415 protein-coding genes, 14 tRNA genes and 1 other RNA gene (1 of these 430 cut by a window edge) are annotated in these 459514 nt (G+C 66.5%); 164 read left to right on the top strand and 266 right to left on the bottom strand.

The window, feature by feature from the left end; translation table 11 throughout:
* The 4 genes from C0R07_RS06435 to C0R07_RS06420 all read right to left on the bottom strand — a co-directional run.
* On the bottom strand, nt 1-92 hold the beginning of the coding sequence (locus tag C0R07_RS06435; protein WP_102788446.1) for a carbohydrate porin. It extends 1204 nt beyond the left edge of the window; only the first 92 of its 1296 coding nucleotides appear in the window; it begins with the start codon at nt 90-92; its stop codon lies off the left edge, out of view.
* A gap of 76 nt (nt 93-168) precedes the next feature.
* Nucleotides 169-1482, bottom strand: a complete 1314-nt coding sequence (gene dctA, locus C0R07_RS06430; protein ID WP_102788445.1) for a C4-dicarboxylate transporter DctA — start codon at nt 1480-1482, stop codon at nt 169-171.
* Nucleotides 1483-1524: 42 nt separating this feature from the next.
* Entirely contained in the window at nt 1525-2580 is a 1056-nt protein-coding gene (locus C0R07_RS06425; RefSeq protein ID WP_102788444.1) for a 4-oxalomesaconate tautomerase, read from the bottom strand.
* The gene (locus C0R07_RS06420; protein ID WP_070472842.1) at nt 2573-3244 is read right to left on the bottom strand and encodes a 4-carboxy-4-hydroxy-2-oxoadipate aldolase/oxaloacetate decarboxylase; all 672 of its coding nucleotides are present in this window, start codon (nt 3242-3244) and stop codon (nt 2573-2575) included. Before C0R07_RS06420 ends, C0R07_RS06425 begins: the two co-directional genes overlap by 8 nt.
* A 101-nt stretch (nt 3245-3345) precedes the next feature.
* Between C0R07_RS06420 and C0R07_RS06415 the strand changes: the two genes are divergently transcribed.
* Nucleotides 3346-4599: a LysR family transcriptional regulator gene (locus C0R07_RS06415; protein ID WP_019182934.1), complete on the top strand. Its 1254-nt coding sequence runs from the start codon at nt 3346-3348 to the stop codon at nt 4597-4599.
* Between the two features lie 104 nt (nt 4600-4703).
* Here C0R07_RS06415 and acnB read toward each other — a convergent pair whose 3' ends face one another.
* From acnB to C0R07_RS06400, 3 genes are read right to left on the bottom strand one after another with little or no spacing between them, the layout of a single operon-like run.
* The gene (acnB, locus tag C0R07_RS06410; protein WP_102788443.1) at nt 4704-7289 is read right to left on the bottom strand and encodes a bifunctional aconitate hydratase 2/2-methylisocitrate dehydratase; all 2586 of its coding nucleotides are present in this window, start codon (nt 7287-7289) and stop codon (nt 4704-4706) included.
* Between the two features lie 49 nt (nt 7290-7338).
* On the bottom strand, nt 7339-7737 hold the full coding sequence (locus tag C0R07_RS06405; protein ID WP_019182936.1) for a type II toxin-antitoxin system VapC family toxin: 399 nt from the start codon (nt 7735-7737) through the stop codon (nt 7339-7341).
* Nucleotides 7738-7744: 7 nt separating this feature from the next.
* A complete protein-coding gene (locus tag C0R07_RS06400) occupies nt 7745-7969 on the bottom strand; it encodes an AbrB/MazE/SpoVT family DNA-binding domain-containing protein (RefSeq protein WP_019182937.1) in 225 nt (74 codons plus the stop codon).
* A gap of 284 nt (nt 7970-8253) precedes the next feature.
* Here C0R07_RS06400 and acnA point away from each other — a divergent pair, with 284 nt between their 5' ends.
* The 5 genes from acnA to C0R07_RS06375 all read left to right on the top strand — a co-directional run bounded on the left by acnA (nt 8254) and on the right by C0R07_RS06375 (nt 15187).
* Nucleotides 8254-11010 (top strand): aconitate hydratase AcnA, encoded by a 2757-nt coding sequence (gene acnA / locus C0R07_RS06395; protein WP_102788442.1) that lies wholly within the window; start codon nt 8254-8256, stop codon nt 11008-11010.
* Nucleotides 11011-11246: 236 nt separating this feature from the next.
* Nucleotides 11247-11618, top strand: coding sequence for a type II toxin-antitoxin system prevent-host-death family antitoxin (locus tag C0R07_RS06390; protein ID WP_070427301.1), 372 nt, complete (start codon nt 11247-11249; stop codon nt 11616-11618).
* A complete protein-coding gene (locus C0R07_RS06385) occupies nt 11618-12283 on the top strand; it encodes an AAA family ATPase (RefSeq protein WP_070472847.1) in 666 nt (221 codons plus the stop codon). Before C0R07_RS06390 ends, C0R07_RS06385 begins: the two co-directional genes overlap by 1 nt.
* A 199-nt stretch (nt 12284-12482) precedes the next feature.
* Nucleotides 12483-14159 (top strand): long-chain fatty acid--CoA ligase, encoded by a 1677-nt coding sequence (locus C0R07_RS06380; RefSeq protein WP_046273435.1) that lies wholly within the window; start codon nt 12483-12485, stop codon nt 14157-14159.
* A 158-nt stretch (nt 14160-14317) separates the two neighbouring features.
* Complete coding sequence (locus C0R07_RS06375) at nt 14318-15187, top strand: crotonase/enoyl-CoA hydratase family protein (protein ID WP_070427299.1); 870 nt, start codon at nt 14318-14320, stop codon at nt 15185-15187.
* A gap of 65 nt (nt 15188-15252) precedes the next feature.
* Here C0R07_RS06375 and C0R07_RS06370 read toward each other — a convergent pair whose 3' ends face one another.
* From C0R07_RS06370 to prfB, 4 genes are all read right to left on the bottom strand, one after another.
* Nucleotides 15253-17427, bottom strand: a complete 2175-nt coding sequence (locus C0R07_RS06370; protein ID WP_102788441.1) for an ATP-binding protein — start codon at nt 17425-17427, stop codon at nt 15253-15255.
* A gap of 1 nt (nt 17428) precedes the next feature.
* Nucleotides 17429-18568 (bottom strand): response regulator, encoded by a 1140-nt coding sequence (locus C0R07_RS06365; RefSeq protein WP_102788440.1) that lies wholly within the window; start codon nt 18566-18568, stop codon nt 17429-17431.
* Between the two features lie 202 nt (nt 18569-18770).
* Nucleotides 18771-20288: a lysine--tRNA ligase gene (gene lysS, locus C0R07_RS06360; RefSeq protein ID WP_102788439.1), complete on the bottom strand. Its 1518-nt coding sequence runs from the start codon at nt 20286-20288 to the stop codon at nt 18771-18773.
* Nucleotides 20289-20415: 127 nt separating this feature from the next.
* A protein-coding gene (gene prfB / locus C0R07_RS06355) for a peptide chain release factor 2 (RefSeq protein ID WP_102788438.1) occupies nt 20416-21541 on the bottom strand; the annotation gives its coding sequence in 2 pieces (ribosomal slippage) (nt 20416-21465 and nt 21467-21541; 1125 coding nt in all).
* Between the two features lie 203 nt (nt 21542-21744).
* Between prfB and C0R07_RS06350 the strand changes: the two genes are divergently transcribed.
* The gene (locus C0R07_RS06350) at nt 21745-22494 is read left to right on the top strand and encodes a M48 family metallopeptidase (RefSeq protein WP_102788437.1); all 750 of its coding nucleotides are present in this window, start codon (nt 21745-21747) and stop codon (nt 22492-22494) included.
* A 50-nt stretch (nt 22495-22544) separates the two neighbouring features.
* Here C0R07_RS06350 and C0R07_RS06345 read toward each other — a convergent pair whose 3' ends face one another.
* Complete coding sequence (locus tag C0R07_RS06345) at nt 22545-23414, bottom strand: LytTR family DNA-binding domain-containing protein (protein WP_102788436.1); 870 nt, start codon at nt 23412-23414, stop codon at nt 22545-22547.
* A 175-nt stretch (nt 23415-23589) separates the two neighbouring features.
* On the opposite strand from C0R07_RS06345, the gene C0R07_RS06340 reads away from it, so the two are divergent.
* On the top strand, nt 23590-24795 hold the full coding sequence (locus C0R07_RS06340; RefSeq protein WP_070472867.1) for an acyltransferase family protein: 1206 nt from the start codon (nt 23590-23592) through the stop codon (nt 24793-24795).
* A 9-nt stretch (nt 24796-24804) separates the two neighbouring features.
* Nucleotides 24805-25797 (top strand): phosphatase PAP2 family protein, encoded by a 993-nt coding sequence (locus C0R07_RS06335; RefSeq protein ID WP_102788435.1) that lies wholly within the window; start codon nt 24805-24807, stop codon nt 25795-25797.
* Between the two features lie 35 nt (nt 25798-25832).
* Here the strand turns inward: C0R07_RS06335 and C0R07_RS06330 are convergent, their stop codons facing one another.
* Nucleotides 25833-28712 carry a VIT domain-containing protein gene (locus C0R07_RS06330; protein WP_102788434.1) on the bottom strand — a complete coding sequence of 960 codons (2880 nt, stop codon included), beginning with the start codon at nt 28710-28712 and terminating at the stop codon, nt 25833-25835.
* Nucleotides 28713-28860: 148 nt separating this feature from the next.
* On the opposite strand from C0R07_RS06330, the gene C0R07_RS06325 reads away from it, so the two are divergent.
* Nucleotides 28861-29910 carry a DUF1176 domain-containing protein gene (locus tag C0R07_RS06325; RefSeq protein WP_070472877.1) on the top strand — a complete coding sequence of 350 codons (1050 nt, stop codon included), beginning with the start codon at nt 28861-28863 and terminating at the stop codon, nt 29908-29910.
* An 18-nt stretch (nt 29911-29928) separates the two neighbouring features.
* Here C0R07_RS06325 and recJ read toward each other — a convergent pair whose 3' ends face one another.
* The 10 genes from recJ to C0R07_RS06275 all read right to left on the bottom strand — a co-directional run bounded on the left by recJ (nt 29929) and on the right by C0R07_RS06275 (nt 41621).
* Nucleotides 29929-31662 (bottom strand): single-stranded-DNA-specific exonuclease RecJ, encoded by a 1734-nt coding sequence (recJ, locus tag C0R07_RS06320; protein ID WP_102788433.1) that lies wholly within the window; start codon nt 31660-31662, stop codon nt 29929-29931.
* A gap of 162 nt (nt 31663-31824) precedes the next feature.
* Complete coding sequence (locus C0R07_RS06315) at nt 31825-32745, bottom strand: phosphoglycerate mutase (RefSeq protein ID WP_102788432.1); 921 nt, start codon at nt 32743-32745, stop codon at nt 31825-31827.
* A gap of 5 nt (nt 32746-32750) precedes the next feature.
* Complete coding sequence (gene greA / locus C0R07_RS06310) at nt 32751-33215, bottom strand: transcription elongation factor GreA (RefSeq protein WP_026069738.1); 465 nt, start codon at nt 33213-33215, stop codon at nt 32751-32753.
* 8 nt (nt 33216-33223) lie between these two features.
* Complete coding sequence (gene carB, locus C0R07_RS06305; protein WP_070472886.1) at nt 33224-36466, bottom strand: carbamoyl-phosphate synthase large subunit; 3243 nt, start codon at nt 36464-36466, stop codon at nt 33224-33226.
* A gap of 54 nt (nt 36467-36520) precedes the next feature.
* On the bottom strand, nt 36521-37075 hold the full coding sequence (locus tag C0R07_RS06300) for a hypothetical protein (RefSeq protein ID WP_019182958.1): 555 nt from the start codon (nt 37073-37075) through the stop codon (nt 36521-36523).
* Nucleotides 37075-38205: a glutamine-hydrolyzing carbamoyl-phosphate synthase small subunit gene (gene carA, locus C0R07_RS06295; RefSeq protein WP_019182959.1), complete on the bottom strand. Its 1131-nt coding sequence runs from the start codon at nt 38203-38205 to the stop codon at nt 37075-37077. The genes C0R07_RS06300 and carA overlap by 1 nt, the downstream gene beginning before the upstream one ends.
* A gap of 241 nt (nt 38206-38446) precedes the next feature.
* On the bottom strand, nt 38447-39187 hold the full coding sequence (dapB, locus tag C0R07_RS06290) for a 4-hydroxy-tetrahydrodipicolinate reductase (protein ID WP_083279902.1): 741 nt from the start codon (nt 39185-39187) through the stop codon (nt 38447-38449).
* A 66-nt stretch (nt 39188-39253) separates the two neighbouring features.
* The gene (locus C0R07_RS06285) at nt 39254-39508 is read right to left on the bottom strand and encodes a DUF6587 family protein (RefSeq protein WP_070427290.1); all 255 of its coding nucleotides are present in this window, start codon (nt 39506-39508) and stop codon (nt 39254-39256) included.
* Nucleotides 39508-41367, bottom strand: coding sequence for a ferrous iron transporter B (gene feoB / locus C0R07_RS06280; protein WP_070472889.1), 1860 nt, complete (start codon nt 41365-41367; stop codon nt 39508-39510). Before feoB ends, C0R07_RS06285 begins: the two co-directional genes overlap by 1 nt.
* Nucleotides 41364-41621 (bottom strand): FeoA family protein, encoded by a 258-nt coding sequence (locus C0R07_RS06275; RefSeq protein WP_019182966.1) that lies wholly within the window; start codon nt 41619-41621, stop codon nt 41364-41366. Before C0R07_RS06275 ends, feoB begins: the two co-directional genes overlap by 4 nt.
* Before the next feature lie 113 nt (nt 41622-41734).
* Between C0R07_RS06275 and C0R07_RS06270 the strand changes: the two genes are divergently transcribed.
* The 7 genes from C0R07_RS06270 to C0R07_RS06240 all read left to right on the top strand — a co-directional run bounded on the left by C0R07_RS06270 (nt 41735) and on the right by C0R07_RS06240 (nt 48481).
* Nucleotides 41735-42523 carry an enoyl-CoA hydratase-related protein gene (locus C0R07_RS06270; protein WP_019182967.1) on the top strand — a complete coding sequence of 263 codons (789 nt, stop codon included), beginning with the start codon at nt 41735-41737 and terminating at the stop codon, nt 42521-42523.
* Nucleotides 42524-42533: 10 nt separating this feature from the next.
* Nucleotides 42534-42920 carry a VOC family protein gene (locus C0R07_RS06265; protein ID WP_102788431.1) on the top strand — a complete coding sequence of 129 codons (387 nt, stop codon included), beginning with the start codon at nt 42534-42536 and terminating at the stop codon, nt 42918-42920.
* Nucleotides 42921-43087: 167 nt separating this feature from the next.
* Nucleotides 43088-43981, top strand: coding sequence for a hydroxymethylglutaryl-CoA lyase (locus tag C0R07_RS06260; protein ID WP_102788430.1), 894 nt, complete (start codon nt 43088-43090; stop codon nt 43979-43981).
* On the top strand, nt 43978-46566 hold the full coding sequence (locus tag C0R07_RS06255) for a sensor domain-containing protein (protein ID WP_102788429.1): 2589 nt from the start codon (nt 43978-43980) through the stop codon (nt 46564-46566). The genes C0R07_RS06260 and C0R07_RS06255 overlap by 4 nt, the downstream gene beginning before the upstream one ends.
* A 52-nt stretch (nt 46567-46618) precedes the next feature.
* On the top strand, nt 46619-47389 hold the full coding sequence (locus C0R07_RS06250) for an SDR family NAD(P)-dependent oxidoreductase (protein ID WP_102788428.1): 771 nt from the start codon (nt 46619-46621) through the stop codon (nt 47387-47389).
* Nucleotides 47390-47457: 68 nt separating this feature from the next.
* On the top strand, nt 47458-48024 hold the full coding sequence (gene yeiP / locus C0R07_RS06245; RefSeq protein WP_019182972.1) for an elongation factor P-like protein YeiP: 567 nt from the start codon (nt 47458-47460) through the stop codon (nt 48022-48024).
* The gene (locus C0R07_RS06240; RefSeq protein WP_070473205.1) at nt 48014-48481 is read left to right on the top strand and encodes a hypothetical protein; all 468 of its coding nucleotides are present in this window, start codon (nt 48014-48016) and stop codon (nt 48479-48481) included. Before yeiP ends, C0R07_RS06240 begins: the two co-directional genes overlap by 11 nt.
* A gap of 46 nt (nt 48482-48527) precedes the next feature.
* Here the strand turns inward: C0R07_RS06240 and C0R07_RS06235 are convergent, their stop codons facing one another.
* Together C0R07_RS06235 and C0R07_RS06230 are read right to left on the bottom strand one after the other, a co-directional pair.
* Nucleotides 48528-49277 (bottom strand): MliC family protein, encoded by a 750-nt coding sequence (locus tag C0R07_RS06235; RefSeq protein WP_102788427.1) that lies wholly within the window; start codon nt 49275-49277, stop codon nt 48528-48530.
* Between the two features lie 103 nt (nt 49278-49380).
* Nucleotides 49381-49776, bottom strand: a complete 396-nt coding sequence (locus tag C0R07_RS06230; RefSeq protein ID WP_157266876.1) for a nuclear transport factor 2 family protein — start codon at nt 49774-49776, stop codon at nt 49381-49383.
* A 219-nt stretch (nt 49777-49995) separates the two neighbouring features.
* Here C0R07_RS06230 and C0R07_RS06225 point away from each other — a divergent pair, with 219 nt between their 5' ends.
* A complete protein-coding gene (locus C0R07_RS06225; protein WP_102788426.1) occupies nt 49996-50745 on the top strand; it encodes a response regulator in 750 nt (249 codons plus the stop codon).
* Nucleotides 50745-51812, top strand: coding sequence for an ATP-binding protein (locus C0R07_RS06220; protein WP_102788425.1), 1068 nt, complete (start codon nt 50745-50747; stop codon nt 51810-51812). The genes C0R07_RS06225 and C0R07_RS06220 overlap by 1 nt, the downstream gene beginning before the upstream one ends.
* Here C0R07_RS06220 and C0R07_RS06215 read toward each other — a convergent pair.
* The 3 genes from C0R07_RS06215 to C0R07_RS06205 form a co-directional block, all read right to left on the bottom strand.
* A complete protein-coding gene (locus C0R07_RS06215) occupies nt 51790-53607 on the bottom strand; it encodes a DUF4105 domain-containing protein (RefSeq protein ID WP_102788424.1) in 1818 nt (605 codons plus the stop codon). The two genes, C0R07_RS06220 and C0R07_RS06215, sit on opposite strands and share 23 nt — an antisense overlap.
* Complete coding sequence (locus C0R07_RS06210; RefSeq protein WP_102788511.1) at nt 53607-53903, bottom strand: DUF2388 domain-containing protein; 297 nt, start codon at nt 53901-53903, stop codon at nt 53607-53609. The genes C0R07_RS06215 and C0R07_RS06210 overlap by 1 nt, the downstream gene beginning before the upstream one ends.
* Before the next feature lie 61 nt (nt 53904-53964).
* A complete protein-coding gene (locus C0R07_RS06205; RefSeq protein WP_102788423.1) occupies nt 53965-55353 on the bottom strand; it encodes an FAD-binding oxidoreductase in 1389 nt (462 codons plus the stop codon).
* Between the two features lie 220 nt (nt 55354-55573).
* Here C0R07_RS06205 and serA point away from each other — a divergent pair, with 220 nt between their 5' ends.
* Entirely contained in the window at nt 55574-56815 is a 1242-nt protein-coding gene (serA, locus tag C0R07_RS06200; protein WP_046273456.1) for a phosphoglycerate dehydrogenase, read from the top strand.
* On the opposite strand, the gene C0R07_RS06195 is transcribed toward serA, so the two are convergent.
* Nucleotides 56809-57393 carry an NUDIX hydrolase gene (locus C0R07_RS06195; RefSeq protein WP_102788422.1) on the bottom strand — a complete coding sequence of 195 codons (585 nt, stop codon included), beginning with the start codon at nt 57391-57393 and terminating at the stop codon, nt 56809-56811. The two genes, serA and C0R07_RS06195, sit on opposite strands and share 7 nt — an antisense overlap.
* A gap of 185 nt (nt 57394-57578) precedes the next feature.
* Between C0R07_RS06195 and C0R07_RS06190 the strand changes: the two genes are divergently transcribed.
* The 5 genes from C0R07_RS06190 (at nt 57579) to mtnC (ending at nt 62827) form a co-directional block, all read left to right on the top strand.
* The gene (locus tag C0R07_RS06190; protein WP_102788421.1) at nt 57579-59057 is read left to right on the top strand and encodes an amino acid permease; all 1479 of its coding nucleotides are present in this window, start codon (nt 57579-57581) and stop codon (nt 59055-59057) included.
* A 68-nt stretch (nt 59058-59125) separates the two neighbouring features.
* Complete coding sequence (locus tag C0R07_RS06185; protein ID WP_019182984.1) at nt 59126-60553, top strand: amino acid permease; 1428 nt, start codon at nt 59126-59128, stop codon at nt 60551-60553.
* 249 nt (nt 60554-60802) lie between these two features.
* Nucleotides 60803-61444, top strand: a complete 642-nt coding sequence (locus C0R07_RS06180) for a methylthioribulose 1-phosphate dehydratase (protein ID WP_026069746.1) — start codon at nt 60803-60805, stop codon at nt 61442-61444.
* A 117-nt stretch (nt 61445-61561) separates the two neighbouring features.
* The gene (locus C0R07_RS06175) at nt 61562-62125 is read left to right on the top strand and encodes a 1,2-dihydroxy-3-keto-5-methylthiopentene dioxygenase (protein ID WP_102788420.1); all 564 of its coding nucleotides are present in this window, start codon (nt 61562-61564) and stop codon (nt 62123-62125) included.
* A 3-nt stretch (nt 62126-62128) separates the two neighbouring features.
* A complete protein-coding gene (mtnC, locus tag C0R07_RS06170; RefSeq protein ID WP_102788419.1) occupies nt 62129-62827 on the top strand; it encodes an acireductone synthase in 699 nt (232 codons plus the stop codon).
* Between the two features lie 154 nt (nt 62828-62981).
* On the opposite strand, the gene C0R07_RS06165 is transcribed toward mtnC, so the two are convergent.
* The 6 genes from C0R07_RS06165 to C0R07_RS06140 all read right to left on the bottom strand — a co-directional run bounded on the left by C0R07_RS06165 (nt 62982) and on the right by C0R07_RS06140 (nt 72936).
* Nucleotides 62982-65645, bottom strand: a complete 2664-nt coding sequence (locus C0R07_RS06165) for a beta-mannosidase (RefSeq protein WP_102788418.1) — start codon at nt 65643-65645, stop codon at nt 62982-62984.
* Nucleotides 65646-65729: 84 nt separating this feature from the next.
* Nucleotides 65730-66923 (bottom strand): AGE family epimerase/isomerase, encoded by a 1194-nt coding sequence (locus tag C0R07_RS06160; protein ID WP_102788417.1) that lies wholly within the window; start codon nt 66921-66923, stop codon nt 65730-65732.
* Nucleotides 66920-67915 (bottom strand): carbohydrate kinase family protein, encoded by a 996-nt coding sequence (locus C0R07_RS06155; protein ID WP_102788416.1) that lies wholly within the window; start codon nt 67913-67915, stop codon nt 66920-66922. Before C0R07_RS06155 ends, C0R07_RS06160 begins: the two co-directional genes overlap by 4 nt.
* A 7-nt stretch (nt 67916-67922) precedes the next feature.
* Nucleotides 67923-69233, bottom strand: a complete 1311-nt coding sequence (gene fucP / locus C0R07_RS06150) for an L-fucose:H+ symporter permease (RefSeq protein ID WP_102788415.1) — start codon at nt 69231-69233, stop codon at nt 67923-67925.
* Between the two features lie 44 nt (nt 69234-69277).
* Nucleotides 69278-70321, bottom strand: coding sequence for a LacI family DNA-binding transcriptional regulator (locus C0R07_RS06145; RefSeq protein WP_019182992.1), 1044 nt, complete (start codon nt 70319-70321; stop codon nt 69278-69280).
* Nucleotides 70322-70440: 119 nt separating this feature from the next.
* The gene (locus C0R07_RS06140; RefSeq protein WP_102788414.1) at nt 70441-72936 is read right to left on the bottom strand and encodes a GH92 family glycosyl hydrolase; all 2496 of its coding nucleotides are present in this window, start codon (nt 72934-72936) and stop codon (nt 70441-70443) included.
* 569 nt (nt 72937-73505) lie between these two features.
* Between C0R07_RS06140 and C0R07_RS06135 the strand changes: the two genes are divergently transcribed.
* Nucleotides 73506-76589, top strand: a complete 3084-nt coding sequence (locus C0R07_RS06135; RefSeq protein WP_102788413.1) for a TonB-dependent receptor — start codon at nt 73506-73508, stop codon at nt 76587-76589.
* Between the two features lie 78 nt (nt 76590-76667).
* On the opposite strand, the gene C0R07_RS06130 is transcribed toward C0R07_RS06135, so the two are convergent.
* From C0R07_RS06130 to hisS, 15 genes are all read right to left on the bottom strand, one after another.
* The gene (locus C0R07_RS06130) at nt 76668-77399 is read right to left on the bottom strand and encodes a copper homeostasis protein CutC (RefSeq protein ID WP_070472944.1); all 732 of its coding nucleotides are present in this window, start codon (nt 77397-77399) and stop codon (nt 76668-76670) included.
* Nucleotides 77396-78394 (bottom strand): N(4)-(beta-N-acetylglucosaminyl)-L-asparaginase, encoded by a 999-nt coding sequence (locus C0R07_RS06125; RefSeq protein WP_019182996.1) that lies wholly within the window; start codon nt 78392-78394, stop codon nt 77396-77398. Before C0R07_RS06125 ends, C0R07_RS06130 begins: the two co-directional genes overlap by 4 nt.
* Nucleotides 78395-78427: 33 nt before the next feature.
* Complete coding sequence (locus C0R07_RS06120; RefSeq protein ID WP_070472950.1) at nt 78428-79429, bottom strand: glucokinase; 1002 nt, start codon at nt 79427-79429, stop codon at nt 78428-78430.
* 145 nt (nt 79430-79574) lie between these two features.
* A complete protein-coding gene (locus C0R07_RS06115) occupies nt 79575-81173 on the bottom strand; it encodes a calcineurin-like phosphoesterase C-terminal domain-containing protein (RefSeq protein WP_102788412.1) in 1599 nt (532 codons plus the stop codon).
* 93 nt (nt 81174-81266) lie between these two features.
* Nucleotides 81267-81905: a bifunctional phosphoribosyl-AMP cyclohydrolase/phosphoribosyl-ATP diphosphatase HisIE gene (gene hisIE, locus C0R07_RS06110; protein WP_070427271.1), complete on the bottom strand. Its 639-nt coding sequence runs from the start codon at nt 81903-81905 to the stop codon at nt 81267-81269.
* On the bottom strand, nt 81895-82671 hold the full coding sequence (hisF, locus tag C0R07_RS06105) for an imidazole glycerol phosphate synthase subunit HisF (RefSeq protein WP_070472955.1): 777 nt from the start codon (nt 82669-82671) through the stop codon (nt 81895-81897). Before hisF ends, hisIE begins: the two co-directional genes overlap by 11 nt.
* Nucleotides 82665-83399: a 1-(5-phosphoribosyl)-5-[(5-phosphoribosylamino)methylideneamino]imidazole-4-carboxamide isomerase gene (gene hisA / locus C0R07_RS06100; protein WP_070472959.1), complete on the bottom strand. Its 735-nt coding sequence runs from the start codon at nt 83397-83399 to the stop codon at nt 82665-82667. Before hisA ends, hisF begins: the two co-directional genes overlap by 7 nt.
* Nucleotides 83396-83998, bottom strand: a complete 603-nt coding sequence (hisH, locus tag C0R07_RS06095; RefSeq protein WP_019183003.1) for an imidazole glycerol phosphate synthase subunit HisH — start codon at nt 83996-83998, stop codon at nt 83396-83398. Before hisH ends, hisA begins: the two co-directional genes overlap by 4 nt.
* On the bottom strand, nt 83995-85068 hold the full coding sequence (hisB, locus tag C0R07_RS06090; RefSeq protein ID WP_070472965.1) for a bifunctional histidinol-phosphatase/imidazoleglycerol-phosphate dehydratase HisB: 1074 nt from the start codon (nt 85066-85068) through the stop codon (nt 83995-83997). Before hisB ends, hisH begins: the two co-directional genes overlap by 4 nt.
* Nucleotides 85065-86153 carry a histidinol-phosphate transaminase gene (gene hisC / locus C0R07_RS06085; protein ID WP_102788411.1) on the bottom strand — a complete coding sequence of 363 codons (1089 nt, stop codon included), beginning with the start codon at nt 86151-86153 and terminating at the stop codon, nt 85065-85067. Before hisC ends, hisB begins: the two co-directional genes overlap by 4 nt.
* Nucleotides 86150-87445: a histidinol dehydrogenase gene (gene hisD / locus C0R07_RS06080; RefSeq protein WP_102788410.1), complete on the bottom strand. Its 1296-nt coding sequence runs from the start codon at nt 87443-87445 to the stop codon at nt 86150-86152. Before hisD ends, hisC begins: the two co-directional genes overlap by 4 nt.
* Complete coding sequence (gene hisG, locus C0R07_RS06075) at nt 87442-88353, bottom strand: ATP phosphoribosyltransferase (protein ID WP_102788409.1); 912 nt, start codon at nt 88351-88353, stop codon at nt 87442-87444. The genes hisD and hisG overlap by 4 nt, the downstream gene beginning before the upstream one ends.
* A gap of 10 nt (nt 88354-88363) precedes the next feature.
* A complete protein-coding gene (locus C0R07_RS06070) occupies nt 88364-88684 on the bottom strand; it encodes a YerC/YecD family TrpR-related protein (protein ID WP_070472979.1) in 321 nt (106 codons plus the stop codon).
* Nucleotides 88685-88854: 170 nt separating this feature from the next.
* Complete coding sequence (locus tag C0R07_RS06065) at nt 88855-89133, bottom strand: hypothetical protein (protein WP_254427787.1); 279 nt, start codon at nt 89131-89133, stop codon at nt 88855-88857.
* An 11-nt stretch (nt 89134-89144) separates the two neighbouring features.
* Nucleotides 89145-90542, bottom strand: a complete 1398-nt coding sequence (hisS, locus tag C0R07_RS06060) for a histidine--tRNA ligase (protein WP_070472985.1) — start codon at nt 90540-90542, stop codon at nt 89145-89147.
* Between the two features lie 141 nt (nt 90543-90683).
* Here hisS and C0R07_RS06055 point away from each other — a divergent pair, with 141 nt between their 5' ends.
* Nucleotides 90684-91445, top strand: a complete 762-nt coding sequence (locus tag C0R07_RS06055) for a Crp/Fnr family transcriptional regulator (RefSeq protein WP_070472989.1) — start codon at nt 90684-90686, stop codon at nt 91443-91445.
* Between the two features lie 7 nt (nt 91446-91452).
* On the opposite strand, the gene thrC is transcribed toward C0R07_RS06055, so the two are convergent.
* The 5 genes from thrC to C0R07_RS06030 form a co-directional block, all read right to left on the bottom strand.
* Complete coding sequence (thrC, locus tag C0R07_RS06050; protein WP_102788408.1) at nt 91453-92745, bottom strand: threonine synthase; 1293 nt, start codon at nt 92743-92745, stop codon at nt 91453-91455.
* Nucleotides 92746-92776: 31 nt separating this feature from the next.
* Nucleotides 92777-93709 carry a homoserine kinase gene (locus C0R07_RS06045; RefSeq protein WP_102788407.1) on the bottom strand — a complete coding sequence of 311 codons (933 nt, stop codon included), beginning with the start codon at nt 93707-93709 and terminating at the stop codon, nt 92777-92779.
* Nucleotides 93706-96228: a bifunctional aspartate kinase/homoserine dehydrogenase I gene (gene thrA, locus C0R07_RS06040; RefSeq protein ID WP_167390327.1), complete on the bottom strand. Its 2523-nt coding sequence runs from the start codon at nt 96226-96228 to the stop codon at nt 93706-93708. Before thrA ends, C0R07_RS06045 begins: the two co-directional genes overlap by 4 nt.
* A 347-nt stretch (nt 96229-96575) precedes the next feature.
* Nucleotides 96576-97523: a DMT family transporter gene (locus C0R07_RS06035; protein WP_102788405.1), complete on the bottom strand. Its 948-nt coding sequence runs from the start codon at nt 97521-97523 to the stop codon at nt 96576-96578.
* Between the two features lie 66 nt (nt 97524-97589).
* Complete coding sequence (locus tag C0R07_RS06030; RefSeq protein WP_102788404.1) at nt 97590-98279, bottom strand: helix-turn-helix domain-containing protein; 690 nt, start codon at nt 98277-98279, stop codon at nt 97590-97592.
* A gap of 90 nt (nt 98280-98369) precedes the next feature.
* Here C0R07_RS06030 and C0R07_RS06025 point away from each other — a divergent pair, with 90 nt between their 5' ends.
* Nucleotides 98370-98858 carry a GNAT family N-acetyltransferase gene (locus tag C0R07_RS06025; protein ID WP_070427258.1) on the top strand — a complete coding sequence of 163 codons (489 nt, stop codon included), beginning with the start codon at nt 98370-98372 and terminating at the stop codon, nt 98856-98858.
* A gap of 57 nt (nt 98859-98915) precedes the next feature.
* Here C0R07_RS06025 and C0R07_RS06020 read toward each other — a convergent pair whose 3' ends face one another.
* The 10 genes from C0R07_RS06020 to C0R07_RS05975 form a co-directional block, all read right to left on the bottom strand.
* On the bottom strand, nt 98916-99203 hold the full coding sequence (locus C0R07_RS06020) for a hypothetical protein (protein WP_046272599.1): 288 nt from the start codon (nt 99201-99203) through the stop codon (nt 98916-98918).
* Between the two features lie 200 nt (nt 99204-99403).
* Nucleotides 99404-99853 carry a PA2169 family four-helix-bundle protein gene (locus C0R07_RS06015; RefSeq protein WP_102788403.1) on the bottom strand — a complete coding sequence of 150 codons (450 nt, stop codon included), beginning with the start codon at nt 99851-99853 and terminating at the stop codon, nt 99404-99406.
* Between the two features lie 169 nt (nt 99854-100022).
* On the bottom strand, nt 100023-100292 hold the full coding sequence (locus tag C0R07_RS06010; protein ID WP_019183021.1) for a PQ-loop domain-containing transporter: 270 nt from the start codon (nt 100290-100292) through the stop codon (nt 100023-100025).
* Complete coding sequence (locus C0R07_RS06005) at nt 100292-101008, bottom strand: glycosyltransferase (protein ID WP_019183022.1); 717 nt, start codon at nt 101006-101008, stop codon at nt 100292-100294. Before C0R07_RS06005 ends, C0R07_RS06010 begins: the two co-directional genes overlap by 1 nt.
* Nucleotides 101005-101592 (bottom strand): class I SAM-dependent DNA methyltransferase, encoded by a 588-nt coding sequence (locus tag C0R07_RS06000; protein WP_070473012.1) that lies wholly within the window; start codon nt 101590-101592, stop codon nt 101005-101007. Before C0R07_RS06000 ends, C0R07_RS06005 begins: the two co-directional genes overlap by 4 nt.
* Complete coding sequence (locus tag C0R07_RS05995) at nt 101589-102338, bottom strand: PIG-L deacetylase family protein (protein ID WP_102788402.1); 750 nt, start codon at nt 102336-102338, stop codon at nt 101589-101591. Before C0R07_RS05995 ends, C0R07_RS06000 begins: the two co-directional genes overlap by 4 nt.
* A complete protein-coding gene (locus C0R07_RS05990) occupies nt 102335-103327 on the bottom strand; it encodes an acyl-CoA/acyl-ACP dehydrogenase (RefSeq protein ID WP_102788401.1) in 993 nt (330 codons plus the stop codon). Before C0R07_RS05990 ends, C0R07_RS05995 begins: the two co-directional genes overlap by 4 nt.
* 1 nt (nt 103328) lies before the next feature.
* The gene (locus C0R07_RS05985; protein WP_102788400.1) at nt 103329-104492 is read right to left on the bottom strand and encodes a zinc-dependent alcohol dehydrogenase; all 1164 of its coding nucleotides are present in this window, start codon (nt 104490-104492) and stop codon (nt 103329-103331) included.
* Between the two features lie 192 nt (nt 104493-104684).
* The gene (locus C0R07_RS05980) at nt 104685-104924 is read right to left on the bottom strand and encodes a hypothetical protein (RefSeq protein WP_102788399.1); all 240 of its coding nucleotides are present in this window, start codon (nt 104922-104924) and stop codon (nt 104685-104687) included.
* Between the two features lie 91 nt (nt 104925-105015).
* On the bottom strand, nt 105016-105504 hold the full coding sequence (locus tag C0R07_RS05975; protein WP_102788398.1) for a DUF421 domain-containing protein: 489 nt from the start codon (nt 105502-105504) through the stop codon (nt 105016-105018).
* Nucleotides 105505-105660: 156 nt separating this feature from the next.
* Between C0R07_RS05975 and C0R07_RS05970 the strand changes: the two genes are divergently transcribed.
* Together C0R07_RS05970 and C0R07_RS19870 are read left to right on the top strand one after the other, a co-directional pair.
* Entirely contained in the window at nt 105661-106032 is a 372-nt protein-coding gene (locus tag C0R07_RS05970; protein ID WP_102788397.1) for a hypothetical protein, read from the top strand.
* A gap of 17 nt (nt 106033-106049) precedes the next feature.
* On the top strand, nt 106050-106214 hold the full coding sequence (locus C0R07_RS19870) for a hypothetical protein (RefSeq protein ID WP_167390326.1): 165 nt from the start codon (nt 106050-106052) through the stop codon (nt 106212-106214).
* An 84-nt stretch (nt 106215-106298) separates the two neighbouring features.
* Here C0R07_RS19870 and C0R07_RS05965 read toward each other — a convergent pair.
* Nucleotides 106299-106375: transfer RNA gene (locus tag C0R07_RS05965), tRNA-Arg, on the bottom strand.
* Between the two features lie 124 nt (nt 106376-106499).
* On the opposite strand from C0R07_RS05965, the gene C0R07_RS05960 reads away from it, so the two are divergent.
* The 6 genes from C0R07_RS05960 to C0R07_RS05935 all read left to right on the top strand — a co-directional run bounded on the left by C0R07_RS05960 (nt 106500) and on the right by C0R07_RS05935 (nt 112389).
* Nucleotides 106500-107102 carry a phosphatase PAP2 family protein gene (locus C0R07_RS05960; protein ID WP_102788396.1) on the top strand — a complete coding sequence of 201 codons (603 nt, stop codon included), beginning with the start codon at nt 106500-106502 and terminating at the stop codon, nt 107100-107102.
* A 117-nt stretch (nt 107103-107219) separates the two neighbouring features.
* Nucleotides 107220-107564 carry a hypothetical protein gene (locus C0R07_RS05955; RefSeq protein ID WP_102788395.1) on the top strand — a complete coding sequence of 115 codons (345 nt, stop codon included), beginning with the start codon at nt 107220-107222 and terminating at the stop codon, nt 107562-107564.
* Between the two features lie 92 nt (nt 107565-107656).
* Nucleotides 107657-108763 carry a polysaccharide biosynthesis/export family protein gene (locus C0R07_RS05950; RefSeq protein WP_102788394.1) on the top strand — a complete coding sequence of 369 codons (1107 nt, stop codon included), beginning with the start codon at nt 107657-107659 and terminating at the stop codon, nt 108761-108763.
* A gap of 13 nt (nt 108764-108776) precedes the next feature.
* The gene (locus C0R07_RS05945) at nt 108777-109466 is read left to right on the top strand and encodes a YjbF family lipoprotein (RefSeq protein WP_254427786.1); all 690 of its coding nucleotides are present in this window, start codon (nt 108777-108779) and stop codon (nt 109464-109466) included.
* Nucleotides 109463-110242, top strand: a complete 780-nt coding sequence (locus C0R07_RS05940) for a capsule biosynthesis GfcC family protein (protein WP_167390325.1) — start codon at nt 109463-109465, stop codon at nt 110240-110242. The genes C0R07_RS05945 and C0R07_RS05940 overlap by 4 nt, the downstream gene beginning before the upstream one ends.
* A complete protein-coding gene (locus C0R07_RS05935) occupies nt 110239-112389 on the top strand; it encodes a YjbH domain-containing protein (RefSeq protein ID WP_102788392.1) in 2151 nt (716 codons plus the stop codon). The genes C0R07_RS05940 and C0R07_RS05935 overlap by 4 nt, the downstream gene beginning before the upstream one ends.
* Nucleotides 112390-112522: 133 nt before the next feature.
* On the opposite strand, the gene C0R07_RS05930 is transcribed toward C0R07_RS05935, so the two are convergent.
* Together C0R07_RS05930 and C0R07_RS05925 are read right to left on the bottom strand one after the other, a co-directional pair.
* Entirely contained in the window at nt 112523-114760 is a 2238-nt protein-coding gene (locus C0R07_RS05930) for a polysaccharide biosynthesis tyrosine autokinase (protein ID WP_254427785.1), read from the bottom strand.
* Between the two features lie 32 nt (nt 114761-114792).
* Nucleotides 114793-115254 carry a low molecular weight protein-tyrosine-phosphatase gene (locus C0R07_RS05925; protein WP_343125360.1) on the bottom strand — a complete coding sequence of 154 codons (462 nt, stop codon included), beginning with the start codon at nt 115252-115254 and terminating at the stop codon, nt 114793-114795.
* Nucleotides 115255-115661: 407 nt separating this feature from the next.
* Between C0R07_RS05925 and C0R07_RS05920 the strand changes: the two genes are divergently transcribed.
* The 22 genes from C0R07_RS05920 (at nt 115662) to C0R07_RS05815 (ending at nt 139629) form a co-directional block, all read left to right on the top strand.
* Entirely contained in the window at nt 115662-117008 is a 1347-nt protein-coding gene (locus C0R07_RS05920; protein ID WP_254427784.1) for an undecaprenyl-phosphate glucose phosphotransferase, read from the top strand.
* Between the two features lie 42 nt (nt 117009-117050).
* The gene (locus C0R07_RS05915; protein WP_102788390.1) at nt 117051-118187 is read left to right on the top strand and encodes a glycosyltransferase; all 1137 of its coding nucleotides are present in this window, start codon (nt 117051-117053) and stop codon (nt 118185-118187) included.
* A gap of 87 nt (nt 118188-118274) precedes the next feature.
* The gene (gene rfbF / locus C0R07_RS05910) at nt 118275-119051 is read left to right on the top strand and encodes a glucose-1-phosphate cytidylyltransferase (protein ID WP_102788389.1); all 777 of its coding nucleotides are present in this window, start codon (nt 118275-118277) and stop codon (nt 119049-119051) included.
* A 4-nt stretch (nt 119052-119055) separates the two neighbouring features.
* The gene (rfbG, locus tag C0R07_RS05905; RefSeq protein ID WP_102788388.1) at nt 119056-120123 is read left to right on the top strand and encodes a CDP-glucose 4,6-dehydratase; all 1068 of its coding nucleotides are present in this window, start codon (nt 119056-119058) and stop codon (nt 120121-120123) included.
* 27 nt (nt 120124-120150) lie between these two features.
* Nucleotides 120151-120729 carry a dTDP-4-dehydrorhamnose 3,5-epimerase gene (gene rfbC, locus C0R07_RS05900; protein WP_102788387.1) on the top strand — a complete coding sequence of 193 codons (579 nt, stop codon included), beginning with the start codon at nt 120151-120153 and terminating at the stop codon, nt 120727-120729.
* Between the two features lies 1 nt (nt 120730).
* Nucleotides 120731-121630 (top strand): NAD-dependent epimerase/dehydratase family protein, encoded by a 900-nt coding sequence (locus C0R07_RS05895; protein ID WP_102788386.1) that lies wholly within the window; start codon nt 120731-120733, stop codon nt 121628-121630.
* Nucleotides 121627-122523: a glycosyltransferase family 2 protein gene (locus C0R07_RS05890; protein WP_102788385.1), complete on the top strand. Its 897-nt coding sequence runs from the start codon at nt 121627-121629 to the stop codon at nt 122521-122523. The genes C0R07_RS05895 and C0R07_RS05890 overlap by 4 nt, the downstream gene beginning before the upstream one ends.
* The gene (locus C0R07_RS05885; RefSeq protein ID WP_102788384.1) at nt 122523-123710 is read left to right on the top strand and encodes an acyltransferase family protein; all 1188 of its coding nucleotides are present in this window, start codon (nt 122523-122525) and stop codon (nt 123708-123710) included. Before C0R07_RS05890 ends, C0R07_RS05885 begins: the two co-directional genes overlap by 1 nt.
* A 109-nt stretch (nt 123711-123819) precedes the next feature.
* Nucleotides 123820-125175, top strand: a complete 1356-nt coding sequence (locus C0R07_RS05880) for an oligosaccharide flippase family protein (RefSeq protein ID WP_254427782.1) — start codon at nt 123820-123822, stop codon at nt 125173-125175.
* On the top strand, nt 125172-126536 hold the full coding sequence (locus tag C0R07_RS05875) for a hypothetical protein (RefSeq protein ID WP_102788382.1): 1365 nt from the start codon (nt 125172-125174) through the stop codon (nt 126534-126536). Before C0R07_RS05880 ends, C0R07_RS05875 begins: the two co-directional genes overlap by 4 nt.
* Nucleotides 126526-127401, top strand: a complete 876-nt coding sequence (locus C0R07_RS05870) for an aldo/keto reductase (protein WP_167390324.1) — start codon at nt 126526-126528, stop codon at nt 127399-127401. Before C0R07_RS05875 ends, C0R07_RS05870 begins: the two co-directional genes overlap by 11 nt.
* Nucleotides 127402-127404: 3 nt before the next feature.
* Nucleotides 127405-128694, top strand: a complete 1290-nt coding sequence (locus tag C0R07_RS05865; RefSeq protein ID WP_102788380.1) for a Gfo/Idh/MocA family protein — start codon at nt 127405-127407, stop codon at nt 128692-128694.
* The gene (locus C0R07_RS05860) at nt 128681-130519 is read left to right on the top strand and encodes a heparinase II/III family protein (protein WP_146027581.1); all 1839 of its coding nucleotides are present in this window, start codon (nt 128681-128683) and stop codon (nt 130517-130519) included. Before C0R07_RS05865 ends, C0R07_RS05860 begins: the two co-directional genes overlap by 14 nt.
* Nucleotides 130500-131702 carry a glycosyltransferase gene (locus tag C0R07_RS05855; RefSeq protein WP_102788378.1) on the top strand — a complete coding sequence of 401 codons (1203 nt, stop codon included), beginning with the start codon at nt 130500-130502 and terminating at the stop codon, nt 131700-131702. Before C0R07_RS05860 ends, C0R07_RS05855 begins: the two co-directional genes overlap by 20 nt.
* 198 nt (nt 131703-131900) lie before the next feature.
* The gene (galE, locus tag C0R07_RS05850) at nt 131901-132941 is read left to right on the top strand and encodes a UDP-glucose 4-epimerase GalE (protein ID WP_102788377.1); all 1041 of its coding nucleotides are present in this window, start codon (nt 131901-131903) and stop codon (nt 132939-132941) included.
* A gap of 226 nt (nt 132942-133167) precedes the next feature.
* Nucleotides 133168-134700 carry an L-piperidine-6-carboxylate dehydrogenase gene (amaB, locus tag C0R07_RS05845; protein WP_046273729.1) on the top strand — a complete coding sequence of 511 codons (1533 nt, stop codon included), beginning with the start codon at nt 133168-133170 and terminating at the stop codon, nt 134698-134700.
* Nucleotides 134700-135485 (top strand): SDR family NAD(P)-dependent oxidoreductase, encoded by a 786-nt coding sequence (locus tag C0R07_RS05840; protein WP_102788376.1) that lies wholly within the window; start codon nt 134700-134702, stop codon nt 135483-135485. Before amaB ends, C0R07_RS05840 begins: the two co-directional genes overlap by 1 nt.
* Nucleotides 135486-135535: 50 nt before the next feature.
* Nucleotides 135536-135820 carry a DUF4190 domain-containing protein gene (locus C0R07_RS05835; RefSeq protein ID WP_019183054.1) on the top strand — a complete coding sequence of 95 codons (285 nt, stop codon included), beginning with the start codon at nt 135536-135538 and terminating at the stop codon, nt 135818-135820.
* A gap of 7 nt (nt 135821-135827) precedes the next feature.
* Entirely contained in the window at nt 135828-136598 is a 771-nt protein-coding gene (locus C0R07_RS05830) for a class I SAM-dependent methyltransferase (RefSeq protein ID WP_102788375.1), read from the top strand.
* 9 nt (nt 136599-136607) lie between these two features.
* Nucleotides 136608-137663, top strand: a complete 1056-nt coding sequence (locus C0R07_RS05825; RefSeq protein WP_019183056.1) for a quinone-dependent dihydroorotate dehydrogenase — start codon at nt 136608-136610, stop codon at nt 137661-137663.
* The gene (gene murB, locus C0R07_RS05820; RefSeq protein WP_102788374.1) at nt 137660-138709 is read left to right on the top strand and encodes a UDP-N-acetylmuramate dehydrogenase; all 1050 of its coding nucleotides are present in this window, start codon (nt 137660-137662) and stop codon (nt 138707-138709) included. The genes C0R07_RS05825 and murB overlap by 4 nt, the downstream gene beginning before the upstream one ends.
* 32 nt (nt 138710-138741) lie before the next feature.
* Complete coding sequence (locus C0R07_RS05815; RefSeq protein ID WP_102788507.1) at nt 138742-139629, top strand: DMT family transporter; 888 nt, start codon at nt 138742-138744, stop codon at nt 139627-139629.
* 114 nt (nt 139630-139743) lie between these two features.
* Here the strand turns inward: C0R07_RS05815 and C0R07_RS05810 are convergent, their stop codons facing one another.
* The gene (locus C0R07_RS05810) at nt 139744-140910 is read right to left on the bottom strand and encodes a nucleotide sugar dehydrogenase (protein WP_102788373.1); all 1167 of its coding nucleotides are present in this window, start codon (nt 140908-140910) and stop codon (nt 139744-139746) included.
* 330 nt (nt 140911-141240) lie between these two features.
* Here C0R07_RS05810 and C0R07_RS05805 point away from each other — a divergent pair, with 330 nt between their 5' ends.
* Both C0R07_RS05805 and C0R07_RS05800 read left to right on the top strand, forming a co-directional pair.
* Nucleotides 141241-141591, top strand: a complete 351-nt coding sequence (locus tag C0R07_RS05805) for a helix-turn-helix domain-containing protein (RefSeq protein WP_070473076.1) — start codon at nt 141241-141243, stop codon at nt 141589-141591.
* Nucleotides 141588-142895: a type II toxin-antitoxin system HipA family toxin gene (locus C0R07_RS05800; protein ID WP_102788372.1), complete on the top strand. Its 1308-nt coding sequence runs from the start codon at nt 141588-141590 to the stop codon at nt 142893-142895. The genes C0R07_RS05805 and C0R07_RS05800 overlap by 4 nt, the downstream gene beginning before the upstream one ends.
* Before the next feature lie 9 nt (nt 142896-142904).
* Here C0R07_RS05800 and C0R07_RS05795 read toward each other — a convergent pair whose 3' ends face one another.
* A complete protein-coding gene (locus tag C0R07_RS05795; protein ID WP_102788371.1) occupies nt 142905-143933 on the bottom strand; it encodes a phosphotransferase enzyme family protein in 1029 nt (342 codons plus the stop codon).
* 268 nt (nt 143934-144201) lie between these two features.
* Here C0R07_RS05795 and C0R07_RS05790 point away from each other — a divergent pair, with 268 nt between their 5' ends.
* On the top strand, nt 144202-147321 hold the full coding sequence (locus C0R07_RS05790) for a discoidin domain-containing protein (RefSeq protein WP_102788370.1): 3120 nt from the start codon (nt 144202-144204) through the stop codon (nt 147319-147321).
* A 13-nt stretch (nt 147322-147334) separates the two neighbouring features.
* Here the strand turns inward: C0R07_RS05790 and C0R07_RS05785 are convergent, their stop codons facing one another.
* Complete coding sequence (locus tag C0R07_RS05785) at nt 147335-147970, bottom strand: helix-turn-helix domain-containing protein (protein ID WP_019183064.1); 636 nt, start codon at nt 147968-147970, stop codon at nt 147335-147337.
* A gap of 324 nt (nt 147971-148294) precedes the next feature.
* Between C0R07_RS05785 and C0R07_RS05780 the strand changes: the two genes are divergently transcribed.
* From C0R07_RS05780 to C0R07_RS05745, 8 genes are all read left to right on the top strand, one after another.
* Entirely contained in the window at nt 148295-150277 is a 1983-nt protein-coding gene (locus C0R07_RS05780) for a serine hydrolase domain-containing protein (RefSeq protein ID WP_102788369.1), read from the top strand.
* Nucleotides 150278-150311: 34 nt separating this feature from the next.
* Complete coding sequence (locus tag C0R07_RS05775) at nt 150312-151310, top strand: dipeptide epimerase (RefSeq protein WP_019183066.1); 999 nt, start codon at nt 150312-150314, stop codon at nt 151308-151310.
* Nucleotides 151307-153331 carry a serine hydrolase domain-containing protein gene (locus C0R07_RS05770; RefSeq protein WP_167390323.1) on the top strand — a complete coding sequence of 675 codons (2025 nt, stop codon included), beginning with the start codon at nt 151307-151309 and terminating at the stop codon, nt 153329-153331. The genes C0R07_RS05775 and C0R07_RS05770 overlap by 4 nt, the downstream gene beginning before the upstream one ends.
* Before the next feature lie 19 nt (nt 153332-153350).
* Nucleotides 153351-154655, top strand: a complete 1305-nt coding sequence (locus C0R07_RS05765; protein WP_102788367.1) for a peptide MFS transporter — start codon at nt 153351-153353, stop codon at nt 154653-154655.
* A gap of 79 nt (nt 154656-154734) precedes the next feature.
* On the top strand, nt 154735-156942 hold the full coding sequence (locus C0R07_RS05760; RefSeq protein ID WP_102788366.1) for a TonB-dependent receptor: 2208 nt from the start codon (nt 154735-154737) through the stop codon (nt 156940-156942).
* A 190-nt stretch (nt 156943-157132) separates the two neighbouring features.
* Nucleotides 157133-158176 (top strand): DUF1611 domain-containing protein, encoded by a 1044-nt coding sequence (locus C0R07_RS05755; protein WP_019183070.1) that lies wholly within the window; start codon nt 157133-157135, stop codon nt 158174-158176.
* Nucleotides 158173-159177, top strand: coding sequence for a class A beta-lactamase (gene bla, locus C0R07_RS05750; protein WP_019183071.1), 1005 nt, complete (start codon nt 158173-158175; stop codon nt 159175-159177). The genes C0R07_RS05755 and bla overlap by 4 nt, the downstream gene beginning before the upstream one ends.
* Nucleotides 159174-160370 carry a YkvI family membrane protein gene (locus C0R07_RS05745; protein WP_102788365.1) on the top strand — a complete coding sequence of 399 codons (1197 nt, stop codon included), beginning with the start codon at nt 159174-159176 and terminating at the stop codon, nt 160368-160370. Before bla ends, C0R07_RS05745 begins: the two co-directional genes overlap by 4 nt.
* On the opposite strand, the gene C0R07_RS05740 is transcribed toward C0R07_RS05745, so the two are convergent.
* Nucleotides 160340-161251 (bottom strand): LysR substrate-binding domain-containing protein, encoded by a 912-nt coding sequence (locus C0R07_RS05740; RefSeq protein WP_088434372.1) that lies wholly within the window; start codon nt 161249-161251, stop codon nt 160340-160342. The two genes, C0R07_RS05745 and C0R07_RS05740, sit on opposite strands and share 31 nt — an antisense overlap.
* Nucleotides 161252-161513: 262 nt before the next feature.
* Here C0R07_RS05740 and C0R07_RS05735 point away from each other — a divergent pair, with 262 nt between their 5' ends.
* Genes C0R07_RS05735 through lpdA form a run of 4 tightly spaced genes read left to right on the top strand, consistent with a single transcriptional unit; the run spans nt 161514 to nt 166563 of the window.
* Nucleotides 161514-162764: a 3-methyl-2-oxobutanoate dehydrogenase (2-methylpropanoyl-transferring) subunit alpha gene (locus C0R07_RS05735; RefSeq protein WP_102788364.1), complete on the top strand. Its 1251-nt coding sequence runs from the start codon at nt 161514-161516 to the stop codon at nt 162762-162764.
* Between the two features lie 4 nt (nt 162765-162768).
* Nucleotides 162769-163812 (top strand): alpha-ketoacid dehydrogenase subunit beta, encoded by a 1044-nt coding sequence (locus C0R07_RS05730; protein WP_102788363.1) that lies wholly within the window; start codon nt 162769-162771, stop codon nt 163810-163812.
* Between the two features lie 3 nt (nt 163813-163815).
* Nucleotides 163816-165153: a dihydrolipoamide acetyltransferase family protein gene (locus C0R07_RS05725; RefSeq protein ID WP_102788362.1), complete on the top strand. Its 1338-nt coding sequence runs from the start codon at nt 163816-163818 to the stop codon at nt 165151-165153.
* A gap of 3 nt (nt 165154-165156) precedes the next feature.
* The gene (lpdA, locus tag C0R07_RS05720; protein ID WP_102788361.1) at nt 165157-166563 is read left to right on the top strand and encodes a dihydrolipoyl dehydrogenase; all 1407 of its coding nucleotides are present in this window, start codon (nt 165157-165159) and stop codon (nt 166561-166563) included.
* A 296-nt stretch (nt 166564-166859) separates the two neighbouring features.
* On the opposite strand, the gene C0R07_RS05715 is transcribed toward lpdA, so the two are convergent.
* From C0R07_RS05715 to ndk, 13 genes are all read right to left on the bottom strand, one after another.
* Nucleotides 166860-167546, bottom strand: coding sequence for a hypothetical protein (locus C0R07_RS05715; RefSeq protein WP_019183078.1), 687 nt, complete (start codon nt 167544-167546; stop codon nt 166860-166862).
* Nucleotides 167547-167850: 304 nt separating this feature from the next.
* A complete protein-coding gene (gene guaA, locus C0R07_RS05710) occupies nt 167851-169416 on the bottom strand; it encodes a glutamine-hydrolyzing GMP synthase (protein WP_102788360.1) in 1566 nt (521 codons plus the stop codon).
* 111 nt (nt 169417-169527) lie between these two features.
* The gene (gene guaB / locus C0R07_RS05705; RefSeq protein WP_046273777.1) at nt 169528-170985 is read right to left on the bottom strand and encodes an IMP dehydrogenase; all 1458 of its coding nucleotides are present in this window, start codon (nt 170983-170985) and stop codon (nt 169528-169530) included.
* 229 nt (nt 170986-171214) lie between these two features.
* On the bottom strand, nt 171215-172114 hold the full coding sequence (gene folD, locus C0R07_RS05700) for a bifunctional methylenetetrahydrofolate dehydrogenase/methenyltetrahydrofolate cyclohydrolase FolD (RefSeq protein ID WP_102788359.1): 900 nt from the start codon (nt 172112-172114) through the stop codon (nt 171215-171217).
* Nucleotides 172115-172193: 79 nt separating this feature from the next.
* Entirely contained in the window at nt 172194-174020 is a 1827-nt protein-coding gene (locus tag C0R07_RS05695; protein ID WP_102788358.1) for a monovalent cation:proton antiporter-2 (CPA2) family protein, read from the bottom strand.
* A 263-nt stretch (nt 174021-174283) separates the two neighbouring features.
* Complete coding sequence (moeB, locus tag C0R07_RS05690) at nt 174284-175432, bottom strand: molybdopterin-synthase adenylyltransferase MoeB (RefSeq protein WP_102788357.1); 1149 nt, start codon at nt 175430-175432, stop codon at nt 174284-174286.
* A 73-nt stretch (nt 175433-175505) separates the two neighbouring features.
* A complete protein-coding gene (der, locus tag C0R07_RS05685) occupies nt 175506-176897 on the bottom strand; it encodes a ribosome biogenesis GTPase Der (RefSeq protein WP_019183084.1) in 1392 nt (463 codons plus the stop codon).
* A gap of 12 nt (nt 176898-176909) precedes the next feature.
* The gene (bamB, locus tag C0R07_RS05680; protein ID WP_102788356.1) at nt 176910-178118 is read right to left on the bottom strand and encodes an outer membrane protein assembly factor BamB; all 1209 of its coding nucleotides are present in this window, start codon (nt 178116-178118) and stop codon (nt 176910-176912) included.
* Complete coding sequence (locus C0R07_RS05675) at nt 178118-178756, bottom strand: YfgM family protein (protein WP_019183086.1); 639 nt, start codon at nt 178754-178756, stop codon at nt 178118-178120. The genes bamB and C0R07_RS05675 overlap by 1 nt, the downstream gene beginning before the upstream one ends.
* A gap of 59 nt (nt 178757-178815) precedes the next feature.
* On the bottom strand, nt 178816-179679 hold the full coding sequence (locus C0R07_RS05670) for a helix-turn-helix domain-containing protein (RefSeq protein ID WP_019183087.1): 864 nt from the start codon (nt 179677-179679) through the stop codon (nt 178816-178818).
* A 6-nt stretch (nt 179680-179685) separates the two neighbouring features.
* A complete protein-coding gene (pilW, locus tag C0R07_RS05665; RefSeq protein WP_102788355.1) occupies nt 179686-180486 on the bottom strand; it encodes a type IV pilus biogenesis/stability protein PilW in 801 nt (266 codons plus the stop codon).
* Nucleotides 180473-181678: a 23S rRNA (adenine(2503)-C(2))-methyltransferase RlmN gene (gene rlmN / locus C0R07_RS05660; RefSeq protein WP_019183089.1), complete on the bottom strand. Its 1206-nt coding sequence runs from the start codon at nt 181676-181678 to the stop codon at nt 180473-180475. Before rlmN ends, pilW begins: the two co-directional genes overlap by 14 nt.
* 10 nt (nt 181679-181688) lie before the next feature.
* Nucleotides 181689-182114, bottom strand: coding sequence for a nucleoside-diphosphate kinase (ndk, locus tag C0R07_RS05655; RefSeq protein ID WP_008265389.1), 426 nt, complete (start codon nt 182112-182114; stop codon nt 181689-181691).
* Nucleotides 182115-182435: 321 nt separating this feature from the next.
* Here ndk and C0R07_RS05650 point away from each other — a divergent pair, with 321 nt between their 5' ends.
* The 3 genes from C0R07_RS05650 (at nt 182436) to C0R07_RS05640 (ending at nt 186792) form a co-directional block, all read left to right on the top strand.
* Complete coding sequence (locus tag C0R07_RS05650) at nt 182436-183098, top strand: TetR/AcrR family transcriptional regulator (protein WP_019183090.1); 663 nt, start codon at nt 182436-182438, stop codon at nt 183096-183098.
* Nucleotides 183099-183141: 43 nt separating this feature from the next.
* Complete coding sequence (locus C0R07_RS05645; protein WP_102788354.1) at nt 183142-185514, top strand: 3-hydroxyacyl-CoA dehydrogenase/enoyl-CoA hydratase family protein; 2373 nt, start codon at nt 183142-183144, stop codon at nt 185512-185514.
* A gap of 69 nt (nt 185515-185583) precedes the next feature.
* On the top strand, nt 185584-186792 hold the full coding sequence (locus tag C0R07_RS05640) for an acetyl-CoA C-acyltransferase (protein WP_019183092.1): 1209 nt from the start codon (nt 185584-185586) through the stop codon (nt 186790-186792).
* A gap of 249 nt (nt 186793-187041) precedes the next feature.
* Here C0R07_RS05640 and galU read toward each other — a convergent pair whose 3' ends face one another.
* The 8 genes from galU to cmk all read right to left on the bottom strand — a co-directional run bounded on the left by galU (nt 187042) and on the right by cmk (nt 195351).
* Nucleotides 187042-187923 carry a UTP--glucose-1-phosphate uridylyltransferase GalU gene (gene galU, locus C0R07_RS05635; protein ID WP_019183093.1) on the bottom strand — a complete coding sequence of 294 codons (882 nt, stop codon included), beginning with the start codon at nt 187921-187923 and terminating at the stop codon, nt 187042-187044.
* Complete coding sequence (locus C0R07_RS05630) at nt 187923-189830, bottom strand: polysaccharide biosynthesis protein (protein ID WP_046273767.1); 1908 nt, start codon at nt 189828-189830, stop codon at nt 187923-187925. Before C0R07_RS05630 ends, galU begins: the two co-directional genes overlap by 1 nt.
* Nucleotides 189831-189846: 16 nt before the next feature.
* Nucleotides 189847-190815 (bottom strand): MraY family glycosyltransferase, encoded by a 969-nt coding sequence (locus C0R07_RS05625; RefSeq protein ID WP_428991897.1) that lies wholly within the window; start codon nt 190813-190815, stop codon nt 189847-189849.
* 9 nt (nt 190816-190824) lie between these two features.
* The gene (gene lapB, locus C0R07_RS05620; RefSeq protein WP_019183096.1) at nt 190825-192003 is read right to left on the bottom strand and encodes a lipopolysaccharide assembly protein LapB; all 1179 of its coding nucleotides are present in this window, start codon (nt 192001-192003) and stop codon (nt 190825-190827) included.
* Between the two features lie 6 nt (nt 192004-192009).
* Nucleotides 192010-192294, bottom strand: a complete 285-nt coding sequence (locus C0R07_RS05615; RefSeq protein WP_019183097.1) for a LapA family protein — start codon at nt 192292-192294, stop codon at nt 192010-192012.
* Between the two features lie 103 nt (nt 192295-192397).
* Entirely contained in the window at nt 192398-192703 is a 306-nt protein-coding gene (locus C0R07_RS05610) for an integration host factor subunit beta (protein ID WP_019183098.1), read from the bottom strand.
* Between the two features lie 87 nt (nt 192704-192790).
* Nucleotides 192791-194476 carry a 30S ribosomal protein S1 gene (gene rpsA / locus C0R07_RS05605; RefSeq protein ID WP_019183099.1) on the bottom strand — a complete coding sequence of 562 codons (1686 nt, stop codon included), beginning with the start codon at nt 194474-194476 and terminating at the stop codon, nt 192791-192793.
* Nucleotides 194477-194670: 194 nt separating this feature from the next.
* A complete protein-coding gene (cmk, locus tag C0R07_RS05600) occupies nt 194671-195351 on the bottom strand; it encodes a (d)CMP kinase (RefSeq protein WP_046273768.1) in 681 nt (226 codons plus the stop codon).
* Nucleotides 195352-195545: 194 nt separating this feature from the next.
* Between cmk and ykgO the strand changes: the two genes are divergently transcribed.
* The 6 genes from ykgO (at nt 195546) to C0R07_RS05570 (ending at nt 200250) form a co-directional block, all read left to right on the top strand.
* The gene (gene ykgO / locus C0R07_RS05595; protein ID WP_017355593.1) at nt 195546-195671 is read left to right on the top strand and encodes a type B 50S ribosomal protein L36; all 126 of its coding nucleotides are present in this window, start codon (nt 195546-195548) and stop codon (nt 195669-195671) included.
* 179 nt (nt 195672-195850) lie between these two features.
* Nucleotides 195851-196177, top strand: a complete 327-nt coding sequence (locus C0R07_RS05590; protein ID WP_046273769.1) for a hypothetical protein — start codon at nt 195851-195853, stop codon at nt 196175-196177.
* A 46-nt stretch (nt 196178-196223) separates the two neighbouring features.
* Complete coding sequence (locus C0R07_RS05585) at nt 196224-197258, top strand: agmatine deiminase family protein (protein ID WP_102788352.1); 1035 nt, start codon at nt 196224-196226, stop codon at nt 197256-197258.
* A 329-nt stretch (nt 197259-197587) separates the two neighbouring features.
* Entirely contained in the window at nt 197588-198475 is an 888-nt protein-coding gene (locus tag C0R07_RS05580) for a carbon-nitrogen hydrolase (protein ID WP_070473150.1), read from the top strand.
* Nucleotides 198476-198494: 19 nt separating this feature from the next.
* Nucleotides 198495-199025: a GNAT family N-acetyltransferase gene (locus C0R07_RS05575; RefSeq protein WP_019183104.1), complete on the top strand. Its 531-nt coding sequence runs from the start codon at nt 198495-198497 to the stop codon at nt 199023-199025.
* A complete protein-coding gene (locus C0R07_RS05570) occupies nt 199018-200250 on the top strand; it encodes a TraB/GumN family protein (RefSeq protein ID WP_070427196.1) in 1233 nt (410 codons plus the stop codon). The genes C0R07_RS05575 and C0R07_RS05570 overlap by 8 nt, the downstream gene beginning before the upstream one ends.
* A gap of 187 nt (nt 200251-200437) precedes the next feature.
* Here the strand turns inward: C0R07_RS05570 and C0R07_RS05565 are convergent, their stop codons facing one another.
* Genes C0R07_RS05565 through C0R07_RS05555 form a run of 3 tightly spaced genes read right to left on the bottom strand, consistent with a single transcriptional unit; the run spans nt 200438 to nt 208181 of the window.
* On the bottom strand, nt 200438-203533 hold the full coding sequence (locus tag C0R07_RS05565) for an efflux RND transporter permease subunit (RefSeq protein WP_102788350.1): 3096 nt from the start codon (nt 203531-203533) through the stop codon (nt 200438-200440).
* Nucleotides 203530-207039 (bottom strand): efflux RND transporter permease subunit, encoded by a 3510-nt coding sequence (locus tag C0R07_RS05560; RefSeq protein ID WP_102788349.1) that lies wholly within the window; start codon nt 207037-207039, stop codon nt 203530-203532. The genes C0R07_RS05565 and C0R07_RS05560 overlap by 4 nt, the downstream gene beginning before the upstream one ends.
* Nucleotides 207036-208181, bottom strand: coding sequence for an efflux RND transporter periplasmic adaptor subunit (locus C0R07_RS05555; protein WP_046273773.1), 1146 nt, complete (start codon nt 208179-208181; stop codon nt 207036-207038). The genes C0R07_RS05560 and C0R07_RS05555 overlap by 4 nt, the downstream gene beginning before the upstream one ends.
* Before the next feature lie 205 nt (nt 208182-208386).
* Here C0R07_RS05555 and C0R07_RS05550 point away from each other — a divergent pair, with 205 nt between their 5' ends.
* Together C0R07_RS05550 and C0R07_RS05545 are read left to right on the top strand one after the other, a co-directional pair.
* Nucleotides 208387-208779: a c-type cytochrome gene (locus C0R07_RS05550; RefSeq protein ID WP_019183109.1), complete on the top strand. Its 393-nt coding sequence runs from the start codon at nt 208387-208389 to the stop codon at nt 208777-208779.
* 8 nt (nt 208780-208787) lie between these two features.
* Nucleotides 208788-209249, top strand: coding sequence for a c-type cytochrome (locus tag C0R07_RS05545; RefSeq protein ID WP_019183110.1), 462 nt, complete (start codon nt 208788-208790; stop codon nt 209247-209249).
* A gap of 249 nt (nt 209250-209498) precedes the next feature.
* On the opposite strand, the gene C0R07_RS05540 is transcribed toward C0R07_RS05545, so the two are convergent.
* Together C0R07_RS05540 and C0R07_RS05535 are read right to left on the bottom strand one after the other, a co-directional pair.
* Complete coding sequence (locus C0R07_RS05540; RefSeq protein WP_070473161.1) at nt 209499-211382, bottom strand: ATP-binding cassette domain-containing protein; 1884 nt, start codon at nt 211380-211382, stop codon at nt 209499-209501.
* A gap of 36 nt (nt 211383-211418) precedes the next feature.
* Nucleotides 211419-212315: a LysR family transcriptional regulator gene (locus C0R07_RS05535; RefSeq protein WP_102788505.1), complete on the bottom strand. Its 897-nt coding sequence runs from the start codon at nt 212313-212315 to the stop codon at nt 211419-211421.
* 104 nt (nt 212316-212419) lie between these two features.
* Here C0R07_RS05535 and C0R07_RS05530 point away from each other — a divergent pair, with 104 nt between their 5' ends.
* Nucleotides 212420-213496: a YeiH family protein gene (locus C0R07_RS05530; protein ID WP_102788348.1), complete on the top strand. Its 1077-nt coding sequence runs from the start codon at nt 212420-212422 to the stop codon at nt 213494-213496.
* Nucleotides 213497-213529: 33 nt separating this feature from the next.
* On the top strand, nt 213530-214912 hold the full coding sequence (gene dbpA / locus C0R07_RS05525) for an ATP-dependent RNA helicase DbpA (protein WP_102788347.1): 1383 nt from the start codon (nt 213530-213532) through the stop codon (nt 214910-214912).
* Between the two features lie 104 nt (nt 214913-215016).
* Here the strand turns inward: dbpA and C0R07_RS05520 are convergent, their stop codons facing one another.
* The 4 genes from C0R07_RS05520 to C0R07_RS05505 form a co-directional block, all read right to left on the bottom strand.
* Entirely contained in the window at nt 215017-215553 is a 537-nt protein-coding gene (locus C0R07_RS05520; RefSeq protein ID WP_026069768.1) for an adenine phosphoribosyltransferase, read from the bottom strand.
* Nucleotides 215554-215595: 42 nt separating this feature from the next.
* A complete protein-coding gene (locus C0R07_RS05515; protein ID WP_102788346.1) occupies nt 215596-217161 on the bottom strand; it encodes a protein adenylyltransferase SelO in 1566 nt (521 codons plus the stop codon).
* Between the two features lie 37 nt (nt 217162-217198).
* Complete coding sequence (locus C0R07_RS05510; RefSeq protein ID WP_019183132.1) at nt 217199-217891, bottom strand: glutathione S-transferase family protein; 693 nt, start codon at nt 217889-217891, stop codon at nt 217199-217201.
* A gap of 161 nt (nt 217892-218052) precedes the next feature.
* On the bottom strand, nt 218053-218262 hold the full coding sequence (locus C0R07_RS05505; RefSeq protein ID WP_017356920.1) for a cold-shock protein: 210 nt from the start codon (nt 218260-218262) through the stop codon (nt 218053-218055).
* Nucleotides 218263-218563: 301 nt separating this feature from the next.
* Here C0R07_RS05505 and C0R07_RS05500 point away from each other — a divergent pair, with 301 nt between their 5' ends.
* On the top strand, nt 218564-219037 hold the full coding sequence (locus C0R07_RS05500; RefSeq protein ID WP_102788345.1) for a YaiI/YqxD family protein: 474 nt from the start codon (nt 218564-218566) through the stop codon (nt 219035-219037).
* Nucleotides 219038-219173: 136 nt separating this feature from the next.
* Here C0R07_RS05500 and C0R07_RS05495 read toward each other — a convergent pair whose 3' ends face one another.
* Nucleotides 219174-220058, bottom strand: a complete 885-nt coding sequence (locus C0R07_RS05495; RefSeq protein ID WP_102788344.1) for a pseudouridine synthase — start codon at nt 220056-220058, stop codon at nt 219174-219176.
* A gap of 41 nt (nt 220059-220099) precedes the next feature.
* Here C0R07_RS05495 and C0R07_RS05490 point away from each other — a divergent pair, with 41 nt between their 5' ends.
* From C0R07_RS05490 to C0R07_RS05480, 3 genes are all read left to right on the top strand, one after another.
* A complete protein-coding gene (locus tag C0R07_RS05490) occupies nt 220100-220651 on the top strand; it encodes a YaeQ family protein (RefSeq protein ID WP_102788343.1) in 552 nt (183 codons plus the stop codon).
* A gap of 10 nt (nt 220652-220661) precedes the next feature.
* A complete protein-coding gene (locus C0R07_RS05485) occupies nt 220662-221846 on the top strand; it encodes an NAD(P)/FAD-dependent oxidoreductase (protein ID WP_070427179.1) in 1185 nt (394 codons plus the stop codon).
* Between the two features lie 92 nt (nt 221847-221938).
* Nucleotides 221939-224008, top strand: coding sequence for an EAL domain-containing response regulator (locus C0R07_RS05480; RefSeq protein ID WP_019183137.1), 2070 nt, complete (start codon nt 221939-221941; stop codon nt 224006-224008).
* 167 nt (nt 224009-224175) lie between these two features.
* On the opposite strand, the gene fabV is transcribed toward C0R07_RS05480, so the two are convergent.
* From fabV to queA, 6 genes are all read right to left on the bottom strand, one after another.
* Nucleotides 224176-225435, bottom strand: coding sequence for an enoyl-ACP reductase FabV (fabV, locus tag C0R07_RS05475; protein WP_070473193.1), 1260 nt, complete (start codon nt 225433-225435; stop codon nt 224176-224178).
* Nucleotides 225436-225666: 231 nt separating this feature from the next.
* Nucleotides 225667-226641: a protein translocase subunit SecF gene (gene secF / locus C0R07_RS05470; protein WP_019183139.1), complete on the bottom strand. Its 975-nt coding sequence runs from the start codon at nt 226639-226641 to the stop codon at nt 225667-225669.
* Nucleotides 226642-226660: 19 nt separating this feature from the next.
* Nucleotides 226661-228514: a protein translocase subunit SecD gene (secD, locus tag C0R07_RS05465; RefSeq protein WP_102788342.1), complete on the bottom strand. Its 1854-nt coding sequence runs from the start codon at nt 228512-228514 to the stop codon at nt 226661-226663.
* Nucleotides 228515-228572: 58 nt separating this feature from the next.
* Nucleotides 228573-228917, bottom strand: a complete 345-nt coding sequence (gene yajC / locus C0R07_RS05460; protein ID WP_019183141.1) for a preprotein translocase subunit YajC — start codon at nt 228915-228917, stop codon at nt 228573-228575.
* 155 nt (nt 228918-229072) lie between these two features.
* Nucleotides 229073-230203: a tRNA guanosine(34) transglycosylase Tgt gene (gene tgt / locus C0R07_RS05455; protein WP_102788341.1), complete on the bottom strand. Its 1131-nt coding sequence runs from the start codon at nt 230201-230203 to the stop codon at nt 229073-229075.
* Between the two features lie 66 nt (nt 230204-230269).
* Nucleotides 230270-231301 carry a tRNA preQ1(34) S-adenosylmethionine ribosyltransferase-isomerase QueA gene (gene queA, locus C0R07_RS05450; protein ID WP_102788504.1) on the bottom strand — a complete coding sequence of 344 codons (1032 nt, stop codon included), beginning with the start codon at nt 231299-231301 and terminating at the stop codon, nt 230270-230272.
* 247 nt (nt 231302-231548) lie between these two features.
* On the opposite strand from queA, the gene C0R07_RS05445 reads away from it, so the two are divergent.
* The gene (locus tag C0R07_RS05445) at nt 231549-233045 is read left to right on the top strand and encodes an aminotransferase class III-fold pyridoxal phosphate-dependent enzyme (RefSeq protein ID WP_102788340.1); all 1497 of its coding nucleotides are present in this window, start codon (nt 231549-231551) and stop codon (nt 233043-233045) included.
* A gap of 230 nt (nt 233046-233275) precedes the next feature.
* On the top strand, nt 233276-233869 hold the full coding sequence (locus tag C0R07_RS05440) for a TIGR00730 family Rossman fold protein (RefSeq protein ID WP_019183145.1): 594 nt from the start codon (nt 233276-233278) through the stop codon (nt 233867-233869).
* A 21-nt stretch (nt 233870-233890) separates the two neighbouring features.
* Here C0R07_RS05440 and C0R07_RS05435 read toward each other — a convergent pair whose 3' ends face one another.
* Nucleotides 233891-236773: an EAL domain-containing protein gene (locus C0R07_RS05435; protein WP_070471774.1), complete on the bottom strand. Its 2883-nt coding sequence runs from the start codon at nt 236771-236773 to the stop codon at nt 233891-233893.
* A gap of 203 nt (nt 236774-236976) precedes the next feature.
* Here C0R07_RS05435 and C0R07_RS05430 point away from each other — a divergent pair, with 203 nt between their 5' ends.
* The 5 genes from C0R07_RS05430 to C0R07_RS05410 all read left to right on the top strand — a co-directional run bounded on the left by C0R07_RS05430 (nt 236977) and on the right by C0R07_RS05410 (nt 241191).
* The gene (locus C0R07_RS05430; protein WP_102788503.1) at nt 236977-237531 is read left to right on the top strand and encodes an RNA polymerase sigma factor; all 555 of its coding nucleotides are present in this window, start codon (nt 236977-236979) and stop codon (nt 237529-237531) included.
* On the top strand, nt 237528-238517 hold the full coding sequence (locus C0R07_RS05425; RefSeq protein WP_102788339.1) for a hypothetical protein: 990 nt from the start codon (nt 237528-237530) through the stop codon (nt 238515-238517). Before C0R07_RS05430 ends, C0R07_RS05425 begins: the two co-directional genes overlap by 4 nt.
* 44 nt (nt 238518-238561) lie before the next feature.
* Complete coding sequence (locus C0R07_RS05420; RefSeq protein ID WP_019183149.1) at nt 238562-239170, top strand: IMPACT family protein; 609 nt, start codon at nt 238562-238564, stop codon at nt 239168-239170.
* Nucleotides 239163-240929 carry an ABC transporter transmembrane domain-containing protein gene (locus C0R07_RS05415; RefSeq protein WP_102788338.1) on the top strand — a complete coding sequence of 589 codons (1767 nt, stop codon included), beginning with the start codon at nt 239163-239165 and terminating at the stop codon, nt 240927-240929. The genes C0R07_RS05420 and C0R07_RS05415 overlap by 8 nt, the downstream gene beginning before the upstream one ends.
* Nucleotides 240930-240996: 67 nt before the next feature.
* Nucleotides 240997-241191, top strand: a complete 195-nt coding sequence (locus C0R07_RS05410) for a hypothetical protein (RefSeq protein WP_070427170.1) — start codon at nt 240997-240999, stop codon at nt 241189-241191.
* A gap of 147 nt (nt 241192-241338) precedes the next feature.
* On the opposite strand, the gene C0R07_RS05405 is transcribed toward C0R07_RS05410, so the two are convergent.
* From C0R07_RS05405 to hrcA, 6 genes are all read right to left on the bottom strand, one after another.
* Complete coding sequence (locus C0R07_RS05405) at nt 241339-242451, bottom strand: prephenate dehydrogenase (protein ID WP_102788337.1); 1113 nt, start codon at nt 242449-242451, stop codon at nt 241339-241341.
* Nucleotides 242448-243356, bottom strand: coding sequence for a pyridoxal kinase (gene pdxY, locus C0R07_RS05400; RefSeq protein ID WP_019183153.1), 909 nt, complete (start codon nt 243354-243356; stop codon nt 242448-242450). The genes C0R07_RS05405 and pdxY overlap by 4 nt, the downstream gene beginning before the upstream one ends.
* Before the next feature lie 204 nt (nt 243357-243560).
* A complete protein-coding gene (gene dnaJ, locus C0R07_RS05395; RefSeq protein ID WP_102788336.1) occupies nt 243561-244694 on the bottom strand; it encodes a molecular chaperone DnaJ in 1134 nt (377 codons plus the stop codon).
* Between the two features lie 164 nt (nt 244695-244858).
* Entirely contained in the window at nt 244859-246787 is a 1929-nt protein-coding gene (dnaK, locus tag C0R07_RS05390; protein ID WP_019183156.1) for a molecular chaperone DnaK, read from the bottom strand.
* Between the two features lie 175 nt (nt 246788-246962).
* A complete protein-coding gene (gene grpE / locus C0R07_RS05385) occupies nt 246963-247478 on the bottom strand; it encodes a nucleotide exchange factor GrpE (RefSeq protein ID WP_019183157.1) in 516 nt (171 codons plus the stop codon).
* Between the two features lie 82 nt (nt 247479-247560).
* Nucleotides 247561-248628 carry a heat-inducible transcriptional repressor HrcA gene (gene hrcA / locus C0R07_RS05380; protein ID WP_019183158.1) on the bottom strand — a complete coding sequence of 356 codons (1068 nt, stop codon included), beginning with the start codon at nt 248626-248628 and terminating at the stop codon, nt 247561-247563.
* A 125-nt stretch (nt 248629-248753) separates the two neighbouring features.
* Here hrcA and recN point away from each other — a divergent pair, with 125 nt between their 5' ends.
* Nucleotides 248754-250415 carry a DNA repair protein RecN gene (gene recN, locus C0R07_RS05375; RefSeq protein WP_070470224.1) on the top strand — a complete coding sequence of 554 codons (1662 nt, stop codon included), beginning with the start codon at nt 248754-248756 and terminating at the stop codon, nt 250413-250415.
* A 125-nt stretch (nt 250416-250540) separates the two neighbouring features.
* On the opposite strand, the gene fur is transcribed toward recN, so the two are convergent.
* A complete protein-coding gene (gene fur / locus C0R07_RS05370) occupies nt 250541-250948 on the bottom strand; it encodes a ferric iron uptake transcriptional regulator (RefSeq protein WP_070470227.1) in 408 nt (135 codons plus the stop codon).
* Nucleotides 250949-251052: 104 nt separating this feature from the next.
* Here fur and C0R07_RS05365 point away from each other — a divergent pair, with 104 nt between their 5' ends.
* On the top strand, nt 251053-251445 hold the full coding sequence (locus tag C0R07_RS05365; RefSeq protein ID WP_019183163.1) for an outer membrane protein assembly factor BamE: 393 nt from the start codon (nt 251053-251055) through the stop codon (nt 251443-251445).
* A gap of 16 nt (nt 251446-251461) precedes the next feature.
* On the opposite strand, the gene C0R07_RS05360 is transcribed toward C0R07_RS05365, so the two are convergent.
* Nucleotides 251462-251722 carry an RnfH family protein gene (locus C0R07_RS05360; protein ID WP_070470230.1) on the bottom strand — a complete coding sequence of 87 codons (261 nt, stop codon included), beginning with the start codon at nt 251720-251722 and terminating at the stop codon, nt 251462-251464.
* A gap of 3 nt (nt 251723-251725) precedes the next feature.
* The gene (locus C0R07_RS05355) at nt 251726-252154 is read right to left on the bottom strand and encodes a type II toxin-antitoxin system RatA family toxin (RefSeq protein ID WP_026069778.1); all 429 of its coding nucleotides are present in this window, start codon (nt 252152-252154) and stop codon (nt 251726-251728) included.
* A 57-nt stretch (nt 252155-252211) separates the two neighbouring features.
* Between C0R07_RS05355 and smpB the strand changes: the two genes are divergently transcribed.
* From smpB to ssrA, 4 genes are all read left to right on the top strand, one after another.
* Entirely contained in the window at nt 252212-252715 is a 504-nt protein-coding gene (gene smpB, locus C0R07_RS05350) for an SsrA-binding protein SmpB (protein ID WP_102788335.1), read from the top strand.
* Nucleotides 252715-253143: a GNAT family N-acetyltransferase gene (locus C0R07_RS05345; protein WP_102788334.1), complete on the top strand. Its 429-nt coding sequence runs from the start codon at nt 252715-252717 to the stop codon at nt 253141-253143. Before smpB ends, C0R07_RS05345 begins: the two co-directional genes overlap by 1 nt.
* Before the next feature lie 137 nt (nt 253144-253280).
* Nucleotides 253281-253634 (top strand): hypothetical protein, encoded by a 354-nt coding sequence (locus tag C0R07_RS05340; protein WP_019183168.1) that lies wholly within the window; start codon nt 253281-253283, stop codon nt 253632-253634.
* 107 nt (nt 253635-253741) lie between these two features.
* Nucleotides 253742-254144: a transfer-messenger RNA gene (ssrA, locus tag C0R07_RS05335) on the top strand.
* A 277-nt stretch (nt 254145-254421) separates the two neighbouring features.
* On the opposite strand, the gene C0R07_RS19690 is transcribed toward ssrA, so the two are convergent.
* Genes C0R07_RS19690 through C0R07_RS05315 form a run of 4 tightly spaced genes read right to left on the bottom strand, consistent with a single transcriptional unit; the run spans nt 254422 to nt 257414 of the window.
* Entirely contained in the window at nt 254422-254961 is a 540-nt protein-coding gene (locus tag C0R07_RS19690; protein WP_139146271.1) for a hypothetical protein, read from the bottom strand.
* Nucleotides 254962-254985: 24 nt separating this feature from the next.
* Nucleotides 254986-255297 (bottom strand): hypothetical protein, encoded by a 312-nt coding sequence (locus tag C0R07_RS05325; RefSeq protein ID WP_046272942.1) that lies wholly within the window; start codon nt 255295-255297, stop codon nt 254986-254988.
* 55 nt (nt 255298-255352) lie between these two features.
* Complete coding sequence (locus tag C0R07_RS05320; protein ID WP_019183212.1) at nt 255353-255904, bottom strand: TetR/AcrR family transcriptional regulator; 552 nt, start codon at nt 255902-255904, stop codon at nt 255353-255355.
* Between the two features lie 4 nt (nt 255905-255908).
* Entirely contained in the window at nt 255909-257414 is a 1506-nt protein-coding gene (locus C0R07_RS05315; RefSeq protein ID WP_070470238.1) for an MFS transporter, read from the bottom strand.
* Nucleotides 257415-257624: 210 nt separating this feature from the next.
* On the opposite strand from C0R07_RS05315, the gene C0R07_RS05310 reads away from it, so the two are divergent.
* Entirely contained in the window at nt 257625-257894 is a 270-nt protein-coding gene (locus C0R07_RS05310) for a hypothetical protein (protein WP_070470240.1), read from the top strand.
* Between the two features lie 17 nt (nt 257895-257911).
* On the opposite strand, the gene C0R07_RS05305 is transcribed toward C0R07_RS05310, so the two are convergent.
* Together C0R07_RS05305 and C0R07_RS19865 are read right to left on the bottom strand one after the other, a co-directional pair.
* Nucleotides 257912-258247, bottom strand: coding sequence for a hypothetical protein (locus tag C0R07_RS05305; protein WP_070470243.1), 336 nt, complete (start codon nt 258245-258247; stop codon nt 257912-257914).
* Between the two features lie 129 nt (nt 258248-258376).
* On the bottom strand, nt 258377-258547 hold the full coding sequence (locus C0R07_RS19865) for a hypothetical protein (RefSeq protein WP_019183216.1): 171 nt from the start codon (nt 258545-258547) through the stop codon (nt 258377-258379).
* Nucleotides 258548-258819: 272 nt separating this feature from the next.
* Here C0R07_RS19865 and C0R07_RS05300 point away from each other — a divergent pair, with 272 nt between their 5' ends.
* The 3 genes from C0R07_RS05300 to C0R07_RS05290 all read left to right on the top strand — a co-directional run bounded on the left by C0R07_RS05300 (nt 258820) and on the right by C0R07_RS05290 (nt 260927).
* Nucleotides 258820-259230 (top strand): g-type lysozyme inhibitor, encoded by a 411-nt coding sequence (locus tag C0R07_RS05300; protein WP_102788333.1) that lies wholly within the window; start codon nt 258820-258822, stop codon nt 259228-259230.
* 55 nt (nt 259231-259285) lie between these two features.
* Entirely contained in the window at nt 259286-259954 is a 669-nt protein-coding gene (locus C0R07_RS05295) for a hypothetical protein (protein ID WP_102788332.1), read from the top strand.
* A gap of 100 nt (nt 259955-260054) precedes the next feature.
* Nucleotides 260055-260927, top strand: a complete 873-nt coding sequence (locus tag C0R07_RS05290) for an endonuclease/exonuclease/phosphatase family protein (protein ID WP_070470248.1) — start codon at nt 260055-260057, stop codon at nt 260925-260927.
* Between the two features lie 82 nt (nt 260928-261009).
* Here the strand turns inward: C0R07_RS05290 and C0R07_RS05285 are convergent, their stop codons facing one another.
* From C0R07_RS05285 to C0R07_RS05260, 6 genes are all read right to left on the bottom strand, one after another.
* Entirely contained in the window at nt 261010-261231 is a 222-nt protein-coding gene (locus tag C0R07_RS05285) for a membrane protein (RefSeq protein ID WP_019183220.1), read from the bottom strand.
* Between the two features lie 208 nt (nt 261232-261439).
* Nucleotides 261440-262870, bottom strand: coding sequence for an efflux transporter outer membrane subunit (locus C0R07_RS05280; protein ID WP_070470253.1), 1431 nt, complete (start codon nt 262868-262870; stop codon nt 261440-261442).
* The gene (locus tag C0R07_RS05275) at nt 262864-263601 is read right to left on the bottom strand and encodes an SDR family oxidoreductase (protein WP_102788331.1); all 738 of its coding nucleotides are present in this window, start codon (nt 263599-263601) and stop codon (nt 262864-262866) included. The genes C0R07_RS05280 and C0R07_RS05275 overlap by 7 nt, the downstream gene beginning before the upstream one ends.
* A 25-nt stretch (nt 263602-263626) precedes the next feature.
* Entirely contained in the window at nt 263627-266797 is a 3171-nt protein-coding gene (locus C0R07_RS05270; protein WP_070470259.1) for an efflux RND transporter permease subunit, read from the bottom strand.
* A gap of 160 nt (nt 266798-266957) precedes the next feature.
* A complete protein-coding gene (locus tag C0R07_RS05265; protein ID WP_102788330.1) occupies nt 266958-268169 on the bottom strand; it encodes an efflux RND transporter periplasmic adaptor subunit in 1212 nt (403 codons plus the stop codon).
* A 90-nt stretch (nt 268170-268259) separates the two neighbouring features.
* On the bottom strand, nt 268260-269033 hold the full coding sequence (locus tag C0R07_RS05260; protein ID WP_019183225.1) for an SDR family NAD(P)-dependent oxidoreductase: 774 nt from the start codon (nt 269031-269033) through the stop codon (nt 268260-268262).
* Nucleotides 269034-269400: 367 nt separating this feature from the next.
* On the opposite strand from C0R07_RS05260, the gene C0R07_RS05250 reads away from it, so the two are divergent.
* The 3 genes from C0R07_RS05250 (at nt 269401) to C0R07_RS05245 (ending at nt 271422) form a co-directional block, all read left to right on the top strand.
* The gene (locus C0R07_RS05250; protein ID WP_019183226.1) at nt 269401-270423 is read left to right on the top strand and encodes a LysR family transcriptional regulator; all 1023 of its coding nucleotides are present in this window, start codon (nt 269401-269403) and stop codon (nt 270421-270423) included.
* Nucleotides 270424-270532: 109 nt separating this feature from the next.
* On the top strand, nt 270533-271165 hold the full coding sequence (locus tag C0R07_RS19685) for a hypothetical protein (protein ID WP_139146272.1): 633 nt from the start codon (nt 270533-270535) through the stop codon (nt 271163-271165).
* Nucleotides 271162-271422, top strand: coding sequence for a hypothetical protein (locus tag C0R07_RS05245; protein WP_146027580.1), 261 nt, complete (start codon nt 271162-271164; stop codon nt 271420-271422). Before C0R07_RS19685 ends, C0R07_RS05245 begins: the two co-directional genes overlap by 4 nt.
* 244 nt (nt 271423-271666) lie before the next feature.
* Here the strand turns inward: C0R07_RS05245 and C0R07_RS05240 are convergent, their stop codons facing one another.
* Nucleotides 271667-272362: an OmpA family protein gene (locus tag C0R07_RS05240; RefSeq protein ID WP_019183227.1), complete on the bottom strand. Its 696-nt coding sequence runs from the start codon at nt 272360-272362 to the stop codon at nt 271667-271669.
* 151 nt (nt 272363-272513) lie between these two features.
* Nucleotides 272514-273929 (bottom strand): cryptochrome/photolyase family protein, encoded by a 1416-nt coding sequence (locus C0R07_RS05235; RefSeq protein WP_102788328.1) that lies wholly within the window; start codon nt 273927-273929, stop codon nt 272514-272516.
* 219 nt (nt 273930-274148) lie between these two features.
* On the opposite strand from C0R07_RS05235, the gene C0R07_RS05230 reads away from it, so the two are divergent.
* Both C0R07_RS05230 and C0R07_RS05225 read left to right on the top strand, forming a co-directional pair.
* Nucleotides 274149-274778 carry a superoxide dismutase gene (locus C0R07_RS05230; RefSeq protein ID WP_070470273.1) on the top strand — a complete coding sequence of 210 codons (630 nt, stop codon included), beginning with the start codon at nt 274149-274151 and terminating at the stop codon, nt 274776-274778.
* Between the two features lie 112 nt (nt 274779-274890).
* Nucleotides 274891-275217, top strand: coding sequence for a tetratricopeptide repeat protein (locus tag C0R07_RS05225; RefSeq protein WP_070470274.1), 327 nt, complete (start codon nt 274891-274893; stop codon nt 275215-275217).
* A 13-nt stretch (nt 275218-275230) separates the two neighbouring features.
* Here C0R07_RS05225 and C0R07_RS05220 read toward each other — a convergent pair whose 3' ends face one another.
* From C0R07_RS05220 to C0R07_RS05200, 5 genes are all read right to left on the bottom strand, one after another.
* Entirely contained in the window at nt 275231-275470 is a 240-nt protein-coding gene (locus tag C0R07_RS05220) for a hypothetical protein (protein ID WP_070470277.1), read from the bottom strand.
* A gap of 138 nt (nt 275471-275608) precedes the next feature.
* On the bottom strand, nt 275609-276244 hold the full coding sequence (locus C0R07_RS05215) for an inorganic diphosphatase (RefSeq protein ID WP_102788327.1): 636 nt from the start codon (nt 276242-276244) through the stop codon (nt 275609-275611).
* A 49-nt stretch (nt 276245-276293) separates the two neighbouring features.
* Complete coding sequence (locus C0R07_RS05210; RefSeq protein ID WP_070470300.1) at nt 276294-277643, bottom strand: purple acid phosphatase family protein; 1350 nt, start codon at nt 277641-277643, stop codon at nt 276294-276296.
* A 32-nt stretch (nt 277644-277675) separates the two neighbouring features.
* A complete protein-coding gene (locus C0R07_RS05205; protein WP_070470284.1) occupies nt 277676-278809 on the bottom strand; it encodes a phytase in 1134 nt (377 codons plus the stop codon).
* Nucleotides 278809-281379, bottom strand: a complete 2571-nt coding sequence (locus C0R07_RS05200) for a TonB-dependent receptor (protein WP_102788325.1) — start codon at nt 281377-281379, stop codon at nt 278809-278811. The genes C0R07_RS05205 and C0R07_RS05200 overlap by 1 nt, the downstream gene beginning before the upstream one ends.
* Nucleotides 281380-281653: 274 nt before the next feature.
* Here C0R07_RS05200 and upp point away from each other — a divergent pair, with 274 nt between their 5' ends.
* Entirely contained in the window at nt 281654-282289 is a 636-nt protein-coding gene (gene upp / locus C0R07_RS05195; protein ID WP_070470290.1) for a uracil phosphoribosyltransferase, read from the top strand.
* A 108-nt stretch (nt 282290-282397) separates the two neighbouring features.
* Entirely contained in the window at nt 282398-282682 is a 285-nt protein-coding gene (locus C0R07_RS05190) for a PsiF family protein (protein ID WP_046272929.1), read from the top strand.
* Nucleotides 282683-282751: 69 nt separating this feature from the next.
* Here the strand turns inward: C0R07_RS05190 and C0R07_RS05185 are convergent, their stop codons facing one another.
* The 6 genes from C0R07_RS05185 to rsmD form a co-directional block, all read right to left on the bottom strand.
* Entirely contained in the window at nt 282752-283639 is an 888-nt protein-coding gene (locus C0R07_RS05185) for an MBL fold metallo-hydrolase (RefSeq protein WP_019183237.1), read from the bottom strand.
* A 97-nt stretch (nt 283640-283736) separates the two neighbouring features.
* Nucleotides 283737-285473 (bottom strand): gamma-glutamyltransferase, encoded by a 1737-nt coding sequence (gene ggt, locus C0R07_RS05180; RefSeq protein ID WP_102788324.1) that lies wholly within the window; start codon nt 285471-285473, stop codon nt 283737-283739.
* Nucleotides 285470-285754, bottom strand: a complete 285-nt coding sequence (locus C0R07_RS05175) for a YfhL family 4Fe-4S dicluster ferredoxin (RefSeq protein ID WP_070427136.1) — start codon at nt 285752-285754, stop codon at nt 285470-285472. The genes ggt and C0R07_RS05175 overlap by 4 nt, the downstream gene beginning before the upstream one ends.
* A 125-nt stretch (nt 285755-285879) precedes the next feature.
* A complete protein-coding gene (locus C0R07_RS05170; protein WP_019183240.1) occupies nt 285880-286371 on the bottom strand; it encodes a hypothetical protein in 492 nt (163 codons plus the stop codon).
* A gap of 47 nt (nt 286372-286418) precedes the next feature.
* Nucleotides 286419-286928 carry a pantetheine-phosphate adenylyltransferase gene (gene coaD / locus C0R07_RS05165; RefSeq protein ID WP_019183241.1) on the bottom strand — a complete coding sequence of 170 codons (510 nt, stop codon included), beginning with the start codon at nt 286926-286928 and terminating at the stop codon, nt 286419-286421.
* A gap of 7 nt (nt 286929-286935) precedes the next feature.
* Nucleotides 286936-287538 carry a 16S rRNA (guanine(966)-N(2))-methyltransferase RsmD gene (rsmD, locus tag C0R07_RS05160; RefSeq protein WP_070470295.1) on the bottom strand — a complete coding sequence of 201 codons (603 nt, stop codon included), beginning with the start codon at nt 287536-287538 and terminating at the stop codon, nt 286936-286938.
* Nucleotides 287539-287865: 327 nt separating this feature from the next.
* On the opposite strand from rsmD, the gene htpG reads away from it, so the two are divergent.
* A complete protein-coding gene (gene htpG / locus C0R07_RS05155; RefSeq protein WP_019183243.1) occupies nt 287866-289764 on the top strand; it encodes a molecular chaperone HtpG in 1899 nt (632 codons plus the stop codon).
* A gap of 91 nt (nt 289765-289855) precedes the next feature.
* Here the strand turns inward: htpG and C0R07_RS05150 are convergent, their stop codons facing one another.
* A complete protein-coding gene (locus C0R07_RS05150) occupies nt 289856-290152 on the bottom strand; it encodes a hypothetical protein (protein ID WP_070470297.1) in 297 nt (98 codons plus the stop codon).
* Between the two features lie 167 nt (nt 290153-290319).
* On the opposite strand from C0R07_RS05150, the gene ftsY reads away from it, so the two are divergent.
* The 3 genes from ftsY to C0R07_RS05135 all read left to right on the top strand — a co-directional run bounded on the left by ftsY (nt 290320) and on the right by C0R07_RS05135 (nt 293425).
* Nucleotides 290320-291879, top strand: a complete 1560-nt coding sequence (ftsY, locus tag C0R07_RS05145) for a signal recognition particle-docking protein FtsY (RefSeq protein WP_102788323.1) — start codon at nt 290320-290322, stop codon at nt 291877-291879.
* Nucleotides 291880-292011: 132 nt separating this feature from the next.
* A complete protein-coding gene (gene mutY / locus C0R07_RS05140) occupies nt 292012-293151 on the top strand; it encodes an A/G-specific adenine glycosylase (protein ID WP_070470568.1) in 1140 nt (379 codons plus the stop codon).
* 4 nt (nt 293152-293155) lie between these two features.
* Nucleotides 293156-293425 (top strand): oxidative damage protection protein, encoded by a 270-nt coding sequence (locus C0R07_RS05135; protein WP_019183247.1) that lies wholly within the window; start codon nt 293156-293158, stop codon nt 293423-293425.
* Nucleotides 293426-293596: 171 nt separating this feature from the next.
* On the opposite strand, the gene C0R07_RS05130 is transcribed toward C0R07_RS05135, so the two are convergent.
* The 10 genes from C0R07_RS05130 to C0R07_RS05085 all read right to left on the bottom strand — a co-directional run bounded on the left by C0R07_RS05130 (nt 293597) and on the right by C0R07_RS05085 (nt 300756).
* Complete coding sequence (locus tag C0R07_RS05130; RefSeq protein WP_019183248.1) at nt 293597-294061, bottom strand: DUF6491 family protein; 465 nt, start codon at nt 294059-294061, stop codon at nt 293597-293599.
* A gap of 105 nt (nt 294062-294166) precedes the next feature.
* On the bottom strand, nt 294167-294880 hold the full coding sequence (gene lolD, locus C0R07_RS05125) for a lipoprotein-releasing ABC transporter ATP-binding protein LolD (protein ID WP_019183249.1): 714 nt from the start codon (nt 294878-294880) through the stop codon (nt 294167-294169).
* Nucleotides 294873-296114 carry a lipoprotein-releasing ABC transporter permease subunit gene (locus C0R07_RS05120; RefSeq protein ID WP_019183250.1) on the bottom strand — a complete coding sequence of 414 codons (1242 nt, stop codon included), beginning with the start codon at nt 296112-296114 and terminating at the stop codon, nt 294873-294875. Before C0R07_RS05120 ends, lolD begins: the two co-directional genes overlap by 8 nt.
* Before the next feature lie 23 nt (nt 296115-296137).
* Complete coding sequence (locus tag C0R07_RS05115) at nt 296138-296587, bottom strand: hypothetical protein (RefSeq protein ID WP_146027579.1); 450 nt, start codon at nt 296585-296587, stop codon at nt 296138-296140.
* Entirely contained in the window at nt 296538-296786 is a 249-nt protein-coding gene (locus tag C0R07_RS05110) for a succinate dehydrogenase assembly factor 2 (protein ID WP_070470574.1), read from the bottom strand. The genes C0R07_RS05115 and C0R07_RS05110 overlap by 50 nt, the downstream gene beginning before the upstream one ends.
* Before the next feature lie 193 nt (nt 296787-296979).
* Nucleotides 296980-297765 carry a succinate dehydrogenase iron-sulfur subunit gene (locus tag C0R07_RS05105; protein WP_019183253.1) on the bottom strand — a complete coding sequence of 262 codons (786 nt, stop codon included), beginning with the start codon at nt 297763-297765 and terminating at the stop codon, nt 296980-296982.
* Between the two features lie 163 nt (nt 297766-297928).
* Nucleotides 297929-299719, bottom strand: a complete 1791-nt coding sequence (gene sdhA, locus C0R07_RS05100; protein ID WP_019183254.1) for a succinate dehydrogenase flavoprotein subunit — start codon at nt 299717-299719, stop codon at nt 297929-297931.
* Nucleotides 299720-299750: 31 nt separating this feature from the next.
* On the bottom strand, nt 299751-300137 hold the full coding sequence (sdhD, locus tag C0R07_RS05095; RefSeq protein ID WP_019183255.1) for a succinate dehydrogenase, hydrophobic membrane anchor protein: 387 nt from the start codon (nt 300135-300137) through the stop codon (nt 299751-299753).
* Nucleotides 300134-300526, bottom strand: a complete 393-nt coding sequence (gene sdhC, locus C0R07_RS05090) for a succinate dehydrogenase, cytochrome b556 subunit (protein ID WP_102788322.1) — start codon at nt 300524-300526, stop codon at nt 300134-300136. Before sdhC ends, sdhD begins: the two co-directional genes overlap by 4 nt.
* A 56-nt stretch (nt 300527-300582) precedes the next feature.
* The gene (locus C0R07_RS05085) at nt 300583-300756 is read right to left on the bottom strand and encodes a DUF1674 domain-containing protein (protein WP_102788321.1); all 174 of its coding nucleotides are present in this window, start codon (nt 300754-300756) and stop codon (nt 300583-300585) included.
* 39 nt (nt 300757-300795) lie between these two features.
* On the opposite strand from C0R07_RS05085, the gene C0R07_RS05080 reads away from it, so the two are divergent.
* Complete coding sequence (locus tag C0R07_RS05080) at nt 300796-301665, top strand: YgfZ/GcvT domain-containing protein (protein ID WP_102788320.1); 870 nt, start codon at nt 300796-300798, stop codon at nt 301663-301665.
* Nucleotides 301666-301844: 179 nt separating this feature from the next.
* Here the strand turns inward: C0R07_RS05080 and C0R07_RS05075 are convergent, their stop codons facing one another.
* The gene (locus C0R07_RS05075; RefSeq protein WP_070427124.1) at nt 301845-302936 is read right to left on the bottom strand and encodes an ABC transporter ATP-binding protein; all 1092 of its coding nucleotides are present in this window, start codon (nt 302934-302936) and stop codon (nt 301845-301847) included.
* Nucleotides 302937-303290: 354 nt separating this feature from the next.
* Here C0R07_RS05075 and zwf point away from each other — a divergent pair, with 354 nt between their 5' ends.
* The 5 genes from zwf to C0R07_RS05050 all read left to right on the top strand — a co-directional run bounded on the left by zwf (nt 303291) and on the right by C0R07_RS05050 (nt 309268).
* Complete coding sequence (gene zwf, locus C0R07_RS05070; RefSeq protein ID WP_019183260.1) at nt 303291-304730, top strand: glucose-6-phosphate dehydrogenase; 1440 nt, start codon at nt 303291-303293, stop codon at nt 304728-304730.
* Nucleotides 304727-305734 (top strand): glucokinase, encoded by a 1008-nt coding sequence (glk, locus tag C0R07_RS05065; protein WP_019183261.1) that lies wholly within the window; start codon nt 304727-304729, stop codon nt 305732-305734. Before zwf ends, glk begins: the two co-directional genes overlap by 4 nt.
* Nucleotides 305731-306453 (top strand): 6-phosphogluconolactonase, encoded by a 723-nt coding sequence (pgl, locus tag C0R07_RS05060; RefSeq protein WP_019183262.1) that lies wholly within the window; start codon nt 305731-305733, stop codon nt 306451-306453. Before glk ends, pgl begins: the two co-directional genes overlap by 4 nt.
* A 45-nt stretch (nt 306454-306498) precedes the next feature.
* Entirely contained in the window at nt 306499-308415 is a 1917-nt protein-coding gene (gene edd / locus C0R07_RS05055; RefSeq protein ID WP_019183263.1) for a phosphogluconate dehydratase, read from the top strand.
* 193 nt (nt 308416-308608) lie between these two features.
* Nucleotides 308609-309268, top strand: a complete 660-nt coding sequence (locus C0R07_RS05050) for a bifunctional 4-hydroxy-2-oxoglutarate aldolase/2-dehydro-3-deoxy-phosphogluconate aldolase (protein WP_019183264.1) — start codon at nt 308609-308611, stop codon at nt 309266-309268.
* A 54-nt stretch (nt 309269-309322) separates the two neighbouring features.
* On the opposite strand, the gene C0R07_RS05045 is transcribed toward C0R07_RS05050, so the two are convergent.
* The 3 genes from C0R07_RS05045 to ispG form a co-directional block, all read right to left on the bottom strand.
* Nucleotides 309323-309970, bottom strand: coding sequence for a response regulator (locus C0R07_RS05045; RefSeq protein WP_019183265.1), 648 nt, complete (start codon nt 309968-309970; stop codon nt 309323-309325).
* Nucleotides 309971-310170: 200 nt separating this feature from the next.
* The gene (locus tag C0R07_RS05040; RefSeq protein ID WP_102788319.1) at nt 310171-310899 is read right to left on the bottom strand and encodes a phosphatase PAP2 family protein; all 729 of its coding nucleotides are present in this window, start codon (nt 310897-310899) and stop codon (nt 310171-310173) included.
* A complete protein-coding gene (ispG, locus tag C0R07_RS05035) occupies nt 310880-312145 on the bottom strand; it encodes a flavodoxin-dependent (E)-4-hydroxy-3-methylbut-2-enyl-diphosphate synthase (RefSeq protein ID WP_019183267.1) in 1266 nt (421 codons plus the stop codon). The genes C0R07_RS05040 and ispG overlap by 20 nt, the downstream gene beginning before the upstream one ends.
* Nucleotides 312146-312289: 144 nt before the next feature.
* Between ispG and C0R07_RS05030 the strand changes: the two genes are divergently transcribed.
* Nucleotides 312290-313516, top strand: a complete 1227-nt coding sequence (locus tag C0R07_RS05030) for an ATP-binding protein (RefSeq protein ID WP_102788318.1) — start codon at nt 312290-312292, stop codon at nt 313514-313516.
* The gene (locus C0R07_RS05025; protein WP_019183269.1) at nt 313513-314097 is read left to right on the top strand and encodes a response regulator transcription factor; all 585 of its coding nucleotides are present in this window, start codon (nt 313513-313515) and stop codon (nt 314095-314097) included. The genes C0R07_RS05030 and C0R07_RS05025 overlap by 4 nt, the downstream gene beginning before the upstream one ends.
* Nucleotides 314098-314181: 84 nt before the next feature.
* Here the strand turns inward: C0R07_RS05025 and C0R07_RS05020 are convergent, their stop codons facing one another.
* The 9 genes from C0R07_RS05020 to pcnB form a co-directional block, all read right to left on the bottom strand.
* The gene (locus C0R07_RS05020; RefSeq protein ID WP_102788317.1) at nt 314182-315744 is read right to left on the bottom strand and encodes a sodium/sugar symporter; all 1563 of its coding nucleotides are present in this window, start codon (nt 315742-315744) and stop codon (nt 314182-314184) included.
* A gap of 96 nt (nt 315745-315840) precedes the next feature.
* Nucleotides 315841-318441 (bottom strand): glycoside hydrolase family 3 protein, encoded by a 2601-nt coding sequence (locus C0R07_RS05015; RefSeq protein WP_102788316.1) that lies wholly within the window; start codon nt 318439-318441, stop codon nt 315841-315843.
* Between the two features lie 336 nt (nt 318442-318777).
* The gene (gene pgi / locus C0R07_RS05010) at nt 318778-320292 is read right to left on the bottom strand and encodes a glucose-6-phosphate isomerase (RefSeq protein ID WP_102788315.1); all 1515 of its coding nucleotides are present in this window, start codon (nt 320290-320292) and stop codon (nt 318778-318780) included.
* Nucleotides 320289-320669, bottom strand: a complete 381-nt coding sequence (gene panD / locus C0R07_RS05005; protein ID WP_019183273.1) for an aspartate 1-decarboxylase — start codon at nt 320667-320669, stop codon at nt 320289-320291. Before panD ends, pgi begins: the two co-directional genes overlap by 4 nt.
* 97 nt (nt 320670-320766) lie before the next feature.
* The gene (locus tag C0R07_RS05000) at nt 320767-321195 is read right to left on the bottom strand and encodes a hypothetical protein (protein ID WP_254427781.1); all 429 of its coding nucleotides are present in this window, start codon (nt 321193-321195) and stop codon (nt 320767-320769) included.
* 194 nt (nt 321196-321389) lie between these two features.
* Nucleotides 321390-322232, bottom strand: a complete 843-nt coding sequence (gene panC, locus C0R07_RS04995; RefSeq protein ID WP_019183274.1) for a pantoate--beta-alanine ligase — start codon at nt 322230-322232, stop codon at nt 321390-321392.
* The gene (gene panB / locus C0R07_RS04990; RefSeq protein ID WP_019183275.1) at nt 322229-323044 is read right to left on the bottom strand and encodes a 3-methyl-2-oxobutanoate hydroxymethyltransferase; all 816 of its coding nucleotides are present in this window, start codon (nt 323042-323044) and stop codon (nt 322229-322231) included. The genes panC and panB overlap by 4 nt, the downstream gene beginning before the upstream one ends.
* A gap of 31 nt (nt 323045-323075) precedes the next feature.
* Nucleotides 323076-323564, bottom strand: a complete 489-nt coding sequence (folK, locus tag C0R07_RS04985; RefSeq protein WP_070470601.1) for a 2-amino-4-hydroxy-6-hydroxymethyldihydropteridine diphosphokinase — start codon at nt 323562-323564, stop codon at nt 323076-323078.
* A gap of 3 nt (nt 323565-323567) precedes the next feature.
* Nucleotides 323568-324935 (bottom strand): polynucleotide adenylyltransferase PcnB, encoded by a 1368-nt coding sequence (pcnB, locus tag C0R07_RS04980; RefSeq protein WP_070470603.1) that lies wholly within the window; start codon nt 324933-324935, stop codon nt 323568-323570.
* A 50-nt stretch (nt 324936-324985) separates the two neighbouring features.
* Between pcnB and C0R07_RS04975 the strand changes: the two genes are divergently transcribed.
* Nucleotides 324986-325060: transfer RNA gene (locus C0R07_RS04975), tRNA-Glu, on the top strand.
* A 148-nt stretch (nt 325061-325208) separates the two neighbouring features.
* On the opposite strand, the gene C0R07_RS04970 is transcribed toward C0R07_RS04975, so the two are convergent.
* The 10 genes from C0R07_RS04970 to C0R07_RS04925 form a co-directional block, all read right to left on the bottom strand.
* Nucleotides 325209-326639, bottom strand: coding sequence for a sugar porter family MFS transporter (locus C0R07_RS04970; RefSeq protein WP_019183278.1), 1431 nt, complete (start codon nt 326637-326639; stop codon nt 325209-325211).
* Between the two features lie 31 nt (nt 326640-326670).
* Entirely contained in the window at nt 326671-328011 is a 1341-nt protein-coding gene (gene xylA / locus C0R07_RS04965) for a xylose isomerase (RefSeq protein WP_102788313.1), read from the bottom strand.
* Complete coding sequence (xylB, locus tag C0R07_RS04960; protein ID WP_102788312.1) at nt 328008-329531, bottom strand: xylulokinase; 1524 nt, start codon at nt 329529-329531, stop codon at nt 328008-328010. The genes xylA and xylB overlap by 4 nt, the downstream gene beginning before the upstream one ends.
* Nucleotides 329528-331906 (bottom strand): glycoside hydrolase family 95 protein, encoded by a 2379-nt coding sequence (locus C0R07_RS04955; protein ID WP_102788311.1) that lies wholly within the window; start codon nt 331904-331906, stop codon nt 329528-329530. Before C0R07_RS04955 ends, xylB begins: the two co-directional genes overlap by 4 nt.
* Nucleotides 331907-332007: 101 nt before the next feature.
* Nucleotides 332008-334854: a TIM-barrel domain-containing protein gene (locus tag C0R07_RS04950; RefSeq protein WP_102788310.1), complete on the bottom strand. Its 2847-nt coding sequence runs from the start codon at nt 334852-334854 to the stop codon at nt 332008-332010.
* A 46-nt stretch (nt 334855-334900) separates the two neighbouring features.
* A complete protein-coding gene (locus tag C0R07_RS04945) occupies nt 334901-336610 on the bottom strand; it encodes a DUF5597 domain-containing protein (RefSeq protein ID WP_102788309.1) in 1710 nt (569 codons plus the stop codon).
* 17 nt (nt 336611-336627) lie between these two features.
* Nucleotides 336628-338535 (bottom strand): sialate O-acetylesterase, encoded by a 1908-nt coding sequence (locus tag C0R07_RS04940; protein WP_167390322.1) that lies wholly within the window; start codon nt 338533-338535, stop codon nt 336628-336630.
* Complete coding sequence (locus C0R07_RS04935; RefSeq protein WP_102788308.1) at nt 338532-340769, bottom strand: cellulase; 2238 nt, start codon at nt 340767-340769, stop codon at nt 338532-338534. The genes C0R07_RS04940 and C0R07_RS04935 overlap by 4 nt, the downstream gene beginning before the upstream one ends.
* Nucleotides 340770-340894: 125 nt before the next feature.
* On the bottom strand, nt 340895-343597 hold the full coding sequence (locus C0R07_RS04930; RefSeq protein WP_428991895.1) for a TonB-dependent receptor: 2703 nt from the start codon (nt 343595-343597) through the stop codon (nt 340895-340897).
* Between the two features lie 260 nt (nt 343598-343857).
* Nucleotides 343858-344820: a LysR substrate-binding domain-containing protein gene (locus C0R07_RS04925; RefSeq protein WP_026069792.1), complete on the bottom strand. Its 963-nt coding sequence runs from the start codon at nt 344818-344820 to the stop codon at nt 343858-343860.
* A gap of 238 nt (nt 344821-345058) precedes the next feature.
* Here C0R07_RS04925 and C0R07_RS04920 point away from each other — a divergent pair, with 238 nt between their 5' ends.
* From C0R07_RS04920 to fdxA, 6 genes are all read left to right on the top strand, one after another.
* Nucleotides 345059-345808, top strand: a complete 750-nt coding sequence (locus C0R07_RS04920) for an SDR family oxidoreductase (RefSeq protein ID WP_102788307.1) — start codon at nt 345059-345061, stop codon at nt 345806-345808.
* Nucleotides 345809-345810: 2 nt separating this feature from the next.
* Nucleotides 345811-346431, top strand: a complete 621-nt coding sequence (locus C0R07_RS04915; protein WP_102788306.1) for a 2-dehydro-3-deoxy-6-phosphogalactonate aldolase — start codon at nt 345811-345813, stop codon at nt 346429-346431.
* Nucleotides 346428-347576, top strand: coding sequence for a galactonate dehydratase (gene dgoD / locus C0R07_RS04910; protein WP_019183290.1), 1149 nt, complete (start codon nt 346428-346430; stop codon nt 347574-347576). Before C0R07_RS04915 ends, dgoD begins: the two co-directional genes overlap by 4 nt.
* Nucleotides 347577-347582: 6 nt before the next feature.
* Nucleotides 347583-348488, top strand: a complete 906-nt coding sequence (locus C0R07_RS04905; protein WP_019183291.1) for an SMP-30/gluconolactonase/LRE family protein — start codon at nt 347583-347585, stop codon at nt 348486-348488.
* Nucleotides 348485-349363 carry a 2-dehydro-3-deoxygalactonokinase gene (locus tag C0R07_RS04900; RefSeq protein ID WP_070470627.1) on the top strand — a complete coding sequence of 293 codons (879 nt, stop codon included), beginning with the start codon at nt 348485-348487 and terminating at the stop codon, nt 349361-349363. Before C0R07_RS04905 ends, C0R07_RS04900 begins: the two co-directional genes overlap by 4 nt.
* A gap of 66 nt (nt 349364-349429) precedes the next feature.
* The gene (fdxA, locus tag C0R07_RS04895; protein WP_019183294.1) at nt 349430-349753 is read left to right on the top strand and encodes a ferredoxin FdxA; all 324 of its coding nucleotides are present in this window, start codon (nt 349430-349432) and stop codon (nt 349751-349753) included.
* A gap of 93 nt (nt 349754-349846) precedes the next feature.
* Here the strand turns inward: fdxA and C0R07_RS04890 are convergent, their stop codons facing one another.
* Both C0R07_RS04890 and dapA read right to left on the bottom strand, forming a co-directional pair.
* Nucleotides 349847-350371, bottom strand: coding sequence for a hypothetical protein (locus C0R07_RS04890; RefSeq protein WP_019183295.1), 525 nt, complete (start codon nt 350369-350371; stop codon nt 349847-349849).
* A 26-nt stretch (nt 350372-350397) separates the two neighbouring features.
* A complete protein-coding gene (gene dapA, locus C0R07_RS04885) occupies nt 350398-351291 on the bottom strand; it encodes a 4-hydroxy-tetrahydrodipicolinate synthase (protein WP_026069793.1) in 894 nt (297 codons plus the stop codon).
* Nucleotides 351292-351455: 164 nt separating this feature from the next.
* On the opposite strand from dapA, the gene C0R07_RS04880 reads away from it, so the two are divergent.
* The 11 genes from C0R07_RS04880 (at nt 351456) to C0R07_RS04830 (ending at nt 357507) form a co-directional block, all read left to right on the top strand.
* Nucleotides 351456-352016, top strand: a complete 561-nt coding sequence (locus C0R07_RS04880) for a glycine cleavage system protein R (RefSeq protein ID WP_019183297.1) — start codon at nt 351456-351458, stop codon at nt 352014-352016.
* A 78-nt stretch (nt 352017-352094) separates the two neighbouring features.
* Complete coding sequence (locus tag C0R07_RS04875) at nt 352095-352574, top strand: peroxiredoxin (RefSeq protein WP_102788305.1); 480 nt, start codon at nt 352095-352097, stop codon at nt 352572-352574.
* 81 nt (nt 352575-352655) lie between these two features.
* Complete coding sequence (locus C0R07_RS04870; protein WP_070470631.1) at nt 352656-354053, top strand: PhoH family protein; 1398 nt, start codon at nt 352656-352658, stop codon at nt 354051-354053.
* Nucleotides 354050-354556, top strand: a complete 507-nt coding sequence (locus tag C0R07_RS04865) for a hypothetical protein (RefSeq protein ID WP_019183300.1) — start codon at nt 354050-354052, stop codon at nt 354554-354556. The genes C0R07_RS04870 and C0R07_RS04865 overlap by 4 nt, the downstream gene beginning before the upstream one ends.
* A gap of 30 nt (nt 354557-354586) precedes the next feature.
* On the top strand, nt 354587-355258 hold the full coding sequence (locus C0R07_RS04860; RefSeq protein ID WP_019183301.1) for a YoaK family protein: 672 nt from the start codon (nt 354587-354589) through the stop codon (nt 355256-355258).
* A 43-nt stretch (nt 355259-355301) separates the two neighbouring features.
* Complete coding sequence (gene thiD / locus C0R07_RS04855; protein ID WP_070470633.1) at nt 355302-356111, top strand: bifunctional hydroxymethylpyrimidine kinase/phosphomethylpyrimidine kinase; 810 nt, start codon at nt 355302-355304, stop codon at nt 356109-356111.
* Nucleotides 356108-356947 carry an alpha/beta hydrolase family protein gene (locus C0R07_RS04850; protein ID WP_102788304.1) on the top strand — a complete coding sequence of 280 codons (840 nt, stop codon included), beginning with the start codon at nt 356108-356110 and terminating at the stop codon, nt 356945-356947. Before thiD ends, C0R07_RS04850 begins: the two co-directional genes overlap by 4 nt.
* Nucleotides 356948-357009: 62 nt before the next feature.
* Nucleotides 357010-357086 (top strand) — tRNA-Arg (locus C0R07_RS04845).
* Between the two features lie 54 nt (nt 357087-357140).
* A tRNA-Arg gene (locus C0R07_RS04840) sits at nt 357141-357217 on the top strand.
* Nucleotides 357218-357271: 54 nt separating this feature from the next.
* A tRNA-Arg gene (locus C0R07_RS04835) sits at nt 357272-357348 on the top strand.
* Between the two features lie 82 nt (nt 357349-357430).
* Nucleotides 357431-357507: transfer RNA gene (locus tag C0R07_RS04830), tRNA-Arg, on the top strand.
* Between the two features lie 59 nt (nt 357508-357566).
* Here C0R07_RS04830 and C0R07_RS04825 read toward each other — a convergent pair.
* Nucleotides 357567-358715 carry an alpha/beta fold hydrolase gene (locus C0R07_RS04825; RefSeq protein WP_070427101.1) on the bottom strand — a complete coding sequence of 383 codons (1149 nt, stop codon included), beginning with the start codon at nt 358713-358715 and terminating at the stop codon, nt 357567-357569.
* A 155-nt stretch (nt 358716-358870) separates the two neighbouring features.
* Nucleotides 358871-359797: a LysR family transcriptional regulator gene (locus C0R07_RS04820; RefSeq protein ID WP_070470637.1), complete on the bottom strand. Its 927-nt coding sequence runs from the start codon at nt 359795-359797 to the stop codon at nt 358871-358873.
* A gap of 140 nt (nt 359798-359937) precedes the next feature.
* On the opposite strand from C0R07_RS04820, the gene C0R07_RS04815 reads away from it, so the two are divergent.
* Nucleotides 359938-360639: a pirin family protein gene (locus tag C0R07_RS04815; protein ID WP_070470639.1), complete on the top strand. Its 702-nt coding sequence runs from the start codon at nt 359938-359940 to the stop codon at nt 360637-360639.
* A 58-nt stretch (nt 360640-360697) separates the two neighbouring features.
* Here the strand turns inward: C0R07_RS04815 and C0R07_RS04810 are convergent, their stop codons facing one another.
* From C0R07_RS04810 to rlmE, 18 genes are all read right to left on the bottom strand, one after another.
* Complete coding sequence (locus C0R07_RS04810) at nt 360698-362836, bottom strand: TonB-dependent siderophore receptor (protein ID WP_102788303.1); 2139 nt, start codon at nt 362834-362836, stop codon at nt 360698-360700.
* Between the two features lie 282 nt (nt 362837-363118).
* Complete coding sequence (locus tag C0R07_RS04805; RefSeq protein ID WP_046273628.1) at nt 363119-364267, bottom strand: aldo/keto reductase; 1149 nt, start codon at nt 364265-364267, stop codon at nt 363119-363121.
* Between the two features lie 115 nt (nt 364268-364382).
* Nucleotides 364383-365063 carry an ankyrin repeat domain-containing protein gene (locus C0R07_RS04800; protein WP_046273629.1) on the bottom strand — a complete coding sequence of 227 codons (681 nt, stop codon included), beginning with the start codon at nt 365061-365063 and terminating at the stop codon, nt 364383-364385.
* Nucleotides 365064-365351: 288 nt separating this feature from the next.
* Nucleotides 365352-365444, bottom strand: a tRNA-Ser gene (locus C0R07_RS04795).
* A gap of 81 nt (nt 365445-365525) precedes the next feature.
* Nucleotides 365526-365729 (bottom strand): carbon storage regulator CsrA, encoded by a 204-nt coding sequence (csrA, locus tag C0R07_RS04790; protein ID WP_019183311.1) that lies wholly within the window; start codon nt 365727-365729, stop codon nt 365526-365528.
* A 144-nt stretch (nt 365730-365873) separates the two neighbouring features.
* A complete protein-coding gene (gene alaS, locus C0R07_RS04785) occupies nt 365874-368522 on the bottom strand; it encodes an alanine--tRNA ligase (protein ID WP_102788302.1) in 2649 nt (882 codons plus the stop codon).
* Between the two features lie 107 nt (nt 368523-368629).
* The gene (recX, locus tag C0R07_RS04780) at nt 368630-369121 is read right to left on the bottom strand and encodes a recombination regulator RecX (protein WP_019183313.1); all 492 of its coding nucleotides are present in this window, start codon (nt 369119-369121) and stop codon (nt 368630-368632) included.
* A 110-nt stretch (nt 369122-369231) separates the two neighbouring features.
* Entirely contained in the window at nt 369232-370272 is a 1041-nt protein-coding gene (gene recA / locus C0R07_RS04775) for a recombinase RecA (protein ID WP_026069798.1), read from the bottom strand.
* Nucleotides 370273-370475: 203 nt separating this feature from the next.
* Complete coding sequence (gene lexA / locus C0R07_RS04770; RefSeq protein ID WP_102788301.1) at nt 370476-371126, bottom strand: transcriptional repressor LexA; 651 nt, start codon at nt 371124-371126, stop codon at nt 370476-370478.
* A 391-nt stretch (nt 371127-371517) separates the two neighbouring features.
* Nucleotides 371518-373197, bottom strand: coding sequence for a 2-polyprenylphenol 6-hydroxylase (gene ubiB, locus C0R07_RS04765; protein WP_102788300.1), 1680 nt, complete (start codon nt 373195-373197; stop codon nt 371518-371520).
* A gap of 36 nt (nt 373198-373233) precedes the next feature.
* Nucleotides 373234-373728 (bottom strand): CinA family protein, encoded by a 495-nt coding sequence (locus C0R07_RS04760; protein WP_019183317.1) that lies wholly within the window; start codon nt 373726-373728, stop codon nt 373234-373236.
* Between the two features lie 138 nt (nt 373729-373866).
* The gene (gene hflX, locus C0R07_RS04755) at nt 373867-375177 is read right to left on the bottom strand and encodes a ribosome rescue GTPase HflX (protein WP_070427094.1); all 1311 of its coding nucleotides are present in this window, start codon (nt 375175-375177) and stop codon (nt 373867-373869) included.
* 26 nt (nt 375178-375203) lie between these two features.
* Nucleotides 375204-375485 (bottom strand): RNA chaperone Hfq, encoded by a 282-nt coding sequence (gene hfq / locus C0R07_RS04750; protein ID WP_019183319.1) that lies wholly within the window; start codon nt 375483-375485, stop codon nt 375204-375206.
* Between the two features lie 107 nt (nt 375486-375592).
* Complete coding sequence (gene miaA / locus C0R07_RS04745) at nt 375593-376546, bottom strand: tRNA (adenosine(37)-N6)-dimethylallyltransferase MiaA (RefSeq protein ID WP_102788499.1); 954 nt, start codon at nt 376544-376546, stop codon at nt 375593-375595.
* On the bottom strand, nt 376546-377445 hold the full coding sequence (gene folP / locus C0R07_RS04740) for a dihydropteroate synthase (protein WP_102788299.1): 900 nt from the start codon (nt 377443-377445) through the stop codon (nt 376546-376548). The genes miaA and folP overlap by 1 nt, the downstream gene beginning before the upstream one ends.
* 82 nt (nt 377446-377527) lie before the next feature.
* The gene (locus tag C0R07_RS04735) at nt 377528-377713 is read right to left on the bottom strand and encodes a hypothetical protein (RefSeq protein WP_019183322.1); all 186 of its coding nucleotides are present in this window, start codon (nt 377711-377713) and stop codon (nt 377528-377530) included.
* Between the two features lie 99 nt (nt 377714-377812).
* A complete protein-coding gene (gene ftsH, locus C0R07_RS04730; protein ID WP_019183323.1) occupies nt 377813-379753 on the bottom strand; it encodes an ATP-dependent zinc metalloprotease FtsH in 1941 nt (646 codons plus the stop codon).
* Between the two features lie 53 nt (nt 379754-379806).
* On the bottom strand, nt 379807-380439 hold the full coding sequence (gene rlmE / locus C0R07_RS04725) for a 23S rRNA (uridine(2552)-2'-O)-methyltransferase RlmE (protein WP_019183324.1): 633 nt from the start codon (nt 380437-380439) through the stop codon (nt 379807-379809).
* Nucleotides 380440-380504: 65 nt separating this feature from the next.
* On the opposite strand from rlmE, the gene yhbY reads away from it, so the two are divergent.
* Complete coding sequence (gene yhbY / locus C0R07_RS04720) at nt 380505-380810, top strand: ribosome assembly RNA-binding protein YhbY (protein WP_019183325.1); 306 nt, start codon at nt 380505-380507, stop codon at nt 380808-380810.
* A gap of 13 nt (nt 380811-380823) precedes the next feature.
* A complete protein-coding gene (locus C0R07_RS04715) occupies nt 380824-381198 on the top strand; it encodes an Mth938-like domain-containing protein (protein WP_019183326.1) in 375 nt (124 codons plus the stop codon).
* 144 nt (nt 381199-381342) lie between these two features.
* Here C0R07_RS04715 and C0R07_RS04710 read toward each other — a convergent pair whose 3' ends face one another.
* From C0R07_RS04710 to surE, 4 genes are read right to left on the bottom strand one after another with little or no spacing between them, the layout of a single operon-like run.
* The gene (locus C0R07_RS04710) at nt 381343-382122 is read right to left on the bottom strand and encodes a peptidoglycan DD-metalloendopeptidase family protein (protein WP_070427090.1); all 780 of its coding nucleotides are present in this window, start codon (nt 382120-382122) and stop codon (nt 381343-381345) included.
* Nucleotides 382119-382733: a YqaA family protein gene (locus tag C0R07_RS04705; RefSeq protein WP_019183328.1), complete on the bottom strand. Its 615-nt coding sequence runs from the start codon at nt 382731-382733 to the stop codon at nt 382119-382121. Before C0R07_RS04705 ends, C0R07_RS04710 begins: the two co-directional genes overlap by 4 nt.
* A gap of 19 nt (nt 382734-382752) precedes the next feature.
* Complete coding sequence (locus tag C0R07_RS04700) at nt 382753-383430, bottom strand: protein-L-isoaspartate(D-aspartate) O-methyltransferase (protein WP_070427088.1); 678 nt, start codon at nt 383428-383430, stop codon at nt 382753-382755.
* A complete protein-coding gene (gene surE, locus C0R07_RS04695; RefSeq protein ID WP_102788298.1) occupies nt 383427-384206 on the bottom strand; it encodes a 5'/3'-nucleotidase SurE in 780 nt (259 codons plus the stop codon). The genes C0R07_RS04700 and surE overlap by 4 nt, the downstream gene beginning before the upstream one ends.
* 186 nt (nt 384207-384392) lie before the next feature.
* Here surE and C0R07_RS04690 point away from each other — a divergent pair, with 186 nt between their 5' ends.
* Complete coding sequence (locus C0R07_RS04690) at nt 384393-384932, top strand: Smr/MutS family protein (RefSeq protein WP_070427087.1); 540 nt, start codon at nt 384393-384395, stop codon at nt 384930-384932.
* Between the two features lie 77 nt (nt 384933-385009).
* Here C0R07_RS04690 and truD read toward each other — a convergent pair whose 3' ends face one another.
* From truD to C0R07_RS04640, 10 genes are all read right to left on the bottom strand, one after another.
* Nucleotides 385010-386044 carry a tRNA pseudouridine(13) synthase TruD gene (gene truD / locus C0R07_RS04685; protein ID WP_070470648.1) on the bottom strand — a complete coding sequence of 345 codons (1035 nt, stop codon included), beginning with the start codon at nt 386042-386044 and terminating at the stop codon, nt 385010-385012.
* The gene (gene ispF, locus C0R07_RS04680; RefSeq protein ID WP_019183333.1) at nt 386041-386538 is read right to left on the bottom strand and encodes a 2-C-methyl-D-erythritol 2,4-cyclodiphosphate synthase; all 498 of its coding nucleotides are present in this window, start codon (nt 386536-386538) and stop codon (nt 386041-386043) included. Before ispF ends, truD begins: the two co-directional genes overlap by 4 nt.
* A 37-nt stretch (nt 386539-386575) precedes the next feature.
* A complete protein-coding gene (gene ispD, locus C0R07_RS04675) occupies nt 386576-387274 on the bottom strand; it encodes a 2-C-methyl-D-erythritol 4-phosphate cytidylyltransferase (protein ID WP_026069800.1) in 699 nt (232 codons plus the stop codon).
* Nucleotides 387271-387621: a cell division protein FtsB gene (gene ftsB / locus C0R07_RS04670; RefSeq protein ID WP_019183335.1), complete on the bottom strand. Its 351-nt coding sequence runs from the start codon at nt 387619-387621 to the stop codon at nt 387271-387273. Before ftsB ends, ispD begins: the two co-directional genes overlap by 4 nt.
* 4 nt (nt 387622-387625) lie before the next feature.
* On the bottom strand, nt 387626-388912 hold the full coding sequence (gene eno / locus C0R07_RS04665) for a phosphopyruvate hydratase (protein WP_019183336.1): 1287 nt from the start codon (nt 388910-388912) through the stop codon (nt 387626-387628).
* A 69-nt stretch (nt 388913-388981) separates the two neighbouring features.
* On the bottom strand, nt 388982-389395 hold the full coding sequence (locus tag C0R07_RS04660) for a hypothetical protein (RefSeq protein ID WP_019183337.1): 414 nt from the start codon (nt 389393-389395) through the stop codon (nt 388982-388984).
* Nucleotides 389395-390225 carry a 3-deoxy-8-phosphooctulonate synthase gene (kdsA, locus tag C0R07_RS04655; protein ID WP_019183338.1) on the bottom strand — a complete coding sequence of 277 codons (831 nt, stop codon included), beginning with the start codon at nt 390223-390225 and terminating at the stop codon, nt 389395-389397. Before kdsA ends, C0R07_RS04660 begins: the two co-directional genes overlap by 1 nt.
* 105 nt (nt 390226-390330) lie before the next feature.
* On the bottom strand, nt 390331-391995 hold the full coding sequence (locus C0R07_RS04650) for a CTP synthase (RefSeq protein ID WP_070427084.1): 1665 nt from the start codon (nt 391993-391995) through the stop codon (nt 390331-390333).
* Nucleotides 391992-392252 carry a hypothetical protein gene (locus C0R07_RS04645; protein WP_070470650.1) on the bottom strand — a complete coding sequence of 87 codons (261 nt, stop codon included), beginning with the start codon at nt 392250-392252 and terminating at the stop codon, nt 391992-391994. Before C0R07_RS04645 ends, C0R07_RS04650 begins: the two co-directional genes overlap by 4 nt.
* Nucleotides 392253-392513: 261 nt before the next feature.
* On the bottom strand, nt 392514-392753 hold the full coding sequence (locus C0R07_RS04640) for a hypothetical protein (protein ID WP_070427082.1): 240 nt from the start codon (nt 392751-392753) through the stop codon (nt 392514-392516).
* 163 nt (nt 392754-392916) lie between these two features.
* Between C0R07_RS04640 and parE the strand changes: the two genes are divergently transcribed.
* A complete protein-coding gene (parE, locus tag C0R07_RS04635) occupies nt 392917-394806 on the top strand; it encodes a DNA topoisomerase IV subunit B (protein WP_102788297.1) in 1890 nt (629 codons plus the stop codon).
* Between the two features lie 123 nt (nt 394807-394929).
* Nucleotides 394930-395502, top strand: coding sequence for a GNAT family N-acetyltransferase (locus C0R07_RS04630; protein ID WP_102788296.1), 573 nt, complete (start codon nt 394930-394932; stop codon nt 395500-395502).
* A 116-nt stretch (nt 395503-395618) separates the two neighbouring features.
* On the opposite strand, the gene C0R07_RS04625 is transcribed toward C0R07_RS04630, so the two are convergent.
* Nucleotides 395619-396740: an inorganic phosphate transporter gene (locus C0R07_RS04625; RefSeq protein ID WP_019183344.1), complete on the bottom strand. Its 1122-nt coding sequence runs from the start codon at nt 396738-396740 to the stop codon at nt 395619-395621.
* Nucleotides 396741-396753: 13 nt separating this feature from the next.
* Nucleotides 396754-397380 (bottom strand): DUF47 domain-containing protein, encoded by a 627-nt coding sequence (locus C0R07_RS04620; protein WP_019183345.1) that lies wholly within the window; start codon nt 397378-397380, stop codon nt 396754-396756.
* A 282-nt stretch (nt 397381-397662) separates the two neighbouring features.
* Between C0R07_RS04620 and C0R07_RS04610 the strand changes: the two genes are divergently transcribed.
* Nucleotides 397663-398973: a hemolysin family protein gene (locus tag C0R07_RS04610; RefSeq protein WP_070470699.1), complete on the top strand. Its 1311-nt coding sequence runs from the start codon at nt 397663-397665 to the stop codon at nt 398971-398973.
* Entirely contained in the window at nt 398957-399616 is a 660-nt protein-coding gene (locus tag C0R07_RS04605; RefSeq protein WP_019183347.1) for an exopolysaccharide biosynthesis protein, read from the top strand. Before C0R07_RS04610 ends, C0R07_RS04605 begins: the two co-directional genes overlap by 17 nt.
* Before the next feature lie 100 nt (nt 399617-399716).
* Here C0R07_RS04605 and C0R07_RS04600 read toward each other — a convergent pair whose 3' ends face one another.
* The 4 genes from C0R07_RS04600 to C0R07_RS04585 all read right to left on the bottom strand — a co-directional run bounded on the left by C0R07_RS04600 (nt 399717) and on the right by C0R07_RS04585 (nt 402622).
* The gene (locus C0R07_RS04600; protein ID WP_070470652.1) at nt 399717-400226 is read right to left on the bottom strand and encodes a pyridoxamine 5'-phosphate oxidase family protein; all 510 of its coding nucleotides are present in this window, start codon (nt 400224-400226) and stop codon (nt 399717-399719) included.
* Between the two features lie 97 nt (nt 400227-400323).
* A complete protein-coding gene (locus C0R07_RS04595) occupies nt 400324-401316 on the bottom strand; it encodes an LLM class flavin-dependent oxidoreductase (protein ID WP_102788295.1) in 993 nt (330 codons plus the stop codon).
* A 138-nt stretch (nt 401317-401454) separates the two neighbouring features.
* Nucleotides 401455-402207, bottom strand: a complete 753-nt coding sequence (locus C0R07_RS04590) for a sulfurtransferase (RefSeq protein ID WP_102788294.1) — start codon at nt 402205-402207, stop codon at nt 401455-401457.
* A 49-nt stretch (nt 402208-402256) separates the two neighbouring features.
* On the bottom strand, nt 402257-402622 hold the full coding sequence (locus tag C0R07_RS04585; protein WP_070470656.1) for a DUF6164 family protein: 366 nt from the start codon (nt 402620-402622) through the stop codon (nt 402257-402259).
* 67 nt (nt 402623-402689) lie between these two features.
* On the opposite strand from C0R07_RS04585, the gene C0R07_RS04580 reads away from it, so the two are divergent.
* Nucleotides 402690-403130 (top strand): FKBP-type peptidyl-prolyl cis-trans isomerase, encoded by a 441-nt coding sequence (locus C0R07_RS04580; protein WP_019183352.1) that lies wholly within the window; start codon nt 402690-402692, stop codon nt 403128-403130.
* Between the two features lie 10 nt (nt 403131-403140).
* A complete protein-coding gene (locus tag C0R07_RS04575) occupies nt 403141-404388 on the top strand; it encodes a TIGR03862 family flavoprotein (protein WP_070470658.1) in 1248 nt (415 codons plus the stop codon).
* A gap of 104 nt (nt 404389-404492) precedes the next feature.
* Here the strand turns inward: C0R07_RS04575 and C0R07_RS04570 are convergent, their stop codons facing one another.
* The 8 genes from C0R07_RS04570 to C0R07_RS04535 all read right to left on the bottom strand — a co-directional run bounded on the left by C0R07_RS04570 (nt 404493) and on the right by C0R07_RS04535 (nt 412068).
* Nucleotides 404493-404954, bottom strand: a complete 462-nt coding sequence (locus C0R07_RS04570; RefSeq protein WP_070470700.1) for a GNAT family N-acetyltransferase — start codon at nt 404952-404954, stop codon at nt 404493-404495.
* A 14-nt stretch (nt 404955-404968) separates the two neighbouring features.
* Complete coding sequence (locus tag C0R07_RS04565; protein ID WP_070470659.1) at nt 404969-406591, bottom strand: FMN-binding glutamate synthase family protein; 1623 nt, start codon at nt 406589-406591, stop codon at nt 404969-404971.
* Between the two features lie 31 nt (nt 406592-406622).
* Nucleotides 406623-407909, bottom strand: a complete 1287-nt coding sequence (locus C0R07_RS04560; RefSeq protein ID WP_102788292.1) for a nucleotide sugar dehydrogenase — start codon at nt 407907-407909, stop codon at nt 406623-406625.
* Nucleotides 407910-408212: 303 nt separating this feature from the next.
* A complete protein-coding gene (locus C0R07_RS04555; RefSeq protein WP_102788291.1) occupies nt 408213-408668 on the bottom strand; it encodes a BLUF domain-containing protein in 456 nt (151 codons plus the stop codon).
* Nucleotides 408669-408777: 109 nt separating this feature from the next.
* Nucleotides 408778-409833, bottom strand: a complete 1056-nt coding sequence (locus tag C0R07_RS04550) for a TraB/GumN family protein (RefSeq protein ID WP_254427780.1) — start codon at nt 409831-409833, stop codon at nt 408778-408780.
* A 184-nt stretch (nt 409834-410017) separates the two neighbouring features.
* Nucleotides 410018-410104: transfer RNA gene (locus C0R07_RS04545), tRNA-Leu, on the bottom strand.
* Between the two features lie 66 nt (nt 410105-410170).
* Nucleotides 410171-411580 carry an oxygen-independent coproporphyrinogen III oxidase gene (hemN, locus tag C0R07_RS04540; RefSeq protein ID WP_102788289.1) on the bottom strand — a complete coding sequence of 470 codons (1410 nt, stop codon included), beginning with the start codon at nt 411578-411580 and terminating at the stop codon, nt 410171-410173.
* 44 nt (nt 411581-411624) lie between these two features.
* Complete coding sequence (locus C0R07_RS04535; protein ID WP_019183360.1) at nt 411625-412068, bottom strand: group III truncated hemoglobin; 444 nt, start codon at nt 412066-412068, stop codon at nt 411625-411627.
* Nucleotides 412069-412250: 182 nt separating this feature from the next.
* Here C0R07_RS04535 and C0R07_RS04530 point away from each other — a divergent pair, with 182 nt between their 5' ends.
* On the top strand, nt 412251-412544 hold the full coding sequence (locus tag C0R07_RS04530) for a hypothetical protein (RefSeq protein ID WP_102788288.1): 294 nt from the start codon (nt 412251-412253) through the stop codon (nt 412542-412544).
* 2 nt (nt 412545-412546) lie between these two features.
* Nucleotides 412547-413632 carry a 4Fe-4S dicluster domain-containing protein gene (locus C0R07_RS04525; RefSeq protein WP_254427779.1) on the top strand — a complete coding sequence of 362 codons (1086 nt, stop codon included), beginning with the start codon at nt 412547-412549 and terminating at the stop codon, nt 413630-413632.
* A 54-nt stretch (nt 413633-413686) separates the two neighbouring features.
* Here C0R07_RS04525 and C0R07_RS04520 read toward each other — a convergent pair whose 3' ends face one another.
* The 7 genes from C0R07_RS04520 to C0R07_RS04490 all read right to left on the bottom strand — a co-directional run bounded on the left by C0R07_RS04520 (nt 413687) and on the right by C0R07_RS04490 (nt 418954).
* Nucleotides 413687-413935, bottom strand: coding sequence for a hypothetical protein (locus C0R07_RS04520; protein ID WP_019183363.1), 249 nt, complete (start codon nt 413933-413935; stop codon nt 413687-413689).
* A 280-nt stretch (nt 413936-414215) separates the two neighbouring features.
* Nucleotides 414216-414677 carry a BLUF domain-containing protein gene (locus C0R07_RS04515; RefSeq protein WP_102788287.1) on the bottom strand — a complete coding sequence of 154 codons (462 nt, stop codon included), beginning with the start codon at nt 414675-414677 and terminating at the stop codon, nt 414216-414218.
* Between the two features lie 151 nt (nt 414678-414828).
* Nucleotides 414829-416883 carry a hybrid sensor histidine kinase/response regulator gene (locus C0R07_RS04510; RefSeq protein ID WP_254427778.1) on the bottom strand — a complete coding sequence of 685 codons (2055 nt, stop codon included), beginning with the start codon at nt 416881-416883 and terminating at the stop codon, nt 414829-414831.
* Entirely contained in the window at nt 416873-418372 is a 1500-nt protein-coding gene (locus C0R07_RS04505; RefSeq protein WP_102788285.1) for an ATPase domain-containing protein, read from the bottom strand. Before C0R07_RS04505 ends, C0R07_RS04510 begins: the two co-directional genes overlap by 11 nt.
* A gap of 132 nt (nt 418373-418504) precedes the next feature.
* Nucleotides 418505-418578 (bottom strand) — tRNA-Cys (locus C0R07_RS04500).
* A 77-nt stretch (nt 418579-418655) separates the two neighbouring features.
* A tRNA-Gly gene (locus C0R07_RS04495) sits at nt 418656-418731 on the bottom strand.
* 147 nt (nt 418732-418878) lie between these two features.
* A tRNA-Gly gene (locus C0R07_RS04490) sits at nt 418879-418954 on the bottom strand.
* A gap of 207 nt (nt 418955-419161) precedes the next feature.
* Between C0R07_RS04490 and C0R07_RS04485 the strand changes: the two genes are divergently transcribed.
* Entirely contained in the window at nt 419162-419506 is a 345-nt protein-coding gene (locus C0R07_RS04485; RefSeq protein WP_102788284.1) for a hypothetical protein, read from the top strand.
* An 89-nt stretch (nt 419507-419595) separates the two neighbouring features.
* Here C0R07_RS04485 and C0R07_RS04480 read toward each other — a convergent pair.
* The 10 genes from C0R07_RS04480 to C0R07_RS04435 form a co-directional block, all read right to left on the bottom strand.
* Nucleotides 419596-419671: transfer RNA gene (locus C0R07_RS04480), tRNA-Gly, on the bottom strand.
* 46 nt (nt 419672-419717) lie between these two features.
* Nucleotides 419718-420341 (bottom strand): CDP-diacylglycerol--glycerol-3-phosphate 3-phosphatidyltransferase, encoded by a 624-nt coding sequence (gene pgsA / locus C0R07_RS04475; RefSeq protein WP_019183370.1) that lies wholly within the window; start codon nt 420339-420341, stop codon nt 419718-419720.
* Between the two features lie 9 nt (nt 420342-420350).
* A complete protein-coding gene (gene uvrC / locus C0R07_RS04470) occupies nt 420351-422198 on the bottom strand; it encodes an excinuclease ABC subunit UvrC (protein WP_102788283.1) in 1848 nt (615 codons plus the stop codon).
* Nucleotides 422195-423610, bottom strand: coding sequence for a hypothetical protein (locus C0R07_RS04465; RefSeq protein WP_070470669.1), 1416 nt, complete (start codon nt 423608-423610; stop codon nt 422195-422197). The genes uvrC and C0R07_RS04465 overlap by 4 nt, the downstream gene beginning before the upstream one ends.
* A 46-nt stretch (nt 423611-423656) precedes the next feature.
* Complete coding sequence (gene kdsB / locus C0R07_RS04460) at nt 423657-424430, bottom strand: 3-deoxy-manno-octulosonate cytidylyltransferase (RefSeq protein ID WP_102788282.1); 774 nt, start codon at nt 424428-424430, stop codon at nt 423657-423659.
* 66 nt (nt 424431-424496) lie between these two features.
* Nucleotides 424497-425519 carry a tetraacyldisaccharide 4'-kinase gene (gene lpxK, locus C0R07_RS04455; protein WP_019183374.1) on the bottom strand — a complete coding sequence of 341 codons (1023 nt, stop codon included), beginning with the start codon at nt 425517-425519 and terminating at the stop codon, nt 424497-424499.
* Nucleotides 425519-427267 (bottom strand): lipid A export permease/ATP-binding protein MsbA, encoded by a 1749-nt coding sequence (gene msbA, locus C0R07_RS04450; protein ID WP_070470672.1) that lies wholly within the window; start codon nt 427265-427267, stop codon nt 425519-425521. Before msbA ends, lpxK begins: the two co-directional genes overlap by 1 nt.
* Nucleotides 427264-427686: an ExbD/TolR family protein gene (locus tag C0R07_RS04445; RefSeq protein ID WP_019183376.1), complete on the bottom strand. Its 423-nt coding sequence runs from the start codon at nt 427684-427686 to the stop codon at nt 427264-427266. The genes msbA and C0R07_RS04445 overlap by 4 nt, the downstream gene beginning before the upstream one ends.
* 3 nt (nt 427687-427689) lie before the next feature.
* A complete protein-coding gene (locus tag C0R07_RS04440) occupies nt 427690-428364 on the bottom strand; it encodes a MotA/TolQ/ExbB proton channel family protein (RefSeq protein ID WP_102788281.1) in 675 nt (224 codons plus the stop codon).
* Between the two features lie 3 nt (nt 428365-428367).
* Entirely contained in the window at nt 428368-430776 is a 2409-nt protein-coding gene (locus C0R07_RS04435) for a DNA internalization-related competence protein ComEC/Rec2 (protein ID WP_254427777.1), read from the bottom strand.
* A gap of 225 nt (nt 430777-431001) precedes the next feature.
* Here C0R07_RS04435 and C0R07_RS04430 point away from each other — a divergent pair, with 225 nt between their 5' ends.
* Entirely contained in the window at nt 431002-432465 is a 1464-nt protein-coding gene (locus tag C0R07_RS04430; RefSeq protein ID WP_167390321.1) for an MASE1 domain-containing protein, read from the top strand.
* Between the two features lie 84 nt (nt 432466-432549).
* Here C0R07_RS04430 and C0R07_RS04425 read toward each other — a convergent pair.
* Nucleotides 432550-432624 (bottom strand) — tRNA-Val (locus tag C0R07_RS04425).
* 107 nt (nt 432625-432731) lie between these two features.
* Nucleotides 432732-434762 (bottom strand): excinuclease ABC subunit UvrB, encoded by a 2031-nt coding sequence (uvrB, locus tag C0R07_RS04420; RefSeq protein WP_019183381.1) that lies wholly within the window; start codon nt 434760-434762, stop codon nt 432732-432734.
* Between the two features lie 142 nt (nt 434763-434904).
* On the opposite strand from uvrB, the gene C0R07_RS04415 reads away from it, so the two are divergent.
* Nucleotides 434905-435447, top strand: a complete 543-nt coding sequence (locus C0R07_RS04415) for a GspH/FimT family pseudopilin (RefSeq protein WP_026069809.1) — start codon at nt 434905-434907, stop codon at nt 435445-435447.
* Nucleotides 435448-435516: 69 nt separating this feature from the next.
* Here the strand turns inward: C0R07_RS04415 and C0R07_RS04410 are convergent.
* The 11 genes from C0R07_RS04410 to grxD all read right to left on the bottom strand — a co-directional run bounded on the left by C0R07_RS04410 (nt 435517) and on the right by grxD (nt 449114).
* Nucleotides 435517-435593 (bottom strand) — tRNA-Asn (locus tag C0R07_RS04410).
* A gap of 68 nt (nt 435594-435661) precedes the next feature.
* A complete protein-coding gene (locus C0R07_RS04405) occupies nt 435662-436117 on the bottom strand; it encodes a type IV pilin protein (RefSeq protein ID WP_390328094.1) in 456 nt (151 codons plus the stop codon).
* On the bottom strand, nt 436114-439929 hold the full coding sequence (locus C0R07_RS04400) for a pilus assembly protein (protein WP_102788279.1): 3816 nt from the start codon (nt 439927-439929) through the stop codon (nt 436114-436116). Before C0R07_RS04400 ends, C0R07_RS04405 begins: the two co-directional genes overlap by 4 nt.
* Before the next feature lie 10 nt (nt 439930-439939).
* Complete coding sequence (locus tag C0R07_RS04395) at nt 439940-440458, bottom strand: pilus assembly PilX family protein (protein WP_070427006.1); 519 nt, start codon at nt 440456-440458, stop codon at nt 439940-439942.
* Between the two features lies 1 nt (nt 440459).
* The gene (locus tag C0R07_RS04390) at nt 440460-441629 is read right to left on the bottom strand and encodes a PilW family protein (RefSeq protein WP_070427005.1); all 1170 of its coding nucleotides are present in this window, start codon (nt 441627-441629) and stop codon (nt 440460-440462) included.
* Entirely contained in the window at nt 441626-442108 is a 483-nt protein-coding gene (gene pilV, locus C0R07_RS04385) for a type IV pilus modification protein PilV (RefSeq protein WP_070427004.1), read from the bottom strand. Before pilV ends, C0R07_RS04390 begins: the two co-directional genes overlap by 4 nt.
* Nucleotides 442105-442620, bottom strand: coding sequence for a GspH/FimT family pseudopilin (locus C0R07_RS04380; RefSeq protein WP_167390320.1), 516 nt, complete (start codon nt 442618-442620; stop codon nt 442105-442107). Before C0R07_RS04380 ends, pilV begins: the two co-directional genes overlap by 4 nt.
* Before the next feature lie 161 nt (nt 442621-442781).
* Nucleotides 442782-444170: a nucleotide 5'-monophosphate nucleosidase PpnN gene (gene ppnN, locus C0R07_RS04375; protein WP_102788496.1), complete on the bottom strand. Its 1389-nt coding sequence runs from the start codon at nt 444168-444170 to the stop codon at nt 442782-442784.
* A 297-nt stretch (nt 444171-444467) separates the two neighbouring features.
* Nucleotides 444468-447650, bottom strand: coding sequence for a TonB-dependent receptor (locus tag C0R07_RS04370; RefSeq protein WP_174704345.1), 3183 nt, complete (start codon nt 447648-447650; stop codon nt 444468-444470).
* Nucleotides 447651-448056: 406 nt separating this feature from the next.
* On the bottom strand, nt 448057-448797 hold the full coding sequence (locus tag C0R07_RS04365) for an SDR family NAD(P)-dependent oxidoreductase (protein WP_070470683.1): 741 nt from the start codon (nt 448795-448797) through the stop codon (nt 448057-448059).
* Nucleotides 448794-449114, bottom strand: coding sequence for a Grx4 family monothiol glutaredoxin (gene grxD / locus C0R07_RS04360; protein WP_019186185.1), 321 nt, complete (start codon nt 449112-449114; stop codon nt 448794-448796). Before grxD ends, C0R07_RS04365 begins: the two co-directional genes overlap by 4 nt.
* Nucleotides 449115-449276: 162 nt before the next feature.
* On the opposite strand from grxD, the gene C0R07_RS04355 reads away from it, so the two are divergent.
* Complete coding sequence (locus C0R07_RS04355) at nt 449277-449858, top strand: superoxide dismutase (RefSeq protein ID WP_102788276.1); 582 nt, start codon at nt 449277-449279, stop codon at nt 449856-449858.
* A gap of 129 nt (nt 449859-449987) precedes the next feature.
* On the opposite strand, the gene C0R07_RS04350 is transcribed toward C0R07_RS04355, so the two are convergent.
* On the bottom strand, nt 449988-451136 hold the full coding sequence (locus C0R07_RS04350) for a 5-(carboxyamino)imidazole ribonucleotide synthase (RefSeq protein WP_070470687.1): 1149 nt from the start codon (nt 451134-451136) through the stop codon (nt 449988-449990).
* Nucleotides 451133-451636 carry a 5-(carboxyamino)imidazole ribonucleotide mutase gene (gene purE / locus C0R07_RS04345; protein WP_019186188.1) on the bottom strand — a complete coding sequence of 168 codons (504 nt, stop codon included), beginning with the start codon at nt 451634-451636 and terminating at the stop codon, nt 451133-451135. The genes C0R07_RS04350 and purE overlap by 4 nt, the downstream gene beginning before the upstream one ends.
* A 59-nt stretch (nt 451637-451695) precedes the next feature.
* Between purE and C0R07_RS04340 the strand changes: the two genes are divergently transcribed.
* The 4 genes from C0R07_RS04340 (at nt 451696) to C0R07_RS04325 (ending at nt 454403) form a co-directional block, all read left to right on the top strand.
* Nucleotides 451696-451965: a Trm112 family protein gene (locus C0R07_RS04340; protein WP_019186189.1), complete on the top strand. Its 270-nt coding sequence runs from the start codon at nt 451696-451698 to the stop codon at nt 451963-451965.
* Nucleotides 451962-452819 carry a carboxylating nicotinate-nucleotide diphosphorylase gene (nadC, locus tag C0R07_RS04335; protein WP_102788275.1) on the top strand — a complete coding sequence of 286 codons (858 nt, stop codon included), beginning with the start codon at nt 451962-451964 and terminating at the stop codon, nt 452817-452819. The genes C0R07_RS04340 and nadC overlap by 4 nt, the downstream gene beginning before the upstream one ends.
* Before the next feature lie 95 nt (nt 452820-452914).
* A complete protein-coding gene (locus tag C0R07_RS04330; RefSeq protein ID WP_070470690.1) occupies nt 452915-453964 on the top strand; it encodes a DUF2272 domain-containing protein in 1050 nt (349 codons plus the stop codon).
* Between the two features lie 82 nt (nt 453965-454046).
* Nucleotides 454047-454403, top strand: coding sequence for a DUF3301 domain-containing protein (locus C0R07_RS04325; RefSeq protein WP_019186192.1), 357 nt, complete (start codon nt 454047-454049; stop codon nt 454401-454403).
* Between the two features lie 178 nt (nt 454404-454581).
* On the opposite strand, the gene C0R07_RS04320 is transcribed toward C0R07_RS04325, so the two are convergent.
* From C0R07_RS04320 to C0R07_RS04295, 6 genes are all read right to left on the bottom strand, one after another.
* Nucleotides 454582-455025 carry a ClpXP protease specificity-enhancing factor gene (locus C0R07_RS04320; RefSeq protein WP_019186263.1) on the bottom strand — a complete coding sequence of 148 codons (444 nt, stop codon included), beginning with the start codon at nt 455023-455025 and terminating at the stop codon, nt 454582-454584.
* A 152-nt stretch (nt 455026-455177) separates the two neighbouring features.
* Nucleotides 455178-455813 carry a glutathione S-transferase N-terminal domain-containing protein gene (locus tag C0R07_RS04315; protein WP_019186262.1) on the bottom strand — a complete coding sequence of 212 codons (636 nt, stop codon included), beginning with the start codon at nt 455811-455813 and terminating at the stop codon, nt 455178-455180.
* A gap of 160 nt (nt 455814-455973) precedes the next feature.
* A complete protein-coding gene (locus C0R07_RS04310) occupies nt 455974-456675 on the bottom strand; it encodes a cytochrome c1 (protein WP_390328394.1) in 702 nt (233 codons plus the stop codon).
* 37 nt (nt 456676-456712) lie between these two features.
* Nucleotides 456713-457972, bottom strand: coding sequence for a cytochrome b (locus C0R07_RS04305; RefSeq protein WP_019186260.1), 1260 nt, complete (start codon nt 457970-457972; stop codon nt 456713-456715).
* Nucleotides 457973-457974: 2 nt separating this feature from the next.
* Nucleotides 457975-458595: a ubiquinol-cytochrome c reductase iron-sulfur subunit gene (gene petA / locus C0R07_RS04300; protein WP_019186259.1), complete on the bottom strand. Its 621-nt coding sequence runs from the start codon at nt 458593-458595 to the stop codon at nt 457975-457977.
* Between the two features lie 171 nt (nt 458596-458766).
* Nucleotides 458767-459514 (bottom strand): lytic transglycosylase domain-containing protein (locus tag C0R07_RS04295; protein WP_102788274.1); only part of this gene is annotated, 748 nt, incomplete at its 5' end.

Here is a 459514-nt window from a genome sequence, read left to right as displayed (position 1 = left end):
CCGCCCTGGGTTGCAGAGGACGCGGCGAACGCCGGCGCCGCCAGGCTGGCAGCCACCAGCAGGGAAAGAGTGTTGCGGGAGAAACGGGACACAAGCGCCTCCTGTGCGCGGCCGGAGCCGCGCAACGGATGGATGTCGGGAGGCCGCGGCAGCGCCGCGGCGGGAGGATCAGACCGTGGCGGCGGTCAGCACGCGGCGGCGCAGGCGGCGGGTGCCGATCTGCTCGGCCAGCACCTTCTCATCCAGCTTGCCTTCCCACTTGGCGATGACCAGCACCGCGATCGCATTGCCGATCAGGTTCACGAAGGTCAGCCCCTCGGCCAGGATCCGGTGGATGCCCAGGATCAACGCGATGCTCGCCACCGGAATGGTGCCGGTCGTGCCCAGCGTCGCCGCGAGCACCACGAATGCCGCACCGGCCACGCCAGCCGCCCCTTTGGAGGTCAGCAGCAGCACCGCGATCAGGCCCAGCTGGTGCCACACGGTCAGTTCGGTGTTGGTCGCCTGGGCCAGGAACAGCGCCACGGTGGTCAGGTACAGGCAGGTGCCATCCAGGTTGAACGAGTAACCGGCGGGGATCACGAAACCGACCACGCCTTCCTCGCAGCCCAGCTTCTTCATCTTCTCGATCAGGCGCGGCAGCACCGTTTCGGTGGAGGTGGTCGCCGCGACGATCACGATCTCATCGCGCAGATAGCCCAGCAGCCGCCACAGGCTGGCGCCGGTCCACCAGCACACGCTGCCCAGCACCAGCACGGTGAACAGCCCGCAGACCACGAAGAACTCGATGATCAGCTCGCCCAGCGACAGCAGCGAGCCCGCGCCGAACTGGCCGACGGTGAAGGCGATCGCACCAAACGCACCGATCGGGGCGAAGTACATGATGTAGCCGATGATCTTGAACAGCGCGCCCGAGGTCGACTCGATCACCTTCATCACCGGCGCGCCGCGCTCGCCGATCGAGGCCAGCGCCACGCCGAACAGCACCGCCACGAACAGCACCTGCAGTACATGCGCTTCGGTGAAGGCGCTGACCAGCGTATTGGGGATGATCGCCATGACGTAGGACACGATCGACTGGTCGTGCGCACTGTGCACGTAGCCCTGGATGCTGGCCATGTCGATCGTGGCCGGGTCGATGTTCATGCCGGCGCCGGGCTTCCAGACATCGACCACGACCAGGCCCACGATCAGCGCCAGGATGGTGATGACTTCGAAGTAGATCAGCGACTTCAAGGCCAGGCGGCCCACGCTGCGCATGTCGCGCATGCCGGCGATGCCATGCACCACCGTGACGAAGATGATCGGACCGATCATCATCCGGATCAGCTTGATGAAGGCGTCGCCGAAGGGTTTCATCGCCGAGCCGATGTCTGGCTGCAGCCACCCCAACAACACACCGATCAGCGTACCGGCCAGCACCTGGAACCAGAGCTGGCCAACAATGCCGAAGCGGCTCGGCCGCTTCTCTACAACGGTCATATCAACCCTCCCAGGTCACAAGAATAAGGACGTCGTACGTATTCAGTCGAACAGCACGCCGTCGAAGAGCTTCCGCGCAGTGCGCAGTACGGCGGCGCGGGACACCTGCCCGGCCGTATCCAGATCAAGCACGGCCGCGGTGCTGCCGCTGGGATGTTCGATCTCCAGCGTCTGGTGCAGGCCGCCGGGCAGCACCGCCAGGGGGTGCGCGGGTGAGTCCGGCAGCAGGCAGGCGGTGGCGACCGTCACTGCCCCGAGCACGCCGATGGAGGCGTGGCAGCGGTGCGGAATGAAGGAACGGACGCTGATCGCCCCGCCCGCGCGCGGCGCGGCCACCAGCATGATCTTGGGCACCGACTGGGCACGGACATCGCCGAGCCGCATCAGCGGGCCGGCCTGCAGGCGGATGGCCTCCAACCGTGCCTTGAGCGCCTCGTCCGCATCCAGCGTGGCGCGGTCCTCATGCCCGCTGATCCCGACATCGCCGGCACGCAGCACCACGCACGGCATGCCGTTGTCGATCAGCGTCACCTGCACGCCGTCGATGACATCCACGGCCTGGCCGGTCGGCAGCAGGGCACCACAGCTGGAGCCGGCAACATCGGCGAACGCCAGCGGCACCGGCGCGGCGCTGCCAGGGACACCATCGATGCGCGCCTCACCGTCGTAGGCCACCTTGCCCTGCGGCGTCTGTACGCTGGCCACGGCGAGCGTACCGGTGTTGCACATGAAGATGCGCACCTCGGTCTGATCCGTGGTGGCGGCAACCAGCCCGCGCTCGATCGCGAACGGGCCGACCGCGGCCAGCATGTTGCCGCAGTTCTGCGCATCGCTCACCACGGCCTGGTCCACGAAGACCTGCAGGAACAGGTACTCCACGTCGGCATCGGCGCGACTGGAAGGCGCCACGACGGCGACCTTGGAGGTCAACGGATCGCCGCCGCCCATGCCATCGATCTGGCGCGGATCGGGCGAACCGAACGCACGCAGCAGGAAGGCATCACGCGCGGCCGGCGCGGCGGGCAGCTCCGACGCGAGGAAGAGCCCGCCCTTGGAGGTGCCACCGCGCATCCACATCGCGCGCACGCCCTTACTCATAGCGCAGGCCCTTGGCCGCCAGGCGCTCACGCATCTGGTAGATGTCCAGGCCGAGCTCGCCCTTGGCCAGGCGTTCGCGCTTGTCGGCCTCGCGCGCCTCGCGCGCCCGTGCGTCGGCGGCTACCCGGTCTGCATCGGCACGCGGCACGATGCAGACGCCGTCATCGTCTGCGATCACCACGTCGCCCGGCTGGACCAGCGCCCCGCCGCAGGCCACCGGCACATTCACCGAACCCAGCGTTTCCTTGACCGTACCCTGTGCGTGGACAGCGCGGCTCCAGACCGGAAAGCCCATCGCGGTGAGGTCACGCACGTCGCGCACGCCGGCGTCGATCACCAGCCCGCGGCAGCCGCGCACCTGGGCCGAGGTCGCCAGCAGATCGCCGAAGTAGCCGTCCGTGCAATCACTGGTGGGCGCGACCACCAGTACATCGCCCTCGCGCAGCTGTTCGATCGCCACGTGCATCATCCAGTTGTCGCCCGGCGGCACCGATACAGTGACCGCGCTGCCGGCGATGCGGACGCCGCTGTAGATCGGGCGCAGCCGTGGATGCAGCAGGCCGCTGCGGCCCTGCGCTTCGTGCGCGGTGGCGACACCGGCCTCTGCCAGCACCTGGATCGCCGCCGGAGCAGCGCGTTCGATAGAAGAAACTACCCGGGACATCCATCCATCCTTCGTTGACGATGACGCAGTCTGTCGTTGCCCGGCCTGCCCCCTCAAGATCGTTTTTCGAAACAGCCATTGGGTTTGGTTATAGTTGATGCATGAGCAGCCCTCTGGATCTGAACCTCAAGCATCTGCACGCCCTTGCCGCCGTCTACCACCACGGCGGCATCAGCGCCGCCGCTCCGCACGTGAACCTGTCCCAGCCGGCCCTGACCCAGGCCATCGCGCGGCTGGAGAAACAGTTGGACGCGCCGCTCTTCGACCGGCAGCCCGGTGGCATGTCGCCCACCGAGGCGGCCGACCTGCTGGTCCCCCGCATCGAACGCGCGCTGGACTACATCACGCACGGTGTCCGCGTGGCCCGTCGCGCGCAGCGGCTGCCGGCGATGCCGGCTGTCGAACGCCGCGTCACCCTGGGCCAGCTGCGCGCCCTGGCGGCGGTGGATACGGCCGGCAGCTTCACCCTGGCTGCCAGTCGCGCGGGCGTGTCGCAGCCCGCGATCTACCGTGCGGTGCACGAGCTGTCCGAGGTGATCGAAACACCGCTGACCGTGCGCCGAGGCAAGACCGTGCAACCGACGCCGGCGGCGACGCGCATGCTGCGCCTGGTCCGGCTGGCCCTGTCCGAACTCGGCGCCGGCATCGATGAACTCGCCTCGCTGCGCTCGCAGCAGGGCGGCCGGGTTTCGCTGGGGGTCATGCCGCTCGCGCGGGCGATCCTGCTGCCCCAGGTACTGGCACGCTTCGCGCGGGCCTATCCGGGCGCCACCGTGAACGTGATCGAAGGCCCCTACGCCGAACTGCTGGGCGATCTGCGCGAGGGCAGCCTGGACCTGTTGATCGGCGCGATGCGCGACAGGCTGCCGGTGCGCGACATCGCCCAGGAAGGGCTGTTCGACGACGACCCGGTCATTGTCGCGCGCAGCGGTCATCCCCTGGCCGCGACCAAGGGCTTCGGCTTTGCCCGGCTGCTGGACTACCCGTGGGTGATCGCCGCGACCGGCGCACCGGTGCGGGCGCGCTGGGAACACATGTTCCGGCAGCACGGCCACGAACCGCCGCGGCTGCGCATCGAGTGTGGTTCGGTGCTGATCACGCGCGGCCTGCTGCTCGAAGATGATTGGCTCACCTTGATGTCGCGCGATCAGTTCGTGTTCGAACGCCGCGCCGGCCTGCTCTGCGAGGTAGGCCGGGCCGGCGATGACCTGCGCCGCCGCATCGGACTGACGACCCGCGCTGACTGGCACCCTACCCGGCTGCAGCAGGCGTTCGTGGAAACCTTCCGCCAAGTCTGCGCCGAGCGCAACGAGGTGACCGACGACGCCTGGCCGTTCCGGTTTCCGGCGACCTGATCGTGCACATGAAAAAACACCCGGCTCGCGCCGGGTGTTTTCGTGTTTCATCCATCGGCCAGTGACCGATGGGTTACCGAAGCCGGGCAGCGCCCGGCATCGGATCAGGCAGCAACCGTACCGGCCACGTCCTGATAGTCCTCGATCTGGTCGAAGTTCATGTAGCGGTAGATGTCCTTGCTGCTGGCATCCAGCACGCCGATGTCGGCCATGTACTCTTCCTTGGTCGGGATGCGACCCAGGCGCGAGCAGATCGCGGCCAGCTCGGCCGAACCCAGGTACACGTTGGAGTTGCGGCCCAGGCGGTTCGGGAAGTTGCGGGTCGAGGTGGAGAACACCGTCGCGCCCTCACGCACCTGCGCCTGGTTGCCCATGCACAGCGAGCAGCCCGGCATTTCCATGCGGGCACCGGCGGTGCCGAAGGTGCCGTAATGCCCTTCCTTGGTCAGCTCCGAAGCATCCATCTTGGTCGGCGGGGCGACCCACAGCTTGGTCGGGATGTCGCGCTTGCCTTCCAGCAGCTTGGCCGCCGCACGGAAGTGACCGATGTTGGTCATGCACGACCCGATGAACACCTCGTCGATCGCCGCACCGGCGACGTCGGACAGCGTCTTGACGTCGTCCGGATCGTTCGGGCAGGCCACGATCGGCTCGTGGATGTCGGCCAGGTCGATCTCGATGACGGCGGCGTACTCGGCGTCGGCATCCGGCTCCAGCAGCTCCGGGTTGGCCAGCCAGGCTTCCATCTTCTCGATGCGGCGCGCCAGCGAACGGGCGTCCTGGTAACCCTCGGCAATCATCCACTTCAGCAGCGTGATGTTGCTGGTGAGGTACTCGATGATCGGCTCCTTGTTCAGGTGCACCGAGCAACCGGCCGCCGAACGCTCGGCCGAGGCATCGGAGAGTTCGAACGCCTGCTCGACCTTCAGATCCGGCAGACCCTCGATTTCCAGGATGCGACCGGAGAAGATGTTCTTCTTGCCGGCCTTGGCCACGGTCAGCAGGCCGGACTTGATCGCGTACAGCGGGATCGCGTTGACCAGGTCACGCAGGGTCACGCCCGGCTGCATCGTGCCCTTGAAGCGGACCAGCACCGATTCGGGCATGTCCAGCGGCATCACGCCGGTGGCGGCCGCGAAGGCGACCAGGCCCGAGCCGGCCGGGAACGAAATGCCCACCGGGAAACGGGTGTGCGAGTCGCCGCCGGTGCCGACGGTGTCGGGCAGCAGCATGCGGTTGAGCCAGCTGTGGATCACGCCATCGCCCGGACGCAGCGAGATGCCGCCACGGGTGGAGATGAACTCCGGCAGAGTGTGGTGGGTCTTGACGTCCACCGGCTTCGGGTACGCGGCGGTGTGGCAGAACGACTGCATCACCAGGTCGGCCGAGAAGCCCAGGCAGGCCAGGTCCTTCAGCTCGTCGCGGGTCATCGGGCCGGTGGTGTCCTGCGAGCCCACCGAGGTCATCTTCGGTTCGCAGTAGGTGCCCGGGCGCATGCCCTGGCCTTCCGGCAGGCCACAGGCGCGGCCAACCATCTTCTGCGCCAGCGAGAAGCCCTTGCCGGTATCCGGCGGGTCCATCGGCAGGCGGAACAGATCGGTCGGAGCCAGGCCCAACGCTTCGCGCGCCTTGGCGGTCAGGCCACGGCCGATGATCAGCGGAATGCGGCCACCGGCGCGCACTTCGTCGAACAGCACGTCGGACTTGACCTTGAACTCGGCGATCACCGCGCCGTCCTTCAGCGCCTTGCCGTCGTACGGGCGCAGCTCGATCACATCGCCCATGTTCATCTGCGACACGTCGAGTTCGATCGGCAGCGCGCCGGCGTCTTCCATCGTGTTGTAGAAGATCGGGGCGATCTTCGAACCCAGGCACACACCGCCGAAGCGCTTGTTCGGAATGAACGGAATATCTTCGCCGGTGAACCACAGCACCGAGTTGGTGGCCGACTTGCGGCTCGAACCGGTACCGACCACGTCGCCCACGTAGGCGACCAGGTGGCCCTTGTCCTTCAGCGATTCGATGAACTTGACCGGGCCGCGCTTGCCGTCTTCTTCCGGCTCGATGCCATCACGCTTGTTCTTCAGCATCGCCAGGGCGTGCAGCGGGATGTCCGGGCGGGTGGTGGCGTCCGGGGCCGGCGACAGGTCATCGGTGTTGGTTTCGCCGGTCACCTTGAGCACGGTGATGGTCAGGCTCTGGGGCACCTGCGGGCGGCTGGTGAACCACTCCGCATCGGCCCAGCTCTGCAGCACGCCCTGGGCGTTCGCGTTGCCGGCCTTGGCCTTTTCCTGCACATCGTGGAAGGCATCGAACACCAGCAGGGTGTTCTTCAGCGCATCGGCGGCGATCGCGCCGACGGTGGCGTCGTCCAGCAGCTGCACCAGCGGGGCGACGTTGTAACCACCGAGCATGGTGCCCAGCAGTTCGGTGGCGCGCTCGCGCGTGATCAGCGGATTGACTTCGCTGCCCAGCGCGATCGCGGCCAGGTACGAGGCTTTGACCTTGGCGGCGTCATCCACGCCGGCCGGCACGCGGTGGGTCAGCAGTTCCAGCAGGAACTCGGCTTCGCCCGCCGGCGGGTTCTTCAGCAGCTCGATGACGTCGGCCGTCTGCTGGGCGCTCAGCGGCAGCGGCGGGATGCCAAGCGCGGCGCGCTCGGCTACGTGGTGGCGGTAGGCTTCCAACATGACAACTCCCGGGTGATTCTTTGAAAGAATGCGGTTTAAAAGTATGGGCTCAGGCGTGCGGCACGATCAGCTTCAGGCCCTTGAAGTAGTCGCGGTAAAACGTGTCGTTCCAGGTGATCAGGCCATCGCACTGCAGGAGTGCGTGCGACCCGACCATGAATTCGTCCAGCCCGCGTGGCTTGGCGCCCCGCTGCCGGTGCCGGCGGTGCATCTCACCGGCGCGCAATGCGGATTTGGCCTCCAGCGGACTGAAATGGACGCCCATTTCCTCCAGCGCCTCCTGCACTTCGGCGCCGCCGCGCAGCGACGCGCAGATCTCGGCGAGGGTCACCCCGCAGATCACCACGCGCCCGCCGACCAGGCTCTGGCGCAGGCCCGCTTCGACCGCGTCGGCCTGCGGGCCATTGCTGAGCAGCTCGATCAGCACCGGTGAATCGACGGCGATCATCACGCGCTCATTCCTCGTCGCGGACCGCGCGCACGGCTGCTTCGGCCGAATCGAAACCATCCAGCGCGAACTTGCCGCGGGCACGGGAGATCGCATCGTCCACGCTCTTGCGCAGGATGATGCGGCTGCCCTCGAGCTCCACCTTCAGCTGGGTGCCCTTGGTCAGGCCAAGCGCATCACGGACCGCCTTGGGCAAGGTGATCTGCCCGCGTTCTGCAACGGTAGCTTCCATCGGTACGCCCTCCAAAGTATGCACAAATTATACATACTTCCGGGGGCATACTTCCACTGGAGTACTGATCTGGCCGCCAGGACCCTTGGCACAGAAAGGATCTGTCTCATCCGTGACATGAGGGATACATATCTCCATGTAGCCTGAGACCAACTGCCGCAGGTGGTCACTGCCCTGAATCGTTCATACTCAGGACGATCGCGGGCCCACCGGTCAGCGGCGAACGCAAGCAGGTCTGCCTCGGGCGGGCCAACGCAAGCCATCCGCAAGAGGAGTCATCTGCAATGAGCGATTCGTTCTCCACCCGCAGCCAGCTGGACGTCGGCGGCACCACCTACGACTACTTCAGCCTGCCCAAGCTCGGACAGACGTTCGACATCTCCCACCTGCCCTACTCGATGAAGATCCTGCTGGAGAACCTGCTCCGGCACGAGGATGGCGGCGTGACCGTCGGCAAGGACCACATCCAGGCCGTCGCCCAGTGGGATCCCAAGGCCGAACCGGACATCGAGATCGCGTTCATGCCCGCGCGCGTGGTGCTGCAGGATTTCACCGGCGTGCCCTGCGTGGTCGATCTGGCCGCGATGCGTGATGCCGTGGTCAAGCTCGGCGGACGCCCGGAGCAGATCAACCCGCAAATCCCCTCCGAGCTGGTGATCGATCACTCGGTGCAGGTCGATGTGTTCGGCACCCCCGACGCGCTGGATCTCAACGGCAAGATCGAATTCCAGCGCAATCAGGAACGCTATGGCTTCCTGCGCTGGGGCCAGAAGGCCTTCGATGATTTCAAGGTGGTGCCGCCCAACACCGGCATCGTCCACCAGGTGAACCTGGAAAACCTGGCCCGCGTCGTCATGACTGCGGACAAGGATGGCAAGGCGGTGGCGTACCCGGACACCGTGTTCGGGACCGACAGCCACACCACCATGATCAATGGCATCGGCGTGCTCGGCTGGGGCGTGGGCGGCATCGAAGCGGAAGCGGCGATGCTGGGCCAGCCGTCGTCGATGCTGATCCCGCAGGTGGTCGGCTTCAAGCTGACCGGCCGCATGCCCGAAGGCGCCACCGCCACCGATCTGGTGCTGACCGTCACCCAGATGCTGCGCAAGCACGGCGTGGTCGGCAAGTTCGTGGAGTTCTTCGGCGAAGGCCTGCAGCACCTGCCACTGGCCGACCGTGCCACGATCGGCAACATGGCCCCGGAGTACGGCGCCACCTGCGGCATCTTCCCGATCGATGAAGAGTCACTGACCTACCTGCGCCTGTCCGGCCGCAGCGAGGAGCAGATCGCGCTGGTGGAAGCCTATGCCAAGGCCCAGGGCCTGTGGCATGACGCCAACACCGCGCACGCCAGCTACAGCGCCACGCTGGAACTGGACATGGGCCAGGTCAAGCCGTCGCTGGCCGGCCCCAAGCGCCCGCAGGACCGCGTGCTGCTGGAAGACGTCAAGCAGAACTACCGCGAGAACCTCGTCGGCCTGACCACCAACCGCGACAAGCGCAACGATGATGTCGCCAAGTTCGTCAACGAAGGTGGCGGCGCGGCGGTCGGCAACGAACAGCTGGCCAAGGGTTACAGCGATGTCGAACTGGATGGCCAGAAATTCCGGCTGAAGGATGGCGCGGTGGTCATCGCGGCGATCACCTCGTGCACCAACACCTCCAACCCGGCGGTGATGATCGGTGCCGGCCTGCTCGCCCGCAACGCGGCGGCCAAGGGCCTGGACCGCAAGCCGTGGGTCAAGACCTCGCTCGGCCCAGGCTCGCGCGTGGTCACCGATTACCTGGAAAAAGCCGGTGTGCTGACCGAGCTGGAGAAGGTTGGCTTCTACGTGGTCGGCTACGGCTGTACCACCTGCATCGGCAACTCCGGCCCCCTGCCGACCGAAGTCAGTGCCGGCATCGCCGCCGGTGACCTGGTGGTGGCCTCGGTGCTGTCGGGCAACCGCAACTTCGAAGGCCGCGTGCACCCGGAAGTCAAAATGAACTACCTGGCCAGCCCGCCGCTGGTCGTTGCCTATGCCATCGCCGGCACCACCGACATCGACCTGACCACCGAGCCGCTGGGCACGGGCAGCGATGGGCAGCCGGTGTACCTGCGCGATATCTGGCCGAGCAACAAGGAAATCGGCGATGTGATTGCCGCGACCATCGGGCCGGAGATGTTCAAGAAGAACTATGCCGACGTGTTCAAGGGCGACACCCGCTGGAACACCATCAAGTCGCCCGATGGCGATCTGTATGAGTGGGACGGCAGCTCGACCTACATCAAGAACCCGCCCTACTTCGAGGGCATGACCATGGACGTCGGCCACATCGAAGATGTGCATGGCGCCCGCGTGATGGGCCTGTTCGGCGATTCGATCACCACCGATCACATCTCCCCGGCCGGCAACATCAAGAAGGATTCCCCGGCGGGCCGCTTCCTGCAGGAGCGCGGCGTGCAGCCGGCCGACTTCAACAGCTACGGCAGCCGCCGCGGCAACGATGACGTCATGGTGCGCGGCACCTTCGCCAACATCCGCATCAAGAACCTGATGTTCGGCGGCGAAGAAGGCGGCAACACCCTGTACTTCCCGAAGGATGGCGGCGAGCCGCAGAAGCTGGCGATCTACGATGCGGCCGTCAAGTACAAGGCCGAGGGCGTTCCGCTGGTCGTCTTTGCCGGCAAGGAATACGGCACCGGCTCCTCGCGTGACTGGGCCGCCAAGGGCACCAACCTGCTGGGCGTCAAGGCGGTCATCGCCGAGAGCTTCGAGCGCATCCACCGCTCCAACCTGGTCGGCATGGGCGTGCTGCCGCTGCAGTTCAAGAACGGCGACAACGCGCAGAGCCTGGGCCTGGACGGTTCGGAAGTGATCGACATCACCGGCCTGGAGGATGGTGCCAGCAAGACGGCCACCCTCACCGCGACCAAGGCCGATGGCACGAAGAAGACCTTCGAGGCCCATGTGATGCTGCTGACCCCGAAGGAAGTGGAGTACTTCAAGCACGGCGGCCTGCTGCAGTACGTGCTGCGTCAGCTGGCGGGGAAGAAGTAAGCGCCTGGCACGGCGCCAATTACGCCCTCTCCGGTAGAGGGATCGCACGACAGCAAGGGGGCACACGCCCCCTTGCTGCTGTTTGGCGTTCCCGCCGCACCCTGCGCCGCAGGGCGGACGAGGGATAGCCGGCGCAGCCACCAGTCCTCATTTTCATAAATTTCATAAATCCCATATTTCTCACAATTCGTACGGATCGGGCTACACTGGGCGCCATCCGCCAGGGAGCCGCCGCCATGCTGCACGCGCTCAAGTTCGACCCGATCACCGAGCTGACCCGCACGACCGCCTCGACGGTGAAGGAGCACTGGCGCAAGGTGATGCAGGACGTCCGCGAACAGCAGGCCGTACTGGTCACCAATCACAACGAGCCGCAGGCCGTCATTCTGTCCGCCCAGCAGTACCAGGCCATGCAGGCCGAGGTCGTGTCGTTGCAGCGGGACCTCGCGTCCCTGCGCGAACAGGCCCCGGCCCTGCAGCAGCTCCGTCAGCGCTTCGATGATCGCCTTGCCGTGCTGGACAGCGCCGCGGCCGCCAACAAGGCGCGCGCGCTGCTGCGCAAGCCGGCACGCCTCAAGGGCAAGGTGGCCGCAGGCAGCGGTTACTGATGCCTGCACGGCCCTTCCTGTTCGTGCTGGCAGGGGTCAACGGCGCAGGCAAGAGCTCCATTGGGGGTCATCTGCTCCGCCAAGCGGGTCTGGACTGGTTCAATCCCGACGACTGGGCCCGCCAGCTGTGCCGCGAATTCGGCATGAATCAGCGCGAGGCCAATGGCCGGGCGTGGACGGAAGGCTTCAGCCGGCTGCGCTCTGCCATCGCCGAACGCCGCAACCACGCCTTCGAAACCACCTTGGGCGGGCAGTCGATCGCCGCGACCCTGGCCGAGGCCTGCGCCACGCATGACGTACTGGTCTGGTACTGCGGCCTGGCCTCGCCCCAGCAGCACATCGCACGGGTGCGCGCACGCGTTGCGGCCGGTGGCCACCCGATCAGCGATGCGGACATCCACCGCCGCTACCCGTTGGCGCTGCAGAACCTGATCGCCCTGCTGCCAGCGCTTGCACAGCTGCAGGTGTACGACAACAGTGTAGAGGCCGGTCCTGGCCAACCGGTTGCCGATCCACAGCTTGTGCTGCAGATGGACGGTGGCCGTTTGACCTGGCCTGCGGCCGATGACGTCGCCCAACTGCGGCAGACACCCGACTGGGCCGTGCCGGTGCTGGAAGCTGCACTGCAGTGCCACGACACCTGCGCTGACGAGCCACCGCGATGAGCAGGGATGGACGGATGAGCGAACACATGCGGCTGCAAACGTCATTTATCGCCGGCGCCACCCTGCCCCGCCGCCCCGCTGCCGCCGTTGTTCACCGGCCCTTCGCGTTTTCCATTCGGGACGGTATGCTGCCGAGGCATGAAACGACGGATACTCTCCGTCATCGCTTTACATCATCCACGTTTCCTGGAGGGGGAATATGAGTCTGGAACGACCCTGGCTGCAGAGCTATCCCAAAGGCGTACCCGCCGAGATCGACGTCAACGAGTTCCATTCGGTCTCGGCCGTCTTCGACACTTCGGTGGCCAAGTTCCGCGACCGCCCCGCCTACTCCAGTTTCGGCAAGGTCCTGACCTACGGGGAAACGGACGCACTGGTCGAACAGTTCGCCGCCTATCTGCTGGGTGAGCTGCAGCTCAAGAAGGGCGACCGCGTTGCCCTGATGATGCCCAACTGCCTGCAGTACCCGATCGCCACGTTCGGCGTGCTGCGTGCCGGCCTGACCGTGGTCAACGTCAACCCGCTGTACACCGCCCGCGAGCTCAAGCACCAGCTGGTGGATTCCGGCGCGGCCGTGCTGGTGGTCGTGGACAACTTCTGCGACACCGTGCAGCAGGTCATTGCCGACACCCCGATCAAGCAGGTGGTGACCACCGGCCTGGGCGACATGCTCGGCGCCAAGGGCATCGTGGTGAACTTCGTCCTGAAGTACATCAAGAAGATGGTGCCCAACTACAGCCTGCGCGGCGCGATCCGCTTCAACCAGGCGCTCAAGCTGGGCAGCCGCCACACCCTGCCCAAGGTCGAGATCGACCACGACGATGTCGCCTTCCTGCAGTACACCGGCGGCACCACCGGCGTGGCCAAGGGCGCGATGCTGACCAACCGCAACCTGGTCGCCAACATGCAGCAGGCCTCGGCCTGGATCTCCGCCTCGGGGATCGAGATGGGCAAGGAGGTGATCATCACCGCCCTGCCGCTGTACCACATCTTCGCGTTGACGGCGAACGGGCTGGTCTTCATGAAGTTCGGTGGCTGCAACTACCTGATCACCAACCCGCGCGACATGAAGGGCTTCGTCAAGGAGCTCAAGGCGACCCGCTTCACCGCGATCACCGGCGTCAACACGCTGTTCAACGGCCTGCTCAACACCCCGGGCTTCGACGAGGTCGATTTCTCCTCGCTGAAGGTCACCCTGGGCGGCGGCATGGCGGTGCAGCGCGCCGTCGCCGAGCGTTGGAAGAAGGTCACCGGCGTCACCCTGGTCGAGGCCTATGGCCTGACCGAGACCTCGCCGGCCGCCTGCATCAACCCGCTCGACCTGGCCGAGTACAACGGTGCGATCGGCCTGCCGATCCCGTCCACCGATGCCTGCGTCAAGGATGACGCCGGCAAGACGCTGGCCGTCGGCGAAGTCGGCGAGCTGTGCATCAAGGGACCGCAGGTCATGAAGGGCTACTGGCAGCGCCCGGAAGATACCGCGCAGGCGGTGGACGCCGAGGGCTGGCTGCACACCGGCGACATGGCACGGATGGACGAACAGGGCTTCTTCTACATCGTGGACCGCAAGAAGGACATGATCCTGGTGTCCGGCTTCAACGTGTACCCCAATGAGGTCGAAGACGTCATCGCGATGATGCCCGGCGTGCTCGAAGTCGCGGCGGTGGGCGTGCCCGATGAGAAGTCCGGTGAAGTGGTCAAGGTGGTCATCGTCAAGAAGGACCCCAACCTCACCGCCGAGATGGTCAAGGAACATGCACGCGCGAACCTGACCGGCTACAAGCACCCGCGGATCGTGGAGTTCCGCAAGGAACTGCCCAAGACCAACGTCGGCAAGATCCTGCGCCGCGAACTGCGCGATACCCCTGCGCCGTAACGGTTCCCCAACGGCTGCATCTTCACAGGGCCCCTGCCGGCAACGGCGGGGGCCTTTTGCATTGCGTGAGATGCCGGGGGTGTAGGATCGCGGCGTGTGGACCCGTCAGGCCCGCCGCCCACCGTCCTCCCAGCGGGCCAGCCTCCGAGGAAATCGCCATGAGCACCATTGAAAAGCTGCCCGTCAACCACCGCTACGCCACCATCCGCACGGAAACCACCGGCAACGACGATGCCCATTGGCTGTTCATGCATGCCGATGCCGCCAGCGGCATCCGCCCGTGCTGCCGCAAGGACATGCTCGATGAAATGTGGAACTTCATGAGCGCGATCACCCGCAGCCCGGCCGAGCGCAACAGCGGCAAGCTGCGCCATTTCGTGCTCGCGTCCGATGCCAATGCCTACAACCTGGGCGGCGATCTGGACCTGTTCACCCGCCTGATCCGCGAGGGCAACCGCGACCGCCTGCTGACCTATGCGCAGCGTTGCGTGGAAGGCGTGCACCACCTGCACACCGGCTTCGGTGGCGACGTGCGCTCGATCGCGCTGATCCAGGGCGATGCCCTCGGCGGCGGCCTGGAGATGGCGCTGGCCTGCCACACCATCGTGGCCGAGGAAGGCTGCGGCATGGGCCTGCCGGAAGTGCTGTTCGGGCTGTTCCCGGGCATGGGCGCCTATTCCTTCCTGTGCAAGCGCGTGGCCCCGCAGCTGGCCGAGAAGATCATCCTCGACGGCCGCGTGTATTCCTCCGAAGAGATGCATGCCATGGGCGTGGTCGATGTGCTGGTGCCCAAGGGCCAGGGCGTCAAGGCCGTGGAAGATCTGATCCGCCAGCACCAGCGCATTCCGCATTCGTATCTGGCGATGAACGCCGCGCGCAACCTGGCCCAGGCCGTGCGCTATGACGAACTGCTGGAAATCACCAAGGTCTGGGTGGACTCCGCCCTTGCGCTGGGCGACAAGTCGCTGCGCACCATGGACCGCCTGATCAAGGCCCAGACCCGCCGCGCCACCCTCGACGTCGCCTGAGCCATCCCCTCCCCTGTGTTATTCAAGCCCGGCTGCCGCCGGGCTTTTTTTTATTGCAGCCCCACTCAGCGCATGTCGCCGCCGTCGTCGGCCTGCCCCTGCGCCTTGCGCTGCGCACGCGCATCCAGCGCCTGCCGGCCTTCCTTGATGCCCGTCTGCAGCAGGGTCACGCGCTGCCGCCATTCGCTCTTGAGCTGCCAGTCGGCCATGCGCATCAGATCCCCGGCGCGGTTGGCGACGCGGACCAGGCCCAGATTGCTGGCCACGCCCTTGATCGCGTGCGCCTGCTCGCGGAAATGGACCCAGTCGCTGCGCTCACCGTCAGCCAGCGCCACGCCGATGCACTGGTCGGCATCGGCCAGGCATTGGCGGATGAACTCGCGTTCGAAACCGTCGCCCATGCCGAGCGAGGCCAGCTCGTCGAGCACGCCCGGGTCCAGTACACCATCCAGCGCGGTAGCGGTACGCACGATCGGTGCGCTGGCCTTGAGCTGGCCGTTGGAGGCGATATCGGCAAGCACATCCAGCAGCCGCACCGCGACCACGGGCTTGGCCAGGAACGTATGCGCGCCGGCCTGCGTGCAGCGTTGGATGGCCTCGGGCGTGACGTCGGCGCTGAGCACCAGCACCGGTGTGCGCGGACCGCCACCGGCCTGCATCACGCGCAGTTCCTTGAGCATGTCCAGGCCGCTCATGCCGGGCATGTGCAGATCCACGATGGCCGCATCGAAATCACTCTCGGCCATCGCATCAAGCACCGCTTCACCGCCGTTGACGCACAGCACCTTGTGGCCGGCTTTCTGCAGCAGGCGCTGCAGCACCATCCGGTTGGCCTCGTGATCGTCAGCGACCAGGATGTGCATGCTGCGCACGCGCGCGCGGTGGCGCAGGAACGGGTCGGCGAACGCAATGACATTGCCGTTGCGGTCCGGCAGCCCGTCGCCGACCAGCGCCGGGGTGACCGTGCCCAGCGGCACGCGCGGCGGCGCGAACGGCAGCTCGAACCAGAAATGGCTGCCCTGCGGCGGGTTCTCTTCGTAGCCGATGTCCCCGCCCATCGCCTCGACCAGGCCCTTGGCGATGGTCGTGCCCAGGCCGGTGCCTTCGTGGCGGCGCGCCATGCTGACGTCGGCCTGCTCGAACGCTTCGAACAGGCGCGGGCGCATCTCCGGGGCGACACCGATGCCGGTATCGAGGATGTCGAACCGCAGGCGCACTCCGCCGTTGGATTCGGCATCGAGCACGGCCACGCGGATTTCGACACGGCCGTGGTCGGTGAACTTGACCGCGTTGCCGGCGATGTTGAGCAGGATCTGCCGCAGGTGGCCCAGGTCACCGCGCAGCAGCGGCGGCACGGTATCGGCCACCTTGACCCGGTAATCCAGCCGCTTGGCCTTGGCCTGCGGCAGCAGGATCAACCCGATGGCCTGGATCACATCGGCCAGCGCGAAGTCCTCGGCGGTCACGCGCAGCTTGCCTGCTTCGATCGCGGAGATATCGAGCACTTCCTCCACCAGCGCCAGCAGGCTGCGCGAGGACGCCTGGATGGTGTTCACACACTCGCGCTGCTCGTCATCGAGCTTGGTGGTGGCCAACAGCTCGGTCATGCCCGACAGGCCGTTGAGCGGCGTGCGGAACTCGTGGCTCATGTTGGCCAGGAAACGGCTCTTGGCCTCGCTCGCGCGGCGCGCCTCCGCCATCGCACGGGTGAGCTGGCGCAGCAGCGTGGAGAAATACAGCGGCACTGCCGCCAGGCCCAGCCACAGGCCGAATGCCAGCCGCGCGTTCTGATGCCAGTACGGGGTCAGCAGTGCGGTGCTGCCGAAGCTGACCATCGCCATCGCCACCGCGACGTACAGATAGTTGTTGCCGTAGCGCATGCCGTTGCCGACCGTCACCCACATCACCACGATGTAGACCCAGGCCAGTGGCTCGCCCATCTGCACCATGCCGGCGGCGATCAGCCCGTAATCGGCGAGCATGCCGGCCACGCGGCGCGGGTCCGAGCGCCCCGGCCGCCACAGCAGCCAGCCGAACAGCCCCAGCGAGAGGGTCAGGCCGGTCAGCACGATCGCCAGCACCCCGTGGTACTGCGCCGGGGGCAGGTCGTGACGCGGCCCCGGCATGAGCACATACAGCAGGATCAGGGTGATCAGCACGATGCGCACGATCGCCTGGCCGTGTTCGGTATCCGGGCGCTGCGCCAGGCGGTGCTTCAGGCGCGGGTACAGACGACGCATATCACATCCCCGGGCGGGATGACGCGGTGGAGTGCTGTGCGCAGATCTCATCAAGCTGGAGGCGGCCGCGCAGCAGGGCATCGACGCAGCGCGGATCGAACAACCGGCCCCGCTGGGCATACAGATACGCCAGCGTGGCTTCCATGGTCCATGCTTCCTTGTACGGACGCGGTGAGATCAGCGCGTCGAACACATCGGCCACCGCCACGATCCGCGCTTCCAGCGGAATCGCATCGCCGACCAGCCCATCCGGGTAGCCGCTGCCGTCGTAGCGCTCATGGTGGCGCAGCGCGATCAGGGCCCCGACCTGGATGAAACGGTTCTGGCTGCCACTCAGCAGCTCGTAGCCGATCCGCGGGTGCCGACGCATGATCGCCTGCTCCTCATCGCTCAGCTTGCCCTGTTTGAGCAGGACCGCATCGGGAATGGCGATCTTGCCCATGTCGTGCAGGGGCGCGGCCATCTCGATCAGCTTGACCTCTTCTTCCGGCAGCCCGAGCTGCTCGGCGATCAGCCCGGCGACATGGGCCATGCGCTCCAGGTAGGCACTGGTGCCGGCATCACGGAATTCGATCGCCCGCGCCAGCCGCGACAGTGTTTCGCGCTCGCGCTCCTCCACCTCGTGCATGCTGGCCAGCAGGCGCTGCTCCAGCGACAGCGCGCGCTGCTTGACGTTCTCCGACTGCTGGCGCAGCTGCAACAGGTTGTAGCAGCGCGCGCGCAGTTCGCGCGGGCGGACGGGCTTGACCAGGAAATCGATCACCCCGGCCTCCAGCGCGGCCTGGCGGATCGGCTCGTCGCCGACCACGGTGATCAGGATCACGGGGATGTCGCGGTGCTTGGGCAGGCGGCGGAAACGGCGGGCGAACTCCAGCCCGTCCATCTCCGGCATGCGGTAATCGAGCAACAGCAGATCCACGGCGTGCGACTCGCACCAGGCAAGCGCCGTCAGCGGATCGCCGAAGTCGTGCACGGACAGTTCCGGCGCGATGTCCTCGATGACATGGCGCAGCATGGTACGCGCGGACGTCTGATCGTCAACGATGACAATATTCAAGGCTGCTTCTGCCTTCTTCCTTGACCACACTGGAACATGCTGCGAAGAGGATACTCCGCCGCTCTGCACACTGGCACCTTGCATCGGTCCGCCTCCCGTCATGAACACCCCAGTTCATGATCGTCGTCACAGTGTGACGCCGGTGTCGGCGTCTCCCTGCAACCCGTCATGGTCTGTGGCCATCACGCCATAGCGCCTGTTAAGGCCACGCAGAAACCATACCCGCGCGGCCACGGCAGCGGAACCCCCGCGCCGGACGTGCCCCAAGCACGCCCGGACCCAGGTCTCAGTTTTCCGGACGCATGTACGGGAAGAGCAGCACGTCGCGGATCGAACTGCTGCCGGTCAACAGCATCACCAGACGGTCGATGCCGATGCCCAGGCCGCCGGTCGGGGCCATGCCGTACTCCAGCGCGCGGATGTAATCGGCGTCGTAGTGCATGGCCTCGTCATCGCCGCCTTCCTTGGCCGTGACCTGGGCCTGAAATCGGGCCGCCTGGTCTTCCGGGTCGTTCAGCTCGGAGAAGCCGTTGGCCAGCTCCTTGCCGTTGATGAATAGCTCGAAGCGGTCGGTGTAGCCGGGCTGGTCATCGTTGGCGCGGGCCAGCGGCGAGACCTCGACCGGGTGGTCGGTGATGAAGGTCGGCTGGATCAGGGTGTGCTCGACGGTGGCCTCGAAGATCTCCAGCAGCAGCTTGCCCCAGCCGTAGGACGGCTTGATGCGGATCTTCAGGCGCTCGCAGTGGGCGGCCAGCGCATCGCGGTCGGTGCAGTCGGCGGCGCTGATCTCCGGGTTGTGGTGGCGCACCGCCTCGTCCATGCGCCAGCGGCGGAACGCCGGGGCCAGGTCGATCGTGGCACCGTCCCACTCCACCGTGGTGGTGCCCAGCACCTTGCTGGCCACGTCACGGATCACGCCTTCGGTCAGGTCCATCACTTCGGTGTACGTGGCGTAGGCCTCGTACAGCTCCATCATGGTGAATTCCGGGTTGTGGCGGGTGCTCACGCCCTCATTGCGGAAGTTGCGGTTGATCTCGTACACGCGCTCCAGGCCACCCACGACCAGGCGCTTGAGGTACAGCTCCGGGGCCACGCGCAGGTACAGGTCCAGGTCCAGCGCGTTGTGGTGGGTGGTGAACGGCTTGGCCGTGGCGCCGCCGGGGATGTAATGCATCATCGGCGTTTCGACTTCCAGGAAATCGCGGTTGTCCAGCCACGCGCGCATGGCGCGGATGATCCGCGAGCGCTTGATGAACACCTCGCGCGACTCCGGGGTCACGATCAGGTCGACATAGCGCTGGCGGTAGCGCTGCTCCACGTCGGCCAGGCCGTGCCACTTGTCCGGCAGCGGGCGCAGCGACTTGGTCAGCAGGCGGATGCTGGTGGCCTTGACCGACAGCTCACCGGTCTTGGTCCGGGTCAGCCCGCCCTCCACGGCGATGATGTCGCCCACGTCCCAGCCCTTGAAGGCGGTGTAGGCATCGCCCAGCGTGCTGCCCTGCAGGAACAGCTGGATGCGGCCGGACTCGTCCTGGATCTGGGCGAAGCTGGCCTTGCCCATCACGCGCTTGGCCATCAGGCGGCCGGCCATCTTGACCTGGCGGTCGCTGGCCTCCAGCGCTTCGGCGGTCCACTGCTCTGCATCGGCGAACTCGGCCTGCAGGGTGCCGGCGAAGTGCTCGCGGCGGAAATCGTTCGGGTAGGCAATGCCCTGCCCGCGCAGGGCGGTCAGTTTCGCGCGGCGCTCGGCGATGAGGCTGTTCTCGTCGACGGGGGGCTGCGGCGCGGCGGTCTGATCGTTCATGGCGTGGGTCTATGTATGTCGGGGGGGAGGTACGGTCCCCGCCATCATGCCGATGGTCGGGGCGGATTGCGAAACCGGGCGCGGCCCGGGCACAACGGATCGGGGCCGCGCGTGGCGGCCCCGACGGTCAGGCGTCGGTGCGTTTGGCACCCACGGCCAGGCCGGACTTCAGGCTGGCTTCGACGAATTCGTCGAGGTCGCCGTCCAGCACCTTCTGCGTATCGGAGCGTTCGATGCCGGTGCGCAGGTCCTTGATGCGGCTCTGGTCGAGCACGTAGTTGCGGATCTGGCTGCCCCAGCCGATGTCGGACTTGGTGGCTTCCACCGCGTCACGCTCGGCATTGCGCTTCTGGATCTCCAGCTCATACAGCTTGGCGGCCAGCATCTTCATCGCGTTGTCGCGGTTCTGGTGCTGGCTACGGCCGGTCTGGCAGGCCACGACCGTATTGGTCGGGATGTGCGTGATACGCACCGCCGACTCGGTCTTGTTGACGTGCTGGCCACCGGCGCCGGAGGAGCGGTACACGTCGGTACGCAGGTCGGCGGGGTTGATGTCGATCTCGATGTTGTCATCGACTTCCGGCGACACGAACACCGAGGTGAAGCTGGTGTGGCGGCGGTTGTCCGAATCGAACGGCGACTTGCGCACCAGGCGGTGCACGCCGGTTTCGGTCTTCAACCAGCCGTAGGCGTAATCGCCTTCCACGCGCAGGGTGGCCGACTTGATGCCGGCGACGTCGCCACCGGACACTTCCATCAGCTCGGTCTTCCAGCCGCGCGATTCGCACCAGCGCAGGTACATGCGCAGCAGGATCTCGGCCCAGTCCTGGGCTTCGGTACCACCGGCACCGGCCTGGATATCGACGAACGCCGCGGCGTTGTCCATCTGCCCGGAGAACATGCGCTGGAACTCCAGCTGCTCCACGTGCTTCTGGTACTTGTCCAGGTCACTGACCACGGCCAGGGCGGTTTCTTCGTCCTGTTCGCTTTCGGCCAGTTCCAGCAGTTCGCCCGACTCGGTCAGGCCGTCGAGGATCGTGGCGATGCCGCCGACGGTCTTGTCCAGGTTGGCGCGTTCGCGGCCAAGGTTCTGGGCGTACTCGGCGTTGTTCCAGATATCAGGATTTTCCAGTTCCCGGGTTACTTCTTCCAGACGCTCTTTCTTGGCGTCGTAGTCAAAGATACCCCCTGAGCGAGAGCACGCGATCGGTGAGATCGGTAATGCGCTGGCGGACAGGATTGAGCTCGATCATGTCGGCGATTAATGCGTGCGAAAAGACTGTCCATCATAGCCTATCCGGGCCTTTCCGGCGGTGGCCGGGGCGGCAGGTACCCGCCGGCGGGCAGGAAAGCGAGATCGCTGAACACGGGCGCCCGGCCAGACGGTAGACTTCGGCCCCGCCGCGCGGCCCCCGCCCGCGGCGTCCCCCAACGCACTACATGGAGCACCACCCCGATGAGGACGTCATCCTCCGCCCTGCTGCTGGCCTTCGCCTGCCTGACCGCCTCCACCGCCGCTTCGGCCCTGGACCTCAAGCAGCTGACCAGCACCGGCCTGAAGGCCGGCCAGGCGTTCACCCTGTCCGACCAGGACGTGGCCAAGGCCGCCGACGAAGCCTGCGTCTACATGGACCAGCAGAACAAGGTCGCCCCCGCCAACTCGCCCTACGCCCAGCGCCTGGCCAGGATCACCCAGGGCCTGGCCAACGAAGACGGCATGAACCTCAACTTCAAGGTCTACCTGACCGACGACGTCAATGCCTGGGCCATGGCCAACGGCTGCGTGCGCGTGTACTCGGGCCTGATGGACATGGCCTCGGACGACGAAGTGCGCGGCGTGATCGGCCACGAGATCGGCCACGTCAAACTGGGCCACTCCAAGACCAAGATGCGTACCGCACTGCTGGCCTCGGCCGGTCGCGACACGCTGGCCGCCTCGGGCAATGCCAATATCGCCACCCTGACTCAGGGCCAGCTCGGCGAACTGGCCGAGGGCTTCGTCAACGCGCAGTTCTCGCAGAAGGAAGAAAGCGCTGCCGACGAATACGGCTACCGCTTCATGAAGCGCCACCAGTACGACCCGGCCGCCCTGGCCAGCATGTTCCGCAAGCTGTCCAGCAAGGGCGGCCTGATGTCCTCCCACCCGGGCTCGGAAGCCCGCGCCGGGCGCATCGACGCGATGATCAAGAAAGACAGCAAGCGCTGAGTTCTCTGCCGGCACCCTGCTCCGCCAGGGTGCCGGTCAGCCAGGCCGGGTCAGGCCGTTGCCTGCACCGCCAGCGCCTGCCGGAACGAGGGCAGCTGCCGGCGACTGCACGGTACACGCCCACCATCGTCCATGTGCAGCAAGGCTTCGCCCCCGTCCAGCGGCTCGATCGAGACCAGGTGCCGCACGTTCACCAGCCAGCTGCGGTGGGCGCGCACGAACACGGCCGGATCCAACCGTTCTTCCAGTGCCGCCATGGTGCTGCGCAGCGGGTAGTCGTGCCCGCGCACCCGCAGATTGACGTAGTTGCCGGCCGCCTGGGCGTACTCGATATCACCGGTGGCGACCAGGAAGTCGCGCCCCAGCTTGCGCACCAGGAACCGTTCCGGACGCTCCACGGCGTCCACCGGCGGAGCATCGTCCGGCGCGGCCAGCAGATGCGCCTCGCCCTGCCGGCGCCGCCCGAACCAGCTGAAGAAGTGCTCGATCGCCACGAAGGTGAAGAAGGCACGGACATCCTTGAGGTACTCGTACATCAGGCGCACCGGCCAGGTGGCATCGTCCTGGTAGTGGTAGCCGAGCGCGGCATAGGCGAGATGGCGCAGCCCCATCATGCCGGTGACATGCACCAGCGACCACGCCACGCTGGCCAGCAGGTACAGCGGCAGCCGCCGCTTCCAGGTATCGGCGTGCAGCGGCCAACGCTGGCAGCCCCACCACAGGACCGGCAGCGTCAGCAGGATCATCGTGACGCTGCTCAGCTCCCAGATCATCGGCTGCCACAGGCCCAGGTCTTCGCCACGGCGCCCCGCATCCATCACTTCCACCAGCGCATTGGCCACCGCGGTGGTCAGCAGGATCACCGACCACACCAGCATCCGCGCACCCGGCTGCCACCGCGCGGCACGTCCGTTCGCCATTGAATCGTCCATTCGCAAAAGGTCGTCAGCCTGACTCATCACGCCATGGTAGTGCGCCCCGCCCATCCCTTGGCCACCGCCATTGGTCACTTGGCACCCACGGCAGAGCCCTTTGGCGTGGCCGAACCCCCTGCCAGTGCGCACCGTGGAGGCTCCTGCCCTCCCTGCCCCGTCCATGCCACGCCGCCACGACATCGACGCCCTGCGCGTACTCGCCTTCGCCCTGCTCATCCTGTATCACACCGCCATGGCCTACGTGGACGGCTGGGGGTTCCATCTCAAGAGCGACCACACCGCCGAGTGGCTGCAATGGCCGATGCTGCTGGTCAACCGCTGGCGGATGCAGCTGTTGTTTCTGCTCTCGGGCATCGCCATCGCCTTGATGCGGCCGGAGACACGCATCGTGCGCTTTGCCGTGCTGCGCTCGTGGCGGTTGCTGGTGCCGCTGGTGTTCGGGATGTGGGTGGTGGTGCCGATCCAACCCTACTGCGAGGCAGTGACCAACGGCCGCATCGAGCCCGGCTTCGGCGCGTTCCTGCTGCGCTACTGGCAGATGCCGGCCTGGCCGCAGGACAGCTTTGCCGGCTGGCAGCTGCGCATCACCTGGAACCACCTGTGGTACCTGGCCTACCTGTGGGTCTACACGCTGATGCTGGCCTTGCTGATGCCCGTCCTGGATACCGCTGCCGTGCATCGCGCCGTGGAGCGCTTCGCCCGTGCGCCGGCGCCGCTGCTGATCGGGGTGCCCAGCCTGCTCTCCTTCGGCTGGGTGGCCTGGCTCGATCCCCGGTTCCCGTCCACCAACCTGCTGTTCGGCGATTGGTACCAGCACGCCAAGTACGGCACGGTATTCCTCGCCGGCTACCTGCTTGCCCGCGCCACCCCGTTCTGGGCGCGCGTGGTCGAGCTGCGCAGGAGCACCCTGTGGGTGGCAGCCGTTGCGGCGAGCTGGTACTTCGGCATCCGCCTCCTGGGGCGGGTGTTGCCGGCCGATTCGGTGCTGCGGCAGTGGCCGGACAGTGTCTGGACGCTGCAGGTGATGGCCAGCCAGTCGCTGTACCTGTGGGCCGTGCTGCTGACCCTGCTCGGCTGGGCCAAGGTGTATCTGGATCGCCCGTTCCGCTGGCTGCCGTACTGCACCGAGGCGGTGTATCCCTGGTACATCCTGCACCAGAGCCTGATCATCGCGCTGCTGTTCTGGCTCAAACCGCTGCACCTGGGGCCATGGTGGGAGCCACTGCTGGTCCTGGCCGGAACCGTGGCGGGTTGCCTGGTGCTGCACGAAGGGCTGATCCGGCGCATCGCCTGGCTGCGTCCTCTTTTCGGACTGCGCCGGGAGCCGCTATCGTTGCCGGTCACGCGGGCGGTGGCCCGGCACTGAGGAATACGGATGTTCCAGACCCATTGGCATGTGTGGCTGCAGTCCTTCTTCGATGCAGCGTGGATGTTGCCGCTGATGAACTTCGTCAGCGCGCTGGGCTACGAATGGGCGTACGTGCTGTTGATCGTGGTCTGCAGCTTCGGGGTGCGTCTGCGCGCGGGGCTGGGCATCATGCTGGCGGTACTGCTGATGTCGATGGCCACGCACGCGATCAAGGAGGGTGCCGCCCTGCCCCGCCCCAGCGATGTCGACATCCACGTGCTGGACAAGGGCCGGCCGAGCCACGCGCTGGTCGCCGATGGCGCTGCCGGATCGTTCTGGACGCTGCCGACCGATGAAGCGATTGCCGCCCTGCGTGCGCAGCCGGATCCGGACTACGGATTCATCAGCGGTCATGTGGGGGTGGCGACGGCTGCCATGACGGCCGGGGTGCTGTGCTTCGGTATCCGCAGTGCTGGCTGGCGAATCGCGCTGCTGATCGGCTGGCCATTGCTGATGGCGCTGTCTCGGATGTACCTGGGGCGGCATTTCCTGTCCGATGTGCTGGGCGGCTGGCTGGTCGGGATGGCCTTGGGCTGGCTTGCCTGGCAGTGCCTGCCAGCGCCCGCGCGCCGTAATCGAACCCGCCACCTCATCCTCGCCACCCTCGGCGTCGGCGTGACGGCAGCGGCGCTGACGACCGCGTTCGTCCCGGCAGACAGCGCGGGGCGGTATCTGGGGCTGCTGCTGGTGTTCGCCTTCCTGCACTGGCGCGGCTGGCCGCTGGATCCGTACACACCGTGGCAGCGGATCGGGCGCGTCATGGCCGTCATCGGGCTGTATCTCGTCATCAGCCCCGTGCTGGAGGCAGTCGCCGTCGCACTGGCACTCCCTGACGCAGCGGTGGTGGAGGTGGTGTTCGATGCCATCGGCAACGCGGCGATCTTCATGGGCGGCATTGCCCTGGCGGGGTACTGGCCGCTGGCGGCGCGCAGCCTGCCTCGGGCCACCGCCGTCAAATAAACGGCGGCGGCCTCACGGATTCCGCTTGCGGGGGCTCACTTCACCTCGAACTCCCCGACCAGCACCGTTTCCGCACGGTCCTTCAACCGCAGCGTGACCTGCTGGTCGCGCTGGTCGCGGCTGCCCCATCGGGTGCTCAGGCGCAGCATCAAGGTGGTGGCGCCGGTGACCAGCTGCTCGCGGCTGCCGAAGTAGTTCGCTTCGATCCGGTAGATGCCCGGCTTGGCATCGCGCAACGAGAACTGCTCCGGGCCATAGCCGCCGGTGAAGTCCTGCGACATCTGCCCGCCCTGGTAGGTCAGCCGGTTGCCGTAGTAGGCGCGCTCGCCATTGGGATCGGTGACCCACAGGTCCATGTCGCTGTTGTCGCTGTCCCAGCTCAGCACCACGCGCAGGTCCAGCGGCATCGCACGGCGCAGGCGTGGATCGATGGCCGAGGCGTCCACACGCTCGCGCGCGATCAGCCGGGTCAGTTCGTCCAGCGCGATCAGCGAGATGCCGTCGAACCGCCCATCCCACGGGCGCACCACCACTTCATACAGCGATGCCACCGCCGCCTGGTGCTGCCCGGCCGCTTCCAGGGCCAGGCCCAGGTCACGGAAACTCTGCGGCTCTTCCTCGCCCATCGCCAGCACCTGGCGGAACACCGGCACCGCCAGCGCGGGCGCCTTGGCCTGCATAAGGCGATAGCCGAGCACGCGCAGCACGTGGCGGTTTTCCAGTTCCATCTCGGCGAGGTTGGAGAGCACGCGCAGGGCCAGCTCCCGCTGTCCGCTGGCCAGCAGCAGATCGGCCACGTCCAGATAGAACGCGCTGCTGCCGGCGTGCTGTTCGCGCTCCTGCAGGTACAGCGGATACAGCTGCGCCGGCGTGGCATCGCGCAGGCGGCGCGCATAGGCCGAATCCGGTGCCCACGGTGCCAGCGTCAGTGTGATCTGGCCGCTGTTGGCCCTGGGTGCCGATTTGGGGCGACGCTCGGAGGTGGCCTCCGCCTCATCGGCCGCCGCCGAGGCGGTCAGCTCGACACGGTCCAGCGCCATCGGCGCTGCAGGTGCCGGCGGTGGCGCGGCCATCGCCATGGCCACCGACGCGGCGACGGATCGGGATTCCTGCTTGGGCTGCGGCGGCGTATCTTTTGGCCAGCGGGTATTCCACCACTGTTCGCGCTCGGCGAACTGGCCGGCGATGCCATCCAGGCGGCGCTTCCGCTCGGTTGCCACGTCGGCCACCGTCAACGCATGGCGCTGGTCGTAGGCCGCGCGCAGCGGGGCCGGCGGGCGGATGCCATAGCGCAGATAGTCCTCCAGCGTCTCCAGGACCAGCAGCGACGTATCGGCCGTCACGATCCCGAACTGCCGGGCCAGTGCTTTGGCGGCCGGCGCCCCGGCGGAGTCCGCCGCCAGTGCTGCCAACCGGTCATTCGCCCACGCGTGAGCGACCAGGCCGCCGTCGACCGCACGCGCGTTCGCGACGTTGAGCGTGACCGGCTGCGGATCGCTGTCGCCACCACGCAGGGACAGCAGCACCGTCGCATCGGGACGCAGCACGCGGCCGGTGACGCGAATCCAGCCCTGCGCAGCCCGCGAGGCATCCACGCTCACGTCCTCCACGCCACGTGCCAGCACATCGGTCACTTCGGCGGGCTGCCGCAGCAGCAGCGGCATTACCGTCTCCACCTCCGCCTCGTCGCGCAGCTGCAGCAGCTGACCATGATGGGCGCTGGTCCACGCACGAAGGCGCGGCGCGTCGGTCTTCGCACCGGCGCTGCTCAATGCATACAGGCGCTGATCGGGCGACAGGGTGGGCAACGTCTGGCGGCCATAGTTGGCCAGGCCATCGCTGACCAGCAGGTACTCGCCGATCGTGCGGTTCGGCGTCCAGTCGCCCAGCGCACTGGCGCCATCATGAGGCAGCGCCAGCAGGTACTCGCGCAGCGCCGACCAGTTGCCCCGGGTGATCGGGAACTCGCGCGGCGCTTCGCTGCGGTCACGCAGCACCGTCAGCTGGACCTGGCCCGTGCCGAACGCCTGGAAATAGCGGTCCAGCACGGCCAGTTCAGCCGCACGGTTACGCGTACCGGCCGAACCGGAGGCATCCCAGAGCAGACCTATGCGCGCAGGCAGGACGCGCGCGGCGGTCGGGGGGCGGACCGGCACGCTGGCCAGCAGATAGCGCTGCCCATCCTGCAGCCCGGTGACCACGTCAGTGCTGCGCGCGAGCGGCAGGCTCCATTGCAGTTGGGCAGGCAGGTCCGCGCCCCGCCCCTGCCACTGCGCCGCGTAGGCATCGGTCTTCAACGTAAACCCGAGAGGATGGACGCCCACGCCGACCGGCTTGCCGGTCCCACTGGTCTCCAACCGCAGCGTCAGTTGCTCGGCCTGGTGTGCGAAGGACACCGGCAGTGACCAGTGCAGACCCTGCGGCACGGGCGGCAGGCTGTCACGCAGCACCAGCCGCACACGCCGCTCGCCACGCGCCGGGATCGGATACATGCGCAGCCGGAACTGGTTGCCGGCGGTCTGTTCCAGCAGACCCGGATCGACCTGGCGGCGTTCGATCGCCTCGAAGACCTGGCGTCCCTGCGCCTTGGGTACCGGCACCGCATCGCGAAGCGTGCCATCGATATCCAGTGCGAAACCGGCCACCTGCTGGCCGTAGGCCAACGGGAATTCCAGCTGCCCTTCCAGCACGCGCGCATTGGGATTGTGGAAGGTCAATTCGATCGTGGTTTCGCCGAGCCCTGCCACGACGCGGCTGTCGATGTGGGCCTCGGTCAACCGCACCGGCACCTCGGCACCGGCGACCTGCAGGATGGGTGGGCGTGGCGAGGGAAAACGCCGTGGCTGTGCGTGGGCGCTGGGCAGCTGCCAGCACAGCAGCGCGAGCAGACCGATACTGCGCAGTGCGAGTCCCATGTGACGCTCCTGATCCGTTGACCCTCCATTGAACGCACCGCGATCCACAACGGGGTTGAGCGGTGGCAATCGCCTGTTCCGGTCATGGACGCCTCATCCGCGCTGGGCCAAGATCGCTCTCCACGGATTGATGGACCAAGGATGCCGCATGCGCCTGTTGTTGACCGCCCCGCTGTTGTTGGGGCTCGCCCTGCCCGGTAACGCCGCCGCCCCCATCGAGGGCGTGACGTTCACCCACCACGACTGGACGCTGGCCTGCGACAACACCCGCACCTGCCGCGCCGCCGGTTATCAGGCCGATGACAATGGCGGCGACCCGGTCTCGATCCTGCTCACCCGCGCGGGCGGGCCGGATCAACCGGTCCACGCGGAACTGATGCTCGGCCAGTACGACGACAACACGGCCACCAAGCGGCTCAGCCTGAGTATCAATGGCACCTCGCTGGGCCCGATGCAGTTCGATGCCGCCGAGGGCACCGCCAACTTTTCCGCGAAGCAACTCGCTGCCCTGCTCGCTTCGCTGGCACGCAACAGCCGCATCGAGCTTATGGGCGACGATGGCGCGCGCTGGACGGTTTCCGATCAGGGCGCCTCGGCCGTGCTGTTGAAGATGGATGCGTTCCAGGGCCGCCTGGGCACACCCGGTGCGCTGATGCGCAAGGGCACGCTGGCCGAGTCCTCGGTGCCGCCCGCACTGCCGGTGCCGGTCGTGCAGCTGGGCAAGCCGGTGGCCACCCGCCCGGCGGATACGGCGCTCGCCGCGTCGCCCGCGCTGCGCGCCGCGCTGGCCGCGGTGACGTCGGCCGACGACTGCGAAGCGTTGGGCGCCGGCGGCAGCCTGTCACCGGACGGCGAACCCGAAGCGCTGACCGTACAGCGGCTCAGTGCCGACAAGCTGTTGGTGTCGCTGAGTTGCTGGCGCGGGGCCTACAACACCGGCGACGGCTACTGGGTGATCAACGACCGCGCGCCGTACCAGCCGCGGCTGGTCACCACGGCAGCCGTGGGGGATGAGGTGCGCACCATCCAGGAGGCGCAGAAGGGCCGTGGCCTCGGCGACTGCTGGTCCACCACCACGTGGGGCTGGACCGGCTCGCAGTTCGTGAAGACGGCCGATTCCAGCACCGGGTTGTGCCGCCTGGTTGCCGCCGGTGGCGCCTGGGAAATGCCGACGCTGGTGACGCAGGTACGCGAGTAAGCCGCATCCGCGCCGCCGTCACGCGTCGGCGCAGTGCTCCACAATCAACTGGATCGCGCCGCCGCCCCGGTAATCATCGCTGACCAGCCGGTAGGCGATATGCACCTGGTTGGCCGGTGCATTGCCGGTCCAGCCGCTGAAGTGGATGGCGCTGATCGGCTCGGCACGGCCGGGCACGCGCAGGCTCAGCTTGAGGTGTTTCTCTTTGAGCACCTGCCAGCGGGCTACCTGGAAGTGACCATCGAACAACGGCTCCGGGAAACCCTGCCCCCACGGCCCGGCCAGGCGCAGCGCCTCGGCATGGGCGAAATCCAGTTCCTGCGGCAGCAGCTCGCCATCGGTCAGCAGCAGCTGCTGTAGCGAGAGCGGGTCCAGCGTACGTTCCACCACCTCCACGAAGGCCTGCTCGAAGGCGGCCAGCTGCGCGTGCGGCAGACTGAGGCCGGCGGCCATGGCGTGGCCACCGAACTTGTCGATCATGCCCGGGTGCGCGGCGTTGACCAAGGCCAGCGCGTCACGGATATGGAAGCCAGGGATCGAGCGCGCCGAGCCACGCAGCGAATCGCCACCTGGCTCTGAAGGCGCAAACGCAATCACCGGCCGATGCAGGCGATCTTTCATCTTCGACGCCACCAGCCCCACCACCCCCGGATGCCACTCGGCATCGAACAGGCAGGCCGCAACCGGGCGCACGCCCTCGGCACTGAGCACCGCACGGGACACGGCCAGCTCGGCGTCGTCGGTCATCAACTGCTGCACCGCACGGCGCTCGGTGTTGATCGACTCCAGCGTCGTGGCGATCTCACGCGCATGTGCGCGGTCTTCGGTGAGCAGCAGTTCGATGCCCAGCGCCATGTCTTCCAGCCGGCCGGCCGCATTCAAACGTGGGCCCAGCGCGAAACCGATGTCGCTGCCGGTCAGCCGCGAGGCATCGCGCCCGCTGGCTTCGATCAGCGCCTGCAGCCCGACGCAGCCCTTGCCGCTGCGCAGGCGGCGCAGGCCAGCCGAGACCAGGGCGCGGTTGTTGTCATCCAGCGCCACCAGATCGGCGACGGTACCGACCGCGACCAGGTCGAGCAGGGTCAGCAGGTCCGGCTCCGGGGCCGTGGCGTACGCGCCCTGCTCGCGCAGGTGGCGGCGCAGCGCCATCAACACGTAGAAGATCACCCCGACGCCGGCCAGCGCCTTGCTGGGGAACGCATCGCCGCTGATGTTGGGGTCGACGATGGCATCGGCCGGCGGCAGGTGCTCGCCCGGCAGATGATGATCGGTGACCAGTACTTTCCAGCCCAGCGCCTTGGCGGCGTTGACGCCGGCGTGGCAGGCGATGCCATGGTCGACCGTGACCAGCAGCCCGGGGTTGAGTGGGGCCAGTTCGGCCACCAGTGACGGCGACAGCCCATAGCCGTGCAGCATGCGGTTGGGCACGGCATGCACAACATCGCGCGCGCCGAGCATGCGCAGGCCGCGCACGCCAACCGCACAGGCCGTGGCGCCGTCGCAGTCGAAATCACCGACGATCAGGATGCGTTCGTTGTTGGCGATCGCATCGGCCAGCAGTGTCACCGCAGCCTGCATGCTGCCGAGCAGCTCAGGCGCAAGCAGCTGGGCCAGTTTCGGCTGGGCCTGTGCGGCATCCGTGACGCCGCGGGCGGCATACAGGCGCTGCAGCAACGGCAACATGGACGAGGGCCACTCGCTGGCGGCGGCGGCAGGACGGCGCTGGATACGGGGTGCTTCAGACTGGGTCAAAACGGGCTCGATCGATGACGTGCGCGACCATGATACTGCCCGGGGAACGCATCCACGCATGGCGTGGATCTACCCCGGAATACCGGCAGTAAAACGGTAGATCCACGCCATGCGTGGATGGCGCGCCGGAGACGGCCACTGTCCCGCGGTTCTTCGACGGACTCAGAGCTCGTGCAGTTGCACCGGCTTCTTCCAGAACCGCCAGCGCTGGGCCTTGTCGATCTCCACGCGGGTGCCGTCCTCGAAATCCAGCACCAGCCGCTTCAACTCCCCGCGTGCGATCGCCGCCAGCAACGGGCGGATCGCATCGTTGCCCAGCTGTTCCAGCGAACGCAGCTGGCGCAGGTCCACCAGGGCATCCACGGTCTGCTCGCCATCGGCCTGCAGACCCGCGGCCTTGGCCAGCGCCTGCAGCAGCGCATCGCGGCTGCGGACCTGGGCATGCGCGGTGGTCACACGTTCGGGCAGCTCACCGCCACCCCAGAACCACAGCGAATTGATCGCGCGCTTGCCCTCGCTCACGCGCTGCTGGTTCCACGCATGCTGGTGCAGCACCACCTGCGCTTCGGTCAGCAGGGCGCGCCAGCGGCGGCCGGCATCGCCTTCGGGCAGATGGGCGAACAGATCATCGCCGAGCACTTCATCCGGCTCGGCAAAGGCTGGCAGGGCCGTGCCCGGCGGAAGACGCAGGTACCAGCGCGACGGCACCGGGGCATCCAGCACGAAACCGAACCCGGCAAACAACGGCTGCAACGCCGGCAGCAGGTGCATGACATCGGCCAGATCGGGACGCAGGGTATCCCCGTGCCCCATCAGGCGGGCGCCATGCATGTCCGGCACCACGTTCGCCGGATCGGCCCGCAGCCAGGCCGCGCCATCGGCATCGCCAACATCGAGCTGGCGGGTCAGGGCTGCGGCCGACCACGCGTCCGGCTGCGTCTGGAAATGCCGACGCAGCTGGGCGCGCTCGCCCGCATCGGCACTGCGGCGTTCGGCACGCCCCAGCGCCTTGGCGACGTCATCGGGCAGCGGCGCCGCCGGAAACCGGCTGCGCGCCGGCAGCAACAACGTCGCCGTGGCCATCGCGGTCAGTCCAGGTACTGGACGCTGACGATTTCGTACTCGCGCTGGCCGGCCGGCGCGTCGATGGTGACCGCATCGCCTTCCAGCTTGCCGATCAGGGCGCGCGCCAGCGGCGAGGAGATCGCGATCAGGCCCAGCTTGATGTCCGCTTCCAGGTCGCCAACGATCTGGTAGCGCTTTTCTTCATCACTCTCCACGTCCGACAACTCGACCGTGGCGCCGAACACCACCTTGCTGCCGGCGTTGAGCTTGGTGATGTCGATGATCTCGGCATGCGACAGCTCGCCTTCCAGCTGCTTGATGCGGCCTTCGATGAAGCCCTGCTCTTCGCGCGCGGCGTGGTACTCGGCGTTCTCCTTGAGATCGCCGTGCTCACGGGCCTCGGCGATCGCCGCGATGACCTTCGGGCGCTTGACCGACTTCAGGTGGTCAAGCTCTTCGCGCAGACGCTGCGCGCCCTTCAGGGTGATCGGTGCTCTCATGCGTTCAACTCCTTGTGCAGTTCCTGCAGCGACCAGACCGGGCCGGTCCCGCGGAATTCCAGTGATTGCACCAGCGCCTTGGCGCCGGCAATGGTGGTCGAATAGGTGACCCGATGCTGCAGCGCCTCGCGACGGATCGAGAACGAGTCGTTGATCGCCGCGCGACCTTCGGTCGTGTTGACGATGTAGACGATCTCGCCGTTCTTGATCGAATCGACGATGTGCGGACGGCCTTCGACGACCTTGTTGACGATCTCGCAGTCCATGCCGTGCTGCTGCAGCCACGCCGCGGTGCCACGGGTGGCGACCAGGGTGTAGCCACGCTCGAGCAGGGCCTGGGCCACCGGCAGGACGCGCTTCTTGTCCGGATCACGGACCGAGACGAAGGCCTTGCCCAGCGGCGGGGCCTTGATGCCACCGGCTTCCTGCGCACGCGCGAAGGCGGCGCTGAAGCTGCGGCCCACGCCCATCACCTCACCGGTGGAGCGCATCTCCGGCCCGAGGATCGGGTCGACGCCCTGGAACTTGGCGAACGGGAAGATCGCTTCCTTGACCGAGTAGTAGCCCGGCACGATTTCCTTGGTGGCGCCCTGCTCGGCCAGCGTCTTGCCGGCCATGCAGCGCGCGGCGATCTTGGCCAGCGGCATGCCGGTGGCCTTGGAGACGAACGGCACGGTGCGCGAGGCACGCGGGTTCACTTCCAGCAGGTAGACGATGTCTTCGCCGTTCTCGCCGGCCTGGATCGCGAACTGGGTGTTCATCAGGCCGACCACGTTCAGGGCCTTGGCCAGCTCCACCACCTGGCGACGCAGCTCGGCCTGGGTTTCAGCGGACAGCGAGTACGGCGGCAGCGAGCAGGACGAATCGCCCGAATGCACGCCGGCTTCTTCGATGTGCTCCATCACGCCGCCGATCAGTACGTTGCCGTCCTTGTCGGCAATGATGTCCACGTCCACTTCCACGGCATTGTCCAGGAAGCGGTCCAGCAGCACGGGCGAATCGTTGGACACCTTCACCGCGTCACGCACGTAGCGGGCCAGGTCGGATTCGCCGTACACGATTTCCATCGCGCGGCCGCCCAGCACGTAGCTCGGGCGCACCACCAGCGGGTAGCCGATCTCGCGCGCCAGCAGCAGGGCTTCCTGGTCGTTGCGGGCGATGCGGTTCGGCGGCTGCTTCAGGCCGAGCTTGTCCACCAGCTGCTGGAAACGCTCGCGGTCTTCGGCCAGATCGATGGAGTCCGGCGAGGTGCCGATCACCGGCACGCCGTTGGCTTCCAGCGCGCGCGCCAGCTTCAGCGGGGTCTGGCCGCCGTACTGCACGATCACGCCCTTGGGCTGTTCCAGCTCGACGATCTCCAGCACGTCTTCCAGCGTCAGCGGCTCGAAGTACAGGCGGTCGGAGGTGTCGTAATCAGTGGAGACGGTTTCCGGGTTGCAGTTGACCATGATGGTTTCAAAGCCATCATCGCGCAGCGCCAGCGCGGCGTGCACGCAGCAGTAGTCGAACTCGATGCCCTGGCCGATGCGGTTCGGACCGCCGCCCAGGATCATGATCTTGTCGCGGTTGCTCGGGGCCGCTTCGCACTCGTCCTCGTAGGTCGAGTACAGGTAGGCGGTGCTGGTGGCGAACTCGGCGGCGCACGAATCCACGCGCTTGTACACCGGGCGTACCTTGTGGGCACGACGCAGCGCGCGCACGGCCGCTTCGTTGGTGCCGGTCAGTTCGGCCAGGCGGGCGTCGGAGAAACCGGCGCGCTTGAGCTTGCGCAGGCGTGCGGCGTCCAGTGCATCGATGCCGTCGGCGGCCACCTCGGCCTCGGCCTGGATGATCTCTTCGATCTGGTCCAGGAACCACGGGTCGATGTGCGACAGCGCGAAGACCTCTTCCACGCTGAAGCCGGCGCGGAACGCATCACCCACGAAGAACAGGCGCTCCGGGCCCGGGGCCTTGAGCTCGCGCTTGAGGGTGGTGATGTCGTCTTCGTTGGCCAGGTCCAGGCCGGTCGGGTCCAGCCCGATCTTGCCGGTTTCCAGGCCACGCAGGGCCTTCTGCAGCGACTCCTGGAAGGTGCGGCCCATCGCCATCACCTCGCCCACCGACTTCATCTGGGTGGTCAGGCGTGCGTCGGCGGCCGGGAACTTCTCGAAGGCGAAGCGCGGGATCTTGGTGACGACATAGTCGATCGACGGCTCGAACGAGGCCGGGGTCAGGCCACCGGTGATCTCGTTCTTCAATTCGTCCAGGGTGTAACCCACGGCCAGCTTGGCCGCGACCTTGGCGATCGGGAAGCCGGTGGCCTTGGAGGCCAGCGCCGAGGAGCGCGACACGCGCGGGTTCATTTCGATCACCACCACGCGGCCGGTGGTCGGGCTGATGCCGAACTGCACGTTCGAGCCGCCGGTGTCCACACCGATCTTGCGCAGCACGGCGATGGAGGCATCGCGCAGGCGCTGGTATTCCTTGTCGGTCAGGGTCTGGGCCGGGGCCACGGTGATCGAGTCACCGGTGTGCACGCCCATCGGGTCCAGGTTTTCGATCGAGCAGACGATGATGCAGTTGTCGGCGGTGTCGCGCACCACCTCCATCTCGAATTCCTTCCAGCCCAGCACCGACTCTTCCACCAGCACTTCGGTGGTCGGCGACAGCTCCAGGCCGCGGGTCACGATATCGACCAGCTCTTCGCGGTTGTAGGCGATGCCGCCACCGCTGCCGCCCAGGGTGAAGCTGGGGCGGATGATGGTCGGGTAGCCGACGCGGGTCTGGATCTCGATCGCTTCTTCCAGCGTGTGCGCCACCGCGGCGGACGGGCACTCCAGGCCGATCTCACCCATCGCCACGCGGAACAGCTCGCGGTCTTCGGCCATGCGGATGGCGTCGCGCTTGGCGCCGATCAGCTCGACGTTGTACTTCTCCAGCACGCCGTTGTCGGCCAGGTCCAGCGCGCAGTTCAGCGCGGTCTGGCCACCCATGGTCGGCAGCAGCGCGTCGGGCTTTTCCTTGGCGATGATCTTCTCGACCGTCTGCCAGTTGATCGGCTCGATGTAGACGGCGTCGGCCATCTCCGGGTCGGTCATGATCGTGGCCGGATTGCTGTTGACCAGCACCACGCGGTAACCCTCGTCGCGCAGTGCCTTGCAGGCCTGCGCGCCAGAGTAGTCGAACTCACAGGCCTGGCCGATGACGATCGGGCCAGCACCGATGATGAGGATGGTTTTAAGGTCAGTGCGCTTGGGCATTGTCTTCTCTAAGTCTGGACAGCGAGGCAGATGGGGGTGATCGCACGCTGTCGATCAGGAAATATCGTCGGGGTTCAGCGCGATCCGGCACTGGTCCTGCAGTCCTTTGGCCAGCTGCACGCCGATGTCGTCGGGCAGCTCCGATTCGATGTCGAGCGTGGCGATGAAGCGGGTGTAGGCCGGGCTGGCCAGGAACGCAGCCACTTCGGCGCGCTCGGCTTCACTCAGATCCACGTTGGACTTTTCGGCGATCGTCGATGGATTCGCAGCGGCGAAGGCCGAGGAGAGGCTCTTGCCCCCGGGGGTGCCCAGGAAGCGCGACCACTCCGCGATCACCTCGTCGCCGTCGTTGCCGAGGCCGGAGATCACCGAACGACGGAACTGTGCGTCGAGCAGACTCTTGATCGGCGCATGCGCGCACTGGCGATCGGTCTCGGGCAGCGCATTGAGCGCGGGCACGTTGTCGACCATCAGCTTGGCCATGTCCGTGCCCAGCGTGCCCAGGCCCAGCGACTGGACCACCGCCCGCACCTCCGCATCCGTGGCCGGTGCGGCCTGGGCCACACCGGTGAAGCACAACAGCGACAGCAGCAGCACGGGGCTGCGCATCACGCCTTGGCCTCGGCCATCAGGGTCACGAAGCGGTCGAACAGCGGACCGACGTCATGCGGGCCCGGCGAGGCTTCCGGATGGCCCTGGAACGAGAACGCCGGCACGTCGGTGCGGGCGATGCCCTGGTTGGTGCCGTCGAACAGCGAGCGGTGGGTCACGCGCAGGGTGGCCGGCAGCGAGGCTTCATCCACCGCGAAGCCATGGTTCTGCGAGGTGATCATCACGCGGCCACCGTCCAGGTCCTGGACCGGGTGGTTGGCGCCGTGATGGCCGTGGCCCATCTTGACCGTCTTCGCACCGGAGGCCAGCGCCAGCAGCTGATGACCCAGGCAGATGCCGAAGGTCGGCACCTTCTTCTCGAGGAAGGTCTTGATGGCGGCGATCGCGTAATCGCACGGTTCCGGGTCGCCCGGGCCGTTGGAGAGGAACACGCCGTCCGGGTTCATCGCCAGCACTTCGGCGGCCGGGGTCTGCGCCGGCACCACGGTCAGCTCGCAGCCGCGTTCGGCCAGCATGCGCAGGATGTTGAGCTTGGCGCCGAAGTCATAGGCCACCACCTTGAAACGCGGTGCGGCGTTGACGAAGGCGTTGCTGTCCAGATCCAGCTGGCCCTCGGTCCAGGTGTAGCGCTTGTCGGTGCTGACCACTTTGGCCAGATCCATGCCCTTCAGGCCGGGGAACGTGCGGGCCGCTTCCAGCGCCGTTTCCACGCTCAGCCCTTCGCCGGCCATCAGCGCACCGTTCTGGGCGCCGCGCTCGCGCAGGATGCGCGTCAGCTTGCGGGTATCGATCCCGGAAATGGCGACTACGCCGCGCTGGATCAGCCAATCCTGCAGCGACACCTGGCTGCGCCAGTTGCTCGGGCGGCGCGGCACATCGCGCACGATCAGGCCGGCCGACCACACCTTGGCCGCTTCGTCGTCCTGGTCGGTCATGCCGGTATTGCCGATATGCGGGTAGGTCAGCGTGACCATCTGCCGGGCGTAGGAAGGATCGGTCAACACTTCCTGATAGCCGGTCATGGCGGTGTTGAACACCACCTCACCAACGGACAGGCCGGGCGCGCCTACGGATTCGCCCTCGAATACGGTGCCGTCTTCGAGGACGAGGATTGCGGCTTGGGTCACGGAAATCTCACTTTGGCTACCGAGGGGTCGCCGAAGTCACGCCTGCGCTTCACGAAAAAGCGGCTGCAAAAAAGCGCGGACTGCGGTTCTGGACCGGTCCGGCTGTCGTGATTCGGCGAGCGGGAATTGTAAAGGGAAGCCGGGTTCGACGCCAGTATCCGCGTGCAATTGCCCTATTCAGCCCGACAGAGGGCATGGCGCCGGTTCAGGCGCCTGCCCCAGCGGGCCGCGCGGGCCCCATTCAGACGGCGGGCGGCGGGCTGGCGCCATCCAGCAGGTCGCGGACCCGATAGCTGCCCGGGGCGCGGCCCGGCAGTTGGGCCGCGGCAAACAGCGCGCCACGGGCGAAGATGTCGCGGTTGGTGGCGCGGTGGGTCAGCTCGATGCGCTCGCCCAGCCCGGTGAACTGCACCAGGTGCTCGCCCACGATGTCCCCGGCACGCAGGCTGGCGTAGTGCGGGTGCGCCCCGCCCTTCTCCGCCGCGGCGCCCAGGGTCAGGGCGGTACCGGAAGGCGCATCCTTCTTCTGGGTGTGGTGGGATTCGACGATATCGCAGTCCCAGCCGGCCAGCGCCGCTGCGGCCCGCTCCACCAGTTCATCCAGCACCGCCACGCCCAGGCTGAAGTTCGAGGCCCAGACCAGTGGAATCCGGCCCGCCGCCTGGATCAGTGCCTGGCGCTGCGTCTCGCTGATGCCGGTGGTGCCGGACACGAAGCCCGCACCGCGCTCCACGCACAGCGCCAGCACCGGATCAAAGCCCTCGGGCAGGCTGAAATCGATGGCGACATCGAACTGGGGCGCGCCGGCCAGCTCGCTGCTGGCGAAATGCGGCACGCCGTCCACCACACGCTGGGCAGGCGAGCGGCGGGTGACCGCGGCCACGACCTGCAGGGCGGGATTGTCGGCGGCAAGACGGAGCAGCGCCTGGCCCATGCGGCCGGAGGCACCGTGGATGAGCAAACGTAGGGGAGTGGTAGTCATGCACGCAGGCTAGCGGGTGGTGGTGAGGCTGCACAAGAGGTTTTGGCGCAGCCCTGCCCTGGCGGCTCAGTGCTGCTTCGGGGGCGTCGGCCCACAACTGTCGCAGCCGCCACACGCACCACCGCCACCCGTGGCAGGTGGTGCGATCTTCCGGCCCAGCGCCTGCAGCCAGGCGGCGCGCTGCGGCTTCACCAGCCCCAGCGCGATCGCCCCGCGCGCCTTGCGCACGGTGCCGGGGAACTGCTTCTTCATCACCACCCACGCGCTGACCAGCACGGCCAGCGCGATCACGGCGTACTGCAGCAGCAGGCCGGTCTCCATCAGCCGCCACCCAAGGCCACGGTCACCTGGTAGGTGATCAGCGAGGCGATGTACGCGGCCGCGAACAGGTAGAAGGTGGCAAAGCCCATCTGCTTCCACGAGTTGGTTTCGCGCTTGATCGTGGCCAGCGTCGAAATGCACATCGGCGCGTAGATGTACCAGACCAGCAGCGACAGCGCGGTGGCCAGCGACCAGCCATCGCTGATCAGCGGGGTCAGCGCCTGGCTGGCGGCATCGTCATCGGCGGCCGACAGTGCGTAGACCGTGGCCAGCGAGGCAACCGCGACTTCACGCGCGGCCAGGCCCGGAATCAGCGCGATGCAGATCTGCCAGTTGAAGCCCAGCGGCGCGAAGAACACCGCCATGGCGTGGCCGATCTGACCGGCGAAGCTGTAGTCGATCGCCGGCATGGTCGCGTTCTCCGGCGCGCCCGGGAAGGACAGCAGGAACCACAGCAGGATGGTCAGCGCCAGGATGATGCCGCCCACGCGCTTGAGGAAGATCATGCCGCGCTCGTACAGGCCCACCGCCAGATCACGCGGGTGCGGGATGCGGTAGGACGGCAGTTCCAGCATCAACGGATGCTCGCTCTTGTCGCGGCGCCACTTCTTCATGGTCCAGGACATCAGCAGCGCGCTGAGAATGCCGGCCGCATACAACCCGAACAGCACCAGGCCCTGCTGGTTGAACACGCCCCAGATCTGCTTCTGCGGGATGAAGGCGCCGATCAGCAGCGCATACACCGGCAGGCGCGCCGAACAGGTCATCAGCGGCGCGACCAGGATCGTGGCCAGCCGGTCGCGCGGGTCCTGGATGCTGCGGGTGGACATGATGCCCGGCACCGCGCAGGCGAAGCTGGACAGCAACGGGATGAACGAACGGCCGGACAGGCCGGCCGCGGCCATCATGCGATCCAGCAGGAAAGCCGCGCGCGGCAGGTAACCGGATTCTTCCAACGCCAGGATGAAGGCGAACAGGATCAGGATCTGCGGCAGGAACACGATCACGCCCCCCACGCCGGCAATGATGCCGTCGGTAAGCAGGCTGTTGAGCGGGCCCTCGGGGAGCGCGCCGCCGATCCAGCCCCCCAGCGCGGCCGTGCCGGCCTCGATCAGGTCCATCACCGGCGTGGCCCAGGCATACACCGCCTGGAAGATCAGGAACATCACCACCGCCAGGGTCAGCAGCCCGAACACCGGGTGCAGCAGCCAGCGGTCAAGCGCGTCGTCGATCTTCGCCGTCCGCGTCGGCATGCTGACCGAGGCGGCGAGGATGTCACGCACCTGGGCGTGGTAGTCGGCCTGCGCCGCGGGCACCGCCACCGGGGCCTGCAGGTGCGGCACCATCGCATCCAGGCGCTCCACCAGCCTGGCCGCGCCGTTGCGGCGCACCGCCACGGTCTCGACCACCGGCACGCCCAGCGCCTGTTCCAGCGCCTGGACGTCGATCTTGATGCCACGCCGCTCGGCCGCATCGACCATGTTCAGCGCCACGATCATCGGCTTGCCCAGCTCGCGCAGTTCCAGCGCGAAGCGCAGGTGCAGGCGCAGGTTGGTGGCATCGATCACGCACAGCAGCACGTCCGGGGGGGCCTCGCCCGGGTAGAAGCCCCGGCACAGGTCCCGGGTGATCGCCTCGTCCAGGCTGGCCGGCTGCAGGCTGTAGGCGCCCGGCAGATCGAGGACGGCGAATTCGCGGCCGGACGGCGCGCGCAGGCGGCCTTCCTTGCGCTCCACGGTTACGCCGGTGTAATTGGCTACTTTCTGGCGGCTGCCGGTCAGCTGGTTGAACAGCGCGGTCTTGCCGCTGTTCGGATTACCGACCAGGGCGATGCGCAGGGCGTTGGCGGCAGCGCTCATGCGCGGGCCTCCTGGCCCTGCAGCGCGGTGACCACGATGCGGGCGGCCTCACTGCGGCGCAGGGCGAAGCGCGTGAACCCGACCTGCACCAGCAGCGGCTCGGCGCCGACCGGACCACGGGCTACCAGACGGACCTCTTCCCCTTTGACGAAGCCAAGCTCCTTCAGGCGGCGGGCGATCGCATCGTTTGCGTGTAGTTCCTGCACGGACTCCACCAGGGCGGAGCTGTACAGCGCCAGATCGGACAACGTCACGGAGCGCCTTCTCGATGATAGGAATGGTTATCAATTCTACCATCGCCGCGCCGCGTCATTGTCCGTGACCAACGGCCCGCTATGATCTGTACATGTATGGAGTAAACCCGCCCATGAGTGACGCATTACGGATTGAACGCAGCGCCTCGGTGCTGACCCTGTGGCTGAACCGCCCGACCCTGCACAATGCCTTCGACGCCTCGTTGATCGCCCAGCTGACCGCCGCACTGGAGGCCGCCGGACGCGACGACCATGTCCGCGCGGTGGTGCTGGCCGGGGAAGGCGCCTCCTTCTCGGCAGGTGCGGACATGCAGTGGATGCGTGGCATGGCCGCCGCCAGCGAGGAGGACAACCGCCAGGATTCGCTTGCCCTGGCCCGCCTGATGCGGACCCTGGACGAGCTGCCCAAGCCGACCATCGCCCGCGTGCAGGGTGCCGCCTTCGGTGGCGGGGTCGGCCTGGTGGCCTGCTGCGATATCGCCATCGCCAGCACCAGCGCCCGCTTCGGCCTGACCGAAAGCCGCCTGGGCCTGCTGCCGGCGGTGATCTCGCCCTATGTCATTGACGCGATCGGCCCGCGCCAGGCCCGCCGCTGGTTTGCCACCGGCGAGCATTTCGACGCCGAAACCGCCCTGCGCATCGGCCTGGTGCACCAGCTGATCGAGCCGGAACGGATCGACGAGGCCGTCCAGCGCCAGCTCGGCCTGCTCGACAAGGCCGGCCCGGTGGCCTCGGCCTCGGCCAAGGACCTGGTCCGGCGCGTGGCGCTGGGCCGCGACCGGGACGCCACCGACCGCGACAACGCGGCTCTGATCGCCCGCCTGCGGGTCTCGGCCGAAGGCCAGGAAGGCCTCGGGGCCTTCCTCGACAAGCGTTCCCCGCATTGGGTCACCCAGGACTGAGGACAGCGTCATGCTCGACCATGTAGGTATCCGCTGCGCCGACTTCGGGCGCAGCCTGGCGTTCTTCCAGCAGGCCCTGGCGCCGCTGGGCATCACCGTGGTGATGCAGGTCTCGGCCGCCCAGACCGGCGAGCATGACCACGCCGGCTTCGGGAGTAGCGGCAAACCGGACTTCTGGATCAGCAACGCCCCCGGCGCCCACGGCGGCGTGCACCTGGCCTTCAGCGCGACCCGGCGGGCCGACGTGGACGCCTTCCACCGTGCGGCACTGGCGGCCGGTGGCACCGACAATGGCGGCCCGGGCATCCGCGAGCATTACCACCCCGATTATTACGGGGCGTTCGTGCTCGATCCGGACGGCAACAACATCGAAGCGGTCTGCCACCACCCCGGCTGACCGCGTACGCCGGCGGGATGGCCGCTTTGTCGCCCATCCCGCGTATCCCCTTTTCGTGGCCCGCCGGGGAACGTGGGCCGCCATTCGCCTGACAGGAATCTCCGTGACCTCTACCCCACCCCGCCCCCTGCTGGTCGTCCGTCGCTCCGTTCGCGGAGGGCCGGCACATGGATGACTTCGTCCGCATCGTCGAGGTCGGCCCGCGCGACGGGCTGCAGAACGAAGCCCAGCCGGTGGCCACCGCCGACAAGATCGAACTGATCCGCCAGCTCTCGCTGACCGGGCTGCGCACCATCGAGGCGACCAGTTTCGTCAGCCCGCGCTGGGTCCCGCAACTGGCCGACGCCGCCGAGGTGTACACCGGCATCGAGCGCCGCCCGGGCATCGATTACCCGGTGCTGGTCCCCAACGAACAGGGCTATGACCGTGCACGCGCGGTGGGCGTGCAGGAAGTGGCGGTGTTCACGGCCGCCTCGGAAACCTTCAACCGCACCAACACCAATGCCGGCATCGACGAATCGCTGGCCCGTTTCGCACCGATCCTGGAGCGGGCCAAGGCCGACGGGGTCAAGGTGCGTGGCTACGTCTCCACCGTGCTCGGTTGCCCCTACCAGGGCGAGGTCGCGGTGAGCGAGGTGGTGCGCGTCGCGCGCGCGCTGTACGAGATGGGCTGTTACGAAATCTCGCTCGGCGACACCATCGGCGTCGGCACGCCGCGCAAGGCCCGCGCGATGCTCAGGGCGGTCGCCGGCGAACTGCCGATGCCCGCGCTGGCGGTGCACTTCCATGACACCTATGGCCAGGCCCTGGCCAACATCGATGCCTGCCTGGAAGAAGGTGTGCGCGTGGTCGATTCGGCGGTCTCCGGTGCGGGCGGCTGCCCGTATGCCAAGGGCGCCAGCGGCAACGTCGCCAGCGAAGACGTGGTCTACATGCTGCATGGCATCGGCATGCGCACGGGCATCGATCTGCCGGCGCTGGCCGCCACCGGGCGCTGGCTGGCCGCACGGCTGGGGCGCGAGACCGGCAGCAAGACCGGTAGGGCGCTGGCGGCGACATGAAAAGCGGCGGCCCGCGCAAGGACGCTGCGGTAGGTGATCATCTCACCGCCCACGTCCACGCGCTGGCCGCCCTGCAACGCGCCCTGGCACAGTCGCCGGGCGATCTGCGCGGCCTGCTGGAGGAAGTGCAGCAGGCCCTGCAGGAAGCCATGGACGAGCGCCAGCTGGCGCTGCGTCGCTATGCCGCGCTGTTCGATGCGGTCCCGGACCCGGTCAGCATCCTCAGCGAACGCGGCGTGGTGCTGGACCTCAACAAGGCTGGCGTGCGCGCCTATGGCCGTCCCCGCGAGGAAATCGTCGGACAACCGATCGAGCTGCTGAACCCGGACCTGCCGGGCGACCACCTCGATCCGGTCTGGGAGGCGCTGCACCGGGGCGAGACCTATGTCATCGAGGTCACCAACATGCGCGGCGATGGCAGCCGCTTCCCGGTGGAGGTGCATTCGGCCGGCTTCGAGCACCAGGGCGAGCACTGCATCGTGGCGGTGGCGCGCGACCTGAGCAGCCGCTGGCAGGCCGAATCGCGCTACCGGCTGCTGATGGAATCCATCGACAAGGGCGTGATCCTGTTCGATCGCCAGTTGCGGGTGGTCTCGGCCAACCCGGCCGCGCATCGCATTCTCGGCACCGCCGGCACTGGCGGCAGCCTGCAGGCAATGCTTGCCCCGGAAGACTGGATCAGCGTGGACGAGCACGGCCACCCGCTCACCCGCGAGCAATGGCCGGCCAGCGTCTCGCTGCACAGTGGGCGCATCGTGCGCAGCACCATCGTCGGCCTGTACCACCGCCCGCGCGGCCGGATGATCTGGATCTCCACCACCAACGTGCCGGTGTACGGCAACGGGCGCGATGCGCCGGACCATGTGTTCGGCCTGTTCAGCGACATCACCGAACTCAAACGCAACAACACGCTGTTCGACCGCGCGCAGTCGCTGGCGCACATCGGCGGCTGGGAGTGGGACCGCGGCCTGCAGCGGCTGTACCTGACCGACGAGGCGACCCGCATCCTCGGCCAGGAGCTGCCGATGCGCGACATGGCCGAACTGCTGGAATGCCTGCGCGTGGACGACCGCGCGCAGCTGCAGCAGGCGCTGCTGGAGGTGGTCGACCGCCAAGTCTCGTTCGAACTGGAGCTGCAGGGCCAGCGCAGCGATGGGCATTCGTTCTGGGTGCGGATGATCGGCGAGGCCGAGGCCGGGGATGTCGATGCCGCGCGCATCGCCGGCACCGTGCAGGACATCACCGCGCGCAAGCAGGCCGAGGAGACGCTGCGGATCCAGGCGCGCACCGATCCGCTCACCGGGATCATGAATCGCGATGCGGTGCTCAACGACCTGGCCATGCGCATGGCCAACCCGACCCACTGCCGGGTCGCGGTGCTGTACATCGACCTGGACCGGTTCAAGACCGTCAACGACCTGCTGGGCCACAACGCCGGTGACGAACTGCTGATCGACGCCACCCGCCGCATCGCCACCGCGATCGGCACCGAAGGCCTGCTGGCCCGGTTCGGCGGCGATGAGTTCCTGGTGATCTGCGATACCCGCGACCAGGCCGATCAACCCGAGCGGCTGGCCGATGCGATCACCCGTGCGTTCAGCACCCCGTTCCGCTTCGGTGCCGACGAATTCCCGGTGACCACCAGCATCGGCATCGCGCGTGCGCCTCAGGATGGGCTGCGCCCGCAACAGCTGATCCAGAACGCGGACATCGCCATGTACGACTGCAAGCGGCGCACCCGCAACGGCTGGCAGGTGTTCTCGCCCGAGCTGGCCCAGCGCCAGCATGACCGCCTGCAGATCGAGAGCCGGCTGCACCGGGCGCTGGACGACGACGAGTTCCATCTGGTCTACCAGCCGCAGGTCAACCTGCACAGCGGCCAGCTGATCGCGGCCGAAGCGCTGATCCGCTGGCGCAATACCCAGCTCGGCGAGCTGCGCCCGGACATCTTCATCGGCCATGCCGAGAGCACCGGTGACATCGTCCGGATCGGCCTGTGGGTGCTGCGCGAAGCCTGCCGGCAGGTCCGCCAGTGGCAGGATGATGGGCTGGGCATCGTGCGGGTGGCGGTCAATGTGTCCTACCGGCAGTTCGTGGGCGAGGACCTGGCCCGGCATGTCCGCGCGGTGCTCGACGAGTTCCATCTGCCCGGCAGCGCGCTGGAACTGGAATTCACCGAACGGGTGCTGATCGAAGATGCCCCGGACACCCTGCGCACCTTCGCGCAGCTTCGCGAGATGGGCGTGCTGCTGACCATCGACGACTTCGGCGAGGGCTACAGCGCGCTGAACTATCTGCGCCGGCTGCCGATCCATGGCCTCAAGCTGAGCCAGCTGTTCGTGGAGGGGGTGCCGGGCAACCGCTCGGACGTAGCGGTCTGCGAGGCCGTCTGCGGGATCGCCCGCAGCCTCGGGCTGGGGCTGGTCGCCGAGGGCGTGGAATCAGAGGCACAGCGCCAGTTCCTGACCTCTTTGGGGGTCTCGGTCGGCCAAGGCTTCCTGTTCGCGCCCGGGCTGGCGCCGGACGAGTTCGCGCGGCGCCTGGCGCTGCGAGCCCGGGTCGCGGTGGGCAGTGCACAACGGTGATGGCGGCCGCTTCCGCTAGAATCAGCGGTTCTTGAACCAGCGGGATCGTGCAATGCAGCTGTCTTCTGTCCGCGCCGTCATCACCGGCGGTGTTTCCGGCCTTGGCCTGTCCGTGGCCCAGCACCTGGTCGCCCACGGCGCCAAGGTGGCCCTGTTCGATCTCAATGACGACAAGGGCGCGGCCGCCGTGGCCGCGCTTGGCGAGTCCAACGCGCGCTACTACAGCACCAATGTCAGCGACGAAGCCGCCGTGGCCGCGCAGATCGATGCCGCCTGCGACTTCCTGGGCGGGCTGAACACCGCGATCAACTGCGCCGGCATCCTGGGCGCAGGCCGCGTGCTTGGCAAGGAAGCGCCGATGCCGCTGGCCAACTTCCAGGGCACGGTGATGGTCAACCTGGTCGGCAGCTTCAACGTCGCCAAGGCCGCCGCCAACCGCATGCAGCACAACACCCCGGGCGAGGATGGCGAGCGCGGCGTGATCATCAACACCGCCAGCGTGGCGGCCTATGAAGGCCAGATCGGCCAGGCCGCCTATGCCGCCTCCAAGGGCGGTGTGGTCAGCATGACCCTGCCGATGGCCCGCGAACTGTCGCGGTTCGGCATCCGCGTGATGACCATCGCCCCGGGCATCTTCTGGACCCCGATGGTCGATGGCATGCCGCCGGCCGTGCAGGAATCGCTGGCCGCCTCCATCCCGTTCCCGCCGCGCCTGGGCAAGCCGGAAGACTTTGCCGGGCTGGTTGCCTACATTCTGGGCAACACCTATCTCAACGGCGAGACCATCCGCCTTGACGGCGCCGTGCGTCTGGCGCCGAAGTAAGCGAGCACGCAACCCGCAGGGTGCCCGGTTCCGGCACCCGCCACCTCCACGAACCGACCTTCATTCCCATGAAAGCCAGCGACATCAAGAAAGGCAACGTCGTCGAATTCAACAACGGCGTCTACCAGATCCGCGACATCGAACGCAGCTCCCCGCAGGGCCGCGGCGGCAATGTCCGCTTCCGTTTCATCATGTACAGCGTGCCGGGCGGCAACAAGCTCGATTCCAGCTTCGACGCCGACGACAACCTGCCGGAAGTCGAACTGCTGCGCCGCCAGGCGACCTACTCCTACATGGATGGCGATGCCTTCGTCTTCCTGGATGACGAGGACTACACCCCGTACATGGTCGATGCCGATGTGCTCGGCGATGACGCCGGCTACATCACCGACGGCCTGACCGGCATCTACGTGCAGGTGATCGACGAGACCCCGGTGGGCGTGCAGCTGCCGACCAGCGTGGTGCTGGAAGTGGTCGAGACCCCGCCGGAACTCAAGGGTGGCACGGCCACCAAGCGCCCGAAGCCGGCCAAGCTCAACACCGGCATCGAAATCATGGTGCCGGAGTACATCGCCAACGGCGAACGCGTACTGGTCAACACCACCACCGGTGAATTCGCCGGCCGTGCCGACTAAGCGCGCCGCACCGACCGTCCTGCTCCTGCTGCTCGCGGCGTGTTCGCCGCGGGCAGTGGAGAGCGAGACGCTGGCGCCCGTGCCTTCGGCGACGGGCACAGCGCCGGCGGGTAACACCGCTGATGCGCGCTGCGAAGTGCCTGCAGAGATCTTCGTGGCCGAGGACATCCGCATGTACTGCGCGATGCCGGGCGACGTGCAGGCGTTTCTGACGCGCGAAAGCGCCTGCCAGCACTTCGCTGGCGAAGAAGCCTATGACGAGGACCGCGCCCGCGAACTGGCGTATGCGATCCACGAAACCTGCGACGACCGGGCTGCGCTGTTCAATCAGCTGCTGCAGCGCCACGCCGACAACTGCCTGGTGCACACCGAGCTGATGCTGCTGGGCACGCGTAACGAGCTCGCGCTGGATGCGGACAGCCGGGCGCAACCCAACCCCTGCCCACGCGGCTTGTGACCCTGCACCGGACGCGCAGGTGCGCAATCCGGTGCGTTCCCTTCGATCAGGGCTTGGCAGCCAACGACGGCGCACCGGCGAAATCGCCGCAGCCGTGGTACTGGCGCGCGCCGACGGTAAGCATGGCCGTGGCGCCGAAGGCCTGGCCACTCATGTTGTCCTGGCACACGGTGCGCTGGAAGGTGAGCTTCACCGGGGTGCCGTCAGCAGCGGTACCGGACCAGCCATCACGGCCCTGGGTGGGGCTGGCGATCTCGAGCTTGCGCTCGCCGTAATCCATCTCGATGTGCAGCGCCGGGGTGGCCCCCGCGCCGACCTGGGCCAGCCAGCCGGGCTCATTGCCGGTCGCGCGGAACCCGGCGGCTGCATCGGCGCCGGCTTCAGTATCGGCCTTGGCGGCCGCATTGGCCGGCGGCGCTTCGCCGCCCTGCTCGCCGGTACCGGTGCAGGTGCGATCGGGCTCGCCCTTGAGGATCAGGATCCCGTCAGTGGTGCCCTTGGTCCAGAATTCGTTGCCCTGCCCGTCTCCGTATTTCGCGCCGGAGGCGGCCGGCTGCGAGGACATGGCAAACGTGCGATCGGCAACCACCACCGTGGCCGAATCCTGGCCGCGATACGTGGCATGCACTTCCAGCTCGCCACAGCGGAACGCGTAACTGCGCTCATCGGTGGTGGAGGCATCCATCGGTGGGGGCGCTTCGCTGCCATCGCCGGCAGGGCGGCTCTCGGTGGCCGGTTGGCAGGCGGCGAGTGCGCCGGTAATGGCCAGGCTCAACAGCCAGGGAGATGCGCGCATGAGGAACTCCTTGCGATAACGTCGACAACACTTGATCGTACCTGCCGCGCCGTGAGAGCGGGTGAAGCGAGGCTGACCCCGGCCGCAGGCCTGAACACGCGGTTCAGTGCGCACGCGGCGCGGCCGGCAGCACGCACAGCGAAAGCAGATGCACGCCGGGTGCGCCCGTGCAGCGCGCCCAGACCCGCAGCAGCCGCATCGCATGCAGCTGCCGACCGTGCTCGCCGTCGAGATGGAGGCGCATCTCGCCGGTGACCAGCACCATGGCGCCGCAGGCGAGCTGCTCGGTCTGCTGCCGCTCGATGGCAACGATGCGGATGCGCCGCGCATTCCAGCCCGCCAGCAACGCCGAGGCATCCTGCCGCTGGCCATCGTGGTCGGTCAGGAACAGCGCTGGCGAGAGCAGTGCGTTCACCTGCTGCGGCTGCCATTGGATCAGCGCGTCCCACAGCCGCGCCTCGGCCGCCTCCACGTGCGCCGGTTGCAGTATCGCGCTCATGGGCGCACCGGACATCGTCGTCGCGGCCCACTGGCGTGCACGCCCAGCGTCTGGATTGCCGCCACCAGGGCGGCATGCGTCTTCCTGCTCTTCATCTGCACAGCTGCCGGAACACCGGCCGAAATCACGATGGCGGCAGTCTGCGCGGCCTCGGTGGGGTTTCGATGGAGGAAGTGTGGAGATACGATGGAGCCCAAGCACCTTCCGGCTTTGCCCTGCATGCCCGCCTCCGATCTACCCGGCGCCCCGACCGCGCGCTGGGATCATTCGCTCAATGCCCTGGTCCTGATCGTCGAGGACGAACCCGAGATCGCCGACATCGTCGCGGCCTACCTGGCCCGCGAAGGCCTGCGCACACTGCGCGCGCAGGATGGCCACACTGCCCTTTCCCTGCACCGCAGCGCACGCCCGGACCTGGTCCTGCTCGACGTGCAGATGCCGGGCATGGATGGCTGGACCGTGCTCAACACCCTGCGCCAGCGCGGCGACACGCCGGTGATCATGTTGACCGCGCTGGACCAGGACCTGGACAAGCTCACCGCGCTGCGGATGGGCGCGGACGATTACGTGGTCAAGCCGTTCAACCCGGCCGAGGTGGCCGCGCGGGTGCGCGCGGTCCTGCGGCGCACCTTGAACGCCGCGCGCCAGAGTGCGCCGGAGATCCTGCGCGTGGGCAGCCTGGTGATCGATCCGGAGCACCACACGGTGCATGTCGAAGGCGACGGCTACAGCCACGAGCTGCTGCTGACCCTGACCGAATTCAAGCTACTGCACTGCATGGCGCTGGCACCGATGCGCATTTTCAGCCGCAGCGAACTCATGCATGAGTGCCTACCGGAAAGCGAAGCGCTGGAGCGCACCGTGGACAGCCACGTCAGCAAGCTGCGCCGCAAGCTTGACGATGTCGGCCTGGCGAACGTGCCGGCCAGCGTGCGCGGCGTCGGGTACCGGCTGGCGGCGGACCACTGATGCGCCGCTCGGGCCTGAGCCGGCACATCGTGGTGTCGATGTCGATGATGGTGCTGGCGGTCATCGTGATGGTGATCCTCAGCTCCTACCTGCTCTATGCGGTGCTGGTGGCGTTTTACCCCGGCGGCGTGGACGAACCGGTCAGCTGGGTGCCCAGTGGCCCGGAACTGGTCTGGATGAGGGGCGTGACCCTGATCGGGTTGACGCTGGCGGTCGCCGCTTCAGTGCGCCTGTCCCAGCGCATCCTGACCCCGCTCAACGCGGTGGTGGACAGCATCGGGCGGCTGGCCGATGGCGACCTGGGTGCACGCGCGGCAGTGAGTGACCGCTCGCTGGGCGAAGTGGCGCTGCTGGTGGACGACTTCAACGCCATGGCGCGCCGGCTGCAGAACATCGAGGCCGACCGGGTGATGTGGCACGCGGCGATCGCGCATGAACTGCGCACGCCGGTCACCATCCTGCGCGGCCGCCTGCAGGGCCTGGCCGAAGGGGTATTCGCCCCGGACGAAGGCCAGTTCCGCAGCCTGCTGGCGCAGGTGGAGGGGCTGTCGCGGCTGATCGAAGACCTGCGTGTGCTCAGCCTGGCCGACAGCGCCCGCCTGGACGTGCGCCGCGCCCGCAACGATGTGGTGCAGGAAGTGCACACGGTGACGACCCTGGTGGATCCGGGTTTCCGCAGCAGCGGCTTCGTGCTGGAACTGGAGACCTCACGCGAGGAGCATCCCGCGCATTGTGACCCGACCCGCGTGCGGCAGGCATTGATGGCACTGCTGGAGAATGCGCGCCGCTATGCGACGCCGGGCCGGGTGCGCATCGCCGTGCACGACACCGCTTCCCACGTGCAGATCGCCATCGATGACGAAGGCCCGGGCATCGATGCAGCGCTGCGCGAGCAGATCTTCGATCCCTTCCTGCGCGGCGATGGTTCGCGCTCGCGTCAGCGCGGCGGCAGTGGGCTGGGCTTGGCAGTGGTCAAGGCGATCGCCGATGCGCATGGCGGCCAGGTCGCCTGCAGCGCCAGCACCCTGGGCGGCGCACGCTTCGTCATCGAGCTGCCGCGGCAGTAGCAGCATCCTGGAGGGCCAGCTCGCGCATCCGCGTGCCGAGCCGGGCCAGATTGCGATCGATCATGGCCAGTTCGCGTTGCTGCGCGGCCGGCAGGCGCTGCTTCAACTGCGCCTGCAGCGCCTTCCAGGCCGGGACGCCCTGGGCGCTCAGCTGCGCCGCCGCCGCCGCAGCCTGCACGCGCTCCCCGGCCAATGGCAGCCCGTAGCCGCCACGGCTCACCAAGGCGGCCGGACTGACCAGCTGCCCGGTGTCCTCGAGCAGCGCGCGCAGCGTGTCGCGCGCCGCGGCATCGCCAGGGCGCGGATGGCCGAGCAGCCGTTTCAGGGCATCGCGCGCGCGCAGCTCCTCACGGTGCAGCGCCGCCTGCTCCAGCAGCAGCAAGGCGGAGGTGGCGCGCAGGTCGCCCTGCTCCACCCAGCGTGACCGGGCGCTGGCAGGCTGCCGCAACCAGTCGCCTACCGTTGTCGTGCCCAGCGGCAGCTGCCACCGGGCGACATCGAACAGCTGCTGGTAATGGTCTGCGGCCGAGGCGAAGTAGTAACCCTGGCGCGTCGCCTGCGCGCGATCGGCCAGCACGCTGGCATCAGCCACGCCCTGGCGCTCCAGCCGGGTCAGCAATCCGCGCGGGGTGATCCGGTTCAACCCGGGCGACGCGAGGCGTGGCACGCCTTCCTGCAGCAGCTTGCCGGTCTCCACCGCGCAGTTGTTGCTGACGAACAGATACCGACCGTCATAGCTCCAGTGCACCTGCGCGACACGCTCGAGCAGGCCGGCGATGTCCTGGTCATCCAGCGCCAGCGGCACCGAAGACAGGCCGCGCAGCTCGAGCTGGGTGTACTCGTTGATGACCTGGTTGAGCGGCAGCACGAACAAGCGCGAGGGATAGGAACCGGTCAGCCCGCGCCAGCTGGATATCTGCACATCGCCAACGAAGGCGCGGTAGGACAGCACGCGGTGATGGGACAGGTCCATCCGGCACGCCGGCCCGCGCGGCCGGCCCGGTGCGCAGATCACCAGCCGCAGCATGCTGTGGCCCCAGCGGCTCATCAGCTGCTCGTTGCCTTCGGCGAGCAGGTAGTCGATGGCGTAGATCCGGGCCGGGTCCAGTTCCAGCAGGCTCGCCGCGCCTGCGTCTTCCTCGGCCTGCATCAACGGCAGGCGGCTGTCGCAGGCCACGGTGTGCTCGATCGGCCCGAGGTGCTCGGTGAACCACGCGGCCACCGCCGGCCGACGGCAGGCGTAATCGGGATCGAGCAGCAGGTGCTCGGCATTCACCGCCAGGAATTCCGCGGGGCGTGCGCGCTCATAGTCGTCGGGGCTGCGCCCGCTGAAGGCGTTGGCGGTACGGCCAAGTTTCCACGGTCGCCGCTGCCACCCGGCCAGATCGCGCAGCCGCGCATCGCGCGACCAACCGCCCTGCGACGAACGGTCCAGTACGTGGGTCAGTTCATGGATCAGCGCGGCCTCGAGCGCGCGCGGCAGCGGTTGATCGTCTTTCACGGTGTCGAGCAAGGCGCGCTGTAGGGTGATCGCCCCGTTGCGGGCGCGGCCATGCACGTGCGCGGGGAGCGTGTCCGACCAGCGCACCTGCACCGGGTGCTGGAACCGTGCCTGCCACTGCGGCGGCAAGCGGCCGCGCACCTGCTGCAGGGTACGCTCGGCCGCGACGATCTGCGCCGGATCCAGTCCCTGCGGCTGCAGCTCCAACGTGAGTGCCGCGTGCGCCCATGGCGCGGCAAGCCATGCGACCAGGACCGCCCAGCGCCAGCGGCGGACCTGACCGGACGGGTGCATCAGCGGGCCAGCAGCGTCCTGGCCAGTGCCATGTCACTGGCCTGCTGCTGCGCGACACTCTGCTCGCGCAGGTGCAGCAGCGCAGCTTCCAGGCGTGCACCGCGGATGGCGCCATCGCTGGCCACGAAGGCAGCCGCGTCGTCGCGGGCTTCGATCACGATCTTGTCGTCGCCGGAGCTGGACGAACCGGCCGACGACGCGCCGGAGGCGGAACCGGCGGAGCTGCCGGCAAAACTGGAAGCCATCGCCGACAACGGCAGGGCGAGCACGGCAAGGAGCAGGATCGGACGCATCATCGGGGTGTCGTTCGCGGTGGAAAACACAGAGCGTATAGGCTGCGTGAAATCCTGTCTTGCCTCAGAGGTCGAAAACCTTGCCCGGATTCAGCAGCGCTTGGGGATCAAACGCGCGTTTGACCGCCTTCATCAGGGCGATTTCCGGCGCACTGCGCGTGCTGTCCAGGTAGCCCTTCTTGACCAGGCCGATGCCGTGCTCGGCCGAGATGCTGCCATCGAAACGGCTCAGCACACCGGCGAGCAGTTTGGTGACGTGCTCGCACTGGGTCAGGAACTCCGTATCGGCGGTATCGTCAGGCTTGAGCACATTGATGTGCAGGTTGCCGTCGCCGATGTGCCCGAACCAGACCACCTCGAACTGCGGGTACGCCTGCCCGATCAGCGCCTGGGTTTCGGCGAGGAAGGCCGGCATGGCCGAGATGCGCACCGAGACATCGTTCTTGTAGGGCTTGTAGCGCGCCACCGCCTCGGTGATGCCCTCGCGCAGGCGCCACAGCTGCGCGGCCTGCGCATCGCTCTGGCTGACCACGCCATCGCTGACCCAGCCATGCTCCATGCAGTCTTCGAACGCCGCCATGGCCGCCGCTTCCTGGACCTCATCGCCGGCCGCGAACTCAGTGACCACGTAATACGGGTAGACCTCGGCGAACGGTGCCTGCGCCCCATGCGCCAGCACATGCTCGAGCGCGCGGTCGGTGAAGAACTCGAACGCCTGCAACTGCAGCCGCTCGCGGAACGCGGCGAACACCTGCATCAGCACCTCGAACGAGGGCAGCGCCAGCAGCATCACGTTGCTGGCCGGCGGCGGATCGGTGAGCTTCAGGGTGGCTTCGACGATCACGCCGAGCGTGCCTTCCGAGCCGATCAGCAGCTGACGGAAATCGTAGCCGCTGGAATTCTTGATCAGGCCCTTGTTGAGCTCCACCAGCTCACCGGCCATGGTCACCACCTTCAGCCCGGCGATCCACTCGCGCGTGTTGCCATAGCGGATCACCCGGATGCCGCCGGCATTGGTGGCGATGTTGCCACCGATCGAGCAGGAACCGCGCGCAGCGAAATCCACCGGGTAGATCAGCCCGTGTTCGAGCGCGGCGTTGTGCACCGCCTCCAGCGCCATGCCGGCCTGCACGGTCAAGGTGCGATCGACCGCATCGAAGGCCAGCGGCTTGTTCATGCGCTCCAGGCTGAGCACCAGCTCGCCGTGCGCCGCCACCGCGCCACCGGACAGGCCGGTACGGCCGCCGGAGGGCACCACGGCCACGTGTTGGGCGCTCGCCCAGCGCAGGATCGCCTGCACCTCTTCGACCGTTCCCGGCAGTGCGATCGCCAGCGGTGCCGGCACCCAGCGCCGGGTCCAGTCGCGGCCGTAGTGCTCCAGATCGGCCGGGTCGGTCTTCAGGCGCAGCCCGGGGCAGTCGTGCAGGAGCGAATCAATGCGCGGATCGGTCATGGGGCGTCTGGCGGTGCCGGGGGAGCCCGCAAGCCTGCCAGCCACCACGGGCCGCGTCCAGTAGCGGAGCCCCGCGCGCCGCAGCCTGTGGCGATCCCCAGGGCGCACACCGGAAATAGGTGCATCTGAAACCGTTTTGCCACCGATTGGCGCACCGCACCATCGCCGCCCGCTTCTGGCATAGTTGAGGGCTCCCGCCGCCACACGTCGCACGCCGCCCATGTCGCCGAAAAAGACCTCGTTCCCGAAGCAGGATATCCGCGTACTGTTGCTCGAGGGGGTCAGCCAGACCGCGATCGACGTGTTCACCGCGGCCGGCTATTCGCAGATCGAACTGCACAGCAAGGCGCTGCCCGAAGACGAGCTCAAGGCACGCATCGCCGAGGCCCACATCGTCGGCATCCGCTCGCGCACGCAGCTCAGCGCGGACGTCCTGGTACATGCCAAGCGCCTGATGGCGGTCGGCTGTTTCTGCATCGGCACCAACCAGGTGGACCTGGAGGCGGCAGAACTGGCCGGCATCCCGGTGTTCAACGCGCCCTACTCCAACACCCGCAGCGTGGCCGAGCTGGTGATCGCCGAGGCGATCATGCTCACCCGTGGCATCCCGCAGAAGAACGCCGAATGCCATCGCGGCGGCTGGTCCAAGTCGGCCGCCGGCAGCCATGAGGTGCGCGGCAAGACGCTGGGCATCATCGGCTACGGCCATATCGGCACCCAGGTCGGCGTGATGGCCGAAGCGATGGGCATGCAGGTGATCTTCCATGATGTCGAAACCAAGCTGTCGCTGGGCAATGCCCGGGCGGCGATCAGCCTGGACGACCTGCTGGCACGTGCGGACATCGTTACCGTGCATGTGCCCGAGACCCCGGCCACCCAGTGGATGATCGGCGCCGATGAACTGGCCCGGATGCGCCCTGGCGCGCACCTGATCAATGCCGCGCGCGGCACCGTGGTCGACATCGACGCGCTGGATGCGGCGCTGCGTTCAGGCCACCTCGGCGGCGCGGCGGTGGACGTGTTCCCGGTCGAGCCCAAGGGCAACGGCGATGCCTTCGTCTCGCCGCTGACCGCGCACGACAACGTGATCCTGACCCCCCACGTGGGCGGCAGCACGCTGGAAGCGCAGGACAACATCGGCGTGGAAGTGGCGGCCAAACTGGTGCGCTACAGCGACAACGGCAGCACCCTGTCGGCGGTCAACTTCCCGGAAGTGACCCTGCCCGAGCATGCCGAGAGCCTGCGTCTGCTGCACATCCACCAGAACGTGCCGGGCGTGCTTTCCAAGGTCAACGAGATCTTCTCGCGCCACAACGTCAACATCGACGGCCAGTTCCTGCGCACCGACCCCAAGGTCGGCTACGTGGTGATCGACATCACCGCCAGCGAAGCCCAGGCCGGCGCGGTCCGCGAAGAGCTGGCCGCAATCCCGGGCACCCTGCGCACCCGCGTTCTTTATTGACGGGTCAGCCAGCGCTTGGCCATGCGCGGCAGCGAATCATCCCCATCGGGGGTCTCGATCGCCGCGTTGGCCACGTCACGTATCTCGCGCCAGGCCAGCGCCAGTGATTCTTCGCTGATCGCGAACTGCTCGCTGCCCAGCGCCCGCACCACGTAGCGGGCGTCGTAGTGCCAATGCCCCGGCACATCCTTGCGTTCCGGGATCCAGTGCTTGTCGATGTCGAACAGTTCGCCATCCTCCAGCACCAGCGCGGTCAGCCCGGATTCCTCCTCGGCCTCCTTCAGCGCCACCTGGGCCAGATCGCGCTCGCCATCGGCGTGGCCGCCCAGTTGCAGCCAGCGGTCCAGCTTGCGGTGGTGGGTCAGCAGGACCCGCTGCCCGTCGGCGCTGACCAGCCAGGCACTGCCGGTGAAGTGGCCGGCCAGCCGCTCACGCAGGAAGGGATTCAGAGGATCGTCCAGGAGTGTGCTGAATTCGTCAGCCAGTGCGGCTTGATTCGGGTGGCGGCGGGCGTAGGCATCAAGCTGACTGCGCAGTGCAGCGTCAGGAATGGCAACGGATTCGGGGTTCAGCGACATGGCAGGAGCAGGCATCGTGCGGATTTGGCCGATTATCGCTCGGCCATGCTGCATTTGTGCTTGTACAGCGGCTTCAGCTTTGGCTAAGGTACAGCGGGCCCCGCACCGCTGGGGCGCCCAGTCGCCATCAGGGCGTGCGGCAATGTACCGCGCGCCTCACCTTTGTTCTTTTAGGGAAGCACTGCATGCTGAAGTCTCTGTTGAGGGTCAAACCGGTCGCACCGGCACCGCACGTCGATGCTGGCGAGCCCATCGAAGGCAGCCTGGATGGCGAGCCCACACTGAAACGGACCCTCACAGCGAAACACCTCATCCTGCTTGGCATCGGTGCGGTGATCGGTGCCGGTATCTTCGTGCTTACCGGCCAGGCGGCGGCGAACCATGCCGGCCCGGCGGTGATGCTGTCGTTCGTATTCGCCGGCTTTGCCTGCGCGCTGGCCGGCCTGTGCTACGCCGAGTTCGCGGCGATGATGCCGGTGTCCGGCAGCGCCTACTCCTATTCGTACGCCACCCTCGGCGAAGGCATGGCCTGGTTCATCGGCTGGTGCCTGGTGCTGGAATACCTGTTTGCCTCGGCTTCGGTCGCGGTGGGCTGGTCGGCGTACCTGATCAGCTTCATCACCACCACGCTGAACATGCCATTCCCCGACGCGCTCAGCGCCGCACCAATCGCATGGACCGGCCACGAGTTCATCGCCTCGGGCAAGCTGTTCAACCTGCCGGCAGTGCTGATCGTGGCGGCCGTCTCGGGCCTGCTGTACGTCGGCGTGACCCAGTCGGCCTTCGTCAACGCGATCATCGTGGCGATCAAGGTCACCGTGATCTGCCTGTTCATCGGCTTCGGCGCCGCGCATCTGGACCCGGCCAACTGGACCCCGTTCATTCCGGAGAACACCGGCGTGCCCGGCGAGTTCGGCTGGAGCGGCGTGTTCCGCGCGGCGACCATCGTGTTCTTCGCCTACATCGGCTTCGATGCGGTCTCCACGGCCGCTGGTGAAACCAAGGACCCGCAGCGCAACATGCCGATCGGCCTGCTCGGCTCGCTGGCCGTGTGCACCATCGTGTACATCATTGTCTGCGCGGTGCTTACCGGCATGATGCCGTACCACCTGCTGGGCACGGACAAGCCGGTCGCCACCGCGCTGGAGCCCTACCCGACCCTGTCCTGGCTGAAAACCGCCGTGGAAATCGGCGCGATCGCCGGCCTCTCCTCGGTGGTGCTGGTGATGATGATGGGCCAGACCCGGATCGCCTACACGATCTCCCGCGACGGCCTGCTGCCGAAGATCTTCGGCAAGGTCCACAAGCGCTTCCGCACGCCGTACTGGAGCACGATCGTGGTCGGCGTCATCGCCGCCACGCTTGCCGGTACCGTACCGCTGAACGTGCTGGGCGAACTGGTTTCGATGGGTACCCTGCTGGCCTTTGCCACGGTCTGCATCGGCGTGCTGATCCTGCGCTACACGCGCCCGGAACTGGAGCGTCCGTTCCGCGTGCCGCTGGTGTGGGTGATCTGCCCGCTGGGTGCACTGGCCTGTCTGTTCCTGTTCTACCAGGCGTTCGTGGTGCATTGGCACCTGTTCGTGGCCTGGACCCTGCTGGGCCTGTGCATCTACTTCGGCTACGGCATCCGCCACAGCAAGCTGAACAAGAAGTCCGCCTGAGTGCTACCGGGCCGGCCCAGTGCCGGCCCGGTCGTTTGTTACATCGCGCCTGAGAAGAAATCCAAACCATGTTCAAGCAACTGTGGGCCACCAAGCATCCGCACGCCGCCCATGAAGACGCCAATGGCCTGAGCCTGCGCCGTACCCTCGGCCCGTGGGGCCTGACCGCGCTGGGCATCGGTGCGGTGATCGGCGGCGGCATCTTCGTGATCACCGGCCAGGCCGCAGCCAACCATGCCGGCCCGGCGATCATGCTGTCGTTCGTGCTGGCCGCGATCTGCTGCGCGTTCTGCGCGATGGCCTATGCCGAATTCGCGGCGATGGTGCCGGTCTCCGGCAGCGCCTACACCTATACCTATGCCACGTTCGGCGAGCTCTCGGCCTGGTTCATCGGATGGATGCTGGTGCTGGAATATGGCGTCTCCGCCTCGGCAGTGGCGGTCAGCTGGACCGGCTACTTCCTGAGCCTGCTCAGCCATTTCGATATCCATCTACCCGCCGCGCTGGTTAGCGCGCCGCTGGATGGCCAGCTGCGCCCGACCGGCGCGATCGCCAACATCCCGGCCGCCGTGCTGGTCCTGCTGCTGACCTGGCTGTGCTACGTGGGCATCAGCAAGTCCTCGGCCATGAACATGGCGATGGTGGTGCTCAAGACCGCGCTGATCCTCCTGGTGATCGTGGTGGGCTGGAAATATGTGGATCCGGCGAACTGGACCCCGTTCATTCCGGACAACGAAGGCCCGGGCAAGTACGGTTTCGACGGCGTGCTGCGCGGTGCCGCGATGGTGTTCTTCGCCTATATCGGTTTCGAGGCCGTGTCCGTAGCCGCGCAGGAATCGCACAAGCCGCAGCGCGACATGCCGATCGGCATGCTGCTCTCGCTGGTGATCTGCACCGTGCTGTACATCGCCATGGCCGCGGTGATGACCGGGCTGGTGCCGTACCAGCTGCTGGGTACCGATGAGCCGGTGGTGACCGCGGTGGCCGCACATCCGCAGCTGGGCTGGCTGCGCGTGGTCGTGGAGATCGGCGCGCTGATCGGGCTGTCCTCGGTGGTGCTGGTGATGGTGATCGCGCAGCCGCGCATCTTCATGATCATGGGCCGCGACGGGCTGCTGCCGCCGCTGTTCACCAAGATCCACCCCAAGTACCGCACGCCACACATCAACACCGTGATCACCGGCATCGGCATCGCGCTGCTGGCGGCGGTGTTCCCGCTGGACGTTCTGGGCGAGCTGACCTCGATGGGCACGCTGATCGCGTTCGCGGCGGTCTGCGCCGGCGTGCTGATCCTGCGCCGCACCCAGCCGGACCTGCCGCGTCCGTTCCGGATGCCGATGGCGTGGCTGATCTGCAGTCTGGGCGTGCTGAGCTGCATCGCGCTGCTGACCGCGATGACGGCCCACAACTGGATGCTGATGGGCTTCTGGACGCTGGGCGGTTTCGCGATCTACTTCGGTTATGGGTATCGCCATAGCCGCCTGCGCAGGAATTAAGGATCACGCCTAAGCCAACGGCCGAAGCACCGGCCGAAGCGTCAGCTCTCCTGTTTCGGTCGGTTTCGCGGGGTGGTATGGGTTCGCGGGGGACGCCGTGAATCCATCCATGGAGGCTTATTATGAGCTGCATGGATGCGGCGACATAAGCCTACAGGGACGTACTTGCGGCGTCCCCCGCAAACCCCACCCCGTCCGGCCCAGTCGACAAACCTGCTTTTAGCATTTGACCTAGCTAAAATGACCGGCATGAGCACCCCCACCTTCCCGTACGACACCGCGCGCCTGAGCGAGCTGGCCCAGCTGCTGATCGACAACGTCCGCGAGCTGGCCCACGCCGGCTGGACCCCGGCCACCAGCAGCAACTTCTCCCACCGCCTGGATGACCGCCATGCCGCGATCACCGTGTCCGGCAAGGACAAGGGCCGGCTGGTGGAGGACGACATCATGGTGGTCGATTTTGACGGCAAGGCCGTCGGCCGGCCGCTGCGCCCGTCTGCCGAGACGTTGCTGCACACCCAGCTGTATCGCCGCTTCCCGGAGATCGGCTGCGTGCTGCACACCCATTCACCGGTGCAGACCATCGCCTCGCGCCTGTATGCGCCGCAGGGCCACATCCGCCTGGAGGGCTACGAGCTGCTGAAGGCCTTCCACGGCAACAGCACGCACGAGATGGCGGTCGACGTGCCGGTGTTCGCCAATACCCAGGACATGGACGTGCTCTCGGCACAGGTCGATGCCCTGCTCGACACCCAGCCGCTGTGGGGCTATCTGATCGACGGCCACGGCCTGTACGCGTGGGGCCGCACCATGGCCGAGGCGCGCCGCCACATGGAAGCGTTCGAATTCCTGCTGCACTGTGAGCTGGAGCTGCGCAAGCTGCGTGGCTGATCGCGCTCAGATTCCTGAAGAGAATCTGTATTCCGCGCATCGGCATCAGTGCGTCGCCCCCACCCCGGCGCCGCACTGGTACCCTTTCCTTCCCCTCTTCGCCTCGATGCCGCCGCCATGAGCCGACTCCGTATCTTTGATGACACCGCCCCGGATGTCCCGCTGTTCGACAGCCGGGATGGCGAGGCGATCGCTGCCGAACTCAAGCGGATCGGCGTCACGTTCGAGCGCTGGCAGGCGGCCCATGAGGTCGCGCCGGGCGCCAGCCAGGACGAGGTCTTCGCCGCCTACAAGGTCGATATCGACCGTCTCGTCGCCACGCACGGTTTCAAGAGCGTGGATGTCGCCTCGATCGCGCCGGACAACCCCAACCGCGCCGAACTGCGCAAGAAGTTCCTGGACGAGCACTTCCACAAGGAAGATGAAGTCCGCTTCTTCGTCGCCGGCTCGGGGCTGTTCACCCTGCACGTGGATGGCAAGGTCTACGAGATCGAGTGCGTGAAGAACGATCTGATCGCCGTGCCCGATGGCATCACGCACTGGTTCGACATGGGCGAGGAGCCGAGCTTCGTGGCGATCCGCTTCTTCACCGAGCCGGATGGCTGGGTCGGCCATTTCACCGGCAGTGACATTGCCCAGACCTTCCCGCGTTACCACCCCGCACAGCACCAGGCCGACTGATCCATGCCGCATCCGACCGTCATCCTCACCGATATCGAGGGCACCACCAGCAGCATTTCGTTCGTCAAGAACGTGCTGTTCCCGTATGCGCGCAAGGCGCTGCCGGCGTTCGTCGCCGCGCATGGCCACGAGCCGCAGGTGCGCCGCTGGCTGGATGCGGTGGCGGTCGAGATCGGCGGCGCCTGCCAGGACAGCCTGATCGTGGAGACGCTGCAGGGCTGGATCGACCAGGACCGCAAGCACACCGCGCTCAAGGCGCTGCAGGGCATGATCTGGGAAGCCGGCTACCGCAACGGCGACTACAAGGCGCACTTCTATCCCGAAGTGGCCGCCGTGCTGAAGGGCTGGCATGCCGAGGGCAAGCCGCTATACGTGTATTCCTCCGGGTCGGTGCCGTCGCAGAAGCTGTTCTTCGGCTTCATCGAGGCCGGTGACCTGACCGGGCTGGTCTCGGGCTGGTTCGACACCGAGATCGGCGGCAAACGTGAGGCGGACAGCTACCGCCACATCGTCGAGGCGATCGGCGTGCCGGCCGGGCAGATCGTCTTCTTGTCTGATGTGGTCGAAGAACTGGATGCCGCGCGCGACGCCGGCCTGCAGACCCGTCTGCTGGATCGCCTGGACGACTACCCGCTGCCGCGCAGCGGTGAGGCCACCCACGGCCACGACCGCGTCGAGAATTTCCAGCAGATCACGCTGTAGAGCCGATGGGTAAACCCGACCGGTAGAGCCGACTGTTAGTCGGCTAACGCCATGCCGATCGAAGAAGAGCAGCCGACTAACAGTCGGCTCTACCTTCGGCTCTACCGGTCGCCTTTACCCCCATCGGCTGACGCCATGCCGGTCGCCCGTTGCGTTACCTTGCCTTCGTATCCGCAAGCGAGGTGAAGCGCAGCGCATCACGCAGCTTGTCCAGGTCCGCTTTACTGCGCAGCCGGATCGTCACCGCCTCGCCCGGCACCAGGTCCAGCGCGTTGTCGTCCAGGGTGGCATCCACGCCGTCGAAGGCGATCCACAGCGCACGCACCAGCTTCGGCGAGCGCAGCGTCAACACGTAGCCGTCGCCGTTGCCGTTGCCGTTGCCGTCGGCGCGCAGCTCAGCATCAATGGTCGCAGGTGACAGCGCCAACGCCTTGGCCGGGACGAAATACACCACCTGCTGCGACAACAGCGTGGCGCCATCGAACAGCTCGACTACCGCCACCGTGCGGGTGGGCTCGGCGCCCTTCAACAGGTCCGCGTCGGCGAATCGCCCCACCTCCAGCGCGGACAACGGCGGCAGTGCCACGGTTTGCCGCTGGTCACTGCGCAGCGCGCCATCGAGATCCATCACCCGCATCCGCCACGTCGCCTGCAGGCCCTGCTGACGATCGTTGAGCAGGCTCACCCGGGTCACGCCTTCGTCGCGCAATGCGGCCACCGCGTGGTCGGCGAAGAACCGTTTGGCGTGGAAGTGCAGCGCTTTCCAGCGGCCGGCGTAGTCGATGCTGGACCACGAGGCGCCCGGCCACACATCGTTGAGCTGCCAGTACAGCGAGCCCATCGTGTACGGCCTGGAGGCGCGGTGATGCAGCGCGGCGAGCTGGATACCGTCGGCCTGCATCACCTGGCTCAGATACACGAACGCCGGGAAGTCGCGCGGCGTGCCGTACTCCTCCTCGATGTACTTGAGCAGGCGCTGGTTGCCCTCGCCTGCCATGAATTTCTGGTGCGCGCGCACCGTCGGGCTGTCCACCTGCTGTTCCGCGGCGGGAATGATGCCGTCCAGCGTGCGCAGCACCGGCCAGGCCTGCAGCCCGTACTCGGACATGAAGCGCGGCGTTTCGTGCAGGTAGGCGGTGACCGGCAGGGCCGGATTGCCCCACACCTGCCAGTAGTGCTTGTCGCCGCGGGTGGAATCGTTGGCCTTCTCGTCCAGGTCGTTGCTCGGCGAGCTCGACCAGTACGGCACGCCCAGGCCCTCCTCGGCCACCACCTGGCGCAGGTCATTGCCGAACAGGTCAACGTAGCCCTGCCAGACCTTCGCGGCGAACGCGGGATCGGCAGCGGTCAGGTCGCGGCCGTGGCCCCAGTCCTTCCACGCGGTTTCTTCTTCGTTGTTGCCACACCACAGCACCACGCTGGGGTGATGTCGCAGGCGCCGCACGTTGTCGCGCGCCTCGGCGACCACGTTCGCGCGGAAGTCCGGGTCGTAGCCGGGCTGCATGCCGCCCCCGAACATGAAGTCCTGCCAGACCAGCAGACCGAGTTCGTCGGCGATGTCGAAGAACACGTCATCTTCGTAGTAGCCGCCGCCCCAGTTGCGCAGCATGTTCATGTTGGCATCGCGCGCAGCGGTCAGCTCACGCCGGATCCGCGCCGCGTCCACGCGCGCCGGGAACATGTCGAACGGGATCACGTTGGCGCCCTTGGCGAAGATCGGCACGCCGTTGATCACGAATGCGAACCCCTGCCCGCCGTTGCGGTCCACTTCCCGGCGCAGCTCGACGGTGCGAAGGCCGGTGCGCTGCTCGATGCGGGTCGCGTCCGTCGTGCCAGGGGCCAGCGTGGCGCGCACGGTGTAGCGCGCCTGCTCGCCCTGCCCGGCCGGCCACCAGCGCCGTGGCTGCGGTAGCGCGACCGGCATGACGATCCGGTTGTCACCGGCCTTGAGCAGGGCCTTGCGGTCGATGCGCGCCACGCGCTTGCCGTCCGGATCCAGCACCTCGACCTGCACCGCTGCAGTGCCGACGGCAGCACTCTCCACCTCCACCGCAACCTCAAGGTCCGCCCGCGTCGCATCCAGGGCGCGGGTCTGCACGGTCAGCGCGGTCAGGCGCTGCGCGTCCCAGCTCTCCAGTTGCACTGGGCGCCAGATGCCGGCGGTCACGTATCGCGGGCCCCAGTCCCAGCCGAAGTGGTAGCCCGGCTTGCGCACGAAATTGCCGACCATCGCGTCTTTTGGCTCATCGCCATAGGGCGAGGGATAGTTGCCGGCGATCTTGTGCGGCATCGCCTGCACGCCCGGCAGCAGGGTGCGGATCGGCGAGCGCAGCGCGATGCGCAGTTCATTGCCGCGCGCGCGCAGCTTCCCGTCGACCCGGGCCCGCCAGGTGCGATGGCTGTTGTCGGCCTGCAGCAGTGGCTGACCGTTGAGGGTGACCGTGGCGAACGTGTCGAGCCCGTCGAACGCCAGCTCGGCATGCGCACGGGCGAGCGTGCCGGCATCCACGTCGAACCGTGCGCGGTACTCCCAATCGGCCAGGCCGATCCACTGCAGCCCGGCCTCCGGGGCGCCGACGTAGGGATCCGGAATCTGCCCCTGCGCCAGCAGGTCGGTGTGCACGGCGCCGGGCACCTGCGCCGGGCGCCACTGTTGCAGGCCAGGATGCGCGGCACCGCGCGCGTCGCCGGGTAGCAGGCGGAATGACCACTCCGCCGCCAGCGGGGCGGCTGCCACGGGCAGTGCCCAGGCGGCCAGCAGGACCAGCATCAGCCAGCAGGCCGGTGCAACGACATGGAGACGGCTGTGCGTGCGCATTGGGGATCTGCCTGGCTGCGGGAGCAGCCGACCAACGGTCGGCTCTACCGGGTTGGGGTAGCCGACCGGCGGTCGGCTACCGATTCAACGCACTACGTTGAGCACTTCGTAGCACGCGCCCATGGTGTGGTAGTCGGTCTTGCCGGCCGGGCTCTTCTCATCGCTGTACTTGCGGTTGTCCGCGTCCAGGATGCGATACCAGGCGCCGTAGCGATGATCGATCATGTGCTGCCAGGCGTAGCCCCACAGTTTGTCGTACCAGTCCCAGTACACGGCGTCGCCGGTGCGCTTGGCCAGCAGCGCGGCGGTGGCCAGCGATTCGGCCTGCACCCAGAAGTACTTGTCGTCATCGCACACGCTGCCGTCCGGGGCGAACCCGTAGTACAGCCCGCCGCGTTCGGCGTCCCAGCTGCGTTCCACCGCCACATCGAACAGATGCCGCGCGGTCGGCACGAGCCAGTCGGCCTGTACGTGGCGATCCAGGATCAGCAGCAGCTTGGCCCACTCGGTCTGATGGCCCGGCTGGAAACCCCAGGGGCGGAACAGGTGCTTGGGATTGTCACGGTTGTAGTTCCAGTCGATCTGCCACTGGGTGTCGTAGTGCTCCCACACCAGCCCGTCGCCCTGCGCCGCCTGGCGGCGGGTCATGTGGTCGGCCAGCAGCAGCGCACGTTCCAGGTACCGCTCCTCGCCACTGGCCTCGAATGCAGCCAGCATCGCTTCGCACATGTGCATGTTGGCGTTCTGGCCGCGGTAATCGCTGAAGGTCCAGTCGGCGTCGGCTTCGTCCTTGTACAGGCCGAACGCCGGCTCCCAGAAGCGCGTCTCCAGCAGCTGCCAGGTCTCGTCCATCCACGCACGGGCCTCGTTGACGCCGGCCTTCAGCGCGCAGCTGTAGGCCAGCAGCACGAACGCCACGCCGTAGCAGTGGTTGGTCGCATCTTCGACCACACCATCGCGCAGCGTCCAGGCGTAACCGCCGGTCGCCGGGTTGCGATGCACCTCGCGCAGGTAGCGGAGGCCGTGTTCGACCGCGGCCAGGTCCTCCGGCTTGCCGAACTCGCGGTAAGCCATCGCGTGGTTAAACACGAACCGGGTGCTGCTGACCAGATGACGATGGCTGGCGTCGTAGACGCTGCCATCGTCACGGTAGTAATGGAAGAAACCGCCCTTGGGGTCGATTTCATGCGGCTGGTAGAACGCCATCGTCTGCGCGATATGGGCGCGCAGGAACGCGGGCGAGCGGAAATCGGGGGTCGGCGGAACCGGCGTGGTCATGCGGCGTCATCCTGTTGTTGCTGGAGCAGGTGCTGGACTTCATCACGGCTCGGCATCGCGGCGAAGGCGCCCTTGCGGGTGACCGCGAGCGCACCGACGGCCGCACCGAAGCGGATCGCCTCCACCAGCCCGGCAGGGTCCTGGCAGAAGGCGGCAAAGCCCGTCCCGTCGCCACCGCGCTCGCCGATGCCGAACAGCAGCCCGCCAACAAAGGCATCGCCCGCCGCAGTGGAATCGACCGTGGTGACGCGGAAGCCGGTGAGCACGCCGTGGGTGTGTCGGGTATGCCAGCGGATCGGCGCGGCACCGTCGGTGATCACCACCGCCTGCGCCTGCGCGGCGAGCAGGCGCTCGACCACGGCGGCGTCACCGCCCGGCACCGAGGCCGCCAGATATTCGAGTTCTTCGCGCGAGAGCTTGACCAGATCGGCCAGCGACAGCGCTTCCCACAACCGCGGCAGCGGGTCGACACCGGTCGGCCACAGCGCCGGGCGCAGGTTGAGGTCGAGGCTGACCATCGCACCGGCCTGGCGCGCGCGGCGCATGCCCTCCAATGTCGCCTCGGCGATCTCGGCCTCGGTCAGGCTGTTGGAACACACATGGAAGCTGCGCGTCCCGTCGAAGCAGTTCGGGTGGAAATGCGCACTGCGGAACAGCAGGTCCGCCGCCGGCGGGCGGTAGAAGCTGAAGCTGCGCTCGCCGCTGGCATCCAGGGCAACGAAGGCCAGCGCGGTCTTGGCCGCGTCGGTGCGTACGATGCAGTCCGTCGCCACGCCGGCACTGGCCAGGCTCTCGGCGAGGAAGTCGCCGAACATGTCCTGGCCGAGCATGCCGGCAAAATGGGTGTCCGCCCCAAGCCGCGCCGCAGCAACGGCGACGTTGGCGGGCGCACCGCCGGCATACTGCAGGAAGGCACGCGGGGTGTCCGGGGTGGCCGGTGGCTGGGCAAGTAGATCGATCAAAATCTCGCCGAAACAAACAATCTTGGACATCGTGGCCTCAAGCTCCCTGGCGGATTCCAGCGGCCGGGCGCGAGCCCCACAGGCCGTAGAAGATGATGTAGCCGTAGCACAGCAGCGGCAGGATGAAGGACGGCTGCAGGCCGATATGGTCGGCCAGCTTGCCCTGCAGGACCGGGATCAGCGCCCCGCCGACGATCGCCATGATCAGCAGGCTCGACGCCTTGGTGGTCAGCGTGCCCAGGCGTTCGATGCTCAGCGCGAAGATCGTCGGGAACATGATCGAGTTGAACAGGCCGATCGCCACCACCGAGTACAGCGCCACCTGCCCCTGGGTGAGCATGGTCAGCGCCAGCAGCGCCACGTTCATGCTGGCGAACAGGGTCAGCAGCAGGCGCGGCGAGAAGCGGGTCATGATGGCCGAACCGGCAAAGCGGCCGATCATCGCCATCGTCCAGTACGCAGAGACGTAATGCGTGGCCTGCTGTTCGCTGAAGCCGCCGATGTTCGGCAGCGACAGGTAGTTCACCAGCACGCTGCCGACCGCCACTTCCGCACCCACGTAGAAGAAGATGCCGAGCACGCCGAACCGGACGTGGCGGTGACGCAGCGCCTCCATCAGGGTGTGCTTGTCGCTGCTGTTCTGCTCGGTCGTCTCATTCAGTGCCGGCAGGCGGAACAGATAGACGAACACGGCAAGCAGGACCAGCGCGATTGCCAGGCCGACATACGGGCCCTGCACCGACTGGGCTTCCTGGGTGCGATAGGCCAGCTGTTCGGCCATCGGCAGCACATTGATCTCGTCCGCACTCTTGACGGTGTTGCCCAGGATGAGCAGGCCACCGAAGATCGGCGCGATCGCGGTCCCCAGCGAGTTCAGCGCCTGGGCCAGGGTCAGTCGGCTCGACGCCGTCTGTTCCGGACCGAGCAGCGCCACATACGGGTTGGCCGCCACCTGCAGGACAGTGATACCCGTGGCCAGCACGAACAGCGCACCCAGGAAGGCTTCATACACGCGCAGCTCGGCCGCGGGCCAGAAGCCGAGCGCGCCCACTGCGGCGATGGCAAGGCCGGCCACGATGCCGTTCTTGTAGCCCAGCCGTGCGACCAGGCGACTGGCCGGCACCGACATCAGGAAGTACGCGCCGAAGAAGGTGAACTGCACCAGCATCGCGCGGGCGTAGGTCAGATCGAACACGGCCTTCAGATGCGGGATCAGGATGTCATTGAGGCAGGTGAGGAAGCCCCACATGAAGAAGATCGTGGTCGCCACGGCCAGCGCAACGCGCGTGTTCACCACGGGCGCGGCGGAGGATGAGGATGGGAGGCGGGGCGTTGGAGAGATGGGCATTCAGGTACGCGCCTCAGTGCGCGAGCAGGTGATTGGGGGAGCCATCAGACAGTCATCGCGCCGCTGCTCTCGCGAACGCGGAGCTGGACCGGTGCAACGGTACGGGCCGGTGCGGCGTCGGGATGATCCAGACGCAGCAGCAGCAGTTCGGCTGCCTGTCGCCCGCGTTCGCGCGGGTTGACGGTCAGCGTGGTCAGCGGCGGCGATGCCACCGAGGCCTCGGAAATATCATCGAAACCGGTCACCGCGAAATCGCGGCCCGGCTGCACGCCACGCGATGCCAGGCCCAGCATCAGACCCAGCGCGACGCTGTCGTTGTAGCAGACCGCTGCGGTCGGCACGGCATCCAGCGCGAACAGCTCGCCGGTGCGCGCGGCCGCATCCAGGCGGCTGGGCGAGGTTTCGATCAGCCACTCCGGCTGCACCGGCATGCCGGCTTCCACCAGGGCCTGCGCATAGCCGGTGCGGCGCTGATGGCAGGAACTGGACACCGCATGACCGCCATAGAACGCGATGCGGCGGTGGCCCTGCTCGATCAGATGCCGCGTGGCCAGATAGGCACCCTGCTGGTTGTCCAGGGTCAGGAAGTCCCAGTCGGCACCGGGCAGCTCGCGGTTGAACAGCAGCACGTTGGCGTGCCCGAGCACCTGGCGCAGCTGCCCGGCATCGCTGCCTTCGGCGGGCGACAGGATCAGCCCGGCCGGCATGTGCTCCATCAACGTGGTCAGCACTGCCTGCTGCCGCTCCGGCGATTCACCGGTGCTGCCAAGCAGGGTCACGAAGCCCTTGCCGCCCAGCGCTTCGTCCACCCCGGAGGCGAACTCGGCGAAGAACGGGTTGGACAGGTCGTTGATGACCAGCGCCACGCTGGACGAGGTACGCCGGCGCAGATTGGCCGCGCCACGGTTGTAGACATAGCGCTGGCGCCGCAGTTCGGCCTCCACCTTGGCACGGGTGTCGACATTCACCAGCGGGCTGCCACGCAACACCAGCGAGACGGTCGCGCGCGACACGCCGATCGCTTCGGCGATGTCGGTCACGGTGACCGCGCGCGTGCCTTTGCCGGCGGGGGTGGCCTTGTCTTTCATCGGGTCGTCGGGTTCCTCAAGCAAGGTGCAAGCCTAAACGATCGCATTGACCAGCGGTCCGTGCCCCGTGCCGGCGGTCAGCCCCGATGGGCTGGCCACGGCACGGGCCGGTGCGTGGCTCATTCGAGCACCGCGCCCGGGGTGGCGCAGAACGAGGCCGGCAGCGCCTCGGCCTGGGTGCCCCAGCCGTTCTCCGGCGCGGTGCCGCCCAGCGCGAAGGCGATGGTGCCACCGCGCTGCAGCTGCGCCCAGTCCAGCCACACCGGCGCATGCGCGCGGCCATCGACCTGGACATTCTGGACGTACTGCAGCTTGCGGCCGTCGGCGCCCGGTGCCTTCAGGGTGAGCGTCCTGCCCTGGCCCAGATCGATCTCGGCGCGGGCGAAGCGCGGGGTATGCAGCAGGAACTCGCCGCTGCCCGGCACGGCCGGGTACAGGCCGAGCGCGCTGAACAGGTACCAGGCCGACATCGTGCCCAGGTCATCGTTGCCGGTGACCCCGTTGGGCGCGTTGGTGAACAGCTGCTGCGCGGCGCGCACCACGGTGGCGGTCTTCCACGGCTGGCCGATCAGCGTGTACATCCACGGCGCATGCAGGTCCGGCTCGTTGTTCGGGTTGTAGCGGTACTGGTTGTAGTAGCTGTACGGGCCAACCACCCATTCCTTGCGTGCGGCGGTCAGCGGCGAGGTCACCAGCGCGTCGTAGGCGAAGAACGTGTCCAGGCGGCGAGCGGCCTGCTCGCGGCCGTGCATGGCCTGGACCAGGCCCGGCACGTCCTGCTGCGCCAGCCACTGGTACTGCCACGCAGTGCCTTCATGGAAGCCATGGTGCGAGCGCGGGCTGTACTTGCCATCGGCCGGCAGGTACCACGCGCCATCCTCCATGCGCGGCCGCGGGAAGCCGTTGAAATCGCCCTCCTCGTCACGCACCGACGGGTCCCACACCTTGCGCCAGTTGCGGCCGCGCTCACGCAGCACGCCGGCATCGGCGGCATGGCCGAGGCCATCGGCCATCTGTGCCAGCGCGCAGTCGGCCAGTGCGTACTCCAGCGTTGCCGAGCCACCGTGGTGCGGGTCCACGTCCATGCCCTTGGAGGGGAAGGCGCGGTCGTACTGCACGTAGCCGTTGGCCAGGTAGCTGGGGTTGCCCGAACGGCCCGCATGACGCGAGTTCATCGGCGGCACTTCGAACGCGTTCTTGCGCAGCGCGGTGTAGGCCTCGCCCTCGCGGCCGGCCAGCGCGCCGAAACGCCACAGGTCGACCAGGAACGGCGTCACCGGATCACCGGTCATCACGTTGGTTTCGAAGTTGGCATAGCCCCAGCGCGGCAGCCAACCGCCCTGCGCCTCGATGGCCAGCAGCGTGCGGCCGATGTCGCGCGCGACCTCCGGCTTGGTCAGGGCCAGCCACTGGTTCTGCGCGCGGTAGGTATCCCACAGCGAGAAGTACTCGTAGTAGGTCCAGCCGTCAGCGCGATGGATGGTGTCGTCGTAGCCACGGTAACGGCCGTCGGCATCGCTGCCGGTCAGTGGCTGCAGCAGCGCGTGGTACAGCGCGGTGTAGAGCACGGTACGGTCATCGTTGCTGCCGCCCTGCACACGCACGGCCGCCAGTTCCTTGCGCCACTGCTGCTGTGCCATCTGCCGCATCTGGTCGAAAGCAAGCAGGCGGTCGCCCTGCATGCCATCGCTGCGCAGGTTGGCGCGCGCGCCTTCGGCATCCACGTGGGAGATCGCGCTGACTGCGGTCACCGCGCGGCCCTTGCCCAGGTCGAAGCTGAGCCAGGCGCCACTCGGCTTGAGCTCGCCTTCCATGCCATGGCGGGCGCCGGGCAGGCCACCGCCCTCGCCCCAGGTGCCGAACGACTTGAACGGGCGGTCGAACTCGATGCGGAACCACGTGGTGTACTGATGGCCACCGCAGAAGCTCTTGGTGACCAGCTTGCCTTCCACGGCGCGGTCGCCGACCACATCGACCACGCTGCCGATCACCGAATGGCGCTCGTTGGCCTGGCCGAGGTTCACCAGCACGTGGCCGGTGCCTGCATCGGCGGCGAAGGTGTAACGCTCGGCCGCGGCACGGGTGCGTGCGGTGGCTTCGGCATCGATGCCGCCGTAGTTGGTCAGGCGCACCTTGTAGTAGCCCGCCTGCCCGACTTCCCCGTCGTGGGTATAGCTGGAGGCGTAGCGCTTGTGATCGAAGCTCTTGGCGTCGTCGGTATTGAAGTCGCCGCCCGGGCCGATGCTGCCGGTCACCGGCAGGACCGAGACCTGGCCGCCCTGCTCCCAGCAGCCCGCACCGGAGAGGAAGGAATGCCCGAAACCCCGGATCTTCGGATCGTCGTAGCGCCACCCGGCGTAGTGCTCACCGATCGGGCTGACCTGGATCAGGCCGAACGGCGCCGAGGCACCCGGGAACGTATTGCCATCGTCCTTGCTGCCGATGAAGGTGTTGACCTCGCGCTCCAGCGCGGCGGGCGCGGCGGGCGCGGCCTGCAGCATCAGCGGCGCGCAGCTCAGCGCCAGCAGGCAGGCCAGGCCGGCGAGCGGGCGGCGGCGGGCCGGGATGGCGCCGGCGGCGGAAACGACGGAAGGACGGTGAGAAAGACGGGTCACGGACACGGACTCCTTGGCGGACGTGGCGGCAGCGCGAACCAGTGGCGGCGGGCGCCTCTAATTCCCTGGACTGGGCGACCCAATCCACACCCCGGTGAATTTAGATCGATTTAAGTAAAGCACGGGAATTTCAATCGATGCATTCTGCGCTGCAACATCGAGGACCGATCGCCAGCACCCCGCCCTGCCCGAGCCTGCGCAGTGCCTGGCAGTGCCCGGTGCCGGGGGCCGACATTCCGTCCCATCGGCCGATATAGCGGGCTGAAGCCCCGGACCCAGCAACATCGCGGGATCGGCCGGGGTCAAGCGAAAGCACGCCCCGCGTCCATATTGCGGAGCAGCATGCTTCCCTCGCGCGGTCGTGCTAAAAATCCCCCGCCAATCGTTTAGATCGATCCAACTTAAAACGGTCACGATTGCCGGAAGTGGGGAGCCGGGGGACTGCCCCACGCGATGCATGCGGGACGCGCCAGGCAACTCGACGCTCGAGATAATTTGGCTCCACCCATTAGATCGATTCAAAGAATTCGTATCGCCACCGTTTCAATCCAGGAGAGGGAGAGAGTGGAATGAAGATGTCACGCATGCACCGCCGCGTTGCGTTGTCCGCGGCCATTGCCAGCGCGTTGGCCACGGCCGTCGTGCCGGCCGCGCTCGCGCAGCAAGCCACCCCGGCCACGGGTACACCCGATGCCACCACGCTCGACAGCGTGACCGTCACCGGCTACCGCTACGCCATCGAAAAGAGTCTGCAGCAGAAGCGCGACGCCAACGCCGTGGTGGAAGTCATCACCGCCGAGGACGTGGGCAAGTTCCCCGACAAGAACGTCGCCGACGCGCTGCAGCGCGTGCCTGGCGTGGTCATCGAGCGCGGCGGTGGCGAAGGCAAGACCGTCAGTGTGCGCGGCCTCGCTCCGGACCTGACCCTGACCCAGTTGAACGGCAACTACGTGGCGACCTCGGAAACCAACAACGAGGCCACCCGTTCGTTCAACTACACGCTGCTGCCGGCCAACATGCTTTCCAGCGCCGAGCTGTTCAAATCGCCAGAGGCCCGCCTGGATGAAGGCGGCATCGGCGGCACCGTGATCCTGCACACGCGTCGCCCGCTCGACATGGAAGCCAACTCCGGCTACGTGAACCTGGAGGGCACCTCCTCGGACACCAGCCACGACGTGGATCCGCAGACGTCGGCGCTGTACTCCTGGCACAGCAAGGATGAGCGCTTCGGCGTGCTGGTCGGCGCGACCAAGCAGACCCGCACCAGCCGTACCATGCAGGCGAGCACCGAGGACTACCAGTGGTACGGCAACGGTACCGACGCGGTGGATGCCTACGGCAATCCGCAGCTGCAGGACGGTATCCACTACTGGTGGGGCCAGTCCGGCTTCAATGACCAGAGCGGGCGCAACTACAGCGAATTCTTCATGCCGACCTCGGTGAACTTCGCCGTCAAGGAAGAAAAGCGCGAGCGCACCGGTGGCCAGTTGACCTTCCAGTTCAAGCCGACCGACAACCTGACGCTGACCGCCAATTACTTCCGCTTCGAGCTGGAAGGCAATTACACCCAGAACATGTTGAAGATCCCGGAATGGAACCTCGCCCGCTTCAACGGCGACGGCAACTGGGACGGCGGCCGCCTGCTCAACGGGCTGAACTTCGACCCCTCCGGCAGCATCGTGACCGGCGCGCAGTACGAAAAGCTGGCTGGCAAGACGTATTACTGCAGCGAAGAACAGGCTGCGGCCGCCGGCATGGCGCCGGGCGGCTGGGGTCCGGACGACTGCACCATCCCCACCCCGCAGCTGACCGGTACCTACAGCAAGGAAAAGGCGCTCTCGCAGACCGGTGACCTGACCGTCGAGTGGGATATCAGCCCGCTGTGGAAGGCCTCCTTCACCGGTGGCCGCACCTGGTCCGAAGGTGGCCCGTCGATGAACTTCGGCATGTCCGCCAAGCCGCGCCGCCAGGTCGACGGTGTGTGGCAGTCCGGCAACACCTACAGCGCATGGGATCTGACCGGTACGCCGAGCGCCACCTTCTCGCCGAACCTGCAGGACCAGTTGATGGCCGGCATCGCCGAGATCGACACCGGTTCGACCGGCTCGTCGTGGATGCAGACCGAGGTCAAGCAGAACTACTTCCAGGCCGACTTCACCAAGCTGTTTGAAAGCGGCTGGCTGGACTCCATCCAGTTCGGTGCCAAGTACCGCGACGGCGATGTGCACCGCAATACCGGCAACACCTACTGGGTGTGCCAGGGCAAGGATCCGGCCGACTACGACAACAACCGTTACCAGGCCGGTTGCGATGCCACCGCCGGTGTCGCCCAGCCGGGCTTCTTCCTGTCCAACCCGATCAGCAACATCGCCGGCGGCTTCAACGCCAACGTGTTCCCGGGCATCAACTACCCGGCCTACATCAACTACCTCAACGAAAAGTACGGCGGATCGCACAGCCGCAAGGAAGAGGACTTCGTCTACAACGTCAACGAGAAGATCTACTCGGGCTACTTCCAGGCCAACTTCCGTACCGAGCGCGTGCGCGGCAACGTCGGCGTGCGCGTGGTCCGGACCAAGCAGTTCGCCGAATCCAGTGACTCGGTCGAGAAGTTCAACGACTACTTCCAGGACAACGCCGCCGGCTCGCCGATGGGCTGCAACGATCCTGCTGCCGCGCCGCTGATCGCCTCCAATACCGGCTATGTCTGCCAGAGCGGCTTCGTGCGCCTCCCGGATGGCCTGGCCCGCGAGAAAACGTACGCCTTCACCTCGATGGACAAGACCTACACGGACTTCCTGCCGAGCTTCAACATCGCCTGGGACATCACCGATACGCTGGTGCTGCGCGGTGCGGCCTCCAAGGTCATCGCACGCCCGAGCTACACCAGCATCGCTGCGCCGGGTGCGCTGAACTACATCAGCGAGGAGTACAGCAACGACCGTCGTGTCGCCGGTGGTACCGACACGCCCGGCTGGTACGGCTATGGCAGCAACAAGAACCTGGAACCGTTCGAAGCGACCCAGTTCGACGTCGGCCTGGAGTGGTACTTCAAGCCCGGCGCGGTAGCGGGCCTGGGCCTGTTCCGCAAGAACGTGGACAACTTCACGGTGCCGGTGGTCCGCGACCAGCAGATGAATGTCGGTGGCGAAACGGTCACGGTGCAGAAGTACGAGACCCAGGCCAACGGCCGCGATGGCGTCTCGCAGGGCGTGGAGCTGTACGGTCAGTACACCTTCGACACGGGCTTCGGCATCCAGGCCAACTACACCTACAACGACACCAACCTGGCCGCCATCGTGCTCGATGGCGAAGAGATCGGTTCCTCGCCGCTGGTGGGCAGCGCCAAGAACCAGGCCAACGTGACCCTCTTCTACGAGAACGAGAAGTTCCTGGCACGCGCGTCGTACAACCGCCGCGGTGAAGTCGTGGGCGGTCCGGTCAACGGCATGAGCCAGTACTCCGAACCGTACGACCAGCTGGATCTCAACGTGGCCTACAACTTCACCGAAGCGCTGACCTTCACCGCCTCGGTGCTGAACGCGACCAAGTCCGAGCAGCGCATCCATCTGGGCAACGACACCAAGGCCCGCCTGGTGTCCAACACCTACACCGGCCGCCAGCTGTACTTCGGCGTGAACTGGAAGTTCTAAGCGTTACCCGCCCCCGCCTCCGGGCGGGGCAACGGTCCTCCACGGCAGCTGCGCTTGTACAGGCGGCTGCCGTTTTTTTTAATCCAGCGCCGCGCGCAGTGCGTTGACCTGCGCCACGTCGGTGGCGGTCCAGTCCGGTGACAGTCCCATCAGGGCGGGATTGTGGTGACGCATCGCCGAGGGCTGCGTCGTCTTCGCAGAGGCGTGAAGTTCGGTGCACCCACTGCGCTCGGCGACCTCCACGGCGTTGGCCGCCGTGATTCCCGCACCAGCCATCAGTGAGATGCGGTCGCCTGCCTGCGCCACCAGGGCGGCCAGCACATCGGCACCGGCCAGCGCACTGGCCTGCCCGCCCGAACTCAGGATGCGCTGGCAGCCCAGCGTCACGATCTGCTCCAGTGCCGCCGGCAGATCACGCGCCGCATCGAAGGCACGGTGGAAGGTGATGCCGAGTGGGCCTGCTGCGGACACCAGTTCCCGGCACAACGCCATGTCGATGCCACCGTCGGCATCCAGAGCGCCGATCACCACACCGTCGCAGCCGAGCGCACGGCAGTACGCGATATCGCGCAGCATGATCTCGGCCTCCAGCGCGGTGTAGAGGAAATCGCCGGGACGCGGCCGGATCAGCACGAACAGGGGAATCTGCAGGCGCTCACGGGCGACCGCGATGCTGCCCTGCGACGGGGTCGTGCCGCCCTCGGCGAGGTTGTCGAACAGTTCGACCCGATCCGCCCCGCCGTGCTGGGCCGCCAGGGCGGAGGCCACCGAATTCGAGGCGATCTCCAGCAGCCGGCGCGGCGCGCTCACGTCTGCTCGCTCGTGTACACCGAAGCGGAATCACGCAGATCGTCCTGCCGGTCCTTGTCGCAGACCGCGTAGACGAAACCGCGGTGCAGTGCGTAGGCACCCACTTCGCCGTGCTTGTTCAAGGCGAGGAAGCAGACCTGCAGGGTCCTGCTCGCCTCGGGGCGCTTGCGCACCACCCGCGCGATCGCCTCGCGGCAGGCCTCGGCCGGCGAGCGACCCTGGCGCATCAACTCGACCACCAGGAACGAGGCCGCATTGCGGATCATTTCCTCACCCACGCCCGAAGCGGTGGCGGCACCGACCTCGTTGTCCACGTACAGGCCCGCCCCGATGATCGGGCTGTCGCCCACGCGGCCGTGCATCTTCCAGGCCATGCCACTGGTGGTGCAGGCACCGGCCAGACGCCCCTGGGCATCGATGGCGAGCATGCCCAGCGTGTCGTGGTTGCTGCTGTCACCGGGGCGGCTGCGCCGCTCGGCATTGATCTCGGGGGTGTACTGCGCGGTCTTGAGCCACTCGCGCCAGGCCTTCTCGGCTTCCGGGGTGAGCAGCTTCTTCCGCTCAAAGCCCTGCTGCACGGCGAACTGCTGCGCGCCCTCGCCGACCAGCATCACGTGCGGGGTCTGCTCCATCACCCGCCGTGCCACCGATACCGGGTGCGCGATATCACTCAGCGCCGCCACCGAACCACAGCGACCATCGCCATCCATGATGCTGGCATCCAGGCTCAGCACGCCATCACGATCGGGATTGCCGCAGCGCCCGACCGTGGGATTGCACAGATCACTCTCGGCCCAGCGCGCACCGGCTTCCACGGCATCGAGCGCCGAACCACCGGCCGACAGCGTTTTCCAGGCGACCTGGTTGGCCCCTACGCCGAAATCCCAGGTGGACACCACCCGCGCACCGGCGGCGGAACGCGCCTGCAGCGTCGGCAGTGCGAGGGCGCCAGCGGCCAGGGCACCGGCCTGGAGAAATCGCCTGCGGTCAGTCATGGGTAGGTCTCCAGCGAACGGGCAAGGAAAGAATTACACGACGATACAGCGATGTTCCGCGTGCCAGACCGCCGCGCCAAGAACGCCCAGCTCGCCGTGGTCCACCCGCCAGATCGGCACCTGGCGCAGCACCTCGTGCATCACGCCCTTGGCCAGGAAACGCGCGCGGAAACGGCCATCACGCAGGAAGCGATCCACCCGCGTGGAGATGCCGCCCGCCAGATAGACCGAGCGCGCACCAAAGGTGGTGGCCAGGTCGCCGGCCAGGCTGCCAAGCCAGGCGCAGAACACCTCCAGCGTTTCCACCGCCACCGGATCCACGCCCTCGTGCGCGGCGGCGATCAGTGCCTCGGTGCTGGTCCAGTGCGGTGTGACGCCACGGATATCGCACAGGCAGGGATACAGGTTCATCAGGCCGCCACCGGACAGCACGCGCTCGTTGTCCACGTGGTCCCAGCGCTGCAGCAGGCGCGAGAGCACCTCCAGCTCCAACGGATTGCAGGCATTCAACGCGGCATGGCCGGCTTCACTGGCCAGCACCGGCCGCTCGCCGCCTTCAAAGCGCAGTGCCGCGCCCAGCCCGGTGCCCGGCCCCAGCACCAATGCCGGGAAGCGCGGTGCCGCGCCGGGATCGCCATTGAGGGCCACCATGGACTCCGGCGCTACGTGCGGAATCGCGTAGGCCACTGCTTCGAAATCGTTGATCAGCGCCAGCGAAGCCAGCCCCGAATCATGACGGGTCTGCGCGACCGAGACCGGCCACGGCAGATTGGTGTTGACCAGGTGATCGCCGTCCAGCAGGCCGGCAATCGCCACCACCGCATTGTCCGGCGCGGCGGGCAGCGTCGCGATGAAATCGGTCAGGATCGCGGCCAGGCTGGGGTGCTCGGCACAGGCATAGCGCTGAAGACCGCTCAGCTGTGGCGCTGCACCAGCGCGCACGCTGGCCAACGCGACGCGGGCGAAGGTACCGCCGACATCGGCCACGATCAGCGTGTCAGGGAGGGAATCCCGCGGGGCCGCCGTCCGCGCCACATCAGGTTGAGCCGGAACCGGTACCGCTGCGCTCACTCGCTTGCCTTGGTTGAATCGATTGAATCCCGGCGATTCTCAGGCATCGCCGGGGGAATGCAAAGCCGCCTGCGCCATACAGCGCCGTACTGAACCCACGGCGCCGTGATCAGGGCTTGGCGGTCTGCAGGCGGTAGCTGGTGCTGGCCGTGGCCGTCGGGCCATCGCCCTGCACGGCACGCACCTCCACCTTGTGCTCGCCTACCGGCAGGTTGGTCGGCAGCGCGCCGCGCCACAGGTGCGGCGACGGCGTGGCTTCCGGCGAGCGGTCGAAACCGCGCAGGCGCTCGGCGGTATCGTCGGCGACGTTCTCCTGCAGCAGCCGCGGATCGGGCTGCTCGACACGCTTCATCGGCTGCCAGGCGCCATCGTCCACGCGGTACTCCACCAGCGAATCGGCCTGGCCCATGAACACGTTGGCGTACACGCCCCACGCCGGATACGCGCCCTGGCGCAGCACCTTCGGCGCATGCAGGGCGATCTGGTAATCGTCCGGTGCACGCGCCACGTAATAGCGCAGGCCGTAGTCGCCACCGGGCTTGACCGACAGCACCGCATAGCCGTTCGGGGTGCCATCGCTCATGGTTGCGTCGGGGATGCCGCTGCTGTCCTTCACGCCCGACCAGAATGCCCCGCAGGCCGCGCCCACGTTGTACTCGTGCAGCGGCTTGCTGCCCTGCCAGCCTTCGGCCGCGCCGTGGTAGTAGTGCTGCTGGGTGTGGCTGTGGCCGCTGAGCACCAGCACGTTCGGGAAGTCCTTCAGCAGCGCGAACAGGCGCGTGCGATCGGCATGGCGGAACGTCTCCCGGCCGGGTGCCGCATCGAACAGCGGGATGTGCATGCCGAGCACGATCAGCCGATCACGCGGCAGGCCCTTGAGGTAATTGCCGAGGAAGGTGAACTGGTCCGCGCGCAGGCCGCCCACGTAGCTCGGCTTGGCCTTGGGGTCGTAGACCACGTCATCGAGGAACACGAAACTCGCGCCCCCCTCTTCGACCGCATAGGTATCCGGGCCGTACACGGCGCGCCAGCTGTCCAGCGAGTGCGCATCGTTGCCGGCGTCCATGTCCAGGTCATGGTTGCCCGGCACGTGGAACCACGGCACCTGCAGCTGCGCGGTGACCTTGTTGGTGTCCGGGTACAGGCTCAGGTCGTCATTGACGATGTCGCCCAGGGTCGTGCCCAGTCGCGCCGGGTGTTTGCCGATGATCGGCTCGACGATGGCGCGCTGGTAGTAGCCGATGTCCTGGCGGCTGGCGGTCTGCGAATCGGTGAACACCAGCATCTCGAAACCGTTGCGTGCCGCATCGGTGCCCTTGGCCGGTTCCAGCGCGAAATCCCAGTTGCGGGTGGCGCCGCCGGTGGCGCGGATGCCGTCGTACTTCAGCTTCGGCGATCCCTGCGGCGCGTAGTGGCGCCAGTACGAGGGCAACCCGTTGGCGGCGGCCGGGAAGCGGTACTCGTCCGGCTTGATCACGAACACGGTCTGGCCCTCGCGCACCGGCAGGCTGTAGCTGCCATCGGCGGCGGTGCGCACGATCCTTTCGCCGTTGGAGACCTGCACACCGGCCAGGCCGGGATCGGTCGGGCCGCGCCCGGGCTTGCCGTCGCGCTCCTGATACACCTTGCCGGTGACGGTCGTTTCAGCAGCCCAGGCAGGCGAAGTCATCAACAGCAGGCAAGCCAGCCAGGCGGCAGTACGGGTCATCGGGGGCGGTCCGGTCGGGGGTGGGGAATTGTAGAGCCGCACATCATCGCCTGCACCGCGTTTCACCGACGTTAAACGATGTGCAGCCCGGGCTTACCCCGCGTGGCGCGCCGCCAGCACCGCGACCGCGTCGTCCAGCGACAGGCCACGCGCCCGCAGCAGCACGGTGAGGTGGAACAGCAGGTCGGCCGACTCGCCGAGCAGCGCCTCGTCATCCTGCGCCACGCCGGCCAGCGCCGTCTCCACCCCCTCCTCCCCCACTTTCTGCGCGATGCGGCGGGTACCGCCGTCGAACAGCGAGGTGGTGTAGCTGCCAGCCGGGCGCTGCTGCTCGCGCTCGCGCACCACGGTATCCAGCCGGCCCAGGAAGTTGCCCGGCGCCTGCGGGAAGCAGCTCTCGCTGCCGGTATGACAGGTGGGGCCGGCCGGGCGCGCACTGACCAGCACGGTGTCGTTGTCGCAGTCGATCCGTATGGCGGTCACCGCCAGCACGTTGCCGGAGGACTCGCCCTTGGTCCACAGCCGCTGCTTGCTGCGGCTGAAGAAGGTCATCTGCCCCGTGGCCAGGGTCTGCTCCAGGGAGGCCGCATTGGCATAGCCCAGCATCAACACGCGCAGCGTGTCCGTGTCCTGCACCACCACCGGCAGCAGGCCATCGCCCTTGCCCCAGTCCAGCTGCGCCAGCGCCTCGCGCGACGGCCGCACGTCGATGGAATTCACCTCAATAGACATCTCGAACCTCGATCTGCTGCTCGCGCAGGAACTGCTTTAGCGCGGGAATGGCGATGGCGCCACTGTGGAAGACGCTGGCAGCCAGCGCGCCATCGACGTCGGCCTGGTCGAACACATCGGCGAAGTGCTGCATCTCGCCAGCACCGCCGGAGGCGATCAGCGGCACCTGGCACAGCGCACGCGCCTGGCGCAGCTGGGCCACGTCGTAGCCGCGGCGCACGCCATCACTGTCCATGCAGTTCAGCACGATCTCGCCGGCGCCGCGGCGCTGCGCCTCCACCAGCCAGTCCAGCGTGCGTACGGCCACCGCCTGGGTCTTGTCCGGGTCGCCACTGAACCGGCGCACCCGCCATTCGCCATCCGGCTCACGTACCGAATCGATACCAACGACGACGCACTGCACACCGAACGCATCGGCCAGTTCCTCAATCAGTTCCGGCCGGCCCAGCGCCGGGGAGTTGATCGAGATCTTGTCGGCACCGGCATGCAGCACGCGCCGCGCGGTCTCCACATCGCTGATGCCGCCAGCCACGCAGAACGGAATGTCGATCAGGCGCGCGATGCGCTCGATCCAGGCCACGTCCACCGCGCGCCCTTCCGGGCTGGCGCCGATGTCGTAGAACACGAGTTCATCGGCGCCCTGGTCGCGGTAACGCATCGCCAGCTCGGCGATATCGCCCATGTCCACGTGGTCGCGGAAGCGCACGCCCTTGACCACGCGGCCATCGCGCACGTCCAGGCACGGAATCAGGCGGCGGCTCAGCATGCCAGCGCTCCTTCCAGGGTCATGCGCCCTTCCAGCAGCGCCTTGCCGAGGATCGCGCCGCCACAGCCGACGGCCTTGGCCTGGGCCACGTCCTGGGCATCGCGCACACCGCCGGAGGCCTGCACCGCCACGCCGGGCAACAGCCGCGCCAAGTGCTGGTAAAGCTCGATGTTCGGCCCGGACAGCATGCCGTCGCGCGCGATATCCGTACACAGCAGGTGCTGCATGCCGGCCTCGGCGTAGCGCTGGGCCAGCGCCTCCAGCGTGTCCTCGGCGGTCTCGGTCCAGCCATGCACCGGCAACAGCCAGCGGCCGTCCTCGGCCTGGCGGGCATCGAGTGCGATGGTCAGCCGGTCCGGACCGAACTCGCGCAGCCAGCCGATCACCGTGTCCGGCTCGCGCACCGAGACCGAGCCGACGACCACCCGGGCCGCACCGGCATCAAGAATCCGGGCGACATCATCGCGCGAGCGCACGCCGCCGCCGGTCTGCACCTTCAGGCCGGTCTGCGCCGCGATCGCAGCCAGCAGCGGCGCCAGCGTGTAACCGCCTGCCCGGGCCGCATCCAGGTCCACCAGGTGCATCCAGCTTGCGCCGGCCGCGGCAAAGGCCTGCGCGCGCGGCAGCGGGTCATCGCCGTAGGTGGTCTGCCGCGCGTAATCGCCCTGCAGCAGCCGCACTACACGGCCTTCGCGGATGTCCAGGGCGGGATAGACGATGAAACTCATGTGGGTTCGTTCTCGATGAAGTTGCGCAGGATGCGCGCGCCCGTATCGGCCGAGCGCTCCGGGTGGAACTGGGCGCCACTGTGCCGGCCGCGCTGCACGACCGCCGCGAACAGCCCGCCGTGATCGCAGGCCGCCACGGTGTCTTCGCCCAAGGGTGCCGCATAGCTGTGCACGAAGTAGGCACTGGCGCGTGCCGGCACACCGGCCAGCAACGGCGACTCGCGCAGTGGCAGCAGCCGGTTCCAGCCCATGTGCGGTACGCGGATGCCGGTGGCCGGGCGCAGGTGACGCACCACCCCGGGCAGCAGGCCCAGGCATTCGACGTGCCCCTCTTCGGAACCGTCGAACAGCAGCTGCATGCCCAGGCAGATGCCGAGCAGCGGCACCTGCAGGTTGCGCAGCGGCTCGACCAGTCCCTGCGCATGCAGGCGCGCCATGCCGTGCGGGGCGGCGCCGACGCCGGGCAGGATCACCCGGCTGACGCCCTCCAGCCCCTGCGCATCGCGCACCAGGCGCACCTGCACGCCCAGCCGCTCCAGCGCATAGCGGACCGAGCCAAGGTTGGCCCCACCCGCATCGATCAGCGCAACCTCGGTCACAGTGCCCCCTTGGTGCTCGGCAGCGCGGTGCCCTGCCGCGGCAAGGCCTGGCGCAGCGCGCGCGCCAGCGCCTTGAAGCAGGCCTCGACCTTGTGGTGGTCGTTGTCGCCGCGCACGCTCAGGTGCAGATTCAACCCAGCCGCATCACACAGCGAGCGGAAGAAGTGCGGCACCAGCTCGGTCGGCATGTCACCCACGCGCTCGCGCTTGAACTCGCCTTCGAACACGAAATACGGGCGGCCGCTGAAATCCAGCGCGGCACTGGCCAGGGTCTCGTCCATCGGCAGGGTGAAGCCGTAACGGCCGATGCCACGCTTGTCGCCGAGTGCCTCGCGCAGGGCCTGGCCCAGCGCCAGGCCGGTGTCTTCAATGGTGTGGTGCTCATCGATGTGCAGGTCGCCCTCGGCCTGCACACTCAGTGCGAAGCCGCCGTGCTTGCCGATCTGCTCCAGCATGTGATCGAAGAACGGCAGCCCGGTGTGGGTCTGCGGCTCGGCGGTGCGGTCCAGATCGACGTCAACCCGGATCTTCGTTTCTTTGGTATTGCGCTGCACGGTGGCGCGGCGCGGCGCATCGGCCAGCTCATGCGCGATCGAGGTCCAGTCCCAGTCGCCGCCAAACTGCTCGGTGCGCAGCTGGAAACCGCGGATCTTCATGTTCTCGGCGAACTGGATATCGGTCAGGCGGTCGCCCACCATCGCCGAGCGTGCCCAGTCGATGCTGCGGTCCTGCAGATACGGCAGCATCAGGCCGATGCCCGGCTTGCGGGTCGGTGCGTTGTCCTGCGGCCAGGTGCCGTCGATCAGTACGTCACGGAAGGTGATGCCCTGGCTGGCGAAGATCTGCAGCATCAGGTCGTTGGGGCCATCGAAGCTGGCCTGCGGATAGCCTTCGCTGCCCAGGCCATCCTGGTTGCTGACGATCACGAACTGATAGCCCGCATCGCGCAGCTTGAGCATCGCCGGGATCACATCGCGCACGAAGCGCAGCTTCTCGTAGGCGTCGATCTGGAAATCGGCGGGCTCTTCGATCAGGGTGCCGTCGCGGTCGACGAACAGAATCGGGGTCATGCGGCAGCCCTCCGGGCCATCAGGGCGGCGAGTACGCGGTCGTTCTGTTCCGGACTGCCGAGGGTGATGCGCAGTGCATCGCCCAGCTGCGGCGCGGCACGCTGGTCACGCACCACCACGCCGGCCGCGAGCAGCGCATCAAACGCGCCTTGGGCGTCGGCAAAACGGACCAGCAGGTAGTTGCCCTGCGAGGGATAGACACGCACCACACCGGGCAGCGCGGCCAGGCCGGACTGCAGGCGGGTACGTTCGGCTTTGATCTGCGCGATGCGCCGGGTAGTCACGGCCAGGCTCTCGGCGCCGAGACCGGCCAATGCCAACTCGGCACAGGGCGCGGGCACCGGGTATGGCGCCTGGCAGCGGCGCAGCAGCTGGATCAGCGCGGCATCGGCGATCAGGCTGCCAATGCGGGCGGCCGCCAGCGCATGCGCCTTGGACAGCGTGCGCAGCACGGCGATGTTCTCGTAACGGCTCAACAGCGTAGTTGCGGTCGGTTGCTCGGCGTACTCCCCGTAGGCCTCATCCACCACCACCAGCGCCCTGCCCTGCAATGCCGTGGCCACCCGCTCGATCTCGGCCAAGGTGATCACGCTGCCCGCGGGATTGGACGGCGAGCACAGGAACACCAGCTTGGCGTTGCCCGACAGCGCCGCGGCAATGACGGCATCGATATCGGCGACCAGCGCATCGCCCTGATCGACCAGCGGCACCTCGATCAACGGCGCGTTCTGCAGGCGCGCGCAGACGGCATACATGCCGAACACCGGCGGCGTGGTCACCACCGCATCGCGGCCCGGCTCGCACAGCGCGCGTACCAGCAGATCGATGGCCTCGTCGCTGCCGCGGCCGATCAGCAGTTGTTCGGACGAGCAGCCGTACAGCTCGGCCAGGCGATCACGCAGCGCCGCTGGCTGCGGGTCGGGATAGCGGCGCGCCCCACCGGCGGCGTCGGCCGGATTGGCCCAAGCCGATTCATTCGCGTTGAGCCAGACATCGCCGACCAGCGCACTGCTGCGCGCCGAGGAATACCCCGCAAACGCCTGCAGGTCGGCACGCACCAGGGACAGGATGGAGGCAGTGCTCATGCGGCCGCCTCCATGCGCAGCGTCACCGCGTTTTCGTGGGCGTCCAGGCCTTCGGCGCGTGCCAGCACGCGGGCACACTCGCCGATCGCTGCGATGCCAGCGGCCGTGGCCGACTGCACGCTGATCAGGTTCTGGAAGCTGGCCACGCTGACCCCGCTGTAAGCGCGGGCAGCGCCGGCGGTCGGCAGCACGTGGTTGGTGCCACTGCAGTAGTCGCCCAGCGCTTCGGGGGTGTAGTCGCCCAGGAACACAGACCCGGCCGCTTCCACCTTGTCCAACCACGCGCGTGGCTCGCGCAGCGCCAGGATCAGGTGCTCCGGCGCATACCGGTTGCTGATCGCGAAGGCGTCGTCCAGCGAATCGACCAGGATCAGGCGCGAGGACGCCAGCGCCTGCGCGGCGATTTCCGCACGCGACAGCTGCGCCAGCTGCGCTTCAACCGCCGCCTCGACCCGGTCCACCATCGCCGCGTCGTCGGTCAGCAGCAGCACCTGCGAATCCGGGCCGTGCTCGGCCTGCGATAGCAGATCGGCGGCGACGAACGCCGGCGTGGCACCCGCATCGGCAATCACCAGCACTTCGGACGGCCCGGCCGGCATGTCGATCGCCGCGGCACCGTCCTGGGCGACCTGCTGCTTGGCTTCGGTCACGTAACTGTTGCCCGGGCCATAGAGCTTGTCGCACGCCGGCACGCTGTCAGTGCCATACGCCATCGCCGCGATCGCCTGGGCACCGCCCAGCTTGAACACGCGGTGCACGCCGGTCAGGCGTGCGGCCACCAGCACGGCCGGATCGGCACTGCCGTCCTTGCGTGGCGGCGTGCACAACACGACTTCCCGGCAGCCGGCCAGCTGTGCGGGCACCCCCAGCATCAGCGCGGTGGACGGCAACGGCGCGCTGCCGGCCGGCACATACAGACCCACCCGACCGATCGGCCGCACCACGCGTTCGCAACGCACGCCGGGCGCGGTCTCGACCGCATAGCCCTGGGTCATTCCGGCCTGGTGGAAGGTACGGATGCGCGCGGCCGCATCGATCATCGCCTGGCGCAGCTCGGCCGAGACGGCCTGCTCGGCGGCGGCGAACTCCGCCTCGCTGACCTCGAAGGTCGCCGGTGCCACGCCGTCGAAGCGCAGGGTGATCTCACGCAGTGCGGCATCACCGCCCTGGCGCACTGCTGCGATCAACGCGGCAACGGACTCACGGGTGCGCGCCGCCACGGCCTGGACCGGGCGTCGCAGCGCCTGCGCCTGGGCGCCGGCATCCAATTGGGACCACGTCAAACGATTCATGCCAGCGACCGCTCCACACTCAATACCATCAAGCCCTGCGCACCCGCGCGCTCCAGGTCCTCCAACCGCTGCCAGGTCAACGCACCGTGGCACATGGTCTGCAAGCGCAGGTGGCCGCCGTCATCGGGCAACTGCACCAGCGGATCGGCGTCGGGCAGCAGGCGGGTCAACTCGGAGACCCGGTCCAGCGCGGCGCGGAACATCAGCAGCTTGCTGTCCTGCACGTTCACCACGCCATCAAGGCGACGCAGCAGCATCGCCATCAGACCGGCGCGGGCGTCATCGGGCGTGCGGACCGGGCCGGCCAGCACCGCCTCGCTTTCCAGCAGGGTTTCGACCGGCTTGAGCTGGTTGGCGGCCAGGGTGGCGCCGCTGGAGACCAGATCGCAGATCAGGTCGGCGGTGCCCAGGCGCGGGGCGATTTCGACCGAACCCGACAGCTCGACCACCTGGGCATCCACGCCGCGCGCGGCCAGCCAGTCGGCCAGGATCGCGGGGTAGCTGGTGGCGATGCGCTTGCCGGCCAGCTGCTCCACGCCCGTCCATTCCCACTCCTCCGGCACCGCCAGCATCAAGCGGCACTGCCCGAAGTTGAGCCCGCGCAGCGCCTGGTAGGCGTCCGGCAGGCCGATCCGGCGGCGCGCGGCACCCTGCTCGTCCAGCTCGTTGCGGCCGACGATGCCAAAGTCGCATACGCCATCGGCGATCAGGCCGGGGATATCGTCATCGCGGACGAGCAGCAGGTCCACCGGCAGCGATTCGCCGTAGCAGAACAGCTTGTCGCGGCTCTGCCGCCAGCTCAGCCCGCAGGCGGTCAGCAGGCTGCGCGCGGGCTCGGCCAGCCGCCCGTTCTTCTGGATGGCGATGCGCAGCCGGTCACGTGCCGGGGCGGTCTGGGTTGCACTCATGGGGAGGTCTCTACTCGGATTCGGGGGAGGACGGCGTGGCGGCAATGGCGGCGGCATAGCCGCCGTGGCCATGCTCCAGCGAACGCGCCACGCGCCCGGTGGTGGTCACGCTGACGCCGGTCAGTTCGTGGATTTCGCGATACGGCACGCCCTGCTGCAGCAGCGGCACCACCTTCCAGCGGTCCGACAGCGCCTCCAGCTCGGCCGGGGTGCACAGGTCGCGCAGGAATGCGGTGACCTGTTCGGCGCTGGACAGCGCGGCGAAGGCCGCAGCCAGGCAGGCCAGATCGGCCTGGGCATCTTTTTCTCGGGGGGCGGGGCGTAGTTTCATCGTATCAATGTAATAGCGTGCTATTACATTAGCGCAAACGAAGCTCCAGGGTCAAACCGGGTGGATGCTCGGATCAGGTTGGTTCAGGGGCGGGAACGAAAAACGCCCGCGGAGCGGGCGTTTGTTTTGGGTATCGGGCGTTCAACGGCGTACCGACCAACGGTCGGTACCTACCGGCACGTTACCTCGGCGCGGAGGGCGCCGCTGCGCAGGCACTCGCCGAACAGGCTGCCCTGGCGGCTCGGGATGGAATGGATGGTTTCCAGCTCCCCTGCCCCGTCCGGGCACTTTTTCCCGGCCAATCCGCGCAGGTCACGCTGCAGCTGCTCCCGGTCGATCACGTGGCAGCGGTCGACCGTCAGCCGGTACTGGCCCGGACCGATCCGCTGGCCATGCAGCGCAGGATCGGTCCGGCACGCGGTCAGCAGGAGCAGCAGCGTTGCCGCCACCCCCAGCCGCCTCACGGCATGACCTTGGCCTGCTCCAGTTCCACCTGCAGGGTGCTGGCCAGTTCCTCGCGCGAGACCTCGAACTGCTGCTCGCGCAGCAGATCCTTGACCGCGACCACGCCACGCGCCAGCTCGTCGTCACCGGCCAGCACGACGAAACGAATACCGGCCTTGGCCGCGTACTGGAACTGCTTGCCGATCTTCTTCGGCTCCATCTGCACTTCGGCGTTGATGCCACCGGCGCGCAGGCGGCGGGCGATATCCAGCGACTGCGGCAGGCTGGCGTCGTCCATCAGCGCCACCAGCGCGTGCACGCTGCTGTCTTCGATCCCGGCGATCAGGCCGGCTTCGCGCAGCTGCCAGAACAGACGGGTCAGGCCGATGGAAATGCCCACGCCCGGCAGCTTGGACTTGCTGTAGTGGCTGGCCAGGTCTTCGTAACGGCCACCGGAGCAGATCGAGCCGATCTGCGGGTGGTCGGTCAGGGTGGTTTCGTACACGGTGCCGGTGTAGTAATCCAGGCCGCGCGCGATGGAGAAATTCAGGCAGTACGCGGTTTCCGGCACGCCCAGCGCCTTGACCAGCTCCAGCACTTCGCGCAGTTCGGCCACGCCCACCTTCAGCGTCTCGCTGGCAGCCGGATCGGCCAGCAGCGCGTCCAGCTGGGCCAACGCGTCGGCGTGGCCGCTGGAGCGGACCGCCACGAAGGCCAGGATCCGCTCGACCTGCTCGGCCGGGATCTCAAAGCCTTCGCCCACCAGCGTCTCGCGCACGTAGTCGGGGCCGCGCTTGTCCAGCTTGTCCACTTCGCGCAGCACCGCCAGCTGGCGCTCGCCATCAGCCACGCCCAGGCTTTCAAAGAAGCCGCGCAGCAGCTTGCGGTTGTTGAGCTGGATACTAAAGGCGCCGATGCTGAGCTCGGCGAAGACCGCATGGATCACCGCCAGGACTTCGGCGTCATAGCGGATGCTCAGCGCGTCCTTGCCGATCACATCGATGTCGCACTGGTAGAACTCGCGGAAGCGACCGCGCTGGGCACGCTCGCCGCGGTACACGCGCTGCATCTGGTAACGACGGAACGGGAAGGTCAGGTCGTGCTCGTGCTCGGCCACGTAGCGGGCCAGCGGCACGGTCAGGTCGAAGCGCAGGGCCAGCTCGGGCAGCGTTTTGTCGCCGGCTTCGGCCGCGTTTGCCAATGCGCCGGTGGACTGCACGAAATACACCTGGCGCTCGGTTTCACCGCCGGACTTGGTCAACAGCACATCGGACAGCTCGAACACCGGGGTTTCCACCGGCAGGAACCCGAACCGCTCGTAGTTGCGGCGGATGACGTCCAGCATGCGCTGGAACGCGATCTGCTCGCGCGGCAGCAATTCCATGATGCCGGGCGGCGTACGGGGCTTGATCACTTGCGGGACTCCTGCGGAAACGGGGGGATGAGCGAGCGGCATATTCTAGCCGCAGCCAGCGCAACGAGCCGCATCCGGGCATCGGGACCGGGCCAATGGCGGCATGACGTATCATAGGCAGGTCCCGCTTGCTGACCTGACATGACCCGGCCCCACTCCGGTACCGCGCTTTCCGCTGTTGAAGACACCGCCGCCCCCGGTTGCTCGCCGCTGCGCGACTGCCTGCATTGCTCGGTACGGCACCTGGCGGTCTGCTCGGCGCTGTCGCCGGATGAAGTGCAGGCGCTGGAGCGGGTCACCGTGTCCCAGGCACTGCCGCTGGGGTCCACCCTGGCCCGTGCGGGTGAGCCACGCCAACATGTCTATACGATTACGGCCGGTGCGCTGCGCCTGGTCCGCACGCTGGCCGATGGCCGCCGCCAGATCAGCGGTTTCGTGCTGCCCGGCGACTTCCTGGGCTTGAGCGGCAGCGATCACCACCGCTATGACATCGAGGCCATCGCCGACAGCCGGGTCTGCCGCGTGGCCCTGCCGCAGATGAAGGACCTGCGCTCGCGCTTCCCGCACCTGGAGCGCAAGCTGCTGCAACGCGCCTGCCAGGAGCTGGATGCCGCGCAGGATGCCGCCATGGCGCTGGGCCGGCTGCAGCCGGCCGAGAAGGTCGCCGATTTCCTGCTGCGCCTGGCCGCGCGCGAAGCGCTGCTCGGTGAGCCGGGCCTGCGCGTGACCCTGCCGATGGGCCGCGGCGACATCGCCGACCATCTCGGCCTGACCATGGAAACCGTCAGCCGCACCTTCACCAAGCTGCGCCAGCAGGGCCTGATCGCCCTGCCCCATCTGAACACCGTCGAGATCCTGGACGAAGCCGGCCTGCAGAAGCTGTCGGCGGACGAGTCGTACTGACCCCGCCTCACCCGCGTAACAGCACCTCACGCAGCGCCCCATACTCCGGTGCGCACGCTTCGGCCTGCGCGGGCCGCTCCAGCAGCGCGGCCAAGGCCGGCGGCACGTCCAGCACCTGCCCGATCAACGGCTCCACCACCGATTCGAACTTGGCCGGGTGCGCAGTCGCCGCCACCGCCCAATGCCCCTGTGCGCCCGCGGCCCGCAGGTGCTCCAGGCGCGCCACCGCCGTCGCCGTATGCGGGCAGAACACCTCGCCATGCAGGTCATGGCGCCGCTTGATCACTTCGCGGATCGCCGCATCATCCACGGCCTCGGCCGTGAACGCGCCCCGCAGTGCCACGTCATCGTCGTTGTAGAGCCAGCGCAGCCGCTCGAAATTGCTGGGCGCCCCCACGTCCATCGCGTTGGCAATCGTCGCCACGCTGGTTTGTGCCTGGTAGGCCTCGCCATGGAAATAGCGCGGCAACACCTCATTGGCATTGGTCGCCAGCGCGATCTGCCCCAGCGGCAGGCCCATCGCCCGCGCCAGGATCGCCGCCATCGCATTGCCCAGGTTGCCGGTCGGAATCACCAGATTGAGCACGTGGCCGGTCTGCGCCTGATGCACCAGGGCCGCATGGGCGTAATAGCTCATCTGCGGCAGCCAGCGACCCAGGCTGATGCTGTTGGCCGAGCTCAACGGCACTGCGTTCTGCAGCTCGCGATCGCCCAGCGCCTGTTTCACCATCGCCTGGCAATCGTCGAACGACCCGGCGACGCGCAGTGTGTGGATGTTGTCGCCGAAGCACCCCAGCTGATGCGCCTGGCGCGGCGAGACGCGGCCATCCGGGTACAGCACCACGACGCGGATCCCCGGCTGCCGATGAAAGGCCGCGGCAACGGCCGCCCCGGTATCGCCCGAGGTCGCCACCACGATCGTCAGCGGACGCTCACGGCCCTGCTGCAGGCGGGCAAGACACGCCGCGAGGAAGCGCGCACCGAAATCCTTGAACGCCGCCGTCGGGCCATGGAACAACTCCAGCACATGATCATCAGCGGTCGCCAGGGGGCGCAGTGGCGCATCGAAATCGAAGGCCTGCTCGCACAGTTCGGGCAGTGCTCTCTCCAGGGCATCGTCATGGAAATACGGGGCCAGTACCGCCGCAGCGGTCTGTGCGAAGGAACCCTGCGCTGACCAGCTCTGCAGTTGCGGGCGGTGTTCGGGAACGTACAGACCACCATCCGGGGCAAGGCCGGCCGCGAGCGCCTGGCTGAGCGAGGCGGCGGGCGCGGCGTGACGCGTGGAAACGAACTTCATCGGATATCCCAAAGTAGAAAGAGTGGACGTGTCACAGCACGCGCGCGGCGGGCGCATTCAAGGGTGACACCCAGCCTTGGCTGTCGAAGCCCGCGTCCGCGAACGCCTGCTGGACTGCCGCCTGCGCGGCAAGCGCGGCATCGCGCTGCTCGAACCAGGCAAACACGCTCGGCCCCGCACCGGAGATGCTGGCGCCCATCGCCCCGGCATTCAACGCAGCATCGCGGGCCGCCGCAAACCCGGCGATCAGACCGGCCCGACGCGGCTCGACCAGCACGTCACGCAGGCCGGCACGGACCAGTGCGGCATCGGAGGTGAAGCAGCCACTGAGCACCAGTGCCAGGTTCGCGCTCTGCGCGACGAACTCGCTCAGCGCGTAGTGCCCTTGCAGTGCAGCGCGTGCGCGGCGGGTCTCCAGCACCGCATCCGGATGCACCAGCAGGCTGTGCCACGCCGCCGGGACCGGCACCGGCACCAGGCGGTCGGCCGTGCTCAGTACCAGCCCGCCCAGCAGCATCGGCCCGAGGTTGTCGCCGTGGCGGCCGCCACTGGCCACCGCCTCGCCAGTCAACGCGAACGGATACAGCGCTTCGCGCGACAACGGCTGCGGCAACAGCGCATTGGCCGCGACCAGCGCGGCCACACACGACGCAGCCGAACCGCCCATGCCCGAGCCCAGCGCGATGCCCTTGTCGATCTCCACCTCGAAGCCGAAGGGCAGATCCAGCGCGGCACGCAGCGCAATCAACGCCGCACCGGCGGTGTTGTCCTCGGCCACCCGTGGCAGATCCACCGTGGTGCCGCGGATCGCGTGGATGCGAACCCCGGGCTCGTCGATCCGGCGGACCGTGACCGTATCGCCAACGCCTTCGATCGCGTGGCCAAGAATATCGAACCCTACCCCCACGTTGCCGACCGAGGCCGGTGCGAACGCGCGGGCTTCAACGCTGCTGCCGTCACTCACAGGCGTGCTCCTTCGCCCACCGCCACGCGCAGCACATCGGCGAACACGCCCGCGGCGGTCACCTCCGGCCCGGCACCCGGGCCCTGCACCACCAGCGGGTTATCGCAGTAGCGGCGCGTGGTGAACTGCACCACGTTGTCGGTCAGGCGCAGGTTGGCGAAGGCATGCCCCGCCGGCAGCGCGACGAGTCCTACTTCAGCGCCGTCCGGGGTCAGGCGTGCCACGTAGCGCAGTACCGCGCCCCCGGCCCTGGCGACGGCCAGCCGCTCGGCAAACACCGCATCGATCTGCGGCAGGCCGGCCATGAAATCCTCCACGCTGGCCTGGCGCAGCGCTTCGGGCACCAGGCTCTCCACGCGCACCTGCTCCAGGCTGAGCTCACGGCCCGCCTCACGCGCCAGGATCACCAGCTTGCGCGCGACATCCACGCCGGAGAGATCATCGCGCGGGTCCGGTTCGGTGTAGCCCATGCCACGCGCCTGGCTGACCAGATCGGAGAATGGCACCTGGCCGTCGTATTTGTTGAACAGCCACGCCAGCGTGCCGGAGAAGATGCCGTCGATCGCCAGCACCTCATCGCCGGTATCGACCAGGTCGCGCAGCGTGGTGATGACCGGCAGCCCTGCCCCCACCGTGGCCTCGTAACGGAAGCGCGCGCCACTGCCGGCGGCCGCCTCGCGGATCGCGTGATAGCGCTCCAGCGGACCGGCGCCGGCCTGTTTGTTCGGGGTGACCACGTGGATGCCCGCGGCCAGCCAGCCGGCATAGCGGTCGGCCACATCGGCGCTGCCACTGCAATCGATGATCAGCGCGTGCGGCAGGTGGGCAGAGAGCAGATGCTCGGTGAACGCCTCCAGGTCACTCGGCTGCGCCGGGCCGGACAGCGCCGCGCGCCAGTCGCCCTTCAAGCCCCGTTCGTCCAGCACCATGCGGCTGCGCGAGGCCACCGCACGCAGGCGCAGATCCACATTCGCGCGGCCCAACAGCTGCACCTGGGCGGCCTGCAACTGATCCAGCAGGGCCGCCCCCACGTTGCCCGGGCCGATCACACCGACCGAGAACGTCTGCGGCGACAGCCAGAAGCCGGCATGCGCCGCACGCAGGGCCTTGGTCGCATGGCGGCTGTCCACCGCCACGGAGATGTTGCGCTCGGACGAGCCCTGCGCGATCGCCAGGATGTTCACCTGCGCGCGGCCCAGCGACTCGAACAGGCGCGCAGCCACGCCGGGCTGCCCGGCCATGCCGTCACCCACCGCCGCCAGCACGCTTACGTTGTCGGTCAGCTGCACGCGCTGCACCTGGCCCAGGCTCAACTCATGCGCGAACGCCTGCAGCAGCGACTCACGCGCACGTACCGCCTCGGCCTGTTTCACCACGCAGCAGATCGAATGCTCGGAGGAGCCCTGCGAGATCATCACCACCGACACATGCGCATTGCGCAGCGCCGCGAAGACGCGCTCGGCGGTGCCGGGCACGCCGATCAGGCCGGTGCCTTCCAGGTTGATCACGGCCAGGTCCGGGCTCAGGGTCAGCCCCTTGATCGGACCGGACGCGGTGCGCTCGGCGGTGATGCGCGTGCCTGGATGATCCGGGTGGAAGGTGTTGCGGATGATGATCGGCAGGCCACGCTCGATCGCCGGCGACATCGTCTGCGGGTGCACTACTTTGGCGCCGAAGTAGGCCAGCTCGCAGGCTTCGTCGTAACTCAGCGCCTCCAGCTGGACCGCCTCGGGCACCACCCGCGGGTCGGCCGAGAGCACGCCGTCCACATCGGTCCAGATGTGCAGCTCGTCGGCATTGAACAAGGCGGCGAAGATCGCGCCGGAATAGTCGCTGCCGTTGCGGCCCAGCGTGGTGATGCGGTCCTGGCGGTCGCGGGCGACGAAGCCGGTAGCCACGATGCGCGATTGCGGGTGCTGCAGCCGCCATTGCGCAAGGCGTTCAGCGCTGCGCACCCAATCCACGTCCACCCCCAGTTCGCCGCGCTCGATCACCAGCACATCGCGCGCATCCAGCACGGCGCAGTCTTCGCCAAGCGTCTGCAGGTACTTGCCCAGCAACTGAGCCGAGTACACCTCGCCTATGCCCTGCACACGGTCCAGCACTTCGGTGGGCAGGCCACCGATCACCGCCAGCGCGCCCAGCACCTCGGCCAGCTGATCGAAGCGCTGGTCCAGCCATTCCACCGTTGCCCCGGCGTGTTCGCCCAGCAACGCCACTGCGGCGCCACGGTGGCGGGCACGCAGCGCATGCCAATGCTCGCGCCAGGCCGACCCGTCTTCGGCCGCCAGCGTGGCCACGCCGATCAACGCATCGGTGACGCCCTTCATCGCCGATACCACGGTGACCTGCATCGCCTCGTCACGCGCCAGCAGCAGCTGCGCCACGTGACGATAGCGCTCGGCATCGGCGACCGAGGTGCCGCCGAACTTGTGGACGACGGTCGCCACCCCGGCACGCGAGGCGACGGAGACGGCAGGCTGGGCGGAGGGTGGAGCGGAAGCGGCGACAGAAGACATGCTGACCTCGATGCGAGGCCCCGCGGCATATCAGGCTTGAGAGTTTCCCCCGCCACCTGATCTGGGTGCGGGGCCGTGGTTTTCGGAAATTACGCGAAGACGACGGGCCGCACCGGGCGAGTGGTGGCGGTGGTAATGATGGTGGTACCGGTCGACACGGTCTGCCCGCCCGCGGAGGCGGGAAGGAGCAGCTGGACGTGGGCGGCGGTGATGACCATGGGCCAAGAAAACTACGCCGCCGCCCCGCTTGTCAAGTGCTGCGCTGCAAAAGATCGCGGCATGTAAACCGCCGCGATCGTCGGCCAAACAGTTGCGATTGTGACCATCCAGATACAGCAAGGGCTGCCCTATCCCACATGCTCGGCGACCGCGGCAGGCGGTCGATGCGCATGCGCGCACATCAGCACGCCGGTGATCAGGCAGACGATGGCCACGGTTTCCATCAGGGTCGGCCACCGCTGCTGCCAGGCAAACCCGTACAGCAGCGCGAACAGCGTTTCGAACACGATCATCTGGCCGGTCAGGGTCAGCGGAAGGTGGCGGCTGGCACGGTTCCAGCAGGCGTTGCCGAGCACCGACGCGACCACCGCCACGCCCGCACTGATCAGCCAGAAGTTCAGCCACGCGCCGGGCGCATGCACCGTGGTGCTGGTCAGGAAGGCGCTGGGCACCAGCACCAGGGCGAGGCCGCCGGTGGTGATGCCGGTCAGCAGCGACCAATCGTGCCCGGACAGGTCCGGCCGGCGCGCCAGCCAGCGGCTGTTGCCGATCGAGTACATCGCCCAGGACAGCAGCGCGCCGATCGCGCACAGCAGGCCCAGCAGGCGGCGCCCGGCAGAGCCCTGTGCATGCTCGGCCATCAAGGCCTCATAGCCCACCAGCGCCACGCCAAGCAGGCACAGCAGCAGCGCCGGCGCCAACCGCCGCAGTGGCACGGCGCCCTCCTCGCGCACGCCGGCCAGGGTCACCACCACCGGGATCAACCCCACGATCAGTGATGCGGCCGCGCCGCCGGCCCACTGCACAGCGTTGGCCAGCAGCAGGAAGTACACCAGGTTGCCGGCCAGGCTCAGCCACAGCAGGCCGCGCCACTCGGGCCAGGCCAGCCGGTCCTTGAGCTGCCGCCGACGCGGTGCCAGCAGCACCACGGCAATCAGGCCGTACACCAGGTAGCGGCCGGCCGAGAGCTGCACCGCATTGAAGCTGTGCAGCATCGCCGGGGCCAGGAACACCACGCCCCACAGCGCGCCGGCGGCGATGCCGTTGGCGATGCCCACTCCCATCGATCGATTCATTACGGCTCACGCATGTGCATTGGCCGCGCAGTGTAGAAGCCGCGCCCGGCGGCGTCTTGACCCAGGCTACTGCCGCCGGAAGGCCTGCGGGGTCAGCCCGGTCTCCCGCCGCAGGGCGCGGGTCAGCGCGCTGTGCTCGGAGTAGCCGGCATCAAGCGCGATCGTGGCGATGCTGTCGGCACTGGTCAGCAAGCGGTGCTTGGCCCAGCGCAGCCGGCAGGCACTGAGCCAGGCGTGCGGCGGCACGCCGAACTCCTGCACGAACGCTGCATGCAGGCGGCTGCCACTGATGCCGACCAGCGCGGCCATGCGGGCCACGTTCCAGTCCGCGCCAGGGTTGGCGGACAAACGCGTGCACAAGGCATGCAGACGCGCCGCGCTGCCGGCGGGGGCGTACTGCTCCAGCAGTGTGGCCAGCAGCGCATCGCTGCCCTGCGGAAGCGTGCCGGACAGCCCCTGCCGCAATCGCTTCGGCAGGGCCAGCCAACGCTGCCGGCGCAGATGTTCCAGGGTGTCGTCATCGATCAGCCCCGCCGGGCAATCGACGATCAGCATCAGATGCTCGCCATCACCGGTCTGCGCATGCCCCTCGCCGGGCGCCACGAAGGCCCCCTGCAGCACATCCAGCCGGCCGCCGAAGGCGTCGACTTCAAACTCCAGATCACCGCGCAGCGGCAGCACCCATTGCGCAAAGTCATGCCGGTCCACATCGCTGGACGTTCCGTAACACCGCAGGTGGCAGGCGCTGGCAAGCATGGCGATAGTCTGCGCGCGAGGCGAAGGGCGCTGCAAGCCACCGCATCCGCGTACCATGGCGGCCGACCCGTACAACATGGAGCGTTCACCGTGGCCTGCAGCATCGTTCCCCTGAGTGACCGCCCCGACCTGCTACCCGTGCTCGCCCAGTGGTATTTCCAGGAGTGGGGAAGCCACGTACCGGGCCTGACCCTGCTCGATGAGCAGCAGCGGCTGGAAGTCTTCCTGCAGGACGACGAATTGCCCCTGCTGCTGATCGCCCTGGACGACGGGGTCCCGGTCGCCGCGGCGCAGCTCAAGTTCCATGAACGTACCGAACGCCCCGAACGCCTGCACTGGCTGGGGGGCGTCTACGTGCATCCGGCGCACCGCGGGCGCGGCCTCGCCGAGAAGGTCATCAGGGAATTGCTGGCACGCGGCCGTGCGCTCGGGGTACGAGATGTCTACCTGCAGACCGAAGCCGATGATGGCGGGCTGTATCGCCGCTTGGGCTGGGCACCGCTGGAATCGCTGCAGCATGCCGCCGGCATGCCGGTCCGGATCATGGTGCGCAGCGTCGCCGCCGACCGCATCGACTGAACGCGCGGCTGCGGCATCCCGGTGGGGTAGTGAATCAATGCGTGGCCGATGAACGCGTCAGCGGAAGCGCACCGGCTGCGGCGCCGGACGGTCGGCCAGCGAGCCGAGCGTAAAAGTGTACCCGGCCTCCTCCAGCAGCTTGCGCATGCGCAGCTCGGCGCGCTTTGGGTAGGCGAGCGAGGTGGGGGCATGCAGCGCGTAGGAGGTCGATTTCCCGGGCAGCGTTTCGCGGGTCACCGAAGACTGATTGGTCTCGCACGCGTTGGCCCACAGGTCCATCAGCACCTTCGGGCCGATGGATTGATTGTTGCTGAGACGAAGCGTCAGCCAACGCATGTGTTCCATGACAAATCCAAGCGGCTCTTTGTCCCGAGTATGCACCAATTCCCCTGCTACCGTTCGAGGCTGTCCGGTGCGCTGGCGGCCACCGGCGGTGTCGGGCAAAAACGAACAGCCCCGGCAGGGCTGGGGCTGTTCGGGTACCGCTTCAGGAAGCGGGCCACTGGCGACCGTGGGGAATCACCAGCGCACCGCCTGCCTGAAACTCAGTGCTTCATGGCGTGCTTGCGGTCGCGCATCACGGCATGGCATTCCTGCACCTGCGGCAGCAGACGCTGGACTTCCTGGCGCGCGGCCGGCGAGGTGTCGGCGTCGGTCAGGGTGTCCTTGAACGCCTTCAGCAGGCGATCTTCGGACTCTTCCAGCTCGGCCACGTAGCCGTACTGCTTGTCGCCCAGCGTGGCGCGCACCTTGCCGTAGAACTGCTGCATGGAACCGACGACGGTGCCATGGTCGGCCGGCTTTCCGCCAGCGGCGACAACGGTGGCGCTCAGCGAGCGGACGATCTCATTCTTGACACCGGCGATACGGGTGAAGAGCGCCGCCAACTCGGCATCTTCGACCTTGCCTGCGGCCTCGGTGTAGAACTCCTGGCCATCGCGGGCGATTTCGATCAGGTCGTTCAAGTTATGCGCGGTCTTCGATTCGGTATTCACTGCGATCTACTCCTGTTGGTCCGGTTTGACCCGTGTGTTGTTGTCGGGGTGAGTCGACTTTTCCGCATTGGCCATGAAGTCGGCGTGACACTGAAATGCGAGTGTTCAGCGAGCTCAACGCACTGCGCGATGAATGTGCACGGCGCGTCGTCGAGGCGCGAAATGCGTGTTACTTCCCTGCCCGCCTGCGCTTGATCCAGGACAGACATTGCCCGGCAATGGCGGTGAGCAGAATCAGGGAATTGGTCACGACGAAGACGACCGATCCGGTTGCCGCGCTGTAGGCGATGAACAACACCGAGGCCGTAATCTGACCGACGAACAACCACGTCGATACCGCTTCGGGATCGTCGGCCGTCCACTGCTTCCAGATCTGCCGCCACAACGTGGCGATCAGCACGGCCGTCGCCGCCCAGCCGAGCAGGTCAATGGTTTCCATCAACGCGCCAGCAACGACAGCGGCGCCGCGTCGCCCACCGCAACCTCGTCCGTCGCCAGGCCCACGCGCTGTTCCAGCCGACGCAGGAACTCGCTGAAACCATGCGGTGCACGGGCATGCCGACGTGCGCTGGTCATCACCCGTGGGCTGGCCAGCCGCGCCACCTGCATGCCTGCACCGTGCATCGCCTGGATCAGCGCGACGTCCTCACCGGTCGCCAGTGGCGCAAAACCGCCGCATTGCCGATACGCCACCGCGCTGAAGCCCATGTTCGCGCCGTGGACGTGCGGATGCCCGTCCACCGCATGCTCGCCCTGCAGGAACTGCTCGCGCACGGCCTGCGGATAGTCCAGCCAGTCACCCACGGCCACCACGCCACAGAACGCGCTCGCACCGCATTGCAGCTGGCGTGCAAGCCAGTCCGGCGGGACCACGCTGTCGGCATCGGTGCAGCCGATCCAGCGGGCGCCCAAGGCCAGGGCGCGCTCGCTCGCCGCCGCGCGCGCGACGCCGACACAGCCGGCATCCACCGTGATCACCTCTACTCCAAAGCGCTCGCAGATCCACCCGGTGGCGTCGCTGCAACGATCCAGCGCCACCACGATAACCACCTGCTCGTCGCGCAGGGCGGGATGCAGCGCAGCCACCTTGAGCGACTGCAGGCAGGCTGCGATCAATTGTTCTTCGTTGTGCGCAGGAAGGGTCACCGCGATCATCGCAGGCCCTCCCGCTCCGCCACCGAGGTGGTATCGGCCGACCAGCCTTCCAGCAGCATGTCCTCGTCACGATAGGAAAACAGCCGTGGCAGGCCGTCATCCAGCTGGGCATGCACGAAGCTGGCGCTGCAGCGTGCCTGCTCGAACGGCACACGCCAATGACAGGCGATCACCACGCCCTGCGGCGTGAGTGACCGCACCACCTGCGCGGCCGTTCGCTGCATGTCCTCCGGCGACAGGTAGTAGCCCATCTCACCCAGCACAATCAGATCGAAGCACCCCGCCGGCCAGTCCTGCGGATGACGCGCCTGCTCGATGCTGACATGCGCATGGCGCCGCGTCATCGCGCGCGCGGCCAGGACCGCGCCGTCGCTCAGGTCGGTCGCGAGCAGTTGATCGCAGCGCTCGGCCAGGGCGGCGGTAAGCACTCCGTTGGAACAGCCCAGCTCCCAGCCACGGGCGAAGCGCTCCCGCGGCAGGCTGGCCAGGGTGAGCGCGCGCTTGCGCTGCTCATACCAGCGAGTGCGGTACTGGAAGGGATCGTCCTTCTCGTACAGCGCGTTGAAGTAGGCGATATCACTCATCCGATCAGTACCTCGTAGTTCCGTTCGAAGCGCTGCAGCACGGCGGCCGGCAGGATGGGGTCGCAGTCCAGCCCCTCCACCGCGCCGGTCTGGGTCACGAATTGCTGGATGGCGTCGCGCTTGCGGTCCAGCAGGGCGTCATCCAGCGCAACACGCGTGGCCGACGCCCAGGCCGTCGGCGCCGCCTGCGGGTCCAGCCAGTGCCAGCCCCACACGGGATATTCCTTCAGGTCGGCGCCGCACTCATTGCATGCCTGGAGGCACGCACGCGCCACGGCCTCATGGTCCGGATGGCCATCGAACCGCCACGGCGCCAGCACCAGATCGTCCCGCTGAAGCACGGCCGCCAACTGCGCGGCGATCCATGCCTCATTGGCCGTTACTTCGCCATCGCCGATGTGCCAGGAAATCCGCTCAGCACCTGACAAGCCCAGGCAATGGAGCGCGTCATCCAGCTCTGCCGCCCGGGCGGTTCGCAACCGCTCGGGCGACCATGCCGGTTGGTCGGGATAGCAGGCCTCGCCATCAGTCACCGAGACCACCATGACCCGCAGCCCGGACTGGTGTGCCACCGCCATCAGGCCGCCGCAGGCGAGCACTTCATCGTCCGGGTGCGGTGACACCACCACCAGGCGCTGCGCATCGCCGAACAGCGCGGTAGCGGATGCACGCGGCAGCGTCTGCAGCCAGGACGATGCCGCCCATTGGGCTTCGGTGACGCCGCCGCCTTCAATCTGTCGATTCACAGCGTCCACGTGCGTCCCTCGCGATGCATCAGGTTGCCGAGGTGCTGCCAATCGCGGTCGGCGTGGCTCTGGCGGATGAAGACCGTCAGGTCGGCCCAGCGCCGGGCGTGTGCCGGGTCCATGCACATCGGCCCTGGCCCCAGCGCCCTGCCTACACGGTCCAGAGTCAGCGAGGCAGCCCGCTCCACCGCGCTGCGTGCCCGCACGATCTCGCGCTGATGCGGCAGCCCGGGTTGTGCATCGATCAACGCGGCCAGCTCGCGCAGCAATGACGCACAGGGCGAGAGCGCCAGATCGATTTCGCCGAGCAGGCCGGATGCCGTACCCGGCTCATCGGCCCGTGCGCTGCGCAGCAATGGCTCGGCCAACGCACTGGCGCCACCGAACCAGCACGCCGCGATGCCTGCGCCGCCGTGCCAGAAACCTGGTCGCTGCAGATAGGCATCCGCCGCCCCGACCTCCACGGCTGGCACGTGGTCAAAGCGCGCCGTGCCACTGGGAACGCGCCCCATGCCCGTGGCCTGCCACGTCTGTGGCAGGAAGCTCACATTGGCGCGGCGCACGGGCACCAGGAACAGACGCGAGCGACCGTCATCGCGCACCGTCACAAGGGCATGGTCGACCCAGCCGGCGCCGGAGCACCACGGCTTGTCACCGGACAGCGTGCCGCTGGCGCGATCAAAGCGCAGGGTCGCGGCCGGCCCTTCGGCCGCCCATACCGCGCCCAGCCGATCGTGGTCCGGCATCGCGGCGCCCAGTTCTTCCAGGATCGCCTGCGCGTCATAGTGCGCTTCAAGCACTTTGGCCAGACAAATATCGCGGGCGGCGATATGCGCCAGCGCCTGCCAGCGCACCAACGTATCGCCGCTGCCGGGACGCGGCAGCGACGGCTGGTGCTCGATCCACGCGCGGGCCTGGGCCTGCAGGTCATCGCCATCGGTCACCGGTTGCGGATGCTCCGGCGGCACAAGAGAAGCCACGGCATTCATATCAGGGCGTCAGGATCACCTTGCGGCAATCCTCCTCTTTGCGGTCGAAGATCTCGTAGCCACGCACGGCGTCTTCGAGCGACAGGCGGTGGGTCACGATCACGCCCGGGTCCAGGCGGCCTTCGCCGATATGGTCGAGCAGCTCGGGCATCAACTTCTGCACATGGGTCTGGCCCATCTTGAAGGTGAGGCCCTTGTCGAACGCATCGCCAAGCAGGAAGCCGTGAATGAAGCCGGCATACACACCCGGGATGCTCACCGTGCCACCGCGACGCGTCGCCGCAATGCACTGACGGATCGCCACGCCGCTGCTGCCTTCCACCTTGAGGGTGGTCAGTGCGGATTCCAGCGCACTGCCCTCGGCTTCAAAGCCGACCGCCTCGATCGTGGCATCCACGCCGCGGCCATTGGTCTGGGTGATGATGTATTCCGCCGGGTCCTCGACCTGAGTGAAATCGATCGGGGTCACGCCGTACGTCTGCTGCGCGAAGGCCAGGCGATACGGCAGATGGTCGACCATGAAGATCGTTTCCGCCCCCAGCAGGCGGCAGCACGCCGCACTCATCAGCCCGACCGGGCCCGCACCGAAGATCGCCACCGTGGAACCGGGCTTCACCCCGGCGTTGATGGCGGCCTGGTAGCCGGTCGGCAGGATGTCGGAGAGGAACAGCACCTGCTCGTCGGCGAGCGCATCCGGAATGCGCAGCGGACCGACATTGGCCTTGGGCACACGCACGAACTCCGCCTGCCCGCCCGACACGCCGCCATACAGATGGCTGTAGCCGAACAGCGCCGCCGGGGGGCGGATGCCCCTCTGGTTCACCGCCGCGCCCTTGCCGGTGTTAGTCGTCTCGCAGGCCGCGAACTCGGCGAGACGGCAATGGAAGCATTCACCACAGGCGATCACGAACGGAATCACCACGCGATCGCCCGGGCGCAGGTCCATCACCCCGGCGCCCACCTCCTCCACCACGCCCATGAACTCATGACCCAGCACGTCGCCGGTATGCAGATCCGGGATCTTGCCGCGGTACAGATGCAGGTCCGAGCCGCAGATCGCCGTGGCGGTCACGCGCAGGATGATGTCGTCGGGGGCGGCCAGCGCCGGATCCGGCACGGTATCGACCCGTACATCCTTGCTGCCGTGGTAAGTCAGTGCGCGCATAGCAAACTCCGTTGTCCAAGTACCTATGTGGTACGTGGTACGGCGTGGCAGCGTCGTGACCGCCCCGTGTGCGGCGTGTCTACTCCGGCAGAGGCGGCGGCGGGCCAAGCCCGCTGAGCGTGGCGCATCGGACTGCGGGAGCACTGAATCATTCATGCTGACCGCGCAGCGTGTTCCAGCCGCAAGCGTCACTTACTCCAGCGAGGGCGCCGAAGGCGTCTCTGGATCGGGCGGCAGTTCCTGCGGCGGCGACGCCGGCGCAGGATCACCCTCCGGCGGGATTTCCTGCGGGGGGTCCTGTGCCGGTGGATCGCCACGGCCGGGCTCTTCCACCGGCGGCGCGGGTGGCACCGGATCCGGGGTCGGATCCGGCACCTGGGCGATCACATCATCGAATGAGGCAATCGTTTCACTGTCCAGTGTCATGTACATCGCGCGTGTTCCTGTTGAGGGACTGCGCCCGACGCTACGCGGCGTACCGTCAACATCCAGCGAGGGCTCCATTGCCCGGGAATGCTCCGGCTCAGTCATCTCCCTCGGAGCGGCTCTTGTTCACCGTGATCTCGCCGGAGGTTTCCAGCACCGCTAGGTCCACCTGCCCGAAGCCCTCGCAGCCGTTCGCGCGCATCGCCACCTCCAGATCGGCCGGGCTGACATTGCAGCGTTTCACCTGGTCCCAATAGATCGTGCCGTGCCGCGCCAGCACCACCGGCACGCCTTCCACGATCTCGTTGAGGCGCTTGCTGCGCGCCCCCAGAAAGCCGACGAACCAGTTCAGGCCGATCAGCGTCGCGGCCAGGATGAGCCCGCCGGGCAGCGAGGTGTCCTCACCGATCAGCGAGTTCTGCACGGCCGTGCCCAGCAGCACGATCACGAGGATGTCGAACGGGGTGGACTGCCCCATCGAACGCTTGCCGCTCATGCGGGTCAGCAACAGGACCACCACATACACCGCAACCGCGCGGACCACGAACTCCCACCATTCCATTCCCAGCTCGAACATCTCATGCATCGCGGCAGCCTCCGTGTGGCGAGGTCTGGACGATAGGAACTCCCGAGTGAAGCCGATGGGAGCACCCGCCCTTCACGGCACCCGCGCTCCTTCGTAACAGCGGCAGGGCTAGCGTCGAGGCATCACCGCCCTACCCGTTTGCGCAGGAGACACGCCATGCAGCACGACAAAACCCCGCCCGCCTCCACCGACGACGCCCATGCCGCGCACAACTGCCCGCCGGCGGAAGGCACGGTCGACAAGCAGCGCACCTCGGAGAACCATGACGAAGCGCTGGAAGAGACGTTCCCGGCCAGTGACCCGATTTCTCCGTTCGTTGCGGCCAAGCCGCCGAAGGATGACAAGGACGCGAAAGATCCGGATGCAGGGCGGCTGAAGACGGAGAACGAGGGCTACAACCAGCGCGGCCACGGCAAGGGTGGCAAGGCCGGTGAAGGGGAACCGGATGGCGTCCGCGAGGATGACGGCATCACCCAGCCGAACTTTGGGCAGGGTGGTACGTCTGGCAAGCAGACGTTGGATCGCTGACCAAACGAGGACCTGTCATGACTACTGCACCGCGAGCGCCCGCTACGAAAGAAGACGACCAGCAGAAGAGCCACACGCCGGACAAGCTGAGGAACGATGACGCCCGGTGGAAGGACAAGGACATGCCGGAGGCCGAGCATGGGGCGACGCCTGAGGATTATGAGCGGCCGGGGAAGGGCTGAGCGCCAGTGGCCTATCGGCTCCACCGGATTCGCACGGCTGTGGAGCAATCCGCCGCCGGCATCGCGTGTCTCAACGGAGGTGGATGGTGACCCCGGCCCGATTCGAACGGGCGACCTTCCCCTTAGGAGGGGGACGCTCTATCCAGCTGAGCTACGGGGCCACGGAGGGCGTAAAGGATACAGGCAAACCAGGGGCCTCATCCACGCCCGGCCGGTTGCCCGCCACTCATCCCCGACAGCGGCAACTGCCCTATGCTCCTCCGTCCCCTGTGATGAGTGACATGGATGCATCCTCTTTGGGCCACCCTTTCCCAACTCGGCGACAGCCGCTGGCTTTTGCCCCTGAGCCTGGTGCTGATCCTCTTCGGCCCCAAAGAGAGCCGCGCCCTTCGCATTCGCTGGGCGGCCGGCCTGGCTATCGCCGGTGGCCTAACCCTGGCCTCCAAGCTGGCCTTCCTGGGCTGGGGTATTGGTTGGGCCCGGCTGGACTTCACTGGCTTCAGTGGCCACGCGACCATGACGGCGGCGGTATATCCGGTCGCCGTGTATCTCGCCACGCATGGACGGCTCCGCCCCTCCCTGCCCTTGGCGCTTCTCGGCTCGCTCCTTGCCGCGGCGATTGCGTACTCGCGCCTGCCGCTCAACGCCCACTCGGTATCCGAAGTGGTCAGCGGATGGCTGCTGGGCACAGCGGCGACGGCCTTCGCACTGTTGGCGAGCCGCCGGGAGTGGCGCACGCCCCTACCAATCCTTGCCTTCTCGCTGGCGGTAGGCGCAGCTATACCCTTGTTGATGCCCACCGTGCGCACGCACGACATAGTAATGCGCATGGCGACCGAGCTCTCTGGCCGGGAACAGGTCTTCAACCGCCACCATTTTGTGCGATAGCCGTCAAATAATCGGCGCACAGAATCCTTCCCGCCAGCTCAAACTGGCTTGACACTGAATAGCCCTCGAAGCGATGATGACAGCGAAAATTTACCTCACGGAGTAGGAAACCCCGTTATGAAGAAGATCTTTGCCGCTCTCGCCCTCGTGGCTTTCTCCCCGATGGCTCTGGCTCAGGAAGCCCAGGTTGAGCAGGCTGCTGGTGCTGAAGGCACCAACGCTGCCACCAGCGCAGAAGTCGCCGGCACTGGCGCCGCCACCGGTGCCGCCACCGGCCCCCTCACCACGGCGGCCGTGATCGGCGCCGGCATCGCTGTCGCTGCAGTCGCATACAGCGTTGCGTCCGACAGCAGTAGCGACGACGCTGGCAACAACAATGGCGGTGGCACCACCCCGCCGCCCACCGGCACCACCGGCACCACCGGCACGACGGGCACCACCGGCACCGCCGGCACCAACTGATCCGCTAGTCGGAGTCAGGTCATTACGCCCTCGCCGGGCGCAGGTCCGGCGGGGGTTTTTGTTTTGCCCGACAGGGCCAGGAAGAATCATCGATGGACTGCAAGCGTCTCGGCGCCACTCTGGCGTTCGCCCTTACCCTGTCCGGCTGTGTCTGGGCGCCCGGTCAGCACCTGCGCTCCAGCGCCCTGGCCCGTGATGATCAGCCGGTCGGCAACGACCAGATCGAGCTGATCCTGATCACACCGAAGCTGATCGCCATGGACCGCGCCTCGCGCGATGTTCCGACGCTGCCGATCGCCCTGACAAGTTATCAGCCTGGTCCGTACCAGATTGGCGCAGGGGACATCCTATACATCACTGTGTGGGATCACCCCGAACTCACCGTGCCCGCCGGCCCACAGCAGCAGCTGAATGCAGCCGGTCGACTTGTCCAGTCCGATGGCACGCTGTTTTATCCGTACATCGGCAAGATTGCCGCTGCCGGCAAGACGCCTGGCGAGCTTCGCGATGAGATCACCTCAAAGTTGGCGCGAGTCATCGAAGCGCCCCAGGTCGATGTTTCCATGCTGACCTACGCCAGTCAGCGCGTTTGGGTCACCGGCGCGTCGCGTCAGGCAGCAACCGTACCGTTGACCGTGACCCCACTGACCCTCGGCGATGCCATCAGCCAATCCGGGCTTGATCCGGCGCAGGCAGATCTGTCGGGCGTCCGTCTCACCCGCGAAGGGGTGACCTATACCATCGACCTCGACCGGCTCGGCCGTCAGGGTGGCGGCGCTACCAACGTCTTCCTCAAGGCAAATGATCATCTCTACGTTCCGTATCTGGACCGGAAGGAGATTTTTGTCGTCGGTGAAGTGAACCAGCCCGGCGCAATGAGCTTCAAGACCAGCGACATTTCGTTGAGTCAGGCGCTTGGCCGTGCACGCGGCCTGCAGCAGTCCACGTCCAACGGAAACGCCGTCTATGTGATCCGGGGATCGAGCAATCTGCAGAGCGCGCCCTCGAGCGTGTTCCAGCTGGAAGCGAAGTCGCCTGCGGCCTTTGCCGTGGCCAGCCAATTCGAGCTCCTGCCCGGCGACGTGGTCTTCGTAGGCGCAGCTGGCGTGACCCGCTGGAGTCGCTTCGTGAATCAGCTGCTGCCGTTCACCTCGATTATCAGCAACGCCGCAAGCGCGCGTAACGATCTCGACAATTGACGGCTGGCCAATGATGAGCAGGACCGCTCTCGTTGCGCCGCAACGGAACCATGGATTGCGCGGCCTGGCCGCGCTCGTACTGATGGGCTTTGCGCTGTCAGGCTGCGGCGTGGTGGGCCGCACCAGCGTCAAGACCGTACAACTGGCAATGCAGGGCAAACCAGACGTTCAGCCCACAGCCGCTGACGTGGCAGCGAACCGCTATCCCCAGATCAAGGTCACCGGCCCGCGAGGCGGGGCGGTTCTGGTTTTGGGCAACCTCGATGGTGATCGCCAAGCCTGGTACAGCAACGATCGCAGCGTCGTCTTCCTTGAAGATGGGCTGCTGGTAGGCACGCATGGCGGCACCCCTGAGCTCCAGGGCATGCGGATCGAGGGTCAGAATCCTTTCCACGCCCTGCACCGGATCGAAGCGCCCATCACCGTCCAGCGCCAGTATGACGTCATGCCTGGCTATCGCTTCGGCATGACGGTGAGCGGCACCCTCGAACGCCTTGGCACCGAGAATGTCGAGATTCTCAATAGAACCCGTCCGTTGCTGCATGTCCGCGAACGGCTGGAAGGCCAGGACTGGAAGCGCGACAACCATTATTGGGTTGACCCGGCCAACGGGTTCATCTGGAAGAGCGTGCAGGCCATCGCACCCGATGCCAGCCTGGAAATCATCCAGCTCAAACCCTATTTGCCGGATCTGAACCGTTGATCACCTTGCGTCTGGCCGCCCTCGCCCTGGGCGTGGCCGCTTCTGTTTCCCTGCACGCCGCACCAGCCATCACCGTCGAGGTCATCGGCAGCGTCCGAAATCCCGGCGTGCTGACGCTCCCTGGAACCAGTCGATTGTCTGATGCAGCGCTCGCGGGCGCGCCGGATGATCGCAGCTACATGCTGGGAGCGGCCCTGCTCAAGCGCAGCGAACTCGTTGCGCAGACCCGTCTGAAAACAGGCCTGCTGTTCGACCTTGCGGCCATTGAAAGTCGGCAGAGCATCGACCCGGAAGGCGCCGCAGCCGCAACACGCATCGCCCGGGAAGTATCTGCGATGCCAGTCACCGGCCGCATTCGCCAAGGACTCGCCCCGCGTGTACTGGAAATGGACCTCAGCGCCAATCGACCATTGGCCGATGGTGACAGACTGTACTACCCGACACGGCCAAGCACGGTGACCGTCCTTGGCACGGTGGAGCAGCCCTGCTCGATACCGCATCATCCCTACCAGCGCCCGTTGGACTATGTGCGGCAGTGCCCTGCCCTGCTCGCTGCCAGCAAGGATGATGTGTTTGTCATTCAGCCTGACGGCGAGGTACAGAAAATTGGCGTTGCACTCTGGAACCGCAGCGGTGAGTCCACCCTCGCTCCCGGCGCCCTCATTTTTGTTCCTCTCAACGCACGAACAACGCGCGACGTGAACCCCGATTTCAACGAGGACGCCGCACGCTTCCTCGCCACCCAGGTGCTGGATGCGCCCGGAGCACCGAAGTGACTCGTTTTGCCAGATCACAGGCCGCTCGCCTGAGCCTTGCGCTGCTCACCTTGAGCATCAGCACCGCCCTCCATGCCCAGAGTGCCCCCGCTCCCACTGCAAGCGATTGGGGCGGCATTGGCCTGTTACAGACCCCCACCGCGCGCATGGCCGATGAGGGCGAACTCGCCTTCACGGCCAGTCATACCTCGCCTTACAGCCGCTACAACATGGTGCTGCAGCCGCTGCCCTGGCTGGAGGGCGCGTTTCGCTACGTTTCGGTGGCCAATCGGCGCTATGGTCCGGAATGGCTGAGCGGAACGCAGAACTACAAGGACAAGTCGATCGATCTGAAGATCCGCCTGCTTGAAGAGAGTCGCTGGGTTCCCGAAGTTGCGGCGGGCTTTCGCGATCTGGGCGGCACAGGTCTGTTCTCAAGTGAGTACCTCGTCGCCAGCAAGCGCATTGGCTCTTTCGATGCCAGCGTGGGCCTGGCCACCGGCTACATCGGTAATCGAGGTGATTTCAGGAACCCCCTGACTTCCATCGACGATAGATTCGAAACGCGCCCGCGAGCGCAAGGTACCGGCAGCCTCAATAGCGATGGGATGTTCCGCGGCCCCGTCGGCGTCTTCGGTGGCGTCGCGTACCAGACGCCGTGGGACGCGCTTCAGTTGAAGCTGGAGTACGACGGCAACGACTACAAGCACGAGCCGCAGGGGAACAACCAGCACCAGAAGAGCCCGTTCAACGTTGGCGCATCTTACGCGGTCAACAACAACGTGCATCTACACCTGGGCTGGGAGCGCGGCGACCTGGCGATGTTCGGCATCACCCTTCGGACGAACCTTGCCCAAGCCAGTTCAATGGCAAAGGTCCTGGATCCCCTGCCGATGCCACTGAAACAGCGTCCTGCGACCGCCGTGGCCGAGTCTGAGCACGACACAAATGTCGTCACTGAACTGTTCGACTGGTCAGGCGTCGCCAACCAGCTGGAGCAGAATGCAGGGCTGCGCGTTCAGAGCATCAGTCGACGTGGATCGGAACTGATCGTTACCGGAGAGCAGCGCCGCTTCTACTATCCGGCACAGGGCGTAGGCAGAATGGGGCGTATTCTCGACGGTGCGCTACCTGACGACATCACGTGGTTCACCGTGCAGAACGCCCGGTTGGGCGTACCGATCGTGGAAACCAGCATCGAGCGAAAGGCCCTCGTCGACTACATCGAACACAAGACCGACCTGAGCACTCTCGCCGGTCATATTGAGATGGCTCCTCCCGCCGCTCAGCGCCGGGAGACCCTTTACAGCGCACCGCTGCGCCGTTTCGACGGCGGGTTCAACATCGGCTATCAGCAATCGCTCGGCGGACCTGACGGCTTTGTGCTGTTCCAGGTAGCTGGCACCTACACCGCCAGCGCCTACCTCGCCCGGAATCTGTGGCTCAGCGGCACCGTCAGCTACAACGCCTACAACAACTACGACAAGTTCCGCTACGACGCTCCCAGTCGCTTGCCTCGCGTACGCACCAATATCCGCCGGTACATGACGGCGGAGGACTTGACACTACCAAATCTTCAGGTGACCGGCACCCGCCAACTTGTGCGGGATACGTATGGCATGGTCTATGCGGGCCTGCTCGAATCCATGTACGCCGGCGCCGGCGGTGAAGTGCTCTATCGCCCGCTCAATGAGCGCTGGGCAGTAGGCGTGGAGGCCAACTGGGTCAAGCAACGCGATTTCGATCAGCGTTTCAGCTTCCGTGACTACAGTGTCGCCACCGGCCATGCCAGTTTCTACTACATGTGGGGCGAAGAACGGCGCGTGGTGACTGCATTGAGTGCCGGCCGCTATCTGGCCAAGGACTGGGGTGCCACCCTGGCTGTCTCCCGCGCCTTCGACAATGGCGTGACCATGGGCGCCTACGCAACCAAGACCGACGTATCCTCCAAGGACTTCGGCGAGGGCAGCTTCGACAAGGGCATCTATGTGTCCGTCCCCTTCGACTTCCTGCTGCCGCGCTCCACGCGGGCCCGGGCTAATTTCGCCTGGAACCCGCTCTACCGGGATGGCGGCGCTCGCCTGGCGCGCAGTTATGGGCTTTACCAGATGACATCGGAGCGTGATCCGGAGTTCTTCTTCGATAACCTACAGACCATCGACGACTGATCTTCGCACTCAGCACAAGCATGGTGGAAGTAAAAAAGAAGGCCAGGAGCATGCTCCTGGCCTTTTTGGCATATCACATCATGGCTCTACAGCCCGTCAGCAGAGGGAGCGGCAAGGGCCGCCCCTCGTCGAATCACTTCTCGTTGGAAGCGTACTCGTAGTATCCATAACTGTAGTAGCCAGTTGCGCGCCTCTCAACGGCGTTGAAGATCGCGCCCTTCACTTGAACACCGTTCTGCTCGAACCGCTTCATCGAAAGCAGGATCTCCTTCGGCTGGTTTACGCCAAATCGGGTCACCATCAGCGTTGAACCAGCGTGGTGAGAGACGATCGCGGCATCGGTAACTGCAAGAATCGGAGGAGTATCCACGATGACCAGGTCGTACTCAGAAGACAGTCCTTCCAAGAGGCTGGCGAAGCGCGGGTGCATCAGGAGCTCTGAAGGATTCGGCGGAATATCGCCGCGTGTCATGTAGTGCATCTGCTCCAACCCGGGAACGGCATGAATTGCGTCGCCAACGGCCAGCTTTCCAGACAGTACATCCGACAGGCCGCTGACGTGGCTCACGCCCAACACTTTATGCAAAGTCCCCTTGCGCATATCCACGTCAATGACGAGCACCTTCTGACCTGCCTGGGCAACGACAGCACCCAGATTCGCGGAGATGAAGGTCTTGCCGACGCCAGGGCGCGGACCGGAGATTGCAATGACGTTGTTCTTCGCCTCCATCATCGCAAAATGCAGGCTTGTCCGCAGACTGCGAAGTGCCTCTACGGCCAGGTCTGCCGGCTCGGCCGCGGCCAGTAGATGCGAGCGACCATCAGCCACCACGCGGGACTTGCCTCCCCGACCCTTCTGGATCTTCAAGAGGTTACTGGAGACACTCAGCGGAATGGCGGCATATACCGGCAGACCGAGCTCTTCAATCTGCGCGGGGTCTTCCACGCCAGGATTGAGCATTCGAGCAAGGAAAGCAGCACCTGCAGACAAGAAGAGACCCAACAACGTCGAAACCAGCACGATCAGGCCTTTCTGGGGTTTGACCGGCTTGCTGATATCAACAACCGCATCATCGACGATCCGGACATTGCCGACCGTTCCCGCCCGGGCCACGTCCAGCTGCTGTGCCTGATTCAGCAGCGCCGTATAGAGCTCATTGCTCACCTGAAGATCTCGCGTGAGTCGCAGCAGCTCCTGCTGCGTGTCCGGAAGCGCATTGACCTCACGGCGGAAACCGTCTTTACGTCCCTGCAGATCGGAAAGCTGCTTAAGCAGAGCACGATAAGCAGGATGCTCGCGAGTGAAGCTCCGGTCCATCTCCGCCTGCTTCATTCGCAGTTCCTGGATACCCGTTTCAACCGCCACCTCTTGTTCCAGTAAGCCCTTCGTCTGCATGGTGATGTCAACAGAGTTGGCGCGCGACTGGTACTTCGCCATTGCCGCCTGGGCATCCTCCACCTGCTTGCGCACGGTAGGCAGCTGGTCCTTCACGAACTGCAGCTGAGAGGCCGCCTCGGCAGAGCTACGATCCACGTTCTGGCGCGCATACGCTTCGGCGACCTTCTGCACCACCATCTGCGCCAGAACTGGATCTGCATTTTCATATGCTACTCGCAGAATGCCGGACTCTTTGCCTTGCTCACCGGCCTTAATCTCTTCCTGCAGACCCGACACTACATCCAAGCGACGCAGCTTGGTGACAATAAAGCGCATACCCGGATGCGCGCGCAGGCTTTCCACTTCGATACGGAAACCGTGTGCCTCAGCTGCCACACCGGCCCTGCCCTTGACCACGAGTTCCCCGTCATCATCGATCAAATCGAATGCACCGTCGGCAGTAGTCGCCACAAGCGTTAGAGGCTCGTCAAAGTAGGCACGCGGAACCTCCAAGCGATGAATCTTCAGCGATTCACCGCCCCACCCATAACCTGACAGGCCCAACAGCGGCTCGGCGAGCTCATCGGGCGCGCGCGCTTCGGAACGACGTGCGAAGAATCCACCAAGTGCGGGGAATCGCCTGGGCTTGGCGACGATATCCAACTGCAGCTCATCCACTGCGGTCCCCACCACAGAGCGCGACGTCAACAGCGCAACCTCGGTCGTAGCAGCTGTACTGCCGCCACCCGCCAGCGAGGTCAAATCGGCCAAGCCCGGAATCGTTGGCATCTTCGACTCCACCTGCACCATTGCCTGAGCTTGGTAAACAGGCGTGGCGAACAGCGCATATGCCGTGCCAACGATTGCGAAGATCAGTGTTGTCCCAATGATCCACCATTTTCGGTCGATCAGAACCCCCAGCATCTCTCGCAGGTCAAATTCATCGTCCTCTCGGACGGCACGCGCAGGCGCTTCCTTCATCTTGGCTTCCATTTCATTCATTTCCACCGTGATCGGGCGGATCGTTACTTAACGTACTTGGACCAACGATCGACGCTTTTATCGATCAAGGCGTAAACATGCTCAAAGGCGATACGCTGCTGACGGTAGGGATCGGGCACTTCCAGCGAATCCCAACGCCCCAGCAGGAACGTCTTTCCACTTACCTCGGGTGTATCGCGCAGGATGCGCGATACATGCGCCTGCTCCATCACCAGGATCAGATCGGCCGCACATAGCACTTCAGGAGTCGCTTGCCGTGCACGATGCCCGTCCGGATCCAAGCCGTGCTCGCGCAGTATCTCGGCCGCCATAGAATCGATCGGTTTCCCAACCAAGGCCTGAAGGCCGGCCGACGAAACCTCAACCCCCACCCGGTCGCGCAGCGCGTGACGCATGAGGATCTCTGCGGTAGGGCTACGGCAAATATTTCCGACGCAGACAAGCAACAGCTTCTTGAACACATATCCCCCAAGGCATTCATCCATGAACCAGACGCACGGCCACCCTTGCCCGCGCTGAACAGCCCGACAGTCTACAGCATTGGCGCAAAAACGGAGCGGGGATTGGAGCCTAACCTCCTGATCCACCTCAAAGATCATGCGCCCAGATCGCGCTTCCGACCAGACATGGTGGCACCATGCAAATCTTGGGCCACTTGGCAACAACCCATCTACCGCTGCCTTCTGGTAGGATGCGAGCACAATTTTGACACCTCCGTCACGGAACCGGCGCCCGAACCGCATCCACCAACTTGACGCGGCCCAAGAAGAAGGCGGGCCGTAGCGCGTCGCTTTTTCAATCAAGGAAGACGAATATCATGTGGCTCTCCCCGTCCCGGCAACACTCTGGCCTTTGGACTTTATCCGCTGGGCGCTTCGGGGCAGCATTGAGCTTGGTCCTTCGTGTTGGCGACCCCGTCCTACTCATCGCAGGAGCTTTGGTCGCTTATGCATGGCGGTTCGGGGACTTGCATGTTCCGGTTGATTACTGGCGACTGGTCGCCATTACAGCCGTGTTTGCTGTCTTGGTCCTCGGCACCTCAACGCTTTACGGAAGCTGGCGAGGGCGCGGCCTGATTGCAGAGTTCGCGCAGCTCCTGCTCAAGTGGGCGCTTATCTTCTCGGCCCTCGTGGCCTACGCCACCGCAATTCAAATTACGGATGAACTCTCGAGGCTCTGGCTTGCCACATGGTTCGTCGCAAGCCTTGTCGGCGTGTTTGCCCTGCGCGTGGTGGTCCGCATCGGCTCTGCCTGGGTGCGGGCTCGCGGCATGGACCTCAGATCTGCGGTCATCGTAGGCGCCAATGCCGATGCGCAACACATTGTCGACACCCTTAAGGACAATGCTTGGACTGGAATCACTGTTAACGGGTGGTTCGCAGCCGATTCCGATCGATGCACTTTGAGCGGCGCAGCCGCCCTGGGCAACGTCGAAAGCCTGGGGAGTTTTGTAGAAGAGAATCAGATCGACCAAGTGTGGATAGCGCTACCAATGCGCGACGAGGCGCAGATCAGACTTGCGCTGGACCAGCTTCAGCACTCCACCGCGGACGTGAAATTCGTGCCGGACATGTTCGGACTTCATCTGATGAATCATTCAGTGGAGCAGGTTGCCGGCCTTCCCGTAATCAATCTGCAGCAGACTCCTCTGCACGGCGGCGCGCGACTTTTGAAGGCAAGCGAGGATCGTTTGCTGGCGGCACTCATCCTTCTGCTAATACTCCCCCTGATGCTTGCCATCGCGGTCGCCGTAAAAATCAGCTCACCCGGCCCAATCTTCTATCGTCAGGAGCGGATGAGCTGGAACAACAAGACGTTCTGGATGCTGAAGTTCCGCTCTATGCCAGTGGACGCGGAACAGTCTTCCGGCGCTGTGTGGGCAAAGTCTGGCGAGGCCCGCGCGACGCGCATTGGAGCCTTACTGCGGAAAACCAGCTTGGACGAACTTCCACAGTTCATCAACGTGCTACTCGGCGACATGTCCATCGTGGGCCCACGTCCAGAGAGGCCAGTCTTCGTTCATAAGTTCAAGAACGAGATTCCAGCCTACATGAAAAAGCACATGGTCAAGGCAGGGATTACTGGCTGGGCCCAGGTGAATGGCTGGAGAGGATCAACGGACTTGCAGAAGCGCATCGAGTGCGACCTCTTCTACATCGAGAACTGGTCGCTTTGGTTCGATCTGAAGATCATTTTTATGACGCTGTTCAAAGGGTTCGTGCACAAGAACGCCTACTAAAGCGCGCCCTTTGACCTTTCTGCTTTTCGCCTGTAGCCCTCTATGCTCATTGCCCTCCTAATTCTTGTCGCCGCCGTCTGTATTCTAGCGGTGGTCTACCCGTACCTGATCTATCCCACCCTTCTCGCTGCGACAAAGGCGCGACCGATTCAGCTTGGCGCTCCCGAGTGTGGCGATGGCGCAGATTTCACGCTCCTTTTCTCTGCGTACAACGAAGCATCGGCAATGCCCCAAAAGCTCGCTAACCTCAGGGATCTGCGGTGCAGGTATCCTGCGATGCAGTTCATGGCTTTCGATGACGGATCCAGTGATGGGACGGCAGACCTTATCGCTCGCGATGCCCCGTTCGTCCAACTCATCCGTGGCGGCGGCCGAAATGGCAAGGCGCACGGTATGAAGCTGATGGCCCGCCAAGCTTCAACGCCAGTGCTTGTCTTCACAGATGCCAATGTACTGCTGGACCTGGATGCTCCCCAAGCACTTGCCGCCTGCTATTCCGACAGCAGCGTCGGAGGCGTCTGCGGCGCACTTCATTACTTGGGTGCCGACGGGTCGTCTACGGCGGCCGTAGGCGGCCTTTATTGGCGCCTGGAGGAAAGAATCAAGGATCTGGAGTCGCGTAGCGGCAGCGTGATGGGCGCCGACGGCTCCATTTTCTCGATTCGAGCCGAACTTTATCCGGAGTTCCCTGATACTGTACTTGACGATTTCACGGTATCAATGTCAGTGGTGTTCAATGGACTTCGCCTCATCAAGAGCAACGCGGTCATCGCCTATGAGCAGCTTGTCTCCTCGCGAGGCGATGAGTTTGCCCGAAAGGTCCGCATCGCTGCTCGTGCGTATCATACGCATTCAGAGTTGACATCGAAGCGCCGGAAGCTTTCGCTGGCGAATCGCTTTAGGTACTTCTCACATAAGACCTTGCGCTGGTTCGGTGGTGCTTTTCTCCTGGCCGGGGCCGCGTCTGGAATAGCTGCTGTCAGCTTAATGTGGCCACTCGCTGGGGTGGTTGTTGGCGTCCTGATTGGCACGATGATCGTCATCGGCATCTACACACATAAGGGCCCGATATCGTCCGTTCTGGAGATCGTCTTGGCAATGCTTGCCACGCTGCAGGGCGTTGCGCGTGCAGCGCGAGGTCAGACCTTTGCGGTGTGGAATCCGGCGAAATCGCGCTAAACAACGGATCTTTGCCATAAGACCGCGTGATGAACGCAACAGTGACGCGGCATCAATGTTTTTCTCGAGAATTTTCCAGGAGACAGAATGAAAGCAGTCATCCTAGCGGGTGGATTGGGGACGCGACTGGCCGAGGAAACGGCCGTGCGCCCGAAGCCGATGGTTGAGATCGGCGGCCATCCGATCCTTTGGCACATCATGAAGATCTACTCGACCCATGGCGTCAACGAGTTTGTCGTATGCCTGGGCTACAAGGGCTATTACGTAAAGGAGTTCTTCGCGAACTACGCCCTCCATAATTCCTCGATAACGGTCGACATCGTCAACCGCTCCCTGGAGTTCAGGGGTGATTCGCAGCTTCCTCCTTGGAAAGTCCACCTGGTGGACACAGGCACCGACTCGATGACCGGCGGTCGCCTGCGGCGTGTGCGCGACTACCTGGACCACGATGAGCCGTTCTGTATGACGTATGGAGATGGTGTGGCCGACATTGACATTACGGCACTGCTAGCGTTCCACAAGAGCCATGGAAGGGACGCAACGCTGACGTCCGTACGCCCTGCTGGCCGTTTCGGCGCGACCGTAATCCAGGACGGCAAGGTCACGGAATTCACCGAAAAGCCGGCCGGTGACGGTGCGCAGATCAACGGAGGGTTCTTCGTGCTCCATCCGCGCGTAATCGACCGTATTGCTGGTGATGACACCATCTGGGAACGCGAGCCACTCGAAGGCTTGGCACACGACGGGCAGCTCGCCGCTTTCGAGCACAAGGGCTTCTGGCAGCCCATGGACACGCTCCGGGACAAACAGTCTCTGGAAGCGCTTTGGGACGCCGGCAAGGCCCCGTGGAAGATGTGGGACTAAGCATATGCCGAACCGTGATTTTTGGAGCAAGCAACGCGTATTCCTGACCGGGCACACCGGCTTCAAGGGCAGTTGGACCGCGCTCTGGTTGGCCCGCATGGGCGCGCAGGTGCACGGCTACTCGCTCGTGCCCGAGACCACCCCCAATCTGCATGACCTGATCGGCAACGCCAAGGGCATGACCTCAACCATCGGTGACATCCGCGACCCTCTCGCACTACAGCGTGCGGTAGATGCATGCGACCCTACGGTGGCGATCCATATGGCGGCCCAGCCCCTGGTCCGTCGCTCCTATCGGGAGCCGGCAGAAACCTACGACGTCAATGTCATGGGTACGCTGCACGTGCTGAACGCGCTTCGCCGCGCCCCCAATCTGCGCGCGATCCTCGTCGTCACCACGGACAAGGTCTATATGAACGACGACTCCGGCCGTCCGTTCATTGAAACCGATCCACTGGGCGGACACGACCCCTACTCCAGCTCCAAGGCGGCGTGCGAGGAACTGGTCTCCTGCTACCGGCAGAGCTACTTCGAAGAGGCCGGAATCCGCGTCGCCACGGCGCGTGCCGGCAACGTGGTAGGCGGCGGCGACTGGTCGGAGGATCGCCTGATCCCCGACATCTGGCGCGCCATGCTCGCCGGCCAGCCAGTGACCTTGCGCAACCCCAGCAGCACCCGGCCGTGGCAGCATGTCCTGGACCCGGTATCGGGCTATCTGGATTACGTCGAGGCACTGGCATCTGAGGGCGCCGTGGCGCTCCCCAATGCACTGAACCTCGCGCCCGCGACAGATTCCCCAATGAGTGTTCAGGCAGTCACTGAAACGCTCGGGCAGGCACTGGGCATGCACGAAACATGGCGTCTGGACGACGGTGACAATCCGGTAGAGATGACGATGCTGACCCTGGACGCATCGCTGGCAACCCGCGTGCTCGGCTGGCATCCACGCCTGACCGGGCGCCAAGCCGTCGAATGGTCTGCTGACTGGTACATCCGACAGCACCAAGGGCAGGATGCGACCGCGCTCACCCTTGCCCAGATCGATGAATACGAAGGACTGGCGTCGCGCTGAGCGCGCCTCCGGAAAGGAAACGACACCATGAAGTTCACCCCCGCCCCGCTGGATGGCGTGTACCTGATCGATCTGGAGCCCCGCAGCGATGATCGCGGCTTCTTCTCGCGCCTCTTCTGTCAAGACGAGTTCGCAGCACATGGACTGGAGACGAACTTTCTGCAGTTCAACACCTCGTTCACCCGAGCGCGTCACACCCTGCGCGGCCTCCACTATCAGCTCGGCGACTCTGCCGAGGTGAAAGTTGTCAAATGCACGGCCGGCAGCCTGTACGACGTCGTGCTGGACCTACGCCCGGACTCGCCCAGCTTCGGCAAGTGGTTCGGCACAGAACTGAGCGCGGAAAACCGCCGGATGATGTATGTGCCCCGCGGCTGCGCCCACGGCTTCATGTCGCTCACCGACGATGTCGAGATGCTCTATTTCGTCAGTGCGGCATACAACGGCAAGAACGAGCGCTGTGTCCGCTGGAACGACCCGCGTTTCGGGGTGGAATTCCCTCACGCGCCGCTTTCGATCTCCGAGAAGGACGCTGCCGCTCCGGACTTCGACCCAGCATGGCACCTGGACGCCGGCCTCACCAACACCCCATTCCCGCGGAGCTGAAATGCGCATTCTGCTCACTGGCGCCAGCGGTCTCATCGGACAGGCCGTGCACAGGAATCTCTCTCTGGACAACGAGGTAATCACCCTCGGCCGGAGCTCACGCGCGGACGTACGCCTCGACCTGGCTGACGTGGACGGACTGAACTCAGTGGCGCTGCCGGCGGCAGATGCCCTGGTCCACTGCGCCGGCATCGTCGACGAAGACTTCCGCGAAGATCCCGTCCGTGCGGCCAGAATGGCCATGTTCGGCGCGGGCGCGCTGGCGCGTCAGGCCGTCGCGGCGGGCGCCACGCGTCTTGCTTACATTTCCTCGGCACACGTGTACGGTCCGATGCTGGGCCACATCGACGAGCGCTCACCGCCGAACCCGGTATCGGATTATGCGATCTCGCACTACGCCACCGAACAGGTCTTCCGACGGTATGCACAGGGTGCAGTGACCGCCGCCGCATTCCGGCCGTGCGCCGTGTTCGGCAACCTAGGTGACCTTGACGCATTTCGTCGTTGGACGCTGATTCCCTTCTCCTTCCCACGCGAGGCCGTACTGGATCGTCGCATCGTCATACGCTCGACCGGACAGCAGCGACGCAACTTCGTGGGAACCGACGACGTCGCGGACAGCGTACGGCGCTGGCTGGATGCCCCATCTTCGGTCTGGCAGGTAATCAATCCCGTTGGGGCTACGTCCTGCACGGTGTTCGAGTTCGCCCAGCGGTGTGCTGCCATCTCGGATGAACTGGCCACGCGCAGCTGCGTCGTCGAGCGTCAGGAGCCAAACGGGCCGCAGGCCGGAGATGATTTTGAGTACGCATCCACCCTGCAGCCGACCACGGCTCGTCAGTCCATTGACGACTTCGCCCGCAGATTGATGAGCCAGCTTCTGCTCAAGGCCGTGCCATGACGCCGCGCTTGACCATCGGCCTTATCATCTACAACGGGGTGGACATTGCACGCCGCTGTATCGACAGCCTTATCGGGCAGACCTACACGGACTTCGTTCTGTTGATCCACGACAATGGGTCGACCGACGGCACCAGCGAGATCTGCGCCGAGTATGCGGCCCGTGACCCTCGCGTCCGACACGTGCGACACCCGCAGACCATTCCGCAAAGCGATAACTTCCGCGGCGTACTGATGTCTGCGGACAGCGAGTACTACATGTGGGCAGCGGACGACGATATCTGGTCGCCGCAGTTTGCCGAGCTGTGCATCGCCCAGCTCGACGTCAACCCCGATGCGGTGGCGTGCTGCACAGAGGTGAACTTCCGTTACCCCGATGGCGATGTTCGCCGTGCACGCGGTACGTTTCCCATCGTCGGCACGCCCGACGAGCGGGTCCGCACCTACCTGCACAATCCGCGCGACAGCGCCCGGCTTTACGGCGTGTACCGCACCAAGGCACTCCAGGCCAGCTATCCGGCCGGACTGAACATGTTTGGCTACGATTGGCTGGTGGTCTGCCTGAGCATGCTGCACGGCCACCACCTACAGGTTGACGGCGTGCAGCTTCTGCGCAGTGGGCATGCGCCAGGAAAGTACTTCGAGCGCTATGACCGTCATTTCGTACGCGATACGGGCCTAGTCGGACGTCTATCCTGGTTCCTGCCGCTATTGCCTCTGTCGCAGGCCCTGAAGGCTCACCTTCCACGCAGCGCATGGAGGGCTTCACGGCTTCGTGTTGCGCGGCTTAACATTATCCAATTTTTATTGTTGCTGAAATGGAAATGGAAGGGAGCTAGCAGCCTTTTTGCACTTGCCAAGGTGGTCGACAAGGCGATCCAGGGGGGGCGTTGATGTCTAGCTTTGAGCGTCCGCCAATCGCGCACCTTGCCTCATTGGACTCTTGGCGCGGAATATGCGCCCTACTGGTCGCAGTGCATCATTTCGTGTTGTTTTCGATTAATGAATTCAACTACCACACGATCGAATCGTTCTTCCTTTTTGTTGATTTTTTCTTCGTATTAAGCGGATTCGTAATCTCACTAAATTATTCGACGAGAATCGCAACGACTGCGGACGTCGCAGACTTCATCGTCCGCCGCTTTGCTCGGGTATGGCCTCTGCATGCACTTGTGATGGCCGGCTTCGTCTGCGTGTATCTGACGATTCGCGTGACGGGCACAGAGGCGCCATACACCATCGGTGCGAGCGGCACGACTTATATGCCGCTAAAGTTTCCTCTCGTGCTGGCACTTCTCAACTCTTTTGGCGTTTTTTCTGGAGGATGGAACCTTCCCAGCTGGAGTATCAGTGCAGAATTTTTTGCATACCTTGTATTTGCTAGCTGCATGCTTTCCAGATATCGGTACGCTTTGATCTGCGCCTTCACCCTATTAGGCGCCTATTACGTATTCGCAGTAAGCGAAACGCATATCAACTTGACCGCAAACTTTGGCGTATTCAGATGCCTCTATGGATTTGGAGTTGGCGTTGGCGCGCACCATCTCTATGCGCATATTCTGCGAAGAGGATCGCTCAACGCTGTCTCAAATACGACCACTGAAGTGATTGCACTAGTTGCACTCATCGGATTTCTTCATACATCCGTTACTTCCTCAGGAGAGGCCAAGGCCGCCTCAGCATTTGCGCCACTGCTATTTTCCGCCATCATCGTCGCATACACTGCACAGCGTGGAGCAATTGGCCGCTTCCTAAGAATGAAGCCATTCCTCAAGATCGGGCAGTGGTCCTATTCCATCTACATCACCCACTGGCTCGTATTAATCAGCATGGCCGCTGCGTCCAATGCCTTTTATCCAGCGTATAGACAGGTCGAACTCTGGGGTGGCGTCTATTGGAAATGGGACCTGTCTTCCCCCACAGCCTTTCTCACTGCCCTTGTAATCTACCTCGTGATTCTGCTGTCACTTTCGTCAATGACCTATTCCGCGATTGAAGATCCCTGCCGAAGGGTTGCATCCAATTACCTGAGAAGCAGAAAGGCAGCGAAAGGGGCGGCAAGCACTGCAGGCCAGCAGTAGACAGTGCGAGTGCACCTCATGGCTCCTGCATCAACAGCAACCTAAGTAGTCAAGCGAGCACTTTCAATTGAATCTCAGAAGAAACTCCCTCTTCTCAGCCGCAGAGGTCGTGATCGGGGGCATTGGGTTATTCCTGATCTACCGAAGCGTCGTCGCTGAGCTTGGCGTCGCCATGCTTGGCGTCTGGTCGATAGTGCTTGCCACTACCGCATTCGGACGCGTAGCCGATGTCGGCATCGCTGCTGGCCTATCCAGGTTCATTGCTGCTGCGCGTGGGCGACAAGAACATGTCCAGGTATCGCTCTACTTCTGGACAGCGCTTTCCACCATTGCCATTCTCATGGCGGTAATCGCGCTTCTCGGGTGGCTTCCATTGAATGCCGCGCTGGGCTTTGCCCTGAGCGGCGTGGAGTTGACCGCAGCCCGGCAACTGTTGCCTTGGGCGCTGTTCACTTTCTGGCTACTCAACATCAATGCGGGACTGGCAGCGACGCTGCTCGGCATTCAACGGTCGGATCTGCGCGCCCTTTCCTCCATTGGAGGCATGATCATCCAGGTAGTCGCATCCTATCTTCTAGTGAAGTCACACGGATTGCTCGGACTTGCCTGGGCACAGTCCGCGCAGTACCTTTTCACCATTGCGGCGTCAGCGATTTTTGCGCACATCTCCGGCGCCATTCTGGGCCCTCCCCGCTTCTCAAGACTGGTCTTGAAGGAGCTTTTCGGCTTTGGCGCAAAGCTTCAGATCGGTACGATCGCGAACCTCCTGTTTGAGCCTCTCTCTAAACTGGTCCTTGGAGCAGTGGCAGGTCCCGCATCTGTCGGCATCTTCGAGATGGCATATCGAATGGTGTATCAGATCCGGACAGTTGCGATCATGGCACTCCAGAACCTCGTTCCTGCCTTTGCTGAGCTCTCACAGCGCGATTCCACTGCGAGTAGCGCGCTTTTCACCAAGAGCAATCGCGTCGCCGCCCTCGCGGGGGGATCGCTCATGATCATAGCCATTGGCGTGGCGCCATTGGTGTCCGTCCTTTGGCTGCAGACGTACTCAAGCGAGTTCATGTCGCTGGTCGCGATGATTTCGGTCTGCTGGTTGGTCAACATCCTCTGTGCACCCTCCTATTTCTGGGGAATAGCGCACGGCACCATCAATGCGAACATCGGCGGCCAGCTTCTCACAGGCGTCCTGTCTCCTGCGCTGGCTTTTCTTCTTGGAAGTCAGTACGGCCCATTCGCTGCAGTGATTGGTATCCTCGCCGGCAAGGCAATCGGCGACATTCTGCCTGCCGTGTTCAATCGCCCTACCCCAGCCTGGTCCAGTGCTGGCGTTGCACAGCCGTGGAACTTACTGGCTTTGGTCACTACTCTTCTTTCAGCCACCCTTGCACATTACCTATGGGGGAGAATGGCCGGTGATTTCCTCTCATCGCACAATGCCCTCAAATTGATCACGTCATCATGAACCACGTCTACGCACAGCCCAACGCGCATGGAAGCTTCAGCCGCTCGACAGTAGGTCTGGCTCTGCTGATCGCGTTCTTCGTCGGCGCACATCTCAGACTGTCCATCTACAGCGGAGGCAGCGTACTGGTTCCCCAGTTCATCTGCCTGGCAGCCGGCGCTGCGCTTGCAGCGCTCTATCATAGGGCGCTTCTAAAGACGCTTCCGCTGATGCTTCTGCTTGCTGCGGCTCTGGTGCTTGCTCCCATTCTGAATTTCCCTTTCCTGTCCACCTCCGCGGTGTTTGAGACATACAAGGGCAGCATCCAGTTGCTGGTATCGATGACGCTCATGCTCGCTGTTGCCGCACTGGTAACCACCATTGATCCAGCACGACTCGTCAGACTTTCTACACGCCTGTGGCTGTTCTTTGTGCTGCTTGCACTTCTGGAATTCGTCGCCTTGCGCGAAGTCTTCGAGGCCATGAGTCAGGCAATCTACTCCGCATCTGGCCGTGGCATGTACACCGGCTTTGAGCGCGATCAGCTTCTGTATGGCCAGATCCGGCCCAAGGTCATGGCCACCGAACCCTCATTCCTGGCCACGACCCTACTCTGCCTGTGCACCGTGGCGATCCTTAGCATGCGCTCGGCGGGCAAGCCGCACGCGGTGAGGAATGGCCTGATCATGCTGGCAGTTACCTACCTGGTCTGTCCAAGCATGATCATCGTGTTCTACATGGCCGCCATCGCCACGTGGATGTACTGGCCGCAGACAAAGAAGGGGCGTGCATTGGTTCTGTTCCTTCTGGGCGGCGCTTTGGTTTCGACGCTGATCGCACAGACGTACATGACCCAGCTCGCCGCCCTCAGCAAGCTGGTGCTTGGTGACCATGGCGCCACCGGCAGCTTCTTTGGACGCATCGCCGTGGGACCAAGCGTCGGCATCGACGTCCTGGAGCGATATCCGTTGCTGGGGGTAGGTGTGGGTAACGCAGAGGCCGCGCGCCCGATCATCGACAGCAACTGGCTCAACAAGGGTGCTTTCGCTTTGTTTCCTTGGTTCGCAGACCCGGCTTTGCGGGCGAATGATCTGATGTCGAACGGTTTCTGGTGGCAGTGGATTTACATGGGTGCCGTCGGTGGTCTCCTGTTCGTGGCCCTGACCAAGGCATTGCTGCGCACGATGGGTGTGGCCCTCCCGTTCCGGGCGATCGTGTGTGCGTGGATTGTCTGGTACGCCGGTGCGGCTTTCGTCGATCCGATCTCCTGGTTCGCACTGGCCATTTTCTGTATTCCGCCTCGCGCGGATGCCGAACCTGAGCCCCCCGTCCCGCGCGTCGATGGCGCTGCGGTGGCGCCTGGAGCGATGCATGCGCGGTGATTCCCTCACGCCGCACGCCCACTTAGGCCTGGGATGCAGCCGACTCGGATCGGTCAATGGGGTAGCCGGTCCAGAAGCCACCCGTCTGCTTGCGGCCGCGTTGGACGAGGGCTATCGGTTCTTCGATACGTCTAACGTGTATGGCCAAGGCGATAGCGAGCGGCTGATAGGCAACGCTATCGGTAACCGCAGTGACTGCCTGGTCTGCACGAAGGGAGGCAAGTACCTGCCCTTCTCCAAGCGCATTCTGGTGCCGGTAAAAGGCCTGATCCGGCTTGTCGCGCGCGGATCCCACACGGCACGAAACGGGGTAAGCAGTCTGCGTAGTCAGCCGCTGCCCACGCGCTGGGACACCGCTTTCATTTCTGCGGCAATCGACGGCAGTCTGCGTCGACTGCAGCGTGACGCGATCGACGTCTACCTGTTGCACAGCCCGCAGGAAAGCGCGCTGCGCGATGGTGAAGCCATTCAGGCGCTGCACAACGCCCAGCAGGCCGGCAAGATTCGTGTTGTTGGCGTATCGGTCGATGACGTCGGCACGGCCATGGCGGCGCTGGCGGATCCGAGGGTAGGCGCCTTGCAGCTACCGCTCCATCCTGGTGCCAATGATTACGACCAGGTACTGGCGCAGGCCTTCCAGCAGGGCGTGAAGGTCATTGCACGTGAAGTTCTGGGTGGCCAGAGCGCGATAGCCGCCGCGCAGGATCCCTCGGCGTACGCCACCACACGCATCCAGGAGCTGCATCATGATCCCCGTATCGCCACTGTCTTGGTAGGAACCACCAAGATCTCCAATATGAAGGTCGCTGCGCGGGCCGCTGGACTGATTGCCAGCACTCCTGCCCGACCGCAACGTGGAAGCTGAATTGTGAACATTGCAATCGTGGGCTGCGGATTTGTCTTCGACATCTACATGCGGACCTTCAAGGCTCATCCAGAGCTGGCCATCGTAGGCGTCTTCGATCTCAAGTCCGATCGGATGGATCGCGTTTGTGCGTACTATGGCCTTGAACGCTATGCCTCGCTGGACGCCCTGTTGAACGACGGCCGGGTGGATATCGTAGTGAACCTGACGAATATCGGCGCGCATTTCGACGTGAGCCGCAAGGCATTGATGGCTGGAAAGCACGTCTACAGCGAGAAGCCTGTAACCCGAAATCTGCAGGAAACCCAGGAACTGTTCGCCATCGCCACGATCAACGGAGTGCGCATGTACGGTGCGCCCTGCAACATCTACAGTGACTCGGTGAGAACGCTATTCAAAGCAGTCGGCGACGGGGCTATCGGAAAACCGCTTCTGGTGTACGCCGAGCTGGATGACAACCCCATTCATCTGATGGAGTTCGAGAAGGTTCGGAGCCCGACGGGTGCCCCGTGGCCACTTGAGGAGGAGATCCTTGAAGGGTGCACCTTTGAGCACGTGGGCTACCATCTTGTCTGGATCTGTGGGCTGCTGGGACCGGCAATCGCGGTTACCGCCTACTCCAACGAGCTGATCGAGACCAAGGCAGCAGGGGTGCCCGGCCGCTCGGGGACGCCGGACTATTCGGTCGCCTGCCTGACGTTTGCCAATGGCACATCGGCCCGAATTACCTGCAGCGTGGTGGCGCCCCGCGATCATCGCATGCGCGTGATCGGCACCGATGGAGAGGTATCTACGGACAGCTACCGCCAGTACCGTTCCCCGGTCCACCTTGAGCGCTATTCCAAAGGCAGCCTGAGTGCGCGCAAGCTCCAGGTGCTGCGCAACAGCCGCTCGTTGGGCAGGCTGTTCGGTATCGGCGGGCGCCGCATGCGCCTGGTACGGAACTGGAAGTCCAACGCGGTGGAAAAGGACCAATCGGTGCGTTCTTCTCTGCGAACCCGCGTCAAGGAATGGGTCCGTCGCAAGGAGGTTTACGCGCAGGACAAGTTCGTCGGCATTGCTGAGATGGCGCGCGAGATAAGGGCCGGCGAGCCGCAGTATCTGTCACCCGACTTCATCGCCCATCTGAACGAACTGACACTACTGATCCAAGGCGCAGGTCCTGAAGGCCTGGCGACGCGCCCCACCACAACGTTCGCACCACTTGGCCCACTGCCAGGCACGCAGGACTACGGAACCGGGTATCTGGAGCGCCTCCACCCCACCCTGCTGGAGCGGATTGCCTCCCGATGAAACACGGGGCGCCGATGACATTCTATCGGCGCGCTCCAAGGACGGACGCAACTGGACGACTACTTTGGAAATCAATCTACGAACTTTGCAAGCCGCATCGCGGCTTGATGCGAAGATGCTTGGGTATCATCTCAAGCGGGTGCTTCGCAATGTCCTTGCCCGGCGGTTTCCCAATGCCTACGCACGACGCCTTGAACGACTTAGTACGCGTGTGCCAGTCATCGCCTCGCGAGGCACCGGAGCAACGGGAACGGCTGTGATGTTCGTCTCCCGATTCTATCGGGACGAGTACCTAGACGATATGGACGATGTGGCTCGTGGCCACTTCACCTTCTTCGGTCAATCCGTAGATTTCGGCAGCGTCGCAAAGATCGATTGGCACCACACCATTGCCGTCGAGAAAGACCTTCATCTCTGGCGTATGAAGCTGGCGCACCTGGGATTCATCTGCCCCATGCTGGTTTCCGGCACGACCGCGCATCACCAAGCCGTCGAAGAGATCTTGGCTCGATTCAATGCCAGCAGCAGCTTCGCGGTGGACGGGTGTTTCAGCTCCTATTGGTTCCCATACAGCGCATCGCACCGGATACTCAGCGTACTCAGCGGCTATCTTGTCGCGCGTCAGGAGCGCTCGCTCGGAACTTCACTGGTCGTCGCCATCGAGGCGTTTCTCCGACGAGATATTGCCTTCGTGCTGGACACCATCGAGCATGAGCTTAAAAACAATCACGTCGAACGCAATCTGGCGGCGCTGTGTCTTTACTACAGCCACGCAGAAGAGGTTCCGACGTCTATCGCGACGCGCCTGAACCGCGACGTGCATCAGATCATTCTGGATTGCGTCCTCGAAGACGGACTACTGTCCGAGCGCTCCGCCATGTACCAGGGGTTGACCGTCATGGCCTTGCGCGTGTTCCAGGACACCCCTTTCCTGGACGCCGCCACTCGCAAACTGGCCCGCGAGCGCCTCGCCCTAGCCGAGCATGCGTGGGCGGTGATGTCGCATCCGGATGGCGAGATTGCACTGTTCAACGACAGTTGGTTCGGAGAGGTACCTCCAGTCAGTGCACTCATGGAGCCCGCTTCAATGCAGACGCTTGAAGTGCTGCGGCATGCCGGTTATGCCCGCCTGCAGGATGAAACGTGTTTCGCCTTGTTTGATGCCGGTGCGATTGGCCCGTACTGGAATCCCGGGCACGGCCACGCCGACTTCCTGGCGGTGGAGATCGACCTGCACGGCAGAAGGTTCATCGTGGATCCGGGCACATATCAGTACTCCACAGGCGAGCGCAGACGCTTCGAACGCTCGGCTGCAAGCCACAACGGGCCAGGCTGGCGAGAGGTCGAGCCAGTCGAGTACAGCGGCTGTTTCAAAGTAGGCCGTATGAGCAAGGCGCAGCTGACCGAGTGTGGCCCGGTCGAGGGCGGATATCGCGTGTCCGGGGCGCTGAATCTCAAACGTGGCACCGCGGACCGAAGTCTAACGCTGCGGAACGGTTGCCTGCATGTGAGCGACCGCTGGTACGGGAATCTTCCCCGACCGCGCACCAACCTGCTCATCTCCGCCGATTGGAAAGTGGTCTCGTGCGAAGGGAACCATTTGCAGTTCGCACAGGACGGAATCATCGTGGATATGGTGATTCGCAAGGGGCGCGTGGCAGATCTCTGCGCGTCTTCCTGGGCAAGCCACTACTTGCAGGCTCGGCAAGGATGGCTGATCACACTGGAGCCCGGCGGCACCGCCGAGTTGGACTGGGACGTGACCAGTTCGGTTCCAGCCCCCATATGCACCAAGGAACAACACGATGTCGTCCGTTCGCCGTAAGCGCATTCTCATCCTCAGCCGCCTCTTTCCGTACGCACCGGCGCGTGGCGGCGACATGAGCTATTCCAGGGGGCTGGCCACCTCATTTGCCCACGTCGCAGACGTGACCGCAGTGGTTGCCACCAATGGCGTGCAGCCTGATGGTCCGGTCGACAAAGATGGTGTGCGCTGGATCGTCGCAGGCGCTCCGCGCAAGGGACGCATGGGATCGGTCGCCACCCGCCTGCCCAACATTGCCTGGCGCGGACAAACCACTGCTTACACTAGAGCCGTGGCACTGGTCCTTCAGGAAGAATGGGATGCGATCGTCATCGATCACATTGGCTCCTACCATGTTCTACCGCGGGTGCTGGCGTACCGCGCCGGTCGTCCCGCAACGCGCATCTCCTACATCTCCCATGAACACGAAGCCTCGGTGCGCGTTGAGAAGTACGCAGCGTATGGTGGTAATCCGCTGCTACGCCTTGCGCTGAAACTGGATGGCATCAAGGTGGGCAAGGCCGAGCTTGACCTGGTGCGATCGGTGGACCTCCTGTCACTGATCAATCCCGATGACGCCGCACTCTACAAGGCTCAGTTGCCAAGTCTGCAGTACGTCACCTTGACGCCGGGGTACCAGGGCAGCAGCACGCTTCAACGCCGGATCGATGCCTCGGTTCCTCGACGTGTCGTCGTCCTAGGCGGGCGTGAATCCCGCCAGAAGCAGGTGATTCTGGAGCGCTGGCTGGAGCATGCAGCGCCCGTCTTCCATCGATCAGGTGTCGAGATGGCCGTAGTTGGGCCGATCGATGATGCACTCGGCGACACGCTGTCCAGCCGCTACCCGACCGTGCGTTTCATGGGCTTTGTCGATGACATCGACGCGTTCCTCGCGACCTGTCGGGCAAGTGTGGTCGCGGACTTCCTCGGCGGCGGGTTTAAGGTGCGCCTGCTGACCTATGTCTTCAACCGTCTGCCGATGTTTGCTATGAAGGGCGCCGTTTCCGGCCTGGGAGTGAGCGCGCCCAGCGCATTCGCCGAGTTCAACGACTTGGCGGCGCTGGCACAGGGGGTTTGCGAACGCATTGACGATTTCGACTATCTCAACAGCCTGCAGAACCACGCTTATGAGGGTGCCGAGGGATGCTTCGATTGGACGGACCGTGGGGTGCGCTTTCTGAAGGCACTAGAGGCAGCCCAGTGACTGCACAGTTAACCACGGCGACGCAGCGTTTCGGGGGCCACCAGCGTATTGAGGTGGTACGCGTCCCGGCCGCGTTCGCGATCGTCTGGTAGCACTCGCAGGCACCGCGAAGCAAGATCAGCAGCGCTTGAAGCAACCGGCCGTCCCCTCTGTGATGCCCCCTTTACTCTGCGATGTGTCGCACTTGGAGTTTGTTCCTTGAGTACCTACAACATTCTCATCTGCGGGGGCGCCGGCTACATAGGCAGCCACATGGCCCAATGGCTTGCCGAGCGGGGTCACACGGTCACGGTGCTGGACAACCTGTCCACTGGCCATCGAGGCGCCGTCCGTTGGGGCCGCTTGATAGAGGCCGACCTGATGGACCCGGCGGGGTTGGAACACACCTTCGGCGGGCAACGCTTTGACGCCGTGATGCACTTCTGCGCGCGCTCCCTGGTCGGTGAATCCGTCGCAGAGCCTTATCCGTACTACCGCAACAACGTGACTGGCACGCTCAATTTGCTGGAAGCCATGCGTAAGCATGACGTAGGCCAGATCGTGTTCTCTTCAACCGCCGCAGTCTTTGGCAACCCAATGACCCAAGCCATCGATGAAGAACACCCCAAGTCTCCAATCAATCCGTACGGTGCCAGCAAGTTAATGGCGGAGCGTTTTCTGGCCGATGCAGCGCATGCTTACGGTCTCCGCTCTGTGACGCTGCGCTATTTCAACGCCGCAGGCGCGCTGCCCGAGCATGGCATCGGGGAAGCGCACGCGTGCGAGACCCACCTGATTCCAAATGTGCTCCGCGCAGCCTTGGGCGAGGGCCCGGCGCTGAAAGTGTTTGGAAATGACTACGACACCGCCGATGGGACCTGTGTGCGCGACTATGTCCATGTGCAGGACCTTGCTCAGGCCCATGCCCTCGCACTTGGGTTCATGGGGCGCGAAGAGGGCGCGCACACGTTCAATCTGGGCAATGCCCAAGGTTTCTCCGTGCAGGAGGTAATTGCAGCTGCGGCCTCCGTCACGGGCGTTCAGATTCCCTACGATCTCGCGCCCCGGCGTGCCGGTGACCCCGCCCATCTGGTGGCGAGCAGCGAAAAGGCACGGCGGTTGCTGGGTTGGACGCCGCAATGGACGGCGCTTGAACCGATCATCGAAAGTGCTTGGCGCTGGCATCGCGACCCGCCGTCCTGGTCGCCTCACTATCCTCATGCACATGCACATGCACATGCACTGGGCCAGATCGCCTGAACGATCCGGCATCCGCCTATCTCTCTCTTGGCTGCAACCAACCTTACTTTATTGAATTTGAAAGACTTTCCTAAGTTCTTGATGCCTCGGAAGTCAGTCTCCCCACCGGCACCCTGCTTGTGACAAGGGAAGCCCAGCTCCCCTCTGCTACCATCAGAGGTCAGCTTGCCGCCCCCCACCCTGCCAGCGGCCAGCGCCTTACAAACGCAACGCAACAGGAGTTTGCATGTCCTCTGACCTGCTCAAGGCCCTCGGCCTCGACGCGACCAACGCTGGCACCTACCTTGGCAACGGCGAGTGGTCCTCGGCCACCGATGCCGGTGTGATCACCCCGGTGAACCCGACCACCGGCGAAGCCATCGCCAAGGTCTACGCGACCACCGACGCCGACTACGAAACCATCGTGGCCCGCGCCCAGGAAGCCTTCAAGGTCTGGCGCACCACCCCGGCCCCGCGCCGCGGCGAAGCCGTGCGCCTGTGTGGCGAAGCCCTGCGCGCCAACAAGGACGCCCTGGGCTCGCTGGTCGCGCTGGAAATGGGCAAGAGCAAGCCCGAGGGCGATGGCGAAGTGCAGGAGATGATCGACATCGCCGACTTCGCCGTGGGCCAGAGCCGCATGCTCTATGGCTACACGATGCATTCCGAGCGCCCCGGCCACCGCATGTATGAGCAGTACCAGCCGCTGGGCCTGGTCGGCATCATCAGTGCGTTCAATTTCCCGGTCGCGGTGTGGGCCTGGAACTCGTTCCTGGCCACGATCTGCGGCGACATCTGCCTGTGGAAGCCCTCCAACAAGACCCCGCTGACCGCGATCGCTTCGATGCGCATCTGCAATGAAGCGCTGCGCGAAGGTGGCTTCCCGGACCTGTTCTTCCTGATCAACGATGCCGGCACCGAGCTGTCGCAGAAGATGGTGGCCGACAAGCGCGTGCCGCTGATCAGCTTCACCGGCTCCACCCAGGTCGGCCGCCAGGTCGCCGAGAAGGTCGCCCACCGCCTGGGCCGCTGCCTGCTGGAACTGGGCGGCAACAACGCGATCATCCTCGATGAAACCGCCGACCTGAAGCTGGCGATCCCGGGCATCGTGTTCGGCGCGGTCGGTACGGCGGGCCAGCGCTGCACCACCACGCGCCGCCTGATCGTGCACGAATCCATCCATGACGACGTGCTGGCCACGCTGATCAAGGCGTACAAGCAGGTGGAAGGCAAGATCGGCGATCCGACCGACCCGGCCAACCTGATGGGCCCGCTCAACAGCGACGGCGCCGTGCAGCAGTTCCTGGCTTCGATCGAGAAGGCCAAGGCCAGCGGCGGCACCGTGCAGACCGGCGGCACCCGCATCGACCGCGCCGGCAACTTCGTGCTGCCGGCCATCGTGACCGGCCTGAAGAACAGCGACGAGGTCGTCCAGCACGAGACCTTCGCCCCGATCCTGTACGTGATGAAGTACAGCACGCTGGACGAGGCGATCGACATGCAGAACGGCGTGCCGCAGGGCCTGTCGTCCTCGATCTTCACCACAAATCTGAAGACCGCCGAGCGCTTCCTCTCGGCCGCGGGTTCGGATTGCGGCATCGCCAACGTCAACATCGGCACCTCGGGTGCGGAGATCGGCGGTGCGTTCGGTGGCGAGAAGGATACCGGCGGTGGCCGCGAGTCCGGCTCGGATGCCTGGAAGGTCTACATGCGCCGCCAGACCAACACCATCAACTACTCCGACTCGCTGCCGCTGGCCCAGGGCATCAAGTTCGACCTGTGATGGATGCAGTGCCCCAGCTGCCGGCCGGCCCACGCCTGGATTTCACCGGGCGCCGGGTACTGATTGCCGGTGGCAGCAAGGGCATCGGGCGCGCCATGGCGCTGGCGTTTGCTTCGGCAGGCGCCGGCGTCTCGGTCTGCGCACGCGGCGAGGCCGGTCTGGCTGCGCTGCGTGCGGATGCCGAGGCGCTCGGCCTGGCCGTGCATACGGCCAGTGCCGACCTCTCCCGGCTGGACGACATCGGCCGCTGGCTGGACGATGCCGCTCAGGCCCTGGGCGGTATCGATGTGCTGGTCAACAATGCGACCGGTTACGGCATGGCCGACGATGAGGCGGGCTGGGAAGCCAGTTTGAACGTCGACCTGATGTCGGCGGTGCGGGCCTCGCGGCTGGCACTGCCCTGGCTGCAGCAATCCAGCGATGCCTGCATTCTCAACCTGGCCTCGATCGCGGCCCAGCAGCCGCGCCCGGGTGGCGCGCCGTATGCGGCAGCCAAGGCCGCGCTGATGCACTACACCACCTCGCAGGCCCTGGCCCTTGCGCCGCAACGGATCCGCGTCAACGCCATCGCCCCGGGCTCGATCGAGTTCGAGGATGGGCTGTGGGCGCGCCGGCGCGAACAGGACCCGGAGCTGTATCGAAACACCCTGGCGAAGATTCCGTTCGGCCGCTTCGGCGAGCCGGCCGCCATCGCCAACGCCGCGCTGTTCCTGTGCTCGCCCCTGGCGCGCTGGATCACCGGGCACACCTTGAATGTCGATGGTGGCCAGGTCCTGATGGGATAAACCCGCCGCTGGCCCTATCATCGAACCACCCCACCGCGACCAGGACCTGCATGAGCCTTCCGCCCCGACAAACGAGTGCCATGGCCGTGGTCAGCCTGATCATGGGCATCCTCGGCTGGACCGCCCTGCCCTTCATCGGCAGCGTCGCGGCCATCATCACCGGCCACCTGGCCCGCGCCGAGATCCGCCGTCGCCCGCTGGAGCTGGAAGGCGACGGCATGGCACTGGCCGGCCTGATCCTGGGCTGGATCATCGTGATCGGCAGCCTGCTCGCCCTGGTGGTGATTCTGTTGTTCTTCGGCGGACTGGCCTGGTTTGCCGCTACCCAATCGTGAGGTGCACATGAGCCGCTCGGATTCGACCGAACGCTTCAGCAGTCGGGTTGCCGACTACGTCCGCTACCGTCCCGACTATCCCCCGGCATTGCTGGACTGGCTGCACCAGGACATCGGTGTACCTGCCGAGACCCTGGTCGCCGACATCGGCGCCGGCACCGGCATTTCCACCCGGCTGTTCCTGGCCACCGGCCACCCGGTCATCGCGGTAGAGCCGAACGCGGCCATGCGCGAGGCCGCCGAACAGGTGCTTGCGCCTGACTATCTGCGCCTGAAGGTGGCCGACGGCACCGCCGAGGCCACCGGCCTGGCCGACAACAGCGTTGGCCTGGTCGCCGCCGCGCAGGCCTTCCACTGGTTCGATACCACGGCAGTGCGCCGCGAATGGGCCCGCATCCTGCAGCCCGAAGGCATGGCGCTGGTGTTCTGGAACTCGCGCCTGCTCGATGCCTCGCCCTTCCTGATCGGCTACGAGCAGCTGCTGCAGGAGTTCGGCACCGACTACGTGGAAGTGGCCGAGCGCTACCAGGACGATGACACCATGCGCGCGTGGTTCGGCGAGGGCCTGCGCGGCATGGCCCGCCTGCCGAACGTGCAGCGCATGGACTTCGATGGCCTGCGCGGGCGCCTGCTCTCTTCTTCCTATGCACCGCAGGCCGGCCACCCGCGCCACGCGCCGATGCTCGATGCGCTGCAACAGCTGTTCGACGCCCATGCGGTGGACGGCCAGATTGCCTTTGAATACCAAACCCGTGCCTTTGTCGGCACGCTGGACTGATTGAACGCCATGTACTCGCTTGCCCGCCCCTTCCTGTTCGCCCTTGATGCAGAACGCGCCCACGGCCTTGGCCTGAATGCGCTGGACCTGGCCTACCGCACCGGCACCACGCCGCTGATGGGCCGCCGCATCGACCCGCTGCCGACCACCGCGTTCGGAGTGAATTTCCCGAATCCGGTGGGCCTGGCCGCCGGCCTGGACAAGAACGGCGAGCACATCGATGCGCTGCTGGCGCTGGGCTTCGGCTTCGTGGAGATCGGCACGATCACCCCGCGGCCGCAGGCCGGCAACCCGAAGCCGCGCCTGTTCCGGCTGCCGGACCACCAGGCGATCATCAACCGCATGGGTTTCAACAACCTGGGCGTGGACGCGCTGGTGCGCAATGTGGAGCGCGCCAAGCGCCGCACCGGCCTGCTCGGCATCAACATCGGCAAGAATAAGGACACCCCCAACGAGCAGGCGTTCGACGATTACCAGCACTGCCTGGAAAAGGTGTATCCGCTGGCCGACTACATCACCGTCAACATCTCTTCGCCCAACACCGCTGGCCTGCGCGAGCTTCAGGAAGAGACCGCGCTGCGCCAGTTGATCTCGCAGCTGCGCGAGAGCCAGGAACGCCTGGCCGCCAAGCATGGCCGGCGCGTGCCGATGCTGGTCAAGGTCGCCCCGGACCTGAGCGACCGCGACATCGATGCCGCCGCGCGCGTGCTGGGCGAGCTCAAGGTGGACGGTGTGATCGCCACCAACACCACGATCGACCGCAGTGCGGTGGCCGGTGACCCGCGGGCAAACGAAGCCGGTGGCCTGTCCGGCGCGCCGCTGCTGGGCCAGTCGACCCTGGTGCTGCGCCGCCTGCGTGCGCGCCTGCCCGAGTCGATGCCGTTGATCGGCGTGGGCGGCATCCAGTCCGGTGCGGACGCGGTGGCCAAGATGGCCGCCGGCGCCGCACTGGTGCAGTGCTACAGCGGCCTGATCTTCCGTGGCCCGGAACTGGTGCACGAGTGCGTGGAGGCGATCCGCCGCCGCAGAGAGGCACCCAGCCGCGGCGCGGTGGCACCGCTATGAACGACGCGATGACGGCCTGGGCCATCACTGAAAACGCCTCGCTGAAGGCGCTCAACACCTTCCACGTCGACGCCACGGCAGCGCAGCTGCTGGAGGTGTTCGATCCCTCCGTATTGCCGGAGGTGCTGGCCCTGCCACGCGTCGCAGAGCAGCCGCTGCTGGTGCTGGGCAGCGGCAGCAATGTGCTGATCGCCGACAACGTGGAAGGCACCGTGCTGGTGTTCGCCAACCGCGGCATCGAGATCCTGGAGCACCGCGCCGACCACACCATCGTGCGCGCCGGTGCCGGCGTGAACTGGCATGGGCTGGTGATGTGGTCGCTGCAGAACGGCCTGTCCGGCCTGGAGAACCTGGCCTTGATCCCCGGCACTGCCGGCGCCTCACCGATCCAGAACATCGGCGCCTATGGCGCGCAGGTCGGCGAGTTCATCCAGGCCGTGGATGCCTGGGACCGACACGAAAACGACTGGGTGCGCTTCGATGCGGAAGGCTGCCAGTTCGCCTACCGCGACAGCATCTTCAAGCACGACCCGGACCGTTACCTGATCACCGCGATCGAACTGCGGCTGCCGCTGCTGCATGGACTGCGCCTGGGCTATGCCGGGATCGCCGAAGAAATGGAGGCGATGGGCGTTGAACTGCCGGTGGCCGCCGATGTGGCCAACGCGGTGATCAACATCCGCCGCCGCAAGCTGCCCGATCCGGACGTGCTCGGCAATGCAGGCAGCTTCTTCAAGAACCCGATCCTGCCACTGGAACAGGTGGAGGTGCTGCTGCAGCACTTCCCCGAGCTGCCGGTGTTCCCGGCCGACGACGACAGCCGCCGCAAGATCTCCGCCGCCTGGATGATCGAGAGCTGCGGCTGGAAAGGCTACCGCGATGGCGATGCCGGCGTGGCCCCCAGCCACGCACTGGTGCTGGTCAACCATGGCCAGGCCACCGGCGAAGAACTGCTCGCGCTGGCGCGACGGATTTCCGCCTCGGTCCTGGAGAAGTTCGGGGTGCCGATCGAACCGGAACCGAGGCTGATCGGCGCACAGTGGTGAATCGCGCCCCCGCCTTGCCGGTGGCCACGCCGTTGCGGGCCGCCCTGCTGATGCTCGGCAGTACGCTGGCCTTCGGCCTGATGGCGATCGCGATCCGCTACGCCACCCGCTACGTGCCGACCCAGGAAGTGGCGTTCTTCCGCAACGCCTTCGGCCTGCTGGCGCTGCTGCCGATGCTGATCCGCCCGGGCAGCGCGCCGCTGAGAACGCAGCAGCTGCCGCGCTACTTCCTGCGCAGCGCGATCGGGCTGGCCTCGATGCTGTGCGCGTTCTGGGCGATCGGGCACCTGCCGATCTCCCAGGCGATCTCGCTCTCCTACTCCACCCCGCTGTTCGTCACCATCGCCGCGGTGCTGTGGCTGGGTGAAACCGTTCGCCTGCGCCGCTGGGCGGCGGTGATCATCGGCTTCATCGGCGTGCTGATCATCGTGCGCCCCGGCTCGACCAGCTTCACCCCGGGCACTCTGGTGGCAGTAGGCGCGGCGGTACTCAGCTCGCTGGTGGCGATCCAGATCAAACAGCTGACCCGGGTGGACAGCGCCGATACGGTGGTGTTCTACACCTATGTGTTCTGGGTGCCGCTTTCGCTGGTACCCGCCTTGTTCGTGTGGGTCTGGCCGACTGGCCTGGCGTGGGTCTGGCTGGTCGCGACCGGCGTGCTCGGCACGCTGGGCCAGCTGCTGTGGACCCGTGCGCTGCGCCTGGGCGAGGTCTCCGCATTGACCCCGATCAGCTTCATGCAGCTGCCGCTGGTGAGCCTGTTGGGCTGGCTGCTGTTCAATGAAGCGCTGGACCGCTGGACCGTGATCGGCGCCGGCATCATCCTCGGCGCCAACGCCTACATCGCCCATCGCGAAGCGACGCTGGCACGGCGGGCGAAATCACAGGCAGTCACAGCGGCAGCCAAGCCGGGAGAATAGACACCGCATGGGGTGATGCGGGGCCCGGAGCAGTCGGCCACGCACGGCGTGGCCCTACCGCGACAAACGGTCGCCTTCGGGTAGATCCACGCCATGCGTGGATGCTCTCCAGGCTCAATCCGAGCCGAACAGATCGCGGGTGTAGACCTTATGCACGACGTCCGCCAGTTCCGGCGTCAGCCGGTTGGCGACGATGATGTCGGCCTCGGCAAGGAACGCCGCGAAATCGTTCACCACGCGGGAGCGATAGAACGTCGGCTCGGTCAGCACCGGCTCGTGGACGATGACCTCGATGCCCTTCGCCTTGATCCGCTTCATCACGCCCTGCACCGCCGAGGCACGGAAGTTGTCCGAGCCGGCCTTCATGACCAGCCGGTAGATGCCCACCACCTTCGGGTTGCGCACCACGATGTCATCGGCGATGAAATCCTTGCGCGTGCGATTGGACTCGACGATGGCGTGGATCAGGTTCTGCGGCACCTTGCTGTAGTTGGCCAGCAGCTGCTTCGTGTCCTTGGGCAGGCAGTAGCCGCCGTAGCCGAAGGACGGGTTGTTGTAATGGCCGCCGATGCGCGGATCCAGGCTCACCCCTTCGATCATCTGGCGCGTGTCCAGCCCGTGCGAACTGGCGTAGGTATCCAGTTCGTTGAAGTAGGCCACCCGCATCGCCAGGTACGTGTTGGAGAACAGCTTGATCGCCTCCGCCTCGGTCGCGTCGGTGAACAGGACCGGCACGTCCTTCTTGATCGCGCCTTCCTTCAGCAGCTCGGCGAACACCGCGGCGCGCTCCGAGCGCTCGCCGACGATGATCCGGCTCGGGTGCAGGTTGTCATGCAGCGCGCGTCCCTCGCGGAGGAATTCGGGCGAGAACAGGATGGTGTCGGTCCCGAACCGGGCCCGCAGCGCGTTCGTGCAGCCGACCGGCACGGTCGACTTGATGACGATGACGGCAGATGGGTTGATCCGCAGCACATCGCCGATCACCGCCTCCACGGAGGCGGTGTTGAAGTAATTCGATTTGGGATCGTAATCCGTCGGCGTGGCGACGATGACGAAATCCGCACCCTCATAGGCCTGCGCTGGATCCAGCGTCGCGGTCAGGTTCAGCGCGCGGTTGGCGAGGAAGTCTTCGATCTCGACATCTTCGATGGGCGACTGGCGGGCATTGATCATCGCCACTTTGGCCGGATCGATGTCCAGCGCCACCACCTCGTGATGCTGTGCGAGCAGCACCGCGTTTGAGAGGCCCACGTACCCGGTACCGGCGACGGCAATCTTCATTCAAGGTCCTTCTTTTGCAGCGTCCAGAGTGAACTGCGAATTTTAGCAAACGCCGTGCACTGAGCGCCGGTGCAGGTGGGCCGCATTTCGACAGGATCGCGGCGATGTTGCTGCTTGGCCGATGCTCATCGTGCCGGCCACGGATTCGGGGTCCCACTTGCGCGCGCGAATATCCCTGTCTTTAAGCGTCACTTATGGCGCGTTATGCTCATATCGTCTTATAACGCGCCATACGTGGCGCTTTATATAAAAACAATTTAAGCTCCACAAAGCGTCATACTTGACGCCGTAGCCCCAAAGAGGATGATAACGCGTCAGGAGGGTCACTTTATGACGATCACACATCTGATGACCGACGAGGCGGTGCTGCTGGAGCTTGGGCTACGCCTTGCGCGCATGCGCCTTTCGCAGGGACTCACCCAGGAACAGCTGGCGGATGCGGCCGGCGTCTCCAAACGCACCGTGCAGCGGCTCGAAGACGGTACGCCCGCGCAACTGGCCAACCTGATCCGATACCTGCGCGCCCTCGGCAGGCTGGAGGCGCTGGACGCCCTGCTGCCCAGCGACAGCCCCAATCCGATCGACCTGCTGGAACGCCGCGGCCAGCCGCGCCAGCGTGCCCGACCGGGGGTGGCCGCGTCGGCACCGGCCAAGCCGTGGACCTGGGGCGATGAGCAATGAGTACCACGGCCGAGGTGCGCTTGTGGGGCAGCCGGATCGGCGCGGTGACACTGGCCGACGGCGAGCGGATCGCGCAGTTTGCCTACGACCCGGCGTTTGCACGCTCCAGCATCGAAGTCGCCCCTCTGACCATGCCGTTGGCGGCGGAGCGGGTCTTCAGCTTCCCCTCGCTCAACCCCGCAGGCTTCCATGGCCTGCCCGGCCTGCTCGCCGATGCCTTGCCGGACAAGTACGGCAACACCCTGATCAACGCGTGGCTGGCCACGCAGGGCCGCACCCCGGACAGCTTCAACGCGGTGGAGCGGCTGTGCTACACCGGCACGCGCGGCATGGGCGCGCTGGAGTTCTCGCCCGTGCATGGTCCGCGCGTCCGCACGGCGCACAAGATCCAGATCGATGCCTTGGTCGCGCTGGCCACCGAAGTCCTGAGCAACCGCGACAATCTGCGCGCCTCCTTCGGCGATGAAGAACGCGCCGATGCGCTGCGCGACATTCTGCGCGTGGGCACCTCGGCCGGTGGCGCACGGGCCAAAGCCGTGATCGCCTGGAACGAAAGCACCGGTGAAGTCCGATCGGGCCAGGCCGCGGCCGCGCCAGGCTTCAGCTACTGGCTGCTCAAGTTCGATGGCGTACAGAACAACCGCGACAAGGAGCTGGCTGACCCCAAAGGTTACGGCGTGGTCGAGTACGCGTACGCGCTGATGGCACGGGATGCGGGCATCCAGATCAGCGAGTGCCGGCTGCTGGAGGAAGGCGGCCGCCGCCACTTCATGACCCAACGCTTCGACCGCACCGAGGCCGGTGGCAAGCACCATATGCAGTCGCTGGCGGCGATGGCTCACTTCGACTTCAACGATCCCGATGCGTACTCCTATGAGCAGGCGTTGCTGGTCATGCGCCAGCTGCGCCTGCCCATGGCGCAGCTGGAGGAACAGTTCCGGCGGATGGTGTTCAACGTGATCGCCCGCAACCAGGACGACCACGTCAAGAACATCGCCTACCTGATGGATCGGCAGGGCCAGTGGTCGCTGTCGCCTGCCTTCGACATCACCTGGGCCTACAACCCGGACGGCGACTGGACGGCCCGGCACCAGATGTCGATCAACGGCAAGCGCGAGGGTTTCGACCTGGCCGACCTGGCCGCATGTGCCGCCACCGCCTCGATCAATGCCCGCCGCGCCCGCGACATCATTGAACAGGTCCGGCACAGCGTGCTGCGTTGGCCACACTTTGCCGACGACGCCGGCGTGGCCGGGGTCTGGCGCGATCAGATCCGCGGCAGCCTGCGTACCGACATCCGCTGAGCGGCGGCCTCAGCCCTGTGTGGCCTGCCATGCACGGGCCGCGCAATCGGCGACGTTGCCGGGTGCGAACTGCTCGGCCATGTAACGCAGGGCCTGGCGTCGCTGTGCAGGTGGACGCGCCGTGGCGCCGGGCTCGAGCAGCAGGTCATGGAATTCCTGCAGGTCCTGCAGGATCCGCCAGTGGCGGTAGTAGGCCACCCGCAGCGGGTCGACCGTGACCGGACCGTAGCCCTCGACGAAGCCCGGCGGCTGTTCACGTCCCCAGCGCCCGCCCATGCCTGCGCCGATGAACATCAGATCACGCTCGCGCGGCGCCAGCACCATGTCGTCCCAGTCGATCAGAAAGACGCTGGCGCCCGGCCCTACCAGCACATTGCCCGCGTGCAGATCCGCGTGACACAGCACGCGCGGACATCGTCCCTCACCGATCCGCGCCCGCAGCTCGCCACAGCGCTGCCAGATCGCCTCGATCCGCTGGCGATGGCGGCACCACAGTGCCAGGTACTCCTCGCCCAGGGCATCGCGTACGGGTATCCGCGCATCGGCCCGCTGCAGCCACGCGCCGACGCGTTCCACCGCAGTGTCGTCGTCGAACACCGGGCGACGCAGGGAATCGGAGAGCTCGGTCGGCAGCCGCGCCTCATGCACCTGGCGCAGCACCCGTCCGAGCCGTTCCCAATGCCCCCGCGAGAGCGCCTCTTCAAAACCGGAGAACGCCTCGACATACGGAAACAGCGTCCACTGCAGCCCGGCCCAGCTCGCCGCCGCCGCACCATCGCGCGTGGGCAGCGGCGCGATCACTTCCCGAAGGCCGGCGTGCTCGCGCAGGTGGTGCAGCACGGTCCACACCACCGGGGCCACCGCATAGCGGCGGCATTTCAACCACCAGCGCGCGCCGTCCGGGCCAGCCACCTGGTACACCGTCGCCCCCGCATCCGCTCCGCCGGCGCGTTGCAGCACCGCAGTGGCACGCACGCCGAACACCTCATCCAGCACGTGGATGATCTGCGCTGCGGACAACTCTTGTGGATGAAGCATCAATCTAACGCGCGTGATTTATATGTCGCGACTATCGCAGAAGGGTCACGCATCGCCCAGCGCAGTGCATCACGAAAGCGGCAACGCATGCAGCCAGCACGAACGCGTCCACCACGATCCGGCGCGCCGGTGGCTGCGCGACCGGATCGCGACGGCGGCAGGGTGACGGCCCCGGCCATATTGCGACGCGTCATGTAAACGATTACAGGCCCTGCTAGCGTGTGCCGCACCCCGCCGTTGGCGGTCGTTTGAGATCAGGAGCGCGTTGATGGGGCTGCATGCTGACCGTTCGATTGCCGTGCACCGGCCGCGCCGCGTCATGGCCCGCGCCCTGCTCTTCGCCGCCCTCGCCCTGAGCCTGCCCGCGGCTGCCCAGCCCGTGGCGCCGCGCAGCCAGTGGCAGGCCAGCAGTTCTTCGCAGCAGGTGCCGGCGATGGCGGTCAGCCACCTGATCGATGGCGACCCGACCACGGTCACCGGCGGTGCCTTCAGCCCCGGCCACTGGTTCCAGGTGGACCTGGGCCAACCGAGCACGCTCAGCGGCGTGCAGATCACCTGGGATGTATCCAATCCCGAGGGCTACACCCTGCAGACCTCGCTGAATGGGCAGCAGTGGCAGCCGGCCTACACCATGCGCGATTCACTCGGCGGTATCGAGACGCTCTACTTCGCGCCGCGCCAGGCGCGTTACCTGCGCCTGGCCAGTCCGGAGCGCACCTCGGACTGGGGCGTGTCGATCTTCGAGCTGGAGCCGCTGGACAGCACCACCAGCGCGCGCGTGGCCGGCGTGGATGCAACGCGGGCCGCGGCGCTGTGGCAAGGCGGCAGTGCGGTGGCCGTTCCACCTGGCAAGGACGGTGCGCACGCGCTTGACATCGCATTGCCGCGTGCGGTGTCCACCACCGGCCTGGCCGTGGACTGGGCCGGGGCGCACGGCGCCGCGCGGCTGCAGGCGCGTGATGCGCAGGGGCGCTGGGTCGAGCTTGCGAAAGACCCGCAGGCCGGTACCCGGCAGCAAAGCTGGTTGGCCGCGCCGGCTGCCGTGACCGCCACGGCGCTGCGCTTGACGGTGGACGGCGGCGTGCCGCAGGTGGCCCGCCTGCGGCTGCTGGGTCCGAAGGCAGTGATGACGCCGATGAAGCGCTATCAGATCGCCGCCAGCGGCGCGCAGCGCGCGTTGTTCCCTGCGTCGCTGCACCTGCAGCAGACCTATTGGACCGCGGTCGGCATCCATGCCGGCCGGCAGAAATCGATCTTCGACGAGTACGGCAACATCGAGGCCTTCAAGGGCGCACCGCTGGTGCAGCCGATCTGGCGCAGTGCGGACGGTGTCGCCGCGGGTGCCGCCGGGGCGCCGGTGCGGCACGCGCTGCGCGATGGCTGGAAGCCGATGCCGTCGGCAACCTGGTCGCCACAACCGGGGCTTGAACTGCAGAGCGAAGCGTTCGCCGTCGAGCTCGACGGACAGCCGGTAACCTTCGTGCGCCACCGCCTGCGCAACACCGGCACTTTGCCTGTCAGCGGCACTCTGACGTTGGCGGTGCGGCCGATGCAGATGAATCCACCGTGGCAGAACGGTGGCCTGTCGGCGATCCGCGAGGTCGCCATCGAGGGTCAGCGCGTGCGCGTCAATGGCCGCGCCCTGCTGCAGTCACTGACGCCCGTTGACGTTGCCGGTGCGGCCCCGTTCGGCGCGGATGGCCGCACGGAAATCACCACAGCGATCGCCAACGGCACGCTGCCTGCCACTACGCAGGCACGCGATGCCGAGGGCCTGGCCGCCGCCGCGCTGACCTACCGCATGCAGCTGGCGCCGGGCGACAGCCGTTCGGTGGTGGTCGCGTTCCCGCTGGGCACGGCGCCTTCTGCGAAGGACGGCGCCCTGCCTGAAGCCCCGGCGCTGGATCTGGCTGCCCTTCCGCCTGCACCCGATGCCACCTACGACGCCCTGGCCAAACGTGCTTCGGATGACTGGCAGGCGCGCCTGGGCCAGGTCGGCCTGCGCCTGCCCGACCCCTCGCTGGTGGACATGCTGCGCGCGCAGGCCGCCTACATGTTGATCAACCAGACCGGCCCGGCGATGCAGCCTGGCCCGCGCAACTACAACCGCTCCTTCATCCGCGACGGCATGGCGACCTCCGCGGTGCTGCTGCGCATGGGCGAGTCCAAGGTGGCGCGCGATTACCTGGCCTGGTACAGCGAGCATGGCTTGCACGCCAACGGGCTGGTCTCGCCGATCCTCAATGACGATGGCAGCGTCAACACCGGCTTCGGTTCGGATATCGAGTACGACAGCCAGGGCCAGTACATCGCCCTGGTCGCCGACGTGGCCCGGCTCGATGGCGGCCCGGAGTCGGTACGGGCCTACCTGCCCAAGGTGAAAGCGGCGATGCGCTTCCTGCAGGAACTGCGCGAGCGCACGCTGGTGCCGGGCTACATGGCCAACCAGCCCTCGCCCGAACGCTTCGCCGGGATCCTGGCGCCGTCGATCAGCCACGAAGGCTACCCGTCGCCCACGCACAGCTACTGGGATGACTACTGGGGCCTGAAGGGTTGGCATGACGGTGCGTGGTTGGCCGAGTCGCTGGGCGATCACGAAACCGCAGCATGGGCGCGCCAGCAGTACACCGCCCTGCACGACGCACTGGCCGCGTCGATCCGCGCGACGATGGCGTGGAAGGGCATCGACTTCATTCCCTCCTCGGCCGACCTGGGTGATGGCGACCCCACCGGCGTGTCGATCGCGCTGGATCCCACCGGCGCCCAGGATGTCCTGCCGGCGGACGCACTGCGCACGACGTTCGCGCGGTATCTGCAGGACGTGCGCAAGCGCAGCGAACCGGGCGCGCTATACGCCTACACGCCGTATGAAATCCGCAACGTGCTGAGCTACGTGCACCTGGACCAGCCCGAGGCCGCCGATGAACTGCTGCAGGGGCTGCTGCACGACCGCCAGCCGCTGGAGTGGCAGGTGCTGGCCGAGGTGGTGCACTCACGGCTTCGTTTCCCGCGCTACCTCGGCGACATGCCACACACCTGGATCGGCGCCGAGTACGGCCGCACCCTGTTCGGGATGCTGATGCGCGAGGACGATGACGCGCTGTCGCTGCTGCCGGGCACCCCGCCCTCGTGGCTGGCCGGTGACGGGCTGGCCGTGGATCGGCTGCCGACCGCCCATGGCACCTTGGCCGTGCAGGCACGGCAGCACCAGGGAACGCTTCAGGTCACGCTGGGCACGGGACTGCGCAAGGACACCGCGGTGCGGGTCTGGTGGCCCAGCCGCACGCGCCCCGCCACCGTACGGGTGGATGGCCGCACGCTCACTGATTACGACGCACGCGGTGTACTGCTCAATCAGCCGTTCCGCCGCCTGGAGGCGACCTGGTGAGGCTGGGGACGGGTCAGACCCCGCCCTCCTGCTCATGCAGGGTGATCAGCGATTCCATCAGATCCTCATCCGCGCTGGCACAGACGGCCAGCAGCACCGCTTCCTCGCAGCCGGTATCAACGATGTAGGCGTGGCCCATCTGGCTGTCGATGTAGATGCCCTGCCCGGTCTCCAGCACCACTGGATCGTAGAACTCGGTGTGGACCTGGATGCGGCCTTCCATCACGTGCACGTATTCCTCGCCCGGGTGGCGGACCAGTTCGCCGAACTCGGCCGTGGTCTTGGCGCGCACCTTGGTGAGGATCGGGATCATCCGCTTGCGGCGCAGTTCCGTGCACAGATAGTAGTAATCGTAGTTGTCGGTCTGCACGCGCAGCGCCTTGTCCAGCGAGCCGAGGCTGCGGCGGGCGGTGACCGGCTTGGGCGCGCTGTCCGAATCCGGTTCGGAGAACAGCTCGGACATGCGCAGGTTCAAACGCTGCGCCAGATGCTGCAGCTTGTCGTAGGTCAACGTCAGGCGGTCGTGTTCGATCTTCGACAACGTGGACAGGGGGATTTCGGTGTGTTCGCTCATTTCCTTGAGCGTCCACCCCTGGCGCGTGCGCAGGCCGCGCAGCAGGGTTCCGAGCGTCGGGCTTTTCGGGCTCATCGACAGGACCTTTGGGCTATTGCTGGTGAAGTTGTGGATACGATACTACGTAGAGATGAATGCCATCCTGATCAGGATGGTTTCTTGTCGCGTTCGTCTCCGATCGCCGCCTCCACTGCCCTGAAAACGTTCCCAATTAGCGCGGGATAGCGCGTTCAGGACACCCAGACGTCACATTTGCCCCGTCGCGCATGATCCGGCGACGATCACGCGCATTTGACAATTCTCTAATCAGGAATATTGTTGTCTGATTGAGATGGTTTTTGGCCCTCCGATGATTCGCTCCGGGGTGCCGCGTCTTCCAGTTCCAGAGGGGATCGTCACATGCGTGCGTTGTCAGGACTTGTCGCGTTGTGCTGTGGGCTGTTGCTGTCGTTCCAGGCCGAGGCACAGCGGCCACCCTCCCCACCCCAGGACGCCCCCGCGCCCGGCGTGGATTCCGTTCCCCGGCTGACTGCCGATGATGCGACCACCTGGCTGGACGGCTTCGTGCCCTATGCCATCGCGCGTGGCGATATCGCCGGTGCCGCGGTGACGGTGGTCAAGGACGGACGGATCCTGGTCCGTCGCGGTTACGGCGTTTCCGACGTGGAGAAGCAGACCCCGGTGGATCCGGACCGCACGCTGTTCCGGATGGCATCGGTCTCCAAGCTGATGACCTGGACCGCGGTCATGCAGCTCGTGGAAGCCGGCAAGCTGGACCTGGACGCGGACATCAACCGGTACCTGGATTTCAAGGTGCCCGAACGCGGCCTGCCGATCACGCTGCGGCAGCTGATGACGCACACCGGCGGCTTCGAAGCCAACATCAAGTACATGTGGACCACCGAGGCGGTGGCCGAGGCCGGGGGCGTCGAACTGGGGCCGTATCTCAAGCGCCGCATACCGGCGCAGATCTTCGCGCCGGGCACCGTGCCGGCGTATTCGAACTACGGCACCAGCCTGGCCGGCTACATCGTCGAGCGCGTGTCCGGCCAGCCGTTCGCCGAATACGTTCAACAGCACATCTTCGCCCCGCTGCAGATGCAGCACGCCAGCTTCCGCCAGCCCCTGCCGCCGGCGCTGCGTGCGCTGGTCAGCAAGGGCTACGCACTGGGATCGGGCAAGCCGCGCGAGTTCGAAGTCACCCCGTCGGCCCCGGCCGGTGCGCTGTCGGCCACCGCCAGCGACATGGCGCGTTTCATGATCGCGCATCTGAACGCGGCGGGCGGGCACGACACGGCCATTCTGAAAGCGGCCACCAGCCAGCTGATGCTGACCCCGCAGACGCGCTTCGCACCGCCGCTGAACACCATGGCGCTCGGGTTCTACGAGATCGATGTCAACGGCCAGCGCGTGGTCTCCCATGCCGGCGACACGTACTCGTTCCACTCGCAGCTGTTCCTGTTCCGCGACCACGATGTCGGCCTGTTCATCACCCTCAACAGCGCCGGCGCCAATGGCATCACCGGCCAGATCCGGCGGGAGCTGCTGGAGAACTTCGCCGACCGTTACTTCCCGGCGCCCGCCGTGGCCGCGGCACCGGTGGTCGACGCCGCGCTCGCCAAGGACCAGGCGCGCCAGCTGGCCGGGCCGAGCTACCTCGATTCACGCCGCGCCGAAACCGGTATCGGCCGTACCGGCATCCTTACCCAGACGCGCCTGGAGGCCCTCGACGATGGCAGCCTGCGCCTGCCGCGCATGAAGCAGCCAAATGGCCAGCCCACCACCTTCAAGCCGATCGCACCGTGGCTGTGGCAGGCGAACAACAGCGAGCTGCGCCTTGCCGCCATCCTCAAGGACGGCAAGCCGGTCGGCTTCGCGGTGGACTCGTCCTCCCCGTTCAACGTATTCCTGCGCGCGGAAGGCTATCGCTCCGCGGTGTGGCTCAAGCCAGTGCTGACCGCGGCCGTCGCGGTGTTGGCACTCTCCGCGCTGGCATGGCCGATCGCCGCGTGGGTGCGGCGTCGCCATGGCCGCGGGCTGGGCTGGCCGCGCAGGACGCTGCTGGCCTACCGCCTCAGCCGCGCAGCGTGCTGGTTCATGCTGCTGGTACCCGCCGTGGCGATGGCGGTAATGGCCTGGGCCTCGGCGGATTTCGCGCGCTTGGATGATCGTCTCGATCCGGCGGTGATCGGGCTCGGCATCGCTTCGGTGATCGCGATCATTGGCGGGATCGGATCCACCGCCTGGAACCTGGTGCAGACCTTCCGCGCCGGACGCGGCTGGCTGGCGCGCCTGTGGGCGGCGCTGCTGCTGATCTCGGCCTGCGTGCTCGCCTATGCCCTGTTCCTGATGGGCCTGGCCGACTTCGCACTCAACTACTGACCCGTAGCCCCGACCACGGGGCTGGAGACATCCTGTGAAATTGACCCTGCAGATCGACTCGCTTGCGTTGCTGGCCCCGTTCCGGATCAGCGGCTACGTGTTCGAGCACGCGCCGGTACTGCGCGTGGAACTGGAAGACGGCGGCCATCGCGGCCGTGGCGAAGCCAGCGGCGTGTACTACTTCGATGACACCCCCGAGCAGATGCTGGCCACGCTGGAACTGCTGCGTGCGCGGATCGAAGCCGGCATCACCCGTGCCGAGCTGCAGCAGCTGCTGCCGCGCGGCGGCGCGCGCAATGCACTGGACTGCGCACTGTGGGACCTGGAAGCGAGCCGCACCGGCAAGCCTGCCTGGGCCCTGGCCGGTCTTTCGCAGACACGCCCGCTGCTGACCACGTGGACCCTCGGCGCCGATGACCCGGCGACGATGCAATCGATCGCCACCGGTCGCTATGCGCCCGCCAAGGCACTCAAGCTCAAGCTCAGCGGCGATCTGGATATCGATGTCGAACGCGTGCGCGCGGTACGCAAGGTGCGCCCGGATGTCTGGATGGGCGTGGATGCCAACCAGGGCTATACCGTGGATGCGCTCGATGCCCTGATCCCGGTGCTGCTGGAGAACGACATCAAGCTGCTGGAACAGCCGCTGCAGCGCGGGCGCGAGGGCGAACTCAAGGGCTTTGCACGACCGCTGCCGTTCGCGGCCGATGAAAGCGTGCAGGACGCAGCGGAGATCGAGGCGCTGGCGGGTCTGTTCGACGTGATCAACATCAAGCTCGACAAGGCCGGCGGGCTGACCGAAGGCCTGGCGATGGTCGGCAAGGCGCGCGCCCTGGGCATGCAGGTGATGGTCGGCAACATGATCGGCAGCAGCTGGGCGATGGGCCCGGCCTTCATCGTGGGCCAGCACTGCGACGTGGTCGATCTGGATGGTCCGTTGTTCCTGAGCGATGACCGGGTGCCGGGCCTGCGCTACGACGAGGGCCTGGTGCACTGCGACGACGCCGTATGGGGCAAGGGAGTGCACGCATGAACACGACATCGCATCGTCCGCGCGCGACCCAATGGCGCACGTTGATCTCCGGCATGCTGCTGGCATCGACCGCAGCGTTCTCGCCGCTGCATGCGCAGGCGCCGACGACTGCTGCTGCACCGGTGCCCGCGACCACCGAATCGCCTGACACCATCACGCCCGCGTCGGCGCCGACCGGCACGCTGGACGCGGCCCGGGTCGATACCTTCCTCGATGGCCTGGTGCCCTACCTGATGGCCCAGGGCGACCTCGCCGGCGCCGTCGTCACCGTGGTCGAGAACGGCAGGGTCGTCACCGAGCGCGGCTTCGGTTTCTCCGATGTCGAGAAGCGCACGCCGGTGGATCCCAAAACCACGTTGTTCCGCCCGGGCTCGATCTCCAAGCTGTTCGTCTGGACCTCGGTGATGCAGCTGGTCGAACAGGGCAAACTGGACCTGGATGCCGACATCAACACCTACCTGGACATCAAGGTCCCGGCCAAGGGTGAGCCGATCACGCTGCGCCAGATCATGACCCACACCAGCGGTCTGGAAGAGCGCATGCGCTACCTGATCGTGCTGGGTCCGGACCATCCGGCCAACCGCGACAACTACCTCAAGGACTGGGTGCCCAACCAGATCTCCGCACCCGGCACCACACCGGCGTACTCGAACTACGCCACGGGTATCGCCTCGTACATCGTCGAGCGCGTCAGCGGCCAGCGCTTCGAGGATTACGCCAGGCAGCACATTCTCCAGCCGCTGGACATGCAGTACGCCAGCTTCGAACAGAAGCTGCCGGCCGAGCTGCTGCCGCACGCCGCCAAGGGGTATCTGCTGGGTTCGGGCAAAACCTACCCGGCCGAGAAGAACACCGCGCCGGGCGTGGGCGGTCTGTACGCCTCCGGTTCGGCGATGTCACGTTTCATGATGGCCACGCTCAACCACGGCGAACTCGACGGCCAGCGCATCATGCGGGCCGAGACCAACGCACAGATGCTGACCCCGCAGGCCGCGATCCTGCCGCACCTGCCGCGCATGACCCTGGGCTGGATGGCCTCGGACACCGGCGGCTATGACACCCGCTCGCACGGCGGCACGATGCTGTTCTTCTACTCGTGGCTGTGGATGATTCCGGAACGCAACATCGGCGTATTCGTTTCCACCAACAGTGTGGGCCGTGATGCCGCCGGTTCTGCCCTGCGCGCCCAGGTGTGGGAGCGCTTCGTCGAGAACTTCCTGCCGACCCTGCCGATCGAACGCGCCGGCCCGGGCGTGGATGCCGCCACTGCCCGCGAGCATGCCGCTGCGCTGGCCGGGGTGAACTGGCAGAGCACGCGCCGTTCGGACAGTTCGTATCTGCGCATGCTGTCGCTGTTCGCACCGACCCGCGTGCACCTGCAGGAGGACGGCACGATCACCGTTGACGGCCAGAAGGGCCTGAACGGCCAGCTGCTGCGCTGGCGCGAGGTGTCACCGTGGCTGTGGCAGCAGGAAAACGGGCGTGGCCTGCTGGAAGTGAAGGTCAAGGATGGCCGCCCGGTGTACTTCTCCGGCGGTCCGTTCGCCTCGGTGTTCGGCTTCGAGCCGATTCCGGGCTGGCGTTCGCCGGCGTGGCTGCGCCCTGCGCTGTTCGTCGCACTGGGGTTGCTGACACTGTCGGCCGTCCTGCGCATCGGCGGCGTGTTCGTGCGCCGTTACTACCGCGCCATCGCACCGGTCGAAGGCCGTGGCCTGCGCTGGTTGCAGACGCTGGCGCTCACCACGCAGCTGGGCACCGTGATCGCCTGGGCGCTGTACGTGAAATCGATCGCTGGCCCGGGCGCGATCTCCTCCTACACCAACGGGCCGTTGATCCTGGTGCAGGCGCTGTCGTGGCTCAGCGTCATCGCCGCCATCGCACTGGTCTGGGTGGCGGTCCGCGCGCCGGCCAGCTGGCCGCGCGTGCGTCGTTACGGCGCCTGGGTGGTCGCACTGGCAGGCCTGGTGGTCGCATTCGTCGCCATCACCCAGCGCCTGATCAGTACCGGCCTGCAGCTCTGACCGCCGGACGCCCCGCCCGATGAGCCTCCAAGCACCGCGCACGGCCTGGTTCGGGCAACCGCCAGGCCTGACCATCCTGTTTCTCACCGAGATGTGGGAGAAATTCTCCTACTACGGCATGCGGGCCCTGCTGGTCTATTACATGACCAAGCAGCTGCTGTTTTCGCAGGAACAGGCCTCACTGGTCTATGGCCTGTACACCGCGCTGGCCTACCTCAGCCCGGTGTTCGGCGGCATGCTCGCCGACCGCTGGCTGGGCAAACGGCGTGCGGTGATCCTGGGCGGGGCGATCATGGCGTTCGGCCATTTCCTGATGGCCTTCGATGCACTGCTGTATCCAGCGCTGCTGGCGATCATCCTGGGCAACGGGCTGTTCCTGCCCACCCTTCCCGGCCAGGTCGGCGATCTGTACACGCGCGATGACCCGCGCCGTGGCTCGGCGTTCAACGTGTACTACGTGGGCATCAACCTCGGCGCGTTTCTGGCGCCGCTGGTCTGCGGCACGCTGGGCGAGGTGTATGGCTGGCACGTGGGCTTTTCCGCCGCCGGCATCGGCATGCTGCTCGGGCTGGTGATCTACATCACCGGCCGCCGCCACCTGCCACCGGATCCGCCGCGCAGCGAGCGCGCCACGCTGCCGTTCTCGGCGCTGTGGCAGCCGGCCTACCGGCCCTTGCTGCAGCTGATGACGATGATCGCCGGGTTGATCGTGATCTTCCGCCTGGCCTACGAGCAGATCGGCAACACGATCGCGATCTGGCTCGACACCGGGGTGGACCGCGTGCTCACCGCAGACTTCACCCTGCCAATGACCTGGTTCTTCTCGCTCAACCCGCTGCTGGTGTTTCTGATCACGCCACTGCTGGTGCGTCGCTGGACGCGCCAGGCACGCGATGGCCGCGAGCCGGCCGCACTGACCAAGATGGCCATCGGTGCCGCGGTGGTCGGCCTGTCGTTCGCGCTGGTGGCGGTGCTCGGCGGTGAACCGTCGGCCAAGGTCGGCTGGCTGTGGGCCGCGCTGTTCTTCGCGATCTTCACCTTCGGCGAGCTCTTCATCCTGCCGGTGGGACTGGGCCTGTTCGCCCGCCTGGCGCCGGTGGGCTTCGGTGCCACCATCATCGCGTTCTGGTTCCTGGCCTCGTTTGGCGGCAACCTGCTGGCCGGCGCGGTCGGCACGCTGTGGTCGACGCTTTCCAGCACGGTGTTTTTCGCGCTGATGGCGGGCACCTGCATGTTCGTTGCGTTCCTGCTGCTGCGCCTGGAGCGTCGGGCACGGCCACTGCTCGCCAACAACGCAGCCCCCACCCAATCCCCTGCGGACTGACGCCACGCGGCTATATCAGCCGTGGCTGGCGACCGTGTTTTCTGCCTGACCCCGTCCCTGATTCCGGAGAGACCGCCACATGCGCAAGCCGATCAACCGCTCGATCCTCGCCTCCACCATCACCCTGTGCTGCATGGGCCTTGCCACCACCGCGATGGCGCAGGATGCCGACGCCGATGACAGCCGCAGCACCCCCGATGTCGTGGAGCTGGATCGCGTGGTGGCCACCGCGCAGAAGCGCAGCGAGAACGTCATGGAGGTGGCGGCCGGCGTCAGCGTAATCAGCGAAGAACGCCTGGAAGCGTTCGGTGCGACCCGCTTGAACGACTTCGCCGCCTACGTGCCCGGCTTCCAGGTCGACAGTGGCGGCGCACCGGGCCAGACCACGATGGCGCTGCGCGGTGTCGCGCCCCTCGGCGGCGGCTCGATCATCGGCACCTACATCGATGACACCCCGATCGGCCCCAGCAGCAACAAGCAGCGCGCGACCACCTACGCGCTGGATCTGCTGCCGTATGACATCCAGAGCGTGGAAGTGCTGCGCGGCCCGCAGGGCACGCTGTATGGCGCCAGCTCGATGGGCGGCCTGTTCAAGTACATCACCAAGGCCGCCGATCCGGATAGCTTCGAGTTCCGCGCCGGCATGGACGTCAACGCCACCAAGGAAGCGGGCGACGTGGGCACCGGCGTGCGCACCTCGTTCAACGTGCCGCTGATCGAAGGCAAGCTGGGCCTGCGTGCCAGCCTGTCGCGCCAGGGCACGCCCGGCTATGTGGACCAGCCCGACCTCACCGGCGACGACGCCAGGGACAGCAACGGCTATTACCAGCTCGCCTCCCGGCTGGCATTGACCTGGCGCATCAGCGACACCGCCAACCTGCGCGTGCAGGCGTTGTCGCAGATCGTGAATGCCGACAACTCCAGCGCGGTGGGCCTGACCTATCCCACGCTGGAACCGATCCGCGGCCCGCTCGAAGGCATCCTGCAGCGCGCGACCCCGTACCGGATGGAGACCGACTACTACTCGGCGATCCTGGACTGGGACCTGGGCAACGTTGATTTCGTCTCCGCGACCAGCTTCTCCGAAACCCGCATGGATGAGGTGCAGGACTCCACGCTGGTCTATGGCGTGGCATGGCCGCTGCTGACGCCGTACCCGGCCGGCCAGGCGCAGTTCGATGTATTCCTCGGCACCCGCAAATGGACCCAGGAGTTCCGCCTCAGCTCCAAGGAGAGTGAGCGCTTTGAATGGTTGCTGGGCACTTTCTTCACCGGCGAGAAAAACGCCAACCGCCAGCAGGTGAGCGCCTACGATGCAAACGGCATCCCGCTGCCGTTCAATCCCGGCACCGCCAGCCTGCCCGGCACCTATGACGAGCAGGCGATCTTCGCCGATGTCACGTACAAGTTCAGCCCGCGCTTCGATGTCTCCGCCGGTGTGCGGCATGCGCGCAACCAGCAGGACTTCGAGCAGCACAGCACCGGCCTGCTCTACGGCCCGCGGCCGATCGATCTGGCCGACTCCGCCGATGACAGCGTGACCACGTGGAAGCTGGCCTCGCGCTGGCACCTCAACGACAGCGCGATGATCTACGCGCGCTACGCCACCGGCTACCGCCCGGGCGGACCGAACGTATCGACCTCCGGCGTGGTGCCGATGACCAAGGCCGACACCCTGGACAACCTGGAGCTCGGCTTCAAATCGCACTTCTGGGACCGCCGCGCGATGATCGATCTGGCGCTGTTCCGGATCGACTGGGACGACATCCAGGTGCGCGTCTCCGAGAACGGGCTGAGCTGGATGGGCAACGCCGGCAGCGCGCGCAGCCAGGGCGCGGAACTGAGCCTGATGGTGCGGCCGGCCGAGCGCCTCACACTCGGCCTCAACGCGGCCTACATCGATTCGACGATCGGCGACGTACCGCCCTCCAGCGGCCTGGTCTCGGGCAGCCGCATGCCGATGACGCCGCGGCTGAGCTGGTCGGGCACGATCGACTACGACGTCGATGTGAGCGACCAGTGGCGGGGCCGGGTCGGTGCCGGCTATCGGGTTACCGGCGAGCGCGTGGCCGGGGCGTACGACATCGACAGCTACAACGCGCTGGACCTGCATGCCGAGCTGACCAACATGACGTGGACGGTCCGCCTGTACGCGCGCAACGCCACCGACGAGCGCGCGTACGTCTCCACCGGCTCGGTGCGAGACGCGCTCAACCGCTATGTCGCGGTGACCGGCGTACCGCTGCAGCCGCGCACGATCGGCATGTCCATCGACTATCGCTACTGAGTCCAGCCACCTGCCATGGCGGCGCCCCGAGCTGCCGCCGGACCACCCGTCGGAAGAGAAGGGGAATAATCCTAATTAGGTTGCATATTCTCTGATTAGGACTTATACAGATCCAACCAGGTCAAACAACAGCGAGCCCCTCGTGAATGCTTCCCCTGCTCTCTTCTCTCCACCGACCACTGGATCCGCCATGAGCTCAACGCCCACTGCCGCCGTGCAGGCCCTTGCCGCCCTCCCCCAGCCGTACCTGCTGTTCCTGGGCGACACCACCGAAGCCGGCTTCGCCAAGACCGCGATCGGCCTGCACGACTGGGCCCCGGAAGTGTGCGTGGCCGAGTGGAGCCTGCCGGGCTGCCCGATCAGCACCGGCCTGCCGAGCATGACGCCGGCCCAGGCGCGCGCGGCCGGTGCACGTGCGATGGTGATCGGCGTGGCCAACGGCGGTGGCGTGATTCCGCCGCAGTGGCTGCCGGCCCTGGTCGATGCGTTGGAAAACGGGCTGGACCTGGTCAGCGGCATGCACCAGAAGCTGGGTGACATTCCGGAACTGGCGGCCGCAGCCGAACGCCACGGGCGCGAACTGATCAACGTGCGCGTGCCGCCGCGTGGCATTCCGGTCGGCAACGGCCGCAAGCGCACCGGCAAGCGCGTGCTGACCGTCGGCACCGACTGCGCGCTGGGCAAAAAGTACACCGCCCTGGCCCTGGCGCGTGGCCTGCGCGGCCTCGGCGTGGATGCCGACTTCCGCGCCAGCGGCCAGACCGGCATCCTGATCGCCGGCAGCGGCATTCCGATGGACGCGGTGGTGGCCGACTTCTCCGCCGGCGCCGCTGAACTGCTCAGCCCGGATGCGGCCGACGATCACTGGGATGTCATCGAAGGCCAAGGCTCGCTGTTCCATCCTGCCTACGCCGGTGTCAGCCTCGGCCTGCTGCATGGCAGCCAGCCGGACGTGTTCGTGGTCTGCCACCAGCCGGGGCGCCAGCATGTGCTCGGTTACCCCGACTACCCGCTGCCCTCCATCGAAGACGTGATCGCGTTGACCGTGCAGCTGGGCCGCCGGACCAATCCGGATATCCGCTGTGTCGGCGTCAGTCTCAATACCCATGGCATGACCGACGCCGCGGCAGCGGCCGCCTGCGCCGAAGTCAGCGCGCGTCTTGGTCTGCCGGTGGCCGATCCGATGCGGCAAGATGGGGAATTCAACCGCCTGCTGGAGGCCTGCATCGCATGAAGATGACATCCCGTACCTTGAGCCTGTGCGTGGCGGCGTTGCTCGGCCTCAGCCCGCTCGCCGCGTTCAGCGCCGGCAAGACCAGCCCGGTGGAAACCGAAGTCGCGCGGCTGGCCACCCTGATCGACGGCAAGGTCGGTGTCTCGGCGTGGCGACTGGATGGCAAGGGCGAGCAGGTCCATCTGAACCCCGATGAAGGGTTCCCGATGGCCAGCACGTTCAAGGTGGCAGTCGCGGCGGTGATCCTGACCAAGGTGGATGCCGGCGAACTGGCGTTGACCACGATGGTGCCGGTGCCGAAATCGTTCTATGTCGATTCGGAAGTGATCGCGGACCGCTTCATCCATGACGGTGTGAGCCTGTCGGTGCACAACCTGCTGGAGGTCATGCTGACCCAGAGCGACAACACCGCCACCGACGTGCTGGTGGCGCAGGCCGGCGGACCGGCCGCGGTCACCGCCTGGCTGCGCGCGCAGGGCATCGAAGGCCAGCGTCTGGATCGCAACACCCGGCAGCTGCTGAGCGATATCTTCGGCCTCGGCGATGAGCCGCTGACCAAGGAACGCGTCGCCGAGCTCACCCTCGATCCGGAGGTGGTCAAGCGCACCAAAGCCGGCAACGAAGCCTTCGACAAGGACCCGCGCGACACCTCCACGCCGCGCGCGATGTCCACCCTGTTGACCAGGCTGTTCACCGGCAAGGCCCTGAGCCCGGCCAGCACCGAGGTGCTGGTGCAGATCATGGAACGTTGCCGGACCTGCAGCGCGCGCCTGCGTGGCAGCCTGCCGCCGGGCACCAAGGTGGCCGACAAGAGCGGCACCGTGGCCGGCACCGTCAATGATGTCGGCGTGGTCACCCTGCCCGACGGCAGCCAGTTCGCGATCTCCGTGTTCGTCAAAGCCAGTAATGCCCCACGCAGCGAACGTGAGCGTGTGATCGCCGAGATCGCCCGCACCGTGCGCGACTTCTACCTGCTGCAGCCGACGGCCGCGCGCAAGTGACCGCCGCCGCCAGCCGGTTCCAGCGGTATCTGTTGCCCGGCCTGGCGTTCAAGTCCGCCGTGATCGGCGGCGGATACGCCACCGGCCGTGAGCTGGCGGAGTTTTTCCTGCCATCGGGCCCCTGGGGCGGCCTGGCCGCGATGGTGTTGTCGATGCTGATCTGGAGCGTGATCTGCATCCTGACCTTCCTGTTGGCCCGGGCGATCCGGGCCAACGATTACCGCACCTTCTTCCGGCATCTGCTGGGCCGTGGCTGGTGGACCTTCGAAGTGGCCTATCTGGCGCTGATCGTGGTGGTGCTGGCGGTATTCGGCGCGGCCGCTGGTGAACTCGCCGCGACCATGTTCGGTTGGCCGCGGATCGTCGGCACGCTGGTGCTGGTGGCGATCATCACCGGCGTAGTGCAGGCCGGGACCAACGCCGTCGAACGCATGTTCAAGCTGATGTCGGCGTTCATGTACCTGGTCTACGCCATTGCCGCGTGCCTGATCCTCTATCGCTTCGGCGGCGGCGCGATGGCGCAGCTGTCCAACACCCATGAGCTGGGCCAGGACTGGGTGCTCAACGGCGTGACCTACGCCGGCTACAACATGTTCGCGGCGGTCTCGATCCTGCTGGTGGTGCGCCACCTGCTGTGCCGGCGCGATGCGGTGATCGCCGGCGCCCTGGCCGGCCCGTTGGCGATCCTGCCGGCGATCGTGTTCTACATCTGCATGATCGCGTTCCTGCCGGACATCGCCGACGCCCCCCTGCCCTCGGACCTGATGCTCGGCCAACTGGGCCTGCCGTGGTTCCAGTGGTTGTTCCGGCTGATGATCATGGTCGCGCTGGTCGAAACCGGGGTCACGCTGATGGCCTCGGTGGACGGCCGCATCAGCGTCAACTGGAAGGAGCGAACCGGCGCCGCCCCGGGCCGCGGCATGCGGGTGGCGATCATTGCCGCCATCCTGCTGATGGCCGTGTTCCTGGCCGATGGCATCGGACTGGTCGCGCTGATCGCGAAGGGCTACCGGCTGCTGGCCTACGCCATCCTGGCTACCTATGTGGTGCCACTGCTGGCGTACTCGGCGTGGCAGATCTGGACGCGCCGTGGGCAGGCCTTCACCGCGCCCGTGGGCGAGCTGCCCGATCCGCGGCCTGCCCTGGCCGATGCACTGGGCGCTCACCCGCCACAGGCAAAGACCAGGAACTGATGCAGTGCGCGTGCCGGCGCGGACAGGTCTTCGTCCGGTCGCCAGACCAGGCCGACTTCCATCGGCGGCACCGCGTCGGTGAGGGTGCGTACGTCGATCCGGCGCCCCTCCAGCGACCACGGCCGATAGACCATGTCCGACAGGATGCTGACCCCGAAGCCATAGGCGACCATGCCGCGCAGCGCTTCCAGCGACGAGGTGCGGAACACCACATTGGGTTCGCGCCCGACCGAGCGCCAGTAGCGCATCGCCGACTCCTGCCCTTCGTCCACCATCAGCATGATGTACGGATATGGCTCCACGTCGGCCGGGCTGATCACCGGCAGCTGCAGCAGCGGGTGCGACTCGGACAGCCACAGCTGGCGGCGCGAGCGGATCAATACCTGCCGCCGCAGCACATAGGGCTCGGCCATGTTGGAAATGATGCACAGCCCGAAATCCAGGTCGCCGCTGCCGACGCCCTGCTCGATCGCAGCACGGTCCATATCGACCAGATCCACCTCCACCTGCGGATAGGAGCGCTTGAAGCGCGCCAGCAGGCTCGGCAGGAAATAGCCCAGCACCGTATAGGACGCGCCGATCCGAACCCGGCCCGGCAGGGTGTTGGCCAGGAACATCGGCTCGCTGAGGGCGTCCTGCAGCGTGTCCAGGATGTGCCGCACATGCTGGTGGAACCGATGGCCCTCGGCGGTCAGCCCGACCCCGTGCGGCATGCGGTCGAACAGCTTCAGGCCCAGCGAGGCTTCCAGCTGGGCGACCGCCGTGGTGATCACCGACTGGGAGACGTGCAGCTTGCGTGCGGCCTGTGAGAACTGCCCCAACTCGGCAGCTTCGGCAAAGTACCGCAGCTGGCGCAGGGTCATGTTGGCTGGGATTTGCATGCACGAGCTCCCGCGGAATGAAGATATCTGAATAAACAATACCTCATACGCAATTAAACAAATTTACGATAAGCCGCTGTGCCTCTAGACTTCACATCGGGTGCAATGCGCCATGGCCCCAGCCGCCTTGCAAGCGCTGGTCCTTACCCGCTTCGCGACGAGATCCTGACCGGATGTCGGCGCGCCAACATCGCCATTACCGTTGCCCCCCGCCTGCGGTATGCCTGTAGCTCCATGACCCAAGCCCAGCGAGGCCCCTGACATGTCATCACCCCAGATCCCCGCCACGAGCGAGCCGTTGCGTCTGCACGTGCCCGAGCCCAGCGCCCGTCCCGGCGAGGCCACCGACTTTTCCTATCTGAAGCTGAGCCCCGCCGGCGCGGTCGACAAGCCGCCCGTGGACGTGAGCGCCAGCCAGACCGCACCGCTGACCAGCCAGCTGATCCGCGTGCTGGACGACAACGGCGACGCCGTGGGCCCGTGGGCCGCCGATATCGACGACGCCGTGCTGCTGCGTGCCATGCACGCCATGCTCAAGACGCGCGCCTATGACGCGCGCATGCTGATCGCCCAGCGCCAGAAGAAGACCTCCTTCTACATCCAGTGCCTGGGTGAGGAAGCCATCGCCGTCGGCCAGACCCTGGCACTGCGCGATGACGACATGCAGTTCCCGACCTACCGCCAGCAGGGCATCCTGGTCACCAAGGAAGTGCCGATGGTGGACATGATGTGCCAGGTGCTGTCCAACGCGGCCGACCCGCTGAAGGGCCGCCAGCTGCCGATCATGTATTCCTACAAGGATTACGGCTTCTTCTCGATCTCCGGCAACCTGACCACCCAGTACATCCAGGCGGTGGGCTGGGCGATGGCCTCGGCGATCAAGGGCGACACCCGCATCGCCACCGCATGGGTGGGTGATGGCGCCACCGCCGAAGGCGATTTCCACGCCGCGCTGACCTTCGCGCACGTGTACCGCGCCCCGGTCGTGCTCAACGTGGTCAACAACCAGTGGGCGATCTCGACCTTCCAGGCCATCGCCGGCGGTGAGAACACCACCTTCGCCGCGCGCGGCGTGGGCTACGGCATTCCGTCGCTGCGCGTGGACGGCAACGATCTGCTGGCCGTGTACGCCGCTTCGCGCTGGGCCGCCGAACGCGCCCGCAGCAACCTGGGGCCGACCCTGATCGAGTGGGTCACCTACCGCGCCGGCCCGCATTCGACCTCGGATGATCCCTCCAAGTACCGCCCTGCCGACGATGCGCAGCAGTTCCCGCTCGGCGATCCGATCGACCGCCTGAAGCAGCACCTGATCAAGCGCGGCCTGTGGAGCGAGCAGCAGCACGACGCGCTCCGCGCCGAACTGGATGCCGAGATCCTGCGTGCCCTCAAGGAAGCCGAGACCCACGGGTTGCTCGGCAGCGACAACCGTCCCGGCGCGGCCCTCATGTTCGAAGACGTCTACAAGGACATGCCCGAACATCTCCGTCGCCAGCGTCAGCAGTTGGGAGTCTGAACACATGAGCGGGATTGAACAGAACAACACCGGCGGTACGCCGATGACCATGATCCAGGCGCTGCGCTCGGCGATGGACGTGATGCTGGAACGCGACGACAACGTGGTGATCTTCGGCCAGGACGTGGGCTACTTCGGCGGCGTGTTCCGCTGCACCGATGGCCTGCAGACCAAGTACGGCAAGCAGCGCGTGTTCGATGCGCCGATTTCCGAGAACGGCATCGCCGGCGCGGCGATCGGCATGGCCGCCTACGGCCTGCGCCCGGTCGCTGAAATCCAGTTCGCCGATTACATCTACCCGGCCTACGACCAGATCGTGTCCGAAGCGGCGCGCATGCGCTATCGCTCCGGCGGCAGCTTCACCTCCTCGCTGGTGTTCCGTACCCCGTGCGGCGGTGGCATCTACGGTGGCCAGACCCACAGCCAGAGCCCGGAAGCGATCTTCGCGCACGCCACCGGCCTGCGCACCGTCATGCCGTCCAACCCGTACGACGCCAAGGGCCTGCTGATCGCCTCGATCGAGAACGACGATCCGGTGATCTTCCTGGAGCCCAAGCGCCTGTACAACGGCCCGTTCGACGGTCACCACGACCGCCCGGTCACCGCGTGGTCCAAGTACCCGGACAACCTGGTGCCGGAGGGCTACTACAACGTGCCGCTGGACAAGGCCGCCATCGCCCGCGAAGGCAAGGCACTGACGATCATCACCTACGGCACCACCGTGTGGGTAGCCAAGGCCGCCGCCGAAGATGCCGGGATCGACGCGGAAGTGATCGACCTGCGCAGCCTGTGGCCGCTGGACCTGGACGCCATCGTCAACTCGGTCAAGAAGACCGGCCGCTGCATCGTGCTGCACGAAGCCACCCGCACCTGCGGCTTCGGCGCCGAGCTGGTCGCGCTGGTGCAGGAGCACTGCTTCTACCACCTGCAGGCCCCGGTGGAACGCGTTACCGGCTGGGACACCCCGTATCCGCACGCGCAGGAATGGGACTACTTCCCGGGTCCGTCCCGGGTCATCGATGCAATGCAGCGCGTGCTGGAGGACTGAACCATGGGACATCACGTCATCAAGATGCCGGACATCGGTGAAGGTATCGCCGAAGTCGAACTGATCACCTGGAAGGTCGAGGTCGGTGGCCCGGTCGCCGAAGACCAGGTCGTGGCCGAGGTCATGACCGACAAGGCCATGGTCGAGATCCCCTCGCCCGTCTCAGGCACGGTGGTCTCGCTGGGCGGCAAGCCCGGCCAGATGATGGCCGTCGGCAGCGAGCTGATCCGCCTGGAAGTGGACGGTGCCGGTAATGCCAGCGACGCCAGTGCGCCGGCTGCTGCCGCACCTGCCGAACCGGTTGCTGCACCCAAGGCTGCCGCGCCTGCGCCTGCGGCCGCCGCGGAGTCTGCACCGGCTGCGACGCCGGCCAAGGCTGCCGCTGCCTCCGCACCCGCCCCTGCCGCCAAGCAGGACGCGCGCGGCGCGGTCACCAACGGCGTGCTCAACGCCGGTGACGCCCCGCTGGCCTCGCCGGCCGTGCGCCGCCGCGCCTGGGACCTGGGCATCGAGCTGCGCTATGTGCCCGCCACCGGCCCGGGCGGCCGCATCCTGCAGGCCGATCTGGACGCCTACGCCGCCGCCGGTGGCAAGGCGCAGCCGGTCGGTAGCAGCGCCGGCGGCAGCAGCTACGCGCGCCGTACCGGCGAGCAGCAGGTGCCGATCATGGGCCTGCGCCGCAAGATCGCGCAGAAGATGCAGCAGTCCTGGTCGACCATTCCGCATATCACCTATGTGGAAGAAATCGACGTCACGGAAGTGGAAGCCCTGCGCGCCAAGCTCAACGAGCGCTGGGCCAAGGAGCGCGGCAAGCTGACCCTGCTGCCGCTGCTGGCACGCGCCGTGGTGCTGGCCGCACGCGACTTCCCGCAGATGAACGCCCGCTTCGATGACCAGGCCAACATCGTGACCCGCTATGAAGGCGTGCAGCTGGGCATCGCGACCCAGAGCGAGGTCGGCCTGTCGGTGCCGGTGGTCGCGCATGCCGAATCGCTGGATCTGTGGCAGACCGCCACCGAGATTGCGCGCCTGGCCAACGCCGTGCGCGTGGGCAAGGCAACGCGTGAGGAGCTGTCCGGCTCGACCATCACCATCAGCAGCCTCGGTGCGGTGGGCGGTGTGGTCTCCACGCCGATCATCAACCACCCGGAAGTGGCGATCGTCGGTGTGAACCGCATCATCGAACGCCCGATGTTCCGCGAGGGCCAGGTGGTGGCCCGCAAGCTGATGAATCTGTCGTCCTCGTTCGACCATCGCATCGTTGATGGCATGGATGCGGCCGAGTTCGTGCAGGCGATCCGTACGCGCCTGGAAACCCCGGCCCTGCTGTTCGTGGAGTAAGCGATGTCCAATACCCTTCAAACCCAGCTGCTGATCATCGGCGGCGGTCCCGGCGGTTACATCGCCGGCATCCGCGCCGGCCAGCTCGGCGTCAAGACCATCGTGGTCGAGGGCGTCAATCCGGGTGGCACCTGCCTCAACATCGGCTGCATTCCCTCCAAGGCGCTGATCCATGCCGCCGAGGAGTTCGCCAAGGTCACCGCCTATGCCGCAGGCACCTCGCCGCTGGGCATCAGCGTGCAGGCGCCGTCGCTGGACCTGGCCAAGACCGTGGCGTGGAAGGCCGGCATCGTCAAGAAGCTCACCGGTGGCGTCAGCGCGCTGCTGAAGAAGAACGGCGCGCAGCTGATCAAGGGCTGGGCCACGATCGTCGACGGCAAGACCGTCGAGATCGCCGGTGCTGCTGAAGACGGCGGCACGCTGCGCATCACCTGCGAGCACCTGCTGCTGGCCACCGGTTCGGTGCCGGTGGAACTGCCGTTCCTGCCGTTTGGTGGCAAGGTCATCTCCTCCACCGAAGCCCTCTCGCCGACCTCGCTGCCGAAGCAGTTGATCGTCGTCGGTGGCGGCTACATCGGCCTGGAGCTGGGCACGGTGTACCGCAAGCTGGGCTGCGAAGTCACCGTGGTCGAGGCCCAGGAACGCATCCTGCCGGCCTACGACGCCGAGCTGACCAAGCCGGTGGCCACGCACCTGGAGAAGTCCGGCGTGAAGCTGCTGACCGGCCACAGCGTGCTCGGCCTGGCCGACAACGGCCAGCTGCGCGTGCGTGACAAGGACGGTAACGAAATCGCGCTGGACGCCGACCAGATCCTGGTCGCGGTCGGCCGTCGCCCGAAGACCGACGGCTTCAACCTGGAATCGCTGCAGCTGGATCTGACCGGCAAGGCGATCAAGATCGACGACCAGTGCAAGACCTCGATGCGCAACGTGTGGGCCATCGGCGATGTCGCCGGTGAGCCGATGCTCGCGCACCGCGCGATGGCACAGGGCGAACTGGTGGCCGAGATCGTCAGTGGCAAGAAGCGCCACTTCGTGCCGGCCGCGATTCCGGCGGTGTGCTTCACCGACCCGGAAATCGTGGTGGTCGGGCTGTCGCCGGACGAGGCCAAGGCACAGGGCATCGAGACCAAGGTCGCGCTGTTCCCGTTCGCCGCCAATGGCCGTGCGATGTCGCTGGAATCCACCGATGGCTTCGTGCGCGTTGTCGCGCGCAGCAGCGACCACCGCATCCTCGGCTGGCAGGCCGTAGGCGTGCAGGTCTCGGAACTGTCGATCGCTTTCGTGCAGTCGATTGAGATGGGCGCCACGCTGGAGGATATCGCCGGGACGATTCACCCGCACCCGACACTGGGTGAGGCCGTGCAGGAAGCCGCGCTGCGTGCGTTGGGGCATGCGTTGCATATCTGAGGCGTCTGCACGGCGCTGCTGAGACATCGGCAGCGCTGGATGTCCAGGCAGGAATAGAAACGGCCCGCATTGCGGGCCGTTTCTGTTTGCTGCTTCCGATACGTCGCAACGGGCAGCCATGGATACTGGCCGTGGCCTATCCTCGACCAAGGCACCATTCGCCGGCCAGCGCAGCACGATTCCGCCAAGGCCATGTGTCTGCCAAAGCACGCGCGACCAACGGTCGGCCTCGTCCCGCACGGGTGCGTCGTAGCCTCACAGGTGCACGTGCAGAAATTGCATTAGTGCTGTGCCTGCTAACGCTGCACCTGCGTCGGATGGACAGTTACTTGCTTGACACCTAATTGAGTCAGCGTGTCATTTAAGCTGCGGGCAAAGCGCATGGACCCCTTCTTATATTCCAGAAGCATTAACGAGGTGTCCGCTTGGCGCCTTCTATGACTCTCGATCGCGCCAATCCAATCCGTAGAAGCCTCACCAAGTTCACCACTATCTACAATGCTCCTCTCTACAGCGGCGAACCGAATCGAAGCCTCGACGTCATCAGCCAGTGCTCTGAAGTTGTAAAGCTTCTTCCCTTCCGGATACGGACCTGAATTTGCATCCGTATCAATCTGAAGTTCGATCAATTGCCTGGCCATCGCCGTTCCGAAGTATCTCTCAACTTTGAAGTAGTGCGCGATCAATCGTTGATTCCAGCCACGATTGAAGTCCATGTAGTCGGTCCACGGGCCGAGTGAGACTTCATCCCAGCCTCTTGCATCTGCAGCTCCCTGCAGATTTTTTAGAGCCAAATAGCCTTCATCAACAATCGAAATGGTTTCGTGGAAAGTCTGCACCGCCTCTTTCGAAAATTGATCCTTCTCGCTCCACTCAGCTTCACGCGATTGCAGCGCCAACGCGCCTATCAGGGTCAGCGCTGCGCTAAGTAGCGAGGATACAACTGCAACGATGATGCTGTACTTTAGCGACGACTCGGGCATCCTTTAACTCCGTGAGAATTTCTTCTTCGCTCGAGAAAATCGAAAAATCAAGATCGCTCCAGCGGAACAGCGGATCACCGCGGCGGCGCGGCTGACGTAGCACTTGACACAGCAGTTGACTTCAACAAATAAACCAAACGTGTTGTGCAACATTATTCCAAAGGCCGCGGTCCCACTCAAACATGCAAGACATCATGTGGCAGGGCTTCCATAGTCCACGGCTTAGACCCAAGCTCATAGCAGCGTCGCTAGTTCCAACTCACCAAACAACAAGGGCGCCTCTCGGCGCCCTCGTTCTTTCAACTCACTCCCACTCAATAGTCGCTGGCGGCTTCCCCGAGATGTCATAAACAACTCGCGACACCCCCCGCAACTCATTGATGATCCGGTTACTAACCGTCCCGAGGAACTCATACGGCAGATGCGCCCAATGCGCCGTCATGAAATCGATGGTCTCAACGGCACGCAGCGCAATCACCCACTCATAAGCCCGCGCATCACCCACCACGCCCACCGACTTCACCGGCAGGAACACGGCAAACGCCTGGCTGGTCTTGTCGTACAGATCGGCCTTGCGCAGTTCGTCGATGAAGATGGCATCGGCCTTGGCCAGCAGCTCGGCGTATTCGCGCTTCACTTCGCCAAGGATGCGCACGCCCAGGCCCGGGCCCGGGAACGGGTGGCGGTAGACCATGCTGCGCGGCAGGCCGAGCTCAACGCCGAGGCGACGCACTTCGTCCTTGAACAGCTCGCGCAGCGGCTCGACCAGACCCAGCTTCATGTGTTCGGGCAGGCCGCCGACGTTGTGGTGGCTCTTGATCACATGGGCCTTGCCGGTCTTGCTGCCGGCCGACTCGATCACGTCAGGGTAGATGGTGCCCTGCGCCAGCCACTTGGCATTCTTCAGCTTGGTGGATTCCTCATCGAAGATGTCCACGAACAGGTTGCCGATGATCTTGCGCTTGGCTTCCGGGTCGCTCACGCCTTCAAGCTTGCTGAAGTAACGGTCGGCCGCGTTGACGCGGATCACCTTGACGCCCATGTGCTCGGCGAACATCGCCATCACCTGGTCGCCTTCCTGCCAGCGCAGCAGGCCGGTATCGACGAACACGCAGGTCAGCTTGTCGCCGATCGCCTTGTGCAGCAGCGCGGCCACGACGGACGAATCGACGCCGCCGGACAGGCCCAGAATCACTTCGTCATCGCCCACCAGCTCGCGCACGCGGGCGATCTGGTCGTCGATGATGTTGGCGGCGGTCCACAGGGTCTCGCAGCCGCACACGTCCACCACGAAGCGGCGCAGCAGCGCCTGGCCCTGCAGGGTGTGGGTCACTTCCGGGTGGAACTGCACGCCGTACCAGCGCTTCTCTTCGTTGGCCATCGCGGCCACCGGGATGCGATCGGTCACCGCGGTCACGGTGAAGCCCGGGGGCGCGACGGAGACGTGGTCGCCGTGGCTCATCCAGACATTCAACTTCGGCTCGCCACCATGGTCGCTCAGGCCCTTGAACAGTGCATCCGGGGCGACGACGTTGACTTCGGCGTGGCCGAACTCACGCTGGTCGGCCGCTTCGGTGGCGCCACCGAGCTGCGCGGCCAGGGTCTGCATGCCGTAGCAGATGCCGAAGATCGGCAGGCAGCTGTCGAACACTTCCTGCGGTGCGGCAGGCGCGCCCGGCAGCGTGGTCGATTCCGGGCCGCCGGACAGGATGATGCCCTTGGCGCCGAACGCGGCGATGTCAGCCGGGTTGTGGTCCCATGCCCAGATCTCGCAGTACACGCCGAGCTCGCGGATGCGGCGCGCGATCAGCTGGGTGTACTGGGCGCCGAAATCGAGGATGAGGATCTTGTCGTTATGGATGTTGGTCATGGTGCCCGGGCAATGCAGGAGTAAATACGGGAAACACAGCGTCGTTACCGGCGGCGGATAGAGAAAGAGGAACGGGAATCAGCTTCCTCGTTCCTCTTTGCTCATGCCGCATCAGGCGCGGTAGTTCGGCGGCTCTTTGGTGATCTGCACGTCGTGGACGTGGCTCTCGCGTTGGCCGGCGCCGCTGATCTTGACGAACTTCGGCTTGGTGCGCATGTCATCGACGGTGCCACAGCCCACATAGCCCATGGTGGCGCGCAGGCCGCCCATCAGCTGGTGGATGATGCCGCCGACCGGGCCGCGATACGGGACGCGGCCTTCGATACCTTCGGGCACCAGCTTGTCGGCGCTGGAGGCATCCTGGAAGTAGCGGTCCTTGGACCCCTTCTCCATCGCGGCCAGCGAGCCCATGCCGCGGTAGCTCTTGTAGGAGCGGCCCTGGAACAGTTCGGTCTCGCCGGGCGATTCCTCGGTACCGGCCAGCAGGCCACCGATCATGATGGTGGAGGCACCGGCGGCCAGCGCCTTGCCGATATCACCGGAGTAACGGATGCCACCGTCGGCGATCAGCGGGATGCGGTCCTGCAGCGCCTCGGCGACCAGGTCGATCGCAGTGATCTGCGGCACGCCGACGCCAGCGACGACGCGCGTGGTGCAGATCGAGCCCGGGCCGATGCCGACCTTGACCGCGTCCGCGCCGCTGTCCAGCAGCGCCAGTGCGGCTTCACCGGTGCAGATGTTGCCACCGACGACCTGCACCTGCGGGAAGTGCTTCTTGACCCAGCTGACGCGGTCCAGCACGCCCTGCGAGTGGCCGTGCGCGGTGTCGACCACCAGCACGTCCACCCCGGCGGCGACCAGCGCCTCGACCCGGCGGTCGGTATCGCCACCGACGCCGACGGCCGCGCCGACCAGCAGGCGGGTGGCGGTGTCCTTGGCGGCGTTCGGGTAATCGGTGTTCTTCTGGATGTCCTTGACGGTGATCAGGCCGCGCAGCGCGAAATCATCGTTGACGACCAGGATCTTCTCGATGCGGTTGCGGTGCAGCAGCTGCAGCACTTCATCGGAGGCCGCGCCTTCCTTGACCGTGATCAGGCGATCCTTCTTGGTCATGATGTGGCGGACCGGATCGTCCAGCTCGGTCTCGAAGCGCATGTCACGATGGGTGACGATGCCGACCAGCTGGCCGCCGCCGTCCACCACCGGCACGCCGGAGATGTTGCGCGCCTGGGTCAGGGCCAACACGTCGCGGATGGTGGTTTCCGGGCCGACGGTGATCGGGTCGCGGATGACGCCGGCCTCGAACTTCTTGACCTTGGCGACTTCGGCAGCCTGCTGCTCGACGCTCAGATTCTTGTGGATGATGCCCATGCCGCCGAGCTGGGCCATGGCGATCGCCAGGCGGGCTTCGGTGACGGTATCCATGGCGGCCGAGAGGATCGGAAGCTTCAGCCGCAGGTCGCGCGTCAGGCGCGTTTCCAGACTGACATCCTTGGGCAGGATGATGGAATGAGCGGGGACGAGGGAGACGTCGTCGTAGGTGAGAGCTTCAGCCTGGATGCGCAGCATCGGCATACCCGAGATGTGGGGAAGCGCGACATTTTACCCTGATTCGGGCGTCTTTGGCAGGGGGCGGATGCGACGCTGTGTCGCGTGCCCAGCCCTGCGGTTCAGCCATGGGCCGCCCGCCGTCCCGGAAGGGGGAGAGCCCCCGAAGTTCGGGGGCGGCCGCGAAGCGGCGGGGGCGTGGGTGCTGGTAAGTGGGGGCCCAAGGTTTGCGCAGCAAATCTTGGGAGCGTCAGCGCGAATGCGCGGACGCGTACCCTTCTGCCGCCTCGATGGTGTTCTGCATCAACGTGGCCACGGTCATCGGCCCTACCCCACCCGGTACAGGGGTGATCCAGCTGGCGCGCTGGGCGGCGGCCTCGAAGCCGACATCGCCGACCAGGCGGCCGTCATCCAGGCGGTTGATGCCCACGTCGATCACCACGGCGCCCGGCTTGACCCATTCACCCGGGACGATGCCCGGGCGGCCCACGGCGACCACCAGGATGTCGGCGTTGCGCACAGACTGCTCCAGCACATCCTTGGGGGTGAACTTGTGGCAGCTGGTGACGGTGCAGCCGGCAATCAGCAGCTCCAGCCCCATCGGGCGGCCGACATGGTTGCTGACACCGACGATGGTGGCGTTGCGGCCGCGCACCGGCTGGTCGGTGTGGCCCAGCAGGGTCACGATGCCGCGCGGGGTGCACGGTCGCAGGCCGAACTCACGCAGGGCCAGATGGCCGACGTTTTCCGGGTGGAAGCCGTCCACGTCCTTGCGCGGGTCGATCCGGTGGATCAGGCGGTTGGCGTCCGGGATGCCCGGCAGCGGCAGCTGGACCAGGATGCCGTGGATCTTGGGATCGGCGTTGAGCTGGTCGATCAGGGTCAGCAGTTCGGCCTCGGTGGTGCCGGCCGGCAGGTCGTAATCGAAGGCTTCGATGCCCACTTTCTCGGCCGCACGGCGCTTGTTGCGCACGTACACGGTCGAGGCCGGGTCGCCACCCACCAGCACCACGGCCAGGCCCGGACGGCTGCCACCGGCAGCCAGGCGGGCATCGACCCGGACCTTGAGGCTGTCCAGCAGGTCTTCGGCGATGCGGCGGCCGTCGAGAATGCGGGCGGAAGAGACGGTGTCGGGGGTCGGTGAGCTCATCGAGGGCGGCAGGCGTGGGGGCGACGGTCGGCTATTGTCCCTGATTCGGCCCGCCCCGCCCACCGGTAGTGCCGGCGCCTTATTCTTCTTCGGGCACCTGGTCGGCGTTGAGCGTGCGCGCTTTGCGCTTGGGCGCAGTGAACGGCGTGGGCGTCGGCACGCCCGGCAACGCGCTGCCGAACACCATGTGCGCGCCGGCGCGCAGGTCGCCGCCCGCCATCTCCAGCTCGAAGCGTTCGGCATCCCGCTCGCGGATCTGCTCGGCGATCTCGCGCGCATCATCCGGATCGGCACCCAGCTCCATCAGCGCAGCCTGGCCAAACTGCAGGGCCGATTCGAAGGTCTCGCGGATCTGGAAGTCCACGCCGGCATGGATCAGGCGCAGCGAATGTTCGCGATCGAACGAGCGCACCAGCAGCTTGGCCTGGGGGAACTCGTGGGTGACCAGTTCGACGATGCGATCGGCATCCTGGTCGTTGTTGACGCACACCGCGATCGCACGCGCTGTCCCTGCGCCAGACGCATGCAGCACATCCAGGCGGGTGCCGTCGCCGTAGTAGATCTTGAATCCGAAGCGCTCGGCGTTATGGATCATGTCCACGTCGTTGTCGATGATGGTCACATCCACATCGCGCGCCAGCAGCGACTGACTCGCCACCTGGCCGAAGCGACCGAAGCCGATCAGCAGCACGCTGCCGGACAGGCCGTCGGCTTCTTCCACGCCATCGAGCGAGACTTCGCGATCCGGCATCAGCTTGTCGTGCAGCAGCACGAACAGTGGCGTCAGCGCCATCGAGAGCACGACGATCGCGGTGAGGTTGGCGTTGACCTGCACGTCAATCACGCCGGCTACCGCCGCGGCCGAGAACAGCACGAACGCGAACTCGCCGCCCTGCGCCATCACCACGCCGCGATCCAGCGCCTGGCGATGATCACTGCCGAGGATCCGCGCGACCACGTAGATGCAGACCGCCTTGGCCAGCATCAGCGCGAACACGCCGGAGACGATCAGCGGCCAGTTGTTGGCGACCACGGTGAGGTCCAGCGCCATCCCGACGCTGAGGAAGAACAGGCCGAGCAGGATGCCGCGAAACGGCTCGATGTCCGCTTCGATCTGATGGCGGAAGGTGGACTCGCTGAGCAGCACGCCCGCGAGGAACGCGCCCATCGCCATCGACAAGCCACCCAGCTGCATCAGCAGCGCGGCGCCGAGCACAACCAGAAGCGCGGCCGCCGTCATCACTTCGCGCGCCTTGGCGGCAGCAAGGATGCGGAACAGCGGATTGAGCAGGAAGCGGCCGACCAGCACCAGGCCGACGATCGCACCGGCGGCGATACCCACGGTGACCCAGCGCGAGCTCTCGCCCGCATCGCTGTGCACCGGCGCCATGAACGCGACCACGGCCAGCAGAGGCACGATCAGCAGGTCTTCGAACAGCAGGATCGAGACGATCTTCTGGCCGGTGGGCAGCGCGATGTCGCCGCGCTCGGCGAGCAACTGCATCACTACCGCGGTGGAGGTCAACACGAAACCGGCGGCGCCGATGAAGGCCACCGGCAGCGGGAAGCCGAGCAGCATGCACACGCCGGTCAGCACCGTACCGCAGACCACGATCTGCAGCGTGCCCAGTCCGAAGATCTCGTTGCGCAGGCTCCACAGATGCGAGGGCCGCATCTCCAGGCCGATCACGAACAGGAACATCACCACGCCAAGCTCGGCGGTATGCAGGATGGCCTGCGGATCGGAGAACCACCCGAACCCGAACGGGCCGATGGCCAGCCCGGCGGCGAAATAGCCCAGCACCGAGCCCAGCCCAAGCCGGCGGAACAACGGCACCATGACCACGGCCGCCCCCAGCAGAGCGACGACTTTCACCAGTTCACTGGCACCTGCTTCCACCGCCATGCGGTTGCTTCCCCGGACTACACAAGATGGGTCAACGATAGGGCAAAGCGCGGAAGGGCAATAGCGCAGATGATGCGTTTAATCGTACTGAATTCAGAACGATATTGAACATGGATGCCAGATCGTCCCGAAATCGCGACCTAACCCAGCGGTAGCCACGCCATGCTTGGCTGCGCTGACCTGGCGGCCCCTCGCCAACGGCATCCACGCAGGGCGTGGATCTACGTGGACCCTGGCGAACCGCATCCACGCATGGCGTGGATCTACGCGGCTCCACCGCCGCTGCAGAAGGCGGCGTAATCGATGTACCCGGGGAACGCGCGCCCGGGCGCGCACAACGGGCAACCCGGGTCGGGCCGCAGCCGCGTCTCGCGGAAGCGCATGCCCAGCGCATCGAAGGTCAGCAGGCGCCCGATCAGCGGCTCGCCGATGCCGAGCAGCAGCTTGAGCACTTCGGTGGCCTGCAGCAGGCCGACCATGCCCGGCAACACGCCGAGCACGCCCGCCTCCGAGCAGTTGGGCGCAAACTCCGGCGGCGGCGGCTCGGGGAAAAGGCAGCGGTAGCACGGGGCGGTGCCACGCTGGCGGCCGGCGTCGAACACGCTGACCTGGCCGGTGAAGCGCTCCACCGCGCCATACACCAGCGGGATGCCGTGCTGCAGGCTGGCGTCGTTGAGCAGGTAGCGCAGCGGGAAATTGTCCGAACCATCCAGCACCACGTCGACCCCCTCCAGCAGCGTGTCGATGTTGTCCGAGGTGACCCGCGCCTGCACGGCCTCCACGTCCAGCGAGGGATTGAGCGCGAGCAGGCGCGCGCGCGCGGAGAGCACCTTGGGCTCGCCAACGCTGGCATCGGTGTGGATGATCTGCCGATGCAGATTGCTGCGGTCCACCACGTCGTCATCGGCGATGCGCAGGTGCCCTACCCCGGCCGCGGCCAGGTAGAAGCTCGCCGGTGCACCCAGGCCGCCCGCGCCGAGCACCAGCACGCGCGAAGCGAGCAGCGTCTTCTGGCCTTCGATACCGACCTGCGGCAACAGCAGGTGACGCGAGTAACGCTCGTTGAAGTCGCGCTCGGCATCGCTCTGCATCGGCTGCACCAGGGGCAGGCCGTCACCGCGCCAGGCGGTGGTGCCGCCGTGGACGGAGGCGACATTCGTGTAGCCCAGGTCCCACAGGAAAACCGCGGCCTCCATCGAACGCCTGCCGCTCTGACAGATCAGGACGACCTCGCCGTCGGCTGCCGGCAGGTGGGCGTCTGGCTCGGCCTGGAGATCGCCCTTGGCGATGCCGAGCGCACCTTCGGCCATGCCGGTGGCGCGTTCGTGCGCCTCGCGGATGTCGATCAGCAGCGCGCCATGGGCGAGGCGTTCGCGGGCCTGCGCCGGGGTGAGTTCGGGGATCGTGCTCATGCGGGGATTATCGCGCACGGGCGCGCCGGCCGCCCCAATGAAAAGAGCCGGCTTGCGCCGGCTCTTTTCTGCATCACTTGCCCTTGACGTGCTTGATCAAGCGGCGCTTGCGCTTGAGCTGACGTTCGGTGAGCACGTTCTTCTTGCCTTCGTACGGGTTCACACCCTCGCGGAAGATGAACTGCACGGGCGTGCCGACCAGCTTGAAGCGCTTGCGGAAGAAGTTCTCCAGATAGCGCTTGTACGACTCCGGCAGGTCTTTCAGACGGGTGCCATGGACGATGAAGGTCGGCGGGTTGGAACCGCCCGGATGCACGTAGCGCAGCTTGGACACGTGACCCCGGATCGCCGGCGGCGGGTTGGTCTCGTAGGCCGTTTCCAGCGCCTTGTTGACTTCGCTGGTGCTGAACTCATGCGTCGCCGAGGCGTGCGCAGCATGGATGCAGCGGAACAGCTCACGCAGCCCCGAGCCGTGCTTGGCCGAGATGCGCACCACTTCCGCCCACGGCACGAACCCGAGCTTGCGCGACACCAGGGCTTCAGCCTGCTCGCGCTGGTAATCGGTCAGGCCATCCCACTTGTTGATCGCCACCACCAGCGCACGGCCGGCATCGAGCACCGCGCCGAGCACGCTGGCGTCCTGATCGGTCACGCCTTCGGAGGCATCCAGCATCAGCACCGCGACCTGGCACTGCTCGATGGCCTGCAGGGTCTTGATGACGCTGAACTTCTCGACCACTTCCTCGACACGCGCCTTGCGACGCAGGCCGGCGGTATCGATCAGGCGGTACTCACGCCCGTCGCGCTCCATGTCCACCGCAATCGAATCACGGGTGGTACCGGGCACTTCGGAGGCGATCATGCGCTCCTCGCCGAGCAGACGATTGACCAGCGTCGACTTGCCCACGTTGGGGCGGCCGACGAAGGCGATGCGAATGCGGTTCGGATCGGTGTCCAGGGTCTCGGTGGTGCCCTCTTCCGGCAACCGTTCCACGACCTCGTCCAGCAGATCATCCAGGCCCTGACGGTGCGCGGCCGAGACGGTCAGCATTTCGCCGAAGCCGTAACGGGCAAATTCCGAACGCACGGTGTCTTCGTTCATGCCGTCGATCTTGTTGATCAGCAGCAGGGTCGGACGGGCCAGCTTGCGCAGCCAGGACAGGATCTCGTCGTCCATCGGGCCCTCACGGGCATCGACCACGAACAGGATCAGGTCCGCCTCGGCGGCAGCAGCGCGGGCCTGGCGGGCGGTAGCTCCGGCCAGACCTTCTTCTTCACCGGCGATACCGCCGGTATCGACCACCAGGAACGGGTGGTCTTCATCAAGACGACAAACACCGTAATTACGGTCCCGGGTCACGCCGGGCTGGTCATGGACCAGCGCGTCGCGCGTACGGGTAAACGCATTGAACAGCGTGGACTTGCCGACATTCGGCCGTCCAACCAGGGCGACCAAGGGCAGCATCGCGGTAACTCCTTATTGTGCCAACCGGAACGCGGTCAGCTTTCCATCAACGTTCTGCACCAGCAGAATCCCATCGGCAGCTACCGGCTGGGCCAGGAGGGCGTCGCCGCCACTCTTGGCGCGCGCCGCGAACTCACCGTTATCGGTCCGCAACCAGTGCAGATACCCCTTGTAATCACCGACCACAACGTAATCGCCGTGGATGACCGGACCGGTCAGCGAACGACGGGCCAGGCCCATCTGCGACCACATGGCCGAACCGCTGGCCTTGTCCAGGCCGAACACGCCGCCCTTGTTGTCGGTGACGAACACATTGCCCGAGGTCAGGGCCACGCCACCGGCGCCGCCATGATCACGTGCCCACAGCGGACGGCCGGTCGGGCCTTCGATCGCCATGGTCTGGTTCTTGAAACTGCTGACGAACAGCGTATTGCCTTCCAGCACCGGGGCGCCGTCGATATCGGCCATGCGCTCCAGCTCGGTACGGCCTTCGCCGGTGCCGACCATCTGGTCCCACAGCGTGCGGCCGTCCTGCATGGCCAGCGCGGCGATGGAGCCGTCGTCGTTGCCGATGAACAGCACGCCCGGGCCGGTGACGACCGGCGCGTTGCCACGCACGGTCAGCGCCGGCAGCTCGCGCGGGTTGAACCAGCGCTGGGTGCCGTTCTCGGCATCCAGACCGGTCACGCGACCGTCGTTGCTGCGCACGAACACCATGCCCTGGCCCACGGCCGGGGCGGAGATGACTTCACCCGGCACCTTGGCACGCCACTTTTCTGTGCCGTCGGCCGCGTTCAACGCGATGACTTCACCATCCAGGGTGCCGATGACGACCAGGCCGTCACCCACGCCCGGGCCACCGGACAGACGCAGCTTGGGCTGCTTCTTGACCTTGGCCGGTTCGTAGGTCCAGATCTTCTTGCCGGTCTGCAGGTCGATGGCATGCACGCCACCGTAGATGGCGGCCGCGTAGACGCGACCATCGGCGACCACCGGGCCCTGACGGACGCCGATGCGCTTCTCACCCTTGCCGACGTTGGCCGTCCAGATCTTGTCGACCTTGGCGGTGGCATCGAATTTCACCAGCTCGGCCGGTTCCAGTGCCTTCTTGGCCGCGGCATCTTTGCCGGCGAACCAGCCCTTCATCGTGCTGCAGCCGGTCAGGGCCATGCCCAACAGGGCAACCGTGGCAACGCGCTTGATCATGACCATCTGATTCATTACACCGACTCCGCAGGATCGGTGACGGTGCCACCGGCATCCGTCAACTTGGTTTCCAGCAGGCGCCGCTGGGGCGCTGCCACGTCCAGCGTCTTGAGCGCCTTCTCATACTGCTCGCGGGCGGCATCACGCTTGCCCTGCGCCATCAGTGCATCGCCATGGATTTCCAGGCTGGCGCTGTCGGTCGCGGTACCGAGCTGCTTGATCGCATCTTCGGTCTTGCCGGTGGCCACCAGCAGGCGCGCAACGCGCTGCTCGATCACCGGCTTGAATTCGGGGTCGGCCTTGATCGCGCGCAGGGTTGCCAGCGCGTCTTCGTTCTTGCCGGCATCGACCTGCGCCTTGGCCAGCTGCAGGGCAGCCAGATCAGCGTAGATGTTGGCCTTGCCGCTTTCCAGGTCCTTCACACCCTTGGCGGCCTGCTCCAGATCCTTTTCTTCCAGGCTCTTGAGGACGATCTGGTATTGGACGTTGGCGCCAGCCAGGCTGTTGCTGTGCCGGGTCTGCCACTCTTTCCAGCCCCAGATGCCACCGATCGCGATGGCTACGCCAGCGAGGATGCTGACACCGTTCTTCCGCAGCCAGCCGCGGACGCGTTCACTTTGTTCGTGCTCGTCGAGCAGGTCGTCGATCGCCATGCGTACTCTCGCCCCGCCCATGAGGAGGAGCTATTTGAATTGGATTGGGGAAACGCGGTTCAGTGCGAAACTGGGACCACGGAGCCGTCAGAGGATACCGTAAAGCGTGCCACGTTGGCTCGCTGGTACGGCGAAAGGTCGACGATAGTGCCGGCCTGCTGAACCTCGACCGCCGATGCATTGCCCAGCACCATGCGGGCCACCTGGCCTGGCGCGAAGCTGCGGGTCTCGCCCGACTTGATCAGGGCCTTTTCGACGGTGGTGCCGTCGGGCCCGGAAATATCCACCCAGCTGTCGCCTTTGAACTGCAGGCTCAGTGCACCAGCCGGCGCTGCCGGCGCGGCGGCCGGACGCGGGACCGGGGTCAGCGACGCCAGGTACGGCGCTGCCGGCGCAGACGGCTTGGCCGCCTCGACGGCCGCCGGTGCGGCCGCTTCCGGGGCGTCACCGCCGGCCACCGGGACCGCCGCCGGGATCACATCCAGCGACGCGGTGTTCGGGGTGGTGGCAGTGCCATCGAAATGACCCCGGGTGGCGAACCAGACCGGCACGGCCAGCACCGCGGTGATGCCGACATACAGGACGCGACGGCCCAGGCTCTCGGCAATGCGGCGCGCGCGCGGGGTATGGGTATGGCTGACCAGCTGTGGCGGCACGATCGGCCCGATATGGGCCTGCTCGAGGATGTCGTCGATGTCCACCTTCAGCAGGCGGGCATAACTGCGCAGCTGGCCACGGACGAAGACCGGCGCGCCAAGGCGCTGCCACTGCTCTTCTTCAAGGGACTTCACTACCTGGACCGGCATGCGCAGCTGCTGCCCCACGGCCTCCAGGGTCAGTCCGGCCGCTTCCCGGGCCTGGCGAAGACGAGCTCCGCAACCGGCCGCAGTATCAAAAGCGTTCACAGTCTGGTCATCAATCACAATGCTTCAACCCCGGGGATTAGGTGCCGCATCCTGCGGAAATTCGTCATGAATTCGCTGCAGATAGCGACCGGATGCCACGCTGTCGCCAAGCCGCGCCTCGATTTGAGAGGCAAGTTGTAACACGGAACGTGTGGCCGGTGCAGCCGTCAAACGCCGTTGCGAAAAGGCGCGGGCCTCGAAATAACGCCCTTCGGCGTACTCATTGCGGGCCATCGACTCCAGCGCGTAGGCATTGACGGGATCTATCTCAAGCGCCCGCCGGAGGTCCCGAACCGCCCGCGCGGGCTGGCCTGCGTCCAGTGCACAGCCCCCGGCATTGGCCAGGGCGGAGGCCGGGGTGGTATAGCCCGGGGCCTGCAGCGCCCGGTCGAACCAGGCCAGCGACTCGGCCGGCTGGCCATGAGCACATAGCCAGGCACCATAATTGTTGAGAACGTCGCCGCGCTCGGGGGCCAGCTCGGCCGCCTTGCCGTACAGGCGCCCGGCTTCGGCCTCGTTGCCGCGCTGGGTGGCAATCGCCGCCAGCAGCATGTAGGCCTCGGGGCGGCGTGCATCGATCTTCATCGCGGCCCGCACCCGCTTCTCAGCGGCATCCGGGGCGCCCGCGCGCAGCGATTCGCCAGCCAGGACCATCTGGTCCTGGTAGTTCACCCGCTTGCGGATCTCGGGGTTGTCGCGGGCCTCGTAGGTCGGCGCGACCTCGAGTGGACCGGACGGCGGCTTGATCCCCTGCTGTTTGCCACAGCCGGCCAATGCCAGCGCGAAGAAAACAACGGCTGGCAATCGGCGATCAGGCAGCGGCATCCCGGTTTTTCCCGTCCTGCAGCGTTTTGTTGAACTCGGCCTGGCGGCGCGTACGGTCCATCACCTGGCCCTTGAGCTGGCCACAGGCGGCATCGATATCGTCGCCACGGGTACGCCGCACCATCGTCAGCACCTGCGAATCGAGCAGGATCTTCTGGAAGGCGCGGATTTCGGTTTCGCCGGAACGCTCGTAACGCGTGCCCGGGAACGGATTGAAGGGGATCAGGTTGACCTTGCCCGAGTTCGAGGCCTGCACGGCGTTGTCGAACTGGCGCATCAACCGCGCCAGCTGGCGGGCGTGCTCGGGCTGGTCATTGATGCCCTTCATCAGGGTGTATTCGAAGGTGACCGATTCGCGGCGCTTGTTGGCGCGCAGGTAACGTGCGCACGAGGCCATCAGCTCGACGATCGGGTACTTCTTGTTGAGCGGGACCAGGGTCTCGCGAAGTGCATCGTTGGGCGCATGCAGCGATACCGCCAGCGACACGTCGCTCTCGGTGGACAGGCGGTCGATCTGCGGCACCAGGCCGGAGGTGGACAGCGTCACGCGCTTGTTGGCCAGGCCGTAGCCCAGATCGTCGCGCATCACGCTCATGGCGCGCACGACGTTGTCGAAATTCATCAACGGCTCGCCCATGCCCATCATCACCACGTTGGTGAGACGACGCTGCTTGTGCGGGATGTTGCCCAGATGGCGCGCCGCCACCCACACCTGGCCGATGATCTCGGCGGTGGAGAGGTTGCGGTTGAAGCCCTGGGTAGCGGTCGAACAGAACGTGCAGTTCAGCGCGCAGCCGACCTGCGAAGACACGCACAGGGTGCCGCGGTTCTTGTCCGGGATGTAGACGGCCTCGATGGCGTTCTTCCCATCGGTGCCCATCGCCAGCAGCCACTTGTGGGTGCCGTCGGCGGAGGGCTTGTCGAACACGATGTTCGGAACCAGCACCTCGGCATGCTGCTTGAGCTTGGCGCGCAGCGCCTTGCCGAGGTCGGTCATTTCATCGAAATCGGTGACGTAGTGATGGTGGATCCACTTCATCACCTGATGGGCACGGTAGCGCGCTTCGCCGAGTGTCTCGGCGAAGAAGCGCTCCAGACCCTCGCGATCGAGGTCGAGCAGGTTCTGCTTGGCCACAGCCGGGCCCGGAACGAGCACGGATGGGATGGCGGTTGGCTGTACGACCTCGTTCACGGCATCACTCTCAGCGCGAGACGACTTCAGTCGCGGCGAAGAAATAAGCGATTTCGATCGCGGCATTCTCAACCGAGTCCGAGCCGTGGGCGGCATTGGCATCGATGGATTCAGCGAAGTCGGCGCGGATGGTGCCTGCGGCGGCTTCCTTCGGGTTGGTGGCGCCCAGCAGGTCGCGGTGGGCCAGCACGGCGTTCTCGCCTTCCAGCGCCTGGATCATCACCGGGCCGGAGATCATGAACTCGACCAGCGCGTTGAAGAACGGACGCTCGCGGTGCACGGCGTAGAAGCCTTCGGCTTCACGGCGCGACAGCTGCTTGTACTTGGCGGCGACGACCTTCAGGCCGGCCTTTTCGAAGCGGGCGTAGATTTCACCGATGACGTTCTTGGCGACGGCGTCCGGCTTGATGATGGAAAGGGTGCGCTCCAGCGCCATGGGAATACTCCGTTGGGCGGGCCACTTGATCGGCCCGAGGTTAACATGAAAAAAACCCGCGTCAAAACGCGGGCTTAGCCTGATATACGTGCGCCAATTCTAACGTGTCCTCCCCATCTCCGGTAGTGCCACGCCATGCGTGGCAGGCGTGGACCGGACGGGGTAGCGCGCCCCGTTCAGGCAGTTCCGGGGCTTGGCAGCCACGGGCCGGCACGACACAGCGGCGGATGAACGAATCCCTCTTCCTGCTGCGCCGCACAATGCGGACGCGCAGCCACGGGTCTAATATCAAACAATCGTTTGATTGAACTGCCCTGCCCCATGGCCAAACCTGCCCACTTCTCCACCAAGGACCGCATTCTCGGCGCCGCCGAGGAACTGTTCGCCCTGCACGGGTTCGCGGGCACCTCGCTGCGCCAGGTCACCAGCCAGGCCGATGTGAACATCGCCGCGGTCAACTATCACTTCGGGTCCAAGGAGAACCTGGTCAACGAGGTGTTCCGTCGCCGCATGGATGAAATGACCTCGGCCCGGCTGAGCCAGCTGGACAGCGCCCGCCGCGAGCACCCCGGTGAACTGCGCCCGGTGCTGGCCGCCTTCGTGGAGCCGGCCCTGGCCATGGCCCAGGACCGCCAGACCGGCGGCGCGTTCGTGCGCGTCATCGCCCGCGCTTACGCGGAGAAGAACGACAACCTGCGCAAGTTCCTTTCCGACCATTACGGCCACGTCCTGCGCGACTTCGGCAAGGCGATCTCCGCCTGCGTGCCGGAGCTCAGCAAGGAGGAGCTGTACTGGCGCCTGGATTTCCTCGCCGGCTCGCTGACCTATGCCATGGCCGACTTCGGCCTGATCAAGCGACCCGCCGGTGTCACCGAAGCGGCGCATCGTGCCCATGCCGCCCAGGAACTGATTCATTTCGCCGAAGCCGGATTCCGCGCCAGCGCGGCCTCGAGCGCTTCGACGTCCTCCCTTTCCACCCCGTAGAGCCGGGCGCTGACCGGCTTCCAGACAACAAAGGCTTATCGACATGTCCAATTCCCTGCTAGTCCGCCGTGCCGCCGTGCTGGGTGCCGGTGTCATGGGCGCCCAGATCGCCGCCCACCTGACCAACGCCGGCGTCGACACGGTGCTGTTCGACCTGCCCGCCAAGGAAGGTCCGGCCGATGGCATCGTGCTCAAGGCGATTGCCAACCTTGGCAAGCTCAGCCCTGCCCCGCTTGCCAGCAAGTCCTACGCCGAGGCGATCACGCCGGCCAACTATGAGACCGGCCTGGAGCAGTTGAAGGACTGCGACCTGATCATCGAAGCCATCGCCGAACGGATGGACTGGAAGCAGGACCTGTACAAGAAGATCGCCCCGTTCGTGGCCGATCACGCGGTGCTGGCCTCCAACACCTCCGGCCTTGGCATCAACAAGCTCGCCGACGTGCTGCCCGAGCAGCTGCGCCACCGCTTCTGCGGCGTGCACTTCTTCAATCCGCCGCGCTACATGCACCTGGCCGAGCTGATCCCGGCCACCACCACCGACGCGGCCGTGCTGGAAGGCCTGGAAGCGTTCCTGGTCACCACCCTGGGCAAGGGCGTGGTGTATGCCAAGGACACCCCGAACTTCATCGGCAACCGCATCGGCGTGTTCTCGATCCTGTCCACCATCCACCACACGCAGGAATTCGGCCTGGGCTTCGATGAAGTGGACGGCCTGACCGGCCCGCTGGTCGGCCGCCCGAAGTCGGCGACCTACCGCACCTCCGACGTGGTCGGCCTGGACACCATGGCGCACGTGATCAAGACCATGGGCGACACCCTGCCCAACGATCCGTGGCATGAATTCTTCAAGTCGCCGAAGTGGCTGGACGCGCTGATCGCCAAGGGCGCGCTCGGCCAGAAGACCGGTGCCGGCATCTTCCGCAAGGTCGGCAAGGACATCGTGGTGCTGGATCTGGAGAAGCAGGACTACCGTCCGGCCGACCGCACCGCCGCACCGGAAGTGGTCGAGATCCTGAAGATCAAGAACCCGGCCGAGAAGTTCGCCAAGCTGCGCGAGAGCCAGCACCCGCAGGCGCAGTTCCTGTGGGCGACCTTCCGCGACCTGTTCCACTACAGCGCCTACCACCTGGCCGACATCGCCGAGACCGCGCGCGACGTCGACCTGGCCATCCGCTGGGGCTACGGCTGGTCGCTGGGCCCGTTCGAAACCTGGCAGGCCGCCGGCTGGAAGCAGGTCGCACAGTGGATCGCCGACGACATCGTCGCTGGCAAGAGCATGAGCAATGCGCCGCTGCCGGATTGGGTGTTCGATGGCCGCGATGGCGTGCACGCCGCCGAGGGCAGCTACAGCCCGTCGCGCAATGCCAAGCTGCCGCGCTCGGCGCTGCCGGTGTACCAGCGCCAGCGCTTCCCGGATCCGCTGCTGGGCGAGAACTTCAGCCCGGGCGAAACCGTGTTTGAAAACGACGGCGTGCGCATGTGGCACGACGGTGACGGCATCGCGGTGGTCAGCTTCAAAACCAAGATGAACACCGTGTCCGACCACGTGCTCAACGGCCTGCAGGAAGCGATCAAGCGCGCCGAGCAGGACTACAAGGGCCTGGTGATCTGGCAGCAGAAGGAACCCTTCTCCGCCGGTGCCGATCTGGCCGGCGCGCTCGGCCTGCTGCAGGCCGGCAAGGTCGATCAGTTCGAAGAGATGGTGCACAACTTCCAGCGCACCAGCCAGGCGATCAAGTATTCGCTGGTGCCGGTGGTGACCGCGGTGCGCGGCCTGGCCCTGGGCGGTGGCTGCGAGTTCCAGATGCACAGCGCCAAGAGCGTGGCCGCGCTGGAAAGCTACATCGGTCTGGTCGAGGCCGGCGTCGGCCTGCTGCCGGCCGGCGGTGGCCTGAAGGAACTGGCCGTGCGCGCCTCGCAGGCGGCCGGTCCGGGCGGTGATGTGTTCGCCGAGCTGAAGAAGACTTATGAAACCGTCGCGATGGCCAAGGTTTCCAACTCCGCGGTCAACGCCAAGGAACTGGGCCTGATGCGCGCCACCGACAAGGTGGTGTTCAACAGCTTCGAGACGCTGCACATCGCCAAGGCCGAAGTGCTGGCGCTGGCCGAAGGTGGCTACCGTCCGCCGATGCCGGCCCGCCGCATCCAGGTCGCCGGCGACGTGGGCATCGCTACGTTCAAGATGATGCTGGTCAACATGCTGGAAGGCCGCTTCATCAGCCCGTACGACTACGAGATCGCCGTGCGCATCGCCACCGTGCTGTGCGGTGGCGAAGTGGATCGCGGCACGCTGGTGGACGAAGAGTGGCTGCTGACGCTGGAGCGCAAGCACTTCGTCGAACTGGCCCAGCAGGAAAAGACCCAGGCCCGCATCGCGCACATGCTCAAGACCGGCAAGCCGCTGCGGAACTGACGGAAGACATCGGTAGTGCCGGCCGCTGGCCGGCAACCTCTTCCAACCCCTATTCAAGAGATCACTGCAATGACCAAGCAAATCCAGGACGCCTACATCGTCGCCGCCACCCGCACCCCGGTGGGCAAGGCGCCCAAGGGCGTGTTCCGCAATACCCGCCCCGACGACATGCTCGCCCACGTGCTCCGCTCCGTGGTCGCGCAGGCGCCGGGCGTGGACGTCAACCGCATCGATGACGCGATCATCGGCTGCGCGATGCCCGAAGCCGAGCAGGGTATGAACGTGGCACGCATCGGCGTGCTGCTGGCCGGCCTGCCGGACACCATCGCCGCACAGACCGTCAACCGCTTCTGCTCCTCGGGCCTGCAGGCCGTGGCCATGGCTGCCGACCAGATCCGCCTCGGCAATTCGGACCTGATGCTGGCCGGTGGTACCGAGTCGATGTCGATGGTGCCGATGATGGGCAACAAGATCGCGATGGCCCCGAGCGTGTTCGACAATGACCACGTCGCCATCGCCTACGGCATGGGCATCACCGCCGAGAAGGTCGCCGAGGAATGGAAGGTCTCGCGTGAGGACCAGGACGCCTTTGCGCTTGCCTCGCACCAGAAGGCCATCGCCGCGATCCAGAACGGCGAGTTCAAGGACGAGATCAGCCCTTACGACGTGCGCACCCGCCAGCCGGACCTGGCCGACGGCCGCCGCATCATCACCCGCGACAAGATCGTGGATACCGACGAAGGCCCGCGCCTGGATTCGTCCGCCGAAGGCCTGGCCAAGCTGCGCCCGGTGTTCCGCAACGGCCAGTTCGGCGGCACGGTCACCGCCGGCAACTCCTCGCAGATGAGCGACGGCGCCGGCGCCGTGCTGCTGGCCTCCGAGCAGGCGATCAAGGATTACGGCCTGACCCCGCTGGCCCGCTTCGTCAGTTTCTCGGTGGCCGGCGTGCGCCCGGAAGTGATGGGCATCGGCCCGATCGCCGCGATCCCGAAGGCGCTCAAGCAGGCCGGCCTGACCCAGGACCAGCTGGACTGGATCGAGCTCAACGAAGCCTTTGCCGCGCAGTCGCTGGCCGTCATCCGCGATTGCGGCCTGGACCCGTCCAAGGTCAACCCGCTGGGCGGCGCGATCGCCCTGGGCCATCCGCTGGGCGCAACCGGCGCGATCCGTACCGCCACCCTGCTGCACGGCCTGCGCCGTCGCCAGCAGAAGTACGGCATGGTGACCATGTGCATCGGCACCGGCATGGGTGCGGCGGGCATCTTCGAATCGCTGTAAGGATTGATCGGTGCCGGCCTGCGGGTCGGCACCGATGCAACGGGTATGACCGGCGTGACCGGCGGCAACATTGCAACGGGTCGCCGCCGACCGTTGGTCGGTGCAGGGCGGGAAACGAAAAGGGCAGCCTCGCGGCTGCCCTTTTCTGTTGTGACGGGAGCCGGCCAGCGGCCGGCACTACCGTTGCTGCTTGAGAGCCGGCCAGCGGCCGGCACTACCACCGCTGCATCGCGCGGGGGCAGCTCGTTCTCAGCCCTCTGCCAGCATCTTCTGCAGCACTTCGCGTGCCGGACCGGCCAGCTTCTCGTTGTCGAGGGCGAAGCGGATCGTGGCTTCGACCAGACCCAAGTGGGTACCGCAGTCGAAGCGGCGGCCCTCGAAGCGGTACGCGTCGACGCGCTCGCTCTTGAGCAGTTCGGCGATGGCGTCGGTCAGCTGGATCTCGCCACCTGCACCGGTCCCGGTCGCTTCGAGCAGCTCGAAGATCTTCGGGCTCAGCACGTAACGGCCGACCACGGCCAGGTCGCTCGGGGCGTCCTCGGGCTTGGGCTTTTCAACGATGGCGCTGATCTTGCCCTGGCGGCCGTCGAAAGCCTCGGTGGCCACGATGCCGTAGCTGCCGGTCTTGTCATGCGGCACGTCTTCAACGGCAATGATGCTGGCGCCGCTGGCTTCGTTGGCGTCGGCCATCTGCTTGAGCGCGCCGTTGCCACGGTTCCAGATCAGATCGTCGGGCAGCAGCACCGCGAACGGCTCGTCGCCCACGATCGCCTTGGCACACAGCACCGCATGGCCCAGGCCCAGCGCTTCGGCCTGGGTCACGAACACGGCGCGCACGCCATTGGGCAGCACATGGCGAACCAGTTCGAGCTGTTCCTGCTTGCCGGCGCGCTCGAGTTTCTGCTCCAGCTCGTAGGCCTTGTCGAAATAATCCGCGACCGCGTGCTTGTAACGGTTGGTGATGAAGATCAGCGTGTCACAGCCCGCCTCGATCGCCTCATCCACGGCATATTGGATCAACGGCCGATCAATGATCGGCAGCATTTCCTTCGGAACGGTTTTGGTGGCCGGCAGGAATCGCGTTCCCAACCCTGCGACAGGAAATACCGCCTTACGAATACGCTTGCTCATCAGAACCTAGTGGCCTCACGCGCCGGAAAGGCGAGCACTTTAGCAGAGCTGACGTGATCGTCCTGTTGCAAAGGAGAAAATTCGGGCATGGTCGCAAACAGAATGCTGTTGATCGCATCAGTATCGTAGCTGGCAATCGCCTCGCGCAGTTTCGGCACATTGGCCAATACCTGCTCACGCGCGAACGTGCGCACGCCTGCCTCGAGAATCTTCGGATGCGCGGTCGGACGATAATCTTCGTCGGAATAGAACAGCGTTTCGTGCAGTTTCTCGCCCGGCCGCAGGCCCGTATAGACGATGGCGATGTCCTTGTAGGGCTGCTTGCCGGCCAGGCGGATCATCTGCTCGGCCAGCACGCGGATCGGCACCGGCTCGCCCATGTCCAGCGTATAGATCGCCCCATGCGAGGCCGACGCGGCCGCCTGCAGGATCAGCTGGCAGGCCTCGGGAATGGTCATGAAGTAACGGGTGACTTCCGGGTCGGTCACGGTAACCGGACCGCCCTTGAGGATCTGCTCGCGGAACACCGGCACCACGCTGCCGGCAGAGGCCAGCACGTTGCCGAAGCGCACGGTCACGAAACGGGTGTGGCTGGTCTTCTGGTCCAGGCTCTGGCAGATCATCTCCGCGTAGCGCTTGCTGGCGCCCAGCGCGTTGACCGGATCGACCGCCTTGTCGGTGGAGATGAAGACGAAATGCTCGATGCGCGCTTCGACGCAGGCGCGCGCCACCGTTTCGGTGGAAAGGATGTTGTTGCGCACCGCTTCGCGCAGCTGGCGCTCCAGCACCGGCACCTGTTTGTAGGCGGCGGCATGGAAGACCGAGTCCACCCGCGACAGCGACAGTGCATGGCGGATCACCGCGGGGTCACCGCAGTCGCCCAGCACCGCTTCCACCACCAGATCCGGGAAGCTGCGCTGCAGCTCGGCTTCGATGGTCAGCAGAAGCAGTTCACTCATTTCCACCAGGACGATGCGCCCTGCCCCGTGGCGTGCGCACTGGCGGCACAGCTCCGAACCGATCGAGCCGCCCGCGCCGGTGACCAGCACGGTACGCCCGCCCAGCCAGCCGCGGATCAGCGCCCAGTCCGGCAGGATCGGCTTGCGGCCGAGCAGGTCCTCGATCGCCACTTCCTTGAGCTCACCCGGCAAGGAATGGCCCAGCAGGATGTCGTTGAGCTTGGGCACCATCCGGAACGGCACGCCGGTGCTTTCGCAGATGGCCACCACCCGCTGCATGCCCACGGCATCCAGCGACGGGATGGCGATCACCAGCAGCTTGGCGGCGGTCTCGCGGACCACGGCCGGGGCATCTTCCAGGGTGCCCAGGATCGGCAGGCCCTGCAGCTTGGCGCCTTGCAGATGCGGGGCGTCGTCGAGCAGGCCGACCGGCTCGAAATCACCCGAGCGGCGCAGGTCGCGGACCAGGGCCTCGGCCGCCTGGCCGGCACCCAGGATCAGCACACGGCGCGCGGTGACGTCGGACTGCAACGCCTGATAGTCCTTCCATGCGCGGTACAGCAGGCGCGGCGCGCCCAGCAGCGCCGACAGCGCGAAGGGATAGATGACCAGCACGGACATCGGTACGCCTTCAAAGCGCTTGTACGCCAGGGCGACCACGATGGCGAGCAGGCCGATGAAGCTGGCTTTGAAAATGTTGAGCAGATCGGCGACGCTGGCAAAGCGCCACAGGCCGCGGTACAGACCCACCCGCCAGAACACCACTGCCTGGATGACCAGCACCAGCGAGGTGTCGATGTTCCAGAGCGGCAACGCCGGCGCGTCGGCCAGCATCGAGTAGCGGCCGGCGTGCAGCAGCTGCCAGCACGCCCAGACCATGAACAGGTCGTGGGCCACGATGGCCGCGCGCGGCATCAAGCCGGTAAGTCGGTCCTGCCAAGGCGTCATAAACAACGTATTCCTTCTAGTTGCGCATTCCCTTGCGCAGGAGCAGCCAAAGGCCGTACGCGAAGATCAACCACGCGATGGCCACGGCAGCCTCCCACCTCGGCTGCAAATTCGTGCATGCATTAAACACTGCCGCACTGAATATTCCAAAAACAAGATACACCCCGGTGACGAAAGTGTGGCTTGCACCACTTTTCACCGCGCGCTGATAGAGATGCTGCGTGTGGGGTTCCATCCAGCGCTGTCCGGACAGGATGCGCGAAAGCAATGTGAAGCCTGCGTCCACAAGAAAGGCCGAAAGCGGCACCAGCAACAGCAACCAGTGGATATCGGTGTGCACACTGGCCAGGCAGACCAGCGCCGCGATGGCATAGCCCAGCGCCCCGCTGCCGACATCGCCCATGAAGATGCGTGCCCGTGGGTAGTTGAACGGCAGGAACCCCAGGCAGGCCAGCCCCAGCACCACACCGGCCAGGCCGTAGGGGGGCGGCAGCACCAGCGCTAAGGCAAGACCGGCCAGGATCGCCTGGGTGGTGGCGATGCCGTTGATCCCATCCATGAAGTTCCAGATGTTGATCAGCGAGGTCGCGAACAACAGGGCCAGCAGCGCCTGCCAGGGATTGCCACTGGCATGCCAGACCAGCCCAGCCAGCAGCGCGGAGGCCAGCACATGGACCAGCAGGCGGCGGACCGCCGGCAGCGGCCGATGGTCGTCCCACCAGCCGATCCCGGCCACCAGTACCAGACCCAGCGCGAACACCGCCAGCGAGATTCCGGCCTTGGGCCAGATCACGGCGGCGACCGCGCAGGCCAGCAGCAGGGTCAGGACGATCGCGATACCACCGCCGCGAGGCGTCGCCACCCCATGGCTGCGGCGCTCGCCCGGCTGATCCAACAGATTGCGGCGGAGCGCGTACGCCCGTGCGGCCCAGGTCAGCCCCGCCGATACCGCCAGCACCGCCAGCAGCCCTGCCATCCAGCCCACCATCATGGTTCAGAGCACCGCGTAGTTGAGCAGCGGCTTGACGGTGCCCCATTCCTTGCAGCTCGGGCACTGCCAGTGATGCGTGCGCGCGCCGAAGCCACAGCGGGTGCAGCGGTAGGCCGGGTTGCGGACCAGCAACTGGTCGGTGATGTGCTTGAGATCGTGCAGGGTGGCGGTGGAATCCGCGCCCTCGGCCAGGGTCAGGTCGATCAGCGCCGACTCGCCACGCACCGAGGGACGGTCCTTGAGCTGGCGACCGAGATAGGCGCGCGCGGGGGCGACGCCCTCCTGCTCTTCCATCAGCTGGGTCAGCGCCAGCACCGGGGCGATGCCGCGATAGTGCTCGGTCATCTCCGACAGGAACGCACGGGCACCACCAAGGTCACCGACCTTGCGGTAGTTCTGCATCAGCGCCTGCAGCACTTCGGGCAGGTACTCTGGATCATTGCGGGCCGCACGCTCGAAGGCGCGCACGGCGGCTTCGGCATTGCCCGCATCGTTCTCCAGGCGCCCTTCGATGATGCCGGCACGGACCGACATCGCATCGGCCTGGTAGGCGCGTGCGATCGCAGCGCGCGCTTCGTCGATCTTGCCGGCGCCACGGTAGCGCTCGGCCAGTTCGCATTCGAACTGCCCGATCAGCTTGCCCATCGGCTCGCCGGTGACTTCTTCGAAACGGCTGGCGTTGTCGATCGCCTTTTCCCAGTCGCGTTCGGCCTGGTAGATGCCGATCAGGTGCTTGAGTGCCTGTGGGGCGCGCTGGTCGATCTGGGCCAGTTCGGTGAACACCGTTTCAGCACGATCGAGCAGGCCGGACTTCATGTAGTCCTCGCCCAGGGCCAGCAAGGCCTGGACGCGCTGCTGATCGCTGAGATCGGCGCGGTTCACCAGGCCCTGGTGCAGGCGGATCGCACGATCGACCTCGCCACGGCGGCGGAACAGATGGCCCAGCGCGACCTGGGTCTCGAAGGTTTCCTTGTCCAGCTCGGCGATGTGCAGGAACAGCTCGATCGCCTTGTCCGGCTGCTCGTTGAGCAGATAGTTCAGGCCGCGGAAGTACGTGCTGGACAGATGGCTGACCTGATTGTCGCCATGGCGCTGACCGCCACGACGCCCGATCACCCAGCCCGACAACGCGGCCAGGGGCAAGAACAGGAAAAACCAGAACCACTCGGAGACAAATTCCATCGGCGCTCAGCGTCCGTCGAATGTAGAAGAAGAAGGGGGTGCCACGACCACGGCAGGCGCGGCCTTCTGCGCACGGCGCAGTTTGGCGTACAGCGGGATCACCATGCTGGCGAGCACGAGGCCGCCGCCGATGAGGGCACCGGACAGCAGGGCGATGATGATCGCCACGCCGGTGGTGGAATTGATCTGGGTAAAGCCCAGGCTGATGATGATCGGCTGCGAGTTGAGCGCACCGATGATGAGACCCACCACCAGAACCGCCAGCAGGATCAGCAGACGTACGACGTTCATGCAGCAGCTCCAGTTCCGTAGGGCTCAAGAGTAGCGGACTAACACTCCGCTCTGCCAGCCGACTCCATGGAAATCATGCATCCGCCCCGTGGCGGATGACCCGTCAGGCAGGATCGCTTTCCAGCGGCACCACGGCGCTGACGCGCTCACGCAGTTCCTTGCCCGGCTTGAAGTGCGGGACATGCTTGCCCGGCAATGCGACCGATTCCCCGGTCTTGGGATTGCGCCCCAGCCGTGCCGGCCGGTAGTGCAACGAAAAACTGCCGAACCCGCGGATCTCGATGCGATCCCCGCCGGCCAGCGCCCCACCCATCATTTCCAGCAACGACTTCACCGCCAGATCGACATCGTCCGACTTCAAATGCGCCTGTCGGCGCGCCAGGATTTCGATCAGCTCGGATTTGGTCATTACGGGCTCTTGGGGAGGAACTCAGACCCTGAAACGGCCCGGACTGATGTCCGGGCCGTCCAGGAAACTACGACAGCGACAGACCGATTACTCGGACTTGTTGCCGTTCAGCTGTGCACGCAGCAGCGCGCCGAGCTGGGTGGTGCCGCTGGAAGCCGAAGAGGACTGGTATTCCTCCAGCACTTCGCGCATTTCCGCGTCGTCCTTGGCCTTGATCGACAGCTGCAGGGTACGACCCTTGCGATCCATGCCCACGAACTTGGCTTCCACCTTGTCGCCGACCTTCAGGAACTGGGTCGCGTCGTCCACGCGCTCGTTCGCAACATCGCGAGCGGCCACGTAGCCTTCGATGCCGTCAGCCAGTTCGATGGTAGCGCCCTTGGCGTCCACTTCCTTGACCACGCCTTCGACCTTGGAACCCTTCGGGTTGGCAGCCATGTACTGACCGAACGGATCCTGCTCCAGCTGCTTGACGCCCAGGCTGATGCGCTCGCGCTCCGGATCGACCGCCAGGACGACGGCGTCCAGGTTGTCGCCCTTCTTGAAGTTGCGGACCACGTCTTCGCCGGTGGTGTTCCAGCTGATGTCGGACAGGTGCACCAGGCCATCGATACCGCCGTCCAGGCCGATGAAGATGCCGAAGTCGGTGATCGACTTGATCTGGCCCGACACCTTGTCGCCCTTCTTGTGGATGGCAGCGAAGGTTTCCCACGGATTGGCGGCAACCTGCTTCATGCCCAGCGAGATGCGGCGACGCTCCTCGTCGACGTCCAGGACCATGACTTCAACTTCGTCACCGACCTGCACAACCTTGGACGGGTTGACGTTCTTGTTGGTCCAATCCATTTCGGACACGTGCACCAGACCTTCGACGCCCGGCTCGATCTCGACGAATGCGCCGTAATCGGTGACGTTGGAGACCTTGCCGAAGACGCGGCTGTTGGCCGGGTAACGACGGGCGATGTTGTCCCACGGATCCTCGCCCAGCTGCTTCAGACCCAGCGAAACGCGGTTGCGCTCGCGGTCGAACTTCAGCACGCGCACGTCCAGCTCGTCGCCGACGTTCACGACTTCGGACGGATGGCGCACGCGCTTCCAGGCCATGTCGGTGATGTGCAGCAGGCCGTCGATACCGCCCAGGTCCACGAACGCGCCGTAATCGGTCAGGTTCTTGACGACACCCTTCAGGATCGCGCCTTCCTGCAGCTTGTCCATCAGCTGCTCGCGCTCTTCCGAGTGCTCGCTCTCGACGACTGCACGACGGGACACAACGACGTTGTTACGCTTGCGGTCCAGCTTGATGAGCTTGAATTCCAGCTCCTTGCCTTCCAGGTAGGCCGGGTCGCGCACGGGGCGCACATCCACCAGCGAACCGGGCAGGAACGCGCGGACATCCTTGATGTCCACGGTGAAACCACCCTTGACCTTGCCGCTGATGCGGCCGGTGATGGTTTCGTTCTTTTCCAACGCTTCTTCCAGCTCGTCCCACACCATCGCGCGCTTGGCTTTCTCACGCGACAGAACGGTTTCACCGAAGCCGTTCTCGATGGAATCGAGGGCAACCTTGACGACGTCGCCTTCAGCGACATCGATCTCGCCAGCGTCGTTACGGAACTGTTCGATCGGCACGATGCCTTCGGACTTCAGGCCGGCGTTGATCACCACGACATCGCCGCGGACTTCAACAACGACACCGCTGACGATCGAGCCCGGCTTCAGCTTGGCCAGATTGGCCTGACTGGCTTCGAACAGCTCTGCAAATGATTCGGTCATTAGATTTACTCTGTTGGACACATGGGCATTGGCCCCCGAAGGGAACCGCTTGATGCCCGCCTGTTGGTCGACCCCGGTAACGCAGGTCGTGTGTTAAGTAGGAAAACCGCCACGCATCATTGCGGGACGGAGCTTTTGTTGCCTTGCGATGGTGCGACACCGTCGATGGACTGACGGCCCTCCTTTACAACGGATCAGGCACCCGAAACCGGAAGCAGATCCAATACCTTGGCAACGACGGCGTCGATGCCAATACCACTGGTGTCGATGACGACGGCATCGTCTGCCGGCTTCAGGGGCGCCACTGTGCGCTGTGCATCACGGGCGTCGCGGGCCATGATCTCGCGCAGGAGGTCGTCAAAGTTAACCGAAACACCCTTGTCTTTCAACTGCTTATGCCGCCGCTCGGCCCGTTCTTCGGCGCTGGCGGTCAAAAACACCTTGAATGGGGCGTCCGGGAAGATCACCGTCCCCATGTCCCGACCGTCGGCCACCAGCCCCGGCTCCATCCTGAATGCGCGCTGGCGCTCTTTCAGCGCCGCCCGGACCTCCGGGATGGCCGCGATGGCCGAGGCCAGGGCGCCGGTGGTCTCCAGGCGCAGCTCGTCGGTGGCGTCGGTCTCGTTGACCAGCACCCGCAGCCCGCCATCGGCCGATTCCACGAAGCGCACGTGGGTGTCGAAGGTGCAGCGGACCAGCGCCGAGGCGTCGGAGGTATCGATATCAGCCCAGCTGGCGGCCACGCCCACCGCCCGGTACAGGGCGCCCGAATCCAGGTAATGCCAGCCCAACCGGCGTGCGACAATGCGGCTGACAGTCCCTTTGCCGGCCCCGGAGGGACCGTCGATGGTGAGCACGGAAGGAAGCTGATTCATGGGTTTCCCTGTAAAATTGACCGCCCATTCTAGCCCCTGCCCGGGGCCTCCCGAGACCTTTTTGGTGCAACCACTTGAAAGGATGGAAAAAAGCCCGGTAGAATGGCGGGCTTGAACGGGCGTCACCTGCCGATTGTCATCTGCATATCGCGGCCGCGCTCCAACCGAATCCAACGTTTACGCCGAGGTATGCAATGAAAGTCCTTTCTTCCCTGAAGTCGGCCAAGTCCCGTCACCGTGACTGCAAGGTCGTCCGTCGCCGCGGCAAGATCTTCGTGATCTGCAAGTCGAACCCGCGTTTCAAGGCTCGCCAGCGCTGAGCCGGCTGGCCTCACGGCCACCACCGGCCCCTCACCGGGCCGGGTGATGAACAAAAAGCCGCCTCCGGGCGGCTTTTTGCTGCCATTTTTGTTGTAATCGCCGGGTAGCCACGACCGCCGGTGTCAGACCTGTCGCCGCGGGACCTTCCACCTTCTTGACCACTGGGGAGTAGATCGAGATGAAGCGTTACCTGACCACCCTGCCGTTGCTGGCCGTACTGGCCATCTCCAGCGCCCACGCCGACACCCTGCTGATCGACCGCAGCCGCGAGAAGCCCGCCATCGCCCTGCCCGTCCGCGGCCAGAGCATGCAGCAGGTCCAGGCCCAGTTCGGCGACCCGGGCGAGCGCCTGGAACCGCGCGGCGGGCAGAAGCGCCAGTGGCCGACGATCAACCGTTGGGTCTACCCGCAGTTCACCGTCTACTTCGAGAAGCAGAAGGTGATCGACGTGGTCGCCAACCGCGCCGACGCCAACGAGATCGGGCCGAAACCGCCGATCCGCTGACCCCTTTCCCTTTGCCCGCCAGCCGGCGGGCCATCGCATCGAGATCATGAACGACACGCTCCGCTTTCCGGCCGAATGGGAATCCCAGTCCGCCATCCTGATCGCCTGGCCCCACGCCGACACCGACTGGGCCGACCGCCTGGGTGACGTCGAGGACACCTACATCGCGCTCGTCGCGGCCATCACCCGCTTCCAGCCGGTGGTGATCATCGTTGCCGATGACGACCTGGAGGCGTACGCCGATGCGCGCCTGCGCTCGAACCGGATCGATACGGACCGCGTGCGGTTCGTGACCGCCCAGTACGACGACACCTGGCTGCGCGATTCCGGCCCGATCACGCTCAAGCGCGCCGATGGTGGCTTCCGCCTGCTGGACTTCCGCTTCACCGGCTGGGGCGGCAAGTTCGACGCCAGCCTGGATGACCAGCTGGTCGGCGTGCTGCATGCCGCAGGCCTGTTCAACAATGCCGAGCTGCAGAGCATTCCGTTCGCCCTGGAAGGCGGCGGCATCGAGACCGACGGCGCCGGCACCCTGCTGACCACCTGGCAGTGCCTGCACGAGCGTCATCCGGACCGCAGCCGCGAATCGCTCAGCGCCGACCTGGCCACCTGGCTGGCCCAGGAGCGTGTGCTGTGGCTGGACCATGGCTATCTGGAAGGCGACGACACCGACGCCCACATCGATACCCTGGCGCGCTTCGCTTCGACCGACAGCATCGTCTACCAGGCCTGCGATGACGCCAGCGATTCGCACTACGCCGAACTGCAGGCGATGGGCGCCGAACTGGCGGCGCTGCGTACCGCCGACGGCCAGCCGTACCGCCTGTTCCCGCTGCCGTGGGCGCAGCCGGTGATCGACGAAGGTCGCCGCCTGGCGGCGTCCTACGCGAACTACCTGATCCTCAACGGTGCGGTGCTGATGCCGGCCTACGGGGATGTTGCCGACGAGGCCGCGCGTGCGGTGCTGGCCGAGGCCTATCCGGACCGCGAGATCGTGCCGGTGCCGTGCCGCTCGCTGATCTGGCAGAACGGCAGCCTGCACTGCATCACGATGCAGCTGCCGGCGGGGTTGCTGACTTAAGCGCCACGACCAACGGTCGTGGGCTACCGCTGTTTGCCAGACCACCGACGCACTGTCGAAGGGATGGCGGGTGTGGAGGTGCGGGACCGTCAGGGCGCCATGGATGGCGCCCACGAGCCCCCAGGGAAGGGTTTACGGCGCGTCCCGCACCTCCGCACCCGCCAGCCCAGCCGCCGCAGCCACGCGCCTGGGCTTGTCTCGATGCTGCTGCGGAGCCGGCCAGCGGCCGGCACTACCCGACGCGTGGGTGTCAGCCATTTAGCAGCCAGCACGCTGCGTGCACCCATCCGCGATAAACTGCGTTTTTCCCCTTGCAGGACCGTCTCCGGATGAGCTCACGCCACACCCTTTCCGTCGCCCTGATCCAGGAGCGCAACCACGGCGATGCCGAGGCCAATCTGGCCGTCATCGAAGCGCGCGTGGCTGAAGCGGCCGCGCAGGGTGCCAAGCTGATCCTGCTGCAGGAACTGCACAACGGTGCGTACTTCTGCCAGCACGAGTCGGTCGAGGAGTTCGATCTGGCCGAGCCGATCCCCGGCCCGAGCACCGAGCGCCTGGGCGCATTGGCCAGGAAGCACAGCGTGGTGATCGTCGGCTCGCTGTTCGAGCGGCGCGCGGCCGGGCTGTATCACAACACCGCCGTGGTCTTTGAAAAAGACGGCACGCTGCTGGGCAAGTACCGCAAGATGCACATCCCGGATGATCCGGGCTTCTACGAGAAGTTCTACTTCACCCCGGGCGATCTGGGCTTCACCCCGATCGACACGTCGGTGGGTCGCCTGGGCGTGCTCGTGTGCTGGGACCAGTGGTATCCGGAAGCGGCCCGCCTGATGGCGCTGGCCGGTGCCGAGCTGCTGCTCTACCCCACCGCGATCGGTTGGGACCCGGATGACCAGCGCGACGAACAGGGCCGCCAGCGCGATGCGTGGGTGCTCAGTCACCGCGGCCATGCCGTGGCCAATGGCGTGCCGGTGCTGAGCTGCAACCGCGTCGGCCATGAAGCGTCGCCGCTGGGCGCGTCGGGCATCCAGTTCTGGGGCAACAGCCATGTGCTCGGCCCGCAGGGTGAGTTCATCGCCGAAGCCGGTGGCGAGCCGACCGTCCTGGTCTGCGATGTGGACCTGCAGCGCAGCGAACACGTCCGCCGCATCTGGCCGTTCCTGCGTGATCGCCGCATCGATGCCTACGGCGATCTGCTCAAGCGCTACATCGACTGACCGACCAGGACACCCCACCGTGACCGTGCAGCTGCGCGACGCCACCGATGCCGATATCGCGGCCATCACCGCGATCTATGCGGTGGAAGTGACCGACTTCGTCAACACCTACGAGTACGAGATTCCGGAGGCGGCGGAAATGCGCCGCCGCATGCAGGACATCGTCGGCCGCGGTTTTCCGTACATCGTGGCCGAGGTCGATGGCCAGGTGGCCGGTTATGCCTACGCCAATACCTACCGCGGCCGGATCGCCTACCAGTGGACCGTGGAGAACTCGGTCTACGTGGATGCCGCCTTCCAGGGCCGCGGCGTCGGCACCGCGCTGATGCAGGGCCTGATCGATGCCTGCGTCGCACGCGGTTACCGGCAGATGGTGGCCGTCATCGGCGAGCCGACCAACACCGCCTCCATCAAACTGCACGAGCGTTTCGGTTTCCATACCGTCGGCGTTTTCCGCGGCCTCGGCCGCAAGCATGGCCGCTGGCTGGATACCGTCCAGATGCAGCGCGCGCTCGGCGATGGTGCCGACAGCGCCCCTTCGAATGAATGATGCAATGACAGATACCCTGATCGAGGCCGGCGACACCCTGTTCGCCGGTCAACCCGTGCGCGTGGTCGAGCGCGATGGCGTGCGCTACACCCTGCTGGGCACCGCGCACGTCTCGCAGGCCAGCGTGGAAGCGGTGGAACGTGCAATTGAAAGTGGCCGCTTCGATGCGGTCGCGGTCGAACTGGACGCGCAGCGCCTGCAGGCACTGACCAACCCGGACGCCCTGGCCAAGCTGGACCTGGTCGAGGTGATCCGCAAGGGGCGCGTCGCCCTGTTCGCGGCCAACCTCGCCCTGGCCGCCTACCAGCGCCGCCTGGCCGAGCAGCTGGAGATCGAGCCCGGTGCCGAACTCAAGCGCGCGGTGGTGATGGCCAACGAACGCAACCTGCCGGTGCACCTGATCGACCGCGAGGTCGGCCTGACCTTCAAGCGCGCCTCGCAGCGGCTGGGCTTCTTCGGCAAGATCAAGCTGGTGATGGGCCTGGGCGCCGGCCTGTTCGCCTCCGAGGAAGTCGGCGAAGACGAGATCGAGAAGCTCAAGCAGGGCGACATGCTCGAAGCCAGCTTCGGCGAGTTCGCCAGCGAGAGCCCGGCCCTGTACGAAACCATCATCGGCGAGCGCGACCGCTACATGGCTACGCGCCTGCGTGAAGTGCATGACCCGGCCCAGCGCGAAGTGCTGGCGGTGGTCGGCGCCGGTCATCTGGCCGGCTTGGCCAGGTACCTGGAAACCGACACCGACGCGCCGGGCCCGCTGCGCGAGTCGCTGGAAGACGTGCCGAAGAAGCGCAACATTCCGTGGATCACGCTGGCGATCCTGGCCATCGTGCTGACCGGCATCGGCGTGGGCTTCTACCGTGGTGGCCTGGGGGTCGGCAGTGAACTGCTGGCGGTCTGGGCGATGTATACCGGCGGCCTGGCCGGACTGGGCTGCCTGTTGGCCGGCAGCCACCCGTTGAGCATCCTGACCGCGATCGTGGTGGCACCGTTCAAGCCGTTCCGCTTGAGCATCCCGACCGGCGCGTTCTCGGCCCTGGTGGAAGCGCGCCTGCGCAAGCCGGCCTACGAGGATTTCCTGAAGCTGCGCGACGACGCGCAGAGCGTCAAGGGCTGGTACCGCAACCGGGTGACCCGCGTGGTGCTGACCTTCATGCTGACCAACCTGGGCAGCATGCTCGGGTTGTGGCTGACCGGGTTCCAGGTGTGGGGCAAAGTCGCGGGGTGATTCCCGCGCCGGCTGTGAATCGAAAGGCCACGCAATGCGTGGCCTTTTTTGTGCACGAATGGGGAACCGCAGGTAGTGCCGGGCTACGTACCAGGGTGATGGCCGCCGTTTCCATTCGTATATGGACGCCATACGTGGGTGCGTTCCGAAAAAAAAGGAGGCCCGCCCAACGGGCCTCCATGCACCCTCAAACCGATTCTGCGCCCGGCTCGACCACCGGAGCATCCACGCCGCGGCCACGCGCGCGCCGGATGATCCGCGACACCGCCGTGCTCATGTCATCGAGCATCGCGTAGATGGTCGGCAGGAACAGCAGGCTCACCACCGTGGAGAATGCCAGGCCGCCGGCGATGGCGCGGGCCATCGGGTAGTACGGCGGACCATTGCCGAGCAGCTGGGTGTCGGTCATGGAGATCGGGATCATCGCCAGGATCGCGGTGCCCATCGTCATCATGATCGGGCGCAGGCGCTCGCGTGAGCCTTCCACCAGCGCCTGGGTCCGGCCCATCCCGCGGCGGCGCAGGTTGTTGATGTGCTCGATCATCACGATCCCGTTGTTCACCACCACGCCCATCAACACCAGGATGCCGATGAAGGACATGATCCCGAACGAGGTGCCGGTGATCCAGAACAGCCAGAACACCCCGAAGATCGAGAACAGCACGCCGCTCATGATCGCCGCCGGGAACAGCAACGACTCGAACACGGCTGCCATCACCACGTAGATCATCACCAGCGCGATCACCAGATTGAACATCATCTGCGCCATCGCTTCGTTGTCATCGCCGTAGTCGCCGCCGTCGAAGCTGAAGGTGTAGCCGGCCGGGAAGCTCATCGGCTTGAGCGTTTCCTCCATCGCCTTGCGCCCATCCGGCACGGTGACCTTCTCAGCCAGGTTGGCCTTGATGGTCAACGTGGTCTGCCGGTTGGTGCGGCCGATCTGCGTGGCCGACGGCTTGATCGCCACATCCACCAGGCTCAGCAGCGGCACGGAGCGACCGTCGCCGGTACGCACCGTATAGCTGGCCAGGTCTTCCGGGCTGCTCTGCTCGGCACCGGCAAAGCGCACCCAGACCGGCACTTCACTGTCACCGCGGCGGAACTCGCGCAGCGGCGCGCCCCGCAGGGCCAGGCCGACGAAGCTGGCCACCTGCTCGGCATTGAAGCCGAACGCGGCCGCGCGCTCGCGGTCAACGTGGATGGACAACTCGCTGCCCTTCTCGCCGTTGTCGATGCGCACGTCACGCAGCTCCTTGCGCTGGGCCAGCAGCGGCACCACTTCCTCGCCGATCTCCTGCAGCATCTTGGTCGAGTCACCCACCAGCTGCACCTGCACCTGGTTGTTGCCGCCGCCACCGCCGTCGCCGGAGTTGCCGACCACGTAATCGGCACGCGCCGAACGCGGCAGGCCCTTGCGCAGGGCTTCCTGCACGGCCGGCATGTTCTTGGCGTGCTCGGTATCGAAGGTCACGATCGTGCTGCTGCCTTCCTGCTCGCTGTACCAGGAATACACCTGCGTGATGTGCAGCTCCTCACGGTGATCGTCCAGGTAGCGCTCCACGCGGGCGACTTCCTCGGACATCTGGCCGAAGGTATAGGCGCCCTTCCAGTTGTAGCCGATGAACACCTCGTGGCCACCCTCGCCACCGAACATGTCGATCTTGGTCAGCTTCATCGGCACCAGGCTGATCAGGATCACCATCACGATGCCGAACACACTCCAGCCACGGTGTTCCAGCGTCCACTGCAGCAAGGTGGCGTAGCGGCGCTGCAGGCGGGCGATCACGCCACTGTCCGAATGCACCAGTTTGGGGGTCTGCATGCGCGCGGACAGCATCGGGATCAGGCTCACCGCGACCAGCCAGGAGGCCAGCAGCGAGACCGAGATCGTGATCGCGATCTGCGACATGAAGATGCTGATGTTGTTGGTCTCGCCGAACAGGTTCGGCACGAACACGATGCAGTGGCACAGGGTGCCGGCGCTCAGCGCGATGGCCACGTTGCGGGTACCGATGATCGAGGCCAGACGCGGCTGGTCCGGCATCCGCTCGCGTTCCTGGTAGATGCTCTCCACCACCACCACGGCGTTGTCCACCAGCATTCCGACCGCCAGCAGCAGGCCCATCATGGTCAGGATGTTGAGGGTCACGCCGGCGAAGTACATGAAGCCCAGGGTGATCACGAAACAGATCGGGATCGCCAGGGTCACCATCAGCGTGGAGGGCCAGTGGCGCAGGAAGAAGAACAGCACCGTGATCGACAGCAGCAGCCCCACCGCGCCGGCCTCGGCCAGCTCCAGCAGCGAGGACGTCACCATCTTGCCCTGGTTGTCGATGACCTTGATCTGCACATCGCGCATGGAGGGCTGCTTGCGGATCGCCTCGACCTCGGCCAGGGCCGCGCGCGAAACCTCCACCAGGTTGGCGCTGCGCTCCTTGAAGATGTCCAGGCCCACGGCCGGGTTGCCATCCAGACGACGGCCATAGTTCATGCGGGTGGGCTTGAGCCGGATCTCGGCGATGTCACCCAGGCGCAGGCCCTTGTTGTCGATGACCAGATCGCGCAGTTCCTGAAGGTCGGTGATTTCACCCACCGGCTGGATGCGCACGCGCTGGCCGTTGTCGTCGATCTGTCCGGCCGAGATCGAGAAGTTCAGCGTACGCAGGCGGTCGCTGAGTTCGTTGATGCTCAGGTTATGCGCGGTCAGCCGGTCCGGGCTGATCGCGATCTCGACCTCATTCGGCGGGGCGCCGGAGATGTTGACCCGCGCCACGCCGGGGATGCGTTCGATCCGCCGCTTGAACTCGCGGTCGAGCATGTCGTACGCGCCGGTCAGGTCGATGGCACTGGCCAGGCGCACCTTCAGCACCGGGTCGTCACTGCTGGACCACTTGAACACGTTGTAGCGCTGCAGGTCGTCAGGCAGGTCGCTGCGGATCGCATCGATGCGCTCACGGGCATCAGAGGCCGCGATGGCGATGTCGCGGTCCCAGTCGGTGAACTCGATGAAGATGCTGGCGCCTTCGGAGGTGGCCGAGGAGCGCATGCGCTTGATCCCGGTCATCGTAGCCAGTGCTTCTTCGGTCGGCCGGATGATGTTGCGCTCGACCTCCTCTGGCGTGGAACCGGTGTACGGCACCTGCACGAACAGGAACGGTGCGGAGATGTCCGGCAGCGCTTCCAGCGGCAGCCGGAACGAGGCGATCAGGCCCACCACCGCCAACGACACGAAACACATGATCGTGGTGATGGGCCGGCGGATGGAGAACTCGGCAATGCTCATGCCGGCTCCTGTGCAGTGCCATGGCCGGTATCAGCAAGCGGCGGCTTGAGGTGGCGGCCGCGCTCGCGGTAGTAGGCATCGCCGCGACGGTCGAGCAGGTCGTACACCACCGGGATCACCACCAGCGTCAGCAGGGTGGAGACCAGCAACCCGCCGATCACGGTGATCGCCATCGGCGCGCGCACTTCGGCGCCCTCGCCCATCGCCACCGCCAGCGGCAGGAAGCCGAACAGCGTGCACAGCGTGGTCATGATGATCGGCCGCAGGCGCGAACGCGCCCCTTCCACCAGTGCCTCACGCTTGGGCACGCCCGCCTCGCGCAGCTGGTTGACCTTGTCGATCAGGATGATCGCGTTCTTGGTCACCAGGCCCACCAGCAGGATCAAGCCGATGAACACCACCACCGAGATCGGCTTGCCGGTCAGCATCAGGGCCAGGATCGCGCCGACCAGCGCCAGCGGAATGGTGAACAGGATGACGAACGGATGCAGCAGCGATTCGAACTGCGAGGCCATCACCAGGTACACCAGGAAGATGGCCAGGCCGAAGGCGAAGATCAGCGAGCGCGCCGAGTCGGCCAGCTCCTCACCCTGCCCGCCGATGTGCATGCCGACACCGGCCCCCAACGGCTGCTTGGCCACCATGTCCTGCACTTCGCGCACGGCGCCGCCCAGGTCGATGTCGCGCAGGTTGGCCGACACCACCGCCACGCGGGTCTGGTCGGCGCGATGGATCTCGCTCGGGCCGTTGGTGGCGATCACCTCGGCCACCGAATCCAGCGTCACCGGCCGGTTGCTGCCCGGATTGACGATCAGGCGGCGGATACTGTCCACGCTGGCCCGGTCACCTTCCTGGGCCCGCACCAGGACGTCGATCTTGCGGTCGCGGAAGCTGTAGCGCGTAGCCACGTCACCGCGCACCTTCTTGACCACCACATCGGCGATCTGCCGCGTGGTCAGGCCCAGGGCACCGGCGCGCTCCTGGTCGAAGCGGATCTGGATCTCCGGGAAGCCCTCTTCCACCGTGGATTTGACGTCGGCGTAGTGCGGGTTGTTACGCAGCATCGCGGCCAGTGCCTTGCCGGCCGTTTCCAGCGTGGCCATGTCCTGACCACGCAGTTCCACTTCCAGCGGTGTGGAGAAGCTGAACAGCGCCGGGCGGGCGAAATCGACCTGCACGCCAGGGTGCTGCTGCATCGATTCGCGCAGCCGCTCGGTGATCGCCGCTTCGGTGCGCGCGTTGCCGCCCCCGGCCATCACGACGGTCAACTTGCCGATGTTCTCGCCGCTTTCGGTCGGGCTGGCATCCAGACGGGTGCCGCTGCCACTGACGCCGTACAACGAGGCGATGCTGGCGTCCTTGGCGTGGGCCAGCTGCATCTCACGGACCAGCGCATCGGTCTGTTTCAGCGGCGTGCCGGCGGGCAGCTTGGCGGTCATTTCGAAGCGGTCCTGCGCCAGCTGCGGGATCAGGTCGGCCCCGAGCATCGGCACCAGCGCCATCGTGCCGACGAAGGCCAGCGCGGCCAGGCCCAGCACCTTGCCCGGGTGGTGCAGCGCGCCCGGCAGCAGCTTGAGGTAACCGCGCTCGGCACCGGCGTAGGGCTTCATCGCCACATCGCTGGCCTTGCGCATCACCGGCCCGACCACGGCCACCAGGCCGCGCCAGACGCGGATCACCGACCACGCGATACCGAAACAGATCCAGCGCACCAGCGTGCCCACGCCCCGGCGGCTGCCGGCGACCGGCTTCAGCCAGCGGCTGTCCGGCTGCCAGGGCTGGTGCGCCGGTTCTTCGGGGAAGGCCAGCGGCGGGCGGCCCTTGAGCGAGCTCAGCATCGGGATCAGGGTCATCGACACCAGCAGCGAGATCGCAATCGCGATCGCCACGGTCAGCGCCTGGTCGCGGAACAGCTGGCCGGCGATGCCATCGACGAACACCAGCGGCAGGAACACCGCGATGGTGGTCAGGGTCGAGGCGACCACGGCCATGCTCACTTCACGGGTGCCGGCGATGGCCGCCTGCAGGATGCTCAGGCCACGTTCGCGCGCCTTGGCGATGCTCTCCAGCACCACGATCGAGTCATCCACCACCAGGCCGGTGGCCAGGGCCAGACCGCCCAGCGACATCACGTTCAAGCTCAGGCCGAGCTGGCCCATGAAGAAGAACGTGGTGATGATCGAGACCGGCAGCGACAGGCTGATCACGAACGTGCTCCAGCCGTCGCGCAGGAACAGGAAGATGATCAGGATGGCGAGGATGCCGCCGATCACCGCGTCCTTCTTGACGTCGCTGATGGCGTGTTCGATGAAGCGTGACTGGTCTTCAATCGTGGTCAGTTCGGCATCGCCGGGCACCTGGCCCTTGATCTGCTCCAGGCGCGCGCGCAGCGCTTCGGCGGTCGAGACCGTGTTGGCATCGCCCTCTTTGTAGATCGCCAGCTCGACCGCTTCCTTGCCGCCCAGGCGGATGATCGCTTCGCGTTCCTTGTAGCCCTGGCGCACGGTGGCGACATCCTTCAGCCGCACCGGCACGCCGTTGGCGATGTTGGTGGAACTGCTGCTGGATGCGCTCTGCGCGGCAGAGGCAGCGGCAACGGCGGCATCCGAGCCGGTCGAGGCGGCGATCGCGAACATCTGCTGCATCGCTGCATCGGCAGCGCTGCCGTTGCTGCTCTGCGTGGTCACCAGCAGGTTGCGGATGTCCTCCAGATCGGCGAACTGGTTGACCGTGCGCACCAGGTAGCGCTGCGAGCCTTCCTCCAGGCGGCCGCCGGAGATGTTGATGTTCTCTTCCTTGAGCCGCTTGATGACGTTGTCGATCGGCAGATTGAGCTGGGCCAGCTTCTGCTGGTCGATGTCGACCTGGATTTCATCCTCCAGACCGCCGCCCACCTTCACCGCAGCCACGCCGGTCACCGGCTCCAGCTTCTTCTTCAGGTCTTCATCGGCATAGCGGCGCAGCTCGGTGAGCTGGCGCACGGCCTCGGCATCGCTGGAAGGATCGGTTTTGGCCGAGATGACCAGGCGCATGATCGGCTCGGTAGACGGATTGAAGCGCAGCAGCACCGGAGACTTCGCCTCCAGCGGCAGGTTCAGCGCTTCCATCTTGTCGCGCACCTCCAGGCTGGCCTGGTCCATGTTGGTGCCCCAGGCGAATTCGAGCACGACATCGCTCTGCCCGGTACGCGAAATCGATTTGAGCTTGCGCAGGTTCTTGACCACGCCCACGGCCTCTTCGACCGGCTCGGTGATCAGCGTTTCGATTTCCGCCGGGGCCGCACCGGTGTACTCGGTGCGCACGGTCAGGGTCGGATAGCTCAGGTCGGGCAGCAGGTTCACCTTGAGATTGCCCAGCGCGATGAAGCCGAACAGCATCAGGGTGACGGTGAACATCGCGATGGTGACGCGGCGGCGGGTGGCGAATTCCACCAGGCCGCCGCCGTGGGCACCGGGGCGATCGCCCTGGTGCGGATCATTGCCGTGGTCGTTGCCGGCCGCTGTCATTGACGGCTCTCCGCCTTGGCCGGTGCCGGCTTGGCAGCAGCGGTGGCGGCCGGCTTGGCGCCGATCACCTGCACCGCGGTGCCGTCGCGCAGGGCAACCTTGCCGGCAGTAACCACCTGATCGCCTGCGGCCAGACCCTCGCGGATCTCCACCCACGGGCCTTCGGCATAGCCGAGCTTGACCGGCACGCGCGCGGCCTTGCCATCGCGGACGCGGAACACCGCCGGCTCACCATCGTCGAGCAGCGCCAGGCGCGGCACCACCAAGGCATCGGCGCGCTGGTCATAGTCGATCCGGATGCGGCCGAACATGCCCGGCTGCAGGCCTTCAGCATCTTCGCCAAAGCCGCTGACCACGCGGAACGTGCCGCTGCCGGCATCGACCACCGGCGAGATGCGGTCCACCGTGCCCGGGAAGGTCTTGCCCGGCAGCGCATCGGCGAGCAGCGTCACCGGCTGGCCCGGACGCAGCGTGGCCAGCTCGCGCTCGGGCACGTTGAGCGTAGCTTCCAGGCGCGAGTTGTCGACGATGCGGAAGATCGGCGTGTTGATCTGCACGAAGTTGCCGGTCTTGATCGAGCGCGAGGCGATCACGCCCGAGATCGGCGCGATCACCGTGGTGTAGGACAGTTCCAGCGTGGCCAGCCGGTACTGCGCGCGGACGTTCTCCAGGTCGTACTTGATCTGGTCGACATCGGCGGCGCTGACCATCTGCTGGCCCACCAGTTTCTGGGCGCGCTGGTAGTTGTTCTCCAGCTTGCGCATCTGCGCTTCGCTCTGCGCCACGGCCAGGCGCGCACGGTCCGGATCCAGCCGCACCAGCGGCTGCCCGGCACGCACCTGCTGCCCCTCTTCGACCAGCACCGCCAGCGCGACGCCGGAGGTCTTGGCGACCACCTGCGACTCACCACGCGGCTCCAGTGCGGCCGTACCGGTGTAGCTGGCAGCGACGGCGCGACGGCTGGCCGCGACGGCTTCGACGGGGACCGCATCGACCTTCTTCTCGGCCTTGCCGTCCTTCTCGGCCGCGTTGGCTTCGGCCGGGCCGGCGCCACCGCAGCCGCTCAGCAGCAGGGTGGAGGTGATCAGCAGTGCAGCGGCACAGCGTCCGGTGCGGCCGAGCAGGAATGATTGTCGCGACATCGTCGTGTCCCTAAGGATGCGTGGGCAGGTGTGGTAGCAAAGTAATGCACCACGTCACGACCACACCATATCCCAAAGGTCATGGTGACCTGCGGCGATGGCCTCCCCCGGCCCGGTTTCAGCTAGATGAAATGGCAGGCTATACTCGGCCCAGTTCCGTACCCCACGCCGGAACGACCAGACCCGTTTATCGGAAAAGGACATCATGCGCCCGCAGCCGCTCGCCGCTTGTCTCGTTCTGGCCGTCCTCCTGCCCCTCGGGGCCGCCGCACAGGCCGCAACACCCGCTCCTGCAGTCCCTGCCACCCCCGCTCCGGCCGCCACCGCGCCGGCGCCTGCCGCCGTCACCGGCCGGTTCGACAATGGCCGGGTCCTGGCCTATACGTGCCAGGGGTGCCACGGCATCACCGGGTACAAGAACGCCTATCCCAGCTACAAAGTGCCCAAGATCGGCGGGCAGACCCGTGAGTACCTCAGCCAGGCGCTGACCGAGTACCGCCACGGCAAGCGCAAGCATCCGACGATGCAGGCGCAGTCGATGAGTTTCAGCGAACAGGAGATCGCCGATCTCGCTGTTTACCTGTCCACCGTCAAATAAGCGCGCTCATGTCGAAAGCCACGCCACTCCAGCGTTACGCCATCGCCCTGTCCGTTGCCCTGCTGATGACTGCGTGTTCGCAGTCTCAGGTGGAGAACAGCGCAGATTCCGCCGCCGATCCGGGCCACGCCAGTGGTGAACACGGGTCCGGCTCCTCCGCCGGCCTGCCGGCCGGCCGCATCGCCGCCGGTGAGGCGCGTGCCCAGGTCAAAGGCAAAGCCACCGGCCAGAGCTGCATCGACTGCCACGGCGCCGACGGCAACAAGCCGATCGACCCGACCTACCCGAAGCTGGGTGGGCAGTACGGGGATTACCTGGCGCACAGCCTGCAGGCCTACCGCGCGGGGGATCGCCAGCACGCGCTGATGACCCCGCAGGCGACCGACCTGAGCGACCAGGACATCGCCGACCTGGCCGCGTATTTCGGCTCACGCCCAACCCAGTTGCGGGATCTGCACGGCCTGAAATGACGACGGTAGCGCCGACCGTTGGTCGGCGGCCTTCCATCCGGCCCCACGAAGCCCTGACAGGCAGAGCCGACCGTTGGTCGGCTGCGCTTCGTTCGGGCGCCATGAACCACTGACGCCAGCCGACCAACGGTCGGCTCTACAGGTGAGGCGACCAACGGTCGGCGTTACGCGTGCGGCGGACCAGCGGTCGGTGCCATACGTCCCGTACCGTCAAGCCGACCAATGGTCGGCTCTACGTCGATCACCGGGTCAGGCGTCCAGTTCTTCCCAGCGCGCGTACGCGGCGTCCAGCTCAGCCTGGACCTTGGCAAGCTTCGCGTTGTGCGCGGCCATGTCCGCGGCGCTGCGCTGATAGAACGCCGGGTCGTTCATCGCGGCGGTGAGGCCTTCGACGTCCTTCTCCAGCGTTTCGATCTTCAGCGGCAGCTGTTCCAGCTCGCGCGCGTCCTTGTAGCTCAGCTTGCGCTTGGCCTCGGCCGGCGCGGCAGCGGCAGCCGCCGCAGCAACCGGCTTGGCCGCCACCACGGGCGCAGCGGCGGCCGCGGCGGCCACGCGTGCAGCGTGGCGCTGCCAATCGGTATAGCCGCCCACGTACTCGCCGACCACGCCGTCCCCTTCCATCACCATCGTGGAAGTGACCACGTTGTCCAGGAAGTCACGGTCATGGCTGACCAGCAGCAACGTGCCGGTGTAATCGCTCAGCAGCTCTTCCAGCAGCTCAAGCGTTTCCACGTCCAGGTCGTTGGTCGGTTCATCCATCACCAGCAGGTTGGACGGCTGCGCGAACAGCTTGGCCAGCAGCAGGCGGTTGCGCTCGCCACCGGACAAACGGGTGATCGGCGCGCGGGCGCGCTCGGGCGAGAACAGGAAGTCCTGCAGGTAGGCGTGCACATGCTTGCGCTTACCGTTGAACTCGATGAAATCGCGGCCTTCGGCCACGTTCTCGATCGCGGTCCAGTCTTCGCGCAGCACGGCACGGTACTGGTCGAAATACGCGATCTGCAGGTTGGTGCCGGCGCGCACTTCGCCGCTCTGCGGCTGCAGGTCCCCCAGCAGCAGCTTGAGCAGCGTGGTCTTGCCGCTGCCGTTCGGCCCGATCAGGCCGATGCGGTCGCCGCGCAGGATCACGGTGCTGAAGTCCTTGACCATCACACGCTCGCCGAAGGCGAACGAGATGTCCTTGACGTCGATGACCTTCTTGCCGGAGTTCTCCGCCTGCGCCGCTTCCATGCGCACGTTGCCGCCCAGTTCGCGGCGCTGCGAGCGATCGTTGCGCATCGCCTTGAGGCGGCGCACACGGCCTTCGTCGCGGGTGCGGCGGGCCTTGATGCCCTGGCGGATCCAGATTTCTTCCTGGGCCAGCAGTTTGTCGAAGCGCGCGTTTTCCTGCGCCTGCGCGTTCATGCGCTCTTCGCGGCGGCGCTCGTAGTTGGCCCAGTCGCCCGGCCAGCTGGTGACCTGGCCGCGGTCGATCTCGACGATGCGGGTGGCCAGTGCACGCAGGAAGCGACGGTCATGGGTGACGAACACCACGCTGCCGTTCCAGTTCTTGAGGAACATTTCGAGCCAGTCGATGGCTTCGATGTCCAGGTGGTTGGTCGGTTCGTCGAGCAGCAGCAGGTCCGGCGAGGACACCAGCGCGCGGCCCAGCAGCACGCGGCGCTTCATGCCGCCGGACAGGCGCGCGAATTCGGCATCGCCGTCCAGGTCGAGCTTGGTCAGGGTTTCGCTGACGCGCTGGTCCAGGCCCCAGCCGTTGGCGGCATCGATCTTGGCCTGCACGGCCGAGAGCGCATCGCCGTCGAAATCCTCGGCCATGCTCAGGTGATGGAACTCGGCCAGCCACTGGCCCAGCTCGCCCAGGCCATCGGCAACCACATCGAACACGCTGCCGGCGGCACCGTGCGGGACCTCCTGTTCCAGGCGGGTGATGCGCACCCCCTGCTGCACGCGGACTTCGCCGTCATCGGGCTTGTGATCGCCGGACAGCAGTTTGAGCAGGGTCGATTTGCCGGCGCCGTTGCGGCCGATCAGGGCGATACGCTCGCCCGGCTCGATCGACAGTTCGGCTTTTTCCAGCAACAGGGGGCCGCCGACGCTGAAGTCGACGTTTTGCAGAGTAATCAGAGGCATCCGACCATTGTACGGGCTGGCGGTGCGTAGCGTCGCTTACTCCTGACCGAACACGCCCGCAGGCAGCCCCAGCAGCGCCCACAGCGCCGGGGGCACCCGCTTGCCCGGATGGCGGACCACCCAGAGCTGGCGCGACATCGGCGGCAGCGGGGTATCGACGATGACCAGCGTACCCAGCGCGATCAGATCGGCTACAGCGTGCCGCGACAGGCATGCCAGGCCGAGCCCGGCGGCCGCCGCCTGTTTGATTGCTTCGGTGCTGCCCAGCTGCATGGCGCGGGCAAAGTGATGCAGGTGTGGCAGCAGCGCCTGCTCGACCGCCTCGCGGGTGCCCGAGCCCAGCTCGCGCAGGAGCCAGCGGGCCTGCGCCAACGCTGCGATTTCCATGCGCGCCGGGGTGGTCCCGCGCGCCGCCACGATGACCAGGTCGTCGCGTTGCCACGGCAGCACCTGCAGGCCACTTTCGTGGCAGGGCCCTTCAATCAGGCCCAGATCCACCTCCAGGCGCTGGACCGCCGCGACGACGTCGGCGCTGTTGCCGATCCGCAGGTCCACCTGGGCCTGGGGGTTGTCGGCCAGCAGCGTGGCGACGCGGGACGGCAGCAGGTAGTTGCCGATCGTGGTGCTTGCCCCGAGCCGCAGCAGCAGGCGCCGCGCACCGGACGCGACCTGCCCGACCCCGGCCAGCCGCTCCAGATCGGCCGCGGCCACCAGCAGCGCGCGGGCGGGATCCAGCAGCGCCCGACCCTGCGGGTTGAGGATCAGCCGGCGCCCGATGCGGTCGAACAGCGGGCTGGCCAGCTGGCTTTCCAGTTCATTGAGCGCTGCGCTCGTGGCCGATTGCGACAAGGCCAGCTGCGCCCCTGCCGCAGCCGTGGTGCCGGCGTCGGCGATCGCCACGAACACCTGCCATTGGCGGAGGGTGAGGTGCATGACGGCCATTAACGCACCAAACAGGTCGAAATAACAGAAACAATGCGTTTTACAGGTTTATGCGCGGGGCGCAGGCTATCGCTGTGATCTGACTGGAGCTCCCCGTGAACACCCCTGCAGCCGCCCTGCCCTCACCCACTACCGCCCAGCGCTGGCGCGGCCGCCTTCCCGGGCTTCTGCTGACCGGCGCCGTGGCTGCAGCGGCCATGGGACTGGCGCCGCTGCCGTGGCTGCAGAGGCACGGCATCAGCGCGCTGACCCTGGCCATCGTGCTCGGCATCGCGCTGGGCAACACGCTTTACCCACGGCTGGCGGCTTCGGCCGGTGCCGGCGTTGGCTTCTCCAAGCACTGGCTGCTGCGTGCGGGCATCGTGCTGTACGGCCTGCGCCTGACCTTCCAGGATATCGGCCAGGTCGGTGTCGGCGGGGTGCTGACCGATGCGCTGGTGCTGACCAGTACCTTCGCGCTGGCGTGGTGGGCCGGCACGCGCTGGTTCCGCCTCGACAGGGAGAGCGCCCTGCTGATCGGTGCCGGCAGCTCGATCTGCGGTGCGGCCGCGGTGATGGCGGCCGAGCCGGTGGTGCGCGGGCGCGCGGACCAGGTGACCGTGGCGGTCTCCACCGTGGTGGTGTTCGGCACGCTGGCGATGTTCCTGTACCCGGCGCTGTACCAGCTCAACCTTGCCCACGGGTGGATCCCGATGGACACCCAGGCCTACGGCGTGTTCACCGGCTCGACCGTGCACGAAGTCGCCCAGGTGGTCGCCGCCGGCCGCGCGGTCAGCGAGGGGGCTGCCGACACCGCCGTGATCGCCAAGATGGTGCGGGTGATGATGCTGGCCCCGTTCCTGATCGGGCTGTCGATGCTGCTCGCACGCGGTGGCATGCCGGGTGCGTGCGGCCAGCGCACGAAGATCGTGGTGCCGTGGTTCGCGTTCGGCTTCGTCGCGGTGGCCGGGCTCAACTCGCTGCAGGTGCTGCCGGCCGCCATCGTCAGCGCGGCGATCGATCTGGACACCGTGATGCTGGCCATGGCCATGGCCGCGCTTGGCCTGACCACGCATGTGTCGGCCCTGCGCAAGGCCGGTATGAAGCCGCTGCTGCTGGCGCTGCTGCTGTTTGGTTGGCTGCTGGCGGGCGGGCTGGGGATCAACCTGGGCGTGCGCGCACTGCTGGGCTGAGGCACGCCGGGCGGACTTCTGCGACACTATCGCATGTCTGAATTCTCCTCCCTGCCGCTGAAACCAGCGCTGCTGCCCGGCATCGATGCCATGGGCTATACCTCGCTCACCCCCGTGCAGGCCCAGAGCCTGCCGGCCATCCTCGAGCGCCGCGATGTCATCGCACAGGCCCCGACCGGCAGCGGCAAGACCGCGGCCTTCGGGCTGGGCCTGCTGCAGGCGCTGGACCCGTCGGTGACCCGCGCCCAGGCGCTGGTGCTGTGCCCGACCCGCGAACTGGCCGATCAGGTCGGCAAGCAGATCCGCAAGCTGGCGACCGGCATTCCGAACCTCAAACTGCTGGTGCTGACCGGCGGCATGCCGCTGGGCCCGCAGCTGGCCTCGCTGGAAGCGCACGATCCGCAGGTCGTGGTCGGTACGCCCGGGCGCATCCAGGAACTGGGCCGCAAGCGCGTGCTGCACCTGGGCGGCGTGACCACCCTGGTGATGGACGAAGCCGACCGCATGCTCGACATGGGCTTTGAGGAGCCGATCCGCGAGATCGCCGGGCGCACCAGCAAGGACCGCCAGACGCTGTTGTTCTCGGCCACCTTCCCCGATGAGATCCGCGAGATCGCCCGCGTGCTGCTGCGCGACCCGGTGGAAGTGACCGTGGAAGGCGCCGACCATGCGCCGGCGATCCGCCATCTGTTCTGCGAGACCGAGCTTGCACTGAAGCAGAAGGCGCTGGCCGGCCTGCTGCTCAAGTACACGCCCGAATCGGCCGTGGTGTTCTGCAACACCCGCCGCGATGTCGACGATGTCGCCATTTCGCTGCAGCAGTTCGGCTTCTCCGCGCTGCCGCTCCACGGCGAGATGGAACAGCGCGACCGCGACGAAGTGCTGGTGCGCTTCGCCAACCGCAGCTGCAACGTGCTGGTCGCCAGCGACGTGGCCGCGCGCGGGCTGGATGTGCAGGACCTGGCGGCGGTGATCAATTACGAGCTGCCGACCGACATCGAAACCTATGAGCATCGCGTGGGCCGTACCGGTCGCGCCGGTGCGACCGGCTTGGCGATCAGCCTGGTGACGCATCGCGAGCGCAACCGCGCCGATGCGCTCGAAACCGCACAGGGCAAGCCGCTGGACTGGCAGAAGACGCCGCTGGCCACGGCCCGCCCGCCGGTGCTGCCGCAGGCGGCAATGACCACGCTGCGCATCGATGGTGGCAAGACCGACAAACTGCGCCCGGGCGACATCCTGGGGGCGCTGACCGGCGATGCCGGGCTGGCCGCCAAGTACATCGGCAAGATCGATATCTACGCCACGCGCTCGTATGTCGCCATTGCGCGCGAGCAGGCCGGCCGGGCGATCGCCCAGCTGGAGGCCGGCAAGATCAAGGGCCGCCGGTTCCGCGTACGCAAGATGGATGTCTGAGCGGTAGAGCCGACCGTTGGTCGGCTGCACTTGCGTTGGGGCGTTTGAGGTGCCGGCCAGCGGCCGGCACTACCAGTGCCGGCGCGCCCGCGCGGATTTCCGGCTCAATAGACCAGGTTGGCCAGCAGCGGGACGTCACTCGTCCAGCGCTCGCGGCCGCCAAGCCCGGCCAGTTCCACGAGCACGGCCGCACCGACCACCTCGACCTGCAGCTGGCGGGCCAGCGACAACGCCGCCAGCAGCGTGCCGCCCGTGGCCAGCACATCATCGACCACCAGCACGCGGGCGCCGGCCGGCAAGGCATCGGCGTGCACTTCAATGCTGTCGGTCCGGTATTCCAGGGTGTAATCCTGGCGCAGCACCTTGCCCGGCAGCTTGCCCGGCTTGCGCACCGGCACGAAGCCCACGCCCAGCACCCGCGCCATGGCCGCGCCGAGGATGAAGCCGCGCGACTCGATCCCCATCACCGCCTGCAGGTTGGCATCGCGCCAGGGCGCGACCATCGCATCGATGGCGGCCGCGAAATCCGGGCCGTCGGCGAGCAGCGGCATGATGTCCTTGAACAGGATGCCCGGCTTGGGGAAATCGGCGATGTCGCGCAGGCGGCCGGCCCAGGCGGGCGTGGCGGAAGACTCGGTCATGATCGGCACAGCACAAAGGGTGGCATAGGGTAACCGAGCGCCCTACGAGCTGCAGGACAGCATCGAGCAGCCGGCCTTCACACGCGCCCACTCGGGTCGCTTGGCCGCGAAGTGCTCGCGCCCGGGCTGTACCTCATACGGGCGTCGCAACACCTCCAGCAGCGTGTGCACACCGCTCGGATCGCCCTGCTCGGCCTGCTCGATCGCTTCCTGGGCCAGCCAGTTGCGCAGCACGTACACCGGGTTGGCGCGGCCCATCTGCTGCTCCCGCGCCTGCGTGCTCAGCCCATCGGCGCGCAGCCGCGCCGCGTACTGCTGCAGCCACGCCTGCAATGACGGCAGCACCGCTTCCCGGCGTGCCGGGCTGTAGAACGCGTCTTCCAGCACCGCCACCGACGGCGCGGCGGGATCGAGATCCATCAGGCCACGGAAGGCGATGGTCATGTCCATCTCCCCCTCGTGCAGGATCTCCAGCCACGCGCCCATCAGCGCCACATCGTCATCGCGGCAGGTGTCCAGGCCCAGCTTCGCGGCGATGTCGGCGCGCTCGCATTCGGCGTGCACCTGCTGGAAACGCGCCAGCCCGTCATGCAGCGGGGTGACATCCTCGAACAGCGGTGCCAATGCCTGCGCGAGCCGGGTGAGATTCCAGTACGCCACCTGCGGCTGCGTGCCGAAGCGATACCGCCGGCCCTGCGCATCGGTGGTGTTGGGGGTCCACTCCGGATCGTAGTCCTCTACCCAGCCATACGGGCCGTAATCGATGGTGAGACCCAGAATCGACAGGTTGTCGGTGTTCATCACGCCGTGCACGAACCCTACGCGCATCCAGTGCGCGACCAGGACGGCGGTGCGTTCGCAGATCTCGGCGAACCAGCGTGCATGGCGCGCCTGGCCGGCGTCGGCCAGCGCAGGGAAATCACGCGCGATGCAGACATCGGCCAGTTGCCGCAACAACGGGGTGTCGCCGCGCGAGGCCGGCAGTTCGAACGTGCCGAAACGGATGAAGGACGGCGCGACGCGGCAGACGATCGCGCCGGGTTCGGCCTGCGGATGACCGTCATAGAACATGTCACGCACGACCGCATCGCCGGTGCCGACCAGGCTTAACGCGCGCGTGGTCGGCACGCCGAGGTGATGCATCGCCTCGCTGCACAGGAACTCGCGGATCGACGAGCGCAGCACCGCACGCCCATCGGCACCGCGCGAGTAAGGCGTGCGCCCGGCGCCCTTCAACTGCAGTTCCCAGTGCGCCCCTTCCGGGGTGAGCAGTTCGCCCAGCGAGATCGCACGGCCATCGCCGAGCTGCCCCGCCCAGTGGCCGAACTGATGCCCACCGTAGTTGGCCGCCCACGGCGCCATCCCGGCATATAGCGCATTGCCGCCGAACACCCGTGCGAAGTCCTCGCTCTGGATCAGGTCCTCGCCCATGCCCAGCAGCGCGGCCACGTCCGGCGAGTACGCCAGCAGTTGTGGGGCGGCGATCGGGGTCGGCATCACCGAGGACCACGCGGCCTGGCGCACCTCGCGCACGCGCGGGCCGGTTTCCGGATCGCCGGGCAGGTCACGGATGAAGCGGTTATCGAAACGCAGGGGCTGGGTGCTCATCCGCATGAAATGGGGGCAGCCGGGCTGCCCCGCAAGCTCAGCGTGAACCGCCGCCGAGGTTCAACGGACCGCCCCGCTCCACTGCACGCTGGTAGGCCGGGCGCTGTTCGATCCGGGTCAGGTAGGACTGCAGCCGCGGATAGGCGGCCATATCGCCCCCTCTCGCGGCGGCGGCCTGGATCGGGAAACTCATCTGGATGTCCGCTGCGGTGAAGCGCTCACCGGCAAACCACGGCGACTGGCCCAGCTCGCGCTCCATCCAGTCCATGTGCAGCTTCACCTGCGGCCCCACGAACCCCTTCAGCGCCTTGTCGGCGATGGAGCGTGCGATCGGCTTGGCGAAGAACGGCATCGGCGCATTGCGCAGCCGCGAAAACACCAGCGTCATCACCAGCGGCGGCATCGCCGAGCCTTCGGCGTAGTGCAGCCAGTAGCGATAACGCACGCGTTCGGGCGCCTGGGCCGGCATCGGCTCGGGCGAGAGCTGGCGGCCGCTGTCATAGCGGTCGGCCAGGTATTCCAGGATCGCGCCGGATTCAGCCAATACCAGTGCATCGTCCTGCAGCACCGGGGACTTGCCCAGCGGATGCACGTCACGCAGCGCCTGCGGTGCCAGCCAGGTCTTGGGATCGCGCTGGTAGTTGACCACCTGATACGGCAGGCCCAGCTCTTCAAGCATCCACAGCACGCGCAGCGAGCGCGAGTGGTCCAGATGGTGCACCTTGATCATCGACGGTTCCGCAGGGGCAAAGCGGCATCGTAACCGGGTGGCTGACACGGTGACGTCTTCAACCTGCGCCGCGTCGACCAGGGCCAGGCATCGCCCAATAAAAAACGCCGGAAGCTTTCGCTTCCGGCGTTCAAGGCGACCTTACGGTTGCGGGGGGTCGATTAGACCGCCTGCACCTGGTCAGCCTGCATACCCTTCTGGCCCTGCACGGCGACGAAGGTCACCTTCTGGCCTTCCTGCAGCGACTTGAAGCCGGTGCCCTGGATCGCGCGGAAATGCACGAAGAGGTCCGGGCCGCTTTCCGGGGTGATGAAGCCGAAGCCCTTGGCGTCGTTGAACCACTTCACGGTGCCCTGCTGACGATCAGACATGTACTAACTCCTGAAACAATAGTTGAAATAATCGCGGCCGCCGCGTATCGGAGCCGAGACTGAGTTGCAGGCGTTGGTAAAGCGGATCGATGAGCAGATCGTGAGATCAACTGCACCAGGCCACGATTCACGGTGACCCTAGCAAACACAGTGTGGGTGACGATACTCGTGTTTTACCGAAAAAGCGATAGCTGGTTTATTCAGCCATCCTCCCCCTCCCGCCTGACAGGACAAGGGGTCGGGCGATCCTACACGAAACCGGAGCCCCTATTCAGATTTTTCCTACCTTAAGATCAGCCAAATGACCGATGCCCCGACCCCTAAAGTTCATATCTGGGTGGACGCCGATGCCTGCCCGGCCGTCATCAAGGAGATCCTGTTCCGCGCCGCCGAGCGGGCCGGGATCGAGATGACCCTGGTCGCGAACCACTGGCTGCGCACTCCCCCGTCCCGTTTCATCCGATCGGTACAGGTGCCGCCAGGCCTGGATGTGGCTGACAGCGTGATCGTCGAGCGGGTCCAGCCGGGCGACCTGGTCGTCACGCAGGACATCCCCTTGGCCGCCCTCGTCTTGGATAAAAAGTCCGTCGCGCTCAACCCGCGTGGCGAGCTGTACACGCCCGACAACATGGCCGAGCGCCTGTCCATGCGCAATTTCATGGAGGAACTGCGCGGCTCGGGCATCCAGACCGGCGGGCCGGCGCCCCTGCACGCGCGCGACAAACAGGCCTTCGCCGCACAGCTGGATCGTTGGCTGGCCAAGCGTTCAGTGTGATGAACCGCCAGCTGGATGAAGGTCCGGCGTGGCCCAGGACCGGTATCGGTAGTGCCGGCCGCTGGCCGGCTCCTCCTCAACACCTGCTGACGACAGGATCTACCCATGGCCCCCCGCAGCCGGCCAGCGGCCGGCCCTACAGGTGGAGCGACAGCCCGCTGGAGAACGTGCGCCGCTCTCCGGTGAACGGGTCATCGAACGCCAATTCGTTGGCCAGCAGCTGCAGCGGCACCCCCGCCGGCGCATCCGCGCGCAGCTCCGGGTACAGATCGTCCCCCAGGATCGGCGCGCCCAGCCCCGCCATGTGCACGCGCAACTGGTGCTTGCGGCCACTCACCGGGTGCAGCCGGTAACGCCAGACCGGCCCGGTGCGCTCGATCACCTCGATGCGGGTCCGGGCATTGGGCTCGCCGGTCACCTCGGCCATGCGGAAAAACGGCTCGCCCGGGACCAGCCGGGTCTGGCGCTCAAGCGGGAACGCCACCTGCGGCAGGGCCGGCGCCAAGGCTTCGTAGACCTTCTCGATGCGCCGCTCGCGGAACAGGCGCTGGTAGGCATCGCGGCTCGCCGGCCGGGTCGAGAACAGCACCAGCCCGGCGGTCAACCGGTCCAGGCGGTGCAGCGGCACCAGGTCGGGGTTGCCGGTGCGCGCCACCAGCCGCGCCAGCAGGGTCTCGCGCACGTAGCCGCCCGCCGGGGTGACCGGCAGGAAATGCGGCTTGTCGGCCACCAGCAGCTCCGCGTCCTGATGGACGATGGCCTCGGCGAAGTGAATCACCGGCTCATCCGCAACTTCACGGAAGTACACGATCTCCAGCCCGACCTGCCAGGGATGATCCGGAGCGAGCGCCCTGCCCTGCGCATCCTGCACGCGCCCACGGGCGAAGCGGCCCACCCACTGCGCGCGGTCGATGCGCGGGAAGCGCGCACACAGCCCGTCCAGCAGGCTCGGCCAGTCGCCGGGGGGCAACTGCAGGCGACTGGGCGCGGGGGTGGCAAGGATCGGATCGGACGGACTCATGGCGAACCATTATCATGGCGCTCTTTGTTTCAGGTATCCCCATGGCCCTCACCGCCACCATCCGCAAGGCCGAACTGCAGATCAGCGACATGGACCGCGGCTACTACGCCAGCCATACGCTGACGCTGGCCCAGCATCCGTCCGAAACCGACGACCGCCTGATGGTGCGCCTGCTCACCTTCGCGCTGAACGCCGACGACCGGCTGGAATTCGGCCGCGGCCTGAGCGTGGATGACGAACCGGACCTGTGGCGCCGCGATTACACCGGCGACATCGAACTGTGGATCGAACTGGGCCAGCCGGACGAGTCGCGCCTGCGCAAGGCCGCCGGCCGCGCGCGCGCGGTGCAGCTGGTGACCTACGGCGGCCGCGCCGCCGACATCTGGTGGGAGCGCAACGCTTCCGCGCTGAAGAAGCTCGCCACGCTGGAGGTGATGGACCTGCCGGGCGAGTTCGTCACCGAATGGGGCGCGCAGATCGAACGCACGATGCAGTGGGACGTGCAGATCCAGGACGGCGAAGTGCAGTTGACCTCCGACAAGGCCCAGCTCAGCGTCATCCCCACCTGGCGCAAGCAGAAGCCGCAGGCCTGAGCGCGCTGAGATGTCCGTGATCCGATGCGATGTACTGGTGATCGGCGCCGGCGCGGCCGGGCTGATGTGTGCGATGACCGCTGGCAGACGCGGGCGCATGGTGCAGGTGATCGACCATGCCAACAAGGTCGGCAAGAAGATCCTGATGTCCGGCGGCGGGCGCTGCAACTTCACCAACACCGGCACCACCGCCGCCAACTTCCTCTCGGCCAATCCGCACTTCTGCAAATCCGCGCTGGCCCGTTACACCCCCTGGCACTTCATCGAGATGGTGGAGCGGCACGGCATCGCGTATCACGAAAAAGAACTGGGCCAGCTGTTCTGCGACATCTCCTCCAAGCAGATCGTGAAGATGCTGGTGGACGAATGCCAGGCCGCCGGGGTGCAGATCCGCACCGACTGCGGGGTGCAGAAGGTCGAGCGCGGCGCGGACGGTTTCCACGTACACACCGCGCAGGGTCACTTCCACGCCGCCTCGCTGGTGGTCGCCACCGGTGGCTTGTCGATCCCGAGCATGGGCGCCACCGGCTTCGGCTATGAGCTGGCCCGCCAGTTTGGCCACGAGGTCCTGCCGACCCGGGCCGGGCTGGTGCCGCTGACCTTGAGCGGAAAGCACCAGGAGCGCTTCAACGAGCTCAGCGGCGTCGCCCTGCCGATCGAGGCACGCTGCAACGGGGTCGAGTTCCGCAATTCCATGCTGATCACCCACCGCGGCATCAGCGGCCCGGCGATCCTGCAGATCTCTTCGTACTGGCAGCCCGGCGATGAGCTGCGGCTGGACCTGCTGCCGGGCCAGGACGCGCTGGGCTGGCTGCGCCGGATGAAGGCCGAGCGCGGCGCTGCCGAGCTGCGCACGGTGCTGTCCGAGGTGCTGCCGCGGCGGCTCGCGCTGCGCCTGTGCGAGCACTGGCTGCCGGACCGGCTGGTGCGCCAGATCGACGAGCCGCAGCTGCGCGAGGCAGCCGATCTGCTCCAGAATTTCCCGCTGGTGGCCAGTGGCACCGAGGGCTACCGTACCGCCGAGGTGACGCTGGGCGGGGTCGACACCCGCAAGGTGTCCTCCAGTACCTTTGAATCGCAACTGGTTCCCGGCCTGCACTTCATCGGGGAGGTGCTGGACGTGACCGGCTGGCTGGGGGGCTACAACTTCCAGTGGGCCTGGGCCTGTGGCCATGCCGCGGGCAGCGTGGCCTGAGCCGGGACCCGCGTTCCGTGATCGGCTACGGTTTGCCGCATGGACGTAGTCACACGCATCGTGTATCAAGTTTGCAGTCCGGGGAGTACTGAATGCAGAACGCGAATGACATGACGGTCCGCCTGCTGATCGTGGACGACAGCGGCGAGAACGCCGAGACCATCGTCAGCACGCTGCGCAACAGCGGCATCGCGGTGCGCCCGACGCGCCCGCAGCACAGCGAGGAACTGGCCCACGTCCTGGGCACCCAGCCGATCGACCTGGTACTGGTCGCTGCCGCCCAGAGCATCCCGCTGCTGCAGGTCACCCAGCAGATCGCGGCCAGTGGCAAGGACATCCCCATGATCCTGCTGGCCGAGTCGATCAATGAAAACGAGTGGGTCGAGGCCGGTGCCAACGGCATCCGCGCCATCGCCCTGCGCCACCGCCCCGAGCACCTGCTGGCGGTGGTGCGCAATGAATGGACCGATCTGCACGCGCGCCGCGGGCTGCGCCGGATCGAGGCCCAGATGCGCGAGACCGAGCGCCGCTGCGACGCGCTGATCTCCTCCTCGCGCGACCCGATCGCCTATGTCCATGAAGGCATGCACATCCGCGCCAACGAGGCCTACCTGGAGATGTTCGGCTACGAGACCTTCGAGGATGTGGAGGGCATCTCGCTGCTGGACATGGTCGCCCCGCAGCACGTGGACGGCTTCAAGCAGCTGCTCAAGTCGATGAGCAAGGGCGATGCACCGCCGCCGCAGTACCAGGTGGACGCACGCAACCAGGACGGGGCGGTGTTCCCGGCCACGATGGAGTTCACCCAGGCCAGCTACGAAGGCGAATCCTGCCTGCAGGTGGTGTTCCGCCGCCGCATGGAGTTCGACCCGGAGCTGGCGCGCGAGGTCGAGGACCTGCGCCAGCGCGACCAGGTCACCGGCCTGCTCAACCGACCGACCTTCATGCTGCATGTCGAAAATGCCGTGGCCCAGGCCGGCCGCAGCGAGGGCCGGTTCGGCCTGCTGCTGGTCGAGCCCGACCACTATGCGCGCCTGCTGCCGGAGATCGGGCTGGACTCGGCCGACGCGCTGATCGGCGCCCTCGCCCGCGTGCTGGCCCAATCCGTTGGCGACGCTGCCCAGGTGGCCCGCTTCGGTGAACACAGCTTCGCCGTGCTGACCGAAGCACCCTACGCGCAGACCGTCGCCTTGGCCGACCAGATCCGGGCCGCCTTCGCCGCGCAGGTGTTCAGCATCGGCGAGCGCTCGGCCACGGTCACCGTCAGCGTCGGCGGCGTGCAGGTCGGCGAAAAGATCGCCAGCATCGGCCAGGTGCTGGCCCGCGCCACCGAGTGCACGCAGGCAGCCCTGGAACTGGGCAACACCACCCGGGTGTTCGACCCGGCGGCAGTGGACCGCGTGGAAGAAGAGCGCATCCAGCACTGGGTCGCACGCATCCGCCAGGCGCTGGACGGCGATGGCTTCCAGCTGCATTACCAGCCGGTGCTCAACCTGCAGGGCGAAGCGCTGGAGTTGTACGAGGCCTACCTGCGCCTGGAGCACAACGGCGAGCTGCTCAGCCCGACCGCGTTCCTGGGCATCGCCGAGGAACACGGCCTGCTGGCCGACATCAACCGCTGGGTGGTCACCCACGCGATCGGCATGCTCGCCGCACGCAGGCGCGAGGGCCACGTCACCCACCTGATGGTCAAGATCACCCCGGAGTCGTTCAACGACCCGCAGATGATCGTCACCCTGCGCCGCGAGCTGCAGGCCCAGGGCGTGCCGGGCGAACAGCTGTGGCTGCATGCCCCGGAGGCAAAGGTATTCACCCACCTGCGCAATGCGCAGCAGTTCCTGGCGGCGATCGCGCCGCTCGGCTGCCGGATCGGCCTGGAGCAGTTCGGCTCGGGGCTGGACTCGTTCCAGCTGCTGGCCCATTTCCAGCCGCAGTTCCTCAAGCTGGACCGCGACTTCACCTGCGACCTCGCCAGCACCCGCGAACACAGCGGGAAGATCAGCGAGATCACCGCGCGGGCGCAGGCCGCCAACATCCGCACCATCGCCGAGTTCGTCGCCGATGCCAACTCGATGAGCCTGCTTTTCAGTGCCGGGGTGGACTACGTGCAGGGCGACTTCGTCGGCCCGGCCGGCCCGGTGATGGATTTCGATTTCAGCTGATTGGGAGCGTCACGACCAACGGTCGTGACCTACCCTCTTCCGCGCATCAATGGGCGCAGCGCGCGTGCATCATTGGGCGCACCGCACGCGCATCGATGGGGTCACCGCGCGTGCATCGATGGCCGCACGGGTAGATGCCGACCGTTGGTCGGCATCCATCCTTCCGGTCAGGCCATCTCGACCAGGTTCGGGATCTTCACGTCGGTGGCGACATCGGCGTCGTAATCCACGCCTTCCACACCGAACCCGAACAGACGCAGGAAATCGGCCTTGTAGCCGGCCAGATCGCTGATCTCGTAGAGGTTCTCGTTGGTCACCTGCGGCCACAGCGCGACCACTTCGCCCTGCACCTCCGGCGCCATTTCCTTGTAGTCCGCGCGCAGACGGCCGGCGTCATCGATCAACTCGACCTTGCGGCCGCCATCGGTGACCAGGTCGTGGCGCAGGCGCTCGGTCGCGGTACCCGCGTCCTTGCCGCCGTAGAGGATGTCGTACAGGGTATCGAGCTGTTCGATGCAGCCCTCGTGGGTGCCCTTGGCCTTCATCACCTTGAACAGCAGCGACAGGTACAGCGGCATGGTCGGGATCGCCGAGCTGGCCTGGGTGACCACGGCCTTGAGCACCGATACGCGCGCATCGCCGCCGATCGGCGCCAGCTTCTGACGCAGGCCGACGACCTTCTCGTCCAGATCCTTCTTGGCCGCGCCGATGGAGCCGTTCCAGTAGATCGCCTGGGTAATTTCCTCACCGACGTAGGTGAAGGCCGTGGTGGTCGCGCCTTCGGCCAGCACACCGGCCTCGAGCAGCGCATCGATCCACATCTGCCAGTCTTCGCCGCCCATGACGGCGACGGTACCGGCGATCTCTTCCGGCGTGGCCGGCTCGATCGTGGTTTCGGTGATCACTTCCTTGTCGGTATCCAGGCCGCGCAGCGTGATCGGTGCGCCGATCGGCTTGAGCGTGGAGCTGATCACTTCACCGGTCCTGGGATGCTTGCGGCGCGGCGCGGCCAGGCTGTACACCACCTGGTCGACCTGGCCGAGATCCTGCTTGATCAGCTCGATGACCTTGGCCTTGACCTCGTCGGAGAAGGCATCGCCGTTGACGCTCTTGGCGTACAGACCGGCCTGCTCGGCATACTTGTGGAACGCGGCGGTGTTGTACCAGCCGGCGGTGCCGGGCTTGGTCTCGGTACCCGGACGCTCGAAGAACACGCCCAGCGTGGCAGCATCACTGCCGAACGCTGCCGTGATGCGCGCAGCCAGGCCGTAGCCGGTGGAGGCACCGAGCACCAGCACCTTCTTCGGGCCGTTGGTGATCTTCGGCTTGGACTGGATGTACTCGATCTGCTGCTTGACGGCCGCATCGCAGCCGACGGGATGGGTGGTGACGCAGATGAAGCCGCGCACACGCGGTTTGATGACCATGTAAACCTCGAGGGGACTGGCGCAGGGCGGACCGGCGCGATGAAAAGGGAGGTCGCGCGCCACCGGAGCGGCTGCGCGGAACGCAAGGGATCGTAGTGCGCAGCGCCGCTGAGTACAACCGACGGGGGTGTATGGGAGGTGACGGTCCCGCCCTGGCGCGCTCTCCGGGCAGTTCCAAAAGAAAGGCCGCGCAATGCGCGGCCTTCCGGATGTTGCAGACCACCAGAGAACTTACGGACGACGCTCCAGCGCTTCCACGTCCTTGGCCTTCGGCAGCAGATCCTGCTTGGTCACCGCCAGCGCGCCCATCGTCAGCAGCGGGCAGGCGATGAAGATCGACGACAGCGTACCGATCACCGCACCGATCATCTGGCTCAGCGCCAGCCCTTCCAGCGAACCACCGCCGTACAGGTACAGCGCCAGCACCGACAGGAAGAACACCAGCGAGGTGATGATCGTGCGCGACAGCGTCTGGTTGATCGAACGGTTCATCACTTCCAGCGGTTCCACACGCAGGCTGCGGAAGTTCTCACGCACACGGTCGAACACCACGATGGTGTCGTTGATCGAGAAGCCCATCACCGACAGCAGGCCGGCCAGCACGGTCAGATCGAACTCACGGCCACTCAGCGAGAAGTAACCCGCCACCACCAGCACGTCGAACAGCGTGGTGATGATCGCCACCATCGCGAACTTCCACTCAAAGCGGAAACCGATGTAGATCAGGAAGCCGATCAACACGAACAGCGCCGCGTACAGGCCGTTCAGGGCCAGCTCTTTACCCACCTGCGGGCCGACGAACTCGGCGCCCACGATGGCGGCCTGGTTGCCCTCCATCGAGATCGCCTTCTGCACGGCTTCGGCGGTGCGGTTGTTGGCTTCACCGGCGTTCTCGCCTTCGGCCATTTCCTGCGGCTGCAGGCGGATCAGCAGGTTGCTGCCGCTGCCGAAGCTCTGCACCTGGGCACCGGCATAGCCGGCGCCTTCCAGATGCTCACGCACGGCATCGACGTCAGCCGGCTTGTCGAAGCGCACTTCGACCACGGTACCGCCGGTGAAGTCCAGCGCGTAGTTGAAGCCCTTGAAGGCAATGCAGCCGATGGCGGCAATGAACACCAGCGCGGCCAGCGAGACAGCCACCCAACGGGTGCGCATGAAGTCGAACTTGGTGTCGTTCGGGATCAAATGCAACGGGAAAAGTTTCATGGTTTCTATTCGCTTCCCGTCAGATGGCCAGGGTCTTGAGCTTCTTGCGGCGGCTGTAAAGCAGCACGGCAAGGGCACGCGAGACGGTGATTGCAGTGAACATGGAGGCCAGGATGCCGACGATCATGGTCACGGCGAAGCCCTTCAGCGGGCCGGTACCGAACGCATACAACGCCACACCCGCCAGGATGCCGGTGAGGTTGGCGTCCAGGATGGTCCCGGAAGCCTTCTCGTAACCGGCCACGATGGCCGCCTTGGGCGGCATGCCGGCCCGCAGCTCTTCACGGATACGTTCGTTGATCAGCACGTTGGCGTCGACCGACAGGCCGATCGACAGCGCCAGGCCGGCGAAGCCGGGCAGCGTCATCGTCGCTCCGAACAGCGACATCACCGCCACCACGATCAGCAGGTTGAACAGCATCGCCACCGAGGTGATCACGCCGAACATCCGGTAGTACACGGTGAAGAAGACCAAGGTGAACAGGAACGCGAAGCCGACCGCGGTCACGCCGCGCTCGACGTTCTCCGCACCCAGGCTCGGGCCGACGATGCGTTCTTCAACAAAGTCCATCGGCGCGGCCAGCGAGCCGGATTTCAGCAGCTTGGCCAGGTTGTCCGCCTCGAGCTTGTCCAGGCCGGTGGTCTGGAAGTTCTTGCCGAACACGCCGTTGATGTTGGCGACCGAGATCACCTCTTCCTTGACGCGGAAGCTGCGCACTTCCTTGCCGTCGACCACGTTCACGGTCGGGATGCGCTCGGTGTAGACCACCGCCATCGGCTTGTTCACGTTGGCGCTGGTGAAGTCGAACATGCGCTGGCCGCCGACGTTGTTCAGCGTCACGCTCACTGCTGCCGAACCGTTCTGGTCGGTGGTGGCCTGCGCGGCGACCATCTGGTCACCGGTCACGATCACGCGCTTGTTGAGCAGGATCGGGCCGCGGTTGTCGCGCTGCTGGTAGACCTTGGCCTCCGGCGGGATGCGGCCGCTGGCGATCGCGTCCTGGGCGTTGCCTTCAACCACGGCGCGGTATTCCAGCGTCGCGGTGGCACCGATCATGCGCTTGGCTTCGGCGGTGTCCTGCACGCCGGGCAGCTGCACGACCACGCGGTCGGCACCCTGGCGCTGGATGATCGGCTCGGCCACGCCCAACTGGTTGACGCGGTTGCGCAGCGTGTTGACGTTCTGCTCGATGGCGCCATTGGCGATCGCGGTCAGTTCCGTCTCCGGCATGCTCACGGTGATGCGGTTGCCCGCCACCTCATAGCCCAGCGTCGGCTGCGCCTTGACCATGACCTCGCGGGCACGCGCGGCCGCATCGGCACCGGCGGACGGGCTGATGGTGGCCACGATGGTGTTGTCGCCACGGCGCTCGACCGACTGGTATGCGATGCGGGCATCGCGCAGGCTGGTGCGCACGTCTTCGGCGTAGGCGTCCAGACGCTTGTCCAGTGCCGCCTTCTGGTCGACCTGCAGCACGAAGTGGACGCCGCCCTGCAGATCCAGGCCCAGCACCATCGGCTTGGCGCCCAGGTCGCTCAGCCAGTCCGGCACGGTGGAAGCCAGGTTCAGGGCAACCACGTAGTCCTCGCCCATCTCGTCGCGCAGGGCGTCGTTGGCGGCGGTCTGCGCCTGCAGCGTCGGCAAGCGCACGATCAGGCTGTCGCCTTCCTTGGCCACCGACAGCGGCTCCACGCCGGCCTGCTTGAGGTCACCCAGTACGCGGTCGCGCAGGGCGTCGTCGATCTGCCCGCCACGGTTGGCGGTGATCTGCACGGCAGGGTCCTTCTGGTAGATGTTGGGCAGCGCGTACAACGCACTGACCGCCAGCACGATCAGGATGAGGAAATACTTCCAGCGTGGAAATTCGAGCATTGCTTGGGTCCCGCGCGGTGCCCGTCCCGGCACCGCGGTTGAACGGAAAGGAGGTGGATCAGTTGGCCGACTTCAGCGTGCCGGTCGGCAGCACATTGCCCACGGCGCCCTTCTGCACGCGGATGCGCACGTTTTCGGCCACTTCGATGGTGATGAAGTTGTCGCCGATGTCGGTGACCACGCCGGCGATGCCGCCGTTGGTCAGCACTTCGTCACCGCGCTTGACCTTCTCCAGCATGGCCTTGTGTTCCTTCTGGCGCTTCATCTGCGGGCGGATCATCAGGAAGTACATGATCGCGATCAGGATGATCGGGAACAGCAGGGTGGTCAGACCCATGCCCTGCGGCTGGCCACCGGCGGCCTGGGCGTTGGCGGTGGGAATCAGGAAGGCGAGCAGGTTCATAGTGTGTCCTTGGGTTGGGAGGCGCCCCGCCCCCTTTGAGGGTCAGGGTGTCGCCGCGAAACGGGGGTCAGCCTCGAAGTATGCCATGGCCCCGGGAGTTCGTCCTTGGGCCGTTTGGCAGGGTCCGCGCGCTGGATCGGCCGGCGGGGGTCACTTTACAGCGGGGGCGTCACCGCACCACGGGCCGCGTAGAAGGACTCGCGGAAGGCGGCAAAGGTTCCCGCCGCGATCGCCGCGCGCATGTCGGCCATCAACTTCTCGTAGTAGTAGAGGTTGTGGATGGTGCCCAGCATCGGCGCCAGCATCTCGTTGCAGCGGTCCAGGTGACGCAGGTAGGAGCGCGTATAGCCGCTGGTGCAGGCGTGGCAGCCGCAGCCCGGCTCGATGGTGTCCATGTCGCGCTCGTAGCGGGCGTTGCGGATGCGCACGGTGCCGAAGGAGGTGAAGTAGTGTCCGTTGCGGGCATTGCGGGTCGGCATCACGCAATCGAACATGTCCACTCCGCGGGCGACGCCTTCCACCAGATCTTCCGGGCGGCCGACGCCCATCAGGTAGCGCGGGCGGTCGGCCGGCAGGATCGGGTGCATGTGGTCGAGCATGGCGTTGCGCTCGTGCTCGGGCTCGCCCACGGCCAGGCCACCGATGGCGTACCCGTCAAAGCCGATCTGCTGCAGGCCTTCGGCCGAGCGGCTGCGCAGGTCGTGATGGACACCGCCCTGGACGATGCCGAACAGCGCTGCGTCATTGCCCAGTTCATCGTGCGCGTTGCGGCTGCGCTGGGCCCAGCGCAGGCTGAGCTCCATCGAGGTGCGCGCGACCGGCTCGGTGGCCGGGTACGGGGTGCACTCGTCGAAGATCATCACCACGTCCGAATCGAGCACCTTCTGGATGCGCATGCTCTCTTCCGGACCCAGGAACACACGGGCCCCGTCTGTCGGCGAGGAGAAGGTCACGCCCTGCTCGGTGATCTTGCGGCGGTGGGCCAGCGAGAACACCTGGAAACCGCCGGAGTCGGTCAGGATCGGGCCATTCCAGCGCGCGAAGCCGTGCAGGCCGCCGTGGTCGGCGATCACGTCCAGGCCCGGGCGCAGGTACAGATGGAAGGTATTGCCGAGGATGATCTCCGCACCCAGCGCGCGGATCTGCTCCGGCAGGATGCCCTTCACCGAGCCATAGGTGCCCACCGGCATGAAGGCCGGGGTTTCCACGGTCCCGCGCGGGAAGGTCAGGCGGCCGCGGCGGGCGCGACCGTCGGTGGTCTGGAGCTGGAACTGGAGTCGGGACATGGAGCGGTCATTCGGGCAGATAGTCTGCCATTGTCGCCGAAAACGGCCGCGCCTGCCCCGCCCCAGTTATTCGCCCTGCGGGAGCAGCAGCATCGCATCGCCATAGCTGAAGAAGCGGTACTTCTCCGCGATCGCCGCCTGATAGGCCTCGAATACGCGGTCCTTGCCGGCAAAGGCGGAAATCATCATCAGCAGCGTGCTTTCCGGCAGATGGAAGTTGGTCACCATCGCGTCCACGCTGCGGATCCGGTAGCCGGGGGTGATGAAGATCTGGGTTTCACCAGCGTACGGCAGCAGCTCGCCGTCGCGCATGGCGCTTTCCAGGGCCCGCACCACCGTGGTGCCGACGCCGATCACCCGGCCACCCGCGGCCCGGGTGCGGCGCACCTGCTGCACCAGTCCGGCGCCGACGTTCAGCCATTCGCGGTGCATCACGTGGTCGGTCAGATCGTCCACGCGGACCGGCTGGAAGGTGCCCGCGCCCACGTGCAGGGTCACATGGCCGAACTCCACGCCCTTTTCCTTCAACGTGGCCAGCAGGGCCTCATCGAAGTGCAGGCCGGCGGTCGGGGCCGCCACCGCGCCGATCTCGCGGGCAAAGACCGTCTGGTAACGCTCGCGGTCGCCCACGCCCGGCTCGCGCTGGATGTAAGGCGGCAACGGCAGCCGGCCGGCGTGCAGCAGCCACTGCTCCAGCGCCTCGGGCACGTGGAACTGCAGCACGTAGAACTCGCCGTCGCGCCCCAGCACTTCGGCCTCGCCACCGGCATCCAGGGCAATGCGGCTGCCCGTCTTGGGCGACTTGCTGGCGCCGACCTGGGCCCGCGCCTGCTGGCCACCGAGCAGGCGCTCGATCAGGATTTCGACACGGCCCCCGCTGGCCTTCTGGCCGAACAGGCGCGCCGGGATCACCCGGGTATCGTTGAACACCATCAGGTCGCCTTCCCGCAGCAGCTCGGGCAGGTCGCGCACCTGGCGGTGATCGAAGGCGGCCGGGGCCGGCGGCACCACCATCAGGCGGCTGGCCGAACGCTCGGCGAGCGGAGCCTGGGCAATCAGTTCAGGCGGCAGGTCGTAGTTGAAATCGGACTTCTTCAAGGGAGCGCACGGCAACGTGTAGGCAATGTCGGCCATTGTACGACTGGCTCCCGGTAGCAACCCAGCCTTGCGCGAACGTCGCGCAAAATGCTGCTCTGCAACAGTTTTTGGCGGGGTTATCGCGCGAAAAACCGCGTGCTAGCATCGAGCCGGAAGTCTGATGCACGAGCAGGAATGCCCGAAGCGCGCGCGAATAGACGCGCGTTTTGCTTTTCCGCCGTGCCGCCATCGTTTCAGGAGATCTGCAATGAGCTTCATCGAACGTCTTGCCCCACTCCGCGCCCAGCCGGGCACCCGCCTCACCACCGGCCTGGATGACGCCACCCTCGAACGCCTCGCCGCCGGCCACCCCGCGCTGGTCGCCGCCATCGACGCCGCCGCCACTGGGTTCGAGCGCGTGCGCGCCGATCTGGGCGACCTGCTGGCCCTGGACGAGCGCGCCCAGATCGATGCGATGCAGGACGGCTTCGTCAACTTCTATGCCGACGATGCGGTCACCCCGTACGTCGCCCTGGCCGCCCGTGGCGCATGGGTGGTCACGCTGAAGGGCGCGGTGCTGTACGACGCCGGCGGCTACGGCATGCTGGGCTTTGGCCACACCCCCGAAGCGGTGATGGACGCCATGGCGGCCCCGCAGGTGATGGCCAATGTGATGACCCCCAGCCTGTCCCAGCAGCGCTTCATCCAGGCCCTGCGCAAGGAGATCGGCCACCGCCGCGGTGGGTGCCCGTACAGCCACTTCATGTGCCTCAATTCCGGCTCCGAAGCGGTCGGCCTGGCCGCCCGCATCGCCGACGTCAACGCCAAGCTGCAGACCGATCCGGGGGCCCGCCACGCTGGCGCCAGGATCAAGCGCGTGGTGGTGAAGGGCAGCTTCCACGGCCGCACCGACCGCCCGGGCCTGTATTCCGATTCCAGCCGCAAGACCTACATGCAGCACCTGGCCAGCTACCGGGGCGAAGACAGCGTGATCGCGATCGCGCCGTACGACGAAGACGCACTCAAGCGCGTGTTTGCCGAGGCCGAGCAGAACCATTGGTTCATCGAGGCGATCTTCCTGGAGCCGGTGATGGGCGAAGGCGACCCGGGCCGTTCGGTGCCGCCGTCGTTCTATGCGCTGGCCCGTGAGCTGACCCGCCAGCACGGCAGCCTGCTGCTGCTCGACTCGATCCAGGCCGGCCTGCGCGCGCACGGCGTGCTCTCGATCGTGGATTACCCGGGCTTCGAAGGCCTGGACGTGCCGGACATGGAGACCTATTCCAAGGCGCTCAATGCAGCCCAGTTCCCGCTCTCGGTGCTGGCCGTGACCGAACACGCCGCGCAGCTGTACCGCAAGGGCATCTACGGCAACACCATGACCTCCAACCCGCGGGCACTGGACGTGGCCTGCGCCACGCTGTCGCTGCTGACCCCGCAGGTGCGCGAGAACATCCGCGTGCGTGGCGAGGAAGCGGTGCGCAAGCTGGAACAGCTCAAGACCGAGCTGGGCGGGCTGATCACCAAGGTCCAGGGCACCGGCCTGCTGTTCTCCTGCGAGCTGGCACCGCAGTTCAAGTGCTACGGCGCCGGCTCCACCGAGGAATGGCTGCGCAACCACGGCATCAACGTGATCCACGGCGGCGAGAACTCGCTGCGGTTCACCCCGCATTTCGGCATGGACGGCGAAGAGCTGGACCTGCTGGTCGGGCTGGTGGGCCGGGCGCTGAAGGAAGGCCCGCGCCGCGAGCAGTCGCAGGCGGCCTGAGGCCGGCGGTACGGACAACGGCAGCCGACCGTTGGTCGGCTCCCACAAATCCGGCAGAGCGACCATTACCCAGCCACCATCCCCCGGCCCCGATTGGCCTCCCCGCCCATAACGCGCGATAATCACCGCCCGCATCCGCGGAACGACACCCCGTCACGAGACCGGAACACTGGTCATCGGCGGGGCTTTTTCGTTTCCGCCGCGTCAGTTTCTGAACACAGGAAGATCCAATGAAGTCGATTTGCGTTTACTGTGGTTCCAACCCCGGCAGCAAGCCGGTCTACACCGAGCGCGCCATCGCGCTGGGTGACCGGATCGCCCGGGATGGCCTGCGCCTGGTATACGGCGGCGGCAACGTCGGCCTGATGGGTACCGTGGCCAATGCCGTGCTTGCAGGTGGCGGCGAAGTCACCGGCGTGATCCCGCAGCAGCTGGCGGATTGGGAAGTGGCCCACCGCGGCCTGACCGAACTGGAAATCGTCGGTTCGATGCACGAGCGCAAGTCGCGCATGTTCGATCTGTCCGATGCGTTCGTGGCCCTGCCCGGTGGCTTCGGCACGATGGAAGAAATCTTCGAAATGCTGACCTGGCGTCAGCTGGGCATCGGCAACAAGCCCTGCGCGTTCCTGGATGTGGATGGCTTCTACGCCCCGCTGATCGGCATGATCGACCGCATGGTCGAAGAGCGCTTCCTGCACCCGGCCCAGCGCGCGGACCTGTGGTACGGCTCGGACATCGACGAGATGCTGGCCTGGATGCGCGCCTACGAGCCGGCGCAGGCCTCCAAGTGGATCGACGAGAAGCGGGCCAACGCGCTGCGTTGATCCCCGTGCTGCCGCGACGGTTCAGGCCGTCGCGGTGGTCGCCATCGGGGCCGGCCGGCCCAGCAGATAGCCCTGGCCGTAATCGCAGCCCAGCTGCAGCAACGTGTCGTGCTGGGCCTGGGTCTCGATCCCCTCGCCCACCGTTTCGATGCCCAGCGTGCGTGCCAGCGACAGCACGCCCTGCACCAGCGCGTGCGTGCTCTGCATGTCCTGCCCGTGCAGGCCGGCGATGAACGATTGATCGATCTTCAGCGTCGAGATCGGGAAGCGATGCAGGTAGGACAGCGCCGAGAAGCCGGTGCCGAAATCATCCAGCTGCACCAGCACGCCGCGCTCGCGCAGGGTCTGCAGGATGCGCAGCGTGCGCGGGCCGTCATCCAGCAGCGCCACCTCGGTGATCTCCAGCCGCAGCCGGTGCGGATCGGCGCCGGCCGCTTCGATCAGGCCGAACAGGCGCGTGCTGAAATCGGCCGAGCGGAAGTGCCGCGGGGACACATTGACGGACAGATACCCACGGCCGCCACGCGCAAGCTGGGTGATCACCTGCTCGTACAGCAGCCAGTCCACCTGTTCGATCAGGCCACTTTCTTCCCCCAGGTCCAGGAAGGCGCTGGGCAGCAGCAACCCGCGGCGCTCGTGCTGCCAGCGCAACAGCGCTTCGTGGCCGACCAGCTCACCATCGCTGAGCCGCACGATCGGCTGATAGAACGGCATGAAATCGCGGTTGATGATGGCCCGGCGCAGGTCCGCCTCCAGGTCCAAGCTGCGCAGGGCCTGCTCGCGCATCGCCTCATCGAACACCGCACAGCGATCATTGCCCTGCGCCTTGGCGCGGTACATCGCCGCATCCGCATCGCGCACCAGCTCTTCGCCGTTGCGGTAGCGGGGGTTCCACATGGCGATGCCGAGGCTGCCGGAGGGGAACAGTTCGCGCCCCTTCACCCACATCGATTCTTCCAGCGCCACCAGCATGCGCTGTGAGAACTCCAGCGCCGAGGCCAGGCCATCGCCGCACTGGAGCAGGATCGCGAACTCATCCCCGCCCAGCCGGGCGACCACATCCTGTGCGGAGATCATCGAGACGATGCGCTTGGCCACCTCGACCAGCATCTGATCACCCGCGGCATGGCCGATGCTGTCATTGACCAGCTTGAAGCGGTCCAGATCCAGGAACAGCACCGCAAAGCCCTGTCCCTCGCTGGCGCGCGCACGTGCGATCGCATCTTCCAGCCGGTCCAGCAGATGCAGGCGATTGGGCAGTCCGGTCAGCGCATCATGCATGGCCTGATGGGTGAGGCGCTGCTCAGCGCGCAGGCGCTCGCCGATCTGGCCCAGCAGCTTGTCGTTGACGTCGGCCAGCTCGCGGGTGCGCTCGTCCACGCGCCTTTCCAGATCAGCATGCGCATTGCGCAACCGCTCCTGGTCGCGCTGGCGCGCCAGCCCGTTGCCGATGTTCTGCGCCACGAAGGTCAGCAGCCGCTGATCGTGCACGGTGAACACCACCTCCGGCGAATAACTCTGCACCACGATCACGCCGACCACATCGTCATCGCTCAGCAACGGCACGCCCAGCCAGCAGTTCGAACGCGCGCCGAACTCGCGCACCACCCCACTCTCGCGCAGCGCATCGATGCGCTCGCGGGTGGCCAGCAGCGGCTGGCGGTTGCGCACGATGAATTCGGTCAAGCCATCACTGAAGGGCCGCGGTGCTCGCGACGGGTTGTACTCGTCCACCGAGTAGACGAACTCCAGCCCGTCACCTTTTTCGTTGACCAGGGCGATATAGAAATTGCGCGCATCCAGCAGCGTGCCGACGACGCCATGCACCTGGCCGTAGTACTGCGACAGCGACTCGGCGCTCATCGCCAGCTCGGCGATGTTGAACAGCGCCATCTGCAGTTTCTCAGCGCGGCGGCGTTCGACCACCTCCTCCTGCAGGTTGCGGTTGGCGCGCTGCAGCTCGACCGTGCGGCGCTCCACCTGCCGCTCCAGCTGTACCTGCGCCTGGCGCCGGTCCATCGCGGTCAGGATGTGCTGGGCGACATAGCCCAGCAGCGTGCGGTCGGCCTCGCCATAGCGCGCGCGATGCTCGTAGCTCTGCACCACGATCGCACCGCATACGCGCCCGTCGCGCAGCATCGGCACGCCCAGCCAGTCCAGGCTCTCGGGCCCACGCTCGGGGTCGTGTTCGTCATCGAGGATGGCCAGCAGCTCGCGCGAGGGCCCACTCAATGGCTCGCCATGCCGCAATAGCGCGAAGGTTAGGCTGCGCGGCATTTCGTGTTCTTCGTAGCTGCGGTCCGGGTCGGCGACGAAATCATCTTTCTGATCGGCGAAGTACAGGAAGCGGACCCGGTGGCGAACGTCGTCGTACTCAACGATGAAGCAGTTCTGCGCATACATCAGGGAATTGAGCACGCGGTGGAAGTGGCGCAGCATCTCGGCCATTTCCAGATCGGCACCGGCCAGATCGGCGATTTCATACAGTGCCTGCTGCAGGCGCTTGGAGTCTTCCAGCGAGGCGATCTCGCGCCGCTGCCGGGCCAGCAGCACGGTGCTCTGGAACAGGCAGCGCGCGGCCGTCCACCAGCTGTCCGGTGGCGGCGTATCGCCGGCCAGTGACACGTCCAGGGTCAGTTCCGAGCCGCCATGGTGCCAGCATTGCTGCAGGGCCAGCCGCGCCGATGCCGCCTGCTGCCGCGGAGCGGTGGGACCGGGCCCTGCGGCGCCGCCTTCCGGGTGGCCGTGGCGGCCCTCGCCCAGCACCGGGTCCGACCAGGCCAGGGCGACCGCTGCGCCCGCCGGCAACTGGGCGCACAACGCCGTGGCGACCGCGGCAGGAATCACCGCATCACCGTCGCGTTGCACTGAAGAGGTCACCATCTGGCTGGACACGTCGCTCATCTCTCGGGCGCCGGCTGCCCGGCACCTCCCCTGTCCTGCGAGCATAACGCGCGGACCGGGGGGCAATGGAAGCGTCTCAACCCCGTCCGGCGTTGCTGGACGTTCTTGATCCTGTGCCCCAGGTCATCGCCATGCCAACCCGTTCCGCCGCCCGGCGCCCCATCGACTATGCGAACACCCCCGCAGCGCTTACTCTGTCGGCCGTGGACGCCCTTGCCCTGCCGACTGATGAAGCGCTGATGCTGGCCTGGGCCGGCGGCGACCTGCGTGCGTTCGAGGCGCTGTATGGCCGTCATCGCAGCCGTCTGTACAGCTTCCTGCTGCGCCAGCTGCGCGATGGCGCGTTGGCCGATGAGATGTTCCAGGATGTCTGGCAGCGGGTGATCGCCGCGCGGGCCGGCTGGCAGCCCGAGGCCGCCTTTACCACCTGGCTATTCCGGATCGCCCACAACCGCCTCAATGACCACTGGCGTGCGGCCAGGCACCGGCCGTCGGCCCCGATCGACGCCGATGAGCGGGTCGCGGCGATCACCGATGCGCGCACCCCCGAATCCCAGCTGTCCGAATTCGAACAGCGCCGCCAACTGCAGCTGGCGATGGAGCAGTTGCCGCCCGAGCAGCGCGAGGTCCTGCAGTTGCGCCTGGAACAGGAACTGAGCCTGGAAGAGATTGCCGAGATCACCGGGGTCGGCCGCGAGACCGTCAAATCGCGGCTGCGCTATGCCATGGATAAACTCCGTGTGGGGTTGACCGTATGAACCGCCCGGATCCGCTGACCCCTGAAGAACGCGAACTGGCCCGGCTGCTGGGCCGGCCCAGTGCCACCGGGCCCGCGCCGGCGATCGACGAGGCCGTGCTGGCGGCCGCGCGCACCGCCGTGGAAGCACCGGCGGCCGATGCGGCCACCTGGAAGCTCCCGCCCGATGCGCCCCGCCGTTCGCGGCGCCCGCGCTCGCGGCTTCCGGCGGCGTTCGGGCTGGCCGCCTCGGTGATCTTCGCGGTGGGCATCGCGTGGCAGCTCAAGCCCGACGACCCGCCCGCGCCCCCTCTGGCCGAGCCGGTCGCTGCCCCGGCCTCGAGCGCCGCAGTCACCGACGCTGCACCGGCGATGGATGCCGCGCCGTCTCCGCCACCGCCTGACGCGGCACCGCCGGTGGTGCAGCAGCAGCGCGCGGCCAAGCCCCAGGCACAGGCCAAGGCACACCCCACACCTGCTCCAGCCGCCGCGCCGCCGGCACCCGAACGCGCACGGCGCGTCGCAGCGCCGCGCCCGGAAGCCATCGCCGCGCCTGTACCGCCCGCCCCGGCCCCGGTGCAGGCGCCGGCACCGATGATGTCGGCCCCGGCGCCCGAAGCGGCCACCTCCTATGCGATGGAGGCGGCAGAACCGGCGCTGGACCGTGTCGTGGTGACCGGCTCCACCCTCGAGCGCCAAGCGCCGCGCGCCGCCTCCACGAGCGCCGCACCGGCCAAGCCCGCGCCCAGCGCGCCCAGCGCGCCTGGCGTGATGCGTCGTGCGGCCGCGCCGATGGCGGTACCCGCCTCGGCAGACGACGCCGTGCGCGCCCTGCATCAGGCCGTCGCGGCCGACGCCGGCCTGCCGCGCAAACAGTGGCTCAAGCGCATCCGCGAGCGTCGCGATGCCGGTGACGTGGATACCGCGCGTGCCAGTCTGGAACGCTACCTCCAGCAATACCCGGAAGTGCGCATCCCGCGCGATCTGCGCCAGCTGCTCGAGAACTGACGCTGCGCGCACGGTGAACGGGCATCCCCACTAGAATGGTGGGAATGCCCGATACGCTCGCCACCACCGTCAGCCACAGCCTGGACATCAAGCACAGCCGCTTCATCGCCCATGCCGCGCCGATTCCACACGTGGCCGCCGCGCTGGAATTCCTGCAGCAGGTTGCCGTCGTGGATGCCACCCACAACTGCTGGGCCTATCGCTACGGCAACGACTACCGCTCCAGCGACGACGGCGAGCCCGCCGGCACGGCCGGCCGCCCGATCCTGGCGGCGATCGATGGCCAGGGCTTCGACCGGGTGATGGTCGTGGTCACACGCTGGTACGGCGGCATCAAGCTCGGCGCGGGCGGCCTGGTGCGCGCCTACGGCGGTACCGCCGCCGAGTGCCTGCGGGTCGCGCCACGGCTGCCTCTGATCGCCATGGCCGAACTGGATGTGCACGCCGGCTTCGAAGATCTGGGCCCGCTGCATGCCGCGCTGGGCGCGCATCTGGCCGAAAAAGTGGGCGAAGCCTTCACCGCCGACGGCGTGAACCTGCACCTGCGCTTGCCGGCCGATCAGGTCGAGCTGTTGAAAAACCGCCTCCGCGACGCCACTCGTGATCGTGTCCGTATTGAATCCCGCATCGAACCAGGCCCATCGAATGACTGACGCACCCGCTCCGCAAGACACGCCGATGCGCCGATTGGGCAGCTTGAACACGCTGTGGCCATTCGTGCGCCGGCATGTCGGGCTATTCAGCGCCTGGCTGGTGGCCCTGGCCGTCTCGTCGGTGGCTACGCTGAGCCTGCCGGTCGCGGTCCGCCAGATGATCGACCACGGCTTCAACAGTGGGGGCCAGATCAACAAGGCCTTTGCCCTGCTGTTCCTGGTCGCGGTGGTGCTGGCGCTGGCCACGGCCGCTCGCTTTTTCTTCGTCTCCCTGCTGGGGGAAAAGGTGGTCGCCGATCTGCGCAGCCGCCTGTACGCGCACCTGATCACCCTGGGCGCCGGCTTCCATGACCGCAGCCGCAGCGGCGAGCTGGTCTCGCGCCTGACCGCCGACAGCGAACTGCTGCGCAGCGTGATCGGCTCGACCATGTCGGTGGCCCTGCGCAGCAGCGTCACCGTGATCGGCAGCCTGGTGATGCTGTTCGTGACCAGCCCGCACCTGGCGGCTTGGTCGCTGGTCGGCATTCCGCTGGCGGTGCTGCCGATCATCATCGGCGCCCGCCGCCTGCGCAGCATCGCGCGCGCCAGCCAGGACCGCATCGCCGATGCCAACAGCCTGGCCTCGGAGACCCTGGGTGCGGTACGCACCGTGCAGGCGCACGCGCGCGAGCCCTATGAACGTGGCCGCTTCAACGCCGCCCTCAGCGATGCCATCGGTGCCGCACGCCGGCGCATCCGCGCACAATCGATCGTCACCGCCAGCGCCATCGTGCTGGTGTTCGGCGCGATCGTCGGCGTGCTGTGGTTGGGCGCGCACGAGGTGATCGACGGCAACATGAGTGCCGGCACCCTGGGCCAGTTCGTGCTGTATGCGCTGATCGGCGGCGGCTCGGTCGGCGCACTGGCCGAAGTCTGGAACGAACTGCAGCGTGCCTCCGGTGGCATGGGCCGGATTGCCGAGCTGCTGCAGGAAGAGGTCGAGATCACCGCCCCCGCCAATCCAACCGGGTTGCCGCAGCCACTGCGCGGCGAGATCCGGTTCGAGGAGGTGGTGTTCCATTACCCGCAGCGCCCGGATACGGCCGCCCTGGATCATGTGGACCTGCACGTGCGACCGGGTGAAACGGTCGCGCTGGTCGGCCCCTCCGGCGCCGGCAAGAGCACCATCCTGTCGATGCTGCTGCGCTTCCACGATCCGGCTGCCGGCCGCATCCTCGTGGACGGCGTGGACCTGCGCCAGGTCGACCCCGCGCAGCTGCGCGAGCAGCTGGCACTGGTGCCGCAGCAGCCGACGCTGTTTGCCAGCAGCGCGTTCGAGAACATCCGCTACGGGCGCCTGGATGCGACCGATGAAGAGGTACAGCGCGCGGCCGAAGCGGCCGAGGCCGATGAGTTCCTGCGCGCACTGCCCGAGGGGTATGCCAGCGAGCTTGGCGAGCGCGGTGCGCGCCTGTCCGGCGGCCAGCAGCAGCGCATCGCGATCGCGCGCGCCCTGCTCAAGAACGCGCCGATCCTGTTGCTCGACGAAGCCACCAGCGCGCTGGATGCACAGAGCGAGCGCGCCGTGCAGCAGGCGCTGGAGCGCCTGATGGCCGGGCGCACCACGCTGGTGATCGCGCACCGCCTGGCCACCGTGCTCAAGGCCGACCGCATCGTGGTGATGGACCACGGTCGCATCGTGGCCCAGGGCACGCATGCCGAACTGCTGGCCGAAGGCGGTCTCTACGCCGAACTGGCGCGCCTGCAGTTCATCGATTGATGACGGGCCGGTAACACCGGACGTCGCATCCTGCAGCCCTCACTGGATGCGCTGCAGGAGGTGTTTCATGTCGTTCCGACAGTTTCCCGCCACCGATGCCAACGGCGACGACTACGTCATCATCGAGTTCAAGGACGAGCAGGTCGATGCGCCCGCCGGCAACAGCCAGGGGGCGCGCTATGAGTTGGCCGACGGCCGCCATCTGATCCGCGACGGTCGCCAGTTCCGGACCGCCGGTGGTGAGCTCACCCTCACCACCTGACGCCCGGCAAAAAAGTTGCACGGATGTTGGTCATTTTTTGACCAAGTATCTTGACAGCCTTTTGGCGCAAGGCGCGAACGCACTTATCCACACGTTTGTGCGCAGATCATCCACACCCCCTGTGGATGAATGTTGCACTGCACCGTGTCAGCGCACCAGCACGCGGCCGATCCCGGACGCATCGATCTCGATGGCGGCCGCCTGCAGTGCCAACGCGTCGCTGCCCGCCACGAACCCCACCCGGAAGTGCACCTCACCGGCGGGCGTGCGCGAGGAATGGATCGACGCCAGGCTGACCCGGTGCCGCTCGAACACGTGGAGCAGCTCGCGCAGGGAACCCGGCCGGTCTTCCGGCAGATGCACGCTGATCGCATTGCGCTCGGTCAGATCCGCGAGCAGGTACCCGACCCGCTCGAAGGTGTAGTTGCCATCGGCCAGCACCCCGGTTCCCAGGCTGTCACGATTATCCAGCACCAGCTGCTGTCGGAACGCTGCCCTTGCCGCGTCATCGCCCTGCTCCAGCTGCGCGCGAAGCTGCTGCAACTGGGCCAGCAAGCGGTCCAGCATCGGTGCGACGTGCGGATTGCCGAACTGGATGTCTTCGTAGATCGCCGGATTGAGCGACAGGATGCGCGCGATGATCGCGGTATCCAGTTCGAACGAGGCCGAACGGTACGGCATCAACGCCGGCAAGGCGCCCAGGATCGGCGCGTACTCGCGCAGTACGCCGGCCTGCGCCAGATGGGTGGCATGCACCATTGCCTGCACCAGCGCCATGACCTGGTCGTGGTGATCCGGCGTGGCGCGCACGCACTCGGCTTCCAGCGCGTCGCACAGCTGCTGCACGAACGGCTGCCACTGCGACAGGCGCGCCTCGCAGACCACCATCACCCGGCCCTTGAGCGTGGGTGCCTTGGGCGGTGCGGTCATCGGGTGCAGGCCCACCACCTCCGCCTGCGAGGCGAGCATCGCCTCCACCGGTGCGGATTTGACCGAGGTGACATCCAGCCACAACCGACCGGCTTCGCGACCGGCAGAGCGCGCCGCATAGTCGGCGATCAGCGCCGGCGTGTGCCGGATCGGTGCGGAGAAGATCAACACCTCCGCGCGGTCCAGCAGCGTCTCCGGGCTGTCCGATGCGGCATCGGCCGGGTCATGCCCGATGACCTCCAGCCCAAGACGTTGTTCCAGGAAGCGGCGCAGCCAGCGCCCGTAGGCACCGTCGCTGCCGACGATGCCCACCACCGGTGTCAGACTCACGCCAGACGCTCGGGAACGAAACGATCGGGCAGCGCCAGCGCCGCCGGCGCCGCGGCCAGCACATCGAACTCTTCGTGGCCGTTGGCCAGCGTGGTTTCCAGCGCGACATGCACGCCGGCGATGGCGCGCGAGATCGCCTGTTCGAAGGTTTCGCCACGCAGCAGGAAGGCGACCAGCAGCGACATCAGCACGTCGCCCGTCCCGGCCACGTCCACCGGCAGATGCGGCGAGGACCAGCGCCAGATGGCATCACGGCTGACCGCCAGCGTGACCAGCTGGCCCGGATCACCGCCGACGCTGTGCGCCAGCACCCATTCCGGACCGCGTGCGAGCAGGGCCTGCGAGGCGGCGATCGCATCGTCCTGGGCCAGGCTCGGCATCCCCGTGAGGCGGCCGAGTTCGAAGGCATTGGGCGTGACCAGCCAGGCGTGCGGAAGCAGACGCTCGGCGAACACTTTTTCCAGGCCCGGCTCTACGTAAGGGCCCGTATGGGTGTCGCCGATGACCGGGTCCAGGCAGTAGCGCAGCTGTGGCGAGGACGGCAACACCGCATCGAGCCAATCGGCGAAGGCCGCACCGTTGCCGACGCTGCCGAAGTAACCGGAAACCAGCATCCGCGCGCGTTGCGGCAGGCCGCGCTCGCCCGCACCCAGGAGCAGGTCGGCGAACCAGTCCGAGGGCAGCACGCGGCCACGCGTGGTCTCGTAGAACGGCGCGTTGCTGAGCAGCGTGGTGGGGATTTCGGCCACGCGCACGCCCAGCGCGCGCAGCGGCGGCACGGCAGCGCTGTTGCCGGCATAGCCGTAGACCAGCTGCGACTGGACCGAGATGACGTCGACCGGCGACGGACCGTCCGGGCGCTGGCGGCGGCCGTGGACCAGGTGGCTTTCGAGGGATTCGTTCATGCCGACATTTTACGCCCGGCGCCGCCCGGTAGAGCCACCCCATGGGTGGCTGTCGATCCACCGTAGAGCCACCCCATGGGTGGCTGTCGATCCACCCGGCACCGCGTGCAGCCACCCATGGGGTGGCTCTACCCCCGGTCTGCGCGCACAAAAAAGCCCCCTGCTTCCAGGGGGTCTTCGGTAGTTCACAGGAACCTGTGACGCTTACGACGTCATGCGATCCCAGAAGCCCTTCACGCCATCGATGAATGTCGCCGACTTGGGCGAATGCTTGCGCGCTTCCTCGCCGGTGAAGGTGGTCTCGAACTGCTCCAGCAGCTTGCGCTGCTCCGGGGTGAGGTTGACCGGGGTCTCCACCACCACGCGGCAGTACAGGTCGCCTTCGCTGCGGCTGCGCACCGAACGCACGCCCTTGCCACGCATGCGGAACAGCTTGCCGGTCTGGGTTTCGGCCGGAATGCGGATTTCCGCATAGCCGCCGAGGGTCGCCACGCGTACGGTATCGCCCAGCGCGGCCTGCGAGATGCGGATCGGCACTTCGCAGTGCAGGTCGTCGCCGTCGCGCTGGAAGATCGCGTGCTCGCGCACCCGCACTTCCACGTACAGATCGCCCGCCGGGGTGCCAGCCGGACCGGCCTCGCCTTCACCGGACAGACGGATGCGGTCGCCGGTATCGACGCCCGCAGGCACCTTGACCGACAACACCTTGTCTTCCTCGACACGGCCATTGCCGTGACAGGTCTTGCAGGGGTTCTGGATGATCCGGCCACGGCCGTTGCAGTGGTGGCAGGCCTGCTGCATCGCGAAGATGCCGCGCTGGATGCGCACCTGGCCCTGGCCACGGCAGACCGAGCAGGTCTCGACCTTGCCATCTTCCGAACCGCTGGCATTGCAGTCATCGCATTCGACCAGACTCGGAATCTCGATGCGGCGCTCCACGCCCATCACCGCCTCTTCCAGGTCCAGCTCCATCACGTAACCGATGTCGGCACCGCGGCGGGCCTGGCGCGGACCACCACCGCCGGCGCCACCGCCGAAGATGTTGCCGAAGATGTCCCCGAAGATATCGCCCATGTCCGGGCCACCCGGGCCGCCACCGCCGCCCATGCCGTGCTCGAACGCGGCGTGGCCGTGGGCGTCGTACATGCGGCGCTTGTTGCTGTCGGACAGGGTTTCGTAGGCTTCCTTGCATTCCTTGAAGGATGCTTCGGCCTCGCTGTCACCCGGATTGCGGTCCGGATGGTATTTCATCGCGCAACGGCGATAGGCCTTCTTCAGTTCTTCGTCGCTGGCGGTGCGGGACACGCTCAGCACTTCGTAGTAATCGCGCTTGCTCATAACTTGAATCGGGTTCCGGAAGTCGGGATTCGTCAAAGCGGAAGAGCGGCACCAGGTCCGCTCTTTCGCCGGGCGCCCCGACAGGCCGGGAAACGGCTGTCAGGACCAGAAGGGGGATATGACAACGGGACGCTGCCTGCGCAACGTCCCGTGTCGAGTCCGGATCAGGACTTCTTGTCGTCCTTGACTTCAGTGAACTCGGCGTCGACCACATCGTCGTGCGCGCCGTTGTTGGCACCCGCATCCGGGCCCGGCGCCGCGCCGCCCTGCTCTGCCGCTGCGGAGGCAGCAAACAGCGCCTGGCCGGCTTCTTCCAGCACCTTCGACTTGGCTTCGATCTGGGCCTTGTCGTCGCTCTTCATCGCGGTTTCCAGATCGGCCAGGGCCGACTCCACCTTGCCGATCACATCGCCGCCGACCTTGCTGCCGTGCTCGGTGATCGCGGTACGGGTACCGTGGATCAGCGCGTCAGCCTGGTTGCGAGCCTGGACCAGCTCGTGGAACTTCTTGTCTTCTTCGCGGTTGGCTTCCGCGTCGGCGACCATGCGTGCGATCTCGTCCTCGGACAGGCCCGAACCGGCCTTGATCTCGACCTTCTGTTCCTTGTTGGTCTTCTTGTCCTTGGCCGACACGTGCAGGATGCCGTTGGCGTCGATGTCGAAGGACACTTCCACCTGCGGCAGGCCGCGCGGCGACGGCTCGATGCCGGAGAGGTCGAACTTGGCCAGCGACTTGTTGAAGCGGGCCTGCTCGCGCTCACCCTGCAGCACGTGCACGGTCACGGCCGACTGGTTGTCCTCGGCGGTGGAGAACACCTGCGAGGCCTTGGTCGGGATGGTGGTGTTCTTCTCGATGATCTTGGTGAACACGCCACCCAGGGTTTCGATGCCCAGCGACAGCGGGGTCACGTCCAGCAGCAGCACGTCCTTGACGTCGCCGCCCAGCACGCCGCCCTGGATCGCAGCACCCAGTGCCACGGCCTCATCCGGGTTGACGTCCTTGCGCGGTTCCTTGCCGAAGAACTCGGTCACGGCCTGCTGCACCTTCGGCATGCGGGTCTGACCGCCGACCAGGATCACTTCACCGATGTCGCTCGAACGCAGGCCGGCATCGTTCAGCGCGATGCGGCACGGCTCGATCGACTTCTTGATCAGGTCTTCCACCAGCGCTTCCAGCTTGGCGCGGGTCAGCTTGATGTTCAGGTGCTTCGGGCCCGACGCGTCAGCGGTGACGTACGGCAGGTTCACTTCGGTCTGCTGGCTGGTGGACAGCTCGATCTTGGCGCGCTCGGCGGCGTCCTTCAGCCGCTGCAGGGCAAGCGGATCCTTGCGCAGGTCGATGCCCTGGTCCTTGTTGAACTCGTCGACGAGGTACTCGATGACGCGGTTGTCGAAATCTTCGCCGCCCAGGAAAGTGTCACCGTTGGTGGCCAGCACTTCGAACTGCTTCTCACCGTCCACGTTGGCGATCTCGATGATCGACACGTCGAAGGTGCCGCCGCCCAGATCGTACACAACGATCTTGCGGTCACGGCCGTCACCCTTGTCCAGGCCATAGGCCAAGGCAGCAGCGGTCGGCTCGTTGATGATGCGCTTGACTTCCAGACCGGCGATGCGGCCTGCGTCCTTGGTGGCCTGGCGCTGGCTGTCGTTGAAGTAGGCCGGCACGGTGATCACGGCCTCGGTGACGGTCTCACCCAGGAACGCTTCGGCGGTCTTCTTCATCTTCTCCAGCACGCGGGCGGAGATTTCCTGCGGGGCCATCTTCTTGCCGTCGCTGGTCTGCACCCAGGCGTCGCCGTTGTCATGGGCCAGGATGCCGTAGGGCACGTGCGCGATGTCCTTCTGGACTTCAGCGTCGGTGAACTTGCGGCCGATCAGGCGCTTGACAGCGTAGAAGGTGTTCTTGGGGTTGGTCACGGCCTGGCGCTTGGCCGAGGCGCCGACCAGGACTTCGCCGTCCTTGGTGTAGGCGACGATGGAAGGCGTGGTGCGATCGCCTTCCGCGTTTTCGATGACGCGGGCCTTGCCGCCGTCCATGATCGCCACACACGAGTTGGTGGTGCCGAGGTCGATACCAATGATCTTGCCCATGAGGGAGACTCCTGAAAGTTCTGGGTACATCCGGCAGTTGCCGGGTTATGAATGGGATGTGTGGGACGCTGGAGACACTTTCAAGCCGTCCATCAAACACAGTGTTCGATGGCGACCCAACGCGTTCAGCGTCCGGTCGAGCAGCCGGGCAACGCCCGGCTCACCGGCCTGCGGATCAGTCGCGGGCCACCACGACCAGCGCCGGACGCAGCAGGCGGTCGTTGAGCAGGTAGCCCTTCTGGAACACCTGGACCACGCTGCCCGGCGCCGCGCCGGGCGCGTCGACCTGGCTGATGGCCTGGTGGTGGTCCGGGTTAAAGGTCTGCCCGGTCGGGTCGAGCAGGGTCAGGCCGTTGTCGGCGGCGACCTTGAGCAGCTGCTTGTAGGTCAGTTCGAGACCTTCGCGCAGCGGGCTCGGGTCACTGCCGGCGGCATTGAGGCCGGCATCGAGGCTGTCGAAGACCGGCAGCAGCTCGCCGAGCAGCTTTTCGTTGGCGAAGCGGCGCGCCTGCTCGACGTCGCGGGCCACGCGCTTGCGCTGGTTGTCCAGGTCGGCGCGCTCGCGCAGCGACTCCGAGCGCAGCAGCGCCAACTCGTTGTGCAGGCTGTCCAGCTGCTGCTGCAGGGACGGCTCCGCGGCCGGCTCGCCGGCGGGATTCTGGGATGCGATATCTGACTGATCTTGGTTCATTTCCGGATCCTTGGCGGTGACTCTCCGCCTCCACCCACCCCTATGTGGGCGCGGCTACGGGATTCAAGAGTCCAAGGCCGCTTTATGCGCGATCGCGGGACAATCCGCCGCCACCGGGCGAGCCCAGCGCAGCGCCCAGCACCTGGGCGGTGGCTTCCACCAGCGGAATCATCCGGTCGTAGGCCATCCGCTTGGGGCCGATCACCCCCAGCACGCCCAGCACCTGGCCATCGGCCGAATACGGGGCGGTGACCAGCGAGACGCTTTCCAGCGGCATCACCCCGGTCTCCTCGCCAATGAAGATGCGCACTCCCGGGGCCTGGATGGTGCGTTCGAGCAGCTGGAGGATCTCGCGCTTGCTGGCGAACACATCGAACAGCTCGCGCAGGCGCTCCAGGTCGGACAGGTCCTGCACACCCATCAGCCGGGTCTGCCCGGCCAGCACCATGTCATCGGCCGGCGGCACCATCGCCTGCTCGGCCAGCTCGATGCTGTGCGCCAGCAGCTGCTCCATCTCCGACTGCGCATCGCGCAGCTCCAGCAGCAGCCGGGCCCGGATCTCGGCCAGCGGCCGCCCGGCGCAGTTGGCGTTGAGGTAGTTGGCGACCTGCTCCAGCTCGCCCGGATCGAAGCTGCGGCGCGGCTCGATCACCCGGTTCTGCACTTCGTTGTCGGCAAACACCAGGATCGCCAGCACCCGACGCGCGTCCAGCGCCACGAAGTCGATGTGCCGGAACGCGAACTGTTCCCGGCGCGGGGCGCTGACCACCCCGACGAAATGGCTCATCGCCGAGAGCAGCTCCGAGGCACTGCCGAGCAGGGCCTGGGTGCCGGTGCCGGTGGCCAGCTCGGTGCGCAGGCGGCTGAGCTCACCCTCCCCCGGCGGCTGCATCTTGACCAGGCTGTCCACGAACACCCGGTAACCGTGCGCGGTCGGCACGCGGCCGGCCGAGGTATGCGGCGAGCTGAGCAGGCCGAGGTCTTCCAGGTCGCCCAGGATGTTGCGGATGGTGGCCGGGCTGACATCCAGGCCGGCATGCCGGGCAAGCGTCTGCGAGCCGACCGGCTCGCCATCCTGGATGTGGCGCGCGATCAGCGTCCGCAGCAGATGGCGGGCACGCGGGGCGAGATGGGACGCGGAAGGGTGCATGGAATCAGCCTGTGAGACGCCCACTTAGATAATGGCTGCACGGGGCGTTGGCAAGTCATTGGAGACGCCCCCCGCCCATGCTAGCTTGCGCGGCTTGGAGACGCCCCTCGTGTACAACGTAGACCATGCTTAGACATCTATCGATCAAGGATTTCGCGGTCGTCCGCGCCACCGAGCTGGAATTCGGCGCCGGCATGACCGTGGTCTCGGGTGAAACCGGCGCGGGCAAGTCGCTGATGGTGGACGCGCTGGGCTTCCTGTCCGGGCTGCGCGCCGACAGCGGCGTGGTCCGCCACGGCGCCGCCCGCGCCGAGCTCTCGGCCGAATTCGCGCCGCCGGCCGATGCGCCGGCCCGCCAGTGGCTGCGCGACAACGAGCTGGACGACGAAGAACAGTGCCAACTGCGACGGGTGATCCGCGCCGATGGCGGTTCGCGCGCCTTCATCAACGGCCGCCCGGTGACGCTGACCCAGCTGACCGAGCTGGCCGGCATGCTGGTGGAGATCCACGGCCAGCACGAACAGCAGGCCCTGCTCTCGCGCCCCTCGCAGCTCTCGCTGCTGGACGCCTTCGCCCGCAACGACGCCGAGCGCGCCCAGGTCCGCCAGACCGCGGCACGCTGGCAGGCGCTGGTGGACGAAGCCGAGGCGCTGTCGCGCCAGGGCGATGTCAGCGATCGGATCGGTTACCTGGAGCACCAGCTGAGCGAACTCAAGCGTGAGGATCTGGACCCGGCCTCGATCGCCACCCTGGGCAGCAGCCACCGCCGCCAGGCCCATGCCAGCGCGCTGATCGGCGCCTGCGACGTGGCCGTCAGCCGCCTCAACGGCGATGACGAGGTCTCGGTGCTGCAGCTGCTGCAGCAGACCCGGCATGATCTGGCCCGCGTGGCTGAGCACGACAGCCGGCTCGGCGAGGTCGATGCCCTGCTCGACAGCGCCGCCATCCAGCTGGACGAAGCGCTGTCCCTGCTTGATCGCGTCCACGACGACCTGGATGCCGACCCCGAGCAGTTCGAGGACATCGAGCGACGCCTGGGCCGCCTGCACGACCTCGCCCGCAAGCACCGCGTGCCGATGGAAGCGCTGGGCGAGCACCGCGATGCCATGGAGGCCGAAGTCGAGCAGCTGCGCGGTGCCGACGAGCGCCTGCAGACCCTGGCCGGCGAGATCGACCGTGCCGCCGGCCAGTGGAAGACCGTGGCCGAGGTGCTCAGCGCCAGCCGCCGGAAGGCTGCCAAGGCCCTGTCGGACACCACCACCACCCTGATCGGCGAGCTGGGCATGGGCGGCGGTCAGTTCCTGATCGATATCGAGCCGCAGAGCGTGGTCAAGCCGGACCCGAACGGGGCCGAGCGGGTCGAGTTTCTCGTTGCCGCCAACGCCGGCCAGCCGCCGCGCGCCCTGCGCAAGGTGGCCTCGGGCGGTGAACTGTCCCGCATCTCGCTGGCGATCGAAGTCGCCGCCTTGGGCCTGGATGCCGTGCCGACCATGGTCTTCGACGAAGTCGATTCAGGCATCGGCGGCGCCGTGGCCGACATCGTCGGGCAGAAGCTGCGCGCCTTGGGCGAGAAGCGTCAGGTGCTGTGCGTCACCCACCTGCCCCAGGTCGCCTCCAAGGGCCACGCCCACTACCGGGTCAGCAAGGCCCCGGTGGACGGCATGACCCAGAGTGCGGTCGAGAAGCTGGATACCAAGGCCCGCGAGGAAGAGCTGGCCAGGATGCTGGGCGGCGTGGAAGTCAGCAAGGAAGCCCGGGCTGCGGCGCGCAAGCTGCTGCAGGTCTGAGGGCCACGTGATGGGTAGTGCCGGCCGCTGGCCGGCTCCCCGCCGGATCCGGCGCCTGGCGCTGAAAGCAAAAACCCCGGGCATGCCCGGGGTTTTTTGATCGCATCCGGGCCGCCAGCGGCCCGTTACCGGCGCTTCTTGCGCACGTAGAGCACCAGCGAGTGCTCTTCCAGCTCGTAGCCATGGTCGGCCGCGATCTTGCGCTGCAGCTCTTCGATCTCGTGGCTTTCAAATTCGATGATCTTGCCGCTGTCCACATCGACCATGTGGTCGTGGTGACCACCGCGATCCAGCTCGTAGACGGCTTGGCCGCCTTCGAAATTGTGCTTCAGCACCAGGCCGGCGGCCTCGAACTGGGTCAGCACCCGGTACACCGTGGCCAGGCCGATCTCATCACCGTGCTCCAGCAGCTGGCGGTAGATGTCTTCGGCGGTCATGTGGTGGCTGGCATTGCGCTGCTCGAGCAGCGCCAGGATCCGCATACGCGGGTGGGTCACCTTGAGGCCGACTTTGCGCAGGTCGTGGGTTTCCATAGTTCTCCGTTCATTGGCGATTTAGCGCCAGCTGCCTCGGATTGGGTCGCGGCGACACGTCGGGAGTGTATCATCGACTCGATTTCCCCAAACGCCATTCCCCGATGCGCAATCTCCTGCTGGTCGCCGCCGTTGCCCTGTCCACCACGGGCTGCGGCATCATTTACAAGCAACCCATCTATCAGGGCAACCTGATCCGGGAGCAGGCCGTCGGTCAGCTGCAGGTGGGCCAGAGCAAGCAGCAGGTCAACGCCCTGCTTGGCACGCCCTCCATCCCGGACCCGTTCCATGCCCAGCGCTGGGATTACACCGCCAGCCAGCGCGTGAACCGGGTCGGCAAGACCGAAGTGAAGAACTTCACCGTCTACTTCGAAAACGACGCGGTCACCCGCTGGGACGGCGAGTACTTCGCCAGCGACGACGCCCAGCTGGCCCGCAGCACGCTGCGCCAGTTCGGCCGCAACCTGCCCAAGGACAAGAAGAAGCGCGGCCGCTGAGGCCCGCGTTCTTCACTCAGCTGCCGGCGCGGGCGCGTCGGCGGCGGTTGTCTTTCGGGTCGGCCAGCAGCGGACGCAGCAGCTCGACCCGGTCGCCCTCGCGCAGCACCTGATCCGGCTTGGCCAGCAGGCCATGCACGGCCACGGCCGGGCACTGGTCGCTGCCCTCGATGCCGGCCAGCGCGATGGCCTCGGTGACGGTGGTGCCCTCGGCGAGGGTCAGCACCTTCGAGGCGGCCCGATCGGGCCAAGCCAGCACCACCTCGACCGTGATCACGGCTCAGTCCTGGGCGTCGGCGACGCGGACGAAATCATTGACCATCCGGTCGGCCAGGCCCTGGAAGCCCAGCGCGAGAGCCGGACCGAGCAGACGTGAGGTCGGCTCGAACTCCAGCGTCAGCGTGACCTTGCAGGCATCTTCGGCCAGCGCGTGGAATTCCCAGCGACCGTGCAGGCGCTTGAACGGCCCGTCCTTGAGCTGCATATCGATGCTGTGCGGGCGTTGCAGCGTGTTCTCGGTCATGAACCAGGTGGAGAACGAACCGAAGCCCAGATCCAGGCGCGCGACCAGGCGGTCCGGGCCGGACTCCAGGATCTGCGAGGCCGAGCACCAGCGGAAGCGGCGCGGATAGGCGTCAATATCATTGACCAGGTCGAACATGCGGGCAGCCGAATGTTCGACCAGGGCACTACGGCGGATAGTTGGCATGCGATACAGATGTCTGATGAATCGACCGGGCGTGCCCGAATCGGAGACAATAGGGAAATGAGCAAGAACAGCGGCAAGGATAAAGCAAAGGGCGCGACGGCCAACAAAACCATCGCACTCAACAAGGGTGCCCGGCACGAGTACCACATCGAAGATCGCTTCGAAGCCGGCCTGGCCCTGCAGGGCTGGGAGGTCAAGTCGATCCGCGCCGGGCGCGGCAACATCATCGATGCTTACGCCTACGTGCGTGATGGCGAGATCTATCTGATCGGTGCGCAGATCACCCCGTTGATCCAGGCCTCCACCCACGTGGTGGCCAACGACCGCCGGGACCGCAAGCTGCTCCTGCATCGCAACGAGATCGACAAGCTGATCGGCAAGGTGCAGCGCGACGGCTACACGATCGTGCCCACCGCGATGTACTGGAGCAAGAACAAGATCAAGCTCGAGATCGCGCTGGCCAAGGGCAAGCAGACGCACGACAAGCGCGATGCCGAGAAGGACCGCGACTGGGCGCGCGAGAAGTCGCGCACCATGCGTCGGCACAACCGCGACGCGTGATGACGCGCAGGGTGGCCGCACCGGGGATCCAGCCGGCCAGCACCGAGGACACCCGCGCGGTGCTCGCCGGCCTGTTGGCTTTCAACCAGGCCGCCAGTGGCGATGCGTTGGACGATCAGCCGGTCAACCGGGTGATCCACGATGCTACCGGCCGGGTGGTGGCCGGGATCGCCGCCGACGTCTGCGGTGGCTGGCTGATGGTGCATGCGCTGTGGGTGGACGCCAGCCAGCGTGGCCAAGGGTTGGGCCAGGCGCTGCTGGCCGATGCCGAGCAGCAGGCCCGCACGCTCGGCGCACACGCGGTGACGCTGGACACCTTCTCCTGGCAGGCCGAGGGCTTCTACCTCAAGCAGGGCTATGAGGTGTTCGGCCGGCTGCAGGACTTCCCGCCCGGGCACCATCGCCTGTACCTGCGCAAGCGGCTCTAACGCCCTGCCCGGGCGCTGCCAGCGCCGCGTATCGCCAAGGCCGGCCTGACCCTGCGGCCCCGGCAGGACAGCGATCTTTCCCCGCCAGGCCCGCGCAGCTGTCAGAATCCCCGCATTGATACGGAAAGGATCCGCGCGTGACACTTGAAACTACCCCGGCACCCGCACTGGCGGCGGACGAACTGACCACCCTGCGCGCCGACGTGGCCGCGCTGGAGTTCATCTTTGACGAACTCGCCCGCGCGATGGACCCGGCCGCGCTGCTCAAGGTGCTGACCTACCTGATCCGCAACGCCAAGCGCGTTGCCTCGGAAACGCAGAGCTACGACACCCTGGAGCACCGCCGGCTGGTCGCCCAGGTGGAATCGCTGATGGCCCGGGTCGAGCCGCAGGCCAAGAAGCAGGCGATGGCCGTGCGCAACGAGCACAACCGCCTGAAGAAGGAAAAGGCCCGCCACAAGGCCGACAGCCGCCGCCAGCTGCAGAAGTAAGCGGCAGACCGGCAAGGTGACTGTTCAGCCGGATTGGAGTAGCATCCATTCCGTCAAGTAGACGTCCGGCGCTGTTTTCCGGATGAAGTGCGGTTCTTGAAGAAACCGGGGGTGCATTGGTTTCGACGGGGGTTGTGAAGTTACTTGGTGCATGCCGAGGGGGCAGCTTTCCTCGTTAATCCAGCAGCAAACTTTTAGTTGCCAACGACGACAACTACGGTTCGAACGACTTCGCAATCGCTGCCTAAAAACAGCTTTAGCGTTTAGTTCTACAGCCGCCTTAGGCGAACCCCCGAACCTACTTGTGCCCGTGCTCGTAGATGTAGGGTCATTATCACGGAACCGGTTGTGATGGCTGCCTGTCAGTCACGACTTAACTAAAGCAGGCTGGTCCTGGGGTGCGCTTTGCACACCGTGCTGCCACAGGATGAGATCCAACGGTGAGCTAAGCATGTAGTACCGGGGATGGAGTGCCTTCGGACGGCGGTTCAATTCCGCCCACCTCCACCAATGAGGGGTTCGAAAGAATCCCAAGAAGCCCGGGAACCCTTATACAACGGGGGTTCCCGGGCTTTTTTATTTCCGGCATCGTCAGGCCCCGTGCGTTGCAGCTCGTGAGACCGTGGGGGCGATGCCCCCGCTCACCCATCTTGCCTTGCGGCGCGCCAACCCGGCCGAGAAGACCCCGAACCTGTTCGACCGCGGCGGTCTCTACCTGGAGATCTCATCCTGTTGATGGTCGGTGGTGGCACCTGACCCTTCTGGACCTCGGCCTGCGCATGAGCCTCTACGGGCTGCTGCTGGCCTCGTGGCGCTGCGGCAGTTGCCGCGCTGTTCCAGACGGATCGCGGCGTACCGCCGCCTCCTCTTCGCCCTCGGAGGGCGGGATGTACCATTTCTGGACCGTGCCCGCGGGCAGGTTATAGACCCAATATGTCCCGCCAGCCTTCGTTACCGCTTCTTCGAGGATTGCGCGCTGGCGGAAGTCCTCATCGGTCACGCAGGTGGGGCAGTGCACCGGCTGAGCCGCAAAAGCAGGCGTTGCAACCGCCGCAGCCGTTAATGCAAGCATCGCACTGAAGAGCTTCACAATAGATCCTTTATTGAGAAATTGCCGATTTTTGCTCGGCGATTTGATCCTAGCACCGTGAAGCATGTGGCTGGGTTGCTGATCCTGCCGTGACCTCGCCAACGTGACCGCGTACGCGTCCGCAGTTGGGTTTGTCATGACCTTTGAAGCGGCGCGGGACTTCTCTGATTCAGGGCGTGGCTGGCTGCCGAGCGGGATGACGCGACGGCAATGCTGCTGGCCAGCGAGTGCAGACATCGAAGGTCCCCACCTTTTTGTGCCTCACGGCAAGGTAAATTTCCGCGCCATCCGCAGTGGCCAGACCGACGTGAACTGCGCGCCACCCACCAGCCGGTATGCTGCCGAAACACTGTGCAGCACGCCCATCGCCTCCAGCACATCCTTGGTCTTCCGGAACGTCGGCCGCGGATCCGCAGTGAACATGAAAAGGTTGATCTCTTTCGCGCTGACGTCATAGCCGTCCAGCGTCGCGGCCTTGCCGAGCGCGGCGGTCAGCTCGGCCTCCAGCGTCGCCAGGAATGCCTCATCGTCCAGCGACTTGCGCCAGAACTTGATCACAAGCTGGTAATCCATCAGGCGGCCCCGTCATTCAAGAAGTGAACCGCCAAGGTTACCCGCATGACGGAAATCACGCTGTGTTTGAAGCGGCGGCAATCATCTGCGCCAGCCGGTCGGCGATGGCCTGCCCCACCTCCGGCGGCAGGCGCGAGCGCGACAGCGCTTCGAACACCCACATGCCGTCGGCGGCGAGCTTGGCGATGAACAGGTCCAGCGCGGCCGGGTCGCTCAGGTCCTGCGGGGTCGGCGGCGACCAGCGCTCGGCCACGGTCGCCCAGGGCTGCACGTTCTCGTCCGTCGCCGCCGCGTCGAACATCAGCTGGAGTTCGGCGCGCGTAGCGGTCTGCGCACAGGTCAGTGCGTAGGCCTGGTAGCGCTCGGTGGCATCGGCGGCCTCGGCCGGCTTGCCGGCCACCTCGATCAAGCTCGCCTCCCACACGCCGGCCAGGTGCTGATGGATGCCCTGGAGCAGCGCGTCGCGCGAGGGGAAGTGGTACAGCAGCCCTCCCCTGGCGATGCCGGATTCGGTGGCGACCGCCTCGAAGGTGAGCGCGGTGATGCCGTCGCGTTCGATCACGCGGACGGCGGCATCAAGGATGTTGGTTCGGTTGCTCGGGCGCATGGAGTCAGTGGGCGTGGGAGACAGTGGTGGCGCTGCCGGAGCCGTGACGGCGCAGCAGAATGCCGGTGACGACGGTGCCGACCAGGAGCACGGCGGCGATCACATACAGTACCCAAACATAGCTGGCGTCGTAGGCGCTGGCGGCAGCACCGAGCCACCCTGCATCGGCACCGGGCTGCGCGGCCAGAGCGAACGCCTGCTGGATGCTCTCACCCGCAGCGGCGTCCACGCCGTCCGGAAGCGACACGGTTGCCGAGTACAGCGCGGCAATCAGGCTGCCCAGCAGCGAGACCGCGAACAGGCTGCCGAACTCGTAGGACACCTCCTCCACCGAGGACGCCATGCCGGCGCGGTGCGGCGGCACGTTGCCGATGATGGCCGTGGAAGCGACCGAAATGGTCGCGCCCATGCCGAGCCCGGTGAGCAGCAACCCGGTAATGGTCCAGCCCAGGTCGCTACCGAAGGTCACCGCGACCAGCAGCACGCCGGCGGTACCCACGCCGAGCCCACCGGTGATCAGCGGCAACAGCCCGACGCGGTGCAGGAACGCGCCGCCGAAGATCGCGCTGGGCAGGCAGCCGAGCGCGACCACCGACACCAGCAGACCGGCCTGCAGCGGTGTGTAATCGGCGACCAGCTGGAAGCGCTGGGTGGTCAGCAGCTGCAGGCCGGCGATGGCGAACATCGCGAAGGCCGCCGAGAGCACACCGGCCAGGAACGGCGCATTGCGGAAGATCGCCACGTCAAGCATGGGATACGGCAGGCGACGCTGGCGACGCAGGAACAGCACCAGACCCACGACGAAGACCAGCGCCGCGCCCGCGGCCAGTGGCCCGTTCGGCGGCGCATGCGCGATTTCCTTGATCGCCACCACCAGGCCGGACAACGCGACCAGACTCAACAGCGAGGAAATCAGGTCCCACGGCTTGCTCGCATCGGGCGTGCCGTGCGGCGCGAACAGCACGGCGCCAACCATCGCCAGCAGCACGATCGGCACGTTGATCAGGAACACCGAACCCCACCAGAAATGGGCCAGCAGCACGCCGCCGACGATCGGGCCGATCGCGCTGCCAATGATGGAAATGCAGCCCCAGACCGCGATCGCCAGATTGCGCTCGCGCTCATCCGCGAAGGTCAGGCTGATCAGCGCCAGGGTGGCCGGCATCATCGCCGCGGCACCCACCGCGAGCAGCGCGCGGGCGCCGATGAGCAGGTTGGCGTCCGGCGCGAACGCAGCCAGCAGCGAGGCGATGCCGAAGATCACCAGGCCGATCAGGAACATACGGCGGTGCCCCAGCCGGTCGCCGAGGGTGCCTGCGCCGAGCAGCAGGCCGGCCATGACCAGCGGATAGGCGTTGATGATCCACAGCCCCTGCAGCGACGTGGCGCCGAGTTCGGCGGTCAGGGTGGGCAAGGCGGTGTACAGCACCGAGTTGTCGAGCGTGATCAGCAGCAGGCCGGCGGCCACGGTGAGCAACAGGCTCCAGCGCTGGGTCTTGGTGGGGGTCATGGGGAGCGAACGTTTCGGGCGGGCAGTAACTATACAGGACGTCCTGTTTGGTTATGACGACGCACCCCCGGTGGGTTCAGCCTGCGGCAGGCACTGCCGTGCGCAACCGCGGGCGTGGCCGGTCTGCGTGGCGACTGGCGTTGGTCACATGGCAGGGGGGCTCACCCGCGCAGGTACGCCTGCCCGGTATGCACGGTGTCGGGGATCACTATGGACGGACAGAAAGAGGCATTTCGGCAGGCACACGCCGAGTTGGAGCAGTGCTGGACGCGCGGCCGGTCGGCGGCCGAGCGATGGGCGGTGTACGACGGTATCCACGACCGGCTGGTAGCGCAGTGGCCGGGCGATGCCACCCGCATCGTCGGCATGATGGTGATGTGGGTTACCGAAATACGCGGCAGCTGCCCGTCGCCCCATGGCGTTGCCGAGCCGGGACGGAGCGAGGTCCTCCGGCTGCGTGCCTCCCGGATCGATTCCTGAGCGCCGTGCCGGCTGGGTTACGGTGCGGTCGGCTGGAAAGGCGCGTTGCGCCCGGCCACTTCCATGTTGATCGCATTGATCAGGGCCGACACGGCCGTCGCCAGGCGGCGGCTGTCGGCGATGGAGCCGAAGAACAGGATCGAGGTGCCGTCCAGTTCGACCCCGGCCAGGCCGAGCTCGCCCTTGAGCGCGGCGACGCGTTCGTCGAACAGCTTCAACCAGTGGGCATCGGGGGAGACATCCAACATCGCCACGATCGCCTCGTCCGCACCATGGTCGACGATGGTCTGCAGGGTCGGGACGTCGAATCCCAGCAGGCGTGGCACGCTGCTGTCGGGAAGAGGAATGCTCATGCGGGCATGGTAGCCGGTAAGCCGCTGCGGTGCCCGACGGCGACTGGCGATGGCTGAAGCGTTGTGATTGCCCATGACGCACAAAGGCCCGGCCAGATCGGCCGGGCCCTCGGTGCGTCATGCCTGGCCTTATTCTTCCTGGTCGCTCTGCTGGCCCGACCGCTGGCCCTGCTGATCCTGCTGTTGCTGCTGCTTCTGGGCGTCACGGTCGCGCTGATCCTGCTGATCCTGCTGGCCCTGCTGCGGGGTGTTGCGCTGCGGATCGTTCTGACCCTGCTGCGGGTTCGGGGTGTTGGCCATTGCCGTATCTCCGGTGTTCGGCATCGAAGTGGTGCCGGTGAAACCACGCTAGGCCTGCCCGCGTTACCCATGTGTGCGTGGCGGGCGGCGCGCCCTGCACGCGCCGGGCACCTGCGTAAACAATTCAGAACGCACTGGAAAACGACACCGAGAGAGCACAGTGCGTTCACTGCCCGGTAGCGCTGATCTGCAGCGCATCGACAGTCCCTTGATGGGCGCGCGCTCATGCTCGCGACGAAAGGCCCTTGCCGGGCCCCCACCGAGGATGTGCCATGACGCCGCTCCGCTCGCTGCTGTTGACCGCCCTGCTCGCCCTGACGCCGATGCTGGCCACCGCGGCGGACAAGGTCACCACCACCCCCGTGCACTTCACCAAGGGCGCCAGCAGCGCCACTCTGCGTGGGACGTTGTCCGGCTATGACACCGTCCGCTACACGATCGCCGCGCGTGCCGGCCAGACCATGGCGGTCACGGTCGACGGCAGCCCCAATGCCAATTTCAATGTATTCGCGCCCGGCGTAACGCCCGGCCACGGCGAGGCCCTGGGCAGCAACGACGAGACCCGGCGGTGGAGCGGCACCCTGCCGTCCACGGGCACCTATGTGGTGCAGGTCTACCAGATGCGTGCGCAGGCGCGCCGGGGTGAGAAGGCACCGCACAGCCTGACCGTCGCCATCCGCTGAGGCCAGCCCCGGGTATCCTCGGGGGTGTCGGTTTCGTCCACGCAAGGGGCCCGGGATGGACTTCCTCAAACTGCTGCGGTCGCTGGAAGAGTTTCTCTACGAGCTGTGCACCTGGTTTCTGTTCTTCCCGCGCACGCTGTACCGCGTGGTGGTGCATCCGCGGCGGATGGCCCAGTACGTGGATACCGAGCTGAAGGAAAAGCTGGACCGCCAGTTCGACGATGCGATCAGCCCGCCGATGTTCCTGATGCTGTCGGTGCTGGTCGCTCACGGGGTGGAGCTGATGCTGCACCAGCAGGTGGTCGGCACCGGTGCACTGTCGCGTTCGATTTTCGGCAATGAGGAAAGCCTGCTGCTGTACCGCTCGATCACCTTCGCCATCTGGCCGCTGGTGACCACCACGCACCTGCTGCGGCGCAAGCATGTGTCGATGACCCGGGAGTCGCTGCGCCGACCGTTTTTCATGCAGTGCTACCTGACCGCCCCGTTCGCGGTGACATTGTCCACCAGCATGGTGTTCGTACGGCTGCCCGGCGAGCTGTCGACCGTGCTCGGCACTGCGGTGGGGGTGATCGCCGCGCTGTGGTATGCGGTGGTCCAGGCCGGGTGGCTGAAGGTCGCGCTTCAACGCTCCTGGTTGAACACGATCCTCTCCACGGTATGGGTGCTGGTGCTGGGATCGCTCATCAACCTCACGATCGGGGTGATCCTGCTGTCGAATTGATCCGACCGGCGCCCCGCCCAACCGCCATGTCGCGCATATCCTTTCCCCGCCCTTCCATGCGACCCTTTGGGAACGTTTTCATGGAATGGAGGGATTCCACATGCTGTTTCGTTTCCACCGGCCCGCGCTGCTGGCCCTGATGATGTTTGCCGCCCCGCTGGGCAGCGCCTGGGCGCAGGCACCGGACGCGTTGAAAGTCATGTCGTTCAACGTGCGCACGCCGGCCGATACTGACCCCGGCAAGCGCTGGGAAGACCGCCGCGATGCGATGGTCACGCTGATCCGCGAACAGAAACCCGAGGTAATCGGCACCCAGGAGCTGGTGCGGAAACAGGGCGAGTACCTGGTCGCGCACCTGCCCGGCTACACCCTGTTCGGCAGGGACCGCCGCGGCGGCAACGCCGACGAACACATGGGCGTGCTGTACGACAGCGCGCGCTTGAAGGTGCTCGAATCGGGCGACTTCTGGCTCTCCGATACGCCGGATGTGCCGGGCAGCATCACCTGGGGCAACCTGTTCCCGCGCATGGTGACCTGGGCGCTGTTCCAGCGTCAGGCCGACGGCCAACGCTTCTACCTGTTCAACACCCACCTGCCCTACCGCGAGGAAGATGAGCCGCGCCGCGAGCTCGGTGCGAAGCTGATCGTCTCGCGGCTGGCGACGCTGCCCAAGGACATCCCGGTCGTGGTCACCGGCGATTTCAACAGTGAACCCGGCAGCGACACCTACAAGGCCTTCACTGCCGCGTTGGGCGATGCCCGCGAACTCGCCGGCAAGGTCGAAGGCCCGCGCCTGACCTTCCACGATTTCACCGGCAAACCGACGGTGGAACTGGACTGGATCCTGGTACGCGGTTTCAGCGTGGACCGTTTCAGCACGCTGGACCAGAAACCCGGTGGCGTGCTGCCTTCGGACCACTACCCGGTCCAGGCCGAGCTGCGGTTCCCCGCATCGACGCCGACGGTCCGGTAAGCAGATGCGCGATGGGCGGTCATAGCACCGTCCATCGGCTTGCGCATGGCCGCCCTGCGGCCCTGCGCTTTCCCGCCGCCGATCACGGCTGCCGCTCATCGATCTGCTGCAGCAGCTGGTAAAGCGCCTGATGCTGCTCGCGTGCCTGGCAGATCCGCGCGCCGATGGCGATGAACACACCGGTGGCGATCAGGCCGATCTCGAACAGGCCTTCGGTCAAGCGGGCGAATCCGATGGCGACCACGATGATCGCGGCGACCAGCAGCGCGATGACACCGCGCGAAAGCCCCGCGCCGGATCCCATGCCCGGCTCCTGCACACGCGGACGGACAGGACGCCACTGATTGGGTTGCATGCGGGCCACTCCAGAGAACAACCCACGCTTGTAGCATCGTGCATTGGCACCGTGCAGAGGCAAAGCCGTCAACCGCGACGCCCTGCGCAGCGGATGTGACGGCTGTTGCCATTCTTGCAGGGACGGCGCCTTCGCCGCCCCTGCGACCTGCGGCCGGTCAGCGCTGCGTCACCGCCACCGGGGTGTTGGCTGCATCCTGCTGCTGGCCCCAGCCACCCAAGGCCTTGTACACCCCCACCACACTGACGTTGACCGTGGATTCGGCCTCGGCCAGTGCATCGTCCGCGGCCAGCTGGGTGCGTTGTGCATCGAGCAGGGTCAGGAAGTCTTCCGACCCCTCGCGGAAGCGGATCTGCGCCAGTTCCTCCGCGCGACCCGCCGCCTGGGCCTGCTCGGCGACGATCGCCAGGCGGGCCTGCTGCTTGGCGTACCGCGTCAGCGCGTTCTCGGTGTCTTCCAGCGCCAGCAGCACCGCCTTCTCATACTCGGCGGCGGCACCGTCGGCCTGCGCCTTGCTGGCGCGCAGACGGGCTTTGACCGTGCCGAAATCGAAGGCAGCCCAGCTGATCGACGGGGTCACCGACCACGCCTTGTTGTTGCCGTTGACCAACCCGCTGGCATCACCGGACAGGAAGCCGACGAACCCACTCAGGCTGATCCGCGGGAACAGGTCCGCGGTGGCAACGCCAACGCGCGCGGTGGCCGCCGCCAGCCGACGCTCGGCCACGCGCACATCGGCGCGCTGACGCAGCAGATCGGTGGTGTCACCCAACGGCAACGCCTTGGCGTACGGCCGCATCTCGCGCGGCTGCAGCAGGCTGTCCAGTGCATCCGGACGCTGCCCCAGCAGGACGGCCAGGCGATGACGCGACTGCACTTCGGCGACTTCCAGCAGCGGGATGTCGGCCTCGATCGCCTTCAGGCGCGCACGGCTGCTCTGCACGTCCAGCTCGCTGCCGGCGCCCAGTTCCCAGCGGGTCTCGGTGAGCTTCTGGGTGTCGCGCAGATTGACCAGGGTGCGCTTGGCCACCGCGATGCGCTTCTGGGTACCGCGCAGCTCGAAGTAGTTACGGGCTACTTCGGCGGCGACGGTGACCTGCGCGTCGGCGAGGTTGTCCTGCTCGGCGCCCAGGTCCGCGCGCGCCGCTTCGGCGGCACGGCGTTGGCGACCGAACAGATCCAGCTCCCAGCCGGCATCGAAGCCGAGCTGGTAGGTCTCGCTGAAGACGCGCTCATCACCCACCGTGGCATCGGGCTGCTTGCGGCGGTCATAGCTGCCGCCGCTGGTGACGTGCGGCAACTGGTCCAGGCGCTGCTCGACGAACACCGCGCGGGCCTCGCGCACCCGCGACATCGCGATGCGCAGGTCCAGGTTGGTGCCCAGTGCTTCATGCACCAGCTGCTCCAGCACCGGATCGTCGAACTGGGCCCACCAGCTCGCCACCGGCGAGGTGGTGGTGAACACCGGCGCGGCGGCGCCCTGCAGGGTCACCGGCTCGGCCGGTGGCGCCTGGTAGTTGGGGCCGACGCTGACGCAGCCGGCCAGCAGCGCGCTGGTCACGGCCACGGTCAACAGGCGGATCACCATGGCAGCACCTCGCCGAGGTAGGTGAAGCTGCCGTTGGGGCCATCGGCATCGATCAGCGCCATGCCGACGCTGGAGCGTGCGCCTTCGCTGATGTCGATCTCGCCCTCACCGCCGTTCATGTCGGTTTTGACGTAGCCCGGATGCACGGTGTTGACCTTGGTGGTGCTGTCGCGCAGCTCGTAGGCGAGCTGTACGGTCCACGCATTCACCGCACTCTTGGAGGCGTTGTAGGCGGGCACCGCGAAGCCGTAGATCGGCGAGCCCGGCTGGCTGTGCAGGGTCAGCGAGCCCAGGATGCTGGAGACGTTGACGATGCGGCCAGCCGGCGAGGCGTTGAGCAGGGGCAGGAAGGCTTGGGTAACGGCGATCACGGCGAACACGTTGGTGTCGAAGGTATCGCGCCAGGTCTGCAGGGTCTGCGCCGACGGCGCCAGCTTTGGGTCGTCGAGCAGGATGCCGGCGTTGTTGACCAGGATGTCCAGGCGGCCGTGACGCTCGGTCACGGTCTGCACGGCGGCGGCGATGCCGGCGGCATCGCCTACGTCGAGCTGGATCGCTTCGACCGGCAGGCCCTCGGCCTGCAGCTTCAGCGCCTCGGCCACGGCGACGTCGCGCTTGCGCCCAGCCAGCAGCGTGTGCACGCCGGCCTGGGCCAGCTGGCGGACGGTTTCCAGGCCGATGCCGCGGGTGGCACCGGTGACCAGGGCGATCTTTTGGGTAGCGGTATTCATGTGAAAAACCTCGCGGGGGAAGGAATCAATGATGGATGGTCGGTTCGCCGTGGGTCACCAGCTGCCCGCCGCCGTTACGGCTGACGAACTTGCGCAGGGCCACGTAGAACACCGGGGTCAGGAACAGGCCGAACAGGGTGACGCCCAGCATGCCGGCGAACACCGTGATACCGGTCACCGAGCGGACTTCCGCACCGGCGCCATGCGAGATCACCAGCGGGATGGTGCCGGCAATGAACGCGATGGAGGTCATCACGATCGGGCGCAGACGCAGGCGGCACGCTTCCAGTGCAGCCTCGACGATGCCCTTGCCGCCCATTTCCAGTTCACGGGCGAACTCGACGATCAGGATCGCGTTCTTGCACGCCAGGCCCATCAGCACCACCAGGCCGACCTGCACGAACACGTTGTTGTCGCCACCGGTCATCCATACGCCGAACAACGCGGACAGCAGGGTCATGGGGACAATCAGGATCACCGCCAGCGGCAACGACCAGCTTTCATACAGCGCGGCCAGCACCAGGAAGGCCAGCAGGATCGCCACCGGGAACACGATGAAGGCGGCCTTGCCCTGGGTGGCCTGCTGGTAGCTCAGGTCGGTCCATTCGGTCTGCATGCCGACCGGGAGTACCTTGCCGGCGATTTCGGTCAGCTTGGTCATGGCCTCGGCCGAGGACAGCATGCGCGGGTCGGCTTCGCCGGCCAGATCGGCCGCCGGGTAACCGTTGAAGCGCAGCACCGGGTCCGGGCCGTAGGTCTGCTTCACGGTGACCATCGAGCCGATCGGCACCATCTCGCCACGGTTGTTGCGGGTACGCAGGCGACCGATGTCTTCCACGCTGTCACGGAACTGGCCGTCGGCTTGGGCGATCACCTGCCAGGTACGACCGAACTGGTTGAAGTCGTTGACGTACGCCGAGCCCAGGTAGGTCTGCAGCGTGTCGAACAATTCGGTCAGCTCGACGCCCTGGGCCTTGGCCTTGACGCGGTCTACTTCGGCATCCAGCTGCGGCACGTTGGCCTGGTAGCTGGTGATCGGGAACGCCATGCCCGGCGTCTGCGCGACGGCACCCTGCATCGTGCTCACCGCCGTCTGCAGTGCGCCATAGCCGAGATTGCCGCGGTCCTGGATGAACATCTGGTAGCCGTTGCCGTTGCCCAGGCCGAGGATCGGCGGCGGCATCATGGAGAACGCAAAGCCCTCCTGCAGCCCGGCGATCTTGGCGTTGATCTCGGCATTGATCTGCGCGGCGGTGCGGCCCTTGCGCTCACTGAACGGCTTGAGCGGAACGAACGCGACACCGGTGTTGGGCGTGTTGGTGAACTGCAGCGCGTTCAGACCCGGGAACTGGATCGTGTGCGCCACGCCATCGGTATTGCGCGCGATCTCGGCGACCTTGGCCAGCATGGCGTCGGTACGTGCGATCGAGGAGCCTTCCGGCAGCTTCACGCCGGCAATCAGGTACAGCTTGTCCTGGGTCGGAATGAAGCCGGCCGGCACCGCCTTGAACATCAGGCCGGTGGCCAGCAGCAGGCCGGCGTAGACCACGAACACCAGGCCACGACGGCCCAGCAGGCGGCCAACCGAACCGTGGTACTTCTCCGAACTGGTCTTGAAGAAGCGGTTGAACGGACGGAAGATCCATCCGAACAGACGGTCGATCAGGCGGGTGAGGCCATCCTTCGGCGCGCCGTGCGGCTTGAGCAGGCGTGCGGCCAGGGCCGGCGACAAGGTCAACGAGTTGATCGCCGAGATCACGGTCGAAATCGCGATGGTGACGGCGAACTGCTTGTAGAACGCACCGGTCACACCGGACAGGAACGCCATCGGCACGAACACGGCACACAGCACCAGCGCGATCGCCACGATCGGGCCGGACACTTCACGCATTGCCTGGTGGGCGGCGGCCAGCGGAGTCAGGCCTTCTTCGATGTTGCGTTCGACGTTCTCCACCACCACGATCGCGTCATCGACCACGATGCCGATCGCCAGCACCAGCCCGAACAGGGTCAGGGTGTTGATCGAGAAGCCGAGTACGTACAGCGCCGCGAAGGTACCCACGATCGACACCGGCACGGCGATCAGCGGAATGATCGAGGCACGCCAGGTCTGCAGGAACAGGATCACCACCAGCACCACCAGGGCGATCGCCTCGAGCAGCGTGGAGACCACGGCCTTGACCGAATCGCGCACGAAGATGGTGGTGTCATACACCGCTTCGTACTTCACGCCCGGCGGGAACTGCTTGGTCAGCTCATCCATGGTGTGGATGACCGAGTCGCGGATTTCCAGCGCGTTCGCGCCGGGGGCCTGGAAGATACCGATACCGACCGCGTTCTTGCCGTCCAGCTGCGAGCGCAGCGTGTAGTCACCGGCGCCCAGCTCCAGGCGGGCGACATCGGACAGGCGCACCACTTCACCGTCGTCACCGGCCTTGAGCACGATATCGCGGAATTCCTGTTCGCTGCGCAGGCGACCCTGGGCGTTGATCAGGGTCAGGAAGTCGCTGCTCGGCATCGGCTCGGCGCCGAGCTGGCCGGCCGAGACCTGCACGTTCTGCTCGCGCATCGCACGCACCACGTCGCTGGCGGTCAGGCCGCGCGCGGCGATCTTGTCCGGGTCCAGCCACGCACGCATGGCGTAGTCACCGCCGCCGAACATCTGCGCATCACCGACGCCCTGCAGGCGTGCCAGGGCATCCTTGACGTGCAGGCGGGCGTAGTTGCGCAGGTACAGCGAGTCGTACTTGCCGTCCGGCGAGGTCAGATGGACCACCATCAGGAAGGTCGGCGACTGCTTCTGGGTGGAGACACCCTGGCGGCGCACGTCCTCGGGCAGGCGCGCCTGCGCCTGGGCGACGCGGTTCTGCACCTTGACCGCGGCTTCGTCCGGATCGGTACCCGGGCGGAAGGTCACCGTCATCTGCAGCACGCCGTCCGAGCCGGCGACGGACTTGATGTACATCATGTCCTCGACGCCGTTGATCGCTTCTTCCAGTGGCGTGGCCACCGTTTCAGCGATCACTTTGGGGTTGGCGCCCGGGTACACCGTGCGCACCACCACCGAGGGCGGCACCACTTCGGGGTACTCGCTGATCGGCAGCATCGGGATCGCGATCAGGCCAGCGGCGAAGATCACGATCGACAGCACCGCCGCGAAGATCGGCCTGTCAATGAAAAAACGGGAAAAGTCCATGGGTGGATTCCTGGGGTTTCACCAGCGCCGGCGTGCACGACCCCGGCCGCTGTCGCAGGCGACAGCGGTGGCGGGTTCCCCTGCACGGGGCGATGGCAGTCACGGTAGAGCCGACCGTTGGTCGGCTGCTATGTAGAACCGACGGTCAGTCGGCTGCCCTTCAATTTTTTGCAACAGCCGGCGCGGCTACCGGCGCGGCAACCGGCTGCATCGCAACGGCCTTGGCCTGGACCGGCATGCCGGGCATGAAGACTTTCTGCACGCCATCGACGATCACGCGGTCACCGGCCTTCAGGCCCTGCTCGACGATGCGCAGGCCGTCGGCATTGCGGCCAAGTTCGATATCGCGGCGCTGTGCCTTGTTGTCCTTGTCGACCACGTAGACGAACTTGCGGTCCTGGTCGGTCAGCACGGCCTTGTCATCGATCAGCATGGCCTGGAACTGGCCACTGCCCAGCAGCTGCACGCGGGCGAACAGGCCCGGAGTGAACGCGCGGTCGGCGTTGTCCAGCAGCGCGCGGACGCGGATGGTGCCGGTGCTGCGGGTCACCTGGTTGTCCAGGAAGTCGACCTTGCCTTCATGCGGGAAACCATTCTCACCGGACAGGCCCACCTTCACCGGCAGTTCGCTGTCGCGTTCGCTCGGGCGTTCACCCTTGCGCGCCATCTGGGCGTAACGCAGGAAGGTGCCTTCATCGGCATCGAAGTACACATGGACCTTGTCCAGCGAGACCAGCGTGGTCAGCACGCTGGCGCTGTCGCCGGCGGTGACGAGGTTGCCTGCGGTCACCATCGCGCGACCGGCGCGGCCGTTGATCGGCGCGCGCACCTGGGTGAACTCCATGTTCAAGCGCGCCGCATCGACGGCAGCCTGAGCGGCCTGCACCTGCGCCAGGGCCTGCTCGGACACCGCACGGCGCTGTTCCCAGGTCTCGGTGGAGATGGCCTGCTGGTCGGACAGACGACGGGCACGGTCGGCTTCGCTGCGGCTCACCTGGGCCTGGGTGCGCGCGCGGTTGAGCTCGGCGGTGGCGCGGTCCAGCTCGGCGCGGTAGCTGCGTGCGTCGATGGTGAACAGCACATCGCCCTTCTTGACCTCCTGGCCTTCGACATAGTTGACCTTGTCGATGTAGCCGGAGACGCGCGGACGCAGCTCAACGCTTTCGACCGCTTCGACGCGGCCACTGAAGTCGTCCCACTGGCTGACCTGCTTGACCAGCACCGGCGCGGCACTGACCGACGGCGGCGGCGGCATGCCTGCTTCTTCAGCATGGCTGCCACTGCAGGCGGTCAGCACCGCGGCGGCAAGGATCGAAACGCCGGCCATGGCCAGCCGTCGGGTGAAACGTTGCGGGGAGGAGTTGGAAGTCATGACATGCATCCGTACGTAGGGGTGGTGATACAGAATCGAAAGCGTGGGGCGACGTGGGGGCGTAGCCTGGGACCTGAACCTTGGTAGAGGTCAAGCCGTGCCGGCCGTGTTGCGCGACATCGGTGGAGGGCGGTCGAGGTGCAGCAGTCCGCGCGGCAGTTCGGCATCGCGCGCATCGCAGCGGACGATGGCGCGGTTGTCGGTGCAATTGTCGAGCAGCGAGACAACACGGCGGCCGACCAGCAGCGCGCTCGGCCACTCGATGCAGGCCTTGGCCGCATTGGCCGGGGTACACACCGGATCGCACACTTCCAGCATCTGCGCACGCACGCCCAGGGCCTGGGCTTCCTGGTGCAGCACCTGCGCGTACATGCGCGTGGCCGACATGGTGATGGAGGACTCGCCATGCCCGGCCCACGGCTTGAAGCCGGCCGGGCCGCCCACCAGCACGTAGCGCCGCGCCTGCGCGCCGCCGCGCAGCAGCGGCAGCAGATGCCGGCCGGCGTGCACGTGCGGCATCACGTCGGCCTGCAGCGCCTGCAGCAACGCGTCGCCGCTGCGGTCGGTCACCCGCCCGCGGTTGTACGGGCCGCCCATCGCATCCACCACCGCAGCCAGCGCGCGCGGGCGCCCGCCGATGCGCTCGGCCACCGTGCGCGCCGAGCCATCATCGCCAAGCGAACCGAGCAGGACTTCCAGGCCCGGCTCGTCGGCGAACTGCTCCTGCAGCGCCGCCAGCCGGCCGGGATCGCGGCCGACCACCAGCACGGGGCTGCCGGCCTCCAGCAAGGCCGCCACGATGCCCTGGCCCACGCTGCCGGTGCCACCGAGCACCAGCACCTCGGGGGCCAATGTCCCATTCATGGGACTTTCACTCCCGTCGCCGGGATAATCCCAATTCGGCCCAGTCGATCGCCACCGCGGGCGCCCAGGCGGATGCTGCCGCCACGCTGCATGTTGGCAGGCGGAGTGAATTCGCGGAAAGCCTTGCGGGAGAGGGATCCCGGGCGAGCTTCAACAGTCATCGCGAGGTCCAGCGGGGCGCTGGGGCCGCTACGCAGGCGGCCAAGAATGTTCCGCAACCACATGGTTGACGTCCTTCATATCTGGAATGGCGCCAGATTAGTCTTCAAACTCCCCCTTGATTAGTCCGGATTTAGGGGAATAATCATCCCGTGCCCGGCACAATCATTTGCGGCACTCTTCCCCTCCCCCGACTTTGGATCCCGTCATGGCCCACGATCTCAACGACACGCTGATCTTCGTCAAAGTGGTCGAGCAAGGCAGTTTCATCGCCGCCGCCACGGCACTGGGGCTACCCAAGACCACGGTCAGCCGCAAAGTGCAGGAACTGGAAACGCGCCTGGGCGCACGGCTGCTGCACCGGACCACCCGCCGCCTCGGCCTCACCGAAGCCGGCTCGGTCTATCACGAGCATTGCCAGCGCATCGCACGCGAGCTGGAGGAAGCCGAAGGCGCGGTCAACCAGCTGCAGTCCGGCCCGCGTGGCTGGCTGCGCTTCACTGTGCCCTATTCGATCGGCATCACCTGGATCGCGCCGCTGCTGGGTCAGTTCCATGCGCAGTACCCGGAAATCCAGCTGGACATGCACCTGGGCAACGAAAAGCTGGATCTGATCGCCGGTGAGGCGGATCTGGCGCTGCGCGTGGGCACTCTGCCTGACTCCAACCTGGTGGCGCGCAAGCTTGGCAGTCTGCGTACGCAGGTGTTTGCCAGCCCGGCATACATCGAACGCTACGGCGAGCCGCTGCATCCGGATGAGCTGCAGTTCCACCGCATCCTGGCGATGCGCAAGGCGCGCAACCTCAACAACAACCGGTTCTTCTGGCAGCTGGGCGAGAACGGCGGCGAACTGCTGGATTTCCCGGTCAACCCGCTGCTGGTGGCCAACGACCCGTCCGCCTTGAACGGTGCCTTGGTATGCGGCGAAGGCCTGCTGCTGACCGGTGACGTGATGGCCAAGCCGTTCGTCGAATCGGGCATGGTGCGCCGCGTACTGGCCGGCTGGACCGGGCCGGAAGTGGACTTCAACGCGGTGTTCGCCGGCGGCCGGCTGGTGTCGCCGAAGGTCCGCGCGTTCGTCGATTTCCTGGTGGAGAAGATGAACTTCGACGCCAACTACATGCTGGCCCAGTGCCCGGCGGCGAAGCTGGCCAAGCAGCAGCAGACCCAGGTGGAAACCGAACTTCAGGCGACCGGGAAGCGCATTCTGGAGACGGTGACCGCGGGGTGATTCTGACGGTACGCCGGGCCGGCTACCGACGCCGCGCCGTCGCTTAGCGCTCTTGTCGAGTAAAAAGGGATGATTGCAATCTCGTTCCATCGTCAGATGGAAACGGACGTTGGACAAGATACCTGCTCGCAAGCTCGCGGAAACGCGACACCTCCGGCTCCGGAACGAAGCCTGTCGCGTTGTCGTCAACGAACTGAAGGCTCTTTATCCGCATCTACAACTGTCCGACATCGACAATGATGCGGTCGCCCAGGCCCGACGCTGGGCTGAGGCCCCCTGCGCGACCAGGCGCCGGCGCCTTTATGTCCCTTGGGACTGGCAGGAACTCTGGAGACGCTTCAGAAATCACGCATGCAGAGTGGATCTTGCGATACGCGATGCAGAAGTGCTGTGCGCTCTGGCCGTCGGTCGAGTCAGCAAGGGGCGGATGGTGGCGAGCATCCACTATCTTCAGTCCAATCCCGCATCACACGATCTGCAAGGCGAAGCCGGTCGTATTGCGACCGCCTATCTGCTTGCACTTGCCACCCAGCTGCGGTGTGGCGAAATCGCACTGAATCGTCCGGTACCGGAGTTGGTGGCGTACTACGAAAGGCTGGGCTTCACCCGGCATGTCCATCGCAAAGGCATGCTCTGGCGACTTGTCCAGGACATCACGGTGGGTGGCCAGGATTTGACAGTCGCCGTAGATGGCAGTAGTAGACTTTCGGCAGAACCGACCCGCTCAGGGGGCCAACAATGAAACGCTCCACTCAATTGAAGCCGGGCAAGCGAGCCGCATCCCCTGTGGACGTCGCCAAGGTCAGGCGCCACCTGTCGGGAGGCATTGGCGCGAAATCTGGCAAGACGTTGACCAAGGTCGAGCTTGAGGCCGTGTTCGATTCGGATAAGGCGATCCTGGCCCAGGCCTGCCGAATGGCGGGGGAGGATGTACTGTTGAAGTACAACGGAGTGATGGCCGGCGCGATCAGCCCGCGAAAACGTTCCAAGCCCGTTTAGGGCGATGCCGCACTCAGCTGGCCGGTGACCGGCACCGGGTGGCGCGGTTGCGATGATCAGCCAGGCAACGGCCGGTACTGTTTTGGCGGCGTTGTCGTGGGTGTTGCGGACGTGCGCGGACGGAACTGTTCAGGGCGTACCGGCCACCGGCCGGTACCTACAAAAAATGCCGCCTGCAAGGGCGGCATTTCTGTGTTGCGAGCCTGTGGCTCGCACCACGCAATAACAGCGCGCTGGCGCGCTGTTATTGCTGCAACGGAATCACACGGATCTCGACACGGCGGTTCTGCGCGCGGCCGGCATCGGTGTTGTTGTCGGCAATCGGGTAGGCCTTGCCGGCACCCAGAGTTTCGATGCGGGCGCGCTGCACGCCCTGGCCGGCCAGGTAGGCGGCGACCGAATCGGCACGTTCCTTGGACAGGCGGTTGTTGACCGCGTCGCTGCCGATGCTGTCGGTATGGCCGACCACTTCGATCATCGTCTGGTTGTACTCGGCAAGCGTGCTGGCCACGCCATTGAGCGAGCTGTAGAACTGCGGCTTCAGGGTGGACTTGCCGAAATCGAAGGTGATGCCGTCCGGCAGGTTCAGGGTCAGGTTGTCACCATCACGGGAGACGTCGATACCGGTATTGGCGGTACGTTCGCGCAGCGCGCGTTCCTGGCGGTCCTGGTACTGGCCGACGGCCGCGCCGCTGAGTGCACCGATACCGGCGCCGATCATGGCGTGCTGGCGGCGCTCGGTGGCGCTGTTGCCGCTGAGCAGGCCGGCGGCGACGCCGACGGCAGTGCCGATCAGGGCGTTGCGGCCGGTGCGGTTCTGCTGTTCGACGGGGTTGCCGTACTGGTCACTCTGCACGTAAGAGCCACCGGTGGCGCAGGCCGTCAGGGCGGCAGCAGTCATCAGGGCCAGGGCCACGTTGCGGGTTGCGGGTCGAATCATGAGGGTTCTCCTTGGTTACCGGACGGCGCCGGCTTGCGGGCCGTGAAGAGCATAAACAGCCCAACGCGATGCCGGCATGATGAATGGCACGCTCGGCAGCTCCCTGTTCAGGTAAACGCTTACCCCAGAACCGGATGATCCGAGATGGCCATCACGCCCAGCCTGTGTGCCGATACGCGGCCAAGGCGGCGTCGCGGCCTTCGCCCAGATCCACCAGCGGCAAGGCGGGGTAGGCTGGGGCGTGCTCGGCCAGCAGCTGCGGCGATTGCCAGGGCGCGAAGCGTGCCTTCAGCGGCAGCGCGGCCAGTTCCGGCACCCAGCGCGTGATGTAACGCGCCTGCGGATCGAACTTCTGCGACTGCGTCACCGGGTTGAAGATCCGGAAGTACGGCGCAGCGTCGGCCCCCGTGCCGGCCACCCACTGCCAGCCCATGGTGTTGTTGGCCAGGTCTGCATCGACCAGCGTGTCCCAGAACCAGCGCGCACCTTCACGCCAATGCTGGCGCATGTGCTTGCACAGGTAGCTGGCGACGATCATGCGCACGCGGTTGTGCATGTAGCCGGTGGCCCACAGCTCACGCAGGCCCGCATCCACGATCGGAATGCCGGTGCGGCCCTGCTGCCATGCACGCAGCGCGTCCGCATCGGGCTTGGCCCATTGGAACTGATCGAAGCGCGGGTTGAGGTTGTGGTCCGGCGTCTGCGGGAAGTGATGCAGCAGGTGATACGAAAACTCGCGCCAGCCCAGCTCGCGGATGTAGCCGTCGATGTCGGCATCGCGGCTGGCACTGCGCTCGCCCTGCAGCCGGCGGACGATCTGCCACGGGGCAATCTCGCCGAAATGCAGGTGCGGCGACAGCAGCGAGGTGCCCACCCGGTCCGGCAGATCACGCTGCTCGCGATAGCCGTTGAGGGCACCATCGATGAACACCGTCAGCGCTTCGTGCGCACCGGCCTCGCCTGGTTGCCAGTGGTCCCAGAACTGCCGGTCCCACGGTATCGAGGGTGCCAGGCCGAAGGCATCGAGCGTTTCGCCGCCCGCCGTGTGCGCGGGCAGCCGGTCAGGCACGCGGGTGGGCGCCGGCAGCTGCAGGCGCGTCAACGCATTGCGCCAGAATGGCGTGAACACTTTGTACGGCCCACCCTGCTGGGTCGCCACGTCCCACGGCTCGAACATCAGGCTGCCGTTGTGGCTCTCGGCCTCGATGCCCTTCTCGCGCAGTTCGCGCTTGATCTTCGCATCGCGCGGCTGCGTGGCCGGCTCGTATTTGCGGTTCCAGTAGACCGCCACCGCCCCGGTCTGCTCGATCAGGCGCTCCAGCTCGGCTTGGCTGTCGCCCTGGCACAGCACCAGCGCCGAGCCGCGGGCGCGCAGGTCGGCGTCCAGTGCCGCCAGCGAACGGTGCAGCCAGGCATTGGATGCGCCGCCGGGGGCCCAGTCGCCTTCTTCGTGCGGCGCATGGATGTAGACCGGTACCGGCACATGGCCGGCATCCAGCGCGGCCTGCAGGGCCGGGTTGTCCTGCAACCGCAGGTCACGGCGAAACCACACCAACGCTACCGACACGAGACTACCCCGGAAGATTCGAGAGGCAATGATAGCCAGTGCAGGTGAAGGACAGGCAGCGATCACGCGCGGATGGCCCGCACTGTTCCACATCGCCGTGCTTGACCTCAATCACGCTTGAGGTTCTATCGTGGCGTCCACCGAACAAACGCGGGCCTGCCCAAGCCCCTGTGCTTCGTACCTGTGCCGACCCGCCCTTTCGTTTTGCTGGAGATACCCATGGCTTACACCCTCCCCGCCCTGCCCTACGCCTACGACGCACTCGAACCGCACTTTGATGCACGCACGATGGAAATCCATCATGCCAGGCACCACCAGGCCTACGTCACCAATCTCAATGCCGCCCTCACCGATGCCGGGATCGAGAGCACGGATATCGACACGCTGATCGCCGAGATCGGCTCCCTGCCCGAAGGTGTGCGCAACGCCGTCCGCAACAACGGTGGCGGGCATGCCAACCACAGCCTGTTCTGGACGGTGCTGACCGCCAGCGGCGGCACGCCGGAAGGCGCTGTGGCGCAGGCGATCGATCGCGACCTCGGCGGCTACGCCGCGTTCAAGGAGGCCTTCACCAAGGCCGCGCAGACCCGCTTCGGCAGTGGCTGGGCGTGGTTGACGTTGAGCCGCGATGGCACGCTTCTGGTGGAGAGCAGCCCGAACCAGGACAACCCGTTGATGGGCGAGATTGCGGGCCTCTCCGGTGGCACGCCGATCCTGGGGCTGGATGTGTGGGAACACGCTTACTACCTGAACTACCAGAACCGCCGCCCGGATTACATCGCTGCGTTCTTCGAGCTGATCGACTGGGCCGAAGTCGCGCGCCGTTACCAGGCCGCCGGCGGCCGTTGATGGACACGGGCCCCGCACTCGGCCTCGGCACGCAACCCTCCGCCACGCCGTCCGAGGCTGCAGTGCTGGACCCGCCGCTTGCCCGCCTCACCGCTACCTGAGTCTGCATCGAATGGATATCTCCGCACTGCAACGTCTGCTCGAACAGGGGCGCGACAGCGCCCTGCTCCGCTTCGGCCTGGGCAAGGCCCTGCTCGACGCGGGTCACACCGCGGAGGCGGTCATCCATCTGCAGCGCTGTGTCGCAGAGGATCCACGGTACTCGGCGGGCTGGAAATGGCTGGGCAACGCCCATCTGGCGGCCGGGGATTCGGAGGCGGCGGCACAGGCATGGCAGCAAGGCAGTGCTGTCGCCGGGACCAACGGTGACAAGCAGGCGGTCAAGGAAATGGCCGTTTTCCTGCGGCGGCTGCAGAAGGCGAGCGCCGGCTCAGCGTGATCGGCCGGGAGGGCTACCAGAGCAGACCGTTGTTGTAGAGCGCGACCAGGATCCACACCAAGGCGATCACGCCGAAGCCAATGAAATAGCTCCAGTTCTGATGCGCGGCCGACCAATCGTCCTTCCCGAAGTGGCCGCCGCTGAAGGCAAACAACGTGACGCGGCCGATACCGAAGACCAGGGTCTGGACGATGAAAACGACCACGATCCAGTGGATCACGGTCAGTACGCCGCGCTTGATCTCCTCTTCCATGTGCCGTCGCCCCGTCCCTTGAATGGCCTGCCATCGGCAGTGCCCCGCCGCAGGGCATCGAGCATAGCGGACGAGCTCGGCGTCACGGAAGGTGGTGCGTGAGCGGCGGATCAGCAGCCGCTGCCGTGACCTGGGCCCTCAATCGCCTTTCGCGTGCCGCTGCTGCGCATCGAAACGCTGCATCGAGGCACGGATCAACGTCTTTGCCTCGGCGGCATTGCCCCAGCCGTTGAGCTGGACCGGGTTGCGGCCGGCCGGCAGGTCCTTGTAGACGCGGAAGAAGGCTTCGATGCGCTGCCGTTCGATCAGCGGCAGATCGTCCAGATCGCGGATGGCGGCGTATGTGGGATCGATCTTGTCGGTCGGCACGCCAATCACTTTCTCATCCTGCTCGCCATCATCGACCATCTTCAGGAAGCCGATCGGACGGAACCGCACGATCACGCCGGGGTGCAGCGGCTCGCGGGTCAGCACCAGCGCATCGAGCGGGTCGTTGTCGCCCGCCAACGTGCGCGGCATCGAGCCGTAGTTGGCCGGGTACGCCACCGGCATCGACTGGAAGCGGTCCACGTGGACCAGGCCGTCCTCCTTGATCTCGTATTTGGTGACGCTGCCAGCCGGAATTTCCACGGCCAGATTCACCTCCTCCGGGGCATTGTTCGGCTGCGCGGCAAGGAACGGGTGCAGCACCGCGTTGCCGGCCACGCCGGCGCCGGTGAGCAGCAGCAGGGACGCGGCCAACACAGCCCGCCCGATGGAACGGCGATGGATCATCTCGGTCTCCACGAAGGGCCGGGCACGCCGCAGCGGCCCGGCCGGTCGGTCATTCCCAGCAACGGTCGGCGCGGCCCTTGAGGGTCTGTGCGCGCGTGCAGTCACGGGGGGCGATGCGTCCCTGCGTCAATTCGGTCTTCTGTTTGCGACCATTGGTGCCACGTGTCAACTCGAAACCGTCGTACAGGCGTCCGGTGACCGTGCGCGCCTCATACCGCAGATGGCCGGGGTCGATCTTCAGCACCTGGAACAACTGCGTGTCCTCGCCGACCGGCGCCATGGTGGCGCGGGCCTCATCGGACAGCCGGTACTGCTTCGGCCCGGCCACGGTGACCACGAACTGCGGCGTCGCGCCCTGGCCTTCACCGCGGCGGCCATAGGTATGGTCATGGCCCTGCAGCACCAGATCGACCTGGTGACGGCGCACCACCGGCAGCAGCACATCGCGCAGCTCGGTGTTCTCGCGGCCTTCGCGCGGGGAATAGAACGGCTGGTGCAGCAGCACGATGCTCCACGGGTGCGGGTTGTCGGCCAGCACCGTATCCAGCCACGCCGCCTGCGCCTTGGCCGTGCCCAGATCGAGCGCAGAGGTGCCGTCGAGCACCGCGATGCGCACGCCCTGGTAGTCGAACCAGTAGGTACTGGTGTCCGCGGCGTCCACACCATTGCGCGGCAGCGCGAACGTCACCGGCCAGTGGCGACCGAGCACGCGACGCTCCTGCGGGGTGTCTTCGAACTCCTCGAAGTACTCATGGTTGCCGATCGCCGGGGCGACCGCGGTTTCCTGCGGCAGCCAGCCGGCGGCGGCGAACCACTCGCCCCACTCGCTGTCGTCCTGCCCATCGCCCCCACTGACCAGGTCACCGGCGAACAGGCTCAGGCGCGCGTCCGGGGCGGCCTTGATGCCGGCCCGCATCACCCGGGAGACGTGGCTGAGGTTCTTGTTCTGGGTATCACCGAAATACAACAGGGTCAGCGGCTGCTCGGCACGGCCCGCGGTGCGCAGCTGGTTCCAGGCACTCCAGGTGTTCTGCCCCTGCACGCGCCACAGATACAGCGTGTCCGGCTGCAGGCCAGTCACGTCCGCACGGTGATGGTGGGACGTCCCGAGTTCGGTGCTCAGCGCCTGGGTGGTGGCGGTGATGCGGGTCGGCATGCCGACATCCGGAGAGTCGCCGGCCAGCACCCATTCCAGCACCGGTGCCTTGACCGAGGTATCGGTGCGCCAGGCGACCGAGAAGCCGCGGGCAGCGTCCTGCGCCGGGGAGGCGACCAGCCGGTCCGGGAATCCGCTCGCGGCGTAATGGCGGTTGCCGGCCGGGACCTGGGTGTTGGGTTCGGCACCGGTCTCGGTCTCCTTCTTTGCCAGGGCGCTGCCACTGCACAGCAGCAGCCCCAGTGCGAGCGCGGTCAGGGCGGCAGGAACGCGGCTCACGCGCCACACTCCAGCGGCAGCGACAACTGCTTGGCGATGCTGGCCCAATCGAAGGCCACTACGCCCTGGTCATCGTGCACGGCGTACAGCGCGCCGTTCGGGAAACGCGCGGACGGCGCCTGCATCGACCAGATGCCGTCGGTGTTGGCCACCGTGTTGCCCTGGAAGGCGCCGACGTGCTTCAAGGTGTGGCGGTCGAACAGGTGGAACACGCTGCGCTGCTTGCCCTGCTCGGTGGTGATCCACCAACCATCCTTGCCGCAGGTCCGCAGCATCACGCCTTCGGCCTGGGCCTGGAAGGCATCGCGGCCAAACGTGGTGCCGCTGAAGCGACCTTCCAGCATGTAGACCTTGAACTCGCTGGCGTAGGTCTCGTCCTCTTCGGCGATCAGCAGGCGGTCGTTGGCGGGGTCGCCCCAGATCGATTCGACCACGCGCAGCGCGCCCGCTTCGGTGGTGTCACCGATGCTCGCGGTGAGCGAGGCCTGCGCCTTGCCGCCCTGCACAGTGAGCGCATACCGGCGCACGCGCTTGTCCAGCTCGGCCAGCGGCGGCAGCACATCGTTGCCCTGCGCGTCTTCGCCAGCGTCGTAGGAATCGGTGACGTACACGTCGTAGCCGCTGCCGAGCTTGTTCACCCACACCCCGTACGGCTTGCGCAGCTCACCGGCGCCGAACACGCCCAGCGGGGTGAAGTCCGGCAGCTGCAGCACCTGTACGCGGTGGTTGTCACGCTCCACGATCAGCACCAGGTCATCGACCACGGCGATGCCGTTGGGGCGGTCGAACTGGCCCGGCGCCGTGCCGAGGCTGCCGACATCGCGCAGCTTCGCGCCGGTCTGCCCGTCATAGACCACCAGCTTGTCGGTGGCCTTGGCGGTGGCGATCAGCCAGACCTGGCCGTCGGGCGTGGTCCAGCTGGCCGGCGAGTCGATGTTGTCGTCCGGGGTCATCGGGGTCAGGAACGCCTCGGCGACCGTGGCGACCTGGCGCGCGGCGGAGGCGTCGGCAGCAGCTGTCGGCGCCCCGGCTGCGGCAGGGTCCGGCGTCGCCGCCTCGGGAGCGGCGGCAGGCCTGCAGGCGGTCAACAGCGCCAGCGCGAGCAGGCTCAGGCAATGGCAGGCGCGCATCACAGGGCCACCTTCAGGCCGAGGGCGTAGGTACGGCCATACTCCTCGTTCTGCAGGGTGCGCGAGCGCACGCCCTGGTACAGCTCCAGCGGCTTGTCGAGCAGGTTCTGCGCTTCGAAGTAGACGCTCACGTTCGAGGTGATCTTGTAGTCCATGCTGAAGTCGAGCTGGGTATTGGGCGCCACGTAGATATCGTAGGCGCGGCTGTCGCCCAGCGAGTCCAGATACTCGCTGCGGTAGACCGCTGCCACGCGGGTGCTGAAGCCGGCCTTTTCATAGCCGATGTGCGCGCTGTACACATGCTTGGAGGCACGCGGCAACATGAAGTCGTCGCGCTCGCGACCGGCCACGCCCGGGTCGAAATCGGTGTCCAGCCAGGTACCGCTGGCGCCGACCAGCAGGCCATCCCAGCCGGCCGGCAGGAAGGCGAGCTGCTGCTGCCAGTTGAACTCGGCACCCCTGACCGTGGCCTTGTTGCCGTTGATCACCCGGGTAACTTCGAAGCCGGGATACGCCGGATCCGTGTTGCTCACCGTGTTGACGATGTAGCCATCGATCGACTTGTGGAACACCCCCAGCGAGACGATGCCGGTGCTGCCGAGGTACTTCTCGAGCGACAGGTCGATGTTCTTCGATTCGTACGGGTCCAGCTGCGGGTTGCCGATCCGCACTTCCTCATCGCCCCGGCTCAGGCCGACACGCGGCGCCACATCGCCGAACGACGGGCGCGAGACGGTCTTGTTGGCGGCCGCACGCAGCACCCAGTCATCACCGGCGTCATAACGCAGGTGCAGGCCAGGCAGCACGTTGGTGTAGCTGCGGCTCACGCTCAACGGGGTGACCGTGAAGCTGCGGCCGTTACCGGCCACCTCGACGCTGTTGCCGGTGGCGCTGAACTGGGTGTTCTCCACACGCACGCCACCGATGATGCGCAGCGCGCCGACATCCCAGGTGCCCATCACGTAACTGGCGAAGATGTCCTCACTGGCGGTGTAATCCTCTTCCAGCGAGGTCAGCGCATTGCCGCCGGCATCCTGCGGACGGGCACTGTACTGGCCACCGGACTGCGCCCAGTAGCGGCGCATGGCATCCGAGCTCATGCCCTGGCCGAGGCTGCCGCCGCGGTGATCGGGGGTGGAGGTGGTCCAGTCCGACAGCGCCACGTCCGGACCGACGCGCAGTTCGCGCTCATCGACATTGACGTCGCGGTCGCGCCAGCGCCCGAGCAGGCCGAACTTGATGCTGGAGGCATCGCCATCGAAGCGCACGTTGATCTGCGCACTGCGCTCGCTGTCGTTGACCTGCTTGGGCGACACCACAAAACGATCGAAATCGTAGTTGCCGTTGTCCATCCACTGCGCGCTGGTCAGGCTGTAGCGCGGGATGCCACTGTTCTGATCGACGCTGGCGCCGAGGTCATCGCCGCTGTACTCGAAACGCGCCTCCATCTCATCGTTGACGCGCTCTTCGGTACGCGTGTAACCGACCTTGTAATCGACCACCGCATTGGTCAGGCGGTTCTCGCCGCCGGCGCTGGTGGTGAAGGTGTTTTCTTTCTTGGTGCGGTAGCGCATGCGCTTCTGGATCGCATCGGCCGGCAGGTCATCGACGCGGTACTGGTTGCTGCCCAGCGCGGTGACGTCACCATCGCCGAAGTTGAAGAGGGTGCGCTGGCGGGTTTCGGCATCGTCGAACTGGCTGTACAGCGTGCGCAGGTAATACCGATTGTCGTCATCCGGGTGCCAATCCAGATTGAGGTTCGCACCGATGCGCTTGCGCTCGATCTCGTACTTACGCTGCTGCAGGCTGGTGGCGAACAGGTCGTCCTCGGCACCGCCGTCGAACTCGCCGTACTCCACTTCGGTGTTGTCCGATTCGAACTTGCGGTTCTGGTAGTTCACCCCCAACGCCACGCCGAAGGTATCGGCGAACACTTCGCTGTAGTTGATCGCGGCCTTGGGGCTGGTGTTGCCAGAGAGCTGCTGATGGCTGGCTTCGATCTTGCCGCGCAGGTTGCGGCCTTCGCGGTCGAACGCCGAGGCGGACTCGACCAGGATCGCACCGCCGATCGCGTCGCCGGGCATGTCCGGGGTGGGCGATTTGACCACGCGCAGGCGCTCGGTCGAGTCGGAGGGAATCACGTCCAGCGGTGCAGCGCGGCTGGAATCCTCCGGCGTACCAATCGCGATGCCATCGACACTGACGCTGTTGAGGTTGGCATCCAGGCCACGGATGACCACGAAGCGCCCCTCGCCCTGGTCACGGGTGACGCTGACGCCCGGCAGGCGCTGCAGCGATTCGGCCACGTTCTGGTCCGGATAGACGCCCATGGCATCGGAAGACACCGCATCTTCGATCGCATCGCTGCTGCGCTTGAGGTCGACCGCGCGGGTCTGCGACTCCAGCTGCGGGCGGACTTCGACCCGGTCCAGATCGATGGCGGCGGCACCGGCGGCGGCGCTGCCGGCCACGGTGCTGCCATCGGGCGTATCGGCGGCATGGGCCGACGGGGTGATCACCGCCAGCAACGAAAGACTGATCGCCAGACCCAACGGACGCTTCTTCTGCACTGCATTCCCCAATCTGTGTAAAGAATGGGTCAGCACGGTATGTCCGGGAGGTTGCATGAGGATGACACCGGGGACATCGAGGGCGGAGATCGGGGTCCGGGTAGAGCCGAGCCATGCTCGGCTGCCTCGGGTTGACGGGTGCGCCGGTGATCGGCTTCTTCATTGGCGGGCCTGCCGAGCATGGCTCGGCACTACCGGGCAGGGCGGCTTCGGCTTTTGGCTTCGGTTGGGTGTTGCGGCACACTAGTGACCTCTCCTCTCCCCTGATTCCCCCATGAAAATCGTCGAAGTGCGCCATCCGCTGGTGCAGCACAAGATCGGCCTGATGCGCGATGCGTCCCTGAGCACCAAGGACTTCCGCGAGCTGGCCAATGAACTCGGGGGGCTGCTGGCCTATGAGGCCACCGCCGACCTGGAGACCGAAGCCCACACCATGGCCGGCTGGGCGGGCCCGGTGACGGTGCAGCGCATTGCCGGGGCCAAGATCACCGTGGTGCCGATCCTGCGCGCCGGCCTGGGCATGCTCAGTGGCGTGCTCTCGCTGATCCCCGCCGCGCGGGTGAGCGTGGTCGGCCTGCAGCGCGATGAGGAGACCCTGCAGCCGGTGCCCTACTTCGAGCGCCTGACCGGCCGCCTGGAAGAGCGCGATGCGCTGATCCTGGACCCGATGCTGGCCACCGGCGGCACCCTCATCGCCACCATCGACATGCTCAAACGCGCTGGCGCCCGCCGCATCAAGGGCATCTTCCTGGTCGCCGCGCCGGAAGGCATCGCCGCCGTGCAGGCCGTGCACCCGGACGTGGAGATCTTCACCGCCGCCATCGATGCCCAGCTCAACGAGAAGGGCTACATCCTGCCGGGCCTGGGCGATGCGGGCGACCGCATCTTCGGGACCCGCGTGGTCGGTTGATCCGCTCGTTCTGACCGGCGGCCAGCACCGGCCGCCGGTGCTTCACACGGCCTGGCCATGGCCGGGCAGAAGCTGCGCGCACCATCAACCCGTGCGTGGAGCTGCGTCATGAAGACCCTGTCCCTGCTGGCCTGTCTGCTGTTTCTGGGTGGCCCTGTGATCGCCAGCGCGGCGACCCCGCAGCAACAGCGGATGGCCGATTGCTCGGCCAGGAACAAAGGCAAGACCGGCGAGGACTACAAAACTGCACAGAAGGCCTGCCTGAGCGCTCCGGCGCCGACGGCGAGCACGCCGCAGGAGCGCATGAAGACCTGCAACGCCGATGCGGCCGCGAAGAAGCTGGCCGGCGATGCGCGCAAGACGTTCATGAGCGGGTGTTTGAAGGCGCATTGACGCGTTGAGCGGGTAATGCCCGCGGCCGTGGGTGCCGTGCCGACCAACGGTCGGCACCTACCGCAGGCGTTACGCGAGCGCGCGGGCCTTCAGTTCGCCCTGTTCGTGCACGGTGCCGAAGCGGCCCTTCTCATCGCGTGACACCTGCGCCAGCGCGCACTGCGGGTCGTGGGTGAAAAACAGATGGACGTTGCGGGCCAGTTTGTCTTCCAGGAAGCTGCGTTTCTCGTCGATCAGCAGTTCGGCGTTACGGTCGTAGCCCATGGTGATCGGTACGTGCACCCACGAGCGGCCGGGAATCAGGTCCGCACAGAACACCACCCCACCCCGCGCCTGGCCATCCACGCTTTCGGGGCCGATGATCTCGGCCAGCATCAGGCCCGGCGTGTGCCCGTCACTGAAACTGAAACGCACGCTGTCGCCCAGCGTCCTGGAGTGCGGGCCGTCGACGATTTCAAGCCGACCGCTTGCCTGCAGCAGGCCAGGCAGTTCGGGGATGAAGCTGGCACGGTCGCGCGGGTGCGGGTGCAGCGCGCGCGCCCAGTGCTCGGCGCCGACCAGGAAGGTCGCATTCGGGAACAGCAGTTCGGGCGTGCGCCCTTCGCTCCACGGCGCCAGCAGTCCACCGGCATGATCGAAATGCAGATGGCTCAGCACCACCACGTCGATGTCCTCGTGCTCGAAACCGGCCTCGCGCAGGGATTCGATCAGCACATGGCCGGGTTCCTGCACGCCGTAGCGGTCACGCAGCTTCGGTTCGAAGAAGGCCCCGATACCGGTTTCGAACAGCACGGTCTTGCCCGCCAGCGGGCTGGCAAGCAGTGCACGGCAGGCCAGTTCGATCCGGTTGAGATCGTCCGGTGCCGCCCACTTTTCCCATACCGCGCGCGGGGCGTTGCCGAACATCGCACCGCCGTCGAGTTTCTGGGTGTTACCGCGGATGGACCATAGTTTCATTCGCAAATTATCGTCGCGTGCCCGTTAAATATTCGCTAGCCATCGCCCATGAAAAAAACCCCGCCACTGGGACGGGGTTTCTCGTTTCTGCGGTCAGTCAGTGCGCCTGGCTGACCGCGGCGCTGCCGACCGGATTGCGCGGGTCGCTGCCGCCGCTGAGCACGTTGCTGCGACGGTCCCATTCCACGGTCTGCAGGTTGCCCCAGACGTGGCTGGAACCGCGGCCGCCAGCTGCGGTATCGCCGGGCAGGTCGATCTTGTGGCCCATCGCCTGCAGCTGCTTGATGGTGCCCACATCGAAGGTACCGTCCTCGGCCTCGATCAGGTCCGGCAGCCACTGGTGGTGGTAGCGCGGCAGCGCGGCGACCTGCTGGGCGGTCAGGCCGTCGTCGTACCCCAGGATGCCCAGCAGCACCATGGTGATGATGCGGCTGCCACCGGGCGTGCCGAGCACCACGACCTTGTCGGCGGACTCCATGAAGGTCGGGGTCATCGAGCTGAGCATGCGCTTGCCCGGCTTGGGCGCATTGGCCGCATAGCCCATCACGCCGAAGGCGTTCGGCGTGCCCGGCTTCAGCGCGAAATCGTCCATTTCGTTGTTGAGCAGCACGCCGGTGCCGGACGGAATCAGGCCCGAGCCGTATAGCAGGTTCACGGTCTGGGTCGCGCCGACGCGGTTGCCTTCGCGGTCGATGATCGAGAAATGGGTGGTCTCGTCATCTTCCAGCGGGGTCGGGTTGCCCGACAGCAGATCACTGGGGGTGGCCTTGTCCGGGTGGATGGTGGCACGCAGGCCCTGCGCGTAATCCTTGCTGGTCAGCACCTTCTGCGGGATGTCCACGAAATCCGGATCGCCCAGGAAGAAGGTACGGTCGCGGTAGGCGCGGCGCATGGCTTCCACCACCAGATGGGTGCGGTGCGCCGGATCCATCGATTTCAGGTCCCAGCCTTCCAGGATCTGCAGCATGGCGGCCAACGCGATGCCACCGGACGACGGCGGCGAGGCGGTGGTGATGGTCCAGTCGCGGTACTTGAAGGCGATCGGGTCGCGCAGCTTGACCCGGTAGCCGGCCAGTTCCTCGGCGGTCCAGTGTCCGCCGGCCTGCTTCACGCCCTTGAGCAGCAGCTTGCCGGTCTCGCCCCGATAGAAGCCATCGAAGCCCTGGTCGGCCAGGCGCTCCATGGTTTTGGCCAGTTCCGGCTGGCGGAACAGGTCGCCCTCGGCGATCGGCTTGCCGTTGCGCTCGTAGACCTCGCGCGTGCCGGGGTAGCGCTGCATCACCTCACGCCGGGACTGATAGCCCTTGGACATGCGCGCGTACACCGGGAAGCCATCGCGCGCGATGCGCATCGCCGGCTCCAGCGAGGTCTTCAGCGGCAGCTTGCCGTGCTTGGAGGACAGTTCCACCAGCGCGGCCGGCAGGCCCGGGATACCGGCCGACCAGGCACCGTTGACCGAACGGTCGCGGTCCAGGTCACCCTTCTTGTCGAGAAACGCCTCGGGCGTGGCGGACTGCGGCGCGGTTTCGCGCGCGTCCAGCATCACGTCCTTGCCGGTGGCCGCATCGTGCAGCAGGAAGAACCCGCCGCCGCCGAGGCCCGAGCTGATCGGCTCGACCACCGCCAGCGTGGCAGACACGGCCACGGCGGCGTCGAACGCGTTGCCGCCCTTGGCCAGGATCTCCATGCCCGCTTCCGTGGCCAGGTGATGGCCACTGGCGACGGCGGCGCCGTCAGGGTGTTTGGCCAGAACCGCCGGTGCGGATTCCGCGGCCCAGGCACTCGGGGCCACCAGCAGGACGAGCAGCAACCAACGACGCGACAGCGTTCTCATTTCGGCAGAAACTCCGTGACATACAATTCGGGATGATCGCGCTGCAGCCCGTGCAGCTTGGCCAGCAGGGCGTCCTGGGTTTCCGGAATGTCCGGATCGGGATCGATGCATTCGACCGGGCAGACGACCACGCACTGGGGTTCGTCGAAATGCCCCACGCACTCGGTGCAGCGGGCCGGATCGATCACGTAGATGGTTTCACCCATCGAAATGGCCTGATTGGGACAGGCCGGCTCACAGACGTCGCAATTGACGCAGAGCTCATTGATTTTCAGCGACATGGCGTTACTCCACGCCCGCGCCGGCGGATGAGAACCGGCCCACGCGGGCGCGCGGGCCGGTCATCGGTGACGCCCCTGCGGGCACCACCCGGGCCGCGCACAAGGCACGGCCGCCACTGCACGGGTTACTTGGCTTCGACGAAGATGTACTCGGCGCCGGTCGGCTGGATGATCGACTGGACGCGGGCGTTGTCGGCGGCCTTGCCGATGAACACCACGCGCACACCCTTCATCGAGTCCGGCGAGACGTCCTTGAACACGGCCTGGATCATGTCGGCCATCTTGGCCGAGGCCGAGGAACCGAAGGCCAGCATGTTGCCCGGCTGCACGCCACGGCCCACAGCCTGGGTGGCGCTTTCGACCTGGCGCTCATACTTGGCCGCGAATTCCGGGTCCGATTCCGGGGCGAGGTAGTACAGGTACGGGCTGTTGCTGATGTTGCCCATGTTCTGCACGGCCACGGCCTGCAGGTACTTCTTCCAGCCGGCATCGTCATCGGCAGCCGGGGCGACAAGCGCCTGCTGGGCTTCGACGACCGGCGCGGCCTCTTCCTTCTTGCAGGCGGTGAAGGCCAGCGCGAACGACGCGATCAACATGGCACGCATGGTGTTGTTCATGGAATTCCTCCCTTGGTGATTCTTGGTATGTATGGGTCTGACAGGTACTACGCTTGGCCCGACTTCGCTTCACGGACCTTGCGCAGTGCCTCAAGCACGGCGGACGGCACGAAGCCGGACACGTCGCCGCCCAGGCGGGCGATCTCGCGGACCAGCGAAGACGAAATGAAGCTGTGTTGCTCGGCCGGGGTCAGGAACAGGGTCTCGACCTCCGGGATCAGATGGCGGTTCATGCTCGCCATCTGGAATTCGTACTCGAAATCGGAGACCGCGCGCAGCCCGCGCAGCAGCACCCCGCCCTGCACCGAGCGCACGAAATGCGCCAGCAGGGTATCGAAACCACGCACTTCCACGTTGCGGTTGTGGCCCAGCGCATCACGGGCGAGCTGGACGCGCAGCTCCAGCGGCAGCGTCGGCCCCTTGGACGGGCTCTGCGCCACGCCCACCACCACCTTCTCGAACAGGGGTGCAGCGCGGTTCACCAGATCGATGTGACCGTTGGTGATCGGATCGAAGGTGCCCGGGTAGACAGCAATGCGGCGGTTGGCCACGGTCATACGTCAGCTACGCGTGTTGGTCTGGTGAAAGTGTAGCAGTGGCGCGGCGATACAGGGCAAAACGGACCTCCCGGGTGCCCCCCTCGCGGTGCAGCAGCCACGGCGCGGGCATCTTCGGCGCCTGATCGGCCGGGGACTCCACGTACACCCAGGCATCAGGCGCCAGATGCGGGGGCAGCCCCGCCATCACGGCCTCCCACAGCCCATCGGCAAACGGCGGATCGACGAACGCGATATCCGCCAGCGGTCCGGCCGGCTGCCGCAGCCACTGCAGCGCATCGGCCTGCACCAGGGCGATCTGGTCCTGCGCCCCCAGCTTGGCGACCGACTCGCGCAGCTGCCGGGACAATGCGGGATCGCGCTCCACCAGCGTAGCCTGCGCCGCCCCGCGCGAGACCGCTTCCAGCCCCAGCGCCCCGCTGCCGGCGAACAGATCCAGCACCCGCGCCCCGCCCAGGCGCGGCATCAGCCAGTTGAACAGGGTCTCGCGCACCCGGTCACTGCTGGGCCGCAGCCCCGGCGACAGCGGCACCGGCAGCTTCGTATTGCGCCATTTGCCCCCGATGATCCGCACCTGGCCCACGGCAGCGGCCGGCTGACGCGGTTTCATGCGGGGCTCCGGAGATGGATGGCGATCGGATGGGCGAGCGGGCGGGAAAGCGTCATGGGCAGGCAGGCAGGTAGTTCAGGACGACATTCTAGGCGGTCCAGTCGCTGTCTTTGCCAGGCACCCCGATGCTGGAATGAAATGCAGCCACGCATGGCGTGGCTCTACCTGTCGCACGTCCGACCCACCTTGTAGAGGCAAGCGCCGCACTCCTGCTTGCGATTCGGCCCCGAAGGCTGCCGACACTCTTGAATTCGGGACAATCCACCCCTACCCCTTGAGCCAGCCGCCGCGCCGGGCGCGGCAATGTCCCAAGGAGCAACACGACCCATGACCGTGCAGACCCAAAAAGAAACCCTGGGCTTCCAGACCGAAGTCAAACAGCTGCTGCAGTTGATGATCCACTCGCTGTACTCCAACAAGGAAATCTTCCTTCGCGAGCTCATCTCCAACGCGGCCGATGCCTCGGACAAACTGCGCTTCGAAGCGCTGACCCAGCCGGCCCTGCTTGAGAACGACGGCGACCTGCGCATCCGCGTCAGCTTCGATGCCACCGCCAACACCCTGACCATCGACGACAACGGCATCGGCATGAGCCGTGACGAAGCGATCGCCCACCTGGGCACCATCGCCAAGTCCGGCACCGGCGACTTCCTGCGCCAGCTCTCCGGCGACCAGAAGAAGGACTCCCAGCTGATCGGCCAGTTCGGCGTCGGCTTCTACAGCGCCTTCATCGTCGCCGACCAGGTGGACGTGTACTCCCGCCGCGCCGGCCTGCCCGCCAGCGAGGGCGTGCACTGGTCCTCGCGCGGCGAAGGCGAGTTCGACGTGGAAAGCATCGACAAGCCCGAGCGCGGCACCCGCATCGTGCTGCACCTCAAGGATGACCAGCGCGACTTCGCCGATGGCTGGCGCCTGCGCGGCATCATCAAGAAGTACTCCGACCACATCGGCCTGCCGATCCAGATGGCCAAGGAACACCACGGCGAAGATGCCCCGGCCGAGGTCGAATGGGAAACCGTCAACCGTGCTAGCGCGCTGTGGACCCGCCCGCGCACCGAGATCACCGACGCCGAGTACCAGGAGTTCTACAAGCACGCCGCGCATGACCACCAGGATCCGCTGGCGTGGAGCCACAACAAGGTTGAAGGCAAGCTGGAGTACACCTCTCTGCTGTACGTGCCCGGCCATGCGCCGTTCGATCTGTACCACCGTGACGCGCCCAAGGGCCTGAAGCTGTACGTGCAGCGCGTGTTCGTGATGGACCAGGCCGAGCAGTTCCTGCCGCTGTACCTGCGCTTCATCAAGGGCGTGGTGGATTCCAACGATCTCTCGCTGAACGTTTCGCGTGAAATCCTGCAGTCCGGCCCGGTCATCGATTCGATGAAGTCGGCGCTGACCAAGCGTTCGCTGGACATGCTGGAGAAACTGGCCAAGGACAAGCCGGAGGTCTATGCCGGCTTCTGGAAGCAGTTCGGCCAGGTGCTCAAGGAAGGCCCGGCCGAGGACTACGGCAACCGCGAGAAGATCGCCGGCCTGCTGCGCTTCGCCTCCACCCATGACGACAGCGGCGAGCCCAGCGTCTCGCTGGCCGATTACGTGGGCCGCATGATCGAAGGCCAGGACAAGATCTACTTCCTGACCGGCGACAGCTACACCCAGGTCAAGGACAGCCCGCACCTGGAAGTGTTCCGCAAGAAGGGCGTGGAAGTGTTGCTGCTCACCGACCGCATCGACGAATGGTTGATGGGGTACCTGACCGAGTTCGACGGCAAGTCGTTCGTCGATGTCGCGCGTGGCGATCTGGACCTGGGCGCGCTGGAAACCGCCGAAGACAAGCAGGCCCAGGAAGCCGTGGCCAAGGACAAGCAGGCGCTGGTGGACCGTATCAAGGCCGCACTGGGCGATGACGTGGCCGACGTGCGCGTCTCGCACCGCCTGACCGACTCCCCGGCAATCCTGGCGATCGGCGAACAGGACCTGGGCCTGCAGATGCGCCAGATCCTGGAAGCCAGCGGCCAGAAGGTGCCCGACAGCAAGCCGGTGTTCGAGTTCAACCCCGGCCATCCGCTGATCGGCAAGCTGGACCAGGAAGGCGATGCCGCGCGCTTCGATGACCTCAGCCGCGTCCTGTTCGACCAGGCCGCGCTGGCCGCGGGCGACACGCTGAAGGACCCGGCGGCGTATGTGCGCCGGCTCAACAAGCTGTTGCTCGAGCTGTCGGCGTAAGTCGCTCTGCGGGTGGGTGCCGGCCAAGGGTCGGCACCTGCCGGCGTTGATGATGCGTGGCGCCGGACTGTGGCCGGCGTGCGCGATCGAGTCAGGCCCAGCGGTCGAGCAAGGTGCCCAGCATCTGGTCCTGGCGGCGGAGCACGGTCGCGTTGGCGGCGAACGCCAGCGCGGCTTCTCTGGCCGTGAGCAGGTCCGCGATCGGCGCATTGGCATCGTCGGGCGCGGTGATCACGGTGGCGGTGACGCCGCCGCCTGCCGCTGCAGTCTGCGCGACTCCCAGGCGGGTCGCATCCGGGACCGGCAACCGTGCCACGTTGGACGCGGCGCTCTGTACCCCGAGCGAGGCGGCACGCATGCCGGTACTGGCAATGGACATCACGCTCATCGGTCACCGTTTTCTGCTGTTCCGGCCGCGCCGGCATGGCGCAGCCCTTCACAACCGGTAACGGCCGCATCGGCCATTACTTGAGTCCCGCCCCACCGCACCTGCACGCCCATGGGCCTTCGGGGCGCAGTGGTAGCATACCCCTCTGATTTCAGCGTCTTTTGCCAATGCTCAGCTTCTTCCGCCGCAAAAAGCCCCAGGACGCCCCGCAAGAGGCGGCCAAAACCCAGCATTACTCCACCGAGGAGCTGGCAGCCGCGTTCCCGCAGGCCAATCCCCAGGCTGCAGAACCGCCGGCGCCTGCGCCGCTGCCGCCGGCAGCGGAAGCCCCGGTGCCTGCCGTCGCGCCGACTGCCCCCGCAGAGCGCGTGATCGCGCCGACCCCGGAGGTTCCCGCCCCGGCAGTTCCGAAGCCTGTAGTTTCGACCCCGGTCGTGCCGGCCCCCGTTGTACCTGCGCCCGTGGTCGCACCGCCTGCCGCCCCGCCGCCGGTCGCGCCGGCACCTGTAGTGACCGCACCGGTTGTCCCGGCTCCGGCTGCTCCTGCACCTGTCGTCGCGGCGCCGGCTCCAGCAGCTCCCGTGGAGGACCGCGCGGCACCGGCCGCACCGAGCCCGGCACCGGCCGCACCGGTGAGCGCACCTGCGCCGCCCGTCGTCGCGCCGCCGGTGGCTGCTCCGGCCGTGCCCGCCGCGCTCGCTCCGGCCGTCCCGGCAGCTCCGGCACCCCCGGCTGCTCCGGCTCCTCCGGCTGCCCCGATCATCGTGACCGAGCGCCCGTCCTCCCAGGACATCGCCCCCGCCGCGGCCGGCAAGAGCGGCTGGCGCGAGCGCTTGCGCAACAGCGTGATCGCCCGCAGCTTCGGCGGCCTGTTCTCGCGCAATCCCAAGCTCGATGATGACCTGCTCGATGAGCTGGAAACTGCGCTGATCACCGCCGATGTCGGCGTCGGTGCGACCACCGCGCTGGTGGAAGGCCTGCGCAAGCGCATGAAGGCGCGCGAGTTCGCCGATGCCAATGCGCTGCTCACCGCGCTGCGCGCCGAGCTGATCGCCATCCTGCAGCCGGTCGCCAAGCCGCTGGTGATCGACCGCACCGCCAAGCCGTTCGTGGTGCTCACCGTCGGCGTCAACGGCGTCGGCAAGACCACCACCATCGGCAAGCTGGCCAAGCGCTTCAAGGACGACGGGCACAGCCTGATGCTGGCCGCCGGCGATACCTTCCGTGCCGCCGCTGTCGCGCAGCTGCAGGCCTGGGGCGAGCGCAACGGTGTGGCCGTGGTCGCCCAGGGCCAGAATGCCGACGCGGCCTCGGTCGCCTTCGATGCGCTGCAGGCCGGCAAGGCGCGCGGCACCGAAGTGCTGATCGCCGATACCGCCGGCCGCCTGCATACCCAGGCTGGCCTGATGAACGAGCTGGGCAAGATCCGCCGCGTGCTCGGCAAGATCGATGCCAATGCACCGCACGAAGTGCTGATGGTCATCGATGGCACCACCGGGCAGAACGCGCTCTCGCAGCTGCGTCAGTTCCATGCCGCGGTCAACGTGACCGGGCTGGTGGTGACCAAGCTGGACGGCACCGCCAAGGGCGGCGTGGTGTTCGCGCTGGCCCGCGAGTTCGGCATTCCGATCCGCTTCTGCGGCATCGGCGAGCGCCCGGAAGACCTGCGCGTGTTCGATCCGGAAGCCTTTGTCGACGCCCTGCTGCCCGAAGCACTCGGCGCCTGATCACCGCCGGGCCAGGCAGCGGCTTCACTTGTGGAGCCACCCCATGGGTGGCTGCTTCACCTCCGGGACCGGTCTCCCCGGCTGCCGATGCAGCCACGCATGGCGTGGCTCCCGTCCTTCTCCGGAATCTGCATGACCCGCCAGCCTCCCGCCAGCGCCGTATTGCCTGCCGACGATGTGTTCGTTTCCCGGCTGCTGCACTGGTTCGATGACCATGGCCGGCACGACCTGCCCTGGCAGCACCCGCGCTCGCCGTACCGGGTGTGGCTGTCGGAGATCATGCTGCAGCAGACCCAGGTCAGCACGGTCATCCCGTACTTCCTGAAGTTCCTGGACGTATTCCCGACCCTGCCCGACCTGGCCGCCGCCAGCAATGACGCGGTGATGGCGCAGTGGGCGGGATTGGGGTACTACGCCCGTGCACGCAACCTGCATGCCGCCGCGCAGCGCTGCGTGGACCTGCATGGCGGCGAGCTGCCGCGTGATTTCGATGCACTGCATGCGCTGCCGGGCATAGGCCGCAGCACTGCGGGCGCGATCCTCAGCCAGGCCTGGAGTGACCGGTTCGCGATTCTCGATGGCAACGTCAAGCGCGTACTGACCCGCTATCACGGCATCGAGGGCTTTCCCGGCCTGCCGGCGATCGAAAAGCAGCTGTGGGCGGTCGCCGAGGCGCACGCAGCGCAGGTGCCTGGCACGCGCATGGTCGATTACACCCAGGCGCAGATGGACCTGGGCGCCAGCGTCTGCAGCCGCAGCAGGCCTGCCTGCGTGATCTGTCCGCTGCAGGCGACCTGCGTTGCACGGCGCGAAGGCCGTACCGATCAGCTGCCGACACCGAAGCCGGGCAAGACCCTGCCCGAACGCGAGGCGGTGGCGCTGCTGCTGCGCGATGCGCGCGGCCGTGTGCTGCTGCAGAAGCGGCCGGACACCGGCATCTGGGCGCAGCTGTGGACCCTGCCCCAGGCTGACAGCGGCATCGCCCTGCAGGACTGGTTCGATGCGCATATCGAGGGCTCGCTGGACGATGCCGAGCCGCTGCCGGTGCTGGAGCACACCTTCAGCCACTACCGGCTGCATCTGCAGGTACTGGTGGCGACGGTTCAGGGCTCGCGCGGCGAGGATGCCGGCGTACGCTGGGTCGCTGCCGAAGAGCTGGAAAAGCTGGGCCTGCCCGCACCGATCCGCAAGCTGCTCCAGACCGGTGCACCGCCCGCTCAGCCCAAGCGCCGTACAATGCGGCGCGCAGCAACATCCCAAGACAACGAGTAACGCTATGCCCCGCACCGTTTTCTGCCAGTACGAACAACGCGACGCCGAAGGCCTGGACTTCGTGCCCTACCCCGGCGAGCTGGGCCAGCGCATCTTCAACCACATCGGCAAGCCGGCCTGGGCCGCGTGGCTGGCGCACCAGACCATGCTGATCAACGAAAACCGGCTGTCGCCGCGCGATCCCAAGCACCGTGCGTTCCTGGAAGAGGAACTGGTGAAGTATCTCTTCAGCGGTGGCGCGGAGAAGCCGGCCGGGTTTGTTCCGGAGGCGTGACCGGGTCTGATACCGACCAACGGTCGGTATCTACCGCGAGGATGGGGGACCGTGAAGTTGTTGGCGATAGCGAGGTTGTTGGCGATCGCCAGGTTGTGGCGACCGCGAGGTTATGCCGACGGCGAGATCGCGGTGCATCCTCGATAGGCCTTGGCCGGCCAGCGGCCGGCACTACCGGGTCGGCGCCTGCTGGCCTTCTTCGCGCTCCTGCAGCTGCGCCTGCCGCAGCTCCTGCTCGGAGGCGCGCAGCGCCTTGGTATCGAGCTTGCGGATGCTGCTGATGAAGCACGGCATGTTCATCGGTCCCGGCGTGGGGTCGTGCACCAGCACCTTGTCGAAGCGGGCCGACACACGGCCGACCCGGCTGGTCAGGCCGATCGCCGGGGCGTAGTCCAGCCCCTGGCACGGCCCGGCCAGTTCCAGCAGATAGCCTTCGCTTGGGCGCGTCCACACCGCCAGCGCGCTCTCGCCCAGTTCGGTCCAGCCGGACAACGACCCGTACAACGGCATGTCCTGCTGCGGCGGACCGGCGTGCGCGCGGTACAGATCAAGCTTCTGCGCGGTGGACAGGCGGCCGGTACTGGCGCACGCGGCCAGCCCAAGGCACAGGGCCGCGATGGCAAGGGTCTGCTTCATGACGCCTCCTGCTGGGGAATGTGCGCCGATCATGCGCCGCCCGGCGTGGTCCCGGCGAGAGGAACCCGCCGGGTGTTCAGCGCTCAGGCAGGCAGCGCTGCCCGCTCAGACCTCGCTGTGGGCCAGGCTGTGCAGCCGCCCTTCGCGCAGTTCCAGCACGCGGTCCAGCTTGCGTGCCAGCGAGCGGTCGTGGGTCACCAGCACCAGGCTGGTGTGGTGCGCGCGGTTGAGCTCGAGCATCAGCTCGAACACGGTCGCGGCGGTCTTGTCGTCCAGGTTGCCGGTGGGCTCGTCGCCGAGCACGCAGGCCGGGCGGTTGACCAGGGCGCGGGCCACGGCGGCACGCTGGCGCTCACCGCCGGAGAGCTCGCCCGGCTTGTGGTCCACCCGGTGCCCCAGGCCGACCGATTCCAGCAACGCCTGCGCGCGGTTGCGCGCGTCGGCTACTTCTTCGCCCCCCAGCAGCACCGGCATCATCACGTTTTCCAGCGCGGTGAATTCGGGCAGCAGGTGATGGAACTGGTAGACGAAGCCGAGGGCGCGGTTGCGCAGGCGGCCACGCTGGCTGTCGGACAGGCCGGACATGCGCTGGCCGGCCACATAGACCTCGCCCGCCGTCGGCGTATCCAGGCCACCCAGCAGGTGCAGCAGGGTGCTCTTGCCGGCGCCGGAGGCACCGATGATGGCCACGGTCTCGCCGGCGGCCACGCGCAGGTCCAGCCCGTTGAACACCGGGGTCTGCATGCGGCCTTCGGCATAGGTCTTGGCCAGCGCTTCGGCGCGGATGACTTCCTGGCCCAGGGTGAGTGCTTCATTCATAACGCAGGGCCTCCGCCGGCTGGGTACGTGCCGCGCGCCAGGCGGGATACAGGGTGGCAAGGAAGCTCATGACCAGCGCCACGGCGGTGATCATGATGATGTCCGGGGTCTGCATGTCGGTCGGCAGGCCGGTGATGTAGTACACGTCCTCCGGCAGCAGCTTGACGTTGAACAGCGTCTCGATCGCGCCGAGGATGCGCTCCAGGTTCAAGGTCAGGGTGATGCCACCGATCACGCCCAGCACGGTGCCGAAGATGCCGATCAGCGAGCCCTGCACCATGAACACCTGCATCACCCCGCCCGGGGTCAGGCCCAGGGTGCGCAGGATCGCGATGTCGGCCTGCTTGTCGGTGACCAGCATCACCTGCGAGGAAACGAGGTTGAACGCGCCCATGGCGATGATCAGCGAGAGCAGGATGCCCATCACCACCTTCTCCATGCGCAGCGAGTGGTAGAGGTTGGCGTTCTGCTGGGTCCAGTCACTGACGCGGTAGGCACCGGTCAGGTTGTGGGCCAGATCGACGCCGACGTCCAGCGCCTTGTCCATGTCGTGCAGCTTCAGGCGCACACCGGTGACGCCATCGATGCGCAGCACCTTTTCCAGATCGGCCATGTTGGCGTAGGCCACGCCGCGGTCGACCTCGTTGTAACCGGCCTCGAAGATGCCGCTCACGGTGAAGCGCTTCATGCGCGGGATCGCGCCGATCGGCGTGCCCTGCACTTCCGCCAGGGTCACCAGCACCGTATCGCCCACGCCGACGCCGAGGTAGATCGCCAGTTCCTGGCCCACCAGCAGGTTGTAGCTGCCTGCGGTCAGGCTGTCGAAGCTGCCCTTCTTGACCTTCTGGTTGATGACCGAGACGTTCGGCTCCAGCGCCGGGTCGATGCCCTGCACGATGGCGCCCTGCACGCGGGGGCCGCTGAGCATGGCCTGGATTTCGATGTACGGCGCCGCGCCGGCGACACGCGGGTCCTTTTTCGCCACATCCACCGCATGCGCCCAATCGGCCATCGGGGCGCCGTCGGTGGTGATGGTGGTATGCGCGGTCATCTGCAGCAGCCGGTCGCGGATTTCCTTCTGGAAACCGCTCATGACCGCCAGCGTGGTGATCAGCACGGTCACGCCCAGCGCGATGCCGAGGATCGAGGCCATGGAGATGAAGGAGATGAAGCCGTTGCGGCGTTTGGCGCGCAGGTAGCGCAGGCCAATCGAGACAGGTATGGGTTTGAACATGCAGGTACGCCGGACAATTCAGGCTATGGTGCCACTGCAGGGGGTGAACGGGAAATGCAGTGTGCCCGGACGGCTAGTCGCAGTTCACGTGCCTGCGCCGCCGGAAGGGTATCGGGCCAGAACAGGCGCCAGTGGCGACGCCCTTCATACCGCCAGCGCAGCTGCAGCAGCGGGCCGCGGCGACGCATCTGCAGGTCCTCGACCGCCTCGCCATCCACCTGGGCCGGCTCATCATCCAGGGGGATCAGGAAGGCGCAGCCCGGGCCGCGCGCATACCGCCACGCCTCCAGCCACGTGCCCACCATCGCCACCAGGCCCAAGGCCAGGCCCCACGGCGCCGGAAGCTCGGTGGCCCACAGGGCCCAGGGCATCAGCGCGCCCATGGCGATCAGCGCCCGGCACTGCCAGCGCGAGGGGTGCCACTCAAGCTGGCAGGGCGCGGATCCTGGCGATGAGGGCAGCGGGCGCGGCATGCGGGCATTCCTCGTAACCCATGAACCAGCGCCACAACTTATCGTCTTCGCTTTCCAGCAGGAACAGGAAAACCTCGCGCTCGTCTGTCGGTGCCCGCAGCCAGCACCGGTCCAGGTAACGGCCGAACAGCTGATCCAGCTCGCGCATGCCGCGGCGGCAGCGCCAGCGCAGCTTTTTCAGTTCGGTTGCTTCATCCATTTTCTGCGTTTCCAGATAAGGCAAAGCCACGCATGGCGTGGCTCTACCGTTTCGATCATTTTCTGAGAAGCCACGCATGGCATGACTCTACCATTTCGATCATTTTCTGAGACGCCACGCATGGCGTGGCGCTACCGTTTCGATCCTCTGTTGCAGGACCACGCATGGCGTGGCGCTACCGGGCACGTCTGGATCAGGCGCGACGCGCCATCATCAACTTCTTGATCTCGGCAATGGCCAGCGCCGGGTTCAGGCCCTTCGGACAGGTCCGCGAGCAGTTCATGATGGTGTGGCAGCGGTACAGCTTGAACGGGTCTTCCAGCTCGTCCAGGCGCGCACCGGTGTCTTCATCGCGCGAGTCGACGATCCAGCGGTAGGCCTGCAGCAGGATGGCCGGGCCCAGGTAACGCTCGCCGTTCCACCAGTAGCTCGGGCAGCTGGTCGAGCAGCACGCGCACAGGATGCACTCGTACAGGCCGTCCAGCTTCTTGCGGTCTTCCGGCGACTGCAGGCGCTCGCGATCCGGCGGCGGCGGGGTCTGGGTGCGGATCCACGGCTTGATCGAGGCGTACTGCGCGTAGAAGTGGGTCAGGTCCGGCACCAGATCCTTGACCACGCTCATGTGCGGCAGCGGGTAGATCGGCACTTCGGCCTTGCCGCAGTCGGCGATGGCGCGGGTGCAGGCCAGCGTGTTGGTGCCGTCGATGTTCATCGCGCACGAACCGCAGATGCCCTCACGGCACGAACGACGGAAGGTCAGGGTCGGATCGATCTCGTTCTTGATCTTGATCAGCGCGTCCAGAACCATCGGGCCGCAGGCGTCCAGATCGATCTCGTACGTATCGGTGCGCGGGTTGCTGTCGTCGTCGGGACTCCAGCGGTAGATCTTGAAGGTGCGGGTGTTCTTCGCACCGCTCTTGGCGGGGAAGTGCTTGCCCTTTCCGATCTTGGAATTCTTGGGGAGGGAAAACTCGGCCATGGCTGTTCTCGTTGGCTCAGGCGGCTCGCGCTGCGGGGCAGGCGCGGGTAGCACGGAAGATGAGGAAGTCGACACCACCGGCCAGCGGCGCACGCGCCACCCCACCCTTGCGGGGGACGGCGGTCGCGGGCGCTGCGTGGACGGAGGTCATGCCGCAGGTCTCTTAGTAAACGCGCGGCTTGGGCGGGACGACGTCCACGTCCTTGCTCAGCGTGTACATGTGGACCGGGCGGTAGTCGAACTCGCACTTGCCGTTCTCGTCGACGTTGACCAGCGTGTGCTTCTGCCAGTTGACGTCGTCGCGGTCCGGGAAGTCCTCATGCGCATGCGCGCCGCGGCTTTCCTTGCGCTGTTCGGCCGAGTTGATCGTCGCCACCGCGTTGAGCAGCAGGTTGTTCAGCTCGTAGGTTTCGATCAGGTCCGAGTTCCACACCAGCGAACGGTCGGAGACCTTGACGTCCTGGAAGGAGTCGAAGATCTCGGCCATCTTGGCGCAGCCCTCTTCCAGGGTCTTGCTGGTCCGGAACACCGCCGCGTCGTTCTGCATGGTGCGCTGCATGCGATCGCGGATGACCGAGGTCGGGGTGTCGCCGTTGGCGTAGCGCAGCTTGTCCAGCAGGCCCAGCGCCTTGTCGCACGCATCCGACGGCAGGGTCTTGTGCGGCGCGCCGGACTTGATGGTCTCGGCACAGCGGTTGGCCACCGCACGGCCGAACACGACCAGATCCAGCAGCGAGTTGGAGCCCAGGCGGTTGGCACCGTGCACGGACACGCAGGCCGCTTCGCCGATGGCGTACAGGCCCGGCACGACCGCATCGGGGTTGTCGCCGACCTTGCGCACGACTTCGCCGTGGTAGTTGGTCGGGATGCCACCCATGTTGTAGTGCACGGTCGGGATGACCGGGATCGGCTGCTTGTGCACGTCCACGCCGGCGAAGATGCGGGCGCTTTCAGCGATGCCCGGCAGCTTGTCGTCGATGACGCCCGGGCCGAGGTGGGTCAGGTCGAGCAGGATGTGATCCTTGTGCTCGCCAACGCCGCGGCCTTCGCGGATCTCGATGGTCATCGAACGTGACACCACGTCGCGCGAAGCTAGATCCTTGTAGTGCGGGGCATAGCGCTCCATGAAGCGCTCGCCGTTGCTGTTGCGCAGGATGCCGCCTTCGCCACGCACGCCTTCGGTGATCAGGCAGCCCGCGCCGTAGATACCGGTCGGGTGGAACTGCACGAACTCCATGTCCTGCATCGGCAGGCCGGCACGCATGACCAGACCGCCGCCGTCGCCGGTGCAGGTGTGGGCCGAGGTGGCGCTGAAGTAGGCGCGGCCGTAGCCGCCGGTGGCCAGCACCACGCCGTGGGCGCGGAACAGGTGCAGCGAGCCGTCGGCCATGTCCAGCGCGAGCACGCCGCGGCAGACGCCTTCGTCATCGAAGATCAGGTCGAGCGCGAAGTACTCGATCATGAAGCGCGCGTTGTGCGCCAGCGACTGCTGGTACAGCGTGTGCAGCATGGCGTGGCCGGTACGGTCGGCGGCGGCGCAGGTGCGCTGCGCGGACGGGCCTTCGCCGTACTTGGTGGTCATGCCACCGAACGGGCGCTGGTAGATCTTGCCCTCTTCGGTACGGCTGAAGGGCACACCGTAGTGTTCCAGTTCGATGATGGCCGGGATCGCTTCGCGGCACATGTACTCGATGGCGTCCTGGTCACCCAGCCAATCCGAGCCCTTGATGGTGTCGAAGAAGTGGTAGCGCCAGTCGTCTTCGCCCATGTTGCCCAGCGCGGCCGAAATACCGCCCTGCGCGGCCACGGTGTGCGAACGGGTCGGGAAGACCTTGGTCAGACAGACCGTCTGCAGGCCCTTGGCGGCAAGGCCGAACGTGGCGCGCAGGCCAGCACCGCCGGCGCCGACCACGACCATATCGTACTTGTGTTCCGTAATCTTGTAAGCGGACATCTAATCTGGATTCCTGTCTTGGTGCCTGGACTCAGGCGACGCCGAGCGCGATGCGGGCGACCGCAAAAACACTGACGATCCCGCCGAGCACGGCGATGAACTTCACCGTGGTCTGCAGCGCCAGGGCCAGCAGCGAATTGTGGATGTAGTCTTCCAGCACGACCTGCAGGCCGAGCTGGGCATGCCAGAACATCGCGACCAGGAAGCCGACCAGCAGCACCGCGTTCCACGGCTTGGACACCGCGTCGGTCGCGGTCACGTAATCGGCGCCGATCAGGCTCAGTACGAACACCAGGAACCAGATGGTCAGGCCGACCAGCGCGGTGGCGGTCAGGCGCTGCATCACGAAGTGCTCGGTACCGGTCTTGGCAGCGCCAAGGCCACGCACGTTCTTCAGCGGGGTACGGTACTTGTTCATGCGGCCGCTCCCATGAAGACGTAGGCCCAGACCAGGGCGGTGATCACCAGGCTGGCGAAGACCGAGACCCAGCTGCTGCGCACGAAGGCGGGGATGGAGAAGCCGATCGCGAAGTCCTGCACGATATGGCGGATGCCATTGCACAGGTGGTAGGCGAAGGACCAGGTCCAGGCGAACAGGAAGAGCTTGCCGTACCAGCTACCGGCCTGGCCGGTGAAGCAGTTCCAGGATTCAGGACCCATCATCAGGGCGAGCAGGCCGCCGGCAATGATCAGGGCTCCAACAGACAGAAAGATGCCGGTCGCTCGATGCAGGATCGAGGTGGCCATCTGAATCTGCCAGCGATACACCTGAAGGTGCGGGGAAAGGGGACGTTCTCTGGCGGCCATTCGCTGGGCTCGTTATCTCGGCTGGGCGGCGCAATGCCGCGTTGGCTCAATGCTGATCAAAAATCGATGCAGCGTCCGTTTTTTTCCCAATCTCCGTACCGCACCGGATCAAGTCCGCCGCGGCCGCCGATTTCCAAAGGCACTGCCGGCGTCGCGGGGAGCGGTTGCTCCTCCGGTACCAGCGTGCCTTCAGCTTCAGAATCTGGAGTGGGGGTTGTTTGGCCTATCATGGGTGTTCTCGCAACGCACAAATTTTAGACCCCGTTCACGTGCCTGACAACCTGCCCTCCGATTTCGCCGGCTTTTCGCGCCTTTCCGGTCACCAGCTGCTCAGTCTCAGCGGTGCCGATGCGGCCGCCTTTGCCCATGCCCAATTCTCCAGCGATGTCACCGCCCTGCCCCTGCGGCATTGGCAGTGGAGTGCCTGGCTGACGGCCAAGGGCCGCACCATTGCTGTGTTCCAGCTGTTGCGGCTGGAGGAGGAGCGCATCGTGCTGCTGCTCGCCGACGGCGACGCCGATGCGATTGCGTCGCAGTTGCAGCGTTTTGTATTCCGCCGCAAGGTCCGGATCGAGGTGCGCAACGACCTGGCCGTGGTGGCGAGCTTCACCGCGCCGGAAGCGGCCTCCGGGGCCGCGATTGCGCAACTTGCCGGCGAAAACCTCGAACTGGACCTCGGCAGCGATGTGCTTCCGCGCAGCCTGCGGATCGGCGCGGCCGATGCCGTGGCCGCTGCGGCCGACAGTGCGGATATCGCGCTGGCCTGGCGCCAGTCCGACCTGCGCTACGGGCTGCCGCGACTGGACGCCGATCAGCGCGAGCAGTGGACGCCACAGCAGTTGGGGCTGGACCGCCTGAACGGGTACAGCGTCAAGAAAGGCTGCTACCCGGGCCAGGAAATCGTGGCCCGCACCCACTTCCTGGGCAAGGCCAAGCGCGCCCTGCAGCTGCTGCGGGTCGTGGAGGGCACGACCAGCGGCACGCAGGTACATCAGAAGGACGCAGCGATCGGCACGGTGGCCTCGGTGGCCGGTGATCTGGCCCTGGCGGTGCTGCCGCTGGAGATCGCGCCGGAGCCGTTGAGCGTCGGCGGGGTCCAGGCCGCCCACCTGCCGTTGCTGGATGGTCTGGCGCGGTAGACCCGGTAGGCATCGACCGTTGGTCGATGCGGCACGCCATGAACGTTGATGGGTGTGCGTGGAGCCGGCCAGCGGCCGGCACTACCGGATCTGGTGGCACTGCCTGATCTGGTGGCACTGCCGGATTCGCGCACGGGTAGTGCCGGCCGCTGGCCGGCAACCCCGTACCCGTCCGCGCCTTACGCGTCGTTCAAGCGCTCGCCGGTCTGCGCATCGAAGAAATGCAGGCCCTGCGGATGGATCGCCACGCGGATCGGCTCGCCGACCGACGGCAACCCCTGCGGTGCCACGCGCATCACCAACGGCTGGCCGCCACTGGTCATGTTGACGAAAATCTCGTTGCCGACCGGCTCGATGCCATCGATCATCGCCTCGAACGCCGTCGCATCCCCGGCCGCGGCCGGCTGCAGATGCTCCGGGCGCACGCCCACGGCGATCGCCTTGCCGACCCACGCCTGATCGATCCGGGCCTGGCCCAGCGGCGCGGTCAGCCCGGTGTCCTGTACGGCATAGCCGCTGTCGGTGCGCTGCAGGGTGCCGCGCAGCACATTCATCGCCGGGCTGCCGAGGAAGCCGGCCACGAACAGGTTGGCCGGGCGGTCGTACAGCGCCATCGGGGTATCGATCTGCTGGATCACGCCATCCTTGAGCACCACGATGCGCTGGCCCAGGGTCATCGCTTCCACCTGATCGTGGGTCACGTAGATCATGGTGGTGCCCAGCTTGCGGTGCAGCTGCGCGATTTCGGTCCGCACGCTGTGGCGCAGTTTGGCGTCCAGGTTGGACAGCGGCTCATCGAGCAGGAACACCGCCGGCTCGCGCACCAGCGCGCGGCCCAGCGCAACGCGCTGGCGCTGGCCGCCGGACATCGCCTTGGGCAGCTTGTCGAGCATCTCGGTCAGGCCCAGCGTTTGGGCCGCCTCACTGACCCGCTTGCTGATCGTGGCCTTGTCGTGGCCGCGCAGCTTCAGACCGAAGGCCAGGTTCTCGGCCACGGTCATGTGCGGATACAGCGCATAGCTCTGGAACACCATGGCGATGTCACGATCCTTGGGCGCCACGTCGTTGACCACGCGGTCGCCGATCGTCAGCGTGCCGCCACTGATTTCTTCCAGGCCGGCGACCATGCGCAGCAGTGTGGACTTGCCACACCCGGACGGCCCCACCAGCACCATCAATTCACCATCGGCCACTTCGAAGGTCGCGCCCTGCACGGCCACCTGACCGTTGTCGTAGACCTTGCGAACGCCCTGCAACTGCACTTTTGCCATATCACCATTCCAGTCCGCCCGGTCTCCGGGCTGTTATGCGGAACTGCCTTCGGCCCTCCCGATGGCAGGTCGATGGCGTGGTGCCGCATGACGGCGACCACTGCAATCGAATACAGTCTGCGCATTCTGCCATGTAAACGTTTTCACGTGGCACTATCCGATAGTCGGCCGTGACCTGGATGCCGGGGAGGATGCGATATCCCCCACGACACCGGGTTGGCAGGCCATCATGCCGGGCGGAATCCATGGGGCGTGCTGCACCTGCAACAAGCAGACAAAGGACCCCGCCCGACCCCCGAGAACATAGACGAGAAGCGATTGACAACGATGTCACCCGGATCTGAAACTCGAGCGATGCACGACACCCTTTTCCTGTTTGGCGCCACAGGTGACCTGGCCCAGCGCTACCTGTTCCCCTCGCTGCTGCGATTGCTGGGCGACGGCCTGCTCCCCGAAGACTTCAAGGTTCGTGCGCTGGCGTTGTCGCCGCACGACACCGACGCCTTCCGCGAGATCCTGCGCCCGCGCCTGCAGCAGGCCATGCCGATGGCCAGCCAGGACGATATCCACTCGCTGCTGCAGCGCATCGACTACCGCTCGGTGGACCTGCGCAATCCCGAGTCCGTGGCCGAATCGGTCCACGACCTGGTCGACCGCAACTGCGTGAGCTACCTGGCGATCCCGCCGGGCCTGTACATCTCCACCTGCGAAGGCTTGGCCAAGGGCGGCGCGCTGGCCGCCCCGCACCGCCTGATGCTGGAAAAGCCGATCGGCAGCGACAGTGCCAGCGCCGAGGAGATCATCTCCACGATCGGCCAGTGGATCGACGAAGACCGCGTGTTCCGCCTGGACCACTACCTGGGCAAGGCCGCGGTGCAGAACCTGATCGCGCTGCGCTTCGGCAATACGCTGCTCGAGGCGGTCTGGAACCGCAACTACATCGAATCGGTGCACATCCTGGTGGCCGAGAGCGAAGGCGTGGATGGCCGCGATGCGTACTACGCCCGCTCCGGCGCGCTGCGCGACATGGTCCAGAGCCACATCCTGCAGCTGCTGTGCCTGGTCGCGATGGAACCGCCGGCGTCGCTGGAAGCCGACCGCATCCGCGACGAGAAGGTCAAAGTGCTGCGCGCCCTGCGCCCGCTCGATGCCAAGCATGCCGCGCGTGACAGCGTGCGGGGCCGCTACACCGCCGGCACCATCAACGGCCAGCCTGCGCAGGCCTACCAGCCGCCGGAAGGCAGCGATGTGGAAACCTTCGCCGGCGTCACCGCGCATATCGACAACTGGCGCTGGTCCGGCGTGCCGTTCCACCTGGTCACCGGCAAGCGCCTGGCCGAGCGCACCACCCGCGTGGTGGTCACGCTCAAGCCGGTCACGCATTGGCTGTTCGAGCGCCCGCACCGCGGCAATGCCACCCCCAACCGCATCACCTTCCAGCTGCAGCCGCAGGAAAACATCGAGCTGGGCCTGATGAGCTCGCTGGCCGGCCCGGAATGGGGCGCGCTGGAACTGCATCCGCTGGAACTGGAACTGTCCGTGCCGACCGGCCTGCACCGCCGCATCGCTTATGAACGCCTGTTCCTGGATGCCTTCAACGGCAACCATGCGCTGTTCGTGCGCGATGACGAAGTGCGCGCGGCCTGGGCGTGGATCGACAGCGTCAGCGATGCGTGGAAGGAAGCCAAGCTGCCGTTGCAGCCCTACCCGGCCGGTCAGTGGGGTCCAGAAGAAGCCGCAGGCTTCCTGCCTGCCGACGCCGATGCCGACGCAACCCGCGGTGGCCAGGCATGACGGTGTTGTCCCAGCCGGTCCTCGTCGCGGATATCGGCGGTACCAATGCACGCTTCGCCCTGGCCGATACCTCGCTGGCCGCGCCGCTGCAGCAGGACAGCATCCGCGAATTCGCGGTCGCTGACTTCCCCTCGCTCGGTGAAGCCGCACGGCACTACCTCGAGCAGATCGGCGCCGAAGCCAAGCGCGGTGTGTTCGCCGTGGCCGGCCGTGTCGACGGTGACGAGGCACGCATCACCAATCACCCGTGGGTGATCTCGCGCATCCGCACCGCGCACATGCTCGGCTTCGACGACCTGCACCTGATCAATGACTTCGCCGCCCAGGCGATGGCGATTTCGCTGCTGCAGCCGCAGGACGTGATCCAGGTCGGCGGCGCGGCGTGGGTGCCGGGCAAGCCGGGCCAGCCGCGCAACTACGCGGTGATCGGCCCGGGCACCGGGCTGGGCGTGGGCGGGCTGATCCTGCGCCATGGCCGCTGCTATCCGCTGGAAACCGAAGGCGGCCACGTCAGCTTCCCGCCGGGTACGCCGGAAGAAATCCGCATCTTGGAGATCCTGTCCGAACAGTTCGGCCGTGTCTCCAACGAACGCCTGATCTGCGGCCCCGGCCTGGTCAACATCCATCGCGCCGTGTGCGAGATGGCCGATATCGACCCGGGCCAGCTGCAGCCGGTGGACGTCACCGCGCGGGCGCTGCATGGCGACCCGCAGGCCATGCGCACCGTGGATGTGTTCTGCGCGGTGTTCGGCGCGATCGCTGGCGATCTGGTGCTGATGCAGGGCGCTTGGGATGGCGTGTTCCTGACCGGCGGGCTGGTGCCGAAGATGCTCGATTCGCTGCAGCACTCCGGCTTCCGCCAGCGCTTTGAACACAAGGGCCGCTTCTCTTCGATCATGTCCAAGGTGCCGTCACTGGCCGTGATGCACCCCAGCCCCGGCCTGCTCGGCGCGGCCGCGTATGCGGCGGATGTGGAACGCGATCTGCCGGGAGGCACTGCATGAATACCCTGGATACGTCCGAACGTTTCACCTTGATCCGCCACGGCGATGCCGATGGCTGGATCGAGGCCGTCGCCGCGGAAATGGCGGCCGAGCTGAACCGCGACATCGCCGAATTCGGCCGCGCGCGCATGCTGCTCTCCGGCGGCACCACGCCGGCACCGGTCTACCAGGCGCTGGCCGAGCTGGACGTGCAATGGGACCGGGTGGAAGTGAGCCTGGTCGATGAGCGCTGGCTGTCGCCGCAGGATCGCGACAGCAATGCCTGGCTGGTGAAGGAGAGCTTCCTGACCCGTGCCGAAGGCGCGCATTTCGATCCGCTGGTGCGGGTCGGCAAACCGCTGCCCGAGTGCGTCTACAGCGCCAACCTGCAGGCCCAGCACAGCCAGCGGCCGTGCCTGAGCGTGCTGGGCATGGGCAACGACGGCCACACTGCGTCGCTGTTCCCGGGGTCGAAGGACCTGACCCGGGCACTGGAAAGCACCCTGCCCTACGCGGCGCTGGATGCCACCGGCTGCCCCGGTGCCAACCAGTGGCCGCTGCGCATCACCCTCACCCCGCACGGCTTGAAGCAGAGCCGCCAGCGCCTGCTGCTGCTGCGCGGCAAGCAGAAGCTGGAAGTGCTCAAGCACGCGCTGGAAAGCAACAATCCGCAGCTGTATCCCATCCTCAACGCGATCGATCTCGACGGCGCGAAACTGCGCGTCCACTGGTGTGACTGAGTTGCCCCGGTGTTGTTCCGTTCGCCTTCTCATAGCCGGTAGCCAATGAGCCTGCATCCCAAACTCCATGCCATCACCGAGCGCATCGTCCAGCGCAGCGTCGCCTCGCGCGCCGCCTACCTGGCCGGTGTCGACGCGGCGCTGCGCGACGGTCCGTTCCGTTCGCGCCTGAGCTGCGGCAACCTCGCCCACGGGTTCGCCGCGTGCGGCCCGACCGACAAGTCGCGCCTGCGCGGCGGCGTGACGCCCAACCTGGGCATCATCACCGCGTACAACGACATGCTCTCGGCGCACCAGCCGTTCGAGCACTACCCGGAGATCCTGCGCGAAACCGCGCGCGAACTCGGCGCGACCGCACAGGTGGCCGGTGGCGTGCCGGCGATGTGCGACGGTGTCACCCAGGGCCGTGGCGGCATGGAGCTGTCGCTGTTCTCGCGCGATGTGATCGCCCAGTCCACCGCGATCGGCCTGAGCCATGACATGTTCGACGCCAGCGTCTACCTCGGCGTCTGCGACAAGATCGTGCCCGGCCTGCTGATCGGTGCGCTGGCCTTCGGCCACCTGCCGGCGATCTTCCTGCCGGCCGGCCCGATGACCCCGGGCATCCCGAACAAGCAGAAGGCCGAAGTGCGTGAGCGCTATGCGGCCGGCCAGGCGACCCGCGAGGAACTGCTGGAGGCCGAGGCCGCCTCGTACCACGGCGCCGGTACCTGCACCTTCTACGGCACCGCCAACTCCAACCAGACCCTGCTCGAAGCGATGGGCGTGCAGTTGCCGGGCGCCTCGTTCGTCAACCCCGATACGCCGCTGCGCGATGCGCTGACCCGCCAGGCAGCGGTGCGTGCGCTGGAAATCAGCGCACTGGGCGATGACTTCCGTCCGCTCGGCCGGCTGATCGACGAGCGCGCGATCGTCAATGCGGTGGTCACGCTGATGGCCACCGGCGGCTCGACCAACCACACCATCCACTGGATCGCGGTGGCGCGTGCGGCCGGCATCGTGCTGACCTGGGACGACATGGACCAGCTCTCGCAGCTGATCCCGCTGCTGGCCCGCGTCTATCCGAACGGCGAAGCCGACGTGAACCGCTTCGCCGCCGCCGGTGGCACCGCGTTCGTGTTCCGCGAGTTGATGGAGGCCGGGCTGATGCACGCCGACCTGCAGACCGTGGCCGAAGGCGGCATGCACCAGTACGGCCAGGAACCGGCGCTGCGCGACGGCAAGCTGACCTACATCGATGGCGTGCGCGAGAGCGCCGATCCGGACGTGGTGCGTGGCGTGGCCGATCCGTTCGAAGCCCAGGGCGGCCTGCGCCTGCTGCGCGGCAACCTTGGCCGTTCGCTGATCAAGCTGTCAGCGGTGAAGCCGCAGTTCCGCACGATCGAAGCGCCGGCCGTGGTGGTCGATGCACCGCAGGTGCTGAACAAGCTGCACGCCGCCGGTGTGCTGCCGCACGATTTCGTGGCGGTGGTGCGTTACCAGGGCCCGCGCGCCAACGGCATGCCGGAGCTGCATTCGCTGGCGCCGCTGCTGGGCCTGCTGCAGAACCAGGGCCGCCGCGTGGCGCTGGTCACCGATGGTCGCCTGTCCGGTGCCTCGGGCAAGTTCCCGGCCGCGATCCACATGACGCCGGAAGCCTCGCGCGGCGGTCCGCTGGCGCGGGTGCGCGAGGGCGACATCATCCGTCTGGATGGTGAGGCCGGCACGCTGGAGCTGCTGGTGGATGCGGCGGAGTTCGCCGCACGCGAGCCGGCGCCGAATACTGCGCCGGCCGGGCACGATCTGGGCCGCAATCTGTTCGCGATGAGCCGCCGTCTGGTAGGCCCGGCCGACCAGGGCGCGATGTCGATTTCGTGTGGGCCGGCCGCCGATGACGGCAGCATCTGGAACTACGATGCGGAATACGAGCTTGGGCATGATGCGGCGGCGGCGGATGCGCCGCATGAGGCGAAGGACGCCTGAGCTGACGCAGCGGTAAGGTGTCCTGGTTGAGGCAGCGCACGGCCCCAACCAGGACGCGCCGTGAACCCATCCATGGGGGCTCGTAAAGCGGCGTCCATGCCGCTTAACGGTCCTGGTTGGGGCCATCCGCTGCCTCCGGACACATTTCGGCGCGTTGTGGCGTCGCACTTATTGGAAGAAGGATTGGAAACGCATGAGCATCGCCGAACATCAGAAACGCGCTGAAACCCTGTTGAAGGCTGCCGGCATTCTGCCGGTGGTGACCGTGCATACGCTGGACCAGGCCCGTGCGGTCAGTGCGGCGTTGCTGGAGGGCGGGCTGCCGGCGATCGAGCTGACGCTGCGTACGCCGGTGGCGATGGAAGCGCTCGCCATGCTCAAGCGCGAGCTGCCGGATGTGGTGGTGGGTGCGGGCACGGTGTTGACCGTGGAGCAGATGCAGCAGTCCATCGATGCGGGCGCCGATTTCCTGGTCACGCCGGGTACGCCGGCGCACATGGCCGATGCGCTGGCGCAGGCGCCGCTGCCGGTGGTGCCGGGTGCGGCGTCGCCGACGGAGATGCTGGCGCTGTATGCGCGCGGCTTCCGGGTGTGCAAACTGTTCCCGGCCTCGGCCGTGGGCGGGCTCGCAATGATCAAGGGCCTGGCCGGTCCGATTCCGGATCTGAAGCTGTGCCCGACCGGCGGCATCACCGAAGACACCGCCGCCGAATACCTGGAGCAGAAAAACGTGGTCTGCATCGGTGGTTCGTGGATGGTGCCGGGGGGTTGGATCGAGCGTGGCGAGTGGGACAAGGTGCGCGAAAGCGCGGCCCAGGCCGCGAAGATCGTGGCGCGGGTCCGCGCGCACTGAACGAAAACGCCCGGGCATGCCCGGGCGTTTTTTTACGTGCATCCCACGCGTGGATTACATCGGGCGCGCCGGATCCACCAGGCCGTACTGGCTGGCCATGCGCGCGAGCGCGATGTTGTCGTTGATGCCCATTTTCTCGAACAGGCGCGCCTTGTGCGTGTTGACGGTCTTCGCGCTCAGGCTCAGGCGTTTGGCGATGTCTTCCTGGCGCAGGCCCTGGGTCAACAGCAGCGCCACTTCCAGCTCGCGCGGGGACAGGGTGTCGAACGGCGAGTGGTTGCCTTCCACGTTCGACAACGCGAGGTTCTGCGCGATGCTGTTGCCGAGATAACGACGGCCGAGCGCTGCATCGCGCACGGCACGCAGCAGTTCCTGGGCATCGCAGGCCTTGCCGATGTAGCCGGAGGCACCGGCTTCGAGCAGGCGCTTGGGCATCGGCCCATCTTCAAGGACGGAGACGATCACCACGCGGGTACCGTGGTCGCCACGGACCACGCGCTCGGTCACTTCCATGCCGCTGACGCCAGGCAGGTGCAGATCGCACAGCACGACGTCGGGCCGCAGTCGGCGGATATCCGGCAATGCATCTTCGCCACTCTCCGCCTCACCGACCACCTCGATGTCGGTCTCGTTGGAGAGGATCATCTTCATGCCCGTGCGCACCAGAGCATGATCGTCCACCAGATACACTCGAATCGTCATCCGCCAACCTCGTCAAACACTGTGAACGGGGGCAAGCCTAGCCGCGGGATGTGTCGATCACAAGGAACCAGGCTCCCCATCATCGCGTTCTGCTCCACGCATCACAGACGTGCTGTCTGCCCCTCCCCCCTGTGCCTCTCATCCTCTTCCGTTCCAGTGGAACAGCCTATGGATGCCGCCCGTTTTCATGCCGCTTTCGGCTAGTTTACCGCCGTATTCGTCTCAGCGGCATGCCGCCACGGATGGCGACGGCGGAACATGACCAGGAAGCACCCTACCACCCAGACCAGGGCGGCACACCAGCCGGCCAGGATGTCGGAGGGGTAATGGACCCCGAGGTAGACCCGGGACAGGCTGACCAGCACCGCAAAGGTCACCGCGGCGAAGGCGACCGGCCAGCGCCAGCGGGTGTTCCAGGCCAGTAGCACCAGGGTGACGGCCAGGGTCATCGAGCCCATGGCATGGCCGCTGGGGAAGCTGAAGGTGCTTTCCGGGGCGATGGATTCCCACAGGCTGGGCCGGTCGCGCTGGAAGAAGCGCTTGCTGCCCAGGTTGAGCAGCGCCGAGCCGGCAAAGCAGATCGCCACGAAACTGGCCTCGCGCCAGCGTTTGCGCCAGGCCAGCAGGACCACGATCAGCACATCGGCCGGGATCAGGAACCACTCGTAGCCCAGTTTGGAGAGCAGCACGAAGAACTGGTCCAGCCCCGGCGAATGCAGGCCATGCATCTTCCACAGCAGCGGCGCATCGAAATAGATCGATTCCAGCTCATGGACTTCATCGGCCAGGGCGACGAACCCGGCCAGGGGCAGCAGCACGCCCACGAACAGCAGCACGAAGCGCCAGGCGTTGCGGCCCATCCAGTGGCGGAAACCGGCCGCCGCCTCCGGGGCAGCCAGCACCGCCGGCTTATCCGAGCGTTCGGACATAGGTGCGTTCGACGTAATCGTCGATCAGCGCCACGAAGTCCTGGGCGATGTTCTCGCCGCGCAAGGTGACCGTCTTTTCACCGTCCACGAAGACCGGCGCCGCCGGCGTCTCGCCGGTCCCCGGCAGGGAGATGCCGATGTTGGCGTGGCGCGACTCGCCCGGCCCGTTGACGATGCAGCCCATGACCGCCAGGGTCATGCTTTCGGCGCCGGGGTGGTTCACCTTCCAGAGCGGCATTTTCTCGCGCACATGGTTCTGCACGACCTTGGCCAGCTCCTGGAAGAACTCCGAGGTGGTCCGGCCGCAGCCGGGGCAGGCCGTGACCAGCGGCGTGAAGGCCCGCTGCCCGGTGGTCTGCAGCAGTTCCTGGGCGACGATCACCTCGGCGGTGCGCGACTGGCCCGGTTCGGGGGTCAGCGAAATGCGGATGGTGTCGCCGATGCCTTCCTGCAGCAGCACCGCCAGCGCCGCCGACGAGGCGACGATGCCCTTGCTGCCGATGCCGGCTTCGGTCAGGCCCAGGTGCAGCGCGAAATCCGAGCGCTGGGCCAGGTCGCGGTACACCGCGATCAGCTCCTGCACCCCACTGACCTTGGCCGACAGCACAATGCGGTCGCGCGGCAGGCCCAGTTCCACGGCGGTCTCGGCCGAATCCAGCGCCGAGCGGATCAGCGCCTCACGCAGCACGCGCCCGGCATCCCAGGGCTGCGCGCGCTGGCTGTTCTCGTCCATCAGGCGCGCCGCCAGCGACTGGTCCAGCGAGCCCCAGTTGGCGCCGATGCGGACCGGCTTGTTGTAGCGGATCGCAAATTCGATCAGCTGCGCGAACTGGGTGTCTTTCTTCTTGCCGAAGCCGACGTTGCCCGGATTGATCCGGTACTTGGCCAGGGCTTCGGCGCAGGCCGGCTCCTGGGTCAGCAACTGGTGGCCGTTGTAATGGAAGTCGCCGATCAGGGGGACATCGATCCCCATCATCTGCAGCTTTTCCACGATCCGCGGGATGGCCGCAGCCGACTCGGGATTGTTGACGGTCAGCCGCACCATCTCCGAGCCTGCGCGCCACAGTTCGGCCACCTGCTTCACGCTGGCGGCGACATCGGCGGTGTCGGTGTTGGTCATCGACTGCACCACCACGGGATGGCCGCCACCCACGACCACGCCGCCGATACGGACGGGCTGGGTCTGGCGGCGGGCCCACACGGCGGAGTCGGCGGGTTGGGTCGGTCGGGTCACGGCGTCATGCATCGGCGTATTTTAGCGCGCCCAGCGCGCACGTAGGTGTCTGTCGTTGCTCGGCGCTCATGTTCAGCGCCCGCCGCACGGCGCCCCGCCCCGATGCGGCCGATTGTCGCAGGCAGGCGCTGTCGGGAGCGCATAGGATGTGCGGTGATGACCGGTACCGACGCCCCCTTTCTCCGCACCCTGTGCAGCCTGCGCTGGCTGGCCGTGGCCGGCCAGGCCGCCACGATCCTGGTCGCCACCTGGGTGCTGGGCCTGGAACTGCCGCAGCTGCCGCTGTGGGCCGGCGTCGCCGCGCTGACCCTGTTCAACCTGTACGCGCAGCTGCGTGTGCAAGGCCCCGATACCGCGCCGGTCACCGCCTTCGGCCACATCCTGGTGGATGTCACCGTGCTGACCTGGATGGTCGGCTGGAGTGGCGGCATCGCCAACCCCTTCGGCTCGCTGTTCCTGATCCTGATCGCCCTGGCTGCGCTCGCCCTGCCCCTGCGCTGGACCCTGGCCGTGGCGGCGGCCTGCCTGATCGGCTACGCGGTCAGCGGCGTGTTCGGCCTGCCACTGCCCAGCGGCTACTTCACCGGTGCGCAGATGCAGCAGTGGGGCGTGGTCTGCAACTTCCTGCTGTCGGCAACGGTGGTGCTGGTGTTCGCCACCCGGCTGGCGATCGCCCTGCGCCAGCGCGAGCACGAACTGGCCCTGCTGCGCGAGCGCTTCGTCCGCAACGAAGGCATCGTCGCCCTGGCCACCCACGCCGCCTCGGTGGCGCATGAACTCAATACCCCGCTGGCGACCATGACCCTGCTGGCCGACGACATCGCCGACCAGACCGAAAGCAGCGAGGTCCGTGATGACGTGGAAACCCTGCGCGAGCTGCTGGTGCAGTGCCGCGAGCGCGTGCTGGCACTGGCCCGCCCCGCCGCAGGCGATGCCCCCGACCGCGATGCGGTGACCTTGCCGCAGGTGCTGGAACAGTGGCGGCTGGTGCGGCCGACCATCGCACTGCATCGCAATGAAGATGCCCCGCTGACCCTGCCGCTGGACCCGGGTATCGGGCACCTGCTGATGGTGCTGCTCAACAATGCCGCCGACGCCGGCGAGAAAGCCGACCGCCCGCAGGTGGACCTGTCGCTGCGCATCGAAGGCGATGACCTGATCGGCGAAGTGCGCGACTACGGCCACGGGTTCGATGCCCGCCAGGCCGTGTTGCCCGGCACCTTGTTCAACAGCGGCAAGACCGACGGCATGGGTGTCGGCCTGGCGCTGTCCCACGCCACCATCGAACGCCTGGACGGCGAGCTGTGGATGCGCCCGGCCAGTGGTGCCGGCACCCGCGTCGGCTTCCGCCTGCCCTTGTCCCCACGGGAGACTTCCGCATGACCGCCTTCACCCCCGCGCCCGGTCAGGCCAGCCACGGCCTGCTGGTCGACGACGACGAACTGTATCTGCGCACGCTGCAGCGCAGCCTGGCCCGCAAGGGGCTGGAAACCGTCACCGCCAGCGACACCGCCTCGGCGCTGCTGCTGGCCCGCCAGCAGCCGCCCGCCTACGCGTTGATCGATCTCAAGCTCGGCACCGAGTCCGGCCTGGCCTTGATCCAGCCGCTGCGCGCCCTGCGCGAAGACATGCGGATCCTGCTGGTGACCGGCTATGCCAGCATCGCGACCGCGGTGGAAGCGATCAAACTCGGCGCCGACGATTACCTGCCCAAACCGGCCACGGTGCCGATGATCCTGCGCGCACTCGGCGAGGAAGACGACGGCCCGGCCGATGATGGCGACATGGAACCGCCCGATGCGATGACGCCGATCAGCCGGCTGCAGTGGGAGCACATCCAGCAGGCGATGCATGAGACCGGCGGCAACGTCTCCGCCGCCGCGCGCCTGCTCGGCATGCACCGGCGCTCGCTGCAGCGCAAGCTGGCCAAGCGGCCCAGCCCGGAGCGCGATCCGAGCCGGTGACCGGCCCGTTGCAGCACCGCGCATGAAGACGAAAACGGCGACCGCGAGGCCGCCGTTTTCGTTGGCCGCATGCGGGCAGCGCGGTTACCAGAACACCGTGTACAGCGCGATCAGGATCGCGATCACCGCCGCGCCACCGATGTTGAAACTCATCGGCGTGCCATAGCGCACGTCATCGGTACGGATCAGGTCCTGCCCGGTGCGCGCCGGCTTCCACAGCGACGTCACCACGGCCAGCACCAGCGCCAGCAGGAACACCAGGCCGACGCGGTCGATGAACGGCAGCGCCGGCCACACCAGTTTCAGCACGATCGACAAGGCGAACGAGCCGATGGCCGCGGCCAGTGCGCCGGCTTCGCTGGCCTTCTTCCAGAACAGGCCGAGCAGGAAGATCACCGTGATGCCCGGGGTGAAGAAGCCGGTGAATTCCTGGATGTACTGGAAGCCCTGGTCGAAGCTGCCCAGCAGCGGCCGTGCCGTGGCGATCGCCACCAGCACCGACACCGTTGCTGCGATGCGACCCACGCGCACCAGCGTGGCCTGGCTGCTCTGCGGGCGTGCCTTCGCGTAGAAATCCAGGGTGAAGATGGTTGCGACCGAGTTGATCTTGGACGCCAGCGACGCCACGATCGCCGCCACCAGCGCCGCGAAGACCAGGCCGAGGATGCCACTGGGCAGCAGGCTCATCATCGCCGGGTAGGCCCGGTCCGGCTTGCCCAGATCCGGTGCCAGCACCACCGCCGCGATCCCCGGCACCACGACCACCAACGGCACCAGCAGCTTCAGGAAGGCCGCGAACAGCACGCCCTTCTGCGCCTCGCCGATGTCCTTGGCCGCCAGCGCGCGCTGGATGATGTACTGGTTGAAGCCCCAGTAACTCAGGTTCATGATCCACAGCCCGCCGATCAACACGCTCAACCCCGGCAGGTCTTTGTAGAACGGGTTGTCCGGGTGCAGGATCATCTGGAAGTGTTCCGGGTGCTGGTCCCACAGCTTCTGGAAACCACCGGGGATGCCGGCGTCGCCGCCCACCGCGTTGAGCGTCAGCGCGGTCACCAGCAGGCCACCGAGGATCAGCAGCGAAACCTGCACGATATCGGTCAGCGCCACCGCCTTGAGGCCGCCATACAACTGGTAGAGCAGCGCGAACACGCCGATCAGCACCAGCGCCAGCATCTGGTCCATGCCGGTGACCTCGGTCACCGCGATCGAGCCCAGCCACAGGATCGAGGTCAGGTTGACGAAAACGTACAGGCCCAGCCAGAACACCGCCATCAGCGTACGGATCCTGTTGCCGTACCGCTGCTGCAGGAACTGCGGCATCGTGTAGATGCCGTTGCGCAGGAAGATCGGCAGGAAGTACTTGCCCACGATCAGCAGGGTAAGCGCAGCCATCCATTCGTAGGAGGCGATGGCCAGGCCGATCGCGTAGCCGGAGCCGGACATGCCGATGATCTGTTCGGCCGAAATGTTGGCGGCAATCAGCGACGCGCCGATCGCCCACCACGGCAGCGAGCGCCCGGCCAGGAAATAGTCTTCGGCACTCTTGCTGTGCCCGGCCTTCTCACGCGAGACCCATTGCGCCAGCACGAAGATGCCGGCCAGGTAGACCAGTACGATTGCCACATCGAGTGTTGCCAATCCCACGTCATGCTCCTTGTGCAGCGTTGCACCGGCCCGCGTGCCGGCAAGTGCGGCGCGCAGCGGCGATCAGCCCCTGCCCAGCGGCAGGGGCCCTGTGGCTCACCGGGTCGGACAGGCGACCACGGTCTGGGCATCATTGCCGGTGCCCAGCGCGATGCGCGATACCGACAGGTCCAGCGCGTTTGAAGACTCCAGCACCGGCAGGCGCTCGATCTTCGACAGGTCAGCACCGGCCGCGGCGAAACACTTCAACGGCACGCCGATCGTCTGCCATTCGTCCTCGCCGATCGCGCCCAACGTCGCCGCCAGATCCAGCCGACCCTCGCACCCCTGGCCGCAACCGATCGCCAGCCCCACCGGCCCGCTGATCGTGCCGCTGCGGCGCACGGTCAGCAGCAACTGCACATCGCCATTGCTCTCGCGGGTGAGATCCAGCGGTCGCGTCGACAGCAGCGCCATGTCCGCCTTGCCACTCCCCGACCACTGCAGGCGGCGCGCGTCTTCCTGCGCCTTGTGATCGACGGCCGTCACTTTCAGGCTGGCATCGCTGAGCACGGCCGGGAAGGTCAGGGCCGGCAGCTCGGACTGTTTGACCCCGCTCAAGCGCATCGCCAGGCCCGCGGCCGGCTTGCCCTTGTTGAAATACACGCCGGCATCGCCCTGCTCACCGGTGATGCCCGAGGCTTCCGGCAGTGCGGCGAGGTTGCCGTTGTCGGCATAGCGCAGGCCGAAGCCGAACGCGAACTGCGGGTCGTAGTCCTTCTGGCCGACATTGTTCTGGTACTGCACGGCGGTACGCGGCCAGGAGAAGCTGAGCGTGCCCTTGAAGTCGTGCTGCACGCTGCCGTCGGGCTTGCGCAGCAGCACGTCGGCGATGCCGGCCCCTTCCGAGCCCGGCAGCCAGGCGGCAACGAAGGCGTCGGATGCGTTGATTTCGCGGTTCACCCACAGCGGACGGCCACTGAGGAACACCGTGACCACCTTGATGCCCTCGCTCCTGAGCCGCTTGATCAGCTGCAGGTCGCTGTCATCGCCCGGCTTGTAGGCCAGTGTGGCGATATCGCCCTGGAACTCGGCATACGGGTTCTCGCCCACCACCACCACCGCGACATCCGGTTTGGTGCGGTACCTGCCGTCGATCGCCAGCTCGGCGCTGCCACCGGCGGCGGTGACCTGCTGCTTCAGCCCATCCCAGATGCTGTCCGCGTTCGGGTAGTCCGCACGCTTGGTCCCTGTGCCCTGCCAATTGAGTGTCCAGCCACCGGACTGCTTGCCCAGGTCGTCTGCGCCATCCCCGGCGACCAGCACGCGCTGTTTCGGCGCCAGCGGCAGGACGCCGTCCTGGTTCTTCAGCAGCACCAGTGATTCGCGTACCGCCTGGCGCGCGATCGCGCGGTGTTCCGGCGCGCCGAGCAGCTCGAACTTGCCGCCGAGTGGACGCGTGGAGGGCTTGCCGGCCTCGAACAGGCCCAGCCGCAGCTTGACCCGCAGGATGCGACGCACGGCCTCGTCCAGCCGTTCCATGCTGATCACGCCGGCTTTCACCGCCGCGACATTGCTCTCATAGATCCCCTTCCAGCTGTCGGGCGCCATGAGCATGTCCACGCCGGCATTGAACGAGGCCGGGCAGTTGTCATTGGTGCACCCGGCGACCTTGCCATGGCCGTTCCAGTCACCGACCACGAAGCCGCCAAAGTGCATGCGGCCCTTCAGCACGTCCGTCAGCATCGGCTTGTGGCCGTGCATGGCGACGCCGTTGAAGCTGTTGAACGAGGCCATCACCGTCTGCGCGCCGGCCTGGATGGCGGGCGGGTAACCGGCCGCATGCACGTCGCGCATCACCGCTTCGCTGACCTGGGTATCGCCCTGGTCCTTGCCGTTCGTGGTGCCACCATCGCCGGCGTAGTGCTTGACCGAGGCGATCACGTGGTGCCCGTCCAGGAAGCCCGGCTGGCCGGGGACGCCCTGCAGACCTTCGACCACCTTGCCAGAGAAGCTGGCCACCAGCGCCGGCGACTCGGAATAGCCTTCGTAGGTGCGGCCCCAGCGGTCGTCCTGCGGCACCGCCACGGTGGGGGCGAAGGTCCACTCCATGCCGGTGGTGCGTGTTTCCACGGCGGTGACCTGGCCGATCTGGCGCATCAGGTCCGGGTTGCGGGTCGCGCCCAGGCCGATGTTGTGCGGAAACAGCGTGGCGCCGACGATATTGCTCTGCCCGTGCACCGCGTCGATGCCGAAGATGATCGGGATGCCGGGACCGCCGCTGGCCGGATCCAGCGAGGCCTCGTAGTAGGCATCGGCAAGCGCCAGCCATGCCGACGGCGGCGCGTCGTACTTGCCGCCGGGATCGGAGTTGCCGCCGGCCAGCACCGAGCCGATGTGGTACCGGCGTACGTCGTCGGGGGTCATGCTGGCGATATCGCCCTGCACAGTCTGCCCGACCTTCTGCTCGACGCTCATGCCGGCCATCAACGCATCGATGCGCTTCTCCAGCGCCGGGTCTTCGGCCAGCGGCCACGCCAGCTCGGGCCAGTTCTGCGGGTGGATGGCGTCGGCCGCGGTGGCGGCCGTGGGCGATGGCGTGGTCGCGGCAGGCCGGTCACCGCCGCAAGCGGCCAGCAGCAACATCGTGGCCGACGTGGCCAGCGCGAGAGCGTGGCGGATCGACCGCCGGTTGGAGCGAAGCGAAAGCAACGGCATGTACCCTCCCAGGTATCGCACAAGCAGCAGACGGATGGCGCGACTCCCCGCGCCATGACGACGTACCTTTGGTGTTGCGCGCGATGCTGTCAATCCGGCGCGTGGCTATGCCATCGACCGGCGCTGATATGGGATTGTGCTATAGCCAAACCGACGCCCCACCCTGCAATTCCGGCGGCTCACGGCATACCTCTCCGCCCTGTCAGCGTTTTCCGTGTTGCGCTGCAGTATCCCGGTCGGTGCGCACTGCGCAGATCCGGACGCGCAGCAGCAGGCCCCAGAACGCAGAACCGCCGGGCAGGCCGGCGGTTCGTGGTCATGCGGTGGGGCCGATGCTCAGCCCTTGAGCCGGCCCAGCAGTTCCAGCGTCACCGGGTCGGTGATCGCATGCGCTTCCCCCTGCAACGCCGGCAGCAACTGGCTGGCCAGCTGCTTGCCCAGCTCCACGCCGAACTGGTCGAACGCGTTGATGTTCCAGATCAGCGACTGCACGTACACGGCGTGTTCGTACATGGCGATCAGCGCACCGAGCGACTGCGGGGTCAGTGCATCGAGCAGGATCAGCGTGCTCGGGCGGCCGCCGGGATACTCGCGGTGCGGATCTTCGCTTCCCTGGCCATTGGCCAGCGCCTCGGTCTGCGCCAACAGGTTGGCCATCAGCGCCTGGTGGTTCACCACGTAGGGATCATCGTTGCGCACGCAGCCGATGAAATCGGCCGGGATCACGCTCGTGCCCTGGTGCAGCGCCTGGAAGAAGCTGTGCTGCACATCGGTACCCGCCCCACCCCACCACACCGGCACGGTGTCGCTGGCGACCGGGCTGCCATCGAGCTGCACGCGCTTGCCCAGGCTCTCCATCACCAGCTGCTGCAGGTAGGCCGGCAGCAGCGCCAGGCGCTGGTCGTAGGTCATCACCGCATGCGTGGCGTGGCCAAGCAGGTTGCGGTTCCAGATATCGGTCAGCGCATGCAGCACCGGCAGGTTCTGCGGCAGCGGCGCGGTCAGCGCGTGTTCGTCCATCTGCGCAGCGCCGTCGAGCAGCTGCTCGAAGCGGCTGAAGCCGATCGCCAGCGCGATCGGGAAGCCGACCGCCGACCACAGCGAATAGCGCCCGCCCACCCAGTCCCACATCGGCAGGACGCGGCCGGCGGCGATCGAGAAGGCCTTGGCCGCCCGCTCGGGGTTGGCGCTGACCGCATACAGGCGCTCGCTGCCGCCCAGCCAGTCGTGCAAGATCTGCCCGTTGAGCAGGGTTTCCTGGGTGCCGAAGGTCTTGGAGATCAGGATGCCGGCCGTGGTGGCCGGGTCCAGCGTGGCGAGCGTGCGCTGCATCGCGGCGCCATCGACGTTGGAAACGAAATGCACACGGAAACGCGCGCCGGTGGCCGGGCGCAGTGCATCGGCCACCAGCCGCGGGCCGAGGTCCGAGCCGCCGATGCCGACGCTGACGATATCGGTAATGTCGGTCGCTTCCAGTGCGGCGATCAGCTCGCCCATCTGCTGGCGCACCTGGGCGGCGGTGGCAAACGCCTCGCCGGCCACGGGCGCACCGCTGGCATCGCCGCGCAACGCGGTGTGCAGCGCGGCACGGCCCTCGGTCACGTTGACCGTTTCACCGCGGAACAGGCGCTGGAACCCGCCGGCGACATCGCGCTCGGCAGCCAGCTGCAGCAGTGCGTCCAAGGCCGCGCGGTCGTACTTCTGCCGCGCGAAATTGACATACAACGGACCGACCCGCACGCCCAGCGATTGTGCGCGGCCCGGTTCGGCGGCGATCAACGAAGGGATGCTCGCGCCGCGCAGGCGCTGGGCATGGGAATGAAGCGGGTCGAATCCGTTGTGTTGTGTCATGCGGCCTGTGTCGGGATCGTGTCGTTGGTGTGGGAGATCTGGTTCTTGCCGTCCACATATACCAACTTCGGCTTGAAGCTGTCAGCTTCTTCTTCGCTCATGCTGGCGAACGCGGCGATGATGATGATGTCGCCCACCTGCACGTGGCGCGCGGCGCCGCCGTTGAGCGACACCACGCCGCTGCCGGCTTCGGCGCGGATGGCATAGGTGGAGAAACGCGCACCGTTGGTCACGTCCCAGATGTGCACCTGCTCGAACTCACGGATGCCGGTCGCGGCCAGCAGGTTGTCATCGATGGCGATGGACCCTTCGTAGTTCAGCTCGGAGTGAGTGACGGTGGCGCGGTGGATCTTGGTCTTCAGCAGGGACAGGTGCATGGCAACGGGACAACGGTAAAGGAAAGGGAAATTCTAGCACCCGGGGGGCGGGCGGCAGGGGATGGCCCAGCAAGGCCGGTCCCGCGCTGCCATCCGTTCAGGCACCCGGATCAGCCCCGGCCGGCCCGGCCGCCGGAGCCTCCTTCTCGCGCTGCCAGAACTCCACCATGATGGTCATACCGGCCCAGACCAGCAGGGTCGGTCGGATTTTGTCCGGGACGATGTCCGGATCGTGGAAGAGCACCCCCACCAGCTCGGGGAAGGTCGCCGAAACCAGCACCGCGTATGCGGCATACGCCGCCCTGTGCCGGCTGGAGGAAATGTAGAGGATGGAGATGACCGCACCGGCCACCATCGTCAGGACCACGGCGAAACGCAGGTCGTTGAGCTGTTCGGCCCCGGTCAGTGCGAGGCCGAGCACGGCACCGAAGAACATGTTCAGGCCGTTCATGTTGGCGCGGTACTCGCGGTCGGTCATCCGGCCGAGCCCGACCATGGCCGCCCAGCGCCGTTTCTTTCCCGCCATGTGCCCTTCCCCTGTGTGGACGCGCTTGACGCCAGCCCATGCGTTGGCCGGCGGCCCCGATCGCATCGTCGTCGCGCGCGCTGCGCACTGTCAATCCAGCCCGCGCCGCACGGCTGACCGCACCGGGGAAGCCGCCTGCGGAAACGCACAGGGCCACCCGAGGGTGGCCCTGTGTGGGTACCGCGAGAGCGGCCTCAGAACTCCAGGTTGTCGATCAACCGGGTGTTGCCGATCCGGGCGGCGATCAAGGCCACGCGGGTGCCGTCATTGGCATCGGCCGGCTCGGACAGGTCCGGCAGGCGGACCACTGCGTAGTCGACCTGGAAACCGGCCGCCTGCAGGGCAGCCGCCGCCTCGGCTTCGATCAGGCTGCGGCTCTTGCCGGCGATGAAGCCCTCGCGCATGCCCAGCAGCACCTGGTGGATGGTGGTGGAGACCGGGCGCTGCTCGGCGTTGAGGTACTGGTTGCGCGAGCTCATCGCCAGGCCGTCGTCTTCGCGCACGATGTCGCCGCCGACGATCTGGATCGGGAAGGCCAGGTCTTCCACCATCTGGCGGATCACCGCCAGCTGCTGGTAGTCCTTCTTGCCGAAGGCGGCGACGTCCGGCTGGACCTGGTTGAACAGGCGCGAGACCACGGTGCAGACGCCATCGAAATGGCCCGGGCGGTGCGCCCCTTCGAGCAGGCCGCTGATGCCCGGCACGTTGACGCTGGCCGCCAGCTCGACGCCGAACGGGTACATCGATTCAACGGTGGGCAACCACAGCACATCGCAGCCGGCCTGCTCCAGGCCGGTGGTATCGGCTTCGGGCGTACGCGGGTAGCGGGTGAAGTCCTCGTTCGGGCCGAACTGGGTCGGGTTGACGAAGACGCTGGAGACCACGCGGTCGGCGTACTGCCGCGCCAGCGTGACCAGCGAATAATGCCCTGCATGCAGGTTGCCCATGGTCGGGACCAGCGCGACGCGCAGGCCCTCGCGCTTCCAGCCGTTGACGACGGCGCGCAGACGGGACAGTTCGGTGACGGTTTCGATCATGAGGCGTAGGCGTGTTCTGCGTCGGGGAAGGAGCCGTCGCGCACGGCGTCGGCGTAGGCACGGACCGCACCGGCAACCGACCCGCCTTCGGCAAGGAAATCCTTGACGAACTTGGGACGGCGATGGCCGCTGTCCAGACCGAGGAAATCATGCAATACCAGTACCTGGCCATCGCACTGCGGGCCGGCGCCGATGCCGATGGTGGGCACGCTGACCTCGGCGGTGACCAGGCCGGCGACCGGCGTGGGCACGCATTCCAGGACGATCAGGCTGGCACCGGCGGCGACCACGGCCTTGGCATCATCGCGCAGCTGCTGGGCGGCGTCGCCACGGCCCTGCACGCGATAACCGCCCAGGCGCAGCACCGACTGCGGGGTCAGGCCCAGGTGCGAGCACACCGGAATCTCCCGCTCGACCAGGTAACGGATGATGTCCAGCTTGAAGCCGGCACCTTCGATCTTGACCATTTCCGCACCGGCCTGCAGCAGGCGCAGCGAGGCGTCCAGCGCGCGCTCGGGGGTGGCATCGGCGCCGAACGGCAGATCGGCCACCAGCAGCGCGCGCTCCAGCACGCGGGCCACGGCGCGGGTGTGGTAGACCATGTCGTCGGTGGTCACCGGCAAGGTCGAGTCGTGCCCCTGCACCACCATGCCCAGGGAGTCGCCGATCAGGATCAGGTCCACGCCATTGGCGTCGAAGCTGCGCGCGAAGCCGGCATCGTATGCGGTCAACATCACCAGCTTCTGCCCCGTGCGCTTGGCCTCCGCCAATGCGGGGACGGTCCAGGGCTTGCTGTCTGCGTGGGTACTCATGAGCTGATAACCGGTGGCGATAAGCCCCGCATTATCCTCCTATTGAAGCGATCCCGCAGGCCTCGACCCGCACCACAGCATCCCGCACGCGGCCGTGACCGGGAATGACGGCCTCCGGCGCGATCTCTGCCAGCGGCAGCAGGGCGAACGCGCGCGCGTGCAGATACGGGTGCGGCACCTGCAGCTGCGGCAGATCGATGACGTCTTCGCCATACAGCAGCACGTCCAGGTCCAACGCGCGAGGGCCCCAGTGCACCGCCGGGTCACGGACACGCCCGAAGCGGCGCTCGATCTCCAGCAAGGCCTCCAGCAGCGCCGGCGCAGGCAGGGTGGTGTCCAGCACGGCGGCGGCGTTGACGAACGCCGGCTGGTCTTCGTTACCCCAGGCCGGCGTGCTGTACAGCTGCGAGCGCGCCTGCAGCGTCGTCTGCGGCAGCGCCGCCAGCGCCTGGAACGCCTCGCGCAGGGTCTGCGCAGCGTCGCCGAGGTTGGCGCCCAGTCCGATACAGGCCAGGGTCACGGCTTACTCGCCTGCCGCTCCACCGGGACGACGACGACGGCGGCGGCGCTTGCGCGGCGCACCGTCTTCGCCCTCGCCATCGGCCTGGGCGGCATCCAGCGCCGAATCCAGCTCCGTGCCGGACTGCAGCTGCGCTTCGCGCCAGAACGCAACATCGGCTTCGTGCTCGCTGGAGGCGACCTGGCGCAGGACCAGGAAGTCGTAGGCGGCACGGAAGCGCGGATGGGTCAGCGTGCGGATCACCCGCTTGCGCTGGCGCGAACTGAAGCGCCCCTGCAGCAGCCAGATCTCCTGCATCGGCAGCGAGAAGCGGCGCGGCAGCGCAATCGTGGTCAGCTGGTGAAGGGTCACGCGATCAGCGGCGCGGCGCTGGGCTTCTTCCAGCGCGATACCCTGCTTCTGCAGGCTGGCCAGGGCGCGGCAGAAGGCCGGCCACAGCAGCAGCGCGAACAGGAACGACGGCGACACCGGCTCGTCATTGGCCACGCGCAGGTCGGTGTTGTGCAGGCCTTCGATGACCATCCGGCGCAACGCGCCACTGCGGTTGCTGCGCAGCGCTGCGGCGCTTTCCGGGAACATGACGTCGAGCAGGCCATAGCGCTCCAGGCCTTCGAAGCTGGCCACGCCGTGCCCGGACAGGAACAGCTTGAGCACTTCTTCGAACAGGCGCGCCGGGGCGGCCTCGGCCAGAAGGTTGGCCAGGCGCGGCAGCGGCTCGGCGGTCGCCTCTTCGATCTGGAAGCCCAGTTTGGCCGCCAAACGGACCGCGCGCAGCATGCGCACCGGGTCTTCGCGGTAGCGCTGCTCGGGGTCGCCGATCAGCTTCATCAGGCGGGCCTGCACGTCTTCAAAGCCGCCGGTGTAGTCGCGCACCGAGAAATCCTCGATCGCGTAGTACAGGGCGTTGCAGGTGAAGTCGCGGCGGATCGCGTCGTCTTCGATGCTGCCGTACACGTTGTCGCGCACGAGCATGCCGTTTTCCATTTCACGGTCGCCGCTGCCATCGTCGATGTTGGCGCGGAAGGTGGCGACCTCGATGATCTCGCGGCCGAACACCACGTGCGCCAGGCGGAAGCGGCGGCCGATCAGCCGGCAGTTGCGGAACAACTGCTTGACCTGCTCGGGCGTCGCGTCGGTGGCAACGTCGAAATCCTTGGGGTGGCCGTTCACCAGCAGATCGCGGACGGCGCCGCCGACCAGGTAACCGGCAAACCCGGAATCACGCAGCCGGTACAGAACGCGCAGGGCGTTGGGGCTGATGTCCTTGCGGGAGATGTTGTGCTGATCGCGCGGGATCACGCGCAGGCTGAACGGTGATGTAGCAGAGGAATTGATGTTGGCGCTTCCGGTTGAGTTTTCGGGATTGCCCAATGGCATCTAGGTCCATATACTAGCGCGCTGCGCAGTTCGCGACAAAGCCTGCTCCCTTCGTCTAGAGGTTAGGACGTGGCCCTCTCAAGGCTAAAACAGGGGTTCGAGTCCCCTAGGGAGCACCAGTCGCGGTGCAGATAGCCAAAAACCCCGCCACGGCGGGGTTTTTTGCGTTCAGGGTCCCGGCTGGCGGCGTGCACCGTGGCAGACATCGGCCGGGGAGCACCCTCCCCGGCCAGGCTTCCTGACGCTTCCGGCCACCTCCGAAGGGGTTCAGCCTTCCATCTGCTCCAGTTCCTTGCCCTTGGTCTCCTTCACAAAGCGCAGCACGAAGAACACCGAGATCACCGCCGCGACCGTATAGATGCCGTAGGCCCCGGCCAGGCCGATGCTGCCCAGCAGGATCGGGAAGGACACGGTGATCGCGAAATTGGAGGTCCACTGCGCGGCACCGGCCACCGCCAGCCCCGAACCACGGATCTGGTTGGGGAACATCTCGCCCAGCATCACCCACATGACCGGGCCCCAGGACATGTTGAAGAAGATCACGTAGACATTGGCCGCCACCAGCGCCAGCACGCCCATGTTGTCGGTCAGCTGCAGCTTGCCGGCGGTATCCAGCGAGCCGCTGGCAAAGGCGATGGTGACCAGCGCCAGGGAGATCGCCATGCCGACCGAGCCCACCCACAGCAAAGGCTTGCGGCCGATGCGATCGATCAGGACCACGGTGATCAGGCAGGCGCCGATGCTGAGCGCGCCGGACAGCACATTGATCAGCAGCGCGTCATTCTCCGAGAAGCCCACCGCCTGCCACAGCACCGCGCCGTAGTAGAAGACGACATTGATGCCGACCAGCTGCTGGAACACGGCCAGGCCGATACCGATCCAGACGATCGGGCGCAGCTTGCCGGTGCTCCTGCTGATCAGGTCAGAGAAGGTTGGCCGGTGCTGGTCCTGGGACAGCGAGCCTTCGATCTCGGTGATCTTGGCCTGCGCCTCGGCCGGTCCGTACAGGCGGGTCAGCACCGCCAGGGCCTGGTCACGGCGCCCTTTGACCACCAGAAAGCGCGGGCTCTCCGGGATCACCAGCAGCAGGCCCAGGAACAGCAGCGAGGGAATGGCCTGCATCCAGAACATCCAGCGCCATGCCGCCTGGCCCAGCCAGAGTTCCTGGGTGGAGGCCCCGGCCGCCTTGGCCAGCAGGTAGTTGCTCAGGAAGGCACAGAACAGGCCGCTGATGATCGCGATCTGCTGCACCGTGGCCAGCCGCCCGCGGTAACGGGCCGATGCCACCTCGGCGATGTAGGCCGGCGACATCACGCTGGCCGCGCCGACCGCGAAGCCGCCGATCACCCGGGCGATGATGAACACCGTGGAGCTGTGCGCCGCGCCCGCGCCAAGCGCGGAGAACAGGAACATCACCGCGGCGATGATCAGTACCCCCCGGCGGCCGAGCCGGTCGCCGAGGCGCCCGGCGAAAAACGCACCGATGGCGCAACCGAGCAGCATCGAGGCGACCTCGAAACCGATCCCGGCCGAACTGGACTGGAAGGTGTCCTTGAGGCCATCGACGGTGCCATTGATCACGCCGCTGTCGAACCCGAACAGGAAGCCACCGATGGTGGCCACGCAGCTGATCAGGACGATGAAGCCGGTGTTCTCGCCGCTGCCGGCGCGGGTACTGCTGAGCGAAGCACTGGACATGGTGATACCTGGGTCGGAAGGGGACGGCGGGTCAGCGCAGCAGGTACTGGTTGATCAGGTTCTCATACCTTTCCTGGCGGCCGCTGCGCTGCTGCGGTTCCCCTTGGGCCAGCGCCAGGCTGCGCAGCGCATCCAGGCTGCTGCGACCGGCAGCGAACTCGGCACCGGCGCCGCTGCTGAAACTGGCGTAGCGATCCTGGCGCCAGCCTTCCAGCGGCGAGGTCTCGATCAGGGCATGCGCCACCTCCAGGCCGCGTGCGAACGCATCCATGCCGCCGATGTGGGCCTCGAACAGATCTTCCGGCGCGGACGACTCGCGGCGCACCTTGGCATCGAAGTTGAACCCGCCCGGGGCCAGGCCACCCTGGCGCAGCACGACCAGCATCGCCCCGACGGTGTCGTACAGGTCGGTCGGGAACTGATCGGTGTCCCAGCCGTTCTGCGGGTTGCCGCGGTTGGCGTCGATGCTGCCGAGCAGGCCGGCATCGGAGGCGACCTGCAGGTCATGGGCAAAGGTATGCCCCGACAACGTGGCATGGTTGGCCTCGATGTTGAGTTTGAAATCCTTGTCCAGGCCGTGCTCGCGCAGGAAGCCGACCACGGTGGCGCTGTCGAAATCGTACTGGTGGTTCATCGGCTCCATCGGCTTGGGCTCGATCAGGAAATTGCCGGTGAAGCCGATGCTGCGCCCGTGGTCGCGGGCCAGCGTGAGGAAGCGCGCCATGTTGTCCTTCTCGCGCTTCATGTCGGTGTTGTACAGGCAGGCATAACCCTCGCGACCGCCCCAGAACACGTAGTTTTCGCCGCCCAGGGCCACGGTGGCCTCCAGCGCGGCCTTGACCTGCACCGCGGCGCGGGCAACCACGGCGAAGTCCGGATTGGTCGAGGCACCATTCATGTAGCGCGGGTGCGAGAACAGGTTGGCGGTGCCCCACAGCAGCTTGACCCCGGTCGCCTTCTGGCGCTCGCCGGCAATGCCGACCATGTGCTGCAGGTTGGCCTCGTACTCGGTGATATCGTCGGCGTCCGGCGCCAGATCGATGTCATGGAAGCAGTAGTACGGCACGCCCAGCTTGGTGATGAATTCGAACGCGGCATCGGCCTTGGCTTCCGCGCGCGCCAGCGGGGTATTGCCTGCGTCCCACGGATACACCCGGGTGCCCGGGCCGAACGGGTCATGCCCGCTCGCGCAGAAGCTGTGCCAGTACGCCACCGCGAAGCGCAGGTGCTCGGCCATGGTCTTGCCGCCCACGCGCTTGTCCGCGTCGTACACCTTGTAGGCCAGCGGATTGTCCGAGTCGCGTCCCTCGAACGGGATGCGGCCGATGCCGGGGAAGTATTCCTTTGCGCCGATGTAAACGGAGGTGCTCATTGCTCGGATCCTTGCGGTGGTGACGGGTCGGTGCGCAGCAGCGGACCAACCTCGGAAAGATGGTGGAGGAAACGCCGGTAGTGTTCTGCGTAACGCGGCACAGTGTGCGGATCCGGGGTGGCCGACAGCGCCGCATCGAAACGCACATGCGCATCGACGGTTGCGGCCAGGCTGTCGCTTCCGCCCTGCCCGTGCTGCGAGGCCCACAGCGCCTGCAGCGCCGCGCCGAAGGCCGCGCCTTCAGCCTGGGTGGGCACCTTCACCGACAGATCGAACACATCGGCGATCAATTGCCGCCATGCCGCACTGTTGCTGCCGCCGCCGGTGAGCAGCACGGTGTCGAAGGACAGGCCCGCGCTGGTGAAGGCGTCATAGCCGTTGCGCAGGCTGTAGGTGGCGCCTTCCATCGCGGCGCGATAGAAGTGCGCCGGCGTGGTGTTGTGCAGGTCCATGCCGTGCAGGCAGGCGCGCGCGTTGGGCAGGTCGGGGGTGCGCTCGCCGTTGAAGTACGGCAGCATCACCAGCCCGCCGGCGCCGGGTTCGGTCTGCGCCATCAGCGCCTCGCCACCGCCGCGCGGGAGGTCGAACAGCGTCGCCATGCGCTCGGTGGCGACGGTGCAGTTCATGGTGCAGATCAGCGGCAACCAACCGCCACTGGAGGAGCAGAACGCAGCCCAGCGTCCGGCGTCGTCGACCACCGGGTGGTCGGCATACGCGAACAGCGTGCCGGACGTGCCCAGGCTCATGGTCAGCCGCCCTGCTGCAACATTGCCGGTGCCCAGCGCCGCCATCATGTTGTCGCCGCCGCCGGTGGAGACCTGCACGTCGGCCGGCAGACCCAGCAGTGCGGCGATCCGCGGCGCCAGGGGGAAGGTCGTTTCCAGAGGAACCAGCGGCGACAGCAGCGCGGCCAGGTCGCGCTGCGGGTCGATCGCCTGCAGCAGTTCGGGTGACCAGCGCCGCTGGCGCACGTCCAGCCAGCCGGTGCCGGATGCATCACCGTACTCGGCGTAACGCTGCCCGGTCAGCCAGAAGTTGATGTAGTCGTGCGGCAGCAGGATGCCGTCCAGTTCCGCATAGGCCTGCGCACGATGGCGGCGCGTCCAGGGCAGCTTGGAGGCGGTGTAACCGGCGAGGATGGGATTGCCGGCCAGCGCGATGCAGGCGGCGGTGCCGCCCACGGCCGCCATGATCGGCTCGCAGTCCGCCGCGGTACTGGTATCGCACCACAGCTTCACCGGGGCGATCACCTCGCCACGTGCGTTGATCGGGACGAAGCCGTGCTGCTGGCCGGAAACGCCGATCGCCCGGATGCGGCCACGCTGCGCGGCCGTGAGCTCGGCGAAGCAGGCGATGATGCCATCGATCCACCACTGCGCCTGCTGCTCGCGGGTGCCATCGTCGTGGCTGACCAGCTGCATCGGCCGGGCGACCGTGGCCACCACCTCGCCCAGCGCCGGGTCATAGGCCAGCAGCTTGACGCTCTGGGTGCCGACATCCAGCCCTGCATACAGACTCATTGCTTCACCAGTTGGTTGCCGCGCAGGCCGATGCGCTGCTGGCCGCCGGCGCGCAGCGCCACGGTCAGCGTGCTGTCGCCATGCACGAGTTGATAGGTGCCCCCGCGCTCACTGCGCAGCAGGGCCGATTGCAGCCGGCCATCGCGCCAGTGCAGGTCCACGCCGGCCGCGTTGCGCACGCGCAGGCCACGCACCTGGCCGTCGGGCCAGGCCTGCGGCAAGGCAGGCAGCAGGAAGATCGACCCGCCCCAGCTCTGCAGCAGCATTTCGGTGATGCCCGCCGTGCCGCCGAAATTGCCGTCGATCTGGAACGGCGGATGCGCGTCGAACAGGTTCGGGTAGGTGCGCTCGGGCGAGAGCAGCATCTTCAGGATCTGCAGCGCGTGCTCGCCGTCGCCCAGCCGCGCCCACAGGTTGAGCCGCCAGCCGATGCCCCAGCCCGTCGCCTCGTCGCCGCGGATCTGCAGCGAACGCTTGGCCGCAGCCGCCAGTGCGGGGGTGTCGCGGATGTTGATCTGGCTGGAAGGGTGCAGCGCATACAGATGCGAGACATGCCGGTGGTGCATTTCCGGCGCCTCCATGTCCCAGTCCTGCTGCCACTCCTGCAGCTGCCCGGCCTTGCCGATCCGATCGGCAGGCAACTGCGCGCGCAGCGTCTTCAACTGCGCAGCGAAGGCCGTATCGACACCGAGGGCTGTACTGATCTGGATGCACTGCGCGAACAGATCGCGCAGCAACTGCGCGTCCATCGCCGGGCCGGCGCATATCGCCGCCCCGAACGGATGCTGGTTCTCAGGCGAGATCGAGGGATTGGTGACCATCGCGCCGGTGTTCGGGTCGCGCTGCAGGGTGGCCACGAAAAACTCGGCGGCACCCTTGAACAGCGGATGGATCCGGCGCAGATAGGCTGGATCGCGGCCGTAATCCCAGCGGTCCCACAGCTGCTGCAGCAGCCAGACACCGCCCATCGGCCACAGGCTCCACTGCGCGCCGTCGATCGGGCCCGCCTGGCGCCACAGGTCGGTATTGTTGTGCACCACCCAGCCCGGGGCATCGTAGATGCGACGCGCCGTGACCGCGCCGGTGCGGGCCAGGTCGAACAGCATCTCCTCCAGCGGCTGCACGCATTCGTGCAGCGCATTGGCCTCGCTGGGCCAGTAGTTCATTTCGGTATTGATGTTGATCGTGTACTTGCTCTCCCACGGTGGTGCCATGAGGTCGTTCCACACGCCCTGCAGGTTGGCCGGCTGCGAGCCGGGCCGCGAACTGCAGATCAACAGGTAGCGCCCATACTGGTGATACAGGGCGGCCAGCGCCGGATCGTTGCCGCTGGCGAAGGCCTGCACGCGCTGATCGGTCGGCAGCTGCGCGGCCGGCGTGCTGCCCAGATCGATCGACACGCGCCGGAACAGCGCCTGGTGCGCGGCCAGATGGCGCGCCAGCAGCGCCGGATAATCATGGGCATCAGCCTGCGACTGGTGCGCCGCGGTGAGCGCCTGCGGATCCCCACTGACGTCGTCGAAACGGCGGAAGCTGGTGGCGGCCGTCAGCACCAGCACCAGTTCGTCGGCACCTTCCACCTGCAGGCGATCGCGTGCGACCCGCAGCGTGCCACCGCGCAGTCGCGGCTGCACCCGCAGCGCAAAGCGCAGCCTGCCTTCAACACCGGCGAAGCCCGCATTGTGCCCGTGGAACAGCAGACCGCCCTCGTCGGCGGCTACCTCGCCCGCCTGCGGGCTGTCCACGCCCAGCCGCAGCGAGACCCGGCCCGGCAGGTCGGCGCTGAGCCGCACCACGATGCACTGGTCCGGTTCGGACACGAACACCTCGCGCCGGTGCCAGGCGCCGCCGCTGCGGAATTCGGTGGTCGCCACGGCCGTGTCCAGATCCAGCGACCGGCGATACCCGTCGATATGGTCGGCACGGTCGAAATCCAGCAGCAGATCGGCCAGCGGCTGATACGGCATCTGCTTGGCAGGCCGCGACAGCAGCTTTGCGTCGGCCAATGCTTCGGCCTCGGCGTAACGCCCGGCGAAGACCAGCGCGCGCACCTCCGGCAGGGCTGCCAGGGCCTCCGGACTGGTCGCATCGTAGGGCCCCCCGGCATACAGGGTGTCCTCGTTGAGGCCGATCCGTTCGTGCGCGACTCCGCCCCAGACCATCGCGCCCAATCGACCGTTCCCGGTCGGCAGCGCCTGCACCCACTCGGTGGCGGGCGCGCGGTACCAGAGCTGCAGGGCGTCGCCTGTCGCCCCAGCGGCGTCGCCCCGCGCTGCAGCCCCTGGCACCGCACCGGCCTGCGCCGACCACCCGGTCGCGGACAGGGTCAGCCCGGCCCCGAGCGCTTTGAACAGACCGCGACGGCTCAGTTCCACAGCATCACCCTGCTCTGCATTGGCTTGCCCGCGCTGCCTGCTGCCACTTCAACGCCCTCCAAGGCGAAATGTCCACCGGTAGTCATCCGCATCGTAGGCGATCAGCGCGCGGCTGCCATCTTGCGCTGCGGCACGACCACCGCCTTGCCGTCGTAGCGCACGGTCTGGTCGATGGCCGGGGCCAGCGCACCGGCATCGGCACGTAGTCCATCCACGAAGCGGACCTGGATCGTGCGCTGCGCCTGCATGCCCTTCCACTGGCCTTCGCGCTTGCCGATGCGCAGTTCGCGCGTGGCCTGGTTCCACTGCAGCGGGATACGACTGAACTGCCCCTTCTCATAGCCATAGCTGCGGCCGTCGTCCTCGTACAGCGAGAAGGCACCGTCCGCACCGGTGTAGACCACCACCGTCAGCGGCGCATCCGGCTGCTCATCCACGTACTGCTGCACCGGGCCGGTTGGAATGATCGCGCCCGCGCGCACGTACAGCGGGATGCGTTCCAGTGGCGCGGCGGCATCGATGGTCTGGCCACCCTGCAGGCGCTGGCCGGTGTAGTAATCCAGCCAGGTGGTGCCGGCCGGCAGGTACACCTTGCGCGAGGTCGCGCCGAACGTGGTGACCGGGGCGACCAGAAGCGATGGCCCGAACAGGTACTGGTCGTTGATGTCCCGGACCGCCGGATCCGACGGGAAGTCCATCGGCAGGCCGCGCATGATGCTGCCGTCGCGGTGCCACGTGTCCGCGGCCAGGGTGTAGATGTAGGGCAGCAGCGTGTAACGCAGGCGGCTGTAGTACACCATGCTGTCGTAGTACGGCGTGCCTTCCGGCGCGATGTTCCAGATTTCACGGAACGGGTACTGCCCATGCGAGCGGAACAGCGGCACGAACGCACCGAACTGGAACCAGCGGGTATTCAGTTCGCGCCACTCGGGCAGGTGCGCCGGATCCTCTTCGGAATACCGCTTCTCGGTGGAGAAGCCGCCGATGTCGAAGGTCCAGTTGGGCAGGCCGGACATGGCGGTATTCACGCCGGCCGAGACCTGTTCGAGCATGTCATCCCAGCGCGACACGATATCCCCGCTCCACACCGCCACGGCGTTGCGCTGGGTGCCGGCATAGCCCTTGCGCGAGAGGATGAAGACACGCTGGCCATCGGCGGCGCGATCCCCTTCATACACGCCCTGGGTGTGGGGCAGCGGATACGAGTTGAAGAACTCGGTGGACGGGCCAAGCGCGGTCGGCGTGGTACGTGCCTTGCGCTCACCGATATCCAGATTGGAGTGCACGTCCGGTTCGTCGGCGTCCATCCACCAGGCATCGAAGCCCTTGCTGTTCAGCTTCTCGTTGATCTGGCGCCAGTAGATCTGCTGCGCCTTGGCCGCATACGGATCATAGAACGAGTTCTTGTAGCCCTTGCCGATCCAGTCCAGCTCGCCCACCTCGACGTTGCGCTGGTACATGAAGCCGGCCGCGTCCAGTTCCTTGTAGTTGGCCGTGGTCGGGTAGAACTTCGGCCACACCGAAATCATGACCTGCGCGTGCTGGTCATGGATGTGCTTGACCATGCCACCCGGATCGGGGAAGTGGGTGGCGTCGAAGTCGTGCGAGCCCCAGGCATCCTCCGGCCAGTACGACCAGTCCAGTACGATGTTGTCGATCGGCAGCTTGCGGCGGCGGTACTCGTCCAGCACGCCGAGGAGTTCATCCTGGCTCTTGTAACGCTCGCGGCTCTGCCAGAAGCCGTACGCCCACTTGGGCAGCATCACGGCCTTGCCGGTGAGTTCGCGATAGCCGGCGATCACCTGATCGGCGTTGCCGCCGGCGACCACGTAGTAGTCGACCATCTGCCCGGCTTCGGACCACAGCGAGAGATCGGCCGCTTCGGCCTGCGGCAGCGGATCACGGTGCAGCAGCGCGATGTAGCTGGGGTCGATCAGGTCCCACTCGACCTTGATCTGGTGGCGGGTGCCGGGCGTGAGTTCGAGCGCGAACTCGTGATGCCACGGGTTCCAGTTCTGGCGCCAGCGATCGATCACCAGCTTGCCGTCCACATACAGCTTGATGTATTCGCTGCCGTACAGGGAGAAGGTATGGCGACCGGCGGTCTTCGCCTCGATCGCGCCGTCCCAGACCACCTGCGAGCGCCCACCCGCAGCCGCGTTCCTGCCCTTGGCCGGGAACGCGGTGAGGTCCTTGATGTACTGGTAGTTCACCTCCGGCTCGCGACGCTCGACGCGGGTCTTGCCATCGACGATGTAGCGGGCGGTCAAGGCGCCGGCCTTGCCCTTGGCATCGAACACCTGAAGGGAAGACTGCAGCGGCTGCAGCCCACGCGGGTCACCCAGCCGGGTGATCGCATTGTTGTCCCAGAGCAGACCGTAATTGCGGCTGGAGACGATGAACGGCACCGCCATGTCGATGTTGCCCTGGAGCAGCTCGACGTCGCGCCCCTTCTGGTTCATCCAGCCCTGCTGGTGCTGGCCGAACCCGTAGATCGCCTCATCGCTGGGCGACTCGAAGCGCTGGCGCACGCTGTAGTACGCCTTGCCTTCCACGCTGAGCGGGCTGAAGCTGCGGCCACCGGCGCGCTCGGCCAGCAGCGGCTTGCCTTCGGCATCGCGGAAGCTGACATGGCCATCGGCTTCGGAGATCTCCGCGCTGATGCCGGCGGCAACCAGGCGCACGTTGCCGCCGCCCTGCTCCACCGTGAAGCGCGGCTTCCCCTGCACGGGGACACGCATCAGGCTGGGGGTGCGCTTGAAGTCGCCGTCCGGATCGGCGCTGACCCGCACGATGTTGTCGTCCACCAGTTCCAGCCGGACCTGGGCCGCGCCGGCCTGGGCCGGCACCACCACCACACCGTTGTCCAGCACGCGATGGCTCTGGGCCATCGCCGGTGACGCCAGCAATGCCAGCAGCGGCACGCTCAGTACGCTCATGTAACGCATTCAGTGCTCCCTTCTCATTCGTTGCGCGGGTGCGGGCACCCCCGGTTCAATACGTCGCCAGCGTGACCTTGAGCAGCTGCGGCGCAGTGGTGAAGTTCAAGCCGTAATCGGTCTGGTCGCCGTTCCAGTTGCGCTGGAACTGCCACTGGCCATCCTTGTAGAACCCTTCCTCGACACGATCGAGCACCATGTTCGCGGTGGCCTCTCCGGCCGGGTGCAGGGTGACCCGCGCGTGCTGGGCGGTGATCAGGAATTCGTCCGGGCCAAGTTCGGCGATCAGCGCACTGCCGATCGGCTCGGGATTGCCCGGCGGCTGGCCCTGGAACCAGAACTGCGACACGCCATAGGTGACGGTGGCGCGCCAGCGCGCATTGAGCGGCACGTCCTGCACGGCCTGGCCGGCTTCTTCGGCCACGCCATGCAGCTTGCCTTCGGCCGAGGCCTTGGCGAACTGGCGCATGCCCAGGCTGACCAGCTGGAAGCCCGTGGCGAACGGCGCCAGTGTTGCCTCGTCCACCTTCTTCGCGCCCAGCGGATAGTTGCTGTAGTGGCTGAAATCGATGCCGAACGTGGACCAGCCGATGCCGTCATGGCCCAGCGTCGGGAACAGGTAGCGTGCATACGGTGGCGCGTTGCCGGTCTCGGCGACGAACAGCGCATTGTCCGGCCGCGCATAGCGCGCCAGCACCGTGGTGTACATGCGGTACTCGGGCATGTAGATGTCCGGGGCCAGGAAATCGATATGGGGCCCGGCGGCCTTCCACACATCGAGCACGTTGTCGGTCGGGCCGCCGCTGGCGTACTGGCCCGGCTGGCCGGGGTTGAACGGCCCGCGCAGCGCGCCGTTGACGTACATCGGCAGCGGGTACACCGCCTTGCCTGCTTCAGTGACCTGATCGATGAAGCGCCCGATCGACCAGGCATGGAAGAACTCATCGGCATCGGCACCGAACACCTGTGCCCAGGTGCCGGGTGACTTGCCGAGCTTCTGCAGCAGTTCGGCCGGCACCGGGCCGTCGAACAGTTGCTGCGCCATCGGCGAGAAATCGCGGACGCTGCCATAGGTGCCCGGCTCGTTCTCCGGCTGCACCATGATCACCGTGCGCTGTGGATCGGCCGCCTTGAGATGCTGCATGAAGGCAACGAAGGCCCTGCGATCCGCCTCCAGCGTGGCCGGGGCGTGCGGCGACAGCGAACCGATGCTGCGCCCGTCGCGGGTGATCACGCGGGGGAAGCGGGTGTTATCGGTCTTCACCCAGCGCGGCGCGTAGGCCGGGCCGTTGTTCTTCCAGGTGGCAAACCACAGCAGCACCAAGCGCACGTGGTGTTCACGCGCCTGCTGCAGCAGCGTATCGACGAAGGTGAAATCGAACTTGCCTTCCTCCGGCTCGATCTGCTCCCAGGCGATCGGCACCTGCACCGTATTGGCACCGATGATCTTCACCGCCGGCCACACTGCCTCCAGCGCTGCGGCGTAGTTGCTGGAGTTGTTGACTTGCGCGCCCAGCACCAGGAAGGGCTCGCCATCCACCAGCAGCGCATGCCTGCCATCCTTGCTGGTGAACTGTGGGATCGGCGCCTGCCTGGCGTCATCGGTCGTCGCCGGTTTGCCTGTCGCGGAAGGCTGTGCAGCCGTGGCGCCATCGGCCGGTGTCGGCGTCGGTTCCTGCTCACAGGCGGCCAGCAGACAGAACAAGGCGGCCGGCAGCAGCAGGCGGCGCGGGAACAGCGGAAGCGGGTATGTGGTCGGAGACATGCACGGGGTCCTTGTGGTCACCAGGTATCGCTGCGGAACGGCGACGCCGGCAGCTGTTGCGAATTGATCAGGTTGGCGTCGGCGGGGTTCTCCCGCCAGGCATAGCGCACTGCCACCGGCGTGGCGACCGCCTCGCTGTGGACAATCACGCGGTCACCATCGATTCGCGCCTGTGCAGCGTGGAACCGGCGGTCGGCACCGGCCACGGTGAAGCCCTGTACCTGCATCCCACCGCCGCGCACCGCCAGCACACTGCCCATCGGATCGAAGGTGATGACGGCCTGGCCGCGATCGAAGCGGACGTCGCGCTGCACCGGACCGCTGTACGTCAGCGTTTCGCCATACGCCGCGTGCCGGGCGGCCAGCGCCAGGCGTGCGCCGACATCGCGCTTGTTGCGCGGATGGATATCCGTCGCATTGCCCAGGTCGATGCTCACCGCCTGCGCGGTATGCGGCAGCGACAGCGCCGCCGACTGCGACTCGCGCAGCAACGCCCACGGGCTCTGCTCACCGTGATCGGCGCCCGCGCCGAAGCTGGCCAGCTGCACCCAGACAAACGGCAGCGCCGGTGCGTTCCAGTCCTGCCGCCACTGCTGGATCAAGGCCTTGAACTGATCCCGATAGGCCAGCGCTCCGGCATCGGTGGCATTGCTCTCGCCCTGGTACCAGATCACCCCCTTGATCGGGAATGGCGGCAACGGGTGGATCATGCGGTTGTACAGCAGCGTCGGGATCTGGTTCTTGTCATCGTCCAGGGCGACCGTCACCTTGCCGGGACGGAAACGCCAGCCTTGCAGCTGCACCTGGCTGCCATCGGCCAGGCGCACGAACAGTTCGGACGGCTCACCGTGGATGCCACCACCACCGCCCAGGTCCTCCACTCGCACCGCGACCACGTTGCGGCCGGCCTGCAGTTGGCCGGCGGGCAGCGGATACACACGCGGTGTGTTCCAGGCCATCGTCGTCGCGCCGACCTGCACGCCATTGACGAAGGTGCGGTCCGCGTCATCGATCCGTCCGACTCCAAGGGTGCCGGCCTGCGCAGCCTGTGCCGCGCTCAAGGTGAACTCGGCACGGTACCAGCCGATCCCGTCCATGCCGGCATAGCCGCCGGTTTCCCATAGCCCCGGGAGCGTGGCGGCTTCCCAATCGCGGTCGTCGAACCGGGCTGCGGCCCACTGCGGCTGCTCGTCAAAGGTGTGCCACTGCGCAAGGCGTTGGCGCACCTTGGCCAGGGTGCGTGCATCCGTCTCGCGTTGCGCCTGCATGCGCGTGGCCAGCGCGCCTGCATCAATGTCCTGCAGCGCGGCGGCCATCCAGGCTTCGATGGTGCTGCCGCCCCAGGTGCTGTCGATGATGCCGATCGGCACCCCGGCGTGCTGCCGCAGCTCGCGCGCGAAGTAGTACGCGACCGCGGAGAAGCTCCCCGCGTTGGCGGGGGACGCCGGCAGCCAGCGGCCACCGGCCAGTGTGGTTTCCGGCTGCCCGGACCAGGATTTGGGAATCTTGAAATGACGCAGCTGCGCGTCGCTCGCAGCGGCGACGGCCGCCGCCGCGTCCTGCGTATCGTGCAGCGGCCATTCCATGTTGGACTGACCGCTGGCCAGCCAGACATCGCCGAACAGGACATCGCGCACCTGCAGCGCGCGCCCGTCGCCCGTGATCTCCAGCTGGAATGGGCCACCGACCGCGTGCGGCGGCAGCACGACCTTCCAGCTACCGTCCGTACCGACCGTGGTACTGGCACGTTCGCCGTCGATGCCGACCTGCAGGCGTGCGCCGGGCGTGGCCGTACCCCACACCGGCAGCGGCTGGTCACGCTGCAGCACCATGCCGTCGGCAAACAGCCGGGGCAGGACCGGCTCGGCCTGCACGGCGGCGGTGACCATCCACAGCGATACCACCAGCGCACACGCTCGTTTCATTGTGGATCTCCATAGACGATGCCGCGCCCACCGGTGGCGAAGTAGACGCGCCCATGCAGGCGCGGATCCCCGGTGACGCGTTGAATCTGACCGAACTGGTGCGCGGCGTCATCGATGCGCAGCCACCGGGCACCGCCGTCATCGGAACGGAAGAGCCCATGGACGCCCTCGACGGTGCCCGCAACGAACACGCTGGCAACGTCACGACCCGGGGCACCCTTGCCGACGCCGAGGCTGTGAACCGCATCCACCCCCGCCACGCGCTGCAGATCACCAGCGCGCCAGCGCAGCAGCCCCTGCGGACCGGCACCGACATACACCAGCCCACCCTGCTGTGGATCGGCGCGCAGCTCGGCCGTCAGCACCGGGGCCGGCGCCAGGCGTACGCGGTCGGCGACGAACGAGGCGCCACCATCGTCGCTGCGCAGCAACGCGCCGCTGGCGGCGTCGTACCCATACCAGTGCGCAGGCGAGCGGGTGTCCGCGACCACCACGGCAGTGTTGGGCAGGCCGCGCACGGCCTGCCAATGCCGGCCGTGGTCATCGGTATACCAATGGCTGCCGCGCAACGTGTGCCACAGCACCCGGCCGCCATCGCTGCCGAGGCGGATGCGGCCCGCGCCCTCGCCGTCCGGCGGTTCGCTGACGAACGCCTGCCACGTACGCCCACCATCGTTCGACCAGGCCGCACGGACCTCGTCATGCAGGCGATGGCGCACGGTGCCGCTGCGCACCACGTGGGAAGGTGACTGCGCGGCAGCGTCGATGCTCTCGCTGTTGGTCAGGCGCGGACCGGCGTACTGCAATGGCGACACGGTCAGGTCATCGTGGCGGAAGCCATCGATGTCGCCCAGCGCGCTCAGCAGGTGCGCGCCCTGCCCCGGGCTGACCAGGTCCAGCGGGACCGTTTCTTCCAACCCATCATTCTGGAACCACCACTGCACGGGCTGGCCGTGATCGGCCGCGCGGACATCGCGGCTCGCCCACAGGCCGTAGCCGGTGACGAACAGCACCCGGCGCGGATCGAACGGATCGATCTGCACGTCGGCCATCCAGTGCGGCGAGGCGTGTGCGGTCCATGGCGCGTTGCCGTGGTCGAACCTCGCGCCCGCGATGACCGGTGTCCAGCTGCGACCGCCATCGGTACTGCGGAAGATGTCGTCGTGCGGTCCGAAACGGTTGAAGGTGCTGGCCATCACCACGTCCGGGTTGCCGGCCTCCACCGCGACCGCGCCCCAGCCGAAGCCATCGCCCTGGGTGTCGCTGGACTGCGGCACCGGGCTGATGTCCTGCCACCGAGCCTGCTTGATGTCGAAACGCCACAGCGCCCCGTTGCCCATGCGGTCCGGGCCGGGCAGATCCGCATAGGCGATGTAGAGGCGACCGTCGCTGCCCTGCGCCATGCGGGTGGGACGCAGACCGGTCGGTTGCCCGGGCAGCGGCTGCCAGGCGCGCCCACCATCCGTGGAGCGGAGAATCGCCGGGCCCGTCGTCGTCGATACGCCCGCGTAGATCACCGGTGTAGGGCTGCCAGCGCGGCCACTGCGCGCATCGAACTGCACGAACACGATGCCGATCTGCTGCGTGCCGTTCCAGGCCGGCGCGCTGGCCTGCGCGCTGCGCGCGATCGCCGGGAAGGTCGTCACTTCCTGCCAGTGCGCACCATGGTCGTCACTGCGCCACAGGCCATTGCTGCGTGAGCCGAGCAGGAGAATGCCGCCTTGATGGGGGTCCACGGCCAGTCGCTCGCCATTGCCGCGCGAAAGCTCGTTGCCACCGAGTTTGAAGGGAAGATCGGTGCGCGCGAACGTGGCCCCCCGATCGGACGAACGCAGGATCGCGCCATTGCCCACGCGGGGGTGGGTATAGGTGCCTGCGGCCAGATAGACACGCTGCGGGTCGCGCGGGTCCACGGCCAGGCTTTCGATACCGGTGAGATTGGCATCGTCACGACCGAGCCAGTCGGTCAACGCGCTCCAGCGGCCGCTGGCCTGATCCCAACGGTAGGCACCGCCGACATCGGTGCGCGCGTACAGCAGGTCCGGTTCGGCCGGATGGAAGACCAGCCCGGTCACGAAGCCACCGCCACCGATGGCCACGTTGCGCCACTGGTAGGGCGCCGCGGTGGCGAGAACCGGAAACACGGCCAGCAGCAGCACCAGCCACCCTGCCCGGCAGTGACGCGGGCGGACCGATGCGCGCACGGTCCAGATCAGCCAATCGGCGGGGGTCATGCACGGGCCTCCCGGTGGAGCGGCATGCGGCCCAATGTCCACACGCCTGGAACAGAAGCTGCGGTCCTCCCTGCTTCGTGCTGGGGAGGTGCCACGAAGCAGGAAGGCCCGCAGACGGTCACGCGTTACAGGCTGGCGCGCAGGGTGATGCCGTAGCGACGATCGTTGATCACGAAGTCGCGGTAGCGCGTGGTGTAGCCCAGGTAGCTTTCGTTGCGGGTATCGAGCAGGTTCATGCCGTCCAGCGACACCGACCACACCTCGTTGATGTTGAACCGCAGCGAGGCGTCCAGCTGGCCAAAGCCCTTGTTGTAGACAGGCAGGTTGCCGGTGCCGTTGCCGGCCGTGGTGATCAGCCAGTCGCTGCGCCAGTTGTAGGCCACGCGCGCCTGGAAGCGCGGGACTTCATAGCTGAGGATGACGTTGTAGCTGTTCTTGGAGAGCCCCTCCAGCGGCACCACCAACTGGCTGCCATTGGTATCGGTGGCATTCGGGCTGGGCGCCTTGGAGTCGACATAGGTGTAGTTGGTCTGCAGGCCGAAATGGCTCATCCAGCCCGGCAGGAAGTCGAAGAACTGGGTGTAGCCCACCTCCACGCCCTTGATCTTGCCGTCATCGCCATTCACCGGGCGGGTGATCTCCCAGTTCTCGCCGGCGTAGACCTCGTTGAACACGGCGTTGGCGATGAACCCATCGACCTTCTTGTAGAAGGCGGTGCCGTACATCATCGAGCCTTGGCCGAAGTACCACTCCAGCGACGTATCGAACTGGGTGGCCTCCATCGGCTTGAGGTTGGGATTGCCGGCCGAACCGGTGCGCCGGGTCACGCCACCCCCGGCATCGGCCGCGCTCAGGCTCAGGTTCGGGTTGAGCTTGTCGAAGCCCGGGCGCGAAATGCCCTTGGAGGCGGCAAAGCGCAGCTGCAGCTGGTCGGTGAACATCCAGCGCAGGTTGAGGCTGGGCAGCACATCGGTGTAGGACTGCTCGACATTGACCGGCAGCAGGCCACCGCCTTCGATGTCGGTCCCGGTACGCACGCCGTCGGAGGTCACCTCGGTCCGCACCACGCGCACGCCGATGTTGCCATCGAACGGGACGCCCCAGTCATCCGCACCGAAGCGAAGGACGCCGTACGCGGCGTAGGTCTTTTCGCGCTGGTTGTTGATGTTGTTCGGCGAGAATTCCAGCGGATCGGCACCGAACGCGGCCAGGGTCTGCTCGTAATTCTCCACCGCGGCATCGGAGGCACTCAGGGTCGGCCCGAAGGTGTAGCTTTTGCCGCGGAAGAAGTCGGTGATCGGGTTCGGCACCAGGCCCACGTTCGGGAAATCGGCGAACGGCGCGCCCAGCCACATGAAGCGCCAGACATTGCCCTGGTTCTCGGCCTTGCGGTCGGTGTAGCGCACGCCGGCCTTGAAGCTGCGGGCGAAGCCATCCTCGAACGCCAGGTCCATGTCCGAGCGCCACGCGAACTCGGTGCCCTTGTTGTCGTCCTTGTTGTCCAGGTGGAACTTCCAGCCGACGTAGTTGGCCGGATCGGTGAGGTATCCCTGGTTGCCGACTGCATCGGTCACCGCCAGGTACGGCAGGTCGCCACTGAGGTCGATCGTGTAGAACGGCGTGGCGTTCATGCCGGTGCCCACGATGTAGCGCGTCCCCTTGGTGGTGGCATCGACGTACTGGACATCGGTGCTCAGGGTCAGGCTCGGGCTCACCGTCCACTTCGCGCCGAGCGAGTAGTCGGTGGTGATCGACTTGCGCTGGGTCAGGCTGGTGTTGGAATCGGCCGGGGTATTCTGGAATACGCCACTGACCAGTTCGTTGCGGTCGTTGACCACGATATCGCGCGCGCCCTGCATGGCATCGCCGCCGCTGTAGGCGAAGAAGGAATAGTCCTGCCAGCGGAAATCGTAGTCCGAGCGCAGCACCTGCGCCTGCACCTCGATGTCATCGCGCGGGCGCCACTGCAGCGCCACCGCGCCGGTGCGGCGCTTGCGCTCACCCACGGTGGTGTTGACGCCGGCACCATGCGGGACGAATACCTCGGTCCCTTCGAAGCCGGGCAGGTCCGTCTGCGAATACCAGGGCTCCAGCGAGATCGTGTCCTGGCGGAACGGGCTGGTCTGCTGCGAGTAGTTCACCAGCAGGCCGACTTCGCCGATGCCGGTCTGCCAGCGGTCGCTGAACATGCCCGAGAACGCGGGCTTGCTGTCATCGGCCAGATCGTAATGGTTGTACTGCAGGCTGCCGGCGATTTTGCGGCCCTCGTAATCGAAGGGCAGCCGCGTACGCAGGTCGACGGTGCCACCGAGGCCACCTTCGATCATTTCCGCCGACGGATTCTTGTAGACATTGACGCCACCGAGCAGCTCGGCCGACACATCCTCGAAGCTCAGGCCGCGACCGTCATTGGCGGTGAAGATGTCACGCCCGTTGAGCTCGGTGCGCACCTGGGTCAGGCCACGGATGGCGATCGTGCTGCCCTCGCCGTAGTTGCGGGTGATCTGGATGCCGGAGATGCGCTGCAGTGCCTCGGCGACGTTGTTGTCTGGCAGCTTGCCGATGTCCTCGGCCACGATCGAATCCACGATCTGCTCGGCATTCTGTTTGATCTGCTGGGCACGGGTCACGCTGCTGCGGGTGCCGGTCACCTGGACGGTGTCCAGCTGGGTCGCCGCGGTGGCGTCCTGGATATCACTCTGTTGCGCCATGGCCTGGCCGGCAACCAGCATCGAAACGCAGACCGCCAGCGCGCGGCGGCGCACAGCGGTGGGGGTGCGTGCAGGCACGGATGCGCCTGTCGCCCCACGGCAACAACGTACTGACATGATGTTTCCCTCCCAGGACACATGTGCTGACGGTGGACAGCGCTGCGAAGGCGGCGCTGCCTGTAACAATCAGGTTTTAAGGTGACCCCGACACCGGTGGAACCGACCCGGGGATCATCGCGGCCACCCTCGTGAGGGGTGGTAGCTGGCGGGCAGCTTAGGCAGCGGGAGCCATTCCATGCCAATAAAATATTGGGCCGGATGTATTCCTTCGGAGAATACCATTCACTGTGCCTATACCAGCAGGGGTCCGGCCCGTGTCAGCCGCTCCCGCGGAGCCCCGGATACAGCCAGCGCGCGGTGGTACGCAGGGCCAACAGCATGCGTTCGGCGGCGGGCGGCAGCACGTGGCCGCGCCGGTAGATGATCCCGAACGATTCCATGCGGACGCCCACATCGATCGGCAGCACGGTCAGCAGCTTGGCCTGGATGTAGGGCGCCACCGATTCCACCGGCAGCGCGGCGAGCAGATCGCTGCCGCGCAGCAGGCTGGTCATCACCGGCAATGAACTGGTCTCGATGATGTTCTGCGGGATCGGCAGGCCCTGTTCCAGGAACAGCGCGTCCAGCCGCGCGCGCAGCACGCTGTCGGCCGGGGGCAGGATCCAGCCATGCCGGGCCAGATCGGCATGGTGCAGATCATCGCGGTTGGCCAGCGGATGGCCGGCACGGGCGATCACCGAATGCGGTTCATCGGCCAGCGCTTCGAAGGCCAGGTCCGCCGCACCCTCCGGCCCGAGGATCCGGCCGATCACCAGGTCCAGCTGGCCGTCCAGCAGACGGGCCACCAGGGGCCGGCTGTAGTCCATCTCGACCCGGATCAGGATGTCCGGGAACTCGCGCTTCACCTCGGCGATCGCCTGTGGCACCAGGTTGGTGCCCGGGTTGACCACGGTGCCGATCGACACCTGGCCCCGATGCCCGCTGCGCAGCGCGGCGATCTCCTCCGTGGCCCGCCCGATCTCGGACATTGCCGAGCGTGCGCGCCGGATCAGCACGTGGCCGTACCAGGTCGGCTCCACGCCGCGGGCATGGCGCTCGAACAGTTTCACCCCGAGCATGTCTTCCATCTCCGCCAGCAGCTTGGACGCGGCCGGCTGGGTCATGGCGGCGGCCTCGGCCGCGCGCAGGACCGAACCATGTTCATGCAGGTGCAGCAACAACATCAAATGCCGGGTCTTGAGCCGGGAGGCATTTGTCCAGGGGCCAGGCGCGGTGGTCATCACACATCCGTTCTGCGTTGATCGCCGCATTGAATCACGGTATTCGACGGGGGAATAGATATTCCGAAAAATTTCATTTGATAAGAATACCTTCGCACGCAACCCTGATCGTATGGTTGCGCCGCCCCCGGCTGCCAGCCCGCCAGCGCCCCCCGCGCCCGCCGATTCCTGGAGCCTGCTTTGTCCGTCCCCGCTTTGTCGTACCGTCTGCCGTTGGCTCCCCTGGACACACTGTTCGATGAGTAAACGACTGCAGGACAAGATCGCGCTGGTGACCGGCACGGCCAGCGGCATCGGTGCGGCCACCGCCGCGCTGTTCGCCGTGCACGGCGCCCGGGTGATCGGACTGGATCTCAATCCACCGCATGCCGTGGATGCCCGGATCGACCATCGCCTGGCCGACATCACCGATGCCGCCGCCGTGCGTGCCCTGGTGGAGGCCATCCGCGCCGAGCATGGGCGCGTGGACGTGCTGGTCAACAATGCCGGGGCCGATGTCTTCGCCGACCCACTGCAGCTGGAAGACGCACAGTGGGAACGCTGCCTGGACCTCAACCTCAAAGGCGCCTGGAACGTGTGCCGCGCAGTGCTGCCGGCGATGGTGGCGCAGCAGGCCGGTTCCATCGTCAACATCGCCTCGGTGCATGGCCACCGCATCATCCCGCACGCCTTCCCCTACCCGGTCGCCAAGCATGGGCTGATCGGGCTGAGCAAAGCGCTGGGCATCGAGTATGCGGCGCAGGGCATCCGGGTGAACTCGATTTCGCCGGGGCTGATCCTGGTGCCGCGGATCGAAGCCTGGTTCGCCAACAGCGCCGACCCGGCCGCCACGCGCCACGCACAGGAGCAGCTGCTGCCCTGCAAGCGCATCGGCGAGCCCGGCGAGGTGGCGCATACCGCGCTGTTCCTGGCCAGTGACGAAGCCCGCTTCATCAATGCCACCGACATCCTGATCGACGGTGGCCGTTCCCAGCTTTACCACGAGTAATCATGACCGCACCGACCTTCCATCTGCCGCTTGTCGCGATCCTGCGCGGCATCCCCCCCGAAGACACCCTCGCTCACGTCCGCGCACTGGTGGATGCCGGCTTCGATGCGATCGAAGTCCCGCTGAACTCGCCACGCTGGGAAGACAGCATCGCCGGCGCGCAGCGCGCGTTCGGTGCACAGGCCTGGATCGGGGGCGGCACCGTGCTGCGCGAACAGCAGGTGGACGCATTGGTGGAGATCGGCGCACGCTTCATCGTCACCCCCAACACGCGGCCGGCGCTGATCCGCCACGCGGTGGATCAGGGCCTGCAGGTGATGGCCGGGTTCGCCACCGCCAGCGAGGCATTCGATGCGATCGATGCCGGTGCGCAGATGCTCAAGCTGTTCCCTGCGGCCACCTATGGCCCCGGCCACGTGCGCGCCCTGCGCTCGGTATTGCCGCGCGAGCTGCCGTTGTACGTGGTCGGCGGCGTGACCCCGGACTCCCTCGCCAGCTACCTCGCCGCCGGTGCGGTCGGTGCCGGGATCGGGGGCGATCTCTATCAACCCGCCCAGCCGCTGCAGCGTACCCGCGAGCAGGCCCAGGCGTTCCTCCAGGCCTACCGGACTACGCACGGATGAAGATCACCCGACTGGTTACCTATCACGCCGCACCGCGTTGGCTGTTCCTGAAGATCGAGACCGACGAGGGCATCGTCGGCTGGGGCGAACCGGTGATCGAAGGCCGCGCACGCACGGTGGACGCCGCCGTGCATGAGCTGTCGGCGTATCTGATCGGCAAGGACCCGGCCCGGATCAACGACCTGTGGCAGACGATGTACCGCGGCGGCTTCTACCGCGGCGGCGCGATTTTGATGAGCGCCATCGCCGGCATCGACCAGGCGCTGTGGGACATCAAGGGCAAGGCGCTCGGCGTGCCGGTCTACCAGTTGCTGGGGGGCCTGGTGCGCGATCGCATGAAGACCTACCGCTGGGTGGGCGGCGACCGGCCGGCCGATCTGGTCGAGCAGGTACATCGGTACCGCGCGCTCGGCTTTGATACGTTCAAGTTCAACGGCACTGAAGAGATGCAGCTGCTGGACAGCCCCCGCCGCGTGGATGCCGCCATCGCCAAGGTCGCCGCGCTGCGCGATGCATTCGGCGACAGCATCGATTTCGGCGTGGATTTCCATGGCCGGGTGGGCGCACCGATGGCCCGGGTCCTGCTCAAGGAACTGGAGCCATACCGGCCACTGTTCGTTGAAGAGCCGGTCCTTCCGGAGCAGGCCGAGTATTACCCGCGCCTGGCTGCGGCCACCTCGATTCCACTGGCGGCCGGTGAGCGCATGTACTCGCGCTTCGAATTCAAGCAGGTCCTCGCCAACGGCGGTCTGTCGTTGCTGCAACCGGATCTCTCGCATGCCGGTGGCCTCACCGAGTGCCTGAAGATCGCGGCGATGGCCGAAGCCTACGATGTCGCGCTCGCGCCGCACTGCCCGCTGGGCCCGGTCGCGCTCGCGGCCTGCCTGCAGTTGGATTTCGTCTCGCACAACGCGGTGCTGCAGGAACAGAGCATCGGCATCCACTACAACCAGGGCGCCGATCTGCTCGATTACGTGTTGAACAAGGACGACTTCCACTGCGACCATGGCAGCATCGCCGCCCTGCCCAAACCCGGGCTGGGCGTGGAAATCGATGAGGAGCGCCTGCGCCATGCCCATGAAAACCCGCCTGACTGGCGCAACCCGATCTGGCGCCACAGCGACGGCTCCGTTGCCGAATGGTGAGTGGCGATGAGCGTTGAGCTGGCCCCGGCCACGTTGGTGGTGGACAGCCGCTGCACCCATGGCGAAGGCGTGCTCTGGTGCGAACAGCGGCAGAGCGTGCTTTGGATCGACATCGCCGAGCGCCGGCTGTGGGAGCACCACCCCGCGCGCGGCACCCGCCGCTACTGGGTGCTGCCTGACCGCCCCGGCTGCATCGGCCTGTTCGACGACGGCACCTTGCTGGTGGCGTTGGTCAGCTCGCTGCACCGCGCAGATCTTGCCAGCGCCACCGACGACACCCTGCCCCTGCAGTGGCTTGCCGATGTGGAGCCCTACAAGCCCTATACCCGCAGCAATGATGGCCGCGCCGATCGTCACGGCAATTTCGTGTTCGGCACCATGAACGAGCACCCCGAGCGCGCTGCCGATGGCCGCTTCTACCAGTACTCCACCCGCCACGGCCTGCGCGAGCTGCCGCTGCCGGGCATCGTGATTTCCAATGCGATCAGCTTCAGCCTGGATGGCCGCACGATGTACTGGTGCGACTCGGTATCGCCGCGGATCATGGCCTGCGATTACGACCCCGAGCAGGCCAGCACCCGCAACGTGCGCGAATTCACCGCCCTGGCCGATACGGCGGCCGAACCGGATGGCTCGGCCGTCGATGCGGCCGGACGGGTATGGAACGCGCAATGGCGCGCGCGCCAGGTCAGCTGCTATGCACCCGATGGCACCCTGCTGCAGGTCCAGCCGGTGCCGGTCAAACACCCCACCTGCGTGGCTTTCGGCGGCAATGACCTGCGTACCTTGTACGTGATCAGCTCGCGGCTGGACCACACGCCGGAGGAATTGGCCGCAAGCACGCACGCCGGCAGCCTGTTCAGCGCGCGCCAGGCGCAGCCTGGCCTGCCCGAGAGCCGGATCCGCGGATGATCGCCGTTGACTGGGGCAGCAGCAGCCTGCGCGGCTACCGGCTGGACCAGCACGGTGCCACCCTTGAGCAGCGCTCCAGTGCGCGCGGAATACTGCACTGCGATGGCAACTACGCCGACGTGCTGGCCGGGCTGGTCGATGGCTGGCCGGACAGCACGATCCTGCTCAGCGGGATGATCGGCAGCCGCAATGGCTGGATCGAGCAGGCCTACCTGCCCTGCCCGGCCGGGCTGGCCGATCTCGCCGCAGCGCTGCAGTTGCATCACGATGCACGGCTGCCTGGCCGTGATCTCTGGTTCGTGCCTGGCGTGGCCGTCCAGGGCGCGGGCGGGACGCCGGATGTGATGCGCGGCGAAGAAACGCAATTATTCGGCCTGGACACCCGCGCAGGCCACGCCCATGTCTGCCTGCCTGGTACGCACAGCAAGTGGGCAACGCTGCACGATGGGGCGATCACCGGTTTTGCGACCGCCATGACCGGCGAGGTGTTCGCGCTGCTGCGCCAGCACAGCCTGCTCGGCCGCCTGATGGACGACGGCGATGGTTTCGATGCCATCGCCTTCGCCCAAGGCGTGCAGCGCAGCGGCGATGCCGGTGGCCTGCTGCACCACCTGTTCGGCGTGCGTGCGTTGGGCCTGTTCGAGCGTCTCGCGCCTTCGGCCGCCCCCTCCTATCTCTCCGGCCTGTTGCTCGGCCATGAAATCCGCGACCTGGCCGCGCCCGGGGCCGAGGTGCACCTGGTGGGCAATACCACGCTGACCACGCGCTATGCCCACGCGCTGAAGGTGCTCGACAGGACCCCCGTCGATGCGCCTGAAAGCCTTGCGGCGCGGGGCCTGTACCGTCTTGCGCGGCAGCGCGGCCTGCTCGGCTGAGCGCACGGCCCCAGCATTCAGGCACAACCTGTTCTAGAATTGGTCGGCTTAACGCCGGATTTCCCCATGCCTTTCGTCGTCACTGAAAACTGCATCAAGTGCAAACACACCGATTGCGTGGAAGTGTGCCCCGTGGATTGCTTCCACGAAGGCCCCAACTTCCTGGTGATCGACCCGGATGAGTGCATCGACTGCACCCTGTGCGAACCGGAGTGCCCGGTCAACGCGATCTTCCCTGAAGACGACGTGCCCGCCGGGCAGGAAGTGTTCGTCGCCCTGAACGCCGAACTGGCCCAGGCCTGGCCGGTGCTTACCGTGCGCAAGGACCCGCCTGCCGATGCCGGCGAATGGGACGGCAAGCCGGACAAGCTGAAGCTGCTGGAACGCTGAGCCTTCCGGCGCTGGCAGCAACAAAAAGGGCGCCGAGGGCGCCCTTTTTGCTTCTCTGACCCGCAGCTTCGGTAGTGCCGGCCGCTGGCGCTTTTACGGAGCCAGCTTCGCCTTCAGCTCACCCAGCAGCTTGGTCGGGGCGGCGGCGGTCGCCGGCAGGCCACGCGGATCCACGGCCGACACATAGGCGCCGGCATCGACGGCCACCACGCGGACCAGGAAGTCGCTGCCTTCGAAGGCCACGTCATAGGAACCCAGCAGCTGTGCCTTGCTGGCGATCTTCACGCCTTCAACGGACTCCAGCGCGGTGCCGACCTTGGCGAACACCTCTTCCTTGGTGCCCGGCACGGTGAACCCGGCATTGTTGGCCGGTGCCTGGGTCGAGGACGGCGCCGGACGCGCAGACTGCGAGGCCAGCGTGGAGCTGGTGGCGGCGGTGGCGGCGGCCTGGCCGGCCGGGACGTTCAGATCCGGCGGCACTTCCAGCGGACGCACTTCCGGGGCCAGGGCGTAGTCGCCCTTGGCACCGCGCTTGAAGCAACCGGTGGTGCCGACGAGGGTGGCGGTAGCCAGGATCGCGAAGGACAGCACGCGGATGGCGGAAACGGATTGACGCATGGGAATCTCCTGGGTGACCACTGTGATCAGTGGTTGGATAGTGCTTCCAGCGCACCGATATCGGTGGCCAGGTGTTCGGCAGCGGCGTGGTGGGCCGCGGACAGGGGCAGCAGCGGCAGGCGCAGGCCGTCACCAATGCCGATCCGGCGCAGCAGGTCCTTCACCGGGATCGGGTTGGACTCCACGCCGCAGAATTCATGGAAGGGCTCCAGACGGGCATCCCACGACTCGGTCGCCTCGCGCTCACCGGCCGCTGCCAGGTCGCACATCCGCCGGTAGGCACCCGGCAAGGCGTTGGAACCGACCGAGATCAGGCCGTCCACGCCGGACAGGATCGAGCGCGCGGCCGTGCCGTCGTCACCACTGAGGATGGCGAAATCCGGCGAACGCAGGGCCAGCAGGGCATGCACGCGGCCGATATCGCCCACCGCTTCCTTGATGCCGACGATGTTCGGGTGGCTGGCCAGCTCGGCCACGGTCGCGGGCAGCATGTCGCAGCCGGTGCGGCCGGGCACGTTGTACAGGATGACCGGCAGGCCGCCCTGGTCGGCCACCGCGCGGTAATGCGCGATCAGGCCTTCCTGGGTGGGGCGCACGTACGGCGGGGTCACCACCAGCGCGTGCGTGGCGCCATTGGCGGCCGCCCGGCGGGTCTGCTCGATCGTTTTGGCCGTCCCGGACAGGCCGGTGCCGGCCAATACCGGGATGCGCCCGGCGACGGTTTTGACCGCACTGCGCAGCAGCTGGTCGTATTCGTCATCGGACAGGGCCGCGGCTTCACCGGTCGAACCGGCCACCACCACCCCGTGAACACCACCCTCCAGTTGCAGATGCAGCAAGCGCTGCCAACCGTCGGGATCCAATGCGCCGTTCGCCTGGAAGGGCGTCGCCAGCGCGGTGATGAGACCGGAAAGGGACAAGGACATCGTGCTCGGAAGAAAGGGGGCACCGTGCCTGCGTAAACGCCGGCCAGATGTACGTTGCATGTTACTTGCGGGTCGAAAGCGCGGGCAAGTATGCTGGACTCCGGCGAACGTGCCGTCGTCCGGCCGTTCAGACTCACCTTGCATCACCCGGAACCATCTTGACCGACACCACGCCGCGGCCTGCGCCGACCGAAAACCACCTCCTGATCAACGCCTATACGACGCATCCGGAGTCCCCCCTGCTGCCTGTGACCCGGCGTATCGCCGACAGTGGCTGCAATCTGGTCGACGCCCGCCTGGCCACGGTCGGGCGCGACGTGTCCGTCACCGCCCTGGCCACCGGCTCGTGGGACTCGGTGGCCAAGCTGGAGGCGATGCTGACCCGGCTGGAGCGTGAGGAAGGCCTGAAGCTGGTCTGGTACCGCACCGGGGCCAAGCAGGCGCAGTCCAACCTGCTGCCCTACATCGTGGAAGTGATCGCCGCCGACAAGCCGGGAATCCTGTTCCAGCTGGCCGATTTCTTCGACCGCCAGGGCATCACCATCGAAAACCTGCAGAGCACGCGTTACCGCGCGATGCAGACCGGTGCGGAAATGTTCTCCGCGCAGGTCACGATCGGTGTGCCGGCCAACATGCACATCGCCGCGCTGCGCGATGATTTCCTCGAGTTCTGCGATCACCTCAACCTCGATGCGATCATGGACCCGATGAAGTTCTGATGTTTCGCGCGCTCGTCACGGGCGCGCGGGGTTTCATGCAGTTGTAGTAGATCTACCCCAGGATCCGGAAAGGAACCCATGAACGACGGCGACACCCTGGACAGCACCACCCTCGCACTGCCGCTGGCCTTGTCCGGCGGCGAGACCACCACCCTCGGCGATCTGGCCGGCCAGTGGCTGGTGCTGTACTTCTACCCCAAGGACAGCACCCCGGGCTGCACCACCGAGGGCATCGATTTCAACGCACTGCTCCCGCAGTTCACCAACGCCGGCGCCCGCGTTTTCGGCGTTTCCCGCGATTCGGTCAAATCCCACGACAACTTCTGCGCCAAGCAGGGCTTCGCCTTCCCGCTGATCAGCGATGGCGATGAAGCGCTGTGCACCGCGTTCGACGTGATCAAGCTGAAGAACATGTACGGCAAGCAGGTGCGCGGCATCGAGCGCAGCACCTTCCTCATTTCGCCGGACAGTCGTATCGTGCAGGCGTGGCGCAAGGTCAAAGTGGCCGGCCACGCAGACACCGTCCTTGAAGCCCTGAAGACCGCGAAAACCCAGTGATCACCCCGGCACCCCCAATGGCCATCACCCTGCCCCGCAGGTCGTGATGGCTTGTCCCTGTTCTGCCACCAGGAATTGACGATGACCCGAGGCAAGCGCATCTACGTACTGGATACCAACGTGCTCATGCACGATCCGACCGCGCTGTTCAAGTTCGAGGAGCATGATGTCTACCTGCCGATGCAGGTGATCGAAGAGCTGGACAACGGCAAGAAGGGCACCACCGAGGCGAGCCGCAACGCGCGCCAGGTCAGCCGTTTCCTCAATGAGCTGGTGCAGGCCTCGGGCCTGGACAACCTGGCCGATGGCATTCCGCTGCAGCGGCCGAACGGGCTGCAGCTGCGCGGCAAGCAGAGCGTGGGCCTGCTGCGTTTCCAGACCAGCCACTTCGAGGCCGGCAAGAGCTTCGGCGCGGTGATTCCGGACAATGCCATCCTCGGGGCGATCCTGGCCCTGAAGGAGCAGGTGCCCGAGATCCCTGTGGTGTTCGTCTCCAAGGACATCAACCTGCGGATCAAGGCGGCGATCGCCGGCATCGTGTCCGAGGATTACGAAAACGACCGCGCGCTCGACGATTTCAGCCTGCTCTACACCGGCGCCACCGAGCTGCCGGAAGACTTCTGGAAGAAGCACACCGACAACCTGCGCAGCTGGAGCGACAAGGGACGCACCAGTTACGAAATCATCGCCAGCGAAGACGAGAACTGGCATCCCAACCAGTACGCCTACCTGCCGGGCGACGATGAAGTCGAACTGCGCGTGGCCAAGGTGGACGGTGAGAAGATCACGCTGTCGCTGGTCAACGATTTCCGCCATGGCAGCCACGCGGTGTGGGGCATCAGCGCGCGCAACCGCGAGCAGAACTTCGCCCTCAACGCGCTGATGGACCCGGAGATCGATTTCGTCACCCTGCTCGGCACTGCCGGTACCGGCAAGACGCTGCTGGCGCTGGCCGCCGGCCTGGCCCAGACCATGGACCAGCAACGCTACCGCGAGATCATCATGACCCGCGCCACGGTCAGCGTCGGCGAGGACATCGGCTTCCTGCCCGGTACCGAGGAAGAAAAGATGACGCCGTGGATGGGCGCGCTGACCGACAACCTGGAAGTGCTCACGCATACCCAGGAAGGCGGCGCGTGGGGCCGTGCGGCGACCAACGACCTGATCGCCAGCCGGATCAAGATCCGCTCGCTGAACTTCATGCGTGGCCGCACGTTCCTGTCGCGCTACCTGATCCTGGATGAAGCGCAGAACCTCACTCCCAAGCAGATGAAGACCCTGATCACCCGTGCCGGCCCCGGCACCAAGATCGTGTGCCTGGGCAACGTGGAACAGATCGATACCCCGTACCTGACCGAGACCACCTCGGGCCTGACCTACGCGGTGGACCGCTTCAAGAACTGGCCGCACAGCGCGCACATCACGCTGCGCCGTGGCGAGCGTTCGCGCCTGGCCGATTACGCTTCGGAGGTGTTGTGAGCCGTTTCCTGTCCCGTGCGGTCCTGCCGCTGGCGCTTGCTGCGCTGGCGGCCGCCTGCACGCCTGCCAATACACGGCCGGGCGCCAGCGTCCCGACCGCGGTCAAGACCGGCCAGTCCTGGGTGGTGACGCGACCGGTCGTCGCCGCCCAGGTCCTGGATACCTGCTCACGCTCCAGCCCCGGCCGCGAGCCGGGGCGCGTCACCGGCTACTGGGCCCCCAGCCGCCAACAGGTCGAACAGCTGGAAGCCCAGTTGCCGTCGCTGGAGGCGCAGGTGCCCAAGGCGGCCGATTTCGATCGCCAATACGTGGGCATCGAAATGGACGGCCGCCAGCTGATCTATCTCAACGCCTTCCATCTGCCCGACGATGCCGATATCGACCCGGCGCGCGATGCGATCCGGGTCTGCGATGGCGGCGCGCAGTTCTGGGGCGCGGTATTCGATCCGGCCAGCGGCAGTTTCTCCGATGTGCAGTTCAACGGCCCGCCTGCGGGCCGTTGATCGTGCCGTGACCCCCACCACACGCGCCGGATGAGCATCCGGCTGCCCACCTGGGTCTGGATCGGCGCGATCGCGCTGTCCTGCGTGGCCGGAATGGTCAACGTGGTCGGCTTCCTCGGCTTCGAGCACCAGGCGGTCAGCCACATGACCGGCACCACCAGCCAGCTCGGCATGGCGCTGGCCCAGCGCGACTGGCGCGTGGTCGGGCATCTGTGGGGACTGCTGATCGCCTTCTGCGTGGGTGCCACACTCAGCGGCGTGATCATCCAGGACAGCGGCCTGCAGCTGGGCCGCCGCTATGGCGTGGTGCTGGCGCTCGAATCGCTGTTGCTGCTGATCGCGATCCCCTTGTTCAAACAGCAGCAGATCTGGGGCGCGCTCGCGGCGGCGATGGCCTGCGGCCTGCAGAACGCGATGGCGACCACGTTCAGCGGGGCGGTGGTGCGCACCACCCATCTCAGCGGCATGTTCACCGACCTGGGCATCGGCCTGGGTCACCTGTTGCGCGGCCTGCCACTGCCGATCCGGCGGCTGACCCTGAGCGGCCTGATCGTCAGCGGTTTCCTGGCTGGCGGCGTGATCGGCGCCGGGTTGTTCCTGCGCTTCGGTTACGACGCGCTGCTGGCGCCTGCCCTGCTGACCGGCGGCACCGGTCTGGGCTACGTGCTGTACCGGCAGTGGGCGCTGCTGCGGGCGCGCTGACGGCGCGGCAGCAATACGGCGGCAAACATTGCACAATCGAGGCATGACGCCTTCCAGCCCCGTTTCCGCCCTGACCATCGCCGGCTCCGATTCCGGCGGTGGCGCAGGCATCCAGGCCGACCTGAAGGCCTTCGCCGCCCATCGCGTACATGGCCTTTCGGCGATTGCCGCGCTGACCGCACAGAACACCCGCGGCGTCACCGCCGTGCACGTGCCGCCACTGGAGTTCCTGCAGGCGCAGATCGACGCCTGCTTCGCCGATTTCGATATCCATGCGGTGAAGCTGGGCATGCTCGCCAATGCCGAGGTGATCGGCCTGGTGGCCGACGCGCTGGAAAAGCACCGCCCGCCGCATGTCGTGCTGGATCCGGTCATGGTCGCCACCAGCGGTGCCAAACTGCTTGAAGACGCCGCCCTGAAGGCCATGCGCACGCGCCTGGTTCCACTGGCCACGCTGCTCACGCCCAACACGCCGGAAGCCGAGCTGCTGCTCGGCCGCCGCATCGTCACCGCCGAAGACGCTGAAGATGCCGCCGACGCGCTGCTCGAGCTGGGTGCCGGCGCGGTACTGCTCAAGGGCGGCCATCTGGATGAAGGCAGCCGCGTGATCGATCGCTACTTCGACGGCGTCACCCGCGACGAGTTCATCCACGCCCGGTTGCCGGTGGATGCGCACGGCACCGGCTGCACGTTGGCCTCGGCGATCGCCGCGCAGCTGTGCCAGGGGTTGTCGTTGCCGAACGCCTGCGAAGCGGCCATCGACTACGTCGCGCGGGGCCTGCAGAGCGGTTACTACCCGGGCCGCAGCGAGGTGCTGGTGATCGACCACTTCGGCGCGGCACGCCCGGCATGATCGACGCCTCTCCCCTTCCCGTGCAGACCGGCGATGGCCATCGCTTCGAACTGCTGGCACGCGTGCCGACGCAGCCACGCGCACGCCTGCTGTGGTTGCCGGCGCTGGGCGTCGCCGCGCGCCACTACCTGCCCTTCGCCGATGCGCTCGCGGCGCGTGGCATCGCGGTGTACCTGCATGAGTGGCGCGGCAACGGCAGCAGCAGCCTGCGGCCGTCGCGCACGCAGGATTGGGGGTATCGCGAGATCCTCGAACACGACCTGCCGGCCAGCCTGGCCCAGATGCCCGAAGACGCGGTAACGCCCCTGATCATCGGCGGCCACAGCCTCGGCGGTCAGCTGGCCTGCTGCTTCGGCGGGTTGCACCCGCAGCGCTTCGCACGGGTGTGGCTGGTCGCCAGCGGCACGCCGTACTGGCGCACCTTCCCCGCCCCGCGCGGCTGGGCGCTGCCGCTGGTGTACCGCTTCCTGCCCTGGCTGGCACAGCGCCAAGGGGTCCTGCACGGCAAGAAGCTCGGCTTCGGCGGCACGGAAGCGCGCGGCCTGATCCGCGACTGGTCACGCGTAGGCCTCAACAACCACTATGCGGCGGCGGGCATGGCGACCGATCTGGAGGCCGGCATGCGCACCCTGCAGGGCCAGGCCACTGCCGTGGTGATGGATCACGACTGGCTGGCACCGCCTTCCTCGATGCAGGCCCTGCTGGCCAAGATGCCCGGCATGCGTGCGCAGCTCAGCGTGTTGAGTGCGCAGGCGCTGGGCACGCGTGCCGATCACTTCGCCTGGATGAAAACGCCGGAAGCCGTGGTGGAGCGCCTTTTTCATTCATTTGAATGAAGACCTTCACAAAAACCGTTGACGAATGCGACGCCGATCCGCATAATTCCGCTCCTGTTGACGCGCCCGTAGCTCAGTTGGATAGAGTACCTGGCTACGAACCAGGCGGTCGGGAGTTCGAATCTCTCCGGGCGCACCATCAACAGGGTATCGATTTCGCCGTCGGTATCAGTAATGAAAATTCGATGTAAATGCGCCCGTAGCTCAGTTGGATAGAGTACCTGGCTACGAACCAGGCGGTCGGGAGTTCGAATCTCTCCGGGCGCACCATCAACAGGGTATCGATGTCGCCGTCGGTATCAGTAATGAAAATTCGATGGAAATGCGCCCGTAGCTCAGTTGGATAGAATACCTGGCTACGAACCAGGCGGTCGGGAGTTCGAATCTCTCCGGGCGCACCATTACATCGAATGGCAGGCTTGCTTGCCTTCCCGTCGAACGTGGCAACACGCGCGGCAGGACACACAACCAGACAATGCAAATGCGCCCGTAGCTCAGTTGGATAGAGTACCTGGCTACGAACCAGGCGGTCGGGAGTTCGAATCTCTCCGGGCGCACCATTGCATCGACGAAGACAGCAGCCATCGGTTGCTGTTTTTTTTTGCGTTGTCCCCAACTGTCACCCCTGCGGCGGGGCGTGCGCCTGTGCCGCCTGCATCGCCATCAGGTCGGCTTCACCCGGCAGTTCCGGCGCGGGGCACGCACCACCGGCGTGGTCGTCATGCGCCAGCCAGTCATCCACCACACTGCCCAGCAGATCCACGCGCAGTGGCAGCGTGATGTGGTCTTCGCCACGCAGCTCGATGTAGTGCACGCGCGGGCTGGCGGCCGCCAGGCGGCGCCCCTGCCCGACCGGTACATGCTGATCGTCCTGGCCATGCAACAGCAGCACGCAGGCGCGGCTGTCGGCCAGCGCGCGGGTGACATCGACGCGGTCCAGATCCAGGTCCAGCCGCTGGCTGGCGGCGGCGATCACCTGGTCGATATCCTGACCGCCATAGCGCCAACGTCCGTAGGCGGCCATCGCCTGCGCTTTCCATGCCGTCGGTTGCAGTGACATCAGGTGCGGGATCATGCTGCGGATGGCATCGCCGGCATTGGCGAAAGACTCCATCGCCACCACGCCGGTGACCTGGTCGCCGAGCTTGTCGGCGGTGAACAGCGCAGTGGCAGCGCCATAGGACACCCCGAACAGGTACAACGGCCCGACCACTTCACCACGCGCCTTCAGCGCCGCGATGACATCGACCACGTCGTCCGATTCGAAGGTGCCGTAGCCCGACGGTCCCGCACCCGAATGGCCGTGGTTGCGCAGGTCGATGGTGACCACGCGGTAGCCGGACTGCGCCAGCTGCAGCGACCACGGCAGCATCGCATCACCGTTCATCATCCAGCCGTGCAGCAGCACCACCGTGCCGCGCGGTGCCTGCGCCCGGAACGGGTGCGGCAGGTCCAGCGCCATGCCGGTGCGCAGCGGCTCGCCGTTGTCGTGCTGCTGGGCCAGGTACTGGTAATGCAGCCCGTACTGACCGGGGTCGAACGCACGCCAGAAGATCGGCACGCCCGCGCGCCCGGTCACCCGGCCATGCCGGTTGGGCACGCTCTCCACCGCTTCGGCGATGCGCGGCATGTCCAGCAGCGTGGATACGCCGCCGGGCGCGATCAGGCGATCACTCAACGAGGTCGAGGCAGCGGTGGAGGTCAAGGAAGAGCAGGCAGCCAGCCACAGGCCAGCCCCGGCCAGCAGCAACAGCAGCAAGCGCTTCATGGGCAGAATCGGAAAAACCAGACGAGTCGCGCAGGGTACCGATCACGCAGGCGCCGCTCTATCGCATCCAGATGACCATCCGATGACAGCCAAGCCAACATTCAGCTTGAACGGACGGGCAGCGGCATCGCCGCAGGCCCCTGCCCGGCCTGCGATCAGCCCAGCCAGCCTTCCATGGTGGGCCACCAGCCCGCCAGCACCTCCGGGCGCTGCAGCCGCTCCCGCCACCAGCGCAATGCGGCCCCCTCCTCGCCGGTGCGCCAGGCCAGCCAGAACGTCTCGTCCGGTTTGGGTTCCTCGACCTGTTTGATCACCAGCCGGCCGTCCCGCACCGCCTGCTGCACATACGGCTCGGGCAGGAAACCGAAACCGAGCCCGGCGCACTGCAGGCGGAACTTGCTGACCATGTCCGGCACGGTGACCGTTTCCTGTCCCATCAGCAGGCCCACCGTACGCGGCAGCAGCCGCCGTGCCGAATCGGCCACGGCGATCGCGCAGTGGGTGGCCAGCTGCTCACGGCCCAACGGTTCGGGCGCGGCCGCCAATGGATGTGAGGGCGACACGGCGAACACGAAGCGCACCACGCCCATCGGCTCGACTACGTAGCCGCCGCCACTGGGCCCCTCACCCGGCGCGCCGACCAGCAGGTCCGCGCGCCGGTCCAGCAATGCCTCCCACGTGCCCGAGAGCGATTCAGTGATCAGCCGCATCCGGGTCTGTTCGGCCACCGCGTTGAAGGCTCGTACGTCCTCGGCCAGCAGCGCCGGTACGAACATCGAATCGACCGCCACGGTCAGCTCGGCTTCCCAGCCGGAGGCCACGCGCCGCACCCGCATCTCCAGCTCGCGGGCGGCCCGCAGCAGATGGCGCCCCTCTTCCAGCAGCGCCTCCCCGGCCGGGGTCAGGTGCGCGCGCGGCCCGACCCGGTCGAACAGCTGCACGCCCAGGTCTTCTTCCAGCTTGGCGACTGTGTAGGAGATGGTCGAGGGCACCTTGTGCAGGGCCTTGCCGGCCGAGGCGAACGAGCCACGGCGGTCGATGGCGTCCAGGATCTGCAGGGCGTCGAGGCTGAGCTTGAGCATTCGAAATTTTCGATGATGGCTTGCGAAACTATCCGTTTTTCAAGCGGTCGGAGCAAGCGGATACTGGCCGCAACAGGAAAGGGAACGGCAGCGACCACCCCGGACCGCCATCGAAACCATCGAACACCCAGGAGATTCCCATGCTGCAGATCCGCAAGAGCAACACCCGTGGCAAGGCCGACCATGGCTGGCTGAACTCCATGCACACCTTCTCCTTCGCCAATTACTACGACCCGCGCTACGTCAGCTTCGGGCCGCTGCGGGTGATCAACGAAGACCGCGTGCAGGGCGGCCAGGGTTTCGGCACCCACAGCCACAGCAACATGGAGATCGTCTCCTACGTGCTCGGCGGCGCGCTGGAGCACAAGGACTCGATGGGCACCGGTTCGGTGCTGCGCTACGGCGATGTGCAGCGCATGAGCGCCGGCAGCGGCGTCAGCCACAGCGAGTTCAACCACTCGGCCGACGAGGCGGTGCACTTCCTGCAGATCTGGCTGTTCCCCGATCAGGAAAACATCACCCCGAGCTACCAGGAGACCCACTTCGCGCCGGAGACCAAGCGCGGCCAGCTGCGCCTGATCGCTTCGCGCGATGGCCGTGAGGGTTCGCTGCTGATCCACCAGGATGCCAACCTCTACGCCACGATCCTGGACGGTGACGAGCGCGTCCACCTGCCGCTGGCCCCGGGCCGCGGCGCCTATGTACAGGTGGCCCGCGGGCAGCTGCAGGTCAACGGCATCACCCTGGAAACCGGCGATGCGCTGCAGGTCAGCGACGAGGCGCAGCTGACGCTGGAGAACGCCAATGATGCGGAAGTCATCGTGTTCGACGTCGCGCTGTAATCACCAGGCGCGGAAACGCAGACACCCCGGTTGCCCGGGGTGTCGTTCGTTGCGTGGATCAGAATCTGTAGTTCAGCGTCAGCCGGACGTTGCGAGGCTCACCCCAGGTGTAGGTGCTGTACCAGCTGAAGATCGTGTAGTAGTGCTTGTCCAGCAGGTTGTTGACGTTGAGCGTCGCCGAGAGCTGGTCATTGAACTGGTAACGCGCCATCGCATCGAGCAGCCAATAGGGCTCGGTGCGATGGACCTGGCTTCCGCCGGTGGCCGGGTTGGTGATGGTGCCGAAGGTGCTGCCCTGCCAGCGCGCGCCACCGCCGAGGCTCCAGCCATCAGCCACACCGGTGAGCCGGTAGCTGGTGTGCACGCTGAACTGGTCTTCCGGCTCCAGCGTGGAGACCTTGGCGGACTGCTGGCGCGCGATCTTGTGCGCGTAGCCGCCCTGCACCTGCCAGCCCGGCGCCAGCTGACCGGACACCTCCAGCTCATATCCCTTGGTGCGTACGCCCATCAGGCCTTCATAGGCGATGCCGCCACTCGGCGTCCTGCCGCCGGTCGGCTGCGCGTAGTTGTCCTGTTCCAGCTGGAACACCGCCGCACTGGCATTGAGGCGGCCATCGTAGAACTCCGCTTTCAGGCCGGCTTCGTAGCTGCGCCCTTCCAGCGGATCGAGCACCCGGCCCTGCTCGTCCTGGTTGCCCTGCGGCTTGAAGATGGTGCTGTAGCTGGCGAACACCGAGACGTTGCGATTGAGGTCGTACACCAGGCCGGCATACGGCACGACCACGCCGCTCTCGTCGGTATCCGGAGACTTGTAGTTGGCGATGCGGCTGCCGAGGATCAGCTTGAGCGGATCGGCCAGGTCGAAACGGCCCACCACGTAGGCACCGCTTTCGCGGGTGACCTGGTTGTCACCGTAGCCCCACTGCCAATCCGGCTCGGGCACATCGCCGGTCCAGGCGTAGTAGTCGGCAACGCTGCTGACATAGCCCGGCTGCGGCGAGTAGCCGTTGTTGACCCAGCGCTTGCGCGACACGCTGCCACCGACCACCAGCTCATGCTGCCGGCCGAACCACTCGAACTTGCCGCTGACGTACAGATCGGCCGCATTGCTGGTCGTCTTGCCGATGTACTGGCCCAGCCACATGCTCACGCCCTCACCGGTGACCGGATCGGGATTGCCACCGGCCGCCGCGCCCAGCGAGGCGTCATACCCGTTGACCTGGTGATTGAGCTGCAACTTGGCGACCCAGTCATTGGCGAAGGTGTGCTCCAGCGTGGCGAAGCCGGTACGGGCGTACTGGCCCCAGCGGCTCCAGCGTGCGCCGTTGTTGAACGAGCGCGGCATCCTGTTGAAGTTGCCCTCGCTGTCCAGCAGCGGAATGCCACCCCAGCTGGACCCTTCCGGATCGCTGTCCTGGTAATCGGCACCGACAGTCAGCAGGGTGCTCTCGCCGACGTCGGCCTCGAGAATGCCGTAGAAGACTTCATTGCTGCGCTGGTAGTGGTCGGCATTGGAATGCTTGTCCTGGTAGGCGCCCACGACGCGGCCGCGCACGCGGCCACTTTCAGTGAGCGGCCCGCCGACATCGACCTCGGCGCGATAGCTGTCCCACGAGCCCACGCCCAGCGTGGCGCTGCCAGCCAGTTCGCGGGTCGGCTTCTTGCGCACCAGGTTGATGGTCGCGCCCGGATCGCCCATGCCGGTCAGCAGGCCGGTGGCGCCCTTGAGCACTTCGATGCGGTCATAGATGGCCATGTCGCTGAGCGTGTTGCCGGCCGAGTAGGCCGAATCGCGCGCCATCGGGATGCCGTCGTACTGGAAGTTCTGCACCGCAAAGCCACGCGCGTAGTACTCGGTGCGCTCGCTGTCATAGGTGACGATGCTCACGCCGGGCGTGACCTTCATGACGTCATCGATGCCGTTGAGCCCGAAGTCGTTCATTTCCTGCCGGGTGATCACGCTGATCGACTGCGGCGTCTGGCGCGGACTGAGCACCAGGCGGGTGGCGGTGGCGATCGTGCCGGGCGTGTACGAATCACTGCCCTCGGTGACGGTGCCGAGCTGGTTGGCGGTGACCTGCACGGTCTGCAGGGTCTGTGCGCCGTCCTTGGCAGGTGCCTCGCCCGCCGGCGCCTCTTCGGCCTGCACGGCAGACGCGGACAGGGCCAGGCCCAGCACGCAGCCCATCGCCTGCATCAGCGGGGAGATCGAGGGAACAGCACGACGACGACCCGAATGGATCGGGGCAACACGGAACGGAACGACGGACACGGCAATGCCTCCAGGCAGGAAGGGATTCCTCTGGCGGCGGCTGGAGGGAACGATTGGGCGGCATGATGCCGCATCCGGCGGGCCAGCGGAAGGCCAGCCCGCCCAGGGACGCGGACGGCGCCCGGCCACGCCCCACTGGGCGCGGGGCGTGATGGGTCGGGTTGGCGCGCCGCTCAGCTCAAGCGATCTGCCGGCGCTTCGGCCTGGTCAGCCGCGCGGCACCGGCGCATCGGAGGCAATCAGCTTTTCCTGCTTGAGCTCTGCCCAGAAGGCGCCCGGCACCGCCACGGACATGGAAGCGACGTTGGCCAGCACCTGTTCGGGCGTGCGCGCGCCCGGAATGACCGCCGAGACCACCTCCGGCGCATCGGCGAACTGCAGCGCCGCGGTGCGCAGGTCCACGCCATGGCGATCACAGATGGCCTGCACCCTGGCACGCTTTTCCGGCGCCCACGACGGCACCTTGCCGTCATACAGATAGCGATCGCGCCCAGCCAGGTAGCCAGCCAGCAGCGGCGAGCCGACCACTACCGATGCTCCGTGTGCGGCGATCTTGGGGAAGGTGTCGTGCAGGGCCTGCTCGTGGTCGAGCAGCGAGTACTGGCAGGCGAGCAGGAAGATGTCCGGATCCGCCTCGGCCACCGCACGCAGGGCGGGCTCGGGACGGTTCACACCGAAGCCCCACGCCTTGATCAAGCCCTCCTCGCGCATGCGGGTCAGTGCTGGCATGGCGCCCTTCGCCGCTTCCGCGAAGCGCTGCTCCCACGGCATGCCCAGGTCTTTCTCGTTGTCCGGCGAGAGGTCATGGATGAAGACCACATCCAGCTGCGACACACCAAGCCGGTTGAGGCTGTCCTCCACCGAACGCCGCGTGCCGTCGGCGGAGTAGTCGTAGCGGTAATGGAACGGCGAGGGATCCTTCCACATCACCTCCTGCAGTTCACCGGCGGTCGCGGTCAGCAGCCGGCCGACCTTGGTCGACAGCGTGTACTCGCGCGCCGGGTGGTTGTGCAGGTGATGGCCGTAGCGGCGCTCGCTCAGGCCGAGCCCGTACCAGGGTGACGTGTCGTAATAGCGCACGCCTGCCGCATAGGCCGCTGCCAGCGTGGCTTCACTCTGTGCGTCGCTGGCGGCCGCGAAGCCATTGCCGATCGCGACACCGCCCAGGCCCAGGCGGGTCTGCGGACGATAGCGCCTGCCCTGCTGCGCCGGATTGCCGGGCAAGGGTTTCGTCGAGGCCTGGCCGCGGGTGGGCAGGACGCTGCCCGGGCCGGACGACTGCGCCATCAACGGTGAAGCGGCGAAGGCTGCGGTGCCGGCGGCTGCAACGGAGAGGAAGTGGCGACGTGCGTTCACGGCGACTCCTGATTCTGCGGGGGAAGCGCACAGCGTCGCAGAACGGTGGTGCAGAGCATGCCGTTGCCGCGTCAAGGCAGCGGCAACATTGCTCCCCCCGCCGCCGTGCGGATGCTCAGCCCTGGGCAGCGCCGGCGGCGAGAAGCAGCGTCTCGATCGCGCGGTACCCGCGCTGGCGTGCATGCTGCAGCGGGCTAACGCCGTCACCGTCGGGCAGGTTCACATCCGCGCCCGCCGCGATGAGCTGACGGACGATCTCGACATGCCGCGGGCCGCCATCGGCGAGGATGATCGCCTCCAGCAGCGCGGTCCACTGCAGGTTGTTGACATGATCCACCTCGACGCCGGCAGCGATCAGCGTCGCCACGGTCTCCACGTGCCCGCGTTCGGCCGCCGGAATGAGTGCAGTGCCACCGTAGCGATTGGTGCTCTTCAAGTCCGCACCGGCCGCCAGGGTCGCGCGCAGGATCTCGAGATGCCCGCGGGCACCGGCGTAGAGATAGGGGCTGTCCTGGATCGCATCCTTGGCATTGACGTCGGCACCCGCCTGGATCAGCGCAAGCGCGGCCTCCACGTGATTGTGGTGGGTCGCAACCAGCAACGGTGTCGCCTTCGCCACGCCGCGCGCATCCACCCTGGCGCCCTGCCCCAGCAGCGTACGCACTGCAGTGGCATCGCCCTTCTCCGCTGCCCGATGCAGCCGCTCATCCAACGAAGCGGCACCGGCCGGCATGACCATGCCCATCAGCAGGCTCATGACCACCCAGCCGCGTAGCGACCTCCTTCCCATCGACATGTTCCTGCTCCTTCCACGGGGGCGCCCGGTGGGCGCCGCTGGAGAACGACCGTAGCCGAGCCGCCGCGCCGGCACCAATGAAGATTGGGGATCGACTGCATTCGCCATCCGAATGCGTCGGCCGACGCGCGTTCCGCCGGTTTCATGCGTATGGCGATCACTATTACGCCGCCTTCCTTATCGATCCGGTTGGGTATCGGATCGAGGCGGCCTGCACATCGGTCGCCTGAGCCGGATCGCATAAAGAAAAAGGCCTCCGTACTTGCGTACGAAGGCCTTTTCTACAACTGGCGGAGCGGGAGGGATTCGAACCCTCGATAGAGTTTTAAGCCCTATACTCCCTTAGCAGGGGAGCCCCTTCAGCCACTCGGGCACCGCTCCAGTGTTCTTGGTCCGCCACTGCGATGAATCATCTCAGCGGGGGCGCGAATAATAACGTTTTCCGCGCCCTCAGGTAAAGCCTTAATCCGAAGAATTTTCACTTCCGGATGCATTCGGCTCATCACCGCGCTGGATGCGCTGGTAAATCTCTTCGCGGTGCACGGCCACGTCCTTCGGAGCGGTGATACCGATACGCACCTGGTTGCCCTTGACGCCGAGCACGGTCACGCTGACCGAGTCACCGATCATCAGGGTTTCGCCTACGCGGCGAGTCAGGATCAACATTTGTTCAAGTCTCCAGGGAACCGGTGGTGGCATTTCCCCACCGGCTTGGCGCCCCGGCAAGAGCGCCCCACGACAACGGGAAAAGATTCGCCATAGTACCGTCAGGCCTCCCGCCCCTTCAAGGAGCAGGAACCGTCAGGTTGTTCAGATACGGGGGGTGACCCAGTCGACGACGGCGGCCAGTGCAGAAGCAAGGGCGGGCCCGTCCTCACCACCACCCTGGGCGAGGTCCGGGCGGCCGCCGCCCTTGCCCCCGATCTGACTGGCGATATGGGCCAACAGTTCCCCGGCCTTGACCTTGCCCATTGCGCTGCCGTTCACGCCCGCGACCAAGGCGGCCTTGCCGTCCTGGGTGCCGGCCAGCACGATCACCGCATCACCGAGCTGCTGCTTGAGGCGGTCGATGGCATCGCGCAGGGCCTTGGCGTCGAAGCCTTCCAGGCGCGCGGCCAGGATCTTGACGCCCTTGACCTCCACTGCGCCGGCGCCAAGATCGGCGGTCGCGCCCGCAGCCTGTTTGGCCTTGAGTGCGTCGAGTTGGCGCTCGAGCTTCTTCTGGCGCTCGCCGAGCTGGCGGATCTTGTCGACCACGTCACCGGCGTTACCGCCGAGCAGTGCGGCCGCTTCACTCAGCTGGGCTTCTTCATGGGCCACGTAATCCAGGGCGCCCTGCCCGGTCACCGCTTCGATACGGCGCACGCCGGAGGACACGCCACCTTCGGCGGTGATCTTGAACAGACCGATGTCGCCGGTGCGCGAGACATGCGTACCGCCACACAGTTCGGTGGAGTAGTCGCCCATCTTCAGCACGCGCACGTGTTCGCCGTACTTCTCGCCGAACAGTGCCATCGCGCCGAAGTCGAGCGCTTCCTGCATGCCCATGTTGTGGACTTCGGCCGCGTTGTTGGCACGCACCTGCTCGTTGACCTTGCGCTCGATGATCGCCAGGTCCTCGGCGCTGATCGGCGCGAAGTGCGAGAAGTCGAAGCGCAGGCGATCAGGCGCAACCAGCGAGCCCTTCTGCTGCACGTGGGTGCCCAGCACTTCGCGCAGGGCGGCATGCAGCAGGTGGGTGGCCGAGTGGTTGAGGATGGTGGCGCCGCGGCGCTTGCCATCGACCTGGCCGGACAGCACGTCGCCGACCTTCAGGCTGCCCTGGGTGAGCCTGCCCACATGGCCATGGAACTGGCCGGCAAACTTCTGCGTGTCGCGGATGTCCACCTGCACGCCCGCGCCGGTCAGGGTGCCGTTGTCGCCGACCTGGCCGCCGGATTCGGCGTAGAACGGGGTCTGGTTGGTCAGCACGATGACGTCGTCACCGGCCTGGGCGGTCTCCGCCGGGCGGCCGTCCTTGAGGATGGCGACCACGGTGAGGTCGTCGGCCTGCAGGCGGTCGTACCCAAGGAACACGGTCGGCTTGAGCGTGGCGACCAGATCGGCCGACAGGGTCACGCCGCCGCCGAACTTGCCGGCCGCGCGCGCGGTCTCGCGCTGGGTCTCCATCGCGGCGTTGAAGCCGTCGATGTCCACGGTCAGGTCACGCTCGCGCGCGATGTCCTGGGTGAGATCGAGCGGGAAACCGTAGGTGTCGTACAGGCGGAACGCATCCACGCCGGGGATCACGCCGTTGCTGACCTTGGCCGCGACGTCGTCGAAGATCTTCATGCCCGAATCCAGCGTTTCAGCAAAACGCTCTTCCTCGGCCTGCAGGGCGCGCACGACGGTGTCGACCTGGGCCGGCAGTTCCGGATAGGCCACGCCCATCTGCTCGACCAGGGTCGGCACCAGCTTGCTGAAGAACGGCTGGCGCACGCCGAGCATCCAGCCATGGCGCAGCGCGCGGCGGATGATACGGCGCAGCACGTAGCCGCGGCCTTCGTTGGACGGCAGCACGCCATCGACGATCAGGAACGAACACGCGCGGATGTGATCGGCGATCACGCGCAGCGACTTGTTCTCCAGATCGGCCATGCCGGTCAGCTCGCTGGCCTTGCGGATCAGCGCCTGGAACAGGTCGATTTCATAATTGGTATGGACGTGCTGCAGGATCGCGGCCAGGCGCTCCAGGCCCATGCCGGTATCCACGCACGGCGCCGGCAGCGGCACCAGGGTGCCGTCGGGCTGGCGGTCGAACTGCATGAAGACCAGGTTCCAGATCTCGATGAAGCGATCGCCGTCTTCGTCGGGCGAGCCCGGGGGGCCGCCGGCGATGTGGTCGCCGTGGTCATAGAAGATCTCGGTGCACGGACCGCACGGGCCGGTCTCGGCCATCTGCCAGAAGTTGTCCGAGGCGAACGGCGCACCCTTGTTGTCGCCGATGCGCACGATGCGCGATTCCGGAATGCCGACCATGTCGCGCCACAGCGCGTAGGCCTCGTCATCGGTCTGGTAGACGGTGACCAGCAGGCGCTCGGCCGGCAGCTTCCAGACCTGGGTCAGCAGCTCCCATGCCCAGGCGATGGCATCCTTCTTGAAGTAATCGCCGAAGGACCAGTTGCCCAGCATTTCAAAGAAGGTGTGATGGCGCGCGGTGTAACCGACCTGGTCCAGGTCGTTGTGCTTGCCACCGGCGCGCAGGCAGCGCTGGACGTCGGCCGCGCGCACGTAGCTGCGCTTCTCGGCGCCAAGGAACACGTCCTTGAACTGCACCATGCCGGAATTGGTGAACAGCAGGGTCGGATCATTGCCCGGCACCAACGGCGCCGACGGCACGATCGTATGACCCTTGCCCTTGAAGAACTCAAGGAAATCGCTGCGGATCTGGGAGGTAGTGAATTTGACGGATGCGTTCATGGGGGGCTGGCTTTGTGCGGGCCGGTCAGTCCCTGGCACGCAGCCCCAATGGCCGGGTGTCAACTGCAGGACCGCCGAAACCACAAAGGGTATCAGGCCCGGGCCGCTCAGTCCTCAGGGTCGTAACGGGTGGCCTGGCGGATACTGTCGCCGGGGAAGCCGCGGCGGGCCAGCAGATCGGCCGCTTTGCGCCGCTGTGGCAGTTCCTGCGGGCCGGCCTCGCCGAAACGGCGGCAGACCAGGTCGCGGGCGTTCTCGGTCCAGTCGCCTTCGAAAGTATCCATGGCGGCAGCGATCTGATCACTATCCAGGCCATGCGTGCCCAGTTCGGCGCGGATGTGGATCGGCCCATAGCCGGTATTGGCCCGGATCCGGACCAGATTCTCGGCAAAGCGGGTGTCGTCCTGCCAGCCGGCCTCGGCCAGCTTGCTGACGGCCGCTTCGGCGGCCTCGTTCTCGATGCCCCGGGCCTGCAGCTTGCGGGTCAGCTCTTTGCGCGAATGCTCGCGGCGCACCAGCAACCCCAACGCCCGCTGGACCGGCGTCTGTTCCTGGACACGGCGCTTGCGCCGGGGTGCGGGGGGATCGGAATCGTGCATGGCCGCCTATCATTACAGTGCGCCATCCTTGGCGCCATCCCGTCGGGGATTGGTGGAACTGCGGGCCAGGGCAGGCGTCACTGACGGCGCCGCCCTGCCCCGCAGGAAACTCACTCGGCGTCGTCTTCGGCGTCGTCGCCGCCTTCACGCACGGCTTCTTCCGGCTGGAACTTCTCGCGCAGCTCGGCTTCCAGACGCTGGGCAACCTGCGGGTTGTCGCGCAGATAGCCGCGGGCGTTGTCCTTGCCCTGGCCGATGCGCTCTTCGCCGTAGCTGTACCAGGCGCCTGCCTTTTCGACGAGCTTGGCTTCCACGCCCATGTCGATCAGCTCGCCTTCGCGGCTGATGCCTTCGCCGTACAGAATTTCGGTGATCACCTGCTTGAACGGCGGCGCCAGCTTGTTCTTGACCACCTTGATCTTGGTCTGGTTGCCGATGATCTCGTCGCCCTTCTTGATCGCGCCGATACGGCGGATGTCCAGGCGGACCGAGGCGTAGAACTTCAGCGCGTTGCCGCCGGTGGTCACTTCCGGGCTCTGGCCCGGCATCATCACGCCGATCTTCATGCGCAGCTGGTTGATGAAGACCACCAGGGTGTTGGAGCGCTTGATGTTGCCGGTCAGCTTGCGCAGCGCCTGGCTCATCAGGCGGGCCTGCAGGCCCGGCAGCTGGTCGCCCATTTCGCCTTCGATTTCAGCCTTCGGGGTCAGCGCGGCGACCGAGTCGACCACCACGATGTCCACCGAGCTGGAGCGCACCAGCATGTCGGCGATTTCCAGCGCCTGCTCACCGGTATCCGGCTGCGACAGCAGCAGGTCGTCCACGTTGACGCCCAGCTTGGCGGCGTAGATCGGGTCCAGCGCGTGCTCGGCATCGATGAAGGCGGCGGTACCGCCCTTCTTCTGGCATTCGGCGATCGCCTGCAGGGTCAGGGTGGTCTTGCCCGACGATTCCGGACCGTAGATCTCCACCACACGGCCCTTTGGCAGGCCGCCGATGCCGAGTGCGATATCCAGCATCAGCGAACCGGTAGGGATGACCTCGACCGCCTCGACGACACGGTCGCCCATGCGCATCACGGCGCCCTTGCCGAACTGCTTTTCGATCTGGCTCAGCGCGGCGGTGAGGGCGCGCTTTTTGTTTTCGTCCATCGGAGTGGTCCTTGCAGAGGTCGTATCGGTGGAGGTGCTGTCTTTGGAAGTCTTCTTGGCCATGGGTTCACTTTAAGGCTGGCGTATCGCACGGGCTGAGATTCTGCCCGGCGTTCGGAAAAAAATTATCGGACATCCGTACCAACCTCAGCAAAACCAGAGATGTGCCACAAAAGACCGCGCGTGATTCAGGGGGAACAGGGTCAGCGGTTGGGCCGCAGCAACCCGCAATAGAGGCCTTCGATCGCGAAGTCCTGGTCCGGCAGCACTTCGATCGGTTTGTAATCGGGATTGCGTGGCAGCAGGCGGATCCGGTCCTTGCCCATCTTCAGCAGCTTGACCGTGATCTCGTCATCGATGCGGGCCACCACGATCTGGCCGGAGCGCGCGTCACGGGTGCGGTGCACGCCGATCAGGTCGCCGTCGAAGATGCCCTCGTCGATCATCGAATCGCCCTGCACTTTCAGCAGGTAGTCCGGCGCGGGCGAGAAGAACACCCGGTCCAGGACCACGAAGTCATCCGAGCCGATGTCCGCACCGATCGGCAGACCGGCCGCGACCCGGCCCAGCACCGGCAGGCGCAGGACGTGGTCCGGCAGCGCCGAGGCGGGCAGCGATTCGGGCAGGCCGCTCTGCAGCGCCGGTCCCTGGACCAGGCGGATGCCGCGGGCCTGGCCCGGAATGCGGCGGATCGCCCCGGCCTGCTCCAGCGCTTCCAGATGGTACTGGGCCGCGCGGACGCCCTTGAAGCCGAACGCGCGGGCGATTTCGGTCTGCGACGGCGGTGCGCCATCGGTCTCTATACGCTCGGCGATCAACTGCAGGATCGCCTGCTGGGTATCGGTCAGGTCCATGGTTAGTAGTATTACTACTAACGATGCGGGCACGCAAGTGCCCGCAGAGCAAGAGCCATTACAAGGACGGTGGTCCGGGCCCCGGCCGAAGACGCCAGCAACGCCTGTAGCCACCGACCGTTGGTCGGTGACCGCGCGCAGCACGGCAATGCCTGGCGCTGCGGGCGCGTGCCGCATGCGGCCATCCCTCCGGCGTTGAGCCTCTGCCATTTCCTGGGTCAGGCATTCCTGGCGCGGGATGGGGAGCAGCCACGCAGGGCGTGGCGCTACCTGGGGAATACGATGACCGGCCCGGTCAGCCAAGAGCAGCCGACCAACGGTCGGCTCTACGCGCGACGTGCGGCGTCGGCGGCACGTTGCTGGGATCCTTCGGATCCCAGCGGCAGGAACCCTATGGGTTCTTGCCGCTGCGCCAGATCGAAAACAGGATCCACACGCCACAGAACCCGGCGCCGATGAAGCCGGCCACGCCCAGCGCCAGCAGCCAGCGGCTGGAGACGCCGCCGACGCTGTGCATGACGATGGAGGAGCCGATGATCAGCGCAGCGGTCACGATGCCCATCACCAGCCGATTGGCGGCGCGGTTGACCTGGTCGCCGAAGCCCTGCAGTGCGGTGGTCTCGACCTTGAGCTGGAGCCGCCCGCGGCGCGCCATCTGCAGCAGTCGGCGGACATCGCGCGGCAGGTCGCTGACCAGGTCCATCACTCCCACCAGGCTGCGCTTGCCGCGCTTGAGCATGGCGCCGGGCGAGTAACGCTGCCACATCACCCGTTCCAGGTACGGACGCGCGGCACTGGCCATGTCGAACTGCGGGTCAAGCTGGCGGCCCATCCCTTCCAGGGTCAGGAAGGTCTTGATCATCAGGGCCAGATCGGCCGGCAGGGTCAGCGCGTACTGGCGCAGCAGCTGGGTGATGTTGCCCAGCATCAGGCCCATGTGCAGGTCCTTGAGCGGCACCCCGCGGTACTGGTCGACGAAGGTGCTGATGTCCTGCTGCAGCCGCGATTCGTCCACCTCCACGCCACCGGCCCAGTCCAGCAGGACGTCGGCCACCTGCTCGGGCTCCTGCGTGACCAGGCCGTGCAGGAGCTGGGCGACCTGGAAGCGGCGCTGTTCGGAAATCGCGCCGACCATGCCGAAATCGATCACGCCGATCCGGCCGTCGCGCAGGTAGATGATGTTGCCCGGGTGCGGGTCGGCGTGGAAACAGCCATCCTCGAGCACCATCTTGAGCACGATGCGCGCCCCGGTCCGGGCCAGCTGCACGCGGTCCAGGCCGGCTGCATCGACACCGGCCAGGTCGCGGCCCGGAATACCATCAACGAAGTCCTGCACGTTGAGGCTTTCGCAGGTCCACTGCCAGTGCACATTGGGAATCAGGATGTCATTGCGGCCCTGGAAGTTGCGCGCGATGCGTTCGGCATTGCGGCATTCGGCGGCAAAATCCAGCTCGCGGCGCAGTGACACCTGGAACTGCTGCACCACCTCGGCCGGGCGGTAGCGCTGCAGATCGGGCAGCCGCGCCTCCACGATCTCGGCCAGCCGCGCCAGCAGGCGCAGGTCGGCTTCAATCACGTCGCGGATGCCGGGGCGGCGGATCTTCAGCACCACGGCAGTGCCGTCATGCAGGGTCGCGCGATGGGCCTGTGCCAGCGAGGCGGCGGCCATCGGGGTTTCATCCAGCCACGCGAACACCTCCGTCGCCGGCGCGCCCAGGTCGCGCTCCAGCTGGTCGCGCACCTGCGCGTACGGCAGCGCCGGTACCGCGTTCTGGAGTTCGGAAAATTCAGCGATCCAGTCCGGCGGGAACAGGTCCACGCGGGTGGCCAGCACCTGGCCGAGTTTGACGAAGGTCGGACCCAGATCCTCCATCGCGCGGCGCACGCGCACCGGCGCGGTCATCCGCAGCATCTGCTGGGTGTCGTTCCAGTGCAGCAGGCGGCCGGCACGCTCAAGCACATCGGCCAAGCCGATCCGGCGCACCAGATCGCCGAAGCCATAGCGGATCAGGACCGACGCGATTTCCTGCAATCGCCCCAGGTCACGCACGGTACCCAGCGTTTCCCACATCGGCCCACTCTCCTGTCAGCACACGCGGTCAGGATGTCACAACAGGGGGAAGATTCCCGTCAGCGCCTGCTGTACGGTCTGCCGCCGTATGGCTTCGCGGTCGCCGTCGAACTGGAACAACTGCGCACGGGCGTAGCCGCCCCGGCCCTTCCAGCCGATCCAGACGCTGCCGACCGGCTTGTCCTCGCTTCCGCCGCCCGGCCCGGCGATCCCGGTCACCGCCACGGCAATGCCCGCCCCGGAATTGATCAACGCGCCGGAGACCATCTCCAGCACGGTCTCGCGGCTGACCGCGCCGAACTGCTCCAGCGTCTGCGCACGCACGCCAAGCAGACGCTGCTTGGCTTCGTAGCTGTACACCACCATGCCGCAGTCGAAGAACGCCGAGGAACCGGCGATATCCGTCATCGCCTTGGCGATCCAGCCGCCACTACAGCTCTCGGCGGTCACCAGTTGCAGCGAGGCCTGCTGCAGCCGCTGGCCCACGTCACTGGCGAGGGCGCCGAGCTCGGCGTCGGAAGGAACGGTCATGGGGAATCCTGGATCAACGGGGGAACGAACGCCCCCAGTTTTAGCCGAAATCGTGGGTGATGTCGTGTGTCGCCGGGTGCGACGGAGGGTCGCGTACCCTCAGGATCATGGGATGCCGGCCAGCGGCCGGCACACCCCTCACCACTCCGGAAGTTTTTCCGGGAGCATGGCGCGGATCGGTGCGCCGTCCTCGCCGGCCGCCAGCTTCTCGGCCTCGGCGATCGGAATCTCAACCTGGAGCAGCCAACCGTCTTCATCGGTTGCTTCGCTGCGCACGACCTCCAGCTGGTGCAGACGCGACCGCAGGCGACCGGCACTTGGCGGCAGCCGCAGCTCGCCACTGACGTGCTGCAGGCCCAGACGCTTGCCCAGCACGGACTGCAGCAGCGGCAGGCCCACGTTGTCGCGGGCGGAAATCCAGACCCGTTCGCGACGGGCGCTGTCGGGGATGCCGTCCTGGCCATCGTGGCGCACCTCGGCCCCGTCGATGCGGTCGATCTTGTTGAACACCAGCAGCTGCGGCAGATCGCCCGCGCCGATGGCAGTCAGCACCTCATCGACCTGCGCGATGCGCTCCTCACGGTGCGGATCGGCGGCGTCGACCAGGTGCAGCAGGAAGTCCGCTTCGCGGGCTTCAGACAAGGTCGAGCGGAACGCAGCCACCAGGTCATGCGGCAGGTCGCGGACGAAACCGACGGTATCGGCAAGCACGACGCTGCCACCGGGCAGTGCGATGCGGCGCACCGTCGGGTCCAGCGTCGCGAACAGCTGGTCCGCCGCGTAGGCCTCGGCGCCAGTCAACGCGTTGAACAGGGTCGACTTGCCGGCGTTGGTGTAACCCACCAAGGCGACGCGCGGCAGTTCGCTGCGCAGGCGGGCACGGCGCATCTGGGTGCGCTGCACTTCCACCTTTTCCAGTTTCTTCTGCAGCTGCTCCACCCGCTTCTGCAGCAGGCGGCGATCGGTTTCCAGCTGGGTCTCACCCGGGCCACGCAGGCCGATGGAACCACCGCGCTGGCGCTCCAGATGGGTCCAGCCGCGGACCAGCCGCGTGGACATGTGGCGCAACTGCGCCAGTTCCACCTGCAGCTTGCCTTCATGGCTGCGCGCACGCTGGGCGAAGATATCCAGGATCAGCCCGGTGCGGTCGATCACGCGCCGCTCCAGGAACCGCTCCAGGTTGCGCTCCTGCCCCGGCGACAGGGCGTGGTTGACCAGAATCAGGTCAGCGCCGGTGGCCTCGGCCGCGGCCTTGACCTCGTCCAGCTTGCCGCTGCCGATCAGGATCGACGGATTGGGCCGATCGATGCGCGCGGTCAACGTGGCCGCGATGCTGGCCCCGGCGGAGCGGGCCAGATCGGTGAACTCTTCAAGCACGTCATCTTCGAGCCGGCCGGCGTGCGGCTGGATCAGGAGTGCGTGTTCGCCTCGCTTGGAACGGTCAAACACGCAGTTCTCCAGAATTTTTCACACTGTCACTCAACGTCGTCATCACCTTGGACGCCTTCGGCGCCATCGTTGGACTGCACATAGCCACCACCGGGCCCGACCTTCACATTGCGCGCCGGTACCACGGTCGAAATGGCGTGCTTGTACACCATCTGGCTCACCGTGTTACGCAGCAGCACCACGAACTGGTCGAACGATTCAATCGTCCCCTGCAGCTTGATGCCATTGACCAGATACACCGACACCGGCACACGTTCGCGCCGAAGTGCATTCAGAAACGGATCCTGCAGCGATTGCCCCTTGGACATTGCACACTCCTGATTATTGTTTTTATGGTCTTCCGGCAGTTGCCACGGCCCCCGCCGCCCGCCGGAACCCTTGATGGTACACGGGGCGGGTGGGTGGCGGCGTGGACTCAGCGTGCGACGAAGGTCGACACCGCATCCGCCAGGGAAGCCTTCTCTAAATGGGGATCGAACCAGCGCGCATCAAGCTCCCCGCGCAACCAGGTCAGCTGCCGCTTGGCCAGCTGCCGGGTGGCCTGGATACCCCGCTCACGGAACTCGGCGGCCGTCCCCTGCCCGCCCAGGTATTCCCATGCCTGCCGGTAGCCGACCGCGCGTACGGCCGGCAGATCCAGCGGCGCGGCCACCCCGGCCATGGCCGGCAGGGCGCGTAGCGCGCGGACTTCATCCAGGAAACCGTGATCCAGCATCGCGTCGAACCGGGTTTCGATGCGCTGGTGCAGCACCTTGCGCTCGCGGGGGGCCAATACCAGCTTGAGCGCCCGCACCGGCAGCCGGTCCACACCAGGCAGCTTCTGCCATTCGCTGATCGGGGTGCCGGTCAGGCGATGGACTTCCAGCGCCCGCTGGATGCGCTGTGGATCGGTCGCATGAATGCGCTTTGCCGCTGCCGGATCGATATCGGCCAGTTGGGCGTGCATCGCCGCCCAGCCCTGCCCGGCCGCCTCGGCCGCGATCTGCGCGCGCACCGCCGGATCGGCTTCAGGCATCGGCGACAGGCCCTGCAGCAGGGCACGAAAGTACAGCCCGGTACCACCGGCCAGAATCGGCATGCGGCCGCGCGCAATGATGTCGCGCACGGCCCGGGCAGCGTCGCCGGCGAACTCTGCCGCCGAATAGGTCTGCCACGGGTCGCGCACATCGAGGAGATGATGCGGGGCCTGGGCGCGCTCGGCGGCGTCGGGTTTGGCCGAACCGATATCCAGACCGCGGTAGACCAGGGCCGAATCGACGCTGACGATCTCACCGTCCAACTGCTGGGCCAGCGCAATCGCGGTGGCGGTCTTGCCCGACGCGGTCGGCCCCATCACCGCGATCGCAAGCGGGCGTTGGTCGACGGCCATCAGTCCTCGTCCGGCCAGCGCGGCATCGCCGGTGCGGCCGAGACCCGCGGCATCGGCACGGCATCCACCGCCGCCCACACCTTCAGGGCATCGACCGTGGCCGCGACATCGTGCACGCGCAGCAGCATTGCGCCGCGCTGGGCAGCGATCAGGTGCGCGGCGACCGAACCGGCCACGCGGTCACGCGGCTGTTCACGACCGGTCAGCTCACCGATGCTGCGCTTGCGCGACAGGCCAGCCAGCATCGGGACACCGAGCTCAAGGAAACGGTCCGAGCGCGCCAGCAGGATCATGTTGTGTTCGGTGGTCTTGCCGAAGCCGAAGCCCAGATCGATGATCAGGTGCTTCTTGACGACGCCGGCCATCTCGGCCTGGAACATGCGCTCGGTCAGGAAACGATGCACCTCGGCGACGACATCGTCGTAGTGCGGGGTGTCCTGCATGCTGCCCGGCTCGCCCTGCATGTGCATCAACACCACCGGCACGCCGAGCTCGGCGGCAGCCTCCAGCGCACCGGGCTGGCGCAGCGCATGAATGTCATTGATCAGGCCGGCACCGGCGGCAACGGCGGCACGCATCACCTCGGGCTTGAAAGTGTCGATGCTGATCGGCACGGAAGTTTCGCGCGCCAGGCGCTCGATCACCGGGATGACCCGGCGCAGTTCTTCGTCCAGCGGCACCGGCGCACTGCCAGGCCGGGTCGACTCGCCGCCGATGTCGAGCAGGTCGGCACCTTCGGCGACCAGCTGCAGGCCGTGTGCGACCGCGGCCTCGACGCTGCCGTGCTCACCGCCGTCGGAGAACGAATCCGGGGTGACATTGACGATGCCCATGACCCGCGGGCGATCCAGCCGCAGCAAGCGGCCGCCGCAATCGAGCTGGGGAGAAATGTCGAACATGGGCAGATCCACGAAGTACGCCAGCGCGTAGTTTACGCCGGACCACGCGACCGCCTGCCGGTCGCGCTGACGAAGCCTGCCCTCAGCGCTGGCGGCGCTTGCGCTCCACGTAGACCGTCTTGGCGATGCTCATCAGCACGCCGACGGCGATGCCGATGCCGGCGCCGAGCAGGAAGTTGTCGCGGGTCAGGCCGATGGCCACGCCAATGATCGTGGCGATCACCATTTCAGTGGTGTGCGAGATCGGCTGCGGTGGGGGTGCGGACATGGGACTCCAGAACGGGAACGAAAACAGAGCCACATTATGACCCGCCGGAAACGACGAAGGCCGGGTTTCCCCGGCCTTCGTCACTTACGTGGGCAACACTCAGATCTGTTCGGCAGGGCCGGCGATCGGGGCGACCGGACGGGCATCGCCGCCCTTGTCGTTGTTGCCGCCATCCTTGTTGCTGGCCGACTTGCCCCAGCCCGCCGGCGGCGGCGGATCGCGCCCTTCCATCACGGCGTTGATCTGCGGCGCATCGATGGTCTCGTACTGCAGCAGCAGCTGGGACATCGTGTGCAGCTTGTCGAGGTTGGCGGTCAGCAGCTCGGTGGTACGGGCGTAAGCCTTGTCCAGGATGCTGCGGACCACTTCATCGATGCGGCGCGCGGTGTCGTCGGACACGCTCTTGTGCTGCGTGACCGAACGGCCGAGGAACACTTCATCGTCCTCTTCACCATAGGCGATCGGGCCGAGCTCGTCGGACAGGCCCCACTTGGTGACCATGTTGCGGGCCATCTTGGTGGCGCGCTCGATGTCGTTGGAGGCACCGGTGGTGACCTTGTCGGTGCCGAAGATCAGCTCTTCGGCGACGCGGCCGCCATACAGCGAGCACAGCTGCGATTCAATCGCCACGCGGTTCATCGAGTACTTGTCGCCTTCCGGCAGGTACATCGTCACACCCAGCGCGCGGCCGCGCGGAATGATGGTGACCTTGTAGACCGGATCGTGCTCGGGCACCAGGCGGCCGACGATGGCATGGCCGGCTTCGTGATACGCGGTGAGCGTCTTTTCTTCTTCGCTCATCGCCATCGAACGGCGCTCGGCACCCATCAGGATCTTGTCGCGGGCACGGTCGAAGTGGTCCATGCGGACTTCCTTCTCACCGCCACGCGCCGCGAACAGCGCCGCTTCGTTGGCCAGGTTGGCCAGGTCCGCACCGGAGAAGCCCGGGGTACCGCGCGCGATCACCATCGGCTCGACATCGTCGGCCAGCGGCAGCTTGCGCATGTGCACCTTGAGGATCTGCTCGCGGCCCTTGACGTCCGGCAGGCCGACCACGACCTGGCGATCGAAACGGCCCGGGCGCAGCAGCGCCGGATCCAGCACGTCCGGACGGTTGGTGGCGGCGATGACGATCACGCCCTCGCCTCCCTCGAAACCGTCCATTTCGACCAGCAGCTGGTTCAGCGTCTGCTCGCGCTCGTCATGACCGCCGCCAAGGCCGGCGCCACGATGGCGACCGACGGCGTCGATTTCATCGATGAAGATGATGCACGGGGCCTGCTTCTTGGCCTGCTCGAACATGTCGCGCACGCGGCTGGCGCCGACGCCGACGAACATTTCCACGAAGTCCGAACCGGAGATCGAGAAGAACGGGACCTTGGCCTCACCCGCAATGGCGCGGGCCAGCAGGGTCTTGCCGGTACCCGGCGGGCCGACCATCAGCACGCCGCGCGGGATCTTGCCGCCCAGCTTGGTGAACTTGGTCGGGTCACGCAGGAAGTCGACCAGTTCGCCAACCTCTTCCTTGGCCTCGTCGCAGCCGGCGACATCGGCGAAGGTGACCTTGATCTGGTCTTCGCCCTGCAGCTTGGCGCGCGACTTGCCGAAGGACATCGCGCCCTTGGCCCCGCCGCCGCCGCCCTGCATCTGGCGCATGATGAAGATCCAGAAGCCGATGATCAGGATCACCGGGAGGAAGTTCATCAGGATCGCGCCCAGCGAGATGCCGCTGGACGGCGGCGCCTGCTCGAATTCCACCTTCTTGCCGCGCAGCACGTTGATCAGGTCGCGATCGTAGGGCGCGGTGATGGTGCTGGTCTGGCCGCTGCGGGTGGTGTAGGTCACATCATTGGCACCGCCGCGCATTTCGCCCAGCACTACTTTCTGGATGTTGCCGCTGTCCACCTGGTCGAGGAACTGCGAATACGTCGCACCCTGCGCGCCGGCTCCGCTGCTCTTCGGCGAGAAGCTCTGGAAGACCACCATCAGCACGACGGCGACGACCACCCATAGCAGGAGGTTCTTGGTCAAGTCGTTCATCCTCATTGGCTCCGGTGTTCCTCTAATTCCTGACGCGATTCGTATGGTTGAGCTTACTTGATCTGCGCGCGTTTTCCCTGCCCCAAGGCGTACACCTCGGGCGAGCGCTTACGGGACGCTTCAGGCTTGCGGATCACCACTTTGTCGTACCGGCGGCGCATTTCGCGCACGTAGTCGTCAAAGCCCACGCCCTGGAACAGCTTGATCAGGAACGCGCCACCGGGCTTGAGATGGTTGTCGGCAAACTCCAACGCCAACTCTGCCAGGTGCATCATCCGCGGTTGGTCCACCGCGTCCATTCCACTCTTATTGGGGGCCATATCCGAGAGCACAAGGTCTACCGGCTGATCCCCCAGCATGGCTTCGAACTCCGATAGGACGGCCTGTTCCCTGAAGTCACCGTGAAGGAACTCCACGCCTGCCAGCGGCGGCATCTCCAGGATGTCCAGCGCCAGGACCCGGCCGGTGTCGCCGATCTGACGGCGGACCTGCTGGGACCAGCCGCCCGGGGCGGCACCCAGGTCGACCACGACCATGTGCGGCTTCAGCAGCCGATCCCGCTCCAGCAGCTCCTCCAGTTTGTAGGCCGCGCGCGAGCGCATGCCCTCGGCCTGGGCCTTCTTCACGAAGGGGTCGGCGAAGTGCTCTTTCAACCAACGTTGACTGCTTTTGCTGCGGGTTGCCATTGAGATGCGGGTCCGATGGGGAGGTCATGATACCCTGATCGCCCCAGTTAACCGCTTGTTCCTGAATGGCTATCGCCCTGACGTCTTCCCAAACCCGTTTCCTCCGCGGTCACGCGCATGATCTGAAAGCCCTGCTCCAGATCGGCGGCAAGGGGGTGACACCGGCCTTCCTGGCTGAACTGGAAGAGGTGCTGGAACGCCACGAGCTGATCAAGGTGAAGGTCGCCGCCGAAGACCGCGAGGCCCGCGACGCCCTCATCGCCGAGCTGGTCAGTGCCAGTGAAAGCGCGCTGGTGCAGCGCATCGGCCACGTGGCCGTGCTGTACCGCCCGAGCAAGGAACAGCGCCAGATCGTCCTGCCGCGCGGCTGATCCCGGAACGCCCATGCAGCTGAGCCACGAAATCCCCGATTACGCCTACGCCCTGCGTGCCGCCGATGGCCGCAGCGCGAAGGTGAATGACCGGACCCTGGCCGCCAGTTTCATCCTGGCCCCGGACACGCTGATCGAAGCCTGGCCGGTGGCCGATATCGCCCGCCTGACCCCGGAAGACCTGGCGCCGGTGCTGGCGCTGAACCCCGCACTGGTGGTGCTGGGCACCGGCGATACCCAGGTGTTCCCGCCCGCTGCGGTCATGGCCGCATGCCTGACCCGGGGGATCGGCCTGGAAGTGATGAACAACCCGGCGGCCGCACGGACCTTCAACATCCTCGCCAGCGAGGGTCGCAAGGTGGCGGCGGCGTTCATCCTGAAGGGGTGAGACCGGGCTTTCCGTTCAGAAAAGGCCGCCGCGAGCGGCCTTTTTTGTGCCTGCGTCCCGGCCTCGACAGCGACGCTTGGCGTCGCTCTACCACCCGGTTACGGGCTGTGCGGGGTAGAGCCGACGGTTGGTCGGCTGCATTGATTACCGCGGCGGCAGATACAGCAGCGGATCGACCGGCTTGCCGTTGTAGCGGATCTCGAAGTGCAGCATGTCGCGCGCAGCGCCGGTGCGGCCCATTTCGGCGATCTGCTCGCCGGCCTTCACGCTCTGCCCTTCGCTGACCAGGCGCTTGCGGTTGTGGCCATACGCCGACAGCCACTGGTCGCTGTGCTTGATGATGATCAGCTCACCGAAACCGACCAGGCCCGCACCGGAATACACCACCACGCCGGCGGCGGTCGCGCGGACCGGCTGGCCGCTGGTGCCGGCGATGTCCACGCCCTGCTTGGTCGCCTCGCCGGCGACGAAGCGGCCAACGATCGCGCCATCGGCCGGCCAGCGCCAGCTGATGTTGCTCTTGATGGCGGTGGTCGGGGCCGGGGTGGCCGCCGGCGCCGTACTGCCCGGACGCGGCGCGGTGACCACGGTGGTCGGGGCGCGACCGGGGCTGCCACTGCCGCCCGGGTACAGGCGCAGCGACTGGCCGGGATAGATCGTGTACGGCTCGGCCAGCCCGTTCCAGGCAGCCAGATCACGCGGGGTGATGTTGTGGATGCGGGCCAGTGCATACAGCGTGTCGCCACGACGGACGACCGCAGTCTGGCCGGGCTTGGCCACCGAGGTCTGCGGCGTGCTGTGGGCCACGCCGCCGCCCGAGCCCGAGGGCCGCACCACGGTGGCAGTGCCGCAGGCGCTCAGCGCCGACACCACCAACAGCAGCGCGCCGCTGCGCACTCCCTTGCTCAAACGATCAGCACTCATGCGAACTTCGACCTCCATACAAGCCAGGCGACCAGCACGACCACCAGCGCGGTCGCGATCCAGCCCAGCGGTTCAATCCAACGGCGCAGCGCAGCTTCCGCGCGCGGCCCGCCAATACGAATGACCGCCGCCAGCACGTACACGCGCTTGCCACGGCCGATCAACATGCTCAGGAAATACTGCGGCAACGGCACGCCGACGATACCCGATGCCCATGTGAAGACCTTCATCGGGATCGGCATGAAGCCGCCCAGCACCAGGAAGGTGAACACTGCCCACGGCGACTCGGCCATCTTGGCCTGCACGATGGCGATACCGCCCTCGATGCTGCCCAGCATGCCCAGCGCGGCGAACACCGGCTTGAGCGCTTCAAAGGCGAAGTGGCCCAGCGCATAGCCGACCAGCGCACCGGCCATCGAGCCGGCCAGACTGAGCGTGGCGAACCACCAGCCGCGCTTGGGCTGGGCCACGCACATCGGCGCCAGCATCACCTCGGGCATCACCGGGAAGATGATCGCTTCGATGAAGCTCAACACCGTCAGATAGGTCGGGGCGCGCTCGTGCGCGGCCCACTTCATTGCCCGCTCGTACAGCGGACCAAAAATCTTCATGACGCAACGCTCCTTGGAATCAGTCCAGCATGCCAGACAGCAGCGGTACGAACGTGACCGGTGCCAGTACCTGCTGTTCGACACTGCCGTCATCGCGACGGGTCAACTGGATCAGCGACTGCGCGCCCGGGCCGCCGACCGGCGCCACCAGGCGCCCACCCACGGCCAGCTGCTCGACCAGCGCATCGACCAGCGCCGGTGCCGCCGCCGTCACCACGATTGCATCGTAAGGGCCGTGCTCGGCCCAGCCGACGCGCCCGTCGTCATGCTTGCTGCGGATGTTCATGCCCAGCGCGCGGAAGCGCTTGCGCGCCTGGCGCAGCAGATCTCCGATGCGCTCGACCGTGTAGACCTCCAGCCCGATCGCCCCCAGCACGGCGGCCTGGTAACCCGAGCCGGTGCCGACTTCCAGCACCTTCGTCGGCGCCGACTGCAGCACCGCTTCGGTCATGCGCGCAACCACCCAGGGTTGCGAAATGGTCTGGCCGTGGCCGATCGGCAGGGCGGTGTCTTCGTAGGCACGCGAGGCCAGTGCTTCATCGATGAACAGATGGCGCGGCACCACGCGGATGGCATTGAGGGTGGCTTCGTCGGCGATGCCGGCATCGCGCAGGCGGTCGACCAGGCGGTCGCGGACGCGCTGGGAGGTCATGCCGATGCCGACCGCTTCGGGCTGCAGGCGCAGGCGTGGGCTCATGCCGGCCGATCCAGCGCGGCGGTCAGCCCGCCGACCCAGCTGGCCACCTTCTCCAGCGCCTGGTAGCGGGTGAGGTCGACCTGGATCGGGGTGATCGAGACATAGCCGTTGCGCACCGCGTGGAAATCCGTGCCCGGGCCGGAGTCCTGTTCGCGCCCGGCCGGGCCGATCCAGTACACCTGGTTGCCGCGCGGGTCGCGCTGGGCAATGCAGCCTTCGGCGCGGTGACGGTTGCCCAGGCGGGTCACTTCGAAGCCGCGTACTTCGCTCCACGGCAGGTCCGGCACGTTGACGTTGAGGATGGTGTCGGCGGGCAGTGGATCGGCCTTGAGCCGGGTGACGATCTCCACCGCAGCGCGGGCGGCCGTTTCGAAGTTGCGTGGCTCGTGGTTGTGCGTGACCAGCGACATCGCCACGGCGGGCAGACCCAGGAAGCGCCCTTCCATCGCCGCCGAGACGGTGCCGGAATAGATCACGTCGTCGCCGAGGTTGGCCGCGTTGTTGATGCCCGAGACGACGATATCCGGCTCGTACTCGAGCATGCCGGTGAGGGCCAGATGCACGCAGTCGGTCGGCGTGCCGGCCACCGAGCAGGTGTAGTGGTCGATGCGCTTCATGCGGATCGGCAGGTCCAGGGTCAGCGAATTGCTGGCGCCTGAGCGATCGCGATCGGGGGCGACCACGGTCACTTCATGACCTGCGTCACGCAATACCGTGGCGAGCATCTTGATGCCCGGCGCATCGACACCGTCGTCGTTGCTGACCAGAATCCGCATCTGCGATTTAACCGCTTGATTTTTCAAGACTTCGATTCCATCACTTCCCACCGTTGGCGGCGGTGGCCCTGCCCCTTCCGGAGCGCGACGACCGCGCAAGTGCGTCAGCTATTGTGCCGCAAGCGGACAGATCGTCCTACCCCGATAACGGTAGGCATCGCCCCTCCCGCCCATTAGGCTGTACGCATGTCACATTCTGAAGACGAAGATCCCGCGGCCCTGTTCCGGGCCGCCATCGGCGAGGTCAAGCCGCTGCGCAAGGTGGTCACCCCGCCGCCGGCCACGCCGCGGCCCAAGCCGCGTGCGCGCATGGCCGAACAGGATGAACAGGAGGCCCGCGGGGAATTCGCCCGGCTGCTGCGCGACAGCAGCCCACTGGAGGCCGGCGATACCGCCAGCTACCGGCGCGAGAATCTGCCGCCGCGGATGTTCCAGCGGCTAAAGCGCGGGCAGTACTCCGTGCAGGACGAACTGGACCTGCATGGCGCGACGGTGGCCCAGGCCGAGACACTGGTGCGCCAGTTCCTGGTGGAAGCGCATGCCCATGAGTACGGCTGCGTGCGCATCATCCACGGCAAGGGACTGCAATCCGATGGCGGCGCACCGGTGCTGAAGAATCTGGTCGATCGTCTGCTGCGCCTGCGCAACGACGTGCTCGCGTTTCATTCCGCGCCCGCCGGCCAGGGCGGCACCGGTGCAGTGCTGGTGCTGCTGAGCAACCGGTAACGCCGGCCCTGGCCCCCACGCTCGGGGTAGAGCCGACCGTTGGTCGGCTGAGGAAGGCAGCCGACCAACGGTCGGCTCTACGCGGACTGGCTGGCGTCTTCTACCGGCCCCAGCTCATGCAGCACCGCGGTGGCGTAGCAGCCGGGCGGCAACGCGAAGCTCAGTTCCAGCACGTCGGGAGCCAGCCACCGGTGCTGCAGCATCGCCGGGCGCAGGCGCAGCGCGCGGCGCTCCTGCTTCAGGCGGGCGCTCTCCAGGCCGGCGCGCAGTGCAAGCGATTGCGCATCGGCAACCGCGCCCAGCTCCAGCTCGGCAGCGGCACCGGTGCTGCGCAGTTCCCCCTCTCCCCACAATGGGCCGCTGGGATGAATGTCGAAGCGGCCGAGACGATCAGCCAGCAGATCCGTCCACGGCTCCGGGCCGAACACGCTGCGGCTGCCATCGAGCATCCAGACTTCGCCGTCCAGCGGCGCGTCCCAGTTGCCCTGCTCCACGCGCGCCGCCAACACCTGGTTGAACAGCGCCGAACGGGCGGCCGAGAGCAGCAGCGAGCGCTGGTCCGGACGCATGCGGCGGCCACCGAACATCGCCAGCGCCGCCGGCACATTGCCGCCATCGCGACCGAAACGCTGCTCACCGAACCAGTTCGGCAGGCCGCGCGAGGCGATATGGGAAAGTCGCTCTTCGATGGCCGCAGCATCCCCCTGCACATCGCGCAGGACCAGCTTGAAGCGGTTGCCGGCCAAAGCACCGCGCTGCAGCTTGCGGTTGTGCCAGGTCGACTCGACCACCTCGATCTCATCGGAAGCCAGCAGCGCCGGATCCGGCGCCACGCGCTTGGGCAGGTGCACGCTGAAGCGCTGCGTGGTGACCGCATGGCGGTCTTTCATGCCGGCGTAGCTGACCGCCATGTCCGGCAGCCCGGCCCATTTGGCCAGCACCTTGGCGACGTGCACGGTGTTCGCGCCACGCTTGCGGATCGTCAGCAGCAGGTGCTCGCCCTCGCCGCTCGGCTCGAATGCCGGCAGTTCGTCGACCTGGAAATCCTCGGGCGTGGTGCGGATCTTCGCGGTGAGCAACGGCGCGCCGAACGCCAGCGGCAACGGGATCACAGCGCCACCAGCAGTACGCTGGCCTGGGCGGCGATGCCCTCGCTGCGGCCGGTGAAGCCCAGCTTTTCCGACGTGGTCGCCTTGACGCTCACGCAGTCCAGCGCGATGCCCAGCACGGTGGCGATGCGCTCGCGCATGGCCAACGCATGCGGGCCGACCTTGGGCCGCTCGCAGATCACGGTGATGTCGGTGTTGCCGACCTGCCAGCCGCGCTCGCGCAGCAGGCCGTTGCAATGCGCAAGCAGGTGCGCGCTGTCCGCGCCCTTCCAGCGCATGTCCGTCGGCGGGAAATGCACGCCGATGTCACCCAGCGCCAGCGCGCCGAGCATCGCATCACACAGGGCGTGCAGGATCACATCGCCATCGCTGTGCGCGAGCACGCCACAGCTGTGTTCGACCCGGATGCCACCGAGCATGATGTGGTCGCCCTCGCCGAAGGCATGGACGTCGTAGCCCTGTCCGATGCGGAAGGGAGGGAACTGTGGCGTGGTCATTGCAAGAACCTGCGGTTGGGTGTGGCGCGTGCGGACGTCAGGGTTCGCGACGCGACAACACGAATTCAAAACGGGACAGATCAGCCGGGGTGGTGACCTTGAAGTTGTCTTCGCTGCCTTCCACCAGCAGCGGGCGCAGCCCCTGGCGCTCCATGGCCATGGCCTCGTCGGTGACCTCCACGCCGGCATCGGCCGCCTCCTGCAGCGCGCGCGCCAGCTGGTGGCGGCGGAACAGCTGCGGGGTCAGCGCGCGCCACAGGCGCTCACGCGGCTCGGTGGCATCGATGCCGCCGTCGTCGCCGGCACGCTTGAGGGTGTCGCGGACGGGGGCGGCGAGGATCGCGCCGACAGGGTCGGCACGCCCCACTTCCAGCAGGCGGCCCAGATCGGCAGCGGCCAGGTTGGGGCGGGCGGCATCGTGGACCAGCACGAAATCATCGGCCCGCACGTCATCGGGCAAGGCATGCAGGCCGGCCAGTACCGAGCCGGCACGGGTCGCCCCGCCGATGCAGGTCAGGATGGGTTTGTCCGCCAGCGACTGCCAGCCCGGCCAATCGGCGTCATCCTCGGCGACCACCACCATCACCCCGGCCACGACCGGGTGCGAGAGCAGCGCCTGGAGGGTATGGGCCAGCAACACGCGGTCGCCGGCCAGCAGATACTGCTTGGGCGTGGGCCCGCCGAAGCGGGTGCCACGTCCAGCGGCGGGCACCACCGCCCAGATGCCGGCCATCAGGGCACGTCCTGGTGCGGCGCGTCCGGATCGGGAACGGCCGTCGGTGCACGCGGCGGCGGCACCGGCGCGTCTTCGACCACGCGGTAGAACTTCTCGCCGGGCTTGATCATGCCCAGCTCGCTGCGCGCGCGTTCTTCGATGGCCGCCTCGCCTTCCTTGAGGTCCTTGACCTCGGCAGCCAGCGCGTCATTGCGCTGCTGCAGGCCGGCGTTGTCCCGCTTCTGGTTCTCGACCTGGGCTTCGAGCATCATCACCTCGCCCGAGTTGCCCGGTCCAAACCAGAAGCGGTACTGCAGCCACGCGAGCAGCAGCGCGAGCACCAGCAGCAGCCAGCGCCAGTTGCGCATGCGATCAGCGCTTCAGCGACACGAACGCGTCACGACCAGCGTAACGCGCGCCGGCACCGAGGGCTTCCTCGATCCGCAGCAGCTGGTTGTACTTGGCCACGCGATCGCTGCGGCACAGCGAGCCGGTCTTGATCTGGGTGGCGGTGGTGGCCACGGCGATGTCGGCGATGGTGGTGTCTTCGGTTTCGCCCGAACGGTGCGAGACGATCGAGGCGTAGTTGGCCGCGTGCGCCATGGCGATCGCTTCCAGGGTCTCGGTCAGGGTGCCGATCTGGTTGACCTTGATCAGGATCGCGTTGGCGGTGCCGGACTCGATGCCTTCCTTGAAGATCTTCGGGTTGGTGACGAACAGATCGTCACCGACCAGCTGCACCTTGTTGCCGATGCGATCGGTCAGCAGCTTCCAGCCGGCCCAGTCGTTCTCGGCCAGGCCGTCTTCGATGGTGATGATCGGGTACTGCGCGGCCCAGTCGGCCAGGAAGTCGACGAACTGCTCGGAGGTCAGGCGCTTGTTCTCGCCGACCAGGTTGTACTTGCCGTTCTCGTAGAACTCGCTGGAGGCCACGTCCAGGCCCAGCAGCACGTCTTCACCGGCGGTGTAGCCGGCCTTGCCGATCGCTTCAAGGATGGTGTCCAGCGCTTCGACGTTGCTGCGGAAGTCCGGCGCGAAGCCGCCTTCATCGCCCACCGCCGTGCTCAGGCCATGGCCCTTGAGCACCGACTTGAGCGAATGGAAGATCTCGGTGCCGGCACGCAGCGACTCGGAGAACGAGGTGAAGCCGACCGGCAGCACCATGAACTCCTGGAAGTCGACGTTGTTGTCGGCATGTGCGCCGCCGTTGATGATGTTCATCATCGGGACCGGCAGGGTCACGTCGCGGCCATTGGCCAGGTGCTGCCACAGCGCCTGCTTCTTCGAGGCGGCCACGGCATGCGCGTTGGCCAGCGAAACCCCCAGCAGCGCGTTCGCGCCCAGGCGGCCCTTGTTCTCGGTGCCGTCCAGATCGATCAGGCGGCGGTCCAGGCCTTCCTGGTCGGCGGCGTCGAAGCCCTTCAGTGCCGTGGCGATCGTGGTGTTGACGTTGGACACGGCGTTGCGCACGCCCTTGCCCAGGTAACGGGTCTTGTCGCCGTCACGCAGTTCCACGGCTTCCTTGGTGCCGGTCGAGGCGCCCGACGGCACCGCGGCACGACCGAACGAGCCGTCCTCAAGGATGACTTCGGCTTCCAGCGTGGGGTTGCCACGGCTGTCGAGGATTTCACGGGCGTGGATGCTGCGGATCGTGGTCATAGCGGGCCGGTTACCAGTCAGAGAGGGGAGGCGCCGCCAATGCAGCGCCGAAAAAAACATGCCGCGTGATTATCCCTGCACACCCGTCACTTGCCAAATCGGCGTGGCCGACGGCAGCACCCCGGCCACGGTGGCCTGGCGCGAGACCAGCGATGGGATCAACAACACCAGCATCAACAGCGCCAGCAGGAGCAGTGCGCCACCGCCGCCAGCCGCCTGCCGGCGCAGCCGGAATGCGAGCACGCTGGCAGTGACACAGACCAGCGCGACGGTCCCGGTCAGCGACAGCGTCACCAGCAGCAGCGGGCGCACCGAGCGCAGCGCGTTGTCGCCATCGCCCGGCGAGCCGACGCTGGCGAATACCAGCAGCACCAGCACGAACACACCGCCCCAGGCGGTCATCGCCGCACCCAGCGCGATCCAGCCCCAGGCCCAACCGCGCCAGCCGCGGCGCACCGCGGGTGACGCCGGCACGTCGGCCATCATGCGAAGCGCGAGAACCCGTGCTTCTTGGTGACCGCGTCGAGTTCCATCAGGGTTTCAAGCAGTTCTTCCATGCGATCCAGCGGCCACGCATTGGGGCCATCGGACAGCGCCTTGGACGGATCCGGATGGGTCTCGGCGAACAGGCCCGAGACACCGACCGCCACTGCCGCGCGCGCCAGCACCGGCACGAACTCGCGCTGGCCGCCGGAGCTGTTGCCCTGCCCGCCCGGCAGCTGCACCGAATGGGTGGCATCGAACACGACCGGGCAACCGGTATCGCGCATCACCGACAGCGAACGCATGTCGCTGACCAGGTTGTTGTAGCCGAAGCTGGCACCGCGCTCGCAGACCATGATGTCCTGGTTGCCGGTGGCCTTGGCCTTCTCGACGACCGGCTTCATGTCCCACGGCGACAGGAACTGACCCTTCTTGATGTTGACCGGCTTGCCGGCCGCACACACCTTGGTGATGAAATCGGTCTGACGCACGAGGAACGCCGGCGTCTGCAGCACGTCCACCACCGAGGCCACTTCGTCCATCGGGGTGTATTCGTGCACGTCGGTCAGCACCGGCACGCCGATCTGCTTCTTCACCTCAGCCAGGACCTTCAGGCCCTCTTCCATGCCCGGGCCGCGGAAGGCGGTACCCGAGGTGCGGTTGGCCTTGTCGAAGCTCGACTTGAAGATGAAGTTGATGCCGAGGCGATCGGTGATTTCCTTCAACTTGCCAGCCACGTCCAGCTGCAGCTGCATCGACTCGATCACACACGGGCCGGCGATCAGGAACAGGGGCTGGTCCAGCCCGACGTCGAATCCACACAGTTTCATGGCGTTTCCTTGTTGTCCGGCGAACACTGGCCAGGCCAGCCGCCGTGGGTGATTAGCGCTCTGCAATGGGGGCACGTGGCCCCCACCGCAAGTGCGGCGTGCCGATCAGGCGGCCGCGTCCTGGGCCAGCTTGCCACCGGCCTTGCGCTCGCGCGCGGCACGGATGAAGCCGATGAACAGCGGGTGGCCGTCGCGCGGGGTCGACAGGAACTCCGGATGCGCCTGGCAGGCCAGGAACCACGGGTGCTGGTCGCGCGGCAGTTCGATGACTTCCACCAGGGTGTCATCCATCGATTTGCCCGCGATCACCAGGCCGGCATCTTCCAGCTGGGTGCGATAGCGGTTGTTGAACTCGTAACGGTGGCGGTGACGCTCGGCGACCACGTCCTTGCCGTACAGCTCGCGGGCCAGCGTGCCCGGCTTCAGGCGCTGCTCCTGCAGGCCCAGGCGCATGGTGCCGCCCAGGTCGCTCTTGTCGTCACGCTTCTCGACATCGCCGGTGGCGGTGCGCCATTCGGTGATCAGGCCGATCACCGGGTTCGGCGACTGGCGATCGTTCTCGGTGCTGTTGGCACCTTCCAGGCCGGCCACGTGGCGGGCGAAATCGACCACTGCGGCCTGCATGCCGTAGCAGATGCCGAAGTACGGCACCTGCTGCTCACGGGCGAACTGCGAGCTCAGCACCTTGCCTTCGAAACCACGGTCGCCGAAGCCGCCCGGCACCAGGATGCCGTCGACATCCTTCAGCGCGGCCAGGTCGCTGTCTTCCAGCTCCTGCGCTTCGAGCCACTTCAGGTTGACCTTGGTGCGCTGGCGCAGGCCGCCGTGCTTGAGCGCTTCGCCGACCGACTTGTAGGCGTCCTGGTGGTCGACGTACTTGCCGACCACCGCGATAGTGACCTCGTCCAGCGGGTGCAGGGTGGCGTCCACCGCCGCTTCCCACTCGTGCAGGTCGGCCGGGCCGGCCTTGTCGCCGAGCTTGAGCTGGTTGATGACGATGTCATCCAGGCCCTGCGCGTGCAGGCCCATCGGAATGCGGTACAGCACGTCCACGTCCGGCACGCTGATCACGGCGCGCTCGGAGACGTTGGTGAACTGGGCGATCTTGCGGCGCTCCGAATCCGGCACGACCTGCTCGGAACGGCACAGCAGCACGTCCGGCTGGATGCCGATCGAACGCAGCTCCTTGACCGAGTGCTGGGTCGGCTTGGTCTTCAACTCGCCGGCGGCAGCGATGTACGGCACCAGGGTCAGGTGCATGAACAGCGCCTTCTCCGGGCCGCGCTCGGTGCGCACCTGGCGGATCGCCTCCAGGAACGGCAGCGACTCGATGTCGCCCACCGTACCGCCGATCTCCACCAGCGCCACGTCGAAGCCTTCGGTGGCCTCGTCCATGCAGCGGCGGATCTCATCGGTGATGTGCGGAATGACCTGCACGGTGGCGCCCAGGTAGTCGCCGCGGCGCTCCTTGCGGATCACGTTCTCGTAGATGCGGCCGGTGGTGACCGAGTTCTTGCGGCTCAGGCGGGTGCGCACGAAGCGCTCGTAATGGCCCAGGTCCAGGTCGGTCTCGGCGCCGTCATCGGTGACGTAGACCTCACCGTGCTGGAACGGGCTCATGGTGCCCGGGTCGACGTTGATGTACGGATCGAGCTTCATCATCGTCACCCGCAGGCCGCGGGCCTCGAGGATGGCGGCAAGCGACGCGGCGGCAATACCTTTGCCGAGCGAGGACACTACGCCGCCGGTTACGAAGATCAAGGGAGTCATGGCTGGGGGTGTCCTGTCAGGAAGGGGGAAACGGCGCCGACGCGCAGGGCGACGGACGACGTGAAGGGGGAAATCAGAGCGATCCGGGCGGCTGCGGGGCGTTCACGCGCCAGGGCCGGGATCAGGGGGGATGCGGTGCGGGAGTGGGTCAGCGACGTCGGGTCAGCCGTGCCGGCCACTGTCTGGACCGTCACCTCCTGCCTACCCTGCTGGCGATCGCGCACGATCAGGCCAGTCCATTCGCTGATGGATGACACGCACTACTCCCGGAAAGCCATAGTTTACAGATTGACGGCCCCCAGCCCAAGGGGCGGATGACGGTCTTCACATAAAAAGAAGAGCCCCGGCGCGATACCGGGGCTCATGTTGACTACTTTTTCAGATCCCCAGGTCTCTCTGGTGGAGAGCCCCCTTGGAGTTCAAGGGGGCGCGCCGACAGGCGCGGGGATGTGGAAGAGAGGGTGAGCGGGGCCCACGGTTTGCCGCGCAAACCGTGGGGAAGCGTCAGCGCGAAGCGCTTATCGCTTCTTCCGCGCTTCTTCCTCTTCCTCCTTCTGCGGGGCCTGCTCGCCCCTGGCCTTCATTTCGGCCGTGGCGGCCGCGCGGCGCTTAGCCTTGGCGTCCGCCTCGGCCTGCGCCCTGTCGGCCTGTTCGCCCTGCTGCGGCGTGGGCTGGCCCTGTCCGGCGTTCTGGGCCAGTGCCATGGGCACGGCCACCACGGCGGCGGCGATGGCAACGATGGTCAGCAACTTCTTCATGGGGTGCTCCTCGCGGTATGGCATGGAATGGGGCGCCGGAGGGTCCGGTTTCCCATCGCAGACAGTCTATCGCGCCCCGGTCGGCCGCCCCCTGAACGTGTGGCGTGCAAAAAAGCCGTCCAGACCGCAAACTTCGCCGTCGCATTGCGCTTTATGAAGACAGATGAACGCCCGCTATAACGCCGCCGATATTGAAGTCCTGTCCGGCCTGGACCCGGTCAAGCGCCGCCCTGGCATGTACACCGACACCGCGCGCCCGAACCATCTGGCGCAGGAAGTCATCGACAATGCCGTCGACGAAGCCTTGGCCGGACACGCCCACACGGTCGAAGTCACGCTGTTCAAGGACGGCAGCTGCGAAGTCAGCGATGACGGCCGTGGCATGCCCGTGGACATCCACCCCGAGGAGAAGATCCCCGGCGTCGAACTGATCCTGACCCGCCTGCACGCGGGCGGCAAGTTCAACAACAAGAACTACACCTTCTCCGGCGGCCTGCATGGCGTTGGCGTCAGCGTGGTCAACGCGTTGTCCACCCTGGTCGAAGTGCATATCAAGCGCGACGGCAGCGAACACCGCATCACCTTCCGCAATGGCGACCGTGCCACCCCGCTGGAAGTGGTCGGCAGCGTCGGCAAGAAGAACACCGGTACCCGCGTGCGCTTCTGGGCCGACCCGAAGTACTTCGACACGCCCAAGTACAACCTGCGGGGGCTGCGCCACCTGCTGCGCGCCAAGGCCGTGCTGTGCCCGGGCCTGACCGTCAAGCTTCTCGATGAAGCCACCGGCGAGCAGGACACCTGGTACTACGAAGATGGCCTGAGCGATTACCTCAAGGCCGAGCTCGGCGAGCGCGAGATGCTGCCGGCCGACCTGTTCGTGGGTCACCTGAAAAAAGAAAACGAGATCGTGGACTGGGCCCTGGCCTGGATCCCCGAGGGCGAGCTGGTCCAGGAAAGCTACGTCAACCTGATCCCGACCGCGCAGCACGGCACCCACGCCAACGGCCTGCGTACCGGCCTGACCGAGGCGCTGCGCGAGTTCTGCGACTTCCGCAACCTGCTGCCGCGTGGCGTCAAGCTGGCCCCGGAAGATGTCTGGGACCGCGTGTCGTTCGTGCTGTCGCTGAAGATGACCGACCCGCAGTTCAGCGGCCAGACCAAGGAACGCCTGTCCTCGCGCCAGGCGGCCGGGTTTGTCGAAGGCGCCGCGCACGATGCCTTCAGCCTGCTGCTCAACCAGAACGTCGCATTGGGCGAGCAGATCGCGCAGCTGGCGATCGAGCGCGCCAGTGCGCGTTTGAAGACCGAGAAGCTGGTGACCCGCAAGAAGGTCACCCAGGGCCCCGCCCTGCCCGGCAAGCTGGCCGACTGCATCAGCCAGGACCTGTCGCGCACCGAGCTGTTCCTGGTCGAAGGCGACTCCGCCGGCGGCAGTGCCAAGCAGGCCCGCGACAAGGACTTCCAGGCGATCCTGCCGCTGCGCGGCAAGATCCTCAACACCTGGGAAGTGTCCTCGGGCAGCGTGCTGGCCTCCGAGGAAGTGCACAACCTGGCCATCGCGATCGGCTGCGACCCGGGCAAGGAAGACATCGCCGGCCTGCGCTACGGCAAGGTCGTCATCCTGGCCGACGCCGACTCGGACGGCCTGCACATCGCGACCCTGCTGACCGCGCTGTTCCTCAAGCACTTCCCGGCACTGGTCGATGCCGGCCACGTGTTCGTGGCGATGCCGCCGCTGTTCCGTGTCGACGTGGGCAAGCAGGTGTTCTACGCCCTGGACGAGGAAGAGAAGCGCACGATGCTGGACAAGATCGAGCGCGAGAAGATCAAGGGCCAGATCAGCGTGACCCGCTTCAAGGGCCTGGGTGAAATGAACCCGCAGCAGCTGCGCGAGTCCACCATCCATCCCGATACCCGCCGTCTGGTACAGCTGACCATCGATGACGGCGAGCAGACCCATTCGCTGATGGACATGCTGCTGGCCAAGAAGCGCGCCAGCGACCGCAAGGGCTGGCTGGAAAAGAAGGGCGACCTGGCTTCGCTGGAGGTCTGATCCGCCTCGAGTGGCACTGAAAAAACCCGCCTTCCGGCGGGTTTTTTCTTGCCTGTGCCACCAGGCATGGATGCATGCAGCGGGAAGGATTACCGTGGCGTCACCGCATTCGCAGGAACCCGCATGCCGTTCGACCCGACCCTGATGCTGGAAACCACGCGCCTGGTGCTGACACCGATCCGCGCCACGGACGCGCAGGCGTTGTTCGCGATCCAGTCCGACCGTCCGGGCATGCGCTACTGGAACCATCCGGCGTGGACCGACCTCAAGCAGGCCTACGTACAGATCCTCGACGATCTCTCCGCGCTGGAGGCAGGCACGCAACTGAAACTGGCGATCCGTGAGCACGTGGACGGACCGCTGCTGGGCATCGTGGTCGTGTTCGCGATCGACGAGACGTCCAGGCGCGCGGAGATCGGGTATCACCTGGCGCCGGCGGCACAGGGCAAGGGCTACATGCACGAGGCGCTGTCACGGTTCGCGGCCTACCTGTTCGATGAACTGCGCATGCGTCGGCTGGAAGCGGAGATCGATCCGCGCAACGTCTCGTCGGCCAAGGTGCTGGAGCGGATCGGGTTCCAGCGCGAAGGACTGCTGCGGGAGCGCTGGCGGGTTGCCGGCGAGGTCTCCGATTCAGCCGTCTACGGCCTGCTGGCACGCGAGTGGCAGGATCGGGCCGACCCGGCGCCGCGTTAGAACGGGCGCGGCGCCATCCTGCGTATACCGGCCTCGCCCCGCCCCGTCCGGCACGCTCCCTCCACGAAAAAGCCCGCCTTGCGGCGGGCTTTTCGATGTTCAACCGTGCGGACCGGTCAGGCCCAGCCGAACAGTTCGAACAGGCGCAGGATCAGGTACGCACAGCCGCCGGCGGCCGGGATCGTCAGGATCCACGCCCACACGATGCGCTCGATCACGCCGAAGCGCAGCGAACGCGGGTTCTTGGCAAAGCCCACGCCCATGATCGCGGTGGAGATGCTGTGGGTGGTCGAGACCGGCATACCGAAGTGCGCGGCCAGGGTCAGGATGGTGGCCGAGCTGGTTTCCGCGGCGAAGCCGTGGATCGGGTGCAGCTTGACCATCTTGTGGCCCAGGGTCTTGATGATCTTCCAGCCGCCCGAGGCGGTACCGGCGGCCATCACCACGGCGCAGGTCAGCACGATCCACATGGCGATGCCGTCGCCGGCGCTCGCGTCCGGGTGCATGAAGGCCAGCCAGGACGGCAGGTCGTTCAGGGCACCGGTGGCTTCGGCACCGATCAGCGTCATGGCGATGATGCCCATGGTCTTCTGCGCATCGTTGTGGCCGTGCGCGAAGCCCATGTAGGCCGCCGAGGCGATCTGGGCCTTGCCGAAGAACGCATTGACGATGCGCGGGCGCGCCAGCCGGCCGATGAACCCGCCCACCTTGGCCATGCCCGCGATGATCGCCCACAGCAGCAGCATCACCGCGATGCCGAGCAGGAAGCCGGCGATCGGCGAGGTGATCATCGGCAGGAACACCTTCCACAGCAGGCCCTTGTTCTGGGCCCAGGTGCCGATGCGCTCGGACCAGATCAGCGCGTCCCAGTTGTTATGGGCAGCGGCCAGGCCGGCGCCGCACAGGCCGCCGATCAGGGCGTGCGAGGACGAGGACGGCAGCCCCTTCCACCACGTGATCAGGTTCCAGATGATGCCGCCCAGCAGCGCGCATAGGATCACCTGCGGGGTCACATCGACCACGTTGGTGTTGAGCAGGCCCGAGGCGATGGTCAGCGCGACGGCGGTGCCGGTCAGGGCACCGATGAGGTTCATGAAGGCCGCCAGCATCACCGCCCAGCCGGGCGAGAGCACTTTGGTCGCCACCACGGTGGCGATGGAGTTGGCGGTATCGTGGAAGCCGTTGATGAACTCGAAGACGAGCGCGGCCAGGATCACCACCAGAACAAGGGTCAGCATGCTGTGGCGTCCGTCAGCTGTTCTTCAAGACGATCTGGTAGGCGACCACGCCGGCCTCGCGGCAACGATCGATGGCCTTTTCCAGGATCTCGAAGAACTCCTTGAGCAGGAACATCTGCAGGCTGTCCAGGCGGCCGGAATAGATGTCGCGGTACAGCTCGAGCATCAGGCGGTCGGCTTCGTTCTCCAGCGAGCGCAGCTTCTCGTTGAGCGCGGTCATCCGGTCCAGATTCATGTGGCGCAGGTCGCCCACCATTTCCACCACCACGCTGGCGGCCTGCTCCAGCATCGCCGCGCGGGGCGCGAAATCGATGTGTTCCAGGTGCTGGGTGGCCAGCGAATAGCGATCGGCGAACTTCTCGATCTGCTTGGGAATCTTGTACAGCGCCGAGCCCAGCGCTTCGATGTCTTCGCGCTCGATCGGGGTCATGAAGCTGTCGACCAGCGCCTGGCTGATCTTGTCCGAGGCGGCGCGCTCGCGCAGGCGGGCCAGCTTGAAGGCGTCCAGCGCCGGCTGGCGGTCCGCTTCGCGCAGCATCGCGTGCAGCGCCTTGGCGCTATCCTGGGCGGCCTGGGCAGCCTCGTCCAGCAGGGTGTAGAACTGTTTGCCGGAGCCAAAAATGGTCTGCAGAGAGAACATTGAGAAACCTATTCGCCGTCGAGGAAGGACGGCACCGGGCGGAATTATGACGGTTTGATGTCCAATCCGGGTACTCCCTGTCATCTTCACGCTCCCACGGCCCTGCCTGAACGACCCTGATTGCATCCCTGCCCCGGCCTTTTGTTAAGATGCGCGGGCACCTTCGGGTGCACTCTATGGACGACGACCCTTACCCCCCGCCGCACCGCCGCGCTTACGCGCCCTCCGGTAGCCGACATCGCTTGAACACGCCCTCCCTGCCACCAACCGGGGATGAAGCCCGTGTTTGAACTGCTTATCGTCCTTGCCCTGATCCTGCTCAACGGCTTCTTCGCCATGTCCGAAATGTCGGTCATGACCTCGCGCAAGAGCCGCCTCAAGCAGATGGCCGCCACCAGCAAACGCGCCGAGCGCGCGCTTGAACTGTCTGAAAAGCCCGAGAGCTTCCTGTCCACGGTCCAGATCGGCATCACCCTGATCGGCATCCTGACCGGTGTGTTCGGCGGTGAGGCGATCGGCCTGGCCATCGCCGAGTGGCTGCACGGCATCGTTCCGGCCTTCGCCTACTCCAGTGAAGTGGGCAAGGCGCTGGCGGTTGCCCTGATCACCTTCCTGACGCTGATCTTCGGTGAACTGGTCCCCAAACGACTGGCCATTACCCGTTCGGAAGACATCGCCGGGCTGGTCGCCTGGCCGATGGGCTGGCTGTCCCGGATCGCTTTCCCGTTCGTGTGGCTGCTCTCCCACAGCACCCGGCTGGTGCTGCGCGTGCTCGGCCTGGGCAAGGATGAGGCCGCCTCGGTCACCGAAGAAGAGATCCGCATGCTGGTGGCCGAGAGCCACGAAGCCGGCGTGATCGACGCCCACGAGCGCGACATGATGAACCGCGTCATGCGCCTGGGCGACCGTACCGCCGACAGCCTGATGACCCCGCGCAACCGGATCGCCTGGCTGGATACGCAGGCCGCGCCGGAGAAGAACCTCGCCACCATGCGCGAGAACGAGTTCTCCCGTTACCCGGTGTTCCGCGACAACGACCAGGACATCGTCGGGGTGCTGGAAGTCAAAAGCCTGGTGACGCGCCTCGTGCGCGATGACCATTCGCTGTTCCAGAACCTGCGCGAGCCGCTGTACGTCTCCGAGTCCACCCACGCGATGAAGCTGCTGGAGATCTTCCGCGAGGAGCAGCAGTCGATGGCGCTGGTGGTGGACGAGTACGGTGAGATCCAGGGCCTGGTCACCATCAGCGACCTGATGGGCGCGGTGGTCGGCCGCCTGCAGTCGGTGGAGAACGTGGACGAGGACGCACTGGTCGTGACCCGTGAGGACGGCTCGTTCCTGGTCGATGGCTCGCTGTCGATCGAGGACCTGCGCGAACTGATGGGCAACGCCGAGCTGCCCGATGCCGACGATGGCGATTACTACACGCTGGCCGGCATGTGCATCCATTATTTCGGCCGCATCCCGCATGCGGGCGAGTACTTCGATTGGGCCGGCTGGCGCATCGAGATCGTCGATCTCGACGGTGCCCGTGTCGACAAGCTGCTGCTGCGCACCCTGAGCGAAGACGAAACCGATGACATCACCGGCTGAGCCGACGCCGCCGGATCCGACGCGGCCGCAGTACCGCAACGAGGGTATCCGTACCCTCCTGGCGATGTTCGACCACGGTGACCCGGAGGAACGGCTGCTGCTGGGCCAGATCCTGCAGGATCTGCAGCAGAGCGCGTTCGGTGTGTTCCTGTTCGTGGCGATCCTGCCGGCCTTCATTCCGATTCCCGGGATCGGCGGCGCGGTCAGTGGGCCGCTGGTGGTTCTGATCGGTGCGCAGATGCTGTGCGGCATGCGCCGGCCGTGGCTGCCGGGCTTCATCCGCAACCGTGGGCCCAAGCGCGGCACCATGCATCGCTTCCTGGAGCGCATCGACGGCCCACTGCGGCGCTTGGACCGCCTGCTAAAACCGCGGATGGCCGGACTGCTGGTGCCGCTGCCCGCCCATGCCTTCAGCGGCCTGCTGCTGATCCTGATCGGCGTGCTGTTGTCGCTGCCGATCCCGCTCACCAACTATCTGTTCGGCTTCCAGTTGCTGCTGTTCGCGCTGGCGCTGCTGGAACGCGACGGCGTGCTGATGCTGGTCAACTGGGTCGGGGCGGTGGCTGCCGTGCTGTTCTTCGGCTTCAGTTCGGGCCACCTGGTGGGCTACACGGTGGACCTGTTCCAACGCTGGTTCGGCTGAGGCCGGCCCCCCCTTCACGCGACGCGCCATGAAAAAAGCCGACCCCGCGGCCGGCTTCAGCACCACACTGGCCGGCGCAGGGTCGGCCCTGTGAGCCCGGTTACGCGCCGGGCTTGAGATCCACCGTGCCGGTGTCGGACATCGCGCCCGGGTCATCGGTCACGGCCGACAGCACGAAATACAGGGCCTTGCCGAGCAGTCCACCCGGGCCATCCCAGTATTCGGCCGATTCGGCGCTGACGTGGATCAGGCGCAGGTTCGGGTCGTCCTTGCCGCCCGGGAAGAAGATCTTCATCGCCGGCGACCAGAGTTCGTCGATCTTGGCCCGATCGTTCACGACACGGGCGATGCCCGAGACCGAGACATAGGTATTGCCCGAGGGCGAGGCGTAGGCCACGTTGACGCGCGGGTTGGCGGTGATTTCCGCGATCTTCGGGCTGTCGGCGCCGGTGGCGAACCACAGGTCGCCATCGAACTCGACTTCCTGCGTGCCCAGCGGACGACTGAACAAGCGTCCGTCCACACCGACCGTGGTGAACATCGCGATGTCCACGCCGCGGATCAGTTCGGCCAGTTGTTTGATGTGCTGCTGACGATCGTGCTCGGCCATGGGGTGGCTCCTGTAAGGGGAGCCACCATCACAGCCGATCGGCGGCTACGGCGACGTGAACCGCGCGGTCACACCTTCTTCGCATGCGCCGTGGGCATTACGCCTGCAGTGCGCGCCATGCCTGCATCGCCAGCCCGAATGAACGCTTGCGCGCGGCATGGTCGTAGATGTTGGCGGTGACCAGCACTTCGTCAGGCTTGTGCCGCGCCACGAACGCGGCCAGCCCTTCCTGCACCTGCTTCACGTCACCGACCACTGCGCAGGCCAGCGCGTTCTGCACGCCGGCCTTTTCGTGCGGCTGCCAGAACGCTTCGATGTCGTCGATCGGCGGCGGAATCAGGCCCGGCAGGCCACGGCGCAGATTGACGAAACTCTGCTGCTGGGTGGTGAACAGCCGCTTGGCGTCAGCTTCCGAATCGCTGGCCACCACGTTCAGGCCCAGCACCGCGTACGGCGCCTGCAGATACTGCGAGGCACGGAATTCGCGGCGGTAGACCGCCAGCGCTTCATCCATCGCGTCGGGGGCGAAGTGCGAGGCGAAGGCGAACGGCAGGCCCATCGCCGCCGACAGGCGCGCACTGAACAGGCTCGAGCCCAGCAGCCACACCGGCACCGGAATGCCGGCGCCGGGCACGGCGCGCACGGCCTGGCCCTTCTGGGCCGGTTCGAAGTAATGCAGCAGCTCGCGCACGTCCTGCGGGAACTGGTCGGCGCTGTCGAAGTAGCGGCGCAGTGCGCGGGCGGTCGGCTGGTCGGTGCCGGGCGCGCGGCCCAGGCCCAGATCGATGCGGTCCGGGTACAGCGAAGCCAGCGTGCCGAACTGCTCGGCCACCTGCAAAGGCGAGTGGTTGGGCAGCATGATGCCGCCGGCACCGACACGGATGCGCTTGGTGCCCCCGGCCACATGGCCGATCAGCACGGCAGTGGCGGCGCTGGCGATGCCGGGCATGTTGTGGTGCTCGGCCAGCCAATAGCGATGGATACCCCAGCCTTCGGCGTGCTGGGCCAGGTCCAGCATGTTGGCGAAGGCCTGCGTGGTGTCGCTGCCTTCGCAGACCGGCGCCAGATCAAGAATCGACAGCTGCATCATGAATGCTCGTTCCAACCAGGAGATATCTCACTGAGATGGGGCTGTCCGCGCGGTTTGCCACCGCCCACAAGGCGCGAGTGGCAAGACGCTGATTTCCGTCTCGCCACGATTCAGGACAATCAACGCCGTGAAGACGGCTCAGGCGGCGTCAGCGTCCTGGTCCACCAGCGGCTGCAGGGCCGCGTCCAGCGCCACGCGCTCGTCGAACACGAAGCAGCGGCCCTCATAACCCTCGCCGCCCACCGCCTCGAAATAGCCCAGGATGCCGCCGTCCAGCTGCAGCACGTTGTCCATGCCGTCATTGCGCATCCACAGGGCCGCCTTCTCGCAGCGGATGCCGCCGGTGCAGAAGCTGACCACGGTGCTGTCCTTGAGCGCCTCACGGTGCGGGGCCAGCGCGTCGGGCAGATCGGTGAACTTGGTGATCGGCAGCACCAGCGCGTCCTGGAAGGTGCCGTACTCGATCTCCTGGGTGTTGCGGGTGTCCAGCATCACCACTGGCTTGCCGGCGTCGTCATGCCCCTGGCGCAACCATCGCTGCACCGTGGCCGGGTCGATCGACGGCGCGCGCGGGTAGGCCAGCGGCTGGGCGTCGTCGATGCGGAAGCTGATGATCTCCGGCTTGACCTTGGCCTTGAGCCGGGCAAAGGGCTGCATGTGGCTGTAGCTGGTCTTCACCCGCAGCCCGGCAAACCGGGCATCGGCCCGCAGGGCGGTGTAGAAGCCATCGATTGCCTGCTCCGCCCCGGCCAGGAACAGGTTGATGCCCTCGCCCGCTACCAGGATCGTGCCGCGCAGCTGCGCGGCGGTGGCCCGCTCCAGCAGGGTCGCGCACAGCGCGTCCGGGTCGGCGACGGGGGTGAAGTGGTAGGCGGCGGTATTGGCGATCATCACGCCATTTTAGCCGCTGGGCGGCCGCGACGCCTGAGCCGCGCCGGAATCAGCCGCGCAGCAGCACGAACGGCAGCAGCACCAGCGCGGCCGCGACGGCCATCCCGACCAGCACCGTGACCACGAACACCGGGCGGCGCCGGATCAGGCTGCCGAAGGTCTCGGCCGTGCCCTCGCGCAGCGCGGCCTCACGCTCGCCGCGCACGCGCTCACCGCGCGTCTGCTGGTAGTCGGCCATCAAGGCCTTGGCCCGCGGGTGATCCTCGTTGTCGCGCACCCAGATGCCGCCGAAGGAGATGCCCCACGGGCTGGGCTCGGTGCGGTAATGGGCAATGCCCGCCTTGTCCAGCAGGGCGGTGACATCCTGGATTTCATCGTCCGCGACATTGCGCAGGTTGAGCAGCAGTTTCGACATGCGCCCATGATAGCGCCCGGCGATGCGCTACCCTTGCGTCCCCGTTTTTTGGATCCGGAGCCCGCCCATGCGCCGTCTGCCGCGTTACCTGCTCGCCCCCCTGATGCTGTCGCTGCTGGCCGCCTGCACCCCGCCCGGCCCGCCGCCCGGTGGCAGCATCGCGCAGTTCGAGAAGATCGACACCCAGCCGGGCACCGGCGCCGAGGCCACGCCGGGCAGCAAGGTCACGGTGCACTACACCGGGTGGATCTACGATGAGCGCACCGCCGACAAGCACGGTGACAAGTTCGACAGCTCGGTGGACCGTGGCGAGCCCTTCAGCTTCGACCTGGGCCAGGGCCAGGTCATCAAGGGCTGGGACGAAGGCTTCGCGGGCATGAAGGTGGGCGGCAAGCGCACGCTGATGATTCCGGCCGAGTACGGCTATGGCGCCCGTCGCGCCGGCCCGATCGCGCCGAACTCCTCGCTGGTGTTCGATGTCGAGCTGCTCGACGTCAAGCCGCGTTGATCCTGCCTGCATGAGCATTGCCCTGACCACCCCACGCCGGGTCGCGATCATCGGCGGCGGCCCCGCCGGCCTGATGGCGGCTGAAACCGTGCGCGCTGCCGGCCACGCCGTCGATCTGTACGAGGCCAAGGGCTCGCCCGGTCGCAAGTTCCTGATCGCCGGCAAGGGCGGCCTCAACCTGACCCACTCCGACGCGCCTGACGTGTTCGTTTCGCGCTACCGCGAGCGCGCGGAGGCGGTGGGCGGGTGGCTGGCCGATTTCAATGCCGAGGCGCTGCGCGCCTGGGCGTTGGACTTCGGCGTGGAAACCTACGTGGGCAGTTCCGGCCGTGTGTTCCCGGTGGACCGCAAGGCCGCGCCGCTGCTGCGCGGCTGGGTGCGCCGGCTGAAGGAACAGGGCGTGCGCTTCCACGTGCAGCATCGCTGGACCGGCTGGGATGACGCGGGCGCGCTGCGCTTCCAGACGCCCGATGGCGAAACGACGGTGACGGCCGACGCGGTAGTGTTCGCGCTCGGCGGCGGCAGCTGGCCGGAACTGGGCTCGGATGGCGCGTGGATGGCGCCGATGGCCGCCACCGGCATCGACATCGCCCCGCTGCAGCCAGCCAACTGTGGCTTCGACATCGGTTGGACGCCCTACTTCAGCGAACGCCAGGCCGGCGCCCCGCTCAAGCCGGTGGTGGCGCACTGGACCGACCTGAAGGGCGAACCGCGCTCACTGCAGGGCGAGTGCGTGATCACGGCGACCGGCATCGAAGGCAGCCTGATCTACGCGCTGTCGGCCGATCTGCGCGACAGCCTGGCCCGCGACGGCCAGGTGGAACTGCAGCTGGACCTGCTGCCGGGCCAGACCGAAGCGCAGGTGCTGGAGAAGCTTGGCAAGCCGCGCCAGGGCCGCAGTTTCGGCGAGGTCCTGCGTCGCCAGCTCGGGCTGGGCGGGGTGAAGTCCGCCCTGCTGTTCGAGGTGCTGGGCCGCGAGGCCGGGCAGCTGCCGCTGGCGCAGATCGCGCACGCGCTCAAGCGGCTGCCACTGGCCCTGGAACGACCGCGTCCGATCGATGAAGTCATCAGCACCGCCGGTGGCGTGCGCCTGGAGGCATTGGATACGCAGTTGATGCTGCGCGCACGGCCGGGCACGTTCTGTGCGGGCGAGATGCTGGACTGGGAAGCACCGACCGGCGGCTACCTGCTCACCGCGTGCTACGCCAGCGGGCTGCGCGCCGGGCGTGGCGTGGTGGCCTGGCTGGCGCAGGGATAGATCGCGAGGTGCCGGCCAGCGGCCGGCACTACCAGTGACGTGCCCTGACAGGCGCTCGGCGCGGCCCAGCGCGGCATCCGGGTGGTGCCGGCCACTGGCCGGCATCAACGCGTGCGCTGCATCCGCACCGACGCGAGTGCGACGCCGCTGGGGTGTGGGTAGCTCTCCTCGCGCAGCGCCTCAAAACCACAGCGCTGGTAGAACGGCACCGCGTTGAGCGAGGCCGAGAGCACCAGCGGCCGCGCAGGGTCGGCCAACGCCTCCATCGCCTGCATCAGGGTCAGGCCGATGCCACGGCCGCCGCAGTCGGGATCGACGAACAACGCATCGACCTCGTTGCCGGCCAGATCGATCACGCCGTAGCCCAGCAGCGCACCCTCGGCGTCTTCGGCAATCACACCGCCACCGCCGGCGAGCAGCGCGCGGTAGTGTTGCGGCGGCGGCGAGGCCGACCATGGGGCAATTACCTCCGGCGGATACGCCGTACTGCACAGTTCGCGGACGCAGCGGGTGCGCAGTACCCACAGCCGGTCCGCCTCGTCGGCGCGGCCGACCCGCAAGCGCACTGCACGATCGCCCGTCATCGCGATTTGCTCGCGCGCAGCGCCTGGATGCGCGCTGGTGGCTGGAACGAGTCGCTGCGCGCATCGGCCCAGTAATCATGGAAGACCGCGTGGTCCGGCACCTTGCGCAGCAGTTCACCGGGCGCAAGATAGCGATACAACGAGGCCAGCGAACGGATTTCCACCGGCGAGACCCGGCGCAGGATGTGCTCCGGCCCCAGCTCGGAGGGATCGTTGAGGCCGGCCGCGCACAGCAGGTCGCGCAACGCGCGCAGCGTGTTCTCGTGGTAGCTGTGCACGCGCGTGGCCTTGTCGGCCGCATCCAGGTGCCGCCAGCGATTGGGGTTCTGGGTGGCGATGCCGGTCGGGCACTTGTCGCTGTGGCAGCTCAACGACTGGATGCAGCCCAGCGCGAACATGAAACCACGGCCGGCGTTGCACCAGTCCGCGCCCAGCGCGATGGTGCGCGCGATCTCGAACGCGCTGGTCACCTTGCCGGCCGCACCCACGCGGATGCGGTCGCGCAGGTCCAGCCCGACCAGGGTGTTGTGCACCAGCAGCAGGGCTTCGTGCATCGGCACGCCAACATGATCGATGAACTCGGCCGGCGCGGCGCCGGTCCCGCCCTCGGCGCCGTCAACGACGATGAAGTCCGGCAGCATCCCGGTTTCCTGCATCGCCTTGGCAATACCGAACCACTCCCACGGGTGGCCGATGGCCAGCTTGAAGCCGACCGGCTTGCCGCCGGACAACTCGCGCAGCCGCGCGACGAACTGCAGCAGCTCGACCGGAGTATTGAACGCGCTGTGGCTGGAGGGCGACACGCAATCCACGCCCATCGGCACGCCACGGGTGATCGAGATCTCTTCGCTGACCTTGGCCGCTGGCAAGACGCCGCCATGGCCGGGCTTGGCGCCCTGCGAGAGCTTGATCTCGATCATCTTGACCTGATCATGGTTCGCGTTGGCGACGAACTTCTCTTCACTGAAACCGCCAGCCTCATCACGACAACCGAAATAGCCCGAGCCGATTTCCCAGACCAGGTCGCCGCCCATTTCGCGGTGGTAGGGAGAAATCGACCCTTCGCCGGTGTCGTGGTAGAAGCTGCCGCGGCGCGCGCCTTCGTTCAGTGCGCGGATCGCGTTGGCCGACAACGAGCCGAAGCTCATCGCAGAGATGTTGAACACGCTGGCCGAGTACGGCTTGGCGCAGTTGGGCCCGATCTGGATGCGGAAATCGTGGTGGCCGATCTCGGTCGGCGCCAGCGAGTGGTTGATCCATTCGTAATCCACCGCATACGTGCTGCGCAGCGTGCCGAATGGCACCACGTCCATTTCATTCTTGGAGCGCTGGTAGATCAGGGCACGCTGCTGGCGCGAGAACGGCACGTCTTCCAGATCGCTCTGCACGAAGTACTGGCGGATCTCCGGACCGATCGATTCCAGCCCGTAGCGGAAGTGCGCCATCACCGGGTAGTTGCGCCGCAGCGTGCTGCGTTTCTGCAGCATGTCCCACGTACCCAGCACCACCAGCAGGGCCGTCACCCCCACACCCCAGTACCAGGCGGGCCAGATGGTGGCCAACCACAGGCAGACCGGGAACAGCAGGATGGCGAGCAGGTACGCGAGATAGCGGTGCATGGCTTTCCTCAATCAATAGCTGCCGACGAGTCTACAGGCGGTCGTCCACCACTTCCCGGGGCCATACGGATTTGACGTCGTACACCACGCCACCCGGTGCCAACAGCGCGCGCACCTGCGCCGCATCCAGGGCACGGAAATGATCGTGCGCCACGGCCAGCACGACCGCGTCATACCCGCCAGCATCCGGGGCGTCGACCCAACGCACGCCGGCATCGGCCAGTGCCGCCGGACCGACCCACGGGTCCTGCACGTCCACCCGGGCCCCACTGGCCTGCAGGCGCTGCGCCAGTTCCAGCGCGCGGCTGTTGCGCAGGTCCGGGCAGTTCTCCTTGAAGGTGACGCCCAGCACCAGCACCCGAGCCTGGGCGACATCGATGCGGCGCGAAGCCAGCAGCGCCAGCACGCGTTGCGCGACGTGCTCGCCGACCCGGTTGTTGACCTGGCGCGCGGTGTGGATCAGATCGGGGTGATAACCCACGCTCTCGGATTTGTGCAGCAGGTAGTACGGATCCACGCCGATGCAATGGCCGCCGACCAGGCCGGGCCGGAACGGCAGGAAGTTCCACTTGCTGCCGGCCGCGTCCAGCACATCCTGGGTATCGATGCCGAGCCGATCGAAGATCAGCGCCAGCTCGTTGACCAGGGCGATGTTGACGTCGCGCTGGATGTTCTCGATCACCTTGGCGGCTTCGGCCACGCGGATCGACGGTGCCGGCCACGTGCCTGCGGTGATGATGCTCTTGTACAGGGCATCGACCACCGCGGCGACCTCGGGCGTCGAGCCGGAGGTGATCTTGCGGATGTCCGGCAGCCGCCGCTCGCGGTCGCCCGGGTTGATCCGCTCCGGGCTGTAACCGCAATAGAAATCCTCGTTGAAGCGCAGCCCCGACCCTTCCTCGAGCAGGGGGACGCAGACTTCCTCGGTGGTACCGGGATAGACCGTGGATTCATAGATCACGATGTCGCCGCGCTTGAGCAGGCCGGCAATCAAGGTACTGGCGCTGCGCAGCGGCGCCAGATCGGGCTGCTCATGCGCATCGATCGGGGTCGGCACGGTCACGATGTACACATTGCACGCGGCCAGATCGGCGGGATCGGCGCTGTAACGCGCATGCACAGCGGCAGCGAGCTCATCGGCCTCCAGTTCCAGCGTGTGATCCAGGCCACGCTGCAGCTCGGCGACCCGCGCGGTATCGATGTCGTAGCCCACCGTGGCCTGCTGCCGGCCGAAGGTCACCGTCAACGGCAGCCCGACATAGCCGAGCCCGATGACGCCGATGCGCGGCGCGGCCGCGGCGGAAATGGCCTGGGTCATCGCTCGGCTCCGCATCGCGGAACCGGGCCTGCCAGCAGGCGGGGCGTCATCAGGGGATACGTCATGCGATACGGAGCCGGGATACAGGTCATGCAAGCCTAACGCGCCTGCCCCTGCCCCACAAAGAACAAAGCCGCCGCCCGCGGAGAGTACGGACGACGGCCAAAGGAATAATGGTCCAGCTGCGGTTACTACCCTTTCAGACAGCCTCCAAGGGCAAACCCCGCAAGACTGGTCACAGCTGGTAGGAAGAGGATAGGCGGGCAACCGTGATCATTGTGTTACGGCCAGCGTTGTTTTGCGTTACGAGCCCAGCGTCACCGCCGCCGGTTCCAACTCGCCGGAGACACCGGTCCACGCCGCAAGCAGACAGCCAAACCCCGTGGGCGCGTCGCCCACTGCGGGCAGGCCGGCCAGAAATCCGTGCCAGGGCGCATCGATGATGCGCGCCAGTGCTTCGGGCTCCACTGCTGCGGAGGCCATCGTCCAGCGGGGGAAGTGGCGGGCACCGACCGACCCGCGCGCAAGCTCGCGCAGGTTGGTATGGATGCGCGCGTTGAACACCCGCTGGAATACCGAATCCACGCCATCCTCCGGCCCTTCGAAATACTGCAGGAACCGACGCCCGTCGAACATCAGCACGCCGGTAACGCCGGCCACTTTATTGAATCCCGATGCCGCGCGCAGGATCTGATCGATATCAGACGTTTCGATTCCATCGACAGCGTCGCTGACATAAGCGACCGCATGCAGCGGCATGAAGGATTTCCGGAATGAACTGAAGCTGACTATGCCATGAAGTATTCGCACTGGGTAGACATCGAATATGTCTGCCTTCCCGCTCCCGAAAAGCGCGTCGGCGCAAGCGTCATTCCGGGATCTGCACCTCGAATCCACGCTCGCGCAGCTGATCGATATAGCCGCCGGGCGTGACCAGCGAGGTCACCGGCACCGTCGCGAAGGTCACCGCGTTGCGTGCCAGCGCGTCGCTGGCCATGGAGATCCATTTGCGGTGAGCCTGGGCATCGACGTCGGTCAGGCCGCGGCGGCGCCCGAAGTCACTGTTGGCCACCGCATCCACGCAAGCCATGTACTGCCCTTTCACTGCAAGGCGCTGCAGCGCCTGGATATCACCCACCGCCCAGGCATTGGCGCGCTCGGCCAGCAGCGGCAGCCCGTGCTCGATCACCTCCAGCGTGCGCCGGAAGCATTCCACGTCCTGCAGGGCCGTCCCGCGCACTTCCTTCAACGCCTGCCGCGGGTCGGCGATCTTGATCGTGACCTGGGTCGACACCGGCTTGAGGCCGTGTGCCTTGCTGGCCTTCTCGATGATCCTGGAGACCGGCGAGGATCGGCCCAGCCCCACATCCTTGAGGGCGGCGGCGTACAACTGCGTAGCCGCCACCAGCGGGCGGTCTTTCTCGATGCCATTGTCGCGCCCGATGTGACGCTGCTTGAGCAGCGCCCAGCGTGCATAGAGATCGGGCGGCAGGACCTCGCGCAGCGTGCGTCCGTCTGGATCGCGCGCCGCCTTCATCGCCGCAGGCGCCAGGGTCAGGCGGCGGAAGAACCCCACATCGGCATCCAGCGTCCAGCCGGGTGAGCCGAGCACCTCCTGTGCGCTGGCGATCACCGCCTGCACCTCGTCGGCGCGCCAGTCCAGCTTGGCCGGTAGCGGCGAGACGGTGCCGAGAATCCACAGTGTGTGCCCCTGGCTGTTGCGGACCTGCCACATGCCCGGCCCCGGCTGCACGCCGGAGACCAGCACCGGGGCAAGGTCGATCACCTCGCCCGCCGTCTGCGCCGGTACCGGTACCGGTTCCTGCGCCGGCGCATGGACCTGGGCATTGGCATGGACCGCGCCGCCGAGCAGCACCGCCATGCCCCACACCAGTGCGTTCCCTGCACGTCCTGCGTTGGCCATGTAACCTTTCCGAAGTGAGTTGCTGCGCAGCGTACGGCGGCGCGCGGCCGGCTGCGTAAAGTTTGCGTTGCACCGGAACGCCGGCTGCAACGAACAAGGGCAGCCGGTTGGCTGCCCTCGCGTTGAATCATCACCGGCGTGCGTCGATCGCAGCGCGATCAGAACCCACGCCAAGGGGAAGCCTTGGTGCCCGGGGCCGGAATCGAACCGGCATGGGGTTGCCCCCGGCGGATTTTAAGTCCGATGCGTCTACCAGTTTCGCCACCCGGGCAACGGCGCGCATAGGGTGCCTGATCGCGCCCGGTTTTGGAATGCACGCACGCCGGGGCGACGGCACTCAGATCGCCCTGGAATACCGCACCGGCTGGTCCGGCTGCGCCAGATAACGGTCGAAGCACATCGCCAGCAGCCGCAGCAGCGGGCGCCCGCGTTCGCTGGCGCGCACAACGCCCTGCGCGTAGTCGGCCAGGCCGTCGGCCTGCAGCGTGGCCAGCGCGCGCAGCCCGTCGGCGAAATACGCCTCGAAGTCCACGCCATGCCGTGCTGCCAGCGCGGCGCCATCCACTTCGCCTTGGCACATCAGCTGGCCGATCAGCTCGGCGCGCAGTACGTCGTCCTCGTCCAGCTGCAGGCCACGCCAGACCGGCAGGCGCCCTGCATCGACGGCCGCCTCCCAGGCCGGCAGCTCGCGCGGGTTCTGGCTGTAGGTGTCGCCGATGTGGCTGATCGCGCTGGCGCCCAGGCCGATCAGATCGGTATCGGCATGCGTGGTGTAGCCCATGAAGTTGCGGTGCAGCTGGCCCGCGCGTTGTGCCCGCGACAGATCCTCCTCCGGCAATGCGAAGTGGTCCATGCCGATGTACTGATAGCCCGCCTCGGAAAGCCGTTGCACCGCCAGGCCGAGCAGGGCGAGCTTCTGGTCGGGACCGGGCAAATCCGCATCGGCGATCTGGCGCTGCGCGCGGAACAGGTGCGGCAGGTGGGCATAGCCGTACACCGCCAGGCGATCGGGGCGCTCACGCAACACCGTTTCCAGTGTCTGCGCGAAGCCGGCCAGCGTCTGCTTCGGCAGGCCATAGATCAGATCGACATTGACCGAGCGCAGCCCGTACTCGCGGCACGCGCGCAGGATGTCCAGGGTGGCCTCCACGCCCTGCTCGCGGTTGATCGCCTTCTGAACGTCCGGATCGAAATCCTGCACGCCCAGGCTGGCGCGGTTGAAGCCCAGCGCGGCCAGGCCGGCGATGTCGGCGCGGGTGACGAAGCGCGGGTCCAGTTCGATGGAGAAATCGCGTGCGGCAGCAGTGCTGAAATTGAAGCGCTCGCGCAGCCCCTCGAGCAGCTCGCGCATCTGCGCTGGCGCGAGGAAGTTCGGCGTGCCGCCACCGAGGTGCAGCTGGATCACTTCGCGGGCCGGATCGAACTGCGGCGCCATCAGGTCCGCCTCGCTCAGCACGCGGGCGACGTAGCTGATGCCCTTGCTGTGATCGCGGGTGATGACACGGTTGCAGCCGCAGTAGAAGCATGGGCTGCTGCAGTAAGGCACGTGCACATACAGCGACAGCGGCCGGCCGAGCCGGTTGCTGCCGGCGATGGCCTCGCGCAGGGCCAGCTCGCCATACCCGTCATGGAAGTGCGGCGCGGTCGGATAGGAGGTGTAGCGCGGCCCGGGCCGGTCGTGGCGGCGCAGCAGCTCGGGGTCGAAGTGCCAGGCAAGCCCGGCGGCGGCAGGCGAGAAAGTATCCATGCCGCCAGCGTGCACGCGCGCGGGCGCGCACGCATTGCGTCAGATCAATTCAGGCCCTGGCGGCCGACCAGCGGCAGGCTGGGCCAACGCAGCATCTGGAAGCGACGCCAGAACGTATCGGCGATCCGCCCGGCAACGTCATCAGCCAGCCGCTGCATCGGCGGATTGCCACATTCGGCGGTGGTCTGCCGGAACAGGGCCAGCCAGCGGTCGAACAGATCGCGGTCGAGCTCATCCATGGCCATGTGCTTGGGCATCGGCGCGCCTTTGAAGCGGCGCGTGCCGCGCAGCATCGCCGACCAGAAATCGACCAGTTGGGCCAAATGCGCATCCCAGTCGTGAATCCGTGCCGCGAAGACCGGCCCCAGCCGCGGCTCCTCGCGGACGCGCGCATAGAAGTCATGCACCAGCCGGGTGACCTCCTCTTCGCTGCACAGGTCCGGCGCAGGGAGAGGCAGCGCGTTGTCGGTGGGATCGGCCATGAACATCCTCGGGCGGCAACGCCCAGCATCGGCGGCAGCGCGTGCCGCTGCCTTGATCAGAATCAATGAAGGCCGTCGCGAAGCCTTCTAGTCTGGGAGCTCGACAGGAAGCGCGCACCCGCGATCCCGACCCCCGGTCGGCGCGAAGTATAGCCGTGCCCTGCCCCCTCCTCCTGACCGTGGCCGCAATGAACGACCTGCACGACCCGCCCGACGGCAGCCGCCGACGGCTGATCCAGCAATGGGGCGCCATCCTGTGGCCCAGTTTCGTCGCAGCCGGCCTGGCCAGCGTGGTGTTCTTCGCGTTCGTCGACCCGCTGCGCCTGCACGACATCACCTTCCCGCAACACGAGATCAGCCGCGAACTGGGCTACACACTGGGGTTCTTCATGTTCTGGGCGGTCACCGCCGCCGCCAGCACGATCACCTGGTACCTGCTGCGGCCGATGCCCGGCGACGACGACGATCTGCCGCTGGGGTGACCATGACAGACCGCCTCACCCTGCATCTCGTCGATCCACCACCGGCACCGCCGCCCGCCGTTCGCCGCGCGCCACTGCGCTGGCGGCCGCTGCTGTCGGCGCTGCTGCTGGCCGGCTTCTACGCCCTGCCGTGGCTGCGCTGGGAGGGCCGCCAGGCACTGTTGTTCGACCTGACCGCGCGCCGTTTCGATCTGTTCGGCTGGACGCTCTGGCCGCAGGACGTGGGCATCCTGCTGGGGCTGGCCGCCGTGCTGGCCACCACCCTGGTGCTGCTGACCAACCTGGCTGGCCGGGTCTGGTGCGGCCATGCCTGCCCGCAGACCTTGTGGAGCCGGTTGTTCCGCTGGATCGAACAGGCCGCCGCGCACTGCCTGCCGGCCGCACCGGCGCGCGCGGCCAAGCATCTGCTGTGGCTGCTGGTGGCCGCGTGGACCGGCATCACCTTCGTGGGCTTTTTCAGCCCGATCCACGGTCTGGTCGGCACGCCGTGGCCGCCGGCCTGGAGCGGCTGGGAAACGTTCTGGATCCTGTTCTATGCCGCCGCCACCTGGGGCAACGCGGGCTTCCTGCGTGAACATGTCTGTCGCGAGTTGTGCCCGTATGCGCGCGTCCACGGCGTGTTCTGCGACAGCGACACGCCGCGCATGCACTATCACGCGCGTCGCGGTGAGCCACGTGGCCCGCGCGTGGCGGGGTTGGGTGGCGTGCAGGCCCGTGGCCGCGGACTGCTCGATCCCACCAGCGCCAGCGATTACGCGTTCCGCGCCGCGCATGAAGACATCGCCGGCCCCATGCCGCACTTCAGCGCCGATCGGCTCGGCGATTGCCTGGATTGCGGGGACTGCGTCACCGTCTGCCCGATGGCGCTGGACGTGCGCGCCGGGCCGCATGCCGATTGCATCGGCTGTGGCGACTGCCAGGACGCCTGCGATGCGCGCATGCGTGCCTGGCAGTTCCCGACCGGTCTGATCCGCCGTGCCAGCCCGTCAGCCATGCAGCAACGCCCGCCACGCTGGATCCGCCCGCGCACGCTTGCCGCGGCCAGCACGCTGCTGGCCCTGCTGGGCATCGGTCTCCATTACCTGTAGTGGCGCCGCGCTGGCGGTTGTCCCCGTCCCGATTTCCGTTCCCCCGACCCGGTTTCAGCGAGCGCGCGGTCGCGCACTGCGTGGGGGCACCAACTGGGCGCGCCGCACGATCCCCAACTGTTCGATGATCAACGCCAGCTCATTGGTGACACGGGTTCGCGCGGTGCCCTGCGCCGGTGGGACCAGTCGCTCCAGCACGCGCTGGTAGGTGGACCAGAATTCCGGGCCGCAGCCATGTTTCACGTAGCTGGCTTCCAGCTCGGTTCGCACTCCGTCAGCCAAGTCATGTTCGCCGTATTCCATACGACCTCCGTGGGACTTGCTTGCTTCAGGGACGACAAAACCCCCTCAGGGGCGGATTCACTTCGGGTTCACTTAAAATTTGCACTTCCTTTGCATTAAGTCAATTACCACACGGCCAAAGGCGACGCCCCCGATGAATGGTTCATCTCGCGCCTGCGCCCGCATCTGCATCATGCAGGGCGCATATTGACAGCAGCATGTCAGCGCGGCGGCGATGCTCCGCCTCTGGCCGGCTCCCCCCTGGTATCAGCCCCTGCGGGTAAACGCTGCACGGGTCATCTCAGTCCGCTGCCGAGCGCACCTGCTGCGACGCGGCCTGCCCGGGCAGGTGTGGGGCGACGAACTGCAGCAGCCGCTCCATCCCGCTGCCCGCCGGCGCGCCGCCGGCGATACGGTCTGCGAAGGCCTCCCAGTCACCTGCCGAGAGCATCTCGATCAAGGCAGGCTCCACGCCCAGCCAGCGCATGCTCCAGTACGGGAAAAAGCGCTGCGGTACGCGCGCGTGGCCGAGCTTGTGGATGGCGCGATGGCTCCGTGCCTGCAACACCCGCTCATGCACCGCCGACACCCCGTCATCGGGACCTTCAAAGTACTGCAGGAAACGACTGCCGTCGCACAGCAGTACGCCGGTCACCCCCGCCAGACTGTTGAAGCGGATGGCATCCTCGACAAGGGCGTCAAGATGCGCCGCAGACAGCGGGCCCGCAACGTCGCTGACATACGCGATCGCGCATAAGGGCATGGGTAAACTCCGACATTCTCAAAGCCCTATGCTGGCACTTTCAGGTATCTAAATAAAGCCGCTCGCTGAAGCATTCAGATGACGCTGCAACCGAAAGTTTCCATCGCGCGGCGGTTTCGTCCCCCAGGCCGCCGCAGGCAGCCACGCGCACTCACTGCCGCGTGGCGATCGAACTACGTACTGCCTCACTGAACGCATCGAGCAGGAATGGCTTGGCGATCATCGCCATGCCGTTGTCGAGGAACGCCGAGCGTTCCTGCGCCTTCTCCGCGTAGCCGGTCATGAACAGCACCGGCAGGGATGGCCGCGTCTGCCGCGCGATTTCCGCCAGTTGCCGTCCATTGAGACCGGGCAGCCCGACATCGGTGATCAGCAGGTCGATCTTCTTCGACGAGCCGAGGATGGGAATGGCGCCATCGGCGTCGCCGACCACCTCGGCGGTATACCCGAGATCCTCAAGCACCACCGTCACCAGCATCCGCACCTGCTCGTCGTCCTCCACCACCAGGATCGACTGCCCGGCGCCAAGCGATACCGCCTGCGCGTTCGGCGTGTCCTCATCCTCGGCCGGGTCGTGCACCACCGGCATGAACAAGGACACCGTCGTGCCCTGCCCCGGCGTGGAGTCCACGGTGATGTGGCCCCCGGACTGCTGCATGAAGCCGTAGATCATCGACATGCCCAGCCCGGTGCCCTTGCCGATCGGCTTGGTGGTGAAGAACGGCTCGAAGATCCGTTCGACCACCTCCGGCGGCATGCCGGTGCCGGTATCGGACACGGCCACCACGGCGTACTCGCCGGCCGGGACGGTCGGCACCTCCGCCTCGGCGACATGCACATGCGAGGTGCGCAGCCGCAACTCTCCACCATCGGGCATGGCATCGCGTGCGTTGATGGCCAGATTGAGCAGCGCGCTTTCAAACTGGTTGCTGTCCAGGTTCGCGCGCAGCGGGGTATCGCTGGTCACCATCTGGATGCGGATCGTTTCCCCCAGGGTGCTGCGCAGCAGGTGCTGGACCGACCCCACCAGTGCGTTGAGTTCGACGGTTTTCGAATCCAGCGATTGCCGGCGCGAGAACGCCAGCAGGCGCTGGGTCAACGCGGCCGCACGCTGGCTGGAGGCGGTGGCGGCATCCAGGAACCGTTCCAACCCCTCCATGCGCCCCATTTCCACGCGCATGCGCATGATGTCCAGCGAGGACAGGATGCCGGTCAGCATGTTGTTGAAGTCATGCGCGATGCCGCCGGTGAGCTGGCCGATCGCATCCATCTTCTGCGACTGGCGCAGTGCGGCTTCGCTGGCTTCGCGCGCGGCCATCTGGTGTTCCAGTTCGGCGGTGCGCTCGGCCACCATCGCCTCCAAATCCAGCGCGTGCTGCTGGCTGGTCTCCAGGGCCAGTTTGGAGGCGGTGATGTCGGTGACGAACACATGGAACCCGTCCGGCGTTCCATCCGCATCAACGCGTGGCGAGTAGCGGATCTCACTGTCGCGCCGCCGGCCATCACTGAACGGCCAGTTCGCCTCGAACACGATGTGCTCGCCGGCCAGCGCACGTTCGATCAACGGCCGGCGACTGGTCCACACTTCCTGCCCGAACACGTCGGGCACGCGCCTGCCGATCACGTCCGAAACCGGCCGCTCGAACCAGGCTTCATACGCCTTGTTGGCGAAGCGGTAATTCAGGTCACGGTCGATGAAGGCGATCAGCACCGGCATCGCGTCGGCCACCAGGCGCAGTTCGGCTTCGCTGCGCTCCAGCGCGGCACGCCCATCGGCCAGCGCCCGCATCTGGTCACGCACCAGGAACTGCTTGTCGCGCGCGCGCAGCGCACTGCGCACCGAACTCAGCAGCGAGCTGCTGCCCAGTGGCCGGTCCAGTTCGATGATGTTGATCGCCAGCTGCAGGCCGGCGTCGGCCAATGGCCGCTTCTGCGAGCGCGGGGACCGCAGCAGGATGAAGGGAATATCCGACCAGGTCGGTTGCCGGGCCAGGGGCTCGAGCAGGGCAGCCGTGCCTTTCGCCACGGCCTCCTCGGTGACCACCACCGCGCCCACCTCGTCATCGAGCGCATCGGCCAACCGCGCCAGGCTTTCCTGGATCGTGGTCCGCAACCCGGCGGCGTTGAGCACGGCAGCGATGCTCGGCGCATCACGCCCGAACGGTGCAACGATGTGCACCACGCCGGACGTGGCGTCAGTCTGCACGGGTGTGGCCGAGCAGATGCGCCGTATTGCCCACGAATTCCGGCGTGCCGGTCAGGATCCCCTTGAACTCGTTGAGGGGCGCACTGAGCGAAATGCCCTTGCCGTCGATGTTCAGCTCGCGGATCGTGTTTTCGTGCGCACCGCCGCGGTTCTTGATCACCGAGATCGCCTTGCGGATCCGCCCCTGCGACTCGAAGAAGCGGAACAGTACGACCGAGTCGGCGATGTAGGACACGTTGAGATTGCCCGTGGACATGGTGCCGACCAGGCCATGCTGCGGATTGATCAGGATGGTCGCCACGCCCTTCTGGTTGAGATAGGACAGCATCTCGTGCAGCTGGAGCATCAGCTGCTTTTCCTGCGGCATCGCCGTGACGTAGCCGTTGAGGCTGTCGATCACCAGCAGGCGGCACTGACGTTCTTCCACCGCACGCTGCATGTTCCAGGCGAACTCGCCCGGCGAGATCTCGGCCGGGTCCACCTGCTGGATCTCCAGCAGCCCCGTCTCCAGATGTTTGCTGAGGTCGATATCCAATGACTCCGCGCGGGCCAGCAAGGTGCCGATGCGCTCATCGAATTCGAAGATGCAGCAATGCTCACCGCGCTCGCACGCGGCCCACACATACTGCAGCGCCACGTTGGTCTTGCCGCTGCCGGCCGGGCCGGTCAGCAACGTGCTGGTGCCCCGCAGCGGTCCACCACCGAGCAGGCTGTCGATCTCGCCCACCCCGCTGCTGATCGGGGTACCGTTGAATTTGGCGTGGTGGTCCGAAGCGATCAGTCGCGGGAACACCTCCAGACCGCCCTCGCGGATGGTCATGTCGTGGTAGCCGGCAGTGAAGTTCACCCCGCGCAGTTTCTGCACATGCATCCGCCGCCGTGCCGGACCGAAATCCAGCGTCAGCCGTTCCAGTGATACGACGCCATGACACAGGCTGTGCAGCTGGCCATCGCGCTCCTCGCCGGAGGCGGTCATGTCATCGACCAGCACCACGGTTGCGCTCTTCGGCGCGAAGAACTGCTTGAGCGACAGAATCTGCCGGCGATAGCGCAGCGGATCCTGCGAGAGCAATCGCAGCTCGGAGAGCGAGTCGAACACGACCCGGTGCGGCTTGATGCGCTCCACCTCGCCCAGGATCAGCTTGACCGTCTCATCCAGCTCGACCTCCCAGGAGTGCAGGACCGACTGCATGCGGCCGTCGCCCAGCGCTTCCTCGGCCGAGGCCAGCTCGAACAGGTCCAGCCCGTCCAGCGACCAGCCGTGGGCATTGGCGACTTCCCGGAGTTCGTCAGCCGTCTCGGAGAGCGTGATGTACAGGCAGCGCTCCCCCTTGCTCAACCCGTGCAGCAGGAACTGCAGGGACAGCGTGGTCTTGCCTGAGCCGGGCGGACCCTCGAGCAGATACAGCCGCCCCTGCGGGAAGCCCCCGCCCAGGATGCTGTCGAGGCCTTCGATACCCGTCGCTACGCGTGCTTTTTGTGTCTGCATAAGGCTGCCAATATGGACGGGCGCAGCATACGAAGCGGGTTGTGTAGGCCCTGTCGGCTCTCGCGTGCGAAACTGAATGGAGGCCCACAACGCACAAAGCCCGCATGCGCGGGCTCTGGGCTACTTTCTATTTGGAGGCCTGGGTCGGAATTGAACCGGCGTACGCGGATTTGCAGTCCGCTGCATGACCACTCTGCCACCAGGCCGGTGACCCTACGATCATCGGAGGCGTGTTGCATGCCCCGATAGAACAAGACCCCGAGAACGGGGCCTGGTCAGGATTTGGAGCGGGAAACGAGACTCGAACTCGCGACCTCAACCTTGGCAAGGTTGCGCTCTACCAACTGAGCTATTCCCGCAAAATCAAGCGTGCATGTTACCGAAACCACTCGAAACACACCAGCTTTTTCACACTTTTTTTCACATCCCGGCCAATGCTTCCGGACCGGATGCCCGCGTGCCACCGCGGAGAAAAACAAGGCCCCGAGGGGGGCCCTGTCGAAATCTGGAGCGGGAAACGAGACTCGAACTCGCGACCTCAACCTTGGCAAGGTTGCGCTCTACCACCTGAGCTATTCCCGCAGACTTTCGCTTGCCCCGACGGCACCGCACCCTGGGGTGCTGGAGGCTGTCGGCCCCTCGACCTGCGTCGAAGGAGCGCTATTCTGTCGGAATTCCTTCACGTCGTCAACATCCTTTTTGCTGCATTTCCGTGCGTTGCCCCGGGCCGCCCCGGCGCGCGTGCCGGCCTCGCCTGCCCCTCCCCCGGTCATTCCCAATCATCACCCCATGCCACGCCCTCTCCGCATTGCCAGCCTCGCCATCGCCGCCCTGGTCGGCGCGATCGCCATCGTCGGCGCGACCACCCACGGCTTCTCCAACGCCTGGATGATGCTGACCGACAGCAGCAACATAATCCCGGCCGAATCATCGATCCTCTCGTTCGAGCCCTACGTCATCAACCCGGGCTCATCGAACTATTGGCTGTATGGCAAGGACCGCACGAACTATTACCACTTCGTGCACACGGAGCAGGCGCTCTACGTGTACCTGCCCATCAAGAACAGCTGCCCGCGGTTCGACCGCGAGAACATCCGCACGTGGTGCAACGTCCGGATCGGAACGCGCCACTGACCGCAGACACGCGCATACGAAAAAAGCGACCCGGAAGGTCGCTTTTTTCGGTGTTTCCCTTCGCGACGGATTGCGATGGAAACAGTATCTGGAGCGGGAAACGAGACTCGAACTCGCGACCTCAACCTTGGCAAGGTTGCGCTCTACCAACTGAGCTATTCCCGCTTGGGAGGCGAAATTCTACAGCCAAACGAGGGGCTGTCAACAACCCTCATGCATTCTTTTTCGCTTTGGCGTTCTCACGCGCAAGGCGCTCGTCCTCGCGCAGGCTCGGCCATGCCGCGTGCAGGTACTGCAGGCCCGACCACAGCGTGAGAATCGAGGCGATGGCCAGGGTCCAGTCACCGATATGGAAGACCTGGGTACCCATCCAGATGTCCTGCATCGGGGTGTGCGGCGCCACCGAGTACAGCAGGCACAGCAGCGCGATCATCTGCGCGGTGGTTTTCACCTTGCCGATCACCGCCACGCGCACCTTCGCACGCTGGCCGATTTCGGCCATCCATTCGCGCAGTGCCGATACGGCAATCTCGCGGCCGACGATCACCGCCGCCCACACCGCCATCCACGCAGTGGGATGGCCCTGCACGATCAGGAACAGTGCCACGGCCACCATCAGCTTGTCCGCGACCGGATCGAGGAAGGCGCCGAACGCGGACTGCAGGTCGTAACGGCGGGCAATCCAGCCGTCGAGCCAGTCGGTGAGCGCGGCCAGGCCGAAGATCGCCGCGGAAGCGAAATTGGTCCACTTGTAGGGGAGATAGAACACCAGCACCAGGACGGGGATCATCACGATCCGCAGCAGGGTAAGCCAGGTGGGGAGGGTCAACTTCATTGCGTCTCTCTACTCGCCCGCCGCATCGGGCGTAGGCAGTCCATGAAGGTTAGCGTAGATACGCGCAGCGAGGGCGTCATTGATGCCGTCCACTTTCGCGATTTCCGCTTCGCCGGCGGCTTTCAGGCCGACCAGGCCGCCGAAATGCTTGAGCAGGCTGGCCCGCCGGCGCGGTCCGATGCCGGGAATATCTTCGAGCTTGCTGGTCATCCGGGCCTTCTGGCGGCGCCCGCGGTGGCCGGTGATGGCGAAGCGGTGGGCCTCGTCACGCACCTGCTGGATGAACTGCAGGGCGGGCGAGGCAGCGCCCGGGCGCAGCTCGCGACCATCCGGCAGTACCAGGGCTTCATGCCCTGCCCTGCGCTCCACGCCCTTGGCCACACCGACCAGCATCACCCCTTCCACGCCCAGGTCGGCCAGCGCCGATTGCGCCTGGGCCAACTGTCCGGCGCCACCATCGATCAGCAACAGATCGGGCAGCACCGCATCTTCCTCCACCGCCCGGCGGAAGCGCCGCTCGATCGCCTGGCGCATGGCCGCGTAGTCATCGCCGGGCTCGATGCCACTGATGTTGAAGCGGCGGTACTGGCTGCGCACCGGACCGGCCGCATCGAACACCACGCACGAGGCCACGGTGGCTTCGCCCATGGTGTGGCTGATATCGAAGCACTCCACGCGCTTGACCTGTTCGGCAAGGCCCAGCATCTGCCGCAGGTCCTCGCTGCGGGCGTGCTGCGCGTTGCGGCTGCCCAGCTCGGTGACCAGGGTGATCTGCGCGTTGCGTGCGGCGAGCTCGACATAGCCGGCACGCTCGCCGCGCACGTTCCACCGCAACTGCACCTTGCGCTCGGCCGAGGCACTGAGCGCCGACTCGATCAGGCTCGCGTCGGGAATTTCGCGGTCGAGCAGGATCTCGCGCGGTGGGGCGTGCTCGGCGTAGTACTGCGAGACGAATGCACCCAGTACTTCATCGGCGCTTTCTTCGCCATTGGTGCGCGGGAAGAACGGGCGCGTGCCCATGTTGCGGCCGTCACGGAAGGCCAGCAGCAACACGCAGGCACTGGCGCCCTGGGTTGCGCAGGCGAGCACGTCCAAGTCCGCCGCGCGGCCATCCACGTACTGGCGGGTCTGCATGCTGCGCAGCGAGGCGATCAGATCGCGCAGGCGCGCGGCCTGCTCGAACTCCAGCGCTTCGCTGGCGGTCTGCATCTGGGTGCCAAGCTCACGGGCGAGCTGGTCACTCTTGCCCTCGAGGAACATCGAGGCGCGGCGCACCGATTCGGCGTAATCCTCCGGCGCCACCAGATCCACGCAGGGCGCGCTGCAGCGACCGATCTGGTACTGCAGGCAGGGCCGCGAGCGGTTGCGGAACACGCTGTCTTCGCAGCTGCGCAGCTTGAACAGCTTGTGCATCAGGTTGAGCGTTTCGCGCACGGCGGTGACGCCCGGGTACGGACCGAAGTAACGCCCCGGCACCGCACGCGGGCCGCGGTGCAACGCGATCCGCGGCCATTGCTCGCGGGTCAGCAGCACGTGCGGGTAAGTCTTGTCGTCGCGCAGGGAGACGTTGTAGCGCGGCGAGAGCGACTTGATCAGCTGGTTTTCCAGCAGCAGCGCCTCGGCCTCCGAGCGGGTCACGGTCACGTCCATGCGCGCGACCTGCGACAGCATCGACATGATCCGGGTGGTCTTGGGCGTGCCGTTGAAATAGCTGCCCACGCGGTTGCGCAGCGCGCGCGCCTTGCCGACGTACAGCAGCGTGTCGTCAGCGGCGTACATGCGGTACACGCCGGGGGCGGTGCTCAGGTGGGCCGCAAATGCCTTGCCATCGAAGGCGGGGGCGGAAGAAACAGTCATTCGTTGATCGGCACGTCGCTCAGGACACCACTGACGGGGTCGAACCGCAGCACGGCATGGGCATCGGTCTCGGCGATCCAGACCGCACCACCGCCCAGCGCCAGGCCGGCCGGACCATGCAGGCGCCGCGGCAGCTCCAGCGTGCTCAGCTCACCACCGCCCAGGCGCAGGGTGCGCAGGCGGCCGTTGCCGGCATCGGCGATCCACAACAGCGGCGCATCCGGACTCAGCGCGATCGCCTGCGGGTACTGCAGCAGTGCCGAGGCGCGCGGCCCGTCCTGGTCGCCGAAGCTCCACAGCCCCTGCCCGACCAGTGTCTGGACCAGATCGCCACGCAGTTGCATGGCGCGGATCGACGAGCCCAGCGCGTCGCAGACGTACAGCACCTGCTGGACCGCGGCGACCGAGCACGGCTGCGCGAAGGCGGCCATATGACCACTGCCGTCGCGTTCGTCGATGGCGCCACTGCCGGCGCGCCACTGCAGGCTGCGCTGGCCGAGGTGGTAGCTCCAGATCCGGTTGTCGCCGGCCATGGCGATGTGGACCTGGTTGTCAGCGACCGCCAGCCCCTGCGGGTGGTTCAGTGCGGTACGGCGCGGCGCGGCGATCGGCCCTTCGACCGGCTCGCCAGGGCGGCCGGTGCCGCACAGCGTGTCGACCTGCCCGGAGAGCAGATGGATCCGGCGCAGCGCGTGATTGCCGGTATCGGCCACGTAAAGCCATTCGCGCTCCAGCGCGAGGCCCTGGGGATGATGGAAGGCCGCCTGGGCCTGGTCGCCATCCATGAAATCGGCGGTGCCCATGCCGAACTGGCGCAGCACGCGGCCACCATGGCTGCACTCGAGCACGCGGTGGTGACCGGTGTCGGCGATGTACAGGCGCTCGGTGGTCACCGCCAACCCGGTCGGGAAGCGCAGCGGCAGGCGCGGCTCGGGGCTCAGCTCGCGGGCGCCGTGCAGGTCTTCATCGGATGGGCGCGAACTGCCCTCGCACAGCGCCGTCAGCGAACGCTCCAGCTCCCCGCCGAGACCGATCAGCCGCTCACGCTCGCGTCCCTGCGCATCGAGCAGCACCAGGGTCGGCCATGCGGTCACGCCGAACCGGCGCCAGCCATCCCAGTCCGCATCCAGCAGGGCCGGGGCGTTCAGCCCCTGGCGGCGCAGCAGTTTCAGGGACTGGGCAGGATCGCGCTCACCATCGAAACGCGGCACCTGCAGCACCAGCAGCTGCACCTTGCCGGGGTTGCGCGATTGCCACTGGGCCAGCTCGGCCAGCCGCTGCGCGCACCACACCGAGGCTGCGTTGACGAAGGCGAGCACCACGGGCCGCCCCTGCAGCTCGCCCAGCGTGGTGGGCGTGGCGTTGAGCCAGGTGGCGAATTCGGGCAGATCCTGGACGGGCTGGACGTTCATGCCCTGATTATGCCGGAGGACGCGTCATGCAGCCGTCGTGCCACGGTCACGAGTGGGCGGCCCACCAGGCCTCGGCGCGCGCCAGATCGTCCGGGGTGTCGATGCCGGGCGGGAACTCGGCCGGGGTCAGGGCCACGCTGATGCGGTGCCCTGCTTCCAGCACGCGCAGCTGCTCGAGCGATTCCAGCTGCTCCAGCGTGCCCGGCGGCAGCGCGGCGAACCGGCGCAGGAAGCCGGCGCGGTAGCCGTAGATGCCGATGTGGCGCAGCCAGTGTGGGCCGGCGAGCGTGTCGCGCGAGCGCGAGAAGGCGTCGCGGTGCCACGGAATCGGCGCGCGGCTGAAGTACAGCGCGTCCAGATTCTGCTTGCGCACCACCTTGACCACGTTCGGGTCGAACAGCGTTCCGGCGTCTTCCACCGGGGTGGCCAGCGTGGACATCTCCGCACCGCTGTAGACCAGCGCTTCGGCCACGGCACGGATGCCCTCGGCCGGGGCGAACGGCTCATCGCCCTGCAGGTTCACCACCAGGGTGTCGTCCGACCACCCGGCCTGTGCGGCGCACTCGGCCAGGCGATCGGTGCCGGAAGCATGATCGGTGGAGGTCATCGCCACACGCACCTCGGCCAGGCCCTGCAACGCATCGGCGATGCGCCGGTCATCCGTGGCCACCCACACTTCGCGAGCGCCGGCGAGCAACGCGCGTTGCGCCACGCGCAGCACCAGCGGTTCGCCGCCCAGCAGGCGCAGTGGCTTGCCCGGCAGCCGCGAGGCGGCGTAACGGGCGGGAATGGCGACGACGAACTCGACGGAAGCGCTCATGGGGGATGACCTGTACGAAAGGAAGGCAATCAGGGCCTCAGTGTGCCGCAAGCGGCACCGGAGGCGTCAACGCTTGCCGAGCTTCTCGACGCGATCCAGCAGGCTGATCCAGAACGCGGCCGGCAACTCCGCCGACAGCGGCACCGCGAAGTGCCACTCGGTCGCGAAGGCCTTGCACTTGACCGCATCCTTCTCGGTCATCAGCACCGGCAACTCGCTGCCGAAGCGGAGGTCCGCGGGCTGGTAGGCATGGTGATCGGCGAAGGCATGCGGCACCACGCCGATGCGGTGCGCGCGCAGCATGTCGAAGAAGCGCTGCGGGTTGGCGATGCCGGCCACGGCATGCACGCGCTGGCCCTGGAAATGCGAGAGGCGCCGCGCACGGCCGCCCTGCAGCGGCTGCGCACTGTCGATGCGAAGCTGCATCGGCCATTCGCCGAAGCCGCAGGCGGTCTGCGCTTCGGTGCCGTCACTGGCCTGGCCCATGTTGACCACGCGGAAATCGCAGTCGCGCGCACGGCTGGCCGGCTCGCGCAGCGGCCCGGCGGGAATCAGGCGGCCGTTGCCATAGCGACGCTGGGCATCGACCACTTCGATTTCGATGTCGCGCGCCAGCCGGTAATGCTGCAGGCCGTCATCGCAGACGATGATGTCGCAGCCCGCCTCGACCAGCGCCTTGCCCGCCGCGACGCGGTCCGCATCGACCCGCACCGGCACGCCGGTTTTCCAGGCGATCAGCACCGGCTCGTCGCCGCCGACCGAGGTATCGGTACTGGCCAGCACCCAGCGCGGCGTGCCCGCCTCCTCGCGGCCATAGCCACGGCTGGCGACCCCCGGCTTCCAGCCCGCGTCGCGCAGGCGGTTGACCAGGGCAATCGTCAGCGGAGTCTTGCCGGTGCCGCCGGCAGTGACGTTGCCGACCACCACCACCGGCACCGGCAGCGAATGCCGCTTCAGCCAACGGCGGCGATAGGCCATCCGCCGCAGCGCGATCGCCGCGCCATACAGCGGTGACGCCAGGCGCGCCAGGAACGGAATGGTGCTGCCGTCATACCAGTACGACGGCGTCTGCGTGCCCTTGCCTGCCATCAGGGCTGCCTTTCGCGGAACTGCATCCTGTGCAGGTGCTCGTACAGGCCACCCAGCGCCAGCAGTTCGTTGTGCGTGCCACGTTCGACGATGCGGCCGTGGTCCATCACCAGCACCTGGTCGGCATGTTCGATGGTGGACAGGCGGTGCGCGATCACCAGCGTGGTGCGCTCGGGCATCAGGCGCTGCAGGGCGTCCTGCACCAGGCGTTCGGATTCGTTGTCGAGCGCAGCGGTGGCTTCATCCAGGATCAGGATCGGCGCGTCGCGCAGGATCGCGCGGGCAATCGCCAAGCGCTGGCGCTGGCCACCGGAGAGCAACGCGCCATTCTCACCAACGGGCGTCTGCAGCTGCTGCGGCATGCGCGCGATGAACTCCCACGCATTGGCCGCTTCGGCCGCCGCACGGATCTGATCTTCGGTAGCATCCATGCCGTAGGCGATGTTGGCGCCCACGGTGTCATCGAACAGCATGACCTTCTGCCCGACCATCGCCACCTGGCGACGCAGGTCGGCCAGCGGGTAGTCGTCCAGGGCCACGCCATCGAGCGTGATGCGGCCGCCGCTGGGTTCATAGAAGCGCGGCACCAGGCGGATCAGGCTGGTCTTGCCGCTGCCGGAGCGGCCGACGATCGCCGTCACCGTGCCCGGCCTGGCCACGAAACTGATGTCGTCCAGCGCGATGCCGGTGTCCTCGCGATAGCGCAGCATCACGTGCTCGAACGCGAGCTCGCCGCGCGCGCGGCCGATGCGCTGGAGGCCTTCGTCGCGCTCGACCGGCATGTCCAGAATCCCGAACAGGCGCTCGGCCGCAGCGACACCGCGCGAGATCGAGGTCTGCACACTGGTCAGGCGACGCAGCGAGGGAATGATGGCCATCATCGAGGTCATCAGACCCATGAACTGGCCTGCGTTGAGCTTGCCGGCCAGCGCCTCGCGGGTGGACACCCACACGATCACCGCCAGCGCCAATGCCGCCAGGAACTGCACCGTGCTGGAGGCCAGTGCGCGCGTGGTTTCGACCTTCATGTTCAGGCCAAGCATGCGGTTGGCCAAACGCGAGTAGCGCGAGATCTCGTGCGCCTGGGTGCCATGCACCTTCACTTCCTGCTGCGCGGCCAACGACTGTTCGGCGGTCTGCGCCATGCCGCCCATGCCGTCCTGGATGCCCCGGCTGATCCGGCGGTAACGCTTGCCGACGATCGAGACGATCACGCCGATCAACGGCACCACCACCAGCATCGCCATGGTGACCTTGACGCTCATCTGCAGCATCACCACCAGCATGGCGATGATGGTGAGGGTATCGGCCACCAGGGTCTTGAGCGCATCGGCACTGGCCTGGGTGACCTGTTCTGTATCGAAGTTCAGGCGGCTGACCATCACCGGCGTGGCCTCGGCATCGAAGTGCGAGGACGGCAGGTGCAGGTACTTCTCCAGCACCTGCTCACGCAGGTCGCGCACCACGCTGCGCCCGGTGCGGGCCAGCGCGTAGTCGCTGACCAGGGTGGCCAGGCTGCGCATCATGAACAACCCGAGGATGGTCAGCGGCAGGATCACCGCCATGCGCGGCTCCGGGTTGACGAACCCCCGGTTGACCAGCGGCTCCATCAGCTTGGTGAAGCTGTAGCCGGCCAGCGCCTCGACCACCATCGCGATCACGGCCGCGACCATGAACACCCAGTACGCCCCGGTGTACCCGAGCAGCCGCTTGTAGATCGGCCAGACGGAAGAATGTTTCTTGCTCATGGACGCACCTCCGGCGCGGTAGCGATGGCGATGCGGCGGAAGCCCAGCTGGCCCAGGGCATCCTGGGCCGTGACCACGGCCTGGTAAGGCGTACGCGCGTCGGCGCGCAACAGCACGGTCTGTTCCCGATCACTGCCGGCGACGGCGGCAATCGTCTGCTTGACCGACTCGACGTCGGTGCGCAGCACTTCCTGATCGTTGATGAAGTAACGCCCTTCGGCATTGACCAGCACGCTCAGCGAGCGCGGCGGCTCGGTGGTGTCCTGCTGGCTGGCGGTCGGCAACTGCAACTGCAGCGTCGAGCGCGCGTCGAAGGTGGTGGTGACCACGAAGAAGATGATCAGGACGAGGATCACATCGATCAGCGGGACCAGATCGATATGCGGTTCGTCCTGGATCCGGTCATTGCGGATACGCATCCGTCAGCCCTTGACCGTGACCGGTGCGGCGCCGGCGGGGGCACCGGTGGCACGCGGGGCCGTGTTCATCACGCCCGGGCGGCCATCCAGCGCGTCCAGCAGGGCCGAAGCTTCCTGCTCCATCTCGATCACGTAGCCGGCGATGCGGCCCTTGAAGTAGCGATGGAACATCAGCGCGGGGATCGCCACGATCATGCCGGTCGCGGTGCACACCAGTGCCTTGCCGATACCGCCGGCCAGCTGGTTCACATCGCCCACGCCGTGGTCGAGGATGCCCATGAACATCTGGATCATCCCGACCACCGTGCCGAGCAGGCCCAGCAGCGGGCCGGCCGAGGCGATCGTGCCGAGGGGGTTCAGGAACCGCTCCATGCGGTGAACCAGGTGCCGGCCGGCGTCTTCAATGCGCTCGCGGATCTGGTCGCGCGGGCGATTGCGCGCTTCCAGCGCGGTGGCCAGCAGCGCGCCCAGCGGCGAGTTGCCGCGCAGCGACTGGATGTGGCTCGGGTCGAGCTTGCCGCGTGCGGCCCAGTTGCGCACTTCCTGCCCCAGCCCCGGGGGCAGGACTTCATTGCGGCGCAGGGTCCAGAAACGCTCCAGGACAATTGCCAAAGCCAGTACGCCCAACAGCAGCAGCGGCAGCATCGGCCAGCCACCGGCCTTGACCAGTTCCCACACGTTTCAATCCTCCGGCCCAGCGGCCGCCTGTTTGATCGCCGATAGGATAGCAGCCGACCGGCTCCGCTCCGCGGCATCCCACCAACGCCGCTCGAAAACCCGTTGTTCACGCACCTGCAGGCCTTCACGCCCGAGCCAGATACGGACCGCGCCGCTCTCGGCCGTGTTGAGCACCTCCGCCCCCACCGCCTGCCAGCGCGACACCACCTCGGCGCGCGGGTGGCCGAAGCGATTGCGATGGCCAGCCGAGACGATCGCCAGGCGCGGCGCGACGGCATCCACCCAGGCCGGGGTGGACGAGCTGGCACTGCCATGGTGCGGCACCACTACTGCTTCGGCCGCCAGCAGCGCACCTGCCTGCTGGAGCAGCCGCGCTTCGCTGCCTTTTTCGATGTCGCCGGCCAGCAGGATCGCCCCCCGGGCGGTTTCCATCCGCAGCACGCAACTGCTGTCGTTGATCGACCGGGCTTCGCCGGGAAGGGGATGCAGCACCCGGAACGTGACCCCGTCCCACGCCCAGGATTGCCCGGCATGGCAGGCCGATGCGCGGCCACGCAGGGCGCCCTGCGGTGCCTGCACGACCGCATCGGGGAAGCTGCGGCGCACCCCGCGCAGGCCACCGGTGTGGTCGCGGTGGTCGTGGCTGATCATGATCCGGTCCAGCCGCCCCTGGCCCAGCGCACGCAGCGTGGGCACCACGATCCGCTCACCGGCATCGAAGCCATCGTCGGTCCCGGGGCCGGTGTCGTACAGCAGCGTGTGGCGGCGCGTGCGCACGACCACCGCCAGGCCTTGCCCCACGTCCATCACCAGCAGCTCCACCTCGCCCTCGCCAGGCCCGTGACGCGCCGGCCATAGCAGCGGCAGGCACAACAGCAGCGCCGCCACCCGGCCGCCACTGCCGCGCGGCAACAACAGCCAGAACACGCCGGACACCGCCGCCAGCAATGCCCAGCGGTTGGCCTGTGGCAGCCACCACAGCGACAGCTCGCTGCGCGCGGCATACCCGAACAGCCACCAGCTCGCGTCGAAGCACCATGCCGCCAGCTGCCAGGGCCAGCGCCCCGCCCCCTCGATCAGCGCCTCAAGCGCGGTACCGAGCAGTGCCAGCGGCACCACCACCATGGTCCACCACGGAATCGCCACCAGGTTCACCAGCGGACCGGCGCGCGAAGCCTGCCCGAACAGCGCCACGGTCAGCGGCAGCAACGCCACGGTGGCCACGCCCTGGGCACTCAGGAATCCGCGCAGCCAGCCCTGCTCGCGCCCCGGCAGGCACCAGATCAGCCACAGCACGCCGGCAAAGCTCAGCCAGAAGCCGGGGGCCAGAACCGCAAGCGGATCGAACAACAGCATCGCCAGCGCCGCCAGCGACAGCGACTGGGCGACCGTCGCCCGTCGCCGGCTGCAACGCGCCGTTGCCACCACCGCGATCATCAGCACGGTGCGCACCGTCGGCAGCGCGAAACCGGCCGCTGCTGCGTACAGCGCCGCACCTGCGACCGCCGCGGCTGCGGCGCCCATCGGGCGCGGCAGGTAAAGGCCCGCTATCGGCAGGCACCGCCAGAGGCCGCCTGCCAGCAGTGCGGCCACGCCAGCCACGACGCCGACATGGAAACCCGAAATCGCTACCAGGTGGGTCACCCCCAGCGCACGCAGGTCGTCCCAATCGGCCTGGCCGAGGCCACGGGTGTCGCCCAGTGCCAGCGCCTGGACGAAGCGGCGGCCGTCGTCCTGGACCGCGCGGGCGATCGCGTCGGCCATCCGCTCGCGCCATGCCGGCAAGCCGGCCGGCTCGCCCAGTGGATGCGCACGGGCGGGCTCGCGCACGTACCCACTGCCCGCCACCCGTTGCCGCAATGCATAGCCCTCGGCGTCGAACCCGCCCGGATTCACCAGGCCACGCGGCGGCCGGACCCGCACGTTGAGCGACCAGCGCTCGCCGGCCCGCAGCGTGCGCCGGCGATCATCGGCGGCGCCACGGAATCCGTCGTACCAGCCCAGCGCCAGGTCGCGACCGCGGAGTCTGGTGGGCATCGCCGGATCTTCGTCCACCCGGAAGCGGAAGCGGGTTCCCCCGGGACCATGGTCGGGGAGGCTGACCACCCGCCCGTGCAGCACGTGGTCGACGGCGGCGCTGCCGGGCGTCAGCTGCTGGGCGAGCCCGGCGTGGCCGTGGAAGGCCGCCCAGCCTAGACCGAAGAGGGCCGCGCCAAGGAGGCGCAGGCGGGAGGGCAGGATCCAGAGCAGAATACCGACCGCCGCCGCCGCAACGCCCCATTCCATCGGCAGCAGCCGGGGCGAGAAGATGATCGCGCAGATGCCTGCCAACAGCGAAACGACACACGCTTTGCCGAAGATCGGGAAGGCGGCATCGGTGGCGTGATCGGCACTGTCGAGCACCCGCGACATGCGCAACGCCCCACTGAAAACCATACTGTGCTTGTTCCCACAGCGTGTGCCCATCGGCGCTGGACCTGCCCGTCTGTCGGAAACTTGGAGACTCACGGGACAGGGAAGAGGCTTGGCCTGGCCATGTGCGGGAGGCGTGACCTGCCATTGCAGCAGCCTGTATTCGCCGATAGTGTCCGAGCAGTGCTGGTGACTGGTATCCAGCCCCCCCGACAGGAGGCGACCGTGGCGTTCGACTGGTTGAGACGCGACATCCACCTGCACGTACGCCTTCATCCCGGTGGCGTGCTGCTGGCGGTGAGCTATGCCGTTGCCTTCTGGGCAGCTCGCAATGTTTCGGTCGACCAGCTCTATCTTCCTGCGGGCCTGCGCGTTGCCGCCCTGCTGCTCTGCCCAGCGCGCTACTGGGTCTACCTGATTGCGGGCGAGTACGCCTTCTTCGCCCTAGCGCGGTACCCGCTGATCCCGCAATATGGCCTTGCCTGGGTCGTGGTCGCTTCGGCCAGCCTAATGCCCGCTGTCGCAGGGATCGTGCACACGCATCGACGCTGGATGGCGTCGAGCAATGACACGTGGCTGCTTTCGGTCGCCCTGCTCGCGGCGATCGTGGTCACCGCCCTGAATCAGGGCCTTGCGTATCTACTGATGCCCACGCAGCACGTGGCCGTCTCCTGGGAAGGCGCTGCGCGATATGCCGTGGGGGACTATCTGGGCATTCTATTGATCGCGCCCTTGGTCGTCATGTGGCGACGCAGGCGCATGGCTGCCGAATCAATGCGTGGCTGGACACTGGCAGCTGTGGTTTCTCTGGTAGTGATCGGCGTCAACTTGATGGTCCTGCTCCGCATGGATAGTACTGGCCTGCCAGGCTCCCATGACCCCGCCGTATTCACCGCACAGCAGATTCTTGCAGCAACTGGAACTGTACTGCTCCTGCTCGGCGCGACCACCTCGCACTACTATCATCGTTTCCGACAGAACGAGTGGCTGGGGCGCCGCGCCATCGCCATGACCAGGACCACGCTTGTCGCCGGCGAACAGGACAGGCGCGAGCGCGCTTGGTACCTGCGGAATGTCGGCGATGACATCGACCGGTCCCTGCAGAAAATCGCAGATACGCTCGCGGCAAAGGGCCAGGACGGCTTGGCCTTGGAGCTCCAGCGCTTGCATGCCGCACAATCGGGTGCGTTACGGGTACAGGCGAACTTGGTTTACCCCGTCGAAATAGAATCCGCGGGTCTGTACGTAGCTCTCCGGGCCGGCGCGATCGCCGATGCCTGGGCGCAGACGGATCGCGTCCTGCCCGCGCATTTGATGGGCGACCCGTGTGATCTGAGCCTTGATCTGCAGTTGGCGGCGTTCCGGAGCATGGCAGACGTCGTCGCGGTCCTGCTAACGGCAGAGAAAGGATCTCTACGTCTTCGCGCACGCACGATTCAACGTGGAGGACAGCAGGGCATCGTGGTGATCGCCGGGCTTCTGGATCCCCACCGGACGCTGGCACCCGGTACTGTGGAGCTCTCCAGGCAGGCGCTCGGTGCCCGCGCGCTGGCCTATCAGGGCAACGTGCAGTGCCGAGGCAACCGGATCCGCCTGGTGTTGAGGGAGACTCGTGGCTGCCAGGCAGAGCGACACGCCAGCGCGCCAGGAACACCCGCGCTTCCACGCAGCAACGTGAGCTTCTTCTGACTGGGCGCCAGAAAACGAAAAAGCCGGCCTATTGGCCGGCTTCGTCTTGTTCCACCTGTTCCCGTGGTTTCCCAGGTACTGAAGTGGTGGGCGGTACAGGGTTCGAACCTGTGACCCCTACCATGTCAAGGTAGTGCTCTACCGCTGAGCTAACCGCCCGTTTTGCGTCCCTGCCCCGCTGCGAATGCGTCGGTGCAGGCCGCGTATATTACGGATGCCCCCCGGAAAGCGCAACACTTTTGTGAAGATATTTCACGATGTGTTGTTCAGCCCAGACTGGCCTCCTTCAACTGGCGGATCTGGTCGCGTACCCGGGCGGCATCTTCGAACTCCAGATCACGCGCGTGCTGGTACATCTGCTGCTCCAGCGCCTGCAGGCGCTTGGCGATCTGGGCCGGGTCCATGGTGCGGTAATCGGTCGCCTCTTCGGCCACGCGCCCGCCCTTGCCCTTGCCCTTCCCTTTGCCGCGCGCCTCTTTCTCGGCCGCTTCCGAACGCGCGCCTTCGAGCACATCGGTGATCGGGCGCAGGACCGACTTGGGCACGATGCCATGCAGCTCGTTGTACTCGACCTGCTTGGAACGACGGCGGTCGGTCTCGTCGATCGCGGCCTGCATCGAACGGGTCATCTTGTCCGCGTACAGGATCGCCTTGCCGCGCAGGTTGCGTGCGGCGCGGCCGATGGTCTGGATCAGCGAGCCGGTGGAGCGCAGGAAGCCCTCCTTGTCCGCATCCAGGATCGCCACCAGCGAGACCTCGGGCATGTCCAGGCCTTCGCGCAGCAGGTTGATGCCGACCAGCACGTCGAACTTGCCCAGGCGCAGATCGCGGATGATCTCCACGCGCTCGACGGTATCGATATCCGAGTGCAGGTAACGCACGCGGATGCCGTGTTCGGTCAGGTATTCGGTGAGGTTCTCGGCCATGCGCTTGGTCAACGTGGTGACCAGCACACGGTCGCCCAGCTTGATGCGCTCGTTGACCTCGCTCATCAGGTCATCGACCTGGGTGCCGACCGGGCGGATCTCGACCACCGGATCGATCAGGCCGGTCGGGCGCACCACCAGTTCGGTGATCTCGCCTTCGGTCTCGCGCAGCTCATACGGACCCGGCGTGGCCGAGACATAGATGCTGCGCGGGCAGCGCTCTTCCCACTCTTCAAAACGCAGCGGGCGGTTGTCCAGTGCCGACGGCAGGCGGAAGCCGAACTCGACCAGCGTTTCCTTGCGCGACCGGTCGCCTTTGAACATCGCGCCGATCTGCGGAATGGTGACATGCGATTCGTCGATCACCAGCAATGCATCCGGCGGCAGGTAGTCGAACAGCGTCGGCGGCGGATCGCCGGCGTTCTTCCCAGTGAGATGCCGGGAGTAGTTCTCGATGCCGTTGCAGTAACCGACCTCGGCCATCATTTCCAGATCGAACTGGGTGCGCTGCGCCAGGCGCTGCGCTTCCACCAGCTTGTTCTGCTCGTACAGCTGCTCCAGGCGCACCTTCAGTTCCGCCTTGATCGTATCCACGGCCGACAGCACGCGTTCGCGCGTGGTGGCGTAGTGGGTCTTGGGGTAGATCGTGTAGCGCATCATCTTGCGCAGGCTTTCACCAGTGAGCGGATCGAACATGCTGATCTGCTCGACCTCGCCTTCGAACAGCTCGATGCGCACCGCTTCGCTGTCCGATTCGGCCGGGAACACGTCCACCACTTCGCCACGCACGCGGAACGTGCCGCGATGCAGCTCGAACTCGTTGCGCGTGTACTGCAGCTGGGTCAGGTGCTTGATCAGGTCGCGCTGGTCGATCCGCTCGCCGGTGGAGAGGATCAGGCGCATCGACAGATAGTCCTCCGGCGCGCCGAGGCCGTAGATCGCCGAGACGGTTGCCACCACGATCGCATCCGGGCGCGACAGCAGCGTCTTGGTCGCCGCCAACCGCATCTGCTCGATGTGCTCGTTGATCGAACTGTCCTTCTCGATGAAGGTATCCGACGACGGCACATAGGCCTCGGGCTGGTAGTAATCGTAATAGCTGACGAAGTACTCCACCGCGTTGTGCGGGAAGAACGATTTGAACTCGCCGTACAGCTGCGCCGCCAGGGTCTTGTTCGGCGCCATCACCAGGGTCGGCTTCTGCACCTGCTGGATCACGTTGGCGATCGTGTAGGTCTTGCCGGAACCGGTGACGCCGAGCAGGGTCTGCTTGGCGATGCCCGCCTCGAAGTTGGCGGTCAGTTTCTCGATGGCCGCCGGTTGGTCGCCCGCCGGCGAATACGGGGATACAAGTTGGAAACGATCGCTCATGGTGCCGCCACTGCCGGGAAGCCTTCAGTATAACGGCCGGGTTGGTGACGGCCTGTTGAGGAATCCACCGATGCCTGGGGCCCGGTCAGGCTGATATTCAGCCTCGGCACCGGCGCGCAAGCTCAGAGCTCCCCGCTGACGGATGACCTGCCCCATGCGCCTCCGGCCCAGCCCGCGTGACCGAAGCGCTGGCCTCACCCTGATGGAGCTGATGGCCACCCTGGCGATCCTCGCGCTGGTGGTCGCCGTGGCGGCACCCAACCTGGCCGAGACCGTCTCCAGCCTGCGCGCCGATGCCCTGCGGCTGCAACTGAACTCGGCATTCGCCGGCGCTCGCATGGCCGCGGTGACACGGCGCGAGATCGTCACCATCTGCCCCAGCGACGATGGCCGGCGCTGCGCGTCGGAATGGAGCACGGGGTGGCTGACGTATCGCGATCCCCGTCGCCAGCCACAACCGGCCGAGGCAGACATCCTCCAGTACTACCCGGGGCAGACCGGCCTGACCCTGCGGGCTCCGGCCTCTGCCGGGCGCCCTCGCCTGCGGTTTCGTCCGGATGGCAGCAGCATGGGCGTCAACCTGACGGTCACCATCTGCACCCGAGGACAAAGACACAGCAAGGTGGTTGTCAACAATGCCGGGCGCGCCCGCTCGGAGCGACTGCGCGACCGCGCGCCCTGCTGATGCAGGCCCGCCGGAAATGCCGGCACGAAAACGACAAAAGCCGCGATTGCTCGCGGCTTCTGCAGAATCTGGCGCCCGAAGTTGGACTCGAACCAACGACCCCCTGATTAACAGTCAAGTGCTCTAACCGGCTGAGCTATTCGGGCGGGGAGGCGCATTGTACGGGGCACTCGCGCGGAGGGCAACACCCTTGTGCATGCCGCCGTCCGTCACGTCACCAGCACTCGGAGAGCGTGCCCCCACTGGTCTTGACGTTGGCCTGGTTGATGCCGAGGTCGCCACACTTGTCCTTGGCCTGGTTTCCCTGTGCGGTCGCGGTCAGCGTGAACGTGGACTGGGTGCCGACAAACCCGACACTGTAGGCGGCCGTACCCCCTTCGCGCGGCGAGCTGACCGAGTTCCCACCGCCGGGCAGCGTGAACCCTTCATAGGTGTTCTGCGTGGTGTGGAACCGCTCGGCCAGCTGCGCGTACTCGACCAGGTCGGCCTTGACCTGCCCGCGCTTGGACTTGCGCGTCTGCTCAACGTAACTGGGGTATGCGATACCGGCCAGGATCGCCATGACGATCACCACCAGCATCAACTCGATCAGCGTGAATCCCCCCATCGAGCGGGCGGGGACAGCCGGCACGCGTCCGGCGCGGGCCAGGGTGGGAAACGAACGACTCATTGCAACTGCCTCCAGGACTGGCGTCCGCAGGGATACGGCACGTACATGGGGACGCCGCCTGCCGCAGTGACCAGCATCTGGCAGGGCTCGGCGGGCGGGTCCACCGGGGGTGGCGTGCCGCCAGGTGAACCCGGTCCACCGCCGCCTGGGCTGTCGCCGGAAATCTTGCCGGGTGGCTGCTGGCGCGGCAGTACCTGCACCCCGACATCCTTCACCGGGGCGTTGCCGCCGGTCGACAGCGGAACCGCGGCCGTGCCAGCGCCAAACTTGGTGCCGGTCGGCGACCCGGCGCGCATTTTCGACAATGCCGGCGCACCGGACTGCGCACTCAGCCCGAACAGCCAGTTGGAGCCATCCGACGCACAGCTCTTGGTGGTTGGATTGGGCACATAGGTGGGCATGAAGACCACACCGGACGCCAGCGCGGGATACGCGAGGAAGCGCTCGCCCGCCGGCAGGTCGACATGCCAGCCGCGCGAATCGGCGGGGATCGTGCCCGGCGTCATCGTCCGCACATCACCCGAGGCAGAGACGGTATACGGACGCAGATCGGCCGCGGTCATCGTCAGGGAAGGCGTTTCGTCGGAGGCATCCAGGACCGCGTACAGGGATTGGATCGATTCGTCACGGACATCTTCGTTGAAGACGAAACTGCCCGTGCCGAAGAACAGCATCACACCACCGCGGTCACCATTGGTGGCGTTGATGCCGCCGGTGATCGGCTGACGGTAGGTCAAACCATTCCTGGTGCTGGTCTGCGTGGTGAACAGCGGCGTGGAAACCCTCGCACTGGTATCGCGCAGATCGAACTTCCATACCGCGCCCTTCTGGTCGGCCGCGTACACCGTATCGGCGTAACCGTCACGGCCGCGCGCATTGCGGCCGCTGCCGGTCCAACGGTCGACCACCAGGATGTTGCCCAGGCCATTCTTGCCAGCCGGCGGGCTTCCTGCCGTCTCGGATGCTTCGATCATCGTGATGTTGGGGGAGCCGGTGCCGATGTCCACCATGAACAGCACCACCTTGCCACTGGCACTGCCATAACCATTGCCGAAGATGGCCTTCCAGGTCACGGTTCCGCTCGCGTCCTTGAACGGAACGATGACCGGCTTGCCCAGCACATGGCCGATATTGGCCTTCACGCCTTCAGAGCCGCTGAGGTCGTTGATTTCCCACAGGCGGCTGCCGGTGCCGAAGCTGCCCGGCTTGGTCACATCCAGTGCGAACACGCCGCGGCCGCCCGCGCCGGTACTGCCGACCAGTACGGTGCCCCAGCTGGTGCCGATACGCGCATCGGACACGGCGACCGGACCATCGACATAGTAGCGATGAGAAAACTTCTGGAAGGCCTGATTGTTCGGATCGAGCGGGAACAGCAGGTTGCCCATGTGCCCCATGGAGGTGGCGGGAATGTAGGCGAACGTTTCCGCGCCGCCGCTGCTATCCATCGTACCGCTTACACCCATGCCGCCATCAAAGGCATGCAGCATGCCGTCGTTGGCGCCGACATAGACCATGTAACGCCCACTGCGCTTGGTCTCCAGGTAGGTGGCGTAGCTCGCGCCCAGGCCTTGATCCAGCCCGCGATAACCGTAGTCATCGATGGGGGCACTGATGACCGGCGACGAATTGATGATGTCGCCAAGCACCGTGGTTCGGTCGCGGAAGCGCCCCCCTCGCCGCGTTTCCAGACTCCTTTCGCCCAGCAGGTAGCTGACCGCGTTTGCGCGCGTCGCGCCGAGATCGGTCAGCTCACCAGCCGAACACCGGGCCATGCCCGGGTACAACGACGGGGACAGGTCACACAACGACTCCAGCGTGACACTGTTGCTGCTGAAGGGAAGCACGTCGGTGTTCGTACCGAAGAACACCTTGCGCGCGGTCGGCTGCGGCATCTTGGCGCTGGCTTCCCACGCGGTGGTGTACACCGCTTTGCGCGTGGCCTGGTCCACGGTGATCTGGCTCGCGGTGAGGCGGCTGAACCAGTCGGTCGATTCGTTGGCGATCTCGTAGTACGGCGCCACCGCCATCGAGCCGGTGCCGATGCGCGCGCCCGACTGCGCGTAGCTGCCCGAGGAAGATGCACCGGCCGTCACCGACGACAGCACGCGGCGCATGGCCTGGGTGATGTCGGCCGGGGTACGCGCGTTGATGAACTCGCCACGCGTGTTGACGGCGGCATGCCAGATGTCATCGATGGTGCTGATCGCACCGTTCTCGCGCTTTGGCCAGTTGTTGTAGATGGAGGCGTTGGTATACGGATCCTGGACGATATCGGGATTGAACAGCTTGCCGCGCCCGCCCAGGGTGATGCCGTAGAAATTGACGTGCAGGTTCTTCTGGCAATCCAGGCGCGGATCCGGGTTGGCCGTATTGCAGGCCTCCGGCACCGGCACCAGCCCGGGCGCGAGTTCCGGACGCAGTGGGGATTTGCCATCCTTGTTGATGTAGTACGAAGCGGCGATATCAGCCATCGTATTGTCGTGGCTATCCTTGAACGGGATGCCCATGTTGCCGTCGCCATTGGCATTGGCGACCTCCGGGCCATCAAGGTTGCTGTAGCCATCGGTGAACAGCATGACGGCGTTTTTCTGGCAAGCAAGCTGCACCGGCGCCTGATCATCGGTGCGGGTGAACTGGGTGGCCGCCGCCTTCACCGCCTGGCGATTGGGTGTACTGCCCGAGGCGTTCAACGCGATCATGTCAGCGTACAACGCACGCTTGTCGTCCTTGGTACCCAGATCGCGGATGGGCAATGCCGCACCCTTGTCGCTCATGTCGTAGTCGGCGTTGTCGTTGATCTTGAAATAGCCCACGCGCAGGTTGTCCACCGTCGCCATGGATCGGGTCATGCCGGCGATCATGGAGCGGTTGCGGTTGCCGTAGTAGGAGAACCAGTTGGCGAAGTTCTGCAACGCAACGCCGTCGGTGCTCTTGATCGTGTACTTCCACATCGTGCAACCCGTGCCACAGGCATTGGCGGCCTCCGTGCGCGCTACCGCTGTGTAGGCGCCAGGGCTCCCGGCCAACTCCGGAACCGGATCACTCTTCCCCGTGAACGGAAGAAAGAACGTCGCTGGAACGTAGGTGAAGGTCGCGTCGTACCGGGTTGGCTGGGTCTGATTCCTGCCCGCCACGTAGAAATCGGTGGTCTTCCACGTGTAGTCCTTGTTCGCCGCGTAGGCCGTTCCGTCCTTCCCGTTCGCCGCGAAGACAGTGCCCTGGGGCACCACCATTCCATCGACCATGTTGAACACACCGGTGGTGGCCGCGGTCAGATCCACCGTGTTGGCCGCGTTCGCCGCCAGACGTGGATCTATCAGGGTCTTGGACGTGGCTGCCTGTGCGTAATCGACCACCTTTTCCTGGGCGGTGTCATAGCGCATCCACGGCTCATACTTGATCGTGGGGTTGTAGAAGGCCGGGTTGTAGGTCGGGGAGCGTGCGAAGCCGAACTTGTCGAACGGTGCAATGCCGTAATACGCGCCGGAAATGCGCGTGCCCGGCAGCACGTAATAGAAGGCGCAGGTACCCGTAGTACTGAGCGTCTTGGTGCTGCTGAAGAAACTCTTGGCCGACGTATTCCAGCAGGCCTGGCCATCCGCCCCGGGGAACTGGGTCTGGAAGGTCATCGAGCCGGAGTTGTCGACCGTCATGATGAAGGCCGGCTGCGCCTGCACTTGGTTGTTCAACGGCACCTGGGACAGCGTCCCCTGCCCCTGCGCGGCGATCAGCTGATAGGTCAGCACCCCGCCGCCGACCAGAACGGCCAGTACCGACGCGGAAATGAGTGTGGTCCTGCGCGATACCATGTGCGCGTCCTCAGAGCTTGAAAACCGTGTCGATCACGGTCGAAGAGGTGGGATGTTCTTCATCATCGGCGGCGTAGCCCGTGATCTGATAGATCGGAATGGGGGTATCGCGCGGCCCGCCCAGGCCCACGCCGGTGCCGAAGGGCACGCAGGTATCGATCTGCCTGACCGTTACCGCTGGAACCGCATCGGAACTCTGCTCGCTACCCCACTCTGACGGGTCGAAGGCAGCATCGCAGCCGGCATCGATGTCGCCGGCGACAATCAGGCTGCCATCGGGCAGCTCCTGACGATTGGCGATTTTCTCCACCAGATGCTCGGCAGTGCGCACGGTCGCTTCGGTGTTCTGGAAGGACAGATTGCTCGCACGATAGTTGGCCGACATCTTCTCCTGCATGCCGGCGACCTGCATGCCCGCGATACCGATCAGCGCCAGCAGGATCAACATCACCAGCGCCACATACAGCACGGCGCCACGCTGGCGTTGTGGGGCCGGAGAACGAACGACGGGGCGGACGGAGGCGTGCATGTCAGTTCCCATAGAGTCGATTGCGCAAGGCCACCGATACCTCATAGCTGGCCCGGTAGCGCGTATCACGGGTATCGGACGGCGCGAACTCCACGCCCAGTGCGCCCTGGCGAGCCACCTTCTGCTGGGCCTGCAGCGCATCGGCCGGCTGCGGGCTGCGCGCCAGCACGCCGACCTGCACCAGGCCCACGCGTCGCCACTGCCCGGCCGCGGCCGCGTCGGTGCCCGTGGAGACGCCACTGGCGGTTGCCTGCACGGTGATGTTGCCGATGGGCGAGGCATCGACACTGATGTCCGGGGTCGAATCCAGGCCGAACAGAACCTGCAGGTTTTCGATGCCTTCCACCAGCTCCTCATTGAGCTCGGCCGGGTACGCGCCGGCCGCATTGGCGCGGGCACGGCGCAACGCTGGCTCGCCGGACGCGCCGGCCCCGATGTAGTACACGATGGACTCGGCGCGGTAGACCAGCGTCTGCCCATTGGGCGGCGCATACCTGGACAGGTCCGCGTTGGTCGCCGTGACGGTGCCCCCGGCGACGCTTCCCGGGAAAATGTCGACGTGGGCACAATCGGCGATACCGAACATGGTCGGCGCAGCGGGCGTGCCCTGGCTCAACCGGGCGGCGCGCTCGGTGTCCACCGTCAATTCACTGCCGCCGCTGTCCGCGGTGATGGCCGTGACCGGAACGCCTTCACCGGCCAGGAAGCGCAGTACCAGCACATCGCTGCCCCCCAGTGGATTCAGCCCGACGATCTCGGACGGCAGGTTGCCTGCGTCACTCCAGGCCTCGCCCAGGGTCAGGGTATCGCCCGGCGCGGTACCCCCCGCTTCATAGCCCTGCACCGCCACCGAAAAATCCAGCGGACTGCCGGCCCCGGACGCAGCGGTGAAATGATGGCGCGGGTCGCCCTCGTCCTTGATGAAATGCGCCTGATCGTTGACGCAGCCGTAGTGGCCGGCCATGCGGATGTCGCGCTCGAGGAAATCGATCGCAAACCGGGCGTTTTCCTGGGTGCGTGCCACGCCTTCAGCCAACCTCGAGGCGGTGCGCGAGGCGATGAAGACCTGGATGACGCCCAGCATCAGCACGGTGCCGATCACCACCGCGACCATCAGCTCGATCAGCGACAGACCCGACTGCCTGCGCCGTGTATTCGGGAAAGGGCTCATAGCTGCGATGTCACGGTGAAGGTGGTCTTTTCATCGGGTTTGTCCTTGTCCCAGCGCTGGTCACCCCAAGCGATTTGGACGGTGACGCTGCCATCTTCGTAGGCCACGTTGGCACTGGCGGTCTCGCCCAATGCCTTGGCCACCTGGCACTGCCACCGCGCGACGTTCTGCTGGATGGTGACCGCATTGCCGGTCGGGCGGCCGCAGGCCCCGGCAACAGCCACCGTCCCGGGCGAGAACGATGCCGTGCTGTACCAGGCCGCCTGATAGCGATTGGCGCGCATCTGATCGATCAGGTCGTACGCCAGGTTGGTCGCCTGGGTGCGGTAGTTCGCGCTCTGGGTGAAGCGCACACTCATGGTCTGCAGCAGCGCGAAGCCGAGCAGGCCGAAAGCAAGCACGACAATGGCAACCAGCACCTCGATCAACGTGAAGCCACCCGGCGCTGCGCGCAGGCGGCGAGGATGCTTGCGCTTCATTGGCACGCTCCCTGGGCACTGCGTGCCTGGCCGGAGGAATTGATGGTCACGGTGCGCTGCATCGGTTGGCCGCTGCATTCGTCCGGCCGCAGGGTCAGCGTCTGGTCGGCAGGCGCCTGGCGGCGACCTCGCCCGTCGAAACTGATGGCCACGTTGTCCGGCCCGTCCACCACCAGCCTGGGGTGGCCCTGGCTGTAGCGCAGGACCGTTTCGCTGGTTTCCAGGGTACCGCTGCCGTCGGGGTCGGCGAAGGCGAGGATGCCGCTGTTCCAGTCCCCGTCGCAGCTGGTGCCGGTGGCGCTGCCACAGACACCGCCGCCCTTGTTGTTGCGGATCGCCTCGCTGCGCGCGAGCGACAGCAGGCCCAGCGCTTCATTGTTGGCCGCGACCACCCGGTTGGAACGGATCACGCTCAGGAAATTCGGGAACCCCACCGCGACCAGCACGGCAAGCACCGCCATGGTCACCATGAGCTCAATCAGTGTGAAGCCGTTGGACCGGCGCAAAGACATGAAACGCTCCCCAGCGTTGATGACACAGAAGATGAACGCCCCGCCGCCGATCAGCAAGCGGCGGCAGGACGAACGGTCGCCCGGAGGCGACAGGCGTCAATGGGTTGACGCAGATCGAGAACCGGCAGCGGCCCCTGCCCGCCGCCGGCCCGGTCAGGCCCTCAGGCCATGACCTTGTAGCAGGGTTGGTACTCGCCGGAGATCTTCATCCGGCGCTGCTCGACGAAGGCGCGCAGCAGTTCATCCAGGGCCTGCATCATGTCCGCATCGCCGTGGATTTCGAACGGCCCGAACTGCTCGATGCGGCGCATGCCGTCTTCCTTCACGTTGCCGGCCACGATGCCGGAGAACGCGCGGCGCAGGTCGGCCGCCAGGGCATGTGGCGGACGGCCGTGGTGCAGGTCAAGCGACGCCATCGCCTCGTGGGTCGGCACGAACGGCTGCTGGTACTCCCACGGAATCTCGATCGACCAGTTGAAGAAGAACGAGTCCTTCTGCGCCAGGCGGTGCTCGCGCACGCGCTTGATGCCCTGGGCCATCTTGCGGGCGACGTTGACCGGGTCGCCGATGATGACCTCGTAGCGGCTGGCGGCTTCCTCACCCAGGGTGAGGCGGATGAAGCGGTCGATCTGCTCGAAGTACGGCGCGGCCACGGTCGGGCCGGTCAGGATCAGCGGGAACGGCAGGTCCTTGTTCTCGTCGCGCAGCAGGATGCCCAGCAGATACAGGATCTCCTCCGCGGTGCCGACACCACCGGCGAACACGATGATGCCGTGGCCGATGCGCACGAACGCTTCCAGACGCTTCTCGATGTCCGGCATGATCACCAGGTGGTTCACGATCGGGTTCGGCGACTCGGCGGCGATGATGCCCGGCTCGGTCAGGCCGATATAGCGCGTGGTGGTCTTGCGCTGCTTGGCATGGGCGATGGTGGCGCCCTTCATCGGGCCCTTCATCGCGCCCGGACCGCAGCCGGTGCAGATATCCAGCCCGCGCAGGCCCAGCTCGTAGCCGACCTGCTTGGTGTACAGATACTCATCGCGGCCAATGGAATGACCGCCCCAGCAGACGACCAGATTCGGGTCGCCGGGATTGAGGATGCGCGCATTGCGCAGCAGCCCGAACACCGCGTTGGTGATGCCCTCGGACGACTCCAGCTCGGCCGCGTAGGCCGGGCCCATCTCGATGGCCATGTAGGCCAGGTCGCGGACCACGGCGAACAGCAGCTCGGCCACGCCGCGGATGATCTCGCCATCGACGAAGGCCATCGCCGGGGCGTTGACCAGATCGATGCGCACGCCGCGGTCCTGCTGCGCCACCTGGATATCGAAATCGGGATACAGATCGCGCGCCGCGCGCGGATCGTCCGAGGCGCTGCCGCTGGTCAGCACGGCCAGCGCGCAGCGGCGCAGCAGCTCGTGCATGCCGCCGCCGGAGGCGTCGCGCAGGCGTGCCACTTCAGCGCGCGACAACACATCCAGCCCACCGCGCGGGTAGATCCGCGCGTCCTGCACCGGCAGCGTACGCGCCGGCTTTTCGTTGATCGTCATGTCCATCTTGTTCGCTTTCCTCAAGGTTACCGACTGTACCGCTGCCCCCTTAAAAAGCAAAACGGCCGGGAAACCCGACCGTTTGGATATGTCCTGACCGCGACAGAGGCACTGGGCCGTCGCAATTGCACTGATTTCCGCGCAACCAACTGAATATACAGGCATGCACTACCCAGCACAACACTCAGTGGGGCGGCCGATGGAGACCGGGGCGCTCCAGCCGCCTCGTCCTGACAGACAAAAAAAAGCGACCGGGTTACCCCGGCCGCTTTTCAATCATCCACTAGGTCCGACGCATCAGAACTTGTAGCGGAAGCCCAGCTGCAGCGACCACTGCGACACACCGGTGTTGAAACCGTCGGCGTCCGCGTTGGCGAAGGCGCTGTCGGTCACGGTGGCGCTCGTGTTGCCCTGGCGCTCTGCACGGAACTCGTACAGGTACTTGCCAGTGGTCGGGTCGATGCCGCGGAAGTTGGCGATGCCCTGGTCAGCATAGAAGCCGAAGTCGTCGATGCGACCCCACTTCTTGTTGAGCAGGTTGCCCACGTTCTGGATATCGAGCCAGATTTCGGACTTGTGGCCCTTCATGAAGCCCGGCAACTGCTGGGTGATACGCACGTCAAAGGTGTTGACCCAACCGGCGCGAGCCGAGTTCTGCGGGGTCACCTGGCCGGCGTAACGGTTCAGCTGTGCATTGTTCTCCATCCATGCGAAGAAGGCTTCTTCCATGGCGGCACCGCCGGTGAACAGCACGTCGCCACGACCCTTCGGCACATAGAACAGGTCGTTGTAGGTGCGGCCGTCGCCGTTCATGTCGTTGGAGTACACGAAGCTGTACGGACGACCGGTACGCCCTTCATAGAACATGCCGACCTGGGTCTCGTAGTCACCGAAGAACGCATGCTTCCAGTTCACCGAACCCGAGATGCGGTTGCGGATCTCGTAACGCGAGCGCGCAAGCGCGTTCTCGTTGGCCTGGAAGATGTAGTTGTTGTTCCAGTTCGAGGTCGCCACCGAGGAGGTGTTGCTGGCAACTTCCTTCGCATCGGTATAGGTGTAGCCCAGGTTCCAGGCCCAGTCACTGTCCGGGCTGAACGGCTTGGCCAGGGACACGGTGAACTGCGCGGTGCGGCCCTTGTCGGTGTTGTCCAGCAGCACGGCATCGCTCACCCAGCTCGGGGTGGTCGACTTGGAGGTCGAGGCGTTGGCAATGTTGCCCCAGTAGAAGTTGCGACCGTCCGGACCACCGGTGTAGCTCGGCTGCACCAGTTCCAGGCGCTTGAAGTACAGACCATCCTTGACCTTGGTCACCAGCAGCTCGGCCGATGCGACCAGACCGTTCCACGGCAGTTCGTGATCGAACGCCAGATTGGCCTTGTACACGGACGGGGTACGGAAATCGTCGGAGACGAAGTTCACGACCTGCTGTCCCGGACGGTTGCGGTTGGCGTACGGGTAATCGGTGCCCTGGGTGAAGTTCACGCCGTTGTTGGCGTAGATGTTGCCCAGCCACACCTGCGGCGCTTCACCACGGAACAGGCCAACGCCACCGCGCAGCTGCGTCGGGCGATCGCTGTCGAAGGTGTAGTTGAAGCCCACGCGCGGCTGCACCAGGAAGCCGTTGTCGCCGATCGAACGGTTGTCGTAACCGAAGAACTCGCTGGCGCGCTGGTTGTAGGCCGTGTCCTTGTTGGTGTCGTACTTGTCCGCACGCACGCCCAGGGTCAGGGTCAGGTTGTTGTTGACGTACCACGTGTCCTGCACGAACAGGCCCAGGGTGGTGTAGTCGTAGTCGGCCGCAAGGCTCTCCACGCCACCGTCCACCGGGTTGCGCCAGGTGCTGACCACCGGCGTGTTGTTACGGAAGCCTTCGATGCCGTTGTAGACCAGGTAACCGTCAATGTTCGGTGCGTACAGGTTGTAGATTTCGTTCTTGCTGTAATCCGCACCGAACTTCACGTCATGGTCGCCCAGGGTGAGCGTGCCGGAGGCGAAGTAGTTCCAGGTCTTGGTGTACAGCTCGTTGTACTGGGTGTTGGCTTCGGTACCCAGGTACAGGGTCGGGTTGGCGACCGACTCGCGGTTCGAGTTCAGACCGCCGAAACCGATCAGGATCGCCGGAGTACCCGGAGCCGACGGATTGCGGATGGCCGAGTAATCGCGGTAGCTGGCCTTGATTTCGGTCGAGAAGTTGTCGCTCCAGTCGCTGAACAGCTGGCCGACGTAGGACTCGATCTTCTTGTCGTGCTGGTACCAGTACGAGCTGATCGAGGCACCGGTGGTCTGGCCGTAGCCATTGATGCGCAGCTTGTCCTGCTCCAGCTTGCTGTAGCGGAAGCTCGCACGCTGATTGTCGGTGATGTTCCAGTCCAGCTTCAGCGCGTACTCTTCGAGGTTGGTGTCCGAAGCGGCGTCGTAGCTGCCCGCCGACACGCCATAGCGCTCCTGGAAGATCTGCTGGGCCTGCGCGATCTGGGCATCGGTGATGGTACCGGCGCCGATGGCGCTGCCGGCGATGTCGGCGCCCGGGGCGGACTGCTCGAACTTCTCATAGTTGGCGAAGAAGAACAGCTTGTCCTTCACCAGCGGGCCACCCAGCGTGAAGCCGTAGGTCTTCTCGTCTTCGAAACCGTTGAACTTGCCGCCACCCGGGTTGTCACCGAACCAGCTGCCGTCACGCATGTAGCCGTAGACCGAGCCGTGGAACTCATTGGTACCCGACTTGGTCACGGCATCAACCACAGCGCCGGTGGCGCCGGTGATGGTGATGTCGTAGCTGGACAGGTCGACGTTGATGGCTTCGATGGCTTCCATCGAAACCGGCTGGCGACGGGTCGGGAAGCTGTTGCCTTCCAGGCCAAAGGTGTCGCTGGCGGACACGCCATCGATACGGACGGCGTTGTAGCGCGGGTTCTGGCCGCCGGCGCTGATGCTGCCCGAAGCACGGTCAACGAAAGCGACGCGCGGGTCCAGGCGCATCATGTCCTGGATGTTGCCGCCGACGGACGGCATGGCTTCGATCGTTTCCTGGCTGATCGACGTGCCCGAGCCCATCTTGGTGGCGCTGAACACTTCCGAGCCTGCGGCCACGGCGGTGACCTGCACGGCATCGAGGTTCGTTGCAGCGAGGTCGCCGGTCAGTGCCGCATTGACGGTACCGATCTGGTTGACGCCGAGGTACACACCCTCTTCCGTCTTGGTGCCTTCACCCGGCTTGTTGATGGTGATGGTGTACGGACCACCCACGCGCAGGCCGCGCGCGTTGTAACGACCCGATGCATCGGTCGTGGCGCGGCTGACGGTGCCCGACTCGGTGTGCGTGATGGTGACTTCTGCACCGACGACAGGCGCGCCTGCAGCCGACGTGACCTGACCGCCCACACCGGAAGAGGTGCTCTGGGCGAAGGCGGGAGCGGCGGCAAGTGCAGCCACGAGACCAAGCGTGAGCTTGGACATCCGGAGACAACGGGAGTGGGTCATTGGGGAGTAGCCTCGATGCGAGATTGGCGATGGCGGAGAAAAAAACGCGCCCAAGCAGCCTTGCTGGCGGCTGACTGGACTTTTATCTGGGTTCCCTAGCCGCGAGCTGGTTTCAGCCGCAACGGTTAACACTAGATTAACACGATAGCCCCGGATTGTGACGGTTTGGCGACAAAACACACGCCATCACAACGGGATCATGACGCCATCTTCACATTTGATTGTGACCGGCTGAATGCGGGCTACTGAGGGCCTCAGCGGTGTCCGGTTGGCGTTCTGCGGGTTGGCTGGGGAGACGGCCAGCGGCCGGCATTACCCATAGGAGCCCGGGGCACGTTTAGGAGGCCCGGGGCACATTCAGGAGGCTCTGGGCAGGTTCGCGCCAGCGGTGACGCCTTTGCCGCGCTCATGCGTCGAGAATCTGGCCGCGATACGCCGCGCCGGCAGCGGACAACAGCAGGACCGCGGCGGCGGCACACTCGGCCGGATCACGGGCGGTGCGGTCCTCATCCAGCGAGAACGCTCGGGCGCGCAGGGCCGTGCGCATCGGGCCCGGCTGCAGGCCACTGACCCGGACCGGGCTGCGGCCGAGTTCGTCATGCAGCGAGGCGATCAGCCCACGCAGGCCGTGCTGGGCGGCGCCATAGCCCCCCCAATAGGCCTGCCCCACCCGTGCCGGGTCGTCCACGGTGAACACCAGCGCGGCATCGTCGCTCTGGCGCAGCAGGGGCAGGCAGGCCTGGGCCAGCCAGGCCGGCGCGGTCAGGTTCACGTGCACGGCGCGGGCGAAGGCGGCGGGGTCGGCCAGCTCGAACGGGGTCAGCCCGGCGAAATCGGCCGCACAGTAGAGCACCCCATCCAGGTGGCCAAGTTCGGATTGCAGGCGTTCGGCCAGGGTCGCGTAATCGTCGGGGGTAGCCCCTTCCAGATCCAGCGGATACAGCAGCGGCTCGGGACCGGCTGCCTCGACGGCGGCATAGACCCGGTCCAGGCGGCGCGGTTTGCGCCCCAGCAGGACGACGGTTGCCCCGGCCTGCGCGCAGGCCACGGCTGCGGCGCTGCCAAACCCTCCCCCGGCCCCGGCGATGAGAATGACGCGATCGGCGAGCGATCCGGTCCCGACCACCACGGACGGGACCGCGCTCACGGCTGGGAGGCCTCTTCGACGATCCGCTTGAGCTCGCCGGATTCGAACAGCTCCAGCACGATGTCGCAGCCACCGATCAGCTCGCCGTGGATGAACAGCTGCGGGAAGGTCGGCAGGTTGGAGAAGCGCGGCAGGTTGGCGCGGATCTCGGGTTCTTCCAGCACGTTGACCGTGCGCAGCGCGATCGCGCCGGCGGCCATCAATGCCTGGATGGCACGGCTGGAAAAGCCGCACATGGGATATTGCGGAGTGCCCTTCATGAACAACACGAGGGGGTAACGTTCGACTTCGGACTGGATCTGCTGCATCACCGCCACAACGACTCTCCCTCCAATGGGACAACCCGGCCTCACCGGTCGGATAGACTTCCCTGGCCGCCATTGTATGCCCTACCTTCGCGTGGTGGGCACCCTGCCATCGGCCACACTGATGCCGATCCGCGATCGCGCGGCGCTTTCCCTTCCCAATCTGTCGTGCCCATGCCCCTCGAACTGCCTCGCCTCCCCTACGACCGCACCGCCCTGCAACCCCACCTGTCGGCGCAGACGCTGGACCTGCATCACGGGCGGCACCTGCGCGGCTATCTGGACACGGTCAACGCATGTATCGAAGGCACGGAACTGGCCGAGCTGCCGCTGGAGGACATCGTCCGCCAGAGCCAGGGCAGCCTGTTCGATGCCGCGGCCCAGGCCTGGAACCACCAGTTCTATTTCCACTGCCTGCACCCGCGCGCCGGTGGCGAGCCGCAGGGTCGGCTGGGCGAACTGGTGACCCGTCATTTCGGCGATGCCAAACGGCTGCGCGAGGCGTTCGACCGGGCGGCATTGAGCCTGTTCGGCTCGGGCTGGGTGTGGCTGGTACAGCATCCCAACGGCGCGCTGGCGATCCAGGTGACGCGCAACGCGGGCACGCCCCTGACCGGGGAGAGCACCCCGCTGCTGGCCTGCGATGTGTGGGAGCACGCGTATTACACCGACTACCAGGATGAGCGCGCGCGCTATCTGGAGGCCTTCTGGAAACTGGTGAACTGGGACTTCGTTACCGCGCAGCTGCGCGACTGATGCCCGGCAGCGCACGGCCGTTGGTCGTGCGTCCAGGTCATGCGCCCTGGCAAGTAGTGCCGGCCCCTGGCCGGCTCCCCTTGTACCTCGCACCGCCAGCGCCGGCCAGCGGCCCGCACTACCGGACCTCTAACCGCGCAGGATCTCGATCACCGGCGCGACCTGCTCGCCGCGATCAAGCTGCCCACCGACACGTTCCAATGCATCGGCCAGCACCGCCGCATCGTCATCACGCAGCGTGGCATGGCCAACCTTGCGCCCGTCCCGAGCCTGCTTGCCGTAATCGTGCCAATGGCCGCTGGCCTGGGCGAGCACGGCGTTGGCCTCCGGCATCTGCCCGATCCAGTTGAGCATGCAGGCATGACCCAGCATGCGCGTATCGCCCAGCGGCAGGCCCAGCACGGCGCGCAGGTGGTTTTCGAACTGCGAGGTCTCGCTGCCTTCGATGGTCCAGTGGCCGGAGTTGTGCACGCGCGGGGCCATCTCGTTGGCCAGCAGCTCATCGCCACGGCAGAACAGCTCCAGCGCGAACACGCCGACATAGTCCAGCCGCTCGGCCAGGGTGCGCGCGTAGCCGATGGCCGCCTCATGCTGGGCCGCCGACAGCTGCGCCGGGGCCAGACTGGCCGAGAGCACGCCATTGACGTGCCAGTTGCCGGTGATCGGCCAGGCGCGGAACTCGCCATCCTGCGCCCGTACCGCCACCACGCTGACCTCGCGATCAAAGGCGACGAAACCTTCCAGAATCAGGCCGGTCTTTTCGACCTGGCTGCCGAGGGTGTCCCAGGCCGCGTCGATATCGGCGGCGCTGCGGATCCGGAACTGGCCCTTGCCGTCATAGCCCAGGCGGCGGGTCTTGACGATGCAGGGCATGCCGAACTCGGCGACCTTGGCGGCCAGTTCGTCACGGCTGCGGATATCGGCGAAGGCTGGCAGCGGGATGCCCAGCGACTGGAACAGGGTCTTCTCGCTGAGCCGGTCCTGGGCCACGGCCAGCGCATCCGGATGGGGATGCACCGGCACGCGCTCGGCCAGGAACTTGGCGCTGCGCGCCGGAACGTTCTCGAAATCGAAGGTCACCACGTCCACGCGGGCGGCGAACGCGGCCAGGGCCGCCTCATCCTCGAACGCGGCCACCTGCAGTGGCGCGACCTGGCCGCCACAGGCATCGGCGGCGGGGTCGAACAGCTCGAAGCGCAGCCCCATCGGCGCGCCGGCCAGGACCATCATGCGGGCCAGCTGACCGCCGCCCAGAATGCCAACGGTCCTGACGCTCATTGACGCGGGTCGTCGTGGGCCATGACGTCTTCGGTCTGGCGGGCGCGGAAGGCCTCCAGCGCCTCGCCGATCGCCGGCTGGTCCGAGGCCAGCATCGCCGCGGCGAACAGCGCCGCGTTGGAGGCGCCGGCGTTGCCGATGGCGAAGGTGGCGACCGGGATGCCGGCCGGCATCTGCACGATCGAGAGCAGCGAATCCATGCCGTTCAGGGCCTTGGACTGCACCGGCACGCCCAGCACCGGCACGGCGGTCTTGGCGGCGATCATGCCCGGCAGGTGCGCGGCCCCGCCGGCACCGGCGATGATCGCGCGCAGGCCACGCTGGCCCGCCTGCTCGGCGTAGGTGAACAGCACGTCCGGCGTGCGGTGCGCCGAGACCACTTTCACTTCATAGGGAACACCCAGCGAATCCAGCTTCTGGGCGGCGTGCTGCATGGTTTCCCAATCCGAGCGGGAACCCATGACGATGCCGACGAGCGGCGCGGTTTGGTTGAGGGTCATTGGCCGTCACCTGCCTTAAAGACGTATTCTAGCCGTCTTCCACGCAAGACGAAGAATCCATGGATCGCAAGCTGCTCGACCTCCTGTGCTCGCCCGATACGCGCCAGCCCCTGTCCCTGCTCGATGCCACCGGCCTGGACGCGCTCAACCGCGCGATCGGCAGCGGCGCCGTGCTCAAGGCCGATGGCAGCCCGCAGGCGCAGACGCTGCGCGAGGCCCTGCTGACCCGCGACCGCAAGCAGGTGTTCCGCGTGGACGATGGCATCCCGGTGCTGCTGGCCGAAGAGGCCATTGCCACCGCCCAGATCGCCGATTTCCCGGAAAAATGAGCCACCTCCCCGTGCCGGCCCCCGAGGCCGCCCTGGTGGCCGCCGATGTGGCCCGTGCACTGGCCGAGGACATCGGCAGCGGTGATGTCACCGCCGCCCTGCTCCCGGACCGCCCCGACACTGCCTACCTGCTGTGCAAGCAGGACGCGGTGATCGCCGGCCGCCCCTGGTTCGATGCGACCCACAGGGCGCTGGATCCGCAGGTGCGGATTGACTGGCGCGTGGCCGAGGGTGACCGTGTCGCCGCCGGCACCGTGCTGGCCCTCCTGCAGGGCCGCAACCGCAGCCTGGTGAGCGCCGAACGCACTTCGCTGAATTTCCTGCAGACCCTGTCGGGCACGGCGACCACCACCGCGCATTACGTCGCGGCGGTGGCCGGCACCGGCGCGCGGATCCTGGACACCCGCAAGACGCTGCCCGGGCTGCGCGTCGCGCAGAAGTACGCGGTGCGCTGTGGCGGCGGTGACAACCACCGCCTGGGCCTGTTCGACACGGTCATGCTCAAGGAAAACCACATCCGCGCCGCCGGCTCGCTGACCGCGGCGGTGCAGGCAGCGCGCGTGCAGTGGCCGGCGTTGCCGCTGGTGGTCGAGGTTGAAGACCTGGACCAGCTGCGCGAGGCGCTGGAGGTGGGCTGCACCCGCATCCTGATCGATGACTTCGATGCCGCCACCCGGCGCGAGGCCGTGCGCATCGCGGCCGGGCGGATTCCATTGGAAGTCTCCGGCAGCGTCGGCCTGGACGGGCTGCGCGCGATCGCCGAGGACGGCGTGGACTGCGTCTCGATCGGTGGGTTGACCAAGCACGTGCAGGCGATCGACCTGTCGTTGAAACTGGGCCCGCCCCCCGGCTGAAGCGCGTGCCGATCCGCGGGCGATGCCTCCCCGCTTTCACGGTATGGGCAGATGCGGTCTGCGAGGCTGCGTCTGCCCCCATCTGGATTGCACGCATGCGCTGCCTGCCGCTTCTCGCCTGCCTGTCTCCCCTGCTCGCGCTGCTGCCGCTCCAGGCATCCGCAGCCGAGGTCTGCGATGTGCCACCGCGCTTCGGGCTCAGCCCGGTGGCGATCAACATCGTCCGGACTGCCTGCACTGAACATCGCCTCTGGTATCGGCCCTTCATCGACCGCGATGGACGCGCGGCCAGCCTGAGCGTCACCGAAGCCGAGGACGTCCACCTGGCCGACAACGGCCTGGTCGCCTGGCAGCGCGTGGTCGGCTACTGGCGGCAGAGCGGAACGTTGTCGCCGATGGGAAGCCAACCCGGCGCATCGAGCTGCATGGCCCCGCCGGGTACGCGCTATACCGATACCGATTGCCGTGCTTTCCTGATCGACAACCCATGGTCGGCGGCCTTCATCTCATGGGTGATGACCCGCGCCTCGGTACCCGGCTTTACCCGTTCGCCCCGACACATCGACTATATCCGGGCCGCCTTCCAGAACAGTGGTCCGTACCGCATGGCCGATCCCGCGCAGGAGAAGCCTGCACCCGGCGACCTGCTGTGCTACCTCCGCGACCGGCGTGAAACGCTGAGCTACAGCGGCCTGGTCCAGTCGCTGTCCAACGGCTCGGTCACGCACTGGAAATCGCACTGCGAAGTGGTCATCGCGGCCAACATGGGCGGTGACCGCACGCTGTATCTGATCGGCGGCAACGTCATGAACACCGTGGCGATGCGCAAGCTCTCGCTGGACCGCAGTGGCCGGATCGAGCTGCCGCCGGCCAAAGCCACGGCGAGCGACGGCATGGACCTGGGCTGCACGCCCGGCCGCGAAGAGGAGTGCAGCTTCAATCGCCAGGATTGGGCCGCCCTGCTGAAACTGGTGGCCACCGCGCCCGCGCCGATGCCGACGGTCACCCCGGACCCGGTGACCCCGCCCGCTGCCGGTGCTGGTGCCACGGCACCGCCGATGGCATCGCCGGCGTCCCAGGCACCGATGCGGGCCCCCACCGTGGTGCCGCCCCGCCCGCCGGTCCCGCCACCCCGCACACCCTGATCTTGATGGCGTATGGCTTGATCCGCGCCGCGTTCGTCGCCATCTTGGAGTCACCGACCTCCCTGACCGCGCCGAGTCACCGATGCCCAGTTTGATCCTGTTGATGATTGCCGGCGCGTTCGCCTACGCCTTCTGGAATTCCTCGCGTGCCGCCGCCGAACGCGCCGGCGTGCTCGGGCGCAACGCCTGCCGCGCAGCCGACGTGCAGTGGCTGGACCAGAGCGTGCATGCCACCGGCCTGCGCGTATGCCGCAAGGACAATGGCTGGCTGGGCTGGGAGCGCACCTTCAAGTTCGAGTACTCGCACGATGGCGTGGACCGCCACAGCGGGCGCATGGTGCTGCGCGGCGATCAGCTGATCACCTTCGTGGGGCCGTCGGCGGCGCGGATCAGCGAGATCCGGCGCGATATCGATACCCGCGACGCCGAAGACGTCTGACCCCGGTAGAGCCGACCGTTGGTCGGCTGCCGTTGGCCGTGGCCGTCAATGGGCGTGGAGAGCAGCCGACCAACGGTCGGCTCTACCGGGTCGTTGCCGTTGATGGGCGCGGAGAGCAGCCGACCAACGGTCGGCTCTACCCATGAAAATGGCCGCCTTGCGGCGGCCATCGTGTGTCTTATTTGACCACCCGCAGATGCGGGCGACCGCTGGGCTTGGGCGGTGCGTCGTCCGGCGGGGTCGGTGAATCGTCCGGCGGCAGCTCGTCGTCCGGGCCCGGCTCATGGCCAGGGATGTCATCGGGCAGCGCCATGCCCTGCCCGGTCTCGCGGGCGTACACCGCCAGCACGGCCGAGATCGGCACCTGCACGGGGTAACTGGTGCCGGAGAAACGGGCCGAGAAGCTCACGCTCTCATTGTCTATATGCAGGCGTACCACGGCGCGCTCGGCGATGTTCAGCACGACGCGACCGTCCTTGACCGCGCTCTGCGGAACCTGCACGCCGGGCATGCCGGCGTCGACCAGGATGTGCGGCGTCAGGTCGTTGTCATTGATCCATTCCACCAAGGCCCGCAACAGGTACGGGCGGTGGCTGGTCATGCGAAAAGTGTCTTCTGTCATGTGGTAGAGCCGAGCCGTGCTCGGCTGCTCTTGATCCGGATTGCCTGATGCAAGTGTACGCGCCCGCCTACCCGCAGGTCAGCCATGGCGCGTACCGGCACCGCGATTTCGTTCAGTACAGCCGTGCCGCACGCGGCGCTCGCCCCTGCCGATCAGACCGGCAGATCGCGCAGCTTCTTTTCCTGATCGGTCAGGCTGCGGATGAAGCCCGGATGCCGGAAAATGCGGTTGCCGTAGTCTTCGATCGATTTGCCATCCTTCGGCAACGGCACGTCCAGCGCCTGCAGCCGCCAGATGATCGGCGCCATCGCGCAGTCGGCCAGGCTCATTTCCGGATTGAGGAAGAACTTGCTGGCCTTGAACAGCGGCACCGCGCTGGTCAGCAGTTCCTTGAGACGTTTGCGCCCGGCCTCGGCCTGGGTCTTGTTGCCCAGCTGGATGGCCTGCACCTGCGGCACCCAGTCGTGTTCGATGCGCAGCATCGCCAGGCGGATGCGGGCCCGCGAGAGCGGATCGACCGGCATCAGCGGCGGGTGCGGATAGCGCTCGTCCAGGTACTCGCTGACCACCGAGGCCGCGTACAGCACCAGCTCGCGTTCCACCAGGGTGGGCACGGAGTGATACGGATTGAGATCGATGAGATCTTCGGGCGGGTTCTGCGGGTCGACCGGCACGGAGTCATAAGTGACGCCCTTGGCCGCCAGTACCAGCCGTACGCGATGGCACAGGACATCGTCGTTCGAGGAAAACAGCGTCAGGGTATTCCGCATGCGTACGCTCGCCGCCATCAAAGGCTCTCCAACGTCCGGTAACCGCCGGTCGTATCGGCGCCGCCAGCCCATTGCTGACGGTCGTCACAGTACCCGAGTGTGCAACCGCACATCACAAAAGCCAATAGGTCGATCGTCCCACGTGGGGAACGATCGCCGCGGGAAGGCGCCGGACCGCTCAGTGGACGTCCTTCCAGTATTCCTTCTTGAGCAGATAGGCCAGGAAGGTCAGCAGCGCCAGGAACAGGATCACCCATACCCCCAGCTTCTGCCGCTTCAGGGCGGCCGGCTCACCGGCATACTCCAGGAAATTGGTGATGTCGCGCACCGCCTGATCGTATTGGCCGGCATCGATGTTGCCGGGCTGTTCGATCTTCAGGCCGACCACCGGCGGGTCTTCGCCGGGGTTCTCCGGCTTGCCGTGCACGGCGTGCTGGAGCCCCTGCATTTCCCACAGCGGGTTGGGCATGGAGGCATTCGGGAACACGGTGTTGTTCCACCCCAGCGGACGCGTGGGATCGAGGTAGAACGACTTGAGGTAGGTGTAGACCCAGTCACTGCCCCGCACCCGCGAGATCAGGCTCAGGTCCGGCGGCATCTTGCCGAACCACTTTTCCGCCTGCGCCTTGGGCATCGTCACCGGGATCGGCTCACCGACCGGCGTACCGGTGAAGTTGAGGTTGTTCATGACCTCTTCTTCGCTCAGCCCGAGATCGGCGGCCATGCGCGAGTAGCGCAGGTATTTGAGCGCGTGGCAGCCCGAGCAGTAGTTCATGTAGAGCTGTGCGCCACGCTGCAGCGACGCACGGTCGCTGAGGTCGTTGCCGGCCTGCAGGGTCTTGGCACCTTCGGCGGCATCGGCCACCGCGACACCGAGCATCAGGGCGGCCGCGCAGGCCAGCCGGACAATCCAGTGGTCAGTCATGCGTGGTCACCCGGTCCGGTACCGGCTTGGTCCTGTCCAGCTTGGTCCATAGCGGCATGGTGATGAAGAAGGCGAAGTACAGGAAGGTCAGCACGCGTCCGATGTAGGTCTCGTGCGCATCCGTACCCGGGCCGGAGCCGATCACGCCCAGCCACACGAAGCACACCGCGAACATGCCCAGCAGACCGCGCGAGAGCAGGCCGCGGTAGCGGTAGGACTTCACCCGCGCGCGATCCAGCCACGGCACCAGGAACAGGATGGCGATCGCCGAGAACATCACGATCACGCCGCCGAGCTTGTTGGGCACCACGCGCAACATCGCGTAGTACGGGGTGTAGTACCAGACCGGCTTGATGTGCTCGGGTGTCACCAGGCGGTTGGCCTCGGTGAAGTTGTCGTGCTCCAGGAACAGGCCGCCGAAGGCCGGCGCGAAGAAGATGATGAAGGCGGCGATGATCAGCAGGAAGCCGGCGCCGACCGCATCCTTGAGCGTGTAGTACGGGTGGAAGGGGATGCCGTCGGTAGGTGCGATGGCCGACCAGCGGTTGCCCTTCGGCCCCTTCTTGATCTCCACGCCGTCCGGGTTGTTGGAGCCCACCTCGTGCAGCGCGCCCAGGTGCAGCACCACCAGCAGCAACAGCACCAGCGGCAGGGCGATCACGTGCAGGGCGAAGAAGCGGTTGAGGGTGGCGTCGCTGGGGAGGTAGTCGCCCATGATCCATTCGGTCAGGCCGGTGCCGATCACCGGGATCGCACCGAACAGCGAGATGATCACCTTCGCGCCCCAGAACGACATCTGGCCCCATGGCAATACGTAGCCCATGAAGGCTTCGGCCATCAGCACCAGGTAGATCAGCATGCCGAGGATCCAGACCAGCTCGCGCGGCTTCTGGTAGCTGCCGTAGAGCAGCCCGCGGAACATGTGCAGGTAGACCACGATGAAGAACAGCGAGGCACCGGTGGAGTGCATGTAGCGGATCAGCCAGCCCCACTCCACGTCCCGCATGATGTATTCGATGGAGGCGAACGCTTCGGCCGCGTTCGTCTTGTAGTGCATCGTCAGGAAGATGCCGGTGACGATCTGGTTGACCAGGATCAGCAGCGCGAGCGAGCCGAAGTAGTACCAGATGTTGAAGTTCTTCGGCGCGTAGTACTCGGTGACGTGCTTGCGGTAGACCGGCATCAGGCCCGGCGCGCGGGCGTTGACCCAGTCGGCGACGCCGGTGGCGGTGCGGGAAAGGATATTGGCCATGATCAAGCCGCCCCCTGCGGATCAACGCCGATGATGATGGTGTTGTCGTCCTGGTAATGGTGCGGCGGCACCAGCAGGTTGATCGGTGCCGGAACATCCTTGAACACGCGACCGGACATGTCGAAGCGCGACTTGTGGCAGGGGCAGAAGTAGCCTCCCTTCCACTGGGGGTCGTAGGGCTCGGGGCGGATCTCGGCGACCATTTCCGGCGAACAGCCCAGATGGGTGCACAGCCCGACCAGCACCGAGACCTCGGCCTTGATCGAGCGGAACTCGGGATTCTGCTTGAGCACGTACTCGGGCTGCTGTTCTTTCTCGCCCGACTCGGGATCCTTGAGGCGGCCGTCCAGCCCGTGCAGCGCATCGAGGATGGCCTTGGAGCGTTTGACGATCCAGATCGGCTGTCCACGCCACTCCATGACCAGACGCTGGCCTTCCTGGAGCGCACTGATGTCGGCAATCACCGGGGCACCGGCCAGTTTGGCGCGGGCGCTGGGATTCCAGGACTTGATGAACGGTACCGCTGCAAATCCGACGCCGACCGCTCCGACCACCGCAGTGGTTGCTGAGAGAAACCGCCGACGTCCAGTGTTGACTGGATCGTTTACCCCATCGTTGGCCATCCGGCACTCCGATATTGATTTAGGTAGCTTGAGGCTGCCAGCAGACCGGTGGGGGCCAGTCCACATTGAATCAGCCGCGAGTGTAGCTGAACCGAAGTCGGCCACACAACGCGGTCCTACGGAACGACATTACCCCGACAGTACGGCATCAGGCACCACCGGCGCCATGGGTCATTGATGGCTGGCCACGGCGCCGCGGTAGCGGTCGGCCAACAGAGCCACCCGCTTCACGTAATACTGGGTCTCGCTGTAAGGCGGCACGCCACCATGGCGGTCGACCGCGCCCTCGCCGGCGTTGTAGCCCGCCGCGGCCAGGGTGAGATCGCCGTTGAAGCGCTTGAGCAGCCAGGACAGGTACTGCACGCCGCCGCGGATGTTCTGCGAGGCATCGAAGGAATCGCTGACCCCGAAGCGGCGCGCGGTTGGCGGCATCAGCTGCATCAGCCCCTGCGCGCCGGCCCGGCTGAGCGCGGTCGGGTTGTAGGCCGATTCGGCATGGATGATCGCGCGGACCACCGCCTCTTCCACCCCGAACTCGCGGGCCGCAGCGGCGATCTCGCTCTGGTAGGCCGTGGTGTTGAGCCGTACCGAGCCGAAGTTGACCGCCGGGTTGGCGCCACAGGCGTAGCAGCGCTCGATGAAGCTGTAGTGGATGGTGCGGACCTGGCCAAGGCTGGCGACCCCACTCGGGCGTGCGCTGGTGTAATGGCGCACGCCGTCTTTCATATAGGCGTACAGCTGGCCACTGCGGACCTTTCCAGCCTTGTTGCCAGCCGCCGCCGGGGCGGAGGGCGCGGTCAGCACCGTGGCCGGGACGGGGGACGGTGCCGGGGCCGGGTTGATCGCAGTCGCCGCGGTGGCGGTATCGGCCCGGGCCGGCGCTGGCGCCGCGCGGGCGATCGGGGCCGCCGGGGCCGGC

The organism is Stenotrophomonas bentonitica, from assembly GCF_002887735.1.
In the GTDB taxonomy this organism is placed as follows: Bacteria; Pseudomonadota; Gammaproteobacteria; order Xanthomonadales; family Xanthomonadaceae; genus Stenotrophomonas; species Stenotrophomonas bentonitica_A.
Note: the sequence above shows the minus strand (reverse complement) of the source record. Positions and strands in the feature narration are given on the sequence as shown.

Coding starts and splice junctions, on each gene's coding strand:
- C0R07_RS06010 (WP_019183021.1), bottom strand. CDS start 100,292: ATGGAAACCATTGACCTGCTCGGCTGGGCGGCGACGGCCGTGCTGATC.
- C0R07_RS04850 (WP_102788304.1), top strand. CDS start 356,108: ATGATCGACGCCTCTCCCCTTCCCGTGCAGACCGGCGATGGCCATCGC.
- C0R07_RS05445 (WP_102788340.1), top strand. CDS start 231,549: ATGAGCTTCATCGAACGTCTTGCCCCACTCCGCGCCCAGCCGGGCACC.
- lpxK (WP_019183374.1), bottom strand. CDS start 425,519: ATGGCAGGCAAGGGCACGCAGACGCCGTCGTACTGGTATGACGGCAGC.
- C0R07_RS05675 (WP_019183086.1), bottom strand. CDS start 178,756: ATGGCGATCGACGACCTGCTCGACGAGCACGAACAAAGTGAACGCGTC.
- C0R07_RS06180 (WP_026069746.1), top strand. CDS start 60,803: ATGAGCACCCCCACCTTCCCGTACGACACCGCGCGCCTGAGCGAGCTG.
- csrA (WP_019183311.1), bottom strand. CDS start 365,729: ATGTTGATCCTGACTCGCCGCGTAGGCGAAACCCTGATGATCGGTGAC.
- lpdA (WP_102788361.1), top strand. CDS start 165,157: ATGTCCAATACCCTTCAAACCCAGCTGCTGATCATCGGCGGCGGTCCC.
- C0R07_RS04820 (WP_070470637.1), bottom strand. CDS start 359,797: ATGCTCAAGCTCAGCCTCGACGCCCTGCAGATCCTGGACGCCATCGAC.
- C0R07_RS06330 (WP_102788434.1), bottom strand. CDS start 28,712: ATGGGACTCGCACTGCGCAGTATCGGTCTGCTCGCGCTGCTGTGCTGG.
- fabV (WP_070473193.1), bottom strand. CDS start 225,435: ATGGTCATCAAACCGCGTGTGCGCGGCTTCATCTGCGTCACCACCCAT.
- C0R07_RS06020 (WP_046272599.1), bottom strand. CDS start 99,203: ATGGAACACATGCGTTGGCTGACGCTTCGTCTCAGCAACAATCAATCC.
- C0R07_RS04445 (WP_019183376.1), bottom strand. CDS start 427,686: ATGCGTATCCGCAATGACCGGATCCAGGACGAACCGCATATCGATCTG.
- C0R07_RS04860 (WP_019183301.1), top strand. CDS start 354,587: ATGAGCATCCGGCTGCCCACCTGGGTCTGGATCGGCGCGATCGCGCTG.
- C0R07_RS06160 (WP_102788417.1), bottom strand. CDS start 66,923: ATGACCACGCCGGTTCCGCCGACCCCCGATTTCCGCTCGCCCGCGTTC.
- C0R07_RS05150 (WP_070470297.1), bottom strand. CDS start 290,152: ATGAGCGTGATGTCCATTGCCAGTACCGGCATGCGTGCCGCCTCGCTC.
- sdhC (WP_102788322.1), bottom strand. CDS start 300,526: ATGGCCGCCAGAGAACGTCCCCTTTCCCCGCACCTTCAGGTGTATCGC.
- C0R07_RS06375 (WP_070427299.1), top strand. CDS start 14,318: ATGAGCACCATTGAAAAGCTGCCCGTCAACCACCGCTACGCCACCATC.
- C0R07_RS05870 (WP_167390324.1), top strand. CDS start 126,526: ATGCGCGGTGATTCCCTCACGCCGCACGCCCACTTAGGCCTGGGATGC.
- hemN (WP_102788289.1), bottom strand. CDS start 411,580: ATGGATACTTTCTCGCCTGCCGCCGCCGGGCTTGCCTGGCACTTCGAC.
- C0R07_RS04575 (WP_070470658.1), top strand. CDS start 403,141: ATGAGCATTGCCCTGACCACCCCACGCCGGGTCGCGATCATCGGCGGC.
- C0R07_RS04800 (WP_046273629.1), bottom strand. CDS start 365,063: ATGTCGATGGGAAGGAGGTCGCTACGCGGCTGGGTGGTCATGAGCCTG.
- C0R07_RS05570 (WP_070427196.1), top strand. CDS start 199,018: ATGAATGATGCAATGACAGATACCCTGATCGAGGCCGGCGACACCCTG.
- hisA (WP_070472959.1), bottom strand. CDS start 83,399: ATGAGTTTCATCGTCTATCCCGCCCTGGACATCCGCGAAGGCCGTGTA.
- C0R07_RS04640 (WP_070427082.1), bottom strand. CDS start 392,753: ATGAAGAAGTTGCTGACCATCGTTGCCATCGCCGCCGCCGTGGTGGCC.
- C0R07_RS04580 (WP_019183352.1), top strand. CDS start 402,690: ATGCGCCGTCTGCCGCGTTACCTGCTCGCCCCCCTGATGCTGTCGCTG.
- C0R07_RS06125 (WP_019182996.1), bottom strand. CDS start 78,394: ATGACTGACCGCAGGCGATTTCTCCAGGCCGGTGCCCTGGCCGCTGGC.
- C0R07_RS04465 (WP_070470669.1), bottom strand. CDS start 423,610: ATGAACGTCCAGCCCGTCCAGGATCTGCCCGAATTCGCCACCTGGCTC.
- C0R07_RS06235 (WP_102788427.1), bottom strand. CDS start 49,277: ATGCGCGCATCTCCCTGGCTGTTGAGCCTGGCCATTACCGGCGCACTC.
- acnB (WP_102788443.1), bottom strand. CDS start 7,289: ATGTTGGAAGCCTACCGCCACCACGTAGCCGAGCGCGCCGCGCTTGGC.
- C0R07_RS04380 (WP_167390320.1), bottom strand. CDS start 442,620: ATGTCTTTGCGCCGGTCCAACGGCTTCACACTGATTGAGCTCATGGTG.
- C0R07_RS06215 (WP_102788424.1), bottom strand. CDS start 53,607: ATGCACCCGTCCGGTCAGGTCCGCCGCTGGCGCTGGGCGGTCCTGGTC.
- C0R07_RS04650 (WP_070427084.1), bottom strand. CDS start 391,995: ATGACTCCCTTGATCTTCGTAACCGGCGGCGTAGTGTCCTCGCTCGGC.
- C0R07_RS06405 (WP_019182936.1), bottom strand. CDS start 7,737: ATGATCGCCGTCGATTCACCGGTGCTGATCGAGCTGCTCAGCAATGGC.
- C0R07_RS04630 (WP_102788296.1), top strand. CDS start 394,930: ATGCCGTTCGACCCGACCCTGATGCTGGAAACCACGCGCCTGGTGCTG.
- C0R07_RS05000 (WP_254427781.1), bottom strand. CDS start 321,195: ATGGCGGGAAAGAAACGGCGCTGGGCGGCCATGGTCGGGCTCGGCCGG.
- pgi (WP_102788315.1), bottom strand. CDS start 320,292: ATGACACAACACAACGGATTCGACCCGCTTCATTCCCATGCCCAGCGC.
- C0R07_RS06175 (WP_102788420.1), top strand. CDS start 61,562: ATGAGCCGACTCCGTATCTTTGATGACACCGCCCCGGATGTCCCGCTG.
- C0R07_RS06260 (WP_102788430.1), top strand. CDS start 43,088: ATGGATGACTTCGTCCGCATCGTCGAGGTCGGCCCGCGCGACGGGCTG.
- kdsB (WP_102788282.1), bottom strand. CDS start 424,430: ATGAGCGCTTCCGTCGAGTTCGTCGTCGCCATTCCCGCCCGTTACGCC.
- C0R07_RS04915 (WP_102788306.1), top strand. CDS start 345,811: ATGACCGCACCGACCTTCCATCTGCCGCTTGTCGCGATCCTGCGCGGC.
- C0R07_RS05915 (WP_102788390.1), top strand. CDS start 117,051: ATGCTCATTGCCCTCCTAATTCTTGTCGCCGCCGTCTGTATTCTAGCG.
- C0R07_RS05885 (WP_102788384.1), top strand. CDS start 122,523: ATGTCTAGCTTTGAGCGTCCGCCAATCGCGCACCTTGCCTCATTGGAC.
- lysS (WP_102788439.1), bottom strand. CDS start 20,288: ATGAACGATCAGACCGCCGCGCCGCAGCCCCCCGTCGACGAGAACAGC.
- C0R07_RS05355 (WP_026069778.1), bottom strand. CDS start 252,154: ATGCCAACTATCCGCCGTAGTGCCCTGGTCGAACATTCGGCTGCCCGC.
- moeB (WP_102788357.1), bottom strand. CDS start 175,432: ATGAGCACGATCCCCGAACTCACCCCGGCGCAGGCCCGCGAACGCCTC.
- upp (WP_070470290.1), top strand. CDS start 281,654: ATGAAAATCGTCGAAGTGCGCCATCCGCTGGTGCAGCACAAGATCGGC.
- C0R07_RS05420 (WP_019183149.1), top strand. CDS start 238,562: ATGCCCGATACGCTCGCCACCACCGTCAGCCACAGCCTGGACATCAAG.
- C0R07_RS05810 (WP_102788373.1), bottom strand. CDS start 140,910: ATGAAGATTGCCGTCGCCGGTACCGGGTACGTGGGCCTCTCAAACGCG.
- C0R07_RS04715 (WP_019183326.1), top strand. CDS start 380,824: ATGCAGCTGAGCCACGAAATCCCCGATTACGCCTACGCCCTGCGTGCC.
- uvrB (WP_019183381.1), bottom strand. CDS start 434,762: ATGAGCGATCGTTTCCAACTTGTATCCCCGTATTCGCCGGCGGGCGAC.
- C0R07_RS06255 (WP_102788429.1), top strand. CDS start 43,978: ATGAAAAGCGGCGGCCCGCGCAAGGACGCTGCGGTAGGTGATCATCTC.
- C0R07_RS04875 (WP_102788305.1), top strand. CDS start 352,095: ATGAACGACGGCGACACCCTGGACAGCACCACCCTCGCACTGCCGCTG.
- C0R07_RS04585 (WP_070470656.1), bottom strand. CDS start 402,622: ATGTCGAAACTGCTGCTCAACCTGCGCAATGTCGCGGACGATGAAATC.
- C0R07_RS06155 (WP_102788416.1), bottom strand. CDS start 67,915: ATGTCCAAGATTGTTTGTTTCGGCGAGATTTTGATCGATCTACTTGCC.
- C0R07_RS04945 (WP_102788309.1), bottom strand. CDS start 336,610: ATGTCTCCGACCACATACCCGCTTCCGCTGTTCCCGCGCCGCCTGCTG.
- nadC (WP_102788275.1), top strand. CDS start 451,962: ATGAGCCACCTCCCCGTGCCGGCCCCCGAGGCCGCCCTGGTGGCCGCC.
- petA (WP_019186259.1), bottom strand. CDS start 458,595: ATGGCCAACGATGGGGTAAACGATCCAGTCAACACTGGACGTCGGCGG.
- C0R07_RS06380 (WP_046273435.1), top strand. CDS start 12,483: ATGAGTCTGGAACGACCCTGGCTGCAGAGCTATCCCAAAGGCGTACCC.
- C0R07_RS06400 (WP_019182937.1), bottom strand. CDS start 7,969: ATGGAAGCTACCGTTGCAGAACGCGGGCAGATCACCTTGCCCAAGGCG.
- C0R07_RS05975 (WP_102788398.1), bottom strand. CDS start 105,504: ATGCATGAGATGTTCGAGCTGGGAATGGAATGGTGGGAGTTCGTGGTC.
- C0R07_RS05950 (WP_102788394.1), top strand. CDS start 107,657: ATGGACTGCAAGCGTCTCGGCGCCACTCTGGCGTTCGCCCTTACCCTG.
- guaA (WP_102788360.1), bottom strand. CDS start 169,416: ATGACCAACATCCATAACGACAAGATCCTCATCCTCGATTTCGGCGCC.
- C0R07_RS05115 (WP_146027579.1), bottom strand. CDS start 296,587: ATGCCGCGCCCGCTGCCCTCATCGCCAGGATCCGCGCCCTGCCAGCTT.
- C0R07_RS04505 (WP_102788285.1), bottom strand. CDS start 418,372: ATGCAGACACAAAAAGCACGCGTAGCGACGGGTATCGAAGGCCTCGAC.
- C0R07_RS04735 (WP_019183322.1), bottom strand. CDS start 377,713: ATGTCCGCACCCCCACCGCAGCCGATCTCGCACACCACTGAAATGGTG.
- C0R07_RS04815 (WP_070470639.1), top strand. CDS start 359,938: ATGCTGCAGATCCGCAAGAGCAACACCCGTGGCAAGGCCGACCATGGC.
- msbA (WP_070470672.1), bottom strand. CDS start 427,267: ATGAGCAAGAAACATTCTTCCGTCTGGCCGATCTACAAGCGGCTGCTC.
- fur (WP_070470227.1), bottom strand. CDS start 250,948: ATGGAAACCCACGACCTGCGCAAAGTCGGCCTCAAGGTGACCCACCCG.
- C0R07_RS06230 (WP_157266876.1), bottom strand. CDS start 49,776: ATGAGCGCGATACTGCAACCGGCGCACGTGGAGGCGGCCGAGGCGCGG.
- C0R07_RS05190 (WP_046272929.1), top strand. CDS start 282,398: ATGAAGACCCTGTCCCTGCTGGCCTGTCTGCTGTTTCTGGGTGGCCCT.
- C0R07_RS04305 (WP_019186260.1), bottom strand. CDS start 457,972: ATGGCCAATATCCTTTCCCGCACCGCCACCGGCGTCGCCGACTGGGTC.
- yhbY (WP_019183325.1), top strand. CDS start 380,505: ATGGCTATCGCCCTGACGTCTTCCCAAACCCGTTTCCTCCGCGGTCAC.
- pilV (WP_070427004.1), bottom strand. CDS start 442,108: ATGAAGCGCAAGCATCCTCGCCGCCTGCGCGCAGCGCCGGGTGGCTTC.
- miaA (WP_102788499.1), bottom strand. CDS start 376,546: ATGGCCGTCGACCAACGCCCGCTTGCGATCGCGGTGATGGGGCCGACC.
- C0R07_RS05510 (WP_019183132.1), bottom strand. CDS start 217,891: ATGATCAAGGTGCACCATCTGGACCACTCGCGCTCGCTGCGCGTGCTG.
- C0R07_RS05425 (WP_102788339.1), top strand. CDS start 237,528: ATGAACCGCCCGGATCCGCTGACCCCTGAAGAACGCGAACTGGCCCGG.
- pdxY (WP_019183153.1), bottom strand. CDS start 243,356: ATGAACGAATCCCTCGAAAGCCACCTGGTCCACGGCCGCCGCCAGCGC.
- C0R07_RS19690 (WP_139146271.1), bottom strand. CDS start 254,961: ATGTCTGCACTCGCTGGCCAGCAGCATTGCCGTCGCGTCATCCCGCTC.
- C0R07_RS05245 (WP_146027580.1), top strand. CDS start 271,162: ATGAAACGCTCCACTCAATTGAAGCCGGGCAAGCGAGCCGCATCCCCT.
- C0R07_RS05930 (WP_254427785.1), bottom strand. CDS start 114,760: ATGGAAGCCAAGATGAAGGAAGCGCCTGCGCGTGCCGTCCGAGAGGAC.
- C0R07_RS04525 (WP_254427779.1), top strand. CDS start 412,547: ATGACAGACCGCCTCACCCTGCATCTCGTCGATCCACCACCGGCACCG.
- C0R07_RS05110 (WP_070470574.1), bottom strand. CDS start 296,786: ATGGATGAAGCAACCGAACTGAAAAAGCTGCGCTGGCGCTGCCGCCGC.
- C0R07_RS05310 (WP_070470240.1), top strand. CDS start 257,625: ATGGACGGACAGAAAGAGGCATTTCGGCAGGCACACGCCGAGTTGGAG.
- C0R07_RS06420 (WP_070472842.1), bottom strand. CDS start 3,244: ATGTCCCGGGTAGTTTCTTCTATCGAACGCGCTGCTCCGGCGGCGATC.
- C0R07_RS05565 (WP_102788350.1), bottom strand. CDS start 203,533: ATGAGCATTGCCGAGTTCTCCATCCGCCGGCCCATCACCACGATCATG.
- C0R07_RS04700 (WP_070427088.1), bottom strand. CDS start 383,430: ATGAGCCCACGCCTGCGCCTGCAGCCCGAAGCGGTCGGCATCGGCATG.
- C0R07_RS05170 (WP_019183240.1), bottom strand. CDS start 286,371: ATGAACAACACCATGCGTGCCATGTTGATCGCGTCGTTCGCGCTGGCC.
- edd (WP_019183263.1), top strand. CDS start 306,499: ATGAGCCTGCATCCCAAACTCCATGCCATCACCGAGCGCATCGTCCAG.
- serA (WP_046273456.1), top strand. CDS start 55,574: ATGTCGCCGAAAAAGACCTCGTTCCCGAAGCAGGATATCCGCGTACTG.
- C0R07_RS06285 (WP_070427290.1), bottom strand. CDS start 39,508: ATGGAGACCGGCCTGCTGCTGCAGTACGCCGTGATCGCGCTGGCCGTG.
- C0R07_RS06185 (WP_019182984.1), top strand. CDS start 59,126: ATGTTCAAGCAACTGTGGGCCACCAAGCATCCGCACGCCGCCCATGAA.
- C0R07_RS04370 (WP_174704345.1), bottom strand. CDS start 447,650: ATGACCCACTCCCGTTGTCTCCGGATGTCCAAGCTCACGCTTGGTCTC.
- ftsB (WP_019183335.1), bottom strand. CDS start 387,621: ATGCGCAACTGGCGCTGGCTGCTGCTGGTGCTCGCGCTGCTGCTCGCG.
- C0R07_RS05270 (WP_070470259.1), bottom strand. CDS start 266,797: ATGGACTTTTCCCGTTTTTTCATTGACAGGCCGATCTTCGCGGCGGTG.
- C0R07_RS06385 (WP_070472847.1), top strand. CDS start 11,618: ATGCCTGCACGGCCCTTCCTGTTCGTGCTGGCAGGGGTCAACGGCGCA.
- C0R07_RS05630 (WP_046273767.1), bottom strand. CDS start 189,830: ATGACGCCTTGGCAGGACCGACTTACCGGCTTGATGCCGCGCGCGGCC.
- C0R07_RS04890 (WP_019183295.1), bottom strand. CDS start 350,371: ATGCGTCAATCCGTTTCCGCCATCCGCGTGCTGTCCTTCGCGATCCTG.
- C0R07_RS05480 (WP_019183137.1), top strand. CDS start 221,939: ATGCAGAACGCGAATGACATGACGGTCCGCCTGCTGATCGTGGACGAC.
- bla (WP_019183071.1), top strand. CDS start 158,173: ATGAAGATGACATCCCGTACCTTGAGCCTGTGCGTGGCGGCGTTGCTC.
- C0R07_RS04920 (WP_102788307.1), top strand. CDS start 345,059: ATGAGTAAACGACTGCAGGACAAGATCGCGCTGGTGACCGGCACGGCC.
- C0R07_RS05760 (WP_102788366.1), top strand. CDS start 154,735: ATGCGCAAGCCGATCAACCGCTCGATCCTCGCCTCCACCATCACCCTG.
- ftsH (WP_019183323.1), bottom strand. CDS start 379,753: ATGAACGACTTGACCAAGAACCTCCTGCTATGGGTGGTCGTCGCCGTC.
- C0R07_RS04555 (WP_102788291.1), bottom strand. CDS start 408,668: ATGCCGCTGCATGCGGTCGCTTATGTCAGCGACGCTGTCGATGGAATC.
- C0R07_RS05240 (WP_019183227.1), bottom strand. CDS start 272,362: ATGATTCGACCCGCAACCCGCAACGTGGCCCTGGCCCTGATGACTGCT.
- C0R07_RS05280 (WP_070470253.1), bottom strand. CDS start 262,870: ATGGTGATCCGCCTGTTGACCGTGGCCGTGACCAGCGCGCTGCTGGCC.
- C0R07_RS05740 (WP_088434372.1), bottom strand. CDS start 161,251: ATGCAAATCCCAGCCAACATGACCCTGCGCCAGCTGCGGTACTTTGCC.
- hisF (WP_070472955.1), bottom strand. CDS start 82,671: ATGCTGAGCCGCCGCCTGATTCCGTGCCTGGACGTGCGCGATGGCCGC.
- C0R07_RS04625 (WP_019183344.1), bottom strand. CDS start 396,740: ATGCTGACCCTTGTTCTGGTGGTGATCCTGGCCGCGCTCGTCTTCGAG.
- C0R07_RS05550 (WP_019183109.1), top strand. CDS start 208,387: ATGCGCCCGCAGCCGCTCGCCGCTTGTCTCGTTCTGGCCGTCCTCCTG.
- xylB (WP_102788312.1), bottom strand. CDS start 329,531: ATGAGTCTGTATGCAGGGCTGGATGTCGGCACCCAGAGCGTCAAGCTG.
- htpG (WP_019183243.1), top strand. CDS start 287,866: ATGACCGTGCAGACCCAAAAAGAAACCCTGGGCTTCCAGACCGAAGTC.
- alaS (WP_102788302.1), bottom strand. CDS start 368,522: ATGAACGCATCCGTCAAATTCACTACCTCCCAGATCCGCAGCGATTTC.
- C0R07_RS04330 (WP_070470690.1), top strand. CDS start 452,915: ATGCGCTGCCTGCCGCTTCTCGCCTGCCTGTCTCCCCTGCTCGCGCTG.
- C0R07_RS04825 (WP_070427101.1), bottom strand. CDS start 358,715: ATGAAGCGCTTGCTGCTGTTGCTGCTGGCCGGGGCTGGCCTGTGGCTG.
- sdhA (WP_019183254.1), bottom strand. CDS start 299,719: ATGTCCGCTTACAAGATTACGGAACACAAGTACGATATGGTCGTGGTC.
- C0R07_RS06350 (WP_102788437.1), top strand. CDS start 21,745: ATGAGGACGTCATCCTCCGCCCTGCTGCTGGCCTTCGCCTGCCTGACC.
- purE (WP_019186188.1), bottom strand. CDS start 451,636: ATGACCCTCAACCAAACCGCGCCGCTCGTCGGCATCGTCATGGGTTCC.
- C0R07_RS04905 (WP_019183291.1), top strand. CDS start 347,583: ATGAGCGTTGAGCTGGCCCCGGCCACGTTGGTGGTGGACAGCCGCTGC.
- C0R07_RS06325 (WP_070472877.1), top strand. CDS start 28,861: ATGCGCCTGTTGTTGACCGCCCCGCTGTTGTTGGGGCTCGCCCTGCCC.
- smpB (WP_102788335.1), top strand. CDS start 252,212: ATGAGCAAGAACAGCGGCAAGGATAAAGCAAAGGGCGCGACGGCCAAC.
- C0R07_RS06270 (WP_019182967.1), top strand. CDS start 41,735: ATGAGTGACGCATTACGGATTGAACGCAGCGCCTCGGTGCTGACCCTG.
- murB (WP_102788374.1), top strand. CDS start 137,660: ATGAACGACGCGATGACGGCCTGGGCCATCACTGAAAACGCCTCGCTG.
- C0R07_RS04515 (WP_102788287.1), bottom strand. CDS start 414,677: ATGCCCTTATGCGCGATCGCGTATGTCAGCGACGTTGCGGGCCCGCTG.
- C0R07_RS05185 (WP_019183237.1), bottom strand. CDS start 283,639: ATGAAACTATGGTCCATCCGCGGTAACACCCAGAAACTCGACGGCGGT.
- C0R07_RS05305 (WP_070470243.1), bottom strand. CDS start 258,247: ATGAGCATTCCTCTTCCCGACAGCAGCGTGCCACGCCTGCTGGGATTC.
- xylA (WP_102788313.1), bottom strand. CDS start 328,011: ATGAGCACCTCCGTTTACATCGGCGCAAAGGAATACTTCCCCGGCATC.
- folP (WP_102788299.1), bottom strand. CDS start 377,445: ATGTTCGACATTTCTCCCCAGCTCGATTGCGGCGGCCGCTTGCTGCGG.
- C0R07_RS05835 (WP_019183054.1), top strand. CDS start 135,536: ATGAGCCTTCCGCCCCGACAAACGAGTGCCATGGCCGTGGTCAGCCTG.
- ftsY (WP_102788323.1), top strand. CDS start 290,320: ATGCTCAGCTTCTTCCGCCGCAAAAAGCCCCAGGACGCCCCGCAAGAG.
- C0R07_RS05290 (WP_070470248.1), top strand. CDS start 260,055: ATGCTGTTTCGTTTCCACCGGCCCGCGCTGCTGGCCCTGATGATGTTT.
- C0R07_RS04310 (WP_390328394.1), bottom strand. CDS start 456,675: ATGCTCGGTGTCGCGGTGGCCGATGCCGCCGAAGGTGCCAAGACCCTG.
- C0R07_RS05890 (WP_102788385.1), top strand. CDS start 121,627: ATGACGCCGCGCTTGACCATCGGCCTTATCATCTACAACGGGGTGGAC.
- C0R07_RS06425 (WP_102788444.1), bottom strand. CDS start 2,580: ATGAGTAAGGGCGTGCGCGCGATGTGGATGCGCGGTGGCACCTCCAAG.
- dnaK (WP_019183156.1), bottom strand. CDS start 246,787: ATGGGCAAGATCATTGGTATCGACCTCGGCACCACCAACTCGTGTGTG.
- C0R07_RS05415 (WP_102788338.1), top strand. CDS start 239,163: ATGACTGACGCACCCGCTCCGCAAGACACGCCGATGCGCCGATTGGGC.
- hisD (WP_102788410.1), bottom strand. CDS start 87,445: ATGAATCGTTTGACGTGGTCCCAATTGGATGCCGGCGCCCAGGCGCAG.
- hisG (WP_102788409.1), bottom strand. CDS start 88,353: ATGAGTGCAACCCAGACCGCCCCGGCACGTGACCGGCTGCGCATCGCC.
- C0R07_RS06265 (WP_102788431.1), top strand. CDS start 42,534: ATGCTCGACCATGTAGGTATCCGCTGCGCCGACTTCGGGCGCAGCCTG.
- C0R07_RS05345 (WP_102788334.1), top strand. CDS start 252,715: ATGACGCGCAGGGTGGCCGCACCGGGGATCCAGCCGGCCAGCACCGAG.
- C0R07_RS04520 (WP_019183363.1), bottom strand. CDS start 413,935: ATGGAATACGGCGAACATGACTTGGCTGACGGAGTGCGAACCGAGCTG.
- C0R07_RS04760 (WP_019183317.1), bottom strand. CDS start 373,728: ATGACCGTTCCTTCCGACGCCGAGCTCGGCGCCCTCGCCAGTGACGTG.
- coaD (WP_019183241.1), bottom strand. CDS start 286,928: ATGACCGTGGCCAACCGCCGCATTGCTGTCTACCCGGGCACCTTCGAT.
- C0R07_RS05520 (WP_026069768.1), bottom strand. CDS start 215,553: ATGACCGAGTCTTCCGCCACGCCCGCCTGGGCCGGCCGCCTGCGCGAC.
- C0R07_RS04950 (WP_102788310.1), bottom strand. CDS start 334,854: ATGCGTTACATGAGCGTACTGAGCGTGCCGCTGCTGGCATTGCTGGCG.
- C0R07_RS05840 (WP_102788376.1), top strand. CDS start 134,700: ATGGATGCAGTGCCCCAGCTGCCGGCCGGCCCACGCCTGGATTTCACC.
- C0R07_RS06070 (WP_070472979.1), bottom strand. CDS start 88,684: ATGAAACTACGCCCCGCCCCCCGAGAAAAAGATGCCCAGGCCGATCTG.
- zwf (WP_019183260.1), top strand. CDS start 303,291: ATGCACGACACCCTTTTCCTGTTTGGCGCCACAGGTGACCTGGCCCAG.
- C0R07_RS04400 (WP_102788279.1), bottom strand. CDS start 439,929: ATGGTATCGCGCAGGACCACACTCATTTCCGCGTCGGTACTGGCCGTT.
- fucP (WP_102788415.1), bottom strand. CDS start 69,233: ATGCCCATCTCTCCAACGCCCCGCCTCCCATCCTCATCCTCCGCCGCG.
- C0R07_RS05785 (WP_019183064.1), bottom strand. CDS start 147,970: ATGAGCCCGAAAAGCCCGACGCTCGGAACCCTGCTGCGCGGCCTGCGC.
- C0R07_RS05770 (WP_167390323.1), top strand. CDS start 151,307: ATGAACACGACATCGCATCGTCCGCGCGCGACCCAATGGCGCACGTTG.
- C0R07_RS04550 (WP_254427780.1), bottom strand. CDS start 409,833: ATGGCCAACGCAGGACGTGCAGGGAACGCACTGGTGTGGGGCATGGCG.
- C0R07_RS19865 (WP_019183216.1), bottom strand. CDS start 258,547: ATGGCCAACACCCCGAACCCGCAGCAGGGTCAGAACGATCCGCAGCGC.
- C0R07_RS05135 (WP_019183247.1), top strand. CDS start 293,156: ATGCCCCGCACCGTTTTCTGCCAGTACGAACAACGCGACGCCGAAGGC.
- C0R07_RS19870 (WP_167390326.1), top strand. CDS start 106,050: ATGACTACTGCACCGCGAGCGCCCGCTACGAAAGAAGACGACCAGCAG.
- thrC (WP_102788408.1), bottom strand. CDS start 92,745: ATGAAGTTCGTTTCCACGCGTCACGCCGCGCCCGCCGCCTCGCTCAGC.
- C0R07_RS05725 (WP_102788362.1), top strand. CDS start 163,816: ATGGGACATCACGTCATCAAGATGCCGGACATCGGTGAAGGTATCGCC.
- C0R07_RS06220 (WP_102788425.1), top strand. CDS start 50,745: ATGCGCCGCTCGGGCCTGAGCCGGCACATCGTGGTGTCGATGTCGATG.
- C0R07_RS05120 (WP_019183250.1), bottom strand. CDS start 296,114: ATGTTCAAACCCATACCTGTCTCGATTGGCCTGCGCTACCTGCGCGCC.
- C0R07_RS04925 (WP_026069792.1), bottom strand. CDS start 344,820: ATGACCACCGCGCCTGGCCCCTGGACAAATGCCTCCCGGCTCAAGACC.
- amaB (WP_046273729.1), top strand. CDS start 133,168: ATGTCCTCTGACCTGCTCAAGGCCCTCGGCCTCGACGCGACCAACGCT.
- hrcA (WP_019183158.1), bottom strand. CDS start 248,628: ATGCACCCTTCCGCGTCCCATCTCGCCCCGCGTGCCCGCCATCTGCTG.
- C0R07_RS05610 (WP_019183098.1), bottom strand. CDS start 192,703: ATGACCAAATCCGAGCTGATCGAAATCCTGGCGCGCCGACAGGCGCAT.
- C0R07_RS04930 (WP_428991895.1), bottom strand. CDS start 343,597: ATGTCAGTACGTTGTTGCCGTGGGGCGACAGGCGCATCCGTGCCTGCA.
- rsmD (WP_070470295.1), bottom strand. CDS start 287,538: ATGAAACCGCGTCAGCCGGCCGCTGCCGTGGGCCAGGTGCGGATCATC.
- C0R07_RS05875 (WP_102788382.1), top strand. CDS start 125,172: ATGAACCACGTCTACGCACAGCCCAACGCGCATGGAAGCTTCAGCCGC.
- C0R07_RS05485 (WP_070427179.1), top strand. CDS start 220,662: ATGTCCGTGATCCGATGCGATGTACTGGTGATCGGCGCCGGCGCGGCC.
- secF (WP_019183139.1), bottom strand. CDS start 226,641: ATGAAACTTTTCCCGTTGCATTTGATCCCGAACGACACCAAGTTCGAC.
- yeiP (WP_019182972.1), top strand. CDS start 47,458: ATGAAAGCCAGCGACATCAAGAAAGGCAACGTCGTCGAATTCAACAAC.
- C0R07_RS04970 (WP_019183278.1), bottom strand. CDS start 326,639: ATGTCCAGTGCTTCGCTCAGCAGTACCCGCGCCGGCAGCGGCGAGAAC.
- dgoD (WP_019183290.1), top strand. CDS start 346,428: ATGAAGATCACCCGACTGGTTACCTATCACGCCGCACCGCGTTGGCTG.
- C0R07_RS04590 (WP_102788294.1), bottom strand. CDS start 402,207: ATGATCGCCAATACCGCCGCCTACCACTTCACCCCCGTCGCCGACCCG.
- fdxA (WP_019183294.1), top strand. CDS start 349,430: ATGCCTTTCGTCGTCACTGAAAACTGCATCAAGTGCAAACACACCGAT.
- C0R07_RS05825 (WP_019183056.1), top strand. CDS start 136,608: ATGTACTCGCTTGCCCGCCCCTTCCTGTTCGCCCTTGATGCAGAACGC.
- panC (WP_019183274.1), bottom strand. CDS start 322,232: ATGATCGAAACCGTCACCGAACTGTCCCGTCTGCGCGCCGTCGTCAAC.
- dapB (WP_083279902.1), bottom strand. CDS start 39,187: ATGACTACCACTCCCCTACGTTTGCTCATCCACGGTGCCTCCGGCCGC.
- C0R07_RS05505 (WP_017356920.1), bottom strand. CDS start 218,262: ATGTCTGATCGTCAGCAGGGCACCGTGAAGTGGTTCAACGACGCCAAG.
- C0R07_RS04325 (WP_019186192.1), top strand. CDS start 454,047: ATGCCCAGTTTGATCCTGTTGATGATTGCCGGCGCGTTCGCCTACGCC.
- pilW (WP_102788355.1), bottom strand. CDS start 180,486: ATGCCGCTGCCTGATCGCCGATTGCCAGCCGTTGTTTTCTTCGCGCTG.
- C0R07_RS06250 (WP_102788428.1), top strand. CDS start 46,619: ATGCAGCTGTCTTCTGTCCGCGCCGTCATCACCGGCGGTGTTTCCGGC.
- dbpA (WP_102788347.1), top strand. CDS start 213,530: ATGTCTGAATTCTCCTCCCTGCCGCTGAAACCAGCGCTGCTGCCCGGC.
- C0R07_RS04900 (WP_070470627.1), top strand. CDS start 348,485: ATGATCGCCGTTGACTGGGGCAGCAGCAGCCTGCGCGGCTACCGGCTG.
- C0R07_RS06340 (WP_070472867.1), top strand. CDS start 23,590: ATGCCACGCCGCCACGACATCGACGCCCTGCGCGTACTCGCCTTCGCC.
- C0R07_RS04485 (WP_102788284.1), top strand. CDS start 419,162: ATGCCACGCCCTCTCCGCATTGCCAGCCTCGCCATCGCCGCCCTGGTC.
- C0R07_RS06225 (WP_102788426.1), top strand. CDS start 49,996: ATGCCCGCCTCCGATCTACCCGGCGCCCCGACCGCGCGCTGGGATCAT.
- dnaJ (WP_102788336.1), bottom strand. CDS start 244,694: ATGAGCAAGCGCGATTACTACGAAGTGCTGAGCGTGTCCCGCACCGCC.
- C0R07_RS05730 (WP_102788363.1), top strand. CDS start 162,769: ATGAGCGGGATTGAACAGAACAACACCGGCGGTACGCCGATGACCATG.
- hisB (WP_070472965.1), bottom strand. CDS start 85,068: ATGACCCCGATTCTGTTCGTCGACCGCGACGGCACCCTGATCGAAGAG.
- C0R07_RS04660 (WP_019183337.1), bottom strand. CDS start 389,395: ATGGCCGACGTGCCGGCGTCACCCGCGGTGCGCCGCGGCTGGCGCGGT.
- C0R07_RS05320 (WP_019183212.1), bottom strand. CDS start 255,904: ATGCGCCCGAGCAACCGAACCAACATCCTTGATGCCGCCGTCCGCGTG.
- C0R07_RS05440 (WP_019183145.1), top strand. CDS start 233,276: ATGAAGTCGATTTGCGTTTACTGTGGTTCCAACCCCGGCAGCAAGCCG.
- hisC (WP_102788411.1), bottom strand. CDS start 86,153: ATGAGCACTGCCTCCATCCTGTCCCTGGTGCGTGCCGACCTGCAGGCG.
- C0R07_RS05085 (WP_102788321.1), bottom strand. CDS start 300,756: ATGATAGGCCAAACAACCCCCACTCCAGATTCTGAAGCTGAAGGCACG.
- C0R07_RS04320 (WP_019186263.1), bottom strand. CDS start 455,025: ATGACAGAAGACACTTTTCGCATGACCAGCCACCGCCCGTACCTGTTG.
- C0R07_RS05990 (WP_102788401.1), bottom strand. CDS start 103,327: ATGAATGCCGTGGCTTCTCTTGTGCCGCCGGAGCATCCGCAACCGGTG.
- uvrC (WP_102788283.1), bottom strand. CDS start 422,198: ATGACTGTTTCTTCCGCCCCCGCCTTCGATGGCAAGGCATTTGCGGCC.
- der (WP_019183084.1), bottom strand. CDS start 176,897: ATGCTGCCCTTGGTCGCCCTGGTTGGACGGCCGAATGTCGGCAAGTCC.
- C0R07_RS04565 (WP_070470659.1), bottom strand. CDS start 406,591: ATGCACCGCTATCTCGCGTACCTGCTCGCCATCCTGCTGTTCCCGGTC.
- C0R07_RS05945 (WP_254427786.1), top strand. CDS start 108,777: ATGAGCAGGACCGCTCTCGTTGCGCCGCAACGGAACCATGGATTGCGC.
- C0R07_RS04600 (WP_070470652.1), bottom strand. CDS start 400,226: ATGGCCGAGCACGATCGTCAGCAGCACATCAAACAACTGGCCGAACTG.
- C0R07_RS04595 (WP_102788295.1), bottom strand. CDS start 401,316: ATGATGCAGCTGTCGATTCTTGATCTGGCGCCGGTCTGCGAAGGCAGC.
- bamB (WP_102788356.1), bottom strand. CDS start 178,118: ATGAATCAGATGGTCATGATCAAGCGCGTTGCCACGGTTGCCCTGTTG.
- C0R07_RS05985 (WP_102788400.1), bottom strand. CDS start 104,492: ATGCGCGCACTGACTTACCACGGCAGCAAGGATGTACGGGTCGATACC.
- dctA (WP_102788445.1), bottom strand. CDS start 1,482: ATGACCGTTGTAGAGAAGCGGCCGAGCCGCTTCGGCATTGTTGGCCAG.
- acnA (WP_102788442.1), top strand. CDS start 8,254: ATGAGCGATTCGTTCTCCACCCGCAGCCAGCTGGACGTCGGCGGCACC.
- C0R07_RS05695 (WP_102788358.1), bottom strand. CDS start 174,020: ATGGCGGTGGAAGCAGGTGCCAGTGAACTGGTGAAAGTCGTCGCTCTG.
- C0R07_RS05045 (WP_019183265.1), bottom strand. CDS start 309,970: ATGACGATTCGAGTGTATCTGGTGGACGATCATGCTCTGGTGCGCACG.
- thiD (WP_070470633.1), top strand. CDS start 355,302: ATGACGCCTTCCAGCCCCGTTTCCGCCCTGACCATCGCCGGCTCCGAT.
- C0R07_RS06035 (WP_102788405.1), bottom strand. CDS start 97,523: ATGAATCGATCGATGGGAGTGGGCATCGCCAACGGCATCGCCGCCGGC.
- C0R07_RS05075 (WP_070427124.1), bottom strand. CDS start 302,936: ATGGCAAAAGTGCAGTTGCAGGGCGTTCGCAAGGTCTACGACAACGGT.
- C0R07_RS06365 (WP_102788440.1), bottom strand. CDS start 18,568: ATGCAAGGTGCCAGTGTGCAGAGCGGCGGAGTATCCTCTTCGCAGCAT.
- glk (WP_019183261.1), top strand. CDS start 304,727: ATGACGGTGTTGTCCCAGCCGGTCCTCGTCGCGGATATCGGCGGTACC.
- C0R07_RS05560 (WP_102788349.1), bottom strand. CDS start 207,039: ATGACAGCGGCCGGCAACGACCACGGCAATGATCCGCACCAGGGCGAT.
- C0R07_RS05640 (WP_019183092.1), top strand. CDS start 185,584: ATGACCAAGCAAATCCAGGACGCCTACATCGTCGCCGCCACCCGCACC.
- parE (WP_102788297.1), top strand. CDS start 392,917: ATGAACGCCCGCTATAACGCCGCCGATATTGAAGTCCTGTCCGGCCTG.
- C0R07_RS06165 (WP_102788418.1), bottom strand. CDS start 65,645: ATGCGCACGCACAGCCGTCTCCATGTCGTTGCACCGGCCTGCTGGCTG.
- pgl (WP_019183262.1), top strand. CDS start 305,731: ATGAATACCCTGGATACGTCCGAACGTTTCACCTTGATCCGCCACGGC.
- C0R07_RS05980 (WP_102788399.1), bottom strand. CDS start 104,924: ATGTACATGACACTGGACAGTGAAACGATTGCCTCATTCGATGATGTG.
- recN (WP_070470224.1), top strand. CDS start 248,754: ATGCTTAGACATCTATCGATCAAGGATTTCGCGGTCGTCCGCGCCACC.
- rpsA (WP_019183099.1), bottom strand. CDS start 194,476: ATGACCGAATCATTTGCAGAGCTGTTCGAAGCCAGTCAGGCCAATCTG.
- C0R07_RS04605 (WP_019183347.1), top strand. CDS start 398,957: ATGACATCACCGGCTGAGCCGACGCCGCCGGATCCGACGCGGCCGCAG.
- C0R07_RS06335 (WP_102788435.1), top strand. CDS start 24,805: ATGTTCCAGACCCATTGGCATGTGTGGCTGCAGTCCTTCTTCGATGCA.
- C0R07_RS05590 (WP_046273769.1), top strand. CDS start 195,851: ATGAAGCGTTACCTGACCACCCTGCCGTTGCTGGCCGTACTGGCCATC.
- C0R07_RS05755 (WP_019183070.1), top strand. CDS start 157,133: ATGAGCTCAACGCCCACTGCCGCCGTGCAGGCCCTTGCCGCCCTCCCC.
- sdhD (WP_019183255.1), bottom strand. CDS start 300,137: ATGAACAAGTACCGTACCCCGCTGAAGAACGTGCGTGGCCTTGGCGCT.
- secD (WP_102788342.1), bottom strand. CDS start 228,514: ATGCTCGAATTTCCACGCTGGAAGTATTTCCTCATCCTGATCGTGCTG.
- C0R07_RS04415 (WP_026069809.1), top strand. CDS start 434,905: ATGACCTGCCCCATGCGCCTCCGGCCCAGCCCGCGTGACCGAAGCGCT.
- C0R07_RS04870 (WP_070470631.1), top strand. CDS start 352,656: ATGACCCGAGGCAAGCGCATCTACGTACTGGATACCAACGTGCTCATG.
- C0R07_RS05540 (WP_070473161.1), bottom strand. CDS start 211,382: ATGCCTCTGATTACTCTGCAAAACGTCGACTTCAGCGTCGGCGGCCCC.
- C0R07_RS04355 (WP_102788276.1), top strand. CDS start 449,277: ATGCCCCTCGAACTGCCTCGCCTCCCCTACGACCGCACCGCCCTGCAA.
- ppnN (WP_102788496.1), bottom strand. CDS start 444,170: ATGACGATCAACGAAAAGCCGGCGCGTACGCTGCCGGTGCAGGACGCG.
- feoB (WP_070472889.1), bottom strand. CDS start 41,367: ATGAGCGCTGCCGCCAACGCCCTGCGCATCGCCCTGGTCGGTAATCCG.
- ispG (WP_019183267.1), bottom strand. CDS start 312,145: ATGCATGACGCCGTGACCCGACCGACCCAACCCGCCGACTCCGCCGTG.
- C0R07_RS06145 (WP_019182992.1), bottom strand. CDS start 70,321: ATGAAAGACAAGGCCACCCCCGCCGGCAAAGGCACGCGCGCGGTCACC.
- C0R07_RS06005 (WP_019183022.1), bottom strand. CDS start 101,008: ATGATCGCGGTGACCCTTCCTGCGCACAACGAAGAACAATTGATCGCA.
- C0R07_RS04350 (WP_070470687.1), bottom strand. CDS start 451,136: ATGAGCGTCAGGACCGTTGGCATTCTGGGCGGCGGTCAGCTGGCCCGC.
- C0R07_RS04395 (WP_070427006.1), bottom strand. CDS start 440,458: ATGCACGCCTCCGTCCGCCCCGTCGTTCGTTCTCCGGCCCCACAACGC.
- C0R07_RS05365 (WP_019183163.1), top strand. CDS start 251,053: ATGCGCAATCTCCTGCTGGTCGCCGCCGTTGCCCTGTCCACCACGGGC.
- C0R07_RS06300 (WP_019182958.1), bottom strand. CDS start 37,075: ATGCGCAGCCCCGTGCTGCTGCTGTCGCTGTTGTGCTTCACCGGTGTG.
- hisIE (WP_070427271.1), bottom strand. CDS start 81,905: ATGTCTATTGAGGTGAATTCCATCGACGTGCGGCCGTCGCGCGAGGCG.
- folD (WP_102788359.1), bottom strand. CDS start 172,114: ATGAGCTCACCGACCCCCGACACCGTCTCTTCCGCCCGCATTCTCGAC.
- galU (WP_019183093.1), bottom strand. CDS start 187,923: ATGAGCAAGCGTATTCGTAAGGCGGTATTTCCTGTCGCAGGGTTGGGA.
- C0R07_RS05030 (WP_102788318.1), top strand. CDS start 312,290: ATGACCGGTACCGACGCCCCCTTTCTCCGCACCCTGTGCAGCCTGCGC.
- C0R07_RS04935 (WP_102788308.1), bottom strand. CDS start 340,769: ATGACCCCCGCCGATTGGCTGATCTGGACCGTGCGCGCATCGGTCCGC.
- C0R07_RS04710 (WP_070427090.1), bottom strand. CDS start 382,122: ATGAGTGCTGATCGTTTGAGCAAGGGAGTGCGCAGCGGCGCGCTGCTG.
- C0R07_RS05925 (WP_343125360.1), bottom strand. CDS start 115,254: ATGGATGAATGCCTTGGGGGATATGTGTTCAAGAAGCTGTTGCTTGTC.
- C0R07_RS05555 (WP_046273773.1), bottom strand. CDS start 208,181: ATGTCGCGACAATCATTCCTGCTCGGCCGCACCGGACGCTGTGCCGCT.
- cmk (WP_046273768.1), bottom strand. CDS start 195,351: ATGAATCAGCTTCCTTCCGTGCTCACCATCGACGGTCCCTCCGGGGCC.
- mtnC (WP_102788419.1), top strand. CDS start 62,129: ATGCCGCATCCGACCGTCATCCTCACCGATATCGAGGGCACCACCAGC.
- C0R07_RS04530 (WP_102788288.1), top strand. CDS start 412,251: ATGAACGACCTGCACGACCCGCCCGACGGCAGCCGCCGACGGCTGATC.
- C0R07_RS05830 (WP_102788375.1), top strand. CDS start 135,828: ATGAGCCGCTCGGATTCGACCGAACGCTTCAGCAGTCGGGTTGCCGAC.
- C0R07_RS05765 (WP_102788367.1), top strand. CDS start 153,351: ATGAGCCTCCAAGCACCGCGCACGGCCTGGTTCGGGCAACCGCCAGGC.
- C0R07_RS04810 (WP_102788303.1), bottom strand. CDS start 362,836: ATGCAGGCGATGGGCTGCGTGCTGGGCCTGGCCCTGTCCGCGTCTGCC.
- C0R07_RS05495 (WP_102788344.1), bottom strand. CDS start 220,058: ATGAGTCCGTCCGATCCGATCCTTGCCACCCCCGCGCCCAGTCGCCTG.
- C0R07_RS05105 (WP_019183253.1), bottom strand. CDS start 297,765: ATGGCCGAGTTTTCCCTCCCCAAGAATTCCAAGATCGGAAAGGGCAAG.
- C0R07_RS06195 (WP_102788422.1), bottom strand. CDS start 57,393: ATGTCGCTGAACCCCGAATCCGTTGCCATTCCTGACGCTGCACTGCGC.
- C0R07_RS05490 (WP_102788343.1), top strand. CDS start 220,100: ATGGCCCTCACCGCCACCATCCGCAAGGCCGAACTGCAGATCAGCGAC.
- C0R07_RS04940 (WP_167390322.1), bottom strand. CDS start 338,535: ATGAAACGAGCGTGTGCGCTGGTGGTATCGCTGTGGATGGTCACCGCC.
- C0R07_RS05585 (WP_102788352.1), top strand. CDS start 196,224: ATGAACGACACGCTCCGCTTTCCGGCCGAATGGGAATCCCAGTCCGCC.
- recA (WP_026069798.1), bottom strand. CDS start 370,272: ATGGACGAAAACAAAAAGCGCGCCCTCACCGCCGCGCTGAGCCAGATC.
- C0R07_RS06055 (WP_070472989.1), top strand. CDS start 90,684: ATGACCCGGCCCCACTCCGGTACCGCGCTTTCCGCTGTTGAAGACACC.
- C0R07_RS05225 (WP_070470274.1), top strand. CDS start 274,891: ATGGATATCTCCGCACTGCAACGTCTGCTCGAACAGGGGCGCGACAGC.
- C0R07_RS06415 (WP_019182934.1), top strand. CDS start 3,346: ATGAGCAGCCCTCTGGATCTGAACCTCAAGCATCTGCACGCCCTTGCC.
- C0R07_RS05315 (WP_070470238.1), bottom strand. CDS start 257,414: ATGACCCCCACCAAGACCCAGCGCTGGAGCCTGTTGCTCACCGTGGCC.
- C0R07_RS05040 (WP_102788319.1), bottom strand. CDS start 310,899: ATGTCCGAACGCTCGGATAAGCCGGCGGTGCTGGCTGCCCCGGAGGCG.
- ggt (WP_102788324.1), bottom strand. CDS start 285,473: ATGAGAACGCTGTCGCGTCGTTGGTTGCTGCTCGTCCTGCTGGTGGCC.
- C0R07_RS05855 (WP_102788378.1), top strand. CDS start 130,500: ATGTCGTCCGTTCGCCGTAAGCGCATTCTCATCCTCAGCCGCCTCTTT.
- ubiB (WP_102788300.1), bottom strand. CDS start 373,197: ATGTGGGAAACGCTGGGTACCGTGCGTGACCTGGGGCGATTGCAGGAA.
- hfq (WP_019183319.1), bottom strand. CDS start 375,485: ATGTCCAAGGGGCAATCGCTGCAGGATCCGTTTCTGAATGCACTTCGG.
- C0R07_RS05895 (WP_102788386.1), top strand. CDS start 120,731: ATGCGCATTCTGCTCACTGGCGCCAGCGGTCTCATCGGACAGGCCGTG.
- ispF (WP_019183333.1), bottom strand. CDS start 386,538: ATGACCACGCCACAGTTCCCTCCCTTCCGCATCGGACAGGGCTACGAC.
- C0R07_RS05250 (WP_019183226.1), top strand. CDS start 269,401: ATGGCCCACGATCTCAACGACACGCTGATCTTCGTCAAAGTGGTCGAG.
- C0R07_RS05715 (WP_019183078.1), bottom strand. CDS start 167,546: ATGCCCGAGTCGTCGCTAAAGTACAGCATCATCGTTGCAGTTGTATCC.
- C0R07_RS05220 (WP_070470277.1), bottom strand. CDS start 275,470: ATGGAAGAGGAGATCAAGCGCGGCGTACTGACCGTGATCCACTGGATC.
- C0R07_RS04535 (WP_019183360.1), bottom strand. CDS start 412,068: ATGTTCATGGCCGATCCCACCGACAACGCGCTGCCTCTCCCTGCGCCG.
- C0R07_RS06135 (WP_102788413.1), top strand. CDS start 73,506: ATGAAGATGTCACGCATGCACCGCCGCGTTGCGTTGTCCGCGGCCATT.
- panB (WP_019183275.1), bottom strand. CDS start 323,044: ATGAGTACCCACGCAGACAGCAAGCCCTGGACCGTCCCCGCATTGGCG.
- C0R07_RS04620 (WP_019183345.1), bottom strand. CDS start 397,380: ATGTTCTCTCTGCAGACCATTTTTGGCTCCGGCAAACAGTTCTACACC.
- C0R07_RS05780 (WP_102788369.1), top strand. CDS start 148,295: ATGCGTGCGTTGTCAGGACTTGTCGCGTTGTGCTGTGGGCTGTTGCTG.
- C0R07_RS05970 (WP_102788397.1), top strand. CDS start 105,661: ATGCAGCACGACAAAACCCCGCCCGCCTCCACCGACGACGCCCATGCC.
- C0R07_RS05265 (WP_102788330.1), bottom strand. CDS start 268,169: ATGACTTCCAACTCCTCCCCGCAACGTTTCACCCGACGGCTGGCCATG.
- C0R07_RS05435 (WP_070471774.1), bottom strand. CDS start 236,773: ATGAGCGACGTGTCCAGCCAGATGGTGACCTCTTCAGTGCAACGCGAC.
- C0R07_RS05650 (WP_019183090.1), top strand. CDS start 182,436: ATGGCCAAACCTGCCCACTTCTCCACCAAGGACCGCATTCTCGGCGCC.
- C0R07_RS05300 (WP_102788333.1), top strand. CDS start 258,820: ATGACGCCGCTCCGCTCGCTGCTGTTGACCGCCCTGCTCGCCCTGACG.
- C0R07_RS05205 (WP_070470284.1), bottom strand. CDS start 278,809: ATGCGCGCCTGCCATTGCCTGAGCCTGCTCGCGCTGGCGCTGTTGACC.
- C0R07_RS04315 (WP_019186262.1), bottom strand. CDS start 455,813: ATGGCGGCGAGCGTACGCATGCGGAATACCCTGACGCTGTTTTCCTCG.
- pgsA (WP_019183370.1), bottom strand. CDS start 420,341: ATGAAGTTGACCCTCCCCACCTGGCTTACCCTGCTGCGGATCGTGATG.
- C0R07_RS05130 (WP_019183248.1), bottom strand. CDS start 294,061: ATGAAGCAGACCCTTGCCATCGCGGCCCTGTGCCTTGGGCTGGCCGCG.
- panD (WP_019183273.1), bottom strand. CDS start 320,669: ATGCACCTGTCCCTGCTGAAGACCAAGATCCACCGCGCCACCGTCACT.
- tgt (WP_102788341.1), bottom strand. CDS start 230,203: ATGTCCCGACTCCAGTTCCAGCTCCAGACCACCGACGGTCGCGCCCGC.
- C0R07_RS05230 (WP_070470273.1), top strand. CDS start 274,149: ATGGCTTACACCCTCCCCGCCCTGCCCTACGCCTACGACGCACTCGAA.
- C0R07_RS04390 (WP_070427005.1), bottom strand. CDS start 441,629: ATGAGCCCTTTCCCGAATACACGGCGCAGGCAGTCGGGTCTGTCGCTG.
- eno (WP_019183336.1), bottom strand. CDS start 388,912: ATGACCACGATCCGCAGCATCCACGCCCGTGAAATCCTCGACAGCCGT.
- rfbC (WP_102788387.1), top strand. CDS start 120,151: ATGAAGTTCACCCCCGCCCCGCTGGATGGCGTGTACCTGATCGATCTG.
- C0R07_RS05795 (WP_102788371.1), bottom strand. CDS start 143,933: ATGCTTCATCCACAAGAGTTGTCCGCAGCGCAGATCATCCACGTGCTG.
- C0R07_RS06205 (WP_102788423.1), bottom strand. CDS start 55,353: ATGACCGATCCGCGCATTGATTCGCTCCTGCACGACTGCCCCGGGCTG.
- ykgO (WP_017355593.1), top strand. CDS start 195,546: ATGAAAGTCCTTTCTTCCCTGAAGTCGGCCAAGTCCCGTCACCGTGAC.
- C0R07_RS04705 (WP_019183328.1), bottom strand. CDS start 382,733: ATGAAGATTTTTGGTCCGCTGTACGAGCGGGCAATGAAGTGGGCCGCG.
- C0R07_RS05285 (WP_019183220.1), bottom strand. CDS start 261,231: ATGGGATCCGGCGCGGGGCTTTCGCGCGGTGTCATCGCGCTGCTGGTC.
- C0R07_RS05515 (WP_102788346.1), bottom strand. CDS start 217,161: ATGAGCACCCAGCCCCTGCGTTTCGATAACCGCTTCATCCGTGACCTG.
- C0R07_RS05545 (WP_019183110.1), top strand. CDS start 208,788: ATGTCGAAAGCCACGCCACTCCAGCGTTACGCCATCGCCCTGTCCGTT.
- C0R07_RS04690 (WP_070427087.1), top strand. CDS start 384,393: ATGTCACATTCTGAAGACGAAGATCCCGCGGCCCTGTTCCGGGCCGCC.
- C0R07_RS06190 (WP_102788421.1), top strand. CDS start 57,579: ATGCTGAAGTCTCTGTTGAGGGTCAAACCGGTCGCACCGGCACCGCAC.
- C0R07_RS04560 (WP_102788292.1), bottom strand. CDS start 407,909: ATGACCCAGGCCATTTCCGCCGCGGCCGCGCCGCGCATCGGCGTCATC.
- guaB (WP_046273777.1), bottom strand. CDS start 170,985: ATGCTGCGCATCCAGGCTGAAGCTCTCACCTACGACGACGTCTCCCTC.
- C0R07_RS05295 (WP_102788332.1), top strand. CDS start 259,286: ATGGACTTCCTCAAACTGCTGCGGTCGCTGGAAGAGTTTCTCTACGAG.
- C0R07_RS06000 (WP_070473012.1), bottom strand. CDS start 101,592: ATGAGTGATATCGCCTACTTCAACGCGCTGTACGAGAAGGACGATCCC.
- C0R07_RS06115 (WP_102788412.1), bottom strand. CDS start 81,173: ATGACCCGTACTGCCGCCTGGCTGGCTTGCCTGCTGTTGATGACTTCG.
- C0R07_RS05960 (WP_102788396.1), top strand. CDS start 106,500: ATGCATCCTCTTTGGGCCACCCTTTCCCAACTCGGCGACAGCCGCTGG.
- C0R07_RS05275 (WP_102788331.1), bottom strand. CDS start 263,601: ATGAATACCGCTACCCAAAAGATCGCCCTGGTCACCGGTGCCACCCGC.
- C0R07_RS05175 (WP_070427136.1), bottom strand. CDS start 285,754: ATGTCGCTGAAAATCAATGAGCTCTGCGTCAATTGCGACGTCTGTGAG.
- lolD (WP_019183249.1), bottom strand. CDS start 294,880: ATGAATGAAGCACTCACCCTGGGCCAGGAAGTCATCCGCGCCGAAGCG.
- grpE (WP_019183157.1), bottom strand. CDS start 247,478: ATGAACCAAGATCAGTCAGATATCGCATCCCAGAATCCCGCCGGCGAG.
- C0R07_RS05015 (WP_102788316.1), bottom strand. CDS start 318,441: ATGCCGTTGCTTTCGCTTCGCTCCAACCGGCGGTCGATCCGCCACGCT.
- rfbG (WP_102788388.1), top strand. CDS start 119,056: ATGCCGAACCGTGATTTTTGGAGCAAGCAACGCGTATTCCTGACCGGG.
- C0R07_RS05955 (WP_102788395.1), top strand. CDS start 107,220: ATGAAGAAGATCTTTGCCGCTCTCGCCCTCGTGGCTTTCTCCCCGATG.
- lapB (WP_019183096.1), bottom strand. CDS start 192,003: ATGGAATTTGTCTCCGAGTGGTTCTGGTTTTTCCTGTTCTTGCCCCTG.
- C0R07_RS06370 (WP_102788441.1), bottom strand. CDS start 17,427: ATGCGTCGTCTGTACCCGCGCCTGAAGCACCGCCTGGCGCAGCGCCCG.
- C0R07_RS05410 (WP_070427170.1), top strand. CDS start 240,997: ATGTCGTTCCGACAGTTTCCCGCCACCGATGCCAACGGCGACGACTAC.
- C0R07_RS05260 (WP_019183225.1), bottom strand. CDS start 269,033: ATGAATGGGACATTGGCCCCCGAGGTGCTGGTGCTCGGTGGCACCGGC.
- C0R07_RS05800 (WP_102788372.1), top strand. CDS start 141,588: ATGAGTACCACGGCCGAGGTGCGCTTGTGGGGCAGCCGGATCGGCGCG.
- ndk (WP_008265389.1), bottom strand. CDS start 182,114: ATGGCGCTGGAGCGCACCCTTTCCATCATCAAGCCGGACGCCGTCGCC.
- kdsA (WP_019183338.1), bottom strand. CDS start 390,225: ATGAAACTGTGTGGATTCGACGTCGGGCTGGACCAGCCCCTGTTCCTG.
- rfbF (WP_102788389.1), top strand. CDS start 118,275: ATGAAAGCAGTCATCCTAGCGGGTGGATTGGGGACGCGACTGGCCGAG.
- yajC (WP_019183141.1), bottom strand. CDS start 228,917: ATGAACCTGCTCGCCTTCCTGATTCCCACCGCCAACGCCCAGGCCGCC.
- C0R07_RS05325 (WP_046272942.1), bottom strand. CDS start 255,297: ATGGATTACCAGCTTGTGATCAAGTTCTGGCGCAAGTCGCTGGACGAT.
- C0R07_RS06030 (WP_102788404.1), bottom strand. CDS start 98,279: ATGCTTGCCAGCGCCTGCCACCTGCGGTGTTACGGAACGTCCAGCGAT.
- C0R07_RS04340 (WP_019186189.1), top strand. CDS start 451,696: ATGGATCGCAAGCTGCTCGACCTCCTGTGCTCGCCCGATACGCGCCAG.
- C0R07_RS05215 (WP_102788327.1), bottom strand. CDS start 276,244: ATGATCCATCGCCGTTCCATCGGGCGGGCTGTGTTGGCCGCGTCCCTG.
- rlmE (WP_019183324.1), bottom strand. CDS start 380,439: ATGGCAACCCGCAGCAAAAGCAGTCAACGTTGGTTGAAAGAGCACTTC.
- recX (WP_019183313.1), bottom strand. CDS start 369,121: ATGCACGATTCCGATCCCCCCGCACCCCGGCGCAAGCGCCGTGTCCAG.
- C0R07_RS05790 (WP_102788370.1), top strand. CDS start 144,202: ATGGGGCTGCATGCTGACCGTTCGATTGCCGTGCACCGGCCGCGCCGC.
- C0R07_RS04405 (WP_390328094.1), bottom strand. CDS start 436,117: ATGAGTCGTTCGTTTCCCACCCTGGCCCGCGCCGGACGCGTGCCGGCT.
- C0R07_RS05050 (WP_019183264.1), top strand. CDS start 308,609: ATGAGCATCGCCGAACATCAGAAACGCGCTGAAACCCTGTTGAAGGCT.
- C0R07_RS06390 (WP_070427301.1), top strand. CDS start 11,247: ATGCTGCACGCGCTCAAGTTCGACCCGATCACCGAGCTGACCCGCACG.
- C0R07_RS06210 (WP_102788511.1), bottom strand. CDS start 53,903: ATGATGCGTCCGATCCTGCTCCTTGCCGTGCTCGCCCTGCCGTTGTCG.
- C0R07_RS06345 (WP_102788436.1), bottom strand. CDS start 23,414: ATGGCGAACGGACGTGCCGCGCGGTGGCAGCCGGGTGCGCGGATGCTG.
- C0R07_RS05615 (WP_019183097.1), bottom strand. CDS start 192,294: ATGAACGTCGTACGTCTGCTGATCCTGCTGGCGGTTCTGGTGGTGGGT.
- C0R07_RS05535 (WP_102788505.1), bottom strand. CDS start 212,315: ATGCACCTCACCCTCCGCCAATGGCAGGTGTTCGTGGCGATCGCCGAC.
- thrA (WP_167390327.1), bottom strand. CDS start 96,228: ATGTCTTCTGTCGCCGCTTCCGCTCCACCCTCCGCCCAGCCTGCCGTC.
- lexA (WP_102788301.1), bottom strand. CDS start 371,126: ATGGACCTGACCGATACCCAGCAGGCGATCCTGCAGTTGATCGCCGAG.
- C0R07_RS06315 (WP_102788432.1), bottom strand. CDS start 32,745: ATGGCCACGGCGACGTTGTTGCTGCCGGCGCGCAGCCGGTTTCCGGCG.
- C0R07_RS04435 (WP_254427777.1), bottom strand. CDS start 430,776: ATGTCGCGGGTGCTCGACAGTGCCGATCACGCCACCGATGCCGCCTTC.
- carB (WP_070472886.1), bottom strand. CDS start 36,466: ATGCCCAAGCGCACTGACCTTAAAACCATCCTCATCATCGGTGCTGGC.
- C0R07_RS05735 (WP_102788364.1), top strand. CDS start 161,514: ATGTCATCACCCCAGATCCCCGCCACGAGCGAGCCGTTGCGTCTGCAC.
- surE (WP_102788298.1), bottom strand. CDS start 384,206: ATGCGGATTCTGGTCAGCAACGACGACGGTGTCGATGCGCCGGGCATC.
- C0R07_RS05025 (WP_019183269.1), top strand. CDS start 313,513: ATGACCGCCTTCACCCCCGCGCCCGGTCAGGCCAGCCACGGCCTGCTG.
- C0R07_RS05580 (WP_070473150.1), top strand. CDS start 197,588: ATGAGCTCACGCCACACCCTTTCCGTCGCCCTGATCCAGGAGCGCAAC.
- C0R07_RS05805 (WP_070473076.1), top strand. CDS start 141,241: ATGACGATCACACATCTGATGACCGACGAGGCGGTGCTGCTGGAGCTT.
- C0R07_RS05645 (WP_102788354.1), top strand. CDS start 183,142: ATGTCCAATTCCCTGCTAGTCCGCCGTGCCGCCGTGCTGGGTGCCGGT.
- mutY (WP_070470568.1), top strand. CDS start 292,012: ATGACCCGCCAGCCTCCCGCCAGCGCCGTATTGCCTGCCGACGATGTG.
- C0R07_RS05500 (WP_102788345.1), top strand. CDS start 218,564: ATGACCGATGCCCCGACCCCTAAAGTTCATATCTGGGTGGACGCCGAT.